The 461,373-nt window shown below is 72.4% G+C and carries 367 protein-coding genes and 18 pseudogenes (1 of these 385 only partly in view); 190 read left to right on the top strand and 195 right to left on the bottom strand.

Annotated features, from left to right (window positions below; all coding sequences use genetic code 11):
- The first annotated feature begins 21 nt into the window (after positions 1-21).
- Positions 22-1,227 (top strand): glycosyltransferase 87 family protein, encoded by a 1,206-nt coding sequence (locus EES41_RS02350; protein ID WP_254211269.1) that lies wholly within the window; start codon positions 22-24, stop codon positions 1,225-1,227.
- 46 nt (positions 1,228-1,273) lie between these two features.
- Here the strand turns inward: EES41_RS02350 and EES41_RS02355 are convergent, their stop codons facing one another.
- A complete protein-coding gene (locus tag EES41_RS02355; RefSeq protein WP_123082200.1) occupies positions 1,274-1,666 on the bottom strand; it encodes a nuclear transport factor 2 family protein in 393 nt (130 codons plus the stop codon).
- Positions 1,667-2,001: 335 nt separating this feature from the next.
- Here EES41_RS02355 and EES41_RS02360 point away from each other — a divergent pair, with 335 nt between their 5' ends.
- On the top strand, positions 2,002-2,379 hold the full coding sequence (locus EES41_RS02360) for a TetR/AcrR family transcriptional regulator (RefSeq protein ID WP_254211270.1): 378 nt from the start codon (positions 2,002-2,004) through the stop codon (positions 2,377-2,379).
- A gap of 35 nt (positions 2,380-2,414) precedes the next feature.
- Here EES41_RS02360 and EES41_RS02365 read toward each other — a convergent pair whose 3' ends face one another.
- Positions 2,415-3,506: a PP2C family protein-serine/threonine phosphatase gene (locus EES41_RS02365; protein ID WP_123075217.1), complete on the bottom strand. Its 1,092-nt coding sequence runs from the start codon at positions 3,504-3,506 to the stop codon at positions 2,415-2,417.
- 160 nt (positions 3,507-3,666) lie between these two features.
- On the opposite strand from EES41_RS02365, the gene EES41_RS02370 reads away from it, so the two are divergent.
- On the top strand, positions 3,667-5,628 hold the full coding sequence (locus tag EES41_RS02370) for an acyl-CoA dehydrogenase (RefSeq protein ID WP_123075219.1): 1,962 nt from the start codon (positions 3,667-3,669) through the stop codon (positions 5,626-5,628).
- Between the two features lie 32 nt (positions 5,629-5,660).
- Positions 5,661-6,977: a phospholipase D-like domain-containing protein gene (locus EES41_RS02375; RefSeq protein ID WP_254211271.1), complete on the top strand. Its 1,317-nt coding sequence runs from the start codon at positions 5,661-5,663 to the stop codon at positions 6,975-6,977.
- 41 nt (positions 6,978-7,018) lie between these two features.
- Here the strand turns inward: EES41_RS02375 and EES41_RS02380 are convergent, their stop codons facing one another.
- On the bottom strand, positions 7,019-7,429 hold the full coding sequence (locus EES41_RS02380) for a VOC family protein (protein ID WP_123075221.1): 411 nt from the start codon (positions 7,427-7,429) through the stop codon (positions 7,019-7,021).
- A 98-nt stretch (positions 7,430-7,527) separates the two neighbouring features.
- Between EES41_RS02380 and EES41_RS02385 the strand changes: the two genes are divergently transcribed.
- A complete protein-coding gene (locus EES41_RS02385) occupies positions 7,528-8,556 on the top strand; it encodes a YafY family protein (RefSeq protein WP_123075223.1) in 1,029 nt (342 codons plus the stop codon).
- Positions 8,557-8,581: 25 nt separating this feature from the next.
- On the top strand, positions 8,582-8,929 hold the full coding sequence (locus EES41_RS02390) for a VOC family protein (protein ID WP_123075225.1): 348 nt from the start codon (positions 8,582-8,584) through the stop codon (positions 8,927-8,929).
- Positions 8,930-9,008: 79 nt separating this feature from the next.
- Here the strand turns inward: EES41_RS02390 and EES41_RS02395 are convergent, their stop codons facing one another.
- A complete protein-coding gene (locus tag EES41_RS02395; RefSeq protein ID WP_123075227.1) occupies positions 9,009-9,212 on the bottom strand; it encodes a hypothetical protein in 204 nt (67 codons plus the stop codon).
- A 540-nt stretch (positions 9,213-9,752) separates the two neighbouring features.
- Between EES41_RS02395 and EES41_RS02405 the strand changes: the two genes are divergently transcribed.
- A complete protein-coding gene (locus EES41_RS02405; RefSeq protein WP_254211272.1) occupies positions 9,753-10,025 on the top strand; it encodes a winged helix-turn-helix domain-containing protein in 273 nt (90 codons plus the stop codon).
- Between the two features lie 24 nt (positions 10,026-10,049).
- On the opposite strand, the gene EES41_RS02410 is transcribed toward EES41_RS02405, so the two are convergent.
- Entirely contained in the window at positions 10,050-10,703 is a 654-nt protein-coding gene (locus tag EES41_RS02410; RefSeq protein WP_164495717.1) for a hypothetical protein, read from the bottom strand.
- A gap of 243 nt (positions 10,704-10,946) precedes the next feature.
- Here EES41_RS02410 and EES41_RS02415 point away from each other — a divergent pair, with 243 nt between their 5' ends.
- A complete protein-coding gene (locus EES41_RS02415) occupies positions 10,947-11,351 on the top strand; it encodes a hypothetical protein (RefSeq protein ID WP_123075233.1) in 405 nt (134 codons plus the stop codon).
- Between the two features lie 3 nt (positions 11,352-11,354).
- On the opposite strand, the gene EES41_RS02420 is transcribed toward EES41_RS02415, so the two are convergent.
- Positions 11,355-11,927, bottom strand: coding sequence for a hypothetical protein (locus tag EES41_RS02420; RefSeq protein ID WP_123075235.1), 573 nt, complete (start codon positions 11,925-11,927; stop codon positions 11,355-11,357).
- 59 nt (positions 11,928-11,986) lie between these two features.
- Entirely contained in the window at positions 11,987-12,535 is a 549-nt protein-coding gene (locus EES41_RS02425) for a hypothetical protein (protein ID WP_254211273.1), read from the bottom strand.
- A 141-nt stretch (positions 12,536-12,676) separates the two neighbouring features.
- On the opposite strand from EES41_RS02425, the gene EES41_RS02430 reads away from it, so the two are divergent.
- Positions 12,677-14,023: a tetratricopeptide repeat protein gene (locus EES41_RS02430; protein ID WP_123075237.1), complete on the top strand. Its 1,347-nt coding sequence runs from the start codon at positions 12,677-12,679 to the stop codon at positions 14,021-14,023.
- 306 nt (positions 14,024-14,329) lie between these two features.
- Here the strand turns inward: EES41_RS02430 and EES41_RS02435 are convergent, their stop codons facing one another.
- From EES41_RS02435 to EES41_RS02490, 11 genes are all read right to left on the bottom strand, one after another.
- Positions 14,330-14,830 (bottom strand): hypothetical protein, encoded by a 501-nt coding sequence (locus tag EES41_RS02435; RefSeq protein WP_123075239.1) that lies wholly within the window; start codon positions 14,828-14,830, stop codon positions 14,330-14,332.
- Position 14,831: 1 nt separating this feature from the next.
- Entirely contained in the window at positions 14,832-15,089 is a 258-nt protein-coding gene (locus EES41_RS02440) for a hypothetical protein (RefSeq protein WP_164495718.1), read from the bottom strand.
- Positions 15,090-15,172: 83 nt separating this feature from the next.
- The gene (locus EES41_RS41255) at positions 15,173-15,370 is read right to left on the bottom strand and encodes a hypothetical protein (RefSeq protein ID WP_164495719.1); all 198 of its coding nucleotides are present in this window, start codon (positions 15,368-15,370) and stop codon (positions 15,173-15,175) included.
- Positions 15,371-15,919: 549 nt separating this feature from the next.
- Positions 15,920-17,668 (bottom strand): recombinase family protein, encoded by a 1,749-nt coding sequence (locus EES41_RS02450; RefSeq protein WP_254211274.1) that lies wholly within the window; start codon positions 17,666-17,668, stop codon positions 15,920-15,922.
- Positions 17,669-17,984: 316 nt separating this feature from the next.
- On the bottom strand, positions 17,985-18,671 hold the full coding sequence (locus EES41_RS02460) for a 2-phosphosulfolactate phosphatase (protein WP_123075245.1): 687 nt from the start codon (positions 18,669-18,671) through the stop codon (positions 17,985-17,987).
- Positions 18,672-18,719: 48 nt separating this feature from the next.
- Complete coding sequence (locus tag EES41_RS02465) at positions 18,720-19,679, bottom strand: SMP-30/gluconolactonase/LRE family protein (protein WP_123075247.1); 960 nt, start codon at positions 19,677-19,679, stop codon at positions 18,720-18,722.
- 205 nt (positions 19,680-19,884) lie between these two features.
- Complete coding sequence (locus EES41_RS02470; RefSeq protein WP_008735499.1) at positions 19,885-20,331, bottom strand: transglycosylase SLT domain-containing protein; 447 nt, start codon at positions 20,329-20,331, stop codon at positions 19,885-19,887.
- 321 nt (positions 20,332-20,652) lie between these two features.
- A complete protein-coding gene (locus EES41_RS02475) occupies positions 20,653-23,844 on the bottom strand; it encodes an SAV_2336 N-terminal domain-related protein (RefSeq protein WP_123075249.1) in 3,192 nt (1,063 codons plus the stop codon).
- A 1-nt stretch (position 23,845) separates the two neighbouring features.
- The gene (locus EES41_RS02480; protein ID WP_123075251.1) at positions 23,846-24,760 is read right to left on the bottom strand and encodes a MoxR family ATPase; all 915 of its coding nucleotides are present in this window, start codon (positions 24,758-24,760) and stop codon (positions 23,846-23,848) included.
- Entirely contained in the window at positions 24,760-26,967 is a 2,208-nt protein-coding gene (locus tag EES41_RS02485) for a hypothetical protein (RefSeq protein WP_164495720.1), read from the bottom strand. The genes EES41_RS02480 and EES41_RS02485 overlap by 1 nt, the downstream gene beginning before the upstream one ends.
- On the bottom strand, positions 26,964-28,415 hold the full coding sequence (locus EES41_RS02490; RefSeq protein ID WP_123075255.1) for a triacylglycerol lipase: 1,452 nt from the start codon (positions 28,413-28,415) through the stop codon (positions 26,964-26,966). The genes EES41_RS02485 and EES41_RS02490 overlap by 4 nt, the downstream gene beginning before the upstream one ends.
- Positions 28,416-28,619: 204 nt before the next feature.
- On the opposite strand from EES41_RS02490, the gene EES41_RS02495 reads away from it, so the two are divergent.
- From EES41_RS02495 to EES41_RS02505, 3 genes are all read left to right on the top strand, one after another.
- Positions 28,620-29,603: a deaminase domain-containing protein gene (locus EES41_RS02495; protein WP_164495721.1), complete on the top strand. Its 984-nt coding sequence runs from the start codon at positions 28,620-28,622 to the stop codon at positions 29,601-29,603.
- A 244-nt stretch (positions 29,604-29,847) separates the two neighbouring features.
- Entirely contained in the window at positions 29,848-31,122 is a 1,275-nt protein-coding gene (locus EES41_RS02500; protein ID WP_164495722.1) for a hypothetical protein, read from the top strand.
- Between the two features lie 13 nt (positions 31,123-31,135).
- Complete coding sequence (locus EES41_RS02505; RefSeq protein WP_123075261.1) at positions 31,136-31,609, top strand: RICIN domain-containing protein; 474 nt, start codon at positions 31,136-31,138, stop codon at positions 31,607-31,609.
- Positions 31,610-31,693: 84 nt separating this feature from the next.
- Here EES41_RS02505 and EES41_RS02510 read toward each other — a convergent pair whose 3' ends face one another.
- A complete protein-coding gene (locus EES41_RS02510) occupies positions 31,694-31,897 on the bottom strand; it encodes a cold-shock protein (RefSeq protein WP_037796872.1) in 204 nt (67 codons plus the stop codon).
- Positions 31,898-32,087: 190 nt separating this feature from the next.
- Positions 32,088-33,101 carry a helix-turn-helix domain-containing protein gene (locus tag EES41_RS02515; RefSeq protein WP_123075263.1) on the bottom strand — a complete coding sequence of 338 codons (1,014 nt, stop codon included), beginning with the start codon at positions 33,099-33,101 and terminating at the stop codon, positions 32,088-32,090.
- A gap of 259 nt (positions 33,102-33,360) precedes the next feature.
- Between EES41_RS02515 and EES41_RS02520 the strand changes: the two genes are divergently transcribed.
- On the top strand, positions 33,361-33,918 hold the full coding sequence (locus EES41_RS02520) for an RICIN domain-containing protein (protein WP_123075265.1): 558 nt from the start codon (positions 33,361-33,363) through the stop codon (positions 33,916-33,918).
- A 60-nt stretch (positions 33,919-33,978) separates the two neighbouring features.
- Here the strand turns inward: EES41_RS02520 and EES41_RS02525 are convergent, their stop codons facing one another.
- The 4 genes from EES41_RS02525 to lanKC form a co-directional block, all read right to left on the bottom strand.
- Complete coding sequence (locus EES41_RS02525) at positions 33,979-35,253, bottom strand: NAD(P)/FAD-dependent oxidoreductase (RefSeq protein ID WP_123075267.1); 1,275 nt, start codon at positions 35,251-35,253, stop codon at positions 33,979-33,981.
- A gap of 94 nt (positions 35,254-35,347) precedes the next feature.
- Positions 35,348-37,135, bottom strand: a complete 1,788-nt coding sequence (locus tag EES41_RS02530; protein ID WP_123075269.1) for an ABC transporter ATP-binding protein — start codon at positions 37,133-37,135, stop codon at positions 35,348-35,350.
- Positions 37,136-37,347: 212 nt separating this feature from the next.
- Positions 37,348-37,485: a SapB/AmfS family lanthipeptide gene (locus EES41_RS02535; RefSeq protein WP_123075271.1), complete on the bottom strand. Its 138-nt coding sequence runs from the start codon at positions 37,483-37,485 to the stop codon at positions 37,348-37,350.
- Between the two features lie 74 nt (positions 37,486-37,559).
- Complete coding sequence (gene lanKC, locus EES41_RS02540) at positions 37,560-40,172, bottom strand: class III lanthionine synthetase LanKC (protein ID WP_123075273.1); 2,613 nt, start codon at positions 40,170-40,172, stop codon at positions 37,560-37,562.
- A 719-nt stretch (positions 40,173-40,891) separates the two neighbouring features.
- Between lanKC and EES41_RS02545 the strand changes: the two genes are divergently transcribed.
- From EES41_RS02545 to EES41_RS02555, 3 genes are all read left to right on the top strand, one after another.
- The gene (locus EES41_RS02545; protein WP_254211275.1) at positions 40,892-42,358 is read left to right on the top strand and encodes an APC family permease; all 1,467 of its coding nucleotides are present in this window, start codon (positions 40,892-40,894) and stop codon (positions 42,356-42,358) included.
- Between the two features lie 257 nt (positions 42,359-42,615).
- Positions 42,616-43,527: a cyclopropane-fatty-acyl-phospholipid synthase family protein gene (locus EES41_RS02550; protein WP_254211276.1), complete on the top strand. Its 912-nt coding sequence runs from the start codon at positions 42,616-42,618 to the stop codon at positions 43,525-43,527.
- Positions 43,527-44,630 (top strand): hypothetical protein, encoded by a 1,104-nt coding sequence (locus tag EES41_RS02555; RefSeq protein WP_254211277.1) that lies wholly within the window; start codon positions 43,527-43,529, stop codon positions 44,628-44,630. Before EES41_RS02550 ends, EES41_RS02555 begins: the two co-directional genes overlap by 1 nt.
- Positions 44,631-44,669: 39 nt before the next feature.
- Here EES41_RS02555 and EES41_RS02560 read toward each other — a convergent pair.
- From EES41_RS02560 to EES41_RS02585, 6 genes and pseudogenes are all read right to left on the bottom strand, one after another.
- A pseudogene (locus EES41_RS02560) lies at positions 44,670-46,354 on the bottom strand (IS1182 family transposase).
- Between the two features lie 133 nt (positions 46,355-46,487).
- Positions 46,488-47,918: a cytochrome P450 gene (locus tag EES41_RS02565; RefSeq protein WP_254211278.1), complete on the bottom strand. Its 1,431-nt coding sequence runs from the start codon at positions 47,916-47,918 to the stop codon at positions 46,488-46,490.
- Positions 47,915-48,535 carry an ATP/GTP-binding protein gene (locus EES41_RS02570; RefSeq protein ID WP_037789780.1) on the bottom strand — a complete coding sequence of 207 codons (621 nt, stop codon included), beginning with the start codon at positions 48,533-48,535 and terminating at the stop codon, positions 47,915-47,917. Before EES41_RS02570 ends, EES41_RS02565 begins: the two co-directional genes overlap by 4 nt.
- A complete protein-coding gene (locus EES41_RS02575; protein WP_123075281.1) occupies positions 48,516-48,875 on the bottom strand; it encodes a DUF742 domain-containing protein in 360 nt (119 codons plus the stop codon). The genes EES41_RS02570 and EES41_RS02575 overlap by 20 nt, the downstream gene beginning before the upstream one ends.
- Complete coding sequence (locus EES41_RS02580) at positions 48,872-49,258, bottom strand: roadblock/LC7 domain-containing protein (protein ID WP_174261790.1); 387 nt, start codon at positions 49,256-49,258, stop codon at positions 48,872-48,874. Before EES41_RS02580 ends, EES41_RS02575 begins: the two co-directional genes overlap by 4 nt.
- A 28-nt stretch (positions 49,259-49,286) precedes the next feature.
- Complete coding sequence (locus EES41_RS02585; RefSeq protein WP_123075283.1) at positions 49,287-50,936, bottom strand: sensor histidine kinase KdpD; 1,650 nt, start codon at positions 50,934-50,936, stop codon at positions 49,287-49,289.
- Positions 50,937-51,303: 367 nt separating this feature from the next.
- Between EES41_RS02585 and puuE the strand changes: the two genes are divergently transcribed.
- From puuE to EES41_RS02615, 6 genes are all read left to right on the top strand, one after another.
- Complete coding sequence (puuE, locus tag EES41_RS02590; protein WP_123075285.1) at positions 51,304-52,212, top strand: allantoinase PuuE; 909 nt, start codon at positions 51,304-51,306, stop codon at positions 52,210-52,212.
- A gap of 229 nt (positions 52,213-52,441) precedes the next feature.
- Positions 52,442-53,662 (top strand): cytochrome P450, cyclodipeptide synthase-associated, encoded by a 1,221-nt coding sequence (locus tag EES41_RS02595; protein ID WP_123075287.1) that lies wholly within the window; start codon positions 52,442-52,444, stop codon positions 53,660-53,662.
- Positions 53,663-53,848: 186 nt separating this feature from the next.
- Positions 53,849-55,840, top strand: a complete 1,992-nt coding sequence (locus tag EES41_RS02600) for an ATP-binding protein (RefSeq protein WP_214353321.1) — start codon at positions 53,849-53,851, stop codon at positions 55,838-55,840.
- 116 nt (positions 55,841-55,956) lie between these two features.
- Positions 55,957-57,465, top strand: coding sequence for an MFS transporter (locus tag EES41_RS02605; protein WP_123075291.1), 1,509 nt, complete (start codon positions 55,957-55,959; stop codon positions 57,463-57,465).
- A gap of 45 nt (positions 57,466-57,510) precedes the next feature.
- Positions 57,511-58,875: a carotenoid oxygenase family protein gene (locus EES41_RS02610; protein WP_123075293.1), complete on the top strand. Its 1,365-nt coding sequence runs from the start codon at positions 57,511-57,513 to the stop codon at positions 58,873-58,875.
- A gap of 76 nt (positions 58,876-58,951) precedes the next feature.
- Positions 58,952-60,433, top strand: coding sequence for an alpha/beta fold hydrolase (locus EES41_RS02615; protein ID WP_123075295.1), 1,482 nt, complete (start codon positions 58,952-58,954; stop codon positions 60,431-60,433).
- 75 nt (positions 60,434-60,508) lie between these two features.
- Here the strand turns inward: EES41_RS02615 and EES41_RS02620 are convergent.
- From EES41_RS02620 to EES41_RS02635, 4 genes and pseudogenes are all read right to left on the bottom strand, one after another.
- Positions 60,509-61,268 (bottom strand): annotated as a pseudogene (locus EES41_RS02620) (DUF3626 domain-containing protein).
- Positions 61,269-61,321: 53 nt separating this feature from the next.
- Complete coding sequence (locus EES41_RS02625; protein ID WP_123075297.1) at positions 61,322-61,978, bottom strand: class I SAM-dependent methyltransferase; 657 nt, start codon at positions 61,976-61,978, stop codon at positions 61,322-61,324.
- Between the two features lie 62 nt (positions 61,979-62,040).
- On the bottom strand, positions 62,041-62,469 hold the full coding sequence (locus EES41_RS02630; RefSeq protein WP_123075299.1) for a pyridoxamine 5'-phosphate oxidase family protein: 429 nt from the start codon (positions 62,467-62,469) through the stop codon (positions 62,041-62,043).
- 143 nt (positions 62,470-62,612) lie between these two features.
- Positions 62,613-63,050, bottom strand: a complete 438-nt coding sequence (locus tag EES41_RS02635) for a hypothetical protein (RefSeq protein ID WP_123075301.1) — start codon at positions 63,048-63,050, stop codon at positions 62,613-62,615.
- Between the two features lie 144 nt (positions 63,051-63,194).
- Between EES41_RS02635 and EES41_RS02640 the strand changes: the two genes are divergently transcribed.
- The 3 genes from EES41_RS02640 (at position 63,195) to EES41_RS44115 (ending at position 65,939) form a co-directional block, all read left to right on the top strand.
- Positions 63,195-63,776: a TetR/AcrR family transcriptional regulator gene (locus tag EES41_RS02640; RefSeq protein ID WP_123075303.1), complete on the top strand. Its 582-nt coding sequence runs from the start codon at positions 63,195-63,197 to the stop codon at positions 63,774-63,776.
- Between the two features lie 83 nt (positions 63,777-63,859).
- Positions 63,860-65,056 carry a hypothetical protein gene (locus EES41_RS44110; protein WP_367995761.1) on the top strand — a complete coding sequence of 399 codons (1,197 nt, stop codon included), beginning with the start codon at positions 63,860-63,862 and terminating at the stop codon, positions 65,054-65,056.
- Positions 64,953-65,939 carry a helix-hairpin-helix domain-containing protein gene (locus EES41_RS44115; protein ID WP_367995806.1) on the top strand — a complete coding sequence of 329 codons (987 nt, stop codon included), beginning with the start codon at positions 64,953-64,955 and terminating at the stop codon, positions 65,937-65,939. Before EES41_RS44110 ends, EES41_RS44115 begins: the two co-directional genes overlap by 104 nt.
- A 231-nt stretch (positions 65,940-66,170) precedes the next feature.
- On the opposite strand, the gene EES41_RS02650 is transcribed toward EES41_RS44115, so the two are convergent.
- The 3 genes from EES41_RS02650 to EES41_RS02660 form a co-directional block, all read right to left on the bottom strand.
- Positions 66,171-67,130 (bottom strand): SMP-30/gluconolactonase/LRE family protein, encoded by a 960-nt coding sequence (locus EES41_RS02650; protein WP_367995807.1) that lies wholly within the window; start codon positions 67,128-67,130, stop codon positions 66,171-66,173.
- 296 nt (positions 67,131-67,426) lie between these two features.
- Positions 67,427-67,624 (bottom strand): antitoxin, encoded by a 198-nt coding sequence (locus EES41_RS02655; RefSeq protein WP_123075307.1) that lies wholly within the window; start codon positions 67,622-67,624, stop codon positions 67,427-67,429.
- An 82-nt stretch (positions 67,625-67,706) separates the two neighbouring features.
- Positions 67,707-68,387, bottom strand: coding sequence for an SGNH/GDSL hydrolase family protein (locus EES41_RS02660; protein ID WP_123075309.1), 681 nt, complete (start codon positions 68,385-68,387; stop codon positions 67,707-67,709).
- Positions 68,388-68,443: 56 nt separating this feature from the next.
- On the opposite strand from EES41_RS02660, the gene EES41_RS02665 reads away from it, so the two are divergent.
- Both EES41_RS02665 and EES41_RS02670 read left to right on the top strand, forming a co-directional pair.
- Positions 68,444-69,064, top strand: a complete 621-nt coding sequence (locus EES41_RS02665) for a TetR/AcrR family transcriptional regulator (protein ID WP_123075311.1) — start codon at positions 68,444-68,446, stop codon at positions 69,062-69,064.
- Positions 69,065-69,165: 101 nt separating this feature from the next.
- Entirely contained in the window at positions 69,166-70,059 is an 894-nt protein-coding gene (locus tag EES41_RS02670; protein ID WP_214353271.1) for a LysR family transcriptional regulator, read from the top strand.
- Between the two features lie 143 nt (positions 70,060-70,202).
- On the opposite strand, the gene EES41_RS02675 is transcribed toward EES41_RS02670, so the two are convergent.
- Positions 70,203-70,808 carry a hypothetical protein gene (locus EES41_RS02675; protein WP_123075315.1) on the bottom strand — a complete coding sequence of 202 codons (606 nt, stop codon included), beginning with the start codon at positions 70,806-70,808 and terminating at the stop codon, positions 70,203-70,205.
- Positions 70,809-70,897: 89 nt separating this feature from the next.
- Entirely contained in the window at positions 70,898-71,035 is a 138-nt protein-coding gene (locus tag EES41_RS41260) for a hypothetical protein (protein ID WP_164495723.1), read from the bottom strand.
- Between the two features lie 191 nt (positions 71,036-71,226).
- Here EES41_RS41260 and EES41_RS02680 point away from each other — a divergent pair, with 191 nt between their 5' ends.
- Positions 71,227-74,331, top strand: a complete 3,105-nt coding sequence (locus tag EES41_RS02680; protein WP_164495724.1) for a tetratricopeptide repeat protein — start codon at positions 71,227-71,229, stop codon at positions 74,329-74,331.
- 38 nt (positions 74,332-74,369) lie between these two features.
- On the opposite strand, the gene EES41_RS02685 is transcribed toward EES41_RS02680, so the two are convergent.
- Positions 74,370-75,212: an SDR family oxidoreductase gene (locus EES41_RS02685; RefSeq protein WP_123075319.1), complete on the bottom strand. Its 843-nt coding sequence runs from the start codon at positions 75,210-75,212 to the stop codon at positions 74,370-74,372.
- A 268-nt stretch (positions 75,213-75,480) separates the two neighbouring features.
- Complete coding sequence (locus EES41_RS02690) at positions 75,481-77,829, bottom strand: bifunctional serine/threonine-protein kinase/ABC transporter substrate-binding protein (RefSeq protein WP_123075321.1); 2,349 nt, start codon at positions 77,827-77,829, stop codon at positions 75,481-75,483.
- A gap of 404 nt (positions 77,830-78,233) precedes the next feature.
- On the opposite strand from EES41_RS02690, the gene EES41_RS02695 reads away from it, so the two are divergent.
- The 3 genes from EES41_RS02695 (at position 78,234) to EES41_RS02705 (ending at position 80,112) form a co-directional block, all read left to right on the top strand.
- Positions 78,234-78,809 carry a hypothetical protein gene (locus EES41_RS02695; protein ID WP_123075323.1) on the top strand — a complete coding sequence of 192 codons (576 nt, stop codon included), beginning with the start codon at positions 78,234-78,236 and terminating at the stop codon, positions 78,807-78,809.
- 128 nt (positions 78,810-78,937) lie between these two features.
- A complete protein-coding gene (locus tag EES41_RS02700) occupies positions 78,938-79,507 on the top strand; it encodes a DinB family protein (protein WP_123075325.1) in 570 nt (189 codons plus the stop codon).
- Positions 79,508-79,677: 170 nt separating this feature from the next.
- A complete protein-coding gene (locus tag EES41_RS02705; RefSeq protein WP_123075327.1) occupies positions 79,678-80,112 on the top strand; it encodes a hypothetical protein in 435 nt (144 codons plus the stop codon).
- A 54-nt stretch (positions 80,113-80,166) separates the two neighbouring features.
- Here the strand turns inward: EES41_RS02705 and EES41_RS02710 are convergent.
- A pseudogene (locus tag EES41_RS02710) lies at positions 80,167-81,233 on the bottom strand (chitinase).
- A 153-nt stretch (positions 81,234-81,386) separates the two neighbouring features.
- Between EES41_RS02710 and EES41_RS43755 the strand changes: the two are divergent.
- Entirely contained in the window at positions 81,387-81,515 is a 129-nt protein-coding gene (locus EES41_RS43755; protein ID WP_302186194.1) for a hypothetical protein, read from the top strand.
- Positions 81,516-81,527: 12 nt separating this feature from the next.
- On the opposite strand, the gene EES41_RS02715 is transcribed toward EES41_RS43755, so the two are convergent.
- From EES41_RS02715 to dhaK, 3 genes are all read right to left on the bottom strand, one after another.
- Positions 81,528-81,992: a hypothetical protein gene (locus EES41_RS02715; RefSeq protein WP_123075329.1), complete on the bottom strand. Its 465-nt coding sequence runs from the start codon at positions 81,990-81,992 to the stop codon at positions 81,528-81,530.
- 108 nt (positions 81,993-82,100) lie between these two features.
- Positions 82,101-82,835: a helix-turn-helix domain-containing protein gene (locus EES41_RS02720; protein ID WP_123082206.1), complete on the bottom strand. Its 735-nt coding sequence runs from the start codon at positions 82,833-82,835 to the stop codon at positions 82,101-82,103.
- Positions 82,836-83,020: 185 nt separating this feature from the next.
- Positions 83,021-84,025 carry a dihydroxyacetone kinase subunit DhaK gene (gene dhaK / locus EES41_RS02725; RefSeq protein WP_123075331.1) on the bottom strand — a complete coding sequence of 335 codons (1,005 nt, stop codon included), beginning with the start codon at positions 84,023-84,025 and terminating at the stop codon, positions 83,021-83,023.
- Positions 84,026-84,261: 236 nt separating this feature from the next.
- Here dhaK and EES41_RS02730 point away from each other — a divergent pair, with 236 nt between their 5' ends.
- The 4 genes from EES41_RS02730 to katG (EES41_RS02745) all read left to right on the top strand — a co-directional run bounded on the left by EES41_RS02730 (position 84,262) and on the right by katG (EES41_RS02745) (position 90,786).
- Positions 84,262-85,107: an MIP/aquaporin family protein gene (locus tag EES41_RS02730; RefSeq protein ID WP_123075333.1), complete on the top strand. Its 846-nt coding sequence runs from the start codon at positions 84,262-84,264 to the stop codon at positions 85,105-85,107.
- Between the two features lie 51 nt (positions 85,108-85,158).
- The gene (glpK, locus tag EES41_RS02735) at positions 85,159-86,676 is read left to right on the top strand and encodes a glycerol kinase GlpK (protein WP_123075335.1); all 1,518 of its coding nucleotides are present in this window, start codon (positions 85,159-85,161) and stop codon (positions 86,674-86,676) included.
- A 69-nt stretch (positions 86,677-86,745) separates the two neighbouring features.
- Positions 86,746-88,458 (top strand): glycerol-3-phosphate dehydrogenase/oxidase, encoded by a 1,713-nt coding sequence (locus tag EES41_RS02740; RefSeq protein WP_123075337.1) that lies wholly within the window; start codon positions 86,746-86,748, stop codon positions 88,456-88,458.
- Between the two features lie 144 nt (positions 88,459-88,602).
- Positions 88,603-90,786, top strand: coding sequence for a catalase/peroxidase HPI (gene katG, locus EES41_RS02745; protein WP_123075339.1), 2,184 nt, complete (start codon positions 88,603-88,605; stop codon positions 90,784-90,786).
- A gap of 143 nt (positions 90,787-90,929) precedes the next feature.
- Here the strand turns inward: katG (EES41_RS02745) and EES41_RS02750 are convergent, their stop codons facing one another.
- The gene (locus EES41_RS02750) at positions 90,930-91,247 is read right to left on the bottom strand and encodes a hypothetical protein (RefSeq protein ID WP_123075341.1); all 318 of its coding nucleotides are present in this window, start codon (positions 91,245-91,247) and stop codon (positions 90,930-90,932) included.
- 263 nt (positions 91,248-91,510) lie between these two features.
- On the opposite strand from EES41_RS02750, the gene EES41_RS02755 reads away from it, so the two are divergent.
- Positions 91,511-91,918, top strand: coding sequence for a PPOX class F420-dependent oxidoreductase (locus EES41_RS02755; RefSeq protein WP_123082207.1), 408 nt, complete (start codon positions 91,511-91,513; stop codon positions 91,916-91,918).
- Positions 91,919-92,332: 414 nt separating this feature from the next.
- Here the strand turns inward: EES41_RS02755 and EES41_RS02760 are convergent, their stop codons facing one another.
- Entirely contained in the window at positions 92,333-92,524 is a 192-nt protein-coding gene (locus EES41_RS02760) for a CsbD family protein (protein ID WP_123075343.1), read from the bottom strand.
- A 268-nt stretch (positions 92,525-92,792) separates the two neighbouring features.
- Between EES41_RS02760 and EES41_RS02765 the strand changes: the two genes are divergently transcribed.
- Both EES41_RS02765 and EES41_RS02770 read left to right on the top strand, forming a co-directional pair.
- Positions 92,793-93,068 (top strand): isoamylase early set domain-containing protein, encoded by a 276-nt coding sequence (locus tag EES41_RS02765; protein WP_037792537.1) that lies wholly within the window; start codon positions 92,793-92,795, stop codon positions 93,066-93,068.
- A gap of 99 nt (positions 93,069-93,167) precedes the next feature.
- Positions 93,168-94,643, top strand: coding sequence for an MFS transporter (locus EES41_RS02770; protein WP_123075345.1), 1,476 nt, complete (start codon positions 93,168-93,170; stop codon positions 94,641-94,643).
- Positions 94,644-94,656: 13 nt separating this feature from the next.
- Here the strand turns inward: EES41_RS02770 and EES41_RS02775 are convergent, their stop codons facing one another.
- Positions 94,657-95,310 (bottom strand): M15 family metallopeptidase, encoded by a 654-nt coding sequence (locus tag EES41_RS02775; protein WP_123075347.1) that lies wholly within the window; start codon positions 95,308-95,310, stop codon positions 94,657-94,659.
- A gap of 98 nt (positions 95,311-95,408) precedes the next feature.
- Between EES41_RS02775 and EES41_RS02780 the strand changes: the two genes are divergently transcribed.
- Positions 95,409-96,944, top strand: a complete 1,536-nt coding sequence (locus EES41_RS02780; protein ID WP_123075349.1) for an immunity 49 family protein — start codon at positions 95,409-95,411, stop codon at positions 96,942-96,944.
- Positions 96,945-97,089: 145 nt separating this feature from the next.
- A pseudogene (locus tag EES41_RS02785) lies at positions 97,090-98,043 on the top strand (ABC transporter transmembrane domain-containing protein); the annotation flags it as partial.
- A gap of 740 nt (positions 98,044-98,783) precedes the next feature.
- Here EES41_RS02785 and EES41_RS02790 read toward each other — a convergent pair.
- The gene (locus EES41_RS02790) at positions 98,784-98,909 is read right to left on the bottom strand and encodes a sigma factor-like helix-turn-helix DNA-binding protein (RefSeq protein WP_254211279.1); all 126 of its coding nucleotides are present in this window, start codon (positions 98,907-98,909) and stop codon (positions 98,784-98,786) included.
- Positions 98,910-98,953: 44 nt separating this feature from the next.
- Between EES41_RS02790 and EES41_RS02795 the strand changes: the two genes are divergently transcribed.
- Together EES41_RS02795 and EES41_RS02800 are read left to right on the top strand one after the other, a co-directional pair.
- Positions 98,954-99,706, top strand: coding sequence for a hypothetical protein (locus tag EES41_RS02795; protein WP_123075351.1), 753 nt, complete (start codon positions 98,954-98,956; stop codon positions 99,704-99,706).
- A 192-nt stretch (positions 99,707-99,898) separates the two neighbouring features.
- On the top strand, positions 99,899-101,314 hold the full coding sequence (locus EES41_RS02800; RefSeq protein ID WP_254211280.1) for a glycosyltransferase 87 family protein: 1,416 nt from the start codon (positions 99,899-99,901) through the stop codon (positions 101,312-101,314).
- 94 nt (positions 101,315-101,408) lie between these two features.
- Here the strand turns inward: EES41_RS02800 and EES41_RS02805 are convergent, their stop codons facing one another.
- Together EES41_RS02805 and EES41_RS42690 are read right to left on the bottom strand one after the other, a co-directional pair.
- Positions 101,409-102,875 (bottom strand): glycoside hydrolase family 15 protein, encoded by a 1,467-nt coding sequence (locus tag EES41_RS02805; protein ID WP_254211281.1) that lies wholly within the window; start codon positions 102,873-102,875, stop codon positions 101,409-101,411.
- The gene (locus EES41_RS42690) at positions 102,767-103,201 is read right to left on the bottom strand and encodes a trehalase-like domain-containing protein (RefSeq protein WP_254211722.1); all 435 of its coding nucleotides are present in this window, start codon (positions 103,199-103,201) and stop codon (positions 102,767-102,769) included. The genes EES41_RS02805 and EES41_RS42690 overlap by 109 nt, the downstream gene beginning before the upstream one ends.
- Positions 103,202-103,437: 236 nt before the next feature.
- Between EES41_RS42690 and EES41_RS02810 the strand changes: the two genes are divergently transcribed.
- Positions 103,438-104,112 carry a bifunctional 2-polyprenyl-6-hydroxyphenol methylase/3-demethylubiquinol 3-O-methyltransferase UbiG gene (locus tag EES41_RS02810; RefSeq protein ID WP_302186145.1) on the top strand — a complete coding sequence of 225 codons (675 nt, stop codon included), beginning with the start codon at positions 103,438-103,440 and terminating at the stop codon, positions 104,110-104,112.
- On the opposite strand, the gene EES41_RS02815 is transcribed toward EES41_RS02810, so the two are convergent.
- The 5 genes and pseudogenes from EES41_RS02815 to EES41_RS42695 all read right to left on the bottom strand — a co-directional run.
- On the bottom strand, positions 104,082-104,627 hold the full coding sequence (locus tag EES41_RS02815) for a hypothetical protein (RefSeq protein ID WP_123075353.1): 546 nt from the start codon (positions 104,625-104,627) through the stop codon (positions 104,082-104,084). The genes EES41_RS02810 and EES41_RS02815 overlap by 31 nt on opposite strands.
- Entirely contained in the window at positions 104,624-105,892 is a 1,269-nt protein-coding gene (locus EES41_RS02820; protein WP_254211282.1) for a molybdopterin-dependent oxidoreductase, read from the bottom strand. Before EES41_RS02820 ends, EES41_RS02815 begins: the two co-directional genes overlap by 4 nt.
- 425 nt (positions 105,893-106,317) lie before the next feature.
- Positions 106,318-107,576 (bottom strand): annotated as a pseudogene (locus EES41_RS02825) (IS256 family transposase).
- A 141-nt stretch (positions 107,577-107,717) separates the two neighbouring features.
- A complete protein-coding gene (locus EES41_RS02830) occupies positions 107,718-109,070 on the bottom strand; it encodes a DUF2254 domain-containing protein (protein WP_254211283.1) in 1,353 nt (450 codons plus the stop codon).
- 553 nt (positions 109,071-109,623) lie between these two features.
- A pseudogene (locus tag EES41_RS42695) lies at positions 109,624-109,785 on the bottom strand (IS5/IS1182 family transposase); the annotation flags it as partial.
- Positions 109,786-110,188: 403 nt separating this feature from the next.
- Between EES41_RS42695 and EES41_RS02840 the strand changes: the two are divergent.
- The 9 genes and pseudogenes from EES41_RS02840 (at position 110,189) to EES41_RS02880 (ending at position 119,193) form a co-directional block, all read left to right on the top strand.
- Positions 110,189-111,168 (top strand): annotated as a pseudogene (locus EES41_RS02840) (IS5 family transposase).
- A gap of 524 nt (positions 111,169-111,692) precedes the next feature.
- Positions 111,693-112,482, top strand: a pseudogene (locus tag EES41_RS02845) (IS5 family transposase).
- Positions 112,483-112,784: 302 nt separating this feature from the next.
- Positions 112,785-113,348 (top strand): PRC-barrel domain-containing protein, encoded by a 564-nt coding sequence (locus tag EES41_RS02850; protein WP_123075359.1) that lies wholly within the window; start codon positions 112,785-112,787, stop codon positions 113,346-113,348.
- Positions 113,348-113,776 carry a PRC-barrel domain-containing protein gene (locus tag EES41_RS02855; protein ID WP_123075361.1) on the top strand — a complete coding sequence of 143 codons (429 nt, stop codon included), beginning with the start codon at positions 113,348-113,350 and terminating at the stop codon, positions 113,774-113,776. Before EES41_RS02850 ends, EES41_RS02855 begins: the two co-directional genes overlap by 1 nt.
- A 125-nt stretch (positions 113,777-113,901) precedes the next feature.
- Positions 113,902-114,333 (top strand): NfeD family protein, encoded by a 432-nt coding sequence (locus tag EES41_RS02860; protein ID WP_123075363.1) that lies wholly within the window; start codon positions 113,902-113,904, stop codon positions 114,331-114,333.
- Between the two features lie 3 nt (positions 114,334-114,336).
- A complete protein-coding gene (locus EES41_RS02865; protein WP_123075365.1) occupies positions 114,337-115,380 on the top strand; it encodes an SPFH domain-containing protein in 1,044 nt (347 codons plus the stop codon).
- Between the two features lie 107 nt (positions 115,381-115,487).
- Positions 115,488-115,838, top strand: a complete 351-nt coding sequence (locus tag EES41_RS44120; RefSeq protein WP_123075367.1) for a DUF3040 domain-containing protein — start codon at positions 115,488-115,490, stop codon at positions 115,836-115,838.
- A 37-nt stretch (positions 115,839-115,875) separates the two neighbouring features.
- Entirely contained in the window at positions 115,876-117,204 is a 1,329-nt protein-coding gene (gene nhaA, locus EES41_RS02875; RefSeq protein WP_123075369.1) for a Na+/H+ antiporter NhaA, read from the top strand.
- Positions 117,205-117,348: 144 nt separating this feature from the next.
- Positions 117,349-119,193 (top strand): glycoside hydrolase family 15 protein, encoded by a 1,845-nt coding sequence (locus EES41_RS02880; RefSeq protein ID WP_123075371.1) that lies wholly within the window; start codon positions 117,349-117,351, stop codon positions 119,191-119,193.
- A gap of 28 nt (positions 119,194-119,221) precedes the next feature.
- On the opposite strand, the gene EES41_RS02885 is transcribed toward EES41_RS02880, so the two are convergent.
- Positions 119,222-119,542 (bottom strand): universal stress protein, encoded by a 321-nt coding sequence (locus EES41_RS02885; RefSeq protein ID WP_254211284.1) that lies wholly within the window; start codon positions 119,540-119,542, stop codon positions 119,222-119,224.
- Between the two features lie 381 nt (positions 119,543-119,923).
- Between EES41_RS02885 and EES41_RS02890 the strand changes: the two genes are divergently transcribed.
- The 8 genes and pseudogenes from EES41_RS02890 (at position 119,924) to EES41_RS02925 (ending at position 128,353) form a co-directional block, all read left to right on the top strand.
- Positions 119,924-120,784, top strand: a complete 861-nt coding sequence (locus tag EES41_RS02890; RefSeq protein ID WP_123075375.1) for a potassium channel family protein — start codon at positions 119,924-119,926, stop codon at positions 120,782-120,784.
- A gap of 700 nt (positions 120,785-121,484) precedes the next feature.
- Positions 121,485-122,075 (top strand): DUF4142 domain-containing protein, encoded by a 591-nt coding sequence (locus EES41_RS02895; protein ID WP_254211285.1) that lies wholly within the window; start codon positions 121,485-121,487, stop codon positions 122,073-122,075.
- Positions 122,076-122,303: 228 nt separating this feature from the next.
- A pseudogene (locus tag EES41_RS02900) lies at positions 122,304-124,189 on the top strand (TrkA family potassium uptake protein).
- Between the two features lie 48 nt (positions 124,190-124,237).
- Entirely contained in the window at positions 124,238-125,224 is a 987-nt protein-coding gene (locus EES41_RS02905) for a GlxA family transcriptional regulator (protein WP_123075380.1), read from the top strand.
- A 103-nt stretch (positions 125,225-125,327) separates the two neighbouring features.
- On the top strand, positions 125,328-126,077 hold the full coding sequence (locus EES41_RS02910; protein WP_123075382.1) for an MBL fold metallo-hydrolase: 750 nt from the start codon (positions 125,328-125,330) through the stop codon (positions 126,075-126,077).
- Positions 126,078-126,441: 364 nt separating this feature from the next.
- Complete coding sequence (locus EES41_RS02915) at positions 126,442-126,756, top strand: hypothetical protein (RefSeq protein WP_123075384.1); 315 nt, start codon at positions 126,442-126,444, stop codon at positions 126,754-126,756.
- A gap of 85 nt (positions 126,757-126,841) precedes the next feature.
- Complete coding sequence (locus EES41_RS02920; RefSeq protein WP_123075386.1) at positions 126,842-127,021, top strand: hypothetical protein; 180 nt, start codon at positions 126,842-126,844, stop codon at positions 127,019-127,021.
- A 276-nt stretch (positions 127,022-127,297) separates the two neighbouring features.
- Positions 127,298-128,353: a CdaR family transcriptional regulator gene (locus tag EES41_RS02925; RefSeq protein ID WP_123075388.1), complete on the top strand. Its 1,056-nt coding sequence runs from the start codon at positions 127,298-127,300 to the stop codon at positions 128,351-128,353.
- A 122-nt stretch (positions 128,354-128,475) separates the two neighbouring features.
- Here the strand turns inward: EES41_RS02925 and EES41_RS02930 are convergent, their stop codons facing one another.
- Positions 128,476-128,835, bottom strand: a complete 360-nt coding sequence (locus tag EES41_RS02930; protein ID WP_164495725.1) for a hypothetical protein — start codon at positions 128,833-128,835, stop codon at positions 128,476-128,478.
- Between EES41_RS02930 and EES41_RS41265 the strand changes: the two genes are divergently transcribed.
- Positions 128,834-129,043, top strand: a complete 210-nt coding sequence (locus tag EES41_RS41265) for a hypothetical protein (protein ID WP_164495726.1) — start codon at positions 128,834-128,836, stop codon at positions 129,041-129,043. The genes EES41_RS02930 and EES41_RS41265 overlap by 2 nt on opposite strands.
- 4 nt (positions 129,044-129,047) lie before the next feature.
- Here the strand turns inward: EES41_RS41265 and EES41_RS02935 are convergent, their stop codons facing one another.
- The gene (locus EES41_RS02935; RefSeq protein ID WP_123082211.1) at positions 129,048-129,548 is read right to left on the bottom strand and encodes a nitroreductase family deazaflavin-dependent oxidoreductase; all 501 of its coding nucleotides are present in this window, start codon (positions 129,546-129,548) and stop codon (positions 129,048-129,050) included.
- Between the two features lie 270 nt (positions 129,549-129,818).
- Here EES41_RS02935 and EES41_RS02940 point away from each other — a divergent pair, with 270 nt between their 5' ends.
- A complete protein-coding gene (locus tag EES41_RS02940; RefSeq protein WP_254211286.1) occupies positions 129,819-130,871 on the top strand; it encodes a PP2C family protein-serine/threonine phosphatase in 1,053 nt (350 codons plus the stop codon).
- A gap of 636 nt (positions 130,872-131,507) precedes the next feature.
- Here the strand turns inward: EES41_RS02940 and EES41_RS02955 are convergent.
- The gene (locus EES41_RS02955) at positions 131,508-132,059 is read right to left on the bottom strand and encodes a MarR family winged helix-turn-helix transcriptional regulator (RefSeq protein WP_123075397.1); all 552 of its coding nucleotides are present in this window, start codon (positions 132,057-132,059) and stop codon (positions 131,508-131,510) included.
- An 8-nt stretch (positions 132,060-132,067) separates the two neighbouring features.
- On the bottom strand, positions 132,068-133,915 hold the full coding sequence (locus tag EES41_RS02960; protein WP_123075399.1) for a chloride channel protein: 1,848 nt from the start codon (positions 133,913-133,915) through the stop codon (positions 132,068-132,070).
- A gap of 350 nt (positions 133,916-134,265) precedes the next feature.
- Here EES41_RS02960 and ectA point away from each other — a divergent pair, with 350 nt between their 5' ends.
- The 8 genes from ectA to ehuA all read left to right on the top strand — a co-directional run bounded on the left by ectA (position 134,266) and on the right by ehuA (position 140,653).
- Positions 134,266-134,817 carry a diaminobutyrate acetyltransferase gene (ectA, locus tag EES41_RS02965; protein ID WP_123075401.1) on the top strand — a complete coding sequence of 184 codons (552 nt, stop codon included), beginning with the start codon at positions 134,266-134,268 and terminating at the stop codon, positions 134,815-134,817.
- A gap of 80 nt (positions 134,818-134,897) precedes the next feature.
- On the top strand, positions 134,898-136,166 hold the full coding sequence (gene ectB, locus EES41_RS02970) for a diaminobutyrate--2-oxoglutarate transaminase (RefSeq protein WP_123075403.1): 1,269 nt from the start codon (positions 134,898-134,900) through the stop codon (positions 136,164-136,166).
- A 35-nt stretch (positions 136,167-136,201) separates the two neighbouring features.
- Complete coding sequence (locus tag EES41_RS02975; RefSeq protein WP_123075405.1) at positions 136,202-136,606, top strand: ectoine synthase; 405 nt, start codon at positions 136,202-136,204, stop codon at positions 136,604-136,606.
- 29 nt (positions 136,607-136,635) lie between these two features.
- Positions 136,636-137,538 carry an ectoine hydroxylase gene (gene thpD, locus EES41_RS02980; protein ID WP_123075407.1) on the top strand — a complete coding sequence of 301 codons (903 nt, stop codon included), beginning with the start codon at positions 136,636-136,638 and terminating at the stop codon, positions 137,536-137,538.
- 88 nt (positions 137,539-137,626) lie between these two features.
- On the top strand, positions 137,627-138,544 hold the full coding sequence (ehuB, locus tag EES41_RS02985) for an ectoine/hydroxyectoine ABC transporter substrate-binding protein EhuB (protein WP_123075409.1): 918 nt from the start codon (positions 137,627-137,629) through the stop codon (positions 138,542-138,544).
- Between the two features lie 12 nt (positions 138,545-138,556).
- Positions 138,557-139,234 (top strand): ectoine/hydroxyectoine ABC transporter permease subunit EhuC, encoded by a 678-nt coding sequence (ehuC, locus tag EES41_RS02990; RefSeq protein ID WP_123075411.1) that lies wholly within the window; start codon positions 138,557-138,559, stop codon positions 139,232-139,234.
- Positions 139,234-139,869: an ectoine/hydroxyectoine ABC transporter permease subunit EhuD gene (gene ehuD, locus EES41_RS02995; protein WP_123075413.1), complete on the top strand. Its 636-nt coding sequence runs from the start codon at positions 139,234-139,236 to the stop codon at positions 139,867-139,869. The genes ehuC and ehuD overlap by 1 nt, the downstream gene beginning before the upstream one ends.
- Positions 139,870-139,891: 22 nt before the next feature.
- On the top strand, positions 139,892-140,653 hold the full coding sequence (ehuA, locus tag EES41_RS03000; RefSeq protein ID WP_123075415.1) for an ectoine/hydroxyectoine ABC transporter ATP-binding protein EhuA: 762 nt from the start codon (positions 139,892-139,894) through the stop codon (positions 140,651-140,653).
- Positions 140,654-140,727: 74 nt separating this feature from the next.
- On the opposite strand, the gene EES41_RS03005 is transcribed toward ehuA, so the two are convergent.
- On the bottom strand, positions 140,728-141,456 hold the full coding sequence (locus tag EES41_RS03005; protein WP_164495727.1) for a hypothetical protein: 729 nt from the start codon (positions 141,454-141,456) through the stop codon (positions 140,728-140,730).
- A 274-nt stretch (positions 141,457-141,730) separates the two neighbouring features.
- Between EES41_RS03005 and EES41_RS03010 the strand changes: the two genes are divergently transcribed.
- A complete protein-coding gene (locus tag EES41_RS03010) occupies positions 141,731-142,177 on the top strand; it encodes a hypothetical protein (RefSeq protein WP_164495728.1) in 447 nt (148 codons plus the stop codon).
- Between the two features lie 149 nt (positions 142,178-142,326).
- Here the strand turns inward: EES41_RS03010 and EES41_RS03015 are convergent, their stop codons facing one another.
- Complete coding sequence (locus tag EES41_RS03015; protein ID WP_254211287.1) at positions 142,327-142,740, bottom strand: MerR family transcriptional regulator; 414 nt, start codon at positions 142,738-142,740, stop codon at positions 142,327-142,329.
- Between the two features lie 395 nt (positions 142,741-143,135).
- On the opposite strand from EES41_RS03015, the gene EES41_RS03020 reads away from it, so the two are divergent.
- The gene (locus EES41_RS03020) at positions 143,136-144,644 is read left to right on the top strand and encodes a SulP family inorganic anion transporter (RefSeq protein ID WP_123075419.1); all 1,509 of its coding nucleotides are present in this window, start codon (positions 143,136-143,138) and stop codon (positions 144,642-144,644) included.
- Positions 144,645-144,774: 130 nt separating this feature from the next.
- Here EES41_RS03020 and EES41_RS03025 read toward each other — a convergent pair whose 3' ends face one another.
- From EES41_RS03025 to EES41_RS03040, 4 genes are read right to left on the bottom strand one after another with little or no spacing between them, the layout of a single operon-like run.
- The gene (locus tag EES41_RS03025) at positions 144,775-144,993 is read right to left on the bottom strand and encodes a hypothetical protein (RefSeq protein WP_123075421.1); all 219 of its coding nucleotides are present in this window, start codon (positions 144,991-144,993) and stop codon (positions 144,775-144,777) included.
- Positions 144,994-145,041: 48 nt separating this feature from the next.
- The gene (locus EES41_RS03030; protein ID WP_123075423.1) at positions 145,042-146,340 is read right to left on the bottom strand and encodes an SLC13 family permease; all 1,299 of its coding nucleotides are present in this window, start codon (positions 146,338-146,340) and stop codon (positions 145,042-145,044) included.
- Positions 146,337-146,804, bottom strand: coding sequence for a CBS domain-containing protein (locus EES41_RS03035; protein WP_123075425.1), 468 nt, complete (start codon positions 146,802-146,804; stop codon positions 146,337-146,339). The genes EES41_RS03030 and EES41_RS03035 overlap by 4 nt, the downstream gene beginning before the upstream one ends.
- Positions 146,791-148,068 carry a sodium:proton antiporter gene (locus tag EES41_RS03040; RefSeq protein ID WP_123075427.1) on the bottom strand — a complete coding sequence of 426 codons (1,278 nt, stop codon included), beginning with the start codon at positions 148,066-148,068 and terminating at the stop codon, positions 146,791-146,793. The genes EES41_RS03035 and EES41_RS03040 overlap by 14 nt, the downstream gene beginning before the upstream one ends.
- Positions 148,069-149,150: 1,082 nt before the next feature.
- Here EES41_RS03040 and EES41_RS03045 point away from each other — a divergent pair.
- From EES41_RS03045 to EES41_RS03065, 5 genes are all read left to right on the top strand, one after another.
- A complete protein-coding gene (locus EES41_RS03045; RefSeq protein ID WP_123075429.1) occupies positions 149,151-150,650 on the top strand; it encodes an aldehyde dehydrogenase family protein in 1,500 nt (499 codons plus the stop codon).
- A 68-nt stretch (positions 150,651-150,718) separates the two neighbouring features.
- Complete coding sequence (locus EES41_RS03050; RefSeq protein ID WP_123075431.1) at positions 150,719-152,257, top strand: GMC family oxidoreductase; 1,539 nt, start codon at positions 150,719-150,721, stop codon at positions 152,255-152,257.
- The gene (locus tag EES41_RS03055) at positions 152,257-153,342 is read left to right on the top strand and encodes a glycine betaine/L-proline ABC transporter ATP-binding protein (RefSeq protein WP_123075433.1); all 1,086 of its coding nucleotides are present in this window, start codon (positions 152,257-152,259) and stop codon (positions 153,340-153,342) included. The genes EES41_RS03050 and EES41_RS03055 overlap by 1 nt, the downstream gene beginning before the upstream one ends.
- Positions 153,339-155,324 carry an ABC transporter permease subunit gene (locus tag EES41_RS03060; RefSeq protein ID WP_123075435.1) on the top strand — a complete coding sequence of 662 codons (1,986 nt, stop codon included), beginning with the start codon at positions 153,339-153,341 and terminating at the stop codon, positions 155,322-155,324. Before EES41_RS03055 ends, EES41_RS03060 begins: the two co-directional genes overlap by 4 nt.
- Before the next feature lie 62 nt (positions 155,325-155,386).
- On the top strand, positions 155,387-156,376 hold the full coding sequence (locus EES41_RS03065) for an ABC transporter substrate-binding protein (RefSeq protein ID WP_123075437.1): 990 nt from the start codon (positions 155,387-155,389) through the stop codon (positions 156,374-156,376).
- A 331-nt stretch (positions 156,377-156,707) separates the two neighbouring features.
- Here the strand turns inward: EES41_RS03065 and EES41_RS03070 are convergent, their stop codons facing one another.
- From EES41_RS03070 to EES41_RS44125, 3 genes and pseudogenes are all read right to left on the bottom strand, one after another.
- Entirely contained in the window at positions 156,708-157,916 is a 1,209-nt protein-coding gene (locus EES41_RS03070) for an IS110 family transposase (protein ID WP_164495729.1), read from the bottom strand.
- A 293-nt stretch (positions 157,917-158,209) separates the two neighbouring features.
- Positions 158,210-159,425 (bottom strand): annotated as a pseudogene (locus tag EES41_RS03075) (IS110 family transposase).
- Between the two features lie 270 nt (positions 159,426-159,695).
- Positions 159,696-160,674: pseudogene (locus EES41_RS44125) on the bottom strand (alanine:cation symporter family protein); the annotation flags it as partial.
- A gap of 281 nt (positions 160,675-160,955) precedes the next feature.
- Between EES41_RS44125 and EES41_RS03085 the strand changes: the two are divergent.
- The 4 genes from EES41_RS03085 to EES41_RS03105 all read left to right on the top strand — a co-directional run bounded on the left by EES41_RS03085 (position 160,956) and on the right by EES41_RS03105 (position 166,008).
- A complete protein-coding gene (locus tag EES41_RS03085) occupies positions 160,956-161,453 on the top strand; it encodes a hypothetical protein (protein WP_123075441.1) in 498 nt (165 codons plus the stop codon).
- 75 nt (positions 161,454-161,528) lie between these two features.
- The gene (locus EES41_RS03090; protein ID WP_123075443.1) at positions 161,529-163,052 is read left to right on the top strand and encodes a flotillin family protein; all 1,524 of its coding nucleotides are present in this window, start codon (positions 161,529-161,531) and stop codon (positions 163,050-163,052) included.
- 503 nt (positions 163,053-163,555) lie between these two features.
- Positions 163,556-165,475, top strand: coding sequence for an NAD-binding protein (locus tag EES41_RS03100; RefSeq protein WP_123075445.1), 1,920 nt, complete (start codon positions 163,556-163,558; stop codon positions 165,473-165,475).
- Positions 165,476-165,678: 203 nt separating this feature from the next.
- Positions 165,679-166,008, top strand: a complete 330-nt coding sequence (locus EES41_RS03105; protein WP_123082215.1) for a TfoX/Sxy family protein — start codon at positions 165,679-165,681, stop codon at positions 166,006-166,008.
- Positions 166,009-166,017: 9 nt separating this feature from the next.
- On the opposite strand, the gene EES41_RS42250 is transcribed toward EES41_RS03105, so the two are convergent.
- Both EES41_RS42250 and EES41_RS42255 read right to left on the bottom strand, forming a co-directional pair.
- Positions 166,018-166,224, bottom strand: a complete 207-nt coding sequence (locus EES41_RS42250; protein ID WP_216827235.1) for a hypothetical protein — start codon at positions 166,222-166,224, stop codon at positions 166,018-166,020.
- Positions 166,225-166,341: 117 nt separating this feature from the next.
- Positions 166,342-166,488, bottom strand: a complete 147-nt coding sequence (locus EES41_RS42255) for a hypothetical protein (protein WP_216827236.1) — start codon at positions 166,486-166,488, stop codon at positions 166,342-166,344.
- Positions 166,489-166,539: 51 nt separating this feature from the next.
- On the opposite strand from EES41_RS42255, the gene EES41_RS03115 reads away from it, so the two are divergent.
- Complete coding sequence (locus EES41_RS03115) at positions 166,540-166,728, top strand: hypothetical protein (protein WP_123075447.1); 189 nt, start codon at positions 166,540-166,542, stop codon at positions 166,726-166,728.
- Positions 166,729-167,116: 388 nt separating this feature from the next.
- Positions 167,117-167,527, top strand: a complete 411-nt coding sequence (locus EES41_RS03120) for a nuclear transport factor 2 family protein (RefSeq protein WP_123075449.1) — start codon at positions 167,117-167,119, stop codon at positions 167,525-167,527.
- On the opposite strand, the gene EES41_RS43760 is transcribed toward EES41_RS03120, so the two are convergent.
- From EES41_RS43760 to EES41_RS42715, 3 genes and pseudogenes are all read right to left on the bottom strand, one after another.
- The gene (locus EES41_RS43760; RefSeq protein WP_302186187.1) at positions 167,514-167,774 is read right to left on the bottom strand and encodes a transposase; all 261 of its coding nucleotides are present in this window, start codon (positions 167,772-167,774) and stop codon (positions 167,514-167,516) included. The two genes, EES41_RS03120 and EES41_RS43760, sit on opposite strands and share 14 nt — an antisense overlap.
- A gap of 89 nt (positions 167,775-167,863) precedes the next feature.
- A complete protein-coding gene (locus EES41_RS42085) occupies positions 167,864-168,871 on the bottom strand; it encodes a transposase (RefSeq protein WP_254211290.1) in 1,008 nt (335 codons plus the stop codon).
- Positions 168,872-169,208: 337 nt separating this feature from the next.
- Positions 169,209-169,451: pseudogene (locus tag EES41_RS42715) on the bottom strand (transposase domain-containing protein); the annotation flags it as partial.
- A 264-nt stretch (positions 169,452-169,715) separates the two neighbouring features.
- Here EES41_RS42715 and EES41_RS03145 point away from each other — a divergent pair.
- Positions 169,716-170,153, top strand: coding sequence for a transposase (locus EES41_RS03145; protein ID WP_254211291.1), 438 nt, complete (start codon positions 169,716-169,718; stop codon positions 170,151-170,153).
- A gap of 152 nt (positions 170,154-170,305) precedes the next feature.
- Here EES41_RS03145 and EES41_RS42720 read toward each other — a convergent pair.
- The 4 genes and pseudogenes from EES41_RS42720 to EES41_RS03165 all read right to left on the bottom strand — a co-directional run.
- Positions 170,306-170,490, bottom strand: a pseudogene (locus tag EES41_RS42720) (enoyl-CoA hydratase); the annotation flags it as partial.
- A gap of 126 nt (positions 170,491-170,616) precedes the next feature.
- Positions 170,617-170,886: pseudogene (locus EES41_RS03155) on the bottom strand (enoyl-CoA hydratase-related protein); the annotation flags it as partial.
- Between the two features lie 15 nt (positions 170,887-170,901).
- On the bottom strand, positions 170,902-172,206 hold the full coding sequence (locus EES41_RS03160) for a hypothetical protein (RefSeq protein ID WP_254211292.1): 1,305 nt from the start codon (positions 172,204-172,206) through the stop codon (positions 170,902-170,904).
- Positions 172,203-173,714, bottom strand: coding sequence for an amino acid adenylation domain-containing protein (locus EES41_RS03165; RefSeq protein ID WP_254211724.1), 1,512 nt, complete (start codon positions 173,712-173,714; stop codon positions 172,203-172,205). Before EES41_RS03165 ends, EES41_RS03160 begins: the two co-directional genes overlap by 4 nt.
- Positions 173,715-174,006: 292 nt before the next feature.
- Here EES41_RS03165 and EES41_RS42725 point away from each other — a divergent pair, with 292 nt between their 5' ends.
- Positions 174,007-174,363, top strand: a complete 357-nt coding sequence (locus EES41_RS42725) for a hypothetical protein (RefSeq protein WP_254211293.1) — start codon at positions 174,007-174,009, stop codon at positions 174,361-174,363.
- Between the two features lie 212 nt (positions 174,364-174,575).
- Here the strand turns inward: EES41_RS42725 and EES41_RS03180 are convergent, their stop codons facing one another.
- The 3 genes from EES41_RS03180 to EES41_RS03190 form a co-directional block, all read right to left on the bottom strand.
- On the bottom strand, positions 174,576-174,890 hold the full coding sequence (locus EES41_RS03180; RefSeq protein ID WP_216827237.1) for a hypothetical protein: 315 nt from the start codon (positions 174,888-174,890) through the stop codon (positions 174,576-174,578).
- Between the two features lie 412 nt (positions 174,891-175,302).
- The gene (locus EES41_RS03185) at positions 175,303-176,262 is read right to left on the bottom strand and encodes a RimK family alpha-L-glutamate ligase (protein ID WP_123075461.1); all 960 of its coding nucleotides are present in this window, start codon (positions 176,260-176,262) and stop codon (positions 175,303-175,305) included.
- A 101-nt stretch (positions 176,263-176,363) separates the two neighbouring features.
- The gene (locus EES41_RS03190; protein ID WP_123075463.1) at positions 176,364-176,864 is read right to left on the bottom strand and encodes an AAA family ATPase; all 501 of its coding nucleotides are present in this window, start codon (positions 176,862-176,864) and stop codon (positions 176,364-176,366) included.
- Positions 176,865-177,231: 367 nt separating this feature from the next.
- On the opposite strand from EES41_RS03190, the gene EES41_RS03195 reads away from it, so the two are divergent.
- Both EES41_RS03195 and EES41_RS03200 read left to right on the top strand, forming a co-directional pair.
- Positions 177,232-177,909, top strand: coding sequence for a hypothetical protein (locus tag EES41_RS03195; RefSeq protein WP_123075465.1), 678 nt, complete (start codon positions 177,232-177,234; stop codon positions 177,907-177,909).
- A 240-nt stretch (positions 177,910-178,149) separates the two neighbouring features.
- On the top strand, positions 178,150-178,626 hold the full coding sequence (locus EES41_RS03200; RefSeq protein WP_164495731.1) for a metallophosphoesterase: 477 nt from the start codon (positions 178,150-178,152) through the stop codon (positions 178,624-178,626).
- Between the two features lie 235 nt (positions 178,627-178,861).
- On the opposite strand, the gene EES41_RS03205 is transcribed toward EES41_RS03200, so the two are convergent.
- Positions 178,862-179,890 carry a hemolysin family protein gene (locus EES41_RS03205; RefSeq protein ID WP_123075469.1) on the bottom strand — a complete coding sequence of 343 codons (1,029 nt, stop codon included), beginning with the start codon at positions 179,888-179,890 and terminating at the stop codon, positions 178,862-178,864.
- Positions 179,887-181,224 (bottom strand): hemolysin family protein, encoded by a 1,338-nt coding sequence (locus EES41_RS03210; RefSeq protein WP_123075471.1) that lies wholly within the window; start codon positions 181,222-181,224, stop codon positions 179,887-179,889. Before EES41_RS03210 ends, EES41_RS03205 begins: the two co-directional genes overlap by 4 nt.
- Before the next feature lie 402 nt (positions 181,225-181,626).
- On the opposite strand from EES41_RS03210, the gene EES41_RS03215 reads away from it, so the two are divergent.
- From EES41_RS03215 to EES41_RS03230, 4 genes are all read left to right on the top strand, one after another.
- Positions 181,627-181,848 (top strand): hypothetical protein, encoded by a 222-nt coding sequence (locus EES41_RS03215; protein ID WP_123075473.1) that lies wholly within the window; start codon positions 181,627-181,629, stop codon positions 181,846-181,848.
- 80 nt (positions 181,849-181,928) lie between these two features.
- Complete coding sequence (locus tag EES41_RS03220; protein ID WP_123075475.1) at positions 181,929-182,939, top strand: sporulation protein; 1,011 nt, start codon at positions 181,929-181,931, stop codon at positions 182,937-182,939.
- A 327-nt stretch (positions 182,940-183,266) separates the two neighbouring features.
- Positions 183,267-183,722 (top strand): tellurite resistance TerB family protein, encoded by a 456-nt coding sequence (locus EES41_RS03225; RefSeq protein WP_123075477.1) that lies wholly within the window; start codon positions 183,267-183,269, stop codon positions 183,720-183,722.
- 31 nt (positions 183,723-183,753) lie between these two features.
- Positions 183,754-184,017, top strand: a complete 264-nt coding sequence (locus EES41_RS03230) for a GlsB/YeaQ/YmgE family stress response membrane protein (RefSeq protein WP_123075479.1) — start codon at positions 183,754-183,756, stop codon at positions 184,015-184,017.
- Positions 184,018-184,062: 45 nt separating this feature from the next.
- Here the strand turns inward: EES41_RS03230 and EES41_RS03235 are convergent, their stop codons facing one another.
- Both EES41_RS03235 and EES41_RS03240 read right to left on the bottom strand, forming a co-directional pair.
- Complete coding sequence (locus EES41_RS03235; RefSeq protein ID WP_123075481.1) at positions 184,063-184,992, bottom strand: M56 family metallopeptidase; 930 nt, start codon at positions 184,990-184,992, stop codon at positions 184,063-184,065.
- Positions 184,993-184,998: 6 nt separating this feature from the next.
- Positions 184,999-185,400, bottom strand: a complete 402-nt coding sequence (locus tag EES41_RS03240; RefSeq protein WP_123075483.1) for a BlaI/MecI/CopY family transcriptional regulator — start codon at positions 185,398-185,400, stop codon at positions 184,999-185,001.
- Positions 185,401-185,789: 389 nt separating this feature from the next.
- Here EES41_RS03240 and EES41_RS03245 point away from each other — a divergent pair, with 389 nt between their 5' ends.
- Both EES41_RS03245 and EES41_RS03250 read left to right on the top strand, forming a co-directional pair.
- Positions 185,790-187,064 carry an LCP family protein gene (locus EES41_RS03245; RefSeq protein WP_123075485.1) on the top strand — a complete coding sequence of 425 codons (1,275 nt, stop codon included), beginning with the start codon at positions 185,790-185,792 and terminating at the stop codon, positions 187,062-187,064.
- Positions 187,065-187,154: 90 nt separating this feature from the next.
- Positions 187,155-187,517 carry a metalloregulator ArsR/SmtB family transcription factor gene (locus EES41_RS03250; protein ID WP_123075487.1) on the top strand — a complete coding sequence of 121 codons (363 nt, stop codon included), beginning with the start codon at positions 187,155-187,157 and terminating at the stop codon, positions 187,515-187,517.
- A 36-nt stretch (positions 187,518-187,553) separates the two neighbouring features.
- Here the strand turns inward: EES41_RS03250 and EES41_RS03255 are convergent, their stop codons facing one another.
- On the bottom strand, positions 187,554-187,790 hold the full coding sequence (locus EES41_RS03255) for a hypothetical protein (RefSeq protein WP_123075489.1): 237 nt from the start codon (positions 187,788-187,790) through the stop codon (positions 187,554-187,556).
- 164 nt (positions 187,791-187,954) lie between these two features.
- On the opposite strand from EES41_RS03255, the gene EES41_RS03260 reads away from it, so the two are divergent.
- Positions 187,955-188,530, top strand: coding sequence for a TerD family protein (locus EES41_RS03260; protein ID WP_123075491.1), 576 nt, complete (start codon positions 187,955-187,957; stop codon positions 188,528-188,530).
- A 60-nt stretch (positions 188,531-188,590) separates the two neighbouring features.
- On the opposite strand, the gene EES41_RS03265 is transcribed toward EES41_RS03260, so the two are convergent.
- From EES41_RS03265 to EES41_RS03305, 7 genes and pseudogenes are all read right to left on the bottom strand, one after another.
- On the bottom strand, positions 188,591-188,950 hold the full coding sequence (locus EES41_RS03265) for a bifunctional 2-polyprenyl-6-hydroxyphenol methylase/3-demethylubiquinol 3-O-methyltransferase UbiG (protein ID WP_123075493.1): 360 nt from the start codon (positions 188,948-188,950) through the stop codon (positions 188,591-188,593).
- Positions 188,951-189,644: 694 nt separating this feature from the next.
- A complete protein-coding gene (locus EES41_RS03270) occupies positions 189,645-190,865 on the bottom strand; it encodes an IS701 family transposase (RefSeq protein WP_123082218.1) in 1,221 nt (406 codons plus the stop codon).
- 206 nt (positions 190,866-191,071) lie between these two features.
- Positions 191,072-192,000: pseudogene (locus EES41_RS03275) on the bottom strand (IS5 family transposase).
- 422 nt (positions 192,001-192,422) lie between these two features.
- Positions 192,423-193,091, bottom strand: coding sequence for a hypothetical protein (locus EES41_RS03285; protein WP_254211294.1), 669 nt, complete (start codon positions 193,089-193,091; stop codon positions 192,423-192,425).
- Positions 193,092-193,359: 268 nt separating this feature from the next.
- Entirely contained in the window at positions 193,360-194,382 is a 1,023-nt protein-coding gene (locus EES41_RS03295; protein ID WP_254211295.1) for a site-specific integrase, read from the bottom strand.
- Between the two features lie 75 nt (positions 194,383-194,457).
- Positions 194,458-194,652 (bottom strand): helix-turn-helix domain-containing protein, encoded by a 195-nt coding sequence (locus EES41_RS03300; protein ID WP_123075495.1) that lies wholly within the window; start codon positions 194,650-194,652, stop codon positions 194,458-194,460.
- A gap of 164 nt (positions 194,653-194,816) precedes the next feature.
- A complete protein-coding gene (locus EES41_RS03305; protein ID WP_254211296.1) occupies positions 194,817-195,983 on the bottom strand; it encodes a site-specific integrase in 1,167 nt (388 codons plus the stop codon).
- An 86-nt stretch (positions 195,984-196,069) separates the two neighbouring features.
- On the opposite strand from EES41_RS03305, the pseudogene EES41_RS03310 reads away from it, so the two are divergent.
- The 3 genes and pseudogenes from EES41_RS03310 to EES41_RS03320 all read left to right on the top strand — a co-directional run.
- Positions 196,070-196,969 (top strand): annotated as a pseudogene (locus EES41_RS03310) (ABC transporter ATP-binding protein); the annotation flags it as partial.
- A 128-nt stretch (positions 196,970-197,097) separates the two neighbouring features.
- Complete coding sequence (locus EES41_RS03315; protein ID WP_250568446.1) at positions 197,098-197,340, top strand: hypothetical protein; 243 nt, start codon at positions 197,098-197,100, stop codon at positions 197,338-197,340.
- A gap of 372 nt (positions 197,341-197,712) precedes the next feature.
- Positions 197,713-198,393 carry an intradiol ring-cleavage dioxygenase gene (locus EES41_RS03320; protein ID WP_254211297.1) on the top strand — a complete coding sequence of 227 codons (681 nt, stop codon included), beginning with the start codon at positions 197,713-197,715 and terminating at the stop codon, positions 198,391-198,393.
- Between the two features lie 66 nt (positions 198,394-198,459).
- Here the strand turns inward: EES41_RS03320 and EES41_RS03325 are convergent, their stop codons facing one another.
- A complete protein-coding gene (locus tag EES41_RS03325; RefSeq protein ID WP_123075503.1) occupies positions 198,460-199,200 on the bottom strand; it encodes an SDR family oxidoreductase in 741 nt (246 codons plus the stop codon).
- A gap of 126 nt (positions 199,201-199,326) precedes the next feature.
- Between EES41_RS03325 and EES41_RS03330 the strand changes: the two genes are divergently transcribed.
- The 4 genes from EES41_RS03330 to EES41_RS03345 all read left to right on the top strand — a co-directional run bounded on the left by EES41_RS03330 (position 199,327) and on the right by EES41_RS03345 (position 205,234).
- Positions 199,327-200,127: a helix-turn-helix transcriptional regulator gene (locus EES41_RS03330; RefSeq protein ID WP_123075505.1), complete on the top strand. Its 801-nt coding sequence runs from the start codon at positions 199,327-199,329 to the stop codon at positions 200,125-200,127.
- A 148-nt stretch (positions 200,128-200,275) separates the two neighbouring features.
- The gene (locus tag EES41_RS03335; protein WP_367995762.1) at positions 200,276-201,643 is read left to right on the top strand and encodes a serine hydrolase domain-containing protein; all 1,368 of its coding nucleotides are present in this window, start codon (positions 200,276-200,278) and stop codon (positions 201,641-201,643) included.
- 299 nt (positions 201,644-201,942) lie between these two features.
- On the top strand, positions 201,943-203,412 hold the full coding sequence (locus EES41_RS03340; protein WP_123075507.1) for an amino acid permease: 1,470 nt from the start codon (positions 201,943-201,945) through the stop codon (positions 203,410-203,412).
- A 238-nt stretch (positions 203,413-203,650) separates the two neighbouring features.
- Complete coding sequence (locus EES41_RS03345) at positions 203,651-205,234, top strand: serine/threonine-protein kinase (RefSeq protein ID WP_123075509.1); 1,584 nt, start codon at positions 203,651-203,653, stop codon at positions 205,232-205,234.
- A 20-nt stretch (positions 205,235-205,254) separates the two neighbouring features.
- Here EES41_RS03345 and EES41_RS03350 read toward each other — a convergent pair whose 3' ends face one another.
- On the bottom strand, positions 205,255-205,827 hold the full coding sequence (locus EES41_RS03350; RefSeq protein ID WP_123075511.1) for a hypothetical protein: 573 nt from the start codon (positions 205,825-205,827) through the stop codon (positions 205,255-205,257).
- A 224-nt stretch (positions 205,828-206,051) separates the two neighbouring features.
- On the opposite strand from EES41_RS03350, the gene EES41_RS03355 reads away from it, so the two are divergent.
- Positions 206,052-207,410: a cytochrome P450 gene (locus EES41_RS03355; protein WP_250568448.1), complete on the top strand. Its 1,359-nt coding sequence runs from the start codon at positions 206,052-206,054 to the stop codon at positions 207,408-207,410.
- Positions 207,411-207,494: 84 nt separating this feature from the next.
- Positions 207,495-208,541, top strand: a complete 1,047-nt coding sequence (locus EES41_RS03360) for an amidohydrolase family protein (RefSeq protein ID WP_254211298.1) — start codon at positions 207,495-207,497, stop codon at positions 208,539-208,541.
- A gap of 12 nt (positions 208,542-208,553) precedes the next feature.
- Here EES41_RS03360 and EES41_RS03365 read toward each other — a convergent pair whose 3' ends face one another.
- A complete protein-coding gene (locus EES41_RS03365; protein ID WP_123075513.1) occupies positions 208,554-209,633 on the bottom strand; it encodes a DUF5954 family protein in 1,080 nt (359 codons plus the stop codon).
- Positions 209,634-209,793: 160 nt separating this feature from the next.
- Here EES41_RS03365 and EES41_RS03370 point away from each other — a divergent pair, with 160 nt between their 5' ends.
- The 3 genes from EES41_RS03370 to EES41_RS03380 all read left to right on the top strand — a co-directional run bounded on the left by EES41_RS03370 (position 209,794) and on the right by EES41_RS03380 (position 213,367).
- Positions 209,794-211,221 (top strand): MFS transporter, encoded by a 1,428-nt coding sequence (locus tag EES41_RS03370; RefSeq protein ID WP_250568457.1) that lies wholly within the window; start codon positions 209,794-209,796, stop codon positions 211,219-211,221.
- 224 nt (positions 211,222-211,445) lie between these two features.
- On the top strand, positions 211,446-212,153 hold the full coding sequence (locus EES41_RS03375) for a tRNA-dependent cyclodipeptide synthase (RefSeq protein WP_123075517.1): 708 nt from the start codon (positions 211,446-211,448) through the stop codon (positions 212,151-212,153).
- Positions 212,150-213,367 (top strand): cytochrome P450, encoded by a 1,218-nt coding sequence (locus EES41_RS03380; RefSeq protein WP_123075519.1) that lies wholly within the window; start codon positions 212,150-212,152, stop codon positions 213,365-213,367. Before EES41_RS03375 ends, EES41_RS03380 begins: the two co-directional genes overlap by 4 nt.
- 22 nt (positions 213,368-213,389) lie before the next feature.
- Here EES41_RS03380 and EES41_RS03385 read toward each other — a convergent pair whose 3' ends face one another.
- Entirely contained in the window at positions 213,390-214,250 is an 861-nt protein-coding gene (locus EES41_RS03385) for an arylamine N-acetyltransferase (RefSeq protein WP_123075521.1), read from the bottom strand.
- 134 nt (positions 214,251-214,384) lie between these two features.
- Between EES41_RS03385 and EES41_RS03390 the strand changes: the two genes are divergently transcribed.
- Entirely contained in the window at positions 214,385-215,350 is a 966-nt protein-coding gene (locus tag EES41_RS03390) for a hypothetical protein (RefSeq protein WP_123075523.1), read from the top strand.
- 24 nt (positions 215,351-215,374) lie between these two features.
- Here the strand turns inward: EES41_RS03390 and EES41_RS03395 are convergent, their stop codons facing one another.
- A complete protein-coding gene (locus EES41_RS03395; protein WP_123075525.1) occupies positions 215,375-215,827 on the bottom strand; it encodes a carboxymuconolactone decarboxylase family protein in 453 nt (150 codons plus the stop codon).
- Between the two features lie 116 nt (positions 215,828-215,943).
- On the opposite strand from EES41_RS03395, the gene thpR reads away from it, so the two are divergent.
- Both thpR and lpdA read left to right on the top strand, forming a co-directional pair.
- Positions 215,944-216,528, top strand: coding sequence for an RNA 2',3'-cyclic phosphodiesterase (gene thpR / locus EES41_RS03400; RefSeq protein ID WP_123075527.1), 585 nt, complete (start codon positions 215,944-215,946; stop codon positions 216,526-216,528).
- A gap of 84 nt (positions 216,529-216,612) precedes the next feature.
- Entirely contained in the window at positions 216,613-218,016 is a 1,404-nt protein-coding gene (gene lpdA, locus EES41_RS03405) for a dihydrolipoyl dehydrogenase (RefSeq protein WP_123075529.1), read from the top strand.
- Between the two features lie 38 nt (positions 218,017-218,054).
- Here the strand turns inward: lpdA and EES41_RS03410 are convergent, their stop codons facing one another.
- The 6 genes from EES41_RS03410 to EES41_RS03435 all read right to left on the bottom strand — a co-directional run bounded on the left by EES41_RS03410 (position 218,055) and on the right by EES41_RS03435 (position 226,416).
- On the bottom strand, positions 218,055-218,792 hold the full coding sequence (locus tag EES41_RS03410; protein ID WP_123075531.1) for a TetR/AcrR family transcriptional regulator: 738 nt from the start codon (positions 218,790-218,792) through the stop codon (positions 218,055-218,057).
- Positions 218,793-218,920: 128 nt separating this feature from the next.
- Positions 218,921-221,434 carry an acyl-CoA reductase gene (locus EES41_RS03415; protein ID WP_302186146.1) on the bottom strand — a complete coding sequence of 838 codons (2,514 nt, stop codon included), beginning with the start codon at positions 221,432-221,434 and terminating at the stop codon, positions 218,921-218,923.
- Positions 221,431-222,588: an acyl-protein synthase gene (locus tag EES41_RS03420; protein ID WP_123075533.1), complete on the bottom strand. Its 1,158-nt coding sequence runs from the start codon at positions 222,586-222,588 to the stop codon at positions 221,431-221,433. The genes EES41_RS03415 and EES41_RS03420 overlap by 4 nt, the downstream gene beginning before the upstream one ends.
- On the bottom strand, positions 222,585-223,721 hold the full coding sequence (locus tag EES41_RS03425; protein ID WP_123075535.1) for a GNAT family N-acetyltransferase: 1,137 nt from the start codon (positions 223,719-223,721) through the stop codon (positions 222,585-222,587). The genes EES41_RS03420 and EES41_RS03425 overlap by 4 nt, the downstream gene beginning before the upstream one ends.
- On the bottom strand, positions 223,718-225,145 hold the full coding sequence (locus EES41_RS03430; protein WP_123075537.1) for an MFS transporter: 1,428 nt from the start codon (positions 225,143-225,145) through the stop codon (positions 223,718-223,720). The genes EES41_RS03425 and EES41_RS03430 overlap by 4 nt, the downstream gene beginning before the upstream one ends.
- The gene (locus EES41_RS03435) at positions 225,142-226,416 is read right to left on the bottom strand and encodes a phenylacetate--CoA ligase family protein (protein ID WP_123075539.1); all 1,275 of its coding nucleotides are present in this window, start codon (positions 226,414-226,416) and stop codon (positions 225,142-225,144) included. The genes EES41_RS03430 and EES41_RS03435 overlap by 4 nt, the downstream gene beginning before the upstream one ends.
- Positions 226,417-226,947: 531 nt before the next feature.
- On the opposite strand from EES41_RS03435, the gene EES41_RS03440 reads away from it, so the two are divergent.
- Positions 226,948-228,156, top strand: a complete 1,209-nt coding sequence (locus tag EES41_RS03440; protein ID WP_123075541.1) for a Gfo/Idh/MocA family protein — start codon at positions 226,948-226,950, stop codon at positions 228,154-228,156.
- A gap of 45 nt (positions 228,157-228,201) precedes the next feature.
- On the opposite strand, the gene EES41_RS03445 is transcribed toward EES41_RS03440, so the two are convergent.
- The 3 genes from EES41_RS03445 to EES41_RS03455 are packed head-to-tail and all read right to left on the bottom strand — an operon-like array spanning position 228,202 to position 229,864.
- Positions 228,202-229,173: an NAD(P)-dependent alcohol dehydrogenase gene (locus EES41_RS03445; protein ID WP_123075543.1), complete on the bottom strand. Its 972-nt coding sequence runs from the start codon at positions 229,171-229,173 to the stop codon at positions 228,202-228,204.
- Positions 229,170-229,385, bottom strand: a complete 216-nt coding sequence (locus EES41_RS03450) for a helix-turn-helix transcriptional regulator (RefSeq protein ID WP_367995808.1) — start codon at positions 229,383-229,385, stop codon at positions 229,170-229,172. Before EES41_RS03450 ends, EES41_RS03445 begins: the two co-directional genes overlap by 4 nt.
- An 11-nt stretch (positions 229,386-229,396) precedes the next feature.
- Positions 229,397-229,864 (bottom strand): hypothetical protein, encoded by a 468-nt coding sequence (locus EES41_RS03455; RefSeq protein WP_164495733.1) that lies wholly within the window; start codon positions 229,862-229,864, stop codon positions 229,397-229,399.
- A 126-nt stretch (positions 229,865-229,990) separates the two neighbouring features.
- Between EES41_RS03455 and EES41_RS03460 the strand changes: the two genes are divergently transcribed.
- The 5 genes from EES41_RS03460 to EES41_RS03480 all read left to right on the top strand — a co-directional run bounded on the left by EES41_RS03460 (position 229,991) and on the right by EES41_RS03480 (position 235,718).
- Entirely contained in the window at positions 229,991-230,974 is a 984-nt protein-coding gene (locus tag EES41_RS03460) for a GlxA family transcriptional regulator (protein ID WP_123075549.1), read from the top strand.
- Positions 230,975-231,096: 122 nt separating this feature from the next.
- Positions 231,097-231,702 carry an isochorismatase family protein gene (locus EES41_RS03465; RefSeq protein WP_123075551.1) on the top strand — a complete coding sequence of 202 codons (606 nt, stop codon included), beginning with the start codon at positions 231,097-231,099 and terminating at the stop codon, positions 231,700-231,702.
- A 163-nt stretch (positions 231,703-231,865) separates the two neighbouring features.
- Complete coding sequence (locus EES41_RS03470) at positions 231,866-232,420, top strand: DoxX family protein (protein WP_123075553.1); 555 nt, start codon at positions 231,866-231,868, stop codon at positions 232,418-232,420.
- 251 nt (positions 232,421-232,671) lie between these two features.
- Entirely contained in the window at positions 232,672-233,937 is a 1,266-nt protein-coding gene (locus tag EES41_RS03475) for a glycoside hydrolase family 16 protein (RefSeq protein ID WP_123075555.1), read from the top strand.
- A gap of 143 nt (positions 233,938-234,080) precedes the next feature.
- Positions 234,081-235,718: a phosphodiester glycosidase family protein gene (locus EES41_RS03480; RefSeq protein ID WP_123075557.1), complete on the top strand. Its 1,638-nt coding sequence runs from the start codon at positions 234,081-234,083 to the stop codon at positions 235,716-235,718.
- Between the two features lie 29 nt (positions 235,719-235,747).
- Here EES41_RS03480 and EES41_RS03485 read toward each other — a convergent pair whose 3' ends face one another.
- The 4 genes from EES41_RS03485 to EES41_RS03500 form a co-directional block, all read right to left on the bottom strand.
- A complete protein-coding gene (locus tag EES41_RS03485; protein WP_123075559.1) occupies positions 235,748-236,626 on the bottom strand; it encodes an NAD(P)/FAD-dependent oxidoreductase in 879 nt (292 codons plus the stop codon).
- Positions 236,627-236,634: 8 nt separating this feature from the next.
- Complete coding sequence (locus EES41_RS03490; RefSeq protein WP_123075561.1) at positions 236,635-237,363, bottom strand: SOS response-associated peptidase; 729 nt, start codon at positions 237,361-237,363, stop codon at positions 236,635-236,637.
- Between the two features lie 34 nt (positions 237,364-237,397).
- On the bottom strand, positions 237,398-238,309 hold the full coding sequence (locus EES41_RS03495; protein ID WP_123082223.1) for an SDR family oxidoreductase: 912 nt from the start codon (positions 238,307-238,309) through the stop codon (positions 237,398-237,400).
- 88 nt (positions 238,310-238,397) lie between these two features.
- Positions 238,398-239,003 carry a TetR/AcrR family transcriptional regulator gene (locus EES41_RS03500; protein WP_216827238.1) on the bottom strand — a complete coding sequence of 202 codons (606 nt, stop codon included), beginning with the start codon at positions 239,001-239,003 and terminating at the stop codon, positions 238,398-238,400.
- Positions 239,004-239,207: 204 nt separating this feature from the next.
- Here EES41_RS03500 and EES41_RS03505 point away from each other — a divergent pair, with 204 nt between their 5' ends.
- The 9 genes from EES41_RS03505 to EES41_RS03545 all read left to right on the top strand — a co-directional run bounded on the left by EES41_RS03505 (position 239,208) and on the right by EES41_RS03545 (position 248,609).
- On the top strand, positions 239,208-239,690 hold the full coding sequence (locus tag EES41_RS03505) for a hypothetical protein (protein ID WP_174261644.1): 483 nt from the start codon (positions 239,208-239,210) through the stop codon (positions 239,688-239,690).
- A gap of 64 nt (positions 239,691-239,754) precedes the next feature.
- Positions 239,755-240,321: a TetR/AcrR family transcriptional regulator gene (locus EES41_RS03510; protein ID WP_123075563.1), complete on the top strand. Its 567-nt coding sequence runs from the start codon at positions 239,755-239,757 to the stop codon at positions 240,319-240,321.
- 96 nt (positions 240,322-240,417) lie between these two features.
- Complete coding sequence (locus tag EES41_RS03515; protein WP_123075565.1) at positions 240,418-241,923, top strand: DHA2 family efflux MFS transporter permease subunit; 1,506 nt, start codon at positions 240,418-240,420, stop codon at positions 241,921-241,923.
- Positions 241,924-241,949: 26 nt separating this feature from the next.
- Entirely contained in the window at positions 241,950-243,305 is a 1,356-nt protein-coding gene (locus EES41_RS03520) for a carotenoid oxygenase family protein (protein WP_073777666.1), read from the top strand.
- 129 nt (positions 243,306-243,434) lie between these two features.
- On the top strand, positions 243,435-243,851 hold the full coding sequence (locus EES41_RS03525; protein WP_123075567.1) for a YciI family protein: 417 nt from the start codon (positions 243,435-243,437) through the stop codon (positions 243,849-243,851).
- An 87-nt stretch (positions 243,852-243,938) separates the two neighbouring features.
- The gene (locus EES41_RS03530) at positions 243,939-245,195 is read left to right on the top strand and encodes an RNA polymerase sigma factor (protein ID WP_123075569.1); all 1,257 of its coding nucleotides are present in this window, start codon (positions 243,939-243,941) and stop codon (positions 245,193-245,195) included.
- Positions 245,196-245,307: 112 nt separating this feature from the next.
- Positions 245,308-246,564, top strand: coding sequence for a sensor histidine kinase (locus tag EES41_RS03535; RefSeq protein WP_216827239.1), 1,257 nt, complete (start codon positions 245,308-245,310; stop codon positions 246,562-246,564).
- Complete coding sequence (locus tag EES41_RS03540; RefSeq protein ID WP_123075571.1) at positions 246,561-247,235, top strand: response regulator transcription factor; 675 nt, start codon at positions 246,561-246,563, stop codon at positions 247,233-247,235. The genes EES41_RS03535 and EES41_RS03540 overlap by 4 nt, the downstream gene beginning before the upstream one ends.
- A gap of 150 nt (positions 247,236-247,385) precedes the next feature.
- On the top strand, positions 247,386-248,609 hold the full coding sequence (locus EES41_RS03545; RefSeq protein WP_164495734.1) for an alpha/beta hydrolase: 1,224 nt from the start codon (positions 247,386-247,388) through the stop codon (positions 248,607-248,609).
- 159 nt (positions 248,610-248,768) lie between these two features.
- On the opposite strand, the gene EES41_RS03555 is transcribed toward EES41_RS03545, so the two are convergent.
- The 7 genes from EES41_RS03555 to EES41_RS03585 form a co-directional block, all read right to left on the bottom strand.
- A complete protein-coding gene (locus tag EES41_RS03555) occupies positions 248,769-249,566 on the bottom strand; it encodes a VOC family protein (protein WP_123082227.1) in 798 nt (265 codons plus the stop codon).
- Positions 249,567-249,719: 153 nt separating this feature from the next.
- Complete coding sequence (locus EES41_RS03560; protein WP_123075575.1) at positions 249,720-250,118, bottom strand: DUF4440 domain-containing protein; 399 nt, start codon at positions 250,116-250,118, stop codon at positions 249,720-249,722.
- Positions 250,119-250,160: 42 nt separating this feature from the next.
- Complete coding sequence (locus EES41_RS03565; protein WP_123082228.1) at positions 250,161-250,562, bottom strand: C40 family peptidase; 402 nt, start codon at positions 250,560-250,562, stop codon at positions 250,161-250,163.
- A 1,359-nt stretch (positions 250,563-251,921) separates the two neighbouring features.
- Positions 251,922-252,962, bottom strand: a complete 1,041-nt coding sequence (locus EES41_RS03570) for a hypothetical protein (RefSeq protein WP_123075577.1) — start codon at positions 252,960-252,962, stop codon at positions 251,922-251,924.
- A gap of 93 nt (positions 252,963-253,055) precedes the next feature.
- On the bottom strand, positions 253,056-253,931 hold the full coding sequence (locus EES41_RS03575; RefSeq protein WP_123082229.1) for a class II glutamine amidotransferase: 876 nt from the start codon (positions 253,929-253,931) through the stop codon (positions 253,056-253,058).
- Positions 253,932-254,065: 134 nt separating this feature from the next.
- Positions 254,066-254,401 carry an ATP-binding protein gene (locus tag EES41_RS03580; protein ID WP_123075579.1) on the bottom strand — a complete coding sequence of 112 codons (336 nt, stop codon included), beginning with the start codon at positions 254,399-254,401 and terminating at the stop codon, positions 254,066-254,068.
- Between the two features lie 162 nt (positions 254,402-254,563).
- Entirely contained in the window at positions 254,564-254,881 is a 318-nt protein-coding gene (locus EES41_RS03585; protein ID WP_037792573.1) for a helix-turn-helix domain-containing protein, read from the bottom strand.
- A 131-nt stretch (positions 254,882-255,012) separates the two neighbouring features.
- On the opposite strand from EES41_RS03585, the gene EES41_RS03590 reads away from it, so the two are divergent.
- A complete protein-coding gene (locus EES41_RS03590) occupies positions 255,013-255,411 on the top strand; it encodes an STAS domain-containing protein (RefSeq protein ID WP_123075583.1) in 399 nt (132 codons plus the stop codon).
- Complete coding sequence (locus EES41_RS03595) at positions 255,398-255,904, top strand: flavin reductase family protein (RefSeq protein ID WP_164495735.1); 507 nt, start codon at positions 255,398-255,400, stop codon at positions 255,902-255,904. Before EES41_RS03590 ends, EES41_RS03595 begins: the two co-directional genes overlap by 14 nt.
- 51 nt (positions 255,905-255,955) lie before the next feature.
- Here the strand turns inward: EES41_RS03595 and EES41_RS03600 are convergent, their stop codons facing one another.
- Both EES41_RS03600 and EES41_RS03605 read right to left on the bottom strand, forming a co-directional pair.
- A complete protein-coding gene (locus EES41_RS03600) occupies positions 255,956-256,336 on the bottom strand; it encodes an STAS domain-containing protein (RefSeq protein WP_123075585.1) in 381 nt (126 codons plus the stop codon).
- A gap of 177 nt (positions 256,337-256,513) precedes the next feature.
- Positions 256,514-257,365: a hypothetical protein gene (locus tag EES41_RS03605; RefSeq protein ID WP_123075587.1), complete on the bottom strand. Its 852-nt coding sequence runs from the start codon at positions 257,363-257,365 to the stop codon at positions 256,514-256,516.
- Positions 257,366-257,550: 185 nt separating this feature from the next.
- Between EES41_RS03605 and EES41_RS03610 the strand changes: the two genes are divergently transcribed.
- The 7 genes from EES41_RS03610 to EES41_RS41275 all read left to right on the top strand — a co-directional run bounded on the left by EES41_RS03610 (position 257,551) and on the right by EES41_RS41275 (position 264,286).
- Positions 257,551-258,195, top strand: coding sequence for a hypothetical protein (locus tag EES41_RS03610; protein WP_123075589.1), 645 nt, complete (start codon positions 257,551-257,553; stop codon positions 258,193-258,195).
- Between the two features lie 124 nt (positions 258,196-258,319).
- Entirely contained in the window at positions 258,320-258,553 is a 234-nt protein-coding gene (locus EES41_RS03615; protein ID WP_123082231.1) for a ferredoxin, read from the top strand.
- Positions 258,546-259,937 (top strand): NAD(P)/FAD-dependent oxidoreductase, encoded by a 1,392-nt coding sequence (locus EES41_RS03620; protein WP_123075591.1) that lies wholly within the window; start codon positions 258,546-258,548, stop codon positions 259,935-259,937. Before EES41_RS03615 ends, EES41_RS03620 begins: the two co-directional genes overlap by 8 nt.
- Before the next feature lie 26 nt (positions 259,938-259,963).
- The gene (locus EES41_RS03625) at positions 259,964-261,202 is read left to right on the top strand and encodes a cytochrome P450 (protein WP_123075593.1); all 1,239 of its coding nucleotides are present in this window, start codon (positions 259,964-259,966) and stop codon (positions 261,200-261,202) included.
- A gap of 135 nt (positions 261,203-261,337) precedes the next feature.
- Complete coding sequence (locus EES41_RS03630) at positions 261,338-262,624, top strand: pyroglutamyl peptidase (protein ID WP_254211299.1); 1,287 nt, start codon at positions 261,338-261,340, stop codon at positions 262,622-262,624.
- A gap of 223 nt (positions 262,625-262,847) precedes the next feature.
- Positions 262,848-263,954 carry a mechanosensitive ion channel family protein gene (locus EES41_RS03635; protein ID WP_123075597.1) on the top strand — a complete coding sequence of 369 codons (1,107 nt, stop codon included), beginning with the start codon at positions 262,848-262,850 and terminating at the stop codon, positions 263,952-263,954.
- 191 nt (positions 263,955-264,145) lie between these two features.
- Entirely contained in the window at positions 264,146-264,286 is a 141-nt protein-coding gene (locus EES41_RS41275; protein WP_164495736.1) for a hypothetical protein, read from the top strand.
- Here EES41_RS41275 and EES41_RS03640 read toward each other — a convergent pair.
- Positions 264,258-266,468 carry a SpoIIE family protein phosphatase gene (locus EES41_RS03640; RefSeq protein WP_254211300.1) on the bottom strand — a complete coding sequence of 737 codons (2,211 nt, stop codon included), beginning with the start codon at positions 266,466-266,468 and terminating at the stop codon, positions 264,258-264,260. The two genes, EES41_RS41275 and EES41_RS03640, sit on opposite strands and share 29 nt — an antisense overlap.
- Positions 266,469-266,737: 269 nt before the next feature.
- Here EES41_RS03640 and EES41_RS03645 point away from each other — a divergent pair, with 269 nt between their 5' ends.
- From EES41_RS03645 to EES41_RS03660, 4 genes are all read left to right on the top strand, one after another.
- A complete protein-coding gene (locus tag EES41_RS03645) occupies positions 266,738-267,808 on the top strand; it encodes a D-isomer specific 2-hydroxyacid dehydrogenase family protein (protein ID WP_123075599.1) in 1,071 nt (356 codons plus the stop codon).
- Positions 267,809-267,899: 91 nt separating this feature from the next.
- Complete coding sequence (locus tag EES41_RS03650; RefSeq protein ID WP_123075601.1) at positions 267,900-268,130, top strand: hypothetical protein; 231 nt, start codon at positions 267,900-267,902, stop codon at positions 268,128-268,130.
- Positions 268,131-268,328: 198 nt separating this feature from the next.
- Complete coding sequence (locus tag EES41_RS03655; protein ID WP_123075603.1) at positions 268,329-271,139, top strand: AfsR/SARP family transcriptional regulator; 2,811 nt, start codon at positions 268,329-268,331, stop codon at positions 271,137-271,139.
- 209 nt (positions 271,140-271,348) lie between these two features.
- Positions 271,349-271,750: a hypothetical protein gene (locus tag EES41_RS03660; RefSeq protein ID WP_123075605.1), complete on the top strand. Its 402-nt coding sequence runs from the start codon at positions 271,349-271,351 to the stop codon at positions 271,748-271,750.
- Between the two features lie 45 nt (positions 271,751-271,795).
- Here the strand turns inward: EES41_RS03660 and EES41_RS03665 are convergent, their stop codons facing one another.
- Positions 271,796-272,539 carry a TetR/AcrR family transcriptional regulator gene (locus tag EES41_RS03665; RefSeq protein ID WP_123082233.1) on the bottom strand — a complete coding sequence of 248 codons (744 nt, stop codon included), beginning with the start codon at positions 272,537-272,539 and terminating at the stop codon, positions 271,796-271,798.
- Positions 272,540-272,601: 62 nt separating this feature from the next.
- On the opposite strand from EES41_RS03665, the gene EES41_RS03670 reads away from it, so the two are divergent.
- Positions 272,602-274,125, top strand: a complete 1,524-nt coding sequence (locus EES41_RS03670) for a monooxygenase (RefSeq protein ID WP_123075607.1) — start codon at positions 272,602-272,604, stop codon at positions 274,123-274,125.
- Positions 274,126-274,253: 128 nt separating this feature from the next.
- The gene (locus EES41_RS03675; RefSeq protein WP_254211301.1) at positions 274,254-275,183 is read left to right on the top strand and encodes an alpha/beta fold hydrolase; all 930 of its coding nucleotides are present in this window, start codon (positions 274,254-274,256) and stop codon (positions 275,181-275,183) included.
- A gap of 75 nt (positions 275,184-275,258) precedes the next feature.
- Here EES41_RS03675 and EES41_RS03680 read toward each other — a convergent pair whose 3' ends face one another.
- On the bottom strand, positions 275,259-275,576 hold the full coding sequence (locus EES41_RS03680; protein WP_123082234.1) for a helix-turn-helix transcriptional regulator: 318 nt from the start codon (positions 275,574-275,576) through the stop codon (positions 275,259-275,261).
- Positions 275,577-275,665: 89 nt separating this feature from the next.
- Here EES41_RS03680 and EES41_RS03685 point away from each other — a divergent pair, with 89 nt between their 5' ends.
- From EES41_RS03685 to EES41_RS03700, 4 genes are all read left to right on the top strand, one after another.
- The gene (locus tag EES41_RS03685; RefSeq protein ID WP_123075611.1) at positions 275,666-276,664 is read left to right on the top strand and encodes a zinc-dependent alcohol dehydrogenase family protein; all 999 of its coding nucleotides are present in this window, start codon (positions 275,666-275,668) and stop codon (positions 276,662-276,664) included.
- Between the two features lie 334 nt (positions 276,665-276,998).
- Positions 276,999-277,820 (top strand): PIG-L family deacetylase, encoded by an 822-nt coding sequence (locus EES41_RS03690; protein ID WP_123075613.1) that lies wholly within the window; start codon positions 276,999-277,001, stop codon positions 277,818-277,820.
- Positions 277,821-278,011: 191 nt separating this feature from the next.
- The gene (locus EES41_RS03695) at positions 278,012-279,391 is read left to right on the top strand and encodes a GH1 family beta-glucosidase (protein WP_123075615.1); all 1,380 of its coding nucleotides are present in this window, start codon (positions 278,012-278,014) and stop codon (positions 279,389-279,391) included.
- A complete protein-coding gene (locus tag EES41_RS03700; protein WP_123075617.1) occupies positions 279,388-280,629 on the top strand; it encodes an MFS transporter in 1,242 nt (413 codons plus the stop codon). The genes EES41_RS03695 and EES41_RS03700 overlap by 4 nt, the downstream gene beginning before the upstream one ends.
- 13 nt (positions 280,630-280,642) lie before the next feature.
- Here EES41_RS03700 and galK read toward each other — a convergent pair whose 3' ends face one another.
- Positions 280,643-281,782 (bottom strand): galactokinase, encoded by a 1,140-nt coding sequence (gene galK / locus EES41_RS03705; RefSeq protein ID WP_123075619.1) that lies wholly within the window; start codon positions 281,780-281,782, stop codon positions 280,643-280,645.
- Between the two features lie 196 nt (positions 281,783-281,978).
- Here galK and EES41_RS03710 point away from each other — a divergent pair, with 196 nt between their 5' ends.
- The 4 genes from EES41_RS03710 (at position 281,979) to EES41_RS03725 (ending at position 285,684) form a co-directional block, all read left to right on the top strand.
- On the top strand, positions 281,979-283,229 hold the full coding sequence (locus EES41_RS03710; RefSeq protein ID WP_123075621.1) for a phospholipase D-like domain-containing protein: 1,251 nt from the start codon (positions 281,979-281,981) through the stop codon (positions 283,227-283,229).
- A 91-nt stretch (positions 283,230-283,320) separates the two neighbouring features.
- Positions 283,321-283,707, top strand: a complete 387-nt coding sequence (locus EES41_RS03715) for a VOC family protein (protein WP_123075623.1) — start codon at positions 283,321-283,323, stop codon at positions 283,705-283,707.
- Positions 283,708-283,761: 54 nt separating this feature from the next.
- Positions 283,762-284,313: a DUF6328 family protein gene (locus tag EES41_RS03720; protein ID WP_123075625.1), complete on the top strand. Its 552-nt coding sequence runs from the start codon at positions 283,762-283,764 to the stop codon at positions 284,311-284,313.
- A gap of 60 nt (positions 284,314-284,373) precedes the next feature.
- Positions 284,374-285,684: a PP2C family protein-serine/threonine phosphatase gene (locus EES41_RS03725; RefSeq protein WP_123075627.1), complete on the top strand. Its 1,311-nt coding sequence runs from the start codon at positions 284,374-284,376 to the stop codon at positions 285,682-285,684.
- On the opposite strand, the gene EES41_RS03730 is transcribed toward EES41_RS03725, so the two are convergent.
- Entirely contained in the window at positions 285,674-286,177 is a 504-nt protein-coding gene (locus tag EES41_RS03730) for an FBP domain-containing protein (protein WP_123075629.1), read from the bottom strand. The two genes, EES41_RS03725 and EES41_RS03730, sit on opposite strands and share 11 nt — an antisense overlap.
- A 163-nt stretch (positions 286,178-286,340) precedes the next feature.
- Between EES41_RS03730 and EES41_RS03735 the strand changes: the two genes are divergently transcribed.
- Positions 286,341-287,063, top strand: coding sequence for an aspartate/glutamate racemase family protein (locus EES41_RS03735; RefSeq protein ID WP_123075631.1), 723 nt, complete (start codon positions 286,341-286,343; stop codon positions 287,061-287,063).
- Between the two features lie 34 nt (positions 287,064-287,097).
- Here the strand turns inward: EES41_RS03735 and EES41_RS03740 are convergent, their stop codons facing one another.
- On the bottom strand, positions 287,098-287,550 hold the full coding sequence (locus EES41_RS03740) for a hypothetical protein (protein ID WP_250570253.1): 453 nt from the start codon (positions 287,548-287,550) through the stop codon (positions 287,098-287,100).
- A 206-nt stretch (positions 287,551-287,756) separates the two neighbouring features.
- Here EES41_RS03740 and EES41_RS03745 point away from each other — a divergent pair.
- A pseudogene (locus EES41_RS03745) lies at positions 287,757-289,211 on the top strand (alpha/beta hydrolase family protein).
- A 4-nt stretch (positions 289,212-289,215) separates the two neighbouring features.
- On the opposite strand, the gene EES41_RS03750 reads toward EES41_RS03745, so the two are convergent.
- Positions 289,216-290,112, bottom strand: a complete 897-nt coding sequence (locus tag EES41_RS03750) for a LysR family transcriptional regulator (protein WP_123075635.1) — start codon at positions 290,110-290,112, stop codon at positions 289,216-289,218.
- 171 nt (positions 290,113-290,283) lie between these two features.
- Here EES41_RS03750 and EES41_RS03755 point away from each other — a divergent pair, with 171 nt between their 5' ends.
- The 4 genes from EES41_RS03755 (at position 290,284) to EES41_RS03770 (ending at position 292,985) form a co-directional block, all read left to right on the top strand.
- Positions 290,284-291,342 (top strand): YncE family protein, encoded by a 1,059-nt coding sequence (locus EES41_RS03755; RefSeq protein ID WP_123075637.1) that lies wholly within the window; start codon positions 290,284-290,286, stop codon positions 291,340-291,342.
- A 101-nt stretch (positions 291,343-291,443) separates the two neighbouring features.
- Positions 291,444-292,064, top strand: a complete 621-nt coding sequence (locus EES41_RS03760) for an L-threonylcarbamoyladenylate synthase (protein WP_037794591.1) — start codon at positions 291,444-291,446, stop codon at positions 292,062-292,064.
- A 117-nt stretch (positions 292,065-292,181) separates the two neighbouring features.
- Positions 292,182-292,433 carry an EF-hand domain-containing protein gene (locus tag EES41_RS03765; RefSeq protein ID WP_123075639.1) on the top strand — a complete coding sequence of 84 codons (252 nt, stop codon included), beginning with the start codon at positions 292,182-292,184 and terminating at the stop codon, positions 292,431-292,433.
- 174 nt (positions 292,434-292,607) lie between these two features.
- Entirely contained in the window at positions 292,608-292,985 is a 378-nt protein-coding gene (locus EES41_RS03770; protein ID WP_123075641.1) for a hypothetical protein, read from the top strand.
- Positions 292,986-293,011: 26 nt separating this feature from the next.
- Here EES41_RS03770 and EES41_RS03775 read toward each other — a convergent pair whose 3' ends face one another.
- The 19 genes from EES41_RS03775 to EES41_RS03865 form a co-directional block, all read right to left on the bottom strand.
- Positions 293,012-293,863: an aldo/keto reductase gene (locus tag EES41_RS03775; protein WP_123075643.1), complete on the bottom strand. Its 852-nt coding sequence runs from the start codon at positions 293,861-293,863 to the stop codon at positions 293,012-293,014.
- A gap of 42 nt (positions 293,864-293,905) precedes the next feature.
- Entirely contained in the window at positions 293,906-294,967 is a 1,062-nt protein-coding gene (gene hypE, locus EES41_RS03780; protein WP_123075645.1) for a hydrogenase expression/formation protein HypE, read from the bottom strand.
- A complete protein-coding gene (hypD, locus tag EES41_RS03785) occupies positions 294,960-296,144 on the bottom strand; it encodes a hydrogenase formation protein HypD (RefSeq protein ID WP_123075647.1) in 1,185 nt (394 codons plus the stop codon). Before hypD ends, hypE begins: the two co-directional genes overlap by 8 nt.
- Positions 296,141-296,557, bottom strand: a complete 417-nt coding sequence (locus EES41_RS03790) for a HypC/HybG/HupF family hydrogenase formation chaperone (RefSeq protein ID WP_123075649.1) — start codon at positions 296,555-296,557, stop codon at positions 296,141-296,143. The genes hypD and EES41_RS03790 overlap by 4 nt, the downstream gene beginning before the upstream one ends.
- Positions 296,526-298,904, bottom strand: a complete 2,379-nt coding sequence (gene hypF / locus EES41_RS03795) for a carbamoyltransferase HypF (RefSeq protein WP_123075651.1) — start codon at positions 298,902-298,904, stop codon at positions 296,526-296,528. Before hypF ends, EES41_RS03790 begins: the two co-directional genes overlap by 32 nt.
- Positions 298,904-299,728, bottom strand: coding sequence for a hydrogenase nickel incorporation protein HypB (hypB, locus tag EES41_RS03800; protein WP_123075653.1), 825 nt, complete (start codon positions 299,726-299,728; stop codon positions 298,904-298,906). Before hypB ends, hypF begins: the two co-directional genes overlap by 1 nt.
- 3 nt (positions 299,729-299,731) lie before the next feature.
- On the bottom strand, positions 299,732-300,154 hold the full coding sequence (gene hypA / locus EES41_RS03805; RefSeq protein ID WP_123075655.1) for a hydrogenase maturation nickel metallochaperone HypA: 423 nt from the start codon (positions 300,152-300,154) through the stop codon (positions 299,732-299,734).
- A gap of 261 nt (positions 300,155-300,415) precedes the next feature.
- Positions 300,416-300,949 (bottom strand): hydrogenase maturation protease, encoded by a 534-nt coding sequence (locus EES41_RS03810; protein WP_123075657.1) that lies wholly within the window; start codon positions 300,947-300,949, stop codon positions 300,416-300,418.
- The gene (locus EES41_RS03815) at positions 300,946-302,370 is read right to left on the bottom strand and encodes a hypothetical protein (protein WP_123075659.1); all 1,425 of its coding nucleotides are present in this window, start codon (positions 302,368-302,370) and stop codon (positions 300,946-300,948) included. Before EES41_RS03815 ends, EES41_RS03810 begins: the two co-directional genes overlap by 4 nt.
- Positions 302,367-303,068, bottom strand: a complete 702-nt coding sequence (locus tag EES41_RS03820) for a DUF6084 family protein (protein WP_123075661.1) — start codon at positions 303,066-303,068, stop codon at positions 302,367-302,369. Before EES41_RS03820 ends, EES41_RS03815 begins: the two co-directional genes overlap by 4 nt.
- Complete coding sequence (locus tag EES41_RS03825; protein WP_174261792.1) at positions 303,065-303,679, bottom strand: DUF5947 family protein; 615 nt, start codon at positions 303,677-303,679, stop codon at positions 303,065-303,067. The genes EES41_RS03820 and EES41_RS03825 overlap by 4 nt, the downstream gene beginning before the upstream one ends.
- A gap of 248 nt (positions 303,680-303,927) precedes the next feature.
- The gene (locus EES41_RS03830) at positions 303,928-304,449 is read right to left on the bottom strand and encodes a hypothetical protein (protein WP_123075663.1); all 522 of its coding nucleotides are present in this window, start codon (positions 304,447-304,449) and stop codon (positions 303,928-303,930) included.
- Complete coding sequence (locus EES41_RS03835) at positions 304,446-306,230, bottom strand: nickel-dependent hydrogenase large subunit (RefSeq protein WP_008742979.1); 1,785 nt, start codon at positions 306,228-306,230, stop codon at positions 304,446-304,448. Before EES41_RS03835 ends, EES41_RS03830 begins: the two co-directional genes overlap by 4 nt.
- 89 nt (positions 306,231-306,319) lie before the next feature.
- A complete protein-coding gene (locus EES41_RS03840; protein ID WP_073777732.1) occupies positions 306,320-307,375 on the bottom strand; it encodes a hydrogenase expression protein HypE in 1,056 nt (351 codons plus the stop codon).
- A gap of 118 nt (positions 307,376-307,493) precedes the next feature.
- Positions 307,494-309,269 carry a hydrogenase maturation protein gene (locus EES41_RS03845; RefSeq protein WP_254211302.1) on the bottom strand — a complete coding sequence of 592 codons (1,776 nt, stop codon included), beginning with the start codon at positions 309,267-309,269 and terminating at the stop codon, positions 307,494-307,496.
- A 251-nt stretch (positions 309,270-309,520) separates the two neighbouring features.
- Complete coding sequence (locus EES41_RS03850; protein WP_008742983.1) at positions 309,521-309,790, bottom strand: DUF6225 family protein; 270 nt, start codon at positions 309,788-309,790, stop codon at positions 309,521-309,523.
- 122 nt (positions 309,791-309,912) lie between these two features.
- Positions 309,913-310,158 carry a hypothetical protein gene (locus EES41_RS03855; protein ID WP_124289780.1) on the bottom strand — a complete coding sequence of 82 codons (246 nt, stop codon included), beginning with the start codon at positions 310,156-310,158 and terminating at the stop codon, positions 309,913-309,915.
- A gap of 41 nt (positions 310,159-310,199) precedes the next feature.
- On the bottom strand, positions 310,200-311,354 hold the full coding sequence (locus EES41_RS03860) for an NAD(P)/FAD-dependent oxidoreductase (protein WP_123082236.1): 1,155 nt from the start codon (positions 311,352-311,354) through the stop codon (positions 310,200-310,202).
- Between the two features lie 159 nt (positions 311,355-311,513).
- On the bottom strand, positions 311,514-312,215 hold the full coding sequence (locus EES41_RS03865) for a ribonuclease H (RefSeq protein ID WP_008742986.1): 702 nt from the start codon (positions 312,213-312,215) through the stop codon (positions 311,514-311,516).
- Positions 312,216-312,370: 155 nt separating this feature from the next.
- On the opposite strand from EES41_RS03865, the gene EES41_RS03870 reads away from it, so the two are divergent.
- Positions 312,371-314,641, top strand: coding sequence for a UvrD-helicase domain-containing protein (locus tag EES41_RS03870; protein WP_164495737.1), 2,271 nt, complete (start codon positions 312,371-312,373; stop codon positions 314,639-314,641).
- A gap of 97 nt (positions 314,642-314,738) precedes the next feature.
- On the opposite strand, the gene EES41_RS03875 is transcribed toward EES41_RS03870, so the two are convergent.
- Positions 314,739-316,112, bottom strand: coding sequence for an MFS transporter (locus EES41_RS03875; RefSeq protein ID WP_123082237.1), 1,374 nt, complete (start codon positions 316,110-316,112; stop codon positions 314,739-314,741).
- Between the two features lie 182 nt (positions 316,113-316,294).
- Here EES41_RS03875 and EES41_RS03880 point away from each other — a divergent pair, with 182 nt between their 5' ends.
- Both EES41_RS03880 and EES41_RS03885 read left to right on the top strand, forming a co-directional pair.
- On the top strand, positions 316,295-317,161 hold the full coding sequence (locus tag EES41_RS03880; RefSeq protein ID WP_123075669.1) for a helix-turn-helix transcriptional regulator: 867 nt from the start codon (positions 316,295-316,297) through the stop codon (positions 317,159-317,161).
- A gap of 237 nt (positions 317,162-317,398) precedes the next feature.
- On the top strand, positions 317,399-318,781 hold the full coding sequence (locus tag EES41_RS03885) for an Ig-like domain-containing protein (protein ID WP_254211303.1): 1,383 nt from the start codon (positions 317,399-317,401) through the stop codon (positions 318,779-318,781).
- Here the strand turns inward: EES41_RS03885 and cynR are convergent.
- Complete coding sequence (gene cynR / locus EES41_RS03890) at positions 318,765-319,697, bottom strand: transcriptional regulator CynR (RefSeq protein WP_123075671.1); 933 nt, start codon at positions 319,695-319,697, stop codon at positions 318,765-318,767. The two genes, EES41_RS03885 and cynR, sit on opposite strands and share 17 nt — an antisense overlap.
- Positions 319,698-319,838: 141 nt before the next feature.
- On the opposite strand from cynR, the gene EES41_RS03895 reads away from it, so the two are divergent.
- A complete protein-coding gene (locus EES41_RS03895; protein ID WP_123082239.1) occupies positions 319,839-320,405 on the top strand; it encodes a carbonic anhydrase in 567 nt (188 codons plus the stop codon).
- 40 nt (positions 320,406-320,445) lie between these two features.
- Complete coding sequence (gene cynS / locus EES41_RS03900) at positions 320,446-320,916, top strand: cyanase (RefSeq protein ID WP_123075673.1); 471 nt, start codon at positions 320,446-320,448, stop codon at positions 320,914-320,916.
- Positions 320,917-321,022: 106 nt separating this feature from the next.
- Here the strand turns inward: cynS and EES41_RS03905 are convergent, their stop codons facing one another.
- Positions 321,023-321,445, bottom strand: a complete 423-nt coding sequence (locus EES41_RS03905) for a Fur family transcriptional regulator (protein ID WP_123075675.1) — start codon at positions 321,443-321,445, stop codon at positions 321,023-321,025.
- Between the two features lie 241 nt (positions 321,446-321,686).
- On the opposite strand from EES41_RS03905, the gene katG (EES41_RS03910) reads away from it, so the two are divergent.
- The 3 genes from katG (EES41_RS03910) (at position 321,687) to EES41_RS03920 (ending at position 327,589) form a co-directional block, all read left to right on the top strand.
- On the top strand, positions 321,687-323,918 hold the full coding sequence (gene katG / locus EES41_RS03910; protein WP_123075677.1) for a catalase/peroxidase HPI: 2,232 nt from the start codon (positions 321,687-321,689) through the stop codon (positions 323,916-323,918).
- Positions 323,919-324,175: 257 nt separating this feature from the next.
- The gene (locus EES41_RS03915) at positions 324,176-326,983 is read left to right on the top strand and encodes a LuxR family transcriptional regulator (RefSeq protein ID WP_123075679.1); all 2,808 of its coding nucleotides are present in this window, start codon (positions 324,176-324,178) and stop codon (positions 326,981-326,983) included.
- Positions 326,984-327,244: 261 nt separating this feature from the next.
- Positions 327,245-327,589, top strand: a complete 345-nt coding sequence (locus EES41_RS03920; RefSeq protein WP_123082240.1) for a GNAT family N-acetyltransferase — start codon at positions 327,245-327,247, stop codon at positions 327,587-327,589.
- A gap of 43 nt (positions 327,590-327,632) precedes the next feature.
- On the opposite strand, the gene EES41_RS03925 is transcribed toward EES41_RS03920, so the two are convergent.
- Both EES41_RS03925 and EES41_RS03930 read right to left on the bottom strand, forming a co-directional pair.
- Complete coding sequence (locus EES41_RS03925; protein ID WP_164495738.1) at positions 327,633-330,434, bottom strand: AAA family ATPase; 2,802 nt, start codon at positions 330,432-330,434, stop codon at positions 327,633-327,635.
- Between the two features lie 164 nt (positions 330,435-330,598).
- Positions 330,599-332,098 (bottom strand): cellulose binding domain-containing protein, encoded by a 1,500-nt coding sequence (locus tag EES41_RS03930; RefSeq protein WP_123075683.1) that lies wholly within the window; start codon positions 332,096-332,098, stop codon positions 330,599-330,601.
- 204 nt (positions 332,099-332,302) lie between these two features.
- Between EES41_RS03930 and EES41_RS03935 the strand changes: the two genes are divergently transcribed.
- Positions 332,303-333,013, top strand: coding sequence for a hypothetical protein (locus tag EES41_RS03935; protein WP_367995763.1), 711 nt, complete (start codon positions 332,303-332,305; stop codon positions 333,011-333,013).
- Positions 333,014-333,347: 334 nt separating this feature from the next.
- Complete coding sequence (locus EES41_RS03940; protein WP_123075685.1) at positions 333,348-334,178, top strand: hypothetical protein; 831 nt, start codon at positions 333,348-333,350, stop codon at positions 334,176-334,178.
- A 9-nt stretch (positions 334,179-334,187) separates the two neighbouring features.
- Here the strand turns inward: EES41_RS03940 and EES41_RS03945 are convergent, their stop codons facing one another.
- The gene (locus EES41_RS03945; protein WP_123075687.1) at positions 334,188-335,294 is read right to left on the bottom strand and encodes a winged helix DNA-binding domain-containing protein; all 1,107 of its coding nucleotides are present in this window, start codon (positions 335,292-335,294) and stop codon (positions 334,188-334,190) included.
- 100 nt (positions 335,295-335,394) lie between these two features.
- Here EES41_RS03945 and EES41_RS03950 point away from each other — a divergent pair, with 100 nt between their 5' ends.
- Positions 335,395-336,447: a YafY family protein gene (locus tag EES41_RS03950; RefSeq protein WP_174261646.1), complete on the top strand. Its 1,053-nt coding sequence runs from the start codon at positions 335,395-335,397 to the stop codon at positions 336,445-336,447.
- Here EES41_RS03950 and EES41_RS03955 read toward each other — a convergent pair.
- From EES41_RS03955 to EES41_RS03985, 7 genes are all read right to left on the bottom strand, one after another.
- A complete protein-coding gene (locus EES41_RS03955) occupies positions 336,400-337,608 on the bottom strand; it encodes a cytochrome P450 (RefSeq protein WP_123075691.1) in 1,209 nt (402 codons plus the stop codon). The genes EES41_RS03950 and EES41_RS03955 overlap by 48 nt on opposite strands.
- A gap of 62 nt (positions 337,609-337,670) precedes the next feature.
- Complete coding sequence (locus EES41_RS03960) at positions 337,671-339,311, bottom strand: NAD(P)/FAD-dependent oxidoreductase (RefSeq protein WP_123075693.1); 1,641 nt, start codon at positions 339,309-339,311, stop codon at positions 337,671-337,673.
- Positions 339,312-339,331: 20 nt separating this feature from the next.
- Positions 339,332-340,999 carry an NAD(P)/FAD-dependent oxidoreductase gene (locus tag EES41_RS03965; protein WP_123075695.1) on the bottom strand — a complete coding sequence of 556 codons (1,668 nt, stop codon included), beginning with the start codon at positions 340,997-340,999 and terminating at the stop codon, positions 339,332-339,334.
- Complete coding sequence (locus tag EES41_RS03970) at positions 340,989-350,636, bottom strand: non-ribosomal peptide synthetase/type I polyketide synthase (protein WP_123075697.1); 9,648 nt, start codon at positions 350,634-350,636, stop codon at positions 340,989-340,991. Before EES41_RS03970 ends, EES41_RS03965 begins: the two co-directional genes overlap by 11 nt.
- A gap of 125 nt (positions 350,637-350,761) precedes the next feature.
- Positions 350,762-351,610, bottom strand: a complete 849-nt coding sequence (locus EES41_RS03975) for a sterol desaturase family protein (RefSeq protein WP_254211726.1) — start codon at positions 351,608-351,610, stop codon at positions 350,762-350,764.
- Between the two features lie 367 nt (positions 351,611-351,977).
- Complete coding sequence (locus tag EES41_RS03980) at positions 351,978-352,706, bottom strand: DUF2993 domain-containing protein (RefSeq protein ID WP_250570358.1); 729 nt, start codon at positions 352,704-352,706, stop codon at positions 351,978-351,980.
- Positions 352,703-355,087 carry an MMPL family transporter gene (locus EES41_RS03985; protein WP_123075701.1) on the bottom strand — a complete coding sequence of 795 codons (2,385 nt, stop codon included), beginning with the start codon at positions 355,085-355,087 and terminating at the stop codon, positions 352,703-352,705. The genes EES41_RS03980 and EES41_RS03985 overlap by 4 nt, the downstream gene beginning before the upstream one ends.
- Before the next feature lie 160 nt (positions 355,088-355,247).
- Here EES41_RS03985 and EES41_RS03990 point away from each other — a divergent pair, with 160 nt between their 5' ends.
- Complete coding sequence (locus EES41_RS03990; protein ID WP_254211304.1) at positions 355,248-355,871, top strand: TetR/AcrR family transcriptional regulator; 624 nt, start codon at positions 355,248-355,250, stop codon at positions 355,869-355,871.
- 155 nt (positions 355,872-356,026) lie between these two features.
- On the opposite strand, the gene EES41_RS03995 is transcribed toward EES41_RS03990, so the two are convergent.
- Complete coding sequence (locus EES41_RS03995; RefSeq protein ID WP_123075705.1) at positions 356,027-356,938, bottom strand: DMT family transporter; 912 nt, start codon at positions 356,936-356,938, stop codon at positions 356,027-356,029.
- A gap of 72 nt (positions 356,939-357,010) precedes the next feature.
- Complete coding sequence (locus tag EES41_RS04000) at positions 357,011-357,763, bottom strand: helix-turn-helix transcriptional regulator (protein WP_123082242.1); 753 nt, start codon at positions 357,761-357,763, stop codon at positions 357,011-357,013.
- A 246-nt stretch (positions 357,764-358,009) separates the two neighbouring features.
- Between EES41_RS04000 and EES41_RS04005 the strand changes: the two genes are divergently transcribed.
- On the top strand, positions 358,010-361,930 hold the full coding sequence (locus tag EES41_RS04005) for a Pls/PosA family non-ribosomal peptide synthetase (RefSeq protein WP_123075707.1): 3,921 nt from the start codon (positions 358,010-358,012) through the stop codon (positions 361,928-361,930).
- Between the two features lie 36 nt (positions 361,931-361,966).
- Complete coding sequence (locus tag EES41_RS04010) at positions 361,967-363,391, top strand: M1 family metallopeptidase (RefSeq protein ID WP_123075709.1); 1,425 nt, start codon at positions 361,967-361,969, stop codon at positions 363,389-363,391.
- A gap of 39 nt (positions 363,392-363,430) precedes the next feature.
- Here the strand turns inward: EES41_RS04010 and EES41_RS04015 are convergent, their stop codons facing one another.
- The 5 genes from EES41_RS04015 to EES41_RS04035 are packed head-to-tail and all read right to left on the bottom strand — an operon-like array spanning position 363,431 to position 368,165.
- Complete coding sequence (locus EES41_RS04015) at positions 363,431-364,315, bottom strand: 3-hydroxybutyryl-CoA dehydrogenase (protein ID WP_164495739.1); 885 nt, start codon at positions 364,313-364,315, stop codon at positions 363,431-363,433.
- On the bottom strand, positions 364,312-365,304 hold the full coding sequence (locus tag EES41_RS04020) for a 3-oxoacyl-ACP synthase III family protein (RefSeq protein ID WP_123075711.1): 993 nt from the start codon (positions 365,302-365,304) through the stop codon (positions 364,312-364,314). Before EES41_RS04020 ends, EES41_RS04015 begins: the two co-directional genes overlap by 4 nt.
- Positions 365,301-366,659, bottom strand: a complete 1,359-nt coding sequence (gene ccrA, locus EES41_RS04025) for a crotonyl-CoA carboxylase/reductase (RefSeq protein ID WP_123075713.1) — start codon at positions 366,657-366,659, stop codon at positions 365,301-365,303. Before ccrA ends, EES41_RS04020 begins: the two co-directional genes overlap by 4 nt.
- Positions 366,660-366,717: 58 nt before the next feature.
- On the bottom strand, positions 366,718-366,942 hold the full coding sequence (locus EES41_RS04030; RefSeq protein WP_254211305.1) for a ferredoxin: 225 nt from the start codon (positions 366,940-366,942) through the stop codon (positions 366,718-366,720).
- Positions 366,939-368,165: a cytochrome P450 gene (locus tag EES41_RS04035; protein ID WP_123075715.1), complete on the bottom strand. Its 1,227-nt coding sequence runs from the start codon at positions 368,163-368,165 to the stop codon at positions 366,939-366,941. Before EES41_RS04035 ends, EES41_RS04030 begins: the two co-directional genes overlap by 4 nt.
- A gap of 181 nt (positions 368,166-368,346) precedes the next feature.
- Here EES41_RS04035 and EES41_RS04040 point away from each other — a divergent pair, with 181 nt between their 5' ends.
- The 3 genes from EES41_RS04040 to EES41_RS04050 are packed head-to-tail and all read left to right on the top strand — an operon-like array spanning position 368,347 to position 376,288.
- Positions 368,347-368,772 (top strand): group II truncated hemoglobin, encoded by a 426-nt coding sequence (locus EES41_RS04040; protein WP_047960903.1) that lies wholly within the window; start codon positions 368,347-368,349, stop codon positions 368,770-368,772.
- On the top strand, positions 368,769-375,536 hold the full coding sequence (locus EES41_RS04045) for a non-ribosomal peptide synthetase (RefSeq protein WP_123075717.1): 6,768 nt from the start codon (positions 368,769-368,771) through the stop codon (positions 375,534-375,536). The genes EES41_RS04040 and EES41_RS04045 overlap by 4 nt, the downstream gene beginning before the upstream one ends.
- Positions 375,533-376,288, top strand: a complete 756-nt coding sequence (locus tag EES41_RS04050) for a thioesterase II family protein (RefSeq protein WP_047960426.1) — start codon at positions 375,533-375,535, stop codon at positions 376,286-376,288. Before EES41_RS04045 ends, EES41_RS04050 begins: the two co-directional genes overlap by 4 nt.
- Here EES41_RS04050 and EES41_RS04055 read toward each other — a convergent pair.
- The 6 genes from EES41_RS04055 to EES41_RS41280 form a co-directional block, all read right to left on the bottom strand.
- Positions 376,254-377,480: a beta-ketoacyl synthase N-terminal-like domain-containing protein gene (locus EES41_RS04055; RefSeq protein ID WP_216827240.1), complete on the bottom strand. Its 1,227-nt coding sequence runs from the start codon at positions 377,478-377,480 to the stop codon at positions 376,254-376,256. The two genes, EES41_RS04050 and EES41_RS04055, sit on opposite strands and share 35 nt — an antisense overlap.
- Positions 377,477-377,722: a phosphopantetheine-binding protein gene (locus EES41_RS04060; RefSeq protein ID WP_037796925.1), complete on the bottom strand. Its 246-nt coding sequence runs from the start codon at positions 377,720-377,722 to the stop codon at positions 377,477-377,479. Before EES41_RS04060 ends, EES41_RS04055 begins: the two co-directional genes overlap by 4 nt.
- A 22-nt stretch (positions 377,723-377,744) precedes the next feature.
- Positions 377,745-378,989 (bottom strand): hydroxymethylglutaryl-CoA synthase family protein, encoded by a 1,245-nt coding sequence (locus EES41_RS04065; protein WP_123075719.1) that lies wholly within the window; start codon positions 378,987-378,989, stop codon positions 377,745-377,747.
- Positions 378,986-401,998: an SDR family NAD(P)-dependent oxidoreductase gene (locus EES41_RS04070; RefSeq protein ID WP_123075721.1), complete on the bottom strand. Its 23,013-nt coding sequence runs from the start codon at positions 401,996-401,998 to the stop codon at positions 378,986-378,988. Before EES41_RS04070 ends, EES41_RS04065 begins: the two co-directional genes overlap by 4 nt.
- A 93-nt stretch (positions 401,999-402,091) precedes the next feature.
- Complete coding sequence (locus tag EES41_RS04075; protein ID WP_216827241.1) at positions 402,092-403,660, bottom strand: amino acid adenylation domain-containing protein; 1,569 nt, start codon at positions 403,658-403,660, stop codon at positions 402,092-402,094.
- A 4-nt stretch (positions 403,661-403,664) separates the two neighbouring features.
- A complete protein-coding gene (locus tag EES41_RS41280) occupies positions 403,665-403,916 on the bottom strand; it encodes a phosphopantetheine-binding protein (RefSeq protein WP_053065725.1) in 252 nt (83 codons plus the stop codon).
- Between the two features lie 127 nt (positions 403,917-404,043).
- On the opposite strand from EES41_RS41280, the gene EES41_RS04085 reads away from it, so the two are divergent.
- Positions 404,044-405,375: an alpha/beta fold hydrolase gene (locus EES41_RS04085; RefSeq protein WP_164495740.1), complete on the top strand. Its 1,332-nt coding sequence runs from the start codon at positions 404,044-404,046 to the stop codon at positions 405,373-405,375.
- Between the two features lie 4 nt (positions 405,376-405,379).
- Positions 405,380-406,129 carry a class I SAM-dependent methyltransferase gene (locus EES41_RS04090; RefSeq protein WP_123075727.1) on the top strand — a complete coding sequence of 250 codons (750 nt, stop codon included), beginning with the start codon at positions 405,380-405,382 and terminating at the stop codon, positions 406,127-406,129.
- 59 nt (positions 406,130-406,188) lie between these two features.
- On the opposite strand, the gene EES41_RS04095 is transcribed toward EES41_RS04090, so the two are convergent.
- On the bottom strand, positions 406,189-406,899 hold the full coding sequence (locus EES41_RS04095; RefSeq protein ID WP_073794140.1) for a PIG-L deacetylase family protein: 711 nt from the start codon (positions 406,897-406,899) through the stop codon (positions 406,189-406,191).
- Positions 406,900-407,065: 166 nt separating this feature from the next.
- On the opposite strand from EES41_RS04095, the gene EES41_RS04100 reads away from it, so the two are divergent.
- On the top strand, positions 407,066-407,431 hold the full coding sequence (locus tag EES41_RS04100) for a VOC family protein (RefSeq protein WP_008744093.1): 366 nt from the start codon (positions 407,066-407,068) through the stop codon (positions 407,429-407,431).
- An 82-nt stretch (positions 407,432-407,513) separates the two neighbouring features.
- Here the strand turns inward: EES41_RS04100 and EES41_RS04105 are convergent, their stop codons facing one another.
- The 8 genes from EES41_RS04105 to EES41_RS04140 all read right to left on the bottom strand — a co-directional run bounded on the left by EES41_RS04105 (position 407,514) and on the right by EES41_RS04140 (position 423,015).
- Positions 407,514-408,422 carry a DUF6039 family protein gene (locus tag EES41_RS04105; RefSeq protein ID WP_123075729.1) on the bottom strand — a complete coding sequence of 303 codons (909 nt, stop codon included), beginning with the start codon at positions 408,420-408,422 and terminating at the stop codon, positions 407,514-407,516.
- 184 nt (positions 408,423-408,606) lie between these two features.
- On the bottom strand, positions 408,607-410,946 hold the full coding sequence (fabD, locus tag EES41_RS43765) for an ACP S-malonyltransferase (protein WP_123075731.1): 2,340 nt from the start codon (positions 410,944-410,946) through the stop codon (positions 408,607-408,609).
- 4 nt (positions 410,947-410,950) lie between these two features.
- Entirely contained in the window at positions 410,951-411,799 is an 849-nt protein-coding gene (locus EES41_RS04115; RefSeq protein WP_250569620.1) for a DUF6039 family protein, read from the bottom strand.
- Between the two features lie 99 nt (positions 411,800-411,898).
- The gene (locus tag EES41_RS04120) at positions 411,899-413,464 is read right to left on the bottom strand and encodes an MDR family MFS transporter (RefSeq protein ID WP_250569617.1); all 1,566 of its coding nucleotides are present in this window, start codon (positions 413,462-413,464) and stop codon (positions 411,899-411,901) included.
- 279 nt (positions 413,465-413,743) lie between these two features.
- Positions 413,744-420,040, bottom strand: a complete 6,297-nt coding sequence (locus tag EES41_RS04125) for an SDR family NAD(P)-dependent oxidoreductase (protein ID WP_164495741.1) — start codon at positions 420,038-420,040, stop codon at positions 413,744-413,746.
- A 71-nt stretch (positions 420,041-420,111) separates the two neighbouring features.
- Entirely contained in the window at positions 420,112-420,984 is an 873-nt protein-coding gene (locus EES41_RS04130) for an ACP S-malonyltransferase (protein ID WP_123075739.1), read from the bottom strand.
- 4 nt (positions 420,985-420,988) lie between these two features.
- The gene (locus EES41_RS04135; protein ID WP_123082247.1) at positions 420,989-421,786 is read right to left on the bottom strand and encodes an enoyl-CoA hydratase-related protein; all 798 of its coding nucleotides are present in this window, start codon (positions 421,784-421,786) and stop codon (positions 420,989-420,991) included.
- Complete coding sequence (locus EES41_RS04140; RefSeq protein ID WP_123075741.1) at positions 421,786-423,015, bottom strand: hydroxymethylglutaryl-CoA synthase family protein; 1,230 nt, start codon at positions 423,013-423,015, stop codon at positions 421,786-421,788. The genes EES41_RS04135 and EES41_RS04140 overlap by 1 nt, the downstream gene beginning before the upstream one ends.
- Before the next feature lie 188 nt (positions 423,016-423,203).
- On the opposite strand from EES41_RS04140, the gene EES41_RS04145 reads away from it, so the two are divergent.
- From EES41_RS04145 to EES41_RS04155, 3 genes are all read left to right on the top strand, one after another.
- A complete protein-coding gene (locus EES41_RS04145; protein ID WP_164495742.1) occupies positions 423,204-423,977 on the top strand; it encodes a 4'-phosphopantetheinyl transferase superfamily protein in 774 nt (257 codons plus the stop codon).
- Positions 423,978-423,990: 13 nt separating this feature from the next.
- On the top strand, positions 423,991-424,563 hold the full coding sequence (locus tag EES41_RS04150; RefSeq protein WP_037795280.1) for a YdeI family protein: 573 nt from the start codon (positions 423,991-423,993) through the stop codon (positions 424,561-424,563).
- A 154-nt stretch (positions 424,564-424,717) separates the two neighbouring features.
- A complete protein-coding gene (locus tag EES41_RS04155) occupies positions 424,718-425,377 on the top strand; it encodes a Crp/Fnr family transcriptional regulator (RefSeq protein WP_158074262.1) in 660 nt (219 codons plus the stop codon).
- Positions 425,378-425,589: 212 nt separating this feature from the next.
- Here EES41_RS04155 and EES41_RS04160 read toward each other — a convergent pair whose 3' ends face one another.
- The 3 genes from EES41_RS04160 to EES41_RS04170 form a co-directional block, all read right to left on the bottom strand.
- Positions 425,590-426,474, bottom strand: a complete 885-nt coding sequence (locus EES41_RS04160) for a geranyl diphosphate 2-C-methyltransferase (protein WP_123075748.1) — start codon at positions 426,472-426,474, stop codon at positions 425,590-425,592.
- A gap of 14 nt (positions 426,475-426,488) precedes the next feature.
- Positions 426,489-427,760: a family 2 encapsulin nanocompartment cargo protein terpene cyclase gene (locus tag EES41_RS04165; protein ID WP_123075750.1), complete on the bottom strand. Its 1,272-nt coding sequence runs from the start codon at positions 427,758-427,760 to the stop codon at positions 426,489-426,491.
- A gap of 73 nt (positions 427,761-427,833) precedes the next feature.
- Positions 427,834-429,246, bottom strand: coding sequence for a family 2B encapsulin nanocompartment shell protein (locus EES41_RS04170; RefSeq protein ID WP_123075752.1), 1,413 nt, complete (start codon positions 429,244-429,246; stop codon positions 427,834-427,836).
- Positions 429,247-429,791: 545 nt separating this feature from the next.
- Here EES41_RS04170 and EES41_RS04175 point away from each other — a divergent pair.
- From EES41_RS04175 to EES41_RS04195, 5 genes are all read left to right on the top strand, one after another.
- Positions 429,792-430,715, top strand: a complete 924-nt coding sequence (locus EES41_RS04175) for a cyclase family protein (RefSeq protein WP_123075754.1) — start codon at positions 429,792-429,794, stop codon at positions 430,713-430,715.
- A 67-nt stretch (positions 430,716-430,782) separates the two neighbouring features.
- The gene (locus tag EES41_RS04180) at positions 430,783-433,485 is read left to right on the top strand and encodes a SpoIIE family protein phosphatase (RefSeq protein WP_123075756.1); all 2,703 of its coding nucleotides are present in this window, start codon (positions 430,783-430,785) and stop codon (positions 433,483-433,485) included.
- Positions 433,486-433,636: 151 nt separating this feature from the next.
- The gene (locus EES41_RS04185; RefSeq protein WP_123075758.1) at positions 433,637-435,205 is read left to right on the top strand and encodes a sugar ABC transporter ATP-binding protein; all 1,569 of its coding nucleotides are present in this window, start codon (positions 433,637-433,639) and stop codon (positions 435,203-435,205) included.
- Positions 435,202-436,218 carry an ABC transporter permease gene (locus tag EES41_RS04190; RefSeq protein WP_123075760.1) on the top strand — a complete coding sequence of 339 codons (1,017 nt, stop codon included), beginning with the start codon at positions 435,202-435,204 and terminating at the stop codon, positions 436,216-436,218. Before EES41_RS04185 ends, EES41_RS04190 begins: the two co-directional genes overlap by 4 nt.
- Before the next feature lie 59 nt (positions 436,219-436,277).
- A complete protein-coding gene (locus tag EES41_RS04195; RefSeq protein ID WP_123075762.1) occupies positions 436,278-437,420 on the top strand; it encodes a substrate-binding domain-containing protein in 1,143 nt (380 codons plus the stop codon).
- Positions 437,421-437,700: 280 nt separating this feature from the next.
- On the opposite strand, the gene EES41_RS04200 is transcribed toward EES41_RS04195, so the two are convergent.
- The 6 genes and pseudogenes from EES41_RS04200 to EES41_RS04225 form a co-directional block, all read right to left on the bottom strand.
- Positions 437,701-440,742 carry a LuxR family transcriptional regulator gene (locus EES41_RS04200; RefSeq protein ID WP_123075764.1) on the bottom strand — a complete coding sequence of 1,014 codons (3,042 nt, stop codon included), beginning with the start codon at positions 440,740-440,742 and terminating at the stop codon, positions 437,701-437,703.
- A 123-nt stretch (positions 440,743-440,865) separates the two neighbouring features.
- Positions 440,866-441,570 (bottom strand): response regulator transcription factor, encoded by a 705-nt coding sequence (locus EES41_RS04205; protein WP_123075766.1) that lies wholly within the window; start codon positions 441,568-441,570, stop codon positions 440,866-440,868.
- The gene (locus EES41_RS04210; protein WP_164495743.1) at positions 441,558-442,739 is read right to left on the bottom strand and encodes a sensor histidine kinase; all 1,182 of its coding nucleotides are present in this window, start codon (positions 442,737-442,739) and stop codon (positions 441,558-441,560) included. Before EES41_RS04210 ends, EES41_RS04205 begins: the two co-directional genes overlap by 13 nt.
- 314 nt (positions 442,740-443,053) lie before the next feature.
- Positions 443,054-443,155, bottom strand: a pseudogene (locus tag EES41_RS04215) (AraC family transcriptional regulator); the annotation flags it as partial.
- A gap of 40 nt (positions 443,156-443,195) precedes the next feature.
- A complete protein-coding gene (locus EES41_RS04220; protein WP_123082248.1) occupies positions 443,196-443,606 on the bottom strand; it encodes a VOC family protein in 411 nt (136 codons plus the stop codon).
- A gap of 10 nt (positions 443,607-443,616) precedes the next feature.
- On the bottom strand, positions 443,617-444,450 hold the full coding sequence (locus tag EES41_RS04225) for an N-formylglutamate amidohydrolase (protein WP_123075770.1): 834 nt from the start codon (positions 444,448-444,450) through the stop codon (positions 443,617-443,619).
- 200 nt (positions 444,451-444,650) lie between these two features.
- On the opposite strand from EES41_RS04225, the gene EES41_RS04230 reads away from it, so the two are divergent.
- The 4 genes from EES41_RS04230 (at position 444,651) to EES41_RS04245 (ending at position 448,672) form a co-directional block, all read left to right on the top strand.
- Entirely contained in the window at positions 444,651-445,517 is an 867-nt protein-coding gene (locus EES41_RS04230; RefSeq protein WP_123075772.1) for a class II aldolase/adducin family protein, read from the top strand.
- A 9-nt stretch (positions 445,518-445,526) separates the two neighbouring features.
- The gene (locus EES41_RS04235) at positions 445,527-446,333 is read left to right on the top strand and encodes a TetR/AcrR family transcriptional regulator (RefSeq protein WP_123075774.1); all 807 of its coding nucleotides are present in this window, start codon (positions 445,527-445,529) and stop codon (positions 446,331-446,333) included.
- Positions 446,330-447,205: an alpha/beta fold hydrolase gene (locus EES41_RS04240; RefSeq protein ID WP_123075776.1), complete on the top strand. Its 876-nt coding sequence runs from the start codon at positions 446,330-446,332 to the stop codon at positions 447,203-447,205. Before EES41_RS04235 ends, EES41_RS04240 begins: the two co-directional genes overlap by 4 nt.
- Before the next feature lie 180 nt (positions 447,206-447,385).
- Positions 447,386-448,672, top strand: a complete 1,287-nt coding sequence (locus EES41_RS04245) for a YhgE/Pip domain-containing protein (RefSeq protein WP_123075778.1) — start codon at positions 447,386-447,388, stop codon at positions 448,670-448,672.
- Positions 448,673-448,811: 139 nt separating this feature from the next.
- Here the strand turns inward: EES41_RS04245 and EES41_RS04250 are convergent, their stop codons facing one another.
- The 3 genes from EES41_RS04250 to EES41_RS04260 form a co-directional block, all read right to left on the bottom strand.
- Positions 448,812-450,269 (bottom strand): carotenoid oxygenase family protein, encoded by a 1,458-nt coding sequence (locus EES41_RS04250; RefSeq protein ID WP_123075780.1) that lies wholly within the window; start codon positions 450,267-450,269, stop codon positions 448,812-448,814.
- 517 nt (positions 450,270-450,786) lie between these two features.
- Complete coding sequence (gene speB, locus EES41_RS04255; RefSeq protein WP_250570377.1) at positions 450,787-451,776, bottom strand: agmatinase; 990 nt, start codon at positions 451,774-451,776, stop codon at positions 450,787-450,789.
- Positions 451,777-451,882: 106 nt separating this feature from the next.
- Positions 451,883-453,439, bottom strand: a complete 1,557-nt coding sequence (locus EES41_RS04260) for an acyl-CoA carboxylase subunit beta (protein ID WP_123075782.1) — start codon at positions 453,437-453,439, stop codon at positions 451,883-451,885.
- A 485-nt stretch (positions 453,440-453,924) separates the two neighbouring features.
- Here EES41_RS04260 and EES41_RS04265 point away from each other — a divergent pair, with 485 nt between their 5' ends.
- The 4 genes from EES41_RS04265 to EES41_RS04280 all read left to right on the top strand — a co-directional run bounded on the left by EES41_RS04265 (position 453,925) and on the right by EES41_RS04280 (position 460,292).
- The gene (locus EES41_RS04265; RefSeq protein WP_123075784.1) at positions 453,925-456,831 is read left to right on the top strand and encodes a LuxR family transcriptional regulator; all 2,907 of its coding nucleotides are present in this window, start codon (positions 453,925-453,927) and stop codon (positions 456,829-456,831) included.
- Positions 456,812-457,708 carry a metallophosphoesterase gene (locus tag EES41_RS04270; protein ID WP_123075786.1) on the top strand — a complete coding sequence of 299 codons (897 nt, stop codon included), beginning with the start codon at positions 456,812-456,814 and terminating at the stop codon, positions 457,706-457,708. The genes EES41_RS04265 and EES41_RS04270 overlap by 20 nt, the downstream gene beginning before the upstream one ends.
- The gene (locus EES41_RS04275; RefSeq protein WP_123075788.1) at positions 457,705-458,439 is read left to right on the top strand and encodes a 4'-phosphopantetheinyl transferase; all 735 of its coding nucleotides are present in this window, start codon (positions 457,705-457,707) and stop codon (positions 458,437-458,439) included. The genes EES41_RS04270 and EES41_RS04275 overlap by 4 nt, the downstream gene beginning before the upstream one ends.
- Before the next feature lie 191 nt (positions 458,440-458,630).
- Positions 458,631-460,292 (top strand): NAD(P)/FAD-dependent oxidoreductase, encoded by a 1,662-nt coding sequence (locus tag EES41_RS04280; RefSeq protein WP_123075790.1) that lies wholly within the window; start codon positions 458,631-458,633, stop codon positions 460,290-460,292.
- 112 nt (positions 460,293-460,404) lie between these two features.
- Here EES41_RS04280 and EES41_RS04285 read toward each other — a convergent pair whose 3' ends face one another.
- Positions 460,405-461,373 carry the 3' portion of a class I adenylate-forming enzyme family protein gene (locus EES41_RS04285; protein ID WP_123075792.1) on the bottom strand. 444 nt of this gene lie beyond the right edge of the window, so only the last 969 of its 1,413 coding nucleotides appear in the window; its start codon lies beyond the right edge, outside the window; it ends in the stop codon at positions 460,405-460,407.

Consider the following 461,373-nt stretch of genomic DNA (forward strand, 5'->3'; position numbering starts at 1 on the left):
CCGGTACTGCTGGTGTGCGCGGTGTCGGCACTCGTGGTGGGGCTGGCGTCCCCCGCCCACACCTCGCAGCAGGCATGGGGCCTGATCGGCGCGGCGGGGTACGCCTGCGCGGCCCTGGTCGCGGCGCGGTCGTCCACGCCGTGGGCCCGCTCCCCCGCCGTGGTCGCGGTCACCGGTGCGGCGGTCCTGCCCCTGCTGTACCTGTCGGTGATCGGCAAGGCGCAGATGGAGGTCGGCGTCGTGGAACGGGCGGCCGATCTGCTGTTCTCCAGCGGAACCCCCTACCACGCCGCGCCGCACGCCGTACGGGACTTCAACCCCTACCTTCCCGGCATGGCGGTCTTCGGGATACCGCACCTGATGTTCGGTGACACCCCGTTCGCCAGCGCCCGCTTGTGGTTCATCGCCGGCTTCCTCGCGTCCGTGGCGGGAGCCGTGCGGGCGCTGACCCGGGGCGGGGACCTCGGTACCGGTACGAGGGGCATCTCGCGCGGCGTCACCGGGCCGACGGGCGCCCTGTGGCTGGTCGCCTGCCCCGTCGTCGCGCTGCCCCTCGGCATCGGCGGCGTGGACCCGCCGGTCATCGGGTTGCTCTGTCTGACCCTGGCCTTCACGCAGCGGGGCCGGGCCGGACGCGCGGGCCTGGCCGTGGGGGTGGCCGCCGCCCTGAAGTGGACCGCCTGGCCGGCCATCCCGGTGATCGTCGCCGTACTGGCGGTGCGCGGCGGGAAGCGTCCCGCGTTCACGTGCGCGGCGGCGGCCACGGGGCTCGCCGCGCTGACCATCACGCCGGCGGTGCTGGTCGATCCCGGCGCCTTCTACCAGAACGTCGTCCTCTACCCGCTGGGCCTCGGTCCCACGGCGTCTTCCGCCCAGAGCCCCCTGCTCGGGTACCTCATCGTTCTGCTCTTTCCGCACGGCAAGGCCGTGACCACGGCGCTCATCGCGCTGAGCGCCGTGGGCGTGGGGACGTCGTTGCTGGTCCGCCCGCCGCGGACCGTCGTCGCCGCCGGCGACCGGCTGGCGCTGGGCCTGCTCCTGGCGATAGCGCTGTCCCCGGCCACCCGCATCGGGTACGCCGTCTACCCCATCGTCCTCATCGCCTGGCCCCGTTTCACCGCGCGGCTGTCGAAGGACCGCCCCGCCGAGCACCGGCCCCCGGGCGAACCGCCGCACCGGCGGCGGGTCCCGGAGCCTCCCCTCGTACGATCCGGCGCCTCGTCGTAAGGGGTCGGGGGGACCGGGACCGCCTCGTACCTGACGGGGATGCCCGTCAGCGGGCGCTGCCGATGTTGCGGTCGGCGTCGGAGCCGCTCAGCATCAGGGTGGTTTCCTCGATGCGGTGGAAGCGGCCGTCGGGGGCGAGGTCGGCGAAGAGGTAGACCTCCATGGTGACGGTGCTGCCGTCGTTCTTGGTGATGTGGCAGGTGTGCCGGTCGGCGTACTTGTCACCGTCGTACAGCTCGTCGTGGACCTCGACCGTGCCGCTGGCGACTATCTCCCGCAGGTGGCTGATGTGGTCGAGGAACTCGGCGCGGTCGGCCCACTCGCCGTCCGTGCGCTGGCGGTACCCGGAGGTGAAGTGGCGCTCGGCGGCCTCTTCCAGGGTGATGTCGCGGTTGAAGAGCAGGTCGTTGAGGGCGGCTTCGATGCCGGTGCGGCTCATCGGGGATTCCTTGCTTCTTGAGGTGTGGGATGTCAGATGTGCGGTGTGAAATGTAGGACGGTTTCGGGAGGCCGGGCGTTCCGGCCCGGCTTTCAGGCGGCGGTCGCGAGCGTGGTGTCGAGTTCGGGGGCCGGGCTGCCCGGGGCCGTCGAAGGTCAGGACGGTGTACCCGCGTTCCGCGGTGGCCGGCGCTCCGCTGAAGCGGAGCTCCTCGGCGGTGCCGCCGAAACCGCTGTGCATGATCAGGATCGACCCTTAAGCACAGATCTATGCGTGCGCCCGCAGCCGTAGACCGCGTGGGCGCCAATAAGCAAATCGATGTGCTTATGGCGTGGGTGACTTCGAAACAACCGGCCCAGCGCCTCCGCACGAGCCCCGAGCACGTCCGCTCGGCCGTCCACCAAGCCGTCATCGACCTGTTGTCCGACCCCGGCGGCGTGGACCTCACCATCCCTGCGGTCGCGCAGCGCGCCGGGGTGAACCACACCAGCATCTACCGGCGCTGGGGCAGCCGGGAGGCGCTCCTGGCCGACGTGGTCGTCACCCGTCTCGAACGGGACTCGCCGCCGGCCGACACCGGAACCCTGCGCGGCGACCTGAGGGCCTGGGCCGAAGCGGGCGCCGCGAGCATCCGCACCCCCGAAGGGCGGACTGCTCATCCGCTCCTCGTGGACCGCCTCCTCGGCAGCCCGGAGACACCCCGGCCGGCCTGAGCGGGGGCTACCGACCGCCGGCGCCGCCCTTCGGTTCAGGGCTCGCGCAGGCGTACGGCGAGTGCCGCGATGTCGTCGTCGAGGCGTCCCCTGCTGTAGCGGACGAGGTCGCGGTGAAGGGCCGCGAGCAGCTCGCGGGGCGGCGTCGGGGGCTGTCGTCGCATCCAGGCGGCCAGCGGGAAGAACTCGCCGTCGCGGGCGCGGGCCTCGGCGATCCCGTCGGTATAGAGGAGCAGCAGGTCGCCGGGGGCGAAATCGAAGGTGTCGACGTTGTAGTGATCGCCGATCAGCTCCGCGAGGCTGAGCAGCGGGGAGGGGGTCACGGACTCAAGGACACGGAGTTCCCTGCGGTTCAGGAGCAGCGGCGGGGGGTGTCCGCAGTTCAGGATGTTGATACGTCCGCCCCCGGGCGGGATCTCGGCGAGAAGGGCGGTGGCGAAACGCTCCATCGGCCCTTCGGGGGGAAAGGCGGCGTTGTAGCGCATGCTGCTGGCGTCCAGCCTGCGCGCGACGTTGACCATGTCGATCTCACCGTAGGCCGCCTCCCTGAAGGCGTTGACGATCGCCGCGGCCGCTCCCACCGCCGGCAGGCCCTTGCCGCGCACGTCACCGATGAGCAGCCTGACCCCGAACGGCGTGTCGACCACCTCGTAGAAGTCCCCGCCGATGCGGGCCTCCGCCGCGGCCGCGAGGTACAGCGACTCGATCTCGATGTTCCTGAAGCGGCGCGGCATGGGGCTCAGCACCACCTGCTGCGCCGCGTCGGCGACGAGCCGCACGTGAAAGAGGGTGCGCTCGCGCTGGAGCCGGACATGGCTTCCGTACGCGGCGGCCACGGTGACCGCGATGATCCCCGCGACCGTCCACCAGGTGCCCAGGTCGGGGAAGACGAGGCTGAGACCGACCATCAGGATAATGCAGACCGTCCCGAGGAGGACGGTGGGCAGAACCGGCCACATGGCGGCGGCCAGCGCAGGCGCCGCGGGCAGGAGGCGGCTGAAGGCCATCTCCGGCGGGGTGGCGTAGGCCAGGCTGGCGATCACTACGGTCAGAATGACCGGCGACAGCCGGACAAGCCTCCACGGGCCGTAGCGCCGACGGAGCCTCGGCCGTCCGGACTCGATCACGCTTCCCACAATATCCGTGCAATAAGGGCAAAGCGCTCTGAACGTATGATCGAACACGCCGCATACATACCCAATACATCTGTTCAATACATTTGTACAGATCATGGGGCGATGGCTGGCACCACCGGTTGATCGTCCCGTCGCGGGGTACCGGAGCGGCATGGCTCCCGAGAACGCTTCCGCCCCCGCGACCGGCTACGTACAGCCCGATGTCGACGTCCCTTCGCTGACCGCGGTGCTCGACGGCGAGTACGCGGGGATCCGCGACCTCGTCCGTACCAACCTGGCGACGTACGCCTCCGTCCTCGAAGAGGCCGACGAGCTCGGCATCGACGCGTTTCGCGATCGGGTGCGCGACGTCGTCGTCAAGATGGCCGCGACGGGCCAGACCGGCATGGGCTTTCCCGCCGAGTACGGCGGGGGCGGGGACGTCGGGGCCTCGATCGCCGCGTTCGAGACGCTGGCCTTCGGCGATCTGTCGGTCCTGGTGAAGGTCGGCGTGCAGTTCGGGCTCTTCGGCGGCGCGATCCTCCACCTGGGCACCGGGCGCCACCACGCCGCCCACCTCCCGGACCTGATCACCGGGGAGCTCATGGGGTGCTTCGCGATGACCGAGACGGGGCACGGCTCCAACGTGCAGGCGCTCGGCACCGTCGCGAGGTACGACACCGCGAGCGGCGAGTTCGTCATCACCACGCCCGGCGACCACGCGCGCAAGGACTACATCGGCAACGCGGCCCGCCACGCCGAACTGGCCGTCGTCTTCGCCCAGCTGGAGGTGGACGGCCGCTCCCAGGGCGTGCACGCCTTCGTCGTCCCGATCCGGGTCGGCGGCGAACCGGCCCCCGGCGTCCGGATCGAGGACGACGGCCGCAAGATGGGGCTCAACGGTGTGGACAACGGCCGCATCTGGTTCGACGGCGTGCGGGTGCCGCGCGAGGCACTGCTCAACAGGTTCGCCGACGTGACCCCCGAGGGCGTCTACGAGAGCGCGATCGACAACCCCAACCGGCGCTTCTTCACCATGCTCGGCACCCTGGTCCAGGGCCGGGTCAGCGTCGCGGGCGCCGGGATCAGCGTCGCCAAGGTCGCGCTGTCGATCGCCACGAAGTACGCCGTACGGCGACGTCAGTTCGAGGCAGTCCCGGACACCGAGGAGCAACTGCTCCTCGACTACGGCCTGCACCAGCGGCGCCTGCTCCCGCTCATCGCCCGGACGTACGCCCTGCACTTCGCGCAGGACGAAGTGCGCGCGCAGCTGCACGAGGTCTTCTCCGGCATCGAGGACGACGCGCAGGCGCGGCGCCGGCTCGAATCGCGGGCCGCGGGCATCAAGGCCCTCGGCACCTGGCACGCCACCCGGGTCGTCCAGGAGTGCCGCGAGGCGTGCGGCGGCGCCGGCTATCTCGCCGTCAACCGGTTCGCCGCCCTCAAGAGCGACAGCGACGTCTTCACCACCTTCGAGGGCGACAATCACGTCCTGCTCCAGCTCGTGGCGAAGGGGCTGCTCACCGATCACGCGAGCGAGTTCGAGGACCTCGACCAGCTCGGCATGGTCCGCTACGTCACCGGCCTCGCCGTCGAGACGGTCATCGAGCGGACGTCGGCCCACAAACTGCTCGAACGGGTAAGGGACCTGCTGCCCGGCGGCGACGAGTGGGACCGGGAAGCCGGTCTGCTCGACTCGGAGTACCAGCTCGCCATGGTCCGCTTCCGTGAGGAGCACATGCTGGCCGGCCTGGCCCGGCGGATCAAGCGCGGGATCGACCAGAAGCGCGATCCGGGCGCCGTCTTCTCGCAGGTGCAGGACCACGTCATCGCGGTCGCGCGGGCACACGTCGAGCGACTGGTGACCGAGGCCTTCGTCGACAAGGTGCGCGGACTGCCCGAGGGGGGAGAGAAGACGGCGCTCGCCCTCCTGTGCGACCTGTTCGCCCTGTCAACGATCGAGGCGGACCGGGCCTGGTTCATGGAGCACGGGCGGCTGACCGTCCAGCGTTCCAAGGCGATCAGCCGCGAGGTGAACGACCTGTGCCGCAAGGTGCGTCCCCTCGCGGTCGACCTCGTCGACGCGTGGGGCATCCCCGCCGCCATGCTGCGGGCACCGGATCTCGTGGGCTGATCCGGGATCGCGGCGAGGCTAGGGTCTTCCACATGACGAAGATCAACGTGATGACGATCGCCATCACGACAGCCGCACTCTCCCTCATGGGCGCGTCCGCCCCCGCAACGGCCACGGCAACCGCCACGGCCACCGTGGCATCGGCGCAGACGGCACCCCTGGTCACCACGGGTGCCCTGTTCAACGACCCCACCAACCCGGCCGGTCAGAACACGATATTCAGCCACATATCCCGTCTCATCGACGGCGCCGTGCCCGGATCCGACATCAAGATCTCCTCGTACGTCTTCGAGTCGGACTGGCTGGTCGGGCGGCTGAACGCGGCTCACCTGCGGGGCGTGAACGTCCAGGTGATCCTGGACAGCGAAAGCACCGCGCGTCAGGCGGGCGGCCCCGCCTACGTCGCGCTCCGCGACGGGCTGGCCCGGAAGACCGCGACCTCGGGCAACTCGTGGGTCCGCGTGTGCGCACAGGGGCAGGCGTGCCTGGCCAAGGACCCGAACCCGAACGACTCCTTCCCCAGCGTCAACCACAACAAGTTCTACCTGTTCTCCCGGACCACCGGCAGCGCCACGGCCACCGTCCCGGTGGACGACGTCGTCGTGCAGACGTCCGCGAACCAGACCACCTGGGACCGGGAGAAGGCCTGGAACGACGCCCTCACCGTCGCCGGGAACGAGGTGCTCCACGACGCCTACGCCTCCTACTTCAACCAGTTGGCGGCGGCTCAGGCGAACCCCGCCCTCCAGGTGTCCGACCTGCCGAACGACACCCAGGCGGGACCGGCGAAGGCGTACTTCTTCCCCCGCTCCGCCGATGTGGTCCTCAACATCCTCAACACCGTCGACGACCCGGTGGCGGGCCAGCCCGCCTGCCACGGCAATTCGGCCGGGTACGGCACCGCCGACGGCCGTACCGTCATCCGCATCGCGATGCACCAGATCACCCGGCCCGAGGTCGCGAAGAAGCTGTGGGAACTCGATGACGCCGGGTGCTACGTCGACATCGTCTACCGCAAACTCGACAACACCGGCACGCAGATCCACGACCAGCTGGCCAAGCCGACCCGTTACGGCGGCATCAGCCTGCACGAGCTCAACGACGACACGATCGCGGGCGGCACCGCCACCCACTCGAAGTACCTCCTCGTCGAAGGCACCTACAAGGGCCTTCCCGACCAGAAGATCGTCTTCACGGGCAGCCACCCCTACACCCTGTCGGGCCTGAGCAACAACGACGAGGCCCTCCTCAAGTACGACGACACGCCCCGCACACCGGTGACCAACAGCCCGGTCTTCGACGCCTACCGCGAGAACTTCTGGGCCCAGCGCACCCACGCGGACCAGTAGCCACACCGAGCACCACCGCCCGGGCCGGGCGGTGGTGCTCGCTACGGGGTGGCCCTGGCGGCGAACTTGGCGACGGCTGCCGAGGTGACCGGCGTGAAGAAGTTGACGAGGTTGCCGTCGGGGTCCCGCAAGAGGAGCGAGCGGTTGCCCCAGGGCATCGTGGTGGGCGCCTGGACGAAGTCCTCCACGAAGCCGCTCAGGTTCCGGTGGACACGGTCCACGTCGTCGACGAGGAACTCGATGATGACGCTGTGGTTGTCGGCCGGCCGGGCGGCGCCGGGCGCGAACAGGGGCACGGTACGGGTTCCGGCGATGGCGAGGGCGGCCGAGGCGGTCCTGAGTTCGGCGAAGTCTTCCGTGGCCCAGTTCGCCCCCACTCCGGTGGCGCGCTCGTAGAAGTCGACGAGGCGGGCGACGTCGCCCGTGATGATGCGGATCGAAACGAAGTCCATGGGGTCTCTCCAGGTCAGGTCGTCGGTCTTGGTGATGACCTCACGCTAGAGCGAATACCGGACAGGATCCGCCCGGTATCTGCGGGAGAATTCTTGGCATGCCCCGACCCATCGCGCGCGTGCTCACCCTGCTGGAGCTCCTGCAATCGGGCGGCCTTCGGACCGTCGCCGAACTCGCCGCCCGGCTCGAAGTCGACGAGCGCACGGTGCGGCGGTACGCCGATCACCTCCTCGACCTCGACGTACCCGTGGAGTCGGTACGTGGCCGCCACGGCGGCTACCGGCTCGCCGCCGGCTACCGCATGCCTCCGCTGATGCTGAGCGACGACGAAGCGCTCGCCGTGCTGCTCGGCCTGGTCGCCGGTCAGCGGGCCGGCCTGATGAGCGCCGCGGGCGCGGCGAGCGAGACGGCAGCCGCCAAGATCCGGCGGGTCCTGCCCGAACGGCTCGGCCGCAGGCTCGACGCCGTACTCGGCTCCCTCGCCTTCACCGCCCCGCCCCGTACGTCGGCGGTCCCGGAGACCGCGGTCCTTCTCGCGATCGCGGACGCGGTGCGCCATCACCGGCCGGTTTCGATCCGGTACACCGCCGCGGACGGCCGGCACAGCGAACGCACGCTGCACCCGTACGGGCTCGTCGCCCACTCGGGCAGGTGGTACGTGACCGGTGGGGATCCCGCAGTCGGCGAGGAACGCACCTTCCGGCTCGATCGCATCGCCGACGCGAGGACCCTGCCCGGCACGTTCGAGCCGCCCACCGGGTTCGACCCGGCGGAGCGCGTCCTGGCGGGTCTGGCCACCGCTCCGTACCGGCACGAGGTGACGGCGCGGGTCCAGGAGACGGCCGAGTACGTCCGGGCGAGGCTTCCCACGGGCCTCGCGATCGTGGAGGAGTTGCCGCCCGAGGACGGCCCGGACCCGGAGGGCGGGCGCTGGTCCCGCGTCGAGATGCGGGTGGACCGGCTCGACTGGCTGCCTGCCGTACTCGCCTCCCTCGACCGTCCGTTCGTCATCGAGCGACCGGACGAACTCCGCGGGCTCATCACCGCGTTCGCCGCGCGGCTCGCCGACTCGGCCCGGAACACACCGTCGAGGGAGGGCCCGGGCCCGATCTCGGTGGCGGACTGAGCGGTGCTCGGGCAGGCTGAACCACATGATTTCGGTGGTGCAGAACGTGGCGATCGACTGTTCGGATGCCTATGGGCTGGCGCGGTTCTGGAGCGGGGTGACCGGCTCTCCGCTGCATCCGCAGAACAGACCGGGCGACCGGGAGACCCAAGTGATGCTTCCGCAGGGCCCGCTCCTGTACTTCAACCAGGTGCCGGAGCCGAAGACGGTCAAGAACCGGATCCACTTGTGCCTGCGCCCGACGACCTCGCGCGAGGAGGAGGTCGAGCGGCTGTTGGCCCTCGGAGCCACCCTGGTCACTGATCACCGCAAGCCCGACGGCGCGGGCTGGGCCGTCCTCGCCGACCCCAACACTCCTGACTACCAGTTCTGAGGATACGCGCACGTCAGCCCCAACGACAGAGCCCCGCACGGCACTTGGCCGCACGGGGCGTTTTGCTGTCTGGAGCTGGTCAGCACCGAGGGGTCCAGCGCATCGCGGGCAGCTCGTCCCACTGCGCGCGGGGCGGGTACCGGTAGATGTGATCCGGGCACGTGTAGTGCGTGTATCCAGCACCGCTCATGCTCTGCACCGAGCCGACGACGATGGGGGCGTTGGTCCAGTGACCGCAGACTGTGAAGACATCGGGGGCGCACTCTTGGGGCTCGCTGGTCATGCGGACACCCCCGCATCAGCGAACGCAGCGTGCGGGAACAAGGCTCCGGGGTAGCTGTACGGGTAGTCAACGCCCATCGTCGCAAGCGCAGCAGCGCGCCGACGTTGCCGGATCATGTGCAGCTCTAGTGTCTGCTCCGCTTCCCTGGCGAGCAGCCACGGGCCTACGCGGTGGTGCCACGGGGACGGAATGGACCGTGCGAGGACATGCACCGGAATCGGGGTCGTCGGGGCGCAGATTACGAGGGGCAGGGGTTCGGGGCGAGGGGCGGGGACTGCCGCGTGTCGTCCATGGGCAGGCAGCAGTATCCGCAGCACCCAAAACAGTGCACGGGCGATAGAATCGCGCATGTCGTTTCAGCTCCCTAAAGCTGTTTCGGCGGAGCCCCGGCGGAGCCCCGGCGGACCGATACCAGCGGTCTTCCGGGGCGCTTTCGTATGCGGAGAATCACGCTAAGCCAACTCGTCTAACTCGTCTACCTGTCTAACTTGTCTGCCTGTCTAAGTCGCCTAACTTTGGCCCGTTGTCTACGCTCTCCCCATGCCAGAGCACTCGCCCGACCCCCACACGCCGTACGCCCCGTATATGCGGGTGCTGGACGCGCTCACGGCAGATATCAAGGCGGGCAGGCTCGGGCCGGGCGACCGCATCCCTTCCGAAGCCGATCTGTGCGAGCGGCACCAGGTTGCTCGGGAGACTGCCCGCCGAGCCGTGAAGGTTCTCCGAGAACGCGGGGTCATCCGGACCGAATGGGGGCGGGGGTCGTTCGTCGCCGAGCGAGCCACCGAAGACAAGCGCCAGGGCGACGCGTAAGGCCCCTTCGGGGCTCGCCTTCCCTCACGGCACAGGTGCCAGCGCGGACGGAAGGTTGGAGGCGTCAAGGACCGTGACGCCCCGCAGCTTGCGGTACAGCCGTTGGGCGAGCATCCCGGGGTACCGGGGCTTGTTGAAGCTGGAGTACGTGTCCTTCTCAGACGGAATCCAGTGCCGCAGATCATCGCTGACGCGGTACAGCGTTCCGGATACGCCACTGAGCACCGACTTACGGACGAGCAGCACCCGCACGGTCTCTTCACGCGGCAAGAAAGGACAGTGCCGCAGCGACAGGGGCAGACACGTCCGGCATAAGGGAGGTGCGTCGGTGGTGATCCGGTTGAGCGGTCTCGGTTGCTCCGCGGGACGCTGCCACTCAACGAACAGCGTGCCCGCGTCGGTCTCGGCGGGTTTCGCGCACACCTGACACAGCAGCCCTTCCATGCATTCGCGCTGCCGCAGTGGGTCCATACAGTCGAAGATGACGCGCCCGCGCTCGCTCGCGCTCGGCCTGGTCATGCGGGCCCACAGGTTGCCGTGCGCGTCGCGGTCATCCGGGCGAGGCTCGACGTAGGCGAGATGCGGAACGCCGTTGCGCGGCACCTCCAGACACATGTCTGCCTCACGGGGACCAAGCTCGTTGGCGTAGGCGGCAACGTAGGGGACGAGAGCGGGCACGGCTGAACTTTCTACGCGAGGACGGAGAGGGACGCCCCGCCCATGTGCCACCAGGGCAGTACACGAGCGGGGCGGCGGAACCTTGCACAGTGCGCACCGTGGGTTGGTCCCTCATCCGTTGCTGAACACGCCCAGCGGCCCCGCAACGGGTCTTGCAACCCGTTCTCGGCGCTCGTCCCCCGGGCGGGGGTGGTGCGGTCCGAAACGGGCGTCTGTGGTGCTGGTGAGAGCTAGGCTCCGGCCATGCCCGAGCCTTTCGTGAACGGCGACGTACACCACCGCGCGTGCGGTATCTGTCCGTCCCGCGTCCACGCTGTTGGTGAGTTCGACGTGTTCGAGCGCCCGACCCCGGAATGCCCGTTCAACAAGGCTGACGGGCACCGGTACTTGAACGATGGGACACCGGTCTGCGTCCACCCCGAAAAGGTCGGGCTGCCCGCGAAGCGCTACAAGAGTGAGAACGCCCCGCTGACTGTCGAGCTGCAACTACCGCCCGACCCGTCCGCAGTGGTGCCGTACCTGCATGACGTGCTGTACGGCGCGGCTCCGGTCCTGCTCGATGACCTGATCTCTCAGGCACAGCAGCAGATCCGGCAGCACTTCCCGGAGCTGGACCCGCTCGCGGTCATGCGGCAGGCACTCGGCTAGCCGCTACGCGGGCACGGGTTCGAACGTGATGCTGTGCGCGAGACCCATCCGGCGGAAGCCCGCCGCCTCGTACTTCGCCCGCAGGATGTCGAGCCGGCGAGCCACTTCCGCGTGCGTGATCCAGTACCGGGCGGGCGGCTCGCCCCACGCGGCGCGGTACGCCTGGTGAGTGTAGTCGTCCCGTGTCCAGTCGGTGTGTTCCTGGTCGGTCTGGTGGATGATCTGCGCGCCGACCCTGGCCGTGATCCGGGCGAGGATCTGCGGCTGAGCGATCATCGCGTGCGTCATCTCGTCCACGGGCACGGCGACGGGGATTTCCGCCGCGCGCTCGTCGCCGGTCGCCTCGAACACTGCGGCCTTGAGGCAGAGCGCCCGCAGACCCTCGGTGAACAGCGGGGCCGCGTCGTCGGCCTGGTCGTACTCGCTGATGACCGGACCGCCGGAAAAGCACGTCCAGTCTTCGTCATAGCGCAGGCTCGCGGCCTTGAACGCGGAGAACTCCGGATCGGCCTCAACGGCCGCCAGGATCTCCCGTGCGCGCTCTGCGGTGCGCTCGGCATGGGGAAGGGTGTTCACGGGTGTTCTCCTTCGGTCATGGTGCGCGATTCGGGCTCGGGTCGAGCGGCCCGCCCTGGTCACAGAAAGGGAATGAGCCAACCCGACGTGCGACGGGCCTTCCTGTGGCTCGTGCGACCAGAGCGGGGGCATGTGGACTGTCCGTCATCGGCGGGCAGTGTCGGGCTGGACTCGGGCGGGGGCACGGCCACGGGCCAGACGGACAGGGTGAAGCGACACCCCTTGTCCGGGACGACCACGGAGAACGGCGCACCTTCCTTGAGCTGGTCCCGTGCTTCCTGCTGCTCCTCCGGGTGCTCGGCCCAGATGCGCAGTTCCGCGGGAGTATCAGGGACGGGCACAGGGTCCACCCGCATCCACGGCATGACCCACGCGGAGCGCGCCGGGTCGGGGTCGAGTCGGTCCGCGATGCGCTCGGCCTCGCTCCGTAACCACCGCAGGGCGAGTTTCGGCGAGATCGTTTGGAAGGTGCCGAGGACGTACGGCACGGTCTCGCGCGTCCCGTACACCTCTCCTTCCGCGAGCACTTCGCACCAGTAGGCCCGAGCCGATATCCCCGCACTGGACCGCTCGGGGTTCCCCATGGCCATTCGTGCGTGCTTCTCCATGTCCGGACCCTCCTTGCGGCGTCATCCCTTGTGGTGGTCGGTGCTCGCACTAGGCAACCGTCCGACCACGCACAGCGGTACCGTTGGCGCGAGGTCAGGAGTTAAGAGCGTTAAGCAGTCAGAGCACGGGAGTTGGGGCCAGTGACGACACGACAGCCGAACGCCGGACTTGAGCGGCTGTACCGCGAGAGCGGGTGGACCCTGCGGCAGTTCGCCCAAGAGGTCAACCGCATAGGGACCGAACGCGGAACCCCCCTGAAGTACCAACAGCCTTCAGTTCATCAGTGGTTGAGCGGTCACCTGCCGAAGGAGTCTGTCCGGCCGCTGATTCTGGAAGCGCTCGCCCGGAGACTGCTTCGGCCCATCACGCACAGTGAGGCGGGCTTCCCACAGGATCTCGGAGATCAGGAACCCAACCACCCCAGTACGGTTGAAGGGCTGCTCGACCTGGGGAGGAAAGATATGGACCCATCACGCCGAAGCATTCTCGGGGTTGGCCTATTCGCTGTCGCGCTGACTGTTCCCAACTGGCCCGATGTCGTGGGCCGAATGGAAGCTGTCCAAAAGGGCCACGTTCAGCGCATAGGAATGGCAGACGTTCAGACCGTCGCCGCAATGACTGAGCGAATTTCCGATCTAGACGACCAGTTCGGCGGGCGAACAGCTCGCCCTATGGCTGCCGCGTTCCTCGTGAACACTGCGACCCCATATCTACGTGCAGAGGCGCCGGGCAGCGTACGCAAAGCAATGATGGGCGCCGTTTCGGACCTCTGCTATCTGACTGGCTACATGGCGGTAGATGAGGGTCTACACGGATTGGCGCAGCGCTACTACCTCAAGGCATTGGAACTCGCCGGAGCCTCCGAAGATCACTTGACTTTCTGTACGACACTTCGGGGGATGAGCGTTCAGGCAGTCGATTTGGGGCACGGAGCAGAGGCAATGCGACTTGCGGACGCCGCTGCCGCAGCCTCACCAAAAGCGGGTCCGCGAATGCGGGCATTCCTTGCCGGCCAACAAGCCCATGCGGCGGCTCAAACCGGGGACCGGGTTTCCGCGCATTCCTATTTGAACGAAGCCGAAATCGCCATGGAAAAGGCCGAATCGCAGTCCAAAGCCTTTGGCTCTTACGACCCGTCATCACTGCTTTACCATACGAGCCAAGTGAAATTCGAATTGGGGGATGTGGCGGGATCGATTTCGGCAATGCAGCAGTCGGATCAAATCCGCCAGAGCGTCTATCGCCGAGCGCGTGTCCGGCATCGTTGCACACTAGCCGAAAGGCAACTCGACCTCGGCCACCTTGAGGCGGCCTGCCAGACATGGGCTCTCGCGCTGGATGATTACCCGAGCCTGCAATCCGGCCGCGCAGACGAGCGCGTCAAGACTATGCACAGCCGGATTAGGCCGTACCTCAAAAACCATGCGGCCCGAGAGCTCTTCGAGCGGGCACGGCTAGTGACCCCTCCGCAACTAATGCCTCGTTGAGTTCCGGCATTCGACAGAGCACAGAACGAGGAAGGGCCCGGTACCTCTCGCAGTGGGCGAAAGATACCGGGCAAGGGGTGGGGGGCCGGGTTTATGATCGATCCCTACAGTGCTGAATCAACAGGCTGTGCCGCTATTCACACACGTAACGGGAACACCGAGTCTCCGCACAAACGCGCTAACTAGCCGTGCGAGTTTTTGTGCTCCCGGCCGATCTGGAGCGGGAGGAGACGGGAGTGCCCCCCTGGTCTAACCAAAACTCTCAGTGATGAGTGTGCGAGAGAACAGGCCGGCAAGCTAACACTTTCAGTCCCGCTGGGAGATGTGATCCTCGCGGGCCTGCTTAAGTTCATCGGCAAACTTCGCTCCAAGTTCTGCCGCCTGAGTCTCGACAGCCGACTGAATCGTGTCAAGTATCATGGCGGCGTACCAACGCTGTTCGGGCGCTGTAACTACTTCACCAATCGAGCGCTGTGCTCGCTGCGCCTCATTGATTACGTGTCCACGCCGATAGCGGGCAGCCCGGTATTCGACGTATGCCGCAAACCACGGTTCAGCGGAAAGGGCTTCCATGAACCGCTCTTCGGCATCGTCGCCGGACTTCCCGGCCTGCTCAGCTCGGGCACGCCAGGTATCGGCGAACTCGCGGTCATAGACCGCCCCACGCTCGGCCCTGCGGGTCGCTTCGGCTTCCTGCGCTGCCTCCAACTCTGCCTGTGCGTTCGCGAGCGGGGTAGAGATCTTTTCCGCCTGCGCCTTGAGCTTCGCAACGCGCTCGGCAGCCTTCTCGATTTCGTTCATGGTCATATCAGTTGTCACCCTTCATCACGTCGCGGCCGTGCTCGGCTGCAATCTTCTTGTCGTTCTCGTAGTAGCCAAGGCTCATCCGGAGGGACGTGCCGAGCGTCTCGAACACTTCGGGGCGCGAGTTACGCAGTGCTGCGAGTTCTTCCATGCGCTCATCCCGCTGGAATGCGTCGGCGCGGCTCTGACCCTTGTCTCGCTTACCGTCCAGGAATTCGGCGCGGTTGAGATATTCGCTCATGATTGCTTCCTTGTTCTGCATTCGGGCATGAAAAAACCCCTGCGTATGGCACGTCAGGGGGAGAATCGACGTCCGGGCTTCGCCGGATATGTGGCAGGCTCGCGCTACGCGGTGTCGTTCCGCGGAGCCTTGATCAGGGCACGAGCGGCCATCTGCGTGGCGTGGTAAACGTCCGTGCGGCAGTCCGCCGAGCAGTACAGCGGACGACGCCCCCGACCGACGTAGTGCAGGTCGTTCGAGCAGTTCGGGTGTGCGCACATGCCGGACCCTGTGTCCTCGGCGCGCTGTCGTGCGTCGGTCACGAGAGCAAGTGTTGTGCGTGCGGCGGCCTGGTCGCCGCTCAGGGCGTCCTGTGCGGCGCTCTCAGCGCGTCGCAACAGCGCGCAGACCTCAATGTGTCGTGTGGTGTCCATGGTTCCTCACTGGCGTGTCAGGGGAGATGGGTCGTGTCCCGAGATTTAAGGGAGTGCGAAGGGTTCCCGCGCGCACGGCTTCGGTGGTCCGCGGGCCTGGGATGTTTCTTGGTGTACGGGTAACAGGGACTCAACGGCTTCCAGTCCTCGCGAACGGGTTGGTGACCGCCCCTGGTTCCCCATTAGTAGGGACCGAGGGTTTCTTGTATTGGCGAAGAATGAGGGTGCTGAGGTGTTAGGAGAGACCCCGCTCTCTCTTCTCTCTAGGTTTTTCTTGGGTTCCCAAAAACTGTCGAAGTTCGACACCCTCAACACCATTTCGCCTCGCTGTAGAGCAACCCCGCCTGATGGTGAGCCGGCGAGGGCCGCTGTATGCCCACGTACGGACAGCGGAGAGCCCCGGTTGCCCGTGGGGCCAGTCGGGGCACCCTGGGGGCGCTATGCGGCCGCCAGTTCGCGGACGGACTCGGCCACGGCGGCAGGCTCGACCAGGCGCACGCTCGCGCCCGGGGTCGGTTCGTCTCCGCGCGCATCGGATTCCAGTGCCGTTGCGACTCCGTCGAGCCCTTCCGCTGCGGAATCCAGGTCACCGCGCATCGTGAAGTCCACGCGCCGTACGTCGAGGGTGCGCCACCCACCTCGGACACCGCGCCGGACATCGAGCCGAACGCCAGCTTCGATCAGCATGGCTCGTCGCCCCGCTGTGTCCTTCTCCGCCCACTCGTCAGCGAACGTCCTGCCTGTGTTCGTGACGATGCGCTGCGCCTCGGTCTTCTCCCGGGACTCCAGGTCGGCTATCCGGTTGTCGAGCGCGTCCGCTCGTCGCTGCCACTCGGCCGCAGCGTGCTTGGACTTCTGACGCCCCTCTTGCTCCTGGTGCTCGGCGAACTCGACAGTAGTGGCGCGCAACTCGGGCCCGGGGTCGTATCCGGGGATGGTCACGACGTGCGTTGTCTGGATGGGGCCGACCAGCCGCAGGAACTCGGCGGTCACGTACTCGTCGGCCCAATCGCCCCTGATGTTGGCGGACTTATCGCACTTGAACCCGCGCGAGTACGGGTTGCACTTGTACGTGGGGCGCTGCTTGGAATCCTGCTTGTTCAAGTACATCCGTCCGCCGCATGAGTCGCAGTGGATTACGCGCAACAGCAGTGCGTCCGTGTCTTTCCGGTCCCCGTTGTCAATGCTGCGCTCATCCAGTACCGCGCCGATGCGGTCGAACTCCTCGCGGGTCATGACAGGCTCGGCCGTGGCCATGATCGGGTTGCCCTCGGCGTCCCGCACGGGCTTGCCCCGGTGCATCTTCCAGCCGAGCAGCGTTTCATTACGCAGCATTCGTGTAATGACCGCCGGGTTCCAAAGGAATGCGTCCTTAGTGAGCCCCTTGACCCCACCGGTTTTCCCGCCGGTCTTCCGGCCCTTCTTTACGGACCAGTGGTCACGCGGGCTCGGGATGCTGTCAGCGTTGAGACCCACGGCGATGGCCGAAACGGTCTTGCCCTCGAACAGTTCACGGACGATACGGACGATGACCTTGACCGCATCGGGGTCGGGGACGAGCGTCCAGCCGACTCCGCCGTGTTCCTTGGGCATGGGGGCGGGCATGTAGCCGTATGGGGGGCGTGAGCCGCGCCACCGGAGCACCATCTTTCGGATGGCAGCCATAGCGCCGGTAACCCGGTCGCTGATGCTCTGCGCCTCTACTTGTGCAGCAAAGGCAAACATCGTCATTTGGAGTTCCGCCATGGGGTCCATGGGATTGCGGAAGTCAAAAACGATGCGCCCGCCTCCGCCGATCCCCTCGGCGAAAACCAGCACCTTTCGGTGCTCGCGGGCCCACTTCGCCAGCTCGTGCATGTCGGCCATGGACCGGATAGCGCGGTCAAAGCGCCACCACACCAGCGCGTCGAACTCGTCGGGGCGAGAGAGCCATGCGCCGAGGGCGGGACGGTCAAAGGGGCTGATCTTGGAAGCCGAGACGTCCAGGTCTACCGCTTCGCGGAGCTGGTTCCCCTCGCCGAAGCTGATGTTGTGCGCTGCCGCAGCTATGTCGTCGGCCTCTCGCTGCCGCTCGGGGCTGGTGGTCTCGTCAGTCAGCACGGACAGACGGACACACCGCACGCCCCGAAGGGTCTCGGTGTAGACCGTGCCCGCGAGGGGGTTCCGGTGGTCGGGTGTTCTCTCCATGGTCTTTGGGGAGAGCGAAGGTTTCCTGGTTTCAGTCTTCTGCATCCCCCTCGTAGGGACCGAAGGTGTCGCGCCTGCTGCCTTCCCCATGCCCTCTGTAGGGAGGGAGGAACTCCCGCTACCCGGCTTGACCAGGGCCGATGCCACCATGCCAGCACTCCAGAACCTCTAGTTCTGAGTGTTGAGAGACCCTGAGGGCAATGAATTCTGTGTCCTGCGCAGCGAGTCCGATCACGCGGCGATGCCTTCTTAGGGGGCGGACGCTCAGGTCGAGAGCCCCGTGGCTGTCGGCGTCGTCACGGGCGCCCCGCGACCATCAGCCGGCCGGGGGCACGGCGTAGGGACGCAGCAGCATGAGCGAGTCCTCCGAGGTCGCCACCATGGCGAAGGGGAACCGGTCGAGCTCGAGGCAGAGTGCGACGTCATCGGGGTGGGCTCCTTGACGCACCCCCCGCGCCAGCTCGGAGGCGGCGCGCGACGCACCGGCCCGGCGGAGGAACTCAGCCGGGTCCGTCTCGGCCCCGGCGGCCCTCCGGGCGATGTACTGGGCGCACGCCAGATCCTCATCGGCTCGGCCGTCCTCGCCGGTGACCACGAACGTGACACCGTCACCCGCGCGCGTCCGCAGGAGCCGAGCCGTTGCCTCCGCCACCACGAAGGCGGCGCACAGCACCAGCGACGCCTCTTTGACCGCGAGGGCGCCGACCGTCCCCGCCGTGGTCTTCTGTACGACGGTCCGTCCGGCAAGGTCGGCGGACCGCAGCAGAGCCGGCGAGTTGACGGCGTCGAACCCGGGCGCGGGCGGACCGTCCTTGAGTGCCACCCAGTCCGGGTGGCGCGCCTTGAGCGCCAGGGCCTCATCCAGCGACTCGGCGAGAACGATCTCCTCCGCACCCTGGGCGAACGCCCAGGCGGCCACCGTGAAGGCACGCATGACGTCGACGACGACCGTCACGGGCGGGACTTCGGCCAGCTCGTTGATGCCGAGGAAACGGGTCTGCATGCGGCCATGATCGCCCATGCCCGGACCCCGTGTCGTCGTGTCAGAAAGTCACCGGGACTCCGGATCCAGCCAGGGCCTGCGCCCCGGTCCGGTCGGGTGCGTGCCGGTGACGCCCATGACCACCGAGTAGAGGCTGGTTTCCGCCGTGATGAAGAGCCGGTTGCGCTTGGGTCCGCCCCAGGCGATGTTGGCGACCGCCTCGGGAACGTTCAGTCGTCCGAGCAAAGTGCCGTCGGGGTCGTAGCAGTGCACCCCGTCGGTCATCGCGGCCGCCCAGAGCCGGCCGTCGTCGTCGAAGCGGAGGTTGTCGAAACGGGCCGCCCCACGGGCTCCGGCTTCGGCGAAGACCTCACCGTCGGACAGCGTGCCGTCCTCGCGTACGTCGAAGACCCGGATGAGGCCCGCCCGGGTGTCGGAGACGAAGAGCTGCCGCTCGTCGGGCGAGAAGACGAGGCCGTTCGGAGCCTCGAAGCAGTCGGCGACCAGCCGCACCTCACCGATCGCGGGATCGACGCGGTAGACGTTGTTCGAGCCGATCTCGCTCTCCGCGCGGTAGCCCTCGTAATCGCTGGTGATGCCGAAGTCCGGGTCGGAGAACCAGATGGAGCCGTCAGACTTGACCGCGGCGTCGTTCGGGCTGTTCAGACGCTTGCCCTGCCAGCGGTCCGCCACGACCGTGACCGTGCCGTCGTGTTCGGTCCGGGTCACGCGGCGGTTGCCCTGCTCGCAGGTGATCAGCCGGCCCTCGCGGTCGAGGGTGCTGCCGTTGGTGTGCCCGGCGGAGCGGCGGAAGAGGCTGACGGCGCCGGTCTCCTCGTCCCAGCGCAGCATCCGGTCATTGGGGATGTCGCTCCAGATCAGCTGCCGCGCGGCGGGCAGGTAGATCGGCCCCTCGGCCCAGCGGCAGCCCGTGTAGAGGACCTCCAGGCCGTCATCGCCGTTCATACACCGACCGGTACGGAACCGGTCGTCGAGCATCTCGTACAGCGCCGGTCGCTCGGTGGTCATGGTGATCCTCCCCATCCAGGCAGATGCCGAATTTCATACGGCACATTGAGAAGATTGCCGGATGGGATATGGCCACCGCAAGATCAGCCCGAACTGAGAGTTGTGGATCACATCGATCGGCGTACCGCCCACGCAAAAACGCCCGGCCGGAGAGTCTCGGCCGAGCGTGCGTGCGTGCGTCCGCGCGTGGGGGTGCGGGAGCGGTTTAGTACCAGTGGTTGGCCTGCCAGAAGTTCCAGGCGCCGACCGGGCTGCCGTAGCGGGAGTTCATGTAGTCCAGGCCCCACTTGATCTGGGTGGCCGGGTTGGTCTTCCAGTCGGAGCCGGCCGAGGCCATCTTCGACGCCGGGAGGGCCTGGACCAGGCCGTACGCGCCGGAGGAGGAGTTCGTGGCCATGTGGTTCCAGCCGCTCTCGTGCGAGACGATCTTGTCGAAGGCGGCGAACTGGGCCGGGTCCTTGATCATCTGGTGCGCGATCGCCTTGGCGCTCGTCGGGGCCGCCGCCTGGGCGGGAACCGTGGCGAGCATGGTGCCGGCGACGCCCAGGGCGACGATGCTGCCGGCGAGGGTCTTCTTCGAAGCGGCGAAGCGACGGATGACAGCGTGGGACACGGGGGAACCTTCCGAAGGGGACAAGGACCGTCGCCGCATGCCGAAGACATGCGTGAACCACTCACACGGGTGGAGAGGGGATCCGCGGGCTCCGGGTGAAACACCCGTGCCGCCCGGCGACATCAACCAGTTAGCCAGCCGGCCGCGGCCCTGGCAACGACCCCCGTTACTAGCCGGGATCGGAGCGGGGGGCCGGGAGGCCCGCTCCCGGGCCGCCCGCGGGGGTCGCTACGGGCGGAACAGGGGCTACTAGCCCTACTCGTATGTGACCTGGGTCCTATGGGACGCCTCACCCGCAGGGGGCCCGGATCTCACCTTCCGTGGCCGAGCATGTGCGCTCGTGCGACGGCTCCGGGGGCGTCACTGGGCAGTCGAGGGCGGGTCGTACCGCTGGAACATCGGGGCCTGGCGTGTACGTCCCTGCTCGCGCATCTCGTCGAAGCGGCTGCTGAGCTCTTCGTGCAGGGCGTACGGGTCGGCGAAATCCCAAGGAGCCGTTGCGCGGAACACCTCCAAGAGCTCCAAGGAGAACAGCCCCCCGTGACGGCGCAGGTCGACCGCCGCGAGGTCGCCCGGAGAGCTCGCCAAGTAGACGGCCTGGCTCCGAGCGGCCACGGGGCGGCCCTCGGGTACGGACAGAAGAGGTGGTGGATCGGCCTCCTCGACGGCCGGGCCCGCGCACGCGTCGATGAACCACAGTTGCCGGTCGCAGGAGCGCACCGCGTCCGACCGGAACGCCTCCAGCGCCTGCTCAAGGTGCAGGTGCCGGCCCTCGCGCCCGTCGGCCGTCAGCAGGTGCCGGGCCCCGGAGTGGTCGGTGAAGCCGTGTCCGCTCCAGAAGACCAGGAGGAGGTCCGCACCCGTGCCCCCGGCCACCTCTCGGAACAGCCCCTCTGCCACGTTGTAGGCGGTGGCTTCGCGGACGGGGACCCCCATGTGCGTCGTGAGGTCACGGTTGACCTCCACGGGTGACACCAGGGCGGTGATGTTGCCGGGCGGCACGCCCTCTTCGAGCAGCCAGTCGGTGATGTTGCGCGCGTCCTGCGCCGGGCCGTCGAGGTCGCTCTCGCCGTGGTCGCCGGCGTACCGCTCCACGCCGACGACCACCGCGAAGACGCGGCTGCGGTCCACCCTCGGGGGGACGGGTTGGACGTTGTCCTCCAGCGCGGGGTCGTTCCACAGCAGTACGGGCAGCGCGAGTTCGCCGGTGTGGTTCCAGGAGTTCCGGTGCAGCGCGTGCAGGCGGTCCGGCAGGCTGCCGCTCCCCGCCAGCAGCTGCCGCACCTGCTCCCGGAAACGGGACGTGTCGGCGCTCGATCTCGCACCGTCCCTGTTCCACAGCACAGCGGGAACACCCGCTGCGAGGGCGGCATCCAGCTGGCGTCGGTGCAACTTGTGCCCGTGGGTCGGCGGGCCGTCGAGGACGACGCACGTCACGTGGGGCGTGCTGCCGAGACGGGCCCGGACGGAGTCCGCCGAATCGCTGCCCGCCCAGCACACGCCGAGGGGACCGGTCACTCGACCCCCGGCCTCCCGCAGGTCCCGCCAGCGTAGGTCACGGAGCTGCCGGGATTCCCTCGTCACCTTCCGATCCGCGCACCGGAACACCACGCGGTAGAGCAGTCCGTTCGGCAGGCCGTCGCGGCCTTCGGTGTCCAGGACGCTGTCGTTCCACTCCTCGACGCGCAGGCTCAGCAGCTCGCGCGGTACGTCGACCACGAGGAGCGGCGGCTCCACCCCGACGGGCAGCGCCGCCCAGCTCCGCAGGAGGGTGCGCGCGATCGCGTCCCTGAGCACCCGCGGATCGCCCACCACATGGCGGGAGTTGACGAGTCGCAGCCCGGGCAGTGTTCTCGTCTCCATGGCGTACTCGTCGGGGCTCGCCCCGGACGGCGAGAGCCGCAGCCACAGGCCGGCCGAAGACGACGACGCGGGGGCCTGGACGACGTCCGCCCCCACCGGCTCCGCCGGGGCGGGAGTCCCCGCGGGTTCCACCCCGAGCAGCCGCAGGACCGCCTCGCTCGCCGCGGCGAACGGGCGGAGGCCGTTCGGGATGCGGTCCGGGGCGCCCTCGGCGGCGACGGCGACCGGGAGGCCGGGGCCCTGGACGGCTTCCGCCTCGACGAAGCGGCTCAGCGCGAAGTAGACCTGCCAGGCGTCCTCCGCGGACAGGGAGGTACGCAGTGCCTCGCGCACGCCGGGCCGGAAGCGCAGCCGCAGCTCGCCCGTCTCCGTGCCGGGGACGTGCTCGAACAGGTCGCTCACCACCAGCTCGGCGACCGCGCCCGTGCCGGAGTCCGGTTCCATCGCCGCCTGTACGGCGCGCAGGACCGGGAGGGACAGTTCCGTCTGCGGACTGCACAGGGCGGCCAGCCGGCGGGCCGCCGGGGACGAGACCCGGCGGAAGGCCCCCAGCAGCAGCTCCGGACTCGCGGCCGCCTCCGGCTCCTGGTCCGGGGCGAGCGGGTCCGGGGCCTCGTCCTCCGGGTCGGAGAAACGGCCTCCCGGCGGGATCAGGACCCCCTCGCAGCCCGCGCCGCCCGCGGCCATCAGCGTGCCGGCCCAGGCGTCGGCGTCGGCGGCCGAGAGCCCTGCCACCGGGCAGGCGAGCCACGTGCCCAGCGCCTCCGGGTACGCCGCGGCGAGCAGGATCCGCAGGCCTTCGGGGAGGTCGAAGGGGAGCTCGGCGGAGCGCGCTCCCCTCTCCCCCGCCCGGAGCGTGACGAGGGCACCGTCCAGGCCCGTGTGCGGCCACAGCGTCGGCGGCAGCGGGTTCAGCAGCACCGTCGCGGTGGACCGTACCCAGTCGCGCAGCGCCTCCCAGATCTCCGGCGCGTGCCACCCGTCCGCCACGCAGTCGGACAGGACCAGTACGAGGCGCCTGCCGTGGGGGTCACGGAGCCGTTCGGGCGGAACGGCGGTGCCGGCCGCGTCGTAGAGGGCGGGCGGGCCGTCGGGATCGGTGCGCAGCCGCCAGCGACGGACGGTGCGGAAGGCGCCGAGCCGTTGCAGCAGGGCGTGGAGGTCGTCGGCGAGCTCCCGCCAGACCTGCATCGAGGGTGAGCCGTCCACCACCAGGTCGAGCTGGAACCAGCGTTCGGGCAGCGGGGCGAGGACGGGTGTCACCTGACCGGTGCGCGCCGAGAGCGCGATGGTCTCCTCGATGTCCAGCCCGAGCTCCCGCCCCCGGGGGAAGGGCTGCCTGAGCGGGCGCAGCGCGCGGGCGAGGGCCGGGGCGCCGGGCAGGGCCGTACCGCGCCGGACTCGGCCCACGACCGCGGGGAGGTCGCCGGGCCCGCCGGGGGTGTCGTAGGTGCCCAGGTCCTCCTCGGCGGGGTACGGGTCGACGGCCGGGCCGGGCTCCTCCGGTGTGACCGCCTCCTGCGGGGGCGTTCCTGCGGCCGGGGGCCCGGGCGGGCCGGACGGCCGCCGCTCGTCGGCGGACGTGTCCGGGCTTCCCATGGCGGCGCACAGCCACAGGGCGTCGGCCAGCGCCACGGCGTCGAAGTCCGCCTCGATGCCCCGCAGTCCGCGGATGAGGTGTTCGAGCATGTCAGGGCGCGTTCAGGTCGTCGAGGAGGAGGTCGACCAGGCGGGCGCGCAGCGGGTCGTCGGGGGCGAGGCCGCCGGTGACCAGGTGGACGGCGTTGAGGAGTTGGTCGGTGGCGAGGTTTTCGCGGCGCCCGATCCGCGTCTCGAACGCGTCCAGCACCGTGGCGGCCCGCTGCGTGGCGTCCTCGCCCAGGTGTGCGGTGACGATCTTCACGAGGTCGTCGTGGCTGGGGTCGGGCATCCGGAAGCGGACGCAGCGGCGGAGGAAGGGCGGGGGGAAGGTGCGTTCGCCGTTGCTGGTCATGACGATGAACGGGAACTCGGTGCAGGTCACGCGGCCCTTGTGGACGGTGCCGGTGGCGTCCGTGTCCTCCAGCCGGACGGTGATGTCGTCGTCGCGGTGCCGGGTGAGTTCGGGGATCTCGAAGGTGCCCGACTCGATGACGTTGAGGAGATCGCTGGGCAGGTCGATGTCGCTCTTGTCGATCTCGTCGATGAGCAGCATCCTGGGGCGCTCCCCCGGCATCAGTGCGGTGCCCAGTGGCCCGAGTCGGAGGAAGAGGCCGATGTCGTCGGTCTCCGCGCGGCGGGTCGCGTCCAGCCGGCCCAGCGCGTCGTAGCGGTAGAGGGCCTCGGTGAGGGTGCTGCGCGAGGTGATGTGCCAGTTCAGGACGGGCCCGAGGGTCAGTTCGTGTGCGACGGCGGAGGCGACGGTCGACTTTCCCGTTCCGGGCGAACCGGTGAGGAGGAGGGGGCGGCGCAGGTGCAGGGCCGCGTTGACGGCCTCGACCAGGCCGTCCGGTGGCCGGAAGGTGCCGGCCGCGGCGGCGGGGGTGGCCAGGCGCCAGGACGGCGGATCGGGAAGCCGCTCCTTCCGTGCCGTGCCGTCTCCGCGGTAGTGGGGGTTCCAGGTCATCATCGTCCTCTCGTCCGGGTGCCGCGGGCAGCCGTCCCGATGCCCGCCGTATGGGTGCCCGTCGTCCGGCAGAAGGCGAGCCAGGGCCGGTCGTCCCAGACCGCGCGGAGCCCGGCCAGGGGCGGCGCCGCGTCGTCCGCGCGGGTCCAGGCGGCGCGGTAGGCCTCGGTGAAGCCGCCGGGGAGGGTCACCCAGCGGTCGCGCACGTCCTCCTCGACAGCGGTCCATTCGGACACCGTGCGGTCCGGCCACAGCAGGATCGGGAACTGTGCGACGAGCGCCTCGAATAGGCTCTCCCGGCCGTCGGGCACGAAGCGCAGGCCGAGGGCGCCGCGGTACTCGTTCTTGCGCAGCCGCTCCTCGAAGTCCGCCCGGGCATCGGCGGCCCCGGGGTCCACCCAGTCGATCGCCCCGTACACCTCGTCGCCCTCCTCCTCGACGTGGCGCAGCCGGTAGCCGGCCTGGCGGGCCAGACGGCGCAGGTGCTGCGGGGGGTGGAGACGTTCGCCCCAGTGGAGGACGACCTGGTGATGGGCTCCGAGCCGGGTGCCGACGTCCGCTTCCTCGGCCCGCCAGCGCAGCAGGGTCCGGGTGGGCAGGGCGATGTCGACCCGGTTCCGGTAGGTGAAGCCGGGGAGGTCCTCCGCCCAGTCCAGGACCTTGCACAGGGCTTCGACGACGCCCTCGGCGGTCGATTCGCAGGGCACGACGGGGAGTTCGTCCGTCGGATGGCCGCGCTCGTCCAGCAGCCAGGCTTCGGCCGTATCGGGCCACTCCTGGGCCGGTGCTCCGCGCAGGTGGACGACGAGGCGCCGGCGGGCGTCCTCGGCCCGCCTCCTGGACCGCAGACGCAGCCGGTCCGCCTCGGCGATGTCGTATCCGCCGGCGCGGCACCAGTCGTGGAAGGCCGGGTCCGCGGTGTCGACTCCGGCGGCGGCCGCGAGGTGCACGACGAAGCGGAGCAGGGCAGGGCGGCTGTCGGGGTCGGCTGCCGGCCGGTACAGGACGACGGCGTCGAGGTGTTCGGCGAGCCCGTGGGGCCGGACGCGGGCGGAGTCGGCGACGCAGTCGAGGAGGACGCGGCGCAGCGCCGCCGGGTCGGCGGCCTGCGGCATCCAGGCGGCGATGAACGCGTGGGCGTCCATGGCCAGGGCCAGGCCGCGGGCGACGTCCCGCAGCCGGATCCCCTCGGGGCCGGCGGGGGCAGGGGCCAGGTCCGTCAGGAGGCGGGCCAGGTCCTCCCGCGTCCAGTACGGCCGGTCGAGGTGTGCGGCGAGGGCGGGTTCCGTCGCGGCGGCCCGGCGCAGGGCGCCCGCGAGGGCCCGCGCCCCGAGCGCCCCCGGCCTGGTCCACGGGGGCGCGGCACGGTCGGGCCGGCCCGCCCGGTCGGCCCCGTCGGCCCGGTCGGCCCCGTCGGCCCCGTCGGCCCCGTCGGGGTCCCGGCACGGGACCTCCGCCGGCGCGGGGTCCGCGAGGGTGGTGGGGCCGGGGGGTGCGTAGGGCCGGTAGAGGCCGCCGCGCTGGTGGAAGGCGATGTCGACGATGTCGGCGACCCTCCCCCGGGCCGTCCTGGCGGCGCCCTCGGCCACCGCTTCCTCGAAGGCGAGCCGCAGGGACGGTGTGCCGGGCTCGCCGGCCGCCGTGACACCGGTGCATTCGACGAGGAGGTACGTCCCGTCCGCGACGAACCCGTCGAGCGCGTCCCGCACGGAGGCCGCGCCGGCCCGGGTGCCCAGCAGGCCCTGGCTCATGATGAGGTGGTCGCGCGGCGCGGGGAGACCGCTGCTCCAGAAGTCGTCCAGGTCGCCGCCGAGCCAGACCGCGGCCAGGGCGTGGTCCTCCAGCAGGACCACCAGGGCACGCAGTTTGTGGGCCAGGCACAGGCCCGTGAACAGGAGGGTCAGTTCGAGGCAGTTGCCGCCCCGGGCGGACACCTCGCCGGGAGGCCGGATCAGCTGCTCGGCGGTGTGGAAGCCGGTGAAGTCGATCGCGGCGGTCTCGTAGCGCAGCCCCTGCGCCGCCAGCCCCTCGTAGACCATGCGGACGGCCCCGCGCGGGTCCGCCGAGCGCTGGAGGTACGTCGGCCAGGGGCCCGGCTCCGCGTAGCGGAGCGCTATCTCGGCGGGGTCCACGTAGCACGCGAGGCGGGCGGGTTCGGTCCTCTTCCACCGCTCCCACCGGCCCGGCGACGGCGGCGGAGCAGTCACCAGACCTCGACGACGTCGGTCACCGAGCGGCTGCCCACCGTCACCGTCACCTCGTACGTGCCCGGGGTGAGTCCGGTGACCGTCCAGCGGGCGGCCCCGTCGTGTGCGTCGAGCACGGTCCGCGCGCGGGCGCCGCCCGGCGGGGAGAGGGAGAGGACCGGCGGCTCGCCCCCTGCTGCCGTCTCGGGGCTGCGGCAGGTCAGGACGACGGGCTGGTCCGCGGCGTACACGTCGTCCACGTGGAGGGCGAGGGCGAGCGGGTCGGGGCCGGCTGCGAATACCGTGCCCGGAACATCCGCGTCCGGGCCCTGGAGGTCCCGGAGTCCGGAGCCGGGCAGGGCGAGGGTCCGTACGAGGCGGTCCAGGACCGCGTCCGTGGCGTGGATCGTGGAGTGCGTGGCGTTCTCCCAGGCCCAGGTGCCGGTGCCGGACAGCTCGACTGGGATCGCCGACACCGCCGGGACGGTCCGGTCACCGGTGCCGAGCCACTGCTGGGAGTCGTCCAGGGCCGCCGGTTCCTCCGTGATGAGCAGGCCCTTCTGGTCGAGGACGGCCGTCTGGAGGGTCGGGTGGCCGTACCCCACGACCGGGACCACGCAGACCGGTCCGGTGCCCTTGCCGTCCATGGGGCGGTGGAAGTCCTCGTACGCGGCCTCCGCCCGGCCGAGGTCCAGGGCGCCGAGCGGGACGGGCGAGGCGTGTACGTGCCGGGCACGGGCTCCCGGCCGTGCGCCGGGGCGGCGGTCCACGAGCACGGGATAGCGCGGGAGCAGCTGGTGGACGGAGGTGAACTCGCCGATGACGGAGGAGACGGTGTCCAGGGTGGTCCCCAACGCCCGTACTCCGCCCGCGAGGACGTCCAGGGCGGCGAGCGAGCCGCGGAAGGGCGTGCCGAAGGTGATCAGTGTGCGGCAGTGCTCCCAGCCGCCCAGGACGTCGAGGTAGTACTTGGCGACGAGGCCGCCCATGCTGTGGCCGAGGAGCACGGTCCGGGGCCGGCCGTAGGGCCGGGTCGTCGCCCACTTGGGCAGCTCCCGGTCGACGAGGTCCTTCAGGCGCTCGGCGGACACCCTGTTGTCGCGGCGCCAGTCGTAGGGGAACTCGAAGTAGTTGGCCGGGGGGCCGTCGACGTTGGTGTCGCCCGGGACCAGGTCGAAGTGCCCGAGGAGCCGGCGGCGCAGCCTGCGGTACTGGTTCAGCTTGGCGAGGCCCGGGATGGTGACGGGAGCGCCGATGAGGCCGGAGGCGACGATGCCGTCCTCGTAGCCCGGGTCGTCGAGCAGCCGGTGGTCCCCGGCCAGCTGCTCCAGGGCGTGGCCGAAGGGGCGCAGGGCTCCGCCCAGGGCCAGGGGCGGCTTCCAGACGGGGGCGCCGCCCCGGTGCAGGGTGCTGCCGCCGATCCCGGGCAGCACCACGATGAGGTCGTCGAAGCGTAAGCGCGCGTGCACGGATCCCCCCTGGTACTTCCGCCGGGCCCCATCATGCCCGCCGGCGTGCCCGTCCGTGGGCCGGTCGCCGGATCCGGTGCCGCCCCGCCGGGCGCGTTGAACGTTCGTTTATCCCGCTGCGACACCCTGTGGAGCCAGGGGTACGGCGAGGGATTCGGCCGTGTGGGGCGGTCGCGCGGTACTCCGGGAGCGAGTGGGGTGCGCATGACCACGGCCGCGTATGTGAACAGGGCGAGCCTGCGGTACTCGATCGCCTTCATCGGGTACCCGGACCTCGAAGGGGAGGTCGAGAGCGTCTCACACCGGGCGCTGCGCGGGGACAACCACTACCAGGACCTGCCCGAACCGGCGGAGTGGACCGGCGCCCTGAAGGGGATCCAGCACCGCAAGGACGCCGAGCGGCAGGTCGTGAACCTCCTCGCCGACGAGGTCTACCGCCACTTGGGATGCCGGAGCACCGCGCAGTACCGGGCGCGGATCCGTGCCGTGCGCAGGGGCACGGTCGACCTGTACTCCGACATGGGGCCGTGCCACTCCTGCCGGTCGGTGATCAAGGACTTCCGGGCGGACTTCCCGACCCTCGCCGTCCAGGTCCGCTACCGCAACGCCCTGCGCGGCGGCGGCTCGGCGGCCCTGATCCCGGCCGGTGACGGCCTGTACGGGAACTACGGCGTCGGTGACGCCGCGCAGCGCGAGGACGGCCAGTGGGTGAAGGCCTACCCCGGCGATCCGGTGGCGGCGGCCACCGCGACCTTCGACGTCAAGGTCGCCGGGCCGGACGGCGACCGGTTCCGCGGGACGGCGACCGCGATCGACCAGCAGCCCCACGCCCCGTACCTGTACCCGGCGCCGAAGGTCACCGCGGTGCCGCTCGACGAGGTGGCCGCCGCGCTGGACACGGTCGCGCGTTCCATCAGCGACCAGTTGGCCCCCGGCCAGCGGATGCGTCCGCAGTCGTTCCGGCACTGGATCCAGGGCATCGACCAGGGCACCGTGGAGCTCAGCTGTGAGCGGGGTCCCGGGCAGGCCGGCCGGGCGGCGGTCGCGGCGTTCGTCGCGGACTTCCCGAAGGTACGGGTCGAGGTGGCCTACGCGGCCGCGGCCGCGCACGCCGCCGGTCAGGGGTACGCCGATGCCACCGGGCAGCCGGGCGGCGGCTGGCTGAAGGTCTTCGCCGCGAGCCGCTGACGCGGCCGTCGCCGACGCGGCCGTCGCCGACGCGGGCTCGGGGGCCGCGCGGCGGGGCCGCGCGGGGCGTGGACGGAGCGCCGTTAGCCGGGCGTTAGGGGGCCGTTGGCCAGGGGTGGGAGGTTGATGCGCAAGCCGACCACCCGAAAGGAAGCTCGTGCGCAGTTCACCGTTACCCCAGCTCACAGCGCCGCCCTCCGCACCGTCTCCCCGCCGCCCCCGGCGGCCCGTGGCCTACGGGGCGGTGGCGGTCCTCGTCGCGGCGGCGGCCTTCGTGGCCGGCCCGCAGGCCTCCGCCCGCTCCACCGATCCGGCGCCCTCCCCCGCGGCCCGCGCCGACTCGCCGCCCGCGGGGTTCGCGTCCTGGGGCGAGCTGGCCGCCGCTCAGCTGCCCTTGAGCGAGGCCGCCAACGCCATCGAGGGCGCGCTCGGCGATTCGCCGGCCTTCACCTCCCTGACCGTGTCCGTCGAAGACCGGTCGGTGACCCTGTACCACAAGGGCGGCGAGGAGCAGGTCGAGGCCGCCGTGGCACCCCAGCGGGCCAAGGGCGTACGGGTGGAGCTGCGCTCCGCGCCGTACAACAGGAGCGAGTTGAGGGAGGCGGCGGCCGGGCTCATGGGGCAGTCGCTGACCATCGACGGGCAGCTGACCAGCGTGCACTCGGCCGGTGCCCGGACCGACGGATCAGGGCTCGTGGTCGAGGGCGCGCCGCTGCGCGCGAACGACACGAACAGCGGGAACGGGCGGGCCCGGACCGCCGAGCCGGAGGTGCCGTGGACCGGCGCGGTGACCGAGGCGCCGGCCCCGCTGGAGTCCCGCGAGCAGGACGCGCCCCTGCATTCCGGCGGGATGCTGCTGCGCCAGCGCTACAAGGGCGGCCCGATCTGCACGTCCGGCTTCGCCGTCACCTGGCCCCAGCGGGGTCTGGACTACCTGATGACGGCCGCGCACTGCGGCGAGAACGGTAAGACGTGGTACGCCGGTGACCAGGACATCAAGCTGGGCCCGGTGTCGGACCGTTCGGAGAGGTACGACACCGAGCTGATCCCCACGCACGGCGGATTCCTGCACAACTACACGATCTGGACCGGCCAGCCGATCTACCGCCAGTCCCAGCAGCTGGTGAAGGTGAACCGCGCGGCCCACTCCTACGTGGGCGAGTACCTGTGCGCCTCGGGGTCCCTCTCGGGCGAGGTCTGCAACCTCAAGGTCGCCGAAGGCAAACACTTCACCCGGTACGAGGAGTTCAGCACCGGCACCGAGGTCTACACCCTGAAGAACACGGGCAGCGGCTACACCGCCATGAAGGGCGACAGCGGGGGTCCCGTCTTCAGCCGCAACGTGGACGGCAGCGTGGTGGCCAGGGGCCTCATCAGTTCCGGGGTCATCGGGGCGAAGGTCGAGACCTGCAGCAACCCGGCGGCGAACAACTCCCCGGTGAACTGCTACCGCCACATCAACGTCACCGACGTGCCCGACGTACTGAACCAGCATCCCGGCATGCAGATCGCCAACTGATCAGGAGATCCAGATGAAGAAGACGACCGGCCTCATCGGACTGCTCGCCCTCGCCTGCGCGACCGTGGTGGCGGTGCCGGCCTCGGCGTCCGCCGCTCCCGCGGGCCGCGGCGCCGTCGCACTCAAGAACGTACAGACCGGGCTGTGCCTCGACGGCGACTCCGGCGGCAAGGTCTACACGAAGGGCTGCGGCTCGGACAACCCGTACCAGCACTGGTACCTCCACGAGGGCCCCATGGGCGTGATGCTGCAGAGCAGCCAGACGGGTCTGTGCATCACGGGCAAGGGGGTGGGCAACGACAACATTGCCGCCGTCGCCTGCAACTCGGGTGACGTCAAGCAGTGGTGGGAGCAGTGGAGCGTGAACGGCAGCGCCTACACGCTGCTGAACCACCAGAACAGGAAGGCCCTCGACTCCGACGCCAAGGGCAACGCGTACGTGCACCAGTACGGGGACACCAACCCCTACCAGCACTGGAACATGTGACGCCGGGAACCCCGGGACCACTGTGACCGGGGCGAGGCTCCCGGGGGCTGCCCCGGGAGCCTCGTCAGACGGTGGGGTCGCGGGTCAGGCGACCGTGATGTTCTCCGCCTGCGGGCCCTTCTGGCCCTGGGTGACGTCGAAGGTCACCGCCTGGCCCTCCTGCAGCTCGCGGTACCCCGTGGAGTTGATGTTGGAGTAGTGCGCGAAGACGTCGGGACCGCCGCCGTCCTGCTGGATGAAGCCGAAGCCCTTTTCGGAGTTGAACCACTTCACGATTCCGCTGGCCATGTCCGTGCCTCTCAGTCGATGTCAGGGCCGCACCGCGCGGCCCCGGAGGTGATCGTCCTGGTCCGGCACCACACAGCAGAACGCCCACGCCAGGGCGCGGGCAGGGACTGCGAACCACGACAGCTGACGCAGACGCTACACGCCGGGACGGCCCGTCACCAGAGAGCGACGATCACTGATTTTCGGGTGGTCAGGTGGATGGCGGCGGTAGGGCGTGGTCCTGGAGCAGCGCCCGCCCCATCGGAGTCAGTGCGTGGCGGACGCCGGATCCGTTCCGTTCGGTGGTGAGCAGGCCCGCGGCGCGCAGGACCGACGCGTGGTGGCTCGCGGTGGCCGGGGAGGTGCCGGTGCGGCGCGCGAGTTCGGCCGTACCGGCCGGCGCCGCCGCGGCGTGGAGCGTACGGGCGCGGGTGGTGCCCAGCAGCGCGGCGAGCGCGCCGTCCGGGCCGGTGGGCGCGGCCGCCGCCCAGACGGCCCGGTAGGTGGCGAGGTCGCGGGCGAGGGGGTAGCGCAGTACGAGCGGCCGTTCCGGTTCGGCGTTGTCGAGCAGCGCCAGGGGCCGCGGCCAGAAGAAGGTCGGTACGAGGTCCAGCCCGCGGCCCGCCGGCTCCAGATCCGTGTCGAACGCGCACGGCACGGACAGCACCGGCGGATCCCAGCGGATCTCGGGGTGCAGCGAGCCGAGCAGCCCGCCGATCCCGGTGTCGGCCGCGGCCAGCGCCCGCCGGGTGCGGTCGGCGTGGGCGGCGGCCAGCAGCTGGGACCAGTACGGGGCCACGGCCACGGCGTGGTAGCGCTCGACCGCGCCGTGGACGATCCCGCTCCACTCCCGCTCCCCCGCGTGGAGCCGGCGGATCCAGTCGGGGGCGTCCGGCCGCAGCGCCTCGGTGGCGTGCAGGTCGGCCGCCCACTGGCGGCGTGCCAGGGACCAGGTGTGGTCGAGGCTGTCCGCGAGGGTGGCCGTCGCGGCGTGCAGGAACGCCTCGGGCACGTACTCGTCCGGCCGGGCCGGGGCCAGTTCGAGCACGGGGCGCATCCCGGGCAGGAGCCCCCTGCGGGTGCGTTCGCGCCAGCCGTCCAGTCCGGCGCCGCCCGCGCGGCTCTGGAGGACGGGCAGGCTGAGGATCGTCTCGGCGAGCGGGTCGGGGGCCGGTGCGATGCGCACGCGGGCCAGGTCGTCAGGGGTGAGGTGGATCCGCAGCACCGTCGTTCTCCCGGGGTCGGCCGCGCCGCACGCTAGTCGGCGGGCGGGACGCGGTGGCCCGGCGGCGGAACTTCTGGCCGGATGGCACCGCGCGGGCGGCGCGGATGTCCGGATTCGAGGGACGTCGAAGGGCTTCGACCCCGATCGCGGCGCACCGGAAGACTGACGGCCGAAGCCGGAACGCACACCGCGGCCGCCCGTCCCCCCGGACGGCGTGCCGCCCGGCCGCCCGATCACCAGGTGAGGAGAACACCCGACCATGCGATCCCCGCGCTCGTTCGCCGTCCGTGCCGCAGTCGTCGCCGCCGCGGTCCTGTCGGCCGCCACCGTGCTGGCCGCGCCCGCTCAGGCGGAGCCCGCCGAATCCCCCGCGACCGCCGCCACCGGGGCCGTCACCATGACGGCGTACAGGTTCCAGTACGCCAACGTCGCCACCGGCAAGTGCCTCGACATCCGCGGCGCCTCCCGCTACGAGTACGGCCTGCTCCAGCAGTTCAACTGCAAGGAGGAGCTCAACCAGGAGTTCTGGAGCGACACCGTCCTCGGTGACTCCTCGGTCGACCTGAAGCCCGCGCACGTCTCGAACCTGTGCCTGGAGCCGTCCGGCCTGGAGGCGGGGGCCACCGTCGTCCAGCGGGTCTGCAACTACTCCCAGGGCCAGCGCTGGGACTTCGGCTGGAACGGCTCCAGTGCCACCGTCAAGAACCGTGTGTCCGGCCTGTGCCTGGAGGACGCGGGCATGCCGTCCGGCAGCCGCCGCGAGGTGCGCCAGATGCCCTGCACGGGGGCGCCCGGCCAGCTCTGGTACAACCGCTGAACCGGCCCGGCCGTCCGGCCTCATGGCCTCATGGCCTCATGGCCTCATGGCCTCATGGCCTCATGGCCTTCTGAGGTCGGCGAGGAGCTCGCGGGCGGTCCGGGTCCCCGACGCCATCGCTCCCTGTACGGAGCCGGTGGCCCGGTGGTCGCCGCACACGTAGACGCCGGAGGCGGTGCGGCCGGTCCGGCTCAGCGGCCACGGCGGGACCATGGCGGGCAGCGCCCCGGCGACCGTGGCCGTGCCCACGCGTTCCCAGTCCCGCGTGCCGGTCGCGTAGAGCTCGGCGAGGACCTCGCGCAGGGCGGCCTCGCGTCCCGGCGCGTCCGTTCCGAGGACGGAGGTGGAGATCAGTGCGCGGCCGTCGGCGGAGTAGGTCGGCGCGACCTCCGTGAGGACGCAGGTGTTCAGGATCCGCCGTCGCGCGTCGAGCAGGAGCGTCGGCTCGCGCAGTGGGGAGCGGGCGGCGGCGTGGTGGTACGTGGTGACCGTGCGGGTCGCCACGGCCGGCAGTCCGGGTACGAGCGAGCGGGCGGCCGCCGCGTCCGTGGCGACGACCACCGCGCGGGCGTCGGCCGCGCTGCCGTCGGCGAAGGTCACCCCGGCCGCGGAGAGCGCCGCTACCGGGCTCGCGCGTTCCACGCAGCCCGGCGGGAGGTCCTCGGCGAGCTGCCGGGGCACCGCGCCCATGCCGTCGGCGGGCAGCGTGAGGGTTCCGCGCAGCATGCTGCGCCAGGTCAGGTGGAACATCCTGCTGGAGGTGTCCAGGTCGTCCTCCAGGAACACCCCCGCCAGGAAGGGGCGCAGGAAGCCGTCCACGACGCGCTCGGGCACCCGCCAGCGGGCGAGTTCCTCGCGGGTGGTGAGCTCGGGCAGCCGCTTGAGGAGCCGGGGCGTGGCGAGGAGGTCGAGGGCGCACAGCGGTCCCAGGGCGGCCAGCGCGAGCGGCCCCGGCCCGGAACCAGGCGCCGGCTCCCCGTCCCGCTTGCCGGTCAGGAGCGCGAGGGCTTCCGAGGGGCGCCGGGTGGGGTCGGTGAACCTGAGCCGGCCTCCCTCCGCCGTATGGATCAGGACGCCGGGCGTGAAGGGTCTCAGCCTCAGCCGGGGCAGCTCGATGCGGCGCTTGACCTGGGGGTAGGAGGTGTTGAAGACCTGGAACCCGCGGTCCAGCAGGAAGCCGTCGCGGCGGTCGGTGCGCACCCGGCCCCCCACCTCGTCGGCCGCCTCCAGGACCCGCACCGGCAGTCCCGCCCGGACCAGGTCCAGTGCGCAGGTCAGCCCGGCGAGTCCGGCTCCCACCACGATCACCGGGCTCTGCCCGTCCGCGCCGTTCATGAAGGCCTCCGCAGGGGTTGACGTCTTGCCTCACCCCCTCCTTCGGAGGGTACGGGCGTCGGGGACGCACCGCGGGCCGCGTACTCCGTTCGGCTCAGCGAGCGGCCACCGACTGGCTGGCGACGAGGGCCCGGTAGGGGACGCAGCGCCGTAGCAGGGTGGGGTGGTCCCCCGCGTCGAGGACCGCGCCGTCGCTCATCATGATGACGTGGCGGGCCTCCTGCACCGTGGACAGCCGGTGGGCGACGACGATGACCGCCCGGGTGGCCGCCAGGTCCGCGACGACGGCGCGGAACCGCTGCTCGTTGAGGCCGTCGAGCTGGCTGGTCGGTTCGTCGAGGAGGACGATGTCCGCGTCCGAGAGCAGGGCGCGGGCCAGGGCCATCCGCTGGCGCTGCCCGCCGGAGAGGTCGGATTCCCGGCCGAGCGGGGTGTCGAGTCCCTGCGGGAGCCGTGTGATGTCCTCGGCGAGGCCCACCGCGTCGAGGGCCGCCGCCAGTTCGGCGTCGCTGGCCCGCCCGTCCCGGCCGAGCTGGAGGTTCTCCCGGGCGGTCGCCTCCAGCAGGGTGAACTCCTGGTCCACGTAGGCGATCCGGGCCCGCAGGGCGTCCAGGGGCCAGTGGCGGGTGTCGTGGCCGAGGACGGTGATGGAGCCGGACGAGGGCCTGATGAACCGGTCGATCAGGGAGAGCGTGGTGCTCTTCCCCGCGCCCGAGGGGCCCACGACCGCGGTCAGCCCGGTGCGCGCGGTGCTGAAGGAGATGCCGCGCAGGGCGGCTTCGTCCGCGCCGGGGTGGGTGTAGGACACGGACCGGAAGATCACGGACGGTGCGTCCGGCAGCGGGGTCGGCGGGGCCAGTGCGGCGGCCGCCGGGTCGGTCTCCGGTGCCAGCAGCAGCAGTTCGTTGCACCGGTCCCGGGCGGCCAGTCCGGCTTGCAGCCGGCCGAAGCCGGTGGCCAGGGTGCTCACGTAGGGGATGGTCTGGAGGAGGTACAGGAGGAAGGCCGTGAAGGCGGCGATGCTCAGGTCCCCGGCGGCGAGCCGGGCCCCGCCGGTCAGGATCACCGCGATCATCGCGAACTGGTTCCCCAGGGACAGCACGGCCGGGATCATGGCGCCGAGCCGGGCGCCTTCCAGGGACACGGCCCGCAGCCGCTCCGCGTCGGCGGCGAGGGCCCCGGCCGCCAGGGCCTCGGCCCGGTACGCCTTGATGGTGGTGAGCGCGTCCAGGTTCGCGGTGAAGCGCTGGGCGATCTGCCCGATGGCGACCTGCTGTCCGCTCACGTTGTCCTTCATCCGCCGCAGGATCAGCAGGATGAGCACGGTCAGCACGGCCAGCGCGCCGACCGTGACGAGGGTGAGCACCCAGTCGATCCACACCATGACCGCCAGGGTCGCCGCCACGGTCAGCGCGGCCAGGGGCAACTGGGTGGCGATGTCGACGACCTGGCGGAGCAGGAGGGCGTCCGAGGTGACGCGGGCGGCGAGGTCGCCGGTGCCCTGGGCCTTCACCACCCCCAGGGGCAGGCGCAGGCTGTACTCCATGATGCGGATGCGCACGCGGCAGGCCAGGCGTTCGCCGACACGGGCGAGCAGCAGGCCCGAGAGCGCCTGGGTCACGGCTCCGCCCACGGCGGCCGCGCACATCATGACGACGTGGGCGCGCGGGGGGCGGCTGCCGGAGAGGTCCGTGATCACTTCTTGTACGAACAGGGGAAGGGTGAGGGTGGCCGCGGTGGCGACGAGGGCGAACAGGAGGGCGGCCGCCAACCGGCCCGGTTCCGCGCCGAGTTCGTGGCGCAGCCGTACCGGGGCCGGTGCGGTGCGGCTGGTGTCGTGGCCGCGTGCCGGACGTACGGTGCCTGCGGTCTGGTCGGCCACGAAGAACCCTCCTGCTGGTGCGGGCGAACGGTGCGGGCGAACGGTGGGGGCGAACGACCGTGGCGAACGGTGGTGGCCCGGGGCACGAGCCCGGGCCGGAGCGGCGTGCGCTCCGGCCCGGAGGGCCGGCCGGGCCCTGGTACGGCTACGGCCCGGCCGGTTTCGTGCGGTGCGGCGGTGCTACCGCCCCCTCAGGGGCGGCGGGGCGGCGGTCAGAGGCAGATGAGCGTGCTGACCGTGCTGGTGCCGCAGTTGAGGACGCTCAGCGAGCTGGTGCTCGCCAGGGTGTCGTCGATCGGGTGCGCCTCGGTCTCGGGGAGCTCCAGGGTCTGCAGGTCGAGGATCGCCATGACTGATCTCCTTGGGTGAGCGGTGGAGAACCCGGCCGGCGGCCGGGGGTATGTGGGGGCGCGCGAGGCGCCCGTCACCCTGTCCAGGGCAGGAAGGGGGTGCCGCCCAGGGCCGTGCCGAGGGCAAGCAGCACCCCGGCGGCGCCGGTCGCCAGGTCGGCGGAGAGCCGCAGCAACTGGTCTCCCGGGAAGGCGAGGTGCCCCTGGTAGGTGATCTGGTGGAGGGCCAGCAGGGCGCGGTGGCGGTCCAGGAGGGCCGCGGTGTGCCCGGGCCCGGTGTGCCGCGCATCCGCGCGGGCCGCGGTGAGGGCCAGGTAGCCGATCAGGCCGGCGCGCCCGTTGAAGAGTCCGGGCTGGATGATGAACTCCGGTTCGGCGGCCCGGCGGATGCTCGGCTCGTACGACGCCGCCGGGCTGTCGGGGAGGTGCGCGAGGAGCGCGTTCAGGACGAGGCCGATGCCCGCGCTGCCGGTTTCGACGTACGGGAGCACGCGCCGGCCGTCGACGACCTGGGTGGTGCCGTCGGCGACGGTGAGGCAGCGGTCGAGGTCGATTTCCAGCAAGGTGCGGGCGCGCTCCAGCAGGACGCCGTCGCCGGTGTGCTCGTACAGGCGGATCAGGGCGAGGGCCGCTCCCGAGGCTCCGGCCAGGAGACCGGCGGGCCGGCGTCCGTCGGTGCGGCCGTTCTTCTCCAGGGTGTCGGCGGCTCCCTGGGCGAGGGCGAGCGCCTCGTCCAGCAGCCGTGCCTCGCCCGTGACGGAGGCGAAGTGCAGGAGCGTCAGGCTGATGCCGGGGGCGCCGGTGGCCAGGGACGGGCCGGTGGAGTCCTCCCGTACCCCCTCCAGGCTCCGCAGCAGGGTGAGGGCCGCCTCGCGCTCGCCCAGCAAGTCCAGCACGTGGGCCACGCCGTGTCCGCCGAAGTACAGGCCGGGGGCGGTGATCCGGGTGCGGGAGGCGTCCACCAGCCAGCGCACGTGTTCCTCGCGCACTGCGGCGCCCGTGGTGTGCAGGGCGTAGAGCGCGCCGGCCGCTCCGTGGGCGATGCCGAGGCCGCCGTGCCGGAACTGGGCGACGTCCCCGGGGAAGAGACGGTCCGTCCGGTCCGGGGTGGCCATCGCCGTGATGCCCTCGGCCAGGGAGTCGCGCAGCCGCGGCCAGTCGGCCGGGGTGGCGGTGAGCAGGGCGTGGGCCGCTTCCCGGCCGTGGCCGATGCCGGGGCGGGCGGTCCGGGTGGCGGGCGGGGCGGGGGCGGGCGGGGCGGCGATCATCCGGCGGATGGGCTCCGTGTAGCCGGCGGGCACCGGGAAGCGGCGCTCGATGACGTCCGCGAGTTCGTCCGCCTTGGCCGGATCCAGGGCGGTGAGCTGGACCAGGGGGAGGAACAGCCAGAGCCGGACGGCGGCCAGGCCGTAGTGGTCGATGTCGGAGCCGCTGTAGCCGGCCGGGGCGGTGAAGCCTGCTGCGCCGAGGGCCGGCCGGACGAAGGCGGCCGCGGGACTGGCGAGTTCGAAGTCGATGAAGCAGATCTCGCCGTCCGGCCGGACGATGAGGTTGCGGGGATGGAGGTCGCCGAAGACCATTCCGCGGGCGTGGATGGCGGCCAGGGTCCGTTCTATTCGCTCCACCAGCCCCAGGGCCTCGTGGGTGTACGCGGCGACGGTCTCGGGGTCGGGGTCGGGGTGGATCAACGGGTAGTGGCCGGTCAGCCACTGGCTGAGGGACTGCCCCTCGATGTGTTCCTGCGCGAGGAACTCGTGTTCCCACACTCTGAACAGGCTCTGCTCGCCGGGAACGGCCGGATCGCCGCCGGGGAGCGCGGGGACGCCGGGGATGCCCGCCAGCCGGGTCAGCACCTCGTGCTCGTGGCGCAGCCGTGTGACGGCGTCCACCCCGCGCTGGTCCAGGCCCGCGTAGGGCCGCGCCTCCTTCAGCACGACCGGCGGATCGCCGTCCGCGCGCCGGGCGAGGTAGACGCCGCCCGCGTTGGAGAAGTGCAGGACGCGCTCCACCGTGTACGGCAGGTCCGGTCCACGGGTGGCGCGGCGGGCCGCGACGGCGGATGCGACGCAGTCGGGCACCGGCGCCCAGTCGGGCAGGGAGAACCCCGCCCCGCGTACGTCCGGCACCAGTCGGCCGTCGGGTCCGGCGAGGGCGAGGACGCGCTCACCGGCGGCGTCGCGGCAATGGCGTTCGACGAAGCCGCCGTAACGGAGGTAGAGGGGGCCTTGCTCCCAGCGCGCGTCGCTGAGGATGTACGGTCCGCGCCGGCCCGCGAGGAGGGCGCCGAGGCCGTCGAGACATCGCTCCAGTTCGGCGTCGTCGACGGGGTAGACCGTGCAGAACTTCCCGCTGGAACCGCGCGGGGCGTACTTGGAGTTCTGCACCTGGAGGATGGGCAGGCCGCGCAGGAACTTGAAGGTGACGCGTTGGCGCAGGCAGTAGTCGTGGAGCGTCTCCAGCACCGCTTCGGCGTCCGCCGCGCACGAGGACACGTGGATCTTCCATCCCTGGTCCGGCAGGACGACGCCCGCAGGGCGCACCACGGACCACATCTCCAGGTCGCCGCGTTCCCAGCCGGCCGGCAGGGGGCGGGTGGCGGCCTCGAACTCCTCCTGTGCGCCCCAGCGCCGCGGGGATTCGTAGAAGAGCGGATCGGCGAAGGTGTAGGCCTCGTACTGGTTGTCCATCGAAGACTCCTGGACGCGGGGACATACACGGAGACGGGCAGGCGGCAAGCGGCAAGCGGCAGCAGCCAGGCGTCAGCGAGAAGAAGGGGAAAGAGAAGAAGAAAGCTGTGCACGATCGGCGGCCTGGGGGTCACCCCCCTCTCGGCGGGCGCCGTGCGACAACCCAGAGTTTCAGGGCCCCTCTTGCCCCACGCAACGGCGTGCGCACGGCAGTTGCGCAACGCGAACGCTCCCCGGCAGGCGTACGGGCCGGTAGGCCCGGCGTCCCGCGCCGTGGCGCGCCGGTGGCGCGCGGCAGGAGCGCGCAGGCCCTCGCGGCCCGGCCGTGTCCCCTGCCGACGGCGGGGGATCACCGGCGTTCCGACCGGGATGGATCACTCGGGCCGGGGCGCCGCGTCCGGCGGCGCCGGCACGGGTGGGGAGCGTGTGCAAGGGGAACACACCGGCCGCCCCGGCAGTCGCTCCGTCACCACCCCCTCGCCGGCCGGCCACTCCCGTCGATCCGCACCGCGGAGGGCCTCGGGGCGGTGGGGCGCGATCGCGCCGAGCGCGGCCCGCTACGCCACCACGATCGACTCACGGATGGATGTCCGAAGAAATCCGCAGAACGGCCCGCCCCGCAGGGGTGACGGAACGGGCCCGCACCGAATGCCGCAAAGGGGATGGAGCAGCCCAAAGGTGATACTGGCCGGAGCCCGAAGAACAGTGAGGTGGCCGCAGTGACGCAAGCTCCGACGGAGGGGCCGGACAGCGAGAGCGCCGTCGAGGCGGGAGGGTACCGGCAGGAGCTGAAGCGCACCCTGGGCTCCTTCCAGGTGTTCGCGATCTCGTTCGCCTTCATCTCGGTCGCGGTCGGGATCTTCGCGACCTTCGACGAGGTACTGGTGACGGCGGGGCCGGTCGGGATCTGGCTGTGGCTCGTCGCGGCGGTGGGACAGACCTTGGTGGCGCTGGTGGTCGCGCAGTTCGCGGCCCGCATCCCGCTCAGCGGGTCCTCGTACCAGTGGGCCTCACGGCTGGGCGACCCCAAGGTGGGCTGGTGGTTCGGCTGGCTCACCTTCTGCTACCTGGCGATCGCCGTGGTCGCGATCGACAACGCCCTCGCCAGTCAGGCGTTCATGCCCCTCGCCGGCATCGCGGCGGACGAGGGCACCGCGCGCGTCATCACCCTGGTGGTGCTGCTCGTCCAGGCTCTGCTGGCCATCGCCTCCACGCGTCTGGTCGGCTGGATCAACTCGGCCGCCGTCGGGCTCGAACTCGCGCTCGTCGTGGTGGTGGCGATCGCCCTCGTGATCGTCGTCGCCGTCACCGGCGACGGCTCCACGGGCAACCTCACCTCCCGGGGGATCACCGAGCACGCTCCCGGCTACTTCGCCGTCGGCGGCGGGCTGATGCTCGCCATGATCATGGGCCTGGCCACGCTCGTCGGCTTCGACTCGGCCGCCAACCTGGCCGAGGAGGCCAAGGACCCCTACCGCAGCGTCCCGCGCGCGATCGTGGGGTCGGTCGTGGCGGCCGGGGTCCTGGGCATGCTCTTCCTCATCACCCTCACCCTCGCGATCGAGGACGTCCCCCGCATCAGCCACGAGGCCTCGCCGGTCGCCGCGATCATGCGGGACCGCTTCGGTGCGGTGGCGGAGAAGACGCTGCTGGTCGCCATCACCTTCGCCTTCTTCGGCGCCGGGATCGTGGTGATGACCGCCTGCTCCCGGCTCATCTACGCGATGTCGCGCGACTCCCGATTCCCCGCGCACCGCACGATGCGCCGGGTCAGCCCCCGGACCCGGACGCCCGTCCCCGCGACGCTGCTGGTCCTCGGGCTCGGGGTCGTCCTGATGGTCCTGCTGCCGGGCGCCGCCCTGCTGGAGCTGATCACGGCCTCCACGATCCTCCCGGCCCTCATCTACGGTGCGACGATCGTCCTCTACCTGGTGGTCCGCCGGCACCTGGCCCGCCAGAAGGGCGCGTTCGACCTGGGCCGCCTCGAACTGCCGGTCGCGGTCTGCGCGCTGGCGTGGACGCTCGTCGCGCTGTTCGTCCTCGTGACGCCCGCCGAGGCGCTCACCGCCGTCGTGATCGTCGGCGGGCTGCTCCTGCTGGGAGGGCTGTTCTTCCTCGGCATGCTGACGTTCGACCGCGAGGCGCTGGAGTCCGAGCCGGGGGACGAGAGCGCCTTCCGGCACTGACGGGGCGCGGGACGCGCACGGGACGGCTGGGATGCCCGGGACGACTGGGACGCCTGGGGCCGACGTCTGTTCGTCGTACGGCGTGCCGCAAAAAGCATTCTTCTGCGCCCTACGTGTCCTGTGCTGTCCGTGAGGGCTGACGCGACGCCCACGAAGTGCCACGATGATCCGTGCTTCAACAGAATGCCGGTGCGCACCGGGCGAGAGCGGCTACGCCTGCCCGGGAACCGGCCCTGGCCCGGAGGGACGGACACCACGTGAGCGTCACACCATTCGTATCGTCCTTAGGCAGCGACCAGGGCGAGACCGACGACGAGCGGGTGCGGCTCTACTACAGCCGCAAGACGGGCGACATCCTCCAGAAGTACGGCCCCGGCCCCCGCGTCCACTTCCACGTGGGGCTGTTCGCCGACGGCGCCACCCCGCACGTCACGGTTTCCCAGAGAGCGCTGGGACGCCGCCTGGTCGCCGCGCAGGAGCGAATAGTCGAGCACGCGGCCCGTTCCTGGAACGCGTACGAGGCGCCGCCCGGCCGGGTGCTCGACATCGGCTGCGGGCTCGGGGGCGCCGCCCTGTACTGGGCGCAGGAACACGGTGCCTCGGTCACGGGGCTCACGGTCGCGGCGGAGCACGTGCCGATCATCCGGCGCTTCGCGCGGCGGGCGGGCGTCGAGGACAAGGTCGATGCCGTACCGGGGAACGTGCACGACCTGGACGTCACCCGGGTCTACGACGCCGCGTACGCCAACGAGAGCAGCGGCTACACCGACCGGGCCCGGCTCTTCGAGGTCGTCGCGAAGGCGCTGAAGCCCGGAGGGTGGTTCGGCATCCAGGAGCACTTCGTGTGCCGGCCCGAGTGGCGCGACTTCGTCGACGGCTACTACAGAACCCGGCTCGGCACCCGTGCCGAGTACCTGGCGGCGGCGGAGGCGGCCGGCTTCGAGCTGGAGCAGGACGAGGACGTCACCGACGCGGTGGCGGAGTTCTGGTTGCAGTCCATGGCCTGGAACACCGCCGAACTCGACCGGCTGCGCGCGGGCGGCCGGGGCGGCACCTGGACCCGGGAGCGGCTCGGCGAGTCCACGATCGCGCACAGCAAGCTCTTCCGCCTCTGGCGCGATCACGCCCTGGAGACGCGGCTCCTGCTCTTCCGGATCGGGGGGAGCTGATGGCCACGGCTCACCGCCCTCGCCCCTCCCGCCTCGGCCCGCGACTGCCCGCCTTCTACTGCCCGCTGCCGCAGGGCCTCGTACATCCCGAGGCGAAGCAGGTGGAGGCCCGCGCGGTCGAATGGCTGGACGCCTTCGGCCTGTACCGGGATCCGGTGGAGCGGGCGTGGGGGCTCGCCACGCACAGCGCCGACTTCTCCTGCCGCCTCATTCCCGAGGGGGACGTGGAGGCCCTGCTGCTGTTCACCGAGTGGAACTACTGGGCCAACGCCGTCGACGACTGGCAGGACTCGGGCGCCGCCGAGGTACGGACCGCGGCCGTCGTCGACCACGGCGCGCGACTGGTCCGCACCCTCCAGGATCCGGGCGCGGCCCTGCTCCCCGACAGTGCTGTGACCCGCGCCCTGGCGGACCTCGTACGCCGTACCCACGCGCTCCTGACCCCCTTCCAGTTGCGCAGGTTCGTCGAGGGGACGCGTGACTGGCTGCTCGGGGCGGCCTGGCAGGCGGCGGGGGCGGAGACCGGGGCGATGCCCGCCCTGAACGACTTCGCCGCCCTGGGGTCCCTGGCGAACGGCACCCGCTTCTCGCTGACCTGGTCGGACGTCGCGCGGGACATCCGGTTGCCGGCTGACGTGCTCTACTCCCCCGCGCTGGAGGCACTGACCGACGCGGCGGGTTTCGTCGTCAGCGCCGACAACGACCTCTTCTCTTACGACAAGGACGACCACCTGGTGCCGAGGGAGGTGAACCTGATCAACGTCATCGCCCACCAGGAGGACTGTCCGCCCGCCGAGGCGGTACCGGCGGCGGTGGCCCTGCGCGATCGGGTGATGACCCTCTTCCTCGCGCTCCGGGCGCAGTTGGCGGCCGGGGCGGACGCCCCGCTGCGGCGCCGGCTGGAGGCGCTGGAGCACTACGTGGCCGGGTGCATCACCTGGCAGAGCCGGGCGCCGCGGTACGCCAGCCCGCGCAACCGCCACCAGCTGCCCCTGGAGCACGCGCGGTTCGCGGTCCGGTACTCCGATCTGCCCGCCGACCCCGGGACGGGGCCGCCGGATCTGCCGGCCCTCGCCCCGTGGTGGACCCACCTGCGCGCCTGAGAGAAACCGGGGGGCCCGGCCCGTGCCGGACGCTGTTGGTCAATTCGGTCCTTGCTGTGCCCCGTCGAGCGTCAGCTCGGCGGGGCACAGTGCTGCGAAGTGGCTGGTGCGGGTGGGGGCTCGTGGTGTGTCGGTGAGGTGGGCGTCGATGCGGGCGAGGTTGATCGCAGCCGCGGTGAGTTGGTGCTGGAGGCTGGTCTTGGTCAGGCCCCGGTAGCGTGATCTGCGCAGGCCGCAGCGTCCTACGGCTTGGGAGATGGTTCCTTCGACGCCGGCGCGGATCTTGTAACGCTCTTTCCAGGCGTCGGTCTGTTGCTCGGCTCGCACGGTGCGGATGGTGTCGTGTTCGGCCTGCTGCTGTCGCAGCATGAGTTCCCTGCGGCGGCCGGTGGCCGAGCTGACACATGAGCGCAGGTCGGGGCAGTTTCCGCAGCGGCTGGCGGGGAACCGCACACGGATGACCGGCAGACCCTTGGAATCGGTGCGGGGATACCAGTCCGTGGCGGTGACCCCGCTGGGGCAGGACACATGCCGACGTTCCCAGTCGATGGTGAACGCGTCCAGCCCGAAGGCGCCCTTGGCCTGGGACGAAGTGTTGCCGGCCAGCGGCCCGTGCAGTGCGATGCCGTGCCCGGTGCGGGCGGCAAGGATGTGGGCGGCGGTGGGATACCCGGCATCCACCCAGTGCTCGGCGGGCAGGCAGCCCCGTGCGGCGAGGGACGTGTGGATCTCCTCGTTCATCGCGCTGTCCGCGACCGTGGCCACGGTGGTTGCCACGTTGGTGACCAGGTTCGGGGCGTCCTCGCCGCAGGACTCGGTGAGGTGGACCTTGTATCCGTCCCACAGGGTGTCCCGTTTGATCCCGGTGCGGGCGTCGGGGTCATAGGGAGTGAGCAGGCGCATCGAGGCCGACGCCCGGTCTTTTGGGCCCCGGCGCATCACCTCGCCGTCCACCCCGGGTGGAAGTGCTGGACCCAGACCTGACGCAGCGTCTCCACCTCCGCGAGCGCGCGCAGGGCCGGCGGGGCATCGGTGGCGAAGACCGCTGCCAGCAGGCGCGTCCCGTCCCGGCCGATCCGTGAGCCCACCGCGTCGCGTTTGGCGTGGGCCTTGGGGAACCGGGAGTCCTCGGCCCTCGTGGCGTAATGCTTGAACCAGTCCGGCTCCGCGATGCCCGCCAGCCAGTCACCAGCGGCCCGGGCGAGCGCGTTCAGCGCCGAGCGCAGGGTCTCGGCCACCATCTCCAGCCAGGACAGCTCGCGCGCCGACGAGAGCACATGCGTGGCATCGGTGCGGGCCCGGCCCGCCGTCTTGAGCAGGCCCTTCTCCCGGGCCGCACTCAGGACGCCGTCCAGCACCCGCCGCCCGGCATCCACCTCCACCAGCCGGTCCCGGAACTCCGACAGCACCGAGAAGTCAAACCCCGGATCGTCCAGCTCCAGGCCGAGGGCGTACTTGAAGTCGATCCGCGCCCGCACCGCCTCTGCGGCCTGCCGGTCGGTCAGCCCCTCGACGAACTGCAGCACCAAAACCAGCGCGAGTCGCCCAGGCGACCAGGCGGGCCTGCCCCGGGCCGCGAACAGGTCCGCGAATCCCTCGTCCGTGAACAGCGGCCCCAGCTCGTCCCTGACCCGGATCGCAAGACTCCCCTTCGGGAACGCAGCCCCCGCCACCCGCACCGTCTCCGCCGGAATCTTCCCCGAATCCTTCGGCTGCATCGACACCCGCACCCACCCCAAACAACAACGTCGGCCTTCAAGACCACAACCGGGTCTTGAAGGCCGACGTCACGCGAAGGGCCGAATTAACCAACAGCGTCCGTGCCGGGCGGGCCCCCCGGGGCGAAGCGCGCTCGCGTCAGCGGCGGCCGAGGAGCCGGTGCCACCAGCCGCCCTTGCGGCGGTGGCCGGCCGGAGCGGGCGCGACCGGCGGCTGCGGCGGGGCCGGTGGCTGCGGCGGGACCGGCGGGGCCGGTGGGGCCGGCGGGAAGGCCGCGGGCTGTTCCTGGTACGGATGCGGTTGCGGCTGGGCGTCCTTGACGGGGCGCGGGGCAAACCGTACCGGCAGTGACAGCAGGTGGCGCGACATGAGGGTGCCGTGCCACCGCAGTTCACTCGCGTCGATCGCCAGCCGTACGTCGGGGAGGCGGTCGAGCAGCACTTCGATGCCGGTGTCGGCGATGGCGCGGCCGATGTCCTGGCCGGGGCACTCGTGCGGGCCGCTGCTGAACGCGAGGTGCGAACGGTTGCCCCGGACGGAGGCGGTCGCGTCGGGCCTGATCTGGGGGTCGGCGTTGCCCGCGGCGAGCCCGAGCAGGACCATGTCGCCGGCCTTCACGTGCCGGCCGCCGAGGACCGTGTCCCCGGTGGCCCAGCGCCCGATGATCGTGTTGATCGGCGGCTCGTCCCAGAGGACCTGCTCCAGGGCGTCCGGCAGGGTCATGTGGCCGCCGGAGAGGCTGGCGCGGAACCGCTGGTCGGTCAGCACGGTCCGCAGCGTGTTGGCGATCAGGTTCGCGGTGGTCTCGTACGCCGCGATCAGCACGACGCGCAGGTGCATGAGCACCTCGGTGTCGCTCAGGTTGGCCGGGTGTTCCAGCAGCCACGAGGCGAGGTCCCGGGCGGGTTCGGCCTTCCGGTCCGCGACCAGCTGCTCCAGCGTGACGGTGACGTAGCGGTCGCTCTGCAGGGCCGTCTCCGTGCCCTGGAGCATGTCGCGGGCCGCGTTGACCAGCAGGGGTCCGTGTTCGTCGGGGGCTCCGACGAGTTGCGTCATCACCAGCATGGGGAGCTGGTCGGAGAAGGCGGCCACCAGGTCGGCGTGCCCGTCCCCGGCGATCCTGTCGACGAGCTGGTTGGCGAAGCGCGTCACGTAGCGGCGGATGCCGCGCTTGTCGAAGCGCTCCAGGGACTCCACGACGGCGCCGCGCAGCCGCTCCTGGACGGGGCCGTCCGTGAAGTTGCACACCGGCACCCAGGTCACCATCGGTCCCAGCGGGGTGTCCGCCGGGACCCTGCCCTCCCGCATGTCCCGCCAGCCCCGCGGGTCGCGGGCGAACCTGGACGGGGTGCGCGCCACGTCCAGGTTCTCGCGGTGACCGAGGACCAGCCACGCCGGGAGGTCCCCGCTGACCAGTACGGGGGCCACCGGACCGTACTCGGCCCGCAGTTTCTCGTACAGCCCCATCGGGTCGGCTTCCGCCTCCGGTCCGTGCAGCCGGTGCAGGCCGCCCGCGGCGCCGGGGGCGTGGGCCGGGCACTCCGGCGGCGGGGTGGGACGGGTACTCACATTGCCTCCTGGGTTGCCGCCTGCGAGTACAGGTAGCGCATGAGGGTCAGCAGGACATCGCGGGACGAGTCCCGCCTTCTGGCGTCGCACACGAGGATCGGGACCGCCGGGGGCAGGTCGAGGGCCTCGCGCAGTTCTTCGACCGGGTGCTCGGGGGCACCGGGGAAGGAGTTGACGGCCACGACGAAGGGCACGCCCCGCTCCTCCAGCCGGCCGATCACGTCGAAGCTGATCTCCAGCCGGCGGGTGTCGAGGAGCACGACGGCGCCGAGCGCGCCTTCGAAGAGACCGCGCCACAGGAACCAGAAGCGCTCCTGGCCCGGGGTTCCGAACAGGTAGAGCACGAGTTCGTCGTTGATGCTGATGCGGCCGAAGTCCATGGCGACGGTCGTCGTGGTCTTGCGGGTCACTCCGCGGGTGTCGTCGACGCCTATGCCCGCGCGGGTCATGGTCTCCTCGGTCGTCAGCGGTTTGATCTCGCTGACGGCTCCCACCATCGTCGTCTTGCCGACGCCGAAGCCGCCGACGACGACGACCTTGACGGCGGCGGCCGCCGTCTGCGGGAGCACGTCCGCGCCACGGGGCCCGGCGGGTGCGTCAGAGTCTCTGAAGTCCATCGATCACTGCCTCGATCAGAGCAAGGTCGGGTAGCTGGGCGGCGGGAACGGGTGGCCGGACGTGTACGCGTTGGGCGGCCAGCAGGTCCGCGACGAGCACGATGACCGCGCTCACCGGCAGACCCGCGTGGGCGGCGATCTCGGCCACGGCCAGGGGTGCCTGGCACATCCGGAGGATGGCCGCCTGCTCGGGCTGCATCTCGGGCCGGACGGCCGCCCGGGCGACGACCAGGCTCACGAGGTCGAGCCGGGTCGCGATGGACGGTTCGCTGCGCCCGCCCGTGATGACGTAGAGCCGTTCGGGGCCGCCGTCCTCCCAGCTTCCGGGCGGCTCACTCACTCGGGTTGCCCGTCATGTCGGGGCGGAGTGCTCAGGTGGTCGCCCAGACGGGTCACCAGATTGCGCATCTGCGCGCCCATCAGCCCGGCGTCGACGCCCTCGTCGGCGAGGACGGCCAGGTAGGAGCCGTCACCGGCGGCCATGAGGTAGAAGAAGCCCCCGTCCATCTCGATGACGACCAGACGCATCCGGCCCTTGGAGTGGGGCAGTTCCGCGGCCACGGCGCCGGCCAGGCTCTGCAGGCCGGCGCAGGCCGCCGCCAGCCGGTCGGCGGTGTCGGTCTCGGCCCCGTACTGGGCCACGCACAGGCCGTCCGCGGACAGCACGATGACGTGCCGGGTCTGCGGCACACCCACGGCCAGGTCCTTGAGCATCCAGTCCATGCTGCTGCTTCGCTGTGTGATCACTGTGTTACGCCCCTTCGGTCGCTGAACCCGACACGCCCTCGCCGTCCTGGCCGGGCGCGCCGGACAGTCCGCTGTGGAACGCCTCCAGCCACATGCCGGGGCCTGCGTCCGCCGTCGGCAGCGGCGCTGTGGCGGGAGAGACGTCGGAGGTGGTGGCACGGTCCTTCCGCCGCCGTTGCGGCAGACCGGTGGCGGTGCGTGAGGTGACCGGCGTGCCTTCGCCGGTGACGGTCGGCTCGGGAAGCGGTGTCGGCATCGGCCCTGCCATCGGCGTCGCTGCCGGCCGGCTCACGGGCGGGCCGGGCCAGGTCGACGGGCCGGCTGCGGCCGGGACACCGAACGCTCCGGGCGCGGTGGGCGCACCGAACGCTCCGGGTGCGCCGGACGGGCCGGGCTCGCCGGACGCCATGTGGTCGACGGGGTGTTCGCGCGCGGTGGGCGACACCACCCGGGGCCCCGAGGAGGAACCGATGCCGTGGGCGAGGCCGGTGGCGGCGGACGCCGTGGTGATCAGGTGCTGCGGGACGATCACGACGGCGCGGACGCCGCCGTACGCGGAGGAACGCAGGGAGACCTGGAAGCCGTACGCCTGCGCGAGGCGCCCGACCACCGCCAGCCCGAGCCTCGGTGTCTCGCCCAGGTCGTTGAGGTCGATGCCGGACTGTGCCTGCGCGAGGAGCCGCTCGGCCCGGCGGCGGGCCTCGTCGCTCATGCTGAGGCCGCCGTCCTCGATCTCCACGGCGATTCCCGACTGCACCTCGACGGCCGTGAGGTGGACCCGGGTGTGCGGCGGCGAGTACCGGGTGGCGTTGTCCAGCAGCTCGGCCAGGGCGTGGATCAGCGGTTCGACGACGGGCCCCACGACGGCGACCTCGGAGACCGAGTGGAGCTCGACCCGCTGGTAGTCGATGATCCTCGACATCGCGCCCCTCATGACGCTGTACAGCGTGACGGCCCTGCTCCACTGGCGACCGGGGCGGGCCCCGCCCAGGACCGAGATGGAGTCCGCGAGCCGGCCGACCAGGGCGGTGCCGTGGTCGAGGCGCAGGAGGTCGCCGAACACGTCGGGATTGCGGCCGTGCCGCTCCTCCATCTCCCGCATTTCGTGTGCCTGTTGATGGACGATCGCCTGTACGCGCCGGGCGATGTTCACGAACGCCCGCTGGGCCGAGTCGCGCAGGCTCTCCTCGTTGTCGACGGCGTCGACCACCCGGGCCAGTACGGTCCGCAGAGCGGTCCGGAAGCGCGGCGTCAGGGCTCCGTCCGTGCCCCACCGGGCGCTGCGCCCCGCGCGACCGCCCACGGAGTTCAGCACCTCCTCGGGCAACTCCCCCTTGCGCAGGCGGGCGATGGCCTCGGTCAGCACCACCTCGGAGAGGCGGACGGCCTCGTCTTCCTGTCGGGACAGGGCGTGCTGGAGTTCGGCGACGCGGGCGCGCCCGTCCGCCGTGGCGCGGCCGCGCCGCATGGCCTCGACGAGCGCCGCGGCGGTGCAGGAGGCGCCCAGGGCCGTCCAGACGAAGACGACCGGTTCCGAGGAGGAAAACAGTGTTCCGGCCACGCAGGCGGCGGTGACGGCCGCGATCACCAGCAGCGGCCAGTGGGCCGGCGCCTGCGGGCGGCGGACTTCAGGTGGAATGTTTTCTTGCGCCATCGACTTCCTCGAACCATGGATTGAGGGATCTTCTGACCGGTGGGCGGGAGCCTAACTACGGCCAACTGACCTGAAGGGCGATTTCGTTGTAGTTCATCGGACCGGAGGACGCATTACGCGCCATTGACGGGGCGGCGAGGGGCCGCCGAATCGAACCGGCGCAGGGCGAACAACGGTTCAACCGGAGGTCGGCGGCGTGCGGGCCCTTACACGCGCATCGAAATTCGCACAGAATTCCGATGCGATTTCGGCCGCGCCCCTTTCTGTCGGGGTGGTATTCCCCGCGGAATTTCGATATAGCGCCGCGTGCCCGTCTCTCGGCGTTCCCCGGCGCCTCCGGCGACCGATCGGCGATAGGGTGCGGCCCGTGTCCGAGCACCCGCGCGACCTCGCCGGTTACGGCGCCGAGCCGCCGCACGCCGCCTGGCCCGGCGGCGCCCGCGTCGCCGTGAGCCTCGTCCTCAACTACGAGGAGGGCGGCGAGCAAAGCGTCCTGGAGGGCGACCCCGCCTCCGAGGGTTTCCTCCACGAGCTCGTCGGCGCGCCGCCCGTGGTCGGCGGGCGCGACCTGAACGTCGAGTCGATGTTCGCCTACGGCTCGCGCGCCGGTTTCTGGCGCGTCCACCGCACGCTCTTGGCGCACGGGGCGCCGCTGACCGTCTACGCGGTGGCGCGGGCCCTGGAACTCAACCCGGACGCGGCACGGGCGATGGGGACGGCCGGCTGGGAGGTGGCGAGCCACGGCCGGCGCTGGATCGACTACCGCCACGTACCGCAGGACACCGAGCGCGCCGACATCGCGTACTCGATCGCGACGATCGAGCGGCTCACCGGCCGCCGGCCCGTCGGCTGGTACACCGGCCGGACGAGCCCCCACACCCGGCGGCTGGTCGCGGCGGAGGGCGGCTTCCTCTACGACTCCGACGACTACTCGGACGACCTGCCGTTCTACGTCGAGGCGGCCGGGCGCCCGCACCTCGTGGTGCCGTACAGCCTCGACGCGAACGACTGCAAGTTCCTGCTCGTGCACGGCTTCACGACCGCCGACGACATGCTCACCTACCTCATCGACACGTTCGACGCGCTCCACGCCGAGGGCGGTGACCGCCCCCGCATGATGAGCGTCGGCCTGCACTGCCGGATCATCGGCCGGCCGGGCCGGATCCGCGCGCTCGACGGCTTCCTGAAGCACGTCGCGCAGCGCGGCGGGGCCTGGATCGCCACGCGCGAACAGATCGCGCGCCACTGGCTGGCCGCCCACCCGCCGCGACGCTGAACGCCCCGGCTGAACAACCCGGCTGAACGCCCCGGCTGGGGCCCGCCGACGCCGACGGCCTCCGAAGCGGGGGCCGAGGCCGTCGCGCACCCCTTGCGCCGCGCGCCGCCGCGAACGCAACCTGTGCTGCCATTCGCTCGTCCTGTAGCGCGGGCGAGCCTCCCAGCCTCCCCGGCTCCTGCTCCTTCCGCACACCGCGCACCGCGTGTTCTGAGAGGTCTTCTTCACCATGCCCCAGGTCACCCCCCGTTTCAGCGTCCTGTCCGAGGACTTCTCCGCTGACCCGTACCGCCACTTCGCACAGTTGCGGGAGCGGGCTCCGGTGCACTACGAGCCGGCGATCGACAGCTACTTCCTCTCCCGCCACGAGGACGTCAAGCGGGTGCTGACCGATCACGAGGCGTTCACGACCGAGACGCTTCAGGTGCGCGCCGAGCCGGTGATGCGCGGGCCGGTCCTCGCGCAGATGACCGGGGCCGAGCACACCGCCAAGCGGGGGATCGTCGTCCGGGCCTTCACCGGCCAGGCCCTCCAGGACCAGCTGCGCGCCATCCACGCCAACGCCGCCGAGATCATGGCCCCTTTCCTCGCCCGGGGCCGGATGGACCTGGTCAACGACTTCGGCAAGCCCTTCGCCATCAACGTGACGCTCGACGTCCTCGGCCTGGACAGACGGGACGCGCGGCGGGTGGCCGCCTGGCACAGCGGGGTCGCCGAGTTCATCACCAGTCTCGCCCTCACCCCCGAGCGCCGCCGGCACTGCCTGGAGTGCGCCGAGCAGTTGGAGGCGTACCTCCTCCCCGTCATCGAAGACCGGCGCCGCCACCCCGGCGAGGACCTGATATCGAAGCTGTGCACCGCCGGGTTCGACGGCATCGCCATGAGCGATCGCGATGTCACCGCCCTGATCATCAACGTCCTGGCCGCCGCCACCGAGCCCGCGGACAAGACCCTCGGCCTGCTCTTCAAGCACCTGATCGACCACCCCGGGCAGCTGGCCGAGGTCCGTGAGGACCCTGAGCTGCTGACCGCCGCGATCGCCGAGACCCTGCGCTACACCCCGCCGGTCCAGCTGATTCCCCGCCAGGCGGAGGAGGAGGCCGTGTTCGCCGGCGAGACCGTCCCGGCGGGCGCCACCGTCTTCTGCGTGATCGGCGCGGCCAATCGCGACCCCGCCGCCTTCGGCGCCCCGGACTCCTTCGACATCCACCGCCCGGACCTGGGCACCGCCCGTTCCTTCACCGCGGCCGCGCAGCACCTTTCGTTCGGCAGCGGACTCCACCAGTGCGTCGGCGCGGCCTTCGCGCGCGCCGAGATCGAGACGGTGGCCGCGATGCTCCTGCCCCGGTTCGACCGGGTCCGCTTCAGCCCCGGCTTCCGCTACCGGGAGGCCGGTCTGTACACCCGGGGCCCCGTCTCGCTGTCGCTGGACTTCACCCCCGTACGCTGACGCGGCGCCGGCCGTGGCCTACGGCCGGATCTCCGTATCCCCCTGCGGCGCCGACGACTTGAGCCCCGGGTTCGTGAAGTGACACAACCGGCCTGCCCGCAGGCTCCGTTAGGATCACCGACGAAGTAGCGGCCCCGGAGGCGGAATCGGGCCTGGAACAAGGGGATGGGAGCCGCCATGGTGTCCGTGGGGGAAAGACTCAGCAGAGCGCGCGTACGGGCCTTCGTGGGCCGGGACGAGGAACTCGGCCGCTTCGGCGCGGCGTTGGCGGGCGATCCGCGGGCGCCGTTCGCGTTCTACGCGTACGGGCCGGGCGGCATAGGGAAGTCGACCCTGCTGCGGCGCCTGGCGGACCACGCCCGCGCGGCGGGCCGGCTGCTCGTCGAACTCGACGGCCGGTTCGTCAGCCGGGACCCGGTGGACTTCGAGCAGGCCGCCGGTCCCTTCCTGGACGTTCCGGGCACGGTCCTGTTCGTGGACTCCTTCGAGCACTGCCAGTGGCTGGAGAGCTGGCTGTGGCACCACTTCCTGCCCCGCGCCGCCGACGACACCCTGGTCGTCCTCGCCGGGCGGCGGGCTCCGCAGCCGCAGTGGACCGCGGATCCCGCCTGGTCCGGGCTCCTGCACGTGAGCGAACTGGAGCCGTTCTCCGAGGAGCAGGCCCGTAGCCTGCTGGTGGCGGCGGAGATCCGGCCCGAACTACGGGAGCGGGTGCTCCGCTTCGCCGGCGGCAATCCGCTGGCCCTGTCCCTCGCGGCCGCCGCGGGATCGGAGGGCTGCGGCAGGCAGGAGATCTGGGCCCCCACGGCGGACGTCCTGCGCACCCTGCTGGCGGGGCTGATCGGGGAGGTGCCCACGGCGGCCCACCGGCGCGCCCTGGAGGTGGCGGCGCAGGCGCACTCGACGTCGGAGGAGCTGCTCGCCGCGGTGCTGCCCGGGGAGGACGCCCATCAGCTCTTCTCCTGGCTGCGGGACCTGCCCTTCATCGAGTCCACCCACCGCGGGCTCCACCCGCACGACGCCGCGCGCGAGACGCTCGCCGCCGACCTGCGCTGGCGGGCGCCCAACGCCTTCGAGGCGATGCGCCGGCGCCTGGCGGACGAGTACCTGCGCCTCCTGCGCGAGGCCCCCGAGGAGCGGGTGTGGACCGTCACCGACGAGCTCTTCTACCTCTTCCGGGAGGGCGCGACGCTGTCGCGGCTGCGTTCCTGGTCCCGTGAGGACGAGGTCCACGACCGTCCCCTACAGCCCGCTGACATCGATGTCGTACTGCGTATGACAGAGGAGACCGAGGGGGCCGCGTCCGCGGAACTCGTCCGCTACTGGGCGCGGCGCCAGCCGCAGGCCTTCAGCGTCTACCGGCTCGTGAGCACGGGCCGGATCGTGGCGTTCACGGCCCGGCTGGCCCTGCCGGCCCCCGCCGACCCCCAGGACCTGGCCACCGACCCCGTGGTGGCCGCCGCGTGGCGGTACACCGATGCCACCGCGCCGGTGAGTCCCGGCGAGCACATCGGTGTCAGCCGCTTCTCGGTCTACCCCGAGCGGTACCAGGTTCCCTCGCGCGTCATCGACCTGAGCAGTTCACGGGCACAGGCGGAGGCGGCCCGCGCCCGCGGCCGCGCCTACGGGTTCGCGGTCTACCAGGACGCCGAGACCTGGGCCGAGCGTGTCCGGGGCACCCTCCACGACACGGGGGCGCGCCCGCGGGTCGGTGAGCACACCTACGGGGTGTTCGGCGTCGACTGGCGCGAGGTGCCCGTGGAGGCCTGGCTCCAGCGCTTCATATCGGCCACCGAGGCAACCGTCCCGCCGCCCGGGCCGTCGCCCGTCTCGCGCACCGCGTTCGACCAGGCGGTGCGCGAAGCGCTGGCGCACTGGCGCGACGCGGACGCCTTCGCCGCCTGCGCGCTGATGCGCAGCCGGCTCGCGGCCGATTTCGACGACCCCGCCGGGGAGTTGCGCGCCCTGCTGCGGTGCGCCGTGGACGACCTGGCCCGTGACCCGCGCGGAGTGCGCGCCCGCGAGGCGCTGACGGCGGGCCACTTCTCCGGTGCGCCGACCCAGGAGGCCGCCGCCCGCCGCCTCGGGCTGCCGTACGGCACCTACCGCCGCCACCTGCGTCAGGGGCTGGACATGCTGTGCGAGGCGTTGTGGCAGCGGGAGCTGCGGCCCCGGTAGGGGCGGCAGCCGTACGCCTTCGGCGGGGCCGGGTGGACAGGGGCGGACAGGAGTGGACAGCGCCCGTCCCCGCCGGGCCTGGATAGTGGACACCGCCCGGTACGAGTCTGTGCGCCATGAACGCAGCACGCACACAGACGGGCCCGGCAGCGAGACGGGGCCCCCGCCCGGGAGCGGTCCTCGCGGCGCTCGCCGCGGCCCAGTTCACGGTCATGCTCGCCACCTCGATCGTCAACGTCGCGCTCCCCCAGATCCGTGCCGGCGCCGGCCTCTCGGACGGCGGAACCACCTGGGTCGTCAACGCCTACGGCCTGGCGTTCGGGGCGCTGCTCCTGGCGGGCGGGCGGCTCGCCGACCTCTTCGGCCGCCGCCGGGTGCTGATCGCCGGGCTCGCCCTGTTCGCACTGGCCTCGCTGGCGGCGGGGCTGGCCACCTCCGCCGGGGTACTGATCGCGGCCCGGGCCGTCCAGGGCCTCGGCGCCGCGGCCATCGCGCCGGCCGCGCTGGCCCTGGCGATGGACCGGTTCCCCTCCGGCCCCGAGCGCGGCAGGGCGCTGGGCGTGTGGGGAGCGGTCTCCGGTGCGGGCGGAGCCGGCGGCGTCCTGCTGGGCGGTGTGCTCACCCAGGCGTGGGGCTGGCCCTGGATCTTCCACTCGGTCGCGCTCGGATCGGCGCTCGTCGCGGCCGCCGTGGCCGTACTCGTACCGCGGGATGCCGGGCAGCGGGCCGGGCGGTTCGACCTGCTGGGCACCGCCACCGTCACCCTCGCCCTGACCTGCCTGGTCTACGGCCTGACCACCGCGCGGGGCGCCGGGTGGACCGACCCGTGGGTGCTGGGCGCGCTCGGCGCCGCCGCCGTGCTCCTCGCGGCCTTCGCCGTGATCGAGCTCCGCAGGCCCCACGCACTGGTTCCGCCGCGCCTGTTCGCCGCCGGCCGGGTCGCCGCGGGCAACCTGCTGATGGCTCTGCTGGGCTCCGTGTGGATCGCGCTGTTCTTCTTCCTGCCCCTCTACCAGCAACAGGTGCTCGGGGCGAGCCCCTTGGTCACCGGGGCGGGACAACTTCCGTTCGCCGCGGCCAATATGATCGGCGCCGCTCTCGCCCCGCTGGTCGCCCGGCGCGTCGGCGCCACCGCGGCGTTGACCGCGGCCCTGCTCACCGAGGCCGCCGGACTGCTGTGGCTGTCACGGATCAGCGCCGACGGCAGCTACCTCGCCGATCTCCTCGGCCCGACCGTCCTGATCGGTCTGGGCCTCAGCATCGCCTTCGTCCAGCTCACCGCGCTCGGGGTGGACGGTGTCCCCCGGGAGGACGCGGGTCTCGCCGGCGGGCTGGTGAACACCACCCGGCAGGTCGGCGGGGCGATCGGCCTCGCGGCCCTGGCGACCCTCGCCGGCTCCGTCACCGCCCACGCCTCCGCCCATCAGGCCCCGCTGGAAGCCCTCACCGCCGGCTACCGCACCGCCTTCTCGGTCTCGGCCGCGGTCCTGGCCGTGACGGCCCTCCTCGCGCTGCTCCTCACCCGCCGCACCGGGGCGCGCACCCCCTCCTCCGCCACCACCTCCACCGCCACCACCTCCACCCGTCGCACCCGTCTCAAGGCCCGGGCCGAACGGGCCGCCTGACCGAGCACCACCTCCACGCACGTTCCACGAAAGGGAAGTTCTGCGATGACCACCAGCAAGCCGTACCTGACCGGCCACTACACCCCGCTCCCCGAGGAGGTCACCGCCACCGGCCTCACCGTCGAGGGCTCCCTGCCGCCCGAGCTGACCGGCCGGCTGCTGCGCAACGGACACAACCCCAAGCCCGGCGTGACCCCGACCCACTGGTTCAAGGGCAGCGGCATGGTGCACGGCATCCGCCTGCGCGCGGGCCGCGCCGAGTGGTACCGCAACCGCTGGGTGCACACCCCCGCCCTCGACGGCGCCCCGTACATGACCGAGCGCGGCCCCGACCTGACCGCCAGCACCGCCGGCACCCACGTCATCGAACACGGCGGCCGCCTCCTGGCCCTGTGCGAGGCGAACCTGCCCTTCGAGCTCACCCCGGAGCTGGAGACCGTCGGCGCCCACGACTTCGACGGGAAGCTGCGCGGCGCGATGACCGCGCACCCCAAGGAGGACCCGGTGACCGGGGAGCTCCACTTCTTCGGGTCCTCGCCGTTCCCGCCGTTCCTCACCTACTACGTCGCCGACGCCAAGGGCGAGGTCATCCACAGCGCCGAGGTTCCGGGAGCGACCGCCTCGCTCAAGCACGACTTCGCCCTCACCCGCCGCCACGTGGTGTTCGTCGAGGGCAACGTCACCTTCGACCCCGCCGAGCACTCCGGCATCCCCTACAGCTGGAGCGACCGGCAGCCCGCCCGGATCGGTGTCATGCCGCGCGGAGGCGACGGCGCCGGACAGATCCGCTGGTTCTCCATCGAACCGGGCAACATGCTCCACGTCGCCAACGCCTACGAGGACGGCCAGGGCCGCATCGTCCTGGAAGGCCCCACCGTGGACCGCGAGGGCTTCCGGCTCTCCTGGAACTGGTGGGTCGGCGCACCCGGGCGCGGCAGCGAGCCCGGCTCCCGCTCCTACACCCGGCGCTGGGTCATCGACATGACCGACGGCACGGTGGGCGAGCAGATCATCGACGACCTGCCGGTGGAGTTCCCGACCCTCAACGAGGACTACCTGGGCGCCGAGAACCGCTACCAGTACGCCATCTACTTCCCCGACGAGAGGGGCTTCGGCGGCTACGGCGTCGTCAAGTACGACCGCACCACCGGCGCCCGCCGCATCCACCAGGTGGGCGACGCCCGGATGCCCAGCGAAGCGGTCTTCGTCCCCGCCGCCCGGGCCACCTGCGAGGACGACGGCTATCTGCTGACCGTGGTCTCCGACCTCAAGCAGGACGCCTCGCAGCTGCTGGTTCTCGATGCCTCCGGCCTCGATCGGATCGCCACCGTCCACCTGCCCCACCGGGTGACCGCCGGAATCCACGGCTCTTGGGTCCCCGACAGCGCCCTTGCGGGCACCGCGGGCTGATCCCGGCACCCGCCCGCCGCCCCCACCCCCCACCACCAGCGCCGCCCCGGCGCGTACACGATCAAGGAACACCGCCATGACAAGATTCCGCACACGCGCCGGCTGGGCCGCCGCCGCCCTCGGTGTGCTCGCGACCACCCTCGCCGCACCGGCGCTCGCCCAGACCGAGCCGGGATACCGCCCGGCTTCCGCGAACGGCATCGACTGGCACGCCTGTGCCGACGCCGACTTCAAGGACATGCAGTGCGGATCGCTGCGGGTACCCATCGACTGGTCCCGTCCGGGTTCCGGCAGCCTCGCCCTCGCCCTGGTCCGCCGGCCGGCCGATGACCAGGCACACCGCCAGGGCACCCTGCTGCTGGGCGACGGCGCGGGCGGTTCCTCGATCGAGCAGCTGCGGCTGGCCATGCGCAGCCACCTGCCGCAGTTCGCCGGCGACATGACCGGGAAGTTCGACGTCGTCGCCGTGGACCCGCGCGGAGTGGGGCACAGTACGCCGATCGTGTGCGGGGAGGAGCTGGGGCCTGCCGGGGTCAGCCACTTCCCGCAGGACAAGGCCGCCTTCGACGCACTCGTCTCCCACAACCGGGCGTTCGCCGAGGACTGCCTGCGCCGCAACGGCCCCCTCGCCGCCCACGTCGACCTGACCAGCACCGCGCGGGACTTCGAGGCGGTCCGGACCGGGCTGGGCGAACGGCAGCTGAACTGGTACGGAATCCACTACAGCACCCTGTTGGGGCGCACGTACGCCGACCTCTACCCGGGCAAGCTGCGCACCATGGTCCTCGACACCGCCCTGGACGACACCGGCTCCCCGCTGCGGCGGACCGTCGAGGAGGCCGCCACCGCCGAGACGGCCTTCAACCGTTTCACCGCCTGGTGTGCCGCGTCGGAGGACTGCGCCCTGCACGGCAAGGACGCGGCGGCCGAGTACGACGCCCTCGTCGCCCGGGCCGACCGCGAGCCGATCCCCACCGGGGGCACGGCCCACCAGCCGCTGACCGGTGAGGACATCCGCGAGGCCACGCAGGACTACCTGACCATGTCGGGTCAGTTCTGGCCCGAGCTGGCGAAGGCCATCGTCGCGGCCCAGAAGGGCGACGCGGTCGACTTCACCCGCGACCCGGACAACACCCTCGACCCCGTGCAGGTCCAGGTGCCCGCGTGCCTGGACAACGCCCGCCCGGTGCGTACCCTGGCCCAGCTCACCGACCTGCGGAAGGAACTCTCCCGCGTGTCCCCGCACTTGGGCGGCGCCGTGCGGTCCTACAAGGCGCTCGCCGGCTGTCTCGGCTGGCCCCAGCCCGCCGTGCCCGTCAAGGCCGGCGCCCGGGTGAACGGCGCTCCGCCCGCCCTGATCCTGCAGTCCACCCACCAGGCCCTCGCCCCGTACCAGGCGGGCCCGGCCATGGCCGCCCAGCTGCCCGGCAGTGTCGTCCTCGCCCGGGAAGGCGACGACTACAGCATGTTCCTGGTCTCGCAGTGCGCCAGGGAGGCCACGAACCGCTACCTGACCACCCGCGCACTGCCCGCCCCCGGCACCACCTGCACCAACTGAGCGACGCCGCCCCGCCCCGGGGCGGTCCTCCCGCTGAGCAGCTCCCCCACGATGGCCAGGCCACCGGGGAGCTGCTCAGCGGCGTTCGTCGACCACGGCCGCCACCACCGTGGCCGGGCTCGCGGATCCGTCCGGTTCGGGTCGCGGGGGCGCCCCGAACCGCGCCAGACAGTGCCACACCTTCTTGACCGCCTGCGGGTCGTGGTCGCCGGTCCGGGCGGCGTCTGCGACGATGCGGGGATCCAGCACGCCGTCGACGGCGATCCGGGCGCCCAGCTCGACGTACTCCCGGCCGCGGTAGTCGGGGTGGCGGCGGAGTTCCCCGACGGTGAGCCGGAAGCCGGGGTGCCATTCCACGGGGCAGGTCAGCCGCCGTGCCGCCACCTCGACGGCGGTTCCCCGGTGAGGGTTCCAGGAAGCTGTCCGGGTAGCAGAAGGTGGTCCGCGTCAGCGTCCGGGCGGTCAGCCGGAAGTGCGCGGAGCCGAACCGCGGGGCCGCGCCGACCGGCTTGCGGCGGAAGTTCAGCGCTCCGTAGGCCGGCCGTTCATGAGCGGGCGCGTCGTCGTACGCCGCGTTGAAGATCCGGCTCTCCCAGCGCCACCGGTCTCCGCCGGGATACGCGGTCAGGCCGCCGTTGCTCGTTCCGGTGACGAACTGCGAGCGGTAGACGCCGTCGTCGGCCAGTGCCTCCAGGACCGGCCGGCCGTGGGCCTCGCGGTCCGGATGGAAGTTGAGGGTCACCCGCAGCACCGGATCCACCGGAGGACCCGACGACAGCTCGCGGACATGACGGATGGCTCGTTCTTGCGGTGTTGGGGAGGCTTCCGGACTCATGCGCGCAGTGTCCACCAGGCCGATCCCCGGTGCACCTCGATTGTCCCGCCGGGTCAGGTACGGGCGATCAGCGCGTACCTCTCGTCGGTGACGGGTCCGCCCCACAGCTCGGCGTCACCGCTGAGCGGTTCGACGTGCAGGGTGGAGACGAGCGGCCCGACGGCGGCGGCCAGATCCACGGCGGTGACACCGCCCTGCCAGGGAAGTGACTCGGCTCCGGCGACGTACGGCACGCCGGCCCCTCCCGTTTCGCGCCACCGCCCCTCGACCAGGACCAGCCTGCCTCCCGGGTTGAGGCGCGCGACCCACTCCCGGAGCGCGGCGTGGGGGTCGGGCAGTGTCCACAGCAGGTGCCGGGAGAGGACGGCGTCGTACCGCCCCTGCCCGGTCGGTGGGGCGGCGGCGTCGCCGACGAGGAAGCGTCCTGCCCGTCCCGCGGCGGCGAGCTTGGCCTCCGCCCGCTCCACCATGTGGGGCGCGAGGTCCACGCCGGTGACCCGGTGCCCGGCTTCGGCCAGCAGCAGGGACAGCGAACCGGTGCCGCAGCCGACGTCGAGCACGTCGGCCGGCGTGACGGGGAGCCACGATCTCAGGAGCCGGGCCCACGCGGCGCGGGTGTGCTCCTGACGCAGTCCGTGGTCCGGTTCGTCGTCGAACGAGGCGGCGGCGGCGTCCCAGTACGCGGTGATGGCAGCGGTGGCATCAGACATGTCAGTGAGCATGGCAGCCGGCACTGACAGCGCACCGCGACCGGGGTGGAGCGGGCGCCGGCTCAGAGACCGCCGAGGTCCGCCGACAGCCAGTGTTCGGGGCGCATCCGGATCGTCAGCTGGGCGCCGTGTTCCCGGGCCGCGAACTCCAGGAAGGGTTGCACCGCTTCGGGCCGGAGGTAGCGGGCGGCCATTTCCCGCGACTCCTTCTCGGTGGTCGGCTCGGTCGACACCACCGTGCCCTCGACGGACACGTAGCGCACGGTCGGCTCGACCCGCTCGACGAGCAGGGAGAACCGGCCCGCGTGGGCCAGGGCCAGCGCCTTGGCGGATTCGCGGCCGGTGGTGATCCACAGTTCACCGCCCGGTTCGTACCCGTACCAGATCGGGACGGCCAGGGGCGCCCGCCCGGGCTCGGGCCGGGTGACGGCGAGCGCCCCGATGTGGGGCTCGGCGAGGAAGGACTGACGCTCGGCTTCGGACAGGGGCATGTCGTCTCCAAGGCTTCCGTGGGCGGGCCGGGCCGTTCGATCCTCTCGCCTTCCCCACCCGGGGCCTTCCAACCGCCGGGCACGACACGCCCCCGCGGACGCCACGGGCGGCCGAACGGGTGGCGCCGCGCCCGGGAGCGCCGTTACGGGGCGCCGAGTTCGGCGTTCGCCCTGGCGGCGACATGGGCGAGCGCGCGGGCGGCGATCTCCCGCTCGGCCGCCGGAAGACCGCCGTACAGCCGCTCGGTCAGGCCGGACACGGCGTCCGTGAACCCGCGCTGGATCCTGGCGCCCTCGTCGGTGAGGGCCGAGCCGGCGCCGTCGAGCAGCCCGGCGTCGGCGAGTTCGTCGAGCAGGGTGTGCGCGCGCGGCCCGTCGATCTTGAGCGTGGCGGTCACGCGGTCGACGGCGCCGGCGCGGTCGAGCCCGTCGGCCACGGCCTTGAGCGCCACGGACTGGTGGAAGGTCAGGCCGGAGGCGGCGAGGAGACGATCCCGCACCGCGGCGATCGCGTGGTACGCGATGCCGATGGACTGACCGTTGAGGAGGGGGACGGCGGAGGTGACGGAGGTGGCGCTCATGGCGTGAATCCCCTTGCGGTCGAGGTGTATCGGGGCTGCGCCCCGACCAACCGGAGGTATCTCCGGTTGACCGGCCGCCAGCCTAAGCGGAGAACTCTCCGGTTTTCAAGAGAAACCGGAGAATTCTCCGCTACGCTGCTCCGCATGACCGCCCCCACCGAGCGCGCCGACGCCGCCCGCAATCGCCTCCGCATCCTCGACGCCGCTCGGCGTCTGCTCGCGGCGGACGGCTTCGCCGAACTGTCGCTGGACGCGGTCGCCAAGGAGGCCGGAGTCGGGGTCGGGACGGTCTACCGGCGCTTCCAGCACCGGCCGGGGCTGGTCTACGCGCTGATCGAGGACAACGAGGCCCGCTTCCAGGCGTCGTTCGCGCGGTACTGCGCGACGGACACGGCGCCCTCGGCGCACGACCGGCTGCGCGCCTTCCTGCACGGCATGGCCGACCTCGTCGAGGACAACCGGGAACTGCTGCTCCTGGCAGAGGCGAGCGCACCGGCGGGGCGCTACCGCAGCGCACCGTTCCGCCACCACCACGAACAGATCGTCGGCATGGTCGCGGAGCTGGCCCCCGCCGTGGACGCCGCCTATCTGGCGGATCTGCTCCTCATGCCCTACACCCCGGGCCTGTTCGACTTCCAGCGCACCGAACGCGGCTGGGACGTGGCCCGCATCAAGCGCGGCCTGGACACGCTGATCGCCGGCATCGGGGCGACCGCGGAACACTGACCGGCCCGCCGGACCGAGGGGTTGAGCGGCGGGCGCGACGAGCCCGGCGGCCATTGTCAGTGCCCCACGAGAGGATCGCTCTCATGACGACACTTACCGCCGCCCAGGCGCTGTCCAGCACGTCCGGCCCCGCCGCCCTGTCCGGCCGCAGCGAGTACGAGGCCGCGCTCCGGCGCCTGCGCGAGGCCTCGCAGGCGTACTACGGCGACGGTGACAGCGCCATGGACGACGCCGCGTACGACCGGCTCCGGCTGGCCCTCCTGGCCTGGGAGACGGAGAACCCCTCCGAGGTCGCGCCCGGCTCCCCCACCACCCTGGTCGCCGACGGGGCGGCGCCGGCCGGCGATGTCGCGCACACCACCCGTCTGTTGAGCTTGGACAACGTCTTCGACGCCGAGGGCCTGGTGGCCTGGGGCGCCTCCGTCGAGCGCCGGCTGGGGCGCGCCCCGGCCGGCGGGTTCACCGTCGAGCCCAAGATCGACGGCGCGGCGGTGGCCGCCCGCTACCGCGGCGGCCGCCTCGTGCGGATCGTCACCCGCGGCGACGGCAGCCAGGGCGAGGACATCAGTCACGTCATCGGCCAGATCGACGGCCTCCCCGAGCAGTTGGCCGGGGAGGTCACCGTCGAGGTGCGCGGTGAGGTGGCGTTCACCCAGGAGCAGTTCGAGGCGGCGAACACGGTCCGGGTCGCCCACGGCGCACCGGTCTTCGCCAACCCCCGCAACGGCACGGCGGGCACGCTGCGGGCGAAGGACCGGCCGTACCGGCTCCGGATGACGTTCTGGGCCTACGGCGCGGTCGAGCTGGAGGGCGTCCCGTTCCTGCCCGCCGGGGCCACGCACACCGACGCCCTGGCCGCCGTGGCCGCGGCCGGGGTGCGGACGACCGCGGCCGCCGGCGCCGGACTCCACATCGTCGACGACCTCGCCGGGGCGCAGCAGAGGGTCGACGCGATCGCCGCGATGCGCGCGGAACTGCCCGTCGGCATCGACGGCGTGGTCATCAAGCTGAACGACACGGCCGAGCAGGAGGCCATCGGGTCCGGTACCCGGTTCCCGTACTGGGCCATCGCGGTCAAGCTGCCCGCCGTCGAGCGGCAGACGGTCCTGGAGGACGGTGTGGGAGGTAGGCCGCACCGGCGTCCTGGCCCCGACCGCGGTGCTCGCCCCGGTCGAGATCGACGGCTCCACCGTCACCCGGGCCACCCTGCACAACCCCGCCGACATCCGCCGCCGCGACCTCCACATCGGCGACACGGTGACGGTGTACAAGGCCGGTGACATCATCCCGCGCGTCCAGGCGGCCGTGGCCCGGCTCCGTCCGGCCGGGGCGACACCGGTGCCGCTGCCCGAGGCGTGCCCCCGCTGTGGTGGCGAGATCAACACCGCCCAGGAGCGGTGGCGGTGCGCGAAGGGCACCTCGTGCGCGCTCCCGGCGCTGATCGAGTACGCCGTCGGGCGCGAGATGCTCGACATAGACGGCCTCGGGAAGACGTACGTGGCGGCCCTGGTCGATTCAGGGGACGTCACCGACGTCGCCGACCTCTTCAGCCTCACCCTGGACCAGCTCACCGTGGCGTCCGGCAGCTCCAGGCGGGCCGTCAAGCTCGCCGAGCAGATAGAGGCCGCCAAGGCCCGCCCGCTGAGCCGCGTCTTCTGCGCCCTGGGGGTGCTCGGCACCGGCCGCAGCATGTCCCGTCGTATCGCTCGGCACTTCGCCACGATGGAGGCGATCCGCCGGGCCGACGCGGCAGAGATGCAGGACGTGGAGGGCATCGGCCCGGAGAAGGCCCGGGTCATCGTCGAGCAGGTCGCCGCCCTGGCCCCGGTCATCGACAAGCTGATCGCGGCGGGCGTCACCCTGCACGAGCCCGAGACTTCCGCGACGGCGTCCGCCGGGGGCCCGCTGGACGGCAAGGTCGTCGTGGTCACCGGCAAGATGGCCGGGCCTCTGGAGGGCTTCGGCCGGACCGAGATGAACGCCCTGATCGAGAAGGCGGGCGGGCGCGCGGGCAGCGGCGTCAGTGCCCGGACGTCCGTCCTCGTCGCCGCGCCGTCCGCGAGCGGCAAGCCGAGTTCGAAGGCGGTCAAGGCCGCCGACCTCGGTGTCGAGGTCCTCACGCCGGAGGCCTTCGCCGAGCTGGTCGCCGACTACCTGCCCTGACCCCGGCCGTCGGGACGGCGCGTGGCCCTGCGCCTCGGCCGGGGCGCCCGGCCGAGCGGCGGCGCCGGCGGGCCCACCAGGGTGCGCCTCACCGCGCCCCGGGCGTCATCCGAGGCGGACCTCCTGACATGAACGCGCGTATTGCCCGAGGGGGCTCCTCCCCGTCACCCGGTGAGCGGCGCGGCCCTTCGGCGTCGGTGCCGACCCGGCCGACGGTACGCCGGGGCTCGGTCAGCCTCGGTCCCCGGCCTCCCCCGGCCGTGCGCTGGCCGGCGGGAACGCCAGGCCCGTCGGCGTGTTCAGCCCGGTGAAGGGAAGCGTGACCTGCCCGCCGCCCGTCTCCCGTACGCGCACCACCCGGTTGTTGAACCCGTCGGCCACGTAGAGGCTGCCGGAGCCGTCGAGCGCGAGCCCCAGCGGGTCGCTCAGACCGGTGGTGGGCACCGTGCTCTGCCCGCCACCGCCCACGGGCACCTTCACCACGCGGTTGTTGCCGCTGTCGGCGATGTAGAGGTCCCCGGCCGCGTTCAGCGCCAGCCCGGTCGGCTGGGAGAGGCCGACGGTGGGCACGGTGGACTGGCCGCTCCCGTCCGCGGCCACCTTGACGACCCGGTCGTTGACGAAGTCGGAGACGTACAGGTCCCCGTCGGGCTCCAGCGCCAGCCCCCACGGGTGCAGCAGCCCGGTGGTGGGGACGGTCGTCTGGCCCCCGCCGGCCGAGGAGACCTTCACCACGCGGTCGTTGAAGCTGTCGGCGATGTAGAGGTCCCCCGTGCGGCCGACTGCGAGCCCCAGCGGGCGCGACAGGCCGACGGCGGGCACGACGGACTGCTCCCCGCCGTCCGGGGGCAGGACGACCACCCGATTGTTGCCGGTGTCGGAGGCGTAGAGCCGCCCTGCGGCGTCCCAGGCCATGCCGGTCGGCCGCACGAGGCCGTCGAACGGGACGGTCGTCTGGTCGCCGCCGTCGGAGGGCAGCGCGACCACCCGGTTGTTGCCGTAGTCGGACACGTACAGGGGCGGGCCGGCGGGTGACCGGGGGTCACCGGGCTGCGCCGCGCCCGCGGCTCCCACGGGGAGCGCGGCCAGCAACAGCAGCCCCGCCGCCAGCGCCTGCCACCGGGCCCGCCGCCCGCGCGTCGTGCGGCCGGCGCCGGCCGGGGAACCGAGCGTGCGCGGCCTGGCCGTCATGCGTTCCACGACTTACCCACCTGATCTGGACCGGCGGGCCCGCTGCCGCGCCTGCGCCGACCCTAGGAAGCCGCCCCGGCCACCACGGAAACCACGCCACCGACCCGCCGTCGCGCCACTCCAATGCCACATGCCCGGGTGCGGTTGAATCCCGTGGGGGCTCGCGTGCCTGCCGCTGACCAACGGCTCACCGCAGACGCCCGGTGCCTGAGGTTCCGCCGGCCGGCCGGCGGAACCTCAGGCACCGGGCGTCATGGAGCACCCTGGAGCACCCCCGGGAAACGAACTTCGAGGCCCTAGATCCTCGGGGGCCCCTCGTCCTTCGGCTTGTCGGAGCCGAGCTGCTCATTGAGCTTCTGCTGAGCCGTGTCCACCTGGCTCTGGTACTTGTTCCCGGTCTTCGCGTCGAACGCGTCGCCAGCCTTCTCGGTCCCCTGGTGTACCTGGTCCTCGTGCCCCTTGAGGAGGCCTTTGAGCTTGTCGAGCATCGACATGGCGGAACTCCTTTCAGATGCTGCTATATCCCCATGATCTCCGAATCCGGGCGAGCCAGCACCTCAGGCGGGGCAGTCGCGGTCAGACGTGCGTGGTCCGGGTGAGGACGTGGCTCAGGCTCTTGACCATCTCCGTGGCCATCACCGCCTGCCCCGAGGCGGCGAAGTGGATGCGGTCCTCGCTCAACAGGCCGTCCCGGGCGTTGACGGGGTGGTCCCACATGTCGACCACGACGGCCCCGTACTCGGCGGCCAATCCCCGGGTGAGGTCGTTGCACCGGGCCACCCGCGCGCTCCAGTCCGGGAAGACGGGAACGACGTACGCCTTGCCGAGGGTGAACGTCGTCAGCAGGGCCTCGCTTTCCGATGCCAGCTCGTACATGCGCCGCAGCCGCTGCCCGATCTCGGCGAAGTCCGGCTCGCGCCGCAGGAGGTCGTTGGCGCCGCACGGCAGGTGGAGGAGGTCGGGTTCGAATCCCAGCGCGCGCTCGATCTGACTGTCGAGGGTCCGCGCGGTCGTCGCTCCGTCCTCGGCCGTGTTGAGGTACTCCAGATCCGGACGCACGGCGCGCAGGACGTCCGCGAGCCTGTCGGACCACCCCCGGTGCCGGTAGCCGGGGCTGGGGCCCCCGGTGCCCGCGGACAGGCTGTCGCCGATCACGGCGAACCGGCGCCACGGGGCGGCGCAGAGCAGGGCCGCGGCGTCCAGCGGCGGCAGGCAGAACGGGTCGGAATCCTCGGTGAGGCGCGTCTTCGCATCCATGAAAGGCAACAATACGGTCGACCGTACGTAAAGACAAGCACTGTACGATCGGCCGTATGGACAGTGCGAAGGATCCGGAGATCACGGACAAGCGCCTCCTGCGCGGCGCCCGTACGCGCGGGATCGTGCTCCGCCAGGCCGTCGACGTCGCCTCGCTGGACGGTCTCGGCAGCGTGAGCTTCGGCCGGCTCGCGCTCGATACGGGGCTCAGCAAGGCGGGGATCCAGACCCTGTTCAAGACGAAGGAGAACCTCCAGCTCGCGGCCGTCGAGTTCGCGCGCGGGATGTTCGTCGACGCCGTCGTCCGCCCGGCCGCGACGGCGCCCCACGGCGCCGCCCGGCTGCGCGCGCTCCTCGACCACTGGACCGTGTACGCCGAGACCCCGCTCTTCGCCGGCGGGTGCTTCCGGGTCGCGAACCTCGCGGAGTTCGACAGCCACCCCGGTCCGGTCCGGGACGCCCTCTTCCGCGACCAGGAGGAATGGCGCGCGTGCCTCGCGACCGAGTTGCGGCACGCGCTGGACACCGGTGAGATCGCCGCGCTGGACGTGGAACTCGCCGTCTTCCAGATCGACGCCCTGCTGTGCGCCGCGAACACGGCCCTACAGGCGGGAGACACCGGTGCGACGGGCAAGGCGCGCCGCGCCATCGAGAGCCTGCTCGCCGCTCCGAACTGACCCACCGCCACCCCCGCCGGCGACAACTTCCGACACCGCTCGGCGATCGATGAGTCCGGTGCATGTTTGTCACCGCATCCATCGCCGTACAAGATGCGTCCATGGAGCTCCAGCAGATGCGTTACGTGGTCGCCGTCGCCGAGACGAACAGCTTCACCCGGGCCGCCGAGCGGTGTCTGGTCGTCCAGTCCGCCCTCAGTCACCAGATAGCGCGCCTGGAACGGGAACTGGGCGCGCGGCTGTTCGAGCGCACCAGCCGCCGGGTGCGGCTGACCTCGGCCGGTGCGGCGTTCCTGCCCTCCGCCCGTCAGTGCCTGGACGCGGCGGAGCGTGCGGCCGCCGAGGTGGCGGCGGCGGTCGGCGAGGTGCGCGGCAGGCTCGCCGTGGGCCTGATACCATCCGTCGCCGCGGTCGACATCCCGGGCGCCCTGCGCGAGTTCCACGAGCAGTACCCGTCCGTGCGCGTCAGCCTGCGCGTGGGCGCGAGCGACGAACTCGTCGAGCAGGTCAGACAGGGGGCCATCGAAGTGGCCTTCCTCGATCTTCCGACCACGGCCCGCCCCGAGGGGGTGGAAGCCCGGGAACTCGCCCGTGACTGCCTGGTCGCCGTGGTCGCGCCGGACCACCCCCTGGCCGGGGAGCCGGCGGTCGACCTCGGCCGGCTCTCCCACGAGGTGTTCGTGGACCTGCCGGCCCAGACCGCCGGGCGGGCCCAGTCCGACCAGGCCTTCGCCGACGCCGGCTTCAGCCGCGACGTCGCCTTCGAGGTGACCAACACGGACTATCTGTCCCGGCTGGTGTCCCAGGGCCTCGGCATCGCCCTGCTCCCCTCCACCTACGTGCACCAGCTCACCGGCGTACGGACCATCGAGGTCACCGACGCACCCGTCCGGGTCGAATACGTCGTCTGGAGCCGCGCCGACCGCACGCCCGCGGCGGCCGCCTTCCTCGCCGTCCTCGACATACCGGCGCAGTCCCCGCCCGGCACGGACTGACCCCGGTCCGGTCGTCAGCGGCGGCGGGAGCCGGACGTGGACCAGCGGCGGATCGTGCCCTGGCCCGGGCCCTGGCGGACACTGCGGCCTCGAATGCCCGTGCCCCGTGCCCGTGCCCGTGCGGCCGTCGAGCGTTTCCTGCACTAGCTCAGGGAATCGCGCGTGGCGGACGCCATGGTGGTGGAGATGAGCAGGCTGCTGGTGATCACGAAGACGAGGGTGATCGTCGCCGCGATGGTGCCCGGGGCCTCGGGGCGGGGGCCGAGGCGGGGTGGGAGGCGGGCGTCCGGATCGCGGGTCGTCCGTACGGACTCGCCGACCTGGGGGGCGTGGGCGCCCCTCAGCTGGAGGCGGGCGGCGGCGCCGGTCGGGAGCGTCACGTCGATGGCCGTGACCTCGTCGTCGACCCCGGCGAACGGGTCCGAGGTGCGGATCCATCCCGTCACCACGGCCTGTTCGGTCACGCCCCGGTCGTGCATCGTCTGGTCGTCCCGCATGTCGACCCGGAGGTAGACGAGCAGCATCCAGGACAGGTTCAGGACCAGTACGACCAGCGCCGGGCCCGCGCCGGCGTTCTTGGCGGCCCACCAGAACCCCACCCCGTGGAGCGCCACGACGGCGATGAAGAGCAGCGCCGCCCACGGGCCGGGACGCCCCTCCCAGACGGTGCGCGCGGCGAGGTACATCCCTGCCGGGACACCCAGCAGTACCGCACCGGCCGCGACGAAGCCCGCCCCGCTCGACGCCATGAGCCCCCTGCCCCCCAACGGCCGCCTCCGCGCGCCGTGTCCTGCCATGCCGTGGTGCACCCCTACCCCGCCGGGGAAGGGGGGAAGCCTCAGCGTTCGAGGAGCCAGGCGGTCAGGGAGCGTACCGCGCCGGATACGGCTCCGGCGGCGATCCGGCCGAGCAGGGTGAGCAGGTGCTCGCGGTCGGTCCGGTCGACTGAGCGGGGTGTGCGGGGTGTGCGGGGCACGTCGGCTCCTTGGGGTCCGTACCGGCCACTGGTGCGGCCGGCGCTGGGTCCATGGAGCGCTTTCCGGAGGGTTTCCGGCGAACGGGACCGGACGGGGCCGCCTCCAACTAGCCTGGTGGGAAGGGGTGATACGAGTTTTCCGGGAGGCCTGCCGACCGGAAGTCCACGCTCGGCGAGGTGGGGAGACGGCGATGACGACGATGCCGGGACGGCATGCGAACCGGTTGTGGTCGGAGCTGAGGGCGGTGCACGTGGCCGCCGGGAAGCCGACGCTGAGCCGGCTGGTCGCCGTCGCCGGCGAGCAGCGGCCCCCGCTGACGGTGTCCGACGCGACGGTCAGTGACTGGCTGGGCGGGAAGAGCCTGCCCGGCAAGGGCAACACCCGGCTCTTCCTGGTGCTGGTGCGTTTCCTGGGCGGCGAGGCGGCGAAGAAGAAGGGCACGACGTACGCCGCTCCCTCGGAGGCGCAATGGAGCCAGCTGCTGCGGCTGGCCCGCGAGGAGCGGGCGTTCGTGCCACCCGCCTCTGCCAAGCCGTCCGGCCGCACCGGGCCCGTGACGCTGCCGCCGCTGACGAGCGGGTTCACCGGCCGGTCCGGGGAACTGCGCGACATCCTCGGCCGGCTCGACCCGGCCGCGCACGGCCCCCGGCCCGCCGGGGCGCCCGACGACGCCCCGGCGACGGTCGTGGTCTCGGCGGTGATGGGCATGGGCGGGGTCGGCAAGACCGCGCTCGCCCTGCGGGCCGCCCACCAGGCCCGCCAGCGCGGCTGGTTCCCCGGCGGGGTCCTCTTCGCGAACCTGTACGGCTACAGCCCCCACCAGGAGCGGACCCCGGGCGAGGTCGTGGACCAGTTCCTCGGTGCGCTGGGCGTCCGGAGCGCGGACATCCCGGTGACGCTCCAGGGCAAGCTGGACACCTGGCGCATCACCCTGGACCACCTGGCGGCCGAGGACCTCCCGCTGCTTGTGGTGCTGGACAACGTCCGTAGCGCCGGAGAGGTCGCCGCGCTGCTTCCGCAGCCCCCGCACCGCGGGCTGGTGACCTCCCGGCAGTCCCTCGCCCTGCTACAGGCGCACCGCGTGGACGTGCCTCCCCTCACCCCGCTGGAGGCCGTGGACCTCATCGGACAGGTGCTGAACGCCGGCGGGATCCGCGACGACCGGGTCGCCGCGGAGCCCGGGGCGGCTTCGCGGCTCGCGCAGCTGTGCGGCTGCCTGCCCCTGGCCCTGGAGATCATCGCCGCCCTGCTGCGCGAGGAACCCGGCCGGAGCCTGGAGAGCCAGGCCGAGGAACTGACCGCCGCCCGGACCCGGCTGGGCCTCATCGAGATCGAGGAGACCGACGCGGAGAGCCGCCCCATGGCGGTACGGGCCTCCTTCGAGCTCTCGTACCGGCATCTGACGGAGCCCCAGGCGACCGCCTTCCGGCTGCTGGCCGCCGCTCCGGGGCCGGACATCTCCACCACCGCCGCCGCGGCTCTGCTCGGGACTCCCGGCAGCCGGCGGCTGCTGGCCGAGCTGTCCCGCGCGCACCTCCTGACGGGGGCGGACGAGCGCTGGTCGATGCACGACCTCATCCGCCTGTACGCGGCGGAGCAGTCCGACGCGCACGCGGACGCCGACGGGCGGGACGCCGCCCTCACCCGGCTGCTGGAGCACTACGTGACCACCACGGCGCAGGCCGACACCCATCTGATCAGCAGGCCCGGCAACCGCTCCCCCCGCTTCGACGGGCGCCGTCAGGCCCTGCGTTGGCTCGACGAGGAACGGGCGAACCTGGTGGCCGCCGCCACCGCGGCGCCGCAGCTCGACCTCCCGGCCGTCGCCTTCTCCCTCACCTTCTCCCTCGCCCGCTACCTCGAACACCGCCGCCGCTTCGACGAGTGGATCACCCTGAGCACCATCGCCCGCGACATCGGCCGCGCGAGCGGAGACCGTTCCGGCGAGGGCACGGCGCTCGTCAACCTCGGTTTCGCCCTGCGGCACTTGCGCGCGTTCGACGGGGCCGTCGCCGCACACACCGAGGCCGCCGGGATCTTCCGGCAGCTGGGCGACCGGGGCCTTGAGGCACTGGCGCTGAACCGCCTCGGCATCGCCCTGCAGGAGGCGGGACGGGCCGACGAGGCCATCGCCGCCTACCGCCGGGCCACCGGGGTCCTCGACCTCCTCCGTGACGATCCGCACCTGGCGGCCTCGATCGCCGGCAACCTCGGCGCGGCGCTACGGCAGGCGGGCCGGTACGAGGAGGCCGTCAGCGCCCACAGCCGTGCCGCCGAGCTCTTCCACCGGATCGACGACCAGCAGGAAGTGGGGTCGGCCCTCACCGGGCTCGGCGCCGCCCTGCAGTTCATGGGCAGGTACGAGGAGGCCATCGAGGCCCACAGCCGGGCCGCCGGGATCCACGCGCGCCTCGACGATCCGGCGCGCGAGGCCGCGGCGCTGGCGAACCTCGGCACCGCCTGGCAGTTGTCGGGCCGTACGGAGAAGGCGGTCGCCCCCCACACCCGGGCAGCCGGAGTCTTCCGCGAACTCGGCGACGCGTACAACGAGGCCTCGGTCCTGACCAACCTCGGGGACGCCCTCCACCAGACGGGCCGGACCGAGGAGTCCGTCGCCGCCTACGCGCGGGCCGCCGGCCTGTTCCGGGAGGTCGGCTCCGGACCGTACGAGGCGAGGACCGCCAACAGCCTCGGGGAGGCGCTGCTGGACCTCGGCAAACACGACGGGGCCGTCGAGGCCTTGGCCCGCGCCGCCGATCTCCACCGCGGGCTGGGTGATCACGAGCTCGAAGGCGCGGCCCTGCTGCGGCTGGGCGCCGCCCTGGAGGCTCTGGACCTGCCGGACGAGGCCGCCGCCGGCTACGCGCGGGCCGCCACCGCGTTCGAGCTGGCCGGCAGCTCCGGCGTCGGCTGGGCGCTGGCCGACCTCACGGGCGCGCTGGTGGTGGCTGACCGGGCGGAGGAGGCACTCTCGGCGGCGGAGTCCGCGGTGGAGCACATTCGGCGCGCGGCCGCGGACGACCCCGCCAGGCACTCCGGCGTCCTGGCCCGGTCCCTCGTACTGCTCGCGATGCTGCGCGTGGAGCGGCGCCAAGACCTCCCCGGGGGCCTCACGGCCGCGCGGGAGGCGGCCGAGCTCTTCACCCCGCTGGCCGTGGCACGGCCCGAGGTGCACGCCGCGTCCCTGCGGCTGGCGCTGGAGCAGTGGGCGCGCGTACTGGACCTGCTGCACCGGCCGCGGGAGGCGGAGGAGGTACGCCGCCGGCTGACGGAGGCGGGCCTCGACCAGTCCTGAGCCGGATGGGGTACGGGCGTACGGGGCCGGTCGCCGCGTCAGGCTCCGGCGGGCCGGGGCGGCCCCTGTACGAGGGCGCGCGCGGCGGCGTATTCGGCGCGGGACGCCTGCTCGTCCAGGTCCAGGTACCCGTACGCGTCGTCGCCGACCGGGATCCGCAGGGGCGTGGGGGCGGCGGCCGCGACGATGTCGAGGACGCGCGCCGCGAAGTCCTCGGGGCGGCCGGTCCCGGGGTTGTCGGCGAGGCCGCGGGTGCCTTCGAGCATCTCCCGGTTGGTCCCGTCGTAGGCGGGGACCCGGTGGCGCGCCTCGGCCATGGAGGTGCCGTAGCGGGTGGCGAACATGCCCGGTTCGAGCACGGTGACACGGATGTCGTGCGGAGCGGCCTCCACCGCCAGGGCCTGGCTCATGCCTTCGAGGGCGTGCTTCCCGGCGACGTAGGCGGCGAGGCCCGGGAAGGCCATCCTGCCGACGATCGAGGAGACGTTGACGATGTGGCCGTGTCCCTGGGCCCGCATCAGCGGCAGGACGAGGCGGGTGAGCCGCCAGGGACCCACGAGCAGGGTCTCCAGCTGGTCGCGCAGCTCGGCGTCCGAAACCTCCTCGACCGCGCCGAACAGGCCGACGGCGGCGTTGTTGACGAGGATGTCGATGCCGCCGAGGCGGTCGGTCGCGGTGCGGACGGCCTCCTCGCATGAGGCGGCGTCGCGCAGTTCGAGCGGGACCGGGATGATGCGTCCGGGCCAGGCGGAGGCCAGTTCCTCCAGGTCGGCGGTCTTGCGTGCGGTGACCGCGAGTTCGTCCCCGGCCCGGGCGGCGGCGGTGGCCAGCGCGTGCCCGAGGCCGGAGGAGCATCCCGTGACCAGCCAGCGTCGTCCCATCGTTCCCCCGTGATGACAGTGATGACCGTGGTGGTGGGTGGTGTCGCCGTGCGGTCGTCGCGCGTGGTGGACGGCGGTGGCGGCAGTTCATCGTCGGGGCGGTTCCGGCCCTCGGCCATCCCTCCTGCGGGGGCGTGCGGAGGCGCGGGGGCGCGCGTCCGGGCGCGCGCGTCGACGCGACGCGAACCTGCGGGTCACGCCGGGCATCGCCCGGTCCGCCGCCGTCCGCGGCCGGCCTTCGACGGCCGGTTCCGGGCGACGCGGCAGGTCAGGTCAGGTCAGGCCAAGGGGTGTAGCGGCCGCTCTTCACGCTCTTCCAGACGCCGCCGGTCACCGCGTGCACCGTGAGCTCGCGGTTGGTCGTGTCCCCGTACTGGTCGAAGGCGACCCGCCCGGTGACGCCGTCGAACGCCAGCCCCGCCACGGCCTTGGGCATCTTGGCCCGGGCGTCCGAGGGCAGGGTGCCGCCGTTGGCCGCGGCCAGGGCCTTCACCGCCTCGATGACGGCCCAGGTCGCGTCGTACGCGTACGCGCCGTACGAACCGGCCTGCTCCGGGTACGCCGCCGCCTGGTACTGCGAGAGGAAGGTCGGGCCGCCGGGGAGGTTCTCGGCGGGCGCTCCGATGCCGGTGGCCAGATCACCCTCGGCCTTGTCGTTGGTGGTGATGAACTGCGCGTCGAAGACGCCGTCGCCGCCCATGAAGGTGATGTTCACGCCCGCCTGCTTGAGCTGCTTCGAGAGCGGCGCCGCGGTGGTATAGTAGCCGCCGAAGTACACGGCGTCCGCGCCCGAGGCCCGGACCCGGGCGGCGAGGGTGGCGAAGTCGCCGCCGGTGGGGGCGACGTGGTCCGCGCCGACGAGGGTCCCGCCGAGCTTGCTGAACTCGCTGCTGAAGCCGGTGGTGAGGCCGGTGCCGTAGTCGCTGCTGTCGTCGATGACGAAGAGCTTGGTCTTCTTGCCCTCGTCGTGGAGGTAGCGGGCGGCGAACGGACCCTGGTCAGCGTCCGTGGCGACGGTACGGAAGTAGGTCTGGTACGGGCGGGACTTGGCACCCTTGACCCAGTCGGGACCGTACGTCAGGGCCGGGTTGGTGTTGGCGGGCGAGACGTTGACCAGGTTCGCCTGCTCGAACGGCCTCAGCATGGCTGCCGCGACGCTGGAGTTGAGGGGTCCGACCACGCCGAGCACCTTGTCGTCGCCGATGAACCGGGTGGCGTTCTCCTGGCCCTTGCCGGGCTGGGCCTGGTCGTCCAGGGCCTTGATCTCGAAGTTCACGCCGGGCACGTGACGGGTCCGGTTGGCGTTCCTGACGGCCAGGTCGGCGGAGTTCTTGATGCCGACGCCGAAGACGGAAAGGTCGCCGCTGAGCGGTGCGTCCACACCGATCACCACCGTGACGGAGGACGTCGCGGAGCCGCCCTTGCCGTCGGGCGAGTCGTCGCCGCTCAGGGTCCAGGTCAGGACGCCGGCGACGGCGAGCGTGGCCAGTGCCACGGCCAGTACCGTGGACCGCCGGGTCAGGGCGCCCCGCCGGACGGTCGCCACCTCGCCGCTCCCCCGGTGCTCCACCTCGCCGAGCGAGCCGGGTTCCTCGGCCGTGGGCGTCGGAGGGACCGGCTCCGGCTCCGCCGGGGCGGGGCCGGCCTCGGTCACCGCTTCCGGTACGGGAACGGGCGCGGGCTCCGGTACGGGCGCGGGCTCCGGTACGGGCGCGGGCTCCGGTGCGCGAACGGGCTCCGGTGCGCGAACGGGCCGGGGCGGAACGGACTCGGCGGTCGACGCCCCCGCCCCGGTGCCCCGCAGGACCGACTCCAGGAGTGCGGTGGCCTCGGCGGCGTTCGCGCGCCGCGCCGGGTCCTTGGTGAGGAGCGCGTCCAGTACGGGGGCGAGCGGACCGGCCTGGGTCGGCGGCCGGTGGGGGCGGGTGAACACGGCGATGGCGAGCGCGTGGAGCCCCTCGGCGTCGAACGGCGGACGCCCCTCGACGGCGTGGTAGAGGGTGGCGCCGAGGGCCCAGAGGTCGTTGGCCGGTGTTGGGCGCTTGCCCTCCAACTGCTCCGGCGGCATGTACTGCGGGGTGCCGATGACCATGCCGCTGTGGCTGAGCTTGGTGGTGACGTCCGCGAGGTGGGCGATGCCGAAGTCGGTGAGGACGACCCGGTCCTTGCTCAGGAGCACGTTGTCCGGCTTGATGTCGCGGTGGACGGTCCGCGCCTCGTGCGCTTCGGCGAGCGCGTCGAGCATGGCGGAGCCGATCTCGGCCACCCGCCGCACGGGCAGTCGGCCCTGTTCGCGGATCTCCGCCGCGAGGGACTGCCCGCGGATGAACTCCATGACGATGACGGGGGCGCCGTTGTGCTCCACGATGTCGTGGACCGTGATGATCCCGGGGTGGCTGAGGGTGACCGCCGCGCGGGCCTCGCCGATGAAGCGCCGGAGCAGCGTCACGCGGTCGCCGTCCTCCAGCCCCGGAGGGAAAAGGATCTCCTTGACGGCGACCTCGCGCCCGAAGAGCTGCTGGTCAAGGCCCCTCCAGACCCGGCCCATGCCGCCCTGGCCGATCCGTTCGACCAACTGGTACCGGCCGGCGATGAGTTCGGGGTTCTCCTGTGTCACGCGTCACACTCTAGGACCTGTTCGGCCGATCATGTGACGATCCCGGACATGCTCGTGGGCCCCGGCGAGAGGGGCGAACTCAAGCCGGGCCGGCCCCGTGGCGGTACGAGGAGGGGTGCGGGGCCGGGGAAGGGGGTGCGGGGCCGGGGAAGGGGGTGCGGGGCCGGGGACGTCCGGTCCCGTACGCACCGCCACCGGCCGCGTGCCCCGTGGACACCGCGCCGCCCGGACCCGGAGCCTCGCGGTCCCGATGATCCCGCTCTCTCCAGAGGGGACGCCCCCCGTCCCACCCGCCCCGCCCCCTACCAGGCAAACTGCCTGTTGCCGGGCCGGGGCCGTTGCATGCACCATCAACGGACACAGGCCACGCCCAGGGCCACCCACCTCGAACGAAAGCAACACGCGTGAACACCCGCCACGGAGATGACACGAGCCACCACCTGCCGTGGGCCGAGCACACCGTCAACGCCCTCAACGCGGACGACCTCGCCCGCACCGCCCTCGGTGAGGCGCTCGACACCGCCGGCGACCTGCCCCTCGAAAGGTCCCAGCGGCACGCGGAAGCACTGCGCGCCGCCGCCATGGGCCTCCCGCCGTCCGGCTGCGCCCTCGCCGCCGGGGTTTCCGAGCGCATGCTCGCCACCTGGCGGAACAACGACCCCTACTTCAACGCGGCCATGGCCTCCGCGCAGGCCCTCGCCCACGCCCACCGGCTCACCGGGTCCAAGGCCGCGACCGCTCCCTTCGCCCTGCGGCTCTTCCTGCGCGCCCTCCACAACGGAGCGGGCCTCTTCGCCGCCTCCGACCAGATCGGCCTCTCCCGCCACCACCTGAAGAAGCTGAGGGCGCGCCCCCAGGTGGAAGCCCTCATCACGGCCGCCCAGAACCTCGCCCGCAAGCCCGCCCAGCGCCGTGCCAAGCCCTTCACCTACCGCCTCGTGCGCACCGAACCCACCGCCGCCGCGCCCGAATCCGGCTGAGCCCGCCCTCACGCACCCCGGGGCGCCGGCCGGGCCGCCGAGAACCCCCCGGGCGGCGACGGCCCCGCGAAGGCCGCGTCCCCGGCCGGCGCCAAATCCATGGCGGGGCCCGGCCCTGGCGGCCGATCATGGCAGGCATGACTGATCAACCCGAACGATGGACCCAGGCGACCACCTACCCCGACATGTGGGCGGACCCGGCCGACGACCCCCGTGACCGCGAGGGCGTCAGCCCTGACGGCGAGCTGGCGACGCTCCAGGGCTTCCTGACGGACTACCGCATGACCCTGCGGATGAAGTGCGAGGGTCTGGACCCGGAGCAGCTGGCCCGTCGGTCGGTTCCGCCGTCGACCATGTCGCTGCTCGGCCTGGTGCGGCACCTCGTCGAGGTGGAGCGGGACTGGCACAACTGGATCGGCGACGGTGATCCGCTGCCGAAGCTGTACGGAGCGCGGGACGCCGACTTCGACGGAGTCGTCGCCGAGCAGGCGGCGGTCGACGCCGCGTTCGCGGATCTGGCGCGCGAGCAGGCCGCGACCGACGCCGAGCTGGCCAAGCACCCGGATCTGGGCGAGCGTCTGGGGAAGGACGGGATCGCGGTCCGGGAGCTGATGGTGCACCGGATCGAGGAGTACGCCCGTCACTGCGGGCACGCCGACCTGTTGCGCGAGTGCGTCGACGGCAGGGTGGGCCAGTGACCCCGCCCGCCCCCGTACGGCGTCACGCCCCGCCGGGAGGGCGTACGCGATCCGGTCCGAATATGGCCGATTTCCCGCCCTGACCGGTCTGCGCCCCTACCGTGGACGGACGAGGCCGCCGACGCGCGCGGGGAGGCGCGGCGCGGCCGGAGTGAGCGAGGGGGCGCGGCATGTCCACGTGGAACGGCATCGGAACCAAGTACCTCGGCTTCAGCCGGCGGCAGCCGGACGGCACTCATCACGCGACCGAGTGGTTCGTGATCAACTACATGCCGGTCGTCCCGCTGCGCCGGTACCGGCTGGTGGTGGGGACCACGGAGTACACCCCGGGCGCGGTGGGCGGCAGTACGTCGACCACCGCCTACCGCGTCCTGGGACGTTCACCGGTCCGCGTGCTCGACGTCCTCGCCACCTACCTGGCCTGGTGGATCGTCGGCCCCGCCCTGGTACTGGGTCCGTTCTTCCTGATGGCCCGGGCCGCCCCGGACTTCGGCCGGGGATCGGGGTTCTGGAGCGGAGCCATCGTCATCGGAGGGCTGGTCTGGATCGTGGGCCTGCCCCTGCTGCTCATCTCCCGGTCCCGCCGGTGGCGCGATCTGCCGTGAGTGACCGGCCGGGCCGAGCGGAGCCGGGCGGGGCGGGCCGGGCGGGGCCGGGCGTCAGCGGCCCTGGAGGGTTTTGACGTTGTTGCCGAAGGTCCAGTTCTTCGCGCCGTCCCAGTTGACCGACCAGGTCATCAGGCCCTTCAGGCCGCCCGCGTAGCGGTTCCAGGCCTGCGCGACCAGGGCGGGGGTCATGTGGCCACCCGCCGCGCCGGGCTGGGCGGGCAGGCCGGGGACCTGCTTGTCGTACGGGACCCGGATGGTGGTGCCCTGGATGACGAGGCCCTTGTTCAGGCAGTCCGTCTGCGCGGTGAAGCCCTGGACCGTACCCGCCGAATAGGAGTCGCCGGAGCAGCCGTACATGCTGCCGTTGTAGTACTGCGTGTTCAGCCACCACAGGCGCCCGTTGTCCGCGTACTTCTTGATGACCGGCAGGTACGCGCCCCAGATCGAGCCGTACGTGACGCTGCCGCCGGTGACGTAGGCGGTCTCCGGGGCCATCGTCAGGCCGAAGCCCGCCGGCATCTGGGCGAGGATGCCGTCGATGACGCGGATCAGGTTGGTCTGCGAGGGCGAGAGGCGGGTGATGGTTCCGCTGCCGACGAGTCCGGTCTCGATGTCGATGTCGATGCCGTCGAAGTTGTACTTCTTCAGGATCGGTACGAGGGTCGCCACGAAACGGTCCGCGACCGCCGCCGAGTTGAGGTCGATGCCGGCGGCCGCGCCGCCGATGGACATCAGGATCGTCGCCCCTCCGCCTTGGCCTGGCACATCTCGGCCGGGGTCGCGACCTTGACGGTGGCGTCCATGCCGTCCTGCCACAGGGCGGTGCCGTCGGAGAGGATGACGGGGAAGGCCGCGTTGATGACGTTGTAGCCGTGGTCCCGGATGCGGCGGTCGGTGATCGGGGTCCAGCCGAAGGGCGGGTGCACGCCCGCCGCGGCGCCGTCCCAGTTCTCCCAGTAACCCTGGAGCACCTTGCCGGTGGGCCTCGGCTTGACGGGGCAGGTGTCGGCCGCGGGCGCCTGCGGTGCGGTGGCCGCCCCGGCCGCCGGCTGGAGGGTGAGGGCCAGGGCGAGGGCGAGGCCGGCCGTGGCGACGCGTAAGGCGTGACGTAGGACCATGCGGGGCTCCTGGGCGGTGGGTGTGGGCCTGGAACGGGCTGCGCCGCCCGTCACGCTAGGAAGGTCCAGACCAATCGTCAAGACATGCGGTGCCTACGCCGACGCCCGGACATCGCCGGACGGTCCGCGCCGCCATGGTGCGAGAACCGGCACGTGACCGAGCGCGACACCGGCCGCCACCTGTCGAACGTCGCCGCCGGACGCCTCGATCTGGCCGCGGCCCCCATGATCTCCGCGTGGGGCCGCCGCCCGGCGATGGCGGAGGCGCAGGCGCAGGCGTAGACCCCGGCGGTGTCAGACCCGGCGCGGTCGGGCCTGGAAGTGCGTGCGGGCGGCGGGCAGGAACATCGGAACGGCGGCGGCCGCGGTGAGCAGGTCGGGGAGGCAGGCCAGGAGCGGCCAGGCGGCGGGCCCCGTACCGCTCATGCTGAAGTCGGTGGCCGCGGCGACCAGGCAGAGGGCGCCGGCGACGCCGAGGACCGCTCGGGCCCAGCCGCGGCCCGCCCTCATCTTCACGGCCACGGCCAGCCAGCCGGCCAGGACTACGGCCAGGACCCCGCCCGACACGGCGAGTTGGCGAGCGGCCGCGTCGGCTCCGGAGACGGACGTCATATCGTCCAGGCCGGTGGGGTCGACCACGAACGAGCCCAGCACCCAGACCACGGCCTGCCCGACGACGGCGGCCAGCGTGAGCAGCCACGCGGCCTCGATTTCCTTCGGGCGCGCGCCCGTTGTGCTGCTGCCCGTGGTACCCGTCATGCGTTTCCCCTTCGCGTCCACCCTCTCAGAGGAAGAACGCCCCCACCCGGTTCCCCGCCGAGACGGGCGGACCGGGCGGACCCGGCGGACCCGGCGGAAGTCCGGGCGTCAGCCGTTGCCGTCCGGGGGCGTTTCGGGTTTCACATGGAGGATTTCGCGTGCCTGCTCCGCGGCGCGGGTGATGCTCTCCGAGACGAAATCGAGGAAGCGGGCGATGTTCTCCAGGCGGGCGGCGGCCGGAGTGTGGGAGCCGAGGACGCCGACGCCCTGCCGGGCGGTCTCCACCAGGTGGGCGGTGGAGCGGGCGCTGGCGACCATGGACTGGTACCAGACGTCGTTGTCGACGGCGTAGCGCTCGCGGCGGCCTTCGTCGCGTTCCCGGCGGACGAGGCCCTGGCCGTCGAGGAAAGCGATCGCCTTGGAGACGGACGCCGGGCTGACCTGGAGGCGCTCGACGAGTTCGGACGCGGTGAGGCTGCCCGCGTCGGTGGTGATGAGACAGGCGAGGACCCGGGCCGTCATCTTGGGCATGCCCGACTGCATGAGAACGGTGGTGAAGGTCTCCTCGTACTCGCGGACCGCCTCGGGGTCGCGCCCGTGGGGCTGCGGCGCCGCCTTCGGGTCCCGGGGCACGGGCTGCTTGCGGCGGTGGGCGCGCTGCTCGGTGGCGCGGTGCGCGAGGTCGGCGCGGTAGGCGGTGGGGCCGCCGTTGCGCAGTACCTCACGCGTGACCGTGGAGGTCGGGCGGTCGAGACGCCTGGCGATCTCCGCGTAGGCGAGGCCGTCGGCCAGCCCCGACGCGATCTGCTGGCGCTCGGCCTGGGTGAGTCTGCCTCCCGGCATCGCGGCCCCCTTCATGATCTTCGCGGTGTTCGGAGGGGCCACCGTAGCGCTCAATTTAAGTCCATTGCAACAACGCACGGAGATGAGATCATTGCAACCAGCGCGCCTCCGGTACGACGCACACCTCACCCCGTACACGAACGCAACGTAGCGTTTGCGCATTCAGAAATTCCGCGCGAATACCCTCAGCGGCCCCAGCGCAGCGCGGCCGTCTCCACCGGGGCGTCCCACAGGCGCAGCAGTTCGTCATCGGCCCGGCACAGCGTCACCGAGCATCCCGCCATGTCGAGCGAGGTGACGTAGTTCCCGACCAGCGTGCGCGCCACCGGTACGCCCCGGGCCTCCAGTACCCTCGCGACCTCCGCGTGGAACCCGTACAGCTCCAGCAGCGGTGTCGCGCCCATCCCGTTGACCAGCGCCAGCACCGGGCCGTCGGCCGGAGCCACCTGCGCCAGGTCCTCCAGCACGGCGCCCACCGCGAAGTCGGCGATCTCCCGCGACGGCATCATCGGGCGCCGCTCGCGGCCCGGCTCGCCGTGGATCCCGACGCCGAGTTCCAGCTCTCCGTCCGGCAGGTCGAAGGTCGGGCTGCCCTTCGCGGGGGTGGAGCAGGCGCTGAGCGCGACGCCGAAGCTCCGCGAGGAGTCGTTGACCCGCCGGGCGAGCTCCGCGACCCGCTCCAGGGGAGCCCCCTCCTCGGCGGCCGCCCCGGCGATCTTCTCCACGAAGAGCGTGGCCCCGGTGCCGCGCCGTCCGGCGGTGTACAGGCTGTCCGTGACGGCGACGTCGTCGTTGACCAGCACGCGCTCGACCCGGATGCCGTCCTCCCCGGCGAGCTCGGCCGCCATGTCGAAGTTGAGCACGTCCCCGGTGTAGTTCTTGACGACGAACAGCACTCCCTGCCCGCCGTTGACGGCCGCCGCCGCCCGCGTCATCTGATCCGGCACCGGCGAGGTGAATACCTCACCGGGGCACGCGGCCGACAGCATCCCGTACCCCACGAACCCCGCGTGTAGCGGTTCGTGCCCGGATCCGCCACCCGACACCAGGCCGACGCGGCCGCCCTCCCGGGCGCCCCGCCGTACGACCACCCGGCGCTCCACGTCCACGTCGAGCTCGGGGTGGGCGGCGGCCATGCCCCGCAGGGCGTCCGCGACCACCGTTTCCGCACTGTTGATCAGCATGTTCATCAGGTACCTCCCGGGTGGTCGAGGCGGGTGGCTGCGTTCGCCCGCCGTATCCCCAAGTGTGCCGCCGCACCCAGCACATCGGCGAGCGTGCCGCGCCCGCGCGGCGGCCGTCGCGCACGAGATCGATTCGGTGCATATGCTCCTTATAAAGGGGAAAGTGTCCAGTATTGAGCTGTTCTGCTAACCATGCGGAACAGTCGACGCCCGGTCCCCGGGCCGGCGAGAAGGAGGCCTCCATGGCCAAGCGACTCAAAGAATCCGGACTCGTCGGCGAACTCTCGGCCGAATTCGCCGGCACCATGATCCTCATCCTCTTCGGTTGCGGCGTGGTGGCCCAGGTGGTCGCCGGCGGGGCCCTCACCGACCCGGCGGGCGGCCTCGGCAACCACGACAGCATCGCCTGGGCATGGGGCCTCGGCGTCACCCTGGGTGTCTACGTCGCGGCGAGGCTGAGCGGTGCTCACCTCAACCCCGCGGTCACCGTCGCCCTGGCGACGTTCAAGGGCTTTCCGTGGCGCAGGGTGGCCCCGTACATGGCGGCCCAGCTCGCCGGCGCCTTCGTCGCGGCCCTGATCATCCGGTGGAACTACTCCGAAGCGCTGGCCAAGGCCGACCCGGGACACACCATCAAGACCCAGGGCGTGTTCTCCACGCTGCCGGCCAACGGGAACCCGAACCTGCCGGTCACCGAGTGGGGAGCGCTGCGCGACCAGATCATCGGCACGGCGATCCTGCTGCTGCTGATCATGGCGGTCACGGACCTCCTCAACACGCCCCCCGGCGCCAACCTGGCCCCGTTCATCGTCGGCCTGATCGTGGTCGCGATCGGCATGGCCATGGGCACCAACGCCGGCTACGCGATCAACCCGGCGCGTGACTTCGGACCCCGGCTGGCCAGCTTCCTCACCGGCTACGGAGGGGCGTGGCGCGATCAGTACGGGAATTTCTACTTCTGGGTCCCGATCATCGGCCCGTTCATCGGAGGCGTGCTCGGAGCAGCTCTGTACAAGTTCTTCATCGGCCGGTTCCTGCCGACCGCCGAGCCGGAGCCTGCCGGCCGGATCCCGGCCCCGGAGTCGTGACCGGGGAAACGTGCCGGAGCGACGTGACCGAGCCAAGAGAGGCGGCAACCCATGGCTGACTTCGTCGGCGCAGTGGACCAGGGGACGACCAGTACCCGTTTCATGATCTTCGACCACGCGGGCAACGAGGTGGCGAAGCACCAGCTGGAGCACTCCCAGATCCTCCCCCGTTCGGGGTGGGTCGAGCACGACCCGGTCGAGATCTGGGAACGCACCAACTCGGTGATGCAGAACGCCCTCCGGCACGGAAACCTCTCGGCTTCCGACCTGGCGGCCATCGGGGTCACCAACCAGCGGGAGACGACCGTCGTCTGGGACCCCCGCACCGGCCGCCCCTACTACAACGCCATCGTCTGGCAGGACACCCGTACGGACTCCATCGCGGCGGCACTGGAGCGCTCGGGCCAGGGAGACGTCATCCGCCGCAAGGCCGGCCTGCCACCGGCCACCTACTTCTCCGGCGGCAAGATCCAGTGGATCCTGGAGAACGTCGACGGCGTCCGGGAGGCCGCCGAGCAGGGCCACGCCCTCTTCGGCAACACGGACTGCTGGGTGCTGTGGAACCTCACCGGCGGACCCGACGGCGGCATCCACGCCACCGACGTGACCAACGCCAGCCGCACCATGCTGATGAACCTGGAGACCCTCGACTGGGACGAGGAGCTCCTGGGCTTCTTCGGTGTGCCCCGGGCGATGCTGCCCACCATCAACCCGTCCTCCCACCCGGAGGCGTTCGGGCACACCCGCACCTCCCGGCCGCTGCGGGAGGCCATCCCCATCACCGGCGTCCTCGGCGACCAGCAGGCGGCCACCGTCGGACAGGTCTGCTACGCGCCCGGCGAGGCCAAGAACACCTACGGCACCGGCAACTTCCTCGTCCTGAACACCGGAACCGAGCTGGTCCGTTCCCAGCACGGCCTGCTCACCACCGTCGCCTACCAGTTCGGCGACGAACCCGCCGTGTACGCGCTGGAGGGTTCCATCGCCGTCACCGGCTCGGCGATCCAGTGGCTGCGCGACCAGTTGAAGATCATCAAGGACGCGGCGGAGAGCGAACGCCTGGCCCGCACCGTCGAGGACAGCGGCGGCATCTACTTCGTCCCCGCCTTCTCGGGCCTGTTCGCACCGTACTGGCGCTCCGACGCCCGCGGCGCCATCGTCGGGCTCGCCCGCTACCACGACAACGGCCACCTGGCCCGCGCCGCCCTGGAAGCCATCTGCTACCAGAGCCGCGACGTCGTGGAGGCCATGGAACAGGACTCCGGCGTCCACCTGGACGTGCTGAAGGTCGACGGCGGTGTCACGGCCAACGACCTGTGCATGCAGATCCAGGCCGACGTCCTGGGCGTACCGGTCAGCCGCCCGGTCGTCGCCGAGACGACCGCGCTGGGCGCCGCCTACGCCGCCGGTCTGGCCACCGGCTTCTGGCGGAGCACGGACGAACTGCGCACGCACTGGCAGGAGTCCAAGCGCTGGGAGCCCCGATGGACCGAGGAGCAGCGCGCGGAGGGTTACGCGGGCTGGAAGAAGGCGGTGGAGCGCACGCTCGACTGGGCCAAGGTCGAATAGGCGGGCCGCATCGAACAGGCCGGGCCGCACGGGCAGGACGCGGAGGGGAGGAGAGAAGAGGAGAAGACCATGGCCGATCCGGCGGCCCTCTCGGCCGAAGCCCGCACCCGGGCCCTCGCCCGCATGGCGGAGGGCGAACTCGACGTCCTCGTCGTCGGAGGCGGTGTCGTCGGCGCCGGGGCCGCCCTGGACGCCGCCACCCGGGGCCTGCGGGTCGGCCTCGTCGAAGCCCGCGACTGGGCCTCGGGTACGTCCAGCCGCTCCAGCAAGCTCATCCACGGCGGCCTGCGCTACCTGGAGATGCTGGACTTCCGGCTCGTCGCCGAGGCCCTCAAGGAACGCGGCCTCCTGCTGCGGTCCCTCGCCCCGCACCTGGTGCGCCCGGTCCCGTTCCTCTACCCCCTGCAACACCGGCTCTGGGAGCGCCCGTACGTGGGCGCGGGCGTGCTGCTGTACGACACCATGGCGGCAGCCTCCGGCACCTCCAGCGGGCTGCCCCACCACCGCCACCTGCTCAAACGGCATGCCCTGCACGAGGCGCCCGCGCTGCGCTCCGACGCCCTGGTCGGCGCCATCCAGTACTGGGACGCCCAGGTCGACGACGCCCGGCACACCATGTTCCTGGCCCGTACGGCGGTGGCCTACGGGGCGCTGGCCGCCAACCGCGCCCGCGTCAGCCGCTTCCTGCGGCAGGGCGAGCGGGTGGTGGGGGCGGTCGTCACCGATCTGGAGACCGGCGACGAGCGGCCGGTACGGGCCAAGCAGGTCATCAACGCGACCGGGGTGTGGACCGACGACACCCAGGCCCTGGCCGGCACCCGCGGCCAGTTCCACGTCCGCGCCTCCAAGGGGGTGCACCTGCTCGTCCCCCGCGACCGGATCAACTCCCGTACCGGGCTGATCCTGCGCACGGAGAAGAGCGTGCTCTTCGTGATCCCCTGGGGCCGCCACTGGATCATCGGGACCACCGACACGGACTGGACCCTGGACAAGGCGCACCCCGCCCTCAGCTCCCAGGACGTCACGTACCTGCTGGAGCACGTCAACAGCGTCCTGGCCACGCCGCTCGCCCCCGAGGACGTCGAGGGCGTCTACGCCGGCCTGCGCCCGCTGCTCTCCGGTGAGGCCGCCGAGACCAGCAAGCTGTCCCGGGAGCACTTGGTCGCCCATCCGGTACCCGGCCTGGTCGTGGTGGCCGGCGGCAAGTACACCACGTACCGGGTGATGGCCAAGGACGCGGTGGACGAGGCGGTCCGGGGCCTGGACGAGAAGGTGCCCGAGTGCACCACGCAACGCGTCCCGCTGCTCGGCGCCGACGGCTACCCGGCCCTGTGGAACTCCCGGCACCGCCTCGCCGAGGGTTCCGGACTGCACGTAGCCCGCATCGAGCACCTGCTGAACCGCTACGGCTCGCTGATCCACCAGCTGCTCGACATGGTGGCGGCCGACCCCTCGCTCGGGGAGCCGCTGCCCAGCTCCGACGACTACCTGCGGGTCGAGGCCGTCTACGCGGTGACCCACGAGGGGGCCCGCCACCTGGAGGACGTACTCGCCCGGCGCACCCGGATCTCCATCGAGTCCTGGGACCGCGGGGTGGACGCGGCGCGGACCGTCGCGGAACTGATGGCACCGCACCTGGGCTGGGACCAGGCGCACCAGGACCGCGAGGTGGACCACTACACGAAGCGGGTCGCGGCCGAACGCGAGGCCCAGGAGCAGCCGGACGACCGGACCGCCGACGCGGTCCGCCTCGGCGCCCCCGACATCATCCCCGTGTACTGAACCCCGGGCCCGCTCTGCGTGTTTCGTGGCTGTAAGGCCCGCATTGCGCAACCATACGGACGCCGACACAGGCACAAACATCGGCGTCGTGCGTGAGGAAGAGTTCTCGCCGGCCGAAACACCGCGACAGGAAGAAGGGCAGACGTGTCCGGCAGCGACAGCGAGAACCCGGCAATCCCCTCCCCCACCCCGAGCCCGGGCCGGCCCCAGACGAACCGGGACTGGTGGCCGAACCAGCTGGACCTCCAGGTCCTGCACCAGCACTCGCCCATGGCCGATCCGATGGGCGAGGACTTCGACTACGCGCAGGAGTTCAGCGACCTCGACGTCGAAGCCCTGAAGCGGGACGTCTTCGAGGTGATGACGACGTCACAGGACTGGTGGCCCGCCGACTACGGCCACTACGGTCCGCTCTTCATCCGGATGAGCTGGCACGCCGCGGGAACGTACCGCATCGCCGACGGCCGAGGCGGTGGCGGCAGCGGCGCCCAGCGCTTCGCGCCCCTCAACAGCTGGCCGGACAACGCCAGCCTGGACAAGGCGCGTCGTCTGCTGTGGCCCGTCAAGCAGAAGTACGGCCGGAAGATCTCCTGGGCCGACCTGCTGGTCTTCGCCGGCAACTGCGCGATGGAATCGATGGGGTTCAAGACCTTCGGGTTCGGTTTCGGCCGGGAGGACATCTGGGAGCCCGAGGAGATCTTCTGGGGGCCCGAGGACACCTGGCTCGGAGACCAGCGCTACTCCGGCGACCGGGAACTCACCGGCCCGTTCGGCGCCGTGCAGATGGGGCTGATCTACGTCAATCCGGAGGGGCCCAACGGCAACCCGGATCCCATGGCCGCCGCCCGGGACATCCGCGAGACGTTCGCGCGCATGGCGATGAACGACGAGGAGACGCTCGCGCTCATCGTCGGCGGCCACACGTTCGGCAAGTGCCACGGCGCGGTCGATCCCGAGTACATCGGCCCGGAGCCGGAGGCCTGCCCCGTCGAACAGCAGGGCATCGGCTGGACGAACAGCTACGGCAGCGGCAAGGGCGTGGACGCGCTCACCAGCGGGCTGGAGGGGGCGTGGACCTCCGAGCCGACGAAGTGGGACAACGGGTACCTGGACAACCTGTTCCGGTACGAGTGGGAGCTGACGACGAGCCCCGCGGGCGCCAAGCAGTGGACTCCCGCGGATCCCTCGGCCCGCGACACCGTGCCGGACGCCCATGATCCGGCGAAGCGGCACGCGCCCATGATGCTGACGACGGACCTCGCGCTGCGGGTGGACCCCGTCTACGCACCGATCGCGAAGAGCTTCCACGAGAACCCCGACAAGCTCGCGGACGCGTTCGGCAAGGCCTGGTACAAGCTGCTGCACCGTGACATGGGACCGCTCTCGCGGTACCTCGGGCCGTGGATCCCCGAGCCGCAGCTGTGGCAGGACCCGGTCCCGGCGGTCGACCACCCGTTGGTCACGGACGAGGACGTCGCCACCCTCAAGCGCTGGATCCTCGGCGCGGGCGCGTCCTTGTCCCAGCTGGTCACCACCGCGTGGGCGGCGGCGGCGAGCTTCCGCGGCACCGACAAGCGCGGCGGGGCCAACGGGGCCCGGATCCGGCTCGCGCCGCAACGGGACTGGGAGGTCAACGACCTGCCCGAGGTCGCCCAGGTGGTGCAGAAGCTGGAGCAGCTCCAGCGCGACTTCAACCGGGACGGCGCGACGAGGATCTCGCTGGCCGACATGATCGTCCTGGGCGGGTGCGCGGCCGTCGAGCAGGCGGCGAGGAACGCCGGGCACGACATCACGGTGCCGTTCGCGCCGGGGCGCACGGACGCCTCGCAGGAGCAGACCGACGTGGAGTCGTTCGCCGTGCTCGAACCCAAGGCGGACGCGTTCCGCAACTACCTCCAGGAGGGTGAGAAGCTGCCGCCCGAGACCCTGCTGCTGGACCGCGCCAACCTGCTCACGCTCACCGCTCCCGAGATGACGGTGCTGGTCGGCGGCATGCGGGCCCTGAACACCGGCTTCAAGGGGTCCTCGCACGGCGTGTTCACCGACCGGCCCGAGACGCTGACGACGGACTTCTTCGTCAACCTGCTGGACATGCGCACGGAGTGGAAGGCGTCGGCGTCGGCCGAGAACGTGTACGAGGGCCGGGACCGCGCCACCGGCGAGGCCAAGTGGACGGCCACCGCCGTCGACCTCGTCTTCGGTTCGCACTCCCAGCTCCGCGCCCTCTCGGAGGTCTACGCGGCCGCCGACGCGGGCGAGAAGTTCGTACGCGACTTCGTGGCCGCGTGGGACAAGGTGATGAACCTGGACCGGTTCGACCTCGCCTGAGCTTGAGCCTGGGCCTGAGCCCGGGCCTGAGCCCGGGCTTGGACGTGGTGTCCCGGCCGGCCGCGGATCGGCCGGCCGGGACACCACCGGGACGCGCGACCGGTGGAGCGGCGGGAAAGCGGGAGCCGCCGCGCTCCACCGCTTCAGGCGCCGGCGATCCCCGTGATCACCGGGTCTCCCAGCGGCGCGGCATCGGCGGACAGCCCGACGCTGCGCAGGGCCCCGGTGGCCAGGCCCCGGGCCTGGGCCTCCGCCGCGGCCGTGTCGGCGGCCTCCACCTCCAGCCGCAGGCTGAAGGCTGACGAGTCCGGATAGAAGGTGAGGAGGTCCAGGTCCTCGGCCGCTCCCAGTTCCGTCTCCCGTGGATCGGATCCGCGCAGCGCGCGGACGAGTTCCGTGCGCGCCTCGGGCGTGAGCCCGGTGAGAAGGGTGCCGGGGATGGTGACGACGTAAAGGGTCATGAAACACAGGTGCCCCGACACCGCCGGGAAATTCTCCCCCGTCGCCCCATCCCGGCGTTCGGCCGAACCCCGGCGCGCCGTGAGCGGTGCGCGAGGGGGTCGTGCGCGCGTCCGCGGCCCGGTCCTCCTGGCCCGTCCGGGTGAACCGGCTCCGCTCCGACCGCGCGCGGGGGCTCCCCCTCAGCCCGGAGTGCCACGGTTTCCGCAAGCTGTTGCCGCCGCTCGTCCTCGGGGGGCGGCACCCCGAGGAAAGGAACCCGACCGTGCCCGCTGAGCTCTCCGACGACCTGAGGAAACTCATCGACGACACCCCGGTCTTCGCCTCCATCGCCACGATCCAGCCCGACGGCAGCCCCCAGGTGTCCGTCACCTGGCTCGCCCGCGACGGCAACGACCTGCTCTTCTCCACCACCGTCGGACGCCGCAAGGAGAAGAACCTGAGCCGCGACCCGCGCGTCACCGTGCTCATCAACCCGCACAACGCCCCCTACACCTACGCCGAGGTCCGCGGTACGGCGCATCTCACCACCGAGGGGGGCCAGGACCTGATCAACCAGCTCTCCCGCAAGTACACCGGCAAGGAGTACGCCGACTTCAACCCCTCGTCCGCCGACGACAACGAGCGCGTCGTCGTCCGCATCACCCCCCGCAAGGTCGTCGGCTCCCTCTGATCCGACGCCCGCTCAGTTCTCCTCGCCCGGGCACGTTTACGTACGTTCCCTCGGGTCACACGCGAGGTACCGGAAGCCCGGCGTCTGGAAAGCGGGCCTTCCGAGCGGGTCCAGGCCGTGACGCCCCTCCCCCGGGCGCCCTCCGGCGAGACCCGACCGCATCACGGGCTGCCGCCCGGATCCACCGGACCCCGCGGCCGTCCCGCGCCCCGGCGGTCCCTCCGGCCGGGCGCGGACGACCCGGGCAAGCCCCCGGCGACGGCACTTCAGCTGCCGCCCCCGGGCCCTGGACTCCGTCGGCGGCGCCCCGAGCGGTGTACGACGGGCACGCCGCGCGCCCGCGCCCCGTCCCGGCACGTGGCCGGGCGGGGCGCGGGCGGCGCTCCACACGCGGGTGGTGGGTGGGCCCAGGGGCTACCTGTGCTTGTCGCGCATGGTGTCCTTGGCGTCCCGGCCACGCTCCGCGGTGTCGGCCACGGCCTCCTTGGCCTTGCCCTTGGCCTGGTCCATCTTGCCCTCGGCCTTCATGCGGTCGTTGTCGGCGATCTTGCCTACGGCTTCCTTCGCCTTGCCCTTCGCCTGGTCCATCTTGCCCTTGTCAGCCATGGTGAACTCCTGTCGCTCGTGGGATGGGAACCGCTGGGCCGGTACGCCGCCGCCGCTGGCAGCGGTGGACCGGCGCGGCCCCGATTGCGATCCTGCCCGCCGTGGCGGTGGTCCGCATCCGGAGCTGCGCCAGTCGACTCAGGCCCGCGCTAGGCCGTTCCGGGGGCTTGCCGGACCCGCGGGGATGTCCCGCCGCTGCGTCGGCGTGCGCGGCGGCGGCCCCCGGGCCAGGATGTGCCCGGTCTGTACATCGCGACAGGAGGCTCCCGTGCTCGAACGCAAGCGCCGCAAGGACCGTACCGAGATCACCTTCGTGCTCCCGGCCGACGTCCCGCCCGGACCGGTCAGCGTCGTAGGCGACTTCAACGACTGGCAGCCCGGCGCCCACGAACTGAAGGAGCGCAAGGACGGCAGCCGTGCCGTCACCGTCGCGCTGCCCCGGGAGCGCGCCCACGCCTTCCGCTACCTCGCGGCGGGCGACTACTGGTTCAACGACGACAGCGCCGACGGGCACGACGGCCACAACAGCCGCCTCCACACCTGATCGGCGGAGCGGCTCCGGTCACCCGTCCCCGCGCGGCCTGACGGCCGTCCACCCGGTCGGCCGAGTTTGTGGCACGGCGGCCCGGGCAGACGCCGGAGCATGCCGGAACGCACCGAGACGCACTCACGGACCGTCACCACCAAGGTGCCGGCGCGGCTGGACCGACTGCCCTGGTCCCGGTGGCATTGGATGATCGTCATCGGGCTGGGCACCGTCTGGATCCTCGACGGTCTCGAAGTCACCGTCGTCGGAAGCATCGCGAGCCGTATCTCCGAGGACGGCAGCGGGCTTTCCATCACCGACGCCCAGGTGACCGGGGTCGCCGCCGCCCTGTACGTGGCCGGTGCCTGCTCCGGCGCGCTGGTCTTCGGCCGGCTCACCGACCTGTACGGGCGCAAGAAGCTGTTCCTGGTCACCCTCGGCGTGTACCTGGCGGCGACCGCGCTGACGGCGGTGTCCTTCTCGGCCTGGTGGTTCTTCCTGTTCCGGTTCCTCACGGGTTTCGGCATCGGCGGCGAATACGCGGCCATCAACTCCGCGATCGACGAGCTGATCCCCAGCAAGTACCGCGGCCGGGTCGACCTGATCATCAACGGCAGCTTCTGGATCGGCGCCGTCGCCGGCGCCCTCCTCTCGGTCCTGGCCCTGAACACCGAGATCTTCCCGGAGTCGGTGGGCTGGAGGCTCACGTTCGCCCTCGGGGTCGTACTCGGCCTGGTCATCCTGCTGGTGCGGCGTCACGTACCGGAAAGCCCGCGCTGGATGATGGTCCACGGGCGGACCGAGGAGGCCGAGGCGCTGGTCTCGGATGTGGAGCGGCGGGTGGAAGCGGAGAAGGGCGTACGCCTGCCCGATCCGGAGGAGGCCATCAGCGTCACCCAGCGGGAGGACGTCGGCTTCGGTGAGATCGCGAGGACGGTCTTCCGCTCCTATCCGCGGCGCGCCGTCCTCGGCCTGTCCCTCTTCGTCGGCCAGGCCTTCCTGTACAACGCGATCACCTTCGGCTTCGGTTCCATCCTCGTCACGTTCTTCGGCGTGTCCAGCGGGGTGACCGGCTACTACTTCGCCGTCGTCGCCTTCCTGAACTTCCTCGGCCCGCTCCTGCTGGGGCGCCTGTTCGACACGGTCGGGCGCCGGCCGATGATCTCGGGCACGTACATCCTGTCCGGGCTGCTGCTCTTCGGCACGGCCTGGCTGTTCGGCGCCGGCCGGCTCACGGCCGTGACGATGACCGCGTGCTGGTGCGTGGTGCTCTTCTTCGCCTCGGCCGGGGCCAGTTCCGCCTATCTGACGGTCAGCGAGATCTTCCCGATGGAGACCCGCGCGATGGCGATCGCCTTCTTCTACGCCGTCGGCACGGCGGCGGGCGGCATCTCCGGCCCGCTGCTCTTCGCCGGACTGACCTCCAGCGGGGTGGTGTCCGACGCCGTGATCGCCTTCTGTGTCGGGGCCGCGCTGATGGTGGCCGCCGGCCTGGTGGCCGTCTTCTACGCGGTCGCCGCGGAGGGCCGGTCCCTGGAACAGATCGCCGCCCCGCTCTCCACCGCCGAGCCGGCCCCGGCCAAGACGGGCTGAGGGGCCCGCCGCCCTACCCGCTGTTCGCGGAGAAGTGCTGGTAGTCCGGATTGCCCCAACGCCCTCCCCAGTACCAGCGGGCGGTGCGGAACGCGGTCACGAACGCCTCGCCGTCCTCGATCATCCCGGGCCGGGACCTGTCGCGCCGCAGGAATTCCCGGCCCGTCGGCGGGTGCACCACTCCGCGCACGTCGACGTACGGGTTCTCGACGGGGTTGATGTCCACGGCGTCGCCCCACGCGTGCCGCGACAGCTTCGCGGGGTCCCCCACCACCTGACGGCAGTTGTACGCGGAGGTGTTGCCGTCCGCCATCGCCTTGAGGTCGTCGCCGCCGTACTCGGCCATCACCCGCATCCGCCGGATCGGGAACCGGTCCTCGAAGGCCCGGCCGAAGGCGTGCAGCAGCGGTTCCACGGCATCGCGGTGCGCTATCAGCTCGCCACGGTGCACCTTGCCGTCGAAGCCCCAGTGGTTCATCCGGATCAGCCGCAGGTGCTCCGCCGCGACGGGACAGCCGGGCCGGTGGCTCGCGCCGAGCTTCGCCCCGGGCACCTCCGTGACCGCCGCCGCGAACGGGGGCCGCGGCGCGGGCGGCTGGGCCGCGCCGCACGCCGTACTCACGCAGAGGGCGGCGGCCGCGGCCAGCAGGACGGGCGGATGGCGCACGATTCACGGTACGTCCGGCCTTCCTCCCCGCAGACCTGGAGTACGCCCGAACGGGTGAGGTGCACGCCGTCGTCCGGGCTCGTCGTAGAGTCGCCGGGGTGATACGAGACAACACCCCTGACACCCCTAACACTCCAGCTGCTTCTGACACCCGTGGCCACGGCGGCGAGAGCGCCGAGGAACTCCTGCGCGGCACGCACGCACGGCTGCTGCCCGTCGCCTCGCTGACGCCGGACATCGCCGAAGAGATGCGCTACGCCCGCCTGACAGCCGACGGGCTCGTCTTCGCCTACGCCCTCGACGGCCCCACCAGTGTGCGGATCCTCACCGACGCGGACGTGGAGCGCGCCGGGCTCGAAGCACTGGGCCGGGCGGCCTACGCCAACCTGATGCGCGTACCCGTCGAGCACGAGGAAGTGACCGTCGCGGGGCGGGCGAGGCTGCACTCCCTCTACGGCGACTCCCACTTCGTCGCGAGCAAGGCGCTGTTCCTGTCGGAGGCGGCCCGGCAGGCGACCGGCACCGCGCTGCCGGAGGGCGGCGCCCTCGTCGTCGTGCCCACCCGGCACCTGCTGGCGTACCACCCGATCACCGACGGCTCCGTCGTCGACGCCCTCAACGGGCTGGCCTCGTACGCCCTCGGCGCTCACGAGGACGGGCCGGGGGCGCTGTCCCCGCGGGTCTACTGGTGGCACCAGGGCGGGCTGACCTCGCTCACGGTCATCGACGAGGACACCCGGACCTTCTCCCTTCGGCCGCCGCCGCGGCTGCTCGGCCTGATGAAGGGCCTGGTCCGCCTCGACCGGGCCGGACGGATCGACACGGCCGCCGCGGCCGACGTCCCGGAGGTCACCGCTCTCACGCGCACCGTCGCCGAGTCGACGGGCCGTCTCGCGCAGGACCCGGCCGCTCTGGCCGATGCCTTCGCCTCCGCCGTCTCCCTGGCGCACGCCCGCTGCGCGGCCGACCCCGGCGTCGCGCGCATCGACACCTGGGACGCGTGGGCCACCGCCGTACAACTCGGCTCCGCGCTGTTCACCGGCGCGCCCCCGCAGGAGTGCCACCTCGGCGAAGACCTCGTCCGGCAGCTGCCGGCCGTGCCCGCGGAGCCGCCGGCCGACGCCCGGGCCTGGCTCGACGCCCTCTACCTGGCGATCGTGTGCCGCCAGAAGGACCGGATCGGTCGGCTGTGCGCCGTACCGCTCGCGACGCTCCGGCAGGACGACACGGTCGACGAGTACGTACTGCACTGGGTCGACACCCTGCGGACCTACTTCTCCGACCGCCCCGTCGACGACGTCGTACCGAAGCTGGTCGCCGCCATCGAGACGTCCGTGCCCGAGTCCGTGACCCACGCGCCGACGGACTTCGTGAACCGCGTCGACTACCACCCCGTGGCCCTCTTCCACCGCCTGGTGGCGGGCGATCACGCCGCGTTCGCCGGGGCGCTCGCCGAAGCCCTCGCCGATCACGCCGGCTACTGGGGCGACTCGGCCGCTCCACGCGCCCGGGCGGCGCTGGGCCCCCTCGCGATCGCCTGCCTCGCCTACGACCACGGCTTCCCGGTGGACCCGCGGCAGCCCTGCCTGCCGACCCACCTCCTCAACCGGGAACGGATCGAGGACATCCCCTAGCGGTCCACGGGCCGGGCGTACGCCGATGACGATGGCGTGCGCCCGGCCCGCTACGACCACCGCGTCACTGGAAAACGCTTGGACGGCGCGGATGCGGGCGCGAGACACTGCGGGTTCCGTTCTGACACGACATCACAGGGTTGCGATGGAATCGTCTGCATCACGAGGAATTCCGCCCCGCAAGGGCCCGGTGGCCCTCGCACTCCGTTACTACGGCAGGGAGCTGGCCCGGCTGCGCCGGCTCACGGCGCCCGCCATGCTGTTGCCGGCCCTCGGCAACATCGGCATCAACTACATCGCCCCGCTGGTCATCGCGAAGCTCGTCGCCCGCATCGCCGGCGGCTCCGCTGCCCTCACCCTCGGCGCGGCGTTACCGTACGTCCTCGGGTTCGCCGGTGTGCTGCTGCTCTCCGAGGCGGCGTGGCGCGGCGGTCTGCACTGCCTGAACCGGCTCGACGCCCTCGGCATCGAGCGCCTGTACGTGATCGGCATGGACGAGCTGTTCGCGAAGGACGCCGCCTTCTTCCACGACAACTTCGCCGGGTCGCTCACCAAGCGGGTCCTGAGCTTCGCCTCCCGCTTCGAGGAGTTCGTGGACGCGCTGGCCTTCTCGGTCGTGGGCCGGTTCGTGCCGCTGCTGTTCGGGTCGGTGGTGCTCTGGTTCTACGAACCGCTCCTGGTCGTGGCGCTGTTGGTCATGATCGCAGTGACGGGGGTGTGCGTACTGCCCCTGATCCGGCGCCGTCAGGCGCTCGTCGGCCGGCGGGAGGAGGCCATCGCCCGGGTGTCGGGGCACGTCTCCGACAGCCTGATGAACATGGACACGGTCCGCGCCTTCGCCGCGGAGGAGCGCGAGGCCGTCGAGCACCGGTCCCGGGTGGCGCGCTCGCGGGAGCTCACGCTGCGGTCGTGGGACTACGGCAACCTGCGCATCGACACCGTCGTCGCGCCGATGTCCGTACTGACCAACGCGCTGGGGCTGTTGCTCGCCGTCACGATCGCCGGGACCGGGCACGGCGTGGAGGCGGTCGTGGTGGCGTTCACGTACTACTCCAGCGCCACGCGGATCATGTTCGAGTTCAACTGGATCGGACGGCGCAGCAAGCGTATCGCACGTCCGCCAGGGAGGCGAGTGAAGCGACGCGGCGCAGCAAGGCCAACGGTCGATTCGTTCTTCCGCATGGGACGCCTGAGCTGTTCCCAACCTCCCCACAAGGTATGGGTAATGGGCTGTTAACCTGGGATGACGAGGTCGGATGTGAGCTGGCTCCGACAGGGAGTCACTGGTTCCGCTTCTTACATCGCCCGGCTGTCGCTGCCTCCTCTGAAGGTACTTGCGGATCCCGCCGTTCAGTCTCATGTGGATCAGGCTATGACTGGGTCTGCTCGGACGAATGCTGACCCTTCGCTGACTTTACTGACTAGTAATCACATGAGTCGGCGCGAACCGCCCTACCTCCAGGCACCCCGCCGGGGGACTCCGCCCCTGCCCCTCTCGGCGGCATTCGATGGTCCTCCTCCGAGGCCGTGCCGGGCGTCATCACGGCAGGGCCCTCGCGAGGTCGCAGTTGTGGAGAGTGGACAAGCGGTACGTGGCCGTCCTCGGTGAGCTGGAGCAGCTCGACTGATCGGAGTGCAAGGCCCTGAGTGTCGGGCGGAGGCTGCTCGCCGCTTGCCACTTGTCCACCCCATGATCTCAAATTAGGGAGGCGAGCAGCTGCCCGCGCCGGCACGGCAAGCCGGTCCGCCTTACCCAAGCGGCGGCAGGTCCACTCGACGCCTGCGCACGGCATCAGCTGGGAGAGACGGCCGGGCCAGGTGTCGCGGACGACGCGGAACCTAGGCGGCTAGCATGTCGCTGCGCAGGCGGGTCAGGATCCGGGCGAGCAGGCGGGACACCTGCGTCTGCGAGATGCCGAGTTCGGCACCGATCTCGGCCTGGGTCATCTCACGGGCGAAACGCATCCGGAGGATCTGCAGGTCACGCTCGTCGAGTTCACGCAGAAGCCGTGCTGACCTGGCTGGGCGCCGCCAGTGGCTTCCTCATCACCTGCGTCGGCCTCTGGCTCCTCACCGGCGCCCTTCGTGGCAGAGCACGCCACAACCACCATCACCACGGCGAGGGCCACACGCACACGCATGACCACCGCCCCCATCACCACGATCACACCCACGACCACGGACATCGGCACCACTCCGACGGGCCGGCCCACGACCATGTGGACGACCCTCCCACCGGCCCGTCCGTGCTGATTCCCGCCCGGCGCGGCAGTACCACGGGGCGGCCGGAGGAGACAGGCCGCGTGGCCGCGCTCGCCCGCGCACACCACGCCCACGCCCACACGGCGACTGCCCCGAAGCAGGTACGGCGCTGGCGGAAGGCCGGGCTCATCGGCATGGGCATCGCGGGCGGCCTCGTCCCCAGCCCCTCGGCTCTCCTCGGCGCCGTCGCCCTCGGCCGTACTGCCTTCGGGATCCTCCTCGTCGTCGGCTACGGCCGCGGGATGGCCGTCACCCTCACCCTCGCCGGACTCCTCCTCGTCCGCGTGCGCGAACGCATCGAGAACCACCGCCGCGGCCGCATCCCGCGCGGCGGTTCACTGGTACGCGGGATCCTCCGCGCCGGCCCCGTACTCACCTCCCTCCTGGTCATCGCCGTCGGGTTCGGACTGCCCCTGCGGGCCGTGACGGGAAACCGATCGGGCGCCTACGCGTCTAATCCCCGCCTCGGGCACAACGTCGGGTCATACGTGAACTGGTGACCGGCGGAGCGGGCTTCATCGGCCGCGCCGACGGATCCGCAGGGCACCTCGTACACGGGCCTGGCCGCCCTGTTGCCGTCGTCGCCGGCGGCGGGTACCGCCCCGGCGACGTCCGGAACACCTCAAGGAACGCGGACACCGACGGCACCCGCCCCGTCCGGTCCGGGGGCATCACCTGGAACGATTGCGCAGGTGAACCCGCGCACCCTGCTCGCTTCGACAGTACTCGTCGCTCTCGTCGCCGCCCTTGTCCACACCCAGCGGTACGACGGCTACTTCACCGACCCGGTCGGCCTCTTCCGGTGGTACGCGGCCTGCTGGGTCCTGTTTGTCCTCGCCCTGCTCGCACTGCGCCGGGTACCTGTCGGCGGAGTCGTGCCCCTCGCCCTCGCCGGAGCGGTCGCCGTGGCCGTGACCGGGCTGGTCGCGCCGCCCCGCACCAGCACCGACTCCTACCGCTACGCGTGGGACGGCCGCGTCCAGTCGGCCGGGATCTCCCCGTACGACCACACCCCGGAGGACCCCGCGCTCGCCCGGCTGCGCGACGACTGGCTCTTCCCGACCGGGCCCTCCTGCAACGGACCGGACCGCGCCCCCGTCCCGCACAACGCCGCCACGCCCCACTGCACCCGCATCAACCGGCCCGCGGTCCACACCATCTACCCGCCCGTCGCCGAGGCCTACTTCCTCGCCGTGGACCGTCTTTCCCCGGACGGCTCCCGGCACAAGCCCCTCCAGACCGGCGGCGCGCTGATCTCCCTCGGCGTGACGGGAGCACTCGTGCTGATCCTGCGCCGCCGGGGCGACGACCCGCGCAAGGCCGCGTACTGGGCCTGGTGCCCGGCCGTACCGGTCGAGGCCGTCAACAACGCGCACATCGACGTGCTGGGGGCCTTCCTCGCCGTCGCCGGTCTGGGTCTGGTCGCTGCCCGTTCAGTGCGGTGCAGGGCTGCCGGCGGTCTCCTGTTCGGCGCGGCCGTCGCGGCCAAACTGATGCCCGCGATCGTCCTCCCGGGCGCCTTGTCCGGTGTCCGCCGGGTGCGGGACGCGGCTGTCGTGGTCCTGCCCGCGGCCCTCTTCACCGCGCTCGCCTACCTCCCGTACCTCCTGCTCTCTCACGGTTCCGTATTCGGTTTCCTCGGCGGCTACGTGGAGGAGGAGGGCTATGACGACCCGGCCTCCGGGTCCCGCTACTCCCTCCTGCGCCTGGTCCTGCCCGACGCCTGGGCGTTCCCCGTGCTGCTGGTCGTCCTCGCGGGGGTGTGCGTCCATGTGATGCGCCGCGGTGACCCCCGCCGCCCGTGGAGCGGAGCACTGCTGGTCACCGGGTGGGCCTTCGCCCTGCTCACCCCCGGCTACTCCTGGTACGCCCTGCTCTTGATCGCTCTCGTGGCCTTGGACGGCCGCTGGGAGTGGCTGGGCATCGCACTCGCCGGCGCGGCCGTGTACGTACTCGGCCCGACGTTCGGCTACCAGTCGGCCCTCAGCAACATCGCTTACGGCGCCGCGGTCGTCCTGGTCCTCACCGTCACCCTGCTGCGGCGCCGTACCCGGCTGTCCACCCCCGGCGATCGGGGCATTCCCGCGGGGGCACCGGGAACGCCGTAAGTCCGCGTGGTTCCCGGTCGTCGGTCTTCTCGTCGTCGGTCTTCTCGTCTCGGTCTTCTCGTCGTCGGCTTCCTCATCGGTTCACCTCATCGGTTCACCCCGGGGGCAGATGGGCCGCCTCGGCGACGCGAATGGCGTGGGCCGCGTTGATCAGGCCGATGTGACTGAAGGCCTGCGGATGGTTTCCGAGGGCCTCACCCGTGCCGCTGTCCACTTCCTCGGGGAGGAGCCCGACGTCATTGGCATGCGCGAGAGCGGTCTCGAAGACCTGGCGGGCCCGATGGGGTTGCCCTGTCAGCGCGAGGGCCTGGGCCAGCCAGAAGGTGCAGAGCAGGAAGGTCCCCTCGGGGCGGTCAATGTCGTCCTTCAGGTACCGGCGCACCAGCCCCCGGGAGTCGGTCAGGTCCCGGCCGATCGTCTCGATCGTGGCGCGCACCCTCGGGTCGTCACCGGGCAGGAAGCCGACGATGGGCAGCATCAGCGCGGATGCGTCGAGCCGCCCGCTGTCGAACGCCTGCGTGAACGCTCCGGCCCGAGCGTTCCAGCCCCGCTGCTCGATGGCCTCGCGGATCTGGCTGCGGACGCGCTGCCAGTCGCTGACACGGCTCTCGGCGTCCAGAGCCGGGGCGAGGCCGATCGCACGGTCCAATGCCACCCAGCACATCAGTTTGGAGTGCAGGTAGTGGCGGCCCGGCCCACGGGCTTCCCAGATGCCCTGGTCGGGGTCGGCCCAGCGCCTGGCGGCCGCGTCGGCACACTGGCCCAGGAAGGACCCCACCGGCCGGTCGAGCCGTACGTCGTGGGGCAGCGTCTGGTGGGCTGCGTCCAAGAGCTCTCCGTACACGTCGAGCTGGCGCTGGCGCCACGCGTCGTTGCCGACGCGGACCGGGGCGCTGGCCCGCCAGCCGGACAGGTGGGGCAGGACGCGTTCGCTGAGGTCGCGTTCACCGCCGATGCCGTACATGACCTGGAGGTCGACTCCGCGTTCCAGCTGGGTCGCGGCGGCCTGGGCGAGGAAGGCGAAGAAGTGGCTCTTCTCCTGCTTGCACATGGCGGTGGCCAGGGCTTGGAGGGTCAGGCTGGCGTCGCGGACCCAGGTGTAGCGGTAGTCCCAGTTTCGGGTGCCGCCGATGGTCTCGGGCAGCGAGGTGGTGGCCGCGGCGACGATCGCCCCGGTCGGTGCGTAGGTCAGGGCGCGCAGCACGCGGCCGCTGTGGCGGACCTGCTCCTGCCAGGGTCCGGTGTAGCCGCCGTGGAGTGCGGACCAGGAACGCCACGCCGCACCGGTGTCGCCGAGCCGGCGCCGGATGCGTCCCTGGGACCACGGCTTGGGGCGGTCTCCCCAGGCCGGCAGCGCGCAGAGTGCGAAGCCGAGGCGCCCGCCGGGGCGGAGGGTGACGGTGGCCCGGGCCGTGGAGCCGGCGGTCCGGAACTCCAGAGCGGTGGAGAGCATCAAGACCTGCGATCCTCCGTGCGCGACGAGTCCGCCGGTTCCGGCCGTGAGGACAGGCTGGACCAGCCCGTACTCCGGGCGCGGGGCGTACTCCACCGAGATGTCCACCTGGCCACCTGTGCAGGTGACCTGCCGGAGCAGGGTTCCCGGCGAGGACTCCCCCAGTGAGTGTCCGCGCTCGCGTTTTCCGAGCGCCAGCGCATCGAGGAGGACCGAGTCCCCGTGGAGGTCCGGAAGGTGGTCTCCAGGACCATGGTGTCGGGCAGGTACCGGCGGCTCGTCTCGGCCGGTCCGACGGGACGGACGGGCCAGTGACCGGCCTCCCCGTCGAGCAGCCCGGCGAAGACCGCCGGACTGTCGAAGCGCGGGAAGCACAGCCAGTCCACCGACCCGTCCGGGCCGACCAGTGCCGCGGACCTGCAGTCCGAGAGCATCGCGTAGTCGCCGATGGGCCTCTCGCTCACCCTGCCGCCCCCTTCGGCCGGCCGCCCGACGGGCCTGAGCCGCCGTCCCCACTCGTCCGTCTGCCGCTCCCGTCGGGCGGGGCGGGACGCGGCGCCGTACCCTCGTGCCAGTCCGCTCCATGGCGGCGCCGGCGCCCGGCACCGGGCCGGTCGCCAGGGTGCGGGTGACGGCTCTTGCCCGGTCCGCGACTTCTCAGGGAGCCCGTGTGAGCACCTCCGAACGGCAACTGACCGGCTCTCCGGAGCCTTGGAGCAGCGGCCCGTACGCGGAGTTGATGTTCGCCCCCGTCGGCGACATCACGCTGCGGGATTCGGAGGGCTGGATCCACCCTCTGGACGTCGGCCGCTGGTCGGCCCCCGCGGACCCGGCGGACCAGGCGGTCATGGATCGGTGTGCCGGGCGGGTCCTGGACGTCGGGTGCGGGGCCGGACGCCTCGTCGAGGCACTCGCTTCGCGCGGCCACACCGTCCTGGGCATCGACGTCTCCCCGGCGGCCGTCATCTCCACGGTGTGCCGGGGCGGTCCCGCGCGCAGCGGATCAGTCTACGACCCGGTGCCGGACGAGGGCACCTGGGACACGGCGCTCCTCATCGACGGGAACATCGGCATCGAGGGCGACCCGCTCCGCCTGCTGCGGCGGGTGCGCGAGCTCGTACGGGCGGGCGGGCTCGTGATCGTGGAGGCGGCGCCCGCGGATGTGGACGACCGGCGGCGGGTGCGGATCCATTCCGGGCAGGCGGCGGTCAGTACGGTCTTCGCGTGGGCCAGCGTGGGATCCCGGGCCCTCGGCCGGTACGCCGGGCTGTCGGGCTGGTCTCCCGTCGAGGAGTGGGACGTGCCGGGGACTCGTCACTTCGTTGCCTTGCGGGCCCGCGCCTGAGCGTGCGCCCGGGCCTTGGCCGCCTTGCGTTCCGGCCGTAGACGCAGCCAGGTCCGTACGGTCCAGAGGATCGCCGAAGCGAGGAAGAGGCCGGCGGTGATCAGGAGCCAGCGGGCCAGGAACCCGTCCGCCGACAGATCGGTGTAAGCGGTGTAGTGGCCGCCCTTCTGGAGGATCAGCGGCCAGTAGACCAGGAACAGGACACCTGAGATGAAGCTGGGAACCCGGAGGTGGTTCACGCCCGGCCGCGGCGCGCCACCGCTGGTGTCGGGCCGGCCGTGGAGGAGGAGTTGGGCGGCCCGGTCGGTGACGGAGTACAGGGGCAGCAGGACCAGGTCGTGGAGCAGCGCCGCCCCCACGAACCAGATCGCCACACCGATGGTGTCTCCCTTGAGCAGCCGGACACCGGCGTACAAGGCGAGGGCGAAGGACGCCAGGATCAGCAGGAGGTGGAGCGGGGAGGCCCCGTACCGGCGGGCGAAGGCCGCGGCCGGGCCGCTTGCGGAGGCGCTCATACGGGCTCTCCGAAGGTGAGGCGGGTGACCCATTTGGTGTTGTGGACGCCCGGAGCCGCGGGGATGATCACGCGGGCCGGATAGCCGTGGTCCGGTGACAGATCTGCCCCGTTGACCCGCATCGCGAGGAGCGAGCGGTCATCGCGTGCCTGGTTGGCGGCCAGCACCACCGAGGAGAACGAGCCTCCGCGCTGGACCGACTCCACCAGCACCTGCGGGGTTTCCGTCCCCATGCCCACGAGGGCCGCGAGGTCGGTCAGCCGGACGCCCGACCACTGCTGGTTCGGGGTGGACCAGCCCTCCACGCATGCGATCGGCAGCGAAGCTTCCCGCTGCGGCATGGCCAGCAGCATCTGGCGGGTGAGCACCTCCTGTCGCCCTCCCCCACGGACCGTCAGCCGCCAGGCGGGACCGATGTCGCTGGGCCGGATCCCGCTGGAGGCGGCGGTCTTGTTGATCTGGAAGCCGTTCGGACCCTTGCCTGGGTCACGCCCGTGCGGAGCCAGCAGGGCCGTCTGGCGCCACCAGCCACCGATGCTCTGCCCGGCCGTCACCACCAGCAGCGCGAACGAGCCGGCTCCCACCATGGCGAGCGCGCCCCGTCGGGAGATCGTCGCGGCGGCCGGCTGCGGGGACACGAGCCCGGCCGCCTCCGGCGCGCCCGGTGCGGGCTGGAATCCCCTGCCGGCCCGCACCGCCCGCACGGCGCGCGGCAACCGGAAGGCGACGTGGACGACGAAAGCCGCCATGAACACCCAGGCGCCGTAGAAGTGCAGCACGTAGAAGGACCCGGGGAAGATGTAGTCCAGCTGGATGTTCAGGATGCCCGTGACGAACGTGAAGCCGGCCCCGCCGACCAGCAGGAGCAGTGAGATCCGCTCCAGGGCATGACTGACGGACCGAAGGGGCGGCCACTCGAACAGTTTCGGAATGACCGACCACAGCTTGGCCAGGAGCACCGGGACCAGGACGACGCCAAGGACCGTGTGCACGCCCTGCGTCAGCCGGTATAGCCAGTACGGGGAGGTCGGCCAGGTGAACAGGTAGAAGCCCAGCCAGCCCTTGTCCGGCGTCTGGTCATTGCGGGGGGCGAGGTCGGGGTTGTAGGCCGCGTACGACAGCAGGCCCGTCACGAACAGCACGATGACCCCGACGAGCAGCACCAGCCCGAACACTCCGGTCAGCCACGGCCCCCGCAGCGGGCTGCGCCAGAAACCCGGACGCGTGGGGCCCGGAGGCGGCCCCGCCGACCGTGCCCGGCCCAACGCGCTCCGCACCCGCTCGCCGGCCGACACCTTCTGGGGAGGTCGGCGACCCGCGCCGACGGACGGCCGCCGGGGGGTTCTGTCAGGCCGGTTTGGCTCGCCACCCTGCATATCCACCCAGGACACCTCCGGACTTATCAGCCGTATCGGGTACACCGACCGGAGAGAACATCCCCCACCCACGCCCAGAATCCCGCACATGACACGCGGCGGAATTCTTACGGCTTCGACCACGCTCTCCCTGCGCGGTGGCAGAAACGGACCCGGCCGGGGCCCCGCGAGCCGCATCGTCCTGCGCACCGCGCGATGAGGCAGTCGGGCCGTGAACGCGGCGGTGGGCCGGCCACCGCGATTCGGTGACCGGCCCACCTGCAGTTCGGCCGTGGGGTGTGTCCAGTAGACGGCTGATCCAGTTTTTGTAGGGGTCAGTTGGCGGCCGGGGTGAGCCGGCCTTCGAAGGCGATCTGGAAGGCGTTCAGGGGCGCCTTCCAGCGCATGGTCCACCGCTTGCGGCCCTTGCCGGTCGGGTCCAGCGACATGAGGGCCATGTAGACGCACTTCATGGCCGCGGCCTCGTTGGGGGAATGGCCGCGGGCGCGTACTGCCTTGCGGATGCGGGCGTTGACGGACTCGATCGCGTTCGTCGAGCAGATGACCTTGCGGATCTCGACGTCGAAGGAGAGGAAGGGCACGAACTCGGCCCAGGCGTTCTCCCAGAGCCGGATGACCGCCGGGTACTTCTGGCCCCAGGCTTCCTGGAACTCGCCGAACCGCTCGGTCGCGGCGGCCTCGTTCGGCGCCGTGTAGACGGGCTTCAACGCCTTGGCGATCTTGTCCCAGTCCTGTCGGGCCGCGTGCCGGAAGGAGTTCCGCAGCAGATGAACGACACAGGTCTGCACAATCGTTCGAGGCCAGACGGCCTCCACCGCGTCGGGCAGGCCCTTCAGTCCGTCGCAGACCAGCATCAGGACATCGTCGACGCCCCTGTTCTTCAGGTCCGTGAACACGCTCAGCCAGTACTTCGCGCCCTCGCCGCCGTCACCGGCCCAGATCCCCAGGATGTCGCGGTGGCCCTCGGCGGTCACGGCCATGACGACGTAGGTCGGACGGGTTTGCCACCTGCCCGTCCCGGATCTTGACGTTGATCGCATCCACGAACAGCACCGGATAGACGCGGTCCAGGGGGCGGTTGGACCATTCCGCCATCCCGTCCATCACGTTGTCAGTCAGTGACCGGGTCACGACCACCGGGGACCCGCGTATCACTATGACTGTCGGTGATCGTGGAGATGGTCGCCTTGGACACGCTCGCGCCGTAGACCTCGGCCAGGTGGGCGGAGATTTCCCCCTGCGTCAGTCCCTTCGCGGACAGCGACAGCACCATTTCGTCCACCCCGGACAGGCGCCGCTGCCGCTTCTTGACGATGGCCGGCTCGAACGTTCCGGCCACGTCCCGGGGGACCTTGACCTCGACCGGGCCGACATCGGTCAGCACCGTCTTCGCCCGCGTCCCGTTGCGGCTGTTGCCACTGCCCCGACCTTCGGCGTCATGCTTCTCGTATCCGAGGTGATCGGTGATCTCGCCCTCCAGGGCGGACTCCAGCACCCGCTTGGTCAGCTGCTGGAGCAGCCCACCCTCCCCAGTCAGCTGCAGGCCCTGTGACCGGGCCCGATCCACGAGCATCGCAACCAACTGCTCGTCACTCGCCGCCACGGCCCCCGCCGTCGGCTCGCTGCCCGGTATCTGCTCGATGGTCGTGTCGCTCATCTGGCGTCTCCTTGATCATCGGATCCGCCGATCATTGAACACTCCCGCGAGGCCTGGTCACCGCTGCGGTGTGGTGGAGGGCCAGTGACCGGTCAGCGCTTGGTCGACGTTGTCGGCGAGATCGTCGAGATCGGCTTTGTCGCCGGGGTGGATCCCCTGGGCGGCGGCGGTGGAACGTACTTGGGCGAGATGGTCGGCGATGGTGGGACGCTGCTCAGGTCTGCTATGCCAGGCCAGTTCGCGCAGCAGCATGTAGAGCCGGGCCAGGACTGCCGGCTCCGCCGCGCCGTAGCGCAACGGCTGGGCCACCGCGAGGTGGAGGAGTTCCGCCAGTGTGAGACGGCGCAATACGACGCGAATCTGGTCGTGATCGTCGTACAGGAGTCGGGGGGACAGGTCACGCCGTGCCAGCTCACACAGTAGCGCGGAGGAGTGGGAGAGCGCGTGGACTGCGGTGGTGGGGTCGTTGATGCCGGGGGAGAGCGCTTTGATGGCCACATCGGTGAGCTGACGCAGACCGAAGGCGATGTCCTGCTCGGGGGTGAGTTCGGACTCGGTAGTGAGCGCGCCAGCGCTCTGTTCGACCAAGCGGTGTCGCGTGTGCGGGGGGAACGGCTCGCCGGTGCGGGGCCAGGCGGATCCGGCGGGGGTTCCGGCGATAAGTGAGCTTCCGGGGCAGCGGTCGATCAGGACGACGGCGTCCGCGTCGATGGCCGCGGCAAGGAGCGCCTTCTCGTTCACGGTGGCCAGGAAACCAGAGACTCCGACAAGCAGAGGCAGCCCGTTGGGAGGGAGCTGAGGCACGGCGGCGCGGTCTGCCGTGGAGGGGTCAGATTCTGAGAGGAGCTTGCGAATGGTGGCGCTGGCGTCCGTGTGGACGTCACGCAGCATTGTTTCAACCCGGATCTTGCGCGTCAGGTGGGACAGGAACACCACGAGCGCGAACACGCTCGTCACGGCGAGGAGAAAGGCAAACGTTACGGAGAGCTGCGGAACGAACCTGGGCTGCTCGCTGGCCTCGGCGCGCACTGTGCGCAGCACGGTCAGTGCGTAGGTGAACGTCGCCAGGAACAGTGCCAGTGTCGTCTGCACGTAGCGGTCCTGGCTGAACGTCCGCAGGAGGCGAGGGGAGAACTGGCTGCTCGCCAGCTGGAGGGTCACCACCGTGAGCGAGAAGGTCAAGGCCGTGACGCTGATCAAGGAGCCTGCGATCGCCTCCAGCACGGCCCGCGCGGCTTCCGGACCGCCACCGAACAGGTATCCGGTGAGCGATGGCGGGACGTTGTCCAGGATCCGCTTGTCCAGCCGGGGCAGGCCCACGCCCGCGGCGATCGCCAGCACAATGCCCAGGGCCGGCAGCGGCCACAACTGGGCCCGGAGCGCTTCACGCATCGGCGAAAGGCGCCCCATCAGACGCCTCCTCGGTCGTGTGGGAACGCAGCACAGCCTCACCTTGGGGCCTGGCAGTGTCTGAGGCTCGCGCAGACACGACGGTTCCGGCGGCAGCATCCAGAATTCCCTCAGACGGACCCCTATGCGGCCCCGTCCATCCGTATCGTGCCGGCCTGAGCCACTGGCTGCTGCTGCGGAGTTCTCGTGCAATCCGATGTGGAGATCGGTCGCACGTGATCGTCAGTCTGGGGCGTCTTCCGCTCCCGGGCCCTGCGGTCCGACTGTCCGTGGCGCCGCGCCGGTCGTCTTCAGGAGGCGGTGGAGCTGGTGCGGGGGCGCCACGATGCGGCATTCATTCAGGACGTGGGCCTGCCAAAAGAAGGTTGAGGACGGGGCCGGGGGCCGTCCACGATCAGCCTAGAGTTCTTGGCAGAATCGCTTGGGGTACTGCAGTGTCGGCGGCGCTTGAATCGTGGCTCTGCACCAAAAGTGATCCAGAACCACTTTTCACCCGTCACCGACACTGCAGCAGCGCGAGCGTCGGCCCCGGCCTGGTCGATAGCGCCGTACACGACGGACGAGAGCCGCCGAACAGCGAGGCAAGCTGGCGCATCGTCGCGTTCGGGCGCCGGCAGGCCGCGACCAGCTGTGCCCGTTCTTCAGAGGAAGGCTCCCCCGGCCGTCCCTTGCGGGCTACATCCGCCTCGCCGCGCGGTACGGCCACCTGCTTTCCGGATACAGGTCCGGGCTCAGCCCCCGTGAGCGGTGACGACGGCTCCTGGACGCCGTGATCCCCTCCAGCCACGCGAAGATCATCCAACCCGTGACCGGCCGTTACGGACGACGCTCTGGGGGAACCAGTGGGGACATGCGCTTCGACTCCTGGGATGACCTTGCCTGCGGTGTGATCATGGCAGCCCTCGCCTATGTGATTCTGATCGCTGCGGTCCGCGCGTCCGGCAAGCGCGCCTTGTCGAAGATGATGCCTTCGATCTGGTCGTCACCGTGGCGTTGGGATGGACCTTGGCGACGATCCTGCTCAACCGCCAAGTCGCGCTCCTAGGACGTGTGTGATGTCGTGATCAGTTCTTGGGTTCCGCCCTGTTCGCGGGGTGGAGTCCGGTAGGACTGGGGTTGTGACACGCAGGCAACTCACCAATGCCCAGTGGAAGTTCATTGAGCCGTATCTGCCGATCGGCAGGTACGGCCCGTACCCGGAGCGGTTGCGGGAGCAGTTCGAGGGTGTGATCTGGCGGTTCCGGTCCAGTGGGCAGTGGCGGGAGATGCCAGCCGAGTTCGGCCCCTGGGCCACCGTCTACGGACGCTTTCGCGTGTGGCGGGACGCCGGTGTCTTCACGGCCCTGCTGGAAGGCCTGACCGCCCAGGGGGCCCGGGCGGGCAGAGCGGACTTGTCGCTGGTCAGCGTGGATTCCACCACGGTCCGCGCTCACCACGACGCAGCGGGAATACGGGTGAGCAAGCACCTCATGAAGACCCTGGAGGAAGCCGTGCAGGAGCAGGAGGCGGCCCGGCAAAAAGGGGCAGTACGGAGGAACAGAACGGACAGGACGAACGCCGGCGCATCCGGCGCAGACGCCGGCTCCGCCTGACACTGGCCCTGCTCGGCAGGTCCCGGGGCGGACTCACCAGCAAAATCCACCTTGCCGCGGACCGCAGATGCCGTCCCCTCGCGCTGGTCCTGACCGCCGGGCAGGCCGGAGACAGCCCTCAGTTCATCCCTGTGCTCGAGAAAGTGCGAGTCCGCCTGCCTGTCGGCCGTCCCCGCACCAGGCCTGGTGCGGTCGCCGGCGACAAGGCCTACTCATCCCGCGGCAACCGCGCCTACCTGCGCAAACGCAACATCAAAGCGGTCATCCCGGAGAAGAAGGACCAGGCCGCCAACCGGATCAAGAAGGGCTCACGAGGAGGTCGGCCCATCCATCACGACGCCGACCTCTACAAGGAACGGAACACCGTCGAACGCCTGATCAACAAGCTGAAGGCCTGGCGAGGCATAGCCACCCGCTACGACAAGTCGCCCGAGAGCTACCTCGCCGGCCTCCAGCTCCGCGCCGCAATGATCTGGATCGACGACCTACTCAAGACCACCGAATGATCACGACATCACACAGGCCCTAGAAGGCGCCGTCGCCCTGGGGATGCCGGTGGCGTTGCAGTTCTTCACCGCTTGGACGTCGGTCCGCTCTCAAAAGGTCCAGCACCTGGTGAAGTCCGAGCCGACCGTGCTGTTGTAACAGGGCCTCATGCTGCGGGAAGCGATGAGGCGCCAGCGAGTGACACCCTATGAGGTGAGGCAGACCATCCGTGCTCAAGGGACCGGAGCCATGGAAGACGTGTAAGCCGTCGTGCTGGAAGCGGACGGCAGCCTCAGTGCGATCACCCACTCCCAGAACGGCTCCGGGACCGCCCTGTACACGGTCGGGCTCGCCCATCGCGATGCCGCGTAGGTCAGCCGCTACGCTCATGTTCCTGCCCTGCGGACAGGCAAAGCGCGAACACCACTCTCCGCCGCGGCACTCGTGCACTTAGAGTTCCTAACAGAAGCTGTTGATCATGTGACTTTCGGTTCGGATGGTCGTTGGTCTGGCCGTGGGGAAACGTCAGTCGCGGCCGTGGATCATGTCGGATGAACTGTGTTCGCTCATCGAGCCGTTACTGCCTGAGCCAGCGCCGAAGCAGGTCGAGGGACGCCCTCGGGTGCCGGACCGGCAGGCACTGTGCGGGATCCTGTTCGTGCTGCATACCGGGATCCAGTGGGAGTACCTGCCGCAGGAGCTGGGCTTCGGATCAGGCATGACCTGCTGGCGGCGTCTGGCCGCGTGGAACGACGCCGGTGTCTGGGATCAACTGCACGTGGTGCTGCTGAAGAAGCTGCGGGTCGCGAAGAAGCTGGACTGGTCGCGGGCGGTGATCGACTCCTCCCACGTCAGGGCCGCTCGGCGGGGCCCAAAAGCGGGCCGAGCCCGGTCGACCGAGCACGTCCGGGCAGCAAGCACGACCTCATCGTCGACGGCCAGGGCATCCCACTCGCCGTCTCTCTGACTGGCGGCAACCGCAACGACGTCACCCAGCTGATACCCCTGCTGAAGAAGATCCCCTCGGTCGCCGGCCTGGTCGGACGGCCACGCAAACGACCCGACAGCCTGCTCGGCGACCGCGGCTACGACCACGACAAATACCGCCGTCTCGCCTGGGCGCTGGGCATCAAACCGGTGATCGCCCGCCGCGGCGTCCCGCACGGTTCCGGCCTCGGAGTCCACCGGTGGGTCGTGGAGCGGACCAACCGCATGGTTCCACGGCTTCCGCCGGCTACGGATTCGATGGGAACGACGCGACGACATTCACGAAAGCCTTCCTCGGCCTCGCCACCTGCCTCATCACCCACCGCCACGTCCAACGCCTTTGTTAGGACCTCTTACTCGCGGCACGCCCGCCTCCGTCGGCATACCGCAGGTCGCGGGCGCGTCTTCGGGCCGGCCGGTCCGTTGACGTCGACACCCGTGTGGGCCCGTCGCATACTGGCAGCAGGACCGGCCGAACAGACCGGGGCTGGGAGGTGCCGCACATGGACTGGTGGGTCTGGGTGGTAATTGCTCTCGCGGTCGTAGCGGTATGTGCCGTGTCGCTGCTGGGGGTGCAGGCTCGTCGTCGCGGCGGCGGGGTCATCGCGGGCGGCAAGCGCCCTCCGCGCGGCGGAAACGGGCCCGGATCGTGACCGGGTACGTGCGGGCGAGTGAGATCGCCAAGCTGCCGGTGGTGACTCTCGGCGGCGAGGACGTCGCCCAGGTCAAGGACATCGTCTTCGACGCGGCGCACGGTGGCGTGCGCTGTTTCACTCTGAGCGGGCGCGGTGTGTTCTCCGGCCCACTCAAGCGTGAGCTGCTGTGGAACCGGGTGCACTCTCTGGGGCCGGACGCGGTGATGATCCGTGACGAGAGCGCTCTCGCCGACGACGACCAGGCGGCCAAGGACGCGAAGGCCTCCGGTGCCGGGAACGTCATCGGAGCCCAGGTGATGACAGAAGGCGGCACCGGCCTCGGCGAAATCGTCGACGTGATCATCGGCAGTGGCAGGAAACCGGCCGTAGCCGGATATGAGATCGAACCCGAGGGGCAGGGCCGCCACCGGGTCCTGCTGCCGGTACTCAAGCCCGTGGCCATCTCCGGGGAGATGGTCCTGGTGCCTGACGCCACCGCCGAGTTCACCGCGGGTGACCTGGCCGGTTTCCCTGAAGCCGTCCACGGCCTGCGCACCCGCCTCGAACAGGAGGCCTGATGCTCTTCAGCCAGGCCAAGGGCCGCGCCGTCGTCGCCCTGGCCACCGCCGAGACCCTGGCCACCGTCACCGGACTCGCCATCGTGCCGACACCGGCCCGCATCGCCGTTCTCCGGCTCAAGGTCAAGGGCACGGGCACCCTGGTGAAATGGACCGACGTTCAGGCGTTCGGCCCCGACGCCGTCACCGTACGCTCCGCGGACAAAATCCGCACCGACAGCGACATCCCGGTCCCGGCGGACAAGCGCCACGACCCGATCGGCAAGCGCGTCCTCACCGAAGCAGGCCACGACGTGGGCATCCTCGACGACATCGACTTTGACGAAACCACGGGGCACATCCAGCGGCTCATCGCCGACGGCCAGGAGATCCCAGGAGACCGCCTCCTGGGCGTCGGTACCTACGCCCTCGTCATCGCCACCCCGTAGCTGGCATTTGGTGCAGCCATCTGCTTCTGAGGGGATACTCAGAAGTACCGGACGACCCTGTGTCCACAGTGAAGGTAGGCATCGGCCGACCGCCATTCGCGTACCCGCACGCGGCAGGAGCTTCCATGGACCCGTGGCTGATCTGGCTGATCGTCGCAGCGGTGCTGGCCGTGGCGGAGATCTTCACTCTGACTGCGGCCCTGGGTCTTCTGGGGGGTGCCGCGCTGGTCACGGCGGGGTTCGCGGCGATCGGGCTTGCGCTGCCCTTGCAGTTTCTGGTGTTCACCATCACCGCCGCAGGCGGCGTGCTGTTCGTCCGTCCCCTGGTGCTACGGCGCGCACGCCTGCCTCAGGGGGAGCGGTTTGGTGTGGACGCGCTGGTGGGCAGGAGTGCCTACGTCGTCTCGGAGGTCACGGGAGCCGGCGGCAGAGTCCGTATCGGCGGCGAGGAATGGACTGCCCGCGCCTACGACGAGACCCTGGTGATCCCTCCTGGCACGACAGTCGACGTCATAGAGATCAGCGGGGCCACCGCGCTCGTCTACCCGCAGGGGTGAACCATGGATGTTTCGGCGCTCTTCGTCGCCGGTCTGATCGTCGCGCTCCTCGCGGTCTTCACCGTGGTGCGGGCGGTGCGTATCGTGCCTCAGGCCCGCGCGCGCAATGTCGAGCGGCTCGGCCGCTACCACCGCACCCTCAATCCCGGCCTCAACGTGGTCATCCCCTACATCGATCGTGTCTATCCGCAGATCGACTTGCGCGAGCAGGTCGTCTCCTTCCAGCCCCAGCCGGTGATCACGGAAGACAACTTGGTTGTGGAGATCGACACGGTCCTGTACTTCCAGGTCACCGATCCTCGGGCAGCCGCCTATGAGATAGCCAACTTTCTGCAGGCGGTCGAGCAGCTGACCGTCACCACGTTGCGCAACGTGGTGGGGTCCATGGACCTGGAGAAGGCCCTCACCTCGCGCGACACCATCAACAGCCAGCTCCGCGGGGTCTTGGACGAGGCCACCGGAAAATGGGGCCTGAGGGTCAACCGGGTGGAGATCAAGGCCATCGACCCGCCGCAGTCCATCAAGGACGCGATGGAGAAGCAGATGCGGGCCGAGCGGGACAAGCGCGCCGCGATCCTCGGGGCGGAAGGGCAGCGCCAGTCTCAGATCCTCACCGCCGAAGGCGACAAACAGGGTGCCGTGCTCCGCGCGGAGGGCAACCGCACGGCCGAGATCCTCAAGGCCGAGGGACAGTCCCGGGCCATCGACGAGGTGTTCCAGGCCGTCCACCGCAACGACCCGGACCCCAAACTGCTCGCCTACCAGTACCTGCAGATGCTGCCCCAGCTCGCCCAGGGCCCGGGCAGCACCTTCTGGGTGATCCCCAGCGAGATGACTTCCGCGCTCGAGGGTGTCTCCCGCGCTTTCAGCGAGGTGCTGCCCCAGTCGCCGGCCACCCGCGAGAAGACCTCGGACGACGGGGCCGCCCAAGCGGCGGACGACGCGGCGCAGGCAGCAGAGGCCGCCACCCAGGCCCTCGCCGACGCCGCCGAGGCCGACGCCGCCTCCGCCGCCCTCCCAACCGACCTCCTCACCGGCAGCGGGTGAACCAGCGGTCGGCCCGGCAACGGCCTGCGCTCCCCACGTGCACCCTGCTGAATCCGCTCACAGACGGCCAGACCCGCAAGGTGGCAGGTGGCTAAGTGGAACCCGAGATGGACGAAGAACGCGCCCTCGCAAGGATCGAGCGGTACCTCGCCCGCGACGACCCCGAACTCGCCACGCGGATCAGCATGCTGAACGAGCAGTTCCCCCAAGGGTGCGTTCACGGTCGGCCACGGCGGAACCGGCGAAAGACCGCCGCCGTGCTGCTGGCCATCGTGGCCCTGCTGGGCCTGGTCCTCACGGCGCTCCTCGGGAGAACGCCGCCCGATGGGAACCCAGGACGGCCAGTCGGTCTCGCCCCGGCCTTCTCCGCGCAGTCTCGGTGCCCGCTGACTCCGTCCCCATATTCGAAGGGGCACCCATGCGTGCACGTGATGCCGCGGAGCCGTACGCCTCGGTGAACGTGGAGAGGCCCGGAGGCCCCGGAGGTTCCGCCTGATGCGTGGTGCTGACCCCCGTGAGCGTTCGGTCTTCCTCGGACTGCTGCCCTGGCCGGAGCGCGTACAGGTGGCCCGCGCCCTGCGGACGGAAACGGTCGGCGGGCTGGTACTGCTGGTTGCCGCCGTGATCGCGCTGGTGTGGGCGAACACCCCGTGGAGCGACAGCTACGAGGCACTGAGCGACGCCCACTTCGGCATACCCGCACTCGGGCTGGACCTGTCGGTCGAGCACTGGAGTTCCGAAGGACTGCTCGCGATCTTCTTCCTGGTCGCCGGCATCGAACTCAAGCGCGAACTGGTCACCGGACAGCTGCGCACCCCCGCCACCGCGGCCCTGCCCATCGTCGCCGCCCTGTGCGGCATGGCGGTACCCGCGGGGATCTACCTGGCCACCGTCGCGGCCGGCGGCGGCAGTGCCGAAGGCTGGGCGGTGCCGATGGCCACCGACATCGCCTTCGCCCTGGCGGTGCTGGCCGTACTCAACACCCACCTGCCCTCGGCCACGCGTGCCTTTCTGCTCACCCTGGCCGTGGTCGACGACCTGGGGGCGATCCTGGTCATCGCCCTGTTCTTCACCAGCGATCTCAATCCGGCAGCTCTCGGCGGAGCAGCGGTCGGACTCGTCGTGTTCTACCTGCTGCAGCGATTCGGGGTACGCGGCTGGTGGTGGTACGTGCCCTTGGGCCTCGCGATCTGGGCACTGACCTACAACGGGGGCGTGCACGCCACGGTGGCCGGAGTGGCGATCGGCCTGATCCTGCGCTGCGCCCCCGACCGGAAAGCGGGCGAGAAGACGTCACCGGGTGAGCGGGCGGAGCACCTGCTGCGGCCGGTATCGGCGGGTGTCGCCGTTCCGCTGTTCGCCCTCTTCGCTGCCGGAGTGAGTGTCTCGGCCCCCACGCTGAGCGAGGTGTTCACCCGCCCCGAACCGCTGGGGGTGGTCCTGGGCCTGGCCATCGGCAAGACGGTGGGAATCTTCGCGGGAACCTACCTGGCCGCCCGCTTCACCCGGGCCCAGCTCAATCCCGACCTCGCGTGGGCCGACGTCTTCGCCCTCGCGGTACTGGCCGGTATCGGTTTCACCGTCGCCCTGCTCATAGGCGAGCTCGCCTTCCCCGACCCGGTCGAGGCCGAACACATCAAGGCTTCTGTCCTGCTCGGCTCACTGCTCGCCGCCGGACTGGCCGCGCTGCTGGTCAAACGCCGCAACGTCATCTACCGCAGGCTGTGGGAGGAGGAGGACCTCGACGAAGACGCCGACGGCCTGCCCGACATCTACCAGCACGGCACGGACGACCCCGGTACACACGCCCCGGGCGAACGCTGAACTCCGCATCACCCCGACCGCCGCACGGTGCCCTTGCGCCGTGGACGGTCTTCCGCGCGCCGCGGCGGCGGGAGGGGCAGTCGGTCCTGCTGTCCGGAGACCGGCCGCCGCGCGAGGGACGGCGGGCCCCGGTACAAGTGGGGTATGGATGTATGGCGCCCGCTCGAGAGGTGTCAGGGGTATCTGCCGATCGCCGATCACGGGCTGGTGGGCGACGGGCGGGGCTGCGCCCTGATCGGCCGGGACGGCGCGGTGGGTTTCATGTGTGTGCCGCGTTTCGATTCCCCGCCGCTGTTCGCCCCCGTGCTCGACCGGCGCCGGGGCGGCGCTCTGGTCCTCGCGCCCGTCGAGGTACGGCGCTCCCGCCAGCGTTACGAGCCGGCCACCGGGGTTCTGGTGACGGAGCTGGAAGGGCCTGAAGGCACGGTCGAGGTCACCGATGCCTTCCGTCTGAGACCGGGCTGCTGTCTGGAGGACGACGTCAGGGCCGGAACGGGACAGCTGCTCCGCCGGGCCAGGGTCGTCGCGGGGCGGGTGGCCCTGCGGGTCGTGGTCGAGCCGCGCTCGCCGGCGGCCGCCCGATGGGGCCGGGACGGCTGGGAGCTGGCCTGTCCTGAACAGGGTGTCACCGTGCGGATCGCCTCGACGTACCCCCTGCCCTGCCTGGACACCACAGTGGCCCTGCGGCAGGGCGAGGAGTTCACTCTGTGCCTGGACTGGGGCGCCGGACCCTCGCCGGACGTGCACGAGGCCGATGCGGACATCGAGTCGACCATGCGGGCGTGGCGGCGGTGGGCCGTCCAGGTGCCGGCCGATGTGCCCCGGCCGGAACTGGTGCTGCGGTCCGCGATCACGCTCAAGCTGCTGGACCACATCGAGAACGGCGCCATCGTCGCGGCCCCCACCTCCTCCCTGCCCGAGCACATCGGCGGATCCCGGAACTGGGACTACCGCTACGCCTGGGTACGCGACGCGGCCTACGCCGTGTTCGCCTTGCGCCGCATCGGGCTGCGCAGCGAGGCGGAGGGGTTCCTGAACTGGGTGCTGGACGCCTTCGGGGGCGGGGAGCGGCCGCTGGTGCTCTACGACCTCGACGGCCTGCCACCGCCCGCCGAGGTGATCGACTCTTCCCTGGAGGGATACCGCGGATCGGCTCCCGTGCGCTGGGGCAACGCGGCGGCCGGGCAGGTGCAGCACGACGTCTACGGCGAGGTCCTGGACTGCGCCTTCCAGTGGGCGGCCACCGGCGGACGTCTCCCGGAGGGCCTGTGGCACCAGCTCGCGGCGCTGGTCGAGGATGCGCGGACGGCGTGGCGACGGCCGGATCACGGGATCTGGGAGGTCCGCACACCGGCCCGGCCGTTCACCTACTCCGCCGCGATGTGCCAGGTCGCCCTCGACCGGGGCGCCCGCCTCGGACATCGGCTGGGCCTGTCGGGCGACGCGGACGGCTGGAGCGCGGAGGCGGCGGCCCTCACCGACCGGATCCTCACCGACGCCTGGGACGACCGGGCCGGCGCGTTGACCGGGCAGCTGGGCGGCGGAGCCGGTCTGGACGCCTCCCTCCTCGCGCTGCCGCTGCGGCGGGTCCTGCCCGCGGACCATCCCCGCATGGCCGCGACCACGCGGGCGATCGCCGAGCGCCTCGACGCCGGCGGGGGGCTGTTGTTCCGCTACCTGCCCGACGCCACCCCCGACGGACTCGAGGAACCCGAGGGCGCGTTCCTGCTCTGCAGTTTCTGGATGGTGGACAACCTCGCCGGCCAGGGGCGGACGGAGGAGGCCGACATCCTGTTCGAACGGCTCTGCTCCTATGCCAGCCCGCTCGGCCTGCTCTCGGAGGAGATCGACCCCGGTGACGGATCGCTCCTGGGCAACTTTCCCCAGGGCCTCAGCCACGTCGGGCTCATCTCCAGCGCGATCGTCCTAGCCCGCACACGGCGCGGTATCAGGCCGGAGCTGTCCACTGCCGCCTGGTTCCAGGAATAACCCGCCCGCCCGCATACAAGATCACCGATCACACAGGCCGCTCGGCAGCGCCGGGCACGACCGCGACCGCGACCGGGCAGGAGGCGTGGTCGAGCACCTCGCCACTGACCGACCCGAGGATCAGGCGCCCCAGGCCGGTACGGCCATGTGAGCCGCCCTCGAGGAGCACCGCCTGCCGCGACGCCTCGGTGAGTGCCGTCGCGGGACGCCCGTCCTCCACCCACAGCCGCAGGCCAAGGCCCAGGCCCAGGCCCAGGCCCAGGCCCAGGCCGGGGAAGTCCACCCGGTACTTCCCGAGTTCCCGCTGCAGCGCGTCCCGTACGCTCTCCCGCAGCGCACCCCGGTCCACCAGGCCGGGCTCCGCGCCGGATCGCCGCGTCCACAGCGAGGTCCATCACCTCGGCAGTCACGTCACCGTCCTCGACACCGACGGGAACGCATCCAGGCCACCGGGTCCTGCTCGCCTTCGGCCGGACGGATCACCAGGACCGGACAACGGGCGCGGGTGGCGGCCTCAAGGCTGACCGATCACGGTGCGAAACGCGACCAGCCAGGTACTCGGAGACGGGTACACCGGGTTCGGAGAGGGGCCTGGGAAACTGGCCGGCGGCAACAGCGGAACCGTGTTTCAGCCCGACTCAGGCGCTGCTCGGACGATCGGCGCGGGCTCCGATGTGCCGGGCGGGATCTACTGGAGGCTGAGAGCGGACACGACGCGAGGAGGCAACAGATGCAGTGGGTCGTGACGTTCGCCGGAGCGGCTCTGGTGCTGTTGATCCTGCGCGACGTTTTTCACACCTTGTGGCATCCGACGCGCCACGGGGGGCTGAGCCGCCTGGTCATGACCGCGCTGTGGCGCCTCTCTTCCGTCCGGGGTTCCCGTCGCGGGGCGCCCGGACTGGCAGGTCCGCTCGCCATGGTGACCGTCGTCGCGCTGTGGGCCCTGACACTCGTGGCCGGCTGGGCGCTGATCTACTGGCCACACGTCCCAGAGGGATTCGTGTACGCCAACGGACTCCGGCCGGCGGAGCACGCCGCCCTCCTCGACACCGTGTACATCTCCCTGGTCACCGTCTCCACCCTGGGCCTCGGTGACATCGCACCCGCCGAGGGCTGGCTGCGCGTCGTGGCACCCCTGGAGGGCCTCGTCGGTTTCGCGCTCCTCACGGCGACGGTCTCCTGGATCCTCGGCATCTATCCGGCCCTGGCCCGCCGCCGGGCCCTCGCGCTACGCCTCTCCCATCTGTCGCGCACCCGCCCCTCGACAGAGCAGATCGACTCTCCGGCCGGTGCGGCCCTGCTGGACGACCTTGCCTCGGAACTGGCGGTCGTCTCGGTCGACTTCCTCCAGTACGCGGAGTGCTACTACTTCCACGACGGCGACGACCGCACATCCCTCGCCCGCCAGATCGGGTACGCCGTGGACATCGCGCACCAGTCCGCCGAAGCACGGCACCCCGACGTCCGGCTGGCCGGCGTCGTGCTGCGCACCGCTCTGGAGGACCTTGCCGACATCCTGGACCAGCACTTTCTGCACACCCGAGGCACGTTCCAACAGGTTCTTGCCGCCTTCGCAAACGATCACGGGTGACAGGCGGAAGGCGGCGACCACACATCTCGGTCATCCACCCGACTGGCGCGGCCCCGGCCGACCACAATGCCGGGCTCAGTGACGCCTGTTGCACAGCCCCACGTGACGACGGCAAAGCAACCATGGCGTCCGCCGCCTTCGGGCGCGACACAACCGCCCTCCAGACGGGTGTGCAGGCTTCTGAACGGGCCCACGTCGAGCGCCTCCCGGATGGCAGCGAGCACCGGACCGGAGTATGGATCGCCGAAACCTCACCGACGATGGACACCGCCCCATTTCGGCACATCCCGAACCCCTGCGAATCACCCCGCCGAGGCACCCTCACAAGATCTGCGCCCAAAGTCGATGCCGCGCAGCGCGGGTCAGGGGCGTTGCTGTAAAGGTGATGATCTCGTGGTCACGGCACGCCGTGCCCAGGACCGTGCGGGTTTCGCGCCGCGCGCGGCGGTGAGACGAGCCGGGATGCTATCCGGTGCCCGCCGCTCGCCTCCCACTTTTGTGCATCATCGCTAAATCCATTTGTTTGCCTAGAGCAAAGGTTAGCGTGGCCGTGCCCAAGAATTCCGGGCGCCACAGTGCCGGTGGCGACACCGGCGAACCGTCGCGCACTCCAGGAGGCATGATGAAATCTCATGCACGCAGTACCCGCCCCTCGTCCCGTCGTCGCCTGATAGCCGCGGCCGTCGCTTTCGTGGCCGTCATGGCCACAGCAACCGCGTGGCTCTCGCTCAAGAACAACTCGGCCGACGGGCTGGTTTCCGCCGATCTCCCGACGGCGGGCTCCGGTCTGGCAGCGCCTAGGGCGGCCAGTACCGACGCAATCACCACATTGGACAAGACCTTCCTCACCAAAGTCCGACAGGCCGGACTTTGGGAGATACCGGCGGGCCGCCTCGCCCAGACAAACGCATCAAGCGAAGCGATCAAACGGGCCGGCCTTCATTTGCTTGATGGGCACAGCAAGCTCGACCAACTGGTTCGTGAGGACTCCGAGGCACTCCACGTGCCCATCCCCGACCAGGCGACAGCCGAACAGCAAGGCTGGGTTACCCAGTTGCGAAACGCGCGGGGCAGCGACTTCGATCAGCTCTTCGTGGACCTGCTCCGGGCATCCCACGGCAAGGTGTTCATTACCATCGGAGAGGTCCGCGCATCCACCAAAAACTCCTTGGTAAGGAGGCTTGCATCCCAAGCCAACACGACCGTCCAGGACCACATGGATGTGTTGGAGGACACCGGCCTCGTCACTGACGCCACCTTGGACGATGTCGCCTCCACCATTCCCAAGTGACCATCCGGCCCAGCACTACATCAAGAGGCTTCTCAAGCTTTCCCCTGCCAGCGACATGTGGGCAGCTCAGTTGTCGATGCGCACTCCCCGGTCGATGTGGTCGGCCTCGAACCCGGCACGTGCATCGCTGTATCCACGGACAGCAGGGCATCCGTGTGAGGGGTCATCTTCAGGTGACTCTGATCCACATTTCGGGATTCGCCTCAACAACCATTCCCGCAGGGGCGGATGGTCGTGTGCGGCGACGACGGGCTGGCCCGCCGTCTGGCCTCCGAGCTTCAAGAGGTCTACAAGGAACGGGTGACCATGGTGACGCGCCCGCCTCCCGCGAAACGCAGCCCGGCGTCATCCGTCCCCCAGTCAGGTCCGGGTTCGGCCTGCTCGGACGGGTCCCGCTCTCGCGAGCCCGCAACGCGGGCTCGGAGGAGCCTGCGTTGCGGGAGCTGCGGGTACTGGAGGCGGCGGAGCCGAACGAGGAGGTTCTGGCCGCGGCGGGGGTGGCCGGGGCCGCCGCGCTGGCGCTCTATGAGGACGACGAAACCAACGTAGGGGCGCCCTGGTCGATCCTCGGCCCAATCCGAGGCTGCGGCTGGTGATCCGGCTCTACAACCGCAAGCTCGGCCAGCACCTGGAGGAACTCCTGGACCAGGCGGCGATGGTGGCGGAGCAGGGAATCGACCTGCGGGAGCTGGACTCATCGACGACGGTGCTGTCGGGCGCCGACACGGCCGCGCCCGCGCTGGCGGCCAGCGCCGTAGCGGGTACCAGCAAAGCTGTCCAGGCCGACGGCCTGCTGCTGCGAGCGGTGGAGCGTACGGCTCCGGGGAGGGGCGAGGTGGCCGACCGGGCCTGCGTACGCTGGCGCTGCTTTCGGCAACGACCAGCGACCCGGCGGGCGCCGAGTCCAGTGGGGACCACGGCCCGCAACTGAGGCTCGACGACCGGGCCGTGGCCGCGGCGACGGGGCGCGGCATCGAAGCGGTCGCCCACGCCGACGCCGCCCAGTCGAGGCAGCGGCTGGGAGCAGGGGCGCTGCCCGTGGCTTCCCTGTTCTCGCGGAGTCTGCGCTGGTCCCTGACCGGGATGGTGGCCGCCGTCGGCGCGCTCGCGGTGGCGTCCTGGGCGACGACCGGCGACCATCCCCCCCTGTACGTCGCTTACGTCACCCTGCTCGACATCTTCGCGATCAACGACCCCGCAGGGGGAGACCCCACCCAGCGCCAGGTGCTCCAGATCCTCTCAGGGTTCGTGGGCCTGCTGCTGCTTCCGGTCCTGGTGGCGGCCGCGCTGGAAGCGCTCGGTGCGTTCCGCACGGCGACGGTCCTGCGGCGGCCCCCGCGCGGGCTATCGGGCCACGTGGTCCTGCTGGGGCTCGGCAAGATCGGTGCGAGGATACTGGCCCTGCTGCGAGACAGGGAGATCACGGTCGTGTGCGTGGAATCCGACCCGCAGGCACGGGGCCTCGCGCTCGCGCGCAGGCTGCGCGTGCCCGTGGTCATCGGCGACGTGACCGACGAGGGGGTGCTGGAGGCTGCCCTCGTCGGCCGGGCGCACTCACTGCTGGCCCTGACCGGCTCGGACACCACCAATCTGGAGGCCGACCTCTACGCCCGCGCGGTCAAACCGGATCTACGAGCCGTCCTGCGCCTGTACGCGGACGACTTCGCCACCGCCGTCTACCGCACCCTGAGGGCCGCGTACCCCGCAGCCCTGACCCGCAGCCGAAGCGTCACCCACCGCGCCGCCCTCGCCTTCGCCGGTGCGATGATGGGCCGCCAGATCCTGGGCGCCACCCCGGTCGAGCGGCGGGTCCTGCTCTTCGCCGCCGTGAACGTGGCCAGCCATCCGCACATGGAGGGCCGCACCATCGCCGAGTCCTTCCGCCGCGGCGCCTGGCGGGTCCTCGCCCTCGACACCCCCTCCCCGGAGGACCCCGGCCCGACCTGGCCTCCGCTCCTGCGGAGGGGCCGCCACGACAGTCGGGGCTGGTCTGGGATCCGGGGTACGTCCTCCAGCCGGAGGACCGCGTCGTCCTGGCCGCAACCCGGCGGGGGCCCGCCGAACTCCCCGGACGCGGCGTACCCGCCCCCGGCCGGGAGGATGGCCGAATCTGAGAGAACCTCGTCATTGCAGACACCGGCGGGCGGGGCGAGGATCGACACATGTCCGCACCCCGACCCCACCGTGTCGTGATCGTCGCCTTCCCCGGCGTAGAGCTCCTGGACGTCACAGGACCCGCCGAGGTGTTCTCCGTGGCCTCCCGGGCGGCCAAGGACGGACACCCCAACTACACCGTCCAGATCGCGACGGAGGATGGCGGGACCCTCACCACGTCCAGCGGGGTCCGGCTCCTCGCCGACCTCCGGCTCGACGAAGCGGCGGGAAAGGTGGACACGCTGCTGGTGTCCGGTGCCGTCACCCACTCCGAGGGGGGTGCCGTTCGGGCCGTCGTCGATCCGGTCGTCACCGGCTGGCTGCGGACGGCAGTGCCCCGGGCGGGGCGCACCGGTTCGGTGTGTGCCGGCGCCCATCTGCTGGCCGCGGCAGGCCTGCTGGACGGCCGATCCGCCACGACGCACTGGCTCACGGCCGCACAACTGGCCGCCACGCACCCGGAGATCAGCGTGGACGCCGATGCGATCTTCGTCAGGTCCGGTTCGCTATGGACCTGCGCCGGAATCACCTCCGGGATGGACATGGCGCTGGCCATGGTGGCCGAGGACCACGGGCATGCCCTCGCACTCACCACCGCCCGCATGATGGTGATGTACGTCAAACGCTCCGGCGGCCAGAGCCAGTTCAGCGTGCCGCTCTCCGTCCAGGAACCCGCCTGCGACCACATCGGCGAACTGCGCCAGTGGATCACCGAACACCCCGACGCGGACCTCTCCACCGACGCACTCGCCCAGCGCGTCAGTCTCAGCACACGCCACTTCTCCCGGCTCTTCGTCCAGCGCACCGGCACCACACCCGCCGCGTACGTGGAATCCGCCAGGCTTGAGACCGCCCGTCGGCTCCTCGAGGAGAGCGACGCCGGACTGCCGCAGATCGCCGCCACCAGCGGGCTCGGCTCCCTCCAGACCCTCCATCGGACCTTCCAACGCCACCTGGGAACCACTCCGGCCGAATACCGGCGCCGCTTCCGCTGAACCTGACCGGATCTCCTTGTTCCCCTGACCCGACCGCGCCACCGACCGGCGGACGCCGAGGCATGCCCGCGCGCGGCCCCGCACCCGAAAGGTCCCCATCCCCATGTCCCGCACGAAGATCATTCCAATACCGGTGCTCGGCAGGCACGCGGTCAACGCCTACCTGCTGCTCGGCCGACGCCCCGTCCTCGTCGACGCCGGAACGCCCGGCAGCGGAAGCCTGATCCGCGACCGGATCGCCGGCCACGGCGTGGACCCCGCCGACCTTGGCCTGATCGTCATCACCCACGGCCACATCGACCACTTCGGCTCCGCCGCGGAACTGCACCGCCTCACCGGGGCGCCGGTCGCCGGTCACGTGGCAGACCTCGAACCCTTCCGCACCGGCCGGGCCCGGATGCCCCACCTGCCGACCGGTCCCATGGGCCGCGTGATGAACCGGAACCGGAAGCTGCACGTTCCCGCCGATCCGTTCGAACCCGGGATCCTGATCAGCCGTGAGACCGACCTGGCCGACTTCGGGCTCGACGCCCGCATCATGCCCACCCCCGGCCACACCGCGGGCTCCGTCTCCGTCCTCACCGACGACGGAGACCTCGTCGCCGGCGACCTCGTGGCCAACTCCTTCATGGGCCTCATCCCCGGCAAGCCCGCGAACCCACCCTTCCACGACGATCCCCTGCACAACCTGGCCAGCCTGCGCGCAATGCTCGCCCTGAACCCCGCGAAACTCCACGTCGGCCACGGCGTCCCGCTCGACCCCGAGCGCGTCCGGCGCTGGGCGGAGCGGGAGCAACAGCGTCTATCCGGCCGGGCGGCTCGTGGCCGCCTCCGAAGCCGCACCATGAGCTGACACAGGCGATTCGCGTACGGTCCCATTCTCGCCGACCTGGTGGGCAGGACCGGCCATTCCGCAGTGAGTGCCCTTTCTTACAAGAGCGGAGCCCCAGCCACAGGTCATGATCACACCGCCACCCGCTCGTGGTAGTCATCACGTCTGTGACCAGGGGGAATCAGCCATGCCCGCGAACACCCGCCGCAGCAGAGTCCGTACCAGCATCCCGCACCGCGCACTGGCAGCCTCCGTCGTTCTCGCGGCGACGGGATCCGTCTTCGCCGCCTCGGAGTTCCGCCCGACCACCCTGACCCAGCCAGCACGGAACGTACGAGAACCTCCTCGCGAGCGACGAGTACAAATGCCAGGTCGACGCAGTACGATGGCGTCCGCCATCCGCGAGGGCGGGCTGGAATCGCAGTGGAACCCTCTGCTGAAAAACAACGACGGCGTGAAGGCCAACCCACACTTCCACGCCTATCTCTGCGGCCATGCCTCCTTCGGCCTCACCGCCGACGAACCCCGTGCAATGATCAAGACCCGGCACTTCACCAGCTTCAGCGGCGCCGCCAAGGAGGACGCGGACAGCCGCCTCTGGCTCGGCGTCCACTTCCTGCGGGACGACACCGAGACGGCCTCGCCCTCGGCGACAAAGGTCTCAAACCAGGTCTTCACCGCCGAACTCCGCACCCTGTGACGTGAACGGTGGGGGGCCTGTACCCCCGCCCCACCGTATGGGAGCCTGGGGACACCCCCCGTTCCTCCCTGCCAGGAGACGCGCCATGCCCCGACCCTCCCCCACCGGACCGGCGGTGTCGCCTCTGAGTGCGTGCGGCGCGATCCTGACCGCAGCGGGCACGCTTCTGTACTCGTACCCCGGCCCCGGCCTGCTGCCGCTCGCCTTGGGCGCACTCGTCCTGGCGGTCTCGGTCGCGGTCTGGCTCTTCGCCCGGCAGCACTGACTTCCTCGGGCCCTGCGGCGACGTAAGCACCGGCCTCGAAGAAGGCCCACGCACCACCGCCCGGATACCGCCCCCCCATTTCCATGATCCGGCATCCTGGCGGTGGTGCGTTCCCCCGCGCCCTCATCCTGATGCCTTCCGCGCCTGGCACACACTGCCGGTGACCGGCAGTCTTTACGCGCTCCTGATGCCGATGAAGGAAGCACTCGCGGAACGTGGCACCCTGGTGCCCGCGTCAAAGAGGCGTCATGGGCGGGTCAGCACTGGGGGACATACATGACGGACCGAACTGCACCAGCGGATCATCTGGTGGGCTACGCCGACATCGTCGCCTCCGCCTGCGCCACCGGGCGGCGGCTCAACCGCGACGAGCTGGACTCCCGTCGCACGGAAGGGGAGCGTGCCGCGGAGGCCGGCCTCCCGCTGCGCGGCCTGATACGCGACCACTTGGCCGCGGCGCAGACGGTGCGGCCCGTTCCCTCGTCGCCCGGTGGACTGCTTGCGGTGATGGAACAGGCGGTGGACGCCTTCGTGGAGGGCTACGAGCGCGCCCAGCAGCAGGCCATCCGCCAGGAAGAGGCCGCGCGCCGCGAGTTCGTCGACGACCTCCTGTACGGGGGCAGTGATCTCGGCCGCCTCGCGGAGCGGGCCGAGCGCTTCGGCCTTCGTCTTTCTCAGGCCCATGCGGTGGCCGTCGCGGCCGGCCCCGAGCCGTACGGCGACGGTTTCCGGGTGGCGCGGGGCACCGAGGCGGCGGTCCTGGCCCGCTTCCCGGGCCGACGAATCCTGCTGGCCACCAAGGACGGCCGGCTGATCTGCGTGGCCCCCGGGGACCAGCCCGACGTACTGGCCTTCTTCGCCAAGCAGGCGTACGCGGCCACCGACGGCGGCAAGGTCGCCATCGGCCGCTCCCACCCCGGCGCCGGAGGAGTCGTCCACTCCTACGAGGAAGCCCTCGGCGCCCTCGACCTCGCCGAGCGCATGGGGCTCGACGGGCCCGTACTGCACGCCGTCGACCTGCTCGTCTACCCCGTCCTGACCCGCGACCGCCAGGCCATGGCCGACCTGGTGGAGACCACGCTCGGCCCTCTGCGTACGGCACGGGGCGGCGCCCAACCCCTCATCGACACGCTCACCGCCTACTTCGACAGCGGATGCGTCGCCACGGAGGCCGCCCGCCGCCTCTCGCTGAGCGTACGGGCGCTGACCTACCGGCTGGAGCGCATCCGGAGCCTCACCGGGGCCGACCCTGCCGATCCGACCAACCGCTACGCCCTCCAGACCGCGGTCATCGGCGCCCGCCTGCTCGACTGGCCCGCAGACGCGGACTGAGCTGCGACGTAACGCGGCTAGGGGCAAGGGCGGATACGGCGACGGTTGCCGCGATCACTGCGAGTCCGTACTTATCCGGTTCCCTGCCGGTGTCCGGCATTCACCACGCGGCGCGTCGCCGTCTAGTCTGGGCAGGTATCCAGAGAGGCGCCAATGAACGGAAACCCGGCGTACCACGCCCTCGCACTGGTCGCCTCCACCTTGCTCCTGCTCCCACTACCTGTGGCGATCTTCGCCGGCTGGACCCCTCCCCGTCTCGGCGACCGCTCGACCGCTCTGCCGTACGCGTGGGCAGCACTTTTCCTGTACACCCTGGTGCCGCTCAACGCGCTCCCCCGCATGATGAACTCGCCGGCAACGGTCGTGATGTTCTGCACCGGAGCCGGGCCGCTGTTCAGCCTCGCGGCCGTAGCCTGCCTCATGCGGTCGTACAGGTGTGCACGGCGCACCACGTCTTCCCGGACCGAAAGCTGATCACCCATGCCGAATGTGAATGTCCTCGCCTGGTTCCGCAGGAACATCACCGAGTTCCGCATGGCCGTCGCCGCTGTCGGGATCGGTTTCGTGTTCACCGTGACTGCCTTCGTCCTATACGCCCTCCCCGCCCGCGGCTTCCCGGAGCTGGTGATCGGCTTGTCCTTCCTCACAACCGGCCTGGTCATGCTGGGGTCCGGCTCCGTCAAGCGCTGAGCTCTCACCCCCAATGGCGGGGCGGCACCTCGTCCAGACGCACGAAGGGGATCCTGCGTCCGGCTTCCCGAAAGCGGTCAGTTCCGTGCGTCGGGATACCCAGGCCGAGGTAGCGGCATAGTGCGCGTGCGGCCCGCGGGTGCCGGGCGGCGTATGCGGCCATCACGTCGGCACCTTCCTCTGCGGTGAGGAAGTGGGCATTGACGGGGTAGAACGTCTGCCCGACCTGGATGGTCACCTTGGGGATGTGGCGCAGGTTCCTGTACCACTGCGCGGCGGTCCCGAATCCCGAGGCCACCGTCCAGCTCCCCCGGAGAGGATCGTGGGCCACCACTTCCAGGCACACCTCGCGGGTCTGACCGGACAGCCGTCCTGTGTGCTGGAGGAGGAGCATCCTTTTGCCGAAGACCGAGCCGAGGCCGATCCGGTACAAGGCGATCGGGAGGCGGGCGACGACGCGGCGCCAGCCGGTGGGTGGCTCGGGGCGGGAGCGGCGGCGCGCCATCACCACATGACCCCCGGGTTCTCCATCACCCAAAAAAACACAGCGGGTGGGTAACAGTGGCATAGCGAGGTGGTTCGCCGGGCAAACTTTTGCATAGTCTAAACGTGACACGTGGCGGAGCACGGATCAACAGTCCCGCCCGTGTCGATCGAAATGGACGGATGGCCGCGTTCGCCGCGCCGACGAGGAGCCGGGAGTAACGACGTGGATCTCCATCGTTCCGGGAGCATCCCGGCGAAACCCGCACTTCTCGCACTCCCCTTCGTTGTCATGGCGCTCGTAGCGGCAGCCGACGCCACCGCGGGACCGGGCGTCGGCCTGCTGCCCCTCGTCTCGCTGGGGCCGGCCTTCGCCGGCCTGGCGGGCAGCTGGCGCCGGACGGCCGCCCTGGGGGCTGCGGCGATGGCCCTGTGCTGCGCGCTCGGGCTCTACGACGGTCTGTTCCAGAACCGCCGCGGTTACACCGCCCTGGCCGCCGTGGCGGGGGTGACCGTTGCCGGAGTCGCCGCCGCAGTGGTGCGCACACGCCAGGAACGGGAGCTGGCAAGCGTCCGTACGATCGCGGAGGCGGCACAGCGGGTCCTGCTGAGACCGGTGCCGCGCAGCGCCGGGCACCTGCGCGCCGCGGTCTCCTACACCTCGGCCGTCGCCGAGGCACGGATCGGCGGGGACCTCTACGAGGTCGTACCGGTGCCCGGAGGCGTGAGGGTGATCATCGGGGATGTGCAGGGCAAAGGTTTGGAGGCAGTAGAGACCGCCGCCACCGTGCTCGGCGCCTTCCGAGAGGCCGCACATGACGAACCCCGGCTGAGCGGCGTCGGCGCCAGAGTGGAGCGTGCCGTGCAGCGCTCCCTGGAGGGCGAGGGGGGTGGCGAGAAGTTCGTCACGGCCTTGCTGGCCGAGATCACGGAGGTGGGTGACGTCGTGTTCCTCAACTATGGTCACGCGCCCGCCATGCTCGTCCGGCCGGGGCACCCCCCAGTCTTTCCGGAGCCCGCGCAGCCTGCTCCCCCACTCGGCCTGGCGTGGACCGACTCCGACCCGCCCGAGCCCTACAGCGTCGATTTCGGCCCCGGAGATCAACTGCTCCTATACACCGACGGCGTCTCGGAGGCCAGGAATTCCCTAGGCGCCTTCTACCCCCTGGGCGAGCGGAGTGGCCTGCTGTCGGACTCCGACCCGCAGCTCGCGCTCGATGCGCTGCGCGAGGATGTGGTGGCGTACGTCGGTGGACCCCTGCACGACGACGCGGCCATGCTGCTCCTGCGCTGCCGACCGAACGACCCGAGGCGTCGGGTGAACGTTTCACCGGTCCCGGCCTGAGGGTCTGCGCCCTATCCGGCGTCGGTGGGCCTCCCCGAGCAGCGCGGTCACCGCGATGAAGGCCACGACGATCAGGACAGGCACGGGCCATAACCATCCGTGCACGAACACGCGCCTCCTGATTGCCGCATCCCCCTTTCGCGGCTCGAAGCGCATCTCTTCACCTTTCGGCTTGCCGCGTCGAGCCATTCCGATCCTCGGCAGGAAGACCGTCTCGAACCGGCCGAGACTCCCGGTGACCGGGCTGTGGACCAACCTGTTAACGTCGGTGCCCCACCTGATTCGTGTTCGCTCGGCCGGGTCGGTGAGCGGTTCCGGGAACATAGGAGGCGAACGGTTGTGGGAACGGCTCTTCTGTGTGCCGCCATCGCGGTGGCAGCGCTGGCGATCCGCAGCGCCGTCACCGACCTCAGGAGTGGCGGCCGGAGGCGTTCACAGGCGCCACGACTCGCGCTCCGTCCCTTTGCCACGGCCGTGGCCGTCACCGCAGTGATGCTCGCCCTCCTCGGCCGGCTGGCGGGCTTGGGGCTGTGGTCCGTTTGGATTCTGCTCGGATTCGCCGTAACAGCTGGTCTGGCCGGGGGAATGGTCCGCCGCAGTTGACGCGGCCGGCAGCATCCCCGCGCCGGGAGCCGCCTACCCGTTGGTCCGGCGCTGCGCCGGTTCGCTCCATCCCAGCGGAAAGAGCGAGCCATCCCCATCGCGTACGGTGGGCTCCCCGCCGGCGGCGTTGAACGCGGTGAGCGCGTCGACCAGGGCGGCCCGCTGGCCGGGATCGATGCGCGCGGCGATGGCCGCGATCTCGCCCCTGCGCCGGGCCGTGACCTCTTCCACGAGCCGCAGCCCTGCCGACGTCACCGTCAGTATCGTCTCGCGGCGGTTCTCCGGGTTGGGCCGCCTGTCGGCCAGTCCGGCCGCGATCAGGCGGTCGACCATGCGCATCGCCGTCGACGGGTTGACCCCCAGGGCTTCGGCGAGCACCACCAGCTTCGCCGCGCCCCGGGTGGCCAGCACCACCAGCATCCGGAACTGCGCGAGCGTGACCTTGTCCTCGGCCGCCGCGAGCGAGCGGGCGGAGACGGCCACGAGGAGCCGGGAGGCCGTCAGGAGGGCGCGGGTCACGTCGTCGACGTCGGCCGCGTCATCCACACGTGGTGGGGACGCATCGGTGTGCGGTAGTTCGGTCATACCTCTTTCTACCGCTTGGGCCCTCCCCCGTGCCGACCCGACCCCTCCCCGCTCGGCGGATCGGGGTGGAGGGCCCGCAGGGCGCTCTGATGGGTGAGCCACCCGACCAGGTGCCCGTCTTCGGGGTCGAGGACCGGAAGACCCGTCCCCGGAGAAGAGACGAGGAGGTGGAGGGCGGTCCCCAAGCTCATGTCCGAGGTGAGGGGGTGCGGTCGCTCCGCCAGGTCCGCGGCGGTCTTCGGTGCGCCCTTCGCGTCGTCGGGGGCTTCGGCGAGCAGCTCGGCAACGGCCCGAGCCGTCAAGGTCCCGCGGAATCCGCCTTCGGAATCCACCACTGGAAGGACCCCGTGCGGTGACCGGGACAGGAACTCTGCCGCGTCGGCGAGGCCACACGCTGCCAGGAGCGGTTCCGGGGCCTTCTCCATCACCTCTTCGAGCCGCTGGCCGCCGAGCGGCGCGCCCGGGGCGGGGGCGTCCAGGTCGATACCCCGACGCCGGAGCTTGAGGGTGTAGATCGTGTCGCGCGACAGCAGCTTGCTGGTCAGCGTCGCGAGGACGATGGCGAGCATCAGCGGCAGGATGATCGAGTACTCACCCGTGAGCTCGAAGAGGATCACCACGGCCGTGATGGGGGCACGGGAAGCGCCCGCGAACACGGCCCCCATCCCCACCAGCGCGTAGGCCCCGGCGTTCCCCGCGGTCCCCGGGACGAGCTGCTGCAGACCCTCGCCGTAGGCCGCACCCAGCATGGCCCCCATGAACAAGCTGGGCGCGAAGACCCCACCCGAGCCGCCGATGCCGATCGTCAGGCTGGTGGCGAGGATCTTGCCGGCGAGGAGGAGCAGGAGGAAGAGCGCGGTGTACTCGCCCTCCGCCGCGTTCTCCAGTACGGGATACCCGACGCCGTACATTTCCGGGAGTGCCAGCAGCAGCACGCCCAGTAGCACCCCGCCGACTGCCGGACGCAGCCATTCCGGCCCGCGCCAGGCCCAGTCGCAGGCGTCCTCGATGGCGTACAGGATCCGGGTGAACCCCACGCCGACCGCGCCCGCCACGACTCCGAGGGCGGCGAACAGCCCGTACTGCGCCAAGTGCTCGACGTGGAAGGACGGCAGGCTGAGGAAGGCCACGTCCCCGAAGGCCGCCCGTCCGATGATGCTCGCCGAGACGCTGGACAGGACCAGCGCGCCGAACGCCTCGATGGCGAAGTCCCGCAGGATCAGCTCCATGGCGAAGAAGACGCCGGCCAGCGGGGCGTTGAAGGTCGCCGCGATACCCCCTGCGGCTCCGCAGGCGACCAGGAGCTTCATCCGCCCCTCGCCCACCCTGACCAGACGCCCGAGCGTGGAGCCGAGGGCCGAGCCGATCTGGACGATGGGTCCCTCGCGGCCGACCGACCCGCCTGAACCGATGGTCAGCGCGGAGGCCAGGGCCTTGACCACGGAGACGTTGGGATTGATCCGTCCGCCGCGCCGGGCGACCGCGAGCATGACCTCGGGCACCCCGTGCCCCCGGGCCTCCTTGGCGAACCGGTCGACCAGCGGGCCGTACAGCAGCCCGCCGACGACCGGGGTGAGCAGGACGAAGTAGGGGCCGAGCCACGGCAGGTACGGGTTCGCCGCGTGCCCTGCGCCCGCATAGTCCTCCTGGCCGGTGAACAGCCATGTGAACGACTTGATCAGCCAGCGGAAGACGATGGAGCCCAGACCCGCCCCCACACCCACCAGAACCGCCAGCACGGCGAGGCCCCACTGCGCCTCGCGCGCCGCGGTGAAGCCGGGCCACCTCGCCCCTCCGGGAGCCCTGTCCGGGGTCGAGGAGCCGTCATCCTCGTGGTCCGCTGCTCTGCTCGTCATCCGTCGTCCGATCATTTTTGCATTATGCAAATGATGTCAAGCGCGCCGCGCTCGAGCTCAACATCCGGACAGAGCAGCCGGCCCGTAACCATCCGGTCGGCGGCGAAACCCTAAGGCCGTCGACAAATACATAACGTTTAAGTAGAAAACGTGGCACAGGGCAAAGACGTTATCTTGTCGTTATAGAATCAAGGGTTGGGTGGAAATATGCCCATTTCTCGTGAGGATACAACCTCCCAGCGCACCCTCCGAACCCCTCGAAGGGTGCGCCCTAATATCACATTCCAGACATCTGACGTAACCCCCTAGGCCCATGCGATTTACTCCGTCCGTAGGTAACTTCGGCCCGCATGACTGCTCATGCAGAACTGGCCCGTTACAGAAAGCACCTCCCGACCGCTCCGACCCCCTCCACGATGCGCATCGACCGCCCCCGCCCCGGGGACGGCCCGCTGCTGTGGCGCCTCGCGCGCGATTCCGGGACGCTCGACCTCAACTCGGCGTACAGCTACCTCCTCTGGTGCCGTGACTTCGCCGGCACGTCCGCCGTGGCCCGTGACCCCGCCGGGCGAGCCGTCGGGTTCGTCAGCGGGTACCTCCGGCCCGAGGCTCCCGGAACACTGCTCGTCTGGCAGATCGCCGTCGACGAATCCATCCGCGGCCTGGGAGTCGCGGGGGCGCTGCTCGACGGCCTCTCCTCCCGCGTGGCGGCGGAACACGGACTGGGCCACCTGGAAGCCACCGTCTCGCCCGGGAACCGCGCGTCGGAGCGGCTGTTCGCCTCGTACGCCGAACGGCACGGTGCCACGCTCACGCGCGAAGTGCTCTTCAGGTCGGACGAGTTCCCCGAGAGCGGACACGACGCCGAGGTCCTTCACCGCATCGGGCCGCTCCACTTCTGACACCGCACCCTTCGACAAGTGCCGCGGGGCCGGCGCCTCCGGCCGCCGCAAGACCACCGAACACTCACTGGAGAGTCGCCTTGACCATGACCGAGCCGGTCCTGTCCGTCTTCGAGACCGTGGAGTCCGAGGTGCGCAGTTACTGCCGTGCCTGGCCCGTCGTCTTCGAGCGCGCCTCGGGAAGCCGGTTGTACGACGAACACGGACGCAGCTACCTGGACTTCTTCGCAGGTGCCGGATCCCTGAACTACGGCCACAACAACCCCGTCCTCAAGCGGGCCCTCCTCGACTACCTCGAACGGGACGGAATCACCCACGCCCTGGACATGTCGACGACCGCCAAGCGAACCTTCCTGGAGACCTTCCGGTCCACCGTCCTGGAACCGCGCGCGCTCCCCTACAAGGTCATGTTCCCGGGGCCCACCGGCACCAACGCCGTCGAGGCCGCTCTGAAGCTGGCCCGCAAGGCCAAGGGGCGCGAGGCCGTCGTGTCCTTCACCAACGCCTTCCACGGCATGTCGCTCGGCTCTCTAGCCGTCACGGGCAACGCCTTCAAACGGGCCGGCGCCGGTATCCCCCTGGTCCACAGCACTCCCATGCCCTTCGACCAGTACCTCGGCGGCCGGACCCCCGATTTCCTGTGGTTCGAGCGCCTGCTGGAGGACCAGGGATCCGGCCTCAACCACCCGGCGGCGGTCATCGTCGAGACGATCCAGGGCGAGGGCGGCATCAACGTGGCCCGGGCGGAATGGCTCCGCGCCCTCGCGGAGCTGTGCCGGCGCCGCGACATGCTCCTGATCGTCGACGACGTCCAGATGGGCTGCGGCCGGACCGGCGACTTCTTCTCCTTCGAGGAGGCGGGCATCACGCCCGACATCGTCACGCTGTCCAAGTCGATCAGCGGGTACGGACTGCCCATGGCGCTGTGCCTGTTCAAGCCCGAGCTCGACCTGTGGGAGCCCGGCGAGCACAACGGCACCTTCCGCGGCAACAACCCGGCCTTCGTCACCGCGACCGCGGCCCTGGAGACGTACTGGGGCGACGGAGTCCTGCGCGAGCAGACCCTCGTCCAAGGCGGCCGCGTCGAAAGCGCGCTGCGCGAGTTGTGTGCCGAACACGGTCGGCTGGGGGCGGCCTACCGCGGTCGCGGAATGGTGTGGGGCATCGAGTTCACCCACAAGGAACGCGCCGCGGCGGTGTGCCGCAGGGCCTTCGAGCACGGTCTCCTCATCGAGACCTCGGGCCCCGAGGGCGAGGTGGTGAAGCTGCTCCCGCCCCTCACCATCGCCACCGACGAACTCGACGAGGGCCTGGACATCTTGGCCCGCTCCGTCCGCGAAACCGCCTGACCAGCACCCCCGAACAGACCACGAAGGGCACCACCATGATCGTCCGCTCGTTCCGGGACATCGAGGGAACCGACCGCCACGTCAGGGCGGCATCCGGCACCTGGGAGAGCAAGCGCATCGTCCTGGCCAAGGAACGCGTCGGCTTCTCCCTGCACGAGACCGTCCTGTACGCCGGGACCGAGACGTCCATGTGGTACGCGAACCACGTGGAGGCCGTGGTCTGCACGGAGGGCGAGGCCGAACTCACGGACGAGGAGACGGGCCTGACCTACACGATCACACCGGGAACCATGTACCTCCTCGACGGTCACGAGCGGCACACCCTGCGCGTGAAGCACGAATTCCGCTGCCTGTGCGTCTTCAACCCGCCCGTGACCGGCCGGGAGGACCACGACGAGAACGGCGTGTACCCGCTGCTCACCGAATCCGACGACAGCTGAGAGCGAAGAGAGGAGAGGCAGGCACCACCATGACCAACGCATCCACCCGCACCGTCACCGACCTGTATCCGACCCGAGGCGCCGAGGAGGTGCTCATCGGCCGCAAGGACCCCGTCGTGTGGTCCGAGCCCGGCACTCCCGGCCCGATGTGGGCCCACGAGATGGAGAGCTACGAGCGCGACGGCTTCCTGCCCGTCGACCAGCTCATCACGCCCGACGAAGTGGACCTCTACCGGGCCGAGATGGACCGACTGCTCCGCGACCCCTCGACGCTCGCCGATGACAGGTCGATCGTGGAGCCGAAGTCCCGCGAGGTCCGCTCCGTCTTCGAGGTGCACCGGATCAGCGAGGTGTTCGCGGCCCTCGCTGCCGATCCGCGCATCGTGGGGCGCGCGCGGCAGATCCTGGGCTCCGAGGTGTACGTGCACCAGTCCCGGATCAACGTGAAGCCCGGTTTCGGCGCCAGCGGTTTCTACTGGCACTCCGACTTCGAGACGTGGCACGCCGAGGACGGCCTCCCGAACATGCGCACCGTGTCGGTGTCCATCGCCCTGACGCCGAACCACTCGACCAATGGCGGGCTGATGATCATGCCCGGCTCCCACCGGAGCTTCCTGGGCTGCGCCGGGGCGACGCCGAGGGACAACTACAAGAAGTCCCTCCAGATGCAGGACGCCGGCACCCCGTCGGATGAGGCCCTGACCAAGTTCGCCTCGGCCTGCGGCATCAAGCTCTTCACCGGCAAGGCCGGATCCGCCACCTGGTTCGACTGCAACGCGATGCACGGGTCCGGCGACAACATCACGCCCTACCCGCGCAGCAACGTCTTCCTGGTGTTCAACAGCGTCGAGAACCGGCCCGTCAAGCCCTTCGCGGCCCCGGTGCGCCGCCCCGCGTACATCGCTTCGCAGGACTTCACCCCCGTGGGCTGACCGATCCGACCAGATCCGGCCGGCCGGTCCGGCACGAACCGGACCGGCCGGCCCCGCTCCCGCTCGACCGGCCACCGAAAGGAACGAGATGCCCCAGCACAAGGCCCTGTCCCGAAGAGGGTTCTTCTCCCGAACGGCGCTGCTCGGGGGCGCCGTCCTGGCTCCGGGTCTGGTCGCCGCGTGCAGCCGCACCCAGGTCGGCACCGGAGCTCCCTCCGACGACGGGAAGCTGCTGGACAAGCTCCACGCACAGGGGTACGTCCGCATCGGATTCGCGGGCGAGGCCCCGTACGGCTTCAAGGACGGCAACCGGCTTGCCGGCGAGGCCCCCACCCTGCACCGGGAGATCTTCTCCGCCCTGGGGGTCGCCGAAATGCGCCCCACACTCACCGACTTCGGCGCGCTGATCCCCGGACTGCTGGCCGACCGTTTCGACGTCGTCAGCGCCGGCATGGCGATCACCCCGGAACGCTGCGCCAAAGTCGCTTTCTCCGAGCCCGAGTTCGTCTCCCCGACAGCCCTGATGGTGCCCAAGGGCAACCCCAAGGGCCTGAGCGACCTGAAGTCGGTGGCTTCCACCGGGGTCACCGTGGGGGTGCTGACCGCCGCCGTCGAGGCGACCTACGCCAAGGGGGCCGGTGTCGGCGGATCCTCGGTCAAGTCCCTCGCGAAGCAGCAGGACGGGCTCGACGCGCTGGTGGCCGGGCGGATCGACGCCTTCGCGCTGACGGGCATCTCGCTGCGCTGGCTCGCCAAGGCCAACGCGGAAGCACCGGTCGAGGTCCTGGAGCCGTTCGTGCCGGAACTGAACGGCACACCCCAGTACAGCCCCGGCGGTGCGGTCTTCCGGCCCGGCTCCACGGCACTGCGCGACGCGTTCAACGGCGAGCTGGCGAAGATCACCGGCGATCCGGACCGCTACGTCGCTCTGATCGGCCAGTACGGGTTCACCGCGCGAGAGGTACCGCCACCCACCTTGCGCACCATCGACCTCTGCGCCGTCTGACGAGCACCACACATGACCGGTTTCTTCGACGAATTCGTCCATGCCCTGCCCAGTGTCGGCGAAGGCGTGGCGGTCACCCTCCTCGCCACCACGCTAAGCGCCGCCGTGGCGCTGATCGTGGCCTTCGCCTTCGGACTCCTGACGCGCTCGACCCGGCTGCTCGTGCGGGGACCGTCCCGGTTCACCGTCGAGTTCTTCCGCGGCACGTCCCTGTACGTACAGCTGTTCTGGCTGTTCTTCGCCCTGCCCGTGCTCGGCTTCCGTCTGGAGCCCATGGCCTGCGCCGTCGTCGCCTTCGGGCTGAACTTCGGCGCCTACGGATCCGAAGTGGTCCGCGGCGCACTGGAAGCCGTCCCCCGGACCCAGTGGGAGGCGGCCGTGGCCCTCGGGATGAGCCCGCGGCAACGCATGATCAGGGTCGTGATGCCCCAGGCCTGGGTGCAGATGATCCCACCGTTCGGGAACCTGCTCATCCAGCTGCTCAAGGCCACTCCCCTGCTGTCCCTGATCACCATCGCCGACCTCACCTTCGAGATGGACCAGCTGAGGTCCCTCACGGGCAGCACCGCCCAGGCCTACCTCGCCATCCTGGTGATCTACTACGCCATCGCCGCCGTACTCAACTCGTTCATGAAGGCGGCCGAATCAGCGGCGAAGACCCGGCTCGGCCAAGATCCGGGGGGTTCCTGATGTGGTCCTGGGAAACAGCCCGGGAGGGTCTGCCGGTGGTCCTGAACGGCTTCGGGATCACGCTGCTCGCGACCGTTCTCGGCTCGGCCGTCGCGATGCTGCTGGGCCTGGTGCTCGCCGTGGCACTGCGCACGCCGACGCGCTGGGTCACTCTGCCCCTTCGGGTCATCACAGACTTCGTCCGATCGACGCCGCTGATGATCCAGCTGTTCGCCGCCTGGGTCCTCGTCCCCGGGCTGAACGCGCTGACCCTGGGCATCGCCGTGCTCGGCATCCACTACGCGACGTACACCTGCGAGGTGTACCGCGCGGGGATCGACGCCGTGCCCCGAGGCCAGTGGGAGGCCTGCACCGCGCTGTCGCTCCCCCGGCGACGGGTGTGGCGGGCCGTGGTTCTCCCGCAGGCGGTGCGCAACGTCCTCCCCGCCCTGGGTAACTACGTGATCTCCATGTTCAAGGAGACGCCGTTCCTGTCGGTGATCGCCGTCCAAGAGATGGTCCACCGGGCGAACGAGTACGGCAGCGTGCACTTCGCCTATCTCGAGGCCTTCACCCTGGCCGCCACGGTCTTCCTTCTGGCCAGCTATCCCACCTCCGTGCTGATGAGACGACTGGAGAAGCGCCTTGCCCGGTGAAACACAAGCCTCGGACGCGGACATGGTCCGCTTCGCGGGCGTCATCAAGCGGTTCGGCGTCCAGACCGTCCTGGACGGACTCGACCTACGGGTCGCCCGGGGCGAGAAGGTCACCCTGATCGGGCCCAGCGGCTCGGGCAAGACCACCATCCTGCGCCTGCTGATGACCCTGGAACGGGTCACAGAAGGCACCATCCACGTGAACGGGAAACCCTTCTCCCACATGCCCGCGGGCGCGGGTGGCTCCCTGGTCCCCGCCGACGAGAAGTACCTCGCCGGGCCGCGACGCCGGATCGGCATGGTCTTCCAGCAGTTCAACCTCTTCCCGCACATGAAGGTGCTGGAGAACGTGATGGAAGCGCCTGTCCACGTCCTCGGCCTGAACCGGGAGGAGGCGGCCGAGCGGGCGCGGGAACTCCTTGATCTGGTCGGGCTCTACGACAAGCGCGGCGCGCACCCGACCCGGCTCTCCGGAGGCCAGCAGCAGCGGGTCGCCATCGCCCGCGCCCTGGCCATGCGGCCGGACGTCCTGCTCCTCGACGAGGTCACGTCAGCGCTGGACCCGGAACTGGTCGCGGGCGTCCTCGACGTCCTGCGGGACATCGCGCGGACCACCGACATCACCATGCTGTGCGTGACCCACGAGATGGGCTTCGCCCGGGACGTCTCCGACCGGGTCCTCATGTTCGACCACGGCCGCGTCCTGGAAGCCGGCCCTCCGGAGCAGCTCTTCGAAGCACCGGCACATGCGCGGACCCGGGCATTCCTGGGAGCGGTGCGGTGAACCGGGCTGCCCGGCGGCGCGCTTCATGGAGACCTGGACGGGTCTCACGGCACCGACGCCCCGTGGGGCCCGGGTCACTTCGTGACGCGGTAGCGGAAGGCGTCCATGGTCAGAGTCTTCTCGGCGGCGGGCATGGAGATCGTGAACTTCTCACCGAACGAGTCGTAGGTGGTGGTACTCGTCCTGCCGTCACGCTTCGATTCCAGCAGGAGCAGCCGCTGCTCCGCGTCGTCGATGAAGTAGACGTCTTCGGTCTTTCCGTCGCCGGCTTGTACCGCTCCGGCCTGCCTGCCTGCGACGGTCCGGTCCTTCCCCTTGGCCCGGCGTCCAGTTTCGGCGATCTTGAAATACATCGCGCAACCGCCTTCCGCTTTCGTGGTCACGTAGGCCGATCTCAGCTCCGCGGGAACGGTGATCTGCTGGCCCCGCTGACGCAGGGCTGCGGCGAAGAGGTCGGCGCTGGTGTAGGCGGTTCCGTCCTTGCAGTAGATGTCGCCCAAGGTAGCGCCGGTGACCTCCACATGGAGACCCTGGACAGGGTCGGACCACATTTCCTGCTTCCCGCCGGCGAAGGCGGTGGTGGTCCCCGACGAATGGAACGACTCGGTCTGCATCCGCGTGTTCGCGGCCTTGGCGGCCGCCACGGCATCGGCGTCGGGCTTCGCTCCGCTTCCGTCCCCACAGCCCGCCAGGGTTGCGGTGAGCACAGCTGACAGGAAGAGGGACCAGCCGGTGGAATTCTTCATGTGCATGGGTAGGACAGTCTCTTTCGGGTCAGTCGTGACCGGAATCGCAAAGGGCACCCAGCGTTCCAGAGCCGCCAGTGACCTCCATCGCCGTGGGTCCACAGCCTTGCATGGTGCAGCTGCGGCGTCATTGCCGTCCCCCGGCAGAGAAGATCACCCCGAAGTGCCGTAGCCAGAACGGGCCTACAGCAGGGCTGCACGGGTGAACGCGAAGGCGCCTACCGTGCGGTGAGCGGGACGCGGGATGGGCTGCGACGCGCCGAGGCCGCTTGCAGGGGAAGGGCGAGGATGCAGCTGCTCAGCTACGGCTCGATCGAGGGGGGGAAGAACCGTGACGACGTGGGGACTCGTTCTGGAAACCACGGTGGGCTCGGGCGAGCGCGAGCACACCGAAGCCTACGTAATGGCGCACGTGGAAGGTCCGCGTGAGACGGCTCTGGCAGAGTTGGAGAGACGGGCGCGGGCTTACAGTCCAGAGCACCCCAGGAGTCCCAAGCGCCGCCGTCTGTTCCGTAGCGGTGACGGATTCCTGCTGGTGATCGACGGCGCATGGCAGTCCCATGACACGCGCTTCTCCGTCGCCGAGCTCATGGACGACACCGAACGCCCGGCCCAGGCGAAGGCGGTCGGCGACGAGCCGGCGGCGCCGGATCCGAAACCGGAGCGGGAGCCGGAGCCGGAGCCCGCGACGCCGACTCTGCCCACGGTGACTGTGGAGCGCGACGAGGACGGCGTACCGGTGAAGCCTGCGTGGCCGGGACGTACCGACCTGGCGTGACTACCGTCCGGATGCCGTGCGTTGGGGTCTGGCCGGTGTCGCAGACCCCGGCCGGCGACAAGCGTGGGACCTGGTGGATCAGATGACCCAGAGCCACAGGCCGAATCGGGGGCCGGTACAGGCCGGCCGCGCAGTAGGACGCATCCGCTTCAGGGACGGTCGGTGGGGGCTTCCTGCTCCAGGCGAGCACCGAGGGTGGCGGCGAAGTCCTCGGCGCGTGCCAGTTGGATGCGGAGCTTGTCCACCTGCTCGGTGGCGGCCCGCTCGTACTCGCGCACGCGGTCCAGCAGGGCCTTCCGCTCGCCCGCGTCCAGGTCGGCTCCGGCGTCGAGATGGTCGGTGGCGTCGAGCAGGTCCCGCATCTGGTCGAGAGTGAATCCCAGCGGCTTCATACGGCGGATGACCATCAGGCGGGCCACGTCAGTCTCCGTGTAGAGACGGAAGCCGCCCTGGGAGCGGGCGGAGGGGGCGACCAGGCCGGTCTCCTCGTAATGCCGGATGGTGCGCAGGGACAGCTCGGTCCGCTGAGCGACTTCACCGATCTGCATGTGTTTGTCGTCCACGCGCGTGTTCCTGGCCCTTCATGTCCGGAGGGCCACCTTCCGTGCAGCCTCAATCCCTACTCTAACGTTAGGGTAGAGTTGGAGTTGTGGATGGCCTTTCGGCTGCCCCGTTCTTGCCGTGTCGGGGCCGCTGGGGCCCCCGGCGAAGATCTGATCCTTGCAGGAGAGAGCGTGCACGAGCCCATGACGCCCGTTGCCGCCGCCTGCCCGCCGTGACGCTTCGCCCCTGGACGTGACGTCGTCGCGCCCGCGTGGGCCCGCGCTCCGTCCGCTTCTCGACTTCAGGCCCGCTCGTGCGAGCCGTCCGCGGGGTGCCGACCCGGCTCTTCCGCGTCCTCCCGTACGCCTCGGCCTGCCGAGTGGGGCGTGCCCGAGTGCGACAGGTTGCCGTTCTCTTGTCCTCTACTACCTCCGTTGCGTCTCCCGCCGCGAGACTGCGCGCCCTGCGTCCCGACTGGCTGTCCGACCCGAAGGTGTGGCGTACCGAGGTGCTGGCCGGCCTGGTCGTCGCACTCGCGCTGATCCCCGAGGCGATCTCGTTCTCGATCATCGCCGGTGTAGACCCTGCGATCGGCCTGTTCGCCTCGTTCACGATGGCCGTGGTCATCTCAGTCGTCGGCGGGCGCCGGGCGATGATCTCGGCCGCGACGGGTGCGGTCGCGCTCGTGATCGCTCCGCTGAACCGTGAGCACGGATTCGGCTACCTCGTCGCCGCGGTCATCCTGGCCGGTGTGTTCCAGATCTCGCTCGGCGCGCTCGGCGTCGCGAAGTTGATGCGGTTCGTCCCCCGCTCGGTGATGGTCGGCTTCGTCAACTCCCTCGCCATCCTGATCTTCATGGCCCAGGTTCCCGAGATGCACGGCGTGCCGTGGGCGGTCTACCCGCTGGTGGTGGGCGGCCTGGTGCTGATGGTCTTCTTCCCCAAGATCACCACCGTGATCCCGGCCCCGCTGGTCTCGATCGTCATCCTGACGGTCATAACGGTCGCTGCCGGGATCGCCGTCCCGACCGTCGGCGACAAGGGCGCTCTGCCGTCCTCCCTGCCCGTGCCCGGACTGCCGGATGTGCCGTTCACGATGGACACCCTGACCACCATCGCTCCGTACGCCTTCGCCATGGCCCTGGTCGGCCTGATGGAGTCGCTCATGACGGCGAAGCTGGTCGACGAGATCACCGATACCCAGTCGAACAAGACCCGCGAGTCCGTCGGGCAGGGCATCGCGAACATCGTCACCGGCTTCTTCGGTGGCATGGGCGGTTGCGCGATGATCGGCCAGACCATGATCAACGTGAAGGTCTCCGGCGCACGCACCCGCCTGTCCACGTTCCTCGCGGGTGTGTTCCTGATGGTGCTGTGCATCGTCTTCGGCCCGGTCGTCTCCGACATCCCCATGGCAGCCCTGGTCGCCGTCATGGTGATGGTCTGCTTCGCGACCTTCGACTGGCACTCGATCGCCCCCAAGACGCTCAAGCGGATGCCCGCCGGTGAGATAGCCGTCATGGCGGTCACCGTCGCGGTGGTGGTCGCCACGCACAACCTCGCCATCGGCGTGGTCGCAGGCTCCATCACGGCGATGGCCATCTTCGCCAAGCGCGTCGCCCACCTGGCAGAAGTAACCGCCGTCACCGACCCCGACGGCAGCACCGTGGTCTATTCCGTGACCGGTGCGCTGTTCTTCGCCTCGTCCAACGACCTCGTCGGCCAGTTCAACTACGCCACCGACCCCGAGAAGGTCATCATCGACCTGACGGCCGCCCACATCTGGGACGCCTCCTCGGTGGCCGCCCTCGACGCCATCGAGAGCAGATACGGGCAGCGCGGCAAGACGGTGGAGATCATCGGCCTCAACGAACCGAGTGCCGACCTCCACGGCAAGCTCACGGGCGAACTCACCAGCCACTGAGGCACACACGGGCCAGAGCACAGGACCCCGGCCGACGGCCGGGGTCCTCCCGCATTCTCATGGCCAGAGAAAGATCAGCAGGTCGGCCAGGTTGCGAGAAGCCACCCGGTCCGAGGTGTGGGCGCGTACCTCAGTGGGTGCGGCTCCTCCGGGTCGCACGGTGGTCCTGAATGCGGCAGCGCAGCCAGTGGGCCGTTTCGCCGAGGCCGATCAGGAAGGCGGCGCTCGCTGCACACCCCACCAGGGAGGCGGGCACGTCTCGGACGCGTCCTCCAGCCCAGAAGAGGAGGGTGAGCGCCGCCCACCACAGGGCCATGGAGACGGCTTCCGCACGCCGGCTGTGATTCATGTACGGGCTCCGTTCTTCCCTCGCCGGTGGGTCAGAACCGGCCGTTCGTCAGGCCAGGGCGAAGTAGCGCAGCCACAGGTAGAGGGCGGAGATGGCGATCGTGACGGCGGTGACAATGAGGCCGTATTTGGTGAACTGCCAGAAGGTGATGGGGTGGCGGTTGCGTTCGGCGATGCCGAGGACGACGACGTTGGCGGAGGCTCCGATGGCGGTGGCGTTGCCGCCGAGGTCGGCGCCGAGCGCGAGGGCCCACCACATGACGTGGTCGGGGTCGCCGCCCATGTCGGTGACGAGCTCGCTGGTGATGGGCGCCATGGTGGCGACGTAGGGAATGTTGTCGACGATCCCCGACAGCACGGCCGATCCGCCCAGCAGCAGCATCGTGCCGCCCAGTTCGGCTCCGCCGATGACGTCCGCGAGGGAGCCCGCGAGCTCTGCGATGACGCCGGTCTCGATGAGCGCGCCAACCATGACGAACAGGCCGGCGAAGAAGGCGAGAGTCGGCCACTCGACCTCGCCGAGCACCTCACCGGTCTCGACCTTGGACATCGCGATCAGCAGGCCGGCGCCCAGGAGGGCGACGACGCTGGGTTCGTAGTGCAGCACGGGGTGCAGGACGAACCCGGCGACGACCAGGGCCAGGACGCTCAGACCCTGGATGAGCAGCCGGGGCTCTTTGATCGCCTCGCGTTCGCGCAGCTCCATGATCTCCGCGGCACGCTTCTCGTCGTAGACGAAGTGCTTGGCGAACATCAGTCGACACAGCGCCACCAGGACGAGGGTCAGGACCGCAGCCAGCGGGGCGAGGTGGACCAGGAAGTCGTTGAAGGTCAGGCCGGCGCGGCTGGCGATGATGATGTTGGGAGGGTCTCCGACCAGGGTGGCGGTGCCACCGATGTTGGAGGCGAACACCTCGGCGAGCAGGAACGGAATAGGCGACAGCTTCAGGCGGTCGCACACCAGCAGCGTCACCGGGGCGACCAGCAGCACCGTGGTGACGTTGTCCAGCAGCGCTGAAGCCACCGCCGTGATGACAACCAGCATGGCCATCACCCGGAACGGTTTCGCCTTGGCCTTCTTCACCGACCAGATCGCCAGGTACTCGAACAGGCCCGTCCGCTTGAGGACCCCGACGATCATCATCATGCCGAGCAGCAGGAAGATGACGTTCCAGTCAATACCGGTCTCATTCGAGTAGAAGGCCGACCCATCGTCGGTGGCCCCGATCGCCAGCATCAGAGCGGCACCGCCGAGGGCTGCTGCGACGCGGTGGATCCACTCGGTGATGATCAGGATGTAGACGCCCGCGAAGACGGCTACAGCCGCCCAGCTCTGCCAGCCGCTCACGCCTCGCCTCCCACGTCGAGCAGGTGACGCATCAGGGAGGCGGCCGAGACCACCCCGACCAATCGGCGCCCGTCGTCGTCGCGGTCGATGACGGCCACCAGCGGGACATGGGTACGCGCCATGAGCGCGGCGATCTGCAGGATCCCTGCCTCAGGGCCGACGAACGCCGGCTTGAAGGACCGCCCCGGGATCCACTGGGCGACGGTCTTGCCGGCCAGTTCCTCGGTAAGGCTGTCGGCGTGTCGGTCGTCGATGACGGCTGCGAGCAGCGGGTCCTCCATGACGTACTCGGGCACCAGCTGCCGCACCAGCTGGGACCCGGGCACCACCGCGTACGGGGCCCCGTCGGAGTCCAGGACCAGGAGCGCGGCGAGGTTGTGCTCGGCCACCAGGCGGACTGCGTCCACGGCCCGATCGTTGCTGGTCACGTGCGGGTAGGGCTCGGCGAGATCACGGGCGATCATGGCGCTTCTCCTGGTCGGGGGCACTGCTCGGGGCGGGAACGGTGTCGGTCGTCTTCGGGGCGTGGTCGTGGTCGTCGTCGTTCGGGATGCCTGCCAGGTCTTCCACGTCGAAGAGGCGGGCGATCGGTACGTCGGTGCTGGAGTGGGCGATGATCGAGAAGGCGATGCAGACCGCGATCAGCGTGTACGCCTCCTCGCCCTGCGGGATGCCGGCCTGGAGCACGAGCAGGCCGTAGACGACGGAGGCGAAGCCCTTGGGCCCGAACCAGGCGGCGACCAGCTTCTCCCGCCGCTCGATCCGCGCCCCCAGCAGCGACACCAGCAGGGAGGCGGGGCGGATCAGGACGATCGCCAAGACCACGGCCACGTACCCGCCCACCGACAGGTCCCCGAACAGGGCGGGGGTCAGCAGCGCGCCGAAGACGAGGAGGGCTGCGAACTTCGCCAGTTCCGCGAGCATCTCGCCGAGCGGCTCGAAGACCGTCTTCGCCTCGGGCGAGACGGAGGCCAGGACGGCGCCCGCGGAGAACGCGGCCAGGTAGGGGTTGGCGTGGGTGAGGTGACAAATCCCGTACAGGATGATCCCGGCGGCCAGCGGCAGCAGCGGCTGGAGCTTCGGCTCCGCTCCCAGCAGCCGCAGCCGCACCAGGCCCGCGACCGCCAGCGGCAGGACGACACCGAAGACCAGACCGAGCCCGAGCTCCAGGGCGATCTCGCCGACGGAGGCGTCCGCCTGACCGGAGGTGGGGCCGGCCGCGGCGATCAGGAGCAGGACGACGGGCAGCGCGAGACCGTCGTTGATTCCGCTCTCCACGTTCAGCAGCTGCCGCAGTTTTGCCGGGACTTCCTTGCGGCCCACGATCGCCGAGGCGAAGACCGGATCGGTCGGCGCGAGCACGGCGCCGACGAGGAACGAGGTCGTCCAGTCCAGCCCGACCAGGTAGTGGGTGATCAGCGCCATGCCGGCCATCGCCAGCGGCATGCCCAGCCCCAGCGCCCGGGCCGGGTTCTTCCAGTTCTCCCGCAGCTTCGGGAACGAGACATGCATGCCGTCCGTGAACAGCACCGCGAACAGGGCCAGATCGGCAGTGACCGAGACGATCTCGCTCTCGGCCGTGATGTGGATCAGCCCGAGGAACCCGTCACTGACCAGCGCCCCGCCCAGCAGGAAGAGCAGCGAGGTGGAGAGGACCGTGCGGGCGGCAAGCCCGGACAGCAGCACGGCGACCAGCAGCGCCACACCGAATACAGCGACGAGCACCATGACGTCAGACCCCGATCCGCGAAGAGAGCTATCCCCTATCGCCGACCAGGCTTCCCGGCACACCAAGGCGGACTTTACACGTCCCTTACGCCGCATTGACGGTTCCCTAACGGCAGTCCGACGGACCCTGCTTTGCCGAACTCCGGCATGAACGCATCACGCAAACCTCGTCTATCGTGGGCGCCCGATCCCGAGAGGTACCGATGAACGACAACCCCACCTACCACGCGATCGCCCTCGCGGCCGGCACACTGCTCGTGCTGCCCGTTTTGTAGCGATCCTCACCGGATGGGCGCCAAGCGGCCTCCGCGGGTGACGGCTTGCAGCCCGCCTTTACGCCTGGGCCATCCTCTTTCTGTACACCCTCATGCCCCTCAACGCCGTCCCCCGCATGCTGGACGCCGCCTCCGATGTCGTGACCGTTTGCACGGGCCTCGGCTTCATCCCCGTCACGGCCGCTTCCTTCGGCCGGTCGGGGCAGCTTCCCCTGGAGACTCCCGCAATGCACTCTCGCGCCTCCCGCCAGACCTGCGGGGCACACTCCGCGTCCGCCCTTTGCGTAACCACTCACAGCCTGGCCAAACCCTCGGTTTCCCGACGATGACATAACGTTCATGTCGCAAACTTGGCATGATGCAAATGTGTTACAGGCTCGTTATGAGTCCCAGAATACCTCCAACTTGAGACGATATATCCGAAATAGTTACGTCTCTGGTTACCTTTACAGAGGTCTGAGGCGATGCTCACTTAGCACTGGGGAACTACTGACGCAAGCCTTCCGCCCCGTGCGATTTCGACTTCTGCTGGGTAACTTCGGCCCACATGACCACGCCCCCTCCGTCCTGCCGACGGGCGCCCTCGTGCCGGTTCCTGTCATGGCGGATCCCGCCTCCGCCTCTCCCGGTCGGCGCCATGCAGGGACGCCCCGCCCTGTATTGCCGCCCGCTGCAGAGCACCTTCCAGGCGGTGCTCTGAACGCAGCCACCAGCACCCCCTGGGCTGCGCGCCCGCCGCGGCCGGACTGCGTGAGCACCGGAACACCTGCGACAACCCATCAGAAGAAGAAAGTCACTTGGCTCTTGATGACACGAACGACCATCCACGTGGACGGCACCTGGCGCGGCGCACTGAGCGGTGAGACGCGCGACGTCCTCGACCCGGCGGACGGGCAACCCTTCGCCGTGGTGGCCGAGGGCGGCACAGCAGACGCCGACGCCGCCGTCGCCTCGGCGCGCGCCGCCTTCGACTCGGGGGTGTGGCGGGGCGCAGCGGTGTCCGAACGGTCCGCGCTGCTGCGTCGCGTGGCCGACCTGCTGGTTCGCGACCGCGAGGAACTCGCGCTGCTGGAAAGCCGCGACGCAGGGAAGACTGTCGAGGAGGGGCGCATCGATGTCGACTGCGTGGCCGACACCTTCCGATATTTCGCCGACCTGGCCCTGACGGAGGGTGCGGGACGCGTCGTGGACGCCGGCAGCGACACCGTGCACAGCGTCGTCGTCCACGAGCCGGTGGGAGTGTGCGCGCTCATCACTCCCTGGAACTACCCACTTCTCCAGGCGAGTTGGAAGATCGCTCCGGCCCTGGCCGCCGGGAACACCTTCGTGGTCAAGCCGAGCGAGATCACCCCGCTCAGCACCGTGGCACTGATCGCGCTGCTGACCGAGGCCGGGCTGCCCGCCGGGGTCGCGGGCGTGGTGACCGGCCCCGGCCACACCGTGGGCGCCCGGCTCTGCGAACACCCGGACGTCGACCTGGTCTCCTTCACGGGCGGCCTGACCAGCGGAGTGAAGGTGGCTCAGGCGGCGGCGCCCGGCGTCAAGAAGGTGGCTCTGGAGCTCGGCGGCAAGAACCCCAACGTGGTCTTCGCCGACTTCTGCGACACCCCGGCCGGCTTCGACACGGCCGTCGACCAGGCCCTGAACGCCGCCTTCATCCACAGCGGCCAGGTCTGCTCGGCCGGTTCCCGGCTGATCATCGAGGAGTCCGTCCGGGAGCGTTTCGTGGCCGAACTGAGCCGACGGGCCGGCCGCATCCGACTGGGCCGGGGCACCGAGAAGGACGTCGAGTGCGGGCCGCTCGTCTCCCTCGCCCAGCTGGAGCGCACCGAGGAGTACGTCGCCTCCGCGCTCGGCGAGGGCGCCATACTGCGCAGCGGCGGTGCCCGCCCCGAGCCGTCAGGAACGCGGCCGGCCGGCGGCTGGTTCTACGAGCCGACGGTCCTCGACCGCTGCCACCGCCGGATGAGGGTCGTCCGCGAAGAGGTCTTCGGCCCCGTCCTGACCGTGGAGACCTTCCGCACGGAGGACGAGGCGGTGACCCTGGCCAACGACACCGAGTTCGGGCTCGCGGGCGCCGTCTGGACGGCGGATGCGGCACGGGGCCGCCGGGTGGCTGGCCGGCTGCGCCACGGCACCGTGTGGATCAACGACTTCCACCCCTACCTCCCCCAGGCCGAATGGGGCGGCTTCGGCAAGTCAGGCATCGGGCGCGAGCTCGGGCCCTCGGGCCTCGCCGAGTACCGCGAGGCCAAGCACATCTACCAGAACCTGGCCCCCCGTCCGGTGCGGTGGTTCTCGGGCTGACCGCCCCGCGGCGGACCCGCCACCCCGGCCGCGCCCGAAGACCCCCACGCCCCTTGGAGTAACGCACCATGCCCGACCACACCTACGACTACGTCATCGTCGGCGGCGGCACCGCCGGTTCGGTGATCGCCTCCCGGCTGACCGAGGATCCCGACGTCAGCGTCGCCGTCATCGAGGGCGGCCCCAGCGACGTCGGCCGCGACGAGGTCCTCACCCTGCGCCGCTGGATGGGACTGCTCGGCGGCGAGCTGGACTACGACTACCCCACCACCGAACAGCCCCGCGGCAACTCGCACATCCGCCACAGCCGGGCCCGCGTCCTCGGCGGCTGCTCCTCGCACAACACCCTCATCGCGTTCAAGCCCCTGCCCTCCGACTGGAACGAGTGGGCCGCCCTCGGCGCCGCCGGCTGGAACGCCGTGTCCATGGAACCGTACTTCGACAGGCTCCTCAACAACGTCGTTCCCGTCACCGAGAAGGACCGCAACGCCATCGCCCGCGACTTCATCGCCGCCGCACAGAACGCGCTGGGCGTGCCGGAGATCGAGAGCTTCAACCGCCGGCCCTTCCACGAGGGCGCCGGCTTCTTCGACCTCGCGTACCACCCGGAGGACAACAAGCGCTCCTCCGCCTCGGTCGCCTACCTGCACCCCTTCCTCGACCGGCCCAACCTCGAAATGCTGTTGGAAACCTGGGCGTACCGGCTGGAATTCGAGGGCACCCTAGCCACTGGCGTGCGGGCGCGTACCGAGGACGGCGAGGAGATCCTCCTCCGGGCGTCCCGCGAGGTGGTGGTCTGCGCGGGTGCGGTGGACACCCCGCGGCTGCTGATGCACTCCGGCATCGGACCGCGCGAGGACCTGGCCGCACTCGGCATCGAGGTCCGCCACGATCTGCCGGGCGTCGGCGAGAACCTGCTCGACCACCCGGAGTCCGTGATCGTCTGGGAGACCCACGGACCGATCCCCGACAACTCCGCGATGGACAGTGACGCCGGATTGTTCGTGCGCCGCGACCCCCGCTCGGCCGGGCCGGACCTGATGTTCCACTTCTACCAGATCCCGTTCACCGACAACCCGGAGCGACTGGGATACGAACGTCCCGCGCACGGCGTGTCAATGACGCCGAACATACCCAAGCCCCGCAGCCGCGGACGGCTCTACCTGATCAGCGCCGACCCCGAGGCCAAGCCCGCCCTGGACTTCCGGTACTTCACCGACGACCACGACTACGACGCCCGCACCCTGGTCGACGGCATCCGGATCGCCCGGAAGATCGCGGCCACCGAGCCGCTCGCGTCCTGGCTCGGCCGCGAGGTCTGCCCCGGCCCCGACGTCACCGGCGACGCGGAGCTGAGCGAATACGCCCGGAAGGTAGCCCACACCGTCTACCACCCGGCCGGCACCTGTCGGATCGGCGCCGAGGACGACGGCCTGGCCGTGGTCGCCCCCGACCTGACCGTCCGGGGCCTGGAGGGCATCCGCATCGCCGACGCCTCCGTCTTTCCGACCATCCCCGCCGTGAACCCGATGATCGCCGTCCTGATGGTCGGGGAGAAGTGCGCCGACCTGCTTGCCTCGGGCACCACCCGGAAGGAGGCCGCCTGATGGACGGTCACGATCCCGTCTTTTCCGTCCGCGGCCTGTGGAAGGTCTTCGGGCCGAAGGCCGAACGCGTGCCCGCCGACCCCCGGTACGCCACGCTGCCCACGACCGAACTCCGCGAGCGGACCGGCTGCACCGCGGCCGTACGGGACGTCTCCTTCGACGTCCGCCGGGGCGAGGTGTTCGTCGTCATGGGCCTGTCCGGCTCCGGCAAGTCCACGCTGGTGCGGTGCCTGACCCGGCTGATCGAGCCCACGGCCGGCGAGCTCGCCATGGACGGCGAGGACGTGCTGGCCATGGACCGGACCCGCCTGCGCGATCTGCGCAGGCACCGTGCCGCGATGGTGTTCCAGCACTTCGGTCTCCTCCCCCACCGCACCGTGCTGGACAACGTCGCGTACGGGCTGGAGATCCAGGGTGTGGCGAAGGCCGAGCGGCGGGCCCGGGCCGGCGAGGTCGTCGCGAAGGTCGGCTTGACGGGCCTGGAGGACCGGCGCCCGAGCCAGCTCTCCGGTGGCCAGCAGCAGCGGGTGGGCCTGGCCCGTGCGCTCGCGGCCGACCCCGAAGTCCTGCTCTTCGACGAGCCGTTCAGCGCCCTCGACCCGCTGATCCGCCGTGACATGCAGGAAGAGGTCGTCCGGCTGCACCGCGAGGAGGGCCGGACGATGGTGTTCATCACCCACGACCTCACCGAGGCGCTCAAGCTCGGTGACCGGATCGCGCTCATGCGCGACGGCGCCATCGTGCAACTCGGCACACCCGAGGAGATCGTCACCCGGCCCGCCGACGACTACGTACGGGACTTCGTTCGCGACGTACCTCGCGAGCAGATCGTCCCGGTGTGCCGGGCGATGCGCCCGGCCGTCGGTGACGAGGTCCACCGGGGCGCGGTGCTCGCCCCGGACGCCACGGTCGCCGAGGGCATCACGGCCGTCGCCCGCGACGGCGTACCCGCCCGGGTCGTGGCGGACGGCGAAACGCTCGGTGTCGTGGACCAGGCACGGCTGCTGGCCGTGGTGGCCGGGCTCGCCCCGGACGCCGCCACGGAATCGGGCACAGTTGCGAAATCGGACGCGGTGACCGCATGAGCACCACCACCTCCCTCCCACCCGTCGGCAGCGAACGCCCCCGGGCCCGCAGCGGGGCGACCGCCTCCAGGCACGCCCGGCGCCTGGCCAGGCCTACTGCCCGGGTGGTACTCCCGATCCTCGCGGTGCTGCTGCCGACTGTCTCGCTGCTCGTCGACGGCGGCTGGCCGCAGGCCCTGCGCCTGGACCTGGCCCCCGCGCTGGACTCGTTCGCCGACTGGGTCGTCGACAACCGCGACAGCCATCCCGTCTTCCTCTACTTCCTGCTGCACTTGTCCAACGCGGCCACAGACTCGGTCGCCTGGGTGCACGACCTGCTCACCTCGGCCGGCTGGCCCGGTGTCCTCGCCGTCGCCACGGCCCTCGCCTGGTACGCGGGTGGCGCGGGCCGCGGGGGGAGCGGCCCGGCGCTCGTCTCCCTCGGCTCGCTGGCCGGATGCGGCTTCCTCGGCCTGTGGGAGCAGGCGACCGAGACGCTCGCCCTGATGCTGGTGTCCGTCGCCGCAGCGTCCGTTCTCGGGCTGCTGCTCGGCCTCGCCGGCGGGCTGTCCGACACCGCACAGCGGGTCCTGCGCCCAATGCTGGACACCATGCAGGTGCTGCCGTCCTTCGCCTATCTGCTCCCGCTGGTGCTGATCTTCGGTATCGGCACCCCGTCGGCGCTGATCACCACGGTGATCTACGCCGCGCCGCCGATGGTCAGGATGACCGCCCTGGGCCTGCGAGGCGCGGACCCCTCCGTCCTGGAGGCGTCCCGCTCCCTGGGTTCGAGCCCATGGCAGCGGCTGTGGACGGCGCGGCTGCCCATGGCCCGGCCGCAGCTGTTCCTCGGCCTCAACCAGACCATCATGATGGCGCTGTCGATGGTCGTCATCGCCTCCGTGGTGGGCGCCGGCGGCCTTGGCGAGAGCGTGTACCAGGCGCTGAAGACCCGCGACTTCGGCCAGGGCTGCACCGCCGGCCTGGCCATCGTGCTCATCGCCGTCTGGCTGGACCGGACGACGGCGGCGGCCGGGGCCCGCACCGGCCCCCGCGTCGGCCGCCGGGACACCTGTATCGCCCTCGCGATGGCCGCCGTCGGCGTGCTGGCGGGCACCCGGCTCGCGTCTGGCTGGCCCGAGGGCCTGACCGTGGACATCTCCGCCCCGCTGAACACCGCCGTGGACCGACTGGTCGGCTCCGTGTACCAGGACGTCCCGGTGCTCGGCGGCACCTCGGCGTGGGCGGGCAACTTCACCAGCTGGGTGCTCAACCCGCTGGACTCCGGGCTCCAGGCGCTTCCATGGTGGGCCCTGCTGGCCCTGGTCGGCACCGTCGCCTGGCTGGTCGGCACCTGGCGCGGCGCGCTCACCGCCGTACTCGCCCTGGCCTGCACCGGCGTACTGGGCGTATGGGGCAAGTCCCTCTACACCCTGTCCCAGGTCCTGGTCGCCGTCGCCCTCACCCTGCTGCTGGGCTTCGCGATCGGCACCCTCGCGGCCCGCATCCGGACGGTGGAACGCATGCTGCGCCCGGTGCTCGACGGCATGCAGACGCTGCCGCAGTTCATCTACCTCATCCCGGTCGTCCAGCTCTTCAACGCCGGCCGGGCCGCCGCGATCACCGCTGCCGCCGTGTACGCACTGCCCGCCGTGGTGCGGATCACCACGCAGGGCCTCAAGCAGGTCAGCCCGGCCACCATGGAGGTGTCCCGCTCGCTCGGCGCCACCACCTGGCAGCAGATCCGCGACGTGCAGTGGCCGCTCGCCCGCCCGGCTCTGCTGGTCGCCGCCAACCAGGGCGTCGTGCTCGTCCTCGCGGTCGTCGTCATCGGCGGCCTGGTCGGCGGCGGAGCGCTGGGCTTCGACGTGGTCAAGGGCCTCACCGCAGGCGAGCTCGGCACAGGCCTGATCGCCGGCGCGGGCATCGTCTGCCTCGGCCTGGCCCTCGACAAGCTGACCCAGCCGAGCGCCGGATCGCCCTCCGCACCCGCCCGGCACTGACCGACTCGGGCCGCACCGGCCCGTCCCCACCCCCCGCTCTCCCGCAGGAAAGGCAGTCCCCCATGACCACCCACACCCACAGTGTCCGCTCCGACATCCGCCGGCGAGCCTGGACCCGAGGCACGAGAACCGGGCTCGCGGCGGCCGGCGTACTCGCCCTGCTCACCGTCGGCGCGTGCGGCGCCGCCGACACCGGTGGCGACTCGAAGACCGTCAGCCTGCACACCCCGTCCTGGGTTGGCGCCGAGGTCAACACCGCCGTCGCGGCGTACCTCCTGGAGCACGAACTCGGGTACAAGGTCAAGACGCAGCAGATGGACGAGACCCCCGCCTGGGACGCAATGAGCCAGGGCAAGATCGACGCGATCCTGGAGGACTGGGGCCACCCCCAGGAAGAGAAGCGCTACGTCGAAGGGAACAAGTCCGTCGTACCGGCCGGCGGGCTCGGCGTGACGGGCCACATCGGCTGGTTCGTCCCGAAGTACGTGGCCGACGAACACCCGGACGTCACGGACCACAAGAACCTCAACAAGTACGCCGACCTCTTCAAGACCCCGGAAAGCGGCGATCAGGGCCAGTTCATCAAGGGTGATCCGTCCTACGTCTCCCACGACAACGCCCTGATCAAGAACCTCGGCCTGAACTACAAGCCGATCGAGGCGGGCGCTGAGGCCACGCACCTGGCGCAGCTGGAGCAGCTCTACAAGAACAAGAAGCCCTTCCTCACATACTGGTGGACCCCGCAGTGGATGAACGCGACCATGGACCTGGTCGAGGTGAAACTGCCGCCGTACACGGAGGGCTGTGACGCGGACAAGAACGCCGTCGCCTGCGCCTACCCCGACGTGCCGCTGAAGAAGTGGATGAACGCCGACTTCGCGAAGGAGGACAACGAGGCGGCGCGCTTCCTGAAGAACTTCAACTGGACGACCGAGCAGCAGAACCTCGTCGCCAAGTACGTCGCCGCCGACAAGATGACCTCGCAGAAGGCGGCCGAGAAGTGGGTGAAGGAGAACGAGTCCACCTGGAAGGCGTGGCTGCCGAAGAAGTAGCCCGCCGCCGGACGCACCGCCCGGCCGCCCGCCACGCACGGTAGTCGAGCGTGGCGTGCTCACATCCGAGAGGTACCGCGATGCGAGGCTGATGCCACCATTCCCCGGCATCTCGAAAACGGTCCTGTCGCTTGCGACAGCTGGCGTCCACGGTCCACGGCAGAGAGAAGCCGGGCCGCGTCGCTGCCGTCGTGGCGACCGACGTGCAACGCGATGGAGCCCGCCGGTCTCTCGGCGGAATGGGAGAGAGGGCCGGTTCACACCAAGGCGCGAGGTGTGATCCGGCCCTCTCGGGGAGCCGGGCCGCGGGGGGGTGCCCCTATGGGTTTGGTCAAGGTGATGGGGCGGGTTGTGGTTCGTAGAAGGTGCCGTCTCGGAGCATGGCGAACAGGACGTCGGCTCGTCGTCGGGCGAGGCAGAGGAGGGCTTGGGTGTGGTGCTTGCCCTGGCTGATCTTCTTGTCGTAGTAGGCCCGGGATCGTGGGTCGGCGAGGGCGGCGAAAGCGGAGAGGAAGAAGGCCCGTTTGAGCTGCTTGTTTCCTCTCCGGGAGGGTTGTTCGCCGCGGATGGAGGAGCCGGAGCTGCGGGTCGTTGGGGCGAGGCCGGCGTAGGCGGCGAGGTGGGCGGCGGAAGGGAAGCTGGATCCGTCGCCGACGTCGATGAGGATGCGGGCTCCGGTCCTGACGCCGATCCCCGGCATGGACGTCAGGACCTTGGAAAGAGGGTGGTTCTCCAGCAGTTCCTCGATCCGAGCGGCGAGGAGTTTTCGCTGGTCAAGCACTGCCTGGAGAGAGTTGGCGAGGCTGGGAACAATCAATGTGGCCGCGTCCGTGCCCGGGACGATGACGGTCTGCTCGTCCAGAGCCGTGAAGATGTCGTCGACGAGACGCTCCGCCATCCGCGGGGCCTTCGGACGTATCAGCGTCACGAGCCGACGGCGTCCGGCCTTGCGGATCTGGGCCGGGGATCCGAACTGGTTGAGGAGCTTGAGCACGGCCGGGTGCTGGACTCGTGGGCCCAGGACCCGTTCCAGGGACGGGTGGATCTGCGTGAGAAGGCCCCGCAGGCGGTTGCTGATCCTCGTCGCTTCGCCGGCCAGGTCGTCGTCGAAGCCGACGATCATCTCGAGCTCGGCGATGGTCTCTTCTTCGCGGTCGACCGAGCGGAGAGTGTGGGGCATGACGCGGGCTGCGTCCGCGATGACGAACGCGTCGCGGGCATCGGTCTTGGCCTCGCCCGGATAGAGATCGGCGATCCGCCTCATCGTCAGCCCCGGCAGATAGGCCACCGGGCAGCCCATGTCCCGGGCCACTGCCAGTGGCAGAGCTCCGATCGAGGCCGGCTGGTCCACGACCACCAGCACGGTTCCGTGCTTGGCCTGCAGTTTCCCGAATACCTCGCGGAGCTTGGGTTCGCTGTTGGGCATCCGTTTGTCGAAGGCCTTCTTCCCGGCCGGGGTGACGGCGGTGGCGTGGTGTTCGCCCTTGCCGACGTCCAGGCCTAGGAAGGCGCCGATGCCGCTGATTTCGATCACGTGCATCCTCCGGTCGTCCCCGTCGCCCGGCCGTCCCACGGCACCGATCGCCACATCCACATTACGAAGAGCCTCCCGACCTGCGGAAAGGCCGGTGGTCATGCCCCTAATCAGCGGTCTGTCGATGCCTCCGGAGCCGGTGACACCACCCCCCAAGCCATGCGATCGACAGGGGGAGAAAGTCATGCCAACTCCGGAGGCCGGGCGCCCCATTGCGGGGCAACCAAAACGGTAATGGGGGGGTGCCTCTATGTCCTTCGTCAAGGACGTGGTGCCGGGTATGAGGCTGTTTGGGGTGGTCATGCGGCGAGGGTGACGGTGGAGGTTCTGGACTCGTAGAAGGTGCCGTCGCGGAGCATGGCGAACAGGACGCTGATGCGTTGGCGGGCGAGCCGCAGGAGTGCCTGGGTGTGGGTCTTGCCGCGGGCGCGTTGGCGGTCGTAGTAGGTGCGTGAAGCCGGGTCGGCGTTCATACAGGCGAAGGCGGGGAGGAACATGGCCCGTTTGAGCTGCCGGTTTCCGCCGCGGGGTGCGTGTTCGCCGTGGATCGAGGTGCCCGACGACTTGGTGGTGGGGGCGAGGCCCGCGTAGGAGGCGAGGTGGGCGGCGCTGGGAAAGCCGTTTCCGTCTCCGACGGTGACCAGCAGGACTGCGGCGGTCCTGACTCCGACTCCCGGCATCGAGGTCAGGACCGGGTGAAGAGGGTGGGCCTCCAGCAGGGTGCTGATCTGGGCTTCAAGTGCCCGGCGCTGGTCATGGACCGCGGCGAGCGAGGCGGCCAGGGACGGGACCACGATGTCGAGGGTGCCGGTTCCGGGAACAGTGACGGTCTGCTCGCCGAGGTCGTCGAAGATCTCGTCGATCAGCCGCGTGGCCATCCGCGGTGCTTTCGGGCGGATGAGTTCAACGAGTCTGCAGCGGCCGGCTTTGCGCAGAGCGGCCGGGGATCCGTGGCGCTCGAGGAGCCAGGTGACGGCCCGGTGGTCCAGCCGGGGCCCAAGCACGCGCTAGAGGCTGGGGTGGAACTGCGTGAGCAGGCCACGTATCCGGTTGCCGGTGCGGGTAGCCTCAGCCGCGAGGTCCTGGTCGAAGCCGGTCAACACCGTGAGCTCGGCGGTGATCTCGTCGGTCAGCTCCAGCGACCGCAGAGTGTGAGGCATCGTGCGGGCCGCGTCCGCGATGGCCGCCGCGTCCTTCGCGTCCGTTTTCGCCTCGCCCGGATACAGATCAGCGATCCTCCGCATCGCGAGTCCAGGCAGGTAGGCGACCTCGCAGCCCGCGTCGCGGGCCACGGTCAGCGGCAGAGCGCCGATCGAGGCGAGCTGGTCCACGATCACCAGCACAGTGCCGAACTTGGCTTTGAGCTTGTCGAAGACGGCCCGCAGCCTGGGTTCGGCTATTGGGCATCGGCTTGTCGAAGACCTTCTTCCCGGCCGGAGTGAGCCCGTGACCGTGATGGGCCGTCTTGCCCACGTCCATCCCGAGGAAGACGCCCATGCCATTGGTGTCGAACATCACACCCCTTCCAGGTGGTTGATCCTGTCGGCCTCGGCAATGGCACCGTGCTCGCGCATCCACGTTATTCAGACCTGCCGCCCACGTCTGTGCCAGGCATTGCGCCGGACCGGGCGGTGGCCGGGGCTCTCATCAGCGGCTCCGACGGCACCCCACGGACCCGGCGACACCACCCCCCAGGTCATGCCTTCGACAGAGAGGACACAGCCATACCGGGCCCGGAGGCCAGCGGCCCCATTGCCGAACCGCGAAAAACATAACGGGGGGCGGTCAGACGGTGGTCTTCACTGACTCCCGATCGTCGTCCTCGCCGACTTCCGTGGCCTGGCCGGCATCGCGGTGGCGGACATACGCGAGGAAGGAGTTCAGCTCCCGCTTGACCACGGGAGCGAGCAGGTACAGGCCGATGATGTTGATGACGGCGAGCATGAACAGCACAGCGTCGGCCATGTCGATCAGCGTCAGCAGCGAGCCGGCGACTGCGAACAGGATGTAGAGCACCTTGTAGGTCAGCTCGCTGGTCTTGCTGCGGCCGAAGAGGTGGGACCAGGCCTTGAGGCCGTAGTAGCCCAAGGTCAGTACGGTGGAGATGGCGAACACATCACCGCGATGGTGAGATGTACGGCAACCAGGGCAGGACCGTGCCGAAGGCGTCCGAGGTGATCGTCACGCCGCCGACGCCTTCGCCCTTGCGGGCCTCGCCCCAGCTGGCCGGGTTGGCGACAATGATCGTCAGGGGGGTCATGGTGCAGATGACGACGGTGTCCATGAACGGCTCCAGCAGGGCGACGAGGCCCTCGCTTGCGGGGTACTTGGTCTTGACCGCGGAGTGCGCGATCGGCGCGGAGCCGAGGCCGGCCTCGTTGGAGAACGCGGCCCGCTTGAAACGGATGATCAGCGCGCGAGGACACCGCCGGCGACGTCCTGCGGGTTGAAGGCGCCCTCGACGATCGTGGAGACCGCGGCCGGGACGGCGGAGACGTTGACCAGGATGACGATCAGGCAGGCGGCGATGTAGACGCCGGCCGAGGAGCCCATGATGCCGCTGTCGCCGGCCGGCGACGGAGACCAGCCGTGGGTAGGACTGGTTGACCTGGAAGAGGTTGCCGCCGAAGAGGCCGAAGAGGAGGATCATCGCGGGGGCGAGGGCGCCCAGGACCTTGCCCAGCTTCATGCCCTTGGCGCCGAAACGGTCGGCGAGGCTCTTGGGCAGGTAGTGCATCGGGCCGCCGGAGACGCTGCCGTCGGCAATCCACATCACTGACCGGGGTTGAGGCCGGGAAACCCAAGGGCCGGTGACGCGATCGTTATCCGGATTTGAGGTTCCACTGAGCGGACAACCTGTTGGCTCCCGCCGTTCCGCCTCGCTTCCGAAGAAGTGATTCGCCTTCGCCGACATGGCGGCGACCGCTGCCCGGATGTGCGTCAAAGTGCCGTAAAGATTGCCGGAGGCTGGCAATGTGTGCAGGCCCTTCCACTGAAACGATGCCGTTGTCCAGCCAGGACAGCGGTACGACAGCGGGGGTGCCCATGGGCTTGTTTCTGGGGCTCGGCATCGGGGGGATCGTGCTGCTGGCCGTCTCGCTGGTGTTCGACGGGGTCGTCGAGGGTGTTCTGGACGGTCTGTTCGACGGCTGGCTGTCGCTTCCGGTGGTCGCGGGCTTCGTTTCGATGCTCGGTTTCACGGGGGCGATCGTGCTCGGGTCCACGGGGCTCGGGCCGGGACCGGCAGTCGCCGTGGGAGCGGTGGCCGGCTCCGGAGCGGGCTGGCTGGCCTGGCGGCTGAGCCGGGCCCTGCTGGGAGATCGCAACGGGGCCGCCCCACACCAGGAGGACCTCCTCGGGTCCACGGGATCGGTCGTCACCGCCATCCCCGCGGGCGGGTACGGAGAGGTCCTGCTCCGGCTGGCCGGCCAGCCCGTCAAGTACGCCGCGCAGGCAGAGACCCCGCTGACCCGGGGCGCCGAGATATGGGTGATGGCCGCACCGTCCTCCACATCGGTCACGGTCCGCGCCGTAGAGCACTGACCAGACCCCTTCCTTCAGTCCAATCAAGCTCAACACCGTCATCGATCTGCCGCTTCGGAGGCAGGGGGAACCATCATGAGTCCAGTCGTCACCGCGGTCGTGGGAGTGGTCGTACTCCTCGTCCTGCTCGCCCTCGTCGTCGTCACCCGCTACAAGGTCGCCGGCCCCAGCGAGGCCTTCATCATCACGGGCCGGCGCGGCAAGAAGTCCACCGATCCGGCGACCGGGCAGGTCGTCACCGACAACAGCGGGCAGAAGGTCGTGGTCGGCGGGGGAGTGTTCGTCGTCCCCTTCGTCCAGCAGCGCTACACCCTCGACCTGTCGAGCCGTCACATCCCGATCGCCGTCCGGGGCGCGGTCACGCTGCGCGGCATCAAGGCCAATCTCGAAGGCGTCGCGATCGTCAAGGTCGGCGGCAACGAGGACGCCATCCGCGCCGCCGCGCAGCGGTTCCTGCAACAACAGGACGGCATCGTCGGCTTCACCCAGGAAGTGCTGTCGGGCGCGCTGCGCGCCATCGTCGGCCGGATGTCGGTCGAGGACATCATCCGCGACCGGGCCGCGTTCGCCGGCCAGGTCGCGGAGGAGGCCGAGGCCAGCCTGTCCGGCCAGGGCCTGGTGCTGGACGCCTTCCAGATCCAGGACATCACCACGGAAGGCTCCTACCTGGAGGACCTCGGCCGTCCCGAAGCCGCCCGCGCCAAGCAGGAGGCCGACATCGCCGAGGCCAACGCCCGGCAGGCCGCCGAACAGGCCCGGCTGAAGGCCGAGGAGGAGATCGCGGTCGCGCAGCGCACCCTGTACCTGCGCCAGGCCGAGATCAAGGCCGAGACCGACGCGGCCACCGCCCAGGCGAACGCCGCCGGGCCGCTGGCCGACGCCGACCGGCAGCAACAGATCCTGGCCGAACAGGAGAAGGTCGCCGAGCGACAGGCCGCGCTGACCGACCGCCAGCTCGACACAGAGGTCCGCAAGCCGGCCGACGCCCGCCGCTACCAGGCCGAACAGGAGGCCGAGGCCAAGCGCGTGGCCCGCGTCAAGCAGGCCGAGGCGGAGCGTCTGGCCGACATCGCCGCAGCCGAGGCGGAGGCCGCGCGCTCCCGGCTGACCGGTGAGGGCGAGAAGCAGCGCCGCTCCGCCCTCGCGGAGGCGGAGGCCGTCGAGGGCGCCAAGCGGGGCGAGGCCGAGCGGGCCCGCCGCGCGGCGATCGCGGAGGCGGTACGCCTGGAGGGTGACGCGGAGGCGGCCGCCATCGCGGCCAAGGGCGCGGCCGAGGCGGAGGCCATGCGGAAGAAGGCCGAGGCCTTCGCGGGCTACGGCGACGCGGCGATGATCCAGATGCTGGTGGAGGTGCTGCCGCAGGTGGTCGCCAAGGCGGCCGAGCCGCTGGCCGCGATCGACAAGATGACGGTGATCTCCACCGACGGCGCGAGCAAGCTGTCCCGCACCGTCGCCGACAACGTGGCCCAGGGCATGGAACTCCTCGGCTCCACCACCGGCATCGACCTCGCCCAGCTCCTGGGAAGCCTCACCACCGCGAAGACACCCGCCGTGCCCGAGGCGACCGCGCCCAACGGCAAAATCGAAATCGTCGGCTGACTTCACGCGCAACCCTTGGGGGGCCTGCTGGAGAAGCAGGCCCCCCAAGGCGTGATTCAGACAGAAGACTCAACAGCGAAACGACGGGCACGCCAAGTGAATCCGCCCTACAACCGTGAGCCGGTGTGCAAACGAAGCAAGTGGGGCACGCAGAGGTACTACTACAACCCGCGTAACCCCATTGGGCGCGCCCTGATCATCATCACCCTCCTCTTCACCAGCACGATGATCCTCCTCATGGTGAACCGGGCAGGCCCCGTCGCACCGGAGCCGGCACCCACAAGGAGTCCATCACGCTACGAACAGTCCTGGTCTCCACCTTCGAGCACCCCCGCACCCGGGCGACTCCTGCCACCCACCAGCACCCCCGCCTTGAACAGAGCCGACACCGCTCGCCTGGACGGCAGCCGCGAGCCCCTTGATCATCCGCACGAGCGAGAGTGCATCCTTTGGGCGTGACTTCAACCTACGGACAGCCGCAACAGACAGACCAGCAAGGCGGGATGGTCGTCTGCGGCGACGACGGGCTCGCTCGCCGACTCGCTGCCGAGCTGCGTGACGTGTACCGGGAGCACGTCACCGTCGTCGTACCCACCGCCAGCGAGGCTCGGTCCGGCTCTGCCCACAGACCGGCCGGCGGAGGGCGATTCGGCTTGCTGGGACGGATTCCGGCCGCGCGGGCGGCGGCCGTGGCCGACGAACAGACGGCAGCGGTAGGTGAACGCGTACTCGAGGCGGGAGAGCCGACGGAGGAGGTCCTCGCCAGGGCAGGAGTGACCCGAGCCGCAGCGTTGGCGCTCGTGTACGAAGACGACGCCACCAACCTGCGCGCCGCTCTGATCGCTCGACGGCTCAACCCCCGCCTGCGCTTGGTCATCCGGCTCTACAACCGCAAACTCGGCCAGCATCTGGAAGAACTCCTGGACCAAGCCGCGATCGTCGCGGAACCAGGCCTCGACCTGCGGGAACTCGACTCCTCGACGACCGTGCTGTCAGATGCCGACACCGCCGCGCCCGCCCTCGCCGCGACGGCAGTCGCTGGCACCAGCAAGATCGTGCAGGCGGACGGCCTGCTGCTGCGTGCCGTGGAGCGCACACCCCCGCAGCGTGGACAGACTGCCGACCCCGGCCTGTGCACGTTGGCCTTGCTCTCGGCGACGACCAGCGATCCGGCAGGCAACGAGGGGTCCGAGCTCAGCGGGGACCAAGGTCCGCAACTGCTGCCGGACGAACGAGCGGTGGCCGCCGCGACAGGGCGGGGCATTGTGGCCCTGGAAGCGGTGTCCCACACGGGAGCCGCGCAGGCCATTCCTCGACCGGGCCCCGCTGCGCTCCCGTTCGGCTCGCTCTTCTCCAAGCGGCTGCGCTGGTCGCTGGTCGGCATCGTGGCGGCCGTCGGCGGCATCGCCGTGGCCTCGTGGCAGACTACGGGGGAACACCCTCTGCACGCTGCTTACATCACCCTCCTGGACATCTTCGCGATCAACGATCCAGCGGTGGATGAGCCACCACAGCGCCAGGTTCTGCAGATCCTCTCCGGCTTCGTCGGCCTGCTCCTGCTGCCCGTCCTGGTGGCGGCCGCATTGGAGGCCCTGGGAGCCTTCCGCACGGCGACGGCCCTTCGGCGGCCCCCGCGGCGCCTGTCCGGGCAGGTGGTGCTGCTCGGCCTCGGCAAGATCGGGACACGCGTGCTGGTACGGCTCCATGAGCTGCAGATCCCTGTGGTGTGCGTCGAGAACGACCCCGAGGCCCGCGGACTGGCTCTCGCCCGCCGCCTGCGCATCCCCGTCGTCTTGGGCGACGTCACCGAAGAGGGCGTGCTGGAGACCGCCGGCATCCACCGGGCCCACGCCCTGCTCGCTCTGACCAGTTCCGACACCACCAACCTCGAAGCGGCGCTCTATGCCCGCTCGATCAACGCCGAGGTTCGCGTGGCCCTGCGCCTGTTCGATGACGGGTTCGCCACAGCCGTCTACCGCACTCTGCGCGCCGCGCACCCCACCGCCCTGACCCGCAGCCGCAGCGTCACTCACCTCGCCGCCCCCGCCTTCGCCGGAGCGATGATGGGACGACAGATACTGGGCGCCATCCCCGTCGAGCGCCGCGTCCTGCTGTTCGCCGCCGTCGATGTGGCAGGCCATCCACAACTCGAAGACCGCACCATCGCCGAATCCTTCCGGCCCGGAGCCTGGCGGGTGATCGCCCTCGACACCACCGCGCCCGAGGATCGCCGGCCCGACCTGGCTTCCTCCACACGTGAAGATGACGGCCGACACGCCGGGCTGGTTTGGGAGCTCCACCCAGGCTACGTACTCAGGGCGCAGGACCGCGTCGTCCTGGCCTCCACCCGCCGCGGTCTCGCCGAACTCCTCGGCCACGTGGCCCCCCACACCACGGACCACGCGGGTGATGGCTACCGCTGAGGACTCAGCCTGTGGTTGCGGGCCGCGAGGGCCGGCTCGTCCAGGCCGACGGCCTATCCGGCGGACGCGATCCGCCCGGGTCCGCTGACCTCGCCCAGTGATCCCTGCTCCATCTCCCCATGGTCGCGTGCGTCGCCCGCACCGGCACATCGGCGGCCGCGTCCCCGCGGGCGGCCGCCCGTACCGCGCAGGACAGTGGGTGCATGACGTACGACGAAGGGCTGGCCCAGCGGATCCGGGAGCGGCTCGGTGAGCAGCCCGCCGTCACCGAGAAACGGATGTTCGGCGGTCTCGCGTTCCTGCTGCATGGCAACATGACCGTGGCCGTGTCCGATGAAGAGGTCGTTGTCCGTGTGGGTACGGACGGGAGCGAACAGGCTCTCGCCCGGCCGGAGGCCCGGCCCATGGACTTCACCGGTCGCCCTATGCGTGGCTGGGTGACGGTGAGCGGTCCGGCCCTGGCTGAGGATGCCGTGCTGGACCACTGGATCACGACGGCAGTGGCGTTCGCGGACACGCTGCCGCCCAAGTGAGATCCGTCCTCACCGCTCCAGCAGCGCAGTGAGTGCCGCCAGGTCCTTGTGCTGGGCGCGGCGCATGGCCGCCGCCATCACGATGGCGCCGAGGGAGGCGAATCCGCTGGGCTCGCCCCGGCTGCGGATCGTCATGCGGGTGCGGTCCGAGCCTTCCCCGTACGGCTCCCAGGTGAAGGTGGTCTCCATGGGGAAGGGGCCTTCGTCCGTGCGCATCACCAGTCAGCGCCCGGGCTCGTACGCGGTGATCTCGTACATGTAGGCCAGCCGCCTGCCGAGGAAGCGGGCGACGAAGGCGACCTTGGAGCCGACCGCCACCGGCGGCGGGGTCCGTCAGCCGGAGGAGGTGATGTTCGCGTACCACTCGGGTGCGTGCGTGGGGTCGGCCGCGTAGGCGGCGACCCTGTCGCACGGGGCGCCGATCACGGCCTCGGTCAGCACGTCGACCTCGACCCCGGTGAACTCGAGCGGGCCCGCCACGCCGAGGCATCCGATTCCCACACCCCCGCCCTGCTGTCACTGTCGGACGCCATGGTCCGCAGCAGGGGCGCGGTAAACGACGGCGCCGTGCAGGCAGCGCGAGACGCCGGCGTCACCGACGCGGAAATCGGCGAGGTGGTCGGTCACATCGCGCTGAACGTGCTGACGAACTACTTCAACGTGCTCGCCGAGGTGGAGAACGACTGGCCTGTCGTCACCCCGCACGTGCACGTCGCCTGATGCGGAGCCCGGCCCGCCCTCCCGGCAGGGCGGGCGGGCCGGGACACCCGCCGCGCCGTACCACCGGCAATCCGTCCCGCCACGATCAGGAGACGGTCACGAGCAGATCGAACGAAACACCTCCCGTCGGCTTCCACCTCGGCGAGCTCGCCGTACGTCGAGGGCGACACCCTCTGGTGGCCTGTTCGCCGATTTCACCACGGGGCACGCCGCAGCACCTGTCCGACACCGCGGTCCTGGAGTGGTCTCCTGGTGGCTCCGACGACGATGAGGGCGGTACCAGCCGCCGGGTTCGCTTCCACATGGGCAGCCTGGTCGACGGCTCCGGCGCACCACGACACACACCGCATCCGGTCCGCCGCCCACCCCACAGGAAGGACTGACGGCAATGAACGAGCCGACACCGGAATCGAACGGCCACACCCGCCTCGCCTACATCCTCGGGGTGCCACTCGCCCCGGAGGTCGAGCGGCAATGGCCCCAGATGGGCGAGGTCGTCCGCGGCAGCAAGCTCATCGGGGAGGTGGAGGGGAACTTCCCCGAGCTCACGCTCGAAGTGGGACGAAGGCTGCGCCTCGACGACGACGTCATCGTCGTGGAATGGACCTGCGACTACGGCGACGGCCGCCTCTACCGCAACGTCACCATCGCCGAGCTCCGCAACGGCCGGGCCGTACGGGTCACCGACTACTGGGGCCAACCCACGTCCACTCCCCCATGGCGCCGACCGCTCACCGCCCGCCTCGACATGCCCGGCGACGGCATCTGGAAGGACCACGACCACCTCAGTCACCACTGAAGTTCCCGCGCGAGTCAACGGCCGTCACGTCCCGGCCCGTGCAGGTCCTCCCTCTCCATAGCGCTGGCCTCCCGGCTCCGGGCCGAGCGGCCTGCTCCGCGTCCCGCACCCAGGTGCGGAGCGTCCCGTAATTGACGCCCACGCCCTTGGCCACCGACGCGTACGTACCACCCGGACTAGCGTGATACAGCGCGACGGCATCGGCCCGGAACTCAGGCGAGTACTTCGAAGTCCCCCAACGGGAAATCCTGTCCTGTGGATCCTTACGATCCAATGATCAGGATGTCCACGGTCACGGGGAAACGCCCAAGGCCGGGTAGTTAACGTTTTCGCAGGTCATGCAAGGCGGTTTGGGGACCATGGTGTTGCGGCGTAGAGGCCGGGGCCGAGCTTGTGGATGAGGCCGCTGACGGCCCACCGGTTCAGTTGTCTGTACATCGTCTCCAGGGTGATGTCGCCGAAGTGTGCGGTGATTTCACGGGGCTGCCACAGGCGCGTGGGGTCTTCTTGGAGCAGGGCGAGGATGCGGTGTCGGCGTCGCGCGGCGGGGGCGGCGTGCCGGTCGTCCCGGGAGGCTGTGGGCGGCGCGGTTGCCTGATCGACGGGTTCGAGGACGGTGATGTCGAGGCGGGTGACGGTGCGGCTGGTGTCGGGCCGGCCGTCGGCGTGGCGCTCGCTGTAGCGGGACATCGGTGACTTGACCTTGCGGGTGCTGACCCGTTGCCGTCGGGCAGGGAGCAGGCCGGTCAGGATCCGGCGGCCGATCGCCCCAAGAAGAGTGTCCCGATCGGCGTCCGCGGTGACGATCCCGGCGGCCTGGATGACCTGGTCGCGGGCGGTGTGGAGCGCGATGCTGAAACAGCAGCGGTCCGGGTCGGTGCCGGGGAGGGACTCGGCGGCATCGACCATCACGGTGCGTAAGGCCTGGTAGAGGGTGAGCAGGGACCACATCTCCTGCTCGATGCCTGCCGGGTCACCCGAGCGGAGGTTGCGCCCGTTCATGATCGTGTGGCGGAGCGCATAGTACGCCGATTCGTGTTCCCACCGCTGATGATAGAGACCCACCAGGGCGGTGGCGGGGTAAAGCTGGGCGTCGGTCAGGGTCGTGACCAGTCGGTAGGACCCGGTGAAGGACGTGCCATCCGCGCAGGTCACGGCGATCTGTGCGTCGATGATCCGTACTTTCACGGTGCCGATCACCGACAGGTAGGAGCCATCGGCGAGGCGGGTGAGGACCGGAGTGCGCCGGTTGCTGCGGAGTCGGCCCAGGACCTGGGCACCGGTCCCGGTCACCTTCGCGAGGAAGGCGTTGCTGTCGAATCCCTTGTCCCACAGCACCAGCATGTCCGGCCGTAGCAGGTGCAGCAGCCGACCGGCGTAGCTTGTCTCGCCCTCGGCGGTTGGGCCGAATACCGCGCCGGACCACGGCCCGGGTGCCGGTCTCGATCAGCGTCATCAACTCCAGCGTCGGATAGCCGTGATGGGAAGTCCTGCCTAGCCAGGCCCGGTTCCGCTCGGAATCGGGAACCCTCAGCGAACTGCAGCCGTCGAACGACACGGTCCGGTAAGGGCCGAAACGCACCCCTGGGGTCGTCGGCCGGGCCAGCAGCCCGGCCAGCACCTCGAACAAGGCCCGCACCGGCGCGCTGCCGATCCGCCGACGTAGGTCACGCAACGCCTTCGCCGACGGGCAGACCGCCGGCATCCCGGACAGGCCCGCGGTCAGCTTGTCCCAAACGAGCCGGTAGCCGACCTCGGGGAACAGGCACATCGCGAGCAGGAAGTAGACCCCGACCCGCGACGGAAGATCACGCAGCCTCCGCTGCACCGTCCGAGTCTCCGCAAGGACCGCGTCCACGAGCTCGAACGGCACGACGGCAGTCAGCTCCCCCAGATGGCCGGGCGCGAACCGACCCGCTGCCACGGTGACCGTTCGGGTGATGGCCGTCAGTGCAGACGGCAGGACACAATGGCGGGGCAACGGAGCTCCTTCGGGACAAGCTGTCTTGGTCGACTGCCTGTACCAACGAGCTCCGTTGCTCTGCGTCGGAAATCCTTCAACTCACTTGCGTGACCTGCGAAAACGTTAACTACCCGGCCTTGGGGAAACGCCCCTTCAATACCGCTCCCACGCCCTCGACGGCTTCACAGCCGGCTCCGGCCTCACCCTCGACGACCCAACGTCACCTTGAAGGGCCGAAGTCAGTATCTGACGGATGCCCCGCTGCGTCGGCGGGTCACCGCGGCCACCAACAAGGTGGAGTCGTTCAACCACTTCTCCCAGTGGGTCGGCTTCGGCAATCAGGGCGTCATCGCCGACATCGACCCCGTCGGGCAGGAGAAGGCGATGAAATTCAATGCTGTGTTCACGAACGTGGTGATTTCCCACAACGCCCCGGACATCGCCGGGATCGTCCGCCAGCTGCTGGAGGAGGGCTGGGAGATTGATCCCGAGGACCTGGCCCACGTCTCGCCCTACCTGACCGACCACATCAACCGGTTCGGCGAGTACAGCACGCACGAGCTCTGCATCCGGCCCGAGGCGTACAAGACGAAGCCGGATGCGGACCTCACTTTGCTCCGTGAGCAGGACCCGGCCGCCACTGGCTTCGGCCAGGCCGCCTGAACGAGTCCGGCCGGGTCGGCGTCATCAGGCCATGGACGAGACGCGCGAGCTCATCAAGGACGAGGTGCACGACCTCCTATTGGGCGCATACAGCGGTGTCCTTTCAGTGCGCCGGCTCCGCCGTGGTGCCGGAGTCGGCGTCAGCGGAAGGCTGCATGGAGTGCGTGGAAGGTGCGGCGTTCGAACAGCAGGCCGTCCTGGAGGCCGGTTTCCAGGGCGCGGTTGACGGCTTCGCGGGCGGCGAGGACGGCCGGTTTGCTGTGGGAGGCGATGGTGCGGGCCGCGGCGGCTGCCTTCAGTCGGTGGGAACCTGCCGGGAGATGAGACCGGCGTGTTCGGTCGGCGGCTCATGGTCCGAGGATGCGCCGGCTTTCGGGCGGGTCCGTGCGATGCCCGGAGTCTGATGCCGAGCGGCTCACGAGCACATCATGGCGAGTTCGCAACCACCTCCGAGTGCGTAACGAAAGCCGGCGAAGTGGTCCTCGGCTGCCATCTGGGTGGCGGTCTTGGGTGCCATCTCGGTGATGTCGGCACCTGCGGCGAAGGCTCGTTCGGACCCGGTGATCACGAAGCAGCCGATGCCGGGGTCGCGGTCCAGTGGGAGCAGCGCGTGGTTGAGTTCGCTCATCAGTTCGCTGCTGAGTGCGTTGAGGACGTCCGGGCGGTTAAGGGTGACGGTGACGACCCGGTCGGCCCGGTTGACATGGATGGTGCGGTACTGCGTGTCGGTCATGTCGTGTGGTCCTTCTCAGGAGTCCCAGATGGCGCCGTAGGCGGGGATGCCGAGGCGTTCCAGGCCGTGGACGACCTGCCAGGTGAGTTTCTTGTTGGAGATGCAGATGACGGCCTCGGCGCCGAAGTCTTGGTATGCGGCGTAGGCGAGGCGCACCATGTCGGGTTTGCCGTGCTCGTTGGTGTCCCAGATCACTGCGCCTGGCTGGACGGTGAGGATTTCCTCGACGAGGGTGTCGCCGTAGGTTGCGCGGGGGGTGCGGGTGGCCCACACCAGGCGGGAGGGGACCTGGGCGGCCAGCAGGTGGGGCAGGCAGGGGCCGATGCCACTGCCGGTGGCGACGTAGACGACCTTGTGAAAAAGGGTTTCGATGTTGGCAACGCCTGCCGTGGTGATGCCTTTGACCCAGACGTGGGAGGGCAGGTCGTCGATGAAGGCGCCGGTCCAGTCTCCGGCCCGGGAGATGGTGAGGCGGAATCCGCTCTGCCCGGGTGCGGGCACGTTGGCGAAGGAGTGCCATTCGGTCAGTGGGCTGCGGCTGATGGCGGTCGAGGAGCCGGCGAACGGGGTCTCGCCGTGGTCGAAGCGGGCGATGGCCACGTGGGGTGAGGGGCGCTCGATATGGACGGGTACCTTGCGCAGCCGGAGCCAGGGCAGCGCGATGCTGAAGGTCAGCACGGCCAGGACCCATATGCCGGGGTCGGTGAGCGGTGCCGCCGCCTGTGCCTGCAGTGACAGCAGGGTCTGGGCCCAGAACAGGGCAAGAGCTGCCCAGCCACCGAACCGGTGGGTACGTTCGAACAGGTCATGGTGCCGGGAACGCAGAGGGGGCAGCGCGATGACGACCACGGCGATCAGCAGCGCCAGCAGCAGGTAGGAGACGGCCAGCACCTGTGCAGGGGCCCGCTCCACGGTCAGCATCGCAGTCTGGGCGAGGAACCAGCAGGTGCCGGCGAGTGCGCCGCCGACGTGGAGGCCGCCGAAGTGGTAGACCTTCGCGAGCATCCAGCGGATCCGCAGCGGCCAGTGCAGCGGGGCGGCCGTGGCGATCCGGAAGAGCGCGTTGATCACGTACTGCTGGCGGATCAGGACCGTCAGGGCGAAATTCGCCAGCACCAGGCGGCCCGTCGTATGTGCGTTCAGCCCGTCGCCGGCGAGCCGGACAGCGAGAACGATGAGGTTGGCCGTCAGCACGAGGGCGATCAGCCGGTTGTGGTGCATCAGCCGCGGGTGTTTCCACACACGTCGCACACGTGAAATGGGCCGGGGCAGTGTGATGTCCTGCGGACGGTCCGGAAGTGTCCCGGGAGGCGTCCTCATCGCACGGTCTCCTGAGCCCCGTGGCGCTCGGCCAGGCGTCGAAGGGCCTCTTTGTCGATCTTGCCGCGGCTGGTGCGGGGCAGTTCGGGCAGGATGTGCACCATGTCCGGGACGCAGTAGTAGGGAAGAGCGTCGGCCACGGCCTGCCGGGCGGCCGCAGAATCCAGGTCCGCCGGGGAGGCGAAGGAGACCAGGTTCCGGCCATCCAGCTTCAGGGTTGCGGCGCGCACACAGCCGGGCAGTGCCTCCAGCACGGCGGAGACAGCGTCCAACTCGACCCGGAAGCCGCGGATCTTCACCTGGTCGTCGGTACGGCCGAGGATCTCCAGCTCGCCATCGGCAGTCCAGCGGCCCAGGTCGCGGGTGCGGAACATCAGCCGCCCGTCACCGAGGAAGGGGTCGGCCACGTACCGCTCGGCGGTGAGTACGGGATCACCGAGATAACCGGCGGATATCCCCTCACCACCGGCCCACATCTCGCCGACCTCGCCGACCGGCAGCGGGCGACGCTGCTCATCGAGGATGTAGACGGTGTTGTTGGGGGTGGGACGGCCGATGGTGAGCCGGCCCGCGGAGGGGGTGTGGCGCTGCATGGTGTTGACGATGGTGGTCTCGGTGGGCCCGCAGGAGTTGTAGAACGTGCAGTGCGCCGCCCACCGGTCGGCCAGCCGGCGAGGGCACGGTTCTCCTGCGACGGCGACGACCTTCACCCGATGGCACGACGCGGGGTCGATGCCGCTGAGGATGGTGGGCGTGGAGATCACCACATCGGCCTGGCGAACCGCTTCCGCGATGTCCTTGCCCCGGATGATGAGAGTCGCCCCATGGCTGAGCGCCCCTAGGATCTCCCAGGCGGCCATGTCGAAAGCGATGTTGAGTATCTGAGCCACGCGCTGTCCCGGACCGATGCCCAGTCCACCCGGCTCGTTGAACAGCAGGTTGCACACATTCCGGTGGGTGACCACGACCCCGTTCGGGGATCCGGTGGTGCCGGAGGTGAACAGTACGTAGCAGCCGTCATCACCCCTGGCGGGCCGGGCCGGAACGAACCGCGCCTGCTGCTCGGACAGAGGCTCCGCCATCACCGCATCGACGGCAATCAGCGCCACTCCCTCAACGGCCGGGACCAGATGAGCGTGCTCGCCTGCCGTCAGCACCACTCGGGCCCTGGTCGCCGCGACGATGTGCCGCAGCTGCTCGGCCGGCGCGGCGAGCGCATCCTGGGGCACGTACGCGGCCCCCGCCTTCAGCACCGCGAGCAGACCCACCAGCAGCGGAATTCCTCGCCGGGTGAACAGCGGCACGCAGTCACCGGGACGCACTCCTGCGGCCTCCAGCCCCGATGCCAGCCGGTCGGCCTGACGGTTCAGCTCGCCATAGGTGATCGACTCGCCCTGGAACTCAGCCGCAACCGCCATCGGCCGACCGGCCGCCTGAACCTCGACGGCATGATGAACGCAATCGTAAGGAACCTCAGCGGCCGAACCCCAGCCAAACCTGCGGAACAACTCCTCCTGAGTGGCTTCACCGTGGGACACCTGCCCGCCAACGCCATAACCACCAGGCTCCGCCAGTCCCACTGCACCCTTGAGTACTTGCTGATCCACTGTTGACCTCTCCATCGGGAAACGGACACGACGGCCCCGCGCACACGTGCATCACATCCGCCACACAGAGTCCACGACCCCGCCCGCCGCACGCCAGATGAATCGGGTCGCCGTCATACACTGGTAAGCATTGATTGAAGTGGCGAGGGGTTCTGCCACCGGAACTTGGACACCCGAAGAGACCTGGATCTTGATGGTCCAGAAGAACGCGCTCACGTTGTACTGGTCGAGGCCAGGAACGACAACCAAGTCCATCGCCACCGATCTGAGGGCCAACACCGAGACGCTCAGGAACCGGATCCGGCCGCTGACGGGCCCGGACTCCCGCGCTGCAGCCTCTGCCGCGCTGATCGTCTCCGGCACCCGCGAAGGCCTGGACGCCGCCTGCGGCCGGGTCGGCGGGCGGCCCACCGTCGCCACCCCCGAGCAGTCGATCACCTCGATTGCCAAGGTCCTCGGCGTCAGCCCCGGCACCCTCTACAACCACATCCCGGACCTTCAGGAGCTCCGCGCCTCCGGCCGCGTCCCGAACCAGGTCACCGCCAGCTGACCGCTCCCGCTACTGCCCGCTCCGAACCTCCCTGGAGGCCAGTACCGCCCAGCAGGAGCTTCAGAGTCAGCTCGACGTCCTGGAAGAGGCGGGCTGTGATCCGGTCTTCTCGGAGAAGATCAGCACCCGGCTCAAGGTATGGCCGGAGTTCGTCAAGGTGATGGAGTTCGCCCACACCATCAAGAAGGCCGTCTCACACCAGCGGGTGATCTTCACCGTGCAGCTGGCGCAGGTGGAGCGGCACGATGGGGGACCGCGATCTGGGAGTGCGGGTGCGGAAGCGAGGTGCCGGCGGCGGCTCCGTGGTTGCGGAAGGGCAGGACCAGCCCGGGACGCCGCGTACGCAGGGCGAGGGAGCGGGCGCGGTAGGCGCGCAGGACGGCTTGGACGGCCGTGTCGTCGCCGTCGGCCAGGTCCCAGTCGTGGGCCGGGGGTTCGATGACGACCTCGTGGCTGCCGGTGCCTTCGGCGTGGGTGAGCAGTCCGGTGGTGTGGTGGCGGGCGGGCCGGTTGCCTGCGGACAGCACCGTTCTCAGGGCTTTCGACGGGTCGGGGCGATGTTCTTGGTCATGTTGCTTGTGCTGTCATTGCTGATCAGCCTGCTGGTCCTCCTGTCTCCGCAGGCGTATACGTCCACTCGCGCCCGCTGTTGAAGCGCGGCGTGCGGAACTCCGCCGTCGGTGTGAACGTCGGCAAGGTCGCGCAGGGCTCGATGCTGCTGCTTGAGTACACCCCTCAGGGCGGACCGGCCCGGCAGTACACGGCCGGTCCGTTCGCCTTCCCCCCGGTCAGGGTGGGCGGCCGGATCGAGGTGATCTACGACCCCAAAGCGGCCACAAGAGGTGAGCCTCCCGGAGCGCCTGCCACAGAGCACTCGCGGGCTAGTCATCGCGATGGCGATCTCCGGAACGGCGGTTGCGGCCTGCGGGGCAGTGGCACTTACACACGTCTGGTGAGCCTGACCGAGTCAGCGCCCTCCGAGAGCTCAGTACCGACCGCCCTCTCCACGTTGCCAGTTGTCACCGAGGTCGTGCTGGCGAGGGGCAGAATGCACGGGACGGACCCCGAAGAGGGCGCAGCTGCCGAGCCTCCCGTCCGTGCCAGCTCCAAGATCGCTTGGGCCACCCGCGCTGCCGCGTCGGGCACCTGACGGAAGCTGGGGAAGTCGTTCACGTCGACGACCACTGGCCCCTCCGGACCCAGCAGCACGTCCACTCCGTACAGGTCGAGCCCGTAGACAGCCCCTACTTGCACTGCGAGCGCCGCCACCTCCGCAGGCAGCGGCACCCGTCGCTCCCGCACCGCCGGATCGGAGTGCAGCGGGGAGCAGCGCTCGGTCGCGAAGAGCTCTCCTGCCACCGCGTACACCTTGAGGTCGGTACCCGAGTTGGGGATGTACGGCTGGGCTACGAGCAAGCCCTCGCCCGCGAGCAGCGGCAGCAGCTGCTCCAACCTCTCCGGCGAGGACACCAGGTGCACCGCCCGCCCGGAACTCCCGTCCGCGGGCTTGACGACGAGCGGGTACTCAGCCGTCGGTATCTCCCTCAGCAGTTCGGGGCACGCCACCGCGTACGTCGGCGGCAGCGGCAGGCCTCGGTTCCGCCCGATGGCGGCGGCCAGGGCCTTGTCCCGCACCCCGCGGATCGACCGGGCGTCGTTCACGGTGGTCAGCCCGAGCGCGGCCGCTGCTTCGAGCAGGGTCAGCCCCGGGCCGCCGGAAACCGTCTTGAGGACCCAGGCGTCGTACGCCCCGGTGTCCATTAGCCCGGACATGCGCAGCAGAGATCCACCCGGCCGCACGACATCCACCTGGTGCCCCGACGCGGTCAGCCAGCGGATCACCTCGTTCGGCATGCCGTCGTCGCGGTACTGCTCCTCCACCAGGAAGCAGAGCCTCATCGAGCTATTCCTCATCCTCCCCGGACATTCGCTGGTCCCGTCTCCCAAGTCGTGCGGACCAGGAGGTCCGTGGTCACTCGACAGCGTAGTCAGTCCCGCTGTCAGTCGAAACGTGCCCGGGGGCCGGCATCCCGCGAGGCGCGGTCGAGCAGTACCATGGAGGTGAGTCCGTCCGGTGCTACCAGACTGCTGCCTTCGACTGGGGAGAGCAGCCTCGCCAGGCCTCTCTGATGCGTGGCGAAGACCCGACGCGAGGTCAGACGTCGCCGGGCATGCTGCCCGGAGAGCGCCTCGTGGGACCCGACGTCGAGCAGGACCATGTGCAGGGGCCGCCCGGCTCGATCTGCGTTTCGGGCCAGCCATCGGCGCATCCAGGCCCTGCTGCCGCAGTCGTGGACGAACAGCGGGTGTGCCCGCCGTATTTCGGCCCGTATCCAGCGCATGTGCTTCAGCCGCGCCCAAGGCCGATACGCCACGTAGGGGAGCCAGGCGGGCATCATCGCCTGATACGTGGTGCGCGTGGCACGGGGGTCGACCACGGTGGCGATCGATTGCCACGCATGCAGCAGGGTGCTTTTCCCGCTGCCGGGAAGCCCGGCCACGATGACGACCGCGTTGTCCGGGTAAGACAGGAAGACGACCGAGCCCCCTCGCCCTCGCAGATCGACTATTCCCTGCGGGTGGATGGGTTCCGCGGCTGGTCGCTCTTCGTGTACCGGAGTCTTCCCCTTCGCGCGCGGCGGGTATGCGGTTCCGGCAGCCTGCTGCAGCGCGCCGGGAACGGTCTCGCTCGGGGCCCGCCGCGTGTCGGACTGCCGTTCTATCGGGTGATCGATGGTGATAAGTGGCTCACTTTTCGCAACTGATGGAGCATGCTCCGTGACCGGCTCTCGGGTTGATCAGCCGTGACGGATGCGGGTGGGACGAGCAGACACAAAGGCCTCGTGCTGCCGCTTTAGGATGCCCCATATGGCGAAGCGCAGCGTTCAACGGCGGGCAAAGAAGATCCTCGGCGAGGAACCCGTCGCCCTGGTCTGGTGCGAGATACCCGGGGCCATTCCCAAGCCCCCGAAGGACGTCCACAGAGCGTCGGGCAAGGGCAGGCTTTCACCAGGCCACCACTGGCTGTTCTACGTGGGTGTGGTGCTCTTCTTCTTCGTCTTCATCCCCATGTTCCTGCTCGACCAATTGAGCAAGAAGATCGACCGGGGGCTCGAGCCGGGGAACTCGCGCGAGCCGATGCCGCGCCGTAGGGCCGGAACATCCGCTACGGCGAGTGACCGACGAGCTCCGGAAATCTTCGACGGTGACTGGTACTTGACTGCGGGGCGGCTCCTGCTGGGCTGGTACGGGCGCTCCCCCAACCCGAAGCGCCTGGTGTCGCTCACCCGCGACCGGATCTGCGTGGCCGCATCCCCTGGCCGGCGGCTGTCCCCCACCAAGGCCGCCGACTTCCAGCTGACGGCGGAGTTCTCCGCGCACGAAGCGCACATCGAGGCCGAAGCCGGCCAGCCGCGCGGCTTCGCGACCTTCCGGCTGCGCTTCACCGACGGCTCCTGGCTCGAACTCGGCCGTCTCGCAGACCCCGAGGACGCCGACCACTTCCTGGACACCGCTGCCCGGCGCGGCTCCGGGCACGCCCTCTGACAGACCTCTGTCGAGCGCCCCTCCCCAACTCGCCGTGAGCCGTTCATCCCCGACTTCCCTCTCAACACCGAGCGGCCGGACGTACTTGCCACCGCGAGGCGACCGCTCGTTCGACGTCTACGGAGATGGTGATGACGCGTTTCAGGGCGCGGGTACTCGGTTGTCGCGGCTGCCCCATCGGTCAGCCTCGTAGCGCTCCCGGCAACAGCAGCCGACCGGTCCGCGCTGCGGGCACAGGCATTGGAGAACTTCAGCATCGCGGTCCTCCCCGATGCCCAGTATTCGGCGGAGAGCTCCCCACAGGCCTTCAACGCTCAAGGGAAATGGATCAAGCAGAACACGAACGCCCGGAACATCAAGGCCGCGGTCCACGAGGGCGACATCGTCGACGACTACGACCAGTCCTACCAGTGGCCCAACGCGACCAGCGCGATGGGCCAGCTGAACGGCGCGACCCCGTACATCCTCGGCGTGGGCAATCACGACATGGACGCGATGCCCAAGGGCCAGACCCCCGCCGTGGTGCGCGACGCGGCAGCGTTCAACCGCAAATTGCCGCGGAGCGGCTTCTGGAACCTGCCGTCGTTCGGCGGCACCTACCCGGCCAGGCAGAACGACAACAGCTTCCACATGTTCTCGGCAGGGGGCACGAACTGGCTGATCCTTGCGCTGAAGTGGGCCCCACCGACGACGAGATCGCCTGAGGCAACAAGGTGATCACCGACCAACCGGACCGCCAGGGCATGGTCGTGCCCCACACCTACCAGAACGGCTCGAGTTCAACCCGACGGCGAAGACGGTCAGCGTCCAGACCTACTCGCCCTACCTCAACAAGAAACTGACCGACGCGAAGAAGCAGTTCATGCTCCAGAACGTGTCCTTCCCGCGCGCCCTCCGCTGAAGCCGGTGGCCGGCACCGTGGGGGACGGTGCCGGCCACCGGCCGCTGAAGATCAGGCGTCGCCGTCGTGTGCGGCGGCGCCGACGAGTTCCTCGAGCAGGTCCTCCATGGTGACGAAGCCGATCACAGTTCCCTGGTTCCCGGTGACGGCCGCCAGGTGGGTACCCGCTGCGCGCATCGCGGTCAGCGTGTCGTCCAGCGGGGTGTCGAGGGAGACCTTGGTGATGGGGTGGAGGGCGCTGCGCGGGAACGGCGCCGTACGGTCGGCGGCGGCGAGGGCGTCCTTAATGTGCAGGTAGCCCAGGATCTCCTCGCCGGGCCCGGTGACCGGCAGGCGGGAGTACCCATGCTTAGCCGCGGTCCGCTCAAGAGTCCGGGGCGTGATGTCGTTGCCGACCGCCACGACGCGGTCCAGCGGGGCCATGATCTCGCCGACGGGTCGCTTGCCGAGCTCAAGGGCGTCCTGGAGGCGTTCCCCGCCCTCGGGGGCAAGGAGGCCCGCCGCACTGGAGTCCTTGACCAGTCGAGCTAGTTCGTCGTCGGTGAAGACGGAGCCGACCTCATCCTTCAGTTCGACCTTCAGCAGGCGCAGCAGCGTGTTGGCGAAGGCGTTGATGCCGAACACGAAGGGGCGCAGCGCCCGTGTCAGAGCGACCAGCGGCGGGCCGAGCAGCAGCGCGGTCGGCGCCGGAGCGGCGAGCGCGATGTTCTTCGGGACCATTTCGCCGACGAGCATGTGCAGGTACGTCGCAACCGTGAGGGCGATGACGAAGGCGATCGGGTGGATCAGACCCTCCGGCACGCCGATGGCGTGGAAGGCCGGCTCCAGCAGGTGCGCGATCGCGGGTTCGGCGACCGCGCCGAGGACCAGCGAGGACACGGTGATGCCGAGCTGGGCGGTGGCCATCATCGCGGAGATGTGTTCGAGACCCCACAGGGTGCTCTTCGCACGGAGGTTGCCTTTGGCCGCCGCCGGTTCGATCTGGCTGCGGCGTACGGAGATCAGGGCGAACTCGGCGCCGACAAAGAAGGCGTTGGTGACCAGGGTGAGGAGGCCGATCAGCAACTGGATCGCGGTCATCCGCCCTGCTCCTCGGTAGTGATGGGCTCAGCGGGCGCGGTGATCGTCACCCGGTCGGCACGGTGGTGGTCTATGTCCAGCACGGTCAGCTCCCAGCCGTCGACGGCAGCGGTGTCACCTTCTGCGGGGATACGTTCCAGCTCCGTGGCGATGAGCCCGGCAAGGGTCTCGTAGGGGCCGTCGGGGACGTTGAAGCCGATCTCTTCCAGCTCGTCGAGGCGGACGCTTCCGTCGGCCTCCCATACGCGGCGGCCGTCCTGCTCCGGAGCCTCGATGAGGTCGGGAACCTCTATCGGGTCGTGCTCGTCGCGGACCTCGCCGACGACCTCCTCGACGATGTCCTCGACGGTGGCGACGCCGGCGGTGCCGCCGTACTCGTCGATGACGACGGCCATGGTGCGTGACGAGCGCAGCCGGCCGAGCAGGGTGTCGACGGGCAGGGAATGGGGCACCATTAGCGCGGAGACCATCAGATCGGCAACCGAGGTCACCGGGCGCTTGTCCTCGTCGAGGGCAAGGACGTCACGGACGTGCACGGTCCCGACCACCTCGTCCAGGTTGTCGCGGTAGACGGGGAACCGGGACAGACCGGTGGCCAGCGTCAGGTTCGCGGCATCGGCCGCGGTCGCGTGCAGCTCCAGGGCCTGGACGTCGACGCGCGGCGTCATGACGTTCTCCGCGGTCAGGTCTGCCAGGTGCAGGGTCTTGACGAACAGCTCGGCCGAGTCCGCCTCGATCGCGCCCTCACGGGCGGAGTGCCGGGCCAGTGCCACAAGTTCCTCGGGGGTACGCGCCGAGGCCAGCTCCTCGGCGGGTTCCAGGCCGAAGCGACGGACGAGGCGGTTCGCGGTGTTGTTCAGGTGCCGGATGAACGGCGCGAAGGCGGCCGTGAAGCCGCGCTGCGGCCCGGCCACGACCTTGGCCACGGCCAGAGGTCGGGAGATGGCCCAGTTTTTGGGCACCAGCTCTCCGACGACCATCAGCACGACGGTCGACAGGGCGACGCCGAGCAGGGTCGCGCTGGTCGACACGGCCCCAGCCGGCAGGCCCACGGCCTCCAGAGGTCCACGCAGGAGGGCGGAGACGGACGGCTCGGCGAGCATGCCGATCACCAGCGAGGTCACGGTGATGCCCAGCTGGGCACCGGACAGCTGGAAGGTGAGGCGCTTGGCGGCCTTCAAGGCGCTTTCGGCGCCACGCTCGCCCGCCTCGACGGCGCGTTCGAGCTCACTGCGCTCAACGGTGGTGAGCGAGAACTCGGCGGCGACGAACACCGCGCACGCCAGCGTCAGGGCCAGAGCCAGAAGCAGCAGCAGCAGCAGGACTTCGGTCACCGTGCCACCTCCGCTCCCGGCTCAGCGATCTGCGGGCAGGACGTGGCACGGCGTGGACTGGGAGGTTCACCCATTGCGGGTCTGCTGCTCCTTCTTCACTCGGCGGACCGCTGGTCGGCGGCCCGGCAGGGTTGCCTGACGGGGAGAGTCCCCGCAACAATCGTAAAGGGTGGGCAAAGGGCGCCGCATCAGGCACCCCACGTCCCTCGAGGGGCACTTTCCGGCCTTCCTTCCGGAACCATCCGAGATGCGACCTACCTGCACCCCCTGCCACCCCTATGCTTCTACAGCTGTGTAGAAAATGCGAGGGGCGTCTGAATTCTGCCTGGCTGCGCCTGGCACGGGAGACTCCACACACCCGCACCCCCGCACCTGCCCGTGTTGACCTATGGAAGGACTGCTGTGGCCTCGATCGATCTGAGCAAGGTGCTGGACAAGGCGTGGGCGGACAAGAGCCTGCCGGAAATCCTCGCCGCCCCCGTTTCCGCGCTCAAGGGCGTCAGCGACCGGCAGGGCGACCTCCTCGCAGAGGCGTTCGGCGTCAAGACCGTCGCCGACCTCGCCGACCTGAAGTACGCGCACTGGGCGCAGGCACTGGCGGCGTTGGACAGCTCGGCGAAGTAGGCACGACCGCAGGGCGGTACGACTCGGCGTACCGCCCCGCCCATTGACCACAAGCACAATCAGAAGGAGTGAACGCCACCATGGTGTTCAAGAGACTGCTCGGTTCGCTCGGTGTGGGCGGCCCGGCCGTGGACACGGTCCTGGACCCGATCGCCGCCGTTCCGGGCGGCACCCTCAGCGGCCAGGTGCACCTCAAGGGGGGCAACGCCGACTTCACGATCGACCACATCACCCTTGAGCTGATCGCCCGGGTCGAGACGGAGCACGAGCACGGCGAGTCCGAGGGCTCGGTCGTCTTCGAGCGCTTCACCGTCGGTGGCGGCTTCCGTCTCGCCGAGGGTGAGCACCGCAGCATCCCCTTCGCGGTCACGCTGCCCTGGGAGACCCCCATCACCGAGCTATATGGGCAACCACTGGGCATCGTCCTGGGCGTTCGCACCGAGCTCGGAGTCGCCGGAGCCAAGGACAAGGGCGACCTCGACCCCCTGGTCGTCCGTCCACTTCCGGCGCAAGAAGCCGTTCTGGAAGCCCTCGGCCAGCTCGGCTTCGGCTTCAAGTCCGCCGACCTGGAGTACGGCCACATCCGCGGTACCGGTCAGCAGCTGCCCTTCTACCAGGAGATCGAGCTCACCCCGGCTCCCGCGTACGCGCACCAGGTCAACGAGATCGAGGTGACGCTCCTCGCCAACCCGGCAGGCATGGAGGTCGTCATCGAGGCCGACAAGCGCGGCGGCCTCTTCTCCGAGGGCCATGACGCGGTCACCTGGTACACGGTCAGCCACGCGGATGTGCCGCACCGGAACTGGAACGCGGAGGTCGACGGCTGGATGCGTCAGCTCGTGGAGCCCCGAGCCACCTACGGCTCGCACGGCTCCTACGGCCACAGCACCCCGTTCACCGACAAGGGCCATGGCGGTCATCGCGGCGACAGCCACGGACACCGCTCGGGGCCCGGCATGGGAACGGTAGTCGCTGCCGGTGCGGCAGGTCTTGCCGTCGGTGTCGTCGGCGGCCTGGTTGCCGCCGAAGTGGTGGACGAGGTGGGTGACTTCTTCGAGGGCGACGAGGACGACGCCGGGGACGAGGACTAGCACCCCTCCCCCGCCCCCCGGGGCTTCGCGGGCCGACGTGCGGCGGCTCGGGCCGAGCGCGGCAGCCTCCGAGGCTACGACTCGGCCGGAGCTGTCGATCCACAGCCGGACCCACGAGGCGACTGCCCCGTCGACGCCGCGTAGGCGCATCTGTGACCGATCGTCACGCCAGGGACATCACTTCGCCCCGGATAGGAGGCGGGCAGCGGGGGCAGACTTCGCCGGGGCACCCCTGCTGATAACTTCTACAGCATTGTAGAAATTGATGGTCCGGACCTTTACCTCACTCACCTCTCCGGACCAGCACCCGACGAATACGGAGTTGGCATGGCCCTGTGGGACCGGATCAAGGAATCCGCATCGACGATGCAGACCCAGCTGGTGGCGAAGAAGAACGACCTCAAGAGCGGCGCGTTCCGCGACGCGAGCATGGCGATGTGCGCGCTGGTCGCCGCGGCCGACGGCACGATCGACCCGTCCGAACGACGCCGGGTGGCACAGCTGATCTCCACCAACGAGGTGCTGCAGAACTTCGACGCCACCGATCTCCAGCGTCGCTTCGACGAGAACCTCAACAAGCTGACCGCCGACTTCGACTTCGGCAAAGTCGCCGTGTTGCAGGAGATCGCCAAGGCGAAGAAGAAGCCCGCCGAGGCCCGCGCGGTCATCCAGATCGGCATCGTCATCGGCGGGGCGGACGGGGACTTCGACAAGACCGAGCAGGCCGTCGTGCGGGAGGCCTGCTACACGCTCGACCTGCCTCCGCACGAGTTCGACCTCTAGCCACAAGGGAACGAGCCAGAAGGGAGCGGGCGTGGAAATCTCCGGGCTCACCAGCGCGATCTTCATCGGAATCATCGTCGGCGTACTGGGGCGGCTGGTTCTGCCAGGCCGTCAGCGCATCGGATTCCTGTGGACCATCGCCATTGGCATCGCGGCCGCACTGGTCGGCACCGTCATCGCCGCAGCCCTGGGCGTCGCGGACACCAAGGGCATCGACTGGATCGAGTGGGCCATCCAGATCGGGCTCGCCGCCGTGGGCGTGGCAGCCTTCGAACGGGTCAAGGCCCCGGCCTGATCCTTTTCCCCGGCCCCCAACGGGGCCGGGGAAAAGCCGCGTCCCCTACAGCGGTGTCGCTGCCTTGAGGATAAAGAACAGGGTGAAGGCGGCGTTCGCCGACGACAGGGCGGAGACGGCGGCGCCGACCGTGGCGCCCCACGCGGCGAGGCCGGCCGGGGTGAACACAGGTGGCCAGCGCAGCGCGGCAGGGGCGGGAGCGAGAAGAGCGGCCACTCGGCGCGGCACGGGGCCCGCTGCGGCGAAATGGGCGAGCGTCGCGCTCGGGGCGCCCTGGGTCACCAGCGCCGCCTTGGCCACGGCCCGGGCGACGCTTTGGCGGTTGCCGGTCATGGCCGCCGCTTCCTCGTCGGCCCACCGCTCGGTGGTGTAGGCGACCGAGGTACACAGGGGGCGAAGAAAGGGGTTGGCCCGCGCGGCCAGCTGCGTGGCCAGCAGGAAGCGGTGGTGGCGCGAGGCCAGGTGGGCTCGTTCGTGAGCGAACAGGGCCCGGCGCTCGGGGCCGTCGAGTTCTGCGAGCATCCCGGCGGTCACCACGATCCGGTCCCTGGCTCCGGGGAGAGCGTAGGCATACGCCATGTCGTCGGGCAGTACGGCCACACTCCGGTCGGGTAGCCCGGCGAGGGCCCGCAGGGCTTCGCGTCGCACGCGGAAGTGGCGCCAGGTGATGCCCGCGCAACCGGCGAGGACGGCCAGCAAGGCCGGGATGGCAGCCCTGCCCGCGACTTCGTCGTAGGGCACCGCGTCGCGTACCTCAGGATCGGACCAGCCGTCGGGCAGCGGGTTCCCGGGGAGCTGGGCGGTGCCGACCACCATGAGCAAGGCCAGGCAGAGGGTGCTGCACACCGCGAGTACGGCGGCGATGGCGGACAGCAGCCAGGTAGCCGTCCGGGGATGAAGGTGGTGCTCGGCCAGGCGCGCAATGGGCCACGCGGTGAACGGCAGCACGAGGGGCAGGAAGACGAAGACTCCCATGGGAGTTCAGCCGTCCCCTTCCTGGTCCGTCTGCGCGAGAAGGCCCCTCAGCAGTTGCTCGTCCCCCGGGGAGAGCGAGGTGACGAAGCTGGTGAGCACCGCCTCCCGGTCCGCCTCGCCGTCCAGGACCTTGCGCATGCGCAGGGCGGCGAGCCCTGCTTCGTCGGCCACCTGGACCCACTCGAACGAACGGCCGGCCCGTTCGCGGGCGACCGCGCCCTTGGCGTGCAAGCGGGTCAGGATCGTGATGACCGTGGTGTAGGCGAGAGCTCCCGGGAGACGGTCCTGTACCCACGCGGCGGTCACAGGTCCCGGGGCGGTGCCGAGTACGGCAAGGACCTGGGCCTCGAGCTCACCTTGACCTCGTCGCGGGGACAGTGCGTCCCCCGTGCTGTATCGGGCTGTCATGCTCAAGCCTCCCGTCCTGGATCGCGGTTTCCACGTGAAGTGCGGTTCATCGTACTGAGCCTCGGCAACGGCACACCTCCGCAGTGCAGGTCACCATGCGCCGTGGCGTGCGGCAGCGCAAGCCCGGCGGCTCTTCCACTGTGACCCCACTACCCAGAGTCTTCTACATCGTTGTAGATTCTTGACTCCTGCGTCATCGGTCGGCACGGGGCGTACGGCGATGACAGGCCCATGGGCCCGCGGATGGAAGGCGGCAGTCAGTGGGCGGGGATCCTTGCGCAACGCGCGTGCGTTATAAGCCAGTACCCGGCAGTCGACGGCATCAGAACGCTCGGCTCACCGGGCGCGGCCGGGCGGTCCTCTGGTTCGCGGGGATCCTGGCCGGCCTCATGCTGCTCGCGGGGGGTGCCGACAGCTGGCTCTATCAGAGGTTGGAGCGCAACATCAGCGCTTCCGACATCGACGACGTGCTCGGCGGTGGTCGCCCGGCCAGTCTGAGCCCGGGCGCCAAGAACATCCTCCTGGTGGGATCGGACAGCCGCGATGGGGCCAACGCCAAATATGGCAAGAACCTGGCCACCATGCAGTCGGACACGCTGACGGTGCTGCACATTGCCGCCGATCGGAAGTGGGGCGCCGTCGTCTCGCTCCCGCGCGATTCCTGGGTGGAGGTGCCGGCCTGCGACCGGGGCGACGGTACCCGGTCCGCCCCGCGTCACTTCAAAATCAACTCGGCGTTCGCCATCGGCGGCGCCAAGGGCGATGTCGGCGGAGCCGCCGCCTGCACCATCACGACCGTCGAGCACAACACCCGTCTGCGCATCGACCACTTCATCACGCTCGATTTCCAGGGCTTCAAGGGCACGGTCAACGCCCTCGGCGGCATCGAAGTCTGCCGGCGGCAGGCCATCCACGATGTCAAGGCTCGCCTCGACCTCGACTCGGGATGCCAGATCGTCAAGGACGAGAAGGCACTCGGATACGTCCGCACCCGCTACAGCGTCGGGGACGGCTCGGACATCGGACGCACCGGGCGCCAGCAGGAGTTCATGCAGGCCATGGCCGCCAAGGCGCAGGAGAAGCTGACCAGCCCTGGTGACGTGTACGGATTCCTCGACTCGGCGACCAAATCCGTCACCACCGACAACGCGCTTGCCGGGATTCGACCGCTGTACGGCCTGGCGTCCAAGCTCCGGGACATCCCGAAGGGCCGGCTCACCTTCGTCACCGTGCCGAACCATCCCCGGGGAGTGGACATCCCTACGGACCGGGCCAACATCTCCTGGCAGCACCCGCAGACTCACACTCTCTTCAGCGCCCTGGCCGAGGACGAAGAGATCACCAATACCCGACTCGCGGCCACCCCGTCCGTGGCCGCGGGCAGCGTGCAAGTCCCGGTACTCAACGGAACGGGGAAGCCGGGCGTGGCCGCGGCAGTCGCCGCCCAGTTGCGCTCGGCCGGTTACACCGTGACGGGTACCGGTAACGCGCCGGGGATCGCGGAGCACACCCGTGTGACCCATCCGCCGACCGGCCTTGAGGTGCAGGCCGAGGCCCGCGTGTCCCACCTCAAGACGGCCGTCAGTCCCGAGACGGACCCCAGCGCAGCGCCCCGAATGATCACGCTGACAGTCGGCAGCGACTACTCCGGGCTCTTCGGCTGACCCGGTGACCGTGCCACCCGCAACGCACGACATGGAACAACGCAGTTCCGACTTCGCAGAGCTGCGTCCGATCGACAGAGAGGGTGTCTGATGAGCAATGGGGCGGCCGAATCGGCCCGCAGCAACGGGTGCGGGGATCCGTCCGACGAGATGTTCACCCATGCCGCTGCGGCGTTCGCGCTGCTCGCTTCCTCCGCTCGGCTGCACATCATGTGGGCCCTGGCGGAAAAGGACAGCGACGTGTCGGACCTCGGCGCGCGCGTGGGACGGTCGCTGCCAACCGTCAGTCAGCACTTGGCCCAGCTCCGATCCGCCGGCCTCGTCCGGGCACGGCGGGAGGGGCGCCGACACGTCTACTCCGTGAGCGATCGCGAAGTGCTGGCCGTCGTGCAGCTCATGATCGAGCAGGTATCCAAGGAAGCGATACCGGGCTCAGCCCTTCCACAGGGCTGAGCCCACCAGCCACTCACCTGTCCGACCGGAGCACCCTCAGGGACTGGCCCCGTCGAAGCCGTACGTCAGCTCCCCCTCGTCGGCGGCCTGCCGCGCATCCCGGCGGTACACGTAGAGGGCTTTCACCTTCACGGCATCGGTGTCCGCCTCCAGTTCGCACGGGAAGGTCACCTGCAACACCGGCGGGCGGCCGACCACCCTGACACGCACCCCCTCGGCGGGTCCACCGATCAGCACCGCCGACTCCCAGCTCACCGAGTCCTCACCCAACATGAGCCCCCCAAGTCACAGTCACCCCGCCACATCGCCAACACCCATCCGTGTCAGCGCATTTCCCCGCACACTCTACTTCTACACTCATGTAGATTTCCGGACTGCACGACAAATACGCCTCGGCCATCCGCGCCGGGGGTCCGACACGCGGAAGGAACATCGACATGGGCGTGAGCCTCAGCAAGGGCGGCAACGTCTCTCTGAGCAAGGAGGCACCGGGTCTGACCGCCGTGCTGGTCGGGCTGGGCTGGGACGTCCGCACGACCACCGGCACGGACTACGACCTGGACGCGAGCGCTCTTCTAGTCGGCGACTCGGGCAAGGTCCCCTCCGACCAGCACTTCGTGTTCTACAACAACCTGAAGAGCCCGGACGGCTCGGTCGAGCACACCGGCGACAATCTGACCGGTGAGGGCGAGGGCGACGACGAAGCCATCAAGGTCAACCTCGCCGCGGTGCCCGCAGACATCACGAAGATCGTCTTCCCCGTCTCCATCCATGACGCCGAGAACCGCGGCCAGAGCTTCGGCCAGGTCCGCAACGCCTTCATCCGCGTGGTGAACCAGGCCGGCGGTGCCGAGCTCGCCCGCTACGACCTCTCGGAGGACGCCTCGACCGAGACCGCCATGGTCTTTGGGGAGCTCTACCGCAGCGGCGAGGAGTGGAAGTTCCGCGCCGTCGGCCAGGGTTACGCCTCGGGCTTGTCGGGCATCGCCGCCGACTACGGCGTCGGCGTCTGAGGCTCTCCGCCTTCGCCCCTCGGGCAGGCGGTCGCCGCGTGGCGACCGCCTGCCCGAGGCCTACACACCACCTCCACCTGTGAAACGGGAGGGATCATCCCCACACCTGGCAGTCCGGCCGCGGTACAAGGTAGGGAAGGTGTCGGCGCGTTCCACGGCCGCCCAGTCCCAGTCGAAGCCGGTCACTTCCAGCCCGAGCTTGGCGAGCTCTCGGGTCCACCGCCCGTTCCCCCACCCGATGTCCAAGGCCCGCATCTTCTCCTGGAGCGGCACCCGCTGACGGAACATGTCCAGCTCCGCAGGGCTGACGTCGCGTCCCGGCTGCGACAGGTTGAACCTCTGCCAGTCCTCGACGGTGTGCAATCGAACCCTCCGAGCCATCCTCGCCCGCGCCTGGCGGGCCGTCTTCCGCTGGACCATGTCACGCTCCCAGGAGGGGAGTTAATAGACCGGCGCCAGCGTTCGGGGCGGCGCCGTCCCCTGCGGTGGGAGCATGGGCCGGGACGTGCCCGGGCCGTCCGCGGCCAGCGGGTCCAGTTCGCACTCGCCCGGGCTCGCGAGCGCGTCGCATTGCGGCGGGCTCACCCGCGGCCCGTCGCAGCCACCACGGGCACCACGCCCGCCACCGCCCGGGCCCGTAACTTCACCTTCGCGCTTCCGGCCGGGCCAGCAGCACCAGCACGTAGCGCTCGCCCAGGTCGCGGATCTCCCGCTCGTACTCGTCCGGCTCGGCGCTGATGTCGCTCATCTTCCATCGGTGCCCTCTCCGTTCGGTCGGAGGCCGTATGGGGCCGGGCTGACGGCGGAGTCAAGGACTCACAACCTGACCCCACACCCAGGGGCTGCCGCGGAGCGGCCGACATTCTACGGTGCCCCGCATTCAAGTTGAATTTCAATCCGGATCCGCGAACGATTGCCACGCGAGACACCGTCTTAGTACTCCAGCAGGATTTTGATGTCTGACCTGCGGGTTTCGCTGGGCGGCTGGAGTGTAGCGGGCTGCGGTGTGGTCAGGGACGGTCTTCGTCGGACGGTCCATCGATCGTGCGACAGCGCCGCAAGTAGTGGCAGTGGCGGGCGACTGCTTGGCGCTGGCGGCGCCATTTCGACCAGCTCAGCGCGTGGTGTCGTCCTCGGTGGCCACGGAGGTGTGGGGGCCGGGGCCGACAAGCTGCCAGGAGTCGCCGAACCTCCGCCACTGTGAACTCGATTGCCCCTGCTGCCTCATCGGTGCCACCCCCTTTTCCCGGAGCTCGCGCGCCGTGGAGGCCAGGAAGGCGTGGGCGAGCATGGCGAGGGTGATGTGCCGGTACCAGCCGACGTAGCGACGGACTTCGTACTGGTCCAGGCCGCACTCGTTCTTCGCGGCCTGGAAGCACTCCTCGATCGCCCAGCGTGTCCCGGCGATCCGCACCAGCTCCTGAACAGTGGTCTCCAAGGGCGCGTAGGCGAGGTAGTAGGCGATCTCGTCGGGCTTGCGGATGCTGCGGCGGGCCAGTGCCCACCGCATCCGGTGGGGGGCCTCGCCCTGGTAGTCGAACTCCTCGACGGCCGGCAGCCGCACCGCCGCCCAGTGGTAGACGCGAGGACCTTTCGCGCCGTCACCGCACGAGATTTTCTCCCATGCCTCGGCCGGGGCCTGCGCGAACAGGCCGTCGATGCGGGGGCAGCCCACGGTGAACTGGGACTTGGGCACGGCCAGCACGTAGCCGACGCCGGACTGTTCCAGCAGTCGGCGAAAGCGGCTCTCCTGTCCATAGGCGGAGTCCGCGGTGACCCAGGAGATGGGCAGCGGCGAGGCGAGAGACCTCAGCACGATGCGGCGGGCCAGTTCACCCTTGGTGGCGAACTCCCGCTCGTCGGGAACGCGGGCCGCCCGGCAGCGTTCGCGGTCCTCGGTCCAGCTCTTGGGCAGGTAGAGCTCACGGTCGACCAGGGCCCGGCCCAAGGTGGTGGCGTAGGCGGCGAAGACGCCGATCTGGCAGTTCTCGGTGCGGCCGGCGGTTCCGGAGTATTGGCGCTGGACCCCGGCGGATGTGGTGCCCTTCTTGATGAACCCGGTGTCGTCGATGATGAGGACGCCATCGCTCTCGCCGAGCTTGTCAGCGACGTATTCCTGCAGGTCATCGCGGATGTCGTCGGGATTCCACTTCGCTCCGGCGAGTAGGTGCTGCAGACCGTCGGGGGTTGCGTGGCCTGCCTGCTCGGCCAGTTGCCAGCTGTTCTTCCGGGCCACCGGGGCGAGGAGGCCACGTACGTAGTCGCGCATGCGACGGCGTAGTTCCACCCGTCCGAACCGATGGCCAATGGTCACGAAGAGGTCGTCTAGGTCCAGGTTCCACTGCTCGCCAACACGCGCGCTGATCACCTTGGGAAGCTGCCCCGCCACTGCCACTACTTGCGGCGCTGTCGCACGATCGATGGACCGTCCGACGAAGACCGTCCCTGACCACACCGCAGCCCGCTACACTCCAGCCGCCCAGCGAAACCCGCAGGTCAGACATCAAAATCCTGCTGGAGTACTAGGCGCTGTTTCTTGGATCATGTTCGGAGCCAGATGATGAGGGCTGCGAGGGTGACGGTGCCGAGGTAGACGTAGGCGCGTTTCTCGTAACGGGTGGCGACGGCGCGGAAGCCCTTCAGCCGGTTGATGGCGCGTTCGACGGTGTTGCGCTTCTTGTATCGCTCAGCGTCGAAGCCGGCGGGTCGGCCGCCTCGGGAACCGCGGTTCTTGCGGTGTCTTTGCTGGTCAAGCCGTTCGGGGATGGTGTGCCGAATTCCGCGTCGCCGCAGGTAGCGGCGGTTCTCCCGGGACGTGTAGGCCTTGTCGGCCAGGACACGGTCGGGGCGGGTGCGGGGTCGGCCAATTCCGATACGGGGCACGGAGACCTGCTCCAGCACCTTCTCGAACTGGGGCCCGTCTCCGTAGTGGCCGGGCGTCAGGACGAGGGCGAGGGGCCGGCATCGCCCGTCAGCGGCGAGGTGGATTTTGGTGGTGAACCCGCCGCGGGAGCGTCCCAGACACTCGCCGATCTGACCACCTCCTCCAGACGGACGGCCAGTTTCCGCAACACCGGATCGACCTGATTCGTCCCCCGAACGTGCCCCCTTTGAGGACTTGAGGCCGCCGACTCCACCGCGCCGGCGGCGTGCTGGTGGGCTCGCACCACGGTCGAGTCCACCGACACGTCCCAGTCGATCTGGCCCGCCGCGTCCTCGGCGGCCTGGATCCGCGACAGCAGCATCGTCCACGTTCCATCCGCTGACCAGCGGCGATGCCGTTTATAGACGGTCTCCCACGGGCCGAACCGCTCCGGCAGATCCCTCCACTGCACGCCCGTCCGGACCCGGTAGAGCACCCCGTTGATCACCCGACGGTGATCACTCCACCGGCCCCCACGCGCACCACCACGAGGTAAGAACGACTCCAGCCGGTCCCACTCCGCGTTCGTCAGATCCCCACGGCCCATACGGACAGCCTGACCCCAACACCCCACTCACGTCAGGAGATCCGAGAAACATCGCCTAGACGATCTCGCCCGCGACGCCGCCGAGAAGGTCGTCCAGCTCGTGCCACATGCCCGAAGGCCCTTGGCAGCGGTGAAGGACGGGGAGTCGACAGCCTCGCCCCGCCGCCCCAGGATGACGACTCCGCGCAAGAACGATGAAGCCAAGGAAGAACGCTCCGCCTGATTCAGGCGAAAAGGAGCCCCGGTCAGCGGAAATCTGACGGGGGCTCCGCGTGTGATGAACGCCACCCACCAGCCGCGTGGTCGACTGCAAAGTGTGATCATCTCCGGGCGGAGCACACGTGCACTCCGGTCCTCCTCATGCGACCGCCGAGCCGGGGTTTTCTCGCTTGAGGCGAACGGGGCGCGGCTGAGCCCAGACCCTAGAAGCGGGCAATCCGGCTGTCGAGGCAGTCGGGGCACAAAGGGTTCGAGTCGTCATCGGGGGCGATGTCAAGCACTGCGCCGCAACCAGCTTCACAGCGGATCAGGTCCTTGAAGACGCTGCCGCACGAGAAGCAAAGGGGCGTTGCGTCGGGCTGGCCCGCTGCGGTCACCGCTTCGGTCACCAGTGCGTACGCCCCGCAGGCCGGACAGTCGACTACCGGGGGGTCTCCGCCGTCCTGGATGGCGGAGTGGTCGTCCAGCCCCAGGATGATCCACGCGTAGTTGGCGGCTGCCGACTCTGGGTCCTCCGGCCATACCCGGTGACAGAACAGGCAGGTCGGACCCTCGTCCCCGCCGTCGGCGATCATGGCCCACTGCTCGCAGTCGGGGCACTTCACCGTCACGTCGGCGGCCTCGGCCAGCTCGCTCTTGAGGTTATTCATGCGCTGCTTGACCAGCGTCTCAATGCCCTTGAGCTTCAACCGGAACGTGTCCATGTCCCGTTCGGCGCTCGTCGCTTCGGCGGGTTCAAGCCCCGGGATGAGGTGCTTGTGGATGAACGTGATCAGGAAGTCGAGCACCCTCGCCGCACGGGACTCGATGGCGTACGCGTTGTGCTTCAGCCCGTAGTGCTGAAGGGCATTGCGATGGTCGGAGAGTTCCACACCGGTGGAAGATCGAGAGATCGTTTTCCTGGCTCTTCGGATACCGCGGCCTGACCGTCCGCTATGAACGCAAGGGCGGTCACTCCCTCGCCATCCTCGGGCTCTCGCCGCAGCCATATCCCGCCACAAGAAGCTCACCAAGATCACCACGCGGTACACCGTCTTAGGCTGCCAGGCCGAGGTCAAGCAATTTTGCTGCCTGGCCCAGTGTCCCGGGCATTAGATGTCGATAGATCTTGAAGGTGACGTCGATGTTCTTGTGTCCCATCTACTCGGCGACATCTGTGATAGGGATTCCGTTGCTGAGACAGTTCGAGGCAAAGAAATGACGCAGACCATAGATGGCCAGGCCGGTTGAGACAGGTGACTCATGTTCCTTCCTGAGGCGTTGCCATTGATTTTGAAAGAGGTAGGGCTGGAAAGGGAGATCTGCGTCCTTGGGGTGTCGAAGCAGGTAGCCCTCCTTGGTTCCATTCTTTTCTACGTACCGCTCGATGGTGCTCCTGACGCGCAGGGGCAGCGGGACTTCGCGGTAATCCCCGGGCTTTCGATGTTTGAGTGGCCCGTACGTCTTGGTGGCCTGATTGACCTGCTCGGTGACTCGATACACATCATCCGCAACCAGGTTACGGATGTTGATTGCGGCGGCTTCGCCGTTACGTAGCCCGCATCCGCTCATCAAGTCGACCAACAGCTGGAAGGCTTCGTCACCGCTGGAGCGTAGCGTTGCTACCTGACTCGGGTCCGGTATGACACTGCGGCTCGGCGTGTACTGGGGAGGGTTGATCCCATGCAGAGGGTTATCATCGAAGATTCCCAGGCGGTGGGCATCAAGCAATATGGATGCGAGCTTGTCGAAGGCGTTGGATTGTGCCGCTACACCGACCCCAGCGGACTCCATGTCGCGAATGAAATTTTCGACGACCCTGCGGTCGAAGCTATTCATACGCCGACCACCCAGGGCCGGCAGCAGGTGATTGTTGAGCAAGGAATCGAGGTGCCTAACCGAGGATTCTGCTAGATGACGCTGCCCAGCTCGCCATTCTGCCGCATACTCGCAAAAACGCATCGGGCCGTACTTTTCTATTCGTTCAGCCTTCGCCTGGCTTTGCGGCTTCTTTCGCTTTGTGTCGTAGACTTCGGCGAGTCGGACGATGGCCTTCTCTTGCGTAGCGAATCCCGATTCCTGAACCTGGCGTCCAGATGCGTCACGAAAACGAATCCTGTAGTCATGCGGGCATTTAGACCACTTGGCCTGTGGGTGATCGCACGATTTGAAGAAGGTGCCCATACCGCGTACCAGCCTGCTCGTTGCCACCTTGAGAGTGATCCTCTGCTGTGAGTTCCGTGTCCATGGTGAGGTTACTTATGCCGCAGAGAGGATCTTCTGTTGGCCGATCCACACCTGCACCTCGGATACCTTGAATTGGATTTTCGCATTGCGCCCCGTTCCGAACTTGTAAGGCGTCAGCCCTGAACGTGCGGCCTCTCGATAGACCCACGGCAGCGACATGTTGAGATGCACTGCGAGCTCCTTCGCGGTCATGAACTGTGCAGGCATGCTGCTCCTTCCGTCGGCTAGGACGCCGTTGGATCCATAGTGCGAAGATTCCCCGGTTTGGCTGACCAGGGATCACGTGCTATGTAGCAGGAGCCATGCGGTGGGCGGGGCTCCCGTTCCGCACCTGGATTGCAAGGAAGAGGTTCGTAGCGGCGCCTTTCCGCTCATTCAGCCAGCCCGGCGTCGAGGAGTTTGACGGCTGTGCCGACCGATCCGGGCATGAGGTGGCGGTAGATCTTGAAGGTGACGTCGATGTTCTTGTGCCCCATCCATTCAGCTACGTCCGTTATGGGGATGTTGTGTGTGAGGCAGTTCGAAGCGAAGTAGTGACGGAGGCTGTAGATGACCATGCCTTGAGGCGTGTCGAGTTCGCCTCGTCTCCTCAGTCGCTGCCACTGGTTTTGGAAGAGGTAGGGCTGGAAGGGGAGACCGGAGTCCCTGGGGTGACGCAGCAGGTAGCCATCGGTGGCGCCATGCTTCTCGGCATACGATTCGATCGCGTTCTTTGTCCGCTGGGGAAGCGGGACGTCGCGGTACTCACCGATCTTGCGGTGCTTGAGGCGGTCGTACTGCTTGGTGACCTGGTTGACTTGCTCGGTGACGCGGTAGACGTCATCGGCCACGATGTTGTTGAGGTTGATGGCGGCGGCCTCGCCGTTGCGGAGGCCGCAGCCCGTCATCAGGTCCACCAGTAGGTGGAAGACGTCGTCTCCGGTGCGACGAAGGGCCCGGAGCTGCTGAGGCGAGGGAATGACGGCGCGCTTGGGGTCGTACTGGGGTGGACTGACACCCAGGAGGGGGCTGTCTTCGAAGATGCCCAAGCGGTGTGCGTCGAGGAGGATCGACTTCAGCTTGTCGTAGGCATTGGACTGCGTTGCCAGGCCGACGCCGTTGCTCTCCATGGTGCGAATGAAGCTGTCCACAACCTTGGGGTCGAATGTGCTCATCCGCCGGCTCCCGACAACGGGGTAGATGTGGTGCTGGAGGAGCGAGTCCAGGCTGACGACTGTCCCCGGACCGAGGTGACGCTGACCGGCCTTCCACTCGGTGGCGTACTCCTCGAAGCTCATGTGTCCGTACTTGGCGATCCGCTCGATCATCGCTTCGCTCGCCTGATTCGCGGGGGAGGAGGCCTTTCGCGCTTTGTAGACAGTGGTCAGTCGGTCGATGGCTTTGTCGGAGGTCTCGAAGCCCGACTCCTCGACCTGGCTTCCGGCAGGATCTCTGTAGCGGACCTTGTAGAAGTGCGGGCAGTTCGCCCATCGGGACATGGGGTGCTCGCAGTCCTTGAAGAAGGAACCCATCCCGCGGGCAAGTCTCTTGGTTGCCATGTGTGGCCTCCTCGGATGCTGATGCTGACGGTTTGCTGACCGTTGACGATCCGAAGGGCCTCTGAACTGCGGAAACGTTCCTGAGTATCGAGTTCGAGTTCAACCAGATCTACCGTCGGCTGGAGAGCTCGATGACGGAGGCCGCGCAGTTCACGACGCTGCTCCTGACCCCGGCGACGGTGCTCGACCCGCAGTCGCCGGAGCCGGCTCCGACCCGGGCCGCCGACGTGCGCTTCGAGAAGGTGACCTTCGCCCACGCGGGCTCGGGTCCGCTCTTCGAGGGGCTGGACCTGGACGTGCCCCATGGGGCGAAGATCGGGCTGGTGGGCCGGTCCGGCGGCGGCAAGACCACGCTCACCCGGCTGCTGCTGCGGATGACGGACATCGACGCGGGCCGGATCCTGATCGGGGGGCAGGACATCAGCCGGCTGCGCCAGCGCGATCTGCGCGGCCTGATGGCCTACGTACCGCAGGACCCGGCGATGTTCCACCGCACCCTGCGGGAGAACATCGCGTTCGCCCGGCCGGACGCGAGCGACGCCGAGGTCCGGCGGGCGGCCGAGGCGGCGCACGTCACGGAGTTCGCCGACGCGCTGCCGGACGGCCTCGACACCATGGTCGGCGAGCGCGGCGTCAAGCTGTCCGGCGGACAGCGCCAGCGGGTCGCGCTGGCCCGGGCGATCCTGCGCGACGCGCCGATCCTGCTGCTCGACGAGGCGACCAGCGCCCTGGACTCCGAGAGCGAGATCCTGGTCCAGGAGGCACTGTGGGGCCTCATGGAGGGGCGGACCGCCCTCGTGGTGGCGCACCGGCTGAGCACGGTGGCGCACATGGACCGCCTCGTGGTCATCGACCACGGCCGCATCGTGGAACAGGGCACGCACCAGGAACTGCTCGCCTGTGACGGCGCGTACGCGAAGCTGTGGCAGCACCAGTCGGGCGGGTTCTTCGACGACAGCGCCGCGCACTCCCCCGACCTGCGCTGACCGCGGGCCGATGCCCTTCCCGTGTCCGGCATTGGAGTGACGCACCGTATCCAGTGACCTTCCGTGACGTTGAACCGGCCGACGCACACCTTTCCTTCCGCGTCATCCAGAGATCCTTGGGAGTAGTCATGCGTATGCGCTCTGCCCTGACCGCCTCTGTCCTGGCCACCGGCATCCTCCTGGGCGGCGCCGGCGCCGCCCTGGCCGACGGGGTCGACGCCGAGTACTTCGCCGGTGGGCACAAGAACTTCTCGTCCTCCTGCTCGTCGGCCGCCGCCATTCCGGCGCTGTTCGGCCCCGTGTACACCTCGAACTGTTCGAGCGAGGGCGAGAAGGAGTGGGCCAAGTTCGCCCACCTCGGCGCCAGCTGACACACGGACGGCAGCGGCGCGGGGGCGGTCGGCGATCACGTCGGCCGCCCCCGCAGTGCGAGCGGCGTCGGTCCTTCGGCGCAGGCCGATGACAAAAGGCCCCGGCCTCCATGAGGAGGCCGGGGCCTTGTTCGAGCGCTGGGCAGGCCTTGCACCTGCATCCCCCCACGGGAAGTGGGGTGTCTTTCCTTGGACCACCAACGCCGGGCTTCAGGGCCGAGAACTTACGGCCGCGAGCTCAGGGATGACTATACCTCAGGGATCGGCTGGATCTCGCATTGCGACACCGGCCCGGCGCCTGGCGGGTGACACGGCCCGCGACGGCTGTGTCGGTCTCGGCCCCGGCCGTACGGCTCGGGCACGGTGGGGCGCATGAGCGAGAACGGCACTCCCCGGGCGAGCCGGCGCACCCTCCTGCTGGCCGCCGGGTCGGCCGGGATCGCCGCCCTGGCCTCGGCGTGTGCCCGCCACGGGGCGATCCGGGCGAGCGCGCCGAACCCCTCGGGCGGCCCCACCGCGCACTGCGTGCTCGCGACGGAGATGGGCGCCGGACCGTACTACTCCGGGCCCGGGCGGCTCCGGTCGGACATCACCGAGGGTCAGGCGGGCGTGCCCCTGCGGCTGGAACTGACGGTGGTGGGTGTGAAGGCCGGCTGCGCTCCGCTCGCCGGTGCCGCGGTCGACGTGTGGCAGGCGGACGCCCAGGGCGTGTACTCCAGCGGCCGGGCCACCCACCTGCGCGGCTCCCAGGTCACCGACGCGGCCGGCCGCTGCGTGATCCGGACCATCGTGCCCGGCTGGTACGCGGGCGTGGCGCCGCACATCCACTTCAAGGTGCGGCCGGACGCCCGCTCCGAGACCACCTCGGTGTTCTACCTGCCCGAGGAGATCCTGCGGCAGGTCTACGCACGCGATCCGTACTCCCGCCGCAAGGCCCCGAAGGACCCGAACGCCCGCGACGACCGCTACCGGGACACGGGCCCCGCGATGACGCTGGCGCTCGCCCCGGACGGAACCGGCTACCGCGCGGCGTACACGGTGGGCCTGGCCTGATCCGCAGGTGAGCCGGCGCGCCGGTCCCGGACTCGCGGCTCCGGACTCGCGGCTCCGGACCGGCGGTCAGACCTGGGCGGTGGGCCGGACGACGATCTCGTTGACGTCCACCTCGGCGGGCTGCTCGATCGCGAAGGCGATGGCCCGCGCGATCGCCTCGGGCGGGATCGCGAGCCGGTCCCGGGTCTGCGTGATCCTCGCCCGGATCTCCGCGTTGGAAGAGGCCTCGGCGAACTCGGTGTGGACCTGGCCGGGCGAGACGGTGGTCACCCGCAGGGAGTCGCCGGCTTCCTGGCGCAGCCCCTCGCAGATCGCGCGGACGGCGAACTTCGTACCGGCGTAGACCGCCATGGCCGGCACGACCCGGAAGGCCGCCGTGGAGGCGGTGGTGACGAAGTGGCCGGAGCCCTGCGCCCGGAAGACCGGCAGCGCGGCTCCGATCCCGTGCAGGACGCCCTTGATGTTGACGTCGACCATCTGGTCCCACTCGTCGACGCGCAGATCGTCGAGGGGGGAGATGGCCCCGGATCCGGCATTGCTCACCAGCACGTCGAGCCGGCCGAACCGCTCCCGGGCCAGTCCCACCAGGGCGTGCAGGTCCTCCCGCCGGGTCACGTCGGTGCGGATGTGGACGGCCTCGCCGCCCGCTTCCGTGATCCGGCGCACCAGGTCGGTGAGACGGTCGGACCGGCGTGCGCCCAGGACGAGGCGGGCGCCCCGCGCGGCCAGCAGCAGCGCGGTCGCCTCCCCGATTCCACTGCTGGCACCGGTGATGGCCACGACCTTGCCGTCGATTCCCGCGTTCATGTCTTCGCCTTCTCCTTCTCGTCGTCGGCGGCGGTGTTCCGCTCTGCTCACCAGCCGCACGAGCAGTCTGCATCCGTCTTAACCTGGTATCCAGAACGTGTTTATCCTGGAATTAGGGATGTCACCATGCCGAACCAGCCCGACCAGCGCGGTGAGCTGACCGCCTTCCTGCGCAGCCGCAGGGAGCGGCTCACCCCGGACGACGTCGGCCTGCCCCGGACCGGGCGCCGCAGGACCCCGGGGCTGCGGCGGGAGGAGCTCGCCCTGCTCGCCGGCATCAGCGCCACGTGGTACACGTACCTCGAACAGGGCCGGGACATCCGTGTCTCGGACCAGGTGCTCGACGCCCTCGCCCGGGTGCTGCGGCTCGACGGGCCGGAGCGCGAGCACCTGTTCCGGCTGGCCGGGCACGCGCCGGGCGAGAGCGCCGCGCGGCCGCGGCCGCTCGCCGCGGAGGTGGCGGCCGTCCCCCTGCTGCTCCAGCCGAACCCGGCGTACCTCATCAACGGCACGTACGACGTACTCAGCCACAACCGGGCGGCCGAGGAACTGTTCCCTCATCTCGCCGGGGCCGTGGACCGGCCGCCGAACTTCGCCCGCTGGGTCTTCCTCGAACCCGCCGCCCGGGAGGTGCTGATCGACTGGGAGCACGAAGCGCGCGGCCTCCTCGCCCGGCTGCGGACGCTGGCCGGCCGTCACCCCGGAGACGACCGTTACGAGGGGCTGGTCGAAGAACTGAAGGCGGGCAACCCGGAGGTGGGTGCCTGGTGGCCTCGGTACGACGTGCAGGCGCGGCAGGGGGGACGCAAGCGGCTGCGGGTTCCGGAGGGCGGGGTGGTCGATTTCGCGTACACGGCGTTCCACCTGGCCGAGGACCCGGAACTCACGCTGGTGATCTACTCGTTGCCGGTGACGACCGGCGTGTGACAAATGTAATGGCTCGTCAAGGTGCGTCTCCATCTCATGGTTGACGTCTGTTTCGTCCTGGCGGAGGAAGTGGCGCGGCGGAGCGGCGGGCGAGACTCAAGGTGTCCCAGATCGCCGGGCCCCACCGGGCCACCGACGAGGAGCCGCCGTGCGTCACACCCGTCCCGCCGACCGAACTTCCGACCGAACCTGCGACCGGGCCGCGAACCGGCCTCCGCGACGGCTGCGCCGCGCCGCCGCGGCGAGCGCCGTGGCCGTCGCCCTGCTGGCGGGCTTCGCTCCCGCCGCGAACGCCGCCGGTCAGGGCTCACCGCCCGCCGCGGCCCAGGCCGCCGGCCGCCGCCTCGACCGGGGCGAGCTGCGGGAGGGGCTGGCCGCGATCCACGAGGCGGGCATCCCCGGCGTCTACTCGGCGGTCCGCGACGGCCGGGAGCGCTTCGACGGCGCCTCGGGTCTCGCGGACATCACCACCGGGCGGCCCGTGCGCCCCGACCTCCAGCACCGGGTCGGCAGCGTCACCAAGACCTTCACCGCCGTCGCCGTGCTCCAGCAGTCCGCGAAGGGCCGGATCGACCTCGACCGGCCGGTCGGCGACTACGTGCCCGGGCTCCTGCCCGGTGACCGCGGCCGCGAGGTCACCGTCCGCATGCTCCTCAACCACACCAGCGGCATCAGCGACTACATCGCGGACGCCTTCCCCTCCCTCCTGAAGGGGACCACGGAGAGCCTGGACGAGCACCGGTTCCGCACGGTGAGGCCCGCCGAGCTGATCGGCTACGGCGTGGCCCGGCCCCAGTTGTTCGAGCCCGGCACCGGCTGGTCGTACTCCAACACCAATTACCTGCTGCTGGGCGAGGTGCTCCGCGAGGTGACCGGCCAGGACCCGGAGCGGCTCATCAGCCGGGACGTCATACAGCGGGCGGGCCTGCGCGGCACCTATTTCCCCGGTACCGAGGCGCGCATCCGCGGCGCCCACGCCCGGATGTACGAGAGCTTCTACGGGATCATCGACCCGCCGCGCGACTACAGCGAGTACAACATGACCTGGGCCGGTACCGCGGGCGCCCTCGTCTCCACCCCGCAGGACCTGAACACCTTCTACCGCGCGCTGCTGACCGGCGACCTGCTGCCGCGCCGCCAGCTGGACCAGATGCGCACCACCGTCGACGTCAAGGACGACAAGGGCACGGTGTACATGCGCTACGGGCTCGGCATCTACTCCATGGACACGCCGTGCGGGCCCGCCTGGGGCCATGACGGGGGTGTCTGGGGCGCCGGTACGTGGGCCATGTCCAGCCCGGACGGTTCCCGGCAGTTCGCCCTCGGCTACAACCTCATGAAGTACCAGCGCCTGAACGAGAGCGGCACCGAGTTCCTTCCCCACCCGGCCGATGCCGCCATCCTCGGCTACCGCGACCTCGCGCTGTGCGGCACCACCGCGCCGCGTCCGGCCGAGGGCGTCCTGCCGCAGGCCGTGCCGGCGCTTCCCGCACCGGTGGCGGCGCCGGTGCGCTGAGCCGTTCCGGTCACTCCGCGTGTGCGATGTGCGCTACAGGGCATCTCCTGTGGCGCACATTGCCGTGGTGGCAGAGCGTGCTCGCTCAACGGATCCTCAGATCCGGATAACGATCCCGTGATCACGCAAGGGCCTTTCGGCCTGATCACAGGCGAATGACGGATTTGCCGGTGATGTACACCACGGTTTTGTGCGGAATGCCGTGGTACATCTTCACGACCCATCCGGGGGGCCGGAACCCCGATCCGCGGCCGAGCACGGCGCGCGGATCGGCATGGAGCGGAAAGGCGCACCACAGCATGACCTCGACGCAGGTCGAACACCACCACGGTGACGACAACACCGCCGCGGGCAACACGCCCGAGGAGGGCTACGAGCGCGGGCTCGGCAGCCGCCAGGTCCAGATGATCGCCATCGGTGGCGCCATCGGCGTGGGCCTCTTCCTGGGCGCCGGCGCGAACATCGCGAAGGCCGGGCCCAGTCTCATCCTCATGTACGCCCTCGCCGGCGTCATCGTCTTCTTCATCATGCGGGCGCTCGGCGAACTGCTCCTGTACCGGCCCGTCTCGGGCTCGTTCGCGGAGTACGCCCGTGAGTTCCTCGGTCCGTTCTTCGGATTCGCGACCGGCTGGACGTACTGGCTCATGTGGGTGGTCACCGGCATGGCCGAGCTGACCGCCGCGGCGATCTACGTGCACTTCTGGTTCCCGGACATCCCGCAGTGGGTGACCGCCCTGGTCTTCCTCGTGGTGCTCTACGTCGCCAACCTCATCTCGGTGAAGCTCTTCGGCGAGATCGAGTTCTGGTTCTCGATGGTCAAGGTCACGGCCCTGATCGGCATGATCGTGATCGGCATAGGCGTCGTGACCTTCGGGTTCAGCCAGGCCGGTGACACGGCCGCGGTGTCCAACCTGTGGGCCTTCGACGGCATCTTCCCCAAGGGCGTCGGCTCCAGCCTGATGACGCTGCAGGGCGTCATGTTCGCCTACCTGGCCGTCGAGCTCGTCGGCGTCACCGCGGGCGAGTCCGAGAACCCGGAGAAGACGCTCCCCAAGGCGATCAACACCCTGCCGTGGCGCATCATCGTCTTCTACGTCGGCGCCCTCAGCGTGATCCTGATGGTCGTGAAGTGGACCGAGTTCCAGCCGGGTGTCAGCCCGTTCGTGGCGGCCTTCGCGAAGATCGGCATTCCCGCCGGTGCGGCGATCGTCAATTTCGTGGTCCTCACCGCGGCCCTGTCGTCCTGCAACTCCGGCATGTACTCCACCGGCCGCATGCTGCGCGACCTGGCCGCCAACTCCGAGGCGCCCAAGGTGCTCGGCAAGCTGAGCTCCACCAAGACCCCGGCCCTCGGCATCACCCTGTCCGTCGCCCTCATGGGCATCGGCGTGGTCCTGAACTACGTCGTCCCGGAGAAGGCGTTCGGGTACGTCACCTCGGTCGCGACCGCGGCCGGCATCTGGACCTGGCTGATGATCCTGATCAGCCACATCCGCTACCGCCGCGAGGTGGACGCCGGGCGACTGCCGGCCTCCTCCTTCCCCGCGCCGGGCGGCACGGTGTGCAGCTGGATCGCCGTGGCCTTCCTGCTGCTGGTCACCGTGCTGATCGCCATCGACCCCGACAGCCGCGTCTCCCTGTACGTGGGGGCCGGCTGGGCCGTCTGCCTCGCGGTCGGCTGGTCGGTGCTGAAGTCCCGCAACCCGCAGATCGCGGCGCGGGCGGCGGCGTCGGGCGACCGGGAAGCGCAGCCCGCGACCCGTTCCTGACCCGTCACGCGCGGGGGTGCTCCCACAGGGGCGCCCCCGCGCGCGCGTCGCACCGGGTAGGCACCGGTGAACGGCGCCCGGGCCGGGGGCGGCGTCCTCTAGGGTGGCTCACCGGACGACCCGTACAGGGGTTCGGCAACGGCCGTGAGGACCGGTGGAGTTGGTGGAGTCTCTGCAGCCCGGCGATCCGCCGGAGATCGGCGGGTACCGTCTTCTGGCGCGCCTCGGCGCGGGCTGAATGGGCGAGGTCTTCCTGGCCCGGACCGCCTCCGGACGGCCGTTGGCGCTGAAGACCGTGCACCGGGACCTGAGCCTGGAGCCGGGCTTCGCCGAGCGGTTCGCCCGGGAGATCCGTACCAACGACCGGGTGCGCTCCCCGTGGACCGTCTCGGTGGTGGACTTCAGCCCTCCGGGCGCGGCGCCGCAGTGGCTGGCGACGGAGTACGTCGCCGCGCCGTCGCTGGGCGACTGGGTGCGCGCGCACGGGCCACTGGCGGAACCGGCCGTACGGTGCCTGGCGCAGGAGCTGACCGCCGCGCTCGTCGCCGTGCGGGCGGCGGGGGTGGTGCACCGCGACATCAAGCCGGCGAACGTACTGCTGGGCCCGCAGCGGCCCTTCCTCATCGACTTCGGCATCGCCCGCGCCGTCCGCGATCCGCGCAGTACCCAGACGGGCGCGGTCATCGGCACCCCCGGCTACCTCGCGCCCGAGCAGGCGACCGGCTCCGTGGCCGAGGCGCCGGCGGACGTGTTCGCCCTCGCCTCCGTCCTCGTGTACGCGGCCACCGGCCACGGCCCCTTCCAGGAGCACGGCGAGGAGCTGGGGCTGCCGGCCCTGCTGTACCGCATCGTGCACGACGAACCGCTCCTGGGCGGGGTGCCGGAAGCGCTCGTACCGCTGGTGCGGGAGTGCCTGGCCAAGGATCCGCGACAGCGCCCCACCGCCGAGGTCCTGCGGGCGCGGCTCGGCGCCGCCGGGGAGGACGACTGGAGCGGCTCCCTGCCCGCCGCGCTCGTGGAGGACGTCGCCCGCCGGGAGGCCGAACTGCGGCGCCTGCTGTCCGCGTCGCAGCCGCCCGTGTCCGGCGTCGCAGCCGCTGCCGGGACCGGGGCGCCGCCCCGGCCGTCGGCCGCGCCCCTGAGCGCCGCCCCGGGCTACCCGCCCACGGCTCCCGGTACTCCGCCGCCCTCCCCCGCCGCCACCGCGGGGCTTTCCGGGCGGCGGTCCTCCCGTCGGGGCCGGGTGCTCGGCGCGGTGGCCGGTGTCGCCGCGCTGGCCGCGGGCGCCGCCCTCCTGGTCCGGTTCCACGGGGGCGGCGACGAGGGCGGGTCCCCCGCCACCGCGGCGTCACGGCCGGCGTCGTCCTCACCGTCTCCGTCAGCTTCGGCGTCAGCGGCGGGAGGGGCGTCGTCCCCGACTGCGTCACTGCCCGCGTCCTGGGCCGGCACCTGGTCCGGCGTCGGGCCCGGTACCCCGGACGCGAACGGCATCACCCGGGCCCGGACGGGCGGGTTCGCCGTCACGGTCACCCTGCGCACCGGCGCCGTGGGCGAGCTCGTGGGCAAGCAGGCCAGCGACGTGCGGGAGGTGTCCAGCGGTCGGAACCTGGGGTGCACCGAGGCCCTGGAGCTCAAGCAGGTCAGCGGGAACACCGTGGTCCTCGCGGCGGTGACCAGCCATCCGACCGACACCGCCGCCACCTTCGACTGCCCCCGGGGCAACCTGTACGTGGTGACCATGGCGGGTCCCGACCGGCTGACCCTCGAATCGGAAGGGGCCCAGTCGGCCGGCGCGCCGTCGGCCCTGAGCCGACGCCCCTGAGCTGCCGGGGCGGGGGTGCCTCAGACCTGCGGTGTGGGGCGGACGGTACCGGGGCGGCAGCTCACCGCCGGGTTGTAGGTCTCGAACTCGCCCAGCGGGTTCTTCTTCCACAGCCAGAGGTGCAGCGCGTAGTGGATGGGCTGGCCGGGGAAGTTGCCGCGCTGCGGGCCCTTGAAGGGCTTCCCGAACAGCGCGGGGCGGTCGTCGCTCGTCGCCAGGTTCTGGTCCCGGTCGTAGACCAGCCACTGGACGCCGACGAGGCGCTTGCCGCCCCGCTTGTCGTCCTCGTAGAAGAGGGCGGTGGGGTGCGCGGGATCGACGGAGTTGTCGAGCTTGTGGTTGAAGTGCGGGTAGCCGAGCGCGCCCGGACCCGAGCGGTTGGTCACGCAGTACTTGTCCGGTACGTAGCCCGCCTTCACCGCCTCATCGTGACGCTGGAACCTGGCGGTCGCCGCGTACGCGGCGGCGAGCGCGCTCGCGGCTTCGCCCGTTTCCGGGCCTACGGGTGCGGGCGTGGCAGCGGCGGGTGCGGCGACGGCGGCCAGGGCGAGCGAGACCGTCGTGGTGAGGACCAGGGCGAGACGTCGGGCCATGCGCGTGACTCCTTGCGACGAGCGGCTGACTGCACCAGCAGCCTGAGCCCCGCCGCGGAGGGCCGCCAGGTGACTGCGGCGGACGGCTGACGGCCGGTCGGCTGACCGCTGCTCGCCCCGCGCGCACCGGCGCTCACCCGAACGCGTCCCGGGTGGTTTCGCGACCGGCTCCGACAGGGAACCGCTGTGCCCGCACGCGGCGAACCTCACGGAGGGTGCGAAGGATGACGCAGGAGAGTGCGGCACCGAAGGACGGCGGAACGGCAACGCGCGGGGCCGCCGAGGCCAGCGGGGCCGGCGGGACGCTCGATGACCTGGTGACCGCCGTGTCCAAGGGGGCGCCGGAGTACCGCGCGTGCCCGCACCCCGTCTACGCGGCGCTGCGCGAGCAGGCCCCGGTGTGCCTGCTCAAGCCCCCGCACGGGATCGACACGTACCTCATCACCCGGTACGAAGACGCCCGGGACGCCCTGTCGGACCCCCGCTTCAGCAAGAACATGCGGGGCGCCATCGACACGTACCACGCCGTTTTCGGCAGCTTCTTCGACGCCCTCGACGACAACGTGCTGTTCTCGGACCCGCCCCGGCACACCCGGCTGCGCCGCGCGCTGCGCAGCGGCTTCACCCCCCGACGGGTGGAGCAGATGCGGCCGAGGATCACCGAGATCGCCGAGAACCTGCTGCGGGCGTGCGCCAAGTCCACCCCGGTGGATCTGATGTCGTCGTTCGCGTTCCCGCTGCCCATCGCGATCCTGTGCGAACTCATGACGATCCCGGAGCGGGACCGTCCCGAGATCCTGGACCAGTTCCGGACGGTGACGCTCGCCCGGTTCGATCCCTCCCGGCGGGCGGAGCTGCAGGCGGCCGAGGCATGGCTGCAGGCCCGGCTGGGGCGACTGATCGCGTACACCCGCGAACACCCCTCGGACTGCTTCCTCAGCGACCTCATCCAGGCGGAGGAGGGGCTCGACGACGCGGAACTGGTGGCGTCGCTGTGGGTCATCTTCTTCGCCGGCCACAAGACCACCGCGTACCAGATCGGGAACTCCGTCCTCGATCTGCTGCTCCACCCCGAGCAGTTGGCGAAGCTCCGCACGGACCCGCTGCTGATCCCGCGGGCGGTGGAGGAGTTGGTCCGCTTCGACGGCTCCGTGGAGACCTCGACCTTCCGGTACGCCGCCGAGGAGGCCGAGATCCGCGGCACGGTGATCCCCAAGGGGTCCCTCGTACAGATCGCGCTGTCCTCGGCGAACCGGGATCCCGAGAAGTTCGGGTCTCCTGACGTGCTGGACGTGACGCGCGAGGGGATCCAGGGCACACACCTGGGATTCGGACACGGCACGCACTACTGCCTGGGGGCCCCGCTGGCGCGGCTGGAGCTCGAAGTCGCGCTCTCCTGCCTGCTGCGGGAATTCCCCGAGATGGAGCTGGCCGACCCGCAGGAGGGCCGGGCCGCCTGGCTGAAGGGCCCCATGGCGGCGTTCCGGGGGCTCGAAAGGCTCCACATCGTCCTGGAGCCGTCCCGGCGCGCCGCGACCGGCTCCCCCGCGCCGGCCGTCGCGCCCGTGACCTCCCGACCGTAAGCAGACCGACCCGACAGGTGGTGGATGGGCATGCCGGATCCTTCGAACGTCTCCAGAGTGGACCTCCTGGGAGTGCCCGCGGAAATGAGGCGGACGGACACCGTCAGCGTGGCGCCCGTCGACCGCGTGGGCACCGGTCCGCACGGCGCGGGTCCGGGCCCCGGCGCGGCACACGCTCCACAGTCGAAGATCGACATGCACCACCACTTCTGCGCACCCGAATGGCGCGAGTGGGCCGAGCGGCACGAACTGATCAAGCCGGGGCAACTGCCGCCGTGGGCGCGGCTCGACACGGAGGCGGCGATCGGCTTCATGGACCGGGCGGGCATCGCGACCGCGGTGCTCAAGCCGATGCTCCCGGCCCGCTACGGTTCGTCGGCGCAGCTGCGCGAGGCCGTCAACATCACGCTCCAGTCGATGGTCGAGGTGGCGACCTCGCACCCGGGCAGGTTCGCGTTCTACGCGCCCCTCTTCCTGGACGACCCGGACACCTCCTCGTGGACCGTGCGCCGCGGGCTGGGCCGGCTCGGGGCGGCCGGCGTCAACGTGACGGCCAACTACGGCGGCGTCTACCTCGGCGACCCGTCGTACGACCGTGTGTTCGGCGAGCTGAACGACCACGGCGCCGTGGTGGACACCCATCCGCACAATCTCCCGGGCTGCCCGCCCGGCGCGTCCGCCGTGCCGGGCATTCCGAACTTCATGTGCGACTTCCTGCTCGACACCACGCGGGCCGCCGTCAACATGATCAGCCGGCGGACGCTGGACCGCTTCCCGGACATCTCCGTCATCCTGCCGCACGCCGGCGGTTTCCTGCCGTACATCGCGTCGCGCCTGCGGGCTCTCGGCCGCTTCTGCGAGCCCCCCGTCGATCCGGGTGTCGTACGTGACTACCTGCGGCGCTTCTACTACGACACGGCCGGGCCGATGGCGGGTGCGGCCGCCCTCATGGAGCACGTGTCCGCCGACCGCGTCCTCTTCGGTACGGACTGGCCGGCGGGCCCCGCCGACACGGTCACGGAGCTGGCGCTGCCCGCCCTCGACTCCGACCCCGCCCTGACGCCGCGACAGCTCCAGGGCATCTACCGCGACAACGCCCTGCGGCTGCTCCCCCAGCTGGCCACCGTCTGACCCGTCGGGGGCTCAGTCCTCGGGGACGAGCTGGCCGTCCTCGTCGAGGGCGGGGTGGATGCGCATGGGAGCCTGGCTGTTGACGTCGGACGGGCGCGGGCACTCCGGTCCGTCCGGTCCCCAGCGCAGCAGTCGGCGGGTGCGGGCGACCCGGTACGTGGTCCCCTGGAACTCCAGCCGGTTGACGCGGCCGGCCCGGAGCGCGTCGGAGGCCGCGGCGTACTCGGCCAGCTCCGGTTCCGCGGCCACCGCGGCGGCCGTCCGGGAGTCGGCCTCCGTGTTGGTGTCGACGGGGATGAGGCCGTGCATGCGCGGCCAGGCCCAGGTCAGGGCGAAGTCCAGCGACAAGCGGGCCGCGTGGGCGCTCGCGTGCGGGCCGACGGCCGGTTTCCAGCCGCCGCGCTCGGTCTCTTCCACGACCGTGAACGTCGGGGGCAGCAACAGGACGTCGGGGTGGGTCTCCAACGCCCGCCGCGCGTCGGCGCGTACGTCCGGCGGGAACCGCTCGCCGGTGTAGCTCAGGCCGCGCAGGGCCAGGCGTTCGAGGGCCTGGGTCGGGGTGAGCGGCGCGTCCGGGTCCAGCAGCAGGTCCGCGTCGATCTCGGGCCCCTTGGCGTTGCGGGACCAGTCGGGGAAGAGCGGCTCCGGGTCGGTGGGGCGCGGCTCTTCGATCCCGCCCGCGCCGGCGGCCGCGTACTCTTCGGCGCGCACGATCCGGTACCGGGTCCCGGCCACGGCCAGTTCGTCGACGGGCTCGCTCTCCAGCCGGGCGACCGCCGACAGCAGCGCGCGGCGTTCCGCCCGGTCGTGCGCCTCGTCCTTCGCGCGGAACCAGAGCAGCGAGTTCAGGCTGTCGCGCGCCACCTGGGGGCATCCGGCCGTCACCGCGATCAGCACCCGCCACGGCTGCGCGTTCCCCGCCCGCGCGCCGTCCCGTACCGCGACCCCGAAGAGCGGGCCGCGCACCATCACGTCGCCCGCGCGGGCCACCGCGTCGACCGCGTCGGCCTCCACCGCCGCTTCCACCGGCTCGACCGGTACCCGTACCACGACCCGGCGCGTACCGCCCGGCTCCGCATTCGCTCGATCCATACCGGCATCCTGACAACCGCGAGGGGATACCGCCGCCGTTTCGCCGGTTCTCCTCCTTGAGGGGCCGTGGCCCGCTATGACTCCGGCCCGGACGTGCTCGTCGCGGCGGGTGGGCGCATGCTGGTGGGGAGATGGCGGGGGCCGTGAACGGGGCGTGCCGATGCGTGTGGGCGAGGCGGGAACCAGGCTCTTCTCGGGCCGGGATCGCGCGGTCATCGCGGCCGCCTCGCTGTCGATGCTGCTGGTGCAGATGGACTGGTTCGCCCTCAACCTGATGCTGCCGGTGATCGCCCGGGACTTCTCCACGCCCACGACGAACCTGCAGTGGCTGGTCAGCGGCTACATGCTGACCCTGGGCGCGCTGATGATCACGGGCGGGCGGGCGGCCGACGTCCACGGGCGGCGCACGGTGATCGTGTGGGGCTTGGCGGGCTTCGCCGTGGTGTCCGTCGTCTGCGGAGCCGCGCAGAACGAGGTCTGGCTGATCGTGGGCCGGGTGGTGCAGGGCGCCACGGCCGCGTTGATCTTCCCGGTGGCGGTGGCGGTCGTCACCGCCCACTTCCGCGACGACCGGCAGGGCCGCGCCGTCGGCACGGTGCTGGCCTTCAGCGCGATCGGGACCGCTCTCGGGCCGTTCGTCGGCGGCGTGTTCGCGGAGCACGTCAGCTGGCGGGCGGTGTTCCTGCTGAACGTTCCCTTCTGCGTCGTCGCCGCGTTCCTGATGCTGCGGTTCGTGACCGACACCCGCGACGAGGAGGCCGGGCACGGCCTGGACCTGCCCGGCGCCGTCACCGTGGCGGGCGGGCTGACCGCCATCATGATCGCGGTCGATCAGGGCGGGCACTGGGGCTGGGGCTCCGCCCCGACGCTGGCCTGTGCCGCCGCCGGGGTGCTCCTGCTGGTCCTGTTCGCGGTGATCGAACGCCGCACCGCCGAGCCGCTGCTGGACCTGTCACTGCTGCGCAACGGGCCGTTCGTGACGGTCACGCTGGCCGGTTCCGTGTCCAACATCGTGTACTGCCTCGTCGCGGTGTTCTCCGCGCTCTACCTCCAGCAGGCCCGCGGCCTGTCCCCGCTCGACGCCGGGCTGGTCTTCCTGGCCCTGTCGGTCGGCGCCGGTGGCGCGAGCTACTGGTCCGGGCACCTCGCGCAGCGCCGGCGGCCGGAGACCCTGATGGCCGGCGGGCTGCTGCTGAGCGGGTTCGGTCTGCTGGCGCTGACCTGGGCCGGTCCGCTCGCCCTCTACACGGCCGTGTTCGCGGTCGTGGGCATCGGGCTCGGGCTCGGCTGGGCGCTGACGAACGTGGCCACCCAGTCGTACGTGCCCTCCAGCCGCCTGGCCGCCGCCTCCGGGCTGGTGCTGACCTCGTTGGTCCTGCTGGGCGCGATGGCCGTGGCGGTGGCGACGACCGTCCTGGAGGTCCTGAGCGGCTCGGAGCAGCAGGCGGCCTCGGACGGCTCGGCCATCGAGAGCGTGCTGAGGGCCGCGGCGCTCCTCGCGCTCGTGGGCGCGGCCCTGCTGCTTCCGCTGATCCGCGCGCACCGGACGACCGCGCCGGCGCCGGCCCTCGATGTGCCCGCGCCCTGATTCCCGGCCCGGAACGGCCGCGCGGTGGCGCGGGCGTTGGACGCCGTGGAGCGCCCGCACCGGCACGAAGCCGGACAACGTCATCCGCCCGCGATGAAATCCGTAGAGTGACCGACCAGTAGCTCTAGATCATCACCCGTGAGCTCGGTTACCGTCATGCCCGCGCCGCCACACCCAGGGCACACGGCCCTGCCGGGACTCGTGGCGCAGGGGAACCACTCACGTTGACGACTGCCCTTTCAGGCATCTTCGCCGTCCGTCCGTATACGCCTCACTGCCAAGTCATCCACGACGAGGGCGACCACGCCGTCATCGGCATCTCCTCCGGGAACTCCTACTTCACCCACGACCGCGTGCTGGATCTCGCCCGGTGGGGGCTCGACCACTTCCGCCAGGTCGATCTCATCTGGACCGACATGCACGTCGGCGAGATGTTCGTGGCCCTCGGCTACCCCGAGGCCGAAGCGCGGCGCAAAGCGGTGAAGAACCTCCGCGGCGTCCGCGCCAAGGTCACCGCCGCCGTCGCCGCCCTGGACCCCGAGGGCGAACGGCTGCGCGGCCGGCCCATGTCCGCGCTCCTGGAGCTCCCCGCCTACCAGCGCATCCGCGCGCGCCTCGACACCCTCATGACCGACGATCCCGAGTTCCGGGACGTGTGCGACCGGCTCGCGGCCCGGTTCCTCGCCGACAAGCTGAACGGCCTGCCACCGACCGGCCTCCAGCGGGAGGTGTGCATCAAGTACGTGTGCGCCGAGGTGCCGCTGTTCCTCGACACCCCGGCCGTCCTCGGCGTCGAGTCCTCGCTCAACTGCTACCACCAGGCCCTGCCGCTGGCCGAGTTGCTGTACGCGCGGGGCTGGGGCCTGCGCGCCTCGCGCAACCAGGGCCACGCCGTCATCACTCCCGCCGAAGAACAGGACCGCCCCGTATGACCACGACGCTCGACCCGACCACGGCGGCAGCGGCCGAGGAGCTCGCCCGGTTCCCGTTCGACGCCAACGGCACGAGGCTGCCCGAAGAGATCGCGCGCCTCCTCGCCGACGAGCCGGTCAAGAAGGTCCGCACCATAGCCGGGGCGGAGGCCTGGCTGGTGTCCTCGTACCGCCTGTGCAGGCAGGTGCTCGACGATCCCCGGTTCTCCCTCAAGGACACCTCGGCTCCGGGCGCGCCCCGCCAGTACGCGCTGACCATCCCCCCGGAGGTGGTCAACAACATGGGGAACATCACGGGGGCGGGGCTCCGCAAGGCCGTGATGAAGGCCCTGAACCCGAAGGCCCCCGGGCTGGAGGCGTGGCTGACCGCCCACGCTCACGGACTCGTCGACCGGCTGGTGGCGACGGGAGTCCCGGCCGACCTGCGCCGCGACTTCACCGTCCCCTACTCCACCGGCCTGCACTGCCACGTCCTCGGCATCCCGCAGAGCGACGGCGCCGGCCTCTACCGGTCGCTGCACGTCGCGTTCATGAACAGTCCCCGCGCCATCCCCGCGGCGGGCATCAACTGGGACCGCGACACGGCCCACATGGTCGACCGCCTGAACGACCCGGCGACGACCGGCCTCATGGGCGAACTCGCCGACCTGCGCGAGGACTGCGACTACGCGCACCTGACGGACGAGATGCTCGCCACCGTCGGTGTCACGATGTTCGGCGCGGGGGTCATCAGCGTCATGGGCTTCCTCACCATGGCCCTCGTGTCGCTGATCCAGCACCCCGGACTCAAGGCCGAGCTGATCGCCGACCCGGCCCTGGTCCCCGCCGCCGTGGACGAGCTGCTGCGCGTCAACCTGTCGATCGCCGACGGCCTGCCGCGCATCGCCACGGAGACCATGCGGCTCGGGGACGTCACCGTGGAGAAGGGGGAACTGGTCCTCGTCCTGGTCGAGGCCGCCAACCACGACCCGGCCGAGTTCGAGGACCCGCACGCCGTGCGCCTCGACCGGCCGAACCCGAACGCGCACCTGTCGTTCGGCGGAGGCGGCCACTACTGCCCCGCCACGGCGCTCGGCAAGCGGCACGCGCAGATCGCGATCGAGGTGCTCCTCGACCGGCTGCCCGGCCTGGACCTCGCCGTGCCGATCGAGCAACTCGTGTGGCGCACCGGGTTCATGAAGCGGATTCCGGAGCGGCTGCCCGTGCTCTGGTGACGCCCCTGCGGCCGGCCGGGGGTCAGGGCGCGTCGGCCCTGGCCGTCAGCCGGCCGACCACCTCGGAGTCGAGGTCGATCCCGAACTCCTCGCGCAGTACCCGCTGAAGGTCTTCCGGTTCGATCTTCCGCTCGGTGCGGGTGCCGTCCGGCAGCGTGGTGCTCCAGGTCAGTCCGTCGATCTGGTGGTGCCGGGCGGCGCTGAACCGCTGGGCGATCAGCCGCTTGACGAAGGGCGAGCGGGGGTGGGTGCCCACGAAATGACTGCCGACCTCGTAGTCGATGGGGTACTGCGGGGTGAGGGTGAAGGTGTGCCGGTCGAGCCAGCCGCCCGCCCCGTACTGGTGCAGCCACCAGTGCTCGAAGCCCTGTGCGTCCGGGCGCCGTTCCACGCGGAACCGCCATCCGTCGGCCTCCGCCTCGGCTCCGTCGGCGAGTTCGACGGGCTCCAGCGGGCCGCCGCCGAACCCGACGTCGCACAGCCAGGTCCGGTCGTCGTCGGAGGGGGCCACGGTCAGCAGGGCGTGGGTCGCCGGGAGGATCTTGTCCGCGCCGAGCGAGACCCGGCCGGTGTGGGCGGTGAACCGGAAGCCGAGCTTTTCGAGAGCGGCGGCGAAGAGCGTCACGTGCTCGTAGCAGTAGCCGCCGCGCGCCCGGCGTACGAGCTTGTCCTGGACGGACTCGACGTCGAGCGGGAGCGGGATGCCGAGGACGGCGCTGACGTTCTCGAACGGGATCGAGGTGGTGTGGGCGCGGTGCAGCGCGCGCAGGCAGGCCAGGGTCGGTGCGCGTTCCCCGGTGTGGCCGAGGCGTTCGAGGTAGGCGTCGAGGTCCAGGAGCTCCCCGTGCCAGCTGTCCCCGCGGTCGTGCCGTGCGGTCGTCATGCTCGTACTTCCTTCACCGTGTGGGCCGTCACCCGGCACAACCGGCCTCGGATGACGGATCTTCCATGGAAGAGCAGCCCACGGTACCTATTGGTACTGTTTTCGTACTGTTCAAGACGTTTTATGGAGGTCTTGTGTCCTACGCCTCCGCGCTCGTCCGCCGACTGACCGTGACCGCCCTCGCCTGCTCGGCCTGCCTGACCGTGCTGGTACCCGGTCCGCCTGCGCAGGCGTTCTCCGGCGGCAACCACGAGAAGATCACCCGCGCCGCCCTGAAGTGGGAGCCCAGGTCGCTGGCGGCGATGGCCGACTCCCGCGACGGGGCGATCGTGGCCGACGACCAGGGCGCCTACTTCGACCTCGGCATCCTGCACTGCGACAACGCCGATTACCTCGCCCCGCGCTACGCGGCCGGATATCCGCGCACCCGCGACGAGGCGACCACCGAGCTGCTCGCCTGCGTCCGGGGCTCCGTCGCCCGCCAGCGGGCCGCCGTACGGTACGCCGACGGGCTGGTCGACGCCCGGGGCAGGATCATCGCGCGCGAGAGCGACCTGGGCTCCCCCTGCACCTGGAACGGACGCTCCCGCCGCGCCAAGTGCGACGTCCTGGAACAGCTCGGCCGCGGCTGGCACCCGATCGAGGACTTCTACTCGCACGGCAACTGGTCCGACAGGGCCGGCTCCGGTCCCCTCGGCATCTCCAATCCCCCGGGGCTGAACCGCACCGGCATCGCGCCGTTCTTCGACATCCGCCGCTACAGCTCCATGAGCGACGCCGACTGGACCAGGGAAGCCGCCGGCAAGGTCCCCGAGGACCTGGCCACCGGCTGCTACCCGGACTTCGACTCGACCGGTACCAAGCCCGCCGGCTGCGCCGGGCGCGTCCAGCACACCGGCACCCTCAACAAGGACACCGAAGTCGCCCGGCGCTCGGCGAACGGCAACTTCCAGCGGGCGACGGAGCTCGCCGCGCGGGACATCTCCCGCCAGTGGAAGGACTTCGCCGCGGAGCTGGTCGCGACGTACCCCGAGAACCGGCGCGGGGAGCAGATGGTCTGCGCGCTCACCCACGACGCTCCGGAGTCCGGCTGCCGCTGACCGGCCCCGCGTGAGCCGCGTCGCTCACCAGGCGGCGCCGGCGATCTGGCGGGTGGCGGCGTTGAGGGTGTTGAAGAGCTTGGTCAGGCCGATCATGGTGATGATGCCGGCGAGCTCCTTCTCGTCGAAGTGGTCGGCGGCGTCGTCCCAGACCGGGTCGGGGACGCAGTCGCCGGTGTCGGCCTGGCGGGCGCAGGACTCGGCCAGGGCGAGGGCGGCCCGCTCGGCGTCCGTGAAGAACGGGGCCTCGCGCCAGGCGGAGACGGTGGCGAGGCGCTCGTCGGTCTCGCCCGCCTTCCTGGCGGTCTGGAAGCCGGACAGGACGCAGGGGGCGCAGCCGTTGATCTGGCTGACGCGGAGGTGGACGAGTTCCAGGGTCGGGGCCGGGGCGCCGCTGGAGTGGATCGCCTTGTAGAGGTTCATGATCGCCGGGGTGGCGTCGAGAACGGTGGCCGGGTTGGTCATGCGCGCCTTCATGGGGTGTCCCTCCGGGGGATCGTCGTTGCCTTCACCGCACTGACGGATCCCGCGGCCCGTGTGTGACGGCGGGGGCAGATTTTTTTCGGCCCGGCCCGTGGTGTACGAAGTCTGTCGTGAAGGAACAGATTCAGCCCTCGACCGTCCGCGTGTTCATAGCGCTCGCTCCGCCCGACGACGCGAAGGAAGAGCTGGCGCGGGCGCTCGGGCCCGCCTACGACGCGTACCCGCGCATGCGGTGGAACCGCATCGAGGACTGGCACATCACCCTGGCGTTCCTCGGCGAGCTCCCGGTGGGGGCCGCTGCGCTCCTGCGGCCGCCGCTGGCCGATCTGGCGGCGGCGCGTCGGCCCGTACGACTGGCGATGCGCGGCGGCGGGCACTTCGACGAGCGGGTGCTGTGGAGCGGGATCGAGGGGGACCTTGAGGATCTGCACCTTCTCGCCACCGATGTCCGCCGCGTGGTCAGGGAGTGCGGGGTGGAGTTCGAGGAGCGGCCCCTGCGCCCCCATCTGACGCTGGCCCGGTCCCGTCGCGACGACCCCTCCAGCGTGACCGAGGCCGCCGCCGAGCTCGCCGGGTTCACCGGCCGGCGGTGGGAGGCGCGGCGGCTGCACCTGGTGGGCAGCAACACGGGCCGGGGACCGGGGCCGATCCACTACCGCGACATCGAGGCGTGGCGCTTCGGCGGCGGCAGCTGACCGCGAACGCCCCGGCTCGCCCCGGCTCCGCCGGCCCGGCCCGGCACAGGACCTGACACTCCGTTCGACCGAAAGGGAACACACATGAGCGAGCACTTCGACGTCGTCGTACTCGGGGCGGGTCCCGGCGGTTACGTCGCCGCCATCCGCGCCGCCCAACTCGGGCGCCGGGTCGCGGTCGTGGAGGAGAGGTACTGGGGCGGTGTCTGCCTGAACGTCGGCTGCATCCCCACCAAGGCGCTCCTGCGCAACGCCGAGCTGGCACACCTCTTCACCCACGAGGCCAAGACCTTCGGCATCAAGGTGGAGGGCACGGTCTCCTTCGACTACGGCGAGGCGTTCAACCGCAGCCGCCGGGTCGCGGACGGGCGGGTCAAGGGCGTCCACTACCTGATGAAGAAGAACGGGATCACGGAGATCGACGGCCGGGGCACCTTCCTCGACGCGCACACCCTCCGGGTCGCCCAGCCCGACGGCAGCACGCGCGAGGTGTCCTTCGACGACTGCGTCATCGCGACCGGCGCCACCCCGAGGCTGCTGCCCGGCACCCGGCGCAGCGAGCGCGTGGTGACGTACGAGGAGCAGATCCTGGCCGACGACCTGCCGGGGTCCATCGTGATCGCGGGCGCCGGCGCCATCGGTGTCGAGTTCGCCTACGTCCTGCACAACTACGGCGTCAAGGTCACGATCGTCGAGTTCCTCGACCGGATCGCCCCGCTGGAGGACGCGGAGGTCTCCGCCGAACTGGCCAAGCAGTACCGCAGGCTCGGGATCGACGTGCTGACCTCGACCAGGGTCGAGTCCATCGACGAGTCGGGGCCGCGGGTCCGCGTGCACGTGACCGGCAAGGACGGCGCCCCGAAGGTGCTGGAGGCCGACAAGGTGCTCCAGGCGATCGGCTTCGCGCCGAACGTGACCGGGTACGGCCTTGAGGCCACCGGGGTACGGGTCACCGAGCGCGGCGCCATCGAGGTCGACGGGCGCTGCCGCACCTCCGTCCCGCACCTCTACGCCATCGGCGACGTCACGGCGAAGCTGATGCTCGCCCACACGGCCGAGGCCATGGGTGTGGTCGCCGCCGAGACCATCGCGGACGCCGAGACGATGGAGCTCGACTACCCGATGATCCCGCGGGCCACGTACTGCCAGCCGCAGATCGCCAGCTTCGGCTGGACGGAGGCCCAGGCGAGGGAGCGGGGCTTCGACGTCAAGGTCGCCAAGTTCCCCTTCACCGCGAACGGGAAGGCGCACGGCCTGGGCGACGCGGTGGGCTTCGTGAAGCTGATCGCCGACGCCGCCCACGGGGAGATCATCGGTGCCCACCTGATCGGCCCCGACGTCACCGAGCTGCTTCCGGAGCTGACCCTCGCCCAGCAGTGGGACCTGACCGTGCACGAGGTCGCGCGCAACGTGCACGCGCACCCGACGCTGGGCGAGGCGGTCAAGGAAGCGGTCCACGGGCTGGCCGGACACATGATCAACTTCTGAGCCACGGGGGCGGCGGCGGGTGGAGGCCCGCCGCGGCCTCAGCCGGTGGGGGTGTCCTTCGGACCGGAGGGCACCTCCAGCCCGATGGACTCGGCGGCCACGGCGATGGCGAAGTCGAAGTAGGCGGCCTCGTCCCGGACGCTGTCGTGGGTCCGGCTGAAGACCTGGAACACCAGGAGACCGATCAGGTTGCTCCACAGCACGATGCCGCGCTCGACGAGGTCCGAGAACGGGGCCTCCGGCACACCGCCGAAGAGCGCCACGGCCTCGGGCCGGAGCAGCGGCGGCCCGGGCACCGCCCGCCGGGGCGGGGTGAGTTCACCGGCCTCCAGCGCGGCCCGTACGATCCCGGCCAGCACCGCGGGGGTCCGCGAGGCGGGCGGGACGGTGTCCTGCGGGGCGTGGTAGCCGGGCACGGGCGAGCCGTAGATCAGCGTGAACTCGCCGGAGTTGGCGAAGGACCAGGCGCGCAGTGCGCGGGTCACCGCGAGGAGCCGGGCGCCCGCCGACGCCCCGGCGGCGACGGCGGCCCCGTCGGCCCGCTCCATGGCGGCGGCGGAGTCGTCGTAGGCGTCGACGACGAGGGCGGTCAGCAGGTCGTCCCGGTGCGGGAAGGCGCTCTCCACCTCGGTGACGGTCATGGCGCCGGCCCGGGCGACGGCGTCCAGGGACAGCCCTCCGGCGCCCAGTTCCACCAGGAGTCGGCGCGCGGCGGCCTTGACCTCCGCCGGCCGGGCGGTGTTCTCGTCGGCAGCGTGTGTTCCGGAAAGATCCATGGCCAAACCGTACCTGTCGGCGACGAAGTCCCGGGGGCCCTGTGCCCGGGGATCGGTGTGCCCGGGGATCGGCGGTGATCCCCGGGCACGGCCGGGCGCAGGTCAACTGGCCCGGGCGCCCCGGCGGGTCAGCGCCTGCGGTCCACCACGGCCCGCAGCTTTCCGCTCGTCGGCGTGCGCTCCAGGGCGGCTCCGTCCACCAACTCGACGGTGAAGTCGAGCAGGTTCTCCGTCACGGCCGAGCGCACCTCCGGGTAGGCGGCGAGGAAGGCCTCGCGCGCCGCGGCCGGTTCGGGGGCGTGGGTGCGTTCCATCCGGAGGGTGAGGGCCTCCCGGGCGGCTCCGCCGGTCAGGACGGCCTGCATCTCGCCGACGTAGCGCAGTCGTTCCTCCGCCACGGCCACGAAGCGGCGGTAGTTGAGGAAGTACGTCGCCACCCGCATCACCTCGCCGAGCCTGCCGAGCAGTTCGAAGCGCGGGGCGTGGCTGCCGCAGGCGCAACGGCCGGGCAGGGCGCGGCCGAGGTCGCCGATGACGTAGCGGTCGAGGTGCTGGCCCCGGCGGGCGCGGGTGGTGAAGACGAGCCGGCCCGTCTCCCCCGCTGCGACGGGGCGGTCCTCGTCGGCGTCGAGGATCTCCAGCGTGTGCAGGTCGGCGTGGAGGTGGTGGACGCCACCGCTGCTCTCGGTGCACTGGTAGCCGAGGGGGCCGAGGTCGGTGCTGCCGTAGGTGATGGAGTGGATGACCTCGATGCCGAAGCTCTCGGTGAGGGTGCGGCGCTGTTCCTCGGTGAAGTGCTCGCCGCCGTAGTAGATCTTGCGCAGGCCGCCGTAGGAACGCAGGCGCTCGCCCTCCTCGTGGAGGAGCTGCCAGAGGTACGAGGGCATGCCGAACAGGGTGTCGACCTCGTACGCGACGATCATCTCGGCGGTGGCCCGGTGGTCGGGGCCGGCGGCCATCGGCATCTGCACGCCGCCCAGGCGTTCCAGGATGGAGAAGAAGCTGATGAACCCGCCGTACATGCCTCCGCAGTAGAAGAGGTTGGCGGTGCGGTCGCGGGCCGGGTCGTAGCCGGCGGCGAGCAGGCCGCGGGCGGCGGCGTGCATCTGCGTGTCGTAGTCGTCGTAGGTGAAGAGGGACAGGGCGGGGGTGCCGGTGCTGCCCCCGCTGCGGAAGTACAGTTCGGCGTCGCCGCGGTCGACGCCTCGGTTGAGGTCCTGGACGGCGGCCTTGTCGAGCAGCGGCCCGGCGGGGCGCGGGAAGGCCACCGGGCGGGCGAGGTCGTCGAGGCAGGCGGTGGCGGCGAAGCGCGCGTCGGTCTGGACGGCGACGCGGCGGCTGTAGCGCTGGAGGGCGTAGACGCCGTCGTGCGGTTCCCCGGCGTATCCCGCGGTCATGGCGCCGAGGGGGGTGACACGGGTGGCGCCGGCGGCCAGGACCAGCGCGGAGAGCTCGGCGATGTCGGTGCGGCTGCCCGCGATGCCCGCCGTCTGGAGGTAGCGGCGCATGGGGCGCAGCGTGGCGATGAGGTTCTTGCGGGGCAGCGGCTTGACCCAGACGGTGCGGTGCAGCGGTGAGGCGGTCAGCGCCGGGCGGGTGTCGGCGATGACGCGCCAGGTGCCGTCGGGGGCGGCGAGGACGCGGGTGAAGCCGAGGTGTTCCTCCAGCCGGGCGAGGTGCTCGGTGGTGGTGAGCTCGGCGTACTCGGCCGGGTCGAGCTCCTCTTCGGCGGGTGCCGGCCGCGCGGCGAGGGCCGCGGCGAGGCGGTCGGCGAACGCGTGGAGTTCGCCGGTGTCCTCGGTGTCGAGGTAGACGACCTGGGGGCTGGAGCAGGCCTGCTGCTCGAAGAGGCAGATGTCCTCGGCCAGGCCGGCCAGGGCCCTCTCGTCCGCCCAGGCGTCGGCCGTGAGGTAGCCGAAGGAGATCTTGTGCCCCCACTCCACCAGTCGGCAGCCGGCCGGGACGTGGGCGGCGACGCCCTCGACGGCGGCCTCGCCGCCCCAGACCGCGACGGCGTCGGCGGGCGCGCACATCAGCCGCAGCCAGTCCTCGCGGGAGGAGGGGAAGCGGAGCACGATGACGCGCTCGGCGAGGGCGCCGGTCGGGTCGAGCGCGGCGAGTTCGGCGAGCAGGTGCTGGGCGAGGAGGGTGTCGGCGCCGCTGGTCTTGAGGACGTTGACGTTGCCGGCGAGGAGCCCCTCGACGAGGCTGAGCGGGGCGACGGTGGCGGCGTTGCCGGGGGCGATGTGGGCGACCAGGCCGACGGGCGCCCAGGCCTCGTAGACGGTCTCCTTGGCGTCGGGCCGGTTCAGCCGCTGCGGGGCGGTGCCGCCCAGTTCGCGGCGGAGTTTGCGGGTGAGCGCGCCGCGGCCGAGGAACGCGGCGAGCTCGCCGAGGAGTTCCTCGGTGTCCGCTTCGCCGCCGGCGGGCAGGTGCGGGGCGAGGCGGGCCCGTACGGGGTGGGCGGGGTCGGCGAGGGCGTGGGAGAGGGCGTCGCAGGCGGCCAGGACGGTCTCGGTGTCCAGGGGCGCGGCGAGCACGGCCTCGACGGCGGCGGGCAGGGTGGCGAGGCGGCGGGCGGCCTCCTCGTCGCCGATGAAGGTGCCCTGCCAGTAGTGGTGGTGGGTGGTGGTGTCGGTCATGACATTCCCTTCATCAGTTCGGCGGCGGCCACGGCACAGCTGCGGTTGCGGCTGACGCCGGCGCGGCCGTGGATGGTGAACCACGGGGTGGTCAGCTCGCAGCCGCACTCCTCCCCCGGGTGGAGCGAGGCCAGGTCGCCCATGACGACGCTCTGCGCCGGTACGGAGGTGATGTACGGGGACACCAGGTGCAGGTAGCCGCGCTCGCCGTACGGGAGGGGCTCCAGGGTGCGGGTGGAGCGGATGAACACGCGTGACCAGACGGGCGCGTGGAGGTTGTGGTGCGAGCACTCGATGTACGGGATGCAGTGCTCGACCGAGCCGAAGGTGTCCCGGATCCGCTCGGAGGGGACCCCCAGTTGCTCGGTGACCCGGGCGTACAGCTCGTGCTTGCCGATCTGCCGGTCGGTGTGGCCCTTCCAGCCGCCGCCGAGGATGATCAGGGAGCCTTCCGGCAGCTCCAGCGGCGCCATGCCGAGGGCGCGCATCCGCTCCAGGGTGAACCAGAGGAAGGCGGGGAAGCCGAGGATGCGGACGGGGACGTCGTCCTCGGCGAAGCGGCGCAGTGCGGCGACGCAGCCGAAGGGGTCGAACTCGTGCCCGTTGCCGGTGTTGCGCAGCGCGTACTCGACCTGCCGGGCCGGGGCGAAGTCGCACAGGTAGTTGTCGGTGAACGAGGTGCCGAGGTTGAGGTCCCGGGCGGGCTCGTAGCTGTAGAGCAGGTAGTTGACCGGCTGGTCGGGGGTGATCCAGCCGTTGTGGTCGAAGATGCGGGCGACCATGCGCTGCGCGGAGCGGATGGTCCACTCGTCGAAGAACATCTGCGACTTCTGTCCGGTGGTGCCGGAGGAGGTCAGGTGGAGGTGGACCTCGTCCTCGGGTATGGACAGGACCTCGTGGCGCTTGAAGAAGTTCGCGTGCACCAGGGGCGCCCGGTACGGGGCGTCCTGGCGCTCCGCGTCGTGGAGGGCGCGGAAGAACGGGGAGCGGTCGTGGTGCCAGGCGTTGATCTCCGCCATGGCGGCGGTGAACAGCTCCTCCTCGGCGGGGCCGCTGGTGTAGGGCAGCGTCAGGTCGCAGAGTTCCTGTACCCGGCCGAGGGCCGCGGCGTCGGGGACGTCGACGGGGGCGAGATGGGGTTTCGAGGGGGTCATGAAGCAACCTCACGTACGGGCAGATGCGTCGACGCCCAGGCCGACACATAGGAATCGAGGAAGGGCTGGAGCGGCGGGTCGACGACCACGCCGCGGAAGTCGATGTGCTCGGTGGTGCGGGACATCACGACGTAGTCGTGGAAGCCGTCCCCGTCGCGGCGCATGGCCGGGTAGAGGGCTCCGGCGATGAAGCCCTGGGCGGAGAAGGCCGAGAGCGCGGCGTGCTGTTCCAGGGGGACGAGCGCCTCGACGTAGCCGGCTCCGGCGCGGGTGAGGGTACGGGTCACCGGCTCCAGCCAGCCGGCGGCGGCCGCCGGGTCGGGGTGGGCGGTGACCAGGGCGCAGTACCCGCCGGTGCGGTTGAGGTACGCGTACACCTCGAAGGAGCCGTCCTCGGGGGTGAGGAGGATGTTCGGGGTGTGCAGCGGGTAGAACCAGCGCCCGGTGTCGGGGAACTGCGCCCGGAAGCGGCGGCGGACGAAGGCCGGGGCCTCGATGATCTCCAGCGGCGCCGGTGCGAACCCGGTGGGCGCCGGCGGCGACGGTGTGGGCCGGGTGTCCGCGTAGCTGATGTCCAGGCTCACCCCGGCGGTCCGCAGCAGCGGCAGCAGGGAGGCGGGGACCTCGGCGACCGGGACCCGGCGGTCCAGTACTCCGGGCGAGTGACGCGCGTAGAGTGCGAGGCTTTCGCGGCTGCTGAGCTCCACGGCGTTGGGCAGGATGCCCAGCGGGCGGAAGCCGTTGCGGGTCACGACGCGCTGGGGGCCGGCGCTGACGGTCCGTACGGTGGCGTAGACCGAGTCGAGGACGCCGGCGTCGAGGGTGCCGGCGCACAGGGCCTCGGTCAGCTGCCCGGCGAGCCCGGTTCCGCGCTGGTCGGGGTGGACGGCGAGCCCTTCGAGACGGCCGACGCGGCTGCCGGCCTCGCTGTGGATGGCGGCGGATCCGGCGAGGGCTCCGGTACGGGGGCAGCGGGCGACGAGCCAGAGGGTGTGCGCGTCCTGGATGAGACGGGACATCTCGGCGGGGTCGGTGCCGAGGGCCGTGGGGTAGTGCGGCCCGTAGACGGCGTAGTAGAGCTGGCGGAGGTCGGCGATGTCGGCCGGGGTGGCCTGCTCGATGGTGGCGGTCATCGCGCGCCTCCCGGGGCGGCGGTCTCGGCCTCCGGCCGGGTTCCGGGCTGGGGCTCGCCCTCGCCCTCGCCCTCGTTCTCGGTCCCGGACTGGGGCTCGGTCTCGTTCTCGGTCCCGGGCCGGGGGTCGGTCCGCGGTGAGCCGTCCGGCGTGCGGGAGTGCGCGGGCCCGGGCAGCAGGGCCAGGGCGAGGGCGGCGGGCACCAGCCCGGCCGCCTGGATCAGACACAGGGTCTGGGCGGAGAGGTGGTCGCCGAGCATGCCGAAGAGCAGCGAGGCGACCGGGAAGGTCGAGCCGAGGACGGCCTGCATGACGGCGAAGAAGGCGGGCTTGTCGGCGGCCGGGACCAGCCGCTGGAACAGGGCCACGAAGCGGACGCCGATCACTCCGACGCACCAGCCGGCCACGAGCAGGGCGCCCGCGATGACGGGCCGGGCGGCGATCAGGCCGGGGACGGCGAGGGCGACGGCCATCGCGCCCAGCAGCGCGGAGCCGACCGCGGTGGGCCGGCCGGGCACCCGGGCCCCGGTGACGGAGCCGATGAGCGTGCCCACGCCGAGCGAGGCCTCCAGGAGGGCGATGGTGCCGCCGTCCCCGTGCAGCACCGAGGCGGTGTAGAGGGGGATGACGACGAAGACGGCCGTGGTGAAGAGGTTGGCCGCGGTGAAGCAGAGCAGGATGGCACGGACGTACGGCATCGCGCCCAGGATCTGCCGCAGCGTGCGGCGCGGCGCCCGCGCGGCGTCGCCGCCGTCCTCCTCCGGGCTCTCCTCCTCCGGGCCGTCGGCGCCGGGGAGGGCCTCGGCCGGGGTGCGGAAGCGTACGGTCGCGATCAGCAGCGCGGCCGCCGTGTAGGCGACGGCGCAGCCGACGGCGAGGCCGGCCATCCCGGCCTCGTCCACGACGAGGGCGCCGAGCAGGGCGCCGCCGAGGCTCGCCAGTGACTGGGTGGACAGCTCGAAGCCGGTCGCGGCCTCGATGTCCGCGTCGTCCACGAGTTCGGGTACGGAGGTGGTCAGGCAGGGGTCGAAGAAGGCCTGGCAGGTCGCCAGGGCCAGCGCGGCCGCGTAGGCGGCGGCGACCGGCAGGTCGCTCACGCAGGCCCAGCCGGCCAGCGCCGCGGCGGCCGCTCCCGCGCCGCCGGCGGCGGTGCGCAGCAGCGAGCGGTGGGCGGTACGGGCGATGGCGCGGGCGACGAGCGGGGCGAGGGCCACGGCGGGCAGTGTGCTGACGGCCATGAACAGCCCGGCGGCGAAGCCGCCGTCGCCGGAGACGGCGTAGCCGATGAGCCACCAGGAGGTGCCCACCTGGAACATGCGCACTCCGGCCTGGGTGAGCACCTGGCCCAGCCATACGGTTCCGAAGGCGCGGTTGCGCAGGACGAGGGGGAGCCGGCGACCGGCGGCCGGCGTCGGGGTGGTCATGCCGTGGGCCTCTCGTCGATGACGCGGACGAGCTTGCCGGAGCGGGAGTTGACCACCAGGTCGCGGTGGCGGACCCACTCGACGCGCAGCGGGTGGACGTACCCGGCGGCGATGCTGTCGGGGTAGAGCGGCCGGGCGGCGTTCAGCCCGGTGACGACCTCCTCGGCGCAGCCCGCCAGGCCGGCCGGGTCCTGGCCGGGGGCGGTGGCCAGGCGCAGCACCAGGCCGTCGCGGCCGTCCCAGCGGCGTACGACGAGCTGCATGCCCGTGACGCGGCCCTCGAAGTCGGCCTTGGCGACGGCGTCCGTGGCGTCCTGCCAGTACAGCGAGACGGGTCCGACGCGGACGCCTTCCTCGGCGCGGCCCAGGATCCGGAAGGTGCCGCCCTCCGCGCCGGTGTCGGTCCACTCCGCGCGGTCGCCCGCGGGGTAGCGGATGACCGGCATGAGGCGGCGGAAGAGCTGTGTGACGACGACCCGCCCGGGGCGGCCCGGCTCGTGGATCGGTTCGCCGGTCGTCTCGTCGAGGATCTCGACGATGGTCTGCGGGGTGAACGCCCGGTGCGTGCGGGTGTCGGGGCCGGGTACCGGCCGGCCGAGGAGGCCGCCGTCGACGCTGGCGTAGCCGAGCGAGCGGGCTTCGGCATGGGGGAAGGCGGCCGCGAGGAGGCGGCGCTGGTCGGCGAAGAGGGCTTCACCGCCGAAGAACAAAAGCTCGACGCCCGGCAGTTGACGGCCCAGGGAGATCAGGTGCTCGGCGAGGCGGCAGAGGGTGGTCGGCGTACCGGCGACGACGTGCGCGGCGAAGTCTTCGATCGTGGAGAGCGTCGAATCGAGCGGTGCGCCGCCGCCGATGGGCAGCCGGACGTTGGCGACGGGGGCGTTGGCGAGCGAATCCAGGATGAAGAGGAAGCTGGCGTAGAGCTCGCCCGCGTAGAAGAGGTCGGCGACCCGATGGCCGGGCCGCAGTCCCGCGTCGACGAGGCCGGCGCCGAAGGTGGTGACGAACTCCTGCCATTCCTCGCGGGTGTAGTACGAGAAACGCGGTGTCCCCGTGGTTCCGCCCGTCTTGAACGCGACGGCCTCCGCGAGCGGGGCGGTCAGCACCCGGTTGTCGTGCAGGGTGTTGGCTGCCCAGAACGCGTCCTGATCCACCACGGGCAGATCGGTGAGCCGGTCCACCTGGGGCGGCAGGTCGGCGTAGAGGTCGGCATAGAAAGGGGAACAGTCACGGGCGAAGCGCACGAGATCTGAAAAACGCTGGACGGGCATGCTGCCTTTACCTAGAACGGTGAGAGTCGAATTAGTCGGGTGCAGGCGACGAACCGGGGTGTGGCGGTACTCACACTTCCCCTGCCGGTTGATCGGTCAACAATGCATTCCTCGTGCAGAGTTGACGCGACGGATCCCGGCCTGACGCCTGTTCACATGATGAGACAAATGCAACGCACTGCCAAATCGAACGCCCCCGTCTCCGGCCAAACACAGCCGAGTTTCGGCCTACCCGACCGAAATCGATCGGCTGTCCGGAGGAGCGGAAAGAGCAACTCCTGCACTGAACAGCAGAGTTATTCGGCGAAGAGCACCGGGATTTGCCTCAGGGGCGAAACGGCGGGGGCGAGACCAGAATCACTAACGGACCGTTTAGGAATGAGGTGCGGGGCCCTCCGCGGCAGTTGGGCAGCGCGGCGGGCCTCGTGGGTCACCTCCTGGGGTGAAGCCCGTACGAAGCGGAGCGCGGCGGCGGGGCTCCCGAAATAGCGTGGGGCGGGTGGCAGGTCCGTACACGAGCAGGAGCCGCTCATGACCGACATCCGCATCGGCGTTCTCGGGTACGGGCTGCGCGGCAGTCTGGCGCGTACCGCCCACCGGCCGGGCCGCGGGGCGGTCGTCGCCGTCCTCGCCGACCCCGACCCCCGGGCCCGCGCGCGGGCCTCGGCGGACTTTCCCGGCGCGCGGGTCGTCGCCGGGCACCGGGAGGTCGTCGGAGCCGGGGACGTCGACGCCGTCCTCGTGCTCACCCCCGACCACACCCATGCCGACCTCGCCTGCCAGGCCCTGCGCGCGGGCAGGCCCGTCTTCGTCGAGAAGCCCCTCGACATCTCCGTGGAGCGCTGCGACGAGGTCCTGCGCACCGCCCACGAGACGGGGACCCGGCTCTACGTCGGCCACAACATGCGGCACATGCCGGTGGTCCGCCTGATGCGCGACCTGATCGGCCGTGGCGCGATCGGCCGGGTCAGGACGGTCTGGATCCGCCACTTCGTGGGCTACGGCGGCGACTGGTACTTCAAGGACTGGCACGCCGAACGCCGCTGCTCCAACGGCCTGTTGCTACAGAAGGCGGCCCACGACATCGACGTGCTGCACTGGCTGGCCGGCTCCTACGCCGAGGACGTCCAGGCGATGGGCGACCTGATGGTCTACGGGGACATCCCGCACCGCCGTGCCCCCGGCGAGCCCAAGACCGACGACTGGTACACGACCGACGGGCACTGGCCGGCCGGGACGCAGCGCGCCCTCAACCCGGTCATCGACGTCGAGGACGTGTCCCTGCTGAACATGCGGCTCGGCAACGGGGTGCTCGCCGCCTACCAGCAGTGCCACTTCACCCCGGACTACTGGCGCAACTACACCGTCATCGGTGACGCGGGCCGGCTGGAGAACTTCGGCGACGGGCCCGGCGGCGAGATCCGGGGCTGGAACACCCGCCGCTCCGGCTACCGGGCCGAGCCGGACGAGACCCACCCCGTCCCCTCGGCCACCGACGAGGGCGGCCACGGCGGCGCCGACCCGCTGCTGATCGACGAGTTCCTGCGGTTCGTACGCGACGGAGGAGCCACGGACACCTCCCCCGTCGCCGCCCGGATGGCGGTCGCGGCGGGCTGCGAGGCCACCGCCTCGCTGCGCGCCGGCGGCGTCCCGCGCCGGGTGCCCCCGCTGGATCCGGGCCTCGCGGCGTACTTCGCGTCCGGCCAGCCGTCCCGAGCCTCCGGCCCGGCCGGGGCGTAGGACGCCCGGCGCGAGCACCGCGCGCCGGGGTCCGCGCCCCCGCGCTCAGGGCACGATCAGGATCTTCCCGCGGGCCTCGCCCCGGTGGAGCTGGTCGATGGCCTGCGCCGTTTCGGCGAGGGGGCAGGTCCGCTGGATCGCCGGGGTCACCGTGCCGGCCTCGACGTGCTGCCTCAGCACGTCGAGGTCCGCCTTCGACTCCGAGGCCATGAACGGCTTGAGGCTGTGGCGCACGAAGGGGTTCAGCAGGACGGCGCGCAGCACCCGGTCCATGCCGCCGAGCCAGCGGCCGCCGTTCTCGCCGCCGATGAGGACGAGGGTCCCGCGCGGGGTCAGGGCCCGCCGCAGGTGGGTGAGGGTGCGGTTGCCGGCGGTGTCGAGGATCAGGTCGTACGGCCGGTCCCCGTCGGCAAAGTCCTCACGGGTGTAGTCGATCACCTCGTCCGCGCCCAGGGAGCGCACCAGCTCCGTCTTCGTGGTGCTGCACACTCCGGTGACGTGCGCGCCGTGGGCCTTGGCCAGCTGGACCGCGAAGGTGCCGACCCCGCCGGCGGCGCCGATGACCAGGACGCGCCGGCCCGGCTCGACGCGGCCCGCGTCGCGCAGGGCCTGGAGCGCGGTGAGCCCGGAGATGGACAGCGCGGCCGCCTGTTCCAGGGGCAGGCCGGCGGGCTTGAGGGCGAGCTTGTCCTGCGAGGCGATCGCGTACTCGGCGAAGGAGCCCTCGCAGATCCCGAACACCTCGTCCCCCGGGCGCAGTCCGCTCACGCCGTCGCCGACGGCCTCCACGCGCCCGGCGACCTCCCGGCCGCGCACGCGGACCTTGGGCGCGCGCAGCCCGTACCCCATCAGCCGCAGCAGCGGCGGCTGACCGCTCATCAGGTGCCAGACCCCGGCGTCCAGGGCGGCCGCCCGGACGGCTATCAGCACCTCCCCCGGACCGGGCTTCGGCGTCTCGATGTCCCGGAGTTCCAGGACCTCGCTGGGGCCGTACCTGTCCTGCACGATCGCCTTCACGGCGCCGTCCCTTCTTCGTCGGAGTACTGGAAGACCTGCTCAAGCGGCACCGCGAAGACGCGGGCGATCCTGAACGCCGTTTCGAGGGAGGGCGAGTAGCGGCCCTTCTCGATGGCGATCACGGTCTGACGGGTCACACCGATGCGTTCGGCCAGGTCGGCCTGGGTCATCTCCGCGTACTCGAAGCGCAGCACGCGGATCCGGTTCGTGATGCCGGTCGGCTTCACCACGACTGGAACCCCCGCCGGTAGGCGGCGAGTTTGACGGCGGAGCCGAGCACCGCCGAGAGCGCGAAGCCCAGGTAGATGGCGTTGGAGATCCAGAAGTAGTCCGCCTCGGCCATGGCGAGAGCCAGCGCGGCCACGGCGCCGATGACGAGGAAGGACTGCCCGGTGTAGTCACCGAGGCGGGCGATCTCCTTGTCGCGCTCGTCCTTGGCGTCGGCTTCGCCGGGCGAGGCGATCGCGACCGCGATGTTCAGCGCGATGGAGACGGCGATCGCTCCCCCGACCGTCCACAGCAGGGGCGCGATGTAGGCGACCTCTGCGAGAGGCATGCCACCGCCGGACCTGGCCAGTACGACGGCCAGGTAGACGGCGTATCCGGCGATGGCCACCACCCCCATGATCCACGCGCGCTTCTCCTGGAAGGCCACGTCCGCACCCACTCCCATGTAAAACAACTTTGACATGGGAAATGTAAAAGCGATCGAACACGATGTCAAGAATTTCATACACCGCCGAGCGTCAGGGCCGGTGTCCGGATCTGACAGAACGCCGTCATTGCGGCCATCACCGGTGACGGTGAGGATGGACGCATGCCCGCTACCCGCCGCGTCGTCATCGCGGTCTTCCCCGACGTCGACCTCCTCGATGTCACCGGCCCCGCCGAGGTCTTCGCGCTGGCCAACCGGGAGACCGGGGGCACGGCGGGCTACCGGGTGCAGCTCGCCGGCCGCGCGGGCGGCGCGGTCGCCACCTCGGCCGGGGTACGGCTCGTCGCCGACCTCTCCTTCGCGGAGGTCGGCGGGGTGCTCGACACGCTGCTCGTGCCCGGCGCGGTGGACATGCACCCCGGTGGCCCGGTCGCCCGGATCGACCGGGACGTCGTGGAGTGGGTGAAGCGGGCCGCCCCGCAGGCCCGCCGGGTGGCCTCGGTCTGCGCCGGCGCGCACCTGCTCGCAGCGGCCGGGCTCCTCGACGGCAGGACGGCCACCACCCACTGGTCGACCGCCGCCCAGCTGGCCGCCGACCATCCGGCGGTGACCGTGGACCCGGACCCGATCTTCGTCCGGTCGGGGAAGGTCTGGACCGGGGCCGGGATCAGCGCCTGCATGGACCTGGCGCTGGCGCTGGTGGCCGAGGACCTCGGCGAGGAGGTCGCGCTGGCGGTCGCCCGGCAGCTGGTGATGTACCTCAAGCGGCAAGGCGGCCAGAGCCAGTTCTCGGTCCCGCTGAGCCGGCCGCCCGCCTCCCGCCGGGACATCGACGAGCTGCGGATGTTCATCGCCGACCACCTCGACGGCGATCTGTCAGCCGCCGCGCTGGCCGGGCGGATGTGCCTGAGCGAGCGCCACTTCGCGCGGGTGTTCCGCCAGGAGACGGGCACCAGCCCGGCCTCGTACGTCGAAGCCGCCCGGGTGGAGGCGGCCCGGCGCCTGCTGGAGAGCACCGACCAGGCCCTGGACGAGGTCGCGGCCGGCTGCGGGTTCGGCTCCGTGGAAACCCTGCACCGGGCGCTGCGCAAGCAGATCGGCACCAGCCCGGCGGCCTACCGCCGCCGCTTCCGCACCGCCCACTGATTCACCGCCCACTGACTCACCGCCCACTGATTTCACCCTGGGCACGCGCGCCCGCCGTGCGGCTTCGCCATGCCCTTTCCCTGCTTCGCCATGCCCTTCCCCCGTCGAAAGGAACACCTCCCATGACCACCGCTTCCACGACCCTGCGTGACGTGATCGGCCTCGGCAACCAGCTGCCCCGGCTCGCCGACAGCACCCTGATCATGATCGACTTCCAGAACACCTACCGGACCGGCGTCATGGCCCTCGAAGGTGCCGAAGCGGCCCTCACGGCCGGCGCGCGACTGCTGGCCGCCGCCCGGGCCGCCGGCACCCCGGTGGTCCACGTCGTCAACGACGGCGGCGAGAACACCCCGTACGACATCCGCGCCGAGATCGGTGCCATCAGCGCGGAAGTCGCCCCCGTCGACGGAGAGCCCGTCGTGGTCAAGGAACTCCCCAACGCCTTCCACGGCACGGACCTGGAGAAGACCCTGCGGGAGCTGGGATCCGGAACCGAGCTGGTCCTGGCCGGCTTCATGACCCACATGTGCGTGACCTTCACCGCCCAGGGCGCCTTCTCCCTCGGCTACCGGCCCACCGTCGTGGCCGAGGCCACCGCCACCCGCCCGCTGACCGCCCCCGACGGCACGGTGGTCACCGCCGCCGCCCTCCAGACGGCGGCCCTGACCACCATCGGCGACCTGTTCGGCCCCATCGCCCCCACCGTCGGCGATCTCGGCGCCTGACCGCCCGCCGGGTACCGCTCACCGGGGCCGTCCGCCGCCGTCCGTACACCCGGCGCCCGGGCCGGGCACTTCCGGCGGCGGCGTCCCGCGTGCGCGCCCGGCCCTCCCGCGTGAGGCTGGGGAGCGGATCTCGCTACCCGCTCTCCTGGAAAGGCCTGACCTCATGTCCTTCACCCAGCGCAAGGACCTCGGGCTGCTCGCCCTGCGCCTCGGAGCCGGCGGCGTGCTCGTCGCGCACGGTGCGCAGAAGCTCTTCGGCTGGTTCGGCGGAGGCGGCATCGAGGGCACGGCCAAGATGATGGAGCACATGGGCTTCACGCCGCCCCGGGAGAGCGCGATCGCCGCCGGGCTCGGCGAGGCGGGCGGCGGCGCCCTGCTCATCCTCGGGCTGGCGACCCCGGCCGCGGGCGCCGCCGCGGCGGGGGCCATGGCCGGGGCCGTGTCGGTGCACGCACCCGCCGGGTTCTTCGCCCAGGGCGGCGGCTTCGAGTACCCCGCCTTCCTCGGCTTCGTCGCGGCCGCCCTGGGCGTGTCGGGGCCGGGGCGCTACTCGCTCGATCACGCCACGGGACACAGGCTGGACCGGCCGGGCCTCGTGGTGCTGGCCTTCGCGCTCAGCGCGGCCGCGGCGACCGTCGTCGTCAATCGGCGCATCGCGTCGCTCGCCGCCGCCGAACGCTCGGAGGCGGACTCGGCCGACGGCCACAGGAACTCTTGACCGATCGCGAACCGATCGCGCCGGGGCGGCGCCGCGGCCCGGATGCCGGCGCCGCCGCGCTGCCCCGGCGCCGCTCCGGTCCCTCGCGTCACACTGGTCCAGACCTGAGCCTTGACGGTCACTTAGCTCAGCTCTTAAATCATGGGTGAAACAAAGCGGTCGGCATGCTCATCCCCGGCCCTGCGCAGGATCTGATATGTCATGAGCATGACTGGACCGCTCCTCGTCCCCCACACCAGGAAGGGAGAGTCGTGAACCGCTCCCGTCTCCCACGGCTCGTGTCCGCGTTCGCCGTTTCGGCCCTCGCCCTCGTCTCCTTGGCCCCCGGCATCGCCGGAGCCGTCCAGCCCCCGGCCGGGAACGCCGCCGCGGTCCCGGCCGCCGCCATCACCTTCTCCGACGAGTTCGACGGCCCGGCGGGCTCCGCCGTCGACGGCGCCAAATGGCAGGTCGAGACCGGCGACAACGTCAACAATCACGAGCGGCAGTACTACACGGCGGGCAACCGCAACGCCGCCCTCGACGGCCAGGGGCACCTGGTCATCACCGCCCGCCGCGAGAACCCGGCGAACTACGCGTGCTGGTACGGCCGGTGCGAGTACACCTCGGCGCGGCTGAACACCGCCGGCAAGTTCACCACCCGGTACGGACACGTCGAGGCCCGGATGAAGGTGCCGCGGGGGCAGGGCATGTGGCCCGCGTTCTGGATGCTCGGCAACGACATCGGCCAGGTCGGGTGGCCCGCCTCGGGCGAGATCGACGTCATGGAGAACGTCGGCTTCGAACCGGGGACCGTCCACGGCACCCTGCACGGGCCGGGCTACTCCGGGTCCGGCGGCATCGGCGCCGGATACTCGCTGCCGGGCGGGCAGGCCTTCGCCGACGCCTTCCACACCTTCGCCGTCGACTGGTCCCCGAACAAGGTGACCTGGTCGGTCGACGGCACCGTCTACCAGACGCGTACGCCCGCCGACCTCGGCGGCCGCGCGTGGGCCTTCGACAAGCCGTTCTTCCTCATCCTCAACCTGGCGGTCGGCGGCTACTGGCCCGGCGACCCCGACGGCAGCACCCAGTTCCCGCGGCAGCTCGTCGTCGACCACGTGCGCGTCTCGACGGCCGACGCCCCCACGACCGGCGCTGCGATCACCGGAGTCGGCGGCAAGTGCGTGGACGTCGCCGGGGCGGCCACGGACAACGGCACCCCCGTCCAGCTCTACGACTGCAACGGCACCGCCGCGCAACGGTGGACGGTCGCCGGTGACGGCACCGTCAGGGCGCTCGGCAAGTGCCTCGACGTGGCCTCCGGGGGAACGGCCGACGGCGTCCAGGTGCGCTTGTGGGACTGCAACGGCACCGCCGCCCAGCGGTGGGTCGTGAGCGGGGCTCGCGACATCGTCAACCCCCAGGCGAACAAGTGCCTGGACGCCGTCGGCAACGGCTCCGCCAACGGCACCCGGCTGCAGATCTGGACCTGCACCGGGGCCGCCAACCAGAAGTGGACGGTGACCGCGGCGTAGGACGCCGCAGCGCCCGGCGGCGCCGTCGAGCGCGCCGTCGGGTACCCGGGGAATTCACGCGCGCAGCAAGCTGCGTTGCTGCACGCGCCACATACCGCGCCTGCACTGGGGGGACGCACCTCCTCACCCCCAGGGAGAGCCGTATGCGCAAGTCGACGCACCTCGCCGTCTCGTCCGCCGCCGCCGTCCTCGCCTTCTGCGCGTTCACCGCGCTGGGCACCGTACCGACCACCGGGGCCGCCGCACGGCCGGCCGCGGCCGGGCGCCCGGTGACGGCCGCCGGCCCCGATTCCCCCGCGCTCCCGCTCACCCGGTCGGCCACCTCCACCGTGATCGCCCCCGGGGTGACCGAGACCTCCCTCGTCGTCGGCCGGACCAACACGGCCGACGCCTGGACCGTCCAGGTCAACCAGCCCCTGACCGACGGCGGCCCCTACGACCGAGCCACCGCCGCCCTCGGGCCCAAGGCCCGCGCCGACCGGCTGGCCGCGGCCCTGCGGGCCAAGGGCTACGCCCCCCGAGTGGAGGAAATCCGTACTCCCGCCTACGCCGACCGCCCGGCCGGCACGCTCGGCTGGACGGTGCGGGTCGGGCGGTACGCCGACCGGCCCGCTGCGGCGGACGTGCTCGCCGGGCTCGCCAGGGCCGGGTTCGCCGGGGAGAACCGGTACACGGCCCAGGACGGCACGGATCCCGAGGCCCTCCAGCGGGTCTTCGTCCTGCGCGTGGACTTCAAGCAGTTCACCGGCCGGGTCGACAGCGACTTCGGGCCGAGCGTCGACGCCACCGAGCACCTGACCGACCTGGTGACCGGCACCCGCGCGCTGGCAGGCATCAACGCCCAGTGGTCCGCGGACAGCGGCGCGCCGCTCGGCCTGTACGTCAAGGACGGCCGGCTGCTGAGCGCCGCCACCCAGGGCCGCGGCGGGGTCCGGATGGCACGCGGCGGGCGGGAGCTGGACGTCGACACGTATACGACGCGGATCACGGTCAGCGCGGGTGGCGCCACCCGGGAGATCGACGGCATCAACCGGATTCCGGGCGAGATCTGGAACTGCGGGGGCGTCGGTGGTGACCAGCCGACCGAGCACCCCCAGCAGGACTTCAAGTGCACCGACGACAGCGAGCTCGTCCGCTTCACCTCCGACTGGACCACCCCGCCGACCGGAGCGGGCGCCGAGGTGGTCCTGGACCGCGACGACCGCGTGACCGCGGTGAACCGCACCCGCGGGGCCAAGCCGCCCGCGGGCGGCTCCACCATCCAGGGCATCGGCGAGGGCGCCCAGTGGCTGATCGGGCACGCGCGTACCGGCGCCCGGCTGGGGATCACGCAGCGCGTCCTGGACGGCGGCGGGCACGACGTCCCGCTCACCGCCGACACCACGATCCTCCAGGTCGGCCCGACGCTGGTCCGGGACGGCCTCGTCTCGGTGAACGCCGTCGGCGACGGGATCATCCGCGAGGGGATCGACCAGACGCACACCTACAACTGGGTGGTCCGCGGCAACCCGCGCTCCATGGTCGGCGTCGACGACCAGGGCCGCCTCCTGCTGGTGGTCGTGGACGGCCGCCAGGTCGGCTGGAGTTCGGGCCTGAGCATCACGGGTGGCGCGGAGCTGATGAAGTCGCTGGGCGCCCGGGAGGCGCTGAACCTCGACGGCGGCGGATCGAGCGTGATGGTCACCACCGGCTCGGGCATCGTCAACCGCCCCTCGGACACCACGGGCCAGCGGTCGCTGAGCAACGTCCTGCTGGTACGTCCGAACGCGGCCGGCCGCTGACGCACGGGGCCGGGGTCGGGGCCGGCCGCTCACCCGAGCGTCTGCCGGTCCCCGCCCTGCGGCTTCCGGCGGGGGCCGGCGACCGACTCGGCGAGGAGCCGGCGCCCGGCCGGGGTGGTGAGGACGCCGCGCAGGGCGGTGTCCCGTACGGCCCGGGCGGGGGCCGAGCGCAGGGTCCAGGCGCGGGTGGCGAGGTCGGTGCGGGCGAGTACGCCCAGGGCGTCGGCGCGGCGGGCGCGGCGCCAGGCCGCGAGCCCCTCGGCGTCGGCCGCGCGGGGCAGCGCGGCCGCGAGGGAAACGGCGTCCCGCAGGCCGAGGTTGAGCCCCTGGCCGCCGACCGGGCTGCACACGTGCGCGGCGTCGCCGATCAGCAGCACCCGTCGGCTCCCGTGGTCCGCGGCGAGGCGCCGCCCGGTGCGGAAGGTACTCGTCCAGCGGCATTCGCGGACGGCAGCCGTCCATCCCCGGGCCGCCGCTTCGGCGGCGAGCGCCGCCGGGGTGGCCGCGCCGCCGGGCGCGGGGCCGTCCGGCAGGTGGAGCACCACCCGGGCCCACCCGTCGAGGTGCATCGGCAGCACCACCAGGAGGCCGCGCGGGCCGCCGACCATGTGCACGCGCGCCGGGTCGAGCGAGGGGGCTTCGACACGGAGGTCGGCGAGCTGCCACGTACCGGCGTAGGTACGGCCGCGGAACGGCGTACCGGACAGGGCGCGGAGCGTGCTCGCCGCGCCGTCGGCCGCCACCACCCAGCGGGCGCGCAGCGGTTCGAGGGCGTCGGAGCGTACGGTGACGCCGTCGGCGTCCTCGTGGACCGAGCTCACGGCCGCGGAGCGGTGTACGCGCACCCCCGCGCACTCGGCCTCCGACGTCCACGTCCAGGTCCGCGCCCCGGTCCGCGCCCGCGTCAACCGCCATGCTAGGCCGCGGGTTCCAGGAGCTGGGGGCCGTTGTTGCGGACGCTGTTGACCGCAGTCGACACCGCGGTCGCCCGCAGGCGGCCGTCCGCGGGGGTGTGGAGCAGCGCGCGCAGGTCGTGGGTGTCCTGGTGGGCGGGGTCGAGCCAGGCCTCGAAGTCGTCCGGGTGCAGGGCGAGGGGCATCCGGGGATGGATCCGGCCGGCCTCGTCGGTGGCCTCGGTGGTGATGATCGTGGCCGTGATCAGCCATGCCTCGGGGGCGTCCGCGTCCGGTACGGCCGGGTCGCGCCAGAACTCGTACAGGCCTGCCATCGCCATCACCGCGCCGTCCTCGGGGGTGATGAAGTACGGCTGTTTGTAGGCCTTGGCCGTGTCGGTGGCGGGGACCGGCACCCACTCGTAGAAGCCGTCCGCCGGCAGCAGACAGCGGCGTTTGGCGAAGGCCCGGCGGTACGCCGGCTTCTCGTGCACCGTCTCCACACGGGCGTTGATCATGCGGGAGCCGACGCCCGGATCCTTCGCCCACGACGGCACGAGACCCCACCGCACCGCGCGCAGCCGGCGCTCCACCTCGCCGCTGTTGTGGTCGGGGCGCTCGGTGACGGCCCACACGGGGTCCGTCGGGGCCACGTTCCAGCTCGCGGCCAGGGTCTCGTCGCTGTCCCACTGGGCCCGGAACAGGTCCGCGAGGTCGCCCGGGGCTCGGGAAGAGGCATATCGGCCGCACATGGCGCCATTCTCCCACTCCCGCTCGACGGAGCGCTTACAACGGGTCGCCCAGCGGCCCGAACCGCTCCACGAGGTGCTCGGCCCAGTGGGCGGCGAAATCGGGCCGGCTCCCGTCCGTGTCGGTGAATCCGTACTCCTCGTAGAGGTCCCACGTCGCCAGCGCGCGGCCGGATTTGGCGATGACGTCCGGATCGGCGGCCAGCGCGGCGACGGCGCGGCCCAGGTACGCGGGGCTCTCGGAGTGGGCGAAGTCCGGGTCCTTGGCCGCGCCGTCACGCCAGGTGGCCTCGGTGACGCCGAAGTGCTCCAGCACGGCCTCGGAGCGCAGGAACCCCGGAGTGAGGGCCACGGCGGTGACGCCGTGCGGCTTCAGCTCGGCGGCCTGGGCGACGGCGAGCCGGATCACCGCGGACTTCGCCAGGTCGTAGAAGAACGAGCCCCGGTAGCGGGCCGTGTTGCCGTCGGTGACCTCGACCACCAGACCGCTCCCCCGGGCGACCATCAGCGGGAGCGCGTACCGGCTGGTGATGACGTGGGTCTCCACGGCCTGCCGCAGCAGGCGCAGGCCCTGCTCCAGGTCCTGCTCCCACAGCGGGTGTTCCCAGTCGGTGAGCGGGTCGCCGCCCCACACGGAGTTGACGAGGACGTCGAGCCGCCCGTCCTGCTCGGCCGCGATCCGCTCGGTCAGGGCCCGGACGTCCGCCGGGTTGCCGTGGTCGGTGCGGACCGGGATGCCGAGCCCGCCGGCCTCGGTCACCCGCGCGGCGGTCTCCTCGATGGTCTCCGGGCGGTCCAGGTCGGAGCGCCCGGCCGTGCTGCTGCGGCCGGTGACGTACACGGTCGCGCCGGCGGCGCCGAGCTGGACGGCGATGCCGCGGCCGCCGCCCCGGGTGCCGCCGGCGACCAGCGCGACCTTCCCGGCGAGTGGGGGTGTCCCGATCGTCATGTGCGTGCCCTCGTCCCCGTTCGTGTTCACGTTCACGCTCGTGCCCTCGTCCTCGTTCGCGTTCTCGTTCGCGGCCGGCTCCGGGCGGTCACGCGTTTCGGTCACCGGCCGCGGTGTGGGGGCCCAGTACGGCGTCGAGCTCGTGCCGGACCCGCTCGGCGAGGGTGCCCCGGCGGTCCAGGGCCCAGCTCAGGGCCGCCCCGGCGGCGATGGCCTGCACCGTTCCGGCGAGGGAGGCGGTGTCCGCCCCGGCGCGCAGTTCGCCCCCGGCGGCGGCCTCCGCGAGCAGCCGCTCGATCGCCCGGCGCTGGGCCCGGTGGACGTCGAGGGCCCGCGCGTGGAGCTCCGGGTCCGTGAGGTCCGCGCACAGGGCGGCCAGGTGGTTGGCGAAGGTCTCCGGTGCGTCCAGCGGGGCCGTCCACTCGGTCATCAGGGCCGCGAGCGCCCCGAGCGCGGCTTCGTGTTCCCCGCGCACCCGGTCCGGCAGCGCGTCCGCGTCCTTCACCGACTGGTCGGCGAGGGCCAGGATCAGCCCCCGCTTGGACCCGAAGCGCTGCACGAGGGTGCCGGGCACCAGCCCGACCTCCCGGGCGACCGCGGCGAGGGTCAGACCCGAGGGGCCGACCCGCCCGAGCACCTCGGTCGCCGCCCGCAGGATCACCGCGTCTTCGACCCCTCGCGGACGTCCGACCACGGCCACCACTCCCTCATCAATTAATAACTGCCTGTTCATTTATTAAAGCGGCCGATGCGCCTTCGGGCAAGGGCAGGACAAGGACCGGCCGCGGCCCGTGCCGCACGGGCTCCGTCGGCTCAGCGGGTGCGGGGTACGCCCGGATGGGGGAAGCTGGGCATGATCGCCGCACCGACGGCGGGACGGACCGCACGAGGAGGTCTCATGGACGCTGCAGGAGACGGCGCTTTCGCTCCCCCACTCCGATCCCGGCCCAGGGCCCGCACGACGTTCCTGCTCTGCGCGGCCGCGGCCTTGGCGGCGGGCACCGTACCCGCCTCCGCACAGACCCGGATCGCCCCGGAGCCGGAGCCGGTCGTGATCCTCGACTGCTTCTCCAAGGCCCACGTACAGCCCGAGGAGTACCTGCTGGCCTGCGGCGACGGCAACAGCCGTCTCGTCCGGCTCCAGTGGGACAAGTGGGGATCGAGGAACGCGACGGCCACCGGGACCAACCTGGTGAACGACTGCCGCCCGTACTGCGCGGCCGGCCGCTTCCACCCGTACCCGGTCACCGTGACCCTCAGCAACCCGAAGCCCTGGCCCGACCACCCCGACGTCCAGCGGTTCACGACGATCCGGCTCCTCTACACCGACGCGGCGCCGGCCCCCGTGCCCAAGGACGTGACGTTCAAGCTCTTCCCCTGAACGAGCCCCTTGACGGGCAGCGGCGCGCGTTGACACCGAGAAGTGTGAGTGGTTTATTACTCACATGAACACGGAACGACGACGACAACTCTCCTCGGCCGAGGAGCGCCGCGAGACCGTCCTGCGGACGGCCATCGGCGCCTTCGCGGCGCGCGGCTACTTCGGCACGACGACCACGGAGGTGGCCAAGGCCGCCGGCATCTCCCAGTCGTACGTCTACCGGCTGTTCCCGAACAAGGAGGCACTCTTCACCGCGGTGGTGGAGCACTGCTTCTCCCGGGTCCGGGCCAGCCTCGAAGAGGGCGCCGCGCAGTCGCGGGGCAGCGCCCCGGAGGCCGTGCTGTACGCCATGGGCGATACGTACGCCCGCCTGATCGCGGACAAGGACCTGCTCCTCGTCCTGACCCACGCCCAGGCGGCGGCCGTGTCCGAGGCCGCCGTGCGCGAGGCCGTACGGACCGGATACGCCCGCATGGTGGAGTACGTGCGCGGCGCGTCGGGCGCCGCGGAGAGCGAGATCCAGCGGTTCTTCGCGACCGGCATGCTCTGCCACCTGCTGGTGTCGCTCGACGTCCAGGACGTGGACGCACCCTGGTCGCGGACCCTCTCGGCAGGGGTCCGGCACTACTGACGGGGACGGCGGACGTCGGCCGGGGCATCCCGGACCACGGACCGCCTTCCTTTTGGGCAAAAGAGTGAGTGGTCAACCACACACAGAGGAGCACCGATGTCCAGCACACCGCCCGCCCACGGGCAGGCCACCACCCGCCCCCGAGCGGTCGCCCGGCCCGCGGCGATCCTCGCGGTGCTCGCCTCCGCGCAGTTCGCCGTCGCGCTCAGCACCTCGATCGTGAACGTCGCCCTTCCCTCCGTACGCGACGGGGTCGGACTGTCCGACGCGGGCATGTCCTGGGTCGTCAACTCCTACGGGCTCGCCTTCGGAGCCCTCCTGCTGCTCGGCGGCCGGGCGGCCGACCTCCTCGGCCGCCGGCGCGTCCTGCTGGCCGGCCTCCTCCTCTTCGCCGTGTCGGCGCTCGCCGCCGGGCTGGCGAGCACCCCCTGGACGCTCGTCGCCGCCCGTACCGCCCAAGGGGTCGGCGCCGCCGCCATCGCCCCCGCCGCCCTCTCCCTGGTCATGCGGCTCCATCCGCCGGGGCCCGCCCGTGGCAGGGCCCTCGGCGTCTGGGGCGCCGTGTCCGGGGCGGGCGGCGCGGCGGGGGTCCTACTCGGCGGGGTCCTGACCCAAACCCTGGGCTGGCCCTGGGTGTTCCACGCCTCCGCCATCGGCGCGGCCGTGGTGCTCCTCGCTACGCTGCGCCTCGTCCCGGGCGGCCTGGAGGAAACCGAGCGGGCTCCGGCACGGCTCGACCTGGCCGGCGCGCTGACCGTCACCACCGGACTCGTGGCCCTCGTGTACGGGCTCACGGCCGCCGGCCGCTCCGGCTGGACGGACCCGCTGGTCCTCGGTGCCTTCGGCGCCGCCGCCCTCCTGCTCACCTTGTTCGTGTTCGTCGAGCGGCGCCACCCCGACCCGCTGCTGCCGCTCGGGATCTTCTCGCAGGGCTCCGTCGGCCCCGCCAACCTCGTCATGACGCTGCTCGGTTCGGTCTGGGTCGGCCTGTTCTTCTTCCTGCCGCTCTACCAGCAACAGGTGCTCGGAGCGGGCCCCCTGGAGGCCGGGCTCGCCCAACTCCCGCTGGCGGCGGCCAACATGCTCGGATCGGCGCTGGCGCCCGCCCTCACCCGCCGCGTCGGTGCGTACCGCACCCTCGTCGCGGGCCTGCTGATCCAAGCCGTCGGACTCCTCTGGCTCGCCCGGATCTCCGCCGACGGCACCTTCCTCACCGATGTGCTCGGCCCCATCCTCCTGATCGGCCTCGGCCTCGGCATGGCGTTCGTCCAGCTCACCGGCGCCGCCGTCAGCGGGGTGCGGCCGGCGGACGCGGGGCTGGCCAGCGGCCTGGTCAACACCACCCGCCAGATCGGCGGCTCGGTCGGCCTCGCCGTCCTGGGGACGCTCGCCGCCGCCCGTACCGCCGGAGCCACCGCACTGCCGCACACCGCGGCCCTCACCGAGGGGTACCGCACCGCCTTCCTCGTCTCCGCCGCCGTCCTGGGCGCCGCGGCGGTCCTCAGCCGCCTCCTGGTCCGCGGCGCACCGCGGCCCGAGCGGGACGCCGCCGGCGCGGACCCCCTGCCGCACTCCCCCGACACCTCCGCCAAGACCCGTTGATCACACCATAGAAGGAGCGCACCATCATGAACGAGCCCTACCTGACCGGCCACTACGCCCCCGTCGCCGACGAGATCACCGCCACCGGCCTCACCGTCGAGGGCACCCTGCCGCCCGAACTGACCGGCCGGCTCCTGCGCAACAGCCACAACCCGAAGCCCGGCATCACCCCCACCCACTGGTTCAAGGGCAGTGGCATGGTCCACGGGATCCGGCTCCGGGAGGGCCGTGCCGAGTGGTACCGCAACCGCTGGGTCCACACCCCCGCCCTCGACGGCGCCCCGTACATGACGGAGAAGGGGCCCGATCTGACCGCCAGCACCGCCGGTACCCACGTCATCGAGCACGGCGGCCGGCTGCTCGCCCTCAGCGAGGCCGCCCTGCCGTTCGAGCTGACGGCCGATCTGGAGACCGTGGGGGCGTACGACTTCGACGGGAAGCTGACCTCGGCGATGACCGCCCACCCCAAGGAGGACCCGGTCACCGGCGAACTGCACTTCTTCTCCTCCTCCCCCTTCCCGCCGTTCCTGATCCACCACGTGGCCTCCGCGGACGGGCGGGTACTGGAGAGCCAGGAGGTCCCCGGGGCGAGCGCCGCCCTCAAGCACGACTTCGCCCTCACCGAGCACTGCGTCGTGTTCCTGGAGGGCTCGGTGACCTTCGACCCCGCCGAGCACTCGGGCATCCCGTACGGCTGGAGCGAGGACCAGGTGGCCCGGATCGGGGTGATGTCGCGCGGTGCCGGCGCGGCCCGCGAGATCCGCTGGTTCGAGATCGGACAGGGCTACGGGATGCACTTCGCCAACGCCTACGAGGACAGGTACGGGCGGATCGTCATCGAAGGCCCGTCCGTGGGCCGCGAGGGCTGGCAGCGCTCCTGGAACTGGTGGGTCGGGGCCCCGGACCGCGGCGCCGAGCCCAACTCCGGTTCCCGCGGCCGCCGCTGGACGGTGGACCTGGCGGTCGGGTCCGTCAAGGAGGAGCAGACCGACGACCTCACCGTGGAGTTCCCAACCATCAACGAGGAGTTCCTCGGGCGCGAACACCGCTACCAGTACGCCCTCTCCTTCCCCGACGACCTGGGCATCGGCAACCACGCGCTCGTCAAGTACGACCGCACCACCGGCGGCCGGCAGCTGCGCCCCTTCGGTACGGGACAGCTGCCCAGCGAGGCCGTCTTCGTCCCCGCCGCGGGAGCGGGAGCCTCGGACGAGGACGCCGGGTACCTGCTGACCGTCGTCAGCGACCTGAACGCGAACGCCTCGAAGCTGCTGGTCCTGGACGCCACCGACCTGGCCGTCCCGCCGGTCGCCACCATCCACCTGCCGCGCCGCGTCCCCGCCATGATCCACGGCTCCTGGATCCCGGACGCCACCGCCTGACCCCCGCCGCCGGGCGCGCCGGGCGCGCCCGGCGGGATTTCCCTCCGGGGCGTGTCGAGAATGGGGGGAGGCCTCCGACGTCTCGTGTGAACGGCCCCGAAGGGCCACGAGCAGAAGGAGTGGCACGCCATGAAGTACATGCTGATGGTGCTCGGCAAGCAGGAGGACTACGCCGCCATGGGCGGGGCCGCCGGCGAGGGCGGGACCGCGTGGTCCGAGGCGGACCTCAAGGCGATGTACGCGCACATGGAGGCGATCAACAACGACCTCGCCGAGGCGGGCGAGCTGATCGACGCCGCGGGCCTGGCCTCGCCCCGGCTGGCCCGGCTGGTGACGGCGGACGCCGACGGGACCCCGGTGGTGTCCGACGGCCCCTACGGCGAGGCCAAGGAGGTGCTCGCCGGCTACTGGATCGTCGATGTCGCGGACTTCGCCCGGGCGGCCGAGATCGCCGCGCGGGCCTACCTGTGCCCCGTCCCGGAGGGCGCCCCGGCGTATCCCGTCGTCGTCCAGCCGATCGACGAGGGCCCGACGGTCGAGGCGTGACGGCCGAGACGGTACCGCCCGGACGTGACGGCCGGGACGTGACGGCCCGGACGGTACAGCCCCGCGTGACGGCCGGGACGTGACGGCATGACGGACGGGGCCGGAGATCCGGCCGTACCCATCGAGGACCTGCTGCGCCCGCTGACGCCGCAGGTCCTCGGCGCGGTCGTGCGCCGCTACGGGCATTTCGACGCGGCCGAGGACGCCGTTCAGGAAGCGTTGCTCGCCGCCGCCCGGCAGTGGCCCGGGCAGGGCCGGCCGCGTAACCCGCGCGGATGGCTGATCCGGGTCGCCTCCCGGCGGCTCGTGGACCAGCTGCGGGCCGACGAGGCGCGCAGGCGGCGGGAGTCGCGCGAGCACAGCCTGACGCCCCGCGACGCGTTCACGGTGGCGCCGCCCGGCGAGGACCGCGGCCCCGCCGAGGACGACACGCTCAAGCTGCTGTTCCTCTGCTGCCGGGCCGAGCTCTCGCCGCCCGCGCGGATCGCGCTGACCCTCCGTGCGGTCGGCGGCCTGACCACGGCGGAGATCGCCCGCGCGCTCCTGGTGCCGGAGGCGACCGTCGCCCAGCGCATCAGCCGGGCGAAATGGCACATCAGGGCCTCCGGGGCGCCGTTCGCGCTGCCGCCCGACAGTGAACGCGCCCGGCGCCTGGCGGATGTGCTCCAGGTGCTGTATCTGATCTTCAACGAGGGCTATACGGCGACGTCCGGGCCGGATCTGACGCGGGTGGAACTGTCCGCCGAGGCGATCCGCCTCACCCGCGCGGTACACGCCCTGTTGCCGCAGGTCGGTGAGGTGGCTGGCCTGCTCGCGCTGCTGCTGCTCACCGATGCCCGGCGCGGAGCCCGCACCGGGGCCGACGGCAGCCTGGTCCCGCTCGCCGACCAGGACCGCGCCCGCTGGGACCGCGCCGCCATCGCCGAGGGGGTCGCGCTGGTCAGCGACGCGCTGACGCACACCCGGCTGGGTCCGTACCAGCTGCGGGCCGCGATCGCCGCCGTGCACGACGAGGCGCCGAGCGCGCGGGAGACCGACTGGCCGGAGATCCTCGCCCTGTACGAGGTGCTGATCCGGCTGGTCCCGGGGCCGGTGGAGCTCCTCAACCATGCCGTCGCGGTGGCCATGGTGCACGGGCCGGAGCAGGCCCTCGCGCTCCTCGCCGTACTGGGCGAGGACGACCGGCTGGCCGGGCACCACCGCCTGTACGCGGTGCGCGCCCACCTGTTGGAGAGGGCGGGCGACCCGGTCGCGGCCCGAGCCGCGTACGCCGAGGCGGCGGCGCGGACGCTCAGCGTCCCGGAGCGGCGCTACCTCCAGCTGCGCGCGGCCCGCCTCGGGTAGCTCTGGAGAGCTACGGGGGAGGACGGCTCCGTGGTGGGACGCGGGCCGGGGCGGGACCGTGGTGCCATCTCCTTGGGCGAGAGGAGAACACACGGTGACCAATAATGATCACGTGCCCGACACCACGACGACCGCGGCGGACAGGTTCGGCTTCCGTTCCCTGCGGGCCGACCTGTGCACGCGACGCGCCCAGCCGATGCCTCCGCTGTCCTGGCCGCGATGGCTGCGATGGCTGCCGCAGGTGCTAATCGTCCTCGCCGCCGCGGCGCTGTCGGCCACCGGCGCGGACGCGACCGCGACGGCACTGGCCGCGGGGCACGCGGCGGTGCTGGTCGTGGGGCTGCGCAGGCCGGTGCCGGCGTGGTGGCTGTCGACGGGGTTCACCGTCGCCATCGTGGTCGGCCATCCGCCCACCCACGACAACCGGCTGTGGGTGTGGGTGGTGAACGCCGGGGCCCTGTTCCTCCTCTCGCTGCGGGTCCCCATACCCTCGGCCGCCGTGGCGGCGCTGCTGAGCGCCGTCCTGCCGGTGGCCTTGAAGGCGACCGGATGCGCCGTCGGGTCGTGGACCTGGCCCGCCGGTGTCCTGACCATCTACGCCCTGGCCGTACTCGTCGGCTCCGTCGCGCGGGCCCGCCGTGAGGACCGGGCACGGCTCGTCGAGCAGATCGCGGTCACCGCGCAGGAGCGGGCGCTGCGCACCGTGCTGGAGGAGCGCGCCCGTATCGCGCGCGAGCTGCACGATGTCGTCGCCCACCACATGTCCGTCATCTCCATCCGGGCGGACGCCGCGCCCCACCGGGTTCAGGACCCGCCGCAGGAGCTGGTCAGGGAACTGGCGTCGATCCGTGCGAACGCGCAGGAAGGCCTGGCCGAACTGCGTCAGATGCTGGGGCTGTTGCGTTCCCCGGCCCCCGGCGAGAGCCCGGAGGGGACGGCCCCGCAGCCCTCGCTGGCCCAGCTGGACACGCTGCTGGCCAATGTGCGGACCGCGGGACTCGCGGTGACCTCGGAGGTCCGGGGCGAACGCCGGCCGCTGCCCGCGGGGGTGGAGCTGTCGGCGTACCGGGTCGTCCAGGAGGCGCTGAGCAACGCGCTGCGGCACGCGCCGGGTGCCGAGGCCGTGGTCCGGCTGTCCTACGCCCCGGCCGAGCTGCACCTGTGGGTCGTCAACACGCCGGCGGCGCGGGCTGCCGCGCCCTCTCCCGGCGCGGGGCACGGTCTGACCGGCATGCGGGAGCGCGTCGCGATGCTCGACGGCGACTTCTGCGCGGGCCCCGCCCCGGGCGGCGGTTACGCGGTCACCGCGAGCCTGCCCGCCCCCGATTTCTCCGCCGCCCCCACCACCGACAGGGAAGCCTCCCCATGACGATCCGCGTGATGATCGCCGACGACCAGGCCATGGTCCGCGAGGCGTTCTCCATCCTGCTCGGCGTCCAGAGCGACATCGAGGTCGTCGCGACGGCCGAGGACGGCAGCGACGCCGTGGCCAAGGCGGAGGAGCTGCTGCCCGACGTGATCGTGATGGACATCCGCATGCCCGGCGTCGACGGCATCGAGGCGACCCGCCGGATCACGTCCCGGCCCGGATCGGGCGTGAAGGTCCTGGTGCTGACCACCTTCAACCTGGACGAGTACGTGTACGAGGCGCTGCGCGCCGGGGCCAGCGGGTTCCTCCTCAAGGACGCCTCGGGTCTCCAGCTGGCCGAGGCCGTCAGGGTGGTGGCCCGTGGGGAGGCGTTGCTGTCCCCCGACCTGACCAAGCGGCTCATCGCGGAGTTCGCCCGGATCGGCGGGGCGGAAAAGCCGCCGACCGGGGTGCGGATCGGCAAACTGACCGACCGTGAGAACGAGGTGCTCCGGCGGATCGCCCAGGGGCTGTCCAACGCGGAGATCGCCGAGCGGCTCGTCGTCGCCGAGGAGACGGTCAAGACGCACGTGGGCCGCATCCTGCACAAGCTGCAGCTGCGCGACCGTACCCAGGCGGCCGTCCTCGCCTGGGAGAACGGTCTCGTCACTCCTGGCGCCTCGGGGCTCTAGCAGGGGCCGGCGGGGTCCCTCGCGGGAGCTACGCGGGAGGTTGGCTCCGGCGGGGGACGCTCAAGGGGGTTCCCGGGGGCGAAGTTTGTGAGGCAGCAGGTGGAGGCCGGTATCGCCTCCCGATCCCACAACACCTCGCAGGAGCCCTTCATGCCTCTACGCCAACGCCCGGTGCCGAGCTCACCGCCCGCGCCGGGACCGGTCAGGCGGGTCGGCCGCGTCGTCGCCGCCGTGGTCGCTTCGGCCGTGGCCTTCCTGGTCGGGGCGGTGGTGCTGGGTGCGTACGTACCGGCCGTCCCGAAGGCCGGCGTGATCGGCCCGGTCCTCGGCGGCCAGTACCCGTTCCAGGTGGCGGTCATCGCCCTCGTGGGATCGGCCCTGGCCTGGCTGGCCTGGCGCGGCGGTCTGGTGCGCTGGGGCCGTGCGCTCACCGTGGTCACCGCGCTGTCGGCGGTCGGCGCGCTGGTCATCGGCGGCGTGCAGCTCGCCGCCGCCCGGCAGGCCGGCGTCGACGTCTCCTTCGGTGAGGTGTTCAGCCGGCTCTCCTACCCGGACACCGCGCCGGACACCACGGCCACGTACGCCAGCCCGGACGGCAGACCGCTGAAGGCCGACCTCTACCTTCCGAAGAAGGCATCGGGGCGGTCCTCGGAGACGGCGCCCGCCATCGTGCTCGCGCACTCCGGCGGGTTCCACACCTTCGACAAGAGCGACCTGCGGGGCACCGGCCGCTGGCTGGCCGACCACGGCGTGGCGGTCGTCGCCGTCGACTACCGGCTGGCCTCCCCCGGGCAGCCCACCTGGGACAAGGCGCCGCAGGACCTGGTGAGTGCCGTGGGCTGGGTGCAGCGGAACGCCGCTCAGTACGGGATCGACGCCTCCCGGGTCTCCCTCGGCGGCACGTCCGCCGGTGGCACGCTCGCGCTGAACGCCGCCTACCGGCTCCGGGCGGGCACGATCTCTCCCAGCGCGGGCGCAATGCCCGTACCCGTGGACCTCGTCGTCGGCTTCTACCCCGGCACCGATGTGGCCCGGATGTGGGAGGAGGATGTCGCCGGTACCCGCGAGGCGGCCGAACTGTTCACCGGAGGCACCCCGCGGCAGTATCCCGAGCGCTACCGCGAGGTCTCTCCCACCACCGGCATACGCGCCGGCCTGCCCCGCACCCTGCTGGTGGTCGGCGACCGGGACCGCAGCGCCCGGCCCGAGAGCGTGACCGGCTTCGGCGCCGCGCTGCGCGCCGAGGGCGTCGACACCATGGTGAAGACCCTGCCGTTCGCCGAGCACGCCTTCGACGACGCGTACGGCAGCCTCACCGCTCAGACCAGCCGCCAGATCCTGCTCGACTTCCTCACCGGGCCGCGGACGGCCTAGGGCTTGTCTTTCGGATCAGGCCGGATCAGGGAGCGGGGTCTGGTGCGTGCGATCGCAAGGCGGAGGAGGGAGCCAACGCGGAGCGTTGGCGACCGACGACAACGCGGCGAGCGTGCGTGCCAGACCCCGCGAGCCCGGCCTGATCCGAAAGACAAACCCTTAAGCCGACTGCTCCGGTTCCGACGCGGTGATCACCGCGAAGGTTCCGCCCTGCGGGTCGGAGAGGACGGCCATCCGGCCGGCGGCCATGTCGAAGGCGGGGGCCTTGACGCTGCCGCCGGCCCGCACCGCGGCGGCCTGGATGCTGTCGACGTCATCGACGTGGAAGTAGGGCAGCCAGTGCGGCGGGACACCGGGCGGCATCGAGGAGAGGTCCATCATTCCGCCGATCGCGCGTCCCCCCACGTTGAATTCGGTGTACCCCTGGGCGCCCGGCATCTGGGACGGGGCCGGGCTGATGGGGAGTACGGCCGAGTAGAACGCGGCGGCGGCGTCGGTGTCCGAGGTGCTCAGCTCGTTCCAGATCAGCGCGCCGTGCTCGTTGACGATGCCGGCGCCGTCGAAGGAGCCGGCCTGCCAGAGGCCGACGACGGCGCCGGTCGGGTCGGCGATGACGGCCATCCTCCCGAGTTCCATGACGTCCATCGGGCCCACCATGACGCTGCCGCCCGCGTCGGTGACCGCCTTGAGGGTGGCTTCGATCCCGTCGGTGGACAGGTACGTCGTCCACACGGTCGGTGGCATCGGGTCCGGCACGGTCCCGTCGGGGTTCATCGCCTTCATGATCCCGGCGACCGGCTTGCCCTTGAGCTGACAGACCGAGTACCCGCCGGTCTCCGGCGGGCCGACCTCGCCCTGCCAGCCGAACAGGTCGCTGTAGAAGTCGAGCGCCGCCTGCTGGTCGGGGACCATCAGATCGACCCAGCAGGGGGTGCCGGGCTTGTAGGGGCCGTTCATGTCGGGCACGGATGCCTCCGGATTGGTGGGGGGGGGAAGGACGGGCCATCCCCTGACCGGGCCGTAGGGACCGAATCGGGCCGTACGGGTGACGCGACGGCCGTCGCCACCGCGGGCGGAGCCGGTGGGTCCGGGCGGCATTCGTCGCCGGAATCAGGGCTGGTCGTACCAGGCGAATGCCGCGATCCGCCAGCCCTCGGGGGTACGGACGAACTGGATGGTCTTGGTTCCGCCGCCCTCGAAGGCCTCACCGTCCAGAATCCCCGACTTGCGGTATTCGCCGAAGCGCGACGCGATGTCTCCCGCGATATCGGTCCGTTCGGAGGTCTCCCACTCGGAGAATTCGACCATCCGGCCCCCGCACAGCAGCCGCCGACGCGGCTCGATGAACTCGTCCACGGTGTACGCCGCGAACTCCGGGCCGGTCTTGACGATCACACCACCCGGTAGGAGCAGCCTCCGGATCCGGTCCAGGTCGGCGGCCTTGCCGCCCCGGTTGTCGAAGGCACCGAAGAATTCGGCGGTCACCGCGTCGATCTCGCCCTTGGACATGGCGCGACGGTAACACGCTCCCGAATGGCTCCGCTTGGGTCATCAGGTGGCGCGGCCGTATCGGACCCGCTCGCTCCAGATCCTCTCCAGCCGGACGCGGGTGCCGGGCCGCGGGGCGTGCCAGATCCTGTCGTGGCCCGCGTAGATGCCCACGTGGGTCATGGTCGCGCCGCGCGGAAAGAAGACCAGGTCACCCGGTAGGCGGTCGGCCTGCCGAATGTGTCTGGTGTGCTGGTACTGCTGGTTGGCGGTCCGTGGAAGCCGTCTGCCCGCCTTGCGGAAGGCGTAGAGGATCAGGCCCGAGCAGTCGAACCGGTTGGGCCCCGTCGCCCCGTACGCGTACGGGGAGCCCTGTTTGGAAGCGGCCACCGCGACGGCTTGGACGCCATATCGGCCGGCCGCTTGGGCCGGGGCCGCCGGGCCGGTCAGCGTACCGGCCGCCATGAGCGTGACGAGGGAAAGGGAAGCGAGAGTCCTGGGGGGAACGGCGAGGGGAAACGTGTCCCTCCGGGCCTTGCGGAATTCCGTCCTGGAGCTGGGCACCGTGCTACCTCCGTAATCACTTACAGGCAACAGTCAGATCGCTGAGGAGATCCGGTTTCGTGTCGGCTTGTGTCGTGGCTCCCAATGGCCGTCCAGTCTTCTCCGATCTGCTGCGCCCAACCCCATCGGACACGAGGAACTTTGTCCCGTTTTTACACCAAGTGCTAAACAATAGTTAGGACCGCCATTCCTGAATTCAGCCCGGAGACCGCCGTTTGGGTCATTCCCGACGGCCACGCCCCACGGCCCGTCGAGACCCCGCGTGGCGGCGGCCCGCATCCGGATGATCCCTGCCACCCGGCCCGGCAACTCCCGTACGGCCACGGCGACAAGTTCCGCGACCGCGCGAGCCCGGGGCCAATTGGCCGTATCACAAACGGACTCCGCCCCCTCCTGCATCCAACGGGCGGCGCGTCAAGTCGACTTGGGATCGTGGCGTTCCAAGCAGTATGCCCCATTCCGGGGCTTTCCGCCCCGCTTCCGGGTCAACATGAGCACCACACGTATGCGTACGTACGACACAGGGGGAAGGCCCATGAGAAGGGTGACGGCCGCCGCCGGCGCGTCCGCCGCCGCCTGCAAGCCGGCGCTGACCGCGCTCGGGGCGCCGCCCGGGGCGGAGGCTGCCGGGCCGAAGGAGGGCGTGCGCGCCCTGGGTCGCGGCGCCCTGTCGGTCGGCTCCTCCCGGGGCAAGCCCGTCTACTGGACCGGCACGACGGTGCACCGGGTCCCGATGCCGGACGGCCGAGTGGACGGCGCGCCGGTCGGTACACGCCGTACGGGACCCGTGGAGTTCCCCCCCCATCCGGTCGTGTGGCCGGGTGACGGCGGCCCGGCGCGGGTCCTCCCGCAGGCCGGCACGGGGGCCAACGACAGCTGGGTGACCGGCGTCTCGGACGACGGCACCCTCGTCGGCGGTGAGTGGTACGGGCCCGGCCACCAGTGGACCGCCTGGGTGCGGGCGGCCCCGTACGGCACCCCGGGCTCCTCGCCGGGCCGCCTCAGCACCCACCCGTCGGCGGGCTTCGAGGGGATCAGCCCCACCACCCGTACGGCGGTGGGCTCGGCCCGCTTCCACCCGGAGGACGACGGGGCCGACCAGCCGTGCCGTGGCCGGGTTCGGGCCCGGTGCCGGCACTCCCCCGGCTGGCCGCCGGGAAGACCTCGGAGGCCGTGGCCGTGGCCGTGTCCGACGACGACCGGGCCGGCGGCAGCGCCTCGGGCGGCGGGCGCCTCCCGCCGACGTCCCGGATCCGCCGGTCAGGGACGGCCTGGTGGCCCCGGTCGCGCCGTCCGCCCGGCGGTGGGGACGAGCTGGCCGGTGGCGGCGAGCGCGAGCCGGGAGAAGAGGGTGCCGGAGAACCCGAAGAGCAGGGCGACGGCGAGGGAGATCGGCTGCGCGGGCGCGCCCCACGAGTTGTGCAGGAACACCTGGCCGAGGAGGTTCAGCTCCGGATCGGCGAGCATCCGTACGAGGAGCAGCCCGCCGGGGGCGGCCAGCGCGCCGCCGACCGGCGCGAGCACGAGGACGCCCCAGGACGTAGGCCGCTGCGAGCGCATCACGCCGATGAGCGGCGACAGGAACCCGCCCAGGCCGCCGAGGAGCATGGAGAGCCGGTGGTCGAGCGCGAGCCCGAGCAGCAGCACGGCGGCGATACCGGTGAGCGCCAGCCAGAGCGCGATGCGCTGGTGCTCGTACTCACGCTCGAAGTCGTCGTCCTCCTGCCGGTGGAGGTCTTCCGTGGCGGCGATGAGCAGGGCGCGTTCGGCCGGGGCGTCACCGGCGTGCGCGGCGAGTTCCGTCCCGAGGGAGTTGTTGACCGGGTCGGGGTCGGAGGCGAGGCGCAGCCGGAGGGCGAGGATGCGGAGCGTGATCTCCTCCGGGTGCTCCAGGCGCAGGAGTTGGGTCTCGGCGTGGTGCAAGGCCCGCCAGGCGGCGGCCAGTTTGGACAGGGGAATGGCGATGACCGCGCGTTGCGGCAGCAGGCGCCAGACGACCTGTCCGCCGACCCCGAACCCGTCGAGCCGCTCGTTGACCGCCTTGAGGACGGCGGACTTGGCCACGGCGGACTTGGCGGCGGAATCGGTGGAATCAACGGATCCGGTGGACTCGGTGGATTCGGGGGATATCGTGGCGGCGAGGACCGCGGCGCGCGCCCGGCAGTCGTGTACGCGCGCCTGGAACAGGCGGTAGCGCGGTGCGCCGATCAGCCCGCGGCTGGTGATGTACACCACCACGAGGTAGCAGGCGCAGACCAGCCAGAGCGCCCAACGTCCGTCCTGTACGACACGTTTCCACACCCGCGTTCCCCCTCGACGTCGTCCGTTCGGATCCGTCGGCCGACAGGGTTATCTTCCGCAGGCCGGGGGCCCGTCAAACGGCCTCGCCGGGGTTCAGCTCCATTCGCCCGGGGGCACGAGGGGCCGGTCCAGCGGGAATTCGGGTACGAACGGGAAGTAGTCGCCCGACGTGCCGGACGGGACGACCGTGTAGCTGCCCTCGGGGAGTTCGTTCCACACCCCGTGCAGGTCGCCCAGCGGCTCGGACACGACCAGCCGGGTGTCGTCGGAGACCTCCCGCAGGAAGTCGATTTCGGGGTGGAGGTGTCGTACCGTCTCGGCCTTGCTGCTGTAGAAGAGCGACCGGGTCTTGCCCTGGCTGGAATAGCGGAACGCCCACAGGCGGACGCCGTCGCTGACCGCGACCGTCATCTGCATGGGGTCCTCGACCCCGTGCTCCTTGCCGACCTGTTCCACCAGGCCCGCCATACGGGCCACGGCGCCCGGGACGTCCTGGTCGAGGCCGAAGGTGACCGCCAGGTAGAACATGACCTCGGAGTCGGTCGAGCCCTCGATGGACGAGAACAGGGCCGGGTCCACGGCCATGCACAGGTCCCGCCGCAGCCGGTGGAAGTCGGTGATCGCGCCGTTGTGCATCCACAGCCAGCGGCCGTGCCGGAAGGGGTGGCAGTTGGTCTGCTGGATCGCCGATCCGGTGGACGCGCGGACATGGGCGAAGAACAGGCTCGAACGGACGTGGCCGGACAGTTCCAGCAGGTTGCGATCGCTCCAGGCCGGGCCGATGTCGCGGAACACCGCCGGCGTGCCGTCGCCGTACTCGCTGTACCAGCCCACGCCGAACCCGTCGCCGTTGGTGGATTCCACGCCCATGCGCGCGTGCAGGCTCTGGTTGATCAGCGAGTGCTCGGGGCGGTAGAGAACCGCGTCGAGCATCATCGGCGAACCGTAGTACGCGAGCCAGCGGCACATCGCGATCATCCCCTTCCGGCCATTCCGAGCTTAACCGGAGGCGCTGCGGGGCGCCGCGCGCCCCGAAGCTCACGGGGGTGGTCCATGAACGCGCCGCGCCCGCCGGCCGCGTTCCGGTGCACCGGAACGCCTGGTCAGCGCAGCGGCAGGGTCACCTGGATGGTCTTGCCGCCACCGGGGAGCGGGGCGATGGAAACCTGCTCGGCGAGGAGGCAGATCAGGGGCCAGCCGAAGCCGCCCTCCGACATCGCGCTGTGGCTCTCGGCGGTTCGCGGGGACTTGTCGCTGGCGTCCGTGACGGTGATCTTCAACAGCTCCCCGTTGATCTCGGCGGCGAATCCGGTGAGGCCGCCGCCGTGCCGGACGGCGTTGGTCACCAGTTCCGAGGTGACCAGGAAGGCGTCCGCGCGGGCCTCCTCGCTGAGCGGCGGCCCGGCCGCCCCGGGGGCGGCCCCGAGGAGTTCGGCCATGAGCGCGCGGGCCTCACCGGCGCCGGAGGGAGTCCTGAGTCCCGTCCGGTGTGACGCATGCTCCCCAGGAGTCACGCCATTCACGTCCCGTAGTGGCTGGTGTTGCTGGTGCTCTCTCCCCTTCGTGTGCCCCCTCACCGGGGAAGCACACCCCGAGCGGCGTCACGGCATCCGGACGGAGCGGGTGTCGTCCGCCAGCAGGTCGAGGAGGCCCGCGATCTCGTGCCCCGCTTCCGCCGGGTGCCGGAACATCGCACCTTCCGCGATCTCGTACCGATTGCGCCTGCCGTCGCGCGAGCGGGTGAGGTAGCCGTCGGCTTCGAGATCGGCGACGATCGACTGGACCGTCCGCTCGGTGAGCTCACAAGCGGCCGCCACATCGCGGAGCCGGACGCCCGGATCCCTCGAGATCGCCACGAGCACCCGGGCGTGGTTCGTCAGGAACGTCCACGCCGGACGCCGCGTCTCATGGTTCTCCATGCCTCCATCATGCGTCGTCCCATTCGCGTGAGACAACACGCGAAATACATTTCCCGTAATTCTTGACGTAAGACAGAGCCTCGGCGCACGATCGCCTTGTCAGCGATCCACTGGGGCCAAGGGAGTCGGAGATGTCCCTCGCTCGTGAAGGTACGGCGACGACACCGCCCGGCGACGCGCAGCTGACCGTCCGCGTGGAACCGGACGGCACGGGGGGCGCGGTCGTCGTCCTCGCCGGAGAAGTCGATCTCGACCGCGCGAAGGACGTGCGCGATGTCCTGATTTCGGCACTGCGCTCCAGCCCCCGGGTGACGGTCGATCTCGCGGCCGTCACGTTCTGCGACTGCGCGGGGCTGAACGCCCTGCTGCGGGCCCGCCTGGAGGCGATGGAGTCGGGGGCCGACGGCGTCCGGCGGTTCCGGATCCACGGCATGAGCGGGCAAGTGGCCCGTCTCCTCGATCTGACCGGCACCCGGCGGTACTTCCCCGACTGCGCCGATCCGGAGGGAGCCGGCCATGACCGGCAGTGATCCCGAGCTGGTCGCGTTCGCGGAGCCGCCGGACGGCACGATGTACGTGGTCACGGCGGCGGCCGACGGCGCGCGGGCGGGGTGCCTGGTGGGCTTCGCCTCGCAGTGCTCGATCCATCCGCCGCGCTTCGTCGTGTGGCTGTCCACGGCGAACCACACCCTCCGGGTCGCCCGCGAGGCCTCCTTCCTCGCCGTACACGTGCTCGGCGGCGACCAGCGGGAGCTCGCGGAACTCTTCGGCACCGAGTGCGGCGCCCGCGTCGACAAGTTCACCCGGGTCGCCTGGCGGCCGAGCGCGGACGGGGCTCCGGTGCTGAGCGGGGCCCGCGCCTGGTTCGTCGGCCGGATCGAGCAGCGCATGGAGGGCGCCGGCGACCACGTGGGCTTCCTGCTGGCCCCCGTCGAGCAGTCGCCCGACCGGGACGCCGGGCCCGCGCCCCGCCTGCTGGCCCTGCGCGATGTGGAGGGGCTCACCCCGGGCCACCCCGCGTGACGCCGGGCCGCCAGGGAACGGCTTCAGGGAATCGGCTTCAGAGAACCGGCTTCAGGGACGGTCCCGGTCGGCCAGGTCCTCGGGCAGCTCCGGGTACACGGTGAACACGGCCTTCGCGCCGGTGATGTCGAACATGCGGGCCACGGTGGGCCCCAACGCGGCGAGTTCCACGGAGCTGCCCGTCTCGCGGGCCTCAAGCCGTCCCCTGAGCAGGATGTTGAGCCCGGTCGAGTCGCAGAACTCCAGGCGCCCGCAGTCGACCACGATCCGCTCGGCCCCCTGCTCCAGCGCCCCGGAGATCGCCTCGCGCAGCGGTTCCGCGTGGTCGTGGTCCAGCTCCCCGGCGACGGCCACCACGGCCGTACGCCCGCTCCAGCGCACGTCCACGGTGAATCGCGGACCGTCGCCGCCGGCCGTCCCGTACCCATCCACTGCCACCCGGTGCCCCGCTTCCGTTTCCGTTTCCGTCTCCGGCGGACATCAGACCCCGCAGTGAAGATACGCCTCCCCGCCCGCTTTCGCCGGGCCGACCCGGCACGCGCCGTACGCGTTTCGGCGCTGCCGCCACCGAGGGGGGAGCCAAGTCCCCGCCTGGCCGGGTGTCCGGCCCTAGGCGACGCCCTTGAGCGACGTGGACCACCAGTCGGCGACGGGGCGGTCCTCCGTCACCAGGGTGTCGGCGTGCTCGGCGACGGTGGCGACGGCGATCCTCCGGTACATCAGCTTCCGCGCGGTGCCGGGCCGGCCGTCCTGGTGGAAGACGTAGAACTCGCTCGCGCCGCCGGCGTTCTGCCGGCCCGGGACCGGGTGGATCTCCATCAGCTGCCCGATCCCCTTCAGCGACGCCTGCCACCAGTCCGCGACCGGCCGGGCCTCGGCCACGAGCGCGTCGGCATGGTCTGCGTGGTCAGCGTGGTGGCTGATCGAGATCGTCGAGTACCAGAGCCGGCCCTCGGTGTCGTAGTGGAAGAGGTAGCTCTCGTTACGGCCGTCGACCCCCTGCCGGCCGGGCACGGGCATGCTCGTGACTGGCCAGACCACGTCCTTCAGCGCCTCCCAGTGCGCGGAGACGGCGCGGTCGTCGGTCACCGGTGTGATCGTGTAGGGGGCGCCGTGGACGGTCCGGACCGTCCGGTACTTGAGCTGCTTGGTGCCCTCGTCGTGCCAGAACAGGTAGTGCTCGCTGCCGCCGTCCACCAGGTCGCGGCCCGGCACCGGGATCGTCATGAGGGGCGAGGTGACCCCCTTGAGCCCCGGCGAGTCCTCCCAGGGCCGGTCCGCGGCCACCACGGCGTCGGTGTGGGCCGCGTCGGTGCCGATGGAGATGATCCTGCGTTTGCCGTTGCCCTGGGCCCCGTACGTCACGTGGACGAGTTTGCGCGTCTCGGGGTCCATGTCGGTCGCGAACATGAGCAGCGTCGCCTCGGCGGGCGCGAGCAGGCCGGGGTTGTCGGTGTGCATGGGGGGACGTCCTTCCCGGGGGACAGATGGCCGTGACGGGCCACAGAGCACCCTAGGAGGGGCACGGCGGGCGAACCGGTTCTTCGTCCGCGTGACACGCCCGGTCCCCTCCTCGGACTCCCGCCGCTTCACCCGTGCGCCCGGCTCCGCTGGCACGGGCGACGGGCACCCGGCTTGCTGGACGAATGAGACACCCCGCACCACACGCGTCATCCGCCGGGAACCTGAGCACGCCCCGGGCCGCCGCTCTGGCGGGGATCGCCTTCGCCGTCCTGCTGGCGGCGGCGATCGCACTCGTACGGATCGCGCTGCCCGACGGGGCCAGCGGCGCGGACGTGACGCTCGCCCCCGGGCGGCGGGGCGCGCTGGCCGCGGCTCTGGAACTCGTACCGTTCGCCGGCATCGCCTTCCTGTGGTTCATGGGCGCGCTGCGCGAGAACGCCGGGGACGCCGAGGACCGTTTCATCACCACCGTCTTCCTGGGCAGCGGCCTGATCTTCGTCGGCGCCCTGTTCGCCTCCGTCGCGGCCGCCGGCACCGTGCTGGACAGCGACCAGGGCTCGCAGTTCGGCCGCCACTTCGCTTACACGCTGCTGACCACGTACGCCATGCGGATGGCTGCCGTCTTCGTGTTCGCCACCTCCACCATCGGACGCAAACTCGGCGCCCTCCCCCGCCCGGTCGCCCTGTTCGGGTACGCGGTCGGGCTGGTCCTGCTGGTGGCCGGCTCCTCCTTCCCGTGGAGCGAGATGGTCTTCCCCGCCTGGGCGCTGATCGTCAGCCTGTGCATCCTGTCCGGGCGCTCCGGGGCCTCAGGGGCCTCAGGGTGATTCACGCACGCGGCGGTCACTCCAACGGACCGGCCGGACGGGCCGGAGGCGGCCGCGCGGCGCACGCTGAGCCGGGGAGCCACGGGGCCAAGGACCCGGGGGCCGTCGAAAGGACCGCACCTTGCTGAGGCTTGTCGTCGATCTCAACCGATGCCAGGGATACGCGCAGTGCGCCTTCCTGGCGCCCGATGTCTTCGCGATGCACGGGGACGAGGGGCTGCTCTACGACCCGGAGGCCGAGGACGCCCAGCGGGCGCGGGTGGCCCAGGCCGTCGCGGCCTGCCCCGTCCAGGCGATCCTCGTGGACGAGCTGGACCTGGCCGCCGCGTCCGGCGCCGGGGAGGCCTCCCATGCCTGACGGGGTCCTGGAACACCTCAAGCGCGAGGGCCGGATCGTCGTCGTCGGGGCTTCCCTCGCCGGCCTGCGGGCCGCCGAGACCCTGCGCGACAAGGGCTTCGCCGGTTCGCTCACCATGATCGGCGACGAGCCGTACGAGCCGTACGACCGCCCGCCGCTGTCCAAGCAGGTGCTGCTCGGCCGGGCCGACGCCGACCGGACCGCGCTGCCGCGGCGCCGCGAGATCGACGCCGAGTGGCGCCTCGGCGTACCGGCCGCCGGCCTCGACATGGCGGCCCGGCGGGTCAAGCTGGCCGACGGCGACGAGGTGCCGTACGACCGGCTGCTCATCGCCACGGGTGTACGCGCCCGGCCCTGGCCGAACGAGGCCGAGGCGGAACTCGAAGGCGTCTTCGTACTGCGGACCCGGGACGACGGCGCGGCGCTGGCCCGGCGGCTCGACGCCGGACCGCGCCGGGTCCTGGTCGTGGGCGCCGGGTTCACCGGCTCCGAGATCGCCTCCGCCTGCCGTGAGCGCGGGCTGGAGGTGACCGTCGCCGAACGCGGGGACGCGCCGCTGGTCGGCGCGCTGGGCGGGGTCATCGGGGCCGTCGCCGCCGAACTCCAGCGGGAGAACGGGGTCGATCTGCGCACCGGCATCATGGTCACGGCCCTGGAGGGCGATTCCACCGGGCGGGTCCGCGCCGCGCACTTCTCCGACGGCACCACCCTGGAGTGCGACGTCGTCGTCGTCTCGCTCGGCGCCCAGCGCAACACCGAGTGGCTGTCCGGATCCGGGCTCGGCGCCGGCCCGCGCGGCATCGCCTGCGACGCTGGCTGCCGGGCCTTCGACATCCGCGGCATCGTCACCGACGACATCTTCGTCGCGGGCGACGTCGCTCGCTCCCCGCACCCGCTGTTCGGGTACCAGTTCCTGTCCCTGGAGCACTGGGGCAACGCCGTCTCCCAGGCGGAGACCGCGGCCCACAACATGCTCAGCGAGAGCACCGACCGGCGCCCCCACATCTGGGTGCCGGCGTTCTGGTCCTCCCAGTTCGGGGTGAACATCAAGTCCGTCGGCGTGCCCCCGATGGGCACGGAGATCATGATCGCCCAGGGCTCGCGGGCCGAGCGCCGTTTCACCGGTGTCTACGGCTACCAGGGCCGGATCATCGGGGCGGTCACCTTCGACAACTGCCGCTGGCTGCAGTTCTACCAGCAGCAGATCGAGGCCACCGCCCCCTTCCCGCCGCCGTTCCCCACCGTGGACCGGCGCCCGGAGGGGCAGAAGGCGCTGCCGGCGGACTTCCCCGACCCGTCCGTGCCCACGCACGGGCCGACCATCACCCTCAGCGGATATTCGCCGGCCGACCGGCGGATGACCTTCACCCCCGCCGGGCACTGACCCGACCGCCCTCCGGAGGACCCGGCATGAAGCACGGCATCCTGACCGACATCCTGGACTACTCCAACCGCGCGAACCCGTACCCGCTGTACGAGGAGCTGCGCAAGACCCCGGTGTTCCACGACGGGGACGGCCCGTACGTCATCAGCACCTACTTCGACATCCAGAGCCTGCTGCACGACCCGCGGCTCAGCTCCGACGCCCACAACCTGGCCGCGACGGCCGGGGATCCGCTGGCCGAGAGCGGGGAGGAGGGGGCGGCGGCGCTGCCGCCGAGCTTCCTGAAGCTGGACCCGCCGGAGCACGACCGGCTGCGCCGGATGACCAACCGGCCGTTCGGCCCCCCGCACTCCCCGCACCGGATCGACGGGATGCGCGACGACCTCCGCGGCATCGTCACCGGTCTGATCGACAACCTCGGCGACCCGGGGCGGATCGACCTGGTCGACCAGTTCTCGTACCCGTTCCCGGTCACCATGATCTGCCGGCTGCTCGGTGTGCCGCGCGAGGACGAGGCCCGCTTCCACGTCTGGGCCGACACCCTCGCCGCGAGCCTGGACCCCGACCCGGACGCCGATCCGACGGAGCGGGACAAGACCACGCACGACGCCCGCATGGAGCTCGGCATGTACCTGGCCGGGCTGATCGAGGAGCGGCGCAAGGACCCCAAGGACGACATGCTGTCGCAACTGGCCGTCGCGCACGGCGAGGACGGCTCGATGAGCACCATGGAGCTGCTCAGCACCGCCGCCCTGCTGCTCATCGCGGGCCACGAGACCACCGTCAACCTGATCACCAACGGGATGCTGACGCTGCTGCGCAATCCGGACGTGCTGCGGCAGCTGCGCGAGACCCCGGGGCTGGTGGTGCCTCTGGTGGAGGAGCTGCTGCGGTTCGAGCCCCCGGTGCAGCTGCTGCCGCAGCGCACGCCGCTCGTCGACATCGAGGTCCGGGGGGTCACGATCCCCAAGGGCTCCTCGATGTGGCTGATCCTCGCCTCCGGCAACCGGGACCCGCACCGGTTCGAGGACCCGGACCGCTTCGACCCGTACCGCAAGGACATCCAGCACCTGGGGCTCGGCAGCGGCATCCACAGCTGCTTCGGCGCCCCGCTGGCCCGGCTGGAGGCGCAGCTCGCGCTGAGCGAGCTGGCCCGGCGCCTGGAGAACCCGCGCCTGATCGAGGACCCGCCGCCCTACCGGCAGAACGCGGTCCTGCGCGGACCGCGCCACCTGTACGTGACCTGCGACGGGATCCGCCCCTGAGCGGTCCGGCGGCGGCCCGGCGGCCGTCCGGCCGGGGTGGTGCGCGGAGTTCACCCGGGCGGCGCCGGCCGCCCCGCGCGTCGCCGCGCCCGGGCGTCTGGTGGGGGCGGCAGGGCATATGTAATGTCACATCGCATGACCTCTCGCATCATGCCCTTACGGCGCGCCGCGTCCGCCGCGGCCCTTCTCGCCACGGTCCTCCCCCTGGCCGTCACCTCGCCCGCCCACGCGGACGGCGGCTCCTCCCCCTGCCGCACCCCGGTGTCCGTCGCGCTCGACGCCGAACAGGCGCGGCTCGCGGACGCGCGGACCACCGCGCTCGTCGAGCGCGCCGGATTCACGGACTTCGTACGGCGCTTCCCCGCCGCGCTGTGCGGCGTACGGAGCGAGGACGAGGCCGGCCGGCTGGTCGACTCCTGGGGCGAGGCCCTCTGGCAGGCCGCCGTGCGCCGGGCCCAGGGGCAGCGGCCCGGCGGCGACCTCCCGGCCGGGGACGACCGGCCGCTCTACTGGGCGCGCGTGGCCATGACCGCCGGACTCGCCCGCTGGGAACCGGGGTTCGCCCTGGACCGGGCCGCGCTCCGCGGCCGCTTCGAGGACGCCTCCCGCGGTCTCACGAACAACGCCTTCCGGACCGCACCAGGCGTCCGGCGCGTGTTCATCAGCGGGTTCGACCCCTTCGGGCTCGATGCCGAGATCCGCCGGGCCAACCCCTCCGGCTCGGCCGCGCTCCAGCTGAGCGGCCGCCGCGTCACCCTCGCCGACGGCAGCAGCGCCGAGATCCGCGCCGTGGTCCTGCCCGTGCGGTACGCCGACTTCGACGCCGGCATCGTGGAGCGGGCATTCACCCCGAGGCTGGCGGGCGGCCCCGGGGCGGCGGACGTCATCACCAGCGTCAGCCAGGGCTACCCCGGCATCTTCACCCTGGAGGACTGGGCGGGGCGGGCCCGCTCGGCGGACCCGTACCCCGACAACAACCGCGCCCTCTCCGGGGGCACCCGCGAGCACCCGGTCACCGCGCCCGGCCTGGGCCCCGGGCCGGAGTTCATCCGCACCACGCTGCCCGCCGCCGCGGTCACCGCCGCGGTGCGGGGCCCGTACCCGGTCCTCCTCAACACCGAGGTCACCGAGATACCCGCGGGTGGCACGGCGCCCGTCGACCGGGCCGACGGTCCCACCCCCGGCTCGCGGGCCGTGGAGGGCGGTGGGGGCGGCTACCTGTCCAACGAGGTGGCGTACCGCTCCAACCGGCTGCGCGCCGAGCTCGCCCCGCGACTGCCGGGCGGCCACCTGCACACCCCGGTGCTCACCGGGCTGCCCGCCGACCAGCAGCTGCTGACCGGCCCCGAGTTCGAGCGCAACGAAAGCGCGATCACCGCCGAGGTCCGCGCGATCCTGGAACACGCCGCCGCCCGTCCGTAACGGCCGGGCCGGCGCGGGGGTGCCGGGGTGCCACACCGGCCCACCTGCGGTGCCGTCGGATGCCATGGGGCAGGATGGCAGCCCGTTCCGGATGTGTGCGTACGCCCGAACGGAGCTCCAGGCACGACGAACTGACAGGTGACAAGGTGACGACACACCTCATACGACGGCCGGCACCGCCCGCCGCCACTCCCCCGGTCCGGCGCGGAGCGGAGGGCGTCCGTTGAACCGGGAGCTCCTCCTGCACGACTGGCTGGTGGCCGGCATCGCGTTGGCCGCGGGAGCCGCCGCCGGGCTGTTGCTGCGCGCCCTGATGCGGTGGCTGGGGCGGCACGCCGAGCGCACCCGGTGGCGGGGCGACGACGTCATCGTCGACGCGCTGCGCACCATCGCGCCCGGCGCCGCCCTGATCGCCGGCGCCGCGGTCGCGGCGACGACCCTGCCGCTCACCGCGCGGGTCGAGGGGTTCGTCAACCAGTCGCTGACCGCGGTGCTCATCCTCATCGCCACGCTCAGCGCGGCGCGCGTCATCGCGGGCCTCGTCCAGTCCGTGGCGGGGGCGCGGACCGGGGTGGCCGGGTCGGCGTCCATCTTCGTCAACATCACCCGCGTCGTGGTCCTCGTGATGGGCGTGCTCGTCGCACTGGAGACGATGGGCGTGTCCATAGCGCCGCTGGTGACCGCTCTCGGAGTCGGCGGTCTCGCGGTCGCCCTCGCCTTGCAGGACACCCTCGCCAACCTCTTCGCGGGCGTGCACATCCTCGCCTCGAAGACCGTGCAGCCCGGCGACTACATCCGGCTCAGCAGCGGCGAGGAGGGTTATGTCGTCGACATCAACTGGCGCAACACCGTGGTGCGCAACCTGTCGAACAACCTCGTGATCATCCCCAACGGGCGTCTCGCGCGGACGAACATGACCAACTTCACCCAGCCCGAGCAGCAGTTGTCGATCTCGGTGCAGGTCGGGGTGGGCTACGAGAGCGACCTGGAGCACGTGGAGCGGGTCACCCTCGACGTGGTCGACAGCGTGATGGCCGACATCAACGGCGCGGTCCCCGATCACGAAGGGGCGGTCCGCTTCCACACGTTCGCGGATTCCCGGATCAACTTCACGGTGATCCTGGGCGTCGGCGAGTTCAGCGACCAATACCGGATCAAGCACGAGTTCATCAAGCGGCTGCACCAGCGGTTCCGGGCGGAGGGCATCTCCATCCCCGCCCCGACCCGGACGGTCGCCGTTCACCGGGACGAGTTCCAGGCGGCGCCGTCCGCGCCGGTCCCCCACCAGCGCGACGCGCCGCCGTCGCTGCTCTCGGACGGCGGCCGGTAGGGGCCCCCGGCCCTCCGGCCCGGCCGCACCCCGCGGCGGGCGGGGCCGGGCCGGTGCCCCGTCGGCCGATCCCGGGGGAGGTGACCCCCTGTGACCCGAACGGCCGCGTGCCCGGCCCCGCCCGGTGCTCGTTGGACGGGCGGACGCGCCGCGCCACCGCTGGAACGCCTTGAGCCCGAGGGAGTGCCCCCATGCCCGTTGACCCGACCGACCCGGACACCTTCGAGGACCACTTCCGGGAGGTTCGCGACGCGGACGCCCCCGAGGTGGCGGACGGCGACGCGGCCGAGCAGGCGCGCGTGGTCATGCTCGACGAGGACGACTACCGCTAGGCGGCTCGCGGGGCTCGGGGTCCTCGGAGGGCTCGGGGTCCTCGGGGTCCTCGGAGCGCAGCAGCAGGAGCGCGATGTCGTCGGTGCGGGGCGCCCCGCGGTCGGAGTGGCCGATGAGCTCGTCCGCCAGGTCGTCGAGCGGCTGGCGCTCGGGGGCCGCGGTGATCAGGGCGCCGACCTCACCGATGGCCTCCTCGATGTCCCTGCCGGGGACTTCGACGAGGCCGTCGGTGTAGAGGGCGAGGAGGGTGCCGGGGGCGAACGGCACGTCGACGGCCGTGTAGGAGGCCTCGGGGTCGATGCCCAGGAGGAGTCCGGGCGGCAGGCCGAGCATCTCGGCCGTCCCGCGGGCGTGGCGGAGCAGGGGCGGCGGGTGACCGGCGGAGGCCAGCTGGGCGCGCCGGGCGGCGAGGTCGATGTGGACGTACAGACAGCTGGTGAAGAGTCCCGGTTCGAGGTCGGTCAGCAGCCGGTTCGTCCGGGCGAGCACCTCCGCCGGGGGTGCGCCGGCGCTGGCGTGGACGGCGGTGCGGACCTGGCCCATGAGCGCGGCGGCGCTCACGTTGTGGCCCTGGACGTCTCCGATGGCGGCCGCGACGGTGGTGTCGTCGATCCGGATGAGGTCGTAGAAGTCGCCGCCGATGTCGAGGCCGCGCGCGGCGGGCAGATAGCGGGCGGTGACCTCAAGGCTCGGGATCCGGGGCAGGACGCGGGGCAGCAGCCCGGTCTGCAGGCTGTGCGCGAGCTGGTGGGTGGTGTCGTAGAGGCGGGCCCGGTCCAGGGCCTGGGCGATGAGCCCGGCGATGGAGGTCAGGACGGCGCGTTCCCCGGGCGCGAAGGTGTGGGGGTGGGAGTAGGCGAGGACGAGGCAGCCGACGGGGCGGTTGGAGGCGATCAGGGGCAGGAAGGCCCAGGCGGCCATCCCGTCCTCGATCATCACGCTCGGGTGGGCGGCCAGGAGCTCGCCCGCGTCGCCGAAGAACAGCGGGGTCGTGGTGCTGAGGACGTGCGTGGTGGCGGCGCGGACGGGCGTGCCGTCGTAGCGGGCCATGAGCGCGGCGGGGTAGCCGCGGTGTCCGACGACGCGCAGCCGGCCGTCCTCCTCGACCAGCAGGGCCATGGCCTGGGCGCCGAATGAGGGTACGAGCTGGTCGGCGGCCTTCTCCACGACGTCCTGCGCGTGGGCGGCCTCGGTGAGGGTGGCGGCCAGCAGCATGAGCGGGTAGAGGGCGGTGGCCCGGCTGGGCGCGGGCTCCTTGGGTACGCCCGGCCGCGGGACGGCGGAGGTGGCGGGCTCGTCGGGCTCGTCGCTTCCCGGGGTGATGCGGACGCTGATGCCCGTGTCGTCCGGGTAGAGGTCGAAGCGCAGCAGTCGGCCGGTGGGGTGCGGGGTGGTGAACGTGCGGGGCAGCCGGCTGATCGCCGCGGCCCGGTAGTGGTCCTCGATGACGGGGGTGTCCATCCAGGGAAGGGCTTCCCAGGGCAGGTTTCCGAGCAGGCCGGAGACGGGTGCGCCGAGCAGGTCGGCCGCCTCCCGGGTGAGGAAGGTGATGGTGCCGTTCAGGTCGAGGGCGCAGCTCCCGCCGGGGAGGCGCCGGATGAAGGCCATGGCGGCGGCCGCCTCGGCCGGTCCGGGGGTGGGCGGCGGCAGGGGCTTCAGTACGACCGGATACGCGGCCGGACGGGCGGGCCGGCCTTCCCCGGCGGCCCGCAGCAGGATGCCCGTCAGGCGGTCGCGGGCCGATTGGAGGGCCTGGTGCTCGCGCTCGCTGAGGTGGGGTTCGTGCGAGCCCGGCCACAGGAACACCAGGCCGGCCCCCGTCGGGTCGGTGCCCGCCGCGGTCAGCGGGGCCGCCGCGAGGGCGAAGTCGTAAGGGAGGACGAGCCCGAGGCGCGGGTAGCGCCGGGCCGTGTCCTCCTGGCCCCCGAGCCAGACGAGCCGGCCCTCGCGGACCGCGTCGGCCACCGGAATGGGGTCGTCGAGCCCCACCCGGGACCAGGGGGCCGCGAACTCGCGGGAGAGCCCGGTGGTCAGCGTCAGGTGCAGTACGCGCCGGGTGGGGTCGGGGTCGGGCAGGTAGAGCATGCCGGTGGACGCGCCGGCGGTACCGCAGGACTCGACCAGCGCCTCACCCAGCTCGCGCTGGCCGGCGTCCTGATCGCGCCCCGGAAGGTTGTCCACCCCACCATGTTCCCCCGCCGCCCGCCCTCCCGTCGGGACCGGCCGTCCCGGCGAGCCCGCCGCGGCCCACCGTGGGCCGCCGCGGCCCAGCCGTCCGTGATCTTCACGACGCGGCCCGGGCCCGGCGGCGAAGGCCTCGCGCCGGGGCCGCCTCCGGCCACCGCGCGGAGCCGCCGGAAGCCGATTTCTGGAATATCCTTCCAGTTCGAATCAGGGCTTCACCACGGTCGAAGCCCGTCGTGGACCGTTCGGTCGGGGAGGGGGATCCCGTGGCGCCAGCGCGGGTCCTGTTGTTGGACGCGGCGCCCGGCGCGCTGCTGGACCGGGAGCTGGAGCGGCTGCTCGGCCACGGGCTGGCCGTCACGCTGAACCTCCGGCGGGTGACCGACGAGGCGGCGGCCCGGGCCGCGTGGGCGGGCCGGGTGGACTTCACCGACTTCGACGCCTTCGACGAGGCGGCGCTCGTCGCCGAGACCGTCCGGGACGGGATCGGCCACCACGCGGTGAAGTCCCGCGGCGGCGTCCCGCTGCGCGAGGCCTTCCTCGCGGCGGCGGCCGATCCGGCGCTGGCCCACCCGCTCCGCGTGATCGGCCGGGCCGGGGCGGGCACCGACCACGTCGACCGGGCCGCGGCCGCCCGCCACGGCGTGGCCGTCACCCACACCCCGGGCTCCAACGCGACCGCGGTCGCCGAGTTCGCCCTGGCTCAGCTGCTCACGCTGACCCGCGACCTGCCGGCGTACAACGAGGCCGCGCACCAGGGCCGTTGGAGCACACCGGCCGCTCCCGCCGTGGGGCTGGCGGAGCTGACCCTCGGCATCGTCGGGCTGGGCCGGATCGGTGTGGCGCTGGCCGAGCGGGCGACCGCGCTGGGCATGGCCGTCCAGGCCTTCTCGCGGGACCCGCGCCCCCGTCCGGCCGCGGCCCCGGTGCCCCGGGCCGCGTCCCTCGCCGCGCTGCTGGCCACGAGCGACGTGGTCTCCCTGCACCTCCCGCTCACCCCGGGGACCCGGGGGCTGATCGGCCGGACGGAACTGGCCCTGATGCGGCCGGGGTCGGTCCTGCTGAACACCGCCCGGGGTGGGATCGTGGACGAACAGGCACTGGCCGAGGCCCTGCGCGATCCGGCGGCGCCGCTCGCCGCGGCCGCCGTCGACACCTTCGCCCACGAGCACGCCGCCTTCGCCTCGCCCCTGTTCGGGCTGCCGAACGCGCTGCTCACCCCGCACGTCGCCGGGATGACACGGGGTGCCATGGCCACGGCGGCCCTGGCGTGTGCGGACCACATCGCGGCGCTGCTCGGTGGCCGCCCGGAAGGCGTCCCCGTGGTGGGCGGCTGAGCCGGAGGGGTGGCGGCGGTTCACTTTCGTCGTCACGGGTCACACCGAAAGGAGGACGTGGGGGCCGCGCCCCGGCCCGTACGGTCGGGGCATGTCCTCCTCTTCCCGCTTACCCGATTCGCTGAAGGGCCCCCTGGGCCTGCTCGCCTTCGTCCTCGTCGTGGGCGGCGCCAGTGGGCTGCTCCACGAGTGGTTCGGCTTCATCCGGTTCATGGGCTTCGTACGCTTCCTCGTCCCCGACGGTCACGAGGTCCCGGGCTACGCCGTCATGGTCGTCCTCGGTTGCGCCGCGGGCGTCCTGGGACACCGGAAAGCCGACTGACGCGCGTCGGCCGGCGGAGCCTCCCGTTCCCCGCCGGCCGATCGACACGGCCGATACTGCCGGCCCCCGGCAACGGCCCGCTAACACCCCGCTAACGCAGCCCGTTCCGATTGGCCGGGAACACACTCATTTCCCGAAATCACCCGACGTATCCTCAGCCGGGGCCGTGGACGGACGAGTGAACAGGGGTGGGCTTGCATGCAGTTCCGCGTGTTGGGAACGGTCGCCGCGGTGACGGACCACGGGGATCCGCTGCCGCTCGGCCCCGCCAAGCGGCACAGCCTGCTCGCCGTACTGCTGCTGCACCCCAACACGGCCGTCACCGTCGACCGGTTGACCGGCGCGCTGTGGGAGGAGGATCCGCCCCGGCACTCCCGGACCGTCCTACAGGGTCATGTCTCGCGACTGCGCGCGCTGTTCACCGAGTACGGAGCCGCCGCCCAGGGCATCGAACTCGTCACGCAGGGCCCGGCGTACGTCCTGCGGCTGCCCGGTGCCCTGGTGGACGCGCACCGCTTCGAGGAGTTGCTCGGCGCCGCCCGGTCGCTGCGCGAGCCGGGCGAGGCCGTGTCGGTGCTGCGGGACGCGCTCGCGCTGTGGCGGGGACCCGCGCTCGCCGGGACCGTGCGCAGCCCGCTGCTGGAGAACGCCGCGCACGCGCTGGAGGAGCTGCGGCTGGCCGCCGTGGAAGAGCTGGCGGCGGCTCACGAGCGGCTCGGCGAGCACGGCGCGGCAGCGGCCGTCCTGCGGGCCGAGGTCGCCGCGAACCCGCTGCGGGAGCCGTTGATCGCGGGGCTGATGCTGGCGCTGGGCAGGGCCGGGCGGCAGTCGGACGCGCTCGACTGGTTCCACCGCACGCGCCGGCTGCTCGCCGATCAGCTCGGCGTCGGTCCCGGAGCGGTGCTCACCGATGCGTACACCGCTCTGTTACGGGCCGACGCGGCGGAGGCGGCCGTTCCACCGGCGCCCGTGGTGGCGGGCGCGATGGCGGGCGCCGGCGCGCCGCCGGCGGCCGCACCCGACGCGGCGGTGGCCCCGGATCCGCCGGCCGGCCCCGCCCCGGCGCCCGCCCCTCCCGCCCCCGCGGCGGCGCAGTTGCTGCCGCGCCGCCCGCGCGGTTTCACGGGGCGCGAGCGGGAACTCGCGGCGCTCGACCGGGCCACGGCGGGCGCCCCCGGCCCGATCGCCATGATCACGGGCAGCGCCGGGGTCGGGAAGACGGCGTTCTCCCTGCACTGGGCGCATCTGCGCCACGCGGACTTCCCCGACGGCCGGCTCTTCGTCGACCTGCGCGGCTACAGCCCCGCCCCGGCCCGCGACACCGCCGCCGTGCTCCGCGAGTTCCTGCTCGCGCTCGGGGTCCCGGCCGAGGGGATGCCCGGTACGCCGGAGTCCCTCGGCGCCCGCTACCGCGAGCTGACCGGCCGCCGCCGGATGCTGGTGGTCCTGGACAACGCCCGTGACTCGGCGCAGGTCCGGCCGCTGCTGCCCGGCGGGGAGGACTGCGTCACCCTCATCACGAGCCGCGACCGGCTCGGGGGGCTGGTGGCCTCGGACGCCGCCCGGCCCGTCCCGCTCGCCGCGCTCCCGGCCGCGCAGTCCACCGCGCTGCTCGCCGCCGTCCTCGGCCCGGACCTGGTCGCGGCCGAGCCCGAGGCGGCGGTGCGGCTGGCCGAACTGTGCGACGGCCTGCCGCTCGCCCTGCGGGTCGCCGCCGCCCGGCTCGCCACCGGCCCGCACCGGGGGCTCGCCGCCTTCGCCGGCGAACTCTCCGACGAGCACACCCGGCTGGACCTGCTGCGGGTCGAGGACACCGGGGTCGCCGCCGCCCTCGGCCTCACCGTCCGGCAACTGCCCGAGCCCGCGCGGCGGATGTTCCACCGGCTCGGTCCGCACACGGGTGCCACGCTCGACACCTGCACCGCCGCGGCGCTCGCCGACTGCGCGCCCGCCCAGGCGGCCGCCGCGCTGGACCAGCTGGCCGCCGCCCAGCTGGTCGTGGAGGCGGGCCCGCACGCGTACGTACTGCACGACCTCGTACGGCTCTACGCGCGCAGCCTGACCCCGGGGTGCGACCGGGACGGGCTGCTGCGGCTGCTGGATCACCGGCTGCACACGCTCCTCGCGGCGAGCGCCGCCGCCGAGCCCGGCGGCGAGCCGTGCTGCGCCCTGCCGCCCGGGGCCCGGCCGGCCGTCGGGATCAGGGCGTTCGACGACCGTGCGGGGGCGCTCGCCTGGTACTCCGCCGAGCGGGACGCGCTGCGCGGCGCGGTCGAGGCCGCCGCCGCGGCGGGACTGCACGACCGCGCCTGGCGGCTGGTGCTGCTCCAGTGGCCGCTGATCGTGTGGCAGGTGCTTGACGGCTGGGTGCCGCTGCTGGAGCGGGGTCTGGCCTCGGCCGAGCTGGACGGGGATCCCGGCGGCCAGTCCCGCGCGCGGGCGCTGCTCGGCTGGGTGCTGTCCGAGGAGGGCCGGCCCGCGGAGGCCCTCGTACAGCTGGAGCGGGCGCCCGAACTCGCCGCCCTGGCCGGGGACACGGCCGGGGAGGCCATCGCCCGGATCAACCTGGCCGTCGCGCTGACGCGGTCCCGCGCAGCGGAGCGGGACGGCGCCCGGGAGCGGGACGGGGCGCACGATCGGGACGGCGCCCGGGAGCGCGCCCGGGACCTGCTGGTGCGGGCGCTCGCCCTGGCCGAACGGGCCGGGCACACCGAGACCGTGACCCTGGCCCACCAGCACCTGACGCACCATCTGCTCGCCGACGGTTCCCCCGCCGAGGCCGCCGCGCACGCGGCCCGCGGCCTGGCCCTGGCGCCGCCGCTGGCCGCGCCTCGGCGGGTGGTGCTGCGCACGCTGTACGGGCAGGCGCTCGCGGCCACGGGCCGTACGGGCGAGGCCGTCCGCCAGCTCGGTGACGCCCTGCGGGAGGCGCGGGCGCACGCCTACGAGGAGGGCGAGAAGGCCGCCCACTCGGCGCTGGCGGCGCTCGGAGTTCTGACGGACCGTTAGGGAACGGTCGTCGGGCGGGGCGCGGGAACGACGCCGGGGCGGGGCCTTCGAGGGGGTATCCACCCTATTGCGCCGACTCCCGGGGGGACTTGGGGGGCACAGGGGTGATGACGTATCCATCATGACAGGTCAGAGGGCGTTTTCGTAGGACCGAGAGCACAGTCGATTGCCCTTGTTTGGGCGACTGTGCGGCTTTGAGAATCACCGTCATGAATCACTCGGCGAACATCAGTCACGAAGCGGTCCTGCGAGCGAGGGTGGCCCTGCTCGGCTCGGAGGTGCTGCCGCTGCGGCAACAGGTCGCGGCCTACCGTCTGCTCGCCCAAGTGAGCCCGCTGGTCTATCTGCCCCTGCTGGCACAGGCGTTGTGGGAGTACAACCCCCACGAGTTCGCCCACCGGCCGGAGATAGGGCTGGCCCTGCGGGCCGAGTCCGTCGCCGCCGCGCGCCGGATGCACGCGGTCGAACCCGGCTGGGCGGGGCTGCTCGTCACCTCGCTGGTCCACTACGAGGAGCAGCTGGCCCTGATGGGCCGCACCACGGAGGCCGGCGCCGTGGCGGAAGAGGTCGCGCGGCTGCGGTCCGATCACGGGCCGGCCGCCGGGCGCTGAGCCCGCGGGAAGGGGGCGGGCGCCCCCGCGAGGGGGCGCCCGGGGTCACGGCCGGGCCTCGGAGGCGCCGGCCGGCCCGTTCCGGTCCGTCGCGCGCAGGCCCTGGACGAGCAGGTTCAGGCCGAAGGCGAAGTGCGCGGCGAAGTCGGTGCTCGTGAGGACGGGAAGCGCGGCGGTGAGGTGGGGGAACCCCTGCGCCGCCACCGCCCGGCGCAGGCGGTCGGGGTCGGCCGGGCCCGCTTCCGCCGCGCCCGCTCCGGCCGCGTCCGAGTCCCCCGGCTGGAGGGCGGCCTGTTCTTCCAGGGTGTGCCCGACGGTGAAGTTGACGACGGCCAGGACGGCGCGGGCGGCGTCCTCGTCGCGGAAGCCCGCCTCGCGCAGGACGCCGACCAGGTTTTCCGCGAAGCCGAGCGTGTTCGCGCCGGTCGAGTGGGTGCCCGCGTAGACGCGCGCGCCGTCGCGACGGGCGAGGAGCGCCGCCCGCATCCGGTGGGCGAGGACGGTCAGCCGCTCGCTCCAGTCGCCTTCCGGCGGCGGGGCGGAGCAGCCCTCCAGCATCCGTTCGGCCATGACGGTGAGCAGGTCCTGCTTGGTGGCGAAGTGCCGGTACAGGGCCCCGGCCTGGACGCCGACCGCGTCGGCCAGCCGCCGCATGGTGAGCGCGTCCAGGCCGGCTTCGTCCAGGAGGTCGAGCGCGGCCCGGGCGGTGCGGCCCTGGTCGAGCCTCGGGGGCCGGCCGCGCGCCGCGCGGGCGCCCTCGGCGGGGTGCGGGGTGGACGGTGAGCTCATGACCCCCACTATAGTGAACATCGTTCACGTGAACACCGTTCACTAAATAGGGAGAGGTTGCGATGGACACCGATGTGATCGTCGTGGGCGCGGGTCCGACCGGGCTGATGCTCGCCTGCGAGCTCGCGCTGGCCGGCGTACGGACCCTGGTGGTGGAGCGGCGCGCGGAGCCCCAGCCGCATTCCAGGGCGCTCACCCTGCACCCGCGCAGCGTCGAGCTGATGGACCAGCGGGGTCTGGCCGGCCGCTTCCTCGCGCTCGGCCGGACCCTGCCCGGCTGGCACTTCGCCGCGCTGGACACCCCGCTGGACTTCAGCGCGCTGGACACCCGGCACGGGTACACGCTGTTCCTGGCCCAGGCGCACACCGAGGCGCTCCTGGAAGCGCGGGCGCACGAGCTCGGCGTGGAGATCCGCCGGGGGCGCGAGAGCGTCGGCCTGCGCCAGGACCCGGAGGGAGCGGAGGTGGACGTACGCGGTCCCGACGGCGTCGAAACACTGCGCGCCCGGTACGTCGTCGGCTGCGACGGCGGGCGCGGCTTCGTACGGCGGGCGGCCGGCATCGAGTTCACCGGCACCGACGAGACCCTGACGGGGATGCTCGGCGACTTCGCGAAGGCCGACCCCGAGGCCCTCGGGCGGGCCCGCGCCCAGGGGGCGCTCGCCGTCCCCCTGGAGGGGGGCCTGACCCGCTTCGTGCTCGTGGACCCGGAGCGGATGCGGATCCCGAGCGCCGAGCCGGTCACGGCCCGGGAGTTCCGCGCCGCGCTGATACGGGCCTGCGGGAGCGACTGCGGGGTCGCCGAGCCCCGCTGGCTGTCCCGGTTCGGGAACGCCACCCGGCTCGCCGAGCAGTACCGCTCCGGGCGGGTACTGCTGGCGGGGGACGCGGCACACATCCACTTCCCGGCGGCCGGACAGGGCCTCAACACCGGGCTCCAGGACGCGATGAACCTGGGGTGGAAGCTGGCGGCCGAGATCCACGGCTGGGCGCCGGAGGGACTGCTCGACAGCTACCACGGGGAGCGCCACCCGGTCGGGCGGGCGGTCACGGAGAACACCGAGGTCCAGACGCTGCTGCTGGAACTGACGCTGGTGCCGCGGTACGCGCGCCCGGCCGCGGCCCTGCGGAGCCTGGTCGACGGGCTGCTCGGGATGCCGGAGGTCAACCGGCACCTGGCCGGGCTGGTCTCCGCCCTCGACACCGCCTACCCGGCCCCCGCCGGCTCCGGGGCCGATCCGCTGGTCGGCGGGCGGATGCCGGACATCGCGCTGAGCGTCGCCGGTTCGGCGGCCTCCCGGGTCTACGAGCTGCTGCACGACGGCCGCTTCGTGCTGCTCGACCTCAGCGGGGACGCCGGCGCGGCGGACGGCACCCGCGCGTGGGCCGACCGGGTCACCGCCGTCGCGGCCGCACCTGCGGCCCCCTCCGGCGGCGCCGGGCACCCGCGCCTCGACGGGGTGGCGGAGGTCCTCGTACGCCCCGACGGCCACGTCGCCTGGGCGAGCCGGACCACCGACGCCGACGCCCGCCGCGCCGAGCGCTCGTCGGCCCTGACCGCCTGGGCCGGCGAGCCCCGCCCGTAAACGGATTGCGCACCGTCCCGGGGCCGGCCGTCGCGCCTGGCCCGGATCGGCCCCGGCCTGCGGCAGGCTGGCGGGCGCAGCGTGTCCCGAGGAGAGGGTGTGGTGTGGCCATGGGCGAGGAACGGGCCGTGAACGTCGGACCGGCCGGGATCGAGGTGGTGTACGAGCGCCTCGGGGAGCCGCAGGCGCCGCCCGTCCTGCTGGTGATGGGGATCGGGGCGCAGCTGATCGGCTGGCCGGACGGTTTCTGCGCCGAGCTCGTGGCGCGCGGCGTGCAGCCGATCCGGTTCGACAACCGCGACAGCGGCTTGTCGTCGCACTTCCCCGACGCCCCGAAGCCGGACTTCATGGCCGCGCTGTCCGGCGATACGTCCTCGGCTTCGTACACCCTCTCCGACATGGCGGCCGACGCGGTCGGACTGCTCGACGTGCTCGGGCTGGACAGCGCGCACCTGGTCGGCGCCTCGCTGGGCGGCGCGATCGCCCAGACGGTCGCGATCGAGCACCCCGGCCGGGTCCGCTCGCTGACCTCCGTGATGTCCACGACCGGTGACCCGTCCGTGGGCCGGGCCAGTCCCGATGCGCTCAGCGCGTTCGCGGGGCCGTCGCCCACGAACCGGGAGGAGGCCGTGGAGCGGATGGTCCGCATCGCGCGGGCGCTCGGCTCGCCCGGGTTCGGCTTCGACGAAGCCGCGGCCGTCGAGCGCGCCGGCCGCTCCTACGACCGGGCCCACGACCCCGTCGGGATCACCCGCCAGGCGGTCGCCTCCCTCGCCTCGGGCGACCGGACGGAGCGGCTGCGGACCCTGCGGGTGCCCGCGCTGGTGATCCACGGCGCCAACGACTCGATGTGCGACGTCAGCGGCGGCCAGGCGACAGCGGCGGCCATCGACGGCGCGGAACTGATGGTGATCGACGGGATGGGCCACGGCCTGCCGCAGGCCCTGTGGCCCGCGCTCGCGGAGCGGATCGCCGCGCTGGTCCACCGCGCGGAAGCGCACCCGTGCCGCAGCGCCCCGGTCCCGGCCCCGTCCCCGGCCTCCCCCGTCATCCCCTGACCGGTCGCGCCGCGACCGGGGGCGCCGCGGACCGGGAGCGGGAGCCGCGGCGCGGGAGCCGCGACGCGGGGGCCATCAGCGGCCCGCGGCCCCGGGCGCGGTGAGGGCGGCGAGGAGGCCGGGGAAGGCCTCGTCCATGTCGGCCCGGCGCAGCGCGTTCATCCGCGAGGTGCCGACGTAGTACTGCCGGATCAGGCCCGCCTCGCGGAGCACCTTGAAGTGGTGGGTGGCCGTGGACTTGCTGACCGGCATGTCGAAGCCGCCGCAGGTGATGTCCCGGCCCGCAGCGTCGAGTTGCGTGACGATGCCGCGCCGCACCGGGTCGACGAGGGCCTCCAGCACCTGCTGGAGGTCGAACTGTGACACCTCGGGGTGTGGCGGCGTGCGTCCCATGCGACCCATAGTACGACGGCGATAAAAGTTTGACGGTCATCGAACTTCCCGGCACAGTAAGGGCGTTCACGATGACCGAGGAGGGTGTCATGGCACGGACCGTGCGGTTCCACGAGATCGGCGGACCCGAGGTGCTGCGGCTGGAGGACCTGGAGACGGGCGAGCCGGGCCCGGGCGAGGTACGGATCCGGGTGGACGCGATCGGGGTCAACAGGGCCGACGCCCTGTTCCGCGGCGGCCGGTACATCCAGCCGGTCAGACGGCTCCCCGCCACGCTCGGCAACGAGGCCGCGGGAGTGGTGGAGGCCGTCGGGCCGGGGGTGGCCGGGTTCGAGGCGGGGCAGGCGGTGAGCGTCATCCCCTCCTTCTCGCACAACGACTACGGCGTGTACGCCGAGCGGGCCGTCGTGCCGGCGAGCGCGCTGCTGCACCGCCCCGACGGGGTGGACGCGGTGTCCGGCGCCGCCGTGTGGATGCCGTACCTCACCGCCTACGGCGCGATGGTGGAGGTCGCCGGGATGCGCGCGGGCGAGGTGGCGGTGCTCAACGCGGCCTCCAGCAGTGTCGGAATCGCCGCGATCCACACCGCCAACCGCCTCGGCGCCACTCCGGTCGCGCTCACGCGGACCCGCGCCAAACGGCAGCGGCTGCTCGACGAGGGCGCGGCGGAGGTGATCGTCACGGAGGAGGAGGACGTGACGGAGCGCCTGCTGGAGCTGACGGACGGCAGGGGCGCGGAGTTCGTCTTCGACGCGGTCGCCGGGCCGGGTGTGGTGGAGCTGGCCCGCGCCGTGGCCGACGGCGGGACGCTGTTGCTGTGGGGTGCGCAGAGCGGGCAGCCGACGCCCTATCCGGGGTTCGACCTGGGGATGCCGGCGCTGAACATGCGGACGTACACGATGCTTGAGGTCACCCGCGACCCGGAGCGGATGCGCCGCGCCGTCGCCTTCGTCACCTCGGGTCTGCGCGGCGGGGCGTTCCGGCCCGTGGTGGACCGGCTGTTCCCGCTGGAGGAGATCGTACGGGCGCACCAGCACCTGGAGTCCAACACGCAGGTGGGCAAGATCGTGGTCACCGTGGGCCATTGAGGCCGCGCCCGGACCGCCGCTTCGCGCCATTCGGCGGGGCGGCGGCGCGGGTGCGGGGCCCGGCCGTGACGGTGCGGGTCAGAGGCCGTACGGGCCGGTCGCGCCGGCTGCCGGGAGCGCGGCGGACGGGGCGAGCGGATTGTCGTTCCTGCCGTTCAGCGCGCTGCCGCCCGAACAGAACCAGGGCCGGCCGGTGGCCGGATTCAGGTGTGCGCCGCTCCTCGATCATGACGAGTCATCAGCTTCTTTCGGTGGCCCCCGCTACAACCGGTACACGGACCGGCGCGCGCGCCGGCTCGCGATCCGGCTTCCCGCAGCGAAAGGTCACGTATCGATGCCCGCACCGAGCCTGCTCGCGGTCTACGCACACCCGGACGACGAGTCCCTGTCGTCGGGCGGGGTGCTCGCCATGCACGCCGCCGCGGGCGCGAGAACGGCGGTGGTCACCGCGACGTGGGCGGCCGGCACCCGGCGCGCCGCCGAGCTGGCCGAGGCGCTGCGCATCCTCGGCGCCGGTGAGCCGCGGCTGCTCGGGTACGCCGACGCGCGCGCACCGCAGTCGGCGCCGGGCGCGGCCCGGTTCTGCGACGCCCCGCTGGACGAGGCGGTGCGGCGGCTGGTCGCGCACATCCGGGAGTTCCGCCCGGACGTCGTGGTCACGCACGACGCGTACGGCGGGCTGCCCGGCCACCCCGACCACGTGCACACGCACCGGGTGACGCTGCTGGCCGTACAGGCGGCCGGACTGGAGCGGCTCTACCCGGACGCCGGCGCGCCCTGGCAGCCGGGCGCCCTGTACTTCGCCACCCACCCGCACTCGGCGGTCCGGACGCTGGGCGGGTACCTGGCCCCGACGGGGAAGGGGATGAACACCGTCGCGGACGAGCTGGTGACCGCGACCGTCGATGTCGGGCCCTGGCTGGGGCGGAAGTGGGCCGCCGTGCTGGCCCACCGCACCGAGGTGACGCGCGGGGCCATGCCGGGCCATCTCGCCGGACTCCCGCCGGCCGCGAGGCAGTCGCTGCTGTCCACCGAGTGGTACATCCGGCACGACCCCGGCCCCGCCGCCCACCCCCAGAGCGAACTGACCGCGGGCCGCGCCGGGGACGCTTCACCGGCGACGGGGGGCCGGACCTGGCCGGCCGACTGCGGCTGAGCCGGACACCCGTGCCGGGTCGCCGTCCGGGCCCACCGCGCCCCGGTGAAAGTTGAGAATTGTTCACTTTCCATTGACAGGGCGGGCCGCGGGGCCCAACAGTGCCGTCAAAGACATCGCCAACGCCGCTCCAGTGGAGCCCTGTTGGCCATGTCGACGCGCCCGGATCCCCCCGAACGAAGCGAGTGCGCATGACAGCCCCCCTGCCCCCGTTCCCCGCCGGCTTCCTGTGGGGCGTCTCGGCCTCCGCCTTCCAGATCGAAGGCTCGGTCACCGCCGACGGCCGGGGCCCGTCCTCCTGGGACGCCTTCACCAAGAGGCGGGGAGCCGTCAAGGACGGCTCGCACGCGGACGTGGCCACCGACCACTACCGCCGCTACCGCGAGGACGTGGCGCTGATGGCCGGCCTCGGCGTCGGCGCCTACCGGTTCTCCGTCTCCTGGTCGCGCGTGCTGCCGGAGGGCGCGGGCCGGGTCAACCGCAAGGGGCTGGACTTCTACGACCGGCTCGTCGACGAGCTGTGCGCCGCCGGCATCGCCCCGGCGCCCACCCTCTTCCACTGGGACACCCCGCTCGCCCTGGAGGAGCGGGGCGGCTGGCTCAGCCGCGACACCGCCGAGCGGTTCGCCTCGTACGCCTCGGTGGTCGCGGAGCGGCTCGCCGACCGCGTCCCGATGTGGATCACCATCAACGAGCCCGCCGAGGTGACCCTCCTCGGGTACGGGCTCGGCGAGCACGCCCCCGGCGAGCGCCTGGTCTTCGACGCGCTGCCCGTGGCGCACCACCAGCTCCTCGCCCACGGCCTGGCCGTGCAGGCGCTGCGCGCCGCCGGTGCCCGCGAGATCGGCATCGCCGCCTCGCACAGCCCCGTGTGGGCCGCCGGGGACGGCGAGGAGGACCGGGCCGCCGCCGAGCTGTACGACACGCTCACCAACCGCCTCTTCGCCGACCCCCTCCTGACCGGCGCCTACCCGGACGAAAACCTGGCCGCGCTGCTCCCCGGCCCGGTGGCCGAGGACCTCAAGACGATCTCCGCGCCGCTGGACTGGTACGGGATCAACTACTACAACCCCATGCTCGTCGGCGCCCCGCGACCGGCGGCCGCCGCCGCCCCCTCCGGCTTCGGCGGCATCGAGATACCCTCCGACCTGCCCTTCGCCATCCGCCCGATCGAGGGGTACGAACACACCGACTTCGGCTGGCCGGTGGTGCCCGACGGGCTGCGCGAACTGCTCGTCACCATGCGCGAGCGCTACGGCGACCGGCTGCCGCCCGTGTACATCACCGAGAACGGCTGCTCGTACGGCGACGCGCCCGACCCCGCCGACGGCCGGGTAGCCGACGCCCGCCGGATCGCCTACCACGACGGCCACCTGCGCGCCCTGCACCGGGCGATGGCCGAAGGGGTCGACGTCCGCGGCTACTTCATCTGGTCGATCCTCGACAACTTCGAGTGGGCGGAGGGGTACCGGCAGCGCTTCGGGCTCGTCCACGTCGACTACGACACGCTGGCGCGCACCCCCAAGGACTCGTACGCCTGGTACCGCGACGTGGTCGAGAGCAACCGGTGACGGGCTCCCGGGAGGCGGCCGCACCCACCGGAACCGGGGTCGGCGGCGGCTGGGTGAGCGCCCTGTCCCTCGCGAACCTCGGGGTCTGGGTCGGCTGGTTCGGCCCGCTCCAGCTGCTCCTGGCACGCCAGGCCGAGCACCTCGCCCCGGAGCACAAGACGTCCACGCTCGCCCTGGTGACCGGGGTGGGGGCAGCCGTCTCGATGGTGGCGAACCCGGTCTTCGGAGCCCTGTCCGACCGCACGACGGCACGCGTCGGCCGCCGCGTCCCGTGGGTGGTGGCCGGGGTGGCGGGCGGCGCGGCCGGGCTCCTCCTGCTGTCCCGGGCGGCGAGCGTCACGGCCGTGATCGCGGGCTGGTGCCTGGTGCAGCTCGCCCTCAACGCGGCGTTCGCCGCCCTCACCGCGGCCGTCCCCGACCAGGTCCCGCGCCGGCAGCGCGGCCTGGTCGGCGGCTGGCTGGGGGTCTCGCAGGTCGGCGGCATCCTGGTCGGCACGGCGCTGGCCACGGCCGCGGGCGGGATCACCGCCGGATACCTGGCCTGTGCGGCCTTCTCGGTGCTCGCGGCCGTGCCGTACGTCCTGATGCGGCGGGACGTACGGCTCTCCCCCGCCGACCGGCCGCCGTTCCGGTGGCGGTCCTTCCTCACCGGCTTCTGGATCGACCCGCGCCACCATCCCGACTTCGGGTGGGCCTGGCTCACCCGGTTCCTGATGAACCTGTCGTACTCCATCAGCACGATGTACCTGCTCTACTACCTGACCGACGCGGTGCGCTACGGGGGTGACGCGGACACCGGGGTCCTGATCCTCACCGCGCTCAACGCGCTCACCCTGCTGGCGACGGTGGTCGTCAGCGGCATCCGATCGGACCGTTCGGGCCGGCGGAAGGCGTACGTCATCGGGTCGGGGCTGGTGATCACGGCGGCCACCCTGCTGCTGGCCGTCTGGCAGACCTGGACCGGCGCGGTCGTCGCCTCGCTCGTCCTCGGTGTCGGTTTCGGCGTCTACACGTCGGTGGACTTCGCCCTGCTGACGGACGTGCTGCCGACGGCCGAGGACCGGGGCAGGGACCTCGGCGTCATCAACATCGCCAACGCCCTGCCCCAGGTCCTGGCCCCGGTGATCGCCGCTCCGGTCGTCTCCCACCTCGGCGGCTACACCGCGCTGTACGCGCTCGCCGGTTTCCTCGCCCTCGCGGGATCGGTCCTGGTCCGCCGGATCCGCGGGGTGGCCTGACCGGGCCCGCCGGTCACGACGCCCCGGCGGACGGGACCGCCTCGAAGAGGCGGGGCGCGCCGAAGCCCGCCGCGGCGAACGCGCGCAGGACCGCTGCCGACACCGCTCCCACCCCGGCGGCCTCGACCAGGGCGATCGCCGAGCCCCCGAACCCGCCGCCCGTCATCCGGGCGCCGAGCGCGCCCGCCGCCAGAGCGGCCTCCACGGCGAGGTCCAGCTCGGGGCAGGAGACGGCGAAGTCGTCGCGCAGCGAGAGGTGGGAGGCGGTGAGGAGCGGGCCGGTCTCCCGCAGCCGGTGGGAGCGGATCAGGCGGACGGTGCGCAGCACCCGGGCGTTCTCGGTGACGACGTGCCGCGCCCGGGCGCGGAGCACCGGGTCGTGCAGGACGTTCAGCTGCGCCACGGACTCGATGTCGCGCAGTGCGTCGACCCCGAGCAGGACGGCGGCCAGTTCGCACTCCCGGCGTCGTGCGGCGTACTCCCCGTCGGCCAGGGCGTGCTTGGCCCCGGTGTCGATGACGAGGAGGCACAGGCCCGCGGCCGCCAGGTCCAGCGGCTCCTGCGCGAGGGCGAGCGAGCGGGTGTCGAGGAAGAGGGCGTGCCCCGGGGTGCAGCACATGGAGGCCATCTGGTCCATCACTCCGCACGGGACGCCGACGAAGGCGTTCTCGGCGCGCTGGGCCAGCAGGGCCGTCTCGGGAGCCGTGAGCACGATCCCGTACAGGGCGCGGAGCGCCGTGGCCACCGCGCATTCGAGGGCCGCGGAGGAGGACAGTCCGGCGCCCAGGGGCACGTCGCCGTCGAGGAGGAGTTCCGCTCCGCCCACGCGGTGTCCGGCGTCGCGCAGGGCCCAGGCGACTCCGGCGGCGTACGCGGACCAGCCGCCGGGTGCGCCCGCCGCGCCCGGCCGCAGCGCGGTCAGGTCGTAGGACGCCGGGGTCGGCGCGGCGGTGGAGACGAGGTGGAGCGTGTCGTCGGCGCGGCGCCGGGCGTGGACCCTCGTACGGTGGGGCAGGGCGATCGGGAGGACGAAGCCGTCGTTGTAGTCGGTGTGTTCACCGATGAAGTTGACCCGGCCCGGTGCCGACCACACCCCCTCGGCCGCGCCGCCGAAGTGCCGGGCGAAGGCGGCCGCCCCCTCGTACTCCCCCACTGCGTCGGTTCCTCTCGTCGGGTGCGCGCGCCCCGTCGGGAGCGCGCCCCGGTCACGGCAAGAGCCAGGATCCTGACCGCCCCGTCCGAAGTCAACAGAACCGGAGACGAGCACGGCACCCTCGCCCGCCGGCGGGTGCCGCGCGGTGCGGTAGGTTCCAAGATCGACTCGTTGGAAGATCAGATCGGAGCAAGGCGTGCGCATACGCAACGCAGCGGCGGCAGGGGCACTCATCCTGGGGGCCGCGCTGCTGGAGGCGCCGGGCGCGGTCGCCGCGGACGACACCGTGGCGCTCACCGCGACCTTCAACGACCCCGCCGGGACGGCGGCGCAGCAGGACGCGATCCGCAACCAGCTGATCTCCCTGGTCAACCGGACGCCGGCCGGTGCGGAGATCAACGGTTCGATGTACCTGTTCACGGACGGCGGTGTCAGCAACGCGCTGATCTCGGCGAAGAAGCGCGGGGTGAAGGTCAGGCTCATCGTGGACGGTGACGCGGTGGCGGACACCGGCCCGGACGGCAAGCCCACCGGCTCGGAGTACGCGACGCTCGCGGCGGCGACCGGCCTGGGAACTGACCTCGCCGCCGACTCGTGGGTGCTGGCCTGCCCGGCGACGCGCGGGTGCGTCGGCAACCGGAACCTGGGCGGGGGCGACGACGGCGCCATCAACCACAACAAGTTCCTGCTCTTCTCCAAGGTCGGCGCCACCGAGAAGGTGGTGTTCCAGACCTCCGCGAACCTGACCACCAGTCAGCGGCGCAACCTCTTCAACAACGCGGTGACCATCCCGGACGCGGGCTCCGGCCTGTACGCGTCGTACCTGGCGTACTGGCAGGACCTGCGCGGGTACGGCGCCTCCGGGAACGGCCTGGCCACGTACTACAAGACCACGGACGCGGGCCCGTACAAGACGTACTTCTTCCCGCGCCAGGAGAAGGCGGGGACGACGTACGCCACCGACCCCGGTACCGACACCGTGGTCTCGCTGCTGAACAACGTGGACTGCGCGGGCGGGGCGACCAAGGTCCGGATCGGCATGTACGCCTTCACCCGCCCCCAGGTGGCGGACAAGCTCGTCGGGCTGAAGGCCGCGGGCTGCCGGGTGGAGCTCCTGCACAACGGGGAGGACGGCAACCTCGGCGACGGCGTCCGGGACGCGATCGCCGGGCGGCTCGACTACACCGCGCGGTGCGCGGGCACCGCGACCGATGCCGCCGGGGCGACCCGGGCGATCGGCATCCACTCCAAGTACCTGCTGATCGAGGGCACTTACCTGGGCGGCGCCCACCGCAAGCTGGTCTTCACGGGGAGCCACAACTACACCTTCCCGAACCTGCGTTCGCACGACGAGACGCTGCTGAAGATCGACGACGCGGCGGTGTACGACGCGTTCGCGGCGAACTTCGAGTCGATCAAGGCGGGTCCGCACTGCGCGGCGTGGTGAGGTGAGGTGAGGTGGCCCGTACATGACCCGGTAGCGACGCTCCGCCGCGATTCACCGGGGGCCACCACCGCGCAGGCCCTACAGTCGGCGCATGGTGCATGTACTGGGCAGCAGGGTCCTGCTGCGCCCCACGGACCCGGAGCGTTCCCGGGCCTTCTACGGTGAGACCCTCGGCCTCGCCGTCTACCGCGAGTTCGGCACCGGTCCGGAGCGGGGCACGGTGTACTTCCTCGGCGGCGGCTTCCTGGAGGTCTCGGGCCGCTCCGAGGACCCACCGGCGCCCGGGCTCCGGCTGTGGCTCCAAGTCGCCGACGTACAGGCGGTACATGAGGAGCTGCGGGCGCGGGGCGCCGAGGTGCTGCGGCCGCCGCTGCGGGAGCCCTGGGGACTGATCGAGATGTGGATCGCCGACCCGGACGACGTGCGCATCGCCGTCGTGGAGGTCCCGGCGGACCATCCGCTCCGGTTCCGCCCGTGAGGGTTGGGGGTGGGCCGGGCGGGCAGGAGCCGGGTGCCGCCCGAGGGAGGATCGATGAGCAGCAGTGGCGACGCCCGGCCGGACCCCGTCGGGCACGACGCGCGTGACGGCGGCCGGAACGACGGCAGGGACGACGGCAGGGACGAGAGTCCGGAGGAACGCGCGGACCGGCAGTGGCAGGATCTGGTCCAGGAGATCCGGGTCGCCCAGACCGGGGTGCAGATCCTCTTCGGCTTCCTGCTCTCCGTCGCCTTCACCACGGAGTTCCGGCGCCTCTCGCAGACGGACACGACGATCTACATCGTCACCGTGGTCCTCGCCTCCCTGGCCACCGGCGCGCTCATCGGTCCCGTCGCCTTCCACCGCCTCGTGTGGGGCCGCCGGATCAAACCCGAGACGGTCGTGTGGGCCTCGCGGCTCACCTTCATCGGCATCCTGCTGCTGCTGGCGACCCTGACCACCGCCCTGTTCCTGGTCCTGCGCGTGACCACGCACAACGCGCTCGCTCCCTGGCTCGTCGCGGGAGTCCTCCTCTGGTACCTGCTGTGCTGGTTCGCGCTGCCCCTGTGGGTCCGCGGCCGGGGCCGCGGCGCCGGCCGGCGCTGACCGCGCGCCGCGTTCCGGGTCGGCTCTTACGCTGGAGGGAGCGGACCTAGGGAGCTGAGCATGGCCGATCAGGGACCACCCGGGGCCCCGGACCTGCTCGGCGGGCTGCTGGCCGCCAGTCACCTGATGTCATGGCGCGACCTGCCTGGCGCGGTCCGTACGTACGCCGCGCGCGCCGGGCTGGAGGACGCGCTGATCTATCTCGCGGACCTTCAGGAGCGCCTGCTGGTGCTGCTGCCGGACGCCGCCCCGGGAGGCACCGGTCCGGGCACCGGCCCCGGCGCCGGGGCGGGCTCCGGGGCGGACGCCGAGCTGCGGATCGACGCCACCGTGGCCGGCCGGGCCTTCCAGCTGGGCCGGGTGCTGTCCCAGGGCCCGGGCGGGGTGGAGGGCGGTCACCAATGGTGGCTGCCGCTGCTGAACGGCACGGAACGGCTGGGCGTCCTGCGGGTGACCACCGCCGGCGACGACGGGGCGACGGCCGGCCGCATGCGGCTGCTGGCCACCGCGGTCGCGCTCCTGGTGGTGAGCAAGCGGGATTCCAGCGACGCGCACGCGCGCCTGGTCCGCACCCGGGAGATGAACGTGGCCGCGGAGATGCAGTGGAACCTCACGCCGCCGCAGACGTACGCGGACGGCCAGGTGGTCATCTGCGGCGTGATGGAGCCCGCCTACGAGATCGGCGGGGACGCCTTCGACTACGCCCTCGCCGACGACGTGCTCCACCTGTCGGTCTTCGACGCCATGGGCCACGACACCTCGGCGGGCATGACCGCCAACCTCGCGGTCGCCACCAGCCGCAACAACCGCCGCCACAGGATGGACCTGGCGCGGACCAGCGAGGCCATCGAGGAGGTGCTGCTGGGCGAGTTCCGGCGGGAGCGGTACGTAACGGCGGTGCTGGCCGATCTGAACACCCGGACCGGCCGGCTGACCTGGGTCAACCGCGGGCACCACCCGCCGGTGGTGATCCGCGGCGGCCGCTGGTCCGCCCTGCTGCACTGCCCGCCCGGCCACCCCATGGGAACCGATCTGGGGCTGGCGACGACCGTCTGCCACGAACAGCTCGAACCGGGCGACCGGCTGGTGCTGTACACGGACGGCATCACCGAGGCGCGCAATCCCGACGGCCTCCAGTTCGGCCTCGACGGGTTCATGGACTTCCTCATCCGGCACCACTCCGACGGGCTGCCCGTCCCCGAGACCCTGCGCCGGCTCACCCACGCGATCCTCGACCACCATCGCGAGCGGCTGGCCGACGACGCGACCGTGGTGCTGGCCGAGTGGCTCGGGCCGGACCGCCGGACCGGAGAGGTCGAGGCGATCGTCGGCCTGCCGGACGGGGTGGTGCCGGGCCGCGTCAGCCGGTGACGCGCGACGCGAACGCGTCGAGGTTGGCGTTGGCGCGGGCGATGCGCTCGTCCACGGTCAGCGTCTCCTCGTGGGCCGTACCCCTCAGCTTGGGCTGCCGCTTGCCCCGGATGTAGAGGGAGCAGGCCAGGTCGGCGCAGACGTAGACCCCCACCGTGTTGCCCTCGCGGCCGCGGGCGCCCGCGAGCGGGGCGACGAGGAGCGAGACGCCGGAGGCGGCGTGTCCGGTCATACAGATCTGGCAGACGCTGGACTTGAGGGCGCTGGTGCGGTTGACGGCGGGGACCCGGAGGGTGATGCCGACCGCGGAGCCGTCCGCTCCGGGGCGGACGACATGGGCGCGCAGCGGCGCACCCGGATCCACCCAGCCGAGGAAGTCGAGGTCACTCCACGGGAGTTGGGCGAAATCCGCCGGCAGCTTCAGACGGGCCGCCTCACCCTTGGTGCAGTTCACGAAGGAGGAACGGATCTGTTTCTCGTTGAGCGGGTCCATGTCACGCAACGATACGTGGCGATACGGACCGCAGTCATCCGACTTTTCCACAGCGCCGCGAGCCCTTCACCGTATCAAAGACATACTTATGGATCAAGCCGCTGATATGGTGATTACTTATGGAAGGGCGGGTTCGCCCGAGCCGAATCCGAGGAGCGCTGCCATGAAAACGATCGGACTGCTCGGCGGGATGAGCTGGGAGTCGACCGCCGAGTACTACCGGCTGCTGAACGAGCTCACCCGCGAGCGCCTCGGCGGCCTGCATTCCGCCCGATGCGTGCTGTACTCCGTCGACTTCGCGGAAATCGAGCGGCTCCAGGCCGGGGGCCGCTGGTCGGAGGCGGGCGAGGTCCTGGCGGCGGCCGCCGGCTCCCTGGAGGCGGCGGGCGCGGATCTGGTGCTGATCTGCACCAACACCATGCACAAGGTCGCCGACCAGGTCCAGGCCGGGATCTCGGTGCCGCTGCTGCACCTCGCCGACGCGACCGCCGACGCCGTCAAGGCCGCCGGCGCGCGCCGGGTCGGGCTGCTCGGCACGGCGTTCACCATGGAGCAGGACTTCTACCGCGGCCGGCTCGCGGCGGCCGGACTCGACGTGCGCGTGCCGGACGCCGCCGGACGCGCGCTGGTGCACCGGGTGATCTACGAAGAGCTCTGTCAGGGCATCGTGCGCGAGGACTCCCGCGCCGACTACCGGCGGGTCATCGGGGAGCTCGTGGCCGACGGCGCCGAGGGGATCATCCTGGGCTGCACCGAGATCGAGCTGCTCGTCGGCGCGGCGGACAGCCCCGTTCCGGTCTTCCCGACGGCCCGGATCCACGCGGAGGCCGCCGTGGAGGCGGCCCTCGCCAGTACGGGCACCGGCACCGCCGGCCGGAGCGCGTGAGCACGCGCCCGGCCGGCGACTCCGTACGGCTTCCTCAGGAGGGGCAGCTGAGTCCGGTCCGGGCGGCCTTCACGGCGGCGTCCAGCGTCTGGGCCTGCGGCTGCAGCTTCTTCACGGCATCGCTGCCGGTGGTGTCGCCGGGCAGGGCCTGGTAGGACTTCTTCAGGCCGTCCGCGGCGGACTTCACCGCGTCCTTCTGCGCCGCCTCCCACGTCGCCGTGGACTTCGCGACCGTCTCCCAGTCGCTCTGGACGGCGTCGTAGGCGGTCTTGACCTGGTCCTTCGTCGCGGTCGACGGATTCAGCGCGTTGAGCGCCGCGGTATCGGAGTTGAGCTTGGTCAGGTCGGTGCACAATTCCGCCGCGGCCGCGCTCGGCTGACCGCTCGGTTCACCGCTCGGGCCCGCCGCGAACGCCGCGGAGGCTCCGCCTGCGGCCAGGACCAGCGCCGCGGCGGTGCTCACGGCCGTACTCAGAATGCGCCTCATGAGTTTCCCCTCGTCGGGATTGGGTGTCGCCCCGCCCCTCACGTCCCCGAGCTCCCCGGCTACCCACGCTGGCACAGGGTGCCGGGCCCCGCAATCGGCCGCCGGTGGGGCCGGTGCGCCGCAAGGGATCCGGTACGACTCAGGTCGTACGGCGCACGCGACCGGAGAGCGATGAAGCCGCCCGCTCGCACGGCGAGCATCGCCATGTGAAGGAAACCCTCGTGGGATTACCCCTGTCCCCCCTTGAAGTCCTCCTGGTGGCGGCCGCCGTCGCGCTGGTCCTCGCGCGCTGGCTGCCCGCCGGCGCCCGCCGGCCGGTGACGATCGCCGCGGCGGCGCTCTTCCTGGCGTCGGGCGCGGCATCGGGTGTCATCGGGGCGCGCTGGCAGCTGCTCCCGGTGTTCGTCGGCGCGGCGGCCGCCCTGCCGTTCGCGCTCGCCCCGCTGCTGCCCCGGCGCGGCGGGCGGGCGCCGCGCCGGGCGCGGTGGTGGCTGGCGCTGCCCGGGTCGGCGCTCTGCCTCGCGCTGATCGCCGCGGGCCCGGTCGCCTCCTGGGCCCTTCCCGTGCCGGTGTTCCCCGAGCCGTCGGGCCAATTCCCGGTCGGTACGGCCGTCTTGGAGCTCACCGACCCCGGGCGACCGGAGCCCGCCACGGCCGCCCCCGACGACCGGCGGACGGTCGTGGTGCAGCTCTGGTACCCCGCGGGGGACAGCCCCGCCGGGACCCCGCGGGCCCGCTGCCTCGGCGCCACCGAGCGGGAGGCCCGCATCGTCTCCGACGGCCTCGCGGCCTATGCCGGCGTCCCCGGGTTCGTACTGGACGGCCTCGGCCGCGCCCGTACGCACGCCGTGCCCGGCGCCCCGGTGGCCGGGCGGGGCGGGCGGTTCCCCGTCGTGCTGTTCTCACCCGGGCTGGGCTGAGTCCGTACGCAGAACACGGCCTGGGCCGAGGAACTCGCCGCCCACGGCTACGTGGTCGCCGCCGTGGACCACCCGTACGACTCCGCCGCGGTCCTCCTCGCCGACGGCAGGGTGGTCCGTACGCGGGTCGGCTCCAGCGGGGACGCGGCCGAGGACGAGCGGCGGGCGGCCGGCTGGACGGCGGTCCGGGCCGCCGACCTCTCCTTCGTACGGGCCGAGTTGGGCCGGATCGCGCGCGGGGAGGCGGCGGGCGTGCTCGCCGGCCGCCTCGACGCCGACCGCGTCGCCGCCGCCGGGCACTCCCTCGGCGGTGGCGCCGCCCTACAGGCGGCCCGCCAGGATCCGGGTTTCGCCGCGGTCATCGACCTGGACGGCTTCCCCCACGACCCCGCCCCGGCCCCCTACCACCAGCCGGTGCTCGCACTCACCCAGGAGATCGGCCCGGCGACCGACCCCGACTACCTGCCGCAGCTCACCCGGGTCCTGGAGCTCGGCACCGCGACGGGCTACCGCCTGACCGTTCCCGGGGCGGCGCACCTCACCTTCACCGACGCCCCTCTCTACCTGCCCCCCGTGCCCTCGCTGGTCGGATCTCTGGGCCGCGCGGAGAGCGTGCGCACCACCGCCGCGCCCTGCCTCGCCTTCCTCGACGCCGTGCTGCGGGACGGCGGCGGCGATCTCCCCGCCGCCCTGTCGGCCTACGGGGAGCTGAGCGTCCACCGCCCGGGCGGCGGACGCTGACCGGTCAGGTGACGGCCCGGCCGGTGACGGCGGACCGGACGTGGCTCCGGAACCAGCGGTGGGCGGGGTCCGCGCCGTTGCGCGGGTGCCAGGCCATCCCGATGTCCAGCGGCGGGAGGTCCAGCGGCACGGGGAAGGTCCGCAGGCCGAGCGCGGCGGTGGTCTCCGGCAGCCAGTCGGCCACGGTGAGGGCCACCAGGTCGGTGGTGGCGGCCAGCATCATCGCGCTGGTGTGACCGGGCACGACGACCGCCACCCGGCGCCGCAGCCCCTGGCGGGCCAGGGCGACGTCGATCGGGCCGAGCCGCCGGCCGCGCCGGGAGATCCCGATGTGGCCCGCCTCGGCGAAGCGGCGGGCGTCGATCGGCGCGTCGAAGAGGGGGTGGCCGGTGCGGGCGACGGCGGCCAGGGGCACCCGGGCCAGCTCCTCGGTCCGGGTCTCCGGATCGAGGTGGTCCAGCACCCCCAGCTCCACGTCCACGTCCCCCAGCCGCAGCCCCGGCCCGCCCTCCCCCGACTCCGGCAGGAACACCACGTCCACTCCGGGCGCCTCGGCGCCCACCCGGTCGGTCAGGGGTCCGGCCAGCCCGGTCAGCAGCAGGTCTCCCGCCTGGACGGTGAAGGTCCGGTGCAGGTGGGCCGCGTCGAATCCGGCGGAGGGGGTGAGCAGGGTGTCGGTGCGCCGCATGAGCGCGCCGACCTCGTCGCGCAGCTCCAGGGCGCGCGGGGTGGGCACCATCCGCTGGCCGGCCCGCACGAGCAGGGGGTCGCCCACCGCCCGGCGGAGTTTGCCCAGCATGCGGCTGGCGGCGGCGGGCGAGGTGCCGAGCCGTTCGGCGGCGCGCGTCACGCTGCTCTCCTGGAGGAGGACGTCGAGGGCGCGCAGCAGGTTCAGGTCCATGGCGACTCCGGGCGGTGATGATTGCGTTCGGCGCAACCATATGATGCTGATCTTTGCATTGCCCGGGGGTGCGACCGTCTTCGAGACTGGGACTCGTCCGCGGATCCGCGGCACATCCCCCTTGCGCCGCGGATCCGCGGCACATCCCCCTTGCGTCACACCGGAGTCGACATGCAGGAACTGATCCGTCCCGGAGCGGAAGGCGACGTACTGGCGGTGGTCAGCCAGAGCGGCGGCGATGTCTCCTTCTTCGACGCCGCCCGCCACACCCCGCTCGGCAGCGTCGAGGTGCCGGCCGAGCCCCACGAGCTCTGTTTCGACCCGACGCGGCGCCTGCTGTGGTGCGCCACCTCCTACCGGTCGGGCTTCTACCACGCGAACAGCGGCCGGCGCAGCGAGCTGACCGTCATCGACCCGGACACCCGCCGGATCGTCGAGGTCGTCGACCTGGCGCCCGAGCACGCCCCGCACGGCCTCGCGCTCGACGCGGGGCGGGGCCTGCTGTACGTGAGCGTCGAGGGCGGCCCCGACCGCTCCGGCGGCGTCGTGGTCATCGACACCGCGACGCGGCGGCCGATCGGCCGTATCGACACCGGGGCGCCGGGACCGCACTGGTTCGTCGTCGACGCCACGGGCACCACCGGGTACGCGAGTAACAAGGAGGCGCCCTTCGTCTCGGTCGTCGACCTGGGCCTCGGGAAGCTCACCGACCGGATCGAGGTCCCGGGCAGCGAGGGCATCGCCGTCTCCCGCGACGGTTCCCGGGTGTTCGTGGCGGCGCCCTACGGCTCGTTCGCCGGCCGGGAGGACGGTGACGGCGAACGGCCCGCGAACGGGGTACGGGTCATCGACACCGCGCGCGCCGAGGTCACCGCCACGCTGGCCACCGAGGGCCTCGTCTTCCCCGTCCACCACACCGCCACCGGCCGGGTCCTCGCGGGCGAGCTGCGCATGGCGCCCGATCCCGGTGCCCCGCTCGGCCGGCACGCCCCGGGGCGGCTGACCGTGTTCTCCGGGGACGGTGGCGAGCGCCTCGGCGGCATCGGGGTCGGCCTGTTCCCGCTCACCATCACCTCGTCGCCCGACGGCCGGACCGGCTACGTCGCCTGTGTGGTGTCGTCGACGGTGGACGTGGTGGACCTGGAGTCGATGCGCCGGCTGGGGCGGCTGGAGGTCGGCCGGCGCGACGGTGCGGGAGCGCACGGCCTCGCGTACGTCCCGAGGGCCTGACGACGCACCGCCCCCGGCGGCATCCGGCAGCAGCGCACGTCGGATCCCGCATGCCGGATGCCGCCGGGGGCGGGAGCGGCCTGATCGCGTAGTCTCGGCGGATGGCGAAGTACTTCGACGTGCACCCCGAGAATCCTCAGGCGCGCACCATCAGCAGCATCGCGGACTCCATCCGGGGCGGCGCGCTCGTCGCGTACCCCACGGACTCCTGTTACGCACTGGGATGCCAGCTCGGCAACCGTGACGGCCTGAACCGCATCCGGACCATCCGGAATCTCGACGACCGTCACCACTTCACCCTCGTGTGCCAGAACTTCGCTCAGCTGGGCCAGTTCGTGAACCTGGACAACAACGTGTTCCGCGCGGTCAAGGCGGCCACTCCCGGCAGCTACACCTTCATCCTCCCGGCCACGAAGGAGGTGCCGCGCCAGCTGCTGCACCCGAAGAAGAAGACGGTCGGCGTCCGCATCCCCGACCACGTCGTGACGCAGGCGCTGCTCGCCGAGCTCGGTGAGCCGCTGCTGTCGAGCACCCTGCTCCTGCCGGACGAGGCGGAGCCGATGACGCAGGGCTGGGAGATCAAGGACCGGCTCGACCACGTCGTGGACAGCGTGATCGATTCGGGTGAGTGCGGGACCGAACCGACGACGGTCATCGACTTCTCCAGCGGCGAGGCGGAGATCGTGCGCCGCGGTGCGGGCGACCCCTCCCGGTTCGAGTAGGCGGGCGCCCTGCGGGGAGCGGCCTGCGGGGAGGGGGCCGCGGGGGCGGCGAGCGGCGGACATAGGCTGTCGGGCGGCGGGAAAGTCCGCCCGATTTCCTGCCGGAAGGACCATGCGATGAGCGAGAAGACCCGCAAGCTGTTCGACGCGCTCGACCTCAACAGTGACGGCGTCCTGACGCGCGCCGAGGTGATCACGGCGCTGCGTTCGCAGGGCCCGACCCTCGCCGCGGGCGGGGACCTGCCGTTCTGGGGCCTGGGCGACGCGGACGCCTCCTCGGCCCTGTTCGACGCCGCCGACCAGAACGGCGACGACGTGCTGAGCTTCGAGGAATTCTCCCGCGAGGTGGACCGCCGCTTCGGCTGGTAGCCGGGGCACGCTCCCAGCGGCGTCGGCGACTACCGCCTACGCTGGAGGTGGCGGCTCGTGCGGTGAGCGGCCCACGAGGTCCGCCGGGTGGCCGCGGTACTCCCCCTCCCTACCGCGGCCACCCACCGGCCACCTCGGGTGTGTCACCCGGCCCGTAGCGGGAAGGCGTACGGCGTGACCTTCGAACATCCGGCGCGGCGCAAGGCGGACGGGCAGGTCGGGCGCTTCGAGAAGCTCGCCGAGCTGGCCTCCAACTTCACGAGTTCCCCCGTTTTCTCGCTCCTGTGCGTCCTGCTGGTGCTCGGCTTCGTGGCCGTCCACGTGGCGGGCCTGCCCACGGAATGGCAGCACCTCGCGGGCGACGCGATGGCCGCCGTGTCCCTCCTGCTGCTGGCCCTGCTGAAGAACGCCGAGCGCCGCGCCGAGCACGCCGTCCAGCGCAAGCTCGACGCCATCGCGGCGGTGGTCCTGGAACTGCGGCAGGGCGAGGGCGAGCGCAGCCGGGCCCAGGAAGACCTTGAGGCGGCGATCCGGCTGGAGGAGCGGCTCTGAGCCGGTGACCGGGCGCCCCCGCCCGGTCAGCCGTCCAGACGGTGCCTGCCGAGCTGGGCGACCGCCCCGGGGTCGCGGTGGTCGAAGAACACCGACGCGCCGGTGTCGAGTGCGGCGATGGCGGCCATCTGGTCCTCGCCGAGTTCGAAGTCGAAGACGTCGAGGTTCTGTGCCATCCGGCCGGGGTTCACCGACTTGGGGATCGTGATGATGTCGCGCTGGATCAGCCAGCGGAGCGCGACCTGGGCGGCGGACTTGTCGTGCGCCGCGCCGATCTCACTGAGGACGGGGTCGGTGAACAGGTTGTTCTTGCCCTCGGCGAAGCCGCCCCAGGACTGGTGCTGGACTCCGTGCTCGCGCATGAGCTCCTGATCGGCGGTGCGCTGGAAGAACGGGTGCGTCTCGATCTGGTTGACCGCCGGGACGACCTCGTTGTTGAGGATCAGGTCCAGGAGACGGTCGGGGTAGAAGTTGGCGACGCCGATCGCCTTGGCCAGGCCCTCCCGGCCCACGTCCTCCATGGCGCGCCACTGGCCGTAGACGTCGCCGAACGGCTGGTGCATCAGGTACAGGTCGACGTGGTCCAGGCCCAGCTTGGTCAGGGAGGTCTCGAAGGCCCGGCGGGCGTTGTCCTCGGCGGGGGCGTCCTGGATCCACAGCTTGGTGGTGACGAACAGTTCCCCGCGCGGGATGCCGCTGCTCCTGACGGCGCGGCCGACGGCTTCCTCGTTGCCGTAGGCCGCCGCGGTGTCGAGCAGCCGGTAGCCGGCGGCGAGGGCGTCGGTGACGGCCCGCTCGGTCTGCTCCGGCGGGATCTGGTAGACGCCGAAGCCGAGGATCGGCATTCGGACGCCGTTGTTGAGGGTGACGCTCCGCATGGGACCTTCCTTGTCACTCGGGCTCTCGGGCGATCGCCGGTGTCAGCAGATCCGGGGCAGCTGCTCCCCGATCGGCAGGTCGACGACCCGGGTGCCGCCGAGGCCGGTGCGGGCCACGACCAGGCCCGGGTGTGCCTCGACCGCCTCGCCGATCACGGTCGCGTGCCGGCCCAGCGGGTGGGCGCGCATCGCGTCGAGGACGGCGTCGGCGTGCTCGCGGGGGACGAAGGCGACCAGCTTGCCCTCGTTGGCCACGTAGAAGGGGTCAAGGCCGAGGATGGCGCAGGCGTTCGCCACCGGCTCGGGCACCGGCACGCGGCCCTCGTTGATGACGACGCCGGTGTCCGAGGCGGCCGCGATCTCGTTGAGGGCGGCCGCCAGGCCGCCGCGCGTGGGGTCGCGCAGGACGTGGAGGTCTGGGGTGACCGCGAGCATGGTCTCGACGAGGCCGCCCAGCGGCGCGCAGTCGCTCACGATGTCCGCCTCGAAGCCGAGGCCCTCGCGGACGCTCATGATGGCCACCCCGTGGAGGCCGATCTCGCCGCTGACGATGACGACGTCGCCCGGGACGACGCGCTGCGGGCGCAGGTCCACCCCTTGCGGGATGAGGCCGATGCCCGCGGTGTTGATGTACACCCCGTCGCCGTGGCCGGCCTCCACGACCTTGGTGTCGCCGGTCGCGATCTCGACGCCCGCGGCGCGCGCGGCGGCGCCGATGGCCTCGGCCACCCGGGCCACCGTGGCGACCTCGACGCCCTCTTCGAGGATGAACCCGCAGGACAGGTAGGCGGCCCGGGCCCCGCTCATGGCCAGGTCGTTGACGGTGCCGTTGACCGCGAGGTCGCCGATGCCGCCGCCGGGGAAGAACAGCGGCCGCACCACGTACGAGTCGGTGGAGAAGGCCAGCCGGGCCCCGCCCAGGGTGATGGCGGCGGAGTCGCCGAGCTGGGCGAGGACCTCGCCGCCGAAGGCGGGGGCGAAGACGTGCCGGACGAGTTCGGCGGACAGCGCTCCGCCGCCGCCGTGGCCCATCACCACGCGGGGGTGGTCGCGCAGGGGGGCCGGGCAGGTCCAGCCCGTGACGTCGAGAGCGGTGTCAGACAACGGGGCTCGCCTCCAGCGGCGCGGACTCGGGTGCGGACTCGGGTGCGGTCTCGGATGCGGTCTCTGTCTGCGGCTTGCGGGCCGCCGCGATGTCCAGGCGCCGGTAGAGGTAGTACGCGGCGCACGCGCCCTCGCTGGAGACCATGGTGGCGCCGAGCGGGTTGCGCGGGGTGCAGGTGGTACCGAAGGCCTCGCACTCGTGCGGCTTGATCAGCCCCTGGAGCACCTCGCCGCTGCGGCACTCGGCCGGTTCCAGGGTCGCGATGTCCGTCACCGAGAAGCGGTGCTCGGCGTCGAAGTCCCGGTAGCGCGCGGACAGCCGCCAGCCGCTGCGCGGGATGACGCCGATGCCGCGCCAGGCCCGGTCGGTGACCTCGAAGACGTCCTCCAGCATGGCGAGCGCGGCCGGGTTCCCCTCGGGACGGACGGCGCGGGCGTAGGCGTTGTCCACGGTGTGCTCGCCGCGCTCCAGCTGGAGCACGGCCCGGCGTACGCCTTCGAGGATGTCCAGCGGTTCGAAGCCGGTCACCACGATCGGGACGCGGTGGCGGGCCGCCAGCTCCGGGTACTCGCCCATGCCCATCACGCTGCACACGTGCCCGGCTGCGAGGAAGCCCTGGACCCGGCAGCTCGGCGAGGTCATGATCGCCTCGATGGCCGGGGGGACCCGGACGTGGGAGACCAGGAGGCTGAAGTTCGGGATGCCGAGCTTCTTCGCCTGGTACACGGTCATGGCGTTGGGCGGCGCGGTCGTCTCGAAGCCGATGCCGAAGAACACCACCTCGCGGTCCGGGTTCTGCCGGGCGATCCGCAGGGCGTCGAGCGGGGAGTAGACGACGCGTACGTCGCCCCCTTCGCTGCGTACCCGGAAGAGGTCGCGGCCGCTGCCCGGGACGCGGAGCATGTCGCCGAACGAGCAGAAGATGACCTCGGGGCGGGAGGCGATCTCCAGCGCCTTGTCGATGACCTCCAGCGGGGTCACGCACACCGGGCAGCCCGGTCCGTGGATCAACTCGATCTGTTCGGGGAGGAGTTGATCGATGCCGTGCCGGATGATGGTGTGGGTCTGGCCGCCACAGACCTCCATCAGGGCCCAGGGCCGGGTGACGGTGGCGTGGATGTCGTCGAGCAGGCGGCGGGCCAGCTCGGGGTCCTGGAACTCTTCGATGTACTTCACGGCTGCCGCGCCTCCCGCTCCGACTGCTGCTCCTGCCGGCCCAGTTCCAGCACCGGCTCCTGCCGCCGGGCCGGCGCCGGCTCCGCCGGTACGCCGCCGGCCGGGTCGTCGGCCGGGTCGTCCGTGAACGGCCAGGGCTCGCCCCCGGCCGCCGCGGCCTGCTCCCACGGATCGCCGAACTCCTCCTGGAGCATGCCGAGCTGCGCGAAGAGCTCCAGGGTCTGCTTGGCGGACTCCTCGTCGAGGCGCTGGAGCGCGAAGCCGACGTGGACGATGGCATACTCGCCGACCTGGAGGTCCGGGAGGTACTCCAGGCACACCTCCTTGACCACGCCGCCGAAGTCGACGGTCGCCATCCGGGTGCCGTCCTTCTCCCCGATGTCAAGCACTCTGCCGGGTACCGCCAGACACATGGACCTCTCCTTGCTGTGGGGGTGGCGTGGTGCGCGCCGCGGCCACCATCAGCTGGCCGAGTGCCAGTCCCCCGTCGTTCGGGGGGATCCGGTGGTGGCGCAGGACGGTGAAGCCCCGTTCGCGCAGGGCGCTCGAACAGGCTGCGGAGAGCAGGGTGTTGGCGAAGACCCCGCCGCTGAGGGCGACGGTGTGCAGGTCGTGGCGTTCGCGGGCCAGGGTCGCGAGCGCGGCCACGAGAGCGGCGACCGCGGTGTGGAAGCGCGCGGCGATCAGGGCCGGCGGCGTGCCCGTGCGTACGTCGGCCACCACCGCGGCGAGGACGGGCGCCGGGTCGGCCGTGACCGGGGCGCCGGCCCCCCGCGCCGACCCGTCGCTCAGGGCGAAGGCGTAGCCGCCGGCGGCCCCGGCGGGCGGCGCCGACAGGGCCGCCGCCTCCAGCTCCACGGCGGCCTGGGCCTCGTATCCGACGAGCTGGCAGATGCCGGCGAGGGAGGAGACGGCGTCGAAGAGCCGCCCCATGCCGGAGGTCCGGGCGCAGTTGAGGTTCCGGTCCAACTGGCGGGCCAGTACGCGGAGTTCGTCGGGCGGGCAGGCCGCCACGCAGGGCAGGTCCGGCGACCACGCGATCCGGGCGGCGCGCAGATGGGACAGGGCCATCCGGTACGGGCGCAGTACGGCGGCGTCGCCCCCGGGCAGCGGTACGTAGCCGAGGTGCGCGAACCGCTCGTACCCGGTGTAGTCGGCGAGGAGGACCTCCCCGCCCCATACGGCGCCGTCGTCGCCGTAGCCGGTGCCGTCGAAGGCGAAGCCGATCACCCGGCCGCTGCCGTCGAGACCGTGTTCGGCCATGGCGGAGGCGATGTGCGCGTGGTGGTGCTGGACCTCGACGAGGGGACGGGCCCCGGCGTTGCGCCGGGCCCACCGCCCCGAGCGGTAGCCGGGGTGCCGGTCGGCGGCCAGCAGGACGGGGGTCACGCCGGTGATGGACTCCAGTTGTCGCTCGGCGCGTTCGAAGGCGTACTGGGTGGCCAAGTCGTCCATGTCGCCGATGTGCGCGGAGAGCCAGGCCTGGCTGCCCTCGCCGAGGCAGAAGACGTTCTTCAGGTCGCCCCCGGTGGCCAGGGTCGGCGGGACCGGCCACGGCAGGGTGAGGGGCAGCGGGGCGTAGCCGCGGGAGCGGCGCACGGTCAGCGGTTCGCCGTCGCAGACGCGCACCACGGAGTCGTCGCAGGGGACGTGGATGGGGCGGTCGTGGGTGAGCCAGGCGTCGGCGAGGTGGCCGAGCCGGTCCAGGGCCTCGGCGTCGTCGGTGACGATGGGCTCGCCCGACAGGTTGCCGCTGGTCATCACCAGCAGTCGCGGGCCCTGCGGATCGCCGTCCAGGCCGAGCAGGAGGTGGTGGACGGGGGTGTACGGGAGCATCACGCCGAGGTCGGGGCTGCCGGGGGCGACCCCGGGCAGCGGGGGGCCACCCGGGCGGCGGCGCAGCAGCACGATGGGCCGTACCCCGCCGGTGAGCAGCGCCCGCTCCTCGGGGCCGATGCGGACGAGGTCCTCGACGTCGGCGAGATCGCGGGCCATCAGCGCGAACGGCTTGGCCCCGCGGTCCTTGCGGCGGCGCAGCTCGGCGACGGCCCCGGGGTGGGCGGCGTCGCAGGCCAGGTGGTATCCGCCGAGCCCCTTGACCGCGAGGATCGCCCCGTCGGCCAGCAGTCGGCGCGCCTCGGCGACCGGGTCGGCGCCGGCCGTCTCGCGGGGCGGGGTGCCGGCGAGGAGGCGCAGCCGGGGTCCGCAGGCGGGGCAGGCCACCGGCTGGGCGTGGAAGCGCCGGTCGGTGGGGTCGGCGTACTCGCGGGCGCAGTCGGCGCACATCGGGAAGCGGGCCATGGTGGTGTGCGCGCGGTCGTAGGGCAGCCCGGTGACGATCGTGAAGCGGGGTCCGCAGTGCGTGCAGGTGATGAAGGGGTGCCGGTGGCGGCGGTCGGCGGGATCGGCCAGCTCGGCCAGGCAGTCGGCGCAGGTGGCGACGTCCGGGGAGACGAGCGTACGGGCCGGGCCGCCGGACCGGGAGGCGACGATGGTGAAGCCGGCGCCGCCCGCGACCGGGACCTCGCAGTGGTCGACGGCGTCGACGACGGCCAGCGGCGGGGCCTCGGCGGCGAGCCGCTCGCAGAAGGCCGAGACGGCCGCGGGGGCGCCCTCGACCTCGGCGACGACGCCGTCGGGGGTGTTGGTGACGTGCCCGGCGAGCCCGAGTCCGGTAGCGCGGGTGTAGACGTACGGGCGGAACCCGACGCCCTGCACCACGCCCCGCACGGTGACCCGGCGCCGCTGGACGGCCTCCATCAGCGGGTCTGCGCCGCGGCGGGGTGCGTGTGGCCGTGACCGGCGCCGTGGCCGTCACGGTGGTCGTGGCCGTGGTGCCCGTGGTCGTGGCCGTCGTGACCGTTGTGGTCGTGGTGATGGTGGTGGTGGCCGTGCTGCTGCCCCGCCATGACCGGCTGGTGCACCGCCGCGCCGTCGCCGACGGCCAGCGCCCGCTCCAGCAGTTCGCCCACGCCGGCCCCGGAGCGGGCCGAGGTCAGCACCACCTCCACCCCCGGGTTGACCTGCTGGACGTGCGCGCGGAAGGCCGCCTCGTCGAATTCCACCGCGGCCGCGATGTCGGTCTTCGTCACGACGACGAGGTGGGCCAGCCCGAAGGCCGTCGGGTACTTCAGCGGCTTGTCCTCGCCCTCCGTGACCGAGGCCAGGACGACGCGCAGCGACTCCCCGAGGTCGTAGGAGGCCGGGCAGACGAGGTTGCCGACGTTCTCCACGAACAGCAGCCGGGTGTCGTCGGCGAGCCATCCGTCCAGGTGCCGGCCGAGCATCCCGGCCTCCAGGTGGCAGAGCCCGTCGGTGAGCACCTGCTTGACCGGGACGCCCGAACGGGCCAGCCTCACCGCGTCGTTCTCGGTGGCGAGGTCGGCCGTCAGGGCGGCGACCGGCACCTTCCGCTGCCGCGCCAGACCGAGTTCCAGTTCCAGCAGGGCCGTCTTGCCGCTGCCCGGGCTGGACAGGAGGTTGACGACCGTGGTGCCACGGGCGGTGAGTTCGGTGCGCAGGGCGTGCGCGGTCGTGTCGTTCTTGGCGAGGACCGCCTGTTGAAGGTCGACCACACGGCACATGGTTCAGCGCTCCTCGGAGATCGGTTCGCGGGCGGGGTTCCCCGCGTGGGCGGCGGCGGGCGGGACGTGGGCAAGGCCGTCCTCCCAGCGCACGCTGAGGATCTGCAACTCGCGCCCGGAACGGAGTTCGACGTCCGTGGCCCGGCCGCACCGGGGGCAGACCAGCCGCGGCGGCATGCCGACCGCCCAGCCGTCCGTACAGGCACCGCAGTGCGCGCGGGCGGCCACGGGTTCCGTGACGAGTTCGGCGCCTTCAAGGACCGTGCCGGCGCAGGCCAGTTCGAAACAGAAGGCCAGGGCGTCGGGTACGACGCCGGCCAGTTCGCCGATCTGGAGCCGGACCGAGGTGACGGCGGTCGCGCCGCCGCTCCGGGCGGCTTCTTCGACCTGGGCCACTACGGCCATGGCGATCGACATCTCGTGCATGGGGGCTCCGTCCTGCCGGGCTTCATTAGACCGGCCGGAGGCGGGGGGCGCGCTCGGGCACGCCGACGCGCCGACGCCCCGTACGCCATTCGGCGCCGGGGCGTCACAGGGGTGCGAGCGGCGGCCCCGGCGCCGCGGGTCACATCCGGCGGATGCGCAGGTAACGCTGGATGTCCGGGAGGAGCACCGTCAGTGCGGCGGCGAGCGCGGCGGCGGCCACGCCGCCGAAGATGGCCTTCTTCATGGGGTTCTCGATTCTCCTCAGGTGGCGGCGGCGTTGCGGTCGTCCTCCGGGACGGGCCGCCGGGCCTCGTCCCGGACCAGGTCCACGATCATCCGTACGGCCTCCGGCACGGCGGCGGCCACCGGGTCGCTCAGGCCGATGCCCTCGTCCAGGCAGGCGGGTTCGCAGCCGATGACCCAGGTGCGCCGGGGCGGGGCGGCGCCGGTGCCGGCGCACAGGGTGCCCAGCAGGGCCAGCACCGCGTCCGGCGACATGTGGTGTCCGTCGAGTACGGGGCTGCCGGGGGCGATGGAGCCGGGCTCGGCCGCCTCGATCAGGTACAGCGTCCCGGGGGCGCCGCCGCGGGCGGTGGCGTCCACCAGGACGAGCGTGTCGTAGCCGTCGAGGAGCTGGTAGGCCAAGTGGACGCCGCGGACACCGATGTCCACCACCTCGACGTGCTCCGGCAGCCGGCGCCCCGGCTCCGTCAGCCGCCGGACGGTCTCGACGCCGAAGCCGTCGTCGCCGAGGAAGACGTTGCCGATGCCGGCGATCAGGATCCGGCCGTTCACCTGACCTCCAGGGGGGCTACCTCGTCGGGCTGGAAGTAGAGGAACCGGCCCTGTTCGCGGCGGATGTCGGCGCCCGGGTCGCCTTCGACGGTGACGGCGAGGTGCACCCCTCCGTCGACGTCGTGGAGGACGGCCTCGACCAGGGCGGTGTGGCCCCGGAGGAACAGGTCCTGGGCGTCGGTGCGCCGCAGGCCCGGGCGCAGCAGGACCCGGCTGCCGACCCCGACGAGGACGCCGTCGATCGGGATCCGGTCGCGGGCGGGGTCCGCGGTGTCGTCGCGCGCCGGGTCCCACCAGGGGGTGTCGGGCTTGAACACCGCTTCCTCCTCCCACAGTTCGGGGATCCGGTCGTCGGCGGGCGCGCCCGGCCCGGTGATCTCCCGCAGCGCCCGCACGGCGCCGTGGAGGCGGTCGAGCACCTCGGGGGGCATGGTGTCGGCGAGGTCGATCACGGCGGCGGCGCGGGCGTCCGTGCCGCGCGCCTCGCGCTTCTCCTGGTCGGTCAGGGCCGCGGTGCGCAGGGCGAGGATCTCGTCGATCTCGGTGGCGTCGTACATGGCCCCGATGCTCTCGGGGGCGATGGCGGGGTGGTCCTCCAGGATGATCGGGGAGGAGAGCACCACGTCGGCGCGGCCGGGTTCCCCGGCGAGCACGGGCCAGGTGTGCCGGTTGGCGCAGTCGGCGACGACGCCCTTGGCCCACTCGGGCGGGTCCGTCATGGAGAGGAAGGACCCGGCGCTGAGGCCGAGCAGCAGGTGGGCCGCGACCAGTGAGTGCGGCAGGGCGGCGTCCCGGTCGGCGCCCTGCCGCGGCGGGGTCCAGGCGCTGGTGTTCTCCACGACGGCCGTGAGCTTCAACGCCCGGTAGGGGACGCCGAGTTCCTCGGCCCGCAGGCGCAGCACCCCGTCGATCCGGGCGCTGCGCCGGACCAGGCGGCCGATCTCCCGGCCGTCGGCGTCGACGACGGGCTCGGTCTCCTCGCCGGCGGGCCGGGCGAAGGGCAGGGACACCTCCCCGGCCTCCAGCTCGGCCACGGGAACGGTCAGGTCGATCCGCTCCTCGGCGCCCTCGTCCCAGGGGACGAGTACCCGGTCGGGCAGCTGGAGCTCGGCGACCTCGGCGAACGAGCCGTCCGCACGGGCCTCTTGGACGGTGCGGCGGCGGGCGTGCAGGAAGCGGAGTTCCACGGCGAGGGTGGCCTCGCCGCGCGGCTCCATCACGATCTCGGTCCGCTGGAACGAGTGCTCTTCGTGCGCGGGGGCCCACGCGGGCGGGACGAGGACGCCGAACTGCCAGCGCAGCCGGTTCTTGGCGGCCGAGGCCCGGTACGGGTAGAGGACGTAGCCCTCGAAGAGGACGGCGTCGGCGACCTGGCGGGCGACGTCGAACCGGGAGGCGGGCAGGGAGGACGTGGTGGTCATGGCGCGGTCCTCTCGGCGGCACGCGGCAGTACGGGGCCGGCCCGGCCGGGGCCGGGGGGCGGGGGCTCGGCGAGCACGGCGGCGTCCAGGAGGGTCCGTACGGTCGCCTCCCAGGAGGCGAGCGAGTGCCGCGAGCGGAAGGCGAGCAGCTCGTCCATGGTGTCGGTGGGCAGCTTGAGCCAGCCGCAGCCGGGGAAGTGCTGCTCCATCATCTCCTTCCACACCGGGGCGGGCATCCGGTACGACGCCTCGCGGTCCCAGGGCACGGGTTCGACGTGGAAGCCCCCGGCGCCGGTGAAGGCGGTGCCGGAGAACAGCATCAGCAGGGGTGCCTCGCCGTCCTCCAGGGCGCTGAAGTAGCGGCCGGCCGCGATGTCCATGTCGTAGGAGCAGGGCACGGGCACGTCGGTCTCGATCTCCCCGGTGAAGCTGGGGACCATGACGGAGACCTGGGCGAACTGGACGGGCTGGAGGGTGGTGCCCCAGCGCGAGCGCTCCCCGAACAGGTCGTGGAGCGCGGCGGCCTCACCGGGGCCGTAGCCGCGCCGGGCCGGTTCGATGCGGATCTGGCAGCGCAGCGCGAGGGCGTGGACGCGGGTTCCGGCGGTCGCGGTGACGCGCAGCCGGAAGACGAGCGTCGGGCCGGCGGCGTACGGGTCGGCGCGCACCCCGGTGCAGGTGAAGGTGAAGTCGGTCATGGCCGGCGCTCCTCCCCCGCCGGGACCTTGGCGCGCCGTTCGACCGCTTCGAAGAAGGTCCCCAGCGCGGCCCGGGCCTCGGCTCCGCCGTCGAAGCCGGTCCACAGCATCCGCATCCGCCCGACGAGTTCGTAACAGATGTCGATCGGCACCAGGTAACACTCGGTCCGGCCCTCGGCGCGGCGCAGCAGCAGCGCCTCCACGTCGGGTTCGAGGAGCGCGGCGAGCCGGCCGGCGCCGAGTACGGTCTGCCAGGTCTCGGGGTCGAGTTCGCTCTCGGTGGCGCCCGCCGGGCTCGGGTAGAGCGCGACGAGGCGGTCGAGGGCGGCGTTGCGGAAGAAGAAGGCGACGCCGACCGGGATCTGCAGCAGTTCCCAGGCGCCGTCGTCGAGCGGGTGCCCGGGGTCGGCGAGGTAGCGGCGCGGGACGAGGCGGAACCGGCCGCCGCCGGCGCCCGGCCGGTCGAAGAGCAGGGCGCAGGCGGTGCAGGCGCAGACCAGGGAGCGCTTCTCGACCTCCACGAGGTGGCGGTGGGCGTCCTCGGCGACCGCCACCCCGCACAGCTCGCAGACCTCGGGCCGGGGCGCCCGGCGCCCCGCGAACCGCCGCAACCCGCGCGCACCGCCCGTCCCTCGACCGCCGAACGGCCCGTGCGGCCCGAACGGCCCGGCCAGGCCGGACGCACCGGCGGCGCCGGGCGTACCGGGCTGGCCGGGCGTACCGGCCGTACCGGGCTGGCCGGGCTGGCCGGACGCGCCGGGCGTACCGGATGCGCCGGATGCGCCGGACGTACCGGCCGCGCCCGGGGAGATCGGGACGCCCCGCGACGCGGCAGGGGCGTCTCCCGCGTGGAAGGCGCTCACCGCACCCGTGCCGGGGTCTGCGGGCGGGTGCCGATCTGGAGCAGCGGCGCGGACTTCGGGGCCGTTTCCAGCTCCACCACGGTCACTTCGGGCGCGAAGCAGGCCAGCGCGTCCTCGACGGCCTGTCGCGCCGCGTCGCCCGAACCGCCGCATCCGCAGCCGCCGCTCTCCTCGGTGCGCAGCCGCACGGTGGCGGTGGCCTCGTCGATGCCGAGCAGCTCGACCGGCTCCCGTACCGTCGCGAGGGCGCGCCCGATCCGGGTGGGCAGGTCCTCGGGGTTCAGGTCGTGCAGCGCCAGCAGCCCCGCCACCAGCTCGTCGTCCAGCATCCCGGACAGCGTTCCCTGCCCCATCCGCTCCACGACGCGGGCGAGCCCGGCGCCGTAGAACTCCATGAGCACCCGCACGAGTTCCTCGGCGGCCGCGCTCGCCTCCCGGTCGCCGGTGGCGGCGAGCCGGTCGAGGACCTCGTCGACCCGCCGGCCCGCCTGCCGGGCGTCGGTGACGGCGGCGCTCATCCGCCCAGCCCGCTCAGGCCGGTGGGGACGTGCATCTGCTTGACCGTCTTGCCGCTGCCGACGTACATGTGGACGCCGCACGGCAGACAGGGGTCGAAGCTGCGCACGGCGCGCATGATGTCGATGCCCTTGAAGTTCTCCGGGGTGTTCTCCTCGAAGATCGGGGTGTTCTGCACGGCGTCCTCGTAGGGGCCGGGCGTGCCGAAGGTGTCGCGGGTGCTGGCGTTCCACGGGGTCGGCGGGTACGGGTGGTAGTTGGCGATCTTGCCGTCGCGGATCACCATGTGGTGCGAGAGCACGCCGCGGACGGCCTCGGTGAAGCCGACTCCCAGGCCCTCGTCCGGGACCTCGAACTTCTCCCAGGTCTGGGTGCGTCCGGCGCGGACCTCGGCGAGCCCCTTCTCGGCGCAGTGCAGCGCGATGGCTGCCGCGTACGCCTGGAAGTACGTGCGGGCGCGGTTGCGCTCCAGCGCGTTGCTCCACTTCGGGATCTTCCACTCGAAGCGGGTCTCGGGCTTGGTCATCGTCTTCGGCAGGGTGATGACCACGCTGTGGCCGGTCGCCTGTACGTAGTCGGTGTGCACAAGGCCGGACAGGGCGGTGGACCACAGGCGGGCGATGGGGCCGCCGCCGGTGTCGAGGGCGAGGTGGTCCTTGCCGTCGAACCAGCGCGGCGACATCACCCAGCTGTACTTGTCGTCGAAGTTCCGCTTCTGCGGGGCGGGGATGGTGTGCTGGTTCCACGGGTGGCGGGCGTCGACCGGGTTGCCGAGCGGGTCGTGGGTGACGAACTTCTCCTGGCCCTGCCAGTCGTCGTAGTACGAGCTGCCGAGCAGGATGCGGATGCCGAGGTTGATCTCGGTGAGGTCGTTGGTGACCAGTTTGCCGTCCACCACCACGCCGGGGGTGACGAACATCTTCCGTCCCCAGTCGGTCATGTTGGCGTACGTGAAGTCGCAGTACTCGGGGTCGTTGAGGGCGCCCCAGCAGCCGAGCAGGACGCGCCGGCGGCCGACCTCCTCGTACCCGGGCAGCGCCTCGTAGAAGAAGTCGAAGAGGTCGTCGTGGAGCGGGACGACGCGCTTCATGAACTCGCAGTACCGCATGAGGCGGCTCATGTAGTCCGTGAAGAGCTGGACGGAGGCGATGGTGCCGACGCCGCCCGGGTAGAGGGTGGAGGGGTGCACGTGGCGGCCCTCCATCAGGCAGAACATCTCGCGCGTGTAGCGGCTCACCTGGAGCGCCTCGCGGTAGAACTCGCCCTCGATGGGGTTGAGGGAGCGCATGATGTCGGCGATGGTCTTGTAGCCGTGTTCGCCGGCGTGCGGGGAAGGGGTGCGCTCGGCGAGTTCCAGGACGCCCGGGTTGGTCTCGCGGACCATCTTCTCGCAGTAGTCGACCCCGACCAGGTTCTCCTGGAAGATGTTGTGGTCGAACATGTACTCCGCCGACTCACCGAGGTTGATGATCCACTCGGCGAGGTGCGGCGGCTTCACGCCGTACGCCATGTTCTGCGCGTACACGGAGCAGGTGGCGTGGTTGTCGCCGCAGATACCGCAGATGCGGCTGGTGATGAAGTGCGCGTCGCGGGGGTCCTTGCCGCGCATGAAGACGCTGTACCCGCGGAAGACCGACGAGGTGCTGTAGCACTCCGCGACCCGCTTCTGCTTGAAGTCGATCTTCGTGTGGATGCCGAGGCTGCCCACGATCCGGGTGATCGGATCCCAGGCCATCTCGACCAGCCCGCTGCCGTCGCCGGCCGCCTTCGTCTTCGGTGCCATCTTGTCTTCCGTGACCCTTCTTGGACTTGGGGGCGTGAACTGGACGTGAGGGACCCGGGCCGCGGGGCGGCCCGGGCCGGCGGGTCAGGTCACCAGGGCGGGCGGTAGCCGGTGGCCAGCTTCTTGCCGGCGCGGCGCCACTTCGGCTCCTGGTCCACGGTGTGCAGCGTGATCGCCCGGAGCCGGCGGATGACCATCCCGTACGCCCCGCTGGCCGCGGTGGACACGGTGGCCCCGGGCGGCTCGTCCATGAACGGCATGAACTTGTCGGGGAACCCGGGCATGGTGCAGGCGATGCAGATGCCGCCGACGTTGGGGCAGCCGCCGATGCCGTTCATCCAGCCGCGCTTGGGGACGTTGCACTTCACGACCGGGCCCCAGCAGCCGAGCTTCACCAGGCACTTGGGCGAGTCGTATGTGTGCGCGAACTCGCCCTGCTCGTAGTAGCCGGCCCGGTCGCAGCCCTCGTGCACGGTGGCGCCGAAGAGCCACGTGGGGCGCAGCTTGTCGTCGAGCGGGATCATCGGGGCGGAGCCGGCCGCCTGGTAGAGCAGGTACGTGAGGGTCTCGGAGAAGTTGTCGGGCTGGATCGGACAGCCCGGTACGCACACGATCGGGATGCCGGCGTGCGACTTCCAGTCCCAGCCCAGGTAGTCGGGCAGGCCCATGGCGCCGGTGGGGTTGCCCTCCATGGCGTGGATGCCGCCGTACGTGGCGCAGGTGCCGATCGCGACCACGGCGAGGGCCTTGGGTGCCAGCCGGTCGATCCACTCGCTGGTGGTGATGGGCTGGCCGGTCTCCGGGTCGTCGCCGAAGCCGCACCAGTAGCCCTCGGGCTTGATCTTCTCGTTGGGGATCGAGCCCTCGACGACCAGGACGAACGGGTCGATCTCGCCCCGCTCCCCCTTGAAGAACCATTCGATGAACGTGTCGGCGCCGCCGACCGGACCGCACTCGAAGTCGATCAGCGGCCAGTGCACGGCGATCTTGGGCAGGCCCGGGAGGGTGCCCGTGACGATCTCCTCGATGCTGGGCTGCATGGCCGCCGTCAGGGACACTGAGTCGCCGTCGCAGCTCAGTCCCGCGTTGATCCAGAGGATGTGGATCGGAGGGTCCTCTACCGTGCTCGGCGTTGCTGCATCCATGAGGATCGCTCCTTGGGAAGGGATGCGGGGGAGGTGGGTGGGGGCTCGCGCGTACGGAGCCGGGTGGAGCGGGGCGGGCCGGCGCCGGGGAGTTCCGGTTCCGGTCCCACCCTTCTTGCTAGCAGCCGCCCGGTGCCGGCGCCCTGTCTTGCTGGGCCGGTCCAGTGACGCCGGGCCGCCGGAAGGGGAGCGGCGCCCGGTGCCGTCCGGCCGCCGTCCTGGCCAGGTGCGGCGGGGTGCCGTCCGGGGGCTCCTTGCGTACGAAGGCACGGCGCAGCGCGTGGTACGGGGCCTGCGGGTCGAAGAAGGTCACGCGCATCCGGGTCAGCTCGGCCTCCCGGTAGGCGGCGAGCGGCCGCTCCGCCTCGTCGCGGTCGCGCCGGGCCTTCTTCGCGGCGATCCGGGACCGGGTGCCGGGCGACCGCGCCAGCAGGGCGGCGAGGCGGGCGGTCTCGTCGGCGAAGGCCCCGGGACCGCAGGCGACGGTCCGGTCGGACAGGCCGATCCGCTGGGCGGCCTCGGCGCTGAGCGGCAGGGCCTCGGCGGTGAGGCGCTCGGCGACGCCGGTCCCGGTCCGGCGGGGCAGGGTGTACGTCCAGTACTCCGAGCCGTACAGGCCCATCAGCCGGTAGTGCGGGTTGATGACGGCCCCGGCCCTGCACCAGACCTCGTCGGCGGCGAGCGCGAGCATGGCGCCGCCGGCGGCCGCGTTGCCGCCGAGGGCCGCGACGACGAGCTTGTCGGTGGTGGTCAGGACGGCCTCGACCAGGTCGTCCATGGCGTTGATGTTGGCCCAGGACTCGGCGCCCGGGTCGGCGGCCGCCTCGATGACGCCGAGGTGGATGCCGTTGGAGAAGAAGTCGCGGCCGCCGCCGAGGACGAGTACGGAGGTGGGCCGGGAACAGGCCTCCCGGTAGGCGGCGAGCAGCCGCCGGCACTGCCCGGTGCCCATCGCGCCGCCGGGGAAGGAGAACGACAGGAAGCCGGCTCCGTCGCGCTCCTCGTAGCCGATGTCGGACCAGGTGCGTACGCGCGGGTCGGGCTGCTGCGGCGCGGGGATCTCGGGCAGTGGCGGCAGCAGGTCCCCGAGGGCGAGCGCGGCGGGGAGTTTGACGGGGGCGGGACGGCCGGGCTCGCGGCGGGCCCTCAGCTCGGGGATCCACACGGCGCCGTCGCGGGTCGCCCGGCAGATCGCGCCCGCGCGGGTGGCCAGCAGTTCTCCGGGGCGGCCGCGCAGCCGGTCCTCCGGATGGCCGCCGTGCAGGTACCACTGGCCGCCCAGCAGGTCGTCGAGGACGCCGGGCCGGGAGTCGGCGGCGCGCAGCGCCCGTACGACGCTCTCGGTGGGGTCGATCCGCCAGTCGATCCGGCGGAACTCCTGGCGCAGGTAGGGCAGGGTGCGGCCGGCGCCGGGGGGCTGGGGCCGCGGGGTGTGGGTGCCGGAGGCGAACCGGTCGACGGCGAGCAGGACGGCGCTCAGGGCCGCGTCGGCGATCTCGCCGCGGTAGAGGTCGCTCTTGCCGAGGGGCGGGACGGGGCAGTCGACGGTGGCCCAGACGTCGCCCGCGTCCATGTCGGCGCCGGCCTGGAGGACGGTGACGCCCCAGCGGGTGGCGCCGCGGGTGACGGCCCAGTCGAGGGAGGAGGGGCCCCGGTCGCCGAGGGGACCGGGGTGGACGATGAGGCAGGTGTGGGCGGACCACACCTCCCGGGGCACGACCGTCTTCAGCATCGGCGCGAGGACGAGGTCCGGCCGGTGGCGGCGGACGGCGTCGGGGAGGGAGCCGCCGGGCAGGGCGAGTTCGACGGCCACGCTGTGGCCGTGGTCCCTGAGTTCGGCGTGGACGCGCTGCGTGAGGCTGTTGAACGCGCTGACGGCGAGCAGGATGTGCACTGGATCTCCCAAGCGGCCGGACCTCGGCGATCGGCAGCCGGAACACCGGAACGGGGTACGGCCGCTGGCGATCGTCGGACACGGCCGTCCGCCGATCGCCGAGGCCTACGGCGGTGTCACCCGGACGTGGGCACCGGGACGGCCACCTGGTCGATGCCCGGGTGGCCGGGGCGGTGACGGCCGGGGCGGTCCGCCGGGACCGTCCGCCGGAGCGGTGACGGCCGGGCGGTCCGCCGGAGCGGTCCGCCGGGTCAGTCCATGTCGGGGTAGTAGACCCCGGCCTTGGCGTCTGCGAAGAGCGTGAACTGGACGCGCGGCCCGGGCTCGCCGGATTCCTCGCCGTCGGTGTCCAGTTCCACCGGCTCGGCGTCCACGAGGACGTACTCCCCGTAGCCCTCGAAGTCCCCCGGGCCGTCGGCGACGCCCACGTGGATCGGCGTCTCGTCGGGCAGACCGGCCAGCGCCTCGCGGAGCCGTCCTGCGGTCCACACCTGCGGATTGTGATCGAACATGTCAGCCATGCGGCGACATTAGAGGCCGGGAAACCCGCGGGTGGCGGCGGCGCGCCGGAGCGGGGTCCAAGCCGGGCGGCGGCCTGACCCGGAAGGACCTGGAGCGTCCCGCGCGGGTCAGGCCGTACGGGTTACCAGCCGCCCGACCGGGCCCTGATCAGATGGCGGACCTCCTCGGACCGCCGGGGGCTGCGCTCCAGTTCCCCGCGCAGCGCCAGCTCGGTGCGCCGCACCACGGCCCGGGGAACCTGGACCCGCTGCCCGGGTTGCTCCGTGAACGGCCGCAACTCGGCGGCGAGGGCCTGCACCTCCCCGGACGCGCTGCGGCGCAGGAGGAGGAACACCGTGGCCAGCCAGTGGGCCGGCATCTTCACCATGAGATCGGTCATATCGGGGCAACGACGCCACGCCTTCGTCGTCACGTGGTGTCGAGCCGGGTGCGCAGCGCCTTGAACTCGCGGGCGCGGCCGGCGCAGACCACCCCCGTGAGCCGGCCCTCGTGGTGGAGGAGCGCCGTGAAGTCGAGGGCCTCCAGGTCGCCCTCCACCGTCAGGGTGCCCGGGCCCTGGGGGTGGCCGGCCGCCTGGATGTTGGTCCCGTACTGGTGGGTCCAGAACCACGGGACGGGGGTGTGGGGGGTCGGGACGCCCAGCATGCTGCGGGCGACGGCGGCGCCGTGGTCCTGGGCGTTGGTCCAGTGTTCGACGCGGCAGCTGCCGCCGTCGGCCCGGGCGGGCCGGCGGGCCACGTCGCCCGCCGCGTAGATCCCGGGGACGGAGGTCTCCCCGAACGCGTCCACGACGATCCCGTCGTCCACCTTGAGCCCGGCGCGTTCGGCGAGGCCCGTGTCCGGGGCCATGCCGACGGCGATGACCACCGTACGCGCCGACAGGGCGGCGCCCCGGGCGTCGGTGGCGACCACGAAGTCGCCCTGCCGCTCGAAGCGTTCGAGGCGGACACCGGTGCGGACGTCGACGCCGCGGGCGCGGTGCAGCCCGGTGACGGCGTCGGCGATCGCTGCGGGCAGGACGCGCCGCAGGGGGTGCGCCTCGGTCTCCGTGACGGTGACCTCGCAGCCCATCCCGCTGGCGGTGGCGGCGACTTCGAGGCCGATGAGGCCGGCGCCGACGACGAGGACGGGGCCGCCGTCGATCAGCGCGGCGCGCAGGTCGCGCGCGTCGGCGAGGGTCCGGAGCCGGTGGACCCCGGCGAGCCCCTCCGTCCCGGGGAGGTGCCGGGGGCGGCCGCCGGTGGCGAGGAGGAGCCGGTCGTAGCGGAGCGGGCTGCCGTCGTCGAGGACGAGGGTGCGGTCGGCGGGACGTAACGCGGTGACGGCCGTGCCGGTGCGGAGCTCGATGTCCTGCTCCGCCCAACTGCTCGCGGGCCGCAGCAGGCTCCGCGACGGGGGCTGCGCCCCGGAGAGTATCTCTTTGGACAAGGGCGGTCTGCGGTAAGGGAGTTCGGGCTCCTCGCCGATGAGGACGAGGTCTCCGGCGTAGCCCTCGGCACGGAGGGTGAGGGCGGCGTTGGCACCGGCGATTCCGGTGCCGACGACGACGTAGGGCTCGGGCATGATGATCTCCGCCATCTCGAAGTCGGCCTCGGCCGTGCCCCGGTCCGGGCACGTCTCGAAGTCGATCTTTTCACCCGGTCCCGGCCGGGGCGGAGCGATTTGTCAGACTCCTGACCAAACTCGCTCCGGCCCCTGGCCGACGGGCGCCCGGAGACGGTTCTACGTGGCGGCGGCCTCGGCGACCGCGCTGCCGCAGTCGGGGTGTCCCCACCGGGTACCGAGCTTGGCGATCTTCTCGCCGGCCGCGTACGACGTGCCGCAGGGGCAGGTGCCGGGGAACTTCGCCTTGATGGTGGCGCGTCCGCGAGCGGCCGCCGCCTTCTTGGCCGGGGCGGCGGACGTACGGCGGGCGGGGGCGGCGCGCACTTCGGCCGGTACCGGCATGGCTTCCTGGCCCAGGGCGGTGCCGGCGGGCTGCTGGGTGCGGGCGGCGTCGCTGGCGGCCTGGTCGGCGATGGCGTTGAGGTGGTCGCCGTCCTCGCGGTGGGCCGGCACGTAGCGGAACTCCACCTCGCGGTCGGCCAGCAGGGCGTCGATGCTTTCGACGAGTTCCCGGTTGGCCACCGGCTTGCCCGCCGCGGTCTTCCACCCGTTGCGCTTCCACGCCGGGAGCCACTGCGTGACGGCCTTCATGGCGTACTGGGAGTCCATCCGCACCTCGACGGCCGTGCCGGGGGCCAGGGCCTCCAGCAGCCTTTGCAGCGCGGTGAGTTCACCCACGTTGTTCGTGGCCCGGCCGAGCGCCCCGGCCTCCCAGCGCTCCGGACGGCCCTGCGCGTCGGCGATGACCCACGCCCACCCGGCGGGCCCGGGATTCCCCTTGGCCGCACCGTCGCAGGCGGCAATGATCCGTTCAGACATCCCCCGATCATGCCGCATGAATAGGGAGACACGAAAAAACCCCGGTCCGATTGACGGCCGGGGTATTCGTCTGCATATATTGGATGTTTCACGTTCCCATTAACCGGGAGCATGAAGAAGCTTTGTGAGGACACTGTACCGCGTCGGGAGTGGAATTGTCAATCGAGGAATTCCGGAATGAGCAGCAATTCATCACCGCGCTCTATGAGCGTCTCGATGAACTGCGCTGCCAGGCCGAACGCGCCGTACGGGGCGCGCTGGCCGACGCCGGGAGCGGGCTCCAGGCGCGGCTGGAGCGCGATGTGCTCGTCGCCGAGCAGTCCGGGCTGCTTTCCGCGCTGGACCGGGGCGAGAACGGACACTGTTTCGGCCGGCTGGAGTTCTCCGACGGCCGCGACCATCACATCGGCCGGATCGGCGTCCGCCAGGACGACGCGGAGCGCACTCCGCTCGTTCTCGACTGGCGGGCGGAAGTGGCGCGCCCCTTCTACCTCGCCACCGGGCACCATCCGATGGGATTGCGCAGGCGCCGCCACATCAGCACCCGGGGCCGGGAGGTCACCGCGCTGCACGACGAGATCCTCGACCTCGCCGACACCGAGCGCACCGGCTACGAGGGTGCGGACGCGGACGCCGTGCTGCTCGCCGCGCTGGACGCGGCCCGGACCGGCCGGATGCACGACATCGTGCGGACCATCCAGGCCGAGCAGGACCGGATCATCCGCTCCCCGCACCGCGGCGTGCTCGTCGTGGAGGGCGGGCCGGGGACCGGGAAGACGGCGGTGGCCCTGCACCGCGCGGCGTACCTCCTGTACGCGCACCGGGAACACCTCGCCAAGCGGGGCGTGTTGATCGTCGGCCCGAACCCGGCCTTCCTCGGCTACATCGGCGAGGTGCTCCCGGCCCTCGGCGAGACCGGGGTGCTGCTGGCCACCGTGGGCGAGCTCTTCCCCGGCGTCCGCGCGACCGGCTCCGACCGGCCGGGGGCCGCCGCCGTGAAGGGCCGCGCCGAGATGGCCGAGGTCCTGGCGCGCGTGGTGCGCGACCGGCAGGCGCTGCCGGAGGAGGTGCCCCCGGGCAGCGGCGAGGACAGCTCCGTGGTCCCCGAACCGGCACTGGAGATCGACCACGACGACTACGGGACACTGCTGCTGGACCGGACGATGGCCCACGAGGCCCGGGACCGGGCCCGCGCCACCGGACTGCCGCACAACCTCGCGCGTCCGTACTTCGCCTTCCGCGTCATCGACGCGCTCACCGAGCAGCTCGCCGACCGGCTCGGCGCGGACCCGTACGGCGGGCCCAATCTGCTGGGCCCGGACGACGTGGCGCAGCTCGGCAAGGAGATCGCCACGAGCGCCGAGGTGCACGCGGCCATCGACTCGCTCTGGCCGCCCCTGACGCCCCGGCAGCTGATCGCGGAGTTCCTCGCCGACCCGACCCATCTGGCCCCGGCCGATGCCGAGTTGATCCGGCGGACCGGGAACGCGGGCGACGGCTGGACCCCGGCGGACGTCCCGCTGCTCGACGAGGCCGCCGAGCTCCTCGGGGTGGACGACAGCGCGCTGCGGGCGGCCGAGGAGCGGGAGCGGCTGGAGCGCATCGCGTACGCGCAGGGTGTCCTGGACCTGTCGCTGGGCTCGGAGTCGTACGAATTCGAGGACGCGGAGAACGAGTTCCTCGCCGCGCACGACATCATCGACGCGGAGCGGATGGCGGAGCGGCACGAGGAGGCCGACCACCGCAGCACCGCCGAGCGCGCGGCCGCCGACCGCACCTGGGCCTTCGGGCACGTGATCGTGGACGAGGCGCAGGAGCTGTCGGCGATGGCCTGGCGGATGCTGATGCGGCGCTGCCCGACCCGCTCGATGACGCTGGTGGGCGACCCGGCCCAGACCGGTGACGAGGCCGGCTGCGGTTCGTGGCGGCGGATCCTGGATCCGTACGTCGGCGACCGCTGGGAGCTGGTGCGCCTCGGGGTCAACTACCGTACGCCCGCCGAGATCATGGACGTGGCGGCCGCCGTGCTGCGGGCCCGTCATCCCGGTTTCGAGCCGCCCCGGTCGGTGCGGTCCACGGGCGTACGGCCCTGGGTGCGCGAGACGGACGACCCGGCCCGTACGGTCGCCGAGGCGGTGCGGGAGGGCGCTCCCCGGGAGGGCCGGCTGGCGGTGATCGCGCCGCGGCCGCTGCACGGGGCGCTGGCCGCCGCGCTGCCCGGCGTACGGGCGGGCGAGGAGCCGGATCTCACCCGGTCCGTGGTGCTGCTGGACCCGCGCCAGGCGAAGGGGCTGGAGTTCGACACGGTGATCGTCGTGGAGCCCGCGGACCACGAGCCGAGCGATCTGTACGTGGCGCTGACCCGCGCCACCCAGACCCTCGGTGTGGTCCACACCGGCCGCCTGCCGCAGGGCATCGCGGCCTGACGGCGGGACGGCGTGCGGCGGGACGGCGTGCGGCGGGACGGCGCCGGGGGGACTGCCCTCCCCCCGGGCGGCGGCCCGCGCCGGGCGCGGGGGCGCCTCACCGCACGACGCGGGGCAGGCGCAGGCTCAGCAGCGCGGTGAGCGCGATCAGGCCGGCCTGGACCAGCAGGGTGACGGTGAGCGCCTCCCGCATGCCGGCCGTCTCGGCCAGGGCAAGGAAGAGGCTGCCCAGGGTCGCGACGCCCAGCGCGAGGGCGGACTGCTGGGTGGTGATCATGACTCCGCCGCCCACACCGGCCCGGTCGGTCGGTACGTCCGAGAGCATCAGCCGCATCAGGACCGGGAGCTGGAGCCCCTGGCCGAGGCCGGCGACGGCCACGCCAGGGGCGAGTTCGGCGAATCCGAGGCCGGGCCAGTCCCGCTGGACCGCCAGCAGGAGCAGGCCTATGCCCACCGCCTGGAGGAGGGCGCCCGCGGTGACGACCCTGCTGCCGAACCGCCCGACCAGCCGCGGTCCGGCGAGGGAGGCGGCGAAGAACGCGAGCGCCATCGGGACGAGGGCGAGGCCGGCGGCCACCGGGCCCTTGTGCAGCCCCTGCTGGAGCACCACGGCGATCACGAACATGAAGCCGCTGAAGCCGATCGAGAAGGGCACCACCATCATCAGGCCGCGCCGCAGCGATTCCAGGCGCAACAGGCTCGGCGGGACGAGCGGGGTGCGTCCGAGGCGGTCGGCGCGGCGTTCCGTCAGGTAGAACGCGACGGCGGCGAAGGGGAAGACGGCGAGGGAGACCCAGGTCCACAGCGGCCAGCCGGCGGCCCGGCCCTCGGTGAGCGGGAGCAGCAGCGACAGCAGGGACAGGGCGAGCAGCAGGGTTCCCGGTACGTCGACGGAGGCCGGGCGGTCCGAGCGGGTCTCGGGGACGGCGCGGACGGCGAGGACCAGGCCGACGAGGACCACGGGCACGTTCACCAGGAACACCGCGCGCCAGCTCGTGCCGGCGATGTCGGCGGCGACCAGGACGCCGCCGAGGATCTGGCCGGTGACCATGGACAGGCCCGCGGTGGCCCCGTACAGGCTCATCGCCCGGGCGCGGCGGGGGCCTTGGGTGGTGGCCTGGATGGTGGCGAGCACCTGCGGCAGCATCAGCGCGGAGGCGGCGCCCTGGGCCACGCGGGCGGCGACCAGGGTCCAGGCGGTGGGGGCGATGCCGCAGGCGAGCGAGGTGACGCCGAAGGCGGCCATGCCGATGAGGAAGAGCCTGCGCCGGCCGGCGGTGTCGCCGAGCCGGCCGCCGAGGACGAGGAGCACCGCGTAGGTGACTCCGTAGCTGGCGACGATCAGTTCGAGCATGGCCGGGCCGGCGGCGAGGTCGCTGTCGATGGCGGGGAGCGCCACGTTGACGATGAAGAAGTCGATCAGCGGCAGGGCGGCGCCCAGCAGGACGGTGAACAGGCCGAGCGGGCCGATGGCGGCTTCGGCGCGGGCCCCGACGGGGGTCTGCGGGGTGGTCGGGGGCTGGGGGGTCGGGCGTAGCGTTGTCTCACTCACGGTGTTTACGATGCTCCCCTTCCCAGCCTGGTACCAGAGTCTCTTTATCCTGGTACCGGCAGTACCTGGCACGTGGATCACGGGTGAGGCACCCTGGTGTCATGACCACTGTGGCGCCCGAGGGCGATGTCCGCCGGCACGAGCTGGCCGAATTCCTGCGCAGCCGCCGCGAGCGGATCACCCCCGAGCAGGTGGGGCTGCCGAACGGCCGGCGCCGGCGTACCCCGGGGCTGCGGCGCGAGGAGGTCGCGCAGCTGTCCGCGGTCGGCGTCACCTGGTACACGTGGCTGGAGCAGGCCCGCGAGATCAAGGTGTCCCCGCAGGTGCTGGACGCGGTGGCGCGGGCGCTGCTGCTGGACCGCAGCGAGCGGGCGCACCTGTTCGCGCTGGCCGGGACCTCCGATCCGGCGCCGGACACCCCCTGCCCGAGCATCACGCCGGCGCTGCGGGCGATGCTCGAACAGCTCAGTCCGATGCCGGCGTTCATCCAGAACAGCCGGTTCGACATCCTCGCGTACAACGACACTTTCTCGCGGCTGCTGTGCGATCTGGACGGGGTCCGGCCCGAGGACCGCAACTGCATGTGGCTGGCGTTCACCGACCCGGTGTGGCGGGCGGCCGTGGTCGACCTCCACGAGGTGAACCGGGTGATGGCGGCCAAGTTCCGGGCCTCGATGGCGGAGCACCTGTCGGAGCCGGCCTGGAAGACGCTGCTGGGAAGGCTGGAGGCCGCGTCCGCGGACTTCCGGGAGGCGTGGGCGCGCCACGAGGTGGTCGGCACGGGCGGGAGGTCCAAGTACATCCGCAACCCGCACGTCGGCCTGCTCCGCCTGGAGCACACGCACCTGTGGCTCGGCCCGGGGGCGGGGCCGCGCCTGGTGACGTACGTCCCGATGGACGAGGAGACCCGCGAGCGCCTCGAACGGCTGCGGGAATTGTCGCGGACGGGAGCCGGGGTCGCCGCCTGAAGTTGCTCCGTACGAGTTCTCTTGGGTTCCCGTTCGGCCGTATAACCCGCGTTCATGATCATCATTTTGGCCCGCAATCGTTTTGATGCTGCCATCCGGTCTTGGGCGATCTGGAAGGGCTACGGGGCGATGGAGTCGGCGCACGGTGGGCAACGGGCAGTGGTACGGGCAGGGCGAGCGGGCGGGCCGGGTCGGTCGGCGCCGCGGTCGAGCAGGGCGTGGAGCGCGGTCGCCGCGGTGACCGGGGCCGCCCTCGTCATCGCGGCGGCGCCGGTGCGCATGCCCGACCCGGACGCGGCGCGGGGCGCCGCCGGGAGCGCGGAGGCCTCGGTCACGCTGCTGGTCGCGCGGGTCCTGGAGGAGGGGTCCGGCGGCGCGGGCGGGCGGTGCGGGCGGGAGGCCTTCCACTCCGGTCTGTGCGACGACGGGCGCCAGCAGCGGGTGCTGGCCACCGCCCGGGGCGCCGGGGCGGTCCTGCGGGACCCGGTGTCGCGGAAGACGGCGGCCCGGGAGGCCCGCACGATCGCACTGCCGACGGACGCGGACGGCCCGCTGGAGATCTCCCTCGTCGAGCCGGGGCGGCTCACCGACGTCACCGTCCACGACGCGCACGGGCGCTACCTGGGCGGCGCGCTCGGGGCGAAGAGCAGGCACTGGACCAACACCGAACCACTGCGGGCGGGCGAGGTCTACACGGTCCGGGTCGGCGCGCAGGACGCGGCCGGGACCCCGGTCGGGGTGACCATGGCGTTCCGGACGGCCCCGCCCACCGAGGACGAGCGGCTGACGGTGGAGTTCGGGCCGAAGGCCGGGACCTACGGCGCCGGGCAGATCGTGACGGCCTCCCTCAGCCACCCCGTCCCCGCCTCCGACCCCACGTCCCGGGCGCGGCTGGAGCGGACGCTCCAGGTGACCTCGGAGCCGGCGGTCGAGGGGGCCTGGCACTGGGTCGACGACTCGACGCTGCACTACCGGCCGCGTACGTACTGGCCCGCGCACGCCGTGGTGCGGGTGCGCGGCGGTCTCGACGGGGTGGAGTTCGGGGATCACGTCTACGGCGGCCCCTCCGAGTCCCTCCAGCTCTCCATCGGGGACCGGATCGAGGCGGTCACCGACTCCGCCGCGCACGAGATGACGGTGCGCCGCAACGGCCGGGTCCTGCGGACCATCCCGGTCACCACCGGGAAGGCGGGGTTCCGCACCCGCACCGGTGTCAAGGTCGTCCTGGGCAAGGAGTACCAGGTCCGGATGCGCGGGGACACCGTCGGCATCAGGCCCGGCACGAGCGAGTTCTACGATCTGCCGGTGTTCTACGCGACCCGGGTGACCTGGAGCGGGGAGTACGTGCACGCCGCGCCCTGGTCGGTCGAGGCGCAGGGCGAGGAGAACGTCAGCCACGGCTGTACGGGCATGAGCACGCAGGACGCCGCCTGGTTCTTCGAGACGGTCCGGGTCGGGGACATCGTGGAGGTGGTCAACAGCGGCGGCGAGGAGATGGCGCCGTTCGCCAACGGGTTCGGCGACTGGAACCTGGACTGGCGGGCCTGGCTGGCGGGCAGCGCCCTGGCCGGTGGCGTGCGGGCCCCGGCCGCGCTGCCCCGGCTCAGCCCGCTGACGTGACGCCGAGGTCCGCGGCCGCCGTCGCCGTCGCCGTCGCCGCCCAGTCGTGGGCGATCGCGGTGAAGGCGCGGGCGGCGGCGCTCTCGTAACCGCCCTCGCGCCGCAGGAGGGTGGCGGTGCGCGCCGGGAGGGCGGGGTCGAGCGGGACGGGGTGCAGGCGGGTGTCGTCGCGGGTGAGGGCGTCGGGGAGCACGGTGGCGAGGCCGGTGCGCCGGACGATCTCGGTGAGGGCGCTGATGGTGTTCGCCTGCGCCGCGACGGGCGGTTCGACGCGGTGCCGGGCGAGGTGGGCGTCGATGTGGCCCCGGGTGGCGAAGTCGCCGCTGAGCAACGCGAGCGGGTGGGCGGCGAGTTCGCGTACGGGCAGGGGTTCGGTGCGGCCGGCGAGGGGGTGGGCGGGGCCGACGACGAGACCGAGGGTCTCGGTGAACAGGTCGAGGGCGCCGATGCCGGGCAGTCGGGGGCCGTGGAAGGCGATGCCCAGGTCGAGTTCGTCGGCGAGCAGGGCGGGCTCCAGCCGGTCCTGGGCCAACTCCCTCACGTCCAGGGTGATGTGGGGGTGGCGGGTGTGGAGCTCGGCGGCGAGCGGGCCGAGGAGGTACGCGGTGAAGGTGGGGGTCATGCCGAGGCGGAGGGCGCCGCGGGAGAGGTCCGCGACGTCGAGGACGGCGCGTTCGGCGGCGGCGAGGTCCTGTAGGGCGCGGCGGGCGTAGGGGAGGTAGGCCGCTCCGGCGTCGGTGAGCCGTACGGAGCGGCCCGAGCGGTCGAGCAACTGGACCCCGACGGCCCGCTCCAGCTGTTTGACCTGCTGGGACAGGGTGGGCTGGGAGACGCGCAGTTCTTCGGCGGCGCGGGTGAAGCTGCCGTGTTCGGCGACGGCGAGCAGATAGCGGACGTGACGCAGTTCCGGGGCCATGCGGTCAACTATAGATGAGACCAATAGGAAGTATGCGCAGTACGCCTTGGACACTATGAGTGCAGGTCATGCATGGTGGATCTCGTCAGCCCCACGGGGCGGCATCCACCGAAGGGAGTGACCATGCAGGCCGTACGGACCATGCGGGACCTCGTCGAGGGCGTAGAGCGCTTTCAGCGGGACGTCTTTCCGGCGAAGGCGGACCTGTTCGCCCGGCTGGCGACGACGCACCGGCCGCAGACGCTGTTCATCGGCTGTTCCGACGCCCGCGTCGTACCCGAGCTGATCACCCAGCGGGAACCGGGCGAGCTGTTCGTCATCCGCACCGCGGGCAATCTTGTGCCCGCCCACGCGACCGGACCGGACGGCGTCGCGGCCTCGATCGAGTACGCCGTAGCCGTCCTGGGCGTCCGCGACATCGTGGTGTGCGGTCACTCCGCCTGCGGCGCGATGACCGCCCTCGCCGGGGGCGACGACTTCTCCGCCGTACCGGCCGTGGGCCGCTGGCTGCGTCACGCGGGCACCGTCGCGGGCTCCACCACGAACCGGGTGGACGCCCTGATCCGCGACAACGTCACCGCGCAGCTGGCGAACCTCGCCACCCACCCCCCGGTGGCCCACGCCCTGGCGTCGGGCGCGCTCACCCTGCACGGCTGGGTGTACGACATCCCGACGGGCACGGTCGACCGCCTCACCCCGGCGGCGTAACCCCTCTCCCCCTCCCTCCCCCCTTTAAGGAAGATTTCTCATGCTGCAGTCCCAGTTCGACCCCGCCGCCCGTCAGGCCCTCGCCGTCGAGGCCGTCGCGGCCAAGACCCGCAAGGACCTCTCCTGGCAGCAGATCGCCGACGCGGCCGGCCTGTCGGTCGCCTTCGTCACCGCGGCCGTACTCGGCCAGCACCCGCTCCCGGCCCCTGCCGCCCGGGCCGTCGCCGCTCTCCTCGGCCTCGACGACGACGCCGCGCTCCTGCTGGAGACCGTCCCGACCCGCGGCTCGATCCCGGGCGGCATCCCGACCGACCCGACGATCTACCGCTTCCACGAGATGCTCCAGGTCTACGGCACCACCCTGAAGGCCCTGGTCCACGAGCAGTTCGGCGACGGCATCATCAGCGCGATCAACTTCAAGCTGGACGTGAGGAAGGTCGCCGACCCCGACGGCGGCGAGCGCGCGGTCATCACCCTCGACGGCAAGTACCTCCCCACCAGGCCCTTCTGACCCCGCCGGCCGAGCTCGGCTTCGCCGTCGAGGGGGACGTCACCCCCGACGGGCGCCCCGGGGGCGGCGAGCCGGCCGGCCGCCGCTGCCGGAGCACGCGGGCGCCCTATCCGGTGGCTCCGGAGCAGGACGGGCAGAGCCCGCGGTAGGTGACCTCGGCCTTCGACACCTCGAACCCGAACCGCTCCCGCTCCGGAAGGTCCGCCAGCGGGTTGCCGGCCGGGTTGACGTCGCGGATGGTCCCGCAGCCGGAGCACACCAGGTGGTGGTGCGGGTGGTGCGCGTTGGGGTCGTAGCGCTTCGCCCGGCCGTCGGTGGACAGCTCCAGGACCTCGCCGAGAAGGACCAGCTCACCCAGGGCGTTGTAGACGGTCGCCCGTGAGATCTCCGGCAGCCGCTCCGCGGCGCGGGCGTGCACCTCGTCCGCCGTGAGGTGGACGTGATCGCCGTCGAGGACCTCCGCCACCACACGGCGCTGGGAGGTCATCCGCCAGCCACGCCCTCTGAGCCGTTCCAGCAGGTCACTCATATCGGGTTCACCTATTCCGGTTCGGTGGGACACCCGGCGTCCGCATGCTTGTCCGGGATCCTATCGGATACGGGTTTGGCATCCTTCTTGACTTGGATTCTGTCCATCGTAGGATCGGTTCCGTCGATAGCCAAGGACATGAACCCCTTGAAGACCTTGAACCGCTTGAACAGCCTGAACCGCTTGTGTCGCCGCCCGCAGTTATTCAGCACCGTGATCCGCCCGGCCCGGAAGGATTCCCATGTCTGACAACCATGACGCGATCGTCGTAGACGCCAAGAACGAGGGCGGAGGTGGCTGCCCCGTCGCACACGACCGCGCCCCCCACCCGACCCAAGGCGGCGGAAACCGCCAATGGTGGCCCGAACGCCTGAACCTGAAGATCCTGGCCAAGAACCCGGCCGTGGCCAACCCGCTCGGCGAGGAGTTCGACTACGCCGAGGCCTTCCAGGGCCTGGACCTCCCGGCGGTCAAGCGGGACATCGCCGAGGTGCTGACGACCTCGCAGGACTGGTGGCCCGCCGACTTCGGCCACTACGGCCCCTTCATGATCCGGATGGCCTGGCACAGCGCCGGCACCTACCGCATCAGCGACGGCCGCGGCGGCGCCGGAGCGGGCCAGCAGCGCTTCGCCCCCCTCAACAGCTGGCCGGACAACGGCAACCTCGACAAGGCCCGCCGCCTGCTGTGGCCGGTCAAGAAGAAGTACGGCCAGAGCCTCTCCTGGGCCGACCTCATGATCCTCACCGGCAACGTGGCCCTGGAGCAGATGGGCTTCGAGACCTTCGGCTTCGGCGGCGGCCGCGCGGACGTCTGGGAGCCCGACGAGGACGTCTACTGGGGTCCCGAGACCACCTGGCTCGGCGATGAGCGCTACACCGGTGACCGGGAGCTGGAGAACCCCCTCGGCGCGGTCCAGATGGGCCTCATCTACGTCAACCCCGAGGGCCCGAACGGCACCCCCGACCCGATCGCCGCGGCCCGCGACATCCGCGAGACGTTCCGCCGCATGGCGATGAACGACGAGGAGACCGTCGCGCTGATCGCCGGCGGCCACACCTTCGGCAAGACCCACGGCGCCGGCCCCGCCGAGAACGTGGGCGCCGACCCCGAGGCCGCCTCGATCGAGCAGCAGGGCTTCGGCTGGAACAACACCTACGGCACCGGCAAGGGCGCCGACGCGATCACCAGTGGCCTTGAGGGCATCTGGACGAACACCCCGGTGACCTGGGACAACAGCTTCTTCGAGATCCTCTTCGGCTACGAGTGGGAGCTGTTCAAGAGCCCGGCGGGCGCCCACCAGTGGCGGCCCAAGGAGGGCGCCGGCGCGGGCACCGTCCCCGACGCCCACGACGCGTCGAAGACCCACGCCCCGACGATGCTGACGACCGACCTCTCGCTGCGCGTCGACCCGGCGTACGAGCAGATCTCGCGGCGCTTCCTGGAGGACCCGGCCGCGTTCGCGGACGCCTTCGCCCGCGCCTGGTTCAAGCTGACCCACCGCGACATGGGCCCGGTCGTGCGCTACCTCGGCCCGGAGGTCCCCTCCGAGACCCTGCTGTGGCAGGACCCGCTCCCCGAGGTGAGCCACCCGCTCGTCGGCGCCGAGGACGTCGCCGCCCTCAAGAGCAGCGTCCTCGCCTCGGACCTGACGGTGTCCCAGCTCGTCTCCACCGCCTGGGCGTCGGCCTCGTCCTTCCGCGGCAGCGACAAGCGCGGCGGCGCCAACGGCGCGCGCCTGCGCCTCCAGCCGCAGAGCGGCTGGGAGGTCAACGAGCCCGACCAGCTCGCCACGGTGCTGCGCACCCTGGAGGGCATCCAGGAGTCCTTCAACTCGGCCCAGAGCGACGGCAAGCGCGTCTCGCTCGCCGACCTGATCGTGCTCGCCGGTGGCGCGGGTGTCGAACAGGCCGCGAAGGACGCCGGCTTCGAGGTCCGGGTCCCCTTCACGCCGGGCCGCGCGGACGCCTCGCAGGAGCAGACCGACGTGGAGTCGTTCGCCGCCCTGGAGCCGGCCGCCGACGGGTTCCGCAACTACCTCGGCAAGGGCAACCGGCTGCCGGCCGAGTACCTGCTGCTCGACAAGGCGAACCTGCTGACGCTGAGCGCCCCCGAGCTGACGGTCCTCGTCGGCGGCCTGCGGGTCCTCGGCGCGAACCACCAGCAGTCGCAGCTCGGTGCGTTCACGGCGACCCCCGGGTCCCTGACGAACGACTTCTTCGTCAACCTGCTCGACATGGGTACGGCGTGGAAGGCGACGTCCGAGGACGCCAACACCTTCGAGGGCCTCGACACCGCCACGGGTGCGGTCAAGTGGACCGGCACCCGGGCCGACCTCGTCTTCGGCTCCAACTCCGAGCTGCGCGCGGTCGCGGAGGTCTACGCGAGCGATGACGCGAAGGAGAAGTTCGTGACGGACTTCGTCGCCGCGTGGGCCAAGGTCATGGACCTGGACCGGTTCGACCTCGTCTGATCCGACGCCTGATCCGATGTCCGGGCCGGCCCCCACGGGCCGGCCCGGACGTCTTCCACCACGCGGCCACCGATCCGGTGGAGGCTCGGGGCCGCCTCGCTCCGGCGTGGCGGCGCCCGGGATCCGGTACGGGATAATGGCGTGGCACTCGAACCCCGCCGCGACGCGCACGGGCCGAGGGCGGAAGGGTCCGGGGGCGGCCACTTCCGGCGAGGCACGGCGGGCCGGCGCTCGCCCCCGGCCGGCTGGGAGCAACCGTGGGCACCGAGTACGGCCGGCAGAGCGCATCCACCGGGCACAGCGAGTACGGCGGGCCCGCGCTCGTGGGCCGGCAGCGCGAACTCCTGCTGCTGGAGCGGGCCCTCGACGGCGCGCGCTCCGGTACGGGCGGGTCGGCGGTGGTCCTGCGCGGCGAACCGGGCATCGGGAAGACGGCGTTGCTGGACCGGGCGGCGGCACGCGCCGTCGGGCACGGGTTCACGGTCCTGCGCGCCGTCGGCGTGGAGGCGGAGGTCGCGTCCGCGTTCGGCGTGCTCGACCAGGTGCTGCGGCCGCTGCTGGCGGGTTCGGGGGCCCTGCCCGGAAAGCAACGGGTCGCCCTGGAGTACGCGCTGGGACTGCGGGACGGGCTGCCGCCGGGCGGTTTCATGGTGGGCGCGGCCGCGCTGGCCCTGCTCGCGGAGGAGGCCCGGCGCCGGCCGCTGCTGATCCTCGTGGACGACCTGCACTGCGTGGACCCCTCCAGCAAGGCCGTCCTCGCCTTCCTCCACCAGCGGATCGGGGACCTCCCCCTGGTGATGCTCTCGACGACCCGCCCGGACGGATCCGCCCTGGAGGGATGGCCCACCCATCCCGTGGACGTCGAGGCCCTGTCGGGTACGGACGCCCGCACCCTGTTGCGGCAGTGGCATCCGGAGCTGGCCGCCACCACCGCCGAGCGCGTGGTGGACGAGGCCGCCGGCAATCCTCTCGCGCTGGCCGAACTCCCGCGCCAGCTGCGCCTGGAGCACCAGCGGGGCATCGCACCGCTCCCGGAACGGCTCCCGCTCGGGGAGCGGCTGGAGCGGCTCTTCACGGAGCGGCTGCGGTCGCTGTCCGCGGAGCCGATGCGGGTGCTGCTGCTGACCGCGCTGGGCGGCGACGAGGCCGCCGGGCAGGGCGGCGGCTGGTGGCGGGCCGCCGGCGGGGACGGGGCGGAGGTGGCCCTCGACCGCATCGAGGCCAGCGGGCTGGCCCGGCTGGACCACGCGGGAAGGCTGGTGTTCCGGCATCCGCTGGTCCGCAGCGCGGTGATCGCCGCCGCCTCGGAGGCGGAGCGGCGCGCCGCCCACCGGACCCTGGCGGGGTACGCGCCCGAGGGTGACGCGCGCCGTCTCCTGCACGAGGCCTCCGCGGCCGAATCCCCCGGTGAACCGCTCGCCGCGCGGCTCCAGGAGGCCGGTTCGCGGCTCGCGCTGCGCGGCGCCGACGCGGAGGGGGCGCTGCTCCTGGACCGCGCGGCGGCGCTCAGCACCGACGCCGGGAACCGGGCGAGGCGGCTGACGCTGGCCGCGGTGATGTCGGCGCGCGGCGGCCGGCTGCCGTACACGGCGCGGCTGGTGGAGGAGCTCAAGCAGGGGCCGGTGCCGGCGGACATCGCCCCGCTGTTCGCGTACGCCGTCGTGTACGTCGACCAGAGCCACCACATGGACTTCGAGTCCTCGTTCACCCTGTTGCCGCGCGCCCTGGCCGGGCTGACGGCCACCGCCGCCCGGCCGTTCGGCGACGACCTGGCCGAGCAGGCGTTCTTCAAACTGCTGCTGGCCACCGTGTACACGGGCGACCCGAGGGGGCGGCGGGCGCTGGAGGCCCATCTGGAGCACGTCTCCCCCGCGGCGCGGCTGTGTCACCGCGCCTGGGCCGATCCGCCGCGCACCGCGCACGGCGTCGAGACCGAACTGCGCTCCATGGTGGCGCGCATGACGAACGATCAGGACACCGGGAAGTCCTGGCTGCTGCTGTGGACCGCCAGTGCGGTGGACGGCGCCGACTGTGGCCTGTGGCGGCTCTTCGCCGGTCAGCACGCGTTCGCCACCCAGGGATCGGTGGCCAAGGCGAGGGCCTACCGGCACTTCCTGCGCGGCCGCTGGGACACCGCCCAGGAGTGCCTGCGCGAGGCGGACGCCGCGGCGGAAGCCGGCTACCACTCCAACGCGTTGCTGTTCCGGCACTACTACGCCCACTTCCTGGCGGGGCGCGGCGACGAGCGGGGACTGCGTGAGGTCCGGGCCCGGATCGAGCCCGCGGCGGCCGCGGCCCGGATGCGTTTCGTCACCGACCAGCTGACACACCTCGGCGCGCTCGCCGCGCTGGCGCACGGCCGCCACGAAGAGGCGTACGGACGGCTGCGCCGGCTGATGGCCCCGGGTGAACTGCCCTCCGGGCTGCCCTGGTTCCACCTGCCCTTCTTCGACTTCGTCCTGGCGGCCGTGCGGTGCGGCAGGCGGGCGGAGGCGGTGGCCCACGTGGCCGCCGGGCGGGCGGCGCGGATGGACGAGATCTCCGGGCACCACGCCTTCCTCCTGGCGGCGGCCGACGCGCTGGCGGCCGGGGCCGAGGAGGAGGACGCCGAGGAGGCCGGGGCCCGGTTCGCCGCGGCGTACGCGGTGCCCGGCGCGGACCGGTGGGTGTTCGACCTGGCACGGCTGCGGCTGGCCCACGGCTCCCGGCTGCGCCGCCGCGGCCGGCGCGCCGAGGCGGACGACGTGCTGCGCGCCGCCTACCACGCCTTCCTGGACCTGCGGGCCGATCCCTGGGCGGAGCAGTGCCGGGAGGAACTGCGGGCGGCGGGCCGGGCGGTGGACGGCGCGGTGGGCGTCGGAGCGGTGGGCGGGGAGCCGCTCACCCCGCAGGAGCTGCGGATCGCGCGCCTGGTCGCCACCGGGCTGACGAACAAGGAGATCGGCGTGGAGCTGCGGCTGTCGCCCCGCACGGTCGCGGCCCACCTGTACAAGGTCTTCCCCAAGCTCGGGATCACCTCGCGGGCCGCCGTGGCCCGGGCCCTCGGTGGTCTGAGCGAGGGCTGAGGGGGGTCTGTGGGAGGACTCACGGAGGGTCCGGCGGAGGCCTCCGGCCGGGACGCCTGACGGCCCGTCGACTTGACCGTGAGCGAACCGGACGCGCCCGGCGCTGGTCCCGCCGTGCACGGCCCGCGCCGCGGCGCCCCGGCGGGCGGACGCCGGGGCGGACGCTGCCGTATCGTCCCTGCGACGGCCGCGCACGGTGGCGCGGGTGTGACCCATCCGTACCGTCCACGGGGCGGTACGACGACACCACCAGGGGTGGACATGGCAGATCTCGTGCTGCGCGACGACCGCGAGCGCGGTGTACTGGGGGCGTTCGAGGACGGCACCTACCTCGGCGGCATCGCGTACTTCGTGCTCGACGCGGCGCCGCACGCCCTCGTCGCGGTGCACACCGTCGTCGAGGAGGGCAACGAGGGCCGGGGCATCGCGGGTTCGCTGGCCCGGGAGTTCTACGCGATGGCCCTGCGCGAGGGCGTCCCCGTGGTGCCGCTCTGCCCGTACGTGGCGAAGTGGGCGCAGCGGCACCCGGAGGAGGCCCCGCAGCCTCCGGGCGAGGTGACCCGTACCGCCGAGTGGGAACTCGCGGCGCGCCCCGACCGCTGGTGACGCGGCCCGGCCCGCGAGCCCGGCATCATCCGAAAGACAAGCCCTAGTCTCGCGGGCCGGCTTCGCGCAGGGCCTGGGCCATGCCGCCCCGGGTCGTGATGCCGAGCTTGGGGAAGATCTTGTAGAGGTGTGCGCCGACGGTGCGCGGGGACAGCCGCAGCCGCGCGCCGATCTCCCGGTTGGTCAGTCCCTGGGCCGCCAGTTCGGCGATCCTCAACTCCTGTGCGGACAGCGGGTGCCGGATGCCGCGGGCGGGGGTTCCGGGCCGCTCCGGCTCCGGTCCCGCGCCGCCGGCGGCGGCGAGTTCCCGGGCCGCCTGTCCGGCCCACGGCGTCGCGCGCAGCCGCTCGAAGACGGTGTGCGCGGCGGCCAGCCTGGCGGCGGCCTCCCGGCGCCGGGAGCGGCGCCTGAGGCAGGCGCCGTGGGCGAGGTGGAGCCGGGCGAGCTCGAAGGGCCAGTCTCCGGCGCCCGGAACGGCGTACGCCGCGGTGTACCGCTCCTCGGCCGTGTCGTCGGGCGCGGCCAGCGCCTCGGCGGCGGCGACGAGGAACGCGTGGTGGGGCGAGACCTCCGCGACCCCGGCCGCCCGTACGGCCGACAAGTGTGCCCGGGCCTCGTCCCGGTGGCCGCTCTCCACGGCGGCCTGGGCGAAGTCCAGCAGGGTGAGCTGGATCCACGGCACGTCCGGGGGCAGCACACCGGGCGGGGTCAGGGACCGTACGTGGTGCCAGGCCTCGCCGACCCGCCCGTGCCCGAGGGCGCACAGCGCCTTCAGGCCCAGCAGCCGTCCGGTGACCAGGCGGACGCGGTGCTCGCTCGCCCAGGGCGACAGGGTCCGGCCGATGGCCTCCAGGCCGGCGGTGTCGCCCCGGCCGGCGAGGACCTGGGCCTCGTGGAGGAGGAACATCATCTCGTTGAAGCCGTAGCCGTGCGCGGCGGAGGCCGCGGTGCCGCGGCGGGCGCGCGCGAGGGCCTCGTCCCACCGGCCGTGCAGGAAGCCGTCGTGGGTGCGGGCGAGGTCGATGAACGCCTGGGTGACGTAGGTGCCGCGGTGCGCCAGCCGGTTCCACAGGGCGTCGTGCTCGCCGACGGTGTCGACCGCCATCGCGGTCCACAGCAGCAGCCGGTCCGCGAGGGGGTGCGCGTCGTCCCCCAGCTCCGCGGCGGCGGCGCGCAAGCGGGCCGGTACGTCCCGCGCGGTACGGGGCGGGTCGGCCCACGCCTGGTGGCAGAGCGCGGCGAGCGGGGAGCCGCCGGCGGCGTGCCGCTCCAGAGCGGCCCGGGCCCGCTCGTCACCGGTGTGCACGGCGACCAGCAAGAGGACGAACAGCGCCGGCTCGACCAGGGCCGCCCGCCGGGCGGCGTCCCCGGGGGCTGCGGGTTCGCCGGAGGCGGCGGCAACGGCGTCCAGGATCGCGGGCAGTCTTTCGACCGCGGGGACCGAGTCGCACTCGCGGTGGAGCCGGACGTAGGCGACGACGAGCGCGTACAGGGCCCCCGGCTCCGGCGTGCGCGGGGCGGCCTCCGTCGCGGCCTCGGCGAGCAGCCGGTCCGCGAAGCGCAGCCGGCCGCCCCGGGCGGCCATCTCCGCCGCGGCGACGAGCCGGGCGGCCCTGCGCTCCACGTCCGCCGTGAGTCCGGCGGCGCGCGCCATGACGCTCGCCGCCTCCGCTTCGGCGCCACGGTCCCCCATGGCCTCCGCCTCCGCGTACAGCAGCGCGGCGAGGCCGTCGTCGGGCCCGATCGCGGCGGCCGCGAGGTGGGCGATCCGCCGCGGGTCGTGCGGCGGCAGCGTGTCGGCGAGCCGGCGGTGGGCGGCGCGGCGTTGCGCGGAGGAGGCGATGTGGACGAGGCCGGCGCGTACCAGGGGGTGGCGGAACCGTACGCGGCCCGTCGCCGGGTCGAGGCGCGCGAGGCCGGAGTCCGCGATCGCCCGCCAGGGACTCGGCGTACCGGGCGGGCTGGGCGCGGCCGGGCCGCCGAGCGCCGCCAGCAGCAGGACGCGCCGGGCCTCTTGCGGCAGGGCGCGCAGCCTGTCCTCGTACAGCCGGCCCAGGCGCTCCCCCAGCGGGAGTTCGCCGAGCAGTTCCGCGCTCTCCGGGTCGGCGAGGACGGCGAGCCGGTCCGGTGCGGCCCGTTCGAGCTCGGCCGGCAGCTCCCGCAGGGCGAGGGGGTTGCCGCCGGCCGCGCGCAGGACGCGGCGGCGGGCCCAGTCGGCGAGATGGGGGTGCAGTACGCGCAGCAGGCGCGCGGCCCGGGCGTCGTCCAGCGGTTCGAGGTCGATCGCGCGGCCCGCCGGGCAGGTCGCGTACGTGCCCTCGTGGCGGGTGGCTCCGATGACGACGAGCGGGAGCCCGGCCGCCCGCTCGGCCACGGAGCGGAACACGGCGGCGCTGGCCGGGTCGGCCCACTGCAGGCCGTCGAGGAGCAGCACGAGGGGCCGGTCGGCGGCGGCGCGGGCCAGCAGCGCGAGCGCGGCGTCGGCGACTTCCGTGACGGCGGGCGGGGCGCCCTCCCTGAGGCCCAGGGCCCGCTCCAGCGGGCCCTGCCGGCCGTCCGGGAGGGTGTGGTCGGTGTCGAGCAGCGGCCACAGCACCTGGTGCAGCGCGGCGAACGGCAGCTCGTACTCCGCTTCGGCCCCGGCCATCCGCAGCACGCGCAGACCGGCGCGCGCGGCGCGGTCCTCCGCCCAGTCGAGGAGGGCGGTCTTGCCCATGCCGGGGTCGCCCCGCAGCAGGAGCGCCGCGCCGGTCTCGCGGACGGCGGCCAGGGCGGGCTCCAGGAGCGCCCGCTCCGGACCGCGCCCGGTCCGGTCGGGCCCCGGAGCGGGCTCCACGGGCTCCATGGGTTCTGCCGGCTCCACGGGTTCCGCCTGCGCCGCCGTCCCGCTCGCGCTCTCCCACCCGTTCCGGGTCCCGATCTCCACGCGCTGCCCCGCCGTTCTGCCATTCCTGTGCTCAGCGCACAGTAGAACAGCCGCTCGCCCCGGCGGAATCCGCGAGAGGCGGCCTAGCCGCGGGCGGCGAAGGCCTTCGTGAAGGCCAGCGGCTCCTGGAGGATCGAAGAACAGGTCGGGTCGGCGGAGTTCTTGGCGCCGCCCGGGCACTGCTTGTCGCGGGCGCCGGACCACATGGCGAGCCAGCCGAGACCCTTGGCGCGGGCGAACTCCACGAGCTGCGTGGCGTCCTGCACCGTGAAGACCTCGCTGCTGACGTCGTTGACGCCGATCATCGGCGTGACCGCCACGGCCTTCCACGCCGCCGCGTCACTGAGGCCGAGCACCCCCTTGATCTGCGCCTGCGTCGCGGTGGCCGCCTGGATGGCGTACCCGCCCATGTCCCCGCTGTACGCCGGGCCGTAGTCCATCGCCATGATGTTGACGGCGGAGATCGCCACCCCGTTCTGCCGGGCGTTGGCCATCAGGTCCACGCCCGGCTGGGTGAGGCCCTCGGGCATCACGGGGAGGGTGAAGGAGACGTCGAGCCCGGGGTGCGACTTCTGCAACTGCGCGATGGCCTGGGCGCGCCGGGTGTTGGCGGCGGTGTCGGGCAGGGCCGCGCCCTCGATGTCGAAGTCCACCTTGGTCAGCCCGTACGCGTCCACGACCTTCCCGTACGCGGCGGCGAGGCTGTCGGCGGAGGTGCACACCAGCCCCAGTTCGGAGCCGGCCGCGCCGCCGAACGACACCCGGACGTCCCCGCCCTTCGCCCGCAGGGCGGCGATCTGCGAGGCGACCCGGTCCGCGTCGAGGGCCGTGGTGCCGCCCCAGAGCGGGGAGCAGGCACCGCCGGAGGTGACGAAGGCGAGGTTGAACTCCTTGACCCCGGTCTTCGCCGCCGTGTCGAGGAGGTCGTAGGACGGATAGAGCGAGGTGTCGACGTACGGCGCGAAGGCGGCGCCGCCTGCGGGCCGGGGCGCGGTGGCGGTCGGCTTCGGCGCGGTGGTGGCGGTGGGCGCCGTGGTCGGCGCGGTCGGCTGGGCGGTCGGCTTGACCGTGGGCTTGGCGGTCGGCCGGGCGGTGGCGGTCGGCGCGGTGGTGGGCCGGCCGCTGGGGCTGGGCGTCGCCCCGGTTCCCGCGGAGCACTTCTCCTTGTTGATGAGACAGCCCGTCGGCGCCCCCGCGTCCTGTCCGGCGGCGGTGACGAATCCGACGGTGACCGAGGCACCGGGCGCGAGGCCCGCGGTGTCCCAGCGGGGCGGCTTGACCGTCACGTGCTGCCCGCTGACGGTCTGTTCGCCGTTCCAGAGCGAGGCGATGCTCGTACCGGTGGGCAGGTCGAACTCAAGGGTCCAGTCCTTCAGCGCCGCACCGCCGTGGTTGGTGATGACGTACTGACCGGTGTAACCGGTGTTCCAGCTGCTCGCCTTGGTGAAGGCGGCGCCGACCGACGCCGCCTGCGCGGTACCGGTCAACGCCAGCGCGGTGCCCCCGACGGCGGCCGCGACGGCCAACGCCCCGGCCGCCTTTGCCTTGCCGCTCGTCGTACGGCGATGGGAATTGCCAGCCATGGGGACCTGCCTCTGGAGTCGGGATGAGGATCGATCAGCACGCTAGCGACCACAAACCCGGCAAATCCCCGCCCCGCCCCCCGCCCCTCCGTTCTTGAGGCGCCCTTAAGCCAGGGGTAAGCACCACCTCAGAAACAGCGCCCCCACCGCCCCCACGCGCCCCGCACCACCCTCAACCGCGTGAAGCCACTTCAGGAGCGGGCGATGGACAACGAGATTCAGCTGATCAGTGACGGCGACGGACTGGCGGTCATCGGGAACCCGACGGATGTCGACCGCTTCCTCACCTCGGAGGGCCTTTCGTCGAAGGACCTCGGACTACAGCGGCTCAAGTCCGTTGCCGGTAGGGGGGCTGGAGCCGCGCAGGCGGGTTCGGAGATCGCCGCCGACTCCGGCCGCTGGGTGCAGCTGACTCAGGAGTCGGCGCGGCTCGTCGAGAAGTACGGGCTGAGGGAAAGCTCGAAGACGGGTCTCAGCACCGGTGTGGTGAAGGGGCACAAGGGCCAGGTCAGGGGGTTCCTGGAGTTCGTGAAGGGGCCCCGGTCGCTTCTGACCAACCCGGCGGCTCTCGCGGGCGCCGCGAGGATCATGACGCAGGTCGCGATGCAGCAGACCATGGACGAGATCACCGACTGCCTCGCCACGATCGACGAGAAGGTCGTCGACGTGCTGCGCGCGCAGAAGGACGCCGCGCTGGCCCGTGCCGGACGCGTCTCCGGAGGAGCTGCACGGGCATCGCCTCGGGCTGAAGGCCGCCCGGCAGACCCGGCTGGAGCACATTTCGCGGAGCACGGAACGCTTGGTGGCCAGGGTGAACGCGGCCGCCGGCGCCGCCAACGCGAAGGTGTTGCTGCACCCGGCCAAGTCTCCCGCCGTCGTCCAGTCGAGCAACGACATCGCGACCTGAGTCCATGACTTCCACGGTCGGCTCGGGATCACGTCCGGTCGGCGGTCATCCGAGGCGAGGCGGTGGGCGGACGCGGCCGCGGAGGCGAAGGACAAGGCGCTCGCGGCGGGAGCGAAGGGCGTCGGTGCCGCCAGGACCCTCGGCACCGAGACCCTCGACCGGGCCGGCTCGGTGAAGGGCAGGCTCTCCAGCGGGATCGCCGAGCGGACGCGCCGTCGGCGCGGGGGCGCGGAGGAACGCGACGGGGAGGGCTGAGCCGGGGCCGTTCGGAAGGTCGGGAGGCGGGGGGCGGCGTACGTTGGAAAGGACTGCGGGGGGTGGTGGCGCAGGAAGGGCGGGCCCATGGCAGAGGCCTCCGGTACTCCCCTCCGCCAGAAGGCGGCCGGGCTGCTGGACAGTCCGTTCATCGGGATGTCCCCGTGGATCGTGTTCTCGCTCTTCGTGGGGCCGGGGCGCTTCGAGTGGGCGGTCGTGATCGCGCTCACGATCTCCATCGCCCTCGTCGTCGTGAGCCGGCTGCTCAAGCCCGGCGGCTCGCTGAAGATCCTCGAGGTCTCGGACGTCGTGTTCTTCGCGATCCTCGCCGTCATCGGCGCCCTGGCCAGCCCTGGTACGCACCGCTGGCTGGAGACCTACGCCGGCGAGGTCTCCAACATCGCCCTGATGACCATCGCCTTCGGATCCATGGCCCTCCGCAAGCCCTTCACCCTCCAGTACGCGCGCGAGCGGGTCGATCCCGCGCTGTGGTACTCCCCGGCCTTCCTCCGGACCAACTACATGATCACGGGGGTGTGGGGGCTGGCCTTCCTGGTCGCCGCGATCGCCGGGGCCTTCGGTGACCTGGTCCTGCACAACCCGAACAACATCTGGACCGGGTGGATCATCCAGGTCCTGGCCATCGTCGCGGCCCTGCGCTTCACCGCCTGGTACCCCGAGGTCGTCCGGGCGCGGGCGCACGGCGGCCCCCAGCGCCTGCCGCTCGCCGGGCTGCTGCTCCCCCTCGCAGGCCTGCTCGTACCGATCGGGATCGCCGTCCTCGTCTTCGACGGGCAGCTGTGGTGGCTCGGCGTCGCCCTGATCGTCGTCGGCGGCGGGCTGACCCGGCGGCTGAAGCAGCAGAACGACCGTGACGGTACGCAGCCGGCCGCCGCCGGGCCGGCCGGGCCCGGGTAGGGATCCCGGTCAGCCGGGAGCCGGGGCGATCCGCACCTCGTGGCCCGCCCCGGCTCCGTCGGCGAGGAACGAGGCCAGGGCCCGGCCCTCCTCGGCGACGGCGGCGCTCTCGGCCCGGGAGAAGCGGCGCAGCGGGGTGACCGTCACGGCGCCGGCCCCGGCCCTCCAGGTCGCGGCGACCCGGCCGTCGACGAGGACGACGCGCTCGCCGGCGACGGACAGGCCGCGGTGGGCGTCGTCGATGATCCGGCCGCGGTGCTGGTAGCCGAGGATCGCGTTGTCGAACGCCGGCAGGAACCGCACCGGGGCCGGTGTGGCGGGGTCGGGGCGCGGGGCGTCGGGGAGGTCCAGCAGCTGTCGGCCGCGCTCGTCCCGGAAGGTGACCAGTTCCGCGCGCATCGCGGCCACCGCGGCCGGGAGCCCCGCGAGTCCGCACCAGGCGCGCAGGTCGGCCGGGGCGGCGGGGCCGTACGCGGCCAGGTAGCGGCGGACCAGCGCCTGGCCCACGGGATCGGAGCCGTCCGGGGACGGCGGGTCGATCTCGCGGCCCAGCCAGGAGGAGAGCGGTACGTTGCGCACGCCGCCCTTGGTCCGCCACAGCCCGCGCGGCGGCAGCTGCACCACCGGGACGAGGGCGGCGACCAGCATCTCCCCCAGGGCCCGCGGCCCCGGCTCCGGCCAGCGCCCGGCGAGCGCCCGCGCGAGTTCGGTCATCGAGCGGGGCTCCCCGTCGGCCAGTACCGCCCGGCCCGCCGCGGCGAGCTCGTCGAGGTCCACTCCGGCGAGCTCGGCGCGGTAGTTCCCGAGCACCCGCCCGCGCAGCATGGCGTCGTGGCGGGAGCGCCAGGCCAGCGCGTCCTCGGCGGCGAGGAGGTGGACGGTCCGGCGCATGAGGTGCGTCCGTACGACCCGGCGCCGGACCAGCAGCTCCGAGAGCGTGCCGGGATCGAAGGCCCGCAGCCGGGTCCAGAGCCCGACGAACGGCTCCTGGGGTTCCTGAGCCTGCATGCCCCCGAGGTGCGCCACCGCGTCGAGCGCCGGCAGATCGGCGCGATCGAGCAGCAGTTGCCGGGCGAGAGTGGCGCGGCCCAGCGCCCGCGCGTCGAGCACGGTCATCGTGGCCGGCCTCCTTCCTGTCGTTCTTGTCGTTCGGTACGGTCACGGTCACAGGGGTAGCGGACAGGTACTGTCCGCTACCTGGGGCACCATGGGTGTCATGGCGAAGACCTCGGCACGGCTGCTGTCCCTGCTCTCCCTGCTCCAGGCGCGCCGGGACTGGCCGGGACAGCTGCTGGCCGATCGCCTGGAGGTCACCGCGCGCACGGTGCGCCGCGACGTGGACCGCCTGCGCGAGCTCGGCTACCCCATCGCCGCGACCCGGGGCCCCGACGGCGGCTACCGGCTCGACGCCGGTACGGAGCTGCCGCCGCTGCTGTTCGACGACGACCAGGCCGTCGCCCTCGCGGTCGCCCTCCAGACGGCCGCCGGTACCGGCGCCGGGATCGAGGAAGCCGCGGCGCGCGCGTTGAACACCGTCCGGCAGGTCATGCCCGCCCGGCTGCGCCACCGCATCGACGCCCTGCGGGTCACGGCGGTCGAACGGGCGCCGGACCGGCCGCGTCCGCAGGCCGACCCGCAGGTGCTGCTGACGCTCAGCGCCGCCGTCCACGCCCGCCACCTGCTGCGCTTCGACTACCCGGCGGCCGACGGCGCCGCCGACGCCCCCGCGCGCCGGGTGGAGCCCCACCACCTCGTCACCTGGGGCGGCCGCTGGTACCTCGTCGCCTGGGACCTCGACCGTACGGACTGGCGGACCTTCCGCGCGGACCGGATCGGCCCGCGCTCCCCCACCGGGCCCCGGTTCGCGCCGCGCGAGCTGCCGGGCGGGGACGTGGCCGCCTTCGTCTCCGCCCGGTTCCGGGGCGCCGCGGGTTCCGGGGACTGGCCCTGCCGCGGCGAGGTGGTCCTCGACCTGCCCGCCGCGGCCGTGTCCCGCTACGCCGGCGACGGGATCGTCGAGGAACTCGGCCCGGACCGGTGCCGTCTCGTGCTCGGCGCCTGGTCCTGGCCCGGACTGGCGGCGACCATCGGGAAGTTCGACGCCGACATCGAGGTCGTCGGCCCGCCCGAGCTCAGGGCCGCCTTCGCCCACCTGGCCCGCCGCTACGCCGCCGCCGGGGCCCGCGAAACCACCGCGGCCTCCGGGGCCTGCGCCCGGGTGTCACCAGGTGACGGGGAGGGCGTGCAGGCCGTTGAAGAACTCCCTTGAGCGCCAGCTCAGTTCGCCGTGGGGAACGGCGAGGCGCAGTTCCGGCATGCGGAGGAGGACCCGCTCCAGGGCCACCTGGAGTTCCAGCCGGGCGAGGTGCGCGCCGAGGCAGTAGTGGACGCCGTACCCGAGGGTGAGGTGCGAGGTGCCGCAGCGGTCGAGGGCGAGCCGTTCCGGGTCGGGGAAGGCGGCGGGGTCGCGGTTGGCGGCGGACAGGTCCCCGATGACGGGCTCGCCGCGGCGCACCAAGACCCCGCCGAGTTCGATGTCCTCCAGGGCGTAGCGCGGGGAGAGCGGCATGCCGTTGAACAGCGGCAGGTAGCGCAGCAGTTCCTCGACGGCCTGCGGGATCAGCCCCGGGTCCGCGCGCAGCCGGGCCCAGAGGTGCCGGCCGGCGCCGTCGGGGTGCAGCAGGAGCGAGAAGGAGTTGCCGATCTGGCTGGCGGTGGTGACGAAGCCGCCGACGAGGATCTCGTTGACGAGGATCATCACCTCCTCCTCGGAGAGGGTCCCGTCCTTGTCGCAGGCTCCGGTCATCAGGCTCAGCAGGTCGTCGGCGGGCTCCCGTCGGCGTTCCTCCACCCAGGTCGCCAGCAGGGCGGTGAACTCGGCGGCTTCGCTCCGCATCCGCTCGGGCGCGACCCGGCCCGAGCACACGGTGTCGGCCCAGGCCCGTACGCGGGGGTGATCTGCGGCCGGTACGCCCATCAGCGCGCAGATCGCCGTTACCGGCAGCGGGAACGCGAAGTCCTCGACCAGGTCGGCGGGCGGCCCGGTGTCGCCCATCCGGTCGAGCAGCCCGTCGGCGATGCCCCGGATGTCGTCGCGCAGGCGCTCGACGCGGCGCGCGGTGAACGCCTTGCCCAGCAGGGACCGCAGGCGGGTGTGGTCGGGGGCGTCGTTGCCGACGAGTCCGCCGAGGTGGCTGACCTCGGGCGTGGTGCGGGGCGGGTCGCGGCGGGCGGCTTCGGCGAGGCTGAAGCGGGGGTCGGACAGGACGGTGCGGACGTCCTCGTGGCGGGTGGCCAGCCAGGCCTCCTCTCCGTAGGGGAGCCGCACCCGCGCGAGGGGCCGTTCCCGCAACGCGGGGTAGCCGGGGTACGGGTCCAGTCCCTGGGCCGACCAGAAGGGGTAGTCGAGGGGGTCCGGGTGGAGAGACATGGGATGTCAGCCCTTTCCTGGAGGGGGTGAGCGGTCGGGGAGCGGTCGTGCGCCGGGCGCGGTCAGCGGGGGCCCACCGGTACGACGACGTGCGTGGGCGGCGGCGCGCTGTCGTCGACGGTGGCGGTGAAGTCGAGGCCGTCGTCGCGGCAGACGAACTGCATGACCTGCCGTCCGGCGGCGGCCGCCCGGATGAGGCCGCCCGTGGTGGCCCAGACGCCGGAGAGGTAGAAGTTCCGCAGGCCGGGCAGGACCGGCCCGTGCTTCTTGACGAGTTCCTCCATGGTCTCGCCGCCTTCGACGAAGGGCTGCCAGCCGAGGACGGTCCCGTCGTAGTTGCCCGTGTAGCGGATCTGGGTGAGGGGCGTGGAGGTGTCGCGCACCGCGATGGAGTCCTTCAGCCCGGGGTAGCGCTCTTCCAGGAAGGCGACGACGGTGTCCCGGACCCGGTGTTTGGCGGCCGAGTAGGCGCGGCCGCGCCGGACGGGGAGCGTGTGGTGCTCCTCTCCGCGGCGGGGCCGGCTGAGCTGCTCGGGGCCTTCGCTCAGCCCCCGCCAGGGGTCGGTGTCGGAGAAGTACGTGGCGTAGACGACGGTGGTGTCGCGGGGCGACAGCTCGGGGTAGAACCGGCTGCGGAACTGGACGTTGAGGCTGGGGTGGCGGATGCCGGGCAGCCGGGCGGCGGTGGCCTCGTCGAGGAGGTGGGTGGTGGTGGGGTCGCCCTGGGGGAAGGTACGGCGCAGGCCGAGGAAGACGCTGACGTATCCGGGGAAGACCATGCCGGGCTCGTCGATGGTCTGCGTGTAGAGCCGCCGGTAGGTGTCGTCGAGGTAGCGGCCTTCGAGGAACTTCATCAGGGTGGTGTGCCCGTCGCACGCGGAGACGACGATGTCGGCGCGGTGTTCGCTCCCGTCGGCGAGCCGCACGCCGACCGCGCGGTCGTTCTCGACGAGGATCCGCTCGACCTTGGCGTTGTACGTGATCTCGCCGCCGAGCCGGGCGTAGCGCGCCTCGATGGAGCGGGCGAGTCCGAGGGAGCCGCCCTCGGGCACCCCGGCCGAGCGGTTCGCCTGCGCGGCCATCTGGAAGTAGAAGGGCAGTACGGGGAAGGCGGGGTGCTTCTCCAGCAGGATGTAGTTGAACGCCTCGCGCAGCAGGGGGTCCTGGAAGCGGGCCGAGTACTCCGTCATCAGCACCGACATCGAGGTGCGGAAGAGGTTGAGGTAGGGGACGAAGCCGGCCAGCATGCGCCAGCGCTCCCACCGGCCCATCAGCCCGACGGGCTTGAGGAAGGGGTACGTGGACAGGCAGGTGCGGAATTTGCGCAGTCCGGCGCAGAACCCGCGGATGAGGCGGGCGTCGGCCGGCGAGAGGGACAGCAGGTGGGCTTCGAGCCGGTCGGGGTCGCTGTAGAAGTACACGGCGCGCCCGTCCCGGCCGCGCACGATGTTGAACACGTCGAAGTGCCGCATCTCCTTGCCCTGGAGCGCGCCCAGTTCGAGCCAGATCTGGTGCATCTCGTTGCCGGGGCCGTTGCCCAGCAGCCAGCTGACGCAGCAGTCGAAGGTGAAGTCGCCCCGGCCCCAGCCGGTGCAGCAGCCGCCGGGAATGTCGTGCATCTCGAAGATCCGGCTGCGGTAGCCGTTCATCTGGGCGTAGCAGCCGGTGGACAGGCCGCCGAGCCCCCCGCCGATCACGATCATGGTTTGCCTGTTCCGACCGGTCACCGGACCCGCCGCCTTTCGAGCTGCGGCAGTACGCCGAGTTTTTCCGGATGCCAGGGCGTGGTTCCGCCGCTCTCCCAGGCCCGGAAGTCGAGGCCGAGTTCCCGGCAGACGTACTGGGTGACGAACCGTCCGCTCGCGGCGGCGCGGATCAGGCTGCCGCCGCCGAACCACTGGCCGGCCAGGGAGAGGCCGCGCAGTCCGGGGAGCCGCATCCGGTCCTTGTTGATCAGCCCGGTGATCACGTCGTCGGCCTCGGTGAAGGACTTCCAGCCGAGGATGCTGCCGCCGCGGACGCCGGTGTAGCGCTCGATGGTGGCGGGCGAGGCCACGTCGACGACCTCGATGGCGTCGGTGATGCCGGGGTGGTGCCGTTCCAGGAAGGCGCGGACGAAGTCGGCCACCTCCTGTTTGCGCGCCCAGTACGCCTTGCGGTCGGTGAGCCGCAGCTGCTTCCAGTACGCGTAGTCGCTGAAGTAGGTGCAGTGCACGACGGACTTGCCGGGCGGGGCGAACCCGTCCGAGTAGTGGGAGCGCAGTTGGACGACGAGGCTCTTCTGGAGGACGCCCGGCAGGGCGGCGGCGTCCTCGTCGGACAGCAGGTACGTGGTGCTGTGCCGCTCGGTCGCGGCGAACTCGCCGTCGAGGCCCACGAAGGCGGAGACGACGCCGGGGTAGACGAGCTCGGGGCGGTTCATCATCTCCTGGAAGAGGGTGTCGACCCTGGGGCTGCTGTACCGGCCTTCGAGCAGCCCGTGGATCGTGGTGTAGCCGTCGCAGGCGGAGACGACGTGGTCGGCGTAGTGCCGCTCGCCCCCGCGCAGTTCCACCCCGACGGCCCGGTCGTCCTCGACGAGGATGCGCGCCACCCTGGCCCGGTAGTCGATCCGGCCGCCGAGCGAGGTGTAGCGCTCCTCGACCGAGCGGGCCAGGCCCAGTGACCCGCCCTGGGGGAAGCCGGCGTTGCGGTGGTGGGCACTGGCCATGTTGAACAGGTAGGGCAGCAGCGGGAAGACCTCGTGGTCCTGGAAGAAGATGAACGGGAACGCCCGGCGCAGCAGCGGGTCCTGGAACCGTCCGGCGAAGCGTTCCATTCGGGTCGCTGCGGTGCGCCAGAACAGCAGGAAGTTGGGGAGGACGGCCCGCAGGGTGGCCAGTTTCTCCCGGGGCGTCTGGAGCGGCGGGGGCGTGAGGAAGGGGTACAGGTTGGTGTCGGTGAAGCGCCTCAGGTCGCGGCAGAAGGCGCGGATGGGCCGCGCGTCGGCGGGTGAGATCTCCAGGAGGTGGCGTTCGAGGCGGCCGGGGTCGTTGTAGAACGTCACCGAGCGGCCGTGCTCGTCGACGACGGTGTTGAACATCTCGAAGTTCGCGATGGTCTTGCCGTCGAGGGCGCCGAGTTCGCGCCACACCCGGTTGGCGTCGTTGCCGGGGCCGGTGCCGGTGAGCCATTCGATGCAGTAGTCGAAGACGTAGCCCTGCCGGGACCACGCCGTGCAGCAGCCCCCGGGCAGGACGTGCCGCTCGAAGATGCGGGTCTCGGCGCCGCTCATCTGGGCGTAGCAGCCGGTGGACAGGCCGCCGATGCCGGCGCCGATGATGATGACGCGGGGCGGCCGGCCCGGTGCCCGCTCGCGCGGGGGCCAGACGGTGCGGGCTTCACCCGGCATGCGTCTCACCTCCGGTGGACCCGGCGCCGGTCTGGGCAGCGCCGCCGGCATGGACGGCGCCGCCTGCCCGGACCGCGCCGTCGGGGTGGACGGCGTCGCCGGTGTGGACGGCGCCGCCTGCCTGGACGGCGTCGCCGGTGAGCGCGGCCAGGGTGAGTGCGGCGTTGCGCTCCGCGTACTTCTCGTCGAGCATCTCGGCGTGCGTGCCGTGGCCCCGGAGCAGTTCGGTGCGGGTGGTCGAGCTGCCGTGCCAGGTGCCCTGGCGGCCGGCCGCGTAGAAGGCGGCCTTGGGCTCGTCGGAGATCACGCTGACGGCCGCCGTCACCGTGCCCAGGTTGGGGGTGCGGCCGCAGTAGTCCAGGTAGTCCCTGGCCTGCGCGAGGGTCTCGTCGGCGACGGAACGGGAGCCGGTGTGGCGGTGGAGGTGGCCGCGCAGTTCGCGCTCGAAGGCCTCGACGTGCTCCTCGGCGATCGTCTGGGACTCCAGGATGCGGTAGGAGTCCATGATCACGACGTGCGGGACCGTGCGTCCGCGCCGTTCCAGTTCCTTGGCGACCTCGAAGGCGAGGTTGCCGCCGAGCGAGTACCCGAGGAGCGGGCAGGCGCCGTCGGGCCGGAGCTTCTCGATGAGGTCGGCGTAGCGCACGGCCTTGTCGTCGCCGTAGAGGTGGTTGAAGGCGACGAGTTCGTACTGGGGCAGGTGCGCGGCGAAGCCGCGGTAGACCAGTCCGTGCCCGCCGGCCGGCGGGAAGCAGAACAGCGCGGGGCCCCGGCCGGTGTTGAAGGTCAGGTGGGGGCGGCCGCCGGCGATCTTGCCCGTGATGATGTCCTCGACGGTCCTGGCCATGCCGTGCAGGGTCGTGACCTTGAAGAGCAGGCTGACCGGGACGGTGAGGTTGAACTCGGCCTGGAGGCGGTGGATCAGCTCGATGAGCTTGATGGAACTGCCGCCGGAGGCGAAGAAGTCGCTGCGCAGGCCCACGCGTTCCAGGCAGAGCAGCGACTGCCAGTGCGCGGCCATGGACCGTTCGTAGAGCGTGACCGGCGGTTCGTGCCCCTCCTCGGCGGATGCGGCGCGCGGCTGGGGCAGGCCGGCGATGTCGACCTTGCCGTTCGGGGTGAGCGGCAGGGCGTCGAGGGCGGTGAAGTGGGCCGGGATGAGATGGGTGGGCAGCGCCGCCGAGAGGTGGCCGCGCAGTTCGGCCGGATCCGGTGCGCTCCCGGGGGCGGGGACGTAGTACGCGCACAGGGCGGCTTCGCCGTGGGCGTCGGCGCGGACGGTGACGACGGCCTGGGTGAGGCCGGGCCAGGACAGCAGCAGGGATTCGATCTCACCGGGTTCGATGCGGTGGCCGCGCACCTTCAGCTGCGCGTCGGCGCGGCCGAGGAGGTGGACGCGGCCCCGGGTGTCGCGGCGGGCGAGGTCGCCGGTGCGGTAGAGCCGCTCCGGTTCGGCCCCGGGGCCGCGGCCCAGCGTCAGGTACACGAACCGCAGCGCGGTCTGTTCGGGGTCGTGGGCGTAGTCGAGGGCGAGGCCCGCGCCGCCGACCCAGAGTTCTCCGGTGACTCCGGGCGGCACGGGGGCGCGGTGCTCGTCGAGGATGCGCAGGGTGCAGTTGGGGAGCGGCTTGCCGATCGGGACGGGCTGGTTGGGGTCGAGTCCGTCGGTGGGGCCTTCGAAGCAGGCGCTGTCGACGGTCGCCTCGGTCAGGCCGTACGAGTTGATCACGCGGGTGCCGGGGCCGCACAGGCGGCGCAGTCGCTCGTACTCCCCGACCTTCCAGACGTCGGAGCCGACGATCAGCAGCCGCATGAAGTCCAGGCGGTGTCCGCCGTGTGCGCAGTGGTGCATGAGGGAGCGGACGACGGCGGGGACGAACTCGGCGCAGTCGACGCGCTCGGTGGTCATCGTCTCGTACAGGCGGGCGGTGTTGAGCAGCAGCTCGCGGCCGATCAGCACCAGGCGGCCGCCGGAGCACAGGGCGCGGACGAGGTCGCCGGTGAAGACGTCGAAGGAGACGCCGGCCATCTGGAGGTGGACGCCGGGGGCGGTGTCCAGTCCGTACTCCGCGCGCCAGGCGGCGTACAGGGCGCTGAGGGCGCGGTGTCCGACGCGTACGGCCTTGGGGCGGCCGGTCGATCCGGAGGTGTGGATGACGTACGCCGGCGCGTCCGGGTCCGCCGCGGTGCCCTCCTCGGCTCCGGCGTCCTCGGCTCCGGCGTCCGCGGCGGCCTCCAGGTCGGCGGGGCCGTCCGGGGCGGGGAGGTCGGTGAGCACGGGAATGCCGAGGGCGGCCAGGCGTGCGGGGCCCGCCGTGTCGGTGATGACGAGCGCCGCCCCGGCGTTTTCCGCCATGCCGGCGAGCCGGTCGGCGGGGTGGTCGGGGTCGAGCGGCAGGTAGGCGGCGCCCGCCTTGAGGACGGCGAGCAGGGCCACGATCAGCTCGGGGGACTTCGGGAGGCAGACGGCGACGACGGCCCCGCGTCCCACGCCCCGGTCGCGCAGCCGGGCGGCCAGCAGCCGGGCGTGGCGCTCCAGTTCCCCGTAGGTGAGGTGGCGGGTGGGCCCCGCCTCGGCGGGGACGGAGACCGCGACGGCGTCCGGGTGGCGGGCGGCGGCCCCGGCGATCAGCCGGTGCACGGCCGGCTCCTCCGGGAGGACCGGGCCCCGGGCACAGGCGTCGGTCAGGACCCCTTCGCGCTCGTCGGCGCAGAGCAGTTCGAGGCGGGCCACCGGCCGGTCGGCGGGGGCGCGGGTGAGGGCGTCCAGGACGTTGACGTAGTGGGAGGCCATCCGGCGTACCGTCTCGGGCGGCAGGATGTCGGTGTTGTACTTCAGGACGCAGTGGAAGCGCTCTTCCGACGCGTCCTCGTAGGCCGACAGGGTCAGGTCGAACTGTCCTTCCTCTTCGGGGAGTTCGATGTAGTCGAGGCGGTATCCGTACTGCTCGGTGGCGACCTTGTGGGCGAGCAGGATGAACATCGCCTGGAAGACGGCGGAGCGGCTCGGGTCGTGCTGGAGCCCCAGCTCCTCGACGAGCAGTACGAACGGGTACTCCTGGTGGTCGAGTCCGCCCAGGACGACCTCGCGGACCTGTGCCAGCAGCGCGCCGACCCCGGGGGCCCCGGACAGGTCCGCGTACAGCGGGAGCGGGTTGACGAAGTAGCCGTAGACGGAGGCGAATTCCTCCTCGGTGCGGCCGGTCACCGGGCTGCCGACGACGATCCGGTCCTGCCCCGAGTAGCGGTGCAGCAGGACGTAGTAGGCGCTGAGCAGCACCATGAACACGGTCACGTCGTGCGCGCGGGCCAGGGCGTGGACGCGGGCGCTGAGTTCGGCGTCGAGGACGAAGAACTCGGAGGCGCCGTTGTGGGTCTGCACGGCGGGTCGCGGGCCGTCGGAGGGCAAGTCGAGGGCGGGCACCTCGGCGGGCAGGACGCCGCGCCAGTACTCCAGCATGCGCCGGGCGTCGGGTGAGGCCAGGAAGCGGTTCTGGCCGTTGAGGAAGTCGAGGTAGCGGGCCCGCAGGGGCGGGAGCGGGACGGGCCGGCCCGCGCGCATGCCCTCGTAGAGCGCGAGGAGTTCCTCGATGAAGGTGAAGGTGGAGATCGCGTCGGAGATGATGTGGTGGACGGCCTTCATGACGATCCAGCGGTCCGGACCGCGCCGGAAGAGCCGGAAGCGGATCAGCGGGTCGTGTTCGAGGTCGTACGGGCGGCGGTACTCGCGGACGATCATCGCGTGGATCTCGTCCCAGTCCCGGTCCTGGACGTCGAACAGCGCCACGTCGGCTTCCCCGCCGGTCGCGATCTGCTGCACCGGCCGGCCTTCCTCCAGCGTGAAGTTGGCGCGCAGCATGGGGTGGCGCGCCACGAGCGCGCGGACGGCGTCGAACATCACCTCCGGTTCGAGCCGGGCCCTGATCTCGACCGCGCCGCCGATGTTGTAGGCGAAGCCGTCGGGGTTGAGCTGCTTGAGGAACCAGAGGGCCTTCTGGTTCTGGGTGAGGGGGTGGCGCAGCTCGTCGTGGTGGGTCTCGACCTCCGCCACGGCTCCGTCGCCGTCCGCCGTGTCGGCGAGGCGGGCGGCTGCCGCCCGGCAGAGCTGGTCGCCGAGTTCGGCGAGCGGTGCGCCGCTGAGCAGGGCGACCAGGGGCAGGGCCACTCCGGTCTCGGCCTGGACCCGGACGCGCAGTTCCATGGCCATCAGCGAGTCGAGGCCGAGGGCGGCGAGGCTGCCGGCCTCGCCGAGCTGCTCCGCCGGCACCCGCAGAACGGTCGCGGCGACCGCGGTGAACCGCTCCAGCGCGAGTGCGGCGCGGTGCTCCGCGTCCGCCGTACGGAACAGGTCGAGGAATCCGCTGTGCGCGGCGGCATCGGCCCCGGCGCCGCTGTCGGCGGTCGCGGCGAGCTCGGTGACCAGCGGCGGCGGGGAGGGGTACCAGGAGAGGAAGGCCTTCCAGTCCACCACCGTGGCCACGAGCAGCTGGGGGCGGTCCTGGCCGATGACGCGCTCCAGGACGGCGGTGCCCGCGTCGGGCGCGAGCGAGCTCATGCCGCGGGCCAGGCGGTAGTGCTCGACCAGCCCGAGTTCCTCGATCATCCCGGTGGCCCAGGGGCCCCAGTCGATGCTGAGCGCGGGCAGTCCGAGGGCGCGCCGGTGGTGGGCCAGCGCGTCGAGGAAGGCGTTGCCCGCCGCGTAGTTGGTCTGGCCCGCGGTGGTGAGCAGCGAGGCGACCGAGGAGAACAGTACGAAGTGGTCGAGCGGCGCGTCGCGCAGCAGGTCGTGGAGGAGCCACGCGCCGGCGGCCTTGGGGGCGAGGACGGAGTCGAAGGCGGGCCGGTCCATGGCGGGCAGCAGGGTGTCCTGGACGTGCCCGGCCAGGTGGAACACGCCGCGCACGGGCGGGGCGTCCAGGGTGCGGTAGGTGTCCAGCCAGGCGGCCAGGGCCGCGCCGTCGGCGACATCCAGCGCCGCGTGGACGGGGTGGGCGCCCAGTGCCTCCAGTTCCTTGACGAACCGGGTGCTCCGTCCGGCCGGGGAGGCCGGGTCGAGGCCGCTCCAGGCGGCGCGGTCGGGCAGCGGCGTACGGCCGGCCAGGATGAGGTGGCGGGCGCCGCGCCGGACCAGGAACCGGCACAGCAGCCGGCCGAGCGCGCCGAAGGCACCGGTGACCAGGTAGGCGCCGTCGGGGCGCAGCCGGGTGGGCAGGGGGCGGGTGAGGCCTTCGGGCCGGGTGAGCCGGCTGATGAGGCGGCGGCCGTCGCGCAGCGCGATCTCGTCCTCGGGCGGCCCGGCGGGGCCGACGGCATCGGCGGCGTCGGAATCGGCGGCCGGGGTGTGCAGGATCTCGTCCAGCAGGGCCCGCGCCTCGGCCCGGCTGACCTCGTCGGGCCCGGGTCCGGGTCCACGTCCGGGTCCGGCGTTCGGCGCGAGGTCGATCAGCTTGCCCCGGTGGGCGGTGAGTTCCTGGTGGCGCAGGACGCGGCCGACGCCCCAGGCGAGCGCGCCCAGCGGCTCGACGGGCTGCCCGCGATCGGCGGCCTGCGCGCCACGGGTGACGATGTGCAGGGCGGCGGGCGCGGCGCTCTGGTCCGGGTCGCTCAGGAGCGCCTGCGCGAGGGCGATCAGGGAGTAGGCCCCGGTGGTGCTGTGGGCTTCGAGGTGCCGGCGCTCGGTGGCGTCCAGCGCCGGCAGGTCGAGGTTCCACAGGTGGACGACGGTGTCGGGGACCTCGGCCGGCCCGGCCGGGTCGGTGAGCAGCCGCCGCAGGTCCTCCGCCCGGCCGGGGACCACGGTCGAGGTACGGGTGTCCCGGTGGGTGACGTAGGCGTCGCCGGGACGTACGAGGTGGCAGTGTCCCCCGCGTGCCGTGACGAGTTCGGCGAGCGCGTCGGCCACGCCGCCGGGGGCGTCGGCGAACACCAGCCAGGTGCCGGGGGCAGCGGCGGTGGCCGGGGCGGGCTCCAGGGGGCGTTCGCTCCAGGTGGGTTCGGCGAGCCAGCCGTCGATGGTGGCGAGGCCGACCGCGGCAGTGGCCTTCTCGACGTCGGCGGCGCGGAAGCCGCCGACGTGGCCGAGCGGGAGCCCGGCGTCGTCGTGGAGGGCGATGTCCCCGACGAGTTCGCCGTCGTGCCGGCGGGTGACCGTGGCATGGGCCCACAGCGGCTGGTCGCCGACCGGTCCGGTGCGGACGTCGGCGATGGACAGCGGCAGCAGGATGCCGGTGGAGCCGTCCTCCGGGCCGCCCCGGTCCGCGGCGGTGAGGAGGGTCTGGAAGCAGGCGTCGAGCAGCACGGGGTGGATGTGGTGGCCGGCGGCCGCGTCCCCGCTCACGGGGTCGGGGCGGCGGATCCGCGCCAGTGCCTCGCCGGGGCCGGTCCACACCTCCTCGATGCCCTGGAAGGCGGGCCCGTAGTGGTAGCCGAGGGCTTCCAGCGCGGCGTAGCAGGCCGCGCCGCCGTAGTGGCGGTCGGCGCGCGCCCGGACCACCTCGATGTCCAGCGGGGCCCGGGGCGTGGGGCGGTGGCCGGTTCGGACGACGCCGCTCGCGTGGACGGCGCGTTCCGTCGTGCCGGGGCCGCCGGTCGCGACGGTGAACGCGGCGTCCTCCAGGGAGAGCGCCAGTTGCACGGTGCGGGAGGCGTCGTCGGGCAGGAACAGGGCCTTGCGGAACTCGATGTCGCCGAGCGCGATCTCGGTGCCGCCGGTCAGGGTGCGGACGGCTTGAGCGGCCATTTCGAGGTAGCCGGCGGCCGGGAACAGGGCGCGGCCCTGGATGCGGTGGTCGGCCAGGTAGGGGGCGGTTTCCAGGTCGATCTCCGCTTCCCACACGGGTTCCGCGGTGGCGAGCCGGCGGCCGAGCAGGCGGTGGTCGACCTGACCGAGCCGGACCTGCGCGACGGGGCGCGGCTCGGTCCAGTACCGGTCGCGCTTCCACGGGTAGCGCGGCAGCGGTACGGTCCGGCCGGCGGGCTGGAGCACGTCCCAGGCGATGTCGAAGCCGAGGTTGTGGAGCGCGGCGAGGGAGGCCGTGAAGCAGGCCTCCTCGTCCTCGCCCCGGCGGATCGACGCCAGGGTGACGGCTTCGGCGCCCGGCTCCGCGGCGGCGGGAACGCCGGCCAGGCACTCCTTGATCGCGTGGGTCAGGACGGGGTGCGGGCCGATCTCCAGGAAGGTGCGGTGGCCGTCAGCGGCCATCCGCTCGACGGCCTGGCGGAAGCGGACGCTGTCGCGGACGTTGCTCCACCAGTAGTCGGCGTCGAGTTCGTTGCCCACCGCCCGGCCCTCCCTGCCGGTCAGGTACAACGGCACCCGGGCCGGGCGCGGTTCGATGCCGGCGAGGCTGGAGAGCAGCTCGTCCTTGATCTCCTCCATGCGGGCGCTGTGGTAGGGCACGCGGACGGTGAGGAACTTGGCGAAGACCTGTTCGGCGTGGAGTTCCCCGGCGAGGGCGGTGAGCGCGGCCTGGTCCCCGGCGAAGGTGACCGCCGCCGGGCTGTTCACGGCGGCGAGGGACACCTGGTCCCCGTACGGGCGCAGGCGGCGCAGCGCCTCGTCCTCGGTGAGTCCGGCGGCCAGCATGGTTCCGGTGCCTGCCAGCCGCTGCTGGAGGCGGCTGCGGTGGACGACGATCCGCACCGCGTCGCGCAGGCTGTAGACGCCCGCTTCGTGGAAGGCGGCGACCTCGCCCGTGCTGTGCCCGACGATGGCGTCGGGACGTACGCCGTGGGCGCGCCACAGGGCGGACAGGCCCACCTGGACGGCGAAGTTGGCGGGCTGGGCCAGCCAGGTCTCGGCCATCCGGGAGCCGGCCTCGTCGGCGGCCATCGCCTCGGTCAGGGACCAGCCGGTGAGTTCGGCGATCTCGTGGTCGCAGCGTTCGATCGCGTCGCGGTAGGCGGGCTGCGCGGCGAACAGCTCGCGGCCCATCCCCCACCACTGCGGTCCCATGCCGGTGAACACCCAGGCGAGCCGCCGGTGTTGGTCCGGGCGGCGGCGGTCGAGGAGTACGCGGGGGTGGGTTTCGCCCCGCAGGTGGGCGGCGAGTGCCTCGTCGAGGTCCTCGCGGGAGCCGTAGACGACGGACAGCCGGGCGTCGTGGTGCTGGCGGCGGTGGGCGAGCGTGTACCCGAGGTCGGCGAGGGACGCGGGTGCGGCGGCGGGCCCGGCCAGCTCGCGGCGGATCGCCTCGGCCCTCTCGGGCAGGGCGGCCGGGTCGCGCGCGGTCAGCGGGAGGATCGTGTACCGCGGGCGGGATGCTCCGGGCCTCGCACCGGGCCCCGCGACGAGCCCCTCGACGGAGGGATCGGGCGCCGCCGGCGCCTCCTCCAGCAGGACGTGCGCGTTGGTGCCGCCGAAGCCGAAGGAGTTGACGCCGGCGCGCGCCGGGCCCCGGTGCGCGGGCCAGGCGGTGACCCGCGTCGGAATGTCGAAGGGCGCGCCGGCGAGGTCGATGGCGGGGTTGATCCGCCGCAGGTTGATGTGCGGCGGGATCCGGCGGTGCCGGATGCTGAGGGCGGTCTTGATGAGGCCGGCGATGCCCGCGGCCGATTCCGTGTGCCCGATGTTGGTCTTGACCGAGCCGACGTAGCAGGCGGCGCCGGGGGCGCGGCCGACGGCGAGGGCCCGGGCGAGGGCGGCGGCCTCGACGGGGTCGCCCACCGGGGTGGAGGTGCCGTGGGCCTCGACGTACTGGAGGTCGCCGGGTGTGATGCCGGCCTCGGCGCACACCCGCTGGATGAGGGCGACCTGGGCGTCGGCGCTGGGCACGGTGATGCCGTTGGTGCGGCCGTCCTGGTTGACCCCGCTCGCGGTGATCACGGCATGGACCGGGTCACCGTCACGGAGGGCGTCGGAGAGGCGTTTGAGGGCGACGACGCCGACCCCTTCGGCGCGGACGTACCCGTCCGCGTCGGCGTCGAACGTACGGGAGCGGCCCTCGGGGGACAGGAAGCCGCCCTTGGTCTCGGCGATGGTGTACTGCGGCGTGAGGTGGAGCAGGGTGCCGCCGGCCAGCGCGAGGGTGCTCTCGCCCCGGCGCAGGCTCTCGCAGGCGAGGTGGACCGAGACCAGGGAGGAACTGCACGCGGTGTCGACGGAGAGGCTGGGGCCCCGGAAGTCGAAGCAGTGCGAGATGCGGTTCGACACCATCGTCATCATCGTGCCGGTCGCGGTGTGCGCGGCCAGCGTGTCGAACCGTAAGTCGGCGAACTGGAGGATCTTGTAGTCCAGGGTGAACGCCCCGATGAACACGCCGACGTCGCCGCCGGCCAGTTCGGCCGGCTTCTGGCCGCCGTCCTCCAGTGCCTCCCAGGCCACCTCCAGCAGCTTGCGCTGCTGCGGGTCCATGGAGTCCGCCTCGCGGGGGCTGATGCCGAAGAAGGCGGGGTCGAACTCGTCGAACCCGTCGATGTAGCCGCCCCGGCCTCCCACCAGCCGCCCGGGTTTGGCCTTGTCACGGCTGCCGAGCGTGCTCACGTCGTACCGGTCGCGGGGCGTCGCGGTGATGCAGTCCTTGCCGTCGAGCAGGTTCTGCCAGAAGACCCGGTGGTCACCAGCGCCGCCGGGGAACCGGCAGCCGATGCCGATGATCGCGATCTTCTCCGGAGGGGTGACGCGGATCGCTTCAGCCATGGTGGTCAGGTCCTTAGGTCGTCGACAAGTACCGCTGGGGAGGGCAGGGGTGGGCACGCCTGCGCGCGCGGGGGCGTGCGGAGCCCGTGCGGGACGGGAGGGGGGCGCGTACGGGTGCGGGGAGGTCAGCCAGCGGTTTCGCCCGTCTTCGCGGGCACGCGCCACGGGTGCGCCAGGGTGGCGCCGATCGCGCCGGTGGCCGGGAACGACTCCGGCCGCAGGAGGCCGACCGCGGCCGGCTCCCGGCCCGGGCGCCAGGTGAAGCTGCCGAACACCCGGTCCCAGACGGACAGGTCGGAGCCGTAGTGCCCGGCCTCGGCCAGGTCGGTGCTGTGGTGCAGCCGGTGCTGCTCCGGCCCCGCGAGGACGTGGTTGAGGAGACCGAGCCGGACGGCGACGTTGGCGTGCACGAAGTAGCCCTGCGCGATGACGAACAGGCCCACTCCGAAGACCGCCCGCTCCGAGAACCCGATGAGCGCCAGCGGGAGCTGGGCGCAGGCCTGGGAGACGAAGACGTCGAGGACGTGGTTGACGCCGTTGTTGCCGACGTTGACCTTGTCGGGCACGTGGTGCACGCCGTGCAGCCGCCAGAGCCACGGGTTGGTGTGTCCGAGCCGGTGGATGACGTAGCTGGCCAGCGATCCCAGCAGCAGGGCGAGGGGCATCTCGGCGGCGAGCGGGAGCAGGGGGCGCGCGGGGGCCACGGCGCCCGCGGCGAGCAGGACCGCCGTCTGCCCGGTGCTGCCGCCCAGCGTGGTGAGGAGGTAGTAGACGCCGTACCAACGCCATTCGCGCCGGCTGGGGCGCCAGCTCCGTTCGTACGGGATGAGGCGCTCCAGCCCCGCGAGGTAGCAGAGCGTCGCGAACTGGAAGGCGAAGGTGACCGGGCCCGGCTGCCAGCCCCGGCGCACGGTGGCGACGAACACCGCCACCACCGCGAGGAGCAGGACGGGGTGGGCCGCCCGGGCCAGCACCACGCGGGCGGCGGCCCGTACGGCGGCGCGTCCCGGCCGAGGCCGGTCCTCACCGGCTGCCAGCGAACCCGACATGCCACCCCCCTTGCCGAACGGGCGCCGGGGGGCGCATCCCTCGCCACCCCGAGCACCGAGAAGTCCGGTCACAGTATGGAGTGGATCAACTACGCAATGCAATTCCGCCTGATGGGGCGTGTGGGGGGCTCACGGGGCCACGGGGGTGTCACCGGACCCGCCGCGTCCGGTGCACGGGGGCGCACCGGGCGCACGGCCCGGGGACGCCGGGGGCGGGGCCGGTGTCACGCGGGGGCGGGGCCGGTGTGCGCGGGACCGGTGTCACGCGGGGCCGGTGTGCGCGGGGCCGGTGTCACGCCGGGTCGAGGGCCACGTCGCTCGCCCGGGCGTGGACGGTCACCGCCCCTTCGGCCACCGAGACTCCGGAGGGTTCGAGGCCGAGGGGCAGGTCGGGGATCTCGCGTTCCGCTTCCTTGACGGCGGCGGCGATCCGGGGGTTGGCGGGATCCAGCGGACGCCCGGCGAAGGTGGCGGCGGAGGGCTCCAGCGTCACCGTGTCACCGCTCAGCCCGACCTCCGCGGTGACGACGAGCGGCATGCCGAGGAACTCGCGGGTGATCCGCAGGCGGCCGTCGGACTCGGACAGCCGGACGCCCTCGCCCCGGTGCGCGGCCAGTGCGTCGAGGGGGACGCTGAAGTCGGCCCGCGCCGTGGCGGCCCGGTAACCCCCCTCGGTCTTCGACACGTCCCGCAGGTCCACGGAGGCGGTGACGGGCAGCCCCTCACCCGTCTTGGCCTTGGCCCGCACCTCCACTTCGGGGAACGTCCCGCGAGCCGCGTGGAGCAGGAACGGGAACCCGTCGACGGAGACGTCCGGGGACTCCGTGAGGGCGCTCTGCCGGCGTTCGACGCGGTCGGCGAGATCGCTCTCGGTGACCCCGGCGGCGATGGTGTCGGCCAGCGCCGCCACGGCCACCAGCGCACCGGCGCCGATCAGCACCCACCGGCGGGCGCCGGACCGGCGCCGGGCGCGCCGCGGCTCGGTGACGGCGGCCGACTCGGCCTGGGCGGTGCGGTTCATGTCTTCCTCACGGTGACGGGCGGGGCGGGTTCGGGTTCGGGTTCGGGTTCGGGTTCTGGTTCTGGTTCTGGTTCGGTCGCCGTCCTCGGCGGTGGCGCGTGGTCGCCGCCCTCGATGTCGATCCGGGGCAGCACCCGGTCGAGCCATCCGGGCAGCCACCAGTTGGCCTTGCCGAGCAGGATCATGGCGGCGGGGACGAGGAGCCCGCGGACGAGGGTGGCGTCGAGCGCGACCGCCGTGGCGAGGCCGATGCCGAACATCTTGACCACCGGGTCGCCGGAGAGCAGGTAACTCAGGAAGACGCAGACCATGATGAGGGCGGCCGAGGTGATGATCCCGCCGGTCCTCGCCAGGCCGGTGACCACCGAGCCGCGGTGGTCGCCGCTCTTCAGGTAGGCCTCGCGGACGGCGCTGAGGAGGAAGACCTCGTAGTCCATCGACAGCCCGAACAGGACGGCGAACATCAGCAGCGGAACGTATCCGGGGATGGGCACGGGCCCGTCGAGCCCCAGCGCCCCCGCCCCCCGCCCCTCCTGGAACAGGGCGGTGAGCACCCCGTAGGCGGCGGCCACGGACACGAGGTTCAGTACGGCGGCCGTCGCCGCGACGACCACGGACCGGAACGCCAGCAGCAGGAGCAGGGCGGCGATGACGAGGACGAACGCGATGATCGCGGGCAGCCGCCGGGAGAGCCGGTCGTTCAGGTCCAGCTGCGCGGCGGGCGCGCCGCTCACGTGGGCGCCGTGGCCGGTGTCAGCGGTGGCTGCGGGGAGGGTGGTCTCGCGCAGCCGGTGCACCAGGCGGGCGGTTTCCGGATCGCCCGGCGCGGTGGTCGGGGTGACCTGCCAGCGGGCGGTCCGGCCGTCGGGACTGAGCTGCGGGGGGCCGACCGCGGCCACGCCGGGGGTGTCCGCCAGGGCGTCGGTGACCTTGGTGACACGGGGGTCCGTGGGGCCGGAGGCGGGGTCGGGCAGGGCGTCGGTGACCTGGAGCGGCCCGTTGACACCCGGCCCGAAGGCGTGGGCGAGCCGGTCGTAGGCCGTGCGGCTCGCGGTCGAGGAGACCTTGTCGCCGCCGTCGAGCTGACCGAAGGTCAGCCCGGCGGCCGGGGCGGCCAGAACGGCGACCAGCAGCAGAGCGCCGGTCAAATGGCGCCAGGGCCGCCTGGCGACGCGCTCGGCAACCCGCCGCCACCCGGCCCCACCCCCGGCCGCCGACCCGCCCGAGGCCGCCGCCGCATCAGACACCGCCGAGTCCAGGGCAACCCGACCCGGCTCCGCCGGGTCCGAGGCCGCTGAGCCGCGGGCCGCCGCCCGGTCGGGCGCCGCTGCGTCCGGGGCCGCGGCGGGCGCCGACGGGGGCGGGGTGGTCGGCGTCGGGGCGAGGCTTCGCCCGAGGAGGGCGAACAGGGCCGGCAGCAGGGTGAGGGTGGCGGCGACGGCGACCAGTACGGCGATGCCGGGCGCGAGCGCCAGCGCGTGGAGCAGCGGCAGTCCGCCGAGGGCCAGGCTCGCGAGGGCGGCGACGACCGCGCAGCCTGCGAAGGCCACGGCCTTGCCGGAGGCGGCCGTGGTCAGGGCTGCGGCGTCCTCGACCGAGGCTCCGTCGCCCAGTAGCTCGCGGAAGCGGGTGAGGCAGAAGAGGCTGTAGTCGACGCCCACGCCGAGGCCGATCATCGCCGCGATGGTGGATCCGGCGGACGGCATGTCCATCAGGTGCCCGAGCAGCCCGACCACCGAGAGGGACACCCCGAGTCCGACGACGGCGGCGATCAGCGGCACGGTGGCGGCGACGGCGCTGCGGAAGCCGAACCAGAGGATGGTGAGGGCCGCGAGGAGCCCGATGATCTCGCTGTGCCGCGTGGAGCCCTTGTCGGCCGCGGCCGCCAGGCTGCCGCCGGGCGTGACCTCGATCCCCGCCGCCTCGGCGGGCCGGGCCGCGTCCACGATCCGCCGGGTGACCTCGGGGGTGATGTCCCGGTCCGTCACGTCGAGCTCGACGGAGAGGAAGGCGGTGTGCCCGTCGGCGCTCATCGCGGCCCGCCCGGCGCCCTCGTAGGGGGTGGTGACCGCGACGACGTGGTCCACGCCGGTGATGTTCCGGGCCGCCGCCGCGACCGCGTCCCGCGCCCCGGCCGAGGTCAGGTCGGCGCCGCCGGCCCCGGTGTGCAGGACCAGCGGCTGCTTGCCCGAGGCGGAGCCGGGGAACGCCCGGGCGGCGTCGGCGGCCGCCTGGCTGTCGCTGCCGGGGATGGAGACCGCTTCGCTGGTGACCCGGCCGCACAGGGCGACGGCCGCACCCAGCGCGAGCAGCAGCAGGAGCCATGCGGCGATGGTCCGCTTCGGCCTGCGGGCACACCATCGCCCCACACTGACGAACATCCTCGATCGCTCCCTCTGGTCCGGCGACGGCAGCCGCCGCCGGGCCACTTTTGCACTCCGAGTGCAATAACGTCAATCACCTCGCGCCGCCGCACGGCCCGCACCCGGCGTTTGCGACAATGCCGGTGGGTGACGACGGGGAGGGACCGAGGTGGAGCAGGTGGCCGATCAGGCGCAGGACCGCTCTTCGGACGGCCGTACGGAGCGCGGGCGGCAGTCCCGCGTGAAGATCGCGGACGCCGTGCTGGCCCTGCTCGACGAGGGCGAGTCACAGTTCCCCGCGGACCGGGTGGCCGAGCGCGCCGGCGTCTCGCGGCGCCTGGTGTTCCACCACTTCGCCGACATGGCCCAGCTGATCGAGACGGCCATCACCCGGCGGCTCGAACAGCTGATGGAGCAGATCAGGCCGCTGCCCACGGAGGGCCCGCGCGCGGTCCGGGTCGAAGCGCTCACCGAACAGCGCGCCCGGATCCTGGAGTGGATCACCCCGGCGCAGCTGACGACGATGCGCCTGGAGCAGCGGTCCGCGCGGATCGACGAGGTCACCCGGCAGGTACTGGACCTCGCCCGCGCGCGGCTGGCCGCGGTCTTCGCCGAGGAGCTCGGCCGGGTTCCCGCCGCGCGCGCGGCCGACCTGCTGAACGGGCTGGACGCGGTCACCACCTGGGGCGCCTGGTACCACTGGCGCAGCAGCGGGCTGGACGTCGAGGCGGCCCGCCGCGCGATGGGAACCGCCGTCCAGGCCCTGCTCGCGGCGACGGACCCGCCGGCGCCGACCCCCTGAGCGCCCCCGCGCCCGGCAGGCCCGTCCTCGCCGGACGCGGCCCGCGCCGCAGCGCGGAACCTACACCGCGGAGCCGGCCCCTTCGCGGCGGAGCCGGCCCTACGCCGCGGCGCGGAACCTACGCGCGGGCCGGCCCCTTCGTCGGGGCGCGGAACCTACGCCGCCGCGCGGGCCGCCGCGCGCGGCCGGCTGCGGGCCACCGCCACGCCGGCCAGGCACAGCACTCCGCCGAGCAGGGTCAGCCAGGCGGGCACTTCACCGAGGAACACCCAGCTCAGCAGCACCACGACGGCCGGGACGGCGTACGTGGTCGAGCCCAGCTTCCCGGCCGGCATCCGGGCCAGGGCGTAGGTCCACGCGATGAAGGCGAGGGCCGTCGGCACCACGCCCAGGTAGACCATGTTCAAGGTGGCCGAGAGCGGCGCCTCGGGGACTTCCGCCACGAGCTGTCCGGCGAAGGGCAGGCAGGCCACGGCGCCGGTCAGGCAGCTGTACGCGGTGATCTGCAGGGGCGTTCCGAAGGAGAGCGCCGGCTTCTGCGCGACGACTCCGCTCGCGTACGCCACGGCGGCCAGCAGGCACAGCACCACCCCGAGGACGGACGTGGAGCCGCCGCCGCCGGACATGGACAGGCCGACGACCACCGCGCCGACGAAGGACACGCCCATGCCCGCGAGCAGCCGCGGCGGCAGCGCCTCACCCAGCAGGCGGGCGGCGAGCAGCGCCATCAGGATGGGCCCGGTGTTCACGAGCAGGGCCGCCGTACCCGCGTCGACCAGTCGTTCTCCCCAGTTCAGCGCGACCGTGTAGCCGCAGAACCACACCAGGCCGGAGATCAGGATGCCGCGCCAGGCCCCGCGCGGCGGCAGGCCCACGCGGCGTACCAGGAGCAGGGTTATCAGCACCACGGAGGCGGTCAGCATGCGGCCGAGGGCCAGGGCGCCGGGCGAGTAGGCGGAGCCGGCGCTGCGGATGGAGACGAAGGCGGAGGCCCAGGCGAACACCGTGAAGGACACGGCGCCGGCCGTGAGGGCGCCGGGCGGGAGCAGACTCAGGCGGGACTTCATAAGCCGCACCCTACCCAGGCAACATTTCGGTGTCCACCGAAATGTTTTCTGCCCTCAGGCTGCGCACGCCGCTCAGGCCCAGGCGTCCGGAGTGATCCCCAGCAGGGCCTCGAAGGCCGTTTCCCCGGCCTCGGTCACCCGCAGCCCGCGCCCGCCGCCCTCCGGCCGCACCACCCACCGCTCCCCCAGCGCCCGCGCGCACAGCCGCGCCCCGGCCAGGCCGCCCAGGTGGCGGCGGCGCTCCGTCCAGTCCAGACAGGAGCTCGCCAGCGGCCTGCGCCCGTGGTGGGCGAGGTCGACACCGGCCCGCCCGCACCACTCCCGGCCCTCCTCGGTCAGCTGGAAGGCGCCCTCGGTGCGCAGCAGGCCGCGCCGCTCCAGGGCGTCGGTGACCGCCATGCCGAACCGCCCCGCGAAGTGGTCGTAGCAGGTGCGGGCGCGGGCCAGCGGATCGGGCGCGGAGACCACGGGCACCGCGTGGGCGGCGTCCCGGCCCGGAATGGCGTGCGAGGCGAGTTCGTCCACCAGGCGGGCCGTCGCCGCGTCCGCGATCCGGACGTAGCTGTGCCGGCCCTGCCGCTCGGTCACGCAGATGCCCGCGTCGAGCAGCCGCGCCAGGTGGCCGCTGACGGTGGACGGCGCGACCGAGGTGATCCGGGCCAGTTCGCCCGCGGTCCAGGCGCGCCCTTCGAGCAGGGTCATGCAGATGGCGGCCCTGGTCTCGTCGGCCAGCGCCGCCGCGAGGGCGGCCAGGCGCGCCGCCGGGTCAGGAGCGTCGGCGTCGGTATCGGCGGCGCCCGCGCCGGTCGGCCGTGCGGCCCGCATGTCGTTCATGCCTTCCAGAGTGCCGCAAAACTTCGCCGAACGCCGAATGGTTGCCCCGGTCCCGTTGTCCGGTCCCCGCCCGAGGCGCCCCACCGTCGCTTCCGCGCCACGCGCCCGGGACGTCAACGGGAAAATTCACGGCACCGCACTAGACTGGCGGGTTGTTTGGCGCTGGACCGGAACAACCCGGGCAAACCTGGGCTCCGCCGGCGACCCGGAGCTTCCGGGACCGAGACGCGAGGGCCGATGGCAGCCACACCTGAGCGCGGTGAACTGACCCTGCTCGACGACGGGGAGGTGTACGACGGGTCCGATGAGGCCGGGGCCAAGTCCGCCCGGTTCTCGGCCGGTCCGGCGGCCCCGCCGCGCACCCTCGTCGACGTCTTCGAGGCGTCGGTACGGGCCTACCCCGACGAGCTCGCCCTGGACGACGGCACCACCCGGCTGACCTACCGGTCGCTGGCGGCCGAGGTGGAGCGCCGCCGGCGCGCCCTGGAGGCCGCCGGGGTGGGGCTCGGCGACCGGGTCGGCGTACGCGTGCCCTCCGGGACCAGCGAGCTGTACGCGGCCGTCCTCGGCGTCCTCGCCGCGGGCGCCGCCTACGTACCGGTCGACGCCGAGGACCCGGACGAGCGCGCCGAGCTGGTCTTCGGCGAGGCCGGGGTCCGGGCGGTGCTGGGCGCCGGGCAGCGCATCGAGGTCACCGGCCTCGCGGACCGGGCCGTGCCCGCCGCGCGGCCCGGCCCCGAGCACGACGCGTGGATCATCTTCACCTCCGGATCCACCGGCAAGCCCAAGGGCGTCGCCGTCAGCCATCGCAGCGCCGCCGCGTTCGTGGACGCCGAGGCCGCGCTGTTCCTCGCCGAGGAGCCGATCGGCCCCGGCGACCGGGTGATGGCCGGACTGTCCGTCGCCTTCGACGCCTCCTGCGAGGAGATGTGGCTGGCCTGGCGCCACGGCGCCTGCCTCGTGCCCGTCCCCCGCTCCCAGGTGCGCAGCGGCGCGGACCTCGGCCCCTGGCTGGTGGAACAGGAGATCACGGTCGTCTCCACGGTGCCGACGCTGGCCGCGCTCTGGGAGCCCGAGACCCTCGACGAGGTCCGGCTGCTGATCTTCGGCGGCGAGGCCTGCCCGCCCGAGCTGACCCAGCGGCTGGTCACCGAGGGGCGCGAGGTCTGGAACACGTACGGGCCCACCGAGGCCACCGTCGTCGCCTGCGCCTCGCTCCTGACCGGGGCGGAGCCCATCCGGATCGGCCTGCCCCTGAACGGCTGGGAGCTGGCCGTGGTCGACGAGTCGGGCGAGCCGGTGCCCATGGGCGGCAGCGGCCAGCTCGTCATCGGCGGCGTCGGTCTGGCCCGCTACCTCGACCCCGCGAAGGACGCCGAGAAGTACGCCCCGCTGGAATCCCTCGGCTGGGAGCGGGCCTACCGCAGCGGCGACCTGGTGCGCGCGGAACCCGAGGGGCTGGTCTTCCTCGGCCGCGGCGACGAGCAGATCAAGCTGGGCGGCCGCCGGATCGAGCTGGGCGAGGTGGACGCCGCCCTCCAGGCCCTGCCCGGGGTCGCCGGAGCGGCCGCGGCCGTCCGTACGGCGCGCGGCGGCAACCAGCTCCTGGTCGGCTACCTGGTCGCGCAGGAGGGCTGGGACCGGGCGGCGGCCGTGGAGCGGCTGCGCGCCGAGCTCCCCGCGGCCCTCGTGCCACTGCTGGCGCCGGTCGCCGAGCTGCCGACCCGTACCTCCGGCAAGGTGGACCGGGACGCGCTGCCCTGGCCGCTGCCCGAAGCGGAGACCACCGGCCCCGCCGAGCAGCTCTACGGCACCGAGGCCTGGCTCGCCGAGCAGTGGGGCGAGACCCTCGGGGTGGCCGTCACCGGCGCCGACGACGACTTCTTCGCCATAGGCGGCAACAGCCTGGCCGCCGCCCGGCTCACCACCCGGCTGCGCACCCGCTACCCGCGGGCGGCCGTCCTCGACATCTACCAGCAGCCCGTGCTGCGCAAGCTGGCCCGGCGGCTGGAGAAGTCCGTCCGGGAGGACGACGCGGCCCGGGTCGTCGCGCCCGTACCGCGGCGGACGCAGCTGGCGCAGACGCTCCTGCTGATCCCGCTGTTCACCCTGGTGGGACTGCGCTGGTCGGTGGCGCTGCTGGCGCTGGGCAACGTACTGCACCGGTTCGGGCCGTACCCGTGGGCGCCGACCGCCTCGTGGTGGCTGGTCGCCGCCGGCGCGGCGCTGTTCTTCAGCCCGCCGGGCCGGCTCGCGATCGCGGCCGGCGGCGCGCGGCTGCTGCTGCGCGGGGTGAGGGCGGGCCGCTACCCGCGCGGCGGGAGCGTGCACCTGCGGCTGTGGACGGCGGAGCGGCTGGCCGAGTACGCGGGCGCGACGTCCCTGACGGGCTCCTGGCTGGAGCGGTACGCGCGGGCGCTCGGCGCCAAGGTCGGTTCCGAGGTGGACCTGCACTCGCTGCCCCCCGTGACGGGCATGCTGAGGCTCGGCCGCGGCTGCGCCGTGGAGTCCGAGGTGGACCTGTGCGGGCACTGGCTGGACGGGGACCGGCTGGAGATCGGCCCGGTGAGGGTCGGCGCGGGCGCGGTGGTCGGCACCCGGAGCATGCTCTTCCCCGGTGCGCGGGTCGGCAAGCGGGCCGAGGTGGCGCCCGGCTCCGCCGTGGTCGGGCAGATCCCGACCGGGCAGCGCTGGGGCGGGGCGCCCGCCGTCAAGCTCGGCAAGGCCAAGCGCAACTGGCCCACGGCGCGCCCGCCGCGCGGGCTGCCCTGGCGGGCCGCCTACGGGGCGGCCGGCTTCGGCCTCACGGCGCTGCCCGTGCTCGCCACCGTGCCCGCGCTGCTCGTGCTGAGCCGGTTCGTGCCCTCCGACGCCGCCTTCGCCGAGGCGCTGCGCGGGGCGCTGCTCGCCGTGGTGCCCGGGGCGCTCGCCTTCGGGTTCGCGTACGCGCTGCTGCTGCTGGTCGCCGTACGCCTGCTGAGCCTCGGGCTGCACAGCGGTACCCATCCGACGCACAGCCGGGTCGGCTGGCAGGCCTGGACGGTCACCCAGCTGATGGACCTGTCGCGGGAGACGCTCTTCCCGCTGTACGCGGGGCTGATCACCCCGGTGTGGCTGCGGCTGCTCGGCATGAAGATCGGCCGCGGCGCGGAGGTGTCCACGGTCCTGGCGCTGCCCAGCCTCACCACCGTGGGCGAGGGCGCGTTCCTCGCCGACGACACCCTCACCGCCCCGTACGAGCTGGGCGGCGGCTGGATGCGGATCGGCCGTTCCGAGATCGGCCGCCGGGCGTTCCTCGGCAACTCCGGCATGACCGCGCCGGGCCGCAACGTGCCGGACGGCGGGCTGGTCGGCGTGCTGTCGGCGACTCCGAAGAAGGCCAAGAAGAACAGCTCGTACCTGGGCCTGCCGCCGGTCAAGCTGCCTCGGTCCGCCGCCTCCGACGACCAGAGCCGGACCTACGATCCGCCCGCGCGGCTGCTGTGGGCGCGCGGCCTGGTGGAGCTGTGCCGGCTCGTCCCGGTGTTCTGCTCGGCCGGGCTGGCCGTGCTGGCCTTGGCGGCGCTCTGCGCGCTGGCCACGGCGAGCGGCGGGCCCGGCGTGTGGGGAGCCGCGCTGCTGTCCGGGGTGGTCCTGCTCGCCGCCGGGGCGGCCGCGTGCGGGGTCGCGATGGCCGCGAAGTGGCTGCTGGTGGGCCGGCACCGGGCGGGCGAGCATCCGCTGTGGAGCGGCTTCGTGTGGCGCAACGAGCTGGCCGACACGTTCGTCGAGGTCCTGGCCGTGCCGTGGCTGGTCGGATCCGTACCCGGCACGCCGGTGCTGGCGCTGTGGCTGCGCGGGCTGGGGGCCCGGATCGGCCGGGGCGTGTGGTGCGAGAGCTACTGGCTTCCGGAGACGGACCTGGTGGCGCTGGGCGACGCGGTGACCGTGAACCGGGGCTGTGTGTTGCAGACGCACCTCTTCCACGACCGGATCTTGAGGACGGATACTGTGGTCCTCCGCGAGGGCGCCACCCTGGGTCCGGGCGGAATCGTCCTGCCAGGAAGTACGGTCGGTGCCCACAGCACACTGGGGCCCGCCTCGCTCGTGATGGCCGGGGAATCCGTCCCCGCCGACACCCGTTGGCTGGGCAATCCGATCGAGGCATGGCGGACCTGAGCGGGACCGAGCACGGCGCAGGGAGCGGAAGCGGCAATGAACGGCCAGAAGACAGCGGCATCGGACCCGTACTTTCCGGCCAACGGTGATCCCCGTTACCGCGTGCACCGGTACGAACTCGCTCTGGAGTACCGGCCCGGCCCCAACCGGCTGGCGGGGACCGCCCGGCTCAGCGCGATCGCCGGCCGGGCGCCGCTCGCCGAGTTCCACCTGAACCTGGCCGATTTCAAAATAGGCCGGGTGCTGGTGAACGGCCGGGTCGCGCACTACGCCCACCGGGGCGGAAAGCTCCGGATCCGGCCGGCCAAGCCGCCGGCCGCCGGCGCCGCCTTCACCGTGGAGGTGCACTGGGCGGGCAATCCCAAACCGGTGCGCAGCCCCTGGGGCGGCATCGGCTGGGAGGAGCTGACCGACGGCGCGCTGGTGGCCAGCCAGCCCGTCGGCGCCCCCTCCTGGTACCCCTGCAACGACCGGCCCGCCGACAAGGCCTCGTACCAGATCTCGATCAACACGCCGTCCGCCTACACGGTGGTGGCCGGCGGCAGGCTGCTCACCCGCACGACCCGGGCCAGCACGACGACCTGGGTGTACGAGCAGTCCGCGCCCACCTCCAGCTACCTGGTCGGGCTGTCCATCGGCATGTACCAGACGGTGCTGCTCGGCGAGCCGGGGCTCGGCGGTGTTCCGCAGAGCGCCCACGTGCCGGCGCACCTGCTGGCGCGGTTCTCCCGCGACTTCGCCCGGCAGCCCGCCATGATGCGGCTGTTCGAGGAGCTGTTCGGGCCCTACCCGTTCGGCGAGTACGCGGTGGTCGTAGCCGACGAGGAACTCGACGTCCCGGTGGAGGCCCAGGGCCTCTCCCTGTTCGGCGCCAACCACGTGGACGGGGTGCGGGGTTCCGAGCGCCTCATCGCGCACGAGCTCGCGCACCAGTGGTTCGGCAACAGCGTGACCATCGCCGACTGGCGGCACATCTGGCTGAACGAGGGCCTCGCGAAGTACGCCGAGTGGCTCTGGTCGGAGCGCTCGGGCAGCCGAACCGCGCACGAGCGGGCGGCCGTCGCGCACCGGCTGCTGGCGTTGCGGCCGCAGGACCTCACGCTGGCCGACCCGGGCCGCAAGCTGATGTTCGACGACCGGCTGTACCAGCGTGGTGGCCTCACCGTGCACGCGGTCCGCTGCGCGCTCGGCGACGCCGCGTTCTTCCGCATGCTGCGCGACTGGGCCACCGTGCACCGGGGCGGCGTGGTGACCAGCGCCGCCTTCACCGCCCACGTGGCCCGCTACGCGGCCGAGCCGGTGGACGAGCTGTTCTCGGCCTGGCTGTACGAGCCGGCCCTCCCCCCGCTGCCCGAGCCGCCCGCCGCGCCCGCACAGCCGGCGGCCCCGTCGGTTCCGGCGAGGCCCGGGTACCCGCCCACGAACGGCGAGCCCGCGGGCCGTCGCCGGTGGCGGGGCTGACGGAGCGCGACGGGGGGCGGCTCCAGCGGCTCCGGCGGCTCAGCGCGCGTAGGAGTGGAAGCCGCGCCCGCTCTTCTTGCCGAGCATGCCCGACTCCACCAGCCGCAGCAGCGCCGGCGGCGCCAGGTACTGCGGCTCGGCGAACTCGCGGTGCAGGGCGTCGGCCACCGCCTTGACGACGTCGAGCCCGATGAGGTCGGCGAGGCGCAGCGGGCCCACCGGGTGTCCGCAGCCCAGGGTCATGCCCTGGTCGACGGCCTCGGCGGTCACCCGGCCCGATTCCAGCATGCGCATCGCGCCGAGGAGGTACGGGATGAGCAGCCCGTTGACCATGAAGCCCGCCCGGTCGGGGGCGTCGATGACGGTCTTGCCGAGCGGGCCGGTCAGCAGCGCGGTGGTGCGGGTGCGGGTCTGCTCGGAGGTGGGCAGCGCGCTGACCAGTTCGACCAGGGACATCACCGGCACCGGGCTGAAGAAGTGCACGCCGATGACCCGCTCCGGGTGGTGCGTGGCGCGGGCGAGCCGGCTGATCGGGAGCGAGGAGGTGTTGGTGGCCAGGACGGCGCCGTCGTCCTTGAGGATGCCGTCGATCCGGGTGAACAGGTCCGTCTTGAGCGCCTCGTCCTCCGGGACCGCCTCGATCACGAACTCGCGGTCGGCGAGCCGTTCGAGGTCGGCGGTCACCTCGATGCGGTCGAGGGCCCGGTCCTGTTGCTCCTCGGTGAGCCGGCCCTTGCGGACGCAGCGGCCGAGCGAGCCGCGGATCCGGTCGAGGGCGGGCGCGACGGCGGCGGCGCGGGAGACGACCACGCGGACGTCGAGTCCGGCCCTGGCGGCGATGTCGGCGATGCCCGCGCCCATCACGCCGCAGCCGACCACTCCCACCCGGGAGGGGCTCTCCCGCGTCACGGCTGCCCGGGTCATGACTGCTCCTGCCAGCGCATCAGGGTGGCCCCGACCGACATGCCGCCGCCGAAGCCGGCCATGACGACGAGGTCTCCGTCGCGGATGAGGCCCGAGCGGCAGCCGTCGTCGAGGGCTACCGGAACCGAGGCGCTGCCCACGTTCCCGTATTTCTCCAGCGTGCGGTGGGTGTGGGCGTGGGACATCCCGATCTTGTCGACCAGGCCCCGCAGCAGTACCCCGTTGGGCTGGTGCGGTACGAAGTGGTCGACGTCGGCGGCCGTAAACCCGGCGCCGCGCAGCAGGCGGTCCAGGACGGGCGGTACGTGGTCCATGACGAAGTCGCGGACACCGCGGCCCTCCATGCGGAAGTAGTGGCCGCCGTCGGCCAGCGTCTGCGGGGTGGTGGGGATCCGGCTGCCGCCCGCCTCGACGCGGATCAGGCGGTGCGCGTCGCCTCGGCTGACCAGCTCGGCGCCGAGGAAGCCGTGCCCGTCGCGGACCGGGCCGACGATCGCGGCGCCCGCGCCGTCGCCGAGGAGCACGGTGGTGCGGTGGTCGGCGTGGTCGAGGATGCGGGAGTAGACGTCGGCGCCGATGACGGCGGCGTAGCCGTCGGGGCGGGCGGCGAGCAGCCGGTGCGCCAGTTCGAGGCCGAACACGAAGCCGCTGCACACCACGTTGACGTCGAAGCAGGCGGCGCCGGTCGCGCCGACGGCGTGCTGCACCAGGTTCGCGGTGGGCGGCTGGGGCGAGTCTCCGGTGGAGGTCGACACGATGAGGTAGTCGAGCCGGTCGGCGGTGATGCCCGCCGACCGCAGGGCCGAGGTGAGGGCGTGCGCGGCGAGGTCGGAGGTGGCCTCGTCGGGCGCCGCGTACCGCCGGGTGAGGATCTCGGTGCGCTCCTCGATCCATTCGGCGGTGATGCCGCACCACTCGGCGACCTCCTTGTTGCTCACCTCCCGCTCGGGCAGGTAGGAGCCGGTGCCGACGATGCCCCGGGCGCTCATCGGCCGGCCCCGGTCGGGGCCGGCGCGGGAACGCGGCGCCAGGCGGTGAGGCGGTCCTCGCCGATGCGCGCGCGGGCGGCCGGGTCGGTCACGCCCAGCCCGTCGTGGGGGGCCAGGCAGCGGACGGCGACCTTGCCGACGTGCCGGTTCTCCTGGACGAGCCGGGCGGCGTCCGCGACCTCCTCCAGCGGGAAGACCCGGGTGAGGACGGGCACGATCCGGCCCTGGTTGAACAGCCGGAGGCACTCCGTCTGCTCCTGGAGGTTGGCGATGTGGCTGCCGATGACCCGCTTGAGGTTCATCCACAGGTACCGGTTGTCATAGGTGTGCTGGTACCCGGTGCTGGACCCGCAGGTGATCACGGTGCCGCCGCGCCGTACGACGTGCACCGAGGTGCCGAAGGTGGCCCGGCCTACGTAGTCGAAGGCGATGCGGGGGGCCTCGCCGATCTCGGCGACGACGGCGCGGCGGAGCCTGCGGCCCAGTTCCGCGGCGTCGGCGGCGGGGTCGGCGTCGTCTCCCATGCCGAGGTCACGGCGGTCGATGACCAGGTCGCAGCCCTGGGCGCGCAGGAACTCGGCCTTGGCGGCGGAGCTGACGACGCCGACGGCGATGCCGCCGCCGTTGCGGACCATCTGCATCGCGTAGGCGCCCAGGCCGCCGGTGGCGCCCCAGATCAGGACGACGTCGCCCTGTTTCATCCGGGCGCCGTGGTCGCTGACCAGCATCCGGTACGCCGTGCCCGCGCACAGCGTGACCGTGGCCGCCTCCTCCCAGGTGAGGTGCGGGGGTTTGGCGACGAGCTGGCTGGCGCGCACCACGGTGTAGTGGGCGAGGCCGCCGAAGTTGGTCTCGTAGCCCCAGGCGCGCAGGTTCTCGCCCATCATGCCGTCGTCGTGCGAGCCGGGGTCCTGGTCGTCGACGTAGGCGGGGCTGACCACCACGTGGTCACCGGCCCGCCAGTGGCGTACGCCCGCGCCGGTGCGGACCACGACACCGGCCGCGTCGGAGCCGACCACCTGGTACGGCAGGTCGTGCCGGGCGGCGTACCCGCCCTGCTTGGCGAAGCGGCGCAGGGCCGTGAAGGTGGAGATCGGCTCGAACATCGCCGACCACACCGTGTTGTAGTTGATGGAGCTGGCCATCACGGCGACGACGACCTCGTCCGGGGCCGGCTCGGGCATCGGCACGGGGCCCACGTGCAAGGTGTTCCGTACGTCCTTGACGCCCGTACCGGCGGATGCGTCGGCGTCGGTGGCCCTCAGGTGCCCGGCGAGGAACTCGTCGGGCAGCGGGAGCCGTTCTATCTCGTCGGGGGGTGCGCCGTTGAGCACGGCCTTGCTGAGCGGGTCCATGTGCGTTCCTCGCGATCGACGTCGAGTTCCTGTCGCCGGGTGCCGCCGGGCGGCCGGGTCACTCGGGCAGCGTCTCCAGCTCGATGGCCGAGACAGGGCAGTAGTCGGCGGCCTCTTCCGCCGCCTCCCACAGGTGGGCGGGCGGCCGGGGGGTCTTGAGCAGCACCTTGCCGTCGTCGCCCTGGTCGAAGAGGTCCGGAGCGACCAGCGAGCAGGCGCCGGAGCGGCAGCAGGCGGCATGGTCCACCCGCAGCAGCCGGCCGGGCTCGGCGGCGGCACTCACGCGGAGGCCCCGGCGGTGCGCCCGCCCCAGGTGACCGGCAGTTCGACGGTGCCGAAGACGAGGGTCTCGGTACGGAAGGGCACCTCGGAGGCGGGCACGGCGAGGCTCAGGTCGGGCAGGCGCGTCAGGAGCCGCTCGAAGGCGATCTGGAGTTCGATGCGGGCCAGGGTGTGGCCGACGCACAGGTGCGGGCCGTGCCCGAAGCTCAGGTGCGGGCGGCTGCGGCGGCGCACGTCGAGGGTGTGCGGGTCTCCGTAGACGTCCTGGTCGCGGTTGCCCAGCAGCGGGGAGACGATGATGCCCTCGCCCGCGGCGACGGTCTGGTCCCCGAAGGTGACGTCCTCGACGGCGATGCGGGTGATGCCGAACTGGAAGATGCTCAGGTAGCGCAGGAGCTCCTCGACGGCGCCGCGCAGCAGCTGCGGCTCGTCCCGTACGGCGGTCAGCTGCTCGGGGTGCATCAGCAGCGCCGCGGTCCCGGTGGTGATCATGTTGGCGGTGGTCTCGTGGCCCGCCGCGAGCAACAGGTACGAGGTGAGCAGGAGTTCGGGCCGCTCGACCTTGCCCGGTACCAGGTAGTCGGCGACGAGACGGCTGATCATGTCGTCGCCCGGGTCCTTCTGCTTGCGGGTGACGAGTTCGTCGAGGTACCCGCTGAGCGCGGCCTTGCTGGCCGCGATCCGTTCGGGCGCGCCGGCCCGGTGCGGGTCGAACAGCGCCTCCAGGTGCGTGGTGAAGAACTCCGAGTCCTCGTAGGGCACTCCGAGGAGCCGGCAGATCGAGCGGGAGGAGACCGGGATCCCGTACGCCTCGTGCAGGTTGGTCGGCGGCCCCTTGCGGACCATCTCGTCCAGGAGCTGGTCGCACGCCTCCTCGATCTCGGGGCGCATCGCCGCGACGCGTTTGACCGAGAACTCCCCGGCGAGCATGGTGCGGTAGAAGGCGTGGTCGTCGCCGTCCATGCGCATGAAGGAGCCCTTGAGCACGGGGCGCATCTTCTGCTTGTACAGCGTCGGGAAGCCCTCGCGGCCCATGTCCGAGCTCATCCGCGGGTCGTCGAGCAGGGCTCGCGCCGCGTCGTAGCCGGTCACCAGCCACGCCGGGCCGGTGGGCAGCTGTACGCGGACCAGCGGTGCCTGGCTCTGCAACTCCAGCAGACCGGCGGGCGGGTCGTAGGGACAGGTGCGCTCGGTGATCGGGTAAGTGGGGAGCTGGTCAGCCACTGCGACCTCATTTCCTGCTCGGACGGGGCAAGATCCGCAACCTCCGCGGGACGGACCGAGGTTGGCACAGGCGCGAGGCGCGAGACGCTCAAACGTGAGCGGGCGGCCGTGATCGGCGCGCCTATGGTCGGGGCGGTTTCCCTTCCCTAAGGCGCGCACGACCCCGGAGGTCGCGGTGACGATGTACGAGCACGTCGGTGGCGAGGGCCCCCTGGGGCGCCTGGCAGAGGCGTTCCACCGGGCCGCGGTGGCCGACCCGTTGATCGGGCGGATGTTCCGCTACACCGGTGACACGCACGTGCGTCACCTGACCGCCTACTTCGTCGAGGTCTTCGGGTCGGGCACCGCGTTCACCGACGAGATCGGCGGGTTCGAGCACGTCAAGCGGATGCACGCGGACCTGCGCATCACCGACGAGCAGCGGGACCGGTTCGTGGAGCTGATGCTGGCCGCCGCGGACGAGGTCGGGCTGCCCGACGACGAACGCTTCCGCACCCGCTTCGAGCAGGAGCTGCGGCGGGCGTCGGCGATCACCGCGCGGGCGTCCCGGATGAGCAAGGAAGACCTCGAAACGCGGCACGGCCGGCTCGGAAGCTGGACCTGGTGACGCGGCGGACGGAGGGCGCCGGGCGGCCTCCCCTCGACGAGGTCGTCGCGGCGCTGCGCGAGGCGTTCGACGGGCGGCTGCCCGCGCCGGACGAACCGGTGCTGCCCGCCGGGGCCGACTCGATGACGGTGGTGCGCCTCGCGCTGGCGCTGGAGGACCGGATCGGCGCCCCCGTGCCGCTGGCCGGCCTCCGCGAGGGGCTCACCACGGCCGCTCTCGCCGAACTGGCCGCCGAGGTACGGGAGACGGCGGCGGCCGGGCGGCGGCTGACCGCTCCGCCCGGGGACGCCGGGGCCGCCGGGGTCGCCGGGGCCGGGGCGGACGATGCGCCGTTCTCCCCCACGCCGCTCCAGCAGGCGTACCTGGTGGGCAAGGAGGACGGGCTGGTGGCGGACGCGGTGGGCTGCCACCACTACCGGGAGTTCGCGGTGGCCGACCTGGACGTCGCCCGGCTGCGGCGCGCCTGGCTGGCCGTGCGCCGACGGCACCCGATGCTGGACTGCGAGCTCACCGCCGGCGGCGCACTGCGGCCGCGGCCCGCGAGGGACCGGCCGATCCCCGCGCACCCCGCCGGTCACGACCCGGCCGAGGTCCGCGCCCGGCTCTCCCGCCGCCGCTACACCGCCGGGGACGGGCCGCTGTACGAGGTGGAGGCGACCGCCCTGACCGGCGGCGGCTCCCTGGTCCACCTGGCCGTCGACGGGGTGATCTGCGACGGCCGGAGCCTGCACGTGCTGCTGCGGGACTGGTGGCGCGCCTACGACGGGTCGCCGGCCGTGCTGGCGGCCGAGCCGGCGCCCGCCCCCTTCGCCGGGTTCGCGGGCGCCGTGGCGCGGGAGGCCACCGGCGAGCGGTACGCCGCCGGCCTGCGGCACTGGGAGCGCCGGCTGGCCGGCCTGCCGCCGGGTCCCGGCATCGTGCGTACGCCCGCGCGGGGGCCGGGCGACGTGGGCGGCGGGCCGGACCGGCGGCCGCTGACGGGATCCCTCGACGCGGTCGCCTGGGCGGCCGTGCGCGCGGAGGCGGCCCGCCGGGGGGTGACCGCGACCGCGCTGCTGCTGGCCGAGTTCGCGGCGGCCCTCGCCGGGGCGGGGGCCGGGCTGCCGTTCACCCTCGTCCTGACCACGAGCGACCGGGCGCGGATGCGGGGCGCCGAGGACACCGTCGGCACGTTCACCTCCACCCTGGTCTTCCCCGTGTCCGACCCGGACCCGCGCGCGGTGCACCGGCTGCTCGCCGAGGACCTGGAGCACGCGACGGTGCCCGGCGTCGCCGCGCTGCGGCAGCGCCGCGGTGACGTGCCGGACCTGCCCGTGGTGTTCACCGGCATGCTCGGCGAGGAGCAGCCGGTGGGCGGCTTCACCACGGCCGTGCGGTACGCGGTCGGCCGGACCTCCGGGGTGGCGCTGGACCACCAGGTGTGGGAGGCGGACGGCGCGCTGCACTACCGGTGGGACGTGGTCGAGGACGCCTTCGCGGCGCCCGGCGCGCAGGCCCTGCTCGACGCGTACACCGGGCGGCTGCGGGCGTTGGCCCGGGTGCCCCGCCCGGCTGCGGCGGTGGCGGCCGACGCCGCGGACGTGCCGCTCAACGATCTGCAGCAGGCGTACCTGGTCGCGCGGGAACTGGGCCCCGACGGCCCCGAGGGCGCGGGCGGCTGCCGGGTCCTGCTGGGCCACGAGGTCGCGGACCTGGACCTCGCCCGCCTGGAGAAGGCGCTGGAGCGCCTGGTGGACCGGCATCCGGTGCTGGCCGCGCGGGTCGACGCCGAGCACGGCGTACGGGTGCCCGCGGCGCCGGTGCCACCGGCCGTGCGGGCGCTCGAACTCACCGCGCGGACCCGGACGGAGCTGCTGCGGGAGCCGTACGCGCCCGACGCGGGCCACCTGGCGGTACGGGTGGGCCGCGGCGAGGACGGCGCGGACGTGGTGTTCCTGTCGGTCGACCTCGCGCTGATCGACGCGCGGAGCATCCACCTGGTCGGGCGGGAGCTGATGCGGCTGTACGCGGAGGGCGGCGACACGTACGACGACGGTGGGGTCGTCGGCGATGGAGGTGCTGGCCCCGGCGTCCGCGCCGGCGGTACCGGCCCTGACGACGGCGCGCCCCCGGCCGGGCCCGCGCCGCTGGACGCCGGCGCGGCGCGCGAGCACTGGCGGCGGCGGGTGGCCGGACTGCCGCCGGGGCCCCGCCTGGCCGAGGCCCCGGACGACGGGGCCCGCACCCGGCTGCGCGGCACGGTGCCGGGCTGGCGCGCGGTGGTGACCGGCGCCGCGGCGCACGGCTGTTCGCCCGACGCCCTGCTGCTCGCCGCGTACGCCCGCGCCCTCTCCCCCGGGCTGGGTGATGTGTTCACCGTCCCCGTGGTCCGCTGGACGGACGGCTCGGACGCGGCCCGGCCGGCCGAACTGACCGCGCTGAGCTGGGTGACGGCCTCGGCGGAGGGCGCTCCGCTGCTGGACCTGGCCCGGCGCTACGACGCCGTGCTCGCCGCGGACCGGACGGCCGACGCCGCGAGCGGGCTGGCCGAGCTGCGCAGATCGCGGCGCGCCGGCTCCGGCATGCCGGTGGTGTACACCAGCCTGTTCGACCTGGACGCGCACCCGCTGCCCGACGGGGTGAGCGCCACCGGCTGGCTGTCGAGCACTCCGGGCGTGGCCCTGGACTGCGTGGCCGTCCAGGACGGTGACGTACTGGAGTTCGCCTGGGACGCGCTGCCGCAGCGGCTGCCCGAGGGGCTCCTCGACGAGGCGTTCGCCCGCTTCGCCGCCGACCTGGCCGGGCTGGCGGAGCTCACGGGGGCGCCGGTGGACGATCCGGCGGTCCCGGCGGCGCGCTGGAACGACACCGCGCGCCCCTTCCCCGCCGAGCTGCCGGTGCAGGTGCTGATCGAGGACCAGGTGCGCGTCCGCCCGGCCGACGTGGCGGTGCGCTGGGCCGGTGGCGCCCTGACGTACGAGGAGCTGGACCTGCGCGCCAACCGGCTGGCCTGGACGCTGCGCGAGGCGGGGGTGGGGCGCGGCGACATGGTCGGGGTGTCGGTGCGGCGCGGCCCCGACATGGTGGTCGCGGTGCTCGGGATCCTCAAGGCGGGGGGCGCCTATCTGCCGGTGCTGCCGTCCCTGCCCCGGGACCGCGCCCAGGTGTTGCTCACCGACGCGGCCGCCGCGTTCCTGCTGCACGACTCGGCGTGCCCGTGGGCGGCCTCGGTGACCGGCGTACGGGCGGTCGACCTGGACGCGGTCCTCGCGCGGCCCCACCGCCGGGAGGAGCGGGCCCCGGAGCCGGTGAACGACGTGGACGATCTGGCGTACGTGATCTTCACGTCGGGCAGCACCGGGCGGCCCAAGGGCGTGAGCATGGCCCACCGCCCGCTGCTCAACCTGTTCGAGTGGGCCCGCCGCACCTTCGCCCTGGGGCCCGGTGACCTCGGCCTCTCGGTCACCTCGCTGGGCTTCGACCTGTCGGTCTTCGACATCCTGGGGCTGCTCAGCCTGGGCGCGGCGCTGTACGTGGCCGACGAGGAGCAGCAGCGCGACCCCCGGCTGCTGTCGCGGGTGCTGCGCGAGGAGCCGGTGACCTTCTGGAACTCGGCCCCGACCACGCTGGCGAACCTGGCTCCGGAGTTCCCCGCCGGCTCGGCCCTGCCCGGCGGCGAGAGCCTGCGGCTGGTGTTCCTCAGCGGTGACTACACGCCGCTGTGGCTGCCCGACCGGCTGCGGGAGGCGTTCCCGGGGGCCACGCTGGTGAGTCTCGGCGGGGCGACCGAGGCTGCGGTCTGGTCCAACTACTTCGTGGTGGACCGGGTCGATCCCGGCTGGCGCAGCGTCCCGTACGGGCGGCCGCTGGACAACTGCCGCTATTACGTCCTGGACGCGGAGCGGCGTCCGGTGCCGGTGGGCGACGAGGGTGACCTGTACATCGCCGGTGCGTGTCTGGCCGACGGGTACTACCGGCAGCCCGGGCTGACCGCCGAGCGGTTCGTGACCGGGGAGTTCCCCGGTCTGCCGGAGACCCGGATGTACAGCACGGGCGACCGGGCCCGCTACGCGCCGGACGGCCTCCTGCACTTCCTCGGCCGGCGTGACGGGCAGGTGAAGGTGCGCGGGTTCCGGGTGGAACTCCAGGAGATCGAGCACCGGTTGCGGACGTACCCCGGGGTCGGGGACGTGGTGGTGCTGCTGCGGTCCGGTGCCTCCGGGGAGGACCGGCTGGTGGCGTACGTGCTCCCGGACGGCGCGCCGCCGGCCGCGGAGGCGCTGCGGGCGCACGCCGCGGCGGCGCTGCCCGACTACATGGTGCCCAGTGCGGTGGGGTTCGTCGCGCGGTGGCCCGCCACCGCGAACGGCAAGCTGGACCGCGACGCCCTGCCGTGGCCGGTGACGGGCGCGCCCGCGCCGGCCGTCGGCGACGTCGAGCCGATCGCCGCGCTGTTCGGGGAGCTCCTGGACCTGCCTCCGGTGGATCCGCACACGGATCTGTGGGAGCTGGGGGCCACCTCCTTCACCATGGTGCGGGCCAGCCGGATCCTGCTGGAGCGGTACGGGCGCGAGGTCGCGGTGTCGGTGCTGCTGGCCGATCCGACGGTCGCCGCGATCGCCGCGCACCTGGCGGGGCCGGGGGCGTCGGAGGCGGCGGCGGAACCCGTCCCGCAGCCGGATCTGGAGCCGGTGCCGGAGCCGGAGCCGGAGCCCGCCCGGGCGCCGGATCCGGTCGTGGAGCCGGTCACGGAGCCGGTCGCGGAGCGGACGGCGCCGGCGCGGGTGGACTTCTTCGCGGCCGACGAGCGGGCACGCTTCAAGGAGGGCGACTTCGGTCAGCGGCCCGCCGCGGAACGCACCGCGCGGCTGCCGCTGGCGGGCGAGCGGCCGACCGAGGGGCAGCGGCGCTGGCGTGCCAGCCGCCGCCCGGTCGCCGGCCGGCGGCTGGGCGCGGCTCGGCTCGGCGAGCTGCTGCGGGTGCTGGCCCGGACGGGCGAGGACAAGGCGGCGGGCGCGCTCTACGCCTCCGCCGGGGACACCTATGCCGTCCAGGTGTACGTGCTGGTGCGCGGCGAGGCGGTGGACGGGCTGGCCGAAGGCGCGTACTACTACCGGCCCCGCGAGCACGCGCTGGAGCCGGTCGGCGCCGGCGCGGTCGTACCGGTCAACGCGCACGTCTTCTACAACCGGCCCTTCGCCGCGCACGCCGCCGCCGAGATCTACCTGGTCGGCGAGGAGCGGGGCATCGAACCGCTGTACGGGGCGCAGGCCTCGCGGTATCTCGCCCTGGAGAGCGGGCACATGGCGCAGCTGCTGATGCAGCAGCAGGTGCCGGCCGGTGTCGCCCTGTGTCCGGTGGGCGACCTGCGGCAGGGCGACCTCGCCGAGGCGTTCGCGCTGGGACCGTCCCACACGTTCCAGCTCGGTTTCCTGTGCGCTCCGCTGGACGCGTCGGACGACAACGGACCGGTGGAACCACTGTGGTCGGCGCCCGCGGCCGCCTCGGTGCGGCGCCCGGAGGAGATCGCCGTCGTCGGGATGGCGGGGCGGTTCCCCGGCGCCGCCGGGCCGGACGCGCTGTGGCGGCTGCTGGCCGAGGGCCGCTCGGCCCTCGCCCCGCTGCCGGCCGCGCGCGCGGCGGCGCTCGGCTGGACCGGGCGGCCCGTGGTGGGCGGGTTCCTGGACACCCTGGGCCCGGTGGACCTGCGGCCCCTGCGGATCTCGCCCGCCGAGGCGGCCGTCCTGGACCCGCAGCTGCGCTTGTTGCTGCCGACGGTCTGGCAGTGCCTGGAGCAGGCCGGGCACACGCCCCGGTCGCTGACCGAGGACGGCGGGCGGGTCGGCGTGTTCGTGGCGTCGATGTGGGACGACCACCTCGCGACGGCCGGGGACGCCTGGGAGCGCGGCGACGCGCTGGAGGTGGTGGACGGCAGGGCGAGCCTGCCCCACCGGCTCTCCCACGCCTTCGGCTGGCAGGGTCCGAGCCTGGCCGTGGACACCTCCTGCTCGTCCGCGCTGACCGCGCTGCACCTGGCGGTCGAGTCGCTGCGCGCCGGGGAGTGCGACAGTGCGGTGGTCGCCGGGGTCAACCTGGTCGCCCACCGCCGCCACCTGGGGCTGCTGGACGGGCTCGGGCTGCTCTGCGTACCGCCGGACGGTCTGCCGCGCGGGGCGTACGACGAGGTCGCGCCGGGCTGGTGTCCGGGCGAGGCGGTCGGCGCGGTGCTGCTGCGGCGCACCGGTGCGGTCGCCCGCGACGGCGACCGGGTGCACGGGGTGCTGGAGACCTCGTGGAGCGCGCACGCGGGCGGCGGCGGCAGGTTCGGGGCGCCGGGGCCGGCGCCGCTGGTGTCCTCGCTGACCCGGATGCTGTCGGCGGCCGGGCTGGACCCGGCGGGCGTGTCCTACGTGGAGAGCGCGGCGGCGGGCGCGGGCCTGGCCGACGCGGCGGAGGTCGCGGCCTTCACGGAGGTACTGGCGGGCGGTGGGCGGCCCGTCCCGATGGGCACGCTCAAACCCAACATCGGGCACGCCGAGGCGGCGGCCGGGATGGGGCAGCTGATGAAGGTGCTGCTCCAGCTGCGGCACGGCCGGATCGCGCCGACCCTGCTCTCCGACCGGCCGAACCCGCTGGTGGACTGGGCGAACCGGACCGTGGTGGTACCTCGGGAGGCGCTGGACTGGGCGCCGTCCGGCGAACCTCGGCGGGCGATCGTCAACGCCGTCGGATCGGGCGGTTCGTACGGGCACCTGGTGGTACGCGACGCGGGAGGAACGCGATGACGGTGGCGGCGGCGAACTGGACGGCGGGGGCACGCGATCCGCGGGCGCCCCTGCGAATGCTGTGCTTCGCGCACGCCGGCGGCGGGAGCGCCCTGTTCCTGCCCTGGCGGCGGATGCTCGCGCCGGAGATCGACGTCGTCCCGGTGCTGCTGCCCGGGCGGGAACGGCGGATCCACGAGGCCCCGTACACCAGGATGACGGACCTGGTCGAGGACCTCGTCCCGGCGCTGGAGCCGCTCCTGGACCGGCCGTACATGCTGTTCGGGCACAGCATGGGCGCGATGGTCGCCTACGAGGTGGCACAGCGGCTGCGCCCGGCGCCGGCGATGACGTTCGTCTCGGGGCGGCGGATGCCGGGCGTGACGGGGGAACGCCATCTGCTGGGCGACCGGGAACTCGTGGACGTGGTCGCGGGGCTCGGCGGCACGCCGTCGGCGGTGCTGGACTCGCCCGACCTGGCGCACCTGTTCCTGCCGTGCCTGCGGGCCGATTTCACCCTGGTGGAGACCTACCGCCCGGCGGCGACCCCGCCGCTGACGGGCCCGCTGACCGCGCTGACCGGCGACGCGGACCCGGAAGTCAGCCCGGCGCAGATGGCGCGCTGGGCCGAGCTCACGACCGGGGGGTTCGGCCTGCACGTCTTCCCGGGGGACCACTTCTACCTGAAGGGGCTGCCCGAGGCGCTGCGCCGCACCCTGCTGGACGCGGCGCGGCGCGTCACGGCGCGGCCCGCCACACCAGGCTGGAGTTGAACCCCCCGAAGCCGAAGGCGTTGGAGAGCGCCCAGCGCAGCGGGGTGGTGACGGCGGTGTCCCCGACCAGTCTCGGGGCGCCGTCGATCGGGTCGCACACCCAGGGCGTCGGGTGGACGAAGCCGCCCCGCAGCTGGAGGACGACGGCCACCGCGGAGAGGGTACCGGCGGCGGTGAGGGCGTGTCCGGCCAGTCCCTTGACCGCGTTGACCCACGGGTCGGCGGCGCCGAACACGCGGGCGATGGCGTCCGCCTCGACGCGGTCGCCCAGCGGGGAGCCGGTGCCGTGCGCGCCGATCAGGTCCACCTCGGCCGCGCTGATCCCCGCGTCGGCGAGGGCCCGGGCCATGACCTCGGCCTCGCCGTCCACGGTGGGGTCGGGCTGACTGTTCGCGTCGAGTCCGGCGGCCCAGCCCGCGAGTTCGGCCTGCGCCGCCGCTCCGCGGTGCGCCGCCGACCCGGCTGATTCCAGCACCATCGCGGCCGCCGCGGGCCCGTGGACGAAGCCCCGGTGGGAACGGTCGAAGGGGCCGCCCGGTCCGCTGCCCGCGGTGGGCACCATGGCGCCCAGGTTCAGGTAGCTGCGCAGTTCGGCCGGGGCGGGCTCGGCGAGCGCGCCGACGACGAGGCAGACGTCGGCGACGCCCCAGGAGACCAGCCGGGCGCCGTGGATCAGGGCGAGGTTGCCGCTGGCCGAGGCGCCGCCGACGGTCAGGCCCTCGCCCCGGATCCCGAACGCCTCGCTGAGCGTGGCCACTTGGTCGGTGTCCTGGTACTGGAGCGCCAGCCGGGGCGGTACCAGCATCGGGTCCTTCGCCAGGCGGGCCGCCGCGGCGGCGCTCTGGGCGCCGTTGAGGTTGTTCCCGGCGACGACCACGGCGATCCGCCGCGGGTCGGGGGCGCGCAGGTGCAGACCGGCCGCCCGCCACGCCTGGCCCGCGACGGCCAGGGCCGCGCGGACCGGGCGGGAGGTGCGGCGGGTCGCCGCCGGCGGGAGCGCCGCCGCGGTGAGCGCCTCGCCCACGGCGGCGTCCGGGAGGGCCGCCCGGTAGGGGACCGGCTCCCCGGGGCCGGTGGCGGCGATGGCCGGGCGGCCCGCGCGCAGGGCGTCGGCGAGCCGGGGCACGTCGGGCCCGAGCGGCGAGAGCGCACCCAGGCCCGTGACCAGAACCCGGGCGCCGGGCGGCTTCACCGGTACCGTTCGAACAGGACGACCAGCTCGGCGACCGGCATGGCCTGGCGGAACTCGGTGATCGGGACGAGTACGTCGAGGTCGTCCATCACGTTGGTCACGACCTCGCTGCGGTCCACGCTGTTGAGGCCGAGCTCGGCGAGGGTGCGCTCGGGCACGATGTCGGCGGGCGCGAGGTCGGGCAGGATCGCGGTCGCGTGCGCGCGGATGGCGGCGAGCACGACCCCGTCGGTGTGGTCCATGGTGTCTCCCTTGTCCTTGCGGTCAGATCCAGTCGTAGCGTCGGTGGTAGTCGTCGATGCCCCGCAGGGCGAGCAGGGGCGCGCGGCCCCCGGCGGCGGGCCGCCACTCGGGGTGCGGGTCGAGGGTGAGGTGGCGGCGGGGCAGCAGGCAGGCCTGGCCGTACGGGAGCAGTTCGCGGTACTCGGCGAAGCCGAGCCGGCGGCGGGCGGCCAGCCGGGGGCCGATCTTCCGGGCGGCCACGGTGTCGCGGGCCGCTTCGCCCAGGGTGCCGCTGAGGAACTCCGACGAGCAGCCCGACCCGTACGAGAAGAGGCCCACCCTGGACTCGCGCGCCGCCACGGGCAGTTCGTCCACCAGACTGGCGAGCGCCAGGTAGAGGGAGCCGGAGAAGAGGTTGCCGACCTGCGCCGGGTAGCGCAGGCCCGGTTCCACCCGGCGGGTGAAGTCGGCGGCGGTGGCGGCCGGGTCGAGTCCGGTGAACTCGCGCATGGCCCGCCGGTGCGCGGCCCGCACCATGCCGGCGAACGGGGTGTGGAAGACCAGGTGGTCGAAGGTCTCGTCGAGGCGTACGTCGGCGACCCGGCGGGCGTAGTCGGCGAAGCTGCGGACGGTGCACTCCAGGTAGGCCACGAGCGAGAGGTCGGCGTCGGCGAACTCGGTGTCCGGGCCGGGCCGCGCGGTGTCCATCGTCTCGAAGCTGTGCAGGCCGAAGGCGCCCAGGTCCAGTGCGAGGACGTCGGGCCGTTCGCTGAGCAGCAGGGCCACCGCGCCGCTGCCGGTGGCCAGTTCGGCGTATTCGGCGCGCTCGTCGGCGAGCCCCACGTCGGTGGCGATCAGCAGGACGCGGGCGCCCGGCGAGGCCCCGGAGGCGAGGTATCCGGCGGCCAGTTGCAGGGCCGCCGTGGCCGCGTAGCAGGCCTGCTTGACCTCCAGCAGCCGGCACCGCTCGGGAAGTTCGAGGTGGCGGTGTACGTACGAGGCGATCGACTTGCTGTAGTCGACGCCGGACTCGGTCGCCACCAGCACGACCTCGATCCGGTCGCGGACGGCCGGGTCCAGGTCGTCCAGGAGCCCCTTGGCGGCGTTCACCGCGTGGGTGACCGGGTCCTCGAAGGGCAGTGCCACCGAACGGCCCGACAGCATCAGGTTCTTGACCCTGGCCCGGTCCAGGCCGCGGCCCTCGGCCAGGTCGTCGGCGCTGATCCAGGCGCTGCCGCCGTAGACGTCGAGCGCCTCGACGCCCACCGTGACGGGTCCGCTGTTCATGCTGTCTCCTCGGTGGGCCGGTCGGCGGTGGCCGCCGCGACGACCTCCCCCAGGACACGGCTGACGTCGTCGGCGTGGGTCACGCAGGGGAAGTGGCCGGCGTCCGCCAGCTCCTCGTACCGGGCGCCGGGCAGGGCGGCGGCCAGGCGCTGGGCGGTGTCCAGGGGCACCACGGAGTCCAGGCGGCCGTGGATCACCGCGGTGGGCATGCCGGTCAGTTCCGGCAGCCGGCGCAACAGGTCCGGTTCGCCGGCGAACAGGTCCAGGTACGACAGGCCCACGTAGGCGTCCATGCTCTCGCAGCGCAGCAGTTCCGCCGCGCGGCCCGGCAGTCGCGCGCCGTCGCCGGTGGCGGCGGCCACGGCGGCCATGTCCTCGGCCACGATGACCTCCAGCCGGTTCACCTCGCCGACCCGGTTGGCGTACCGGTACGAGCCTCCGACGGTGGTCAGGGACGCGCTGCGGCCGGGGTGGCGCAGGGCGAAGGTCTCGGCGACCAGCGCGCCCCAGGACGCGCCGACCAGGTGCACCGGTCCGTCGATGCCGAGCCGGGTCAGGGTGGCCGTGTACAGGTCGACGATGTGGTCGAGGGACAGGGCGCCGCCGGTGCGGGTGGCCCCCACCCCGGGGTGGTGCAGGACCACGAGCCGGTGGTCCGCGCCCAGGGCGGCGAACTGGCGGGCGAACATGCCGGCCCCGATGTTGAACGGGTGCGCCAGCAGCAGCGTCGGGCCGATGCCGTGGACGAAGGCCTCCACGGTGGCGTCCTCCAGCTCGACCAGGTGCCGCCGGACGGCCGGGACGTGCTCGGTGAGCACCGCCATGTTCTCCCCCGCCCGTTCGTAGCCCTCGGCGAGCGCGGCCCGGACGTCCTCGGGGATCCGCTCCACCGGTTCGAACCGGGCGCGGGCCAGGGCCATCGGCGTGGCCGCCGGCCCGGTCGGCAGCAGGTCCACCACACCGGTGCGGTGGGCGAAGCAGTCGCAGAGCCGGTCGGCGAGCGTCTGGGCGTCCGGGTCGGACAGGCCGATCGGCACCGCGAGGCGGACCAGGCCCGCCGGGTCGTCGCCCACGTGCGGGGCGCCGCGCACCCCGGTCTCCCGGTAGAGCCGGGCGAGCAGGGCCGGCGCGGGATGCGTCAGGCCGGCGAAGGCCTCGTCGCGGCGCGGGTCGAGCAGGACGCAGTGGGCGCCCGGCCCTCCGTACACCGGGGCACCGGCCTTGACGAGCCGCTGGTGCAGGGTGCGGACCTGCTCGGCGCGGCGCCGGACCAGGTCGCCGATCAGCGGAGTGTCCGCCAACGCGGCTGCGAGGACGGCCTGTTGCTGGCGGCCGAGCTGACGGCCGTAGGCGTCCTCGTCCTCGGCGAGGCGTTCGGCCAGGTCGCCCTGGCGGGTGGCGACCAGCCCGCCCATGCCGACGGCGAAGTTCTTCGACAGGCTCACCGTCACCGCGTCGGCGGTGTCCAGCAGGTCGCGGACGGTCCGCCACAGGTCGGCGCCCTCCGCCTCGGCGACCGCCAGGGCGTTGTCCACCACCCGGGTGGCGTCCAGCACCAGCGGCACACCGCGTTCGCGCAGGGTACGGGCCGTGGCGCGGAGCGCCCCGAGGGACAGCGGGAGACCGCCCGCGGCGTTGGTGCTCAGCTCCAGGCAGACGAACGACACCGCGTCGCCGTGCTCGTCGAGCAGGGCCGCGAGCCCGGCGAGCCGTCCGTCGCCGGTCGCGGGGGCGTCGGCCGTCGGGGCGTCGTCCTCGCGGGGGATCCGGACGGCCCGCAGGCCGGCCTCGGCGAGCGCGAACTGCCAGGTCGGGAAGAGGTCGTTGTGCAGGACCACACCCCGGCGGCCGGGCCACGACCGGCACAGCCGCAGCTCGGCGGAGCGGCCGGAGGCGGTCCACGACGCGTGCGGCAGCGGCAGCCAGCCGGGGAGCGCGACGGGGGCGGCGCCCGGATCCGCGACCTCGGTGGCCAGCGCGGCCATCCGGTCGGTCACGAAGGAGTCGGTGCGCTCGAACCACGAGTCGGTGAGCAGGTCGAACTCCACCTCCGTGTGGTCGAGCAGCACCGGGTTGTGCCCGGCGCGGACCAGCACCGCCTCGCGACCGGTCGCGGGCGTGGCCGGTGTGACCGGTGTCGCCGAGGTCGCCGAGGTCGCGGCGGCGGGGGTGCCGGCCGCCGCCCCGGACTCGGGGGCGTTGGCGATCATCATGATCAGGTCGAGGGCGTCGGTGCGGTCCGCGGCCGGCTGGCACAGGTACAGCGGCACCTCGACGGGCCCGAACTTCTTCTTGAACCGGTAGTTGCCCTCGTCGAAGATGCCGACGGAGCGCAGTTCGGCGAGCGCCTGCCGCACGTCCTGCGCCGGGTTCGCGGTGGTGGTCACCTCGACGCCGAAGCTGCCGCCGAAGCTGAGCACGTCGACCCCCTCGGCGGCGAGCCGTCCGATGATCTCGACCAGCCCGTACTCCAGTCCGCCGAGCGGCATGTCCCCCGGGTAGAACTCCACGTCGAGCAGGTAGCCGTTCTCGGCGGGCAGCGCGGCCAGCACGATGGCGCTGAGCAGCCGCCCGTCGCGGTAGGTCAGGAAGATCCGGTTGCGGTCGGGCAGCCGGCCCTCCCGGATCAGTTCGCGGGCCTCGGCGACGTAGGCGTTCACCATCTCCTTGCCCTCCGACCAGCGGTCGACGAGATCGACGATCGCCGCGTCGGTGGCGGGGTCCGAGCCGCTGACGTACTCCTCGACCCGGTTGTCACCGTGCCGGCCGAACTTCTTCACCAGGTAGCGCAGTTTGCTCCGGCGGCCGCCGGCGAGGGTGAACGACGCCAGGTCCTCCAGCCGCTGCACGACACCGAACGCGGTGGCCAGCATCGGCGTGCCGGTCAGCTCGGCGAGGGGCTCCGTGGACAGCAGGTTGAGCTTGAGCCCGTTCTCGGCGCAGTGGGACAGCAGTTCGCCGGCCGCGTCGGCGAACCGCTCCGGCGCTCCGGTGTAGCGCCACACCAGCACCGAGTCACCGGTACGGCCGATCGCCAGGTAGGCGTCGCGGGTCGACGGGAAGAAGAGCAGGGGCGCGATGCTCAGGCCGGCCAGGCCGGACTCCATGCCGTGGCGCTCCTCGACGTCCCGGACCAGGTCGAGCAGGCCTGGGTGACCGGCCAGTTCCTCGCGCGCCACGACCAGCGCGCCGGATCCGGCGGGGGCGGCGGGGGCGGCCGACGCGGCGGGCGCGGCGGCGGCCTTCGAGGACGGCGCGGCGGCCGCCGGGGCGGCGGGCGCGGTCGCGTCGGCGAGCCGGGCCACGGCCTCGGCGCCGAAGCGCTCGGTGAGGTGGGCGGCCAGGGCGGTGCAGTCGGGCTGGTCGAACAGGAGCGTCTTGGGCAGGGTGCCCAGCACCGTCTCCAGGGCCCGCACCGCCCGCACCATGTCGAGGGAGCTGAGCGCCCCGTCGGTGAACCTGCCGTCCGGACCCAGATCGGTGCGTACGGCGCGCTCGACGGCCTCGCGCACCACGGCGGCCGGATCCGGGGCAGAGGCCTCCGGTTCGGCGGCGGTGTCCGGTGGGGCGGCGGTCTCCGGTTCGGCGGCCGCGGCCGTTTCGAGGTGGCGGGCCAGGGCGGCCAGCGTGTCGTGCTCGTAGAGCTCGCTGGTCGGCACGGTGACGCCATGGCTCTCGTGCAGCCAGCGGACGAGTTCGACGCGCATGATCGAGTCGAGGCCGAGCCCGGTCAGCGAGTCCTGGTCACCGATCTCCGCCACGGGCAGCCCCAGCGTCCCGGCGACCCGTTCGCGCAGGTCCGCCAGGGTCACGCCGGTCCCCGGCGCGGAGGCGACCTCGGCCACCGGCTGCGCCGGGGCGGCGGGAGACGCCTGCGGCGCCGCGGCCGGCGCGGGGAGCCGCGGCGACTCGTAACGGCGTACGGGCGCCAGCCGGACCCGGCCGTCCGCCGTCCGCTCCGAGCCCGCCGGCGCGGGCCGGACGACCGCGGGGGCTGCGGCGCGGGGGTACCAGTACGCGGTCCGCGTGAAGCCGGGTCCGGGCAGCGGGATCCGGCCCGGGGCGGCGGACCACAGACCGGCCCAGCCGACGGAACGGCCGGCGCACCACGCGGCGGCGAGTTCCTCCGGAGTGACGGGCGAAGCCTCGCCGCCCGGCCGGGCGGTCCCGTCGCCGAGGTGCACGCCGCCCTGGTCCGTGCCGCGCAGCGCGGCGACGAGCCGCGTCCGGTCGGCGGCCACCACGGCGAACCGGTGCGGGAGTTCCTCCCGGCCGACCTGCAAGGTGTACGCGACCTGGTCGAGGCCGGCGTCCGGCAGCGCGTCGAGGGCGTCGGCGAGCCGGAGGCGGTAGTCCGCCAGCGCCGCCCCGTCGCGGGCCGACAGCGGCACCACGAGGGGCCCCCGCGCGGCGGGCCGCCGGGCCGGGGCCGCTCCCCCGGTCTGGAGCACCACGTGGGCGTTGGAGCCGCCGAAGCCGAACGAGCTGACTCCGGCGCGCCGTACCGGCCGCCCGGACTCGTCCGCCGTCGGCTCCCAGGCGCGGGCCTCGTGCGCCAGGGTCAGCGGGGTGCCGTCCAGGCGCAGGTAGCGGTTGGGCTCGCGCAGGTGCGGGTGGGGCGGGATCAGGCCGTGCCGCATGGCGAGCACGGTGGTGAGCAGGCCGGCGATCCCGGCCGCCGCCTCCAGGTGTCCGATGTTGGCCTTGACGGTGCCGACGGCGAGGTGCGGCTCGGCCGGCGCGGGCAGGTCGTGGTCCTCGTACAGCCGGGCGAAGGCCTGCTTGAGTCCCTCGATCTCGACCGGGTCGCCGAGCGGGGTGCCGGTGCCGTGGGCCTGGACGAAGCCGATGGTCCGCGGGTCGATCCCGGCGGCCCGGACGGCCTCGACGATCACCTCCGCCTGGGACTGGGGGTTGGGGGCGGTCAGTGAGGGCGTCCGCCCGGTGTGGTTGACCGCGCTGCCGAGGATGACGGCCTGAACGGGGTCGCCGTCCGCCAGCGCCCGGTCCAGGGGTTTGAGCACGACGGCTCCGACGCCCTCGCCGCGGACGTAGCCGTCGGCGGAGTCGTCGAAGGCGGCGCAGCGGCCGCGGGCGCTGAGCATCCCCGCGCGGTCGAAGGTGGTGTAGAGGGCGGGGCTCAGGGTGAGGTTGACGCCGCCGGCGACGGCCAGCTCGCAGTCACCGTGCTGGAGCGCGCGGACCGCGTGGTGGACGGCGACGAGGGAGCTGGAGCAGGCGGTGTCGATCGCCTCGCTGGGGCCGCGCAGGTCGAGGAGGTGCGAGACGCGGTTGGCGAGGACGGCGTGCGCGACGCCGGTGGCCATGTGCGCCTCGGGGGCGCCGCCGTGCGCGGCCATCAGCTCGTTGTAGTCGCCGGTGGCCACACCGACGAACACCCCGGTGGCGGAGCCGGCCAGCTCGCCGGGGCGGCGGCCGGCGTCGTACAGGGCCTGCCAGGTCACTTCCAGGAACTGGCGCTGCTGCGGGTCCATGAAGCCGGCCTCGCGGGGGGAGATCCCGAAGGCGGCCGCGTCGAACTCGGCGACCCGCTCCAGGAATCCGGCGCGGACGTCGCGCATGCCGGGGTCGGCGAGGAGCTCGGCGCGGTCGGCGGGTACGGGACCCACCCGGTCCTCCCCCTCCGATACGACCCGCCAGAGCGCGGCCAGGTCATCGGCACCGGGGAACCGCCCGGCCATCCCGATGACGGCGACGGGCACCCCGACCCCGGCGACCGGCACCGAGGCCGGGGTCGAGGTCGAGGCCGGGGCCGGGGCCGAGGTCGAGGCCGAGGCCGGGGCCGGGGCCGGGGCCGGGGCCGAGGCCGGCACCGAGGCCGGGGCCGAGGTCGGGGCCGAGGTCGGAGTCAGAGCCGGGACCGGGGCCGAAGCCGGAGCCGGAGCCAGGGCCGGGGTCTGGTTGCGGGGGGCGGACGGCTGCGGGGTCGGGGGGCGGCCGGCTTGGGGGTGGTCGTTCGCGAGGCGGATCGCCAGGGCTTCCAGGGTCGGGGTCTCGAACAGCACCGTCGGGAGCAGGTCGAGGCCGTAGCGGGCGTTGATCCGGGTGATCAGCTCGGTCAGCGAGATCGAGTCGAAGCCCAGCTCCATCAGGTCTGTGGCGGTGTCCACGTCCTCGTCGGACACCATCAGGAATCCGGCGGCGAGGGAGCGCAGGTCCCGCTCGACGGCCCGGATCCGGTCGGCGACCGGGGTGTCCTCGCCGGTCACCGCAGGGGCTGCGCGCGGTGTGAACCCGGGCTGGTACGCGACGACTCCGGGGCAGGTCTCCGCGCCGGTCAGGAACGCGTCGAAGGCGCGCACCGCGTCCGCGTCCGGCAGCGGCACCATGCCGGTGTGCTGCGCCATCAGGGTGCGGCTGGCCTCGTGGACCGGCATCCCGCCGTTCGCCCAGAGCGGCCAGCCGATCGAGACCGTCCGGCCGGGCCGCCGCCCGGCGGTGTGCAGCGCGGCCCGTTCCTCGGCGAACGCGTCGAGGAAGGCGTTGGCGAAGGCGTAGTCGGCCTGGCCCAGGTTGCCCGTGGTGGCGGCCACGGACGAGAACAGGGCCAGGAATTCGAGGGGTTCGTGCCGGGTGGCCGCGTCCAGGTGGACCGCGCCCCACACCTTCGGGGCGAGGACCTCGGCGATCTCCCGGCGGGTCTTGCGCACCGCGCGGGAGTCACGGGTGACACCGGCGGCGTGCACGATGCCGTGCAGGGCGCCGAACCGCTCCCGGATCTCCGCGACGAGCGCGTCCACCTGCCGCCGGTCGCTGACGTCGCACTGCCGGTACGTCACCTGCGCGCCCGTCGCGGAGAGTTCCCGCCGGGCCTCCTCGACGGTGTCGTCGGCGGCCCGGCGGCCGCACAGGACGAGGTTGACGGGGCCGCGCCCGGCCAGATGGGCGGCGATCGTCGTGCCGATCCGGCCGGCGCCGCCGGTGATCAGGAAGGTCCGCGCCGAGCCCCCGGCGGGAGCCGGTGCGGCGGCGGGCGCGGGCTCGTACTCCTCGTACGCCCGGACCTGCCGGCCCGCGGGGGCGAGGCGGACCTCGCCCGCCGCCCCGCCGAGGAGTTCGTCCACGAGCAGCCGGGCCAGCCCCGAGGGGGCACCGTCGACGCGGACGTTCACCCCGGAGAAGCCGCTGTGCTCCAGCGCGAGGGTGCGCAGCAGCGCGCCGGTGGCGGCGTACGCGGGACGGGCCTGCCCGGTGAGCGCGTCGCTGTGGTGTGCCACCAGCATCCGCAGCACGTCGCGGCCCTCGCCGAGGTGGCGCGTCGCCAGTCGCAGGGCGGAGTCGAAGCCGTCGTGCAGCTGCGCGGCCAGGTCGGGTTCGGCGGCAAGGCACAGGTGCAGGACGGCGTCGGTCGCGCCGTCGCTCCCCGAGCCGGTGTCGCTCCCGGAGCCGGTGTCGCTCGCGGAGCCGGTGTCGCTCGCGATGCCGCGTCGGTCGAGTTCGGCGGCCAGGGCGGTCCGCAGGCCCTGGTCCTCGCAGTGCAGCAGGACGCGGTGGACCGGACGGCGGCCGGGCTCCGGCGGCCCGGCGGGCTGCCAGCGCGGCCGCCGGTGCCGGATCGTCACGGCCGGCTCCACCGGCTCCTCCTCCCGGTCGGCGGCCGGTCGCGCCGCGGGCGCGCCGACGGCGGTCAATGTCAGCCCGCGCAGGGCGAGGACGTGCTCGGCGCCGTCGAACACGTCCAGGTCGACGGTGCGCGAGCCGGTGGTGCCGGGAGCGGTGACGTCGCGGGCGTGCACCCGGCAGCGGGCCGGGAGCGGACGGCCTGCGGTCAGTTCGGCGAAGGCGGTGGGCAGGTAGCCGGTGGTGTCGTCGAGGACCGCGAGCGCCTGGAGGGCGCCGTCGAGGACGACCGGGTCGAGGAGCACGCCGGGGGCGGCGGGCGGTGCGGCCAGGTCGGCCAGACACTCCCCCGGGCCGGCCCACAGCGACTGGAGCACCTGCAAGCCGCTGCCGTGCCGGACGCCGCCGGCGCCGAGGCGGGCGTAGACCACGGCGGGCGCCACGGGCGCGCCGACCTGCTCGGGGGCGGGCGCGGCGGCGGACGGGAGCGCGGTGCCGGTCAGTGCCTCGACGGTGCCCGTCGCGTGGACCACCCCGTCGGGGTCGGTGAGGGTGAACGGGACCGGCTCACCGGGACGGTGGTCGCCCGCGACGACCCGTACCTCGGCCGTGCGGTCGAGGTCCAGCGGACGGTGCCAGGTCAGGCCGCCGAACCGGGTGGCGGCGCCGCAGAGCCCGGGAAGGGCCGTACGGACGAGCTCGGGCACGGCGGCGCCGGGCAGGATCCGCCGGCCGCCGACGTGGTGCCCTCGGATCGCCTCGCCGAGGACGTCCAGGGACACCGTCACGGACTCGGGGACGGCGACCGGGGCGGAGACGGTCGTGAGGGACACGGGCGTGGCGGGCTGCCACCAGATCCGGCGGCGCTGCTGCGGGTGCCCGGGGAAGGCGGCCAAGCGCGGCGGCTCCGGCCAGTGCGCCGCCCAGTCGACGGACGCGCCCCCGACCCAGCGCGCGGCCGTCTCGGCCCACGACGCGGCGGTCCCGAGGCCGTTCCCGGCGTCCTCCTCGGCGGGCTTGGCATCGGCCTGCTGCCACACGCCCGGCGCGCTCTCGCCCCGGGAGAACGCGGTCAGCCGCTCGGCCAGCTCCGGCACGCTGCCGCAGAGCACGGCGACACGGGCCCGGAACTCGGGGCGTCCGACCTGGCTGGTGTAGGCGAGTTCGCTCAGCCCGGCGCCCGCGGCGGTCGGTGCGGTCAGGGCGGCCGCGACCTCGCCGGCGTACCGGGCGAGCAGTTCGGGCGAGCGCGCCGACAGCGTGAACAGCTGGTCGCCGCCCGGCGGCAGGGCGCGCGGCGGTACGGCGGGCCGGTACTCCTCCAGCACCACGTGCGCGTTGGCGCCGCCGGCGCCGAACGAGCTCACGCCGGCCCGGCGCGGCCGCGCCCCCGCCTCCCAGCGGCGCAGTTCCCTCGGCAGCTCCAGCCGGTCGCCTAGGTCGATACGGGGGTTGACCGTGTTCAGGTTGGCGCAGGGGGCGAGGGCGCCGTGGCGGAACTGCAGGAGGACCTTGGTGAGACCGGCGATCCCGGCCGCCGCCTCCAGATGCCCGACGTTGGCCTTCACCGAGCCCACCGCCACCGCGCGTCCCCCGTCGGCGCGGTCGGCGCCGTCGGTGACGTCCGCGCCGGTACGAGGGCTGTCGAACACCCGGCGCAGCGCGGCCAGTTCGATGGGGTCGCCCAGCGCCGTGCCGGTGCCGTGCGCCTCGACGTAGTCGATGGTGGCGGGGTCGACACCGGCCTGCGCGAGGGCCCTTGTGATCACGGCGGCCTGGGCGTTCGGGTTCGGCACCGTGTAACCGGAGGTGCGGCCCCCCGCGTTGACCGCGCTGCCCTTGACCACCGCCCAGATGTCGTCCCCGTCGGCGATCGCGCGGCTCAGCGGCTTCAGCAGCACCGCGCCCGCCCCTTCACCGGGTACGAACCCGTCGGCCTCGGCGTCGAACACCCGGCACTGCCCGGTCGGCGAGAGCATCGTCAGCGAGCAGAGCGAGACGAAGTGCGCCGGGTGGATGATCACGTTCACGCCGCCGGCGATCGCCGTGTCGCATTCGCCGCGCCGCAGGCTGTCGCAGGCCAGGTGCAGCGCCGTCAGCGAGGACGAGCAGGCGGAGTCCACCGCGTAACTGGGCCCGGAGAGGTCCAGCAGGTAGGACACCCGGTTGGCGATCGACCAGTACGAGGAGTGCGCTCCGGTCAGTTCGCCCTGCGGCCACGCGGTCGCGCCGAGCTGGCCGTACGTGCCGTACATGGCGCCGGCGAAGACTCCGGTGCGCCCGGTGGCGCGGGCGCCGAGGTTGCCGGTCTGTTCGAGCAGGTCCCAGCAGGTCTCCAGGAACAGCCGCTCCTGCGGGTCGATCTTGACGGCGTCCCGGGCGAGGATGCCGAAGAAGCCGGGGTCGAACCGGTCGACGCCGTCGATGAAGCCGCCGTTGGCGGTGTAGAGGCGGTTCGGGGTGCCCGGCCTGGGGTCGTACAGCTCGCGCCAGGCGAACCGGTCGGCCGGGACCTCGGTGACGGCGTGTTCCCCGGAGGACAGCAGCCGCCAGAAGGCGTCCAGGTCCGGCGCGCCGGGGTAGCGGCCGCTGACACCGATGATCGCGATGTCTTCGGGACGTACGGCCGGTCCCTCGGGTGCCCCGGCCGGTACGACGGTCGCGGTCGTCGTTGCGGTCGCCGTCGCGGTCGCGGCCGGGGGCGGGGCGTCGGCGGAGACCGTGGGGACCGCCTCCGGCCACGGCGCCGCCCCGGCCGGGGCGGTGGCCGCCGCCAGCCGTTCCCCGTGCTCGGCGCGCAGGTGGTCGGCGAGCGCGGCGATGGTCAGGTGCTCGAACAGCAGGGTGGAGGGCAGCGGACCGAGATCGGTCTCGAACCGGGACACGAGGGAGAGGCTGACGAGTGAGTCGATGCCGAACTCGTCGAAGGGGGCGTGGTCGCCGAGGTTCTCCGGGTCGTGCCGCAGCACTTCGGCGAACACCGAGCGCACGTAGTGGCGGGCGGCGCCGGCCGGGGCCGCGACCGGCCGGGGCCCGGTGGCCGCCGCCCGTCCGGCCGTGATCAGGCAGGGGCCCGTCGTACCCGGCGCCACGTCGGCGCGCACCTCGACGTCGGTGAGTCCGGCGCGCCCGGCGACCGTACGCCAGCTGTCGGGGGCGAGCAGCGGGGAGTGCGGCAGCCGCAGGCCGGGGTCCTGGTAGCGCCACCAGCCTTCGGTGAGGCCGAAGGTGAGGGTCAGGTAGTCGGAACGGCCGGTGGTCTCGTGCACCAGGAGCAGGCCGCCGGGGCGCAGGAGCGCGGCCGCGTGGCGCAGCGCCGCGGTCACGTCCGAGGTGCCGTGCAGGACGCCCGCGGCGACGACCACGTCGTGGTCCGCGCCGAAGCCCTGGGCGGCGGGGTCGCTCTCGGCGTCGAACCGGGCGCCGCGCAGGGTGACCGAGGCCGGCAGGTGTGCCCGTAGCGCCTCCTCACCCTGCCGCAGGAAGGTGGGCGACAGGTCCGTGAAGACGTACTCGACGGGCCCGGCACCGGCCAGGGCGGCGAGTACGACCCGGGTGGTGGCGCCGGTGCCCGCGCCGATCTCCAGCACCCGGGTGCCGGGGCCGCGCGCGTCGACCCGGCGGCGCACCTGCTCGGCGAGGGCGCGGTTGGCGGCGCGTTCGGCGGCGCCGCCCTCGTAGAACCGGGTCAGCAGTGCGGTGGAGCCGCCGGGGAACAGGACGTCCAGCGGGTTGCGGCGTCCTGCCAGTACGTCGGGCAGCGCGGCCACGCACCGCCTCAGCAGCTCTTCCTCGGCCCCGGTCGCGGAGTGCGCGGGGAGCGGGACCGGGACCGGGACCGGCCCGGTGCCGATGAGGTCCGGGCCCTCGCGGCGCAGCGCGCCGGCGCGTTCGAGGATCTCCGGCAGGGCGTCGAGGAGCCGCCGCCGGGCGGGGACCACGCCGAGCCGCTCGGCCATCGCCGCGAGGGTGGTGCGCCCACCGGCTCCGGGGAGCACGCCGGCGGTGGTCAGTTCGGCGGCGAGGAGCGCGCCGGCCAGCGTTTCGAGTGTGCTGTCGGCGCTCTCCCGCACCCGTACGCCGAGGCCGCGCAGGGCCTCGGGAGTGGCGCGGGCGACGAGGGCCTGCGGGACGCGGGCGGTGAGGATCGCGCGCAGGGCGGCGAACCCGTCGGCGGGCTCGATCGAGCCCACGCCGGCGTCGGCCATGGCGCGGGCGCGCACCGGGTCGGCCACGACCCCGACGCTGCCCCAGTAACCCCAGTTGACGACGGTGACGGGGACCGGGCCCGCGGTGTGCAGCGCCTGGCCGAGGGCGTCCTCGGCGGCGCTCGCGGCGGCGTACGCGGCCTGGCCGGGCGAGTCGATGGCGGAGGCGGCCGAGGAGAACAGGACGAAGTGGTCGAGGGGTTCGTCGCGCAGGGCCTCGTGCAGCACGCGTACGCCGCGCACCTTGGCGTGCAGGGCGGCGCGCAGGTCGTCGGGGCCGGCGAACGCCATCGTGCGGTCCCGCAGTTCGAGGGCCGCGTGCACGGCGCAGGTCACCGGGCCGAATTCGGCGTGGGCGACGGCGAGGGCGGCCTTGACGTCGGCGGGGACGGCGACATCGCCCCGCACGTACCGGGCGCGGCCACCGGCGGCCTCGACGGCGGCCAGCCGTTCGGTGATGGCGGCGTCGGCGGGGCGGCGGCCCAGCCACACCACGTCGGCGGCGGTGTGGCGGGCCAGGTGGAGGCTCAGCTCGAAGCCGATGCCGCCGGCCCCGCCCGCGATCAGGTGGACGCCGCGGGTGCGCCAGGGCGTGCCGGGGCCACCGGGGGCGGCGGGGCCGTCAGGTGCGCCGGGGCCGTCAGGTGCGGCGGGTTCGAAGACCTGGGTGAGCCACCGCCCGTCGCGCAGCGCCAGCACGGGGTGGCCGGCTGGTGCGCTCAGCACCGCGTCGGCGCCGGCGCCGCCGAGGTCGAGGCCGCCGGTCTCCCAGTGGGGGTGTTCGGCTCCGGCGGCGCGCAGGACGCCGAGGACGCCCGCGCGGAGCGGGCGGGTGACGGGGCTGCCGTCGGCGGGCAGCACCCCGTCGAGTACGGCGGTCAGGCGCAGGGCCCGGCCGGCGGCGGGGCCGCGCGCCAGGATCCGTACGCACTCGAACACCTGGGCCACGGTGGGGTCGGCGTCGGGATCGGCGCCGGGAGCGGCGTCCGGTTGCGCGCCGCCCGTGGCCACCAGGTAGACGGCGTCCACGTCGGGGCGCGACAGCCGCTCCGGTCCGGCGGCCAGCGGCAGGCATTCGGCGCCGCGGCGGGCCGCGAGCTCGCGGGCCAGCGGCTGGGCGTCGTCCGTGTGGAGCACCAGGGTCCGGCCGCCCCGTACGGGCGGCGGTTCCTCCTCGCCCACCGGTGTCCAGCGGGGCAGAAGTACGGAGACCGCCGGTTCGGCCGGCTGTCCGGCCGGCGGCCCGTCGGAGCGGGCCGGGCGGGCGGCGAGGCCTTCGATACGGGCCTGCTCGCGGCCGTCCGCCCCGGCGAGGCGGACGGTGAGGAGGCCGTCGGGGGTGCGGCTGACGTGCGCCCAGGCCGGGGGGCCGGCGGCGGGACGGAGCAGTACCCGGGCGGCGGCGAACGGCATCAGCAGCTCCCCCTCGCCGGCCAGGGCGGCGGCGACCTGGATCGCGCCGTCGAGTGCGGCCACGTCGACGAGGGCGCTCCAGCCGGGCCGCCGCGAGCCGGTCAGGCGGCCGAGCGCCTCGCCCTCGCCCGCCCACAGCTCTTCGACGACCTGGAAGGCCGGGCCGTAGTGCAGACCGGCGGCCGTGAACCGGGCGTACAGCTCCGCGCCCGAGCGGTGCCCGGTGGTACATCGCCGGGCGATGTCCTCGACGGGCAGTGTCGCGGCGGGCTCGGTGGCGGGCCGTACCGTACCGGTGGCGTGGTCGACGCCGGCGCAGCGGAGCGTGAAGCGCTCGCCGTCCCGCTCGACCAGGACCTCCTTGGCGGTGTCGGTGCGCAGCGGCCGGAGCCAGCGCACCCCGGTCATCTCCAGCGGCCCTTCGTCACCGGCCAGGGCGGCGGCGAGCGCGAGGGCGCCGGTGCCGGGCAGCACCGGGGTGTCCCCGACGCGGTGGTCGGCGACCTGCCAGGCGTCGGGGGCGATCCACCAGGTGAGCGCGGGCCCGGCCGCCGGGGTGGGCGCGGGAGCCACCGCGGGCTCGGGGGCCGGGGTGGGCGCGGGGGCCGGGGTGGGCCAGTGCCGGGTGCCGCGCAGCGGGTGCGGCGGCAGCGGGGTGCGGCGCGCCTCGACGTCCCGGAACTGCGCGCCGAGGTCGGGGCGGCCGCCGGCGAGGTACTCCTCGGCGAGCCGGCGCTGCTCTGGGGTGGCGTCCGCGAGGTCGGCGGGCGCGCCCGCGACCGCGGCCCGCAACGCGGCGGCGAGACCCTCCGGGGTGCGTGCGAGGAAGACGGCGCGCGCCTGGTGGTGGCGGCGGCCGACGCTCAGGGTGTAGGCCACGTCGGCGAGTTCACCCGCGCCCGGCACGGCCTCGGCGAGGGCGGTGAGCTGCGCGCCGAGCTCTCCGGGCGTCCGGGCCGAGACCGGGACGACGAAGGCGCGCGAGGTGGTGTGCCGCGGCCGCCGCGGGGCCTCGGAGACGACCAGGTGGCAGTTCGTACCGCTCACGCCGAAGCTGCTCACGGTGGCGATGCGGCCGCTCGGGCGTGACGGCCAGTCCTGGAGCTCGGTCAGCACGTGGAACGGGCCGGTGTCGAGGTCGAGCCGGGGGTTGGGCGAGGTGAACCCGGCCGTCGGCGGGAGCTGCCGGTGGCGGAGCGCCAGCAGCACCTTGAGCAGGCTGGCGATGCCCGCCGCCATGGTGGTGTGGCCGATGTTGCCCTTGACGGAGCCGATCACGCAGGACTCGGGGGCCGCGCCGGCCCGGGTGAACGCCTCGGCGAGCGCCTTGGCCTCGATCGGGTCGCCCAGCGGGGTGCCGGTGCCGTGCGCCTCGATCAGGCCGATCTGGTCCGGGGTGACTCCGGCCCGCTGCCAGACGCGGGTGAGCAGGTCGGCCTGCGCGCGTCCGCTGGGCGCGGCGATGCCGTTGCTGCGGCCGTCGCCGTTGGCGCCGCCGGCCCGGATGACGCCGTGGACGTGGTCGCCGTCGGCCAGCGCCCGGGCCAGGGGCTTGAGCACCACGGCGCCGACGCCCTCGCCGAGCACGATGCCGTCGGCGGTGGCGTCGAAGGGCGCGCTGCGGCCGGTCGGCGACAGGATGCCGGCGGCGCTGGTCTGCACGTGGATCTCGGGGCCCAGCATCAGGGCGACCCCGCCGGCGATCGCCATCTCGCTGTCGCCGCTCAGGATGCTCTGGCAGGCGAGGTGGACGGCGAGCAGCGAGGAGGAACAGGCGCTGTCCACGGCGGCGGTCGGGCCGGTCAGGTTGAGGAAGTACGAGACCCGGGCGGCCAGCACGGAGGGGGCGCCGCCGAGGAAGCTGTGCGCGGTGTCGTGACGGCCGGCGGCGCGGCGGACGTGGCGGTAGTCGCTCTGGGTACAGCCCACGAAGACGCCGCAGGCGAGGGGTTCGTCGGGGCCGATCGCGTAGCCCGCGTCCTCCAGGGCCCGCCAGGCCTCGGTGAGGAACAGCCGCTGCTCGGGGTCCATGTCCTCCGCCTCCAGCGGGGACATGCGGAAGAAGGGGGCGTCGAAGCGGTCGATGTCGGTGAGGGACCCGGCCCACTTGCTCGTGGTGGTACCGGGGCGCCCCGCGGGGTCGTAGTGGGCGGCGACGTCCCACCGCTCGGCCGGCACCTCCCCGGTGAGCCGCCGCCCGGCGGCGAGGTCCCCCCAGAACGCGTCCAACGTAGGCGCGTTCGGAAACTGCCCGGACATCCCGATCACGGCAACGGCCCCCACGTCACCCCGCCCCTCTGCGAAGCCTTTGGCGGCGGCCGGGCCCTGGGCGGCGGCGGGCCCCTGGGCGGGGGCCGGAGCCGAGGCCGGAGCCGGAGCCGGAGCGCGGCTCGGAGCCGTGGCGGCGGCGGGCATCGGTCCCGGAGCCGGGGCGGGAGCCTGGGCGGACGCCGAGACGAACTCAGGGGCTGAAGCCGGGGCCCACGCCGGGGCCGGGGCGAACGCAGGGGGCTGTATCTGCGTCGGCGCGGGAGCTGGAGCCGAGGCCTGGGCCGGAGCCACGACCGACCCCGGGACGGGGACGGAGGCCGGGGCCTGGGCGGACGCCGAAAGGAGCTCAGGGGCTGGAGCCGGGGCCCAGGCCGGCGCCGGGGCGAACGCTGGGGCCTGTGCCGGCATCGGGGCGGACGCGGGAGCCTGGGCCTGCACCGGAGCCGCAGCCGACCCCGGGACGGGGAGGGAGGCCGGGGCCGGGGCCGGAGCCGGGGCCGGAGCCGGGGCCGGAGCCGGAGCCGGGGCCGGAGCCGGGGCCGGGGCCGGGGCCGGGGCGGACGCCGAAAGGAGCTCAGGGGCTGAAGCCGGGGCCCAGGCCGGCGCCGGGGCGAACGCTGGGGCCTGTGCCTGCATCGGGGCAGCCGCGGGAGCTGGAGCCGAGGCCTGAGCCGGAGCCACGACCGACCCCGGGACGGGGACGGAGGCCGGGACCGGGACGGATACGGAGGCCGGGGCCTGGGCGGGCCCTTGGGCCAGGGCGTGGGCGGGCACCGGGACGGGCTCGGGAGCGGAAACGGGAATGGCCGGGGCGGGAACGGAAGCCGGTGTGGGCTCGGAAACCGGAGCGGAAACGGAAGCCGGGGCGGGGGCGGCCAGCGGAGATACGGGGCGTGGCGCCGAGGAGGCTTGCCGGTCCGGGGCGACCCCGCGCAGGACGAGCGGCTGCGCACCCGCCGGGGCTGCGGGGCGCGGTGTCACAACCGGCGGCGGGGCGGGAGCCACGGGCTCCGGCGCCGTAGGCCGTGGGGCGACGGCGGCCTCGGCGATCGCCCGGGTGTGCCGTACGGCCTCGGCCACCGCATCGGCCAGTTCGGGGACGGTCGGCCGCTCGTAGACGAGCACCGACTCCAGGTGCACCCCGAGGCGGGTGGCGAGGATGTTGGTGACCTCGACGGCGCCGATGGAGTCGAGCCCCATGTCGGAGAACGTCTGCCGGGTGTCGACCTCGTGGGGCGACAGGTAGAGCTGCGCCGCCACGACCGCGAGGACTTCGTCGCGCAGGTCGTCACCAGTGGGCCCGGCCGGCACGGCAGCGGCGGCCTGCACGGCCCCGGAAGGCGCGCCCGCACCATGGGCGACGACCGCCGCAGGCGCAGCCGCAACGGGCACGGCCTCACCCGGCGTGGCCGCAGAAGGCATCGCTCCGGCAGGCGCAGCCGCGAGCGGCGCGGCCTCGCCCGCCAGGCCGTCAACCGGCGCAGGCGCGACCGGCACGGCCCCGCCAGGCGCAGCCGCGAGCGGCGCGGGCGTGGGAGCAGCGGCGATGAAGGGCACGGCCCCAGCAGACGGTGCGGCATGCGGCGCAGCGGCGACCGGCACGGCTCCGCCCGGCACGGCCCCGCCAGGCGCAGCCGCGAGCGGCGCGGCAGTGGCGGCGGCGGTGAAGGGCACGGCCCCCACACGATCGGCCGTAGTGAGCACGGCCGCGGCAGGCGGTGCGGCAGGCGACGCAGCGGCAACCGGCACGGCCCCGGCAGGCGCCGCCGCGAGGGGCGCGGGCGCAGGGGGCACGGCCGCGGCGGGCGGTGCTGCAGGCGACGCGGCGGCAACCGGCGCGGCTACTCCCGGCACGGTCCCGGCAAACGCGGCCGCGAGGGGCGCGGCCCCCGTCGGGTCGGTCGCAGGGGGAACGGTCCCGGCAGACGGAGTGGCGTGAGCCGCAACCGGCACGGTCTCCGCCGCCGTATCCCCGGCAAACGCAGCCCCACCCGGCATCCCCTCAACCCCCGCGGGTGCGACCGGTGCGACCGGCGCCGGCGTGGGGGGCTCGTGGCCCAGGCGGATGTGTACGCGTTCGACGGCCTCGCCGCCCAGCACTCGCTCATGCATGCGCAATTCCCGTTCGATCACGTCGGACAAGGCGGCAAAGGTGCGGCCTGCCAGCTCCCGTTTGAGTTCGGAGGCGGCGGCACGCGACTGGCGGGCGACGGACTGGGCGTGGCCCAGCGCGGCGGTCAGGACTTCCGCGCGCGGGCGTACGTCCACCGAGGCGCCCCGGGCGCGTAGTTGCGCGCCGGTCAGGGTGCGGCCGGTGTAGAAGAGTTCCTCGGCGACGGTGGTGCCGAGCTTGCGCTCGACGAAGAAGGTGGCGCCCGCGCCGGGGGTGAACCCGAAGCTGAGGAACGGCGCGCCGTACCGCGCCTCCTGCGCCAGGACCACGATGTCGGCGTACAGCCCGAACACCATTCCGCCGCCGCTCGCATGCCCCTGGACCGCGCTGATGACCGGCTTGTCGCAGCCGAGGACGAGCTCGTGCAGGAAGGACACGTCGGCGAACGTGCCCTGTTTGGCGGCCAGTCGGGCCATCGCCTCGGGGGTGGCGCCCATGCTGAAGACGTCACCGCTGCCGGTGATCACCACGCACGACACCGACGGGTCGGCGGTGGCCTCCGTCATGGCGGCCCGGAACCCTTCGAGCAGCTCGTCCGTGAACGTGCTGCGGCCCAGGGTGATCAGCAGGATGCCGTCCGGCAGCCGGCGCACCTCGCAGGCCGGCTGGTCCTGATCGGGTTCCGGGTCCGGTTCCGGTTCCGGGTCCTGGACGGCGACGACGGCAGGGGCCGCGACCGGCGTGGCCGGCGTCGGCGTCGGCGCGGCCGCGGCCGTCTCCGCGCGCCACAGCCCCGGCCAGCAGCGTTCGCCGCGGAACGGATACGGCGGCAGCGGTACGCGTCGCAGCCCCGCCGGGTGGCCGAGGTGCCACGGCACCTCCGCCCCGGCGGTCCAGGCCTCGGCCAGCCACTCCCAGCGCCGCTCGCGCACCGCGTCGGCCAACACCCCGGGATCGGGCGCCGCGGCCGTGCCCCCGGGCCGCCCCCAGTAGGCGCCCGCCGGCGGGGTCTCGCCCGCGAGGTAGGCCCCCAGCGCCCGGCGGGCGGCGGCCGCGTCCTCGGCGACGACCGCCAGCCGGTGGGCGCGCGGGGTCCGGCCGACCTGGCAGGTGTACGCGATGTCGTGCAGCCGCGTCTCGCCATCGGCCGGCGCCAGGTCTTCCAGGGTGCGCCGGGCCAGTTCGTCGGCGCGCAGCCCGGCGGAGGCGGCGAGCAGGTCGAGGTCGACGAGTTCCAGGCCCATGTCGCGCAGCGGCACGGTGGTGGGCACGTCCTCGGGCCGTACGCCCAGCAGTCCGGCCAGTTCACGGCGTACCGCGCCGCCGTCCTGTTCGAGGACGGCGAGCAGGTCGCCTGCGACCCGGGCGAGCTGGTCGTCGTCCTCGGCGGACAGCACCAGCACGGCGGGCCCGGCCGGTTCGGCGGCCGGCGGCAGGGGTTCGGCCTCCTCCAGGATCAGGTGGGCGTTGGAGCCGCCCGCTCCGAACGAGCTGACGCCCGCGCGCCGCACCCCGGCCGGCCCGGCGGGCCACGGCTCGGTGGTGCGCTGGAGCCGGAAGGGGCTGTCGTCGAGGCGCAGCGCCGGGTTCACCTCCTCGCAGTGCAGGGTGGGGACGAGGGTGCGGTGCCGCAGTTGCAGCAGCACCTTGGTCACCGCGGCCACTCCGGCGGCGCTCTCCAGGTGGCCGATGACCGACTTGACCGAGCCGAGCGCGCAGGTGGTGTCGACCCCGGCGAAGGCGTCCCGCAGCCCCTGCACCTCGATCGGGTCGCCGAGGGAGGTGCCGGTGCCGTGGGCCTCGATGTAGCCGATGGTGGTGGGGTCGACCCCTGCGGCGGTCAGCGCGCCGGTCACCACCGCGGTCTGCGCCGCGGGATTGGGGACGGTGAAGCCGCTGGCGCGCCCGCCGTGGCCCAGGCGGGAGCCGCGGATGACCCCGTACACGTGGTCGCCGTCGGCGCGGGCGGCGGCGAGCGGCTTGAGCACCAGGGCGCCGACTCCCTCCCCGGGTACGTAGCCGGTGCCGCCCGCGCCGAAGCTGCGGCAGCGTCCGTCGCGCGACAGCCACTGTCCGGCGGCCAGTTGCAGGTACTTCTCCGGGTGCGGCATGACGTTGACCCCGCCGGCCACCGCCCAGGCGCACTCCCCGGCCCGGATGGCCCGTACGGCGAGGTGGATCGCGGTCAGCGACGACGAGCATGCGGTGTCGACGGCGATGCTGGGTCCCCGCAGGTCCATCCGGTACGAGACCCGGTTGGCCACCGACGAGTGGAGCGCGAGGGGCAGCGGCTGGCCGGGGTCGTCGTCGACGAGCTGGAAGTGGGAGGACATCACACCGACGAACACCCCGGCCTCGCGGTCCGCGAGCCGGTCGGGCCGGTAGCCGGCGTCCTCGAAGGCCTGCCAGGCGGCGGTGAGGAACAACCGTTCCTGCGGGTCCATCCGCTCCGCCTCGCGGCGGGAGATGCCGAAGAAGGCCCGGTCGAAGCGGTCGGCGCCGTCGATGAAGCCGCCCCATTTGCCGTACGTGCGTCCCGGGGTGTTCGGCCGGGGGTCGAAGTACCGCTCGTGCGGCCAGCGGTCGGCGGGCACTTCGGTGACGCAGTCGAGTCCCGCGCGCAGGTTGCGCCAGAACTCTGCGGGGTCGGCGGCCCGCGGATAGCGTCCGGCGAGCCCGACGACGGCGATGGCGTCCGTGCCCGGCTCCGCGTCCGTGTGCGCACGGGTGCCCGGTTCGGGTTCCCGTACGGCGGTGTACGCCGTCTCCCCCGCCACGGCCTCCGCCACGGCCTCCGCCACGGGCTCCGCCACGGCCACCGCCGCGGGGTCCGGGTCGGGGGCCGCGCCGAGGGCGGTCAGGAGCCGGGCCGGCTCCCCGTAGCCGATCAGCAGCTGCGGCGCGCCGGAGGCCAGCGCGCCGCCGAGGGCGCGCAGTCCGGCGGAGGTCGGCATCGGCACCAGTCCGTGGGTCTCCCGGTCGTGGCGCAGCGCTTCGGCCGGGGCGCTCATCCCGCCGTCCGCCCAGTACGGCCATTCGACGGCGAGGCCGAGGCCGGGGCCGGTGCGCCGGCGCATCAGGCCGGCCAGGGCCGCGTTGGCGTAGGCGTAGTCGCACTGGCCGGGGCTGGGCAGGGTGGCGGCGAGCGAGGAGAACGCGACGAACAGCCCGAGGTCGTCGGCCGCCGTGGCGGCGTCGAGGAGGGCCACCGCCTCGGTCTTGGCGGCCAGCACGGCGGCGGACCGGTCCGGCCGCTTGCGGAAGAACACCGCGTCGTCGACCACTCCGGCGCAGTGGAACACCCCGTCGAGGCGGCCGTGCGCCCGCCGGGCGATGTCGGTCAGGCGTGTCACGTCGGCGGCGCGGGTGAGGTCGGCCCGGACGTAGCGCGCCGTCACGCCGAGTTCCCGCCACTCGGCGATGCGGCGGGCGATCTCGGGGGACTCCTCGCCACGGGCGGCCAGCGTCAGGTCGGCGCGGTGCTCGCGGGCCAGCCAGTCGGCGACGTGCAGGCCGATCCGGCCCGCTCCGGCGATGAGGTACGAGCCACCGCGCCGCACCGGTGCCCGCCCGGCGGGCGCCAGCGGGACGGGCCGGTGGCGGCGTACCAGGCGGCGGCCGCCGGAGTGCCGGACCTCCGCCTCGGTGGTGAGGTCGTCGGCCTCCGCGAACACGGCCGCCGGGTCGGGTGTCGCGGTGTCCAGGGACACGGCGCGGCAGCGCAGCGCGGGGACCTCGGCGCTCACGGTCCGCAGCAGCGCCCCGAGCGCGAGGTGTTCCGGTCCTGCGTCGGGGCCGAGCACCGCGAGCAGCCGGTGCGGGCCGGGCCTGCGGCTGTCGACGAGGGCGCAGGCCAGCGCCCACAGCCGGGGGTAGGGGGCGGGCGCGGGGCTGGTCGCGTCGACGAACACGGCCGGCTCGATCCCGTCGGCGGCCATCTTGCGCAGGAGGTCGCCCAGGGCGGCACGGTCGCTCTGGTCGACGACGTATCCGCCGTCGGGGGCAGGGCCGTCCGCGACGACGGGGACCACCCGGCGGTCGGGGCGGGCGGCGCGCAGGGCGGCCGCCAGTTCCGCGCCGAACACCACGAGGTCGCCGCCGTCCGGGGCCGGTTCGGGGGCCGGGGCCGGAACCCAGACCGGCTCGAACGCGCTGAGCTCGCCCGCTTCGGGAGCCTCCCGCGCCGACGGGGGCGCGACCGCCACCGTCTCCGTGCCGGCCTCGATGGCCGTGGAGACGGGCGCGGGTGCGAGGGAGTCGCCGAACTCGGAGCCGAGGAAGGCGGCGACCGCCTCGACGGTGGTGTGCTCGAAGAGCAGGGTGGGGTAGAGGGTCGTGCCGACCAGTTCCTCCAGCCGTTCCCCGACCCGCAGGACGTCGACGGAGTTCAGGCCGAGCTCGTAGAAGCCCACGTCGGTGGGGACTTCGGCGGCGGGCCGTCCCAGGTGCTCGGCGATCACCGCACGGACCCGGTCCGCCAGACCACCGCCGGCCGCCGCGCCCCGGGCCGCCTGCTCCCCGGCCGGCGTCCGGGGCCGTGCCGCCGCCGCGGGCTGCGGAATGCGGTCCGGGGCGGCGTCGGTGGTCCGCGGCGCCGTGACGCGCGCGCCGGGCCGGAGCCGCTTCGACGCGAACCCGACGATCTCGGCGACGGGTTCGCCGTCGGGCCCGTAGACGTACATGTCGTTGCCGAGCAACTCACCGGAATCGGTGAGCTGTTCGGGTCTCGGTACGTGCACCAGCGCCGGTCCGCGCAGCGGCCGGACGGCCCGGAACCGGCTGACGAACATCGGGACGAACGGGTCGTCCTCCACGGCCGCCTGGCAGAAGCCCAGCAGGGTGGCCGCGTCGAGGCGGGCCGGGTGCAGGTAGAAGTCCTCGCCCCCGGTCCGGTCGCCGAGGTCGATCTCCGCGAACAGGCCGTCGGGGCCGCGCCGGACGGTGCCCACGCAGGCCATGCGGGGCCCGTGGTGCACCTGCTGGGCGCGGGCCCGGTCGTACACGGCGGTCATGTCGCCGTAGGTTCCGGGTGCGGAGCGGACGGCCGGGTCGAGCGCGGCGGGCGCCCGGTCGGTCCAGTCGAGTTCGGCGCGGAGGTTCTCCACCCAGTCCGTGTTCGCCGCCGTCTCGCCGACCGGCCTGCTGGTGGCGCGGACCCCGGCCCTGCCGTACTCGTCGGCCTCCACCACGACGCGCACCTCGCGGCCGATGCCGGCGGCGGTGGTGACGGGCTCGGAGAACAGCACGTTGCTGAGGACCGCGCGCGCGGGGTCGAGGCCCCGGGCCTCCAGCATCCGCCAGACCACGTCGAAGAAGGCACTGCCCGGCAGCAGGCAGACATCGCGGAGACGGTGCTCGTGGACGACGAAGTCGGTCGGTTCGACGGCGACCACCGCCTCGACGCGGGAACCCGGACTGAGCATGACTACCTCCCGTGCGCGGTCCGGTGTGGCCCGGACCGGCTCAGCATCATGGGTGGGGACGCCGGTGCCCGCTCAGATCTGAGCGGACCGGGGTCACGAGGACGGAGTGGGGGCGGAAGGGGACGGGGCGGACGACGCCAGCCGCCGCTCCGCCGCCCGCCGCAGCAGCGGCCGGTCGATCTTCCCGTTGGCGTTGAGAACGGGCTCCGGAAGCCACCAGAGCATGCGCGGCAGCATGTAGGCGGGCAGCCGCCGGGCGGCCCGGCCGAGCACGTCGGCCTGCGCCACCGGCGGTCCGCCCATCAGACAGGCGACCAGTTGCGGGCCGGTGTCCCCGTCGACGGTGAGGACGGCGACCTGCGCGCCCGGGGCGGCTGCGCGCAGCGCGGCGCTCACCTCCCCGATCTCCACCCGGTAGCCCTGGACCTTGACCTGGGTGTCGGTCCGGCCGAGGTGGGTCAGCCCGCCGGCGTCCCGGCGCACCAGGTCCCCGGTGCGGTACCAGCGGTGGCCTTCGTGGTCGAGGAACCTGCCCTCGTCCTCGGCGGGGTCCAGGTAGCCGGTGAAGACCTGCTCGCCGCGCAGGCAGAGTTCGCCGGTGTCGGCGGGGGCGCCGTCCGCGCCGACGACGAGCGTGTGGACGCCGGGGAACTCCCGGCCGATCGGCACGGTGGCGTCGTCGGGCTGGCCGTCGGCGTCCCAGACGTGGCCGATGCAGGCGACGCTGGCCTCGGTCGGGCCGTACAGGTTGTCGATGACGGAGCCGGGGGCGGCGCCGTGCCAGGCGCGCGCGGTGCCGCTGGTGAGCGGCTCCCCGCAGAAGACGGTGGTCCGGACGTCGGGCAGGCAGCCCGGTGGCAGCCGGCCGGCGTTGTGCAGCGAGGCGGCCAGGCTCGGCGTGGCGTGCCACACGGTGATCCGCTGGTCGGCGAGGCGGGCCGGGGAGAGGGCCTGGATCCGGTTGAGCACGCACAGGCAGGCCCCGGAGCCCCAGGCCAGGAACAGTTCGCTCATCGAGAGGTCGAAGGTCAGCTCGTAGATCTGGCTGAACCGGTCGCCCGGCCCGACCTCGTACCGCTCCAGGGCGGTGCGCACGAAGGCGCTGATGTTGCGGTGCCGGATCGGCACCCCCTTGGGCGTACCGGTGCTGCCCGAGGTGAACATCAGGTACGCGAGGTCGTCGGGGCCGCGCCCGGCGACCCGGAGGGGGCCGGGCGGCCCGGGCCGGCACAGCCGGATCCCGGGCGGCAGGTCCGCCGGCTCCGGCAGGGCGGTGACGAGTACGGTGCCCGGCGCGAGCCCGGGCAGCAGGGCGGGGAGCGCGGCGGCGCCGGTGGTGTCCACCACGACCGCGTCGAGACCGGCCGCCGCGGCGATGGCGGCGAGCCGGTCCGGCGGCGCGTCGGGGGCGAGCGGGACGGCGCAGGCCCCGGCGCGCAGGGCGGCCAGGAATCCGGCGTACGCGGTCACGCTCTTCGCCGCCAGGACACCGACCCGGCGGCAGCCGGCGGCCGCGAGCGGGCCGGCCAGCGCCGTCACTTCGGCGTCCAATTCTTCGTAGGTCAGCGTCTGTTGGGCCACGCGCAGGGCCGGGCCGCCGGGGGCGAGTGCGCGCCCCCGGTCGAACCACTGGTCCAGCAGCACCACTTCCTCGGCGGCCACCCGGTCAGCCGCTCGCCAGCCGGCCGAGGACGGCCCACAGCGAACCCGGGGTGCGGAAGGTGGCCGGGGCGATCGCTTCGTCGGGGAAGGTCACGCCACAGATGTCTTCCAGGGTGTCCATCAGGACGACCGTCGCGACCGAGTCCAGTCCGACGGTGGCGAGCGGCAGGTCCTGTGGGATCACCGCCTCCCGCTCCAGCGCGGGCAATTGGGCACGCAAGATCTTTTCCAGGATCTCGTATCGGATCGTTTCCACGGCGCCCTTCCCTCTTCGGTGACCCGCACAGAGAACCGGTGCCCGGCGGGCCGTGCCGCTCACTACTGAGCAGCACCCCGGCAACGGCCCGATCATGCTCGGACCGCGGCCGGAGAGCTGGAGGATCATGTCCGAGACCATCGAGTCGTTCCTGACCGCCGCGCACCGGACGTTCGTCGAGGTGACGCGGAGGGCCCCCGACTACTTCGACGGCCGCCCGTTGCGCGCGAGCGACCCGCCGGCCGGTTCGGCGCGGGCGGTCGCCGCCGCGTTGGGCGTGCGGCTGTCGGCCGTGGCCGCGCGGGAGTTCACGGCGGTGGACGACCTGCTGGACCGCCGCCGCCGCGCCGACGGGACCGGTGGGACCGGTGGGATCGACCGGGCCGACCGCGCCGACGGGACCGGCTGCTCCGGCGACTCCGGTCCGGCCGGGGACTGGGAGCGCTGGCGCCGCCGACAGGACCGGCGCGCGGCCTTCCGGGCCGCCCGGGCCGCGCACCTGGCCCGCGCCATGGACCACCGCGTGGCACGGCACTCCGGGCGCGCCGTGCGCTACCGGGCCGGCGGGCGGGGACCTCTGCTGGTGCTGCTCACCGCGCTGGGGCACACCGACGAGGTCTGGTACCCGCTGGCCGACCGGCTGTTGCCCGGCCGCCGGGTGGTGATGTGGGACGCGGGCGAAACCGGTCCGTACGGGCAGACCTGGACCCTGGCCGGTCAGCTGGCCGACTTCGACGCGGTCCTCGCCGCCGAGGGCGCGGACCGCTGCGACGTCATCGCGTGGTGCTCGGGAGCGCAGATCGCGGTGGAGTACGCGCACCGGCGTCCGGCGGCGGTACGGGCGGCCGTACTGCTGCACGGTTCGTACCCGAGGGCGGGGAGCGATCCGAGCTCCGCGTACGAGCGCAACCTGGGCGCCGTGTGCGCCTCGGTGGCGGCGCGCCCCGGGCGGGCCGCGAGGGCGCTGCGGGCGCTGGGCGGCGAGGCCGTCCCCGTACCGCTGCCGCGGGACGAACACCTGGCGGCCGTCGAGGTGTTGGCGCGGACGCCGCCGGGCCTGGACTCCGTACTGCGACGCCCGTTCCGGGACGCGCGGGCGCTGGCCGGATACAGCCGCCAGCTGACCGAGCTGTGGCGGCACCCGATCCCGGCCGCCGCGGCGGGCCTGCCGCCGCTGCTGTCCCTGGGCGCCGAGCTGGACCGGGTGGCCGCGCCCGAACCTCCGGCGGCGCTGGTCCCGTTGCTGACGGCGGGCCACGGCCTGCTCGTCGGCGCGACGCACTACAGCATGCTCGACCGCCCGGAGGTGGTGGCCGCCGTGTGCGGGGCGTTCCTCGACGACCCGCACAAGGGCCCACCGGCAGCGGGCGGCCCGCGCGAGGTCCGCTGGTCAACAGCGGCGGCCCCACTCACCCCATCAAACTCATCAAGCCCATCAGCCCCATCGACGAGGAAGTGACCTCATGACGGAGTCCGTCAAGTTCGACAAGATGGCCGCCAACTACGACGCGGCGCGCGGCGGCGAGGGGCGCGGCCACATGACCGCGGCCACCATCTCCACGCATCTCGCACCCGGCTCGGTGCTCGAAGTCGGCGTCGGCACGGCGGTGGTGGCGGCCGGCCTGGCCGCCCTGGGGCACACCGTGCGCGGGGTGGACGTCTCCCAGCCGATGCTGGACGTCGCCGCGACCCGCTTCGGCGGCGAGCTGCTGATCGGCGACGGGATGGCGCTCCCCTTCGAGGACGGCTCCCAGGACAACGTGGTGTACGTACACGCGCTGCACCTGATGCCCGACATGCCGGCGGCGCTGGCCGAGGCGGCGCGGGTGCTGCGGCCGGGCGGGCGCGTGGTGGTCCGGCACGGCGATCCCGTGGCCGAGGCGGACGACCTGGTGCTGATCCTGCGGCAGGTGCAGGCGATGCAGCCGGCCCGCCCGGACGAGCCGGAGGCGGTCCGGACGGCGGCCGAGAAGGCCGGCCTGCGGGTGCTGCGGCAGGCTCTGGAGCCGGAGTACGAGAGCGGGATGGACCCGGACACCTTCATCGCGCTGATCACCAACCGCCAGGTGCCGTTCCTCCAGAAGCTGGATCCCGCCCGGGCGGCGGAGGTCGTCGCGCCGATCCTGGAGCAGCTCCACGCGCTGCCGGAGCCCCAGCGGGTGCGCCGGCAGGCGTGGTCGTGCTGGCTGACCGCCGCCGAGAAGCCGGTCTGATGCCTCCCGTGCCCGCGGCGGCGTCGAGCGGTCCCGGTCGGCCGGAGGTCAGCGGCGGATCAGCGGGGGATCAGCTCGAAGGCCGCCGCGGGCACGCCGCCGAAGCGGGCGCCGACCGACTGCGCCTGCCCGCTCACCGCGGGCCGTACGGCCTCCGGGGGGTGGCCGAGTCCCTTCAGGTAGCTCGCGTGCGCCGCCAGCGACTCGACGGCCGCGTCCAGGCCGGTGGAGATGTCCACGGCGTGGGTGGGCTCGGGGGAGTTCGCCACGGCGACGTACTTCACCGACCACGGCTCCCCCGCCCCGGGCAGCAGCCACCGGTTCCCCGCGTCCACCAGCGCGTCCAGCGCGCACATGCCGAACTCCCGGTGGTCGGGGGCGTTCCACCGGCCGGTGCCGGTGCGCCGGTGGTGGTTGAAGACCACCACGAGCTCGGGGCGGTGGCGGCGGATCGCGGCCACCAGGTCGCCCCGCAGCGCCTCGCCCGCGCGCAGCGCCCCGTCGGGGTGGCCGAGGAACTCGACCTCGGTGACCCCGACCCGGGAGGCGGCCTCCCGCTGCTCGGCCTCCCGGACCCCGGCGGCCTGTTCGGGGGCCATGCCGTCGATCCCGGCCTCGCCCCGGGTGGCCAGCAGGTAGGAGACGGCACGCCCCTTTCGGGTCCACACGGCGACGGCGCCGGCGGAACCGAACTCGATGTCGTCCGGGTGGGCGGCAAGGACGAGGGCATTCTCCCAGTCCTCAGGCATACGTTCCAGGTTTTCGGTCATGATCCGACGGTAAGGCCGGGCAAAGGCGGTGCATGCTCAATAGTGTGCTGCCGCAAGGCCGTTGTCCGGCGAATCGTGGCGTCCCGCCCCCGCCGCGGATATGCAAGACTGCGAGCGGCTGCACCCTTACAGCCTTCCAGGAACACATGCGTGAAAGGTTCTTTCCATGGCAGCGATCGCTCAGCCCGGAGCCATTACGGTGAGTTGTCCCGACCCGGAATCCCTGGCGGAGTTCTACGCCCGGGCGACCGGGTGGCAGAAGATCTTCAGCAGTGACACGGCGGCCTATCTGGCCGGACAGAACGGCATGCGCCTCGGCTTCGTCAAGATCGACGGGTACGCGCCCCCGGCCTGGCCCGAGGCGGCCCACCGCCTCCACATCGACTTCAGCGTCGAGGACCTGGACAAGGCCGAGGCCGAACTGGTGGACCTGGGCGCCGTGAAGCCGGAGTACCAGCCGGGCGAGGGCAAGTGGACGGTCCTGCTGGACCCGGCCGGCTACCCGTTCTGCATCACCACGATGGCGGGCTGACCGGCAGCCGGCACGCCTGACGGCCGTGTCCCCCGCCCCGCGTTCGCGGGGCGGGGGACACGGCCGTCGCCGTTTCGCGGGCTCAGCCGAAGGTGCGCGGCACGAGGAGGCCGTCCCGCGTGCTGTCCTGCATGACGATCTTGTCCCAGGTGCCTCCGCCGCGCTCCGGCGAGATCCAGTCCTGGATGTACGAGGCGCGGGGCGCGGTCGGGTCGGGGCTGGCGTCCAGGGCCATCAGCTCCTGGTAGGCCTCGATGTCGGCCATGTGGATGAAGAAGTGGATGCGGTCCATCTGCCCGAACGCCTCCTCGAACATCAGGACCGAGGTGCGGCCCTTCGCGTTGAGGTTGTACGTCTCCGCCAGGGTCCGGGCGAGCACCCGGGCCTCTGCGCGGTAGGCGTAGTGCACCTGGGCCGTGCGGTGCATCAGCAGGCCGGCGGACGCGCTGGTGAGCAGCGACTCGACGGGCAGCGAGGTCTGCTCCGCGGCGGGCAGCAGCCGGAAGCGGCTCCGGCCGTCCACGGACTCGATCGGGTCGATCCGCTGCTGCATCATGGCCTCGGTGGCGGTGCCGAAGATGCCCCAGCGGTGCGGCAGCAGGACGGTCTCCCGCACGCTGCCCGCCTCGAACAGCTCCTCCCAGCCGTCGTCCTCCCCGGCGGCGCGCCCGAAGACGCCGCTCCCCCGGTCGGCGCCGCGCTGGGTGAGCGCGGTGTAGTCCTGGAGGGAGCGCAGGTGGATCAGCCAGTGCAGCCGCCCCCGGGTGCCGAAGCCGTCCTCGAAGCTGAGCGCGGTGGCCACGCCCTCGTACTCCTGGTTGAAGTCCTCGGCGAGGGCGCGGGTGGCCGCCCGGGCGCGGGGTCCGTGACCGGCCCGGATCTGGGCGGTACGCCACAGCACGGCCCCGGCCGTGGCCGTGTCGAGGGTCTTGTCCGGGGGCGTGCTCACCTGGTGCTGGGCGGTCGTCGCGGTGGGCCGGGCGGTGTCCATGGGTGTTCTTCCCTTCGTTCGGAGCGGGGCGGGGCGGGGTAGGGCTTGGCGGGGCCAGGCCAGGCCGGGACGAGCCGAGCCGGGCCGGGGCCGAGCCGGGCCGGGGCCGAGCCGGGCCGGGGCCGAGCCGGGCCGGGGCCGGGGCCGAGCCAGGCAAGGCAAGGCCGGGCCGGGCCGGCCGGGGTCAGCGGGCGGCGGCGAGCACCTCGGCGGCGCCCGTCATCAGCAGGTCCGCGATGGCGTCGACGTCGCGCCGCCGCCACGACTCCAGCGCGGTGCCCTCGACCAGGCGGTTGAAGGCGCCCATCGCGGGGCCGCAGTGGACCTGGAAGTTGGCGGAGTTCTCCTTGGCGCCGGCCAGCGCCGCCCGGGAGGACTCGGCGAAGTACCACTTGAAGACGAGGGCCATCCGCCGCTTGGGGTCCCGCTCGGCGTCGTGGACGATCTCCGGGCGGCCGGTGTCCCGGTAGTGCCGCGCGGTCCGGTCCCACACCTCGGCCAGCGGTCTGCCGAAGCAGCCGCGTTCCAGGGTGGCAAGGGTCCGGGCGTCGATGTCCTCCAGGCGGGCGTGCCTGCGGTAGAGCTCGTACAGCTGATTGGCGCGGGCGGGGAACAGGGTGCCCCTGCGCACCACCTGGACCCGCGACCCGAGCTCGAACAGGTCGCCGGCGGGCGCGTAGGTGACGTCCTGCACGTCGAGCCCGGCGAGCAGGTCCTTGACCGCGTCCGAGGTGCCGGCCTGCGGGCTGCACTGGTTGACGCTGCCGGTGAGGACGAAGTCCGCGCCGAGCAGGAAGCAGGCGGCCGCCGCCTCCGGGGTGCCGATGCCCCCCGCCGCGCCGACCCGTACCGGTTCCCCGTCCGCGGCCGCGGCGGCGCGGTCGCGCAGCCGTACGAAGGTGGGGAGCAGCGCGAGCGCGACCCCTCCGTCGGTGTGGCCGCCGGAGTCTGACTCCACGCAGAGGTCGGAGGCGACCGGCAGCGCGGCCGCGGCCGCCGCCTCCTCGGCGGTCAGCGCGCCCTCGGCGCGCAGCCGGTCGAGGAGTTCGGGCGGCGGCGGGGCCAGGAACTGCCGCGCGACCTCCGGCCGGGACACCTTGGCGAGCACCTGGTTCACGGCGACCGGCCGCCCGCCGGGGTCGCGGTGGGCGCCCTTGGCCCGGTACAGCACCAGTGGCGCGGTGACGCGGGTGAAGGCGGCGGCTTCCACGTACCGCACCCCGTACCGGAGGAAGAGGTCGACGGTGGCCCGCTCCCCCGCGCCGTCGGTCATGTCGTGCAGGAGGTTCATTCCGTACGGGGCGCCGGGCGGCAGCCGGCGTCCGATGTCGTCCAGCGCGGCCCGGATCCCGGAGAGGGGCAGTCCTCCGGTGCCGAAGAAGCCGAACAGCCCGGCCCCGGCCATCCGTACCACCAGGTCGGTGGAGGCGATGCCCTGGAACATCGATCCGGCGGCGTAGGCGTACCGGCTGCGGTAGACCTCACGGAACCGCGCCGACCCCAGCCCGGAGCCGGCCGGCTCCGCCGGGGCCGTGGAAGCGGCCGGGACGGCCGACGCCACCGGGGCCGTGGGAGCGGCCGGGACGGCGGGGGCCGGGGTCGCCCGGCCGGGGACGGCGAGGGCCGGGACGGCGGGGGCGGAGGCCGGCGTCGCCCGGCCGGGGGCGGCCGGGGGGCGGCGGGTGGCGGCCGCTTCCCGCCAGAAGCCGGTGAGCGTGCGGCCGCGGCCGATCTCCGTCACCTCGTCCACCCCGGAGTCCAGCAGGTGCTCCATGGTCTCGGTCCACCGCACCCGGGAGCGGATCTGGCGGCCCAGCAGCGCGGCCACCGGCTCGCCCGGCGGGTACGGCCGGGCCGTCACGTTGGAGATCACCGGCAGCCGGGGCGGCGCCAGTGGGGTTCCGGCCAGCACGGCCGCGAACGCCCGCGCCGCCGGGGCCATCTCGCGGGAGTGGAAGGCGGCGCTGACCGGCAGCGGCACGCAGCGGATCGCCGGGTCGCCCGCCGTCAGCAGCGCGGTGACGGCCGACACGCCGGCGGCCGTCCCGGAGATCACCACCTGGGTCGCCGAGTTGTCGTTGGCGACCTCCACGTCCGTACGGCCGGACGCCGCGAGGGTCCGCTCCACCCCGGTGAGACCGGCGCCGAGGACGGCGGCCATCGCGCCGCCGTCGGCCTCGCCCATGAGCCTGCCGCGCTCCGCGACGAGCCGCAGCCCGCCCGCGAAGTCCAGGACGCCTGCCACCATCAGCGCGTTGAACTCGCCGAGGCTGTGACCGGCGACCACGTCGGGCTCCCCCTGTTCCTCGCGTCCCGCCAGGTACGTGAGGGCGTGGACGGTGAACAGGGCGGGCTGGGCGTACCGGGTCAGCCGGAGCCGGTCGCCGCCGTGCAGGCACAGCTCCCGGATGGAGAGGCCGAGGATGTCGTCGGCCAGGGCACAGTGCTCGGGGAAGGCGTCGAGGACCTCGGCGCCCATGCCCTGGCGCTGGCTGCCCTGCCCGGCGAAGAGCAACGCGCGCACGGCGTCAGAGCTGGCGCGGGACGAGGAGGGTGTCGGTGACTCCCCCGGGCACGAACGCCTGGGCGCCGGTGCCGCCGCCCTTCTCCGGGGAGATCATCTGCCGCTCCAGCAGCTTGCGGAACTCCGGGTCGCGGTGCGGCAGGTTGCGCAGCTCCTCCCACGCCTCGTACGAGGCCAGGTGGATCAGCATGTGCAGCCGGTCCATCGCGCCGAAGGTCTCCTCGTACAGGTACGCGGTGACCTTGCCCCGCAGGTGCTCGTTGACGTAGTTCTGCCAGGCGAAGGCGTAGTACCGCGCCTCCTTGCGGGTGGGGTACCGGGCGTAGGCGACGCGGTGCACCATCAGCGGGGCGTTGGCGGAGTTGAGCTGCTCCTCCTGCGGCACGGCGGTCTGCCGCCAGGCCTCCGGCACCCACGCCTCGTGCTCCTCGTCGTGGCTGTAGTCGAGGCCGTGCTGCGGGACCAGGATGTGTTCGGTGATGGAGCCCTGCTCGACGGCGCTGCCCCAGCTGCCGAAGCCGCCGTCGTCGGAGACCACGCCGTCCTCCAGGAGGACCTTGGTGGTCTCGTCGTGGTCGACCATCTCCAGGCTGGCGGCGTAGTCGAGCGGGCTCTTCATGTTGATGAACCAGTGGTGCTTGGCCTGGTCGCCGAACGCCTTCTGGAAGAAGAAGAACGTCATGCCGTTGAGGTCGGCCTTGTTCATGTGCTTGAGGACTTCGCCGACGAAATTCAGGCCCTCTTGTTCGTGCCCCGGCTTGAAATGGGCATAACGCGAGATGATGAATCCCGCATTACCCGAGTGCAGCAATTGGCTCTCTGGCCTGTCGACCTGGTGGCTCGCCGGCCTCATAATCTCGTTCACCGCGATCTCCGATCCTCTTCGGCTTTTGCTGTGCCGACCATAGGAGGAGCGGGGATCGCGGCGACGCGCAGAATTGCGCAGACACGGTCACTGCTCTTTTTCGGAAACCGTTTCCGGCTCGGGGGCATTCTCCGCGGGGGCGTCGGCGGCGATCTGGGTCTCCGGCATGAGGAGGCTCAGGACGACCGCCAGGACGGCGAAGGGCACGACGGTCAGGAACACGGTCGCGAGGGCGTCGCCGTACGCCCCGACGACCAGCTCGCGCTGCTGCGGGGCCAGGGTCCGGATGGTGTCGACGCTGCCCGCCGACTTCTCGTCCACGCCGAGCGCCGCGCCGCCCCGTTCGGCGAGCAGCGAGGCGAACCGGCTGTTGAGGATGGCACCGAGGAGTGCCACGCCGACGGCCGAGCCGAGGCGCTGGAAGAAGCTGACGGCCGCGGTGGCCGCGCCGATGTCCTCCTGGGCCACGACGCCCTGGACCGCGGTGATGATGGGCTGGAGCGTGAAGCCCGCGCCCACCCCGAGGACCATGCCCAGCAGGATCATCAGCCAGCTCGGGGTGTCGGCGTCGATGAAGCCCAGCGGGAGCAGCGTCGCCACCAGGAGGACGGCGCCGAGCACCGGGAAGATCCGGAAGCGCCCGGTGGCGCTCATCCGGTTGCCGGCGTAGACGGAGGCGAAGCCGACACCGATCATGGTCGGGACGACGGCGGTACCGGCGACGAAGGGCGACATGCCCTTGACCGCCTGGAAGTACACGGGCAGGAAGACCACGCCGGTGAACAGCGCCAGGCCCGCCACCAGGCTGTAGACGGAGCCGAGGGAGAACAGCCGCAGCCGGAACAGCGTCATCGGCACCACGGGTTCGGCGGCCCGCCGCTCGACGAGGACCAGGGTGACGCCGAGTACGAGGGAGAGGGCGAGCAGGCCCAGCGAGAGCGGGTCGGTCCAGCCGCGGGCGCCACCGGCCCAGCTCAAGTACAGCAACAGCGGGGTGGTGGCGGCGATCACGAGGGTCGCGCCCAGGTAGTCCACCGTGTGCGGGCGGCGTTCCCCGGCCACCCGCAGGGCGGAGACGGTGACGAACAGCGAGAGCAGTCCGAGCGGTACGTTGATCAGGAAGATCCAGCGCCAGCCGATGGCGTCCACCAGACCACCGCCGACGAGCGGCCCGGCCAGGGTGGCGATGCCGAAGACGCCGGCCACCATGCCCTGGTAGCGGCCCCGTTCACGGAGCGGGACGACATCGGCGATCACCGACAGCGCGAGGGCGTAGAGCGCGCCCGCGCCGAGGCCCTGGACCGCGCGGGCGGCGATCAGCTGGCCGATCTCCTGGGCGACCCCGCACAGGACGGAGCCGGCGATGAACACGCTGGTCGCCACGATGAACACGATGCGGCGGCCGAACTGGTCGGAGACCTTGCCCCAGACCGGGGTGCTGGCCATCGAGGTCAGCAGGTAGGCCGTGATCACCCAGGCCAGGTTCTCCAGGCCGCCGACGTCGCTGACGATGCTGGGCAGGGCGGTGCTGACCACCGTCTGGTCCAGCGCGGAAAGTAAGAGGCCGGTCATCACGCCGGCCACGGCGCGATTGATCTGTTTCTTGCTCAGCCCGGTTTCGGCCGAGGCCTGCGCATCCGACGACGTTGCCATGGGCAGTCAGGGTCCGGTCCGCGCGGGGCCGTCCCCCGTCCCCCTTTCCAGTCCGCGCGTGCGGTGTTCCCGCATACGGCATTTCGATGATCTTCTTGGCCTGGTCTCGTCGCGGGTCCGACCCAACGACCTTTCACCGCAAGCGACTTCAGGACGCCCGCACAGGCGCGGGACAATACCCGGCCGGTCGGTCCCCTGTCATGCCTTCGGCCGCCGCTCGTGTCCGTCGGCCGAGGGATGTCCCAAAACCGCCGTCCACGGGCGGCGCGCCGGTGGCGCTCACGTGAAGGCGAGGCGCAGCGGCGACCGCTGCGCGGCAGCGAGCGGCGTGGACGCCTCGGCCGCCACCGGCACCGGCTGCGGCACCGGCTGCGGCTCGGGCTGCTCCGGCTGCTCCGGCTGCCGGGGCGCGGGCCGCTCCAGCCACAGCCGGCGCCGCTCGAAGGCGATGGGCGGCCGGCTCCTGCGGCGCGGGCCGGCGGCCGCGAGCCGCTCCGCCGGCGCCTGCGCCACCACGACGTGGGCGTTGGTGCCGCCGAAGCCGAACGAGCTGACTCCGGCCACCCGGGGCAGTCCCGGCAGCGGCCATTCCCGTACCTCGGTGGCCAGCGCGAACGGGGAATCCTCCAGCTTCAGCCGGGGGTTGGGCTCCTCGCAGTGCAGCGTCGGCGGCACGATGCCGTGCTGCACCGCCAGCAGCGCCTTGAGCAGACCGACCGCACCGGCGGCGTGCAGCAGGTGGCCCACGTTGGTCTTGACCGAGCCGAACAGGCACTGCCCGGCCCGGGCGTCGCGGTCCTCGTCGAAGACGGTGCGCAGGGCGCGGAACTCCAGCGGATCGCCGATCGCCGTGCCGGTGCCGTGCGCCTCGATCATGCCGACCTCGGCGGGGGCCCGCCCGGCGGCGTGCAGCGCCCGCCGGACGGCGGCGGCCTGGGCGGCCGGATTCGGTGTGGTCAGGCCCATCGTCCGGCCGTCGTTGGTGACCGCGGAGCCCTCGATGACCCCGTGCACCGGGTCGCCGTCGCGCAGGGCGGCGTACAGCGGCTTCAGCAGCAGGACGACGCTGCCCTCGCCGGGGACGAACCCGTTGGCGCGCCGGTCGAACGCGGAGCACCGGCCGGTGGGCGACAGGGCTCCCGCGGCCGAGAACTCCAGGTACGGCTCCTCGTCCAGCAGGATGCTGGCGCCCCCGGCGACGGCCGCCTCGATCTCGCCGCTGCGCAGGCTCTGGCAGGCCAGGTGGATCGCCACCAGGGACGAGGAGCAGGCGCTGTCCACGACCAGGTGGGGGCCGCGCAGATCGAAGTGCTGGCCGACGTGGGAGGCGACGAAGTTGGGGTCGGACTCGGGGACTTCGGCGCGCATCGGGCCGCGCGCGGCGTATCCGGTGCCGCGCGCGCCGGCGAACACGCCGACGTCCCGGCCGGCGAGTTCGGGCCCTTCGAGACCGGCGTCGCGCAGGCAGTCGGCGGTGGTCTCCAGGAACAGCCGGATCGTCGGGTCGAGGTAGCGGGCCTGGGTCTCGGTCAGGCCGAAGTGGCCGTCGTCGAACTCCTCGATCCCCTCGACGAAGCCGCCCCACTTTCCGACGGTGCGGCCGGCGCCCGCAGTGGGCCGGTAGAACCGGGAGGCGTCCCAGCGCTCGGGCGGAACCTCCCCGATGGCCAGGTGCCCGGCGCGCAGGTTGCGCCAGAAGGTCCCGACATCGGGCGCCCCGGGCAGCCGGCAGGCCATCCCGATCACCGCGATGGCATCCCGTTCGGGCGCGGGCGCGGCGGGCCCCGTCGCGTCGGGCGCTGACCCCGTCGCGGCGAACGCGGTCTCGCCGGGCGCGGGCGGCACGGGCGCGGACAGAGCGGACGCGGGCGACACGGGCGGCGCGGAGGCAGGCGGCGCGGACTCGGACAGCGCGGGCGGTACGGACACGGGCGGCAGCAGCGCGGGCCCGCCGGGCGCGGACGCGGACGGCGCGGCGGGTGCGGCGCCGGTCGGCTCCGGCTCGCGGACCTCCTGCGGCGGCCAGGGCCCGTTGGTGTCCGCGGCGGCGGCCGGGGGCGGCGGCTGCGGCACGGACTCCGGGGCCGGGTCCGGGTCCTCCGGCGGCAGGATCTCCTGCAGCCGGACCGCCAGCGTCCGCAGCGTGCTGTACTCCAGCAGCAGCGCCGGGTCCAGGGCCTGTCCGACCCGCTGTTCGATCGCGTCGAGGAGCTCGCCGAGCATCACCGATTCCACCCCCAGTTCGGCGAATTCGGCGAGCGGGTCGAACTCGGCGGCCGGAATGCCGACCACCCCCGCGAAGATGCCGGTCAGCCACGCGGGCACGGTACGGCGCGGAGCGGGAGCGGCGGCCGGCGCCGCCGGTACGGGCGCCTCCGCCACCGGCCCGGCCGGCCCGGCGGGGGTCGCCAGCCGGAGCAGTTCGCCCGGGTCCGTGTCGCGCAGGGTCCGCAGGGCCACCACCGGGCCGCCGGTGCCGGAGGCGATGACCCGGTCGAGGGCCCGCAGCGCCTCCTCGTCCCCGGCCGAGTCCAGCCCGAAGCGGGCTCCCGGGTTCTCGGCCCCCCGCCGCGCCCCGCTGTCGCGCCACATCGGCCAGGCGACCGAGTGCACCCAGGGCGTGACCTGCGCCAGTTGCTCGGTGAAGTCGTCGACGAAGCTGTTGGCCGCCGCGTACTCCAGCACCCCGGCGGCCACCGGCGGCACCACCGCGGCCAGGGAGGAGAAGGCCACCAGGAAGTCGGGGCGGTCGGGCAGGCACAGCTGGTAGAGCACCTCCAGCGCGTCGGCCTTGGGTTCCAGGACGCGCCGGACGTCGGCCGTGTCCCGCCCGGCGAACGACCCCACGGCCGGGGTCACCGCCGCGCAGTGCACGGCCCCGCGCACCGGCCCGCTGTCCTCCCGTACGCCCTGGAGGAACTCTTCGAGCCCGGCCCGGTCGAGCAGGGACCCCCGGTGTACGTGGACCCGCGCCCCGGCGCCCTCCAGCGCGCGCACCGATGCGACGGCGGCCCGGGCCTCGGCGCTCAGGTCCGGGGCGTCCCAGCGCTCGGCCGGGGGCAGGGAGCGGGCGCCGAGCAGGGCGAGGTGCCGGGCCCCCCTCTCGACGAGGTGGCGGGCGACGCGGGAGCCGATGCCGCGGGTGGCGCCGGTGAGCAGGTACGCCCCGAAGTGGTCCAGCCGCAGGGCCGGGGGCGGCGGGCCGGTGAGCGGGGTCAGGGCCGGCAGGTAGCGCCGCCCGGCGCGGTGCACGGCCTCCCCGTACGCGTTGCCGGGGAGCGCGGACAGCAGCTCGGCGACCTCCGTGCGGGGGTCGCCGACCCGGTCGTCGAGGTCGAGGGTGACGCCGGTGAGGTGGCCGGTCTCGGCGCCGAGGAAGCGGACGAACCCCGCCATCCGCGCGCCCGCGTCGTGGCCGGGCGCGCCCTGGACGGCGCGTCGGCCGCGGGTGGCGTGCAGGACGTGCAGCGGGGCCCGGCCGCCCGCCCGGCGGGCGGCGCCGGTCGCGGTGAGCCGCTGGAGCAGCGCGAGCCGCACCGGCCAGGGTCCGGCGGTGCCGGGGGCCCGGCCGAGGTCGGTGAGGTCGAAGACGCCCGCCAGATCGGGGTGGGCGGCGAGGGCCCGGTCGGCGAGTTCGGCGCCGGAGCCGCCGGTGAGGACCCCGTGTGCCTCTCCGTCGCCGGAGTCCTCCCGTATCAGGTGGACGCGGTCGGCGCCGAGTTCGGCGACGAGGGCGCGGGCCAGGTCCCGGCCGGCGGCCCCGTACAGGCACAGCAGGCTGCCGGCGGGCCGGCCCGGGGCAACGGTCACGGGGCCGGCCTCGTGCCAGGTCCTGCGGTACAGCGGCAGCTCGCCGGGGGCCCCCGAGGGCGGCGCGGGCACCGGCGCGGCCGGGCCGGGGGCGGCCGCCGGCTCGGGCAGCCAGCAGCGGGTACGGGCGAACGGGTAGGCGGGCAGCGGCAGGACCCGCGGCGGGCGTCCGGTGGACGGCGCGGTCGCGACCGGCCGGCCGGTGACCCACTGGCGGGCGAGCTCGGCCGGGTCCCCGGTGAGCGGGGGCGCGTCCGGCTCCCGGCCGGAGGGCGCGCGGCCGTGGAGCAGGGCCGTCGGGTCGCCGTCCAGGTGACGGCGCAGCAGGCCGGCCAGCTCGTCGGTGCCCGAGACCACCGCCGCCGCGCGTTCGCGCAGGTGGTGGCGGCCCTCGGCGAGGGTGAAGGCGAGGTCGTCGAGGTCGGTGTGCGGGTGCTCGCTCAGGTGGTCGAGCAGGCGGGTGACGACCTCGCGCAGCCGGTCCTTGTCGTAGGCCGACAGCAGGACGGGCACGGGCGCGGGAGCGGCCGGGGTGGCGGGCCGCGGGGCGTCCGGGGCCAGGTGGGCGGGCGGCTCTTCGAGGACGACGTGGGCCAGTGTGCCGCCGGCGCCGAAGGAGCTGACGCCGGCCCGGCGCGGTGCCCCGTCGGGCGGTGTCCACTGCCCCGTCGACCGCTGGACCCGCAGGGGCGAGGAGGCCCAGTCGATGTCCGGGTTGAGTTCGTCGGCGTGCAGGGAGGGCACGAGGGTGCGGTGCGCGAACTGGAGCACCACCTTGGCGATCCCGGCGAGGCCCGCGGAGGCCTCGGCGTGGCCGATGTTGGACTTGACCGAGCCGATCGGCAGGGTGGCGCGGCCGGTCCGGTCCGGGCCGAAGATCCGGTGCAGGCCGTCGGCCTCGATGGGGTCGCCGAGCGCGGTGCCCGCGCCGTGCGCCTCCAGGTAGCCGATGTCGCCCGGGGCGAGGCCGGCGTCGGCCAGGGCCTGGCCGACCACCTCCGCCTGCGCGGTGGGGCTCGGTACGATCCAGCCGTTCGTCCGCCCGGCGTTGAGCACGGCGGTGCCGGACACCACGGCGTGCACCCGGTCCCCGGCGGCCTCGGCGGCGGACAGCGGTTTGAGGATCAGGGCGCAGACCGCCTCGGCGGGCACCATGCCGTCCCCGCCCTTGCCGAAGCTGCGGCAGAGGTGGTCGCTGGACGCGCCGCCGAGCCGCTCGATCTGGCGGAACTTGTTCGGGTGGAGCGAGAGGTTGGTCGCGGCGACGACCGCGGCCTCGCACTCGCCGGCGCGCAGGGCGCGGGCGGCCAGGTGCAGCGCCACCAGGGACGCGGAGCACATGGTGTCCACGGTCATGCTGGGGCCGCGCAGGTCGAAGGCGTACGAGACCCGGTTGGCGATGCCGGCCACGGTGGAGCCGCTGTCGGCGGGCGCGCCGAGGCGGCTCTGCTCGACCCCGAAGTACGGGTACTCGTTGTACATGGAGCCGACGTAGACGCCGACGCGCGAGGCGTGGGCCGCGCGCAGCCGGCGGGCCGGGTAGCCCGCGTCGTCCAGGGCCTCCCAGACGGTCTCCAGACAGAGGCGCTCCTGCGGGTCCATCAGCTCGGCGTGCCGGGGGCTGATCCCGAACAGCAGGGGGTCGAAGCGGTCGACGTCGGCGAGGTAGCCGCCGTGCATCAGGGAGGCGGGCCAGCCGGGCCGCAGCCGGTCGGCGGGCACCGGTCCGACGGTGGTCGCGCCGGTACGCAGCACCTCCCAGAACTCCGCCAACGACGCCGCCCCGGGAAAGCGCCCGGCGATCCCGACAACGGCCAGCGGCTCCCCGCCCCCACCGCGGGGCCGTACGGAACGGGGCGCGGGGGCCGCCTGAGCCGCCTGGGCCGTCGGCGCGGTTGAGGGGGCGGTGTGGCGGGTGGCCAGTACCGCGGCGACGGCGGCGAGGGTGCCGTGCTGGAAGAACAGGGTCCGGCTGCGTTCGCCCAGGTCCCGCTCCAGACGCGTGTTCAGCCGGGTGATCAGGAAGGAGCTGAGCCCGAGTTCCTCCAGCGCGGCGTGCGGCAGCACCTCCGCGAGCTCCACTCCCGCCGTCTCGGCGAACACCCGGCACAGGTAGTCCACCGCCCAGGCGTCGGTGGCGGCCGCCGGGGCGGCGGCCGGAGCCGGGCCCGGAGCGGGATCCGGGGCGCCGGGCACCGGGACGACGGCCAGGGCCGGAGCGGCCGGGGCCAGAGCCGGGGTCGCGGCCGCGGCCGCGGCCGGAGCCGGAGCCGGAGCCAAGGCCGGAGCCGCGGCGGCGGACGCCGGAGCCGGAGCCGGGGCGGCGGCCGGGGGCGCGGTGTCTTCGAAGGGGTACGGCGGCAGCACGACGCGGCGCGCCGGTGTCGGCCACAGCCGGCGCCAGGCGACGTCCTGGCCCGCCAGCCACGCGGCCAGTGCCTCCTGGGGGTCACCCGGCACCGTGGGGGCGCCGCCGTGCGCGGCGGGGACGTGCACCACCGAGGTCCGGACCGCCGCCGACGGCCGCGCGTGCGCCACGTCGTCGAGCGCGGCGCGCAACTCCGCGGAGGTGCGGCACAGTACGGCGAGGCGGTGGCCGAGCGGCACCCGTCCCGTCTGGCTGGTGAAGGCGATGTCGGCGAGCTCGGGAGCCCGCGGGCCCTCCCCCGCGTCGACGAGGAAGTCGTGGTACAGGCGGGCGAGGCGTACCAGCCTCTCGTCGTCGGCTGCCGAGAGGAGGACCATCTGTACCTGCTCGCTGTGCACCACGCTCACCCCTGTCGTCCGGCGTCGTTGTTACGGGACGGACGCTAGCGGCGCACGGGCGTACGGCCCGCTCACTCCTGAGCGTCGCGGCGGGCCCGCCCGGGGTCGTCCTCGACCGCGCAGGCGTCCCACAGCCGGGGCAACAGGCTGCCGGGGCCCGCCTGGTGGAGGGTGGTGACCCCGGCCGTCCTCAGGTAGCGCATGCTGGCGGACCAGTGGACCGGCCGGTAGAGGTGCTGGGCCAGCAGCTCGGCCATCCGTTCGGGGACGTGCGGCCGGGCGGTCACGTTGGAGATCACCGGGATGCGGGGGGCCGCGAAGGAGACGCCGGCGAGCACCTCGGCGAAGCCGGCGGCCGCCTCGGCCATGTAGCGGGAGTGGCCGGGGTTGGGGGCGTCGATCAGGGTCGCCTTGGCGGCGCCGCCGGCGCGGATGACCGCGGCGAGCGCGCGCAGCGATCCGGTCGGCCCGGCCAGCACCGTCTGGTCGGGGGCGTTGAGGTTGGCGAGGTCGAGGTCGGCGAACCCCTCGGCGGCCATCACCGCGGTCAGTTCGGCGGCGCCGATGCCGGTGACGGCCAGCATGCCGCCGGGCACCGGGCACCGGGAGATCAGCCGGGCCCGGGTGAGCGCCAGCCGCAGTCCGGTGGCGAAGTCGACGCATCCGGCGTGGCACAGCGCGGTCAGTTCGCCCATGCTGTGGCCGACGAGGTAGTCGGGGTCCGGCCGGTCGAGCGCGGCGAGCCGGGTCAGGACGAAGAGGGTCGGCTGGACCCGGGTCAAGTGCCGCTCGGAGCTGCCGGGTTCGGCGGTGAGTACGGGGCGCAGCGGGTGGCCGAGGATCTCCTCGGCCTGCGCGGCGGGTCCGGGGTGCCGGTCGAGCAGGCCGGCGCCGCTGTGACCGCGCAGCGCCCCCTGCCCGGGGAAGGCGAGCGCGGTCAGCACGGGTCTACCCCTCCCACGGCATGCGCTGGTGGTGGACGAAGTTGTCGATCCGGGTGCGGACGACCGGTGAGGCGAGCAGCCGGGCGAAGACCTCGCCGGCGTGGGCGCGCGCGGTGTCGGGGATCGGCGCCAGGCCCGCGCAGTACGCCTTCGCCTCGGCGACGGTCGGCCGGTCGAGTTTGGTGACGCGGCCGAGGAGGCGGCGCAGTTGCTGCCCGTGCGGGCCCTCCACCTCGTCCACCAGCCCGGACAGGCGTGCGTCGGCGGCGGAGACGGATGCGGTGGACAGGGTCATCGCGTAGGCCCGCTGGAAGCCGACCCGGCGTACCAGGAACGGCAGGATGTTGCAGGGCAGCAGTCCCCACAGGGCCTCGGGCAGGCTGAAGCTGCTGCGCTCGGTGGCGATGACGAGGTCGCAGGCGGCGGCCAGGCCGACGCCGCCGCCGACGGCCCGGCCGTCGACGGCCGCCACCACGGTCACGGGGACCTCGGTGAGCCGGCGCAGCAGGTCGAAGAACTCGCCCCCGGCGTCGGCGTCGTCGTCGGCCGAGAGCTCGGCGAGGTCCATGCCGGTGCACAGGCTGCCGCCGCTGCCTTCGAGGACCACGGCCCGGGTCCGCGGATCGGCGGCGGCGCGTTCCAGGGCGTCGCGCAGCAGTGCCACGTCCTCGGCGGTGAGGCTGTTCTGGCGGTGCGGCCGGTTGATCACGAGGCGGGTGACCGGCCCGTCCTGGTCGGCGAGGACGGCGGGGCCCGCGGCGCCCGCGGGGCCCGCGTCGGGGCCGACGGTGGGGGCGCTCATCAGCTCCACCTGTACGTGCGGTGGTAGCCCTCGATGCGGTCCAGCACCAGCAGCCCGCGGCCGGTGAACTCCTTGCCGAGGTCGCCGTACTCGTCGAGGTCGAAGACGGCCTCGCGGACGCCGAACTGCGCGCGGTCGCCGTCCTTGGCGACGCTGTCGTACTCGGCGACGGTGAGGGGTCTGCGGGCGGCGAGGGCTTCCTCGACGCCGAGCGCGGCGAGGTCTTCGACGGCCCGCGGGTGGATGACGCCGCTGAAGAACTCCGAGGCGCAGCCGGATCCGTAGGAGAACAGGCCGACGCGCCGGGGCTCGGGGAAGCTGCCGTGGCGGATCAGCGAGCAGAGCGCCAGGTAGAGCGAGGCTGAGAAGATGTTGCCGACTTCCGCGCCGTACTCCTGGGAGGGGCGCACCCGTTGTTCGTAGTCGGAGTCCACCTCGTGCTGGCCGGCTTGCCGTTGCTGGCGCAGCAGCCGCCGGTGGGCGCCGCGCACCATGCCCACGAACGGGGTGTGGAAGGCCAGGTAGGCGAAGCTGTCGACGATGTCGGCGCCGTCGACCCGGTCCCGGTACGCCGTGAAGGCCCGTTGCAGGCATTCGAGGTAGGCCAGCATGGACACGTCCTGGTTGACGACGTCGATGCCGGGGCCGGGGCGGAAGGTGTCCATCACCTCGAAGGTGTGGAAGCCGTGGGCGCCGAGGTCGATCTCCAGCGTGGTGGCCTCGCGGCCGACCAGCATGGCGACGGCGCCGGCGCCCTCGGCGCCCTCCCACTGCTCGCCGAGCGCCGGGACTCCGGCGGAGTCGGCGGCGATCACCAGGGCGAGGGCGTCGTCGTAGGGGCTGGCGTGCACCATGCCGACCGCGGTGTGCAGTGCGGCGGTGCCGCCGTAGCAGGCCTGTTTGACCTCGAAGGAGCGGCAGCGCGGGCTGAGTTCGAGGTAGTGGTGGACGTACGTGCTGAGGGACTTGCCGAGGTCGACGCCCGACTCGGTGGCGACCACGACCGCCTCGATGCGGTCCCGTTCGGCCGGGCTGAGCCGGCGGACCAACGGCAGGGCGGCGTTCACCGCGTTGGTCACCGCGTCCTCGAACGGCATGTTGACCGATTTTCGGCTCATCATGAGGTTGCCGAAGCGGCTCATGTCGTGGCCCCGTGTCTCGTACAGGGTCCTGATGTCGACGCAGATCCGTCCCACGTAGGGATGGAGGGCTCTGATTCCGACGCCCATGCGGCTCTCCCGTCTGCCGGAATGCCCCGGCGTCCGTCCGGACGGCGCCGAGCATGCCCCGGATCGCCGCATGATGACTGCGCACAATTGCGCAGTCCCGATTCGCCTCTGAGATCACACTTAAGAGTGAACGGATGTCTGGAAGAGATCCCTCGGTTCCGGCGCGTCCGCTAGGAGGTTCAGACGCGATGCCAGGTCCCGCAACGGTGGCGCACGTGTGGTGCCGGGCGCTCGCAGACGGCGCGGCCGCTCCCGGCTCCGTGCCGGCGGCCGATGACGTCGAGTGGGCGCTGTCGCATGCCGAGCGGGTGCGGCGCGAGCGGCTGCGGCGGGCGCAGGACCGCGTCCTGTACACGGCCGCCTGGGGTCTGGTGCGGCACGCCCTCAGCGAGGTCGAGCCCCGGGTGGCGCCGGACGAGTGGCACTTCCTGCGGGCCGGGCTCGGCCGTCCGGAGGTGCAACACCCCTCCTGGGCGCGCTCGTTGCGGTTCAACCTCTCGCACACGGAGGGGGTGGTGGCGTGCGTGGTGACCCGCGGCGCGCGGTGCGGTGTCGACGTGGAGCGCATGGGCCGGCCGCTGGCCCTGCACCGGCTCACCCGGTCCGTGCTGTCGGCGGGGGAACAGCGCGAGTTCGACCTCGCTCCGCCGGGCCGGCGGCAGGAACTGTTCTACCGGTACTGGACGTTGAAGGAGGCGTACCTCAAGGCGATCGGTACGGGTATGCGCTTCCCCATGACCGCCTGCGAGTTCGAGGTCGGAACGCGGAGTCCGTCCCTGCGCTCGCTCGCCGCGGGCCCCGGGCACCTCCAGTACGCCTTCCGCCAGTGGCCGGTGCGCGGCAGCGGGTTCCTGGCCCTCGCGGTACAGGCCGGCGGGGTGCATGCTCGGGCTCCGGACGTGACCGTCCGCGTGCACGCGACGGGAATCGGTGATGACCGTTCTTGCCCCGCCTTGTTCTGATTGGATCCGACCCATGAGCGAACCGAGCATCTTTTTCGAGAGCCCGTCACAGTGGGAAGAGTGGCTGGATGAGCACCACGAGACCGAGCCCGGCATGTGGGTCAGGATCGCCAAGAAGGCCAGTGGCCTGCGGAGCATCACGTACGCGGAGGCGCTCGACGTCGCGATCTGCTTCGGCTGGATCGACAGTCAGCGCGACAAGGTCGACGACCTCTACTGGCAGCAGCGGTTCACCCCGCGCACCAAGAAGAGTCCGTGGTCCCAGGTGAACCGGGAGCGGGTGGAGCGGCTGGAGGCGGAGGGGGCGATCCGGCCCGCGGGCCGGCGGGAGATCGAGGCGGCCAAGGCCGACGGGCGCTGGGACGCCGCGTACGCCTCGCAGAGCAAGATGACCGTGCCGGACGACCTGGAGACGGCGCTGCGGGAGAATGATGCCGCAGCGGACTTCTTCGCAACCCTGGACAGCAAGAACCGGTATGCGATTCTATATCGCATCCAGAGCGCGAAGAAGGCCGAGACACGGGCCCAGCGCATCGAGAAATTCGTCACGATGCTGGCGAACAACGAGAAGATTTATCCGCGATGACACATGTGGCCGAGGTCCGGTCCGGCACCATCCAGAGCGACCGGACCCCGGCCACCATCGTGCGGTGCAGCACCTAAACAACGAGGCGGGGGTTTTCCGGGTGCATCAGGTAAAGCACGGTAATTCTGCTCTCTATCTTCGCATGCTGCAAAACATGGACAACAACAAAATCTCGTTGACACCCATCAATCTGGGGCGGGGCTACAACCTCTACACCTGCGGGGAGAGCATCGACGACCTGTACTTGATCGTCCAAGGCGGCATCAAACTGACCACCAGTGCGCACAGCGGGAAGGAGTGCATCCTGGACATCTGTCGACGCGGCGACGTGCTGGGCGCACTCTCGCTCATCCCCTCCGTGCACGAGGAGTCCGCGACCGCCATGCTGGACAGCCACGTGCTGCGCTTCAACCGCCGCGAGTTCGTCCGCATCCTGCGCAACGACCCGGACCTGTTCGAGATCTGGAGCCAGCACCTGGCCCAGCGGATCCGCGAACGGGAAAGCACCATAAAGCACCTGGTCACCATGAAGTGCGAATACCGGCTCGCCGCGATCCTGCTCGACCTGTCGCAGCGGTTCGCCGGCCACGGCCCGCAGTGGCAGCACATCGACGCCCGGATCACCCACGACGAATTCGCCGCCATGGTGGGAACCACCCGGTCGCGGATAGGGTTCTTCCTGAAGAATTTCAGCTGCCGGGGACTGGTCAAGAGGTTACCTGACGGCACGCTGCTCATTAATTCCGTCACCACGTCGGAATTCCTCGCCACGGACCCGAACGAGGAAGAGGCCGTCCTCCAGCCCATGGCGTGACGCGAAAGGCAGCAAAGGCGGTACCGGGTGACTCCGTTACCGCCTGACCCACACAACCCGGCGGGCAGCCCCAGACGATGACGCACCTCGTCTTCGGCGGCGCCCGGCGTCGGCGCGCCGCGCCGGAACGCGAGGGCCGGGCCCGTGGGGTACGGGCCCGGCGTCGATGGTCGGGGTTCCGGAGATCCGGGGATCCGGTGGGTCAGACGCGGTCAGACCCGGTCGGCCGCGATCAGGACGTACTGGAACGAGCCGTCCTTGTACGAGTTGATGAACGCCTCTTCGATGCCGGTGACCAGGGAGGACGTGGCCCGCAGCTCCCAGTAGGGCAGGGTCGCGGGGGTCAGGTCGATGACGGCCTGCGGAACGAGGCGGTTGTCGGCCATGGCCCGCATGTACTCGCGGCGGGAGTGGATGTTGCATTCGAAGTGCGCGTTGATCTGCGAGACCCACTTCGACGGCTGGCCGTAACGGGGGTTCCAGCAGCCGGTGATGGTCACGTAGCGGCCGCCGACCGCCAGGACGCGGGAGTGTTCGGCGAACAGGTCGTGCAGGTCGACGTACATGCTCGACTCGTTGTTCCACGAGGCCGCGGCCCGGCCGGTCTCGAACGGCGTGCCCAGCATGTTGCAGACGCGGGCCCGGACGGAGTCCTCGATGCCGAGTTCACGGGCGCGGCCGTTGGCGAACTCGGCCTGCTTGGCCGACAGGGTGACGCCCTCGACCTTGCATCCGAAGCGCTGGTGGGCCATCACCATCGAGCCGCCGCGGCCGCAGCCGGCGTCCACGAGGGTGTCGCCCCGGCCGATCTCGCCGAGGTGGTCCAGCAGGATGTCGGTCTGCGCGGACTCCAGGCGGTGGAGCTCGGCGATCAGCTTCTTCTCGTATCCGCTGTCCGCGGGGTCCCCGAGGGACGCGTGGTCGACGTCACCGATGCCGTAGTGGTGGTGGTAGAGGCCGTCGACATCGCCGAGGCGCAGGTTCACCGGCCGGGCCTCGTGGTCCCAGTAACGGGCGATGTCGCCCTGGTAGGGCGTCGCCGGGGAGGGGATGAACGCGGTGGTGGCGGGGGCGATGGTGAGCTCGGTGTTGGTCACGGATAAGTCCGTCCTTACCAGAAGTCGGGCAGGCTGTAGCGGTAGGTATTGGTCTGGTGCCAGTAGTGGTTGCCGTCGACCCAGGCGGCCACGCCCCGCAGGAAGCGCGGCACGCTCGGCACGGGGCAGGCCGCGGCCAGCTCGGCGGCCTCGGCCTCGAAGGCGTGCATCAGGTCGTTGTGGACCTCGACCGCCTTCAGGTACGCGTCGCGGACGTCGCACCCCTCCTGTTCGGCCACCACGACGGGCAGGTTCAAGTGCCGCCCTGGACTGGCGAGTTCCTTGGTGTAGGAGTAGAGGTCGTTGACGATGGTGGTCGCGTTCCCGGCGAGCGCGATGACCCGTTGCACGGCGGGCTGGGCGTGCAGGTCCGCCGGCAGTTCGTAGCCGCCGACGGTGTCGGTGATGGTGGGGCAGGGGCGGAAGTTGTTGAACTGGCGCATCGCCAGGTACTCCCACACCTGCGGGACGTAGTCCGTCTCGGCCCAGGCGGCCTCGGCGAGGTAGCCGAGGTGCAGCCGGGCCATGTCGTGCCGGTACCGGTCGGCCTGGGAGGCGGTGGCCTCCCGGGTGAAGTACTCCATGGCCGATCGGTAGGCGCGCCGCGGGGCGTCCGAGTGGAGCGACTCCTCCCAGTCCGGCGCGTACTCCTTCGTCGTGTGGAGGGCGTCGAGCGCGGTGTGCGCCAGCAGGAGGCGCCCGCCGAGGCCGACGGGCGAGCCTCCGTGGTCCTCGCAGTAGCAGTCGTCGACCACGTTCTCGGCGACCATCAGCCGCGTGGCGATCATCAGGTGGTCGACGGTGGGGGCGTCCGGATGGCAGGCGACCATGTAGCGGCCCACGGAGAACCCGTCGAACTGGTCCTCCCACTCCGGGGGGTACAGCTCGACCTCGTCGACCGCCCATTCCTTGATCCGGCGGCTGACCTCCTCGACCCGTACGGGGTCGGGCTCGGGCACCGGGTGGTGGTAGAGGCCCGGGACCGGACGGCCCGACGCCGCCTCGGCCGGCTCCGCCGCGGGGGCGGGCGGCTCTTCGCGCCGGGACAGGAACAGCCCTGCCGTGCCCAGCCCGCTGGGGCCGCGCAGGATCCGCTCCATGGCGGGGTTCGGGGTCCTGACGGGCGCGGCGGGCGCGGCGGGGGCCGGGGGCGCGGCGGGCAGGACGGGCGGGGCGGGCGGACCGCCGCCGAAGGCTTCGACCCCGCGGCCGTGGCCGTGGGTCCCGAAGCGGGCCGCGGCGGCGGGGAGGCTCGACTGCAGGGGGGAAGGCCCGGGATCGGGCATCCGTGGCTCCTTGGTGGGTGGTGGGGCCGTCCCGGATCCCTGATCCCGGGCAGGACGGTCCGGGCCGGGCCGGTCAGTCGTTCCTGCGGGCGATCTGGACGTTCTCCAGCACACCGAGCGCGTCGGGCACCAGGATCGCCGCGGAGAAGTAGGTGGTGACCAGGTAGGAGATGATCGAGCGCTCGTCGATGCCCATGAAGCGCACCGACAGGCCCGGCTCGTACTCCTCCGGCAGACCGGTCTGGTGCAGGCCGATGACGCCCTGGTTGTCCTCGCCGGTACGCATGACGAGGATCGAGCTGGTGTTCTCCTTGCTGATGGGGATCTTGTTGCAGGGCAGGATCGGGACCCCGCGCCAGGCCGGTACCTGCTGCCCGCCGAGGTCGACGTGGTCCGGGTAGAGGCCGCGGGCGTTGAACTCGCGCCCGATCGCCGCGATGGTCCGGGGGTGGGCGAGGAAGAGCTTGGAGCCGCGGCGGCGGCAGAGCAGTTCGTCGAGGTCGTCCGGGGTGGGCGGGCCGGAGTGCGTCTGGATCCGCTGCTTGAAGGCGGCGTTGTGGAGCAGACCGAACTCCCGGTTGTTGATCAGCTCGTGCTCCTGGCGCTCGCGCAGCGCCTCGACGGTGAGCCTGAGCTGCTCCTCGGTCTGGTTCATCGGCTCGTTGTAGAGGTCGGCGACCCTCGTGTGCACCCGCAGCACGGTCTGCGCGATGGAGAGTTCGTACTCGCGCGGGTTGAGCTCGTAGTCGACGAAGGTGCCGGGCAGTTCGGGTTCGCCGCTGTGGCCGGCCGACACGGCGATCTCGGCCTCGCCGTGCTTGTTCTGCCGCTGGTGCGGGAGCGAGCCGAACCGCTGGACGTGGGCGTGCAGGTGGGGCGCCGAGGAGAGCACCGCGTCGAAGTCGGCGCGGGAGAGGGTGAGCAGGGTGCCGGCGGTGGCGGCGGTGGCGGTGTAGTCCCACGTCCCGGCGCCGTCCAGGAGGGCGTGGTCCCCGAACCGGTCGCCGTCCGCGAGCACGCCGACGGCGACCTCGTCGCCGTACTTGCCTACGGCGGTCTGGTTGATCCGGCCGTGGGCGATCAGGTGGATCTCGCCTGCGGGGGCGCCTCGCTCGACCAGCACCTCACCGGCGCGGAAGTCGCGCTGGACGCACCGGCCCGCGAGCGCGGTCAGCACCTCCACGTCGTCGAAACCGCGCAGCATGGCGAGTTCGCCGAGCTCGCGGGGGATCACCCGGACGTGGGCGCCGTCCTGGACGAACTCGATGCGGCCGTCGCCGACGGTGTAGGTCAGCCTGCGGTTCACCCGGTAGGCGCCGCCCTTGGTCTCGACCCAGGGGAGCATCCTCAGCAGCCAGCGGGAGGTGATCTCCTGCATCTGCGGGGCGGACTTGGTCGTGGTGGCGAGGTTGCGGGCGGCCGCCGTACCCAGGCTGGTCTGCCGGGGCGGCTCCAGCCGCGCCTCCGGGCTGGTGTCCACGGTCATCGGGCGGGCTCTCCTTCGTGAGGCGGCGGTCGGCGCACGCGCGCGGCGGCCGGTGGAAGAAAAAAGAGGGTGAATATGCGGGTAATCCGTCCAGATTCGGGAGCACACTAGCCCCGGGCGCACCGCGACGACTCCCGAAAGGCGTTCGGATTACCTCGATGCGATGATCTTGACCCGCGGGGTGTTTGGAGATCGCCACGGCGGTATCCGGCCGGGTCGAACAGCCTCGTTCGGCCTGATCCTGACGCAACCTCGGAGGACCGGCCCGCCGGGGGGCGGCACACCGGCCCGTCCACGGCCCGTTCCCGGCCCGTCCACGGCCGGTACCCATCCCGGGGGCCCTTCCGGCGGGCCCCGCGTCGGCGCGGACCGGCCAGGGCGGCCGGTTTCCTTCGCACACCGCGCGGTGCTCCCGTCCGGCACCCCCGTGGCCCGTGAGGCGTAGCGCCGGGGCGGGTGGGCAGGGGCCTCCCGTGCGGGCGCCCCGGCGCCGGCCCCCCGCCCCGCCCCGGGCGGGGCCCCGAGCGTTGGAGCGCTGAGTTCGGATGAGCGGCAGTCCCGCGGTCTCCCGTCAGGAGTTCGACGCGATCTTCGCCGCGGTCCGTACGTGGGGCAGCTGGTCCCCGGCCGACCGCGGCGCCTGGAACCGGGTCACCCCCGACCACGTACGGAGGGCGACGGCCCTGGTCCGGTCCGGGACGGCGGTCCCGCTGGGGCTGCCCTGGGACACCCGGGCCGGCCCGGACAACGACAGGCCCGCCCTGCACCACATGACGGACCTCGGTGACGTGGAGGCCCCGGAACCCGCCACCTACAAGGACTTCATCGCCGCCGATTTCCACGGCAAGGCCGTGAGCCACCTGGACGCCCTGGCACACGTCGCCTACGGGGGACGGCTCTACGACGGGCGGACGGCCCGCGAGGCCGTCGACGCCTCGGGCGCGCGTTTCGGCTCGGTGGCGGCGCTCGGCCCCCTCGTCACCAAGGGCGTGCTCCTGGACCTGCCGGCCGTCCTCGGGGTCGACTGGCTGGAGCCCGGGCACCCGGTCCACGCGCGGGACGTGGCCGCCGCGGAACGGGCCCTGGGGGTGACGGTCGACGACGGCTGCGCGGTGCTGCTGCGCTCCGGCCGCTTCCGCAGGCGCCGGGAACTCGGCCCCTGGGACGTCGGCGCCGCGAGCGCGGGCCTGCACGTGGACGCCGTGCCCCTGCTCGCCGGGCGTGCGATCGCCCTGCTGGGCGGCGACGGGGACAGCGATCTGCGGCCCTCGCCCGTCGAGGGCGTGCACTCCCCCGTCCACGCCCTCGCCGTGGCCGCCATGGGGGTGCCGCTGCTGGACAACCTGGACCTGGAGGCGCTATCCGCCGCCTGCGCCGGGGCGGGGCGCTACGAGTTCATGATCGTCGTGTCGCCGCTCAACGTGCCCGGCGGGACGGGTTCGCCCGTCAATCCGGTCGCGATCCTCTGATAAGAACAAAATGGGGAGGAATATACTCGAAAGGCACTCGAAGGGGCTCGGCGAGGGGATGATGCGCATGGGAGCGACGGGAGAGCAGATCGGCCCCGCACGCTCCCGTGAGCGGTTCCTCGGGGGCGAGGCGCTCACGGGCGGGGTGCGAAGCCCGATCATGAACTCCTGGCTGCGCTGCCAGTCGCTGGGGCTCTCACCGGACCAGACCGAGCTCCCCTACCGGGACGACTTCGATCCGGACAGCCGGCTCGTCCGCGCGGCGGCCCCGGTGCTCGACCAGCTGGCGTCCCGGTTCTCGGGCAGCCCGATGAACGTGGCCCTCGCCGACGCGGCCGGAACGGTGCTGGAGCGGCGCTTCGGGGAAGCGGGCCTGGCCCGCACCCTCCCGCCCATCCAGAGCGTGCCCGGCTTCGTCTTCGCCGAACGGGTCGCGGGGACCAACGGCATCGGCCTCGCCCTCGCCGAACGGCGGCTCGTCCAGGTCTACGGGGCGGAGCACTTCGCCCAGCGCTCCCAGTCGAGCGCCTGCTCCGCGACCCCGATCCGCGACCAGCTGAGCGGGGACATCGTCGGCGTGCTGTGCTTCGGGTACCCGCACAGCTACCAGGACCCCGCCCTGGCCGCCCTGGTCCGACGGGCCGCCGAGACCGTCGAGCGGCGGCTGATGGAGCAGCGGTCGGCCCGGGAGCTCGCGCTGCTGCGGACGTACCTCGACGCCGGCCACCTCGCCCACGGCGGCGCGGACACCGGGAACGGGCATCTGATCACACTGGCCGAGCTCGGTGACAGCGGGTTCGGCCGGGGCGATCAGCTGATCCTCAAGGAGAAGGCGACCGAGCTCATCTGCTCGACCCAGCGGGCCGCGGTGGAGGTGGCCCTGCCGCACGGGCGGGGGGTCACCCTGATGAGCCGCCCGGTCACGAGCCGCTCCGGGGTGGAGGGCGTCGTCGTCGAGGCCGTGCTCACCGGCGAGGCGTCCGCGGCCCGGCACGAAGGGCCCGCGAACCACGTGGCCGGCCCCACGCCCGCGAACCACGTCGCCGGCCCCACCCGGGGACTGGTGCTGGTGGGCGAGCCGGAAGTGGGCAAGTACGCCGTCGCGGCGCGGCGCCGGCTGGAGCTGCTGGCCGAGGCCAGCACCCGCATCGGCACCACCCTGGACGTGACCCGCACCGCCCGGGAGCTCGCCGAGATGGCGGTGCCGCGCCTGGCGGACTACGTCACCATCGACGTGCCCGAGGCCGTGCTGCGCGGTGAGGAGTCCGCCCATCCGGGGACCGAGCTGCACCGCGCGGTGGTCCACGGCGTCCGCGACGACTGCCCCTTCTATCCCGCGGGGCGGCGGGTGGAGCTCCGCGCCGGTACCCCCCACATGCGGTGCCTGGACAGCGGGCAGGAGGTGCTGGAACCCGATCTGAGCGCCGCCGTCGGCTGGATCGACCAGGAGCCCGAACACGCGCGCCGGATCCTCGACCGCGGCGTGCACTCCCTCGTCTGCGTCCCGCTGCTGGCCCGCGGCGTCCTGCTGGGGATCGCGAGCTTCTACCGGTCGCAGGACCCCGCGCCCTACGGGGACGACGACAGCCGGCTGGCCCGGGAGCTCGCCGCCCGCGCCGCCCTCTGCATCGACAACGCCCGCCGGTACACCCGCGAGCACACCCTGGCCCTGGCCCTGCAGCGGAGCCTGCTGCCGCACGGCATGCCCGAGCAGGGCGCCGTGGAGGTCGCGCACCGCTACCTGCCCGCCGAATCCGGGGTGGGCGGCGACTGGTTCGACGTCATCCCGCTCTCCGGCGCCCGTGTCGCGCTGCTCGTGGGGGACGTCGTCGGACACGGGCTGCACGCCGCCGCCACCATGGGCCGGCTGCGCACCGCCGCGCGCAACTTCGCCGAGCTGGAACTCGCCCCCGACGAGCTCCTCACCCACCTGGACAACCTCCTGGTGCGCCTGGACCGGGAGGAGGGGGGCGAGAACGACGCCGGCAGCACCGGGATCGTCGGCGCCACCTGCCTCTACGCCGTCTACGACCCCACCTCGCGGCTGTGCACGATGGCCCGCGCCGGGCACCCCCCGCCCGCACTGGTCCACCCCGACGGCGGTGTGGTCTTCCCCGAGCTGCCCGCCGGTCCCCCGCTGGGCCTGGGCGGTCTGCCCTTCGAGACCGCCGAGATCCGGCTCACCGAGGGCAGCACGCTGGTCCTCTACACCGACGGGCTCATCGAGGGCCGCCATCGCGACCTCGACGTCACCCTCGACCGGCTCAGCCGCGCCCTGGCCCACCGCGGCCGTACGCCGGAGGACACCTGCCGGGCGGTCATCGACGCCGTGGCGCCGGACCACCCGGAGGACGACATCGCGCTGCTCGTCGCCCGGACCCGTACGCTGCCCGCCGACCGGGTGGCCAGCTGGGACGTGCCCGCCGACCCGGCCGAGGTCTCCGGGGTCCGCGCGGCCGCCACCCGCCGGCTGGCCGACTGGGGGCTGGAGGAGCAGGCGTTCGCCGCGGAGCTGATGCTCAGCGAGCTGGTCACGAACGCGGTCCGCTACGGCACCGAGCCCATCCAGGTGCGCCTGATCCTCGACCGCACCCTGATCTGCGAGGTCTCCGACGGCAGCAGCACCGCCCCGCACCTGCGGCGGGCGGCCACCACGGAGGAGGGCGGGCGCGGCCTGTTCCTCGTCGCGCAGCTCGCCCACGCCTGGGGCACCCGCTACACCCCCCACGGCAAGGTCATCTGGGCCGAGTGCGCCCTGGACGCGGCCTGACCGGCGCGGCGCGCCCCGTACGGCGGTCCTGCCGGCCACCGGAGACACAGACCGCCACATATCGCCCATATCCCCATGGTCACCAGTAGCATCACCGGTGTTCCCCCTCGCTTCAGGCAGTCCCTCCCCACAGGCGGCCCCGGAGAAGTCCGTGCATGACACTCCCGTCACCTCGCCGAGCCCGCCCCCGCGCCCCGGCGCGGAACTCCTCGTCCGGATACGCGGCCTCGGCAAGCGGTTCGGCGGCACCGTCGCCCTGGACGGGGTCGACCTCGACGTCCACGGGGGCAGCGTCCTCGCCCTCCTCGGCCCCAACGGAGCCGGGAAGTCCACCCTCATCAAGGTGCTCGCCGGGGTCCATCACGCCGACGAGGGCGAGGTCACCGTGGCCGGGCACCCGCTCGGCTCCGAGGCGGCCCACCGCGCCATGTCCTTCATCCACCAGGACCTCGGCCTCGTCGAGTGGATGACCGTCGCCGAGAACATCGCCCTCGGGACCGGCTACCCGCGCCGCGGCGGCCTGATCTCCTGGCGCCGGACCCGGCGCCGCTGCGACGAGGCGCTGCGGATCGTCGCCGGACACCTCGACGCCGACGCCCGGATCGCCGACCTCGCCCCCGCCGAACGCTCCCTGGTCGCCATCGCCCGCGCCCTGGCGAGACGGGCGCGGCTCTTCGTGCTGGACGAGCCGACCGCCACGCTCCCCGCCGCGGACTGCGCCCGGCTCTTCGACGTCCTGCACGCCCTGCGGGACCGGGGGCACGGCATCCTCTACGTCAGCCACCGCCTCGACGAGGTGTACGAGGTCGCCGACACCTTCGCCGTCCTGCGCGACGGGCGGATCGTCAGCCACGGCCCCCTCGCCCCGTACGGCCCGGAGCGCCTGGTGCGCGACATCGTGGGCCACGAACCGGCGCCCCGCCCGCCGGCGGCCGCTCCCGTGTCCGGCGCCGGGCCCGCGCGCCGCCCGCCCGTGCTGAGCCTCGACGGCGTGCGGACCGCGCGCACCGGCCCCGTCAGTCTGGACCTGCGCGAAGGCGAGGTCCTCGCCATGGTGGGGCTGACCGGAGCCGGCCACGCGCACCTGGGCCGCGCCCTCGCCGGCGCGCTGCCGCTCCTCGGCGGGCGGGCGCTGCTCGACGGCCGTCCGTACCGCCCGGGCACGGTCGCCGCCGCCCTCGGCCGCGGCGTCGGTTTCGTGGCCGCCAACCGGCAGGAGGAGGGCTGCGCCGCGGAACTGACCGTTCGGGAGAACTTCCTGGCCAATCCCCGGGCGGCGGGGGTGCCTGCGTGGCACTGGCTGCGGCCGCGCCAGGAGCGCGCCGAGGCCGCCGACCTGATCGAGCGGTTCTCGGTGCTCCCCCGCGACAGCGAGGTGCCGATCGCCACCCTGTCCGGCGGCAACCAGCAGAAGGTCATGCTCGGCCGCGCGCTCCGGGGCGAGCCGCGCCTGCTGATCCTCGAAGAGCCGACGGCCGGCGTGGACGTCGGCGCCAAGGCCTCGATCCACCGGCTCCTCGACGAGGCGCTCGCCGCGGGCCTGGCCGTCCTGCTCGTCTCCACCGATTTCGAGGAGGTCGCCGACGTGTGCCACCGCGCGCTCGTGTTCGGGCGCGGAACCGTGGTGGCCGAGCTGGCCGGCGCGGACCTGAGCGTCACCGAACTCACCCGCACCGCCTCGGCCCTGCCCCCGGTCACCGGAAGCGCCGAGAGCCGGTGAGCCCTCCTTCCTCGCGTCGGTCCCTGCCGGGTCAGCGGCCGGGGCACGGCCACTTCATCGGCACGTACGGCCTGTTGGCCCTCACCGTCCTGCTCTTCCTGCTCTTCTCCGTCGCGCTGCCCGACACCTTCCCCACGCGGGAGAACGTCTCCTCGATCCTCTCCAACCAGTCCATCCCGGCCGTTCTGGCGCTCGGGGCCACGATCACCGTCGCGAGCGGCAAGTTCGACCTGTCCATCGGGTACGGCCTGGGCCTCGCGCACGTGCTGGTGCTGTACCTCATCGTCGAGGAGGGCTGGCCCTGGCCGCTCGCCTGCCTCGCCGTCGTCCTCGGCGGCACCCTCGCCGGCGCCGTGAACGGCGTCATCGTCGAATTCGCCCGCATCGACTCCTTCATCGCGACGCTCGGCACCGGCAGCATGATGTACGCCGTCACCGGCTGGATCACCGACGGGGGCCGCATCGTCCCGGGCCCGGAGGGCCTTCCCGCCGACTTCACCGGGATCTACGACGCCGCCTTCCTCGGCCTGCCGGTCCCCGCCTTCTACGTCCTCGGCCTCGTGATCGTGCTGTGGGTGGTGCTGGAGCGGCTGCCGTTCGGCCGGTACCTGTACGTCATCGGCTCCAACCCCCGCGCCGCCGAGATCATCGGCATCCCCACCCACCGGTACTGCGTCTACGCCTTCGCCGCGTCGAGCACGGTCGTCGGCTTCGCCGGTGTGCTGCTCGCGGCGCAGCAGCAGATCGGCAACCCGAGCGTGGGGCTGGACTACCTGCTGCCCGCGTTCGTCGGCGCCCTGCTCGGCGCCACCGCGATCAAGCCGGGCCGGGCCAACGCCCTGGGCACCCTGGTGGCGGTGGCCGTGCTCGCCGTCGGCCTCGCCGGGATCGGCCAGCTCGGCGCCCAGTTCTGGGCCACCCCGCTGTTCAACGGCGCCACCCTGCTCCTCGCGGTCGGGCTGGCCGGCTACTCCGCCCGCCGGCGGCTGCGGGCCGACGCAGCCGCCCCGTAGCCCGGTAGCCCGGTAGCCCGGTAGGACACCTCGCAGCGCACACCAGCCTCAGGAGCACCGTGGACCCGAACCGCAAGACCTCCCTCGCGGCCGCAGCCCTGCTGGCGGTGGCCGCCACCGCCCTCGCGGGCTGTGGGAGCGGCCCGTCGGACACCGGCGGCCCCTCCCCGGCCGGCGCGGGCTGCCCGGCCGTCCTCCAGGCGGCGCGGGCGGCCGTCGAGCGGGCCGAGCGCGCCGTCACCCCGTGGAACGGCCCCACCACCGGCCCCGCGGCGGTCCCCGGAAAATCCCTGGTCTACGTCGCGCAGACCATGACCAACCCGGGCGTCGCCGGGGTCGCGAACGCCGTCCGGGAGGCGGCGCGGACCATCGGCTGGACGGTCCGGGTGATCGACGGGCAGGGCACCCCGGCCGGCATCCAGGCGGCGCTCAGCCAGGCCGTCACCCTCAAGCCCTCGGGCATCGTCATCGGCGGCTTCGATCCCCGGCTGACCTCGCGGCAGGTGGCGCGGGCCGGGGCCGAGGGCATCCCGCTCGTCGGCTGGCACGCGCTCAGCTCTCCCGGCCCGAGCACGAGTCCCCGGCTGTTCACCAACGTCACCACGAGGGTGGAGGAGGTGGCGAAGGCCGCCGCGGACTGGGTCATCGCCGGGTCCGGGGGGCACGCCGGAGTCGTCGTCTTCACCGACGACTCGATCCCGTTCGCCGAAACCAAGTCCCGGCTGATCGAGGAGCGGCTGGCCGCCTGCCCCGGCGTGCGGCTCCTGGCGCAGGCGAACATCCCGATTCCGGACGCGAGCCGGCGCACCCCCCAGGAGGTCTCCTCGCTCCTGTCCCGCTTCCCGAAGGACTGGACGTACTCCGTCGCCATCAACGACCTGTACTTCGACGACGCCGCCCCGGCCTTCCGCGCCGCCGGAAAGCCGGGCGCCGGGCCGCCGCTCAACATCGGCGCCGGCGACGGCGACCCCTCCGCGTTCCGGCGCGTCAACAGCGAGCGGTTCCAGGCCGCCACCGTCCCGGAGCCGCTCGCGCAGCAGGGCTGGCAGATCGTCGACGAGTTCAACCGCGCCTTCGCCGGCCGGCCCGCCAGCGGCTACGTCGCACCCGTGCACATCTCCACCGCCGCCAACAGCGCCGGAGCCTCCTCCTGGGATCCCCAGGGGTACCGGGAGGCGTACGAGAAGATCTGGCAGGGCTGACGGGAGGGGCGGCACGGAACGGGGCGCGGCCGGCCCGGCGGGCGACCACCACCATTCTCCCGCGCGCCCGGCGGGCCCGGTGTGGGGGGCACGGACGGGAATTGTGCGGGGCCACCGCCCATGTGCGGGCGGCCCGGATGGCGTTGAGTCGGGCATGCCGATCGGCCGGCACGGACCCCACGTCAGCCGCGCGTCCCGCGCACGCCCTCCGAGGCACCACGGGGACGAGGACCTCGACGACCGTTTCGACCGGGTGGTCACCTTGGCGGGGGCGGCCGCCCTAGGAGGTGAGGTCGTGGGCGGAGTCGGCGAAGGCGGTCCGGTTCGGGTGGCCGGTTTTCCTCAGGAGGTTCGCGACGTGTTTCTCGACGGTGCGCAGCGAGATGTGCAGCCGGGCGGCGATGTCCTTGTTGCTGGTGCGTACGGCGACCAGCCGGGCGACCTCGAACTCGCGGGCGGTGATGCCGTACCGGCGCAGTGCGGGCGGCACCTGCTCCGTCCCGGTGCGCCGTTGCCGGACGGACGCGCCCATGCCGCGCAGCAGGGCCCGGCAGGCGCCGGCGGCCGCCCGGAGGCCGGCGCCGTGGAAGTACTCCTCCGCCTCGCGGAGCCAGTCGACGGGCTCGCCCCAGCCGTCCTCGTACGCAGCCCGCGCCACCAGGCGCAAGCACAGCCGGCGCGCCATGGGGTAGAGCTCGGCCGCCTCCAGGGCCTTGCCCGCGACGGCCGTCGCCTCCTCGGGCCGGCCCTCGCGGCCGAGCAGCACGGCGTGCGCCAGGCCGGCGAACTGGTGGTTCCAGCGGGTGCCGCCGGCGCTGGCCCGCGCGGCGGCGGCGAGGTGGCGCCGGCCCATGCGTCCGTCCAGTACGCCGAGCAGCAGGATGACGCCGTGTCTGCCGAAGTCGCCGGCCGCGGGGTTCTCGGCGTCGTGGGCGAGGGCCTGCGCGAACTCCTGGCGGGCCTCGTCGTGTCGCTCCTCCAGCAGCGAGCAGAACGCCCGGGCCAGCCCGTACGACAGCGCCCGGGCGGTGGGCTCGGCGTCGAGGAGCGGGGTGAGCCGTTCCAGCGCCTCCCGCATCTCGGGGCGCCGGCCCTGGTGGGCGCAGCGTACGGCCTCGGCGAGCCGCAGCGCGGCCAGGGGCCGGCCGAGCCCCAGGCGTGCCGCGTCGGCGGCGGCGTCGTGGATCAGGTCCCGGGCCTCCTCGAACGCGCAGCGCCGGATCCGGTCCAGCGCGAGGACGAGGCCGGCTTCGTGCGCGAGGGGGAGCAGGCCCATGCGCAGGGCCTCCCGGCGGGCCCGCTCGACGCGGGTCGGCCGGTCGTCGTGGCTCGCCGCGACCGTGGCCAGCTCCACCTCGGCACGGACGCGCAGGACGGGAAGGTGCCGCGCGAGGGCGATCGCGCGGGCCCGGCTGAAGTGGGCCACCGCCGCCGGTTCGTCCTGTTCCCGCTCCAGCCGGCCGAGCAGCAGCAGGGCTCGGCCGGCCACGTCGGGGAGGCGGGCGCGCTGGGCGCCGTCCACCGCCCGGCGGGCGAGCGCGGCGGCGGTGGCCAGCCGGTCGGGGGCCACCCGGCTCAGCTCGACGTGCGCCGCGGCGAGGTCCACCACGGGGGTGTGGGCCTCGGACGGGTGACCGTCGAGCAGCCGGCGGGCGGTGTCCAGGTGGGCGCGGGCCCGCGCGGGTCGCCCCCGCAAGGTGGCGATCTCGCTGAGCCGGGCGTGCAGCCCGGCCCGCCGCCGGGCCGGGAGGTGGTGGGCGGCGCCGCACTCGTCGCCGCCACCGTCGCCACCGCCGCCGCCGTCGCCGTCGCCGTCGCCTCCGCCGCCTCCGCCTCCGTCGCCGTCGCCGTCGCCCTCGTCCGGGCCGGGGTGCGCCGGTACCCGGTCGAGGCGCCCCGAGCAGGCGACGGCGTCGAGCAGGCGCTCCAGCAGCGTGGCGTGCGCTTCGGGGCTGGTGGTGCCGGGTTCGACGAGGCGGTGGGCTAGGGTCAGCAGCTCCAGCGCCCGTTCCACCGCGCCCTCGTTCATCTCCCGCCGCGCCGCCTCGCCGTACAGCCGGACGGCCTCGCGGGCGTCGCCGGCGTGCTCGTACAGCCGGGCGGCCGGTGCGCACCACGCGCCGGGCAGCCCGGGGTGCAGGGCCGTGAGGGCGCGCACCGCCCGCCGCGCGTACCCGGCCCGCTCCCCCGGTCCGAGGTCGTCCAGCAGCGCCTCGGCCGCCAGCCGGTAGCGGAAGGCGTACCACTGGGTGCCCGGCCGGGTGCCTGGCCCGTCGGGGGTGATCAGGTACGAGGCGACGGCGGCGCGCAGGACCGCGGACAGCTCGCCGTGGTCGCGGCCGAGGGCCCGCTCCAGCACCGGCAGGGGGAAGCGCCGGCCGAACAGGGCGGCCATGCCGAGGAGTTCCGCGCCGAGCGGGCCGAGCCCCGCGGCCTGGCGCCGGACGGTGTCCGCGACGCCGGCGGGGACGGGGGGCGCCCCCGGGCCTCGGCGGCCCGCGTGTCCGGTGAGGTCGTGGACGAGTTCCTTGACCACGAACGGGATTCCGGCGGAGCCGGCCACCGCCCGCCGGAGGAGCTCGGGGCAGACCTCTCCGGGGGCGATGCCCAGCTCGGCCGCGACGAGCAGGCGCACCTCGGGGTGGTCGAGGGGCCCGAGGTCGAGCGCGGTCGCGGCGCCGCGCTGGCGTGCCCGGGCGGCGAGTTCGGCGGCCGCGCCGCAGGCCCGCCCCGCGATGAGCAGGAGCGCGGCCGGTTGTTGCCCGATGTTGTCGAGGAGGTATTCGAGGACCGCCAGGGTCCCGGCGTCGGCGTCGTGCAGATCGTCGAGGACGAGCAGGCAGCCGCGGCTCTCTCCGACGGCGCCGAGCAGGCGCAGCACCGTCTCGCCGACCATGACGTGCGAGGCGGCGGTGGCCGGGTCCCGGTCGTCGCCGAGCAGCCGGGCCAGGACCGGGCCGTGGTGGCCCAGCGCGTCCGGGCCGGGGAGCAGGCCGGTGCGGGCCAGCAGGAACAGCGCTTCGACCAGGGGCCGGTAGGGGACGGGCGAGCCCACCGCGCTGGCCCTCCCCCTCGCCGTGGCCATGCCCGCCGCCGCGGCCGCGGCGAGGGCCTCGGCGGCGAGGCGGGTCTTGCCGACGCCGGGCTCGCCGGTGACGAAGAGCGCTCCGCCCCGCCCGGCCCGGGCGGCGGTCAGCGCGGCCGTGATCCTGCCCATCTCGGCCGCGCGGCCGATGAGTTGCGCCGGTCCGGTCCGCAGGCCCTCGTGCGGGCCCGCGGCGCCGCGGTCGTCGTGCGGTAGGGCAGGCCATGATTCGAACACCGGAACGTCCCCTCCCCGGCGGGCCTTCCGAGACGCCGCCGGGGATGACGATAGGAAGGGGGCGGGTACCGTCTGAAGCCGTCCGTTTGGGGGGCTTGCGCCGGACCGGCGGCCGCCGGATGCTCAGCCCCCGTCGAGGTGGTCCTCCCGTACCCGCCGGGCCAGGTCGAGCTTGGTGTACGTGGGGCGGCCGGCCTGCTGGTACTTGGCCTTGACCCGGTCCAGGTAGTCCTTGGCGGTGTGGACGGTGATGCCCGCACGCCGGGCGGCGGACTTGAGGGTCATCCCGGAGGCGTAGTCGAGCAGGATCTGCCGCTCCCGGGGGGAGAGCCGGGGGCGGGCGGGGCTGCTGTCGTGCGCGCAGGCGAAGGCGAGTTCCGGGGAGTGGGCGCCCCGGCCCGTCGCGAGGTCCTTGATGGCGGTGACCAGGGTCGGCAGGTCGTGGTCCTTGGTCAGGTAGCCGTCGGCGCCGGCCCGGATCGCCTCGATGATCCGGGAGCGGTCCGGCACCGTGCTGATCATGAGCACCCGGCTCCCGGTGCGCAGCAGCCGCCGGATGTTGTCGGTGGGGGCGGATCCGTCCCGCAGTACGAGATCGAGCAGGACGATGTCGGGCGGGACCATGTCGGGCGGGACGATGCCGGGCGGGGTGCCCCCGGGCGCGCCGGCCCCGTACGGAAGGTGGCCGTCCGCGGCGCCGAGGAGTTCCCCGACGGTGGCCGCGGTGGCCACGAGCCGCAGTTCCGGCACCCCGCCCAGCCAGGCCCGCAGGCCGTCCAGGAGCATCCGGTCGTCGTCGACCACCGCGACCGTGATCACCCGGGCCATCTCAGCTCCACCCGTACGCCCTCTCCGGGGGCGGTGTCGACGGTCGCCCGGCCGCCGACCTCGGCCATCCGGTCGTGGACGGAGCCGCGCAGCCCGAAGCCCGGCCGGTGCCGCCCGGGGTCGAAGCCGGGCCCCCGGTCGACGACGGTGACGAGGGCTCCCCCGCGTCCGTCCGGGTCCCCGGTCGCGGTGAGGTACGCGTGTCCGGTGCCGGCGTGCCGGCGTACGTTGTTCAGGGCTTCGCGCACGGCGTCGCCGAGCGCAGCGGCGACCTCGGGCGGCACCCGCGGAAGGTCGTGGTACTGGGCGGTGACCCGCAGCTGGAGGCCCTCGACGCAGCCGACCGCATCCTCCAGGGCCGTGCCGATCTCCCGGTGGTGGACCTCCTCGGCGGTCTGCTGGATCAGCCGGCGCAGGTACGAGGCCTCGCGGGCGCACCGCTCGCGCACCTCGGGGGCGTTGGCGTCGACCGCGCCGGACGCCAGGGTGGTCAGGGTGGCGAGGACGGTGTCGTGCAGCGCGCGGTGGTGTTCGAGCCGCTCGGCGTAGCGCGCCTTGTGCGCCTCGGCGGCCAGCGCGCGGGCGTTGGCCCCGTCGAGGAGGCGGCCCTGGCGGAGCAGGTACCAGGTGAAGGCCCAGGCCATCACGGCCGACGAGACGAGCGCGTTGAGGTGGCCGGCGATCACGGCGGGGCTGGTGCCGACCGCGCGGTAGCCGATGAGGTGGGTCACCATCAGGAGCGCGACCACACCGAGGACGTGGAGCCGCGGGAGGGTGATGGCCGCGGTGGCGCTCCCCGACCCGCCGAGCAGCATCGCCCACGCGAGCGTGGCCGGCTCGTGCACGTCGCCCCAGGCGCAGAGGGCCAGGGGCAGCGTGCAGCCGGTCACGAGGACGTCCGCCCAGACGTACCGCCGGTCGAACCGGCCGCGCCGCAGGGCCGTTCCGTAGAGGAGGGCGCTGAGCCCCAGGGCCGCGGCGATGCCCGCGTACGGCAGGGGGACCTCCGGCCGGCGCTGGGCGACGGCGAGGACGCCGACCGCCAGGTGGCTCGCCCGGTAGAGCAGGGTGGCCACGATCATGAACGACCGGGCCCGCCCCGTCCCCGAGCCGACCCCGGTCGTCTCCCGCGGTGCCCGTACGCGCCGTATCGGTAAGGACCGCACCACCAAGACCACACCTCCGCCTACCGGTGGCAGCGCGGGATCCCGGGTCGTCCCGACCGGAACGGGGTGGGGTCACACATCCCGCGACTGCCAGTGACATCACGTATGTTGCCCCAGGAGGTGCATGCCCAGAAGGTGCGTGCCGGGCTGCTCGCGAGCTTGGCCGACGCCGGTCCACGGGCTGGCCGGAAAACGCGTCGGGTGACGGCGCCGGCTCACCGTCCGCTCGACGGGTGCGGCGGTCCGGAGCTCGTCGTCGGGGTCGGTTCGCAGCCGACCGGGGCGCTGACGTCCGTGACGCCGAAGCCGCCCGGGTGCGGCAGCGCGTACTCCCGGTCGATCCGGTCGCGGCGCGGTCGTGCGAGGTCCTTCAGGCGCTGCGCCTCGGTGAGTGCGCGCGCCCAGGCGGGATGACACATGCCGGAACTCCCCTCTCGGCGGCCTCGTGCGGTGGGTGGTTCAGCGCAGTTCCTGGATGCGGACCAGGTTGCCCGCCGGGTCGCGGAAGGCGCAGTCGCGGATGCCGTACGGCTGCTCGGTCGGCTCCTGGACGACTTCGGCGTCGGCCGCCCGCGCCTTCTCGAACGTGGCGTCGAGGTCCCGGGTGGCCAGCAGGATCCAGCCGTAGGTGCCCTTGGCCATCATCTCGGCGATGGTGCGGCGCTCGTCCTCGGTGATGCCGGGGTCGACGGCCGGCGGCGCGAGGAGGATCGACGTACCGGGCTGGCCGACGGGGCCGACGGTGATCCAGCGCATCGCGCCGTGTCCGACGTCGCTGCGGACCTCGAAGCCGAGGATGTCGCGGTAGAAGGAGAGGGCGGCGTCCGGGTCGTCGTGCGCGAGGACGCTGGTGTGAATGGTGATGTCCATGACCATCACGTTAGGTGGGGTGCGGCGCCCCGCGCTTCTCCGTTCCTGATCGGATGCCGCCCTGGGTCTCGACGAGCGCGGCGAGCGCTCCCGCCAGCGCGTCGAGGCCGGGGCCCGCGGGTCCGCCCGGCTCGCTCATGTAGAGGTCGCGCCGGATCTCCACCATCAGCGCGGACACCCTCGGGTCCTTTCCGTAGTGGCGCAGCGGTACGTAGGTGCCCGCGAACGGGCTGTCCAGCCCCGTGCCGCCGAAGCCGGCGAAGGCCCGCCGCGCCGCGTCGAGGAGGGCGGGGGGCGTGTGGAAGGCGTCGGTGCCGAGGCAGACCGGGGGACGGGGTCCGTCGCCGTGGAGCTCGTAGGGCAACGCCTTGGTCGGGTACGAGTGCACGTCGATGATCACGGCCCGCCCGACGGCCGCCAGCCGGTCCTCCACGGCGTCGGTCAGCGCCCGCGCGTACGGGTGGAAGTACCGCTCGATCAGCGGCAGTCCGTCGAAGTCGGCCGGGCGGAGCGGCTCTCGGTGCGTGGTGCGCGTGTACACCGCGCCCATGCCGCGCGCGAGCATCTCCTCGCGCTCGTCGGGGAACCGCTCGGGGTCGATGACCAGCCGTGACAGCCGGTTCTCGAACCGCCAGGGGGTGACGTGCGCGGCCTCGGCGGCCCCGGCCGCGATCCGTGCCGTGTGCGCGTCGGTGATGTGGTCCAGCTCCGTTTCGAGGGCCCGGTCGTCCAGCAGGATCCCCGAGCGGACGGCGGCGGGTACGGCGCGGGAGGAGTGCGGGACGTGGAGGATCACGGGGGACTCGGGAGAGCCGGGGTGAAGGAGGGCGGCGGCGTCGCTCATCTGGTTCCTCGCTCGCGTGTCCGGTGCGCGGCGCCCGGTGGTGGCGGGCGGCCGGGTCCCGGACGCGGCGGTCCCGGCCCCGGCCAAGATCATCGCGGCTGCCGGTCGCGGGTGTCCAGCGGTGGTCGCGGAGGTCTTGCGCTGTGCGTCCAGTGGACGCATGATGTGCGTCCACTGGACGCACAGCGGAGGAGACGGACATGGACCGGACGGCGAGCAGGGAGGCGCGGGCGGCGGGCGGCGCCTCGGGGGACGCCGCAGGAGCGGCGGACGCGGTGCGCGGGAGCGCCTTCGTCCCGCGGCAGGAGGACCTCGAACTGTCCCTGCCGCCCGTGTTCGAGGACCCGTCGCAGGAGCGCGAGCACCGCAAGCAGCGGCTCGCGGGCGCCTGCCGCGTCTTCGGCCGGCTCGGTTTCTCCGAAGGGGTCGCGGGACACATCACCGTGCGGGACCCGGAGCACCCGGACATGTTCTGGGTCAACCCGTTCGGCATGTCCTTCCGGCACGTCCGGGTCCGCGACCTGATCCTCGTCGACCACGAGGGGCGGGTCCGCCACGGCAGGCGTCCGGTCAACCGGGCCGGGTTCGTGATCCATTCCGCGATCCACGCCGCCCGCCCCGACGTGGTCGCCGCCTGCCACGCCCACGCCGTCCACGGGAAGGCCTTCTCCAGCCTGGGGCGCCTGCTGGACCCGATCACCCAGGACGCCTGCGCCGTGTACGAGCAGCACACCGTCCACCGGGACGGCGCGGGCGCGGTGGTGATCGAGGAGGAGGCCGGGCGGCAACTCGCCGCGGGGCTCGGGCCGCACAAGGCCGTCATCCACCAGAACCACGGCATCTTCACCGTCGGCGCCTCGGTCGACGAGGCGGCCTGGTGGTTCGTCTCCATGGAGCGCAGCGCCCAGGCGCAGCTGCTGGCGGAGGCCGCGGGCACACCGCACCTGATCGAACCCGAGGCCGCCCGGCACACCCGGGACCAGACCGGGTTCCCCCTGGCGGGCTGGTTCTCCTTCCAGCCGCTCTGGGAGGAGATCATCCGTACGGAACCCGACCTCTTCGAATAGGCGCCACCCATGAACCCCCAGCCCGCGACCCGGCCCGATGCCCAGCCTGATGCCCGGCCCGCGACCCGGCCCGATGCCCGGGCCGCCGCCGGACCCGCCCCCGCCCCCGCCGCCGAGCCCGGCTCCCCCGCCTGGTGGCGGGCCCGGTACGCCGAACGCGAGCGGCGCAGGCCCCGCCAGGGCGGGCTGACGCTCGACCGGATCACCGCGGGCGCTCTCGAACTGGCCGACCGCGAGGGCCTGGAGGCGCTCACGATGCGCCGGCTCGGCGAGCACCTCCAGGTCCGCCACACCTCCCTCTACCGGCACGTCGCGAGCCGCGAGGAGCTGCTGATCGAGACCGTCGACCACATGCTGGGCGAGATCCGGCTGCCCTCGCTCGGCGGGGACTGGCGGGCCGGGCTGGAGGCCGGGGCCCGGGAGTTCCGCCGGGTGCTCGCGGCGCACCCGGCGGTCGTCCCCCTGCTGACCGCCGGGCAGCTGCTGGGCCCCAACGCGCTGCGGGCCCGTGAGCACGCCCTCGCGGAGCTCCTCGCGCACGGCTGGGCCCCTCGGCCGGCCGTGCACGTCTACCTCACGGTCACCCACTTCGTGATCGGCGCCGCGGTGCTCGACTCCGCCGGCGCGGCGCGCACCGCCGGACAGCGCGCCGCGATGGCCGAGCTGTTCGCCTCCCTCTCCCCCCGCACCCACCCGGTGGTCCACCGGCACGCCGAGCTGCTCAACTCCCTCGACCCGCAGGCCGAGTTCGACTTCGGCCTGCGGACACTGCTGCACGGGCTGGACCACCCGCAATCCGAGGAGGCCCCGGTATGACCGGCGAACGCGTCCTGCCGCCGCTGCGCGCGTGGACGGAAGGCGGGAGCTTCCCGCGCATCGCCGGCCACCGCGTCTTCGTACGCCGGGACGGGCCCGCTGACGGCGCGCCCGTCACCCTCGTCCACGGTTTCCCGACCTCCTCCCACGACTGGGCCGCCGTCGTCCCGGCGCTCGTCGCGGCGGGCCTGCGGGTCACCACGCTGGACCTGCTCGGCTTCGGGGAGAGCGACAAGCCCCGGCGCCACCGCTACTCCGTCCTCGACCAGGCCTCGCTGGTCGAGGAGGTCTGGCGCCACCACGGAACCGGCGCCACCGCCCTGGTCGTGCACGACTACGGGGTGAGCGTCGGCCAGGAGCTGCTGGCCCGCGACCCGGCCCGGATCACGCGCGTGGCATGGCTCAACGGCGGCCTCTACCCCGATCTGCACCGCCCCGTGCGGGTGCAGCGCCTGCTGCACGGCCCGCTGGGGCCGCTGCTGGCGCCCCTCACCACGGAGCGGCGGTTCGCCGCGACCCTGCGCGCCGTACTGGCCCGGCCGGTGCACGACGAGGACGTACGCGACCTGTGGGCGGCCGTGTCCCGCGCCGGCGGCCACCGCCTCGCCCCGCGCCTGCTGCGCTACATCGACGAGCGCCGCCTGCACGCCGCGCGCTGGGCCTCGGCCCTGGAGGGCTTCCCCGGGCCCGCGCTGTTCGTGTGGGGACCGGCCGACCCGATCAGCGGGGCCCACGTACTGGCCCGGATCCGGGCCCGCCTGCCGCGGGCCGAGGTGGTGGAACTGGCCGGGCCGCCGCCCGTCGGGCACTACCCGCAGCTGGAGGATCCCGGGGCGGTGTCGGCCGCGCTGACCGGGTTCCTGGCGCCCTGAGCCGGCGGCGGGCCCGTCGCCGCGGCCGTACTGCAAACGGGGGGAGGAAGGCGAGGCGTACAGCGGGCCGCGCGGGTGCGGGCCGCATCCTGACCTCTCGTACGGTCGCCGCGGCACCACCCGTTCGGCCGATCTCACCCGCTGCGCGGTCCCCGCACCGCCCGGAGCCCACGGAGAACCATGGCCGAGCCCGCCGCCACCCCCCAGGCCGCCGCCCCTCAGGCCACCGCCGCGAAGCTGCTGCGGCGCCCACAGCTGTGGCTGGTGCCCACCGTCCTCACGGGGCTGCTCGCCCTGCTGCTGTCCCTGCTGTACATGGGCGGCATCGTCAACCCCAACTGGGAACTGCACGACCTCCCCATCGCCGTCGTCAACGACGACACCGGCAAGCCGCCGCCGGGGCAGCAGGAGAACCTGGGCGCCCAGGTGACCGCCGCCGTCGCGGCCGACACCGGGGGCGGCAAGGCCGACTGGCGCACGCTCACCCGCGCCCAGGCCCAGGACCAGCTCGATTCCGGGAAGGTCTACGGCGCCCTGGTCGTCCCGGCCGGATTCACGGACTCCGTGACCGCCCTCACCACCTCGGGCGCCACCCGGCAGCCGACGATCGTCGTGCTCACCAACCCCGGCAAGGGCAGCCTCGGCTCCTCCCTCGCCGGGCAGATCACGACGAAGGCCGCGCACCAGGCGTCCCAGAGCATCGGCAAGCAGCTCACGACGGCGGCCGGCGAGCGGACGAGCCCGACCGTGAAGACGCTGCTCACCGACCCGGTGAAGGTCGTCACCCAGGTCGGCCACCCGATCGGCGCCAACAGCGGCCTCGGTCTGACGGCCTTCTACTACACCCTGCTGCTGGTGCTGGCCGGGTTCATGGGCGGCAACGTCATCAGCAACGGCGTCGACACCGCGCTCGGGTACGCGGACAACGAGATCGGCCCCTGGCACACCCGCCGCCCCACGGTGCCGATCAACCGCACCCAGACGCTGCTGCTGAAGATGGCGATGACGGCGGGCATCACGCTCGTCAGCGCCTCGCTGGTGCTCGTCGCCTGCGTCGCCGTCCTCGGCATGGACGCCTCGCACCTGCCGCTGCTGTGGGTCTACTCCTACTGCGCGGCCCTCGCCGTCGGGTTGGGCGTGCAGGCCATCAACGCCGCGTTCGGCGGGATCGGCCAGCTGGTGTCGATGTTCGTGTTCATCGTCCTCGGCCTGCCCTCCTCGGGCGCCACGGTGCCGCTCCAGGCGGTCCCCGGGTTCTACCGCTTCCTCTCCCACTTCGAGCCCATGCGGCAACTCAGCGACGGGGTACGGGCGATCCTCTACTTCGACGCGCGCGGCGACGCGGGACTCACCCGCTCCTGGATCATGATCGCGATCGGCGCGGTCCTCGCCCTGGTCTTCGGCTTCGCGATGACCACGTACTACGACCGGGCGGGGCACAAGCGCCTGACCCCGCAGCCCGCCTGACCCGCGCGCCGGTCCGGTTCACTTCCCGACGGTGTTCATCAGGATGATCGCCACGAGGTTCGCGAGGATCACGGCGAGGACGCCGAGCACCATCAGCCAGGCCTTCTGCGATTCGTCCAGTTCCACGGGACCACCTCCACTAGCCCGGTGCGGGTTCCTCGGTGGGCAGCCAGGTCCCGTGCAGGCCCAGCGGGACCCGTACCGGGATGCGGACCCGGGCCACCGGGCCGGACTCCGGTTCGTCCGCCGGGAGCACGAGGAACCAGCTGGTGCCGTCCGTACGGTCGGTGGCGAGGGTGAGCCAGTGTCCCTCGCCGTCGGCGCCGCCCGGTGTCGGCGCGAACACCGGCTCGCCGACGGACAGGTCCCCGGCCGCCCACAGTTCGCTGCCGCCGCGCCGGAGGTCGTACCAGCGGAGGGCGTCGTGTTCGCCGGGGAGCAGGTCCCGGGCGCCCGAGCCGGAGGCGGCGGCCAGCCGGCGGTGGCGGCGCCCGATCAGGCGGTCGTCGATCCGCGGCAGCTCGATGGCCGCGTCGTCGAGCCGGGTGCGGCGCATGCTGCCCGCCTCCGGGCTGATCACGGCGCGCACCAGGCCGCCGGGGTTGGGGCCGCCGGTCGCGGGACCCATCGCCAGGTGGTCCCACTGGACGTAGTCGAGCACGACGTCCCCGCCGTGGCCGGGCGCGCCGCCCTCCTGCCCCTCGTCCGCGTCATAGGCGTTGACCGTGTGCCACATCCAGTACGCGTCGTCGGCGGCCTGCCGCACCGGTCCGCCGTCGCGCGGGACCAGCAGGATCCGGGTACCGCGCTCGGGCCGCCACGCCACGAACGAACCGGTGCCGGCCATCGCGGCGTCGATGTCGAAGAACGCGGGCGCGAGGACCAGGACGACGAACCGCGCCGTCAGCGCCATGTCGTGGATCATCATCGGCTCGTCGACGGTGTCGACCGGCGTCGGCCCGCGCCGCACCTCTCCGGCCGGCCCGAGCACCGACCAGGTCAGGAACGGCGGTTCGAGGCAGTAGCAGAAGACCACCATCTCACCGGTGCGCGGGTCGACCTTGGGGTGCGCGGTGATCCCGGCCGGCAGCGCGCCGTCGAAGGTCTCGGGCCCCAAGGTGTCCAGCTCCGGGGACATCCGGAACGGGCAGCTCGACTCCGCCAGCGCCAGCAGGCGGCCCGCGTGCCGCACCACGTTGATGTCGGGCAGGTCCTTGAAGGTGCCGGCCAGGTCCGCGGGTACGTCCGGCTCCTGCGGCATGACCATCGATTCGAGCCCGCCCCACAGCGCCCGGCCGGCCCGCTCCTCGGCCAGCACGCCGGGCGTGCGGACGAACCGGTTGCGGTAGCGGACCGTGCCCTCGTGGATCCAGACGCCGTGCAGCATGCCGTCGCCGTCGAGGGGGTACAGGTAGGAGCCGATCGGGCTGAACCGGGGGTTCGGTCCGTTGCGCAGGTACGCGCCGTCCAGGCCGTCGGGCAGCCGGCCCTCCACCCGCAGGCCGACCTCGTCGACTTCGCGCGTCACCGGCTCGAACGGTCCGCTGAGGTGGGCGACCCGGGTGGGGTCGAAGGTCCGGGTCGTGTGCGTGCTCATGCCAGCCTCCGGGGCACGCCGGGGACGCGGAACGGCTCCCGTGCGCCAGTTTTCAGTCAAACCCGGCGGCGCCGCCGCGGCAAGCGCGGCCCGCGCGCCCGGGCCGCGCGGGCGGCGGGCCGTGAACTCAATGAACGAAAGGATGACCGGAGCGGCTCCGGTGGGCGATCGTCTGGGGACGCGCCGCCGCCAGGCGCTCGCACGGGACGCCGGAATGACGCTCCGGCCGACGGGTTGCCCGGATTCGGGCAGACATCGGCACGGGCAATTCCATTGCGCCCTGCAACGGAAATTGTGCGCGTGCACGCGCCCGCCATAAAGCCGTCATCGAATTTTTAACGGCATTTTATTGTTGCGGGCCGCAGAACCTCAGCGGAACGCCGGACGACTTCCCGGGCACTGGAAAACAAGTAAGGCCGAGTCAAGCCGACGCGCCGCCCCGGGCGTTTTCTCAGGCTAAATTCACAGACGAATGCGTGCGCGACCGGCCGCGCACGGCCGGTCGCGCCCGCGGCGGCTACTGCGTCATGCCCCAGCGGACCGGGGCGATCTGCTTCGACATGATGGTGATCAGCTCGTAGGCCGCGTGCGACGCGGCGATCGAGGTGATGCCCGCGTGGTCGTACGCCGGCGCGACCTCCACGATGTCGGCGGAGACCAGGTGGCAGTCGGAGAGGCCGCGCAGGATCTCCAGCAGCTCGCGGGAGGTCATGCCGCCGGCCTCGGGCGTGCCGGTGCCGGGGGCGTGCGCCGGGTCCAGGACGTCGATGTCGATGGAGACGTACAGGGGCCGGTCGCCGACCCGCTCGCGCAGCTGCTGCGCGATCTCGTCCACCCCGCGCCGCATCACGTCCGCCGAGGTCACGATGCCGAAGCCCAGCTTGGCGTCCTCGTCGAGGTCCTTCTTGCCGTAGATCGGGCCGCGGGTCCCGACGTGGCAGAGCGCGGAGGTGTCGACGACGCCCTCCTGCACGGCCCGGCGGAACGGCATCCCGTGCGTGTACTGCTGACCGAAGTAGTCGTCCCAGGTGTCCAGGTGCGCGTCGAAGTGCAGGACCGCCACCGGCCCGTGCTTCTTGGCCACGGAGCGCAGCATCGGCAGCGCGATGGTGTGGTCGCCGCCCAGCGTCATCAGCCGGGCGCCGCCCGCGAGCAGCTCGTCGGCGGCCGCCTCGATCGTCTCCACGGCCTCGTTCGTGTCGAACGGGTTGGCGCTGATGTCCCCGGCGTCCGCGACCTGGCTGAAGTGGAAGGGGTAGACGTCCTGCGCCGGGTTGTACGGGCGCAGGGTCCGGGAGGCCTCGCGGATGGCGTTGCCGCCGAAGCGGGCTCCCGGGCGGTAGGTGACTCCCCCGTCGAACGGGACCCCGACCACGGCGATGTCCGCCTTCTCCACCTGGTCGAGGCGGGGGACGCGGCCGAAGGTGGCCTGGCCGGCGAAGTGCAGGGTCCGGTCGGTCTCCGTCGGCGCGAGCGGCGGGGTCACTCCGTTGGGGTGGGCGGTCATGGTGCGTTCCGTGCCTTTCCAGGGGACTTCGGCCTGGTGCCCCGTGCCGGGACCACCAGGGGGTCGGGAGCGCCGGGCACCGGGCGCTGCCCGGGCCGCCGACGGGTCACATCGGCGGGTTGCCGTGCTTGCGCGCGGGCAGATCGGCGTGCTTGGTGCGGAGCATCGCGAGGGCGCTCGCGAGTACCTCGCGCGTTTCCGCGGGGTCGATGACGTCGTCGACGAGGCCTCGTTCGGCGGCGTAGTACGGGTGCATCAGCTCGGCCTTGTACTCCTTGACCATGCGCGCGCGCATCGCCTCGGGGTCTTCGGCGTCCGCGATCTGCTTGCGGAAGATGACGTTGGCCGCGCCCTCGGCGCCCATCACGGCGATCTCGTTGGTCGGCCACGCGTAGGTGATGTCGGCGCCGATGGACTGGGAGTCCATCACGATGTACGCCCCGCCGTACGCCTTGCGCAGGATCAGCGAGATCCGCGGCACGGTGGCGTTGCAGTACGCGTACAGCAGCTTGGCGCCGTGGCGGATGATGCCGCCGTGTTCCTGGTCGACCCCGGGCAGGAAGCCGGGGACGTCGAGGAGGGTGATGATCGGGATGTTGAAGGCGTCGCAGAGCTGGACGAACCGCGCCGCCTTCTCCGAGGCGTGGATGTCCAGGACGCCGGCGAGGTGACCGGGCTGGTTGGCGACGATGCCGACGACCTGCCCGTCCAGACGGGCCAGCGCGCAGATGATGTTGCGGGCCCAGCGTTCGTGGATCTCCAGGACGTCGCCCTCGTCGACGAGTTCCTCGATGACCTTGAGCATGTCGTACGGGCGGTTGCCGTCGGCGGGAACCAGGTCGAGCAGGACGTCCGAGCGGCGGTCCGCCGGGTCGCCGCTGTCGTGGACCGGCGGGTTCTCCCGGTTGTTGGAGGGCAGCATCGAGATGAGGTAGCGGACCTCGCTGATGCAGGTCTCCTCGTCGTCGTACGCGAAGTGCGCCACGCCCGAGGTCTCGGCGTGCACGTCGGCGCCGCCCAGACCGTTCTGCGAGATCTCCTCGCCCGTCACCGCCCGGACCACGTCCGGACCGGTGATGAACATCTGCGAGGTGTCACGGACCATGAACACGAAGTCCGTCAGCGCCGGCGAGTACGCCGCACCACCCGCGCACGGGCCCAGCATCACCGAGATCTGCGGGATCACACCCGAGGCCTTCGTGTTCCGCTGGAAGATCCCGCCGTAACCGGCCAGCGCCGAGACGCCCTCCTGGATACGGGCACCCGCACCGTCGTTCAGCGACACCAGCGGCGCACCCGCCGCGATCGCCATGTCCATGATCTTGTGGATCTTCGTCGCGTGCGCCTCACCCAGCGCGCCACCGAAGATCCGGAAGTCGTGCGCGTAGACGAAGACCGTCCGGCCCTCGACCGTCCCCCACCCCGTGATCACACCATCGGTGTAGGGCCTCTTGCCCTCCAGACCGAACCCGGTCGCCCGGTGCCGGCGCAACTGCTCGACCTCGTGGAACGAACCCTCGTCGAGGAGGAGCGCGATCCGCTCCCGGGCCGTCAGCTTGCCCTTGGCGTGCTGCGCCTCGGTCGCCCGGTCGCTGGGGCCGCGCCGGGCCTGCTCACGCAGCTCGCGCAGCTCGGCCACCTTCCCGGTGAGGTTCTTCGTCATGTGCCCTCTCGCCCCCGGCCCCGCGGATGCGGGCGTCATCGGTTCGCGCGGGCCTCCAAGGGCCCGCACCCCGCCATTAAACGAGCGGCACGGGCGGCTTCTCCACCGCCTCCGACCCCTAATCTCCGCGCGACCACCCCTAGAGCGGAATCAGGGGAATCCATGTGTATTTGAGGTTTCCTTGAGGTTTCCGAACGTGGCGATACGGAACCATCTGCCTTTCGGTTGAACCGATCGTGACTTGGCTGCGTCGCGTCAAGAGATAAGGATCGCAGGCAGGCAAGCGGAGCAATGTTGATAGAGTTCTGTCCGAGCTGCCGAACGGGAAGAACCGGCCTGCCGTTTGACCAACGGCGGGCGCTCAATTCCATGCGCTCTCGGGCGCCGACTTCCTGCTGCGCGCGGGCGCTCGAATGAATAGCCATGTCATGCCATGAGACCGACATGCGACGTTTTCGTATCTCACCGGGGAGGCTTCCACATCCATGTTGGTGGAGCGAGACGAACAGATCGCCAAGCTGACCTCCTGGGTGTCCGGCGCCGCCCGGCCCCACGGAAGCGCACACGGAGCCGCCCGCGGAGCCACCCTCGGCAGCGCCCCTGAAGACCCCGCCAGACCCGGCCGGATCGCGGTGATCAGCGGCCCGGTCGCGTCGGGCAAGACGGCCCTGCTCCACCGCGTACTGGAGCGGACCGCCGACTCGGGCGTCCGGCTCCTCAGCGCGGTGACCTCGGCCGCCGAACAGGACATCCCCTTCGGCGTGGTGGAGGAACTGCTGCGCGACACCACGGACACCGCGGGCTCCCTCCCGCTCCTCGGGCCGGCCGGCGCCGAAGACCTCGTTCCGGCCCAGACCCTCATGGCCTTCCACGCCCGGCTCGCCGGGCTCGCGGCGCACGGCCCCGTCCTGATCGCCATCGACGACGTGCAGTACGCCGATCCGCAGTCCCTGCACTGCCTGCGGTACGCCCTGGACCGGGCGCGCGGCACCGGCGCCCGGCTCTCCCTGATGGTGACGCGGGGCCCCGACGCGGGCGCCAGCCCGCCGTACGTCCTGGAGGAACTCCTGCGCCAGAGCGAGGGACTTCGCCTGCGGCTGCGCCCGCTCAGCGCCCGGGGAATCGAGGCGCTGCTGGCCCACCGGGCCGAGGAGGCGCCCCGTACGGCCACGGGCGCGCCCGACCCCGCGCACACCGCCCGGCTGGCCTCCTCCCTGCACGCGGCCACCGGCGGCAACCCGCTGCTCGTCCACAGCCTCCTCGAAGACAACGCCCCCCGGCGGCGGGGCGCGGACCCGGCCGCCGGATCCATCCACCCGGGTGAGCGGTTCCTGCAGAACGCGCTGTTCTGCGTCCACCGGACGGGACCCGACGGCCTGCTGGTCGCCCAGGGCATCGCGCTGCTGGGCAGCGCCGCCCCGCTGCCGCTGCTGGCCCGGCTGGTGGAGGCCGAGGAGCGGACGGTGGAGGAGGTGGTCGCCGCCCTCGGTGAGGCGGGCGTCCTCCAGGGGGTCCGCTTCTGGCACGGATCGGTGCGGACGGCGGTACTGGAGAGCCTGGCCGACGACGACGTGTCCCTGCTGCGCCGGCGCGCCGCCCGGCTGCTGTACGAGGCCGGGGCAGCGCCGGTGGCCGTCGCCGCGCAGCTCCTGGGCCTGGGGACCGCCCTGCCCGAAGAGGAGTGGGTGCCGGGGGTGTTGAGCGACGCCGCCCACACCGCGCTGGCCTCCCAGCGGGTCGGGTTCGCGGTGCGCTGCCTGCGGCTCGCGGAGCGCTGCTCCCGGGACCAGCGGGAGCGGCTCCAGCTCCGGGCGAGCATGGCCAAGTTCATCTGGCGGGTCAACCCCTCCGCCTGGGCGCGCGAACTGCGGCCGCTGAACGCCGCCTCCCAGCAGGGCTCGCTGCCGGTCACCGAATCGCTGCGGCTCGTCGGGGACCTGCTGTGGAACGGCTGGATCGACGACGCCTCGACGGCCATCCGGCACGCCCTGGAGGGCATGCCGGGGAACCCCGACGCGGCGCTCACCGCCGAACTGGGCAGCGTGCGGCTGGTGCTGGCCTCCACGTACCCCACGCTGCTGGACCGGCTGGACAGCGCTTTCGGGCCGGCCCTGGAGAGCGCGGCGTTCCCCGCGCTCACTCCCGAGGACGGCATCATGGCCGCGATGGGAGCGCTCCAAGGCGTCCTGAGCGCGGGCCCCGGGAGGCCCGCGGACGAGGAGCTGACCGAGCGCGCCGAGCGGATCCTGTCCGGTACGCGGCTCACCGAGGAGACCCACGTCACGGTACGGGCGTGCCTGCTGGCCCTGCTGTACGCGGACCGGCTGGGCGCGGCGACCCTGTGGGCGGACCGGCTGCTGGAGGAGGCCGCCGAACGCGACGCGCCCGGCTGGACCGCGGTCATGCAGGCGATGCGCGCGCACATGGCGCTGCGCCGCGGCGAGCTGGCGCAGACGCGGCGGCTCGCGGAGGAGGCGCTGGAGCAACTCCCCCCGCACGGCTGGGGCGTGGGCATCGGCATTCCGCTGGCGGCCCTCATCGAGGCACGGACCGCCATGGGCGACCACGAGGCGGCGGCAGCGCTGGTGGACCACCCGGTGCCGGAGCAGATGCTGCTCACCCGCTACGGACTGCACTACGTCTACGCGCGTGGCAGGCACCAGCTCGCCACCGGACGCCACCACGCGGCCCTCACCGACTTCATGACCTGCGGGCGGCTGATGCGCGAGTGGGACATGGACCGGGCGGGAGTGACTCCCTGGCGGGTCGGGGTCGCCGAGGCTTCGCTGGCCCTCGGCAACCGCGGCGAGGCGGAGCGTTACGCCCGCGAGCAGCTCGCCGAGGACGCCGGACAGCGGGTGCGGGGCCTGGCCCTGCGGGTGCTGGCGGGCGCCCGGCCGCTGGCCGAGCGGCCCGCGCTGCTGGAGCGGGCCGTGACCCTGCTCCAGGAAGAGGGCGACTCCCACGAGCTGGCCCGCGCCCTGACCGACCTCGCGGTCGCGTACGAGCAGCTCGGCGACACGGCCCGGGGCAAGACCTGCACCCGCCGGGCGTGGCGGATGGCCGAGGCCTGCGGGTCCCGGGACCTCTCCCTGCGCCTCCAGGCCGACCAGCCCCCGCAGAGCGCGCCACCGCGGCCGGTGGCGGCGCCGGAGCCGAGCTCCGTACAGCCGGGGCCGGGGCCGGAGGTGGTGTCCACGCTGACGGACGCCGAGCGCCGGGTGGCGGCGCTGGCCGCGCACGGGTATACGAACCGGGAGATCGGGGCCAAGCTGTTCATCACCGTCAGTACCGTGGAGCAGCATCTGACCCGGGTCTACCGGAAGATCAACATAACTCGTCGTCAAGACCTGCCGGTCAGTTGGGACATCGATGTCGCACACACTGCCTGAACCCACCGCCTCGGCCGGGCCCGCGCCCGGGCCGCGGTTGCTCGCGGTGAGCGACCTGCACATCGGGATGGCCGACAACCGGCCCATCACGGAGTCCCTGCGGCCCACGCACCCGGAGGACTGGCTGATCGTCGCCGGTGACGTCGGCGAGCTGACCGAGGACATCGAGTGGGCGCTGCGCCTGCTGGCCGGCCGCTTCGCCAAGGTGGTGTGGGCCCCGGGCAACCACGAGCTGTGGACCCCGCGCGAGGACCCGGTCCAGTCCCGCGGCGAGCAGCGCTACCAGTACCTGGTGGAGCTGTGCCGCAGGCTGGGCGTGGTCAGCCCCGAGGACCCGTGGCCGGTCTGGCGCGGGCCCGGCGGGCCGGTCGCCGTCGCCCCGCTGTTCTTGCTGTACGACTACACCTTCCGGGTGGCGGGCACCACGACCAAGGAGGAGTCGCTGGCCCGGGCGTACGACGCGGGCGTCGTCTGCACGGACGAGTACCTCCTGCACCCCGACCCCCACCCGAGCCGGGACGCCTGGTGCCGGGCCCGCGTCCAGCACACGCTGCGCCGGCTGGAGGCGCACGACCCGGCGGTGCCGCTGGTCCTGGTCAACCACTTCCCGCTGGTCCGGGAGCCCACGGACGTGCTGTGGCATCCGGAGTTCGCCCAGTGGTGCGGCACCGTGCTCACCGCCGACTGGCACCGCAGGTTCCCCACGGCCGCCGTGGTCTACGGACACCTGCACATCCCCCGGACGACCTGGTACGACGGGGTGCGCTTCGAGGAGGTGTCGATCGGCTACCCGCGCGAGTGGCGCCGGCGCGGCCACCCCAAGGGGCTGCTGCGGCAGATCCTGCCCTACACCGAGGGCGAGGAGGCCCGTACGTGATCGAGACCCTGCTGCCCGAAGGGGTGTGCGCGAGCGAGGCCTTCGGGCCGGACGGCGCCGCGGTGCTCTATCCCGAGGAGGCGGCGCTGGTCGCCGCCGCGACGGAGGGGCGGCGCGAGGAGTTCACCACCGTACGGGGCTGTGCCCGCCGCGCGATGGCGGCGCTCGGGCTGCCGCCGGCGCCCGTCCTGCCCGGCAGGCGCAACGTGCCGGGGTGGCCCGCCGGGGTGGTGGGCAGCATGACCCACTGCGCCGGCTACCGGGCCGCCGTCCTCGCCCGGGACGCGGACCTGGTGGCGGTCGGCATCGACGCCGAGCCCGACCTTCCGCTGCCGGGGGGCGTGCTGGAGTCGATCGCCCTGCCGCAGGAGCTCGCGTGGGCCCGCACGCCGGTGGCCGGGGTGTGCCGGGACCGGCTGCTGTTCAGCGCCAAGGAGGCCGTGTACAAGACCTGGTACCCCTGGGTGGGCACCGAGCTGGACTTCGAGGACGCGGCCCTCTCCTTCCGCGTGGACGACGACGGCTGGGCCGACGGCTCGCGGCGCGGTACGTTCCGGGCCCGGGTCCTGCGCCCGGGAACCGCCCCCGACGGTCGGCCGGTGACCGGGTTCGGCGGCCACTGGCTCGCGCACCGCGGCCTGGTCGTCACCGCGATCGCCGTACCCGCCCGCCGGGCGGCGGACTCGGCCCCGTACGACGCCGCGGGCGGGGTGGGTCACCCGGGTCGATAGGGGTTGTCCGGCTCCGGGGCCGCTGCGTAGCGTGCGAGGACCGGACCGACCGTGCACGGCGTACCACGGCGCGTGGGTTTCCCGCCGTCCGGGCCCCGCCGTGACGCCGCGTCCCCGGCCGCGCCCGGCTCGCCCGGCTCGTCTCCGGTTTCCCCGGACACGATGCCGAACCGGCCCGAGAGGTACTCCAGATGACATCAGCAAGCCCGGCCCCGACCACCATGCTCGTGCCGGACTTCCCGTTCTCCTACGACGGCTGGCTGCGCCACCCGGCGGGTCTGGGCTCCCTGCCGCCCGGGCGCGCCGGGACGCCCGTGGCCGTGGTGGGCGGCGGAATGGCCGGGCTCACCGCGGCGTACGAGCTGATGCGGCTGGGGCTGCGCCCGGTCGTCTACGAGGCCGACCAGGTGGGCGGCCGGATGCGCTCGGTGCCCTTCCCGGGGCAGCCCGGCTGTGTGGCGGAGATGGGCGCGATGCGCTTCCCGCTGTCGGCCCGCGCGCTGTTCCACTACATCGACCTGCTGGGGCTGGCGACGAGCCCCTTCCCCAACCCGCTGGCGGCGCACACCCCGAGCACCCTCGTGGACCTGGGCGGCGTACGGCACACCGTGCGCAGCGCGGAGCAACTGCCCGACGTCTACCAGGAGGTGGCCGTCGCCTGGGAGAAGGCGCTCCAGGAGCGGGCGGAGCTGGCCACGATGCGCGACGCCGTCCGGCGGCGTGACGTCGAGACGCTCAAGCACGTCTGGAACAGGCTGGTCCGGGAGTTCGACGACCAGTCCTTCTACGGTTTCCTCGCCACCAGCGCGGCGTTCCGGTCCTTCCGGCACCGGGAGATCTTCGGTCAGGTGGGTTTCGGGACCGGCGGCTGGGACACCGACTTCCCCAACTCGCTGCTGGAGATCCTGCGTGTGGTCTACACCGAGGCCGACGACCATCAGGTGGCCATCCTCGGCGGCTCCCAGCAGGTGCCGCGCGGGCTGTGGGAGCACCGGCCGAAGGACTGCGCGCACTGGCCGGCGGGCACCTCGCTGGCCTCCCTGCACGGCGGCTCCGCCCGGCCCGGCGTGCGCGCCGTGCGGCGCGACGGGGCGGAGTTCACCGTCACCGACGCCGACGGGCGGCGGGAGCGGTTCCCCGCCGTGGTCTACACCCCGCACGTGTGGACGCTGCTGAACCGTGTGGAGACCGATCCGGAGCTGCTGAGCCCGCCGCTGTGGACGGCGGTGGAGCGGACCCACTACATGGGCTCGTCCAAGCTGTTCGTCCTGACCGACCGGCCGTTCTGGCACGACGTCGATCCGGAGACGGGGCTGCCGGTGATGAGCATGACGCTCACCGACAGGATGCCGCGCGGGGTCTACCTCTTCGACGACGGCCCGGACCGCCCGGGGGTGATGTGCCTGTCGTACACGTGGAACGACGACTCCCTGAAGATGGCGACGCTGAGCGCGCGGGAGCGGCTCGACGTGCTGCTGGGCAAGCTCGCGGAGATCTACCCCGGGCTGGACATCCGCTCGCACGTGATCGGTGATCCGCTGACCATCACGTGGGAGAACGAGCCGCACTTCATGGGCGCGTTCAAGTCGAACCTGCCGGGCCAGTACCGCTACCAGCGAAGGCTGTTCACGCAGTTCATGCAGCGCGGGCTGCCCGGCGGGCGGCGCGGCTTCTTCCTGTGCGGCGATGACGTGTCGTGGACCGCGGGGTTCGCGGAGGGGGCCGTCACTACGGCCCTGAACGCGGTGTGGGGCGTACTGGACCACCTGGGCGGGGCCACCCATCCGGACAACCCCGGCCCGGGTGACCTCTACGAGGAGCTGGCTCCCGTCGAACTGCCCTACGAGGAGTGACGTCCGGCGGCTGACGGCTCGGGACGCGACTGATGACCCGGGACGCCACTGACGAGCGGCGAAAGGCGCCCCCGCCTCGGGCGGGGGCGCCTTCACCGTGCCGTCGGGATGGTCACGCCTGGGCGGCGGCCAGCTCCGTCAGCGCCTTCTTGTCGGGCTTGCCGTTGCGGTTGAGCGGGAACCGCTCCAGCACGACGACCTTGTTGGGCTGTTCGAAGGCGGGCAGTACGGCGCACAGCCGTTCCCGCCAGTGGCCCGCCTCCCGCATCTCCTCGTCCTCGACGAAGAACACCAGCTGCGAGCCTCGCAGTTCGTCGGGGAGGGGAACGATCCGGGTGGGACAGCCCTCGGCGGCCGCCTTCCGTTCGATCAGCTCGGGGTAGAGCGTGTAGCCCATGCGGTGCACGGCGAACTTGCGCCCCAGGACGTGCAGGTTGTCGCCGGCGTCGAGGTGTCCGAGGTCGCCGGTGGCCTGCCAGCCGGTGGCGTCGGCCCAGGCGATGGTGCCGTCGTCGGCGACCTGGCCTTCGAGGGCGTCGGGGGTGTCGACCTGGATCTCGCCCGTCTCCCCCGCGGGCAGCTCGCGGCCGTCCTCGTCGACGATCCGCAGGCGGATGCCCTCCATGGCCCGGCCGCAGGCGACCGGGTTGTCGAGGGTGGCGAAGGAGATGTTGCCGAGTTCCGTCGAGCCGTAGCTGTCCAGCAGCGGCAGCCCGAACTCGGCCACGTACTGCGCGACCAGGGGTGCGTCGAGCGGGGCGGCGCCGACGCAGAACATGCGGGTGGCGGACAGGTGCTCGCGCAGCGCCGGCTTGCGGTTCATCAGGCTGAGGATGCTGCGGTAGCTGGACGGGGTCGCGTCGATGACCGTGACCCCGGCGTCACGGGCCATCCGCAGGGCGCGGTCGAGACGCCGGTAGGGGGCGATCACCAGAGAGCAGCGGGTGAGCCAGGCGATGAGGACCATCGACAGGCCGTACTGGTGGGCGAAGGGCAGCAGCGGCATCAGGACGTCATCGGCCCGGTGCCCCACCTGGTCGGCGTTGCGCCGCAGGTTGCGCAGGAAGGAACCCCCGGACTT

It is taken from the genome of Streptomyces sp. ADI95-16 (assembly GCF_003721495.1).
In the GTDB taxonomy this organism is placed as follows: Bacteria; Actinomycetota; Actinomycetes; order Streptomycetales; family Streptomycetaceae; genus Streptomyces; species Streptomyces goshikiensis.

Coding starts and splice junctions, on each gene's coding strand:
- EES41_RS02405 (WP_254211272.1), top strand. CDS start 9,753: ATGCCAGAGCACTCGCCCGACCCCCACACGCCGTACGCCCCGTATATG.
- EES41_RS03720 (WP_123075625.1), top strand. CDS start 283,762: ATGAGCAGCAGTGGCGACGCCCGGCCGGACCCCGTCGGGCACGACGCG.
- EES41_RS03440 (WP_123075541.1), top strand. CDS start 226,948: ATGACCGACATCCGCATCGGCGTTCTCGGGTACGGGCTGCGCGGCAGT.
- EES41_RS03345 (WP_123075509.1), top strand. CDS start 203,651: ATGGGCGAGGTCTTCCTGGCCCGGACCGCCTCCGGACGGCCGTTGGCG.
- EES41_RS02425 (WP_254211273.1), bottom strand. CDS start 12,535: ATGGAGAAGCACGCACGAATGGCCATGGGGAACCCCGAGCGGTCCAGT.
- EES41_RS03035 (WP_123075425.1), bottom strand. CDS start 146,804: ATGATCGCCCGTGATCTCGCCGAGCCCTACCCGCACGTGACCAGCAAC.
- EES41_RS42725 (WP_254211293.1), top strand. CDS start 174,007: ATGGTCCAGAAGAACGCGCTCACGTTGTACTGGTCGAGGCCAGGAACG.
- EES41_RS02920 (WP_123075386.1), top strand. CDS start 126,842: ATGCCCCGACCCTCCCCCACCGGACCGGCGGTGTCGCCTCTGAGTGCG.
- EES41_RS02535 (WP_123075271.1), bottom strand. CDS start 37,485: ATGGCGATCCTCGACCTGCAGACCCTGGAGCTCCCCGAGACCGAGGCG.
- EES41_RS04240 (WP_123075776.1), top strand. CDS start 446,330: ATGACCGGCGAACGCGTCCTGCCGCCGCTGCGCGCGTGGACGGAAGGC.
- EES41_RS03520 (WP_073777666.1), top strand. CDS start 241,950: ATGAACGAGCCCTACCTGACCGGCCACTACGCCCCCGTCGCCGACGAG.
- EES41_RS04060 (WP_037796925.1), bottom strand. CDS start 377,722: ATGGACCACACCGACGGGGTCGTGCTCGCCGCCATCCGCGCGCACGCG.
- EES41_RS04040 (WP_047960903.1), top strand. CDS start 368,347: ATGTACGAGCACGTCGGTGGCGAGGGCCCCCTGGGGCGCCTGGCAGAG.
- EES41_RS03620 (WP_123075591.1), top strand. CDS start 258,546: ATGCCTGACGGGGTCCTGGAACACCTCAAGCGCGAGGGCCGGATCGTC.
- EES41_RS03495 (WP_123082223.1), bottom strand. CDS start 238,309: ATGACGATCGGGACACCCCCACTCGCCGGGAAGGTCGCGCTGGTCGCC.
- EES41_RS04260 (WP_123075782.1), bottom strand. CDS start 453,439: ATGACGAAGAACCTCACCGGGAAGGTGGCCGAGCTGCGCGAGCTGCGT.
- EES41_RS04070 (WP_123075721.1), bottom strand. CDS start 401,998: ATGCTCAGTCCGGGTTCCCGCGTCGAGGCGGTGGTCGCCGTCGAACCG.
- EES41_RS04180 (WP_123075756.1), top strand. CDS start 430,783: ATGGGAGCGACGGGAGAGCAGATCGGCCCCGCACGCTCCCGTGAGCGG.
- EES41_RS02570 (WP_037789780.1), bottom strand. CDS start 48,535: ATGGACTTCAGAGACTCTGACGCACCCGCCGGGCCCCGTGGCGCGGAC.
- EES41_RS02665 (WP_123075311.1), top strand. CDS start 68,444: ATGGACAGTGCGAAGGATCCGGAGATCACGGACAAGCGCCTCCTGCGC.
- EES41_RS03545 (WP_164495734.1), top strand. CDS start 247,386: ATGCCTCTACGCCAACGCCCGGTGCCGAGCTCACCGCCCGCGCCGGGA.
- EES41_RS03860 (WP_123082236.1), bottom strand. CDS start 311,354: ATGCCCGAGCCCTACGTCGTCGTCGGCACCGGAATCGCCGGTGCCAAC.
- EES41_RS02470 (WP_008735499.1), bottom strand. CDS start 20,331: ATGCGGCGACGGTCCTTGTCCCCTTCGGAAGGTTCCCCCGTGTCCCAC.
- EES41_RS02450 (WP_254211274.1), bottom strand. CDS start 17,668: ATGGAGAGAACACCCGACCACCGGAACCCCCTCGCGGGCACGGTCTAC.
- EES41_RS03935 (WP_367995763.1), top strand. CDS start 332,303: ATGGACAACGAGATTCAGCTGATCAGTGACGGCGACGGACTGGCGGTC.
- EES41_RS03455 (WP_164495733.1), bottom strand. CDS start 229,864: ATGTCAAAGTTGTTTTACATGGGAGTGGGTGCGGACGTGGCCTTCCAG.
- EES41_RS02855 (WP_123075361.1), top strand. CDS start 113,348: ATGCTCTTCAGCCAGGCCAAGGGCCGCGCCGTCGTCGCCCTGGCCACC.
- EES41_RS42085 (WP_254211290.1), bottom strand. CDS start 168,871: ATGCTGGTGCTGTGGGACAAGGGATTCGACAGCAACGCCTTCCTCGCG.
- ccrA (WP_123075713.1), bottom strand. CDS start 366,659: ATGGACCCGCTCAGCAAGGCCGTGCTCAACGGCGCACCCCCCGACGAG.
- EES41_RS02685 (WP_123075319.1), bottom strand. CDS start 75,212: ATGGGACGACGCTGGCTGGTCACGGGATGCTCCTCCGGCCTCGGGCAC.
- EES41_RS03925 (WP_164495738.1), bottom strand. CDS start 330,434: ATGGAGCCCGTGGAGCCCGCTCCGGGGCCCGACCGGACCGGGCGCGGT.
- EES41_RS02460 (WP_123075245.1), bottom strand. CDS start 18,671: ATGCAGACCCGTTTCCTCGGCATCAACGAGCTGGCCGAAGTCCCGCCC.
- EES41_RS03355 (WP_250568448.1), top strand. CDS start 206,052: ATGACGCAGGAGAGTGCGGCACCGAAGGACGGCGGAACGGCAACGCGC.
- EES41_RS04145 (WP_164495742.1), top strand. CDS start 423,204: ATGCCAGGTCCCGCAACGGTGGCGCACGTGTGGTGCCGGGCGCTCGCA.
- EES41_RS02635 (WP_123075301.1), bottom strand. CDS start 63,050: ATGAGCGCCACCTCCGTCACCTCCGCCGTCCCCCTCCTCAACGGTCAG.
- EES41_RS03680 (WP_123082234.1), bottom strand. CDS start 275,576: ATGGGACGCACGCCGCCACACCCCGAGGTGTCACAGTTCGACCTCCAG.
- EES41_RS03480 (WP_123075557.1), top strand. CDS start 234,081: ATGCGCAAGTCGACGCACCTCGCCGTCTCGTCCGCCGCCGCCGTCCTC.
- EES41_RS02495 (WP_164495721.1), top strand. CDS start 28,620: ATGACCACGGCCGCGTATGTGAACAGGGCGAGCCTGCGGTACTCGATC.
- EES41_RS03315 (WP_250568446.1), top strand. CDS start 197,098: ATGCGTATGCGCTCTGCCCTGACCGCCTCTGTCCTGGCCACCGGCATC.
- EES41_RS03715 (WP_123075623.1), top strand. CDS start 283,321: ATGGTGCATGTACTGGGCAGCAGGGTCCTGCTGCGCCCCACGGACCCG.
- EES41_RS04245 (WP_123075778.1), top strand. CDS start 447,386: ATGGCCGAGCCCGCCGCCACCCCCCAGGCCGCCGCCCCTCAGGCCACC.
- EES41_RS03750 (WP_123075635.1), bottom strand. CDS start 290,112: ATGGACCTGAACCTGCTGCGCGCCCTCGACGTCCTCCTCCAGGAGAGC.
- EES41_RS04020 (WP_123075711.1), bottom strand. CDS start 365,304: ATGAGCGCCCGGGGCATCGTCGGCACCGGCTCCTACCTGCCCGAGCGG.
- EES41_RS03220 (WP_123075475.1), top strand. CDS start 181,929: ATGGTGTTCAAGAGACTGCTCGGTTCGCTCGGTGTGGGCGGCCCGGCC.
- EES41_RS03580 (WP_123075579.1), bottom strand. CDS start 254,401: ATGGCCGAACTCCTCGGGGCCGCCCCCGGGGCGGCCGGGCCGCCGCTC.
- ehuD (WP_123075413.1), top strand. CDS start 139,234: ATGTGGTCCTGGGAAACAGCCCGGGAGGGTCTGCCGGTGGTCCTGAAC.
- EES41_RS04135 (WP_123082247.1), bottom strand. CDS start 421,786: ATGAGCGCCCCCACCGTCGGCCCCGACGCGGGCCCCGCGGGCGCCGCG.
- EES41_RS03955 (WP_123075691.1), bottom strand. CDS start 337,608: ATGTCTCTCCACCCGGACCCCCTCGACTACCCCTTCTGGTCGGCCCAG.
- EES41_RS03320 (WP_254211297.1), top strand. CDS start 197,713: ATGAGCGAGAACGGCACTCCCCGGGCGAGCCGGCGCACCCTCCTGCTG.
- EES41_RS02880 (WP_123075371.1), top strand. CDS start 117,349: ATGGATGTATGGCGCCCGCTCGAGAGGTGTCAGGGGTATCTGCCGATC.
- EES41_RS03325 (WP_123075503.1), bottom strand. CDS start 199,200: ATGAACGCGGGAATCGACGGCAAGGTCGTGGCCATCACCGGTGCCAGC.
- speB (WP_250570377.1), bottom strand. CDS start 451,776: ATGACCGCCCACCCCAACGGAGTGACCCCGCCGCTCGCGCCGACGGAG.
- katG (WP_123075677.1), top strand. CDS start 321,687: ATGTCTGACAACCATGACGCGATCGTCGTAGACGCCAAGAACGAGGGC.
- EES41_RS04085 (WP_164495740.1), top strand. CDS start 404,044: ATGTCCGAGACCATCGAGTCGTTCCTGACCGCCGCGCACCGGACGTTC.
- EES41_RS03695 (WP_123075615.1), top strand. CDS start 278,012: ATGACAGCCCCCCTGCCCCCGTTCCCCGCCGGCTTCCTGTGGGGCGTC.
- hypA (WP_123075655.1), bottom strand. CDS start 300,154: ATGCACGAGATGTCGATCGCCATGGCCGTAGTGGCCCAGGTCGAAGAA.
- EES41_RS03515 (WP_123075565.1), top strand. CDS start 240,418: ATGTCCAGCACACCGCCCGCCCACGGGCAGGCCACCACCCGCCCCCGA.
- EES41_RS03525 (WP_123075567.1), top strand. CDS start 243,435: ATGAAGTACATGCTGATGGTGCTCGGCAAGCAGGAGGACTACGCCGCC.
- EES41_RS04010 (WP_123075709.1), top strand. CDS start 361,967: ATGAACGGCCAGAAGACAGCGGCATCGGACCCGTACTTTCCGGCCAAC.
- EES41_RS02700 (WP_123075325.1), top strand. CDS start 78,938: ATGGCAGGCATGACTGATCAACCCGAACGATGGACCCAGGCGACCACC.
- EES41_RS02415 (WP_123075233.1), top strand. CDS start 10,947: ATGCCCGAGCCTTTCGTGAACGGCGACGTACACCACCGCGCGTGCGGT.
- EES41_RS03650 (WP_123075601.1), top strand. CDS start 267,900: ATGTCCTCCTCTTCCCGCTTACCCGATTCGCTGAAGGGCCCCCTGGGC.
- EES41_RS02380 (WP_123075221.1), bottom strand. CDS start 7,429: ATGGACTTCGTTTCGATCCGCATCATCACGGGCGACGTCGCCCGCCTC.
- EES41_RS02505 (WP_123075261.1), top strand. CDS start 31,136: ATGAAGAAGACGACCGGCCTCATCGGACTGCTCGCCCTCGCCTGCGCG.
- EES41_RS02890 (WP_123075375.1), top strand. CDS start 119,924: ATGCAGTGGGTCGTGACGTTCGCCGGAGCGGCTCTGGTGCTGTTGATC.
- EES41_RS03760 (WP_037794591.1), top strand. CDS start 291,444: ATGGCGAAGTACTTCGACGTGCACCCCGAGAATCCTCAGGCGCGCACC.
- EES41_RS04015 (WP_164495739.1), bottom strand. CDS start 364,315: ATGACCCGGGCAGCCGTGACGCGGGAGAGCCCCTCCCGGGTGGGAGTG.
- EES41_RS03685 (WP_123075611.1), top strand. CDS start 275,666: ATGGCACGGACCGTGCGGTTCCACGAGATCGGCGGACCCGAGGTGCTG.
- EES41_RS02510 (WP_037796872.1), bottom strand. CDS start 31,897: ATGGCCAGCGGAATCGTGAAGTGGTTCAACTCCGAAAAGGGCTTCGGC.
- EES41_RS04170 (WP_123075752.1), bottom strand. CDS start 429,246: ATGACCGTGGACACCAGCCCGGAGGCGCGGCTGGAGCCGCCCCGGCAG.
- EES41_RS02370 (WP_123075219.1), top strand. CDS start 3,667: ATGGCTCCCGAGAACGCTTCCGCCCCCGCGACCGGCTACGTACAGCCC.
- EES41_RS03595 (WP_164495735.1), top strand. CDS start 255,398: ATGACCGGCAGTGATCCCGAGCTGGTCGCGTTCGCGGAGCCGCCGGAC.
- EES41_RS03775 (WP_123075643.1), bottom strand. CDS start 293,863: ATGCGGAGCGTCACCCTCAACAACGGCGTCCGAATGCCGATCCTCGGC.
- EES41_RS41275 (WP_164495736.1), top strand. CDS start 264,146: ATGCCCGTTGACCCGACCGACCCGGACACCTTCGAGGACCACTTCCGG.
- EES41_RS02720 (WP_123082206.1), bottom strand. CDS start 82,835: ATGCCGGGAGGCAGACTCACCCAGGCCGAGCGCCAGCAGATCGCGTCG.
- EES41_RS02465 (WP_123075247.1), bottom strand. CDS start 19,679: ATGACCACCGAGCGACCGGCGCTGTACGAGATGCTCGACGACCGGTTC.
- EES41_RS02715 (WP_123075329.1), bottom strand. CDS start 81,992: ATGACGGGTACCACGGGCAGCAGCACAACGGGCGCGCGCCCGAAGGAA.
- EES41_RS02630 (WP_123075299.1), bottom strand. CDS start 62,469: ATGCCCCTGTCCGAAGCCGAGCGTCAGTCCTTCCTCGCCGAGCCCCAC.
- EES41_RS02660 (WP_123075309.1), bottom strand. CDS start 68,387: ATGGATGCGAAGACGCGCCTCACCGAGGATTCCGACCCGTTCTGCCTG.
- EES41_RS03655 (WP_123075603.1), top strand. CDS start 268,329: ATGCAGTTCCGCGTGTTGGGAACGGTCGCCGCGGTGACGGACCACGGG.
- EES41_RS03895 (WP_123082239.1), top strand. CDS start 319,839: ATGCGGGACCTCGTCGAGGGCGTAGAGCGCTTTCAGCGGGACGTCTTT.
- EES41_RS02390 (WP_123075225.1), top strand. CDS start 8,582: ATGATTTCGGTGGTGCAGAACGTGGCGATCGACTGTTCGGATGCCTAT.
- EES41_RS02955 (WP_123075397.1), bottom strand. CDS start 132,059: ATGACCGAACTACCGCACACCGATGCGTCCCCACCACGTGTGGATGAC.
- EES41_RS02440 (WP_164495718.1), bottom strand. CDS start 15,089: ATGCAGAACAAGGAAGCAATCATGAGCGAATATCTCAACCGCGCCGAA.
- EES41_RS03605 (WP_123075587.1), bottom strand. CDS start 257,365: ATGCACACCGACAACCCCGGCCTGCTCGCGCCCGCCGAGGCGACGCTG.
- EES41_RS03470 (WP_123075553.1), top strand. CDS start 231,866: ATGTCCTTCACCCAGCGCAAGGACCTCGGGCTGCTCGCCCTGCGCCTC.
- EES41_RS03185 (WP_123075461.1), bottom strand. CDS start 176,262: ATGAGGCTCTGCTTCCTGGTGGAGGAGCAGTACCGCGACGACGGCATG.
- EES41_RS03660 (WP_123075605.1), top strand. CDS start 271,349: ATGAATCACTCGGCGAACATCAGTCACGAAGCGGTCCTGCGAGCGAGG.
- EES41_RS02865 (WP_123075365.1), top strand. CDS start 114,337: ATGGATGTTTCGGCGCTCTTCGTCGCCGGTCTGATCGTCGCGCTCCTC.
- EES41_RS02525 (WP_123075267.1), bottom strand. CDS start 35,253: ATGAACGGCGCGGACGGGCAGAGCCCGGTGATCGTGGTGGGAGCCGGA.
- EES41_RS04250 (WP_123075780.1), bottom strand. CDS start 450,269: ATGAGCACGCACACGACCCGGACCTTCGACCCCACCCGGGTCGCCCAC.
- EES41_RS02960 (WP_123075399.1), bottom strand. CDS start 133,915: ATGACGAGCAGAGCAGCGGACCACGAGGATGACGGCTCCTCGACCCCG.
- lanKC (WP_123075273.1), bottom strand. CDS start 40,172: ATGGACAACCAGTACGAGGCCTACACCTTCGCCGATCCGCTCTTCTAC.
- EES41_RS04095 (WP_073794140.1), bottom strand. CDS start 406,899: ATGACCGAAAACCTGGAACGTATGCCTGAGGACTGGGAGAATGCCCTC.
- EES41_RS02385 (WP_123075223.1), top strand. CDS start 7,528: ATGCCCCGACCCATCGCGCGCGTGCTCACCCTGCTGGAGCTCCTGCAA.
- EES41_RS03070 (WP_164495729.1), bottom strand. CDS start 157,916: ATGCACGTGATCGAAATCAGCGGCATCGGCGCCTTCCTAGGCCTGGAC.
- cynS (WP_123075673.1), top strand. CDS start 320,446: ATGCTGCAGTCCCAGTTCGACCCCGCCGCCCGTCAGGCCCTCGCCGTC.
- EES41_RS04280 (WP_123075790.1), top strand. CDS start 458,631: ATGACATCAGCAAGCCCGGCCCCGACCACCATGCTCGTGCCGGACTTC.
- EES41_RS03195 (WP_123075465.1), top strand. CDS start 177,232: ATGGCGAAGCGCAGCGTTCAACGGCGGGCAAAGAAGATCCTCGGCGAG.
- EES41_RS03950 (WP_174261646.1), top strand. CDS start 335,395: ATGGCGAAGACCTCGGCACGGCTGCTGTCCCTGCTCTCCCTGCTCCAG.
- EES41_RS02680 (WP_164495724.1), top strand. CDS start 71,227: ATGACGACGATGCCGGGACGGCATGCGAACCGGTTGTGGTCGGAGCTG.
- EES41_RS04205 (WP_123075766.1), bottom strand. CDS start 441,570: ATGGCCCGGGTGATCACGGTCGCGGTGGTCGACGACGACCGGATGCTC.
- EES41_RS03120 (WP_123075449.1), top strand. CDS start 167,117: ATGAACGAGCCGACACCGGAATCGAACGGCCACACCCGCCTCGCCTAC.
- EES41_RS03725 (WP_123075627.1), top strand. CDS start 284,374: ATGGCCGATCAGGGACCACCCGGGGCCCCGGACCTGCTCGGCGGGCTG.
- EES41_RS02625 (WP_123075297.1), bottom strand. CDS start 61,978: ATGTCTGATGCCACCGCTGCCATCACCGCGTACTGGGACGCCGCCGCC.
- EES41_RS03225 (WP_123075477.1), top strand. CDS start 183,267: ATGGCCCTGTGGGACCGGATCAAGGAATCCGCATCGACGATGCAGACC.
- EES41_RS03340 (WP_123075507.1), top strand. CDS start 201,943: ATGACCTCGACGCAGGTCGAACACCACCACGGTGACGACAACACCGCC.
- EES41_RS03830 (WP_123075663.1), bottom strand. CDS start 304,449: ATGAGCGCCGCCGTCACCGACGCCCGGCAGGCGGGCCGGCGGGTCGAC.
- EES41_RS02375 (WP_254211271.1), top strand. CDS start 5,661: ATGACGAAGATCAACGTGATGACGATCGCCATCACGACAGCCGCACTC.
- EES41_RS02615 (WP_123075295.1), top strand. CDS start 58,952: ATGACAAGATTCCGCACACGCGCCGGCTGGGCCGCCGCCGCCCTCGGT.
- thpD (WP_123075407.1), top strand. CDS start 136,636: ATGACCAACGCATCCACCCGCACCGTCACCGACCTGTATCCGACCCGA.
- EES41_RS03670 (WP_123075607.1), top strand. CDS start 272,602: ATGGACACCGATGTGATCGTCGTGGGCGCGGGTCCGACCGGGCTGATG.
- EES41_RS02910 (WP_123075382.1), top strand. CDS start 125,328: ATGTCCCGCACGAAGATCATTCCAATACCGGTGCTCGGCAGGCACGCG.
- hypF (WP_123075651.1), bottom strand. CDS start 298,904: ATGGAGGCCGTCCAGCGGCGCCGGGTCACCGTGCGGGGCGTGGTGCAG.
- EES41_RS03985 (WP_123075701.1), bottom strand. CDS start 355,087: ATGTTCGTCAGTGTGGGGCGATGGTGTGCCCGCAGGCCGAAGCGGACC.
- EES41_RS03265 (WP_123075493.1), bottom strand. CDS start 188,950: ATGGTCCAGCGGAAGACGGCCCGCCAGGCGCGGGCGAGGATGGCTCGG.
- EES41_RS02705 (WP_123075327.1), top strand. CDS start 79,678: ATGTCCACGTGGAACGGCATCGGAACCAAGTACCTCGGCTTCAGCCGG.
- EES41_RS03300 (WP_123075495.1), bottom strand. CDS start 194,652: ATGCCTGCACAGTTCATGACCGCGAAGGAGCTCGCAGTGCATCTCAAC.
- EES41_RS03260 (WP_123075491.1), top strand. CDS start 187,955: ATGGGCGTGAGCCTCAGCAAGGGCGGCAACGTCTCTCTGAGCAAGGAG.
- EES41_RS03765 (WP_123075639.1), top strand. CDS start 292,182: ATGAGCGAGAAGACCCGCAAGCTGTTCGACGCGCTCGACCTCAACAGT.
- EES41_RS03040 (WP_123075427.1), bottom strand. CDS start 148,068: ATGGTGCTCGTCGCTGTATTCGGTGTGGCGCTGCTGGTCGCCGTGCTG.
- EES41_RS02650 (WP_367995807.1), bottom strand. CDS start 67,130: ATGACGGCCAGGCCGCGCACGCTCGGTTCCCCGGCCGGCGCCGGCCGC.
- EES41_RS03510 (WP_123075563.1), top strand. CDS start 239,755: ATGAACACGGAACGACGACGACAACTCTCCTCGGCCGAGGAGCGCCGC.
- EES41_RS02585 (WP_123075283.1), bottom strand. CDS start 50,936: ATGGCGCAAGAAAACATTCCACCTGAAGTCCGCCGCCCGCAGGCGCCG.
- EES41_RS03735 (WP_123075631.1), top strand. CDS start 286,341: ATGAAAACGATCGGACTGCTCGGCGGGATGAGCTGGGAGTCGACCGCC.
- EES41_RS03250 (WP_123075487.1), top strand. CDS start 187,155: ATGAGCAATGGGGCGGCCGAATCGGCCCGCAGCAACGGGTGCGGGGAT.
- ehuB (WP_123075409.1), top strand. CDS start 137,627: ATGCCCCAGCACAAGGCCCTGTCCCGAAGAGGGTTCTTCTCCCGAACG.
- EES41_RS02940 (WP_254211286.1), top strand. CDS start 129,819: ATGGCGCTCGTAGCGGCAGCCGACGCCACCGCGGGACCGGGCGTCGGC.
- EES41_RS44120 (WP_123075367.1), top strand. CDS start 115,488: ATGGACGAAGAACGCGCCCTCGCAAGGATCGAGCGGTACCTCGCCCGC.
- EES41_RS02670 (WP_214353271.1), top strand. CDS start 69,166: ATGGAGCTCCAGCAGATGCGTTACGTGGTCGCCGTCGCCGAGACGAAC.
- EES41_RS02655 (WP_123075307.1), bottom strand. CDS start 67,624: ATGTCGATGCTCGACAAGCTCAAAGGCCTCCTCAAGGGGCACGAGGAC.
- EES41_RS02930 (WP_164495725.1), bottom strand. CDS start 128,835: ATGGGTGATCAGCTTTCGGTCCGGGAAGACGTGGTGCGCCGTGCACAC.
- EES41_RS02905 (WP_123075380.1), top strand. CDS start 124,238: ATGTCCGCACCCCGACCCCACCGTGTCGTGATCGTCGCCTTCCCCGGC.
- EES41_RS03360 (WP_254211298.1), top strand. CDS start 207,495: ATGAGGCGGACGGACACCGTCAGCGTGGCGCCCGTCGACCGCGTGGGC.
- EES41_RS02435 (WP_123075239.1), bottom strand. CDS start 14,830: ATGACCATGAACGAAATCGAGAAGGCTGCCGAGCGCGTTGCGAAGCTC.
- EES41_RS03425 (WP_123075535.1), bottom strand. CDS start 223,721: ATGACCGCCACCATCGAGCAGGCCACCCCGGCCGACATCGCCGACCTC.
- EES41_RS04150 (WP_037795280.1), top strand. CDS start 423,991: ATGAGCGAACCGAGCATCTTTTTCGAGAGCCCGTCACAGTGGGAAGAG.
- EES41_RS03575 (WP_123082229.1), bottom strand. CDS start 253,931: ATGTGCCGCTGGCTCGCGTACTACGGTTCGCCGATGATGCTCGACGCG.
- EES41_RS03460 (WP_123075549.1), top strand. CDS start 229,991: ATGCCCGCTACCCGCCGCGTCGTCATCGCGGTCTTCCCCGACGTCGAC.
- EES41_RS04065 (WP_123075719.1), bottom strand. CDS start 378,989: ATGAACAGCGGACCCGTCACGGTGGGCGTCGAGGCGCTCGACGTCTAC.
- EES41_RS03350 (WP_123075511.1), bottom strand. CDS start 205,827: ATGGCCCGACGTCTCGCCCTGGTCCTCACCACGACGGTCTCGCTCGCC.
- EES41_RS02640 (WP_123075303.1), top strand. CDS start 63,195: ATGACCGCCCCCACCGAGCGCGCCGACGCCGCCCGCAATCGCCTCCGC.
- EES41_RS02790 (WP_254211279.1), bottom strand. CDS start 98,909: ATGCGTTTCGCCCGTGAGATGACCCAGGCCGAGATCGGTGCCGAACTC.
- EES41_RS03055 (WP_123075433.1), top strand. CDS start 152,257: ATGGACGGTCACGATCCCGTCTTTTCCGTCCGCGGCCTGTGGAAGGTC.
- EES41_RS03740 (WP_250570253.1), bottom strand. CDS start 287,550: ATGAGGCGCATTCTGAGTACGGCCGTGAGCACCGCCGCGGCGCTGGTC.
- EES41_RS03540 (WP_123075571.1), top strand. CDS start 246,561: ATGACGATCCGCGTGATGATCGCCGACGACCAGGCCATGGTCCGCGAG.
- EES41_RS03865 (WP_008742986.1), bottom strand. CDS start 312,215: ATGTCTGAACGGATCATTGCCGCCTGCGACGGTGCGGCCAAGGGGAAT.
- lpdA (WP_123075529.1), top strand. CDS start 216,613: ATGAGCGAGCACTTCGACGTCGTCGTACTCGGGGCGGGTCCCGGCGGT.
- EES41_RS03530 (WP_123075569.1), top strand. CDS start 243,939: ATGACGGACGGGGCCGGAGATCCGGCCGTACCCATCGAGGACCTGCTG.
- EES41_RS03380 (WP_123075519.1), top strand. CDS start 212,150: ATGACCACGACGCTCGACCCGACCACGGCGGCAGCGGCCGAGGAGCTC.
- EES41_RS02595 (WP_123075287.1), top strand. CDS start 52,442: ATGCCCCAGGTCACCCCCCGTTTCAGCGTCCTGTCCGAGGACTTCTCC.
- EES41_RS03100 (WP_123075445.1), top strand. CDS start 163,556: ATGGTCGTCTGCGGCGACGACGGGCTCGCTCGCCGACTCGCTGCCGAG.
- EES41_RS03245 (WP_123075485.1), top strand. CDS start 185,790: ATGCTGCTCGCGGGGGGTGCCGACAGCTGGCTCTATCAGAGGTTGGAG.
- EES41_RS04175 (WP_123075754.1), top strand. CDS start 429,792: ATGAGCGGCAGTCCCGCGGTCTCCCGTCAGGAGTTCGACGCGATCTTC.
- EES41_RS04005 (WP_123075707.1), top strand. CDS start 358,010: ATGGCAGCCACACCTGAGCGCGGTGAACTGACCCTGCTCGACGACGGG.
- EES41_RS03395 (WP_123075525.1), bottom strand. CDS start 215,827: ATGAAGGCGCGCATGACCAACCCGGCCACCGTTCTCGACGCCACCCCG.
- EES41_RS03240 (WP_123075483.1), bottom strand. CDS start 185,400: ATGACAGCCCGATACAGCACGGGGGACGCACTGTCCCCGCGACGAGGT.
- EES41_RS03940 (WP_123075685.1), top strand. CDS start 333,348: ATGGCAGAGGCCTCCGGTACTCCCCTCCGCCAGAAGGCGGCCGGGCTG.
- EES41_RS03410 (WP_123075531.1), bottom strand. CDS start 218,792: ATGGATCTTTCCGGAACACACGCTGCCGACGAGAACACCGCCCGGCCG.
- EES41_RS03610 (WP_123075589.1), top strand. CDS start 257,551: ATGAGACACCCCGCACCACACGCGTCATCCGCCGGGAACCTGAGCACG.
- EES41_RS02860 (WP_123075363.1), top strand. CDS start 113,902: ATGGACCCGTGGCTGATCTGGCTGATCGTCGCAGCGGTGCTGGCCGTG.
- EES41_RS04225 (WP_123075770.1), bottom strand. CDS start 444,450: ATGAGCGACGCCGCCGCCCTCCTTCACCCCGGCTCTCCCGAGTCCCCC.
- EES41_RS03370 (WP_250568457.1), top strand. CDS start 209,794: ATGCGTGTGGGCGAGGCGGGAACCAGGCTCTTCTCGGGCCGGGATCGC.
- EES41_RS03980 (WP_250570358.1), bottom strand. CDS start 352,706: ATGAACCGCACCGCCCAGGCCGAGTCGGCCGCCGTCACCGAGCCGCGG.
- EES41_RS03115 (WP_123075447.1), top strand. CDS start 166,540: ATGGTCCGCAGCAGGGGCGCGGTAAACGACGGCGCCGTGCAGGCAGCG.
- EES41_RS04000 (WP_123082242.1), bottom strand. CDS start 357,763: ATGCGGGCCGCACGGCCGACCGGCGCGGGCGCCGCCGATACCGACGCC.
- EES41_RS02605 (WP_123075291.1), top strand. CDS start 55,957: ATGAACGCAGCACGCACACAGACGGGCCCGGCAGCGAGACGGGGCCCC.
- EES41_RS03160 (WP_254211292.1), bottom strand. CDS start 172,206: ATGAGGACGCCTCCCGGGACACTTCCGGACCGTCCGCAGGACATCACA.
- EES41_RS03255 (WP_123075489.1), bottom strand. CDS start 187,790: ATGTTGGGTGAGGACTCGGTGAGCTGGGAGTCGGCGGTGCTGATCGGT.
- EES41_RS04100 (WP_008744093.1), top strand. CDS start 407,066: ATGGCAGCGATCGCTCAGCCCGGAGCCATTACGGTGAGTTGTCCCGAC.
- EES41_RS42250 (WP_216827235.1), bottom strand. CDS start 166,224: ATGCGCACGGACGAAGGCCCCTTCCCCATGGAGACCACCTTCACCTGG.
- EES41_RS04115 (WP_250569620.1), bottom strand. CDS start 411,799: ATGAGGCCGGCGAGCCACCAGGTCGACAGGCCAGAGAGCCAATTGCTG.
- EES41_RS02675 (WP_123075315.1), bottom strand. CDS start 70,808: ATGGCGTCGAGCGGGGCGGGCTTCGTCGCGGCCGGTGCGGTACTGCTG.
- EES41_RS44110 (WP_367995761.1), top strand. CDS start 63,860: ATGACGACACTTACCGCCGCCCAGGCGCTGTCCAGCACGTCCGGCCCC.
- EES41_RS02730 (WP_123075333.1), top strand. CDS start 84,262: ATGGCCAAGCGACTCAAAGAATCCGGACTCGTCGGCGAACTCTCGGCC.
- EES41_RS03625 (WP_123075593.1), top strand. CDS start 259,964: ATGAAGCACGGCATCCTGACCGACATCCTGGACTACTCCAACCGCGCG.
- EES41_RS02520 (WP_123075265.1), top strand. CDS start 33,361: ATGCGATCCCCGCGCTCGTTCGCCGTCCGTGCCGCAGTCGTCGCCGCC.
- EES41_RS02975 (WP_123075405.1), top strand. CDS start 136,202: ATGATCGTCCGCTCGTTCCGGGACATCGAGGGAACCGACCGCCACGTC.
- EES41_RS03235 (WP_123075481.1), bottom strand. CDS start 184,992: ATGGGAGTCTTCGTCTTCCTGCCCCTCGTGCTGCCGTTCACCGCGTGG.
- EES41_RS03690 (WP_123075613.1), top strand. CDS start 276,999: ATGCCCGCACCGAGCCTGCTCGCGGTCTACGCACACCCGGACGACGAG.
- EES41_RS03730 (WP_123075629.1), bottom strand. CDS start 286,177: ATGGACCCGCTCAACGAGAAACAGATCCGTTCCTCCTTCGTGAACTGC.
- EES41_RS03560 (WP_123075575.1), bottom strand. CDS start 250,118: ATGTCCAAGGGCGAGATCGACGCGGTGACCGCCGAATTCTTCGGTGCC.
- EES41_RS04120 (WP_250569617.1), bottom strand. CDS start 413,464: ATGGCAACGTCGTCGGATGCGCAGGCCTCGGCCGAAACCGGGCTGAGC.
- EES41_RS02815 (WP_123075353.1), bottom strand. CDS start 104,627: ATGAGCGCCTCCGCAAGCGGCCCGGCCGCGGCCTTCGCCCGCCGGTAC.
- EES41_RS03590 (WP_123075583.1), top strand. CDS start 255,013: ATGTCCCTCGCTCGTGAAGGTACGGCGACGACACCGCCCGGCGACGCG.
- EES41_RS02770 (WP_123075345.1), top strand. CDS start 93,168: ATGCCGGAACGCACCGAGACGCACTCACGGACCGTCACCACCAAGGTG.
- EES41_RS03855 (WP_124289780.1), bottom strand. CDS start 310,158: ATGGTGAAGATGCCGGCCCACTGGCTGGCCACGGTGTTCCTCCTCCTG.
- EES41_RS04265 (WP_123075784.1), top strand. CDS start 453,925: ATGTTGGTGGAGCGAGACGAACAGATCGCCAAGCTGACCTCCTGGGTG.
- EES41_RS02750 (WP_123075341.1), bottom strand. CDS start 91,247: ATGACCCTTTACGTCGTCACCATCCCCGGCACCCTTCTCACCGGGCTC.
- EES41_RS03430 (WP_123075537.1), bottom strand. CDS start 225,145: ATGACCACCCCGACGCCGGCCGCCGGTCGCCGGCTCCCCCTCGTCCTG.
- EES41_RS03490 (WP_123075561.1), bottom strand. CDS start 237,363: ATGTGCGGCCGATATGCCTCTTCCCGAGCCCCGGGCGACCTCGCGGAC.
- EES41_RS03295 (WP_254211295.1), bottom strand. CDS start 194,382: ATGGGCACCTTCTTCAAATCGTGCGATCACCCACAGGCCAAGTGGTCT.
- EES41_RS04140 (WP_123075741.1), bottom strand. CDS start 423,015: ATGGGCGTCGGAATCAGAGCCCTCCATCCCTACGTGGGACGGATCTGC.
- EES41_RS03025 (WP_123075421.1), bottom strand. CDS start 144,993: ATGAATCACAGCCGGCGTGCGGAAGCCGTCTCCATGGCCCTGTGGTGG.
- EES41_RS03090 (WP_123075443.1), top strand. CDS start 161,529: ATGAGTCCAGTCGTCACCGCGGTCGTGGGAGTGGTCGTACTCCTCGTC.
- nhaA (WP_123075369.1), top strand. CDS start 115,876: ATGCGTGGTGCTGACCCCCGTGAGCGTTCGGTCTTCCTCGGACTGCTG.
- EES41_RS04270 (WP_123075786.1), top strand. CDS start 456,812: ATGTCGCACACACTGCCTGAACCCACCGCCTCGGCCGGGCCCGCGCCC.
- EES41_RS03820 (WP_123075661.1), bottom strand. CDS start 303,068: ATGACCGACTTCACCTTCACCTGCACCGGGGTGCGCGCCGACCCGTAC.
- EES41_RS04235 (WP_123075774.1), top strand. CDS start 445,527: ATGAACCCCCAGCCCGCGACCCGGCCCGATGCCCAGCCTGATGCCCGG.
- EES41_RS03060 (WP_123075435.1), top strand. CDS start 153,339: ATGAGCACCACCACCTCCCTCCCACCCGTCGGCAGCGAACGCCCCCGG.
- glpK (WP_123075335.1), top strand. CDS start 85,159: ATGGCTGACTTCGTCGGCGCAGTGGACCAGGGGACGACCAGTACCCGT.
- EES41_RS03045 (WP_123075429.1), top strand. CDS start 149,151: ATGACACGAACGACCATCCACGTGGACGGCACCTGGCGCGGCGCACTG.
- EES41_RS03565 (WP_123082228.1), bottom strand. CDS start 250,562: ATGGCGGCCGGTACGCTGACCGGCCCGGCGGCCCCGGCCCAAGCGGCC.
- EES41_RS03305 (WP_254211296.1), bottom strand. CDS start 195,983: ATGGCAACCAAGAGACTTGCCCGCGGGATGGGTTCCTTCTTCAAGGAC.
- EES41_RS03385 (WP_123075521.1), bottom strand. CDS start 214,250: ATGACGACCGCACGGCACGACCGCGGGGACAGCTGGCACGGGGAGCTC.
- EES41_RS03970 (WP_123075697.1), bottom strand. CDS start 350,636: ATGGCTGAAGCGATCCGCGTCACCCCTCCGGAGAAGATCGCGATCATC.
- EES41_RS04220 (WP_123082248.1), bottom strand. CDS start 443,606: ATGGACATCACCATTCACACCAGCGTCCTCGCGCACGACGACCCGGAC.
- EES41_RS03945 (WP_123075687.1), bottom strand. CDS start 335,294: ATGACCGTGCTCGACGCGCGGGCGCTGGGCCGCGCCACTCTCGCCCGG.
- EES41_RS03065 (WP_123075437.1), top strand. CDS start 155,387: ATGACCACCCACACCCACAGTGTCCGCTCCGACATCCGCCGGCGAGCC.
- EES41_RS03415 (WP_302186146.1), bottom strand. CDS start 221,434: ATGACCGACACCACCACCCACCACCACTACTGGCAGGGCACCTTCATC.
- dhaK (WP_123075331.1), bottom strand. CDS start 84,025: ATGAACATGCTGATCAACAGTGCGGAAACGGTGGTCGCGGACGCCCTG.
- EES41_RS03790 (WP_123075649.1), bottom strand. CDS start 296,557: ATGTGTCTGGCGGTACCCGGCAGAGTGCTTGACATCGGGGAGAAGGAC.
- EES41_RS03880 (WP_123075669.1), top strand. CDS start 316,295: ATGACCACTGTGGCGCCCGAGGGCGATGTCCGCCGGCACGAGCTGGCC.
- EES41_RS03930 (WP_123075683.1), bottom strand. CDS start 332,098: ATGGCTGGCAATTCCCATCGCCGTACGACGAGCGGCAAGGCAAAGGCG.
- EES41_RS02555 (WP_254211277.1), top strand. CDS start 43,527: ATGGCCACGGCTCACCGCCCTCGCCCCTCCCGCCTCGGCCCGCGACTG.
- EES41_RS02480 (WP_123075251.1), bottom strand. CDS start 24,760: ATGACCTGGAACCCCCACTACCGCGGAGACGGCACGGCACGGAAGGAG.
- EES41_RS02475 (WP_123075249.1), bottom strand. CDS start 23,844: ATGCTCGAACACCTCATCCGCGGACTGCGGGGCATCGAGGCGGACTTC.
- ehuC (WP_123075411.1), top strand. CDS start 138,557: ATGACCGGTTTCTTCGACGAATTCGTCCATGCCCTGCCCAGTGTCGGC.
- EES41_RS02740 (WP_123075337.1), top strand. CDS start 86,746: ATGGCCGATCCGGCGGCCCTCTCGGCCGAAGCCCGCACCCGGGCCCTC.
- EES41_RS03555 (WP_123082227.1), bottom strand. CDS start 249,566: ATGAACGGCCCCTACAAGCCCGGCACCCCCTGCTGGGTCGATCTGATG.
- EES41_RS02580 (WP_174261790.1), bottom strand. CDS start 49,258: ATGGACTGGATGCTCAAGGACCTGGCCGTGGGTGTGCCGCAGACCCGG.
- EES41_RS02355 (WP_123082200.1), bottom strand. CDS start 1,666: ATGAGCCGCACCGGCATCGAAGCCGCCCTCAACGACCTGCTCTTCAAC.
- EES41_RS02830 (WP_254211283.1), bottom strand. CDS start 109,070: ATGGGGCGCCTTTCGCCGATGCGTGAAGCGCTCCGGGCCCAGTTGTGG.
- EES41_RS03960 (WP_123075693.1), bottom strand. CDS start 339,311: ATGATCGTGATCGGCGGGGGGCTCGGCGGCCTGTCCACCGGCTGCTAC.
- hypB (WP_123075653.1), bottom strand. CDS start 299,728: ATGTGCCGTGTGGTCGACCTTCAACAGGCGGTCCTCGCCAAGAACGAC.
- EES41_RS03365 (WP_123075513.1), bottom strand. CDS start 209,633: ATGGATCGAGCGAATGCGGAGCCGGGCGGTACGCGCCGGGTCGTGGTA.
- EES41_RS02610 (WP_123075293.1), top strand. CDS start 57,511: ATGACCACCAGCAAGCCGTACCTGACCGGCCACTACACCCCGCTCCCC.
- EES41_RS03835 (WP_008742979.1), bottom strand. CDS start 306,230: ATGGCACCGAAGACGAAGGCGGCCGGCGACGGCAGCGGGCTGGTCGAG.
- EES41_RS03815 (WP_123075659.1), bottom strand. CDS start 302,370: ATGACCACCACGTCCTCCCTGCCCGCCTCCCGGTTCGACGTCGCCCGC.
- EES41_RS02925 (WP_123075388.1), top strand. CDS start 127,298: ATGACGGACCGAACTGCACCAGCGGATCATCTGGTGGGCTACGCCGAC.
- EES41_RS03755 (WP_123075637.1), top strand. CDS start 290,284: ATGCAGGAACTGATCCGTCCCGGAGCGGAAGGCGACGTACTGGCGGTG.
- ectA (WP_123075401.1), top strand. CDS start 134,266: ATGACTGCTCATGCAGAACTGGCCCGTTACAGAAAGCACCTCCCGACC.
- EES41_RS04050 (WP_047960426.1), top strand. CDS start 375,533: ATGACGGTGGCGGCGGCGAACTGGACGGCGGGGGCACGCGATCCGCGG.
- EES41_RS04105 (WP_123075729.1), bottom strand. CDS start 408,422: ATGGACACCGCCCGGCCCACCGCGACGACCGCCCAGCACCAGGTGAGC.
- EES41_RS02895 (WP_254211285.1), top strand. CDS start 121,485: ATGGCCACAGCAACCGCGTGGCTCTCGCTCAAGAACAACTCGGCCGAC.
- EES41_RS03435 (WP_123075539.1), bottom strand. CDS start 226,416: ATGCCCGTCCAGCGTTTTTCAGATCTCGTGCGCTTCGCCCGTGACTGT.
- EES41_RS03505 (WP_174261644.1), top strand. CDS start 239,208: ATGGACGCTGCAGGAGACGGCGCTTTCGCTCCCCCACTCCGATCCCGG.
- EES41_RS03850 (WP_008742983.1), bottom strand. CDS start 309,790: ATGGCTGACATGTTCGATCACAATCCGCAGGTGTGGACCGCAGGACGG.
- EES41_RS04155 (WP_158074262.1), top strand. CDS start 424,718: ATGGACAACAACAAAATCTCGTTGACACCCATCAATCTGGGGCGGGGC.
- EES41_RS42690 (WP_254211722.1), bottom strand. CDS start 103,201: ATGCTCTCGGACTGCAGGTCCGCGGCACTGGTCGGCCCGGACGGGTCG.
- EES41_RS03585 (WP_037792573.1), bottom strand. CDS start 254,881: ATGGAGAACCATGAGACGCGGCGTCCGGCGTGGACGTTCCTGACGAAC.
- EES41_RS04165 (WP_123075750.1), bottom strand. CDS start 427,760: ATGCCCGATCCCGGGCCTTCCCCCCTGCAGTCGAGCCTCCCCGCCGCC.
- EES41_RS03330 (WP_123075505.1), top strand. CDS start 199,327: ATGCCGAACCAGCCCGACCAGCGCGGTGAGCTGACCGCCTTCCTGCGC.
- EES41_RS03965 (WP_123075695.1), bottom strand. CDS start 340,999: ATGCCGGGTGAAGCCCGCACCGTCTGGCCCCCGCGCGAGCGGGCACCG.
- EES41_RS02915 (WP_123075384.1), top strand. CDS start 126,442: ATGGCGTCCGCCATCCGCGAGGGCGGGCTGGAATCGCAGTGGAACCCT.
- EES41_RS03920 (WP_123082240.1), top strand. CDS start 327,245: ATGGCAGATCTCGTGCTGCGCGACGACCGCGAGCGCGGTGTACTGGGG.
- EES41_RS41265 (WP_164495726.1), top strand. CDS start 128,834: ATGCCGAATGTGAATGTCCTCGCCTGGTTCCGCAGGAACATCACCGAG.
- EES41_RS04090 (WP_123075727.1), top strand. CDS start 405,380: ATGACGGAGTCCGTCAAGTTCGACAAGATGGCCGCCAACTACGACGCG.
- EES41_RS03085 (WP_123075441.1), top strand. CDS start 160,956: ATGGGCTTGTTTCTGGGGCTCGGCATCGGGGGGATCGTGCTGCTGGCC.
- EES41_RS03105 (WP_123082215.1), top strand. CDS start 165,679: ATGACGTACGACGAAGGGCTGGCCCAGCGGATCCGGGAGCGGCTCGGT.
- EES41_RS03420 (WP_123075533.1), bottom strand. CDS start 222,588: ATGACCCCCTCGAAACCCCATCTCGCCCCCGTCGACGTCCCCGACGCC.
- ehuA (WP_123075415.1), top strand. CDS start 139,892: ATGGTCCGCTTCGCGGGCGTCATCAAGCGGTTCGGCGTCCAGACCGTC.
- EES41_RS03205 (WP_123075469.1), bottom strand. CDS start 179,890: ATGACCGCGATCCAGTTGCTGATCGGCCTCCTCACCCTGGTCACCAAC.
- EES41_RS03630 (WP_254211299.1), top strand. CDS start 261,338: ATGACCTCTCGCATCATGCCCTTACGGCGCGCCGCGTCCGCCGCGGCC.
- EES41_RS03050 (WP_123075431.1), top strand. CDS start 150,719: ATGCCCGACCACACCTACGACTACGTCATCGTCGGCGGCGGCACCGCC.
- EES41_RS02935 (WP_123082211.1), bottom strand. CDS start 129,548: ATGGCGCGCCGCCGCTCCCGCCCCGAGCCACCCACCGGCTGGCGCCGC.
- EES41_RS02395 (WP_123075227.1), bottom strand. CDS start 9,212: ATGACCAGCGAGCCCCAAGAGTGCGCCCCCGATGTCTTCACAGTCTGC.
- EES41_RS03905 (WP_123075675.1), bottom strand. CDS start 321,445: ATGAGTGACCTGCTGGAACGGCTCAGAGGGCGTGGCTGGCGGATGACC.
- EES41_RS03665 (WP_123082233.1), bottom strand. CDS start 272,539: ATGAGCTCACCGTCCACCCCGCACCCCGCCGAGGGCGCCCGCGCGGCG.
- EES41_RS03995 (WP_123075705.1), bottom strand. CDS start 356,938: ATGAAGTCCCGCCTGAGTCTGCTCCCGCCCGGCGCCCTCACGGCCGGC.
- EES41_RS03840 (WP_073777732.1), bottom strand. CDS start 307,375: ATGGATGCAGCAACGCCGAGCACGGTAGAGGACCCTCCGATCCACATC.
- EES41_RS04230 (WP_123075772.1), top strand. CDS start 444,651: ATGGACCGGACGGCGAGCAGGGAGGCGCGGGCGGCGGGCGGCGCCTCG.
- EES41_RS03465 (WP_123075551.1), top strand. CDS start 231,097: ATGACCACCGCTTCCACGACCCTGCGTGACGTGATCGGCCTCGGCAAC.
- cynR (WP_123075671.1), bottom strand. CDS start 319,697: ATGGCCCCGGAACTGCGTCACGTCCGCTATCTGCTCGCCGTCGCCGAA.
- EES41_RS02760 (WP_123075343.1), bottom strand. CDS start 92,524: ATGGCTGACAAGGGCAAGATGGACCAGGCGAAGGGCAAGGCGAAGGAA.